This window comes from Streptomyces sp. CA-288835, from assembly GCF_050936385.1.
Lineage (GTDB): Bacteria > Actinomycetota > Actinomycetes > Streptomycetales > Streptomycetaceae > Streptomyces.
The window spans coordinates 4,612,037-5,062,311 of sequence record NZ_JBNJMW010000001.1 but is presented as its reverse complement, the minus strand read 5'-3'; the positions used below and the strand labels follow the sequence as shown (position 1 = coordinate 5,062,311).

Genomic DNA, 450,275 nt, shown 5'->3' with positions numbered 1-450,275 from the left:
CCCGATGGCGGCGGCCCACAGACCGAAGACGATCCCTCCGAGCACGGGGGCGGTGAGCTTGGTTGCGACCCGCGCGGGACTCCCATACCACCGAGCGGCACGCGGCGCTGCATGAGCCATGACCCCACTCCTCTCTCCTCGCCCCTGCCTCCAGAGCACACCTGGGGGGCGGGGCGGGCAAGTCGGAGGCGACGCGAGCCGTGCGCTCCGCCACCAGTGTCTCCTTGCGCAGACAGGGGCGCAGGGCCCGCTTCAGCTCGGAGTCGCTCATGACGACTCTTCGTCGGCCGGTACGTGCGGATGCGGGTCTGAGACAGTGCCGCGGCCGGGCGCGTCTTCCGGCTCCTCCGCCACCGTGTCCCGCAGGCTTGCTGCCACGCGAACGGCCGCGTCGACCTGCGCGTTCAGCGTCAGCGACGACTCCGGCCAACCGTCGTACCCCATGCGCAGCTCCCGGCCGCCCATCTCCACCGACTCCGCGCCCCGTGGCAGGCCAAGTCGGCGTATCTCCCGGTGGCGCAGCCGTGTCGGCGGCCGCTCCTCGGGGAGGCGGACCAGGACCGACGTGTACCAATGGGTTTCCCCCTCGCCGCTCTCGTACGTGGAGCAGGCGATGCCCACTTCGACGCCGTTCCGGATGCCAAGGCCAGCAGTTCGCCGCGGAAGTGCGGGCTCGCCGGCAGCACCCATCCCTCCTTGCCGGTGGTGAATGCCGCCAGGTCGGTCCCGCAACGCCCCGCGTTGCGGCCCGCCCAGGTGATCAGGGTCCCGTGACTGTTCGACCGCCGCTCGGCGGCCCGTCGTGCGTCGGCCAGCGATATGGCGGTGATCAAGCCATTGAGCACCACCGTGAAAGCGACAACGACCGCTGTCGCCTGCCACGGAAATCCCCAGACGATCCCGCCGACGAGGAGGAGCGCCGACCCGCCCGCCGAGATGACCACACCCTCTGTCAGAGCTTTCCGCTCTTCGTCCACAAGGGGCATGGAAATCAGTAGACCACCGCTTATCGCCAATTGCCCCACCCTCAAAGGGCTTTGTGCCACGCTGCGCCGAACTCCCCATGGTGCGGATCGCGCATCAAGGTCGCCATCCTTCGGAAGGAGCGTCATGACCCGCCAACAGCGCCTGGAGCGTGAATACGAGCAGCTTCGCCAAGCACAGATCGATCCAGCGCGACAGAGCCCCGCGCCGCATCAGTGGGAGGCTCTGGTAGACGAATACCGCAGGGCCTCACGGGACCACGCGGACCTCGAAACGGCCCGCGGCCTGGCCCGTGCACTGTGGCGATGGTCAATGGCGCTGCAACTGACGGGCAATACTGCCGACGCGGTCGATGCGGGACGCCAGGCGGCGTCCGAGTTCGACTCCGTCTTCAGGAAGACGCTGGGCCGGGACGCTGACGAGAGTTCGCCGGCCGTCGAAGAGGCGCTGGCAGAGCTGCTCGTGGCCCGCACCGACCTCGCCGAGATCATCTTCAAGACGGGAGATCCGGACGAGCGCATCCGCATCCTCGAGGACGCCCGCGAGACCGGGCACAGCATCGAGGCCGGCCCGCGGACGTGGCGGGCGTTGGGGACCGTCCACCACAATCTGTCCACCGCCGAAATGGGCAGGTTTATCGATGCCGTGCGCCGTAGAAGGGGCAGCGCCGATCCGATGGTCCCTACCCTGTCGGCCTCCCGCGCCGTGGAGATCCGGCAGGGCCTGCTCAATCCCTATGACCCATTGACCATGTGGGAACTGGCCAACTCCTATATCCAGTACCTGCGGTGCCTGAGCATGGTGGAGGATCCGGACCGCGCGGTGAGGGTACTCGACCTGGCCGCGACGCTGGTCGCGATGCTGCCGGCGCAGACAGGCGCCGATCTCCGTCCCCAGCTTGCCCAGAGCGTGCACATGCTGTGCACGGCGTACCCGGGCCACGCCCGGGAATTTACGCAGGCGCACGAAGCAGCAGGCTCCCGCGGTCGGCCGCCGTTCACGTAAGGGGAGGTGGGCGTGAGCACGTTGCGGCACGAGGCGCTGCTGAGCCATGACCCCATTCCTCTCTCCTCGCCCCTGCCTCCAGAGCACACCTGCGGGGCGGGCAAGTCGGAGAGGCCTACGACGTCGGCGGGTTCGGGGTCGCGTTCGTACTCGGTGGGTGGACCCTGGCCGAGCGCGGAGTGGAGGCGCTCCTCGTTGCACTGCGTACTACGTCATTGAGCTGTCGGCGTCGCCCCCTGGCCCGGATACTCGGGGCATGGAATACCTTGCCCGGACTGGTCATCCTGCTGACCGTTGTGGCTTTCGTAGATCAGCTGCTTCTCCATGCTGGGCGGGCCGGACTGCTGCCCTGGCGGAACAGCGCCCGGCAGGGCCAGATATCGGCGACCGGGTTGGAAACAGTTCCCGGATGTGTAGGCCGGTGTTGGTCATTTCGGGCCGGGCGGAGGGGTGTGGTCGGTCGCGAATGATCCAGTCGACGATCATCTTCTGCCCTTCCTGTGCAGAGGGGAGCAGTTGTTCGCCAATCGCTGGCATGTGCTTCCCGGGGTATGGGGGCGGGCGTTAGCTTCGGCCCGTCGAGATCATCACAGGCGAGCGGGGGCGCACGGCGTTGGGCAAGCGGGAGCGGGGAGCGAAGCAGCGGGAACCGCGCCCGTTCCGTGCGCTGGCTGGCCCGTTCGTGGTCGCCCCGCCTTCTGGATGCCGCATCCGCACCCGGCTGCACCTCTCGCCCGCCGACGAGGAGGTACTGCGGGCGGTCGGGGAGCACCTGGGCGCGCTGGCCGGAGCGGACTTGGCGGCGCGGGTGCGGATCGGGAACGTGCCCGCCGCGCACAATCGGCGGGCCGAGCGGAAGAAGGCCTTGACCGCGCAGTCCTCCTCCCGCTGGGCGGGATCGATCACCCGCACCAGCGAGGACCAGTACCAGCTGGCCCGGCGGGCACTGAACGCCCGCATTGGCTCGCTACGTCAGGCGATCGCCACGATCACCTCCCGCCTCGCCGTCACACCCGGCACCCGCGAGCAGCGCGGGCGCAGGTGGGTGCGCGGGTATGCCGATGACACCGAGCGGCGGGCCAAGCAGCAGCGGCTGCAGATCCTGCAGGGCCAGCTGCGCCGGGCGGTGCGGGAGCGGGACAGCGGCCACGTGCGGGTCACCCGGGGCGGACGCCAGTTGCTCAACGCCCGCCACCACCTCTACGACGCCGCCACCGCCGAAAAGCCGCTGACCGCAGCCGACTGGCAGGCCCAGCTGGAGGGGTGGGGCACGGTCTGGTCGGCGCGGCGGATGTTCCTGACCGCGGACGGGGAGGCAGGGGCGCCGTTCGGGAACTACACCCTCAGCATCGACCCCGCCGACGGCTCCATCGCGATGGTGCTGCCCGACCCGCTGCGCGTCCAGTACGCCAACGCCCCGCGCGGCCGGTACGTGCTGGACGCGGCGGCCGTCTTCAGGCACCGGGGCGGGCAGTGGGCGGACCGGATCGCCGTGGGCGCCTCGGTCCGCTACGACATCACCTACGACCCGGCCCGCGGACACTGGTATCTGGATGCCTCCTGGTCCACCACGGTCAAGGGCCAGACAGCCCCGGCCCCGGCCCTGAAAACGCTGCGGCAACATCCGGTCCTCGCTGTGGACGTCAACGCCGACCATCTCGCCGCCTGGATCATCGACCCCTGCGGCAACCCCGTCGGCGCTCCCCACACCATCCCCCTTCAGCTGTCCGGTCTGCCCGCCCCCACCCGCGACGCACGGCTGCGCGCAGCGATCTCCCAGCTCCTGCACCTCGCCCAGCGGCATGAGTGCGCGGCGCTGGTGATCGAGAACCTGGACTTTACTGACGCCCGCGCCACCGGAAGGGAGAAGCTGGGCCGGGGCCGGCGCGGCAAAGCCTTCCGCCGCACCGTGGCAGGGATCCCGACGGCCAAGTTCCGCGACCGCCTGGCCGGGATGGCCCACCACGCCGGACTCTCCGTGATCGCGGTCGATCCGGCGTATTCGAGCAAGTGGGGTGCCCAGCACTGGCTGAACCCCCTGAAACAGCAGGCTTCTACCGGCTCGACCACTGTGAGCGGGCATCATGCCGCCGCGGTGGTTGTCGGCAGACGCGGTCTGGGCTGTACGGCCCGGCGCAGGAAAGACGGACCCCGCCAAACCGCTGCCACCACCGCCACCCGGCGTGCTGAGGCAGCGGCCGTGCGACCGGAGGATCGCACCGGGACAACCGCCCCCGCAGCGCCGAGTCACCACAGCACAGGCCGTACGGAGCGGACAGCTCCGGCACGGACCTCGCGCAGCACCCCCGGGGTGCGTCAGACACGAGCGCGCCCACCCGGAAAGCACCCGCCCCACGGCCCCACCACCGTTCGGGGGCCCAGCATCCACGACCAGCAACTCACGCTGTTCGCAATGCCCGATATGGCCAGCACCGGCCAATCAACTTAGGAACGGTTCGAGCAACTCCATGCGAGCTTCTCGCCCGGGAAGCAGAACGAACTCAAGGAGCGGCAGTCGGCACTGGTGATGCGGGACGACGAGGAAGACGGAGCGCCGCCGAACCGCACAACAGCGGACCTGGAGGGAGGAACCGTGGTCGTCCGGATGCCGCACGCCGACCAGTAGACGGCCAGCGGTACGGCGGTACGGTCTCACCAGTCCGCCCTTGAGCCCGGCGGCCAGCCGTACTCGTTGTCCTCCGGGTCGCCTCGTTTGCAGAGCATCGCGAGCAGCACGATGATCCCGATCACCGGGACGCAGGTCCATAACCAGTTCCAGCCGCTAAGGCCGCAGTCGTGCAGTCGGCGTACGAAGACGCCCAATGTCGGCACGAACAGGAACAGCCACACGGGGAGGACGACCGGGACCTCCCATACGGCGGTCAGAGCGACACTCGGGATGAGGCAGCCGAGACAGAAGAGGTAGAACCACCAGTACTCGGCCCGAGAAGCCCGGCCCTCCCAGGAGAAGGTCTTCGCAAAACCCCGCTTGACGGCCTCCGAGAAGCCCACCATCGCCCACCTCCGTCATCGACGCCGACGAGCACGGTAGGCCGCCCCTACGGGGCCCCCTCCCGACGTTGGGTCCGTCGTCGGGTGCGTGTGGTGCCTGTAAGGGGCGCGGGTCGGTAGGAAGCCCCCGTCGTGCGCCGTGGTGCAGCACACGACGGGGCCCGTAGGGACTCAGCGGTGCAGGTCCCAGTAGTCGTCCAGCTTGCGGAGTGCGGTGATCAGCCGGGGGGCGGTAGCCGGGACAGGACGACTCACGCGGCAGTGCCCAGACGTCCCGGCACGACATTCAGCGCAGCACCCCGGAGTGCTCCGGAGCGGGCTCGGCGCTGCCGCCGCACTGTGGGCACTGCCCCCAGCAGGACTCCCTACGCCGACAGATCGAACTCGCCCAGCTTGGCGCCGGCCAGGAAGTCGGTCCACTCGACCGCCGTGAACTCGACGCTCTGGCCGGTCGCGGAGTTGCGCACGGCCACCTTGCCGGGAACGTTCGTCGCGACTTCCACACAGCGCGGGTCGTCGCTGTTGTACTTGCACGCGTTGGACGTGCGGAACTTGAACTCGGGGATTGCGCTCATGGTCTCTATCCCTTCGCTGTACGTGCGGGGAGTCGGTCCGCGTGCAGTTTGGCGCACGCCTTCAACTTCGTTACTAGCTCACGCAGTTGGGCGCGCTGCCCGTACCAGTCGGGGACGGCTGGTACGGGAGTTGACGAACCGGGCAACTCTCCGGCTGCCAGGCTGTTTTGTACTAGCGCAGGGCAGTACGGCTCCGAGACGCCCGCTGCGATCACGCGAGGGGTCCAGATGTGCTGGGCGCTGTGATGGAACACCGAGTGGGAGGCAGCTTGACTTCCTCATCGGGAAGCCACGGAGCGTCGCAGTCGGGCCGGTTGTCGGCGTACACCTGAACACGGCCCTGGCAAGATCTTCGTGAAGCGGGGAGGTGCCGCCGCGCGCCGGTTACGCTCCGTTACGGGTAACGGCAGTGTCAGCGAGTGTGACGACCTCGTACGGATTGTGACCCCCACACCTGGCGGCTGTGCGGATAGAGCGAGTGCGGGTGTCAGCGTGTTCGGCGAGGTGAAAGTCTCAATTGTCCGACGCCCTGCTGCCTAACCGTCCATTCTGGACGCATGATTTCCACCGATCCCGTCAGAGCGAACGAGCCGCCGACCATCACGGCGGTGACACGACGTGACATCTTCAAGTACCTGCGCGGGATGTCGCGACCCTGGTGGGGCGAAATGGACGAGGTCACGTTCCTGGAGGGCCTCTACGACCTGGACCAACCTCCAGTCGGCAACACTCAGCTCCCGACTGTCCGCGCCGATATCCAGCAGCACCGGTTCAACAACCCAGACCTGCCCGACGACTGGATCTTTGAGGACTCCCGCTTGGAGCTCTCACACGGACCGGACGAGATACTGCTCACCTTCCTAGCACGGGTGGTCCATCCTGAAGTGGCGGTCGACGTCGCGGAGGCTATGAAGCACGTCGAAGAGCTGAACTTGCTGTTGGCGCCGGACGGATGGGGTCTGCGTTCGCATGAGTTTCTCTCGGGCCGCCCGCTGTATAGGCCGGTACGAGTTCCGCCTGGAGGCCCGTTGATCCCGCTGCCGCTGGAGGATGACGACACGGGCAAGCTTGACCTGGTCCTCGGTCAGGCTTTCAGCCTCCTGGACTGCGCTGGCGAGGAGACCGCACGCGACCTGCTCCGCACCGCGGTCCTGACCCTCCGCCGTGACGGCGGTTTCTTCCATCCCACACCTGGTGACAATTGGACGGAGGGCACCTACCAAGCGGTCTTGACGGTGGAGCGCGAGCTTCTGCCCACCTGCACCCCGGGGGCGAAGGAGGTGATCTGGCGGACTGTGGAGTCCGTACTCGTCCAGCTCGGGCGCATCGATGTCCAGGACCTTGTGGTCGAAGGCGACACCCGGCCGCTGCCCAACATCCCACCGGACTGGCGGACCCGAGCCGCAGCCCCCGCTACTCCCATCGTTCGAGGGCTCCGACTCCCCTTCTCCACCACCGAGTTCGATGTCACCCGCAGGGACTTCACCGACCTAGAGATCCGCGGTTCGCAGGACAGCAGCGGGTTCCACTACCTCTATGACACCCGCGCACGCCGGATGATCACCGACTTCGTCCTCGACGACCGGCCGCAGGTAGCGACCTTGTGCAGCGTCACCATCATTAAGAAGGGCGACACCTTCACACCGAGGCTCAAGCTCTGGAAGAAGGACAAGAAGAAGGCTGGGGAAGTCTCCGCCACGCAGACAGTGCCTGAGACCGGGACCACCCGGGCCATCAAGGCGCTCGTCGACACCGGGGACGTCCACGAGAACTTCTGGAAAGTCATCAACTTCCTCCAGGGCTGCACCGACCTGAGCACACCCGGTAGTTCCCTCCAACTCGTGGCCGGCGACGAGGCCCAACTCGCCCAGCTGCTGACCGGCCAGGACCGGACGACGGTGCTCGGTGCGGTCAGGACAGCCATCGGCGGCGGGCTCACGGAGGAGGACATCCGGCTGATCAGCAACCGCAAGGAACAGCTCCAGAGGTTCGAGCGGCTGCTGACCGATTCGGACTACTTCCAGCAGGAAGAGAGCCTGGCAACGACGCGCGGGGCGGAGGCTGTCTGGCAGGCCTTTTTCGAGACGAACCAGTGGATCTTCGGCTACGGGCTCAACCTCATCGCCTGCGAATCCATCGACGACGGCAAACTGGAACGCATCACCGCCGGCGCCAACATCTTCGGCGGAGCCGGGAAACGCATCGACGCCATCATGCGGTCCAAGGGCCTGATCAGCAGCATGCTCTTCTGTGAAATCAAGACCCACGACACGGAGCTGCTCGCCAAGACTCCATACCGTGCGGGCGTTTACCAGGCATCGAAAGAACTGGGCGGCGGCGTAGCGCAGGTGCAGAAAACCGTCAGCAAGGCCCAGCAGCTCATCTCCCGCGAGTTCCTCACCCGCATCTACGACGACGACGGCACCCCGACCGGGATCGAACTGTCCACCACCCGGCCCCGGCAGGTCGTGGTGATCGGGAGCCTGCGCGAGTTCACCGATAACGGCGCCGTGAACCCGGAGAAGATCAACTCCTTCGAGCTGTACCGGACATCCATCCAGGACGTCGAGGTAATCACGTTCGACGAACTTTACGAGCGGGCCTGCTTCATCGTCGAGGATCACTGAGGCGGACCGCTGCCAGGGCGCTCGCCGACACTGCCGCTACCCGTGACCGAGTGTTACCGGCGCACGGGGGCACATCCCGGCTTCACGGAAATCTTGCCAGGGCCAGAAAACCCCGTCCCCCGACACCAGTTGGGGTTCGCTTCTGTCAGTCCCTGTCACGCAAAGCGCGGGAGGACGCCAGCGCAGGCCATCACTGTCGTGGCGGTGGCGGTGAGAACGAGCATCAATGTCCCTACCCGATCTGCCGTGCGAACAAGGCAGGGCTCCAACTCGGCCCAGTTGCACCGTAGTCGGTCAGGCTGACCGACTACGGTGCTCAGCTCGACCTTCTATGCTGGCAGCGAGCAGGACCGCGTGTAACGGGGGTGGGAAGTGCAGGTGGCGTTGCGGATCGCCGGCGACTCGGCCGAGGACGACGTCCGGTCCTTGTATGAATGGCTGCTCTTGGACCGCACTGTTCGACGCGAGGCACGTGTGGAGATGGCGTCGTCGTCCGTGCCGGTCCCGGGACAGCAAGGCGCGGTGCTGGACCTGGTGTCGTTGGTGCTGGGCAGTGGAATCAGCGCGGCCTCGCTCGGCGTGTCCATCGCGTCGTGGCGGGCCACTCGTCCCCGAGAACCGTCCATCACCGTTGAGCGCGCCGACGGCCGCAAGGTGACGATCACAGGCACGTCCCAGCAAGAGGCGCAGCGCCTGATAGAGCAGCTGCTCGGTGAGCAGCAATAGGGGCCGTGGCGTGAGCAGGTTTCCCGACCCGGAAAAATCGCGGGCACTGTTCATCGGCGTGGACAAGTTCGACAGTCTCGAACCCTTGCCGGCGGTCCGTCGCAATCTGTCGACGCTCGTCGAACTGTTTGCTGGCGATGTGTGGCAACTGGGCTCATCACACTGTGCCCAGTTACTCAATCCCACTTCGACACGAGAAGTGGACGAAGCGATCTTCCGTGCCGCGGAGGCGGCCACGGACACCATGCTGCTCTACTACGCGGGGCATGGGTTGCTCGACCGCCAGGGGCGTCTTCACCTGGCTATGCCGGACAGTGACAAGGGCTCTGTCCACTCAACCGCGTTCCCCTACGACTGGGTGCGCATGCGTCTGGCCGACAGTGGTGCTGCGCGGTGCATTGTCATTCTTGACTGCTGTTTCAGCGCACGCGCCATGGGCGTGCAGTCTCCGGCTTCAAGCATCGCGGCGCTCGCTGAGGCGGAAGGTACTTACGTACTGGCGGCCGCCGACGAACGTGCTATCGCCCTGGCGCCACCCGAGGAGGCGTTCACGGCATTCACCGGAGCCTTAGTGCGCGTGTTGGCCGACGGCATAGCTGATGCCCCTGAGTTCCTCGATCTCGACACAGTCTTCCAGGGGGTCCAGTCCATCCTGCGGCGTCAGGCACGGCCAGATCCGCAATGTCTGGGCCGGAATCAGGTGGGTCGCACGGCCTTCGTCAGAAACCCCGCCTATGTTCCGGACCAAGCCCACGACGTCCGATACGACCTCCAGACCGCCATTGAAGGCATCCATCTCGCTCGTAGTCTGGCCGACACCCTGCAGGCCGTCTCGGACGGTGTTGTAACCGGTTTGGGTTTTGAGATGGCGTGCGTGAACCTTGTACGACCCGACGGCGGCCTGGTCGTCGCGTCCTTCGCCGGCAATACCGAGGTCGAGGCTCGCATCACCGGACGCCTCGGCGCCCGCGCCTCCTGGGATCGCCGCCTGTCCATGGGTGAGGAGTGGGGAAGCCTTCGCTTCATCCCCCATACCGAGGGCCGAGATCTCGACGAGGACGACGTCCCGGAGTTGTACGCCGACGGGCCCGCGCCGCGCTTCGAGGACGAGTGGCATCCCGCGGACCGCCTGTTCGCACCCATGTATGTGCCTGACGGCACCCGCCAAGAACTACTCGGCATCATCTCCGTAGACAAGCCACGCACCGGCCGCCGCCCTGGTCCGGTGCAGCGTGAAGCCCTGCAGTCCTACGCGTTCCAGGCGGCGATCGCGATCAGTAACGCACGTCTGCGCGCCAACATGCAGCGCGCACTGGTCCGTCTGGAACGCGACCAGCAGACCTTGAGAGCCAGCGAGGAGAGCTTCCGGCAAGCCTTCGAATACGCCCCCGCCGGCATGGTCATCGCGGAGATGGGTGGCGAGCAGCACGGGCGGATTCTTCGCACCAACGACGCCCTGTGCCGCCTTCTTGGACGTCCCGCCGCCGCGATGCGCCGATACTCCTTCTCCGACCTGGTCCACCCCGAGGACATCGGCACCCTGTTGAGAACATCCGCCGAGGGCGGACGTGCTGAACTGCGCCTGGGCCGCCGCGACGGCACATACGTGTGGGTGAGCCTGCGTAACAGCGTCGTCGCCGATGCCGCCGACGGTCCCCGCTTCTTGCTTACTCACGTCGAGGACATCGAGGAGCGCAAGCGCCGCGAGCTCGAACTCGCCCACCGCGCCGCCCACGACCCCCTGACCGGTCTGCCGAACTCCCCCGAGCTGCTCGCGCGCCTCTCGGCCCGTCTCTGCCAGCACCCGGACCACCCCGGAGCGATCGAGTCTGCGGAGCCGGAGGCATACGACGGCTCCGACAGCTACCACGTGCACGCTGTCGCCCCTGAGGGCGACCGGGACTACGGCGTCAAAGGGCTTGCGGTCCTGTTCTGCAGCCTTGACGGTTTCAAGTCGATCAATGACCGGTTCGGGCACCAAGCGGGCGACGCGGCCCTCATAGAGGTTGCGCGACGGCTGTCCCAGGGAGTGCGTGATGGTGACACCGTCGCCCGGCTCGGAGGCGACGAATTCGTGATTCTCGCCGACGGACTCGACCGCGCTGTCGCCCAGGACCTCGCAGTCCGACTACGCAGCGAGGTCATCCAGCCATTCCGGGCCGAGGAGCGAACCATACGGATTGGTGCCAGCTTCGGCATTGCATGGGCCCACTGCGGAATGGCGGCAGTCGATGTAATACAGGCTGCCCGAGATGCCGCAGCCTGACCGGCGGCTTCCTCAACGAAGACGTGAAAGGACCAGCAACTACGTCGATCGCTGAGCCGGCCAGCGGGCGGCCGTATCAAAGTGCCCGGGCACTGGGGAAAAGAGACCCCCGCGCTCACCACCCCGTGTGGAACAGGTGGTTCACCGCCAGCGCGACCGTCACCTGGGCAACAAGCCACCCCCGCTGCCCGCCCCGCGGCAGCAGCGCCGTCGCGGGCAGCAGCCAGAAGGCGAACGGAAGCCAGATGCGTTCCGTCTCCGCCTTGCTCATGCCGGAGAGGTCGGCGACCAGGACCATGAGGAACCCCGCCAGGACCAGGCCGAGAAGCCGGTCGGTGGAGGTCGGAGCGCCGGCACGCAGGCGGCGAAAAGCGGTCGGCACGGTCGCGAACGTGCGGCGCAGGCCCGCCACCCCCGCCAGCCCCACGAGCAGCACCGTGCACGCGAGGTTGGCCCACACGAAGTACCAGTACGGGCGGATGGAGGCCGCGCCCTGGTAGTAGCGCTCGACCAACAGGTGGTACGCCTCCCACCAGTTGAAGCCCGCGAGGGTGAAGGCGACGGGGGCGACGGCCGCGCCCGCCAGCAGGGGGAGGAGGAGCGTGGGCGGCCACCGGCGCCAGGTCAGCAGGAGCACGGCTGCGGCGATGATCGCGAACAGGGTCAGGCCGTAGGAGAGATAGACGGTGAAGCCGAGCAGCAGGCCGGAGCCGAAGCCGTAGACGAAGGCCGGAACCCTGCGGCCACCCGTCGCCGCCAGCGCCAGCAACGCCACCGCCCATGCCGCCACCGCCGCGAAGTAGCCGTCCGCCGACGCCCCCACCCAGACCGCCGCCGGAGCCAGGGCGACGAACGGCGCGGCCCGGCGGGCCAGCGTCTCGTCGGCGAGGGACCGTACGGCGATGAGCACCGCCGCGGCGGCCGAAGCGCCCACCGTGATGCAGAAGACGCCCGCCCAGCCTCCGCCGCCGAGGCCGATACGGTCCAGCCAGACGAAAGTGAGCGTCGCGGCCGGGGGATGGCCCGCGATGTGCGGGGGCCAGTGGTCGGGGGAGTCGAGCAGGATGTGCTGGGTGAAGCCCCGCAGGGTCGCGCCGATGTTGTCGAAGCGGTCGATGACGGTCAGGTACTCGTAGCGGGTGGTGAGGCGCCGCTCGATGCCGTAGTACCAGCCGTCGATCAGGGCGAGCGACCACGTCCAGGCCATGGCGACGCACCAGGTCAGCGGGACCAGCGCTCGCCATGGCAGGCGGGCGGCGAGCGAGGGGCCGTACGCGATCACCGCCACGGCCACCGTGATCGCGGCCGGAGTGCCGGGCCCCACCTGCGGTGACCACCAGGCGTACAGCGGCGCCCAGGCGAGGTGCAGGTTGCCGTAGGTGTTCTCGAGGATGTGGCCGACGACTGCGGCTGTGGCGAAGAGGAGGACGGCGGCTCCGGCGGCGTACAGGTCGGGGCGAAGGCCTCGGCGGGCGGCGCGGGAGGCGGGGGAGCCACGGCCGGCGTCCTGCCCGTTGCCTGAGTCGACGGACTGCCCGACGTCCTGGCCGACGTCTTGGCTGGTTTCCAGGCCGATGTCCCGGCCGAGGTCGTCGGGCACGCCGGTACGGTCGTGAGGCAGGCTGGCACGGTCGTCAGGACGGCCGGTACGGTCCTCAGGGCGGCGGCCATCGCGACCGTCGCGGCCACCGCGACCGTCGCTGTCGTCTCGGTGCCGGTCGTCGTCCTGGTTCCGCTTCTGGCCGAGGTCCCGGAGAAGGTCACGGTTCACAGCGGAAACGCTAGGGCCGGGGCCACGCCCTGGCGTCCCGGCCAGCACGAACGTCAGCCTTTCGTCATGAGTCGAGCGCCCCTCGGCCCGCCCGTACCGGCCTACCGTCGGGGTATGAGCGAACGGCTCCCCATCTCCCCCACCTCCCCCTCCTTCTGGCGCAGCCCTCTGCGTGGCCCCCGGCTCACCTCGCTGCTCGGTGTCGTGCTGCTCGCCGGGATCACCGTCCTGTTCGTGACGGGCCTCGTGTCGTACGCCGCGTACAACCCGAACCTCTCGCCGGTCAACGACAAGACCCCGGACAAGGGCCTCCTCGGCTTCTACCTCTTCGCCTGGCCCACCGACCCGCCCTGGCTGTACCGCCTCAACCAGGGCACGCACGTCACGCTCGGCATCGCCCTGATCCCCGTACTCCTCGCCAAGCTGTGGTCGGTCATCCCCAAGCTCTTCGAGCTGCCGCCCGCGCGCTCCCTCGGGCACGCGCTGGAACGGCTCTCGCTGCTCGTACTCGTCGGAAGCGCGCTGTTCGAGTTCGTGACGGGCGTGCTGAACGTCCAGCTCGACTACGTCTTCCCCGGCTCCTTCTACCCCCTGCACTTCTACGGGGCCTGGGTGTTCTTCGCCGCCTTCGTCGCGCACGCGGCGCTGAAGATGCCGACGGTTCTGCGCAATATCCGACGCGAACGAGGCGGAGAAACAGGGGAGTTGGTGTCACCGCGGCCCGACCCGCCCACCGTCTCCCGGCGCGGCGCGCTCCAACTCGTCGGCGGCTCCTCGCTGTTCCTGCTCGCCACGACCGTGGGGCAGAACTTCGACGGCCCCCTGCGCCGGACGGCGATTCTCGCGCCGCACGGTGGGCCGGAGCCCGGCTCGGGACCCGGCGGCTTCCAGATCAACAAGACGGCCGCGGCGGTGGGGATCAAGGCGGATGAGACGAGCGACGAGGCGTGGCGGCTCGTCCTCGAAGGGCGTCGTACGGTCCGGCTCAGTCGGGCGGAGCTGCACGAACTGCCGCTGTACAGCGCCGCGTTGCCCATCGCCTGCGTGGAGGGCTGGTCGACGGGTGACCAGTGGTGGCGGGGCGTACGGCTTCGGGATCTTGCCGAATTGGCGGGGTACGACCGGGGCCAGGCGCCTGATCTGTTTGTGGAGTCGCTCCAGCGTGCGGGTTCTTTCCGACGGGCCGCCCTGCGCGACAACCAGGTCCGCGACCCGCGCTCGCTGCTCGCCCTGTACGTCAACGGCGAGCCGCTGACCCCCGACCACGGCTACCCGGCGCGCATCATCGTCCCCGCCGCGCCCGGGGTGCTGAACACCAAGTGGGTGGCCCGGCTGACGTTCGGAGACCTGTGAGGAGCCCTGCAATGCACGTACGGATGACGAGCGTACGGAACCGGTGGCGTCGCTGGTACGGCGAGAGTCCCCTCCAACTCCTGCTGCTGGCCTGCTCGTTCGCGCTCGTCGCGTATGCCGGCGTACAGCTGCTGGCGGGGGACTGGTGGGGCGTACTGATGTGGATCGTCGGGGCGGCGCTGCTGCACGATCTCGTGCTGCTGCCGTTGTACGCCGCTGCCGACCGGGTCGTCGGGGCCGCGCTCGGGGTGGTCGGGCGCCGGGAGTGGCTGATGTTCGTCCGTGTCCCGGCGGCCCTGTCCGGACTGCTGCTGCTGGTGTGGTTTCCGCTGATCAGCGGGCGGGTCGAGCGGCGTTACGAGGCGTCCACCGGCTCGTCCGGCGATGTGTTCCTGGGGCGCTGGCTTTTGATGACGGCGGTGCTGTTCGGGGTGTCGGCGCTGTGGATGCTGATCCGTTCGGTACGGGCGCGGCGCAGGGCCACGAAGCAGCGGCCGTCCGCCGTCCACTGACCGTCCGTACGCCAGCCGAGCCGGCGGGCGCGCCTCAGCAGGGCGCGGCTGCCGAGCCGGGCCCAGGGGAACGGGGTTCCGGCGGCGCCCTGGGCGTCGGTGACGTGCACCTGGACCTGTTCGTCGACGTCCACGGGTGCGGTCTCGGCGATCAACAAGCCGTCCGGTGCGAGGAGTTGGGCGATCCGGCGCAGCAGGGCGTCCGGGTCGCCGCCGATGCCGATGTTGCCGTCGATGAGCAGTGCCGTGTTCCAGCGGCCCTCCCCCGGCAACGGGTCGAACACCGAGCGGCGCAGCGCCTGTCCGCCGAGTTCCACGGTGTGGTTGACGGCCGCCTCGCTGACGTCTATCCCGAGGACTGGCCGGCCCTTTAAGGCGAGGGCCGCGACCAGCCGACCGGGCCCGCAGCCCACATCCAGTACGGCCCCTTCGCACTGCCGCAGCGCGGACAGATCGGCGGCGTCGGCTCGCGCGCACCACCGCTCGACCTCGAGCGGGAGCAGCCAGCCGTCGTTACGGCGCAGGAAGAGCGGGCCGCGCCCGTCGCGGAGGGCGTCCGCGTACGGGTCGACGCACCACGCGGACGCCGCCCCCGTACCCGTACTCGCGTCTGTATCCGTCGCGCTCGCCGTACTCGCCGTGCTCATCGCCCCACGACCGAGCGCTCGACGACGGAACCTTCGGCGACGGACCGCTCGGCAGCGGCTCGGTCGGCGACGGACGGCTCGGCGATGAACTGCTCGACGTCCGACCGCCGTACGCCCGCCGCCAGCCGGTCGAACTCCGCCGCGAAACGGCTGCCCTGTCCCTGAACCATGACCTGCTCGGCGACCAGCCAGGCGTCGTACGCCGTGTCGACGTCCCGCAGCCGCGGCAGATCGCGTACGCGCAGTCCGGCGGCCGTGAGCCGGGCCCGTTGCAGGGCTCCTGTCGTGGGCGTCGACATCGGAACGCCACGCAGCAGGGCGGGGTCCGGGTCGGCGAGCCCCAGCGCCCAGAAGCCGCCGTCCTCCGCGGGTCCGAACCAGGCGTCGCACTCCGTGAAGTCGGCCCCGAACGTGAGGAGTTCGGCGGTTACCTGAGGCGTGTCCATGCCGATGAGCAGCGCCGGTCCCGTGCAGTCCGCGAACGCCGCGGCCAGCCGTTCGTCGAGCCCGCCCGCGCACTGCGGGACCACCTCGACGCCGGGCGGCAGCCATGGCCCCGGCTTCCCGTCGAGCACCAGGACCCGCCGGTCCGCGGGCGTCGCGAGCACCGCGCTCAGGGTGTCGGCCAGCGCCGCCTCCGCGAGCGCCGCCGCCTCCTCGGGCGTGAACGGCGGGGTCAGCCGCGTCTTCACGCGTCCGGGTCGCGGTTCCTTGGCGATGACGAGCAGGTTGGTCATCGGTGGGCTCCTCCTTGGACGGGTCCTTGGACGGTTCCTTGGCTGGTGGCGTACGCCGGCTCCGTCAGCACCCGGCGCATGTCCCGTACCGCGTGCCACGTGCCGCGCCAGGTGCCGGTGACCTTGGAGGTGCCGGTGCGCGGCAGGTACGGGACGTCGTGTTCGGCGATGCGCCAGCCGGCGTCGGCGGCGCGGACGACCATCTGCAGGGGGTAGCCGCTGCGGCGGTCCGTGAGGCCGAGGCCGAGCAGGTCCTCGCGGCGGGCGGCGCGCAGGGGGCCGAGGTCGTGGAGGCGTACGCCGGTGCGGCGGCGGAGCATCCGGGACAGCGCGAGGTTGCCCGCGCGGGCGTGCGCCGGCCAGGCGCCGCGGCCCTGCGGGCGCCGCCGCCCGAGTACCAGGTCGGCCTCGCCGTCACGGATCTCGCGTACGAAGGGCACGAGCAGGGACGGGTCCAGCGAGGCGTCGCAGTCGCAGAAGCAGACGATGTCCGCGGTGGCGGCGAGCAGCCCCGCGTGGCAGGCCGCGCCGAAGCCGCGCCGCTCCTCGTGGACGACGGTCGCGCCGAGGCCACGGGCCACATCGGCGGAGCCGTCGGTGGAACCGTTGTCCACGACCAGCGCGCGCCAGCCCTCGGGGATGAGGGCCAGCACCCAGGGGAGCGCGGCGGCTTCGTTCAGACAGGGCAGGACGACATCGACGTCGGGTTTCGTGGTGGGATTCGGGTACACGGCTTTCACAGTACGAACGTGAAGTGGACATAACGGATAGCGGCTCCTTACGAAACACGGACGTCGGTCCGCCGCCAGGGATCCGCCTGGGTTCCGCCCGCATTCCGTACGGCTCCCCGTCCCCCCATCTCCTTACGAATCAAGGACGCCCGAGCCCTCCGGCCCCCGGACGCAGGACATCCGCGCGCCCGCGGTGCGACCCTGGCGACATGCACCAGCAGCAGCCGCAGCCGTACGACACCTCCGGCACCCGCGTTCTCGTCGTTGACGACGACCCCACCGTCGCCGAGATCGTCTCGGGCTACCTCGACCGGGCCGGTTACGTCGTGGACCGGGCCGTCGACGGCCCCTCCGCGCTGGCGCAGGCCACCGCGCACTGGCCCGACCTGGTCGTACTGGACCTGATGCTGCCCGGTATGGACGGCCTGGAGGTGTGCCGCCGGATGCGCGGGCGGGGCCCCGTACCCGTGATCATGCTGACCGCCCGCGGTGACGAGGACGACCGCATCCTCGGCCTCGAGGTGGGCGCCGACGACTACGTCACCAAGCCGTTCAGCCCGCGCGAGCTGGTTCTGCGCGTCGAGTCCGTACTACGCCGCAGCCGGCCCTCCGCCGAACCGCGGGGAATGCTGCGCGCGGCCGGCCTCAGCGTGGACCCGGAGGGCCGCCGCGCCACCAAAGACGGTACGGAACTCGCCCTCACCGTCCGCGAGTTCGACCTCCTCGCCTTCTTCCTCCGGAACCCAGGACACGCGTACGGCCGTGAAGAGCTGATGCGCGAGGTCTGGGGCTGGGACTTCGGTGACCTCTCCACGGTCACCGTCCATGTCCGCAGGCTTCGCGCCAAGATCGAGACCGACCCGGCGCGGCCCGAGCTGATTCAGACGGTGTGGGGCGTGGGGTACCGCTTCGACACGGCCGGTGCTGACGCGGCCGGTGTTTCCGAAGGAGAAGGAGGGGAGGGCCGATGATCGCCATGGAGGAAATACCCCCCATGCAGGACATGCTCCTCATCGCGGCCTGCGCCCTGCTGGGTGCCGTGGTCGCAGGTGTGCTGGGCGCCTTCGTACTGAGGCTGGTCCGGCACCGGTCGCTCACGGTCTCGCTGCACGTCGTGGTGTTCGTGGCCGTCGCCGCGATGCTGGCCGGGACGCTCATGGTCGCGCAGGCGATGTTCCTGAACGAACACGACCTCGCCGTCGTGACGACCGTCGTCGCGATGGCGGCCCTGGTCTCCGTGCCGACGGCGATGCTCCTGGGCCGCTGGGTGGTCGCCCGCAGCCGGGACCTCACCATCGCCGCCCGCTCCTTCGGCGACGGCGGCGACTTCGCCGCCCCAGCCGGCGGCGGAACCGCCGAACTCGCCGCGCTCAGCCGGGAGTTGGCGGCCACCAGCGCGAAGCTCCACGAGTCCCGGGAGCGCGAGCGCGCCCTGGAGACCTCCCGGCGCGAACTCGTCGCCTGGATCTCGCACGACCTGCGCACCCCGTTGGCCGGACTGCGCGCGATGTCGGAGGCGCTGGAGGACGGTGTCGCGGCGGATCCGCACCGGTATCTGCGGCAGATCCGTACCGAGGTCGAGCGGCTCAACGACATGGTCGGCGACCTGTTCGAACTGTCCCGCATCCATGCCGGGGCGCTGGCGCTGAACCCCTCGCGGATGTCGGTGTACGACCTCGTCGGGGACGCGCTGGCGGGGGCCGACGCGCTGGCCCGTGAGCATGGGGTGCGGCTGGTGGGGGCCGGGATCGAACCGGTGCCGGTGGAGGTGGACGGCAAGGAGATGAGTCGCGTACTGGGGAATCTGCTGGTCAACGCGATTCGGCGGACGCCGTCCGATGGGACGGTGGCCGTTTCGGCGCACCGGTCGCCGGAGGGGGTTGTGTTGTCCGTTACGGACAGTTGCGGGGGGATTCCCGAGGAGGACCTGCCGCGGGTCTTCGACACGGGGTGGCGCGGTACGCACGCGCGGACGCCTCCGGCGGGGGCGGGGCTGGGGCTCGCGATTGTGCGCGGGATCGTGGAGGCCCACCGGGGCCGGGCGGTCGTACGGAACGTGTCCGGGGGCTGTCGTTTCGAGGTGACGCTGCCGACCGTGGAGGTGTAGCGCTTCCGCAGGTGGGATTGACGCCGCGGGTGCGTTGTGGCTGGTCGCTCCCCCACTCTCGGCTCCTCCCCCCACTCTCGGCTTCGCTCGAGCGGGGGGACCCCCATGAGCGGGGGGACCCCCATCGCGGCGGAGCCGCACATCGACACAGCCCCGCGCCCCTCACAGGGCGCGGGGAACTGTCATCTAGCCCGTCGGCTCAGCAGTCGCCGGAGCCCGTCGCCGCCTCGCGGAACACGGGGCTCTCGCCGTACGTGTTGTCGGGGTCGATGCCGGTCATCGTCACGTCGTTGACGTACCAGATGTAGTGGCCGTAGTAACGGTCGCCGAAGTTGAGCTGGTAGTAGCCATGCGACCTGACCATGTGCGCCCGGTGGGTGAGCCAGCCCTTCTTCTGCGGGCCGATCCACAGGCTCTCGGTGTGCGTCTCGGTGTGGGACTTCTCCCAGGTCTTCCCGGTGGCGCTGCTGAACCCGAGCTTGAAGGCCTCGAAGGCCCCGCCGAACTCGATGGTCTGGGTCGTCGAGGTGCCGGTCGACGTGGTGTCCGACCACGTCTTGGACAGGCTCTGGTTGACGCTCGTGCAGTTGTACGCGTCGGAGGTGACCCGCTGCTCCGGGCCGAGGTACTTCTCGACCGACTCGACGTGGAACTCGCACCGGTCCGTGCCGTTGTTGCACTGCTCGAGGAGCTGCGCGACGGTCGGCTGCTCCTCGTGGTCGGCCATGGCGGTGCCGGGGGTGGCCACGACGAGGGCGGCCAGGGTGATCGCGGAGCCCAGGGCGGCCGCGATTTTCTTCCGTACGGAGTACATGTTGCTGTGCTCCCTGTGGGGGTGGGAAAGAAGGGGCAGCCCCGAGTGGAGGCCGCGGCCTCAGTGAAGCGAGCGCGGATCCGGAACCGCTCCGTACGGGATAAGGATTTGATGAAGGTTGCGGCGCGACGTGGACTTCGACGGTCCGGGTCCGGGCTACCGGACGCTGACGGTCAGACCGCGGACATCCGGTAGCCCACCCCGCGGACGGTACGGATGAGTGACTGGTCCTGGTCGCCCAGCTTGCGGCGCAGGTAGTAGACGCAGGTGTCCACGATGCCGGAGCTCTCGTCGCGGTGGTTCCAGACGCGCTCCTGTATCTGGGAGCGGGTCAGCACCCGGTCGGAGTTCTCCAACAGGTAGCGCAGCAGGGCGAATTCGGTGGGAGTGAGCCGGACCGGGCGCCCGGCCGCCCACACCTGGTGTGCGTCGGGATCGAGTTGCACATGACCGACACTCAGGCAGCGGCGCCGCGTGGGCCGTTCGGCGGTGCGGCGCAGCAGGGCGCGGATACGGGCCGCCACCTCCTTCAGCTCGAACGGCTTGGTGACGAAGTCGTCGCCGCCCACGTCCAGTCCGTGCACCCGGTCGTCGACCCCGCTGCGTCCGGAGAGGAACAGCACGGGCATGGTGAGGTCCCGTTCGCGCAGGGTCCGGCATACCTCGAAGCCGTCGAGGTCGGGGAGGTTGACGTCGAGCAGGACGAGGTCGGGGATGCGCCGTGTGACGAGGCGCAGGGCCTGGTGGCCGGTGGCTGCGCAGGTCACCTCGAAGCCGATGAATTCCAGGGCCGTGGCAAGCACGTCGCGGACGCCGATGTCGTCCTCCACCACGAGGAGATGGGTGGCGGGGGCGGCGCCCGAGGGGGTGGAGGGCGAGGAGACAGCGGCTGTGCGGGAGTTGGGGACAGGCTTGGTCATGTCCTGTTCCTTTGCTGACTTTTTGAGACCTCAAAGCTTCACAGGCGCCCCTATGGTCACACGTACCCGTAGGTAGGGTGAGCGACTTCGTCCGCTTGCTCGAATCCGCCGTCTTCGGGCTCCCATGGCTCCATCTGTCCCCGCTCTGTCTCCGCCCTGTCCCCGCTTTGCACGCGCAGCGGTTACGGTGCTGACGTGCTGGTCGATGGAGAGGGGGCGGGAGTTATGCCGGGAACCGTGCTGCTGCTGGCGGCCGCGCCGGTGGGCAAGAGGTCTCTGGTGGACGCGGCGTCGGTGCTTCCCGTGCTCGCGGCGGTGGCGCCCGCGGTGCTCTCCGGCACGGACACGGCGAACGTTGTCGAACTCGCCGACCCTCTGGAGCCGCAGGCCGTCCTGACCCGCCTGCGTGCCGCCGCCACGGCCCCCGGCCCGCTGACGGTCTTCGTCACCGGCCAGCTCCAACTCGACCGCCGCCAACGGCTTCCGCACCTGGCCCTGGCCCGTACGACCCCGTCGACCGTCCGCTACACCGGCTTCCCCTGGCACTGGATCCGCGAGGAGCTGCGGCTGCGGGCGCCCGGCGGTACGACCGTCTTCGCCGACCTGCACGCCGACGCGGAGACCTGGCAGCACCTGGTCACGCAGCCGCTCGCTGTCGGACCCGGCGTCCGGCTGTACGGCCGGGTCGCCCCGCCTCCGCCGCGGCGGACGCTCGCCCTGCCGACGTACATGAAGTCCGTCGCAACGATCCTGCGCAGCGGCCACCGTCCGGCGCCGCATGAGTTGCACCAGCAGGCGCTGACACGGCTGGCCGGCGAGGAGCCGGACGCCGTTCGGCGGGACCTTGTGCTGGCGGTGGAGTCGCCGGCGGCTGCGGGTCCGGGGCCGTTCGCGGAGGCGGCGCGGGCCGCCTATGCCGTCCCGGCGGGGGACGCGCCTGGGTCGGCGGTCCACGCCGCTCCGGCACGGGATGCGCCTGCGTCGGCCGTACACGTCGGCTCACCGGGGGAGGCGTCTGCGTCGGCCGTCCACGTTGCCGCGCCTGGGGAGGCGCCTGCGCCGTTCGTCCCTGCCGGCTTGCGGCCGGAGACGTCCGAATCCCTGGCCTCAGCAGCCGCGCCTCGGGAGGCGTCTGCGTCGGCGGGCCACGCTGCCGCGCCTGGGGAGGCGCCTGCGCCGATCGTCCGTGCCGGCTCGCCGACGGAGTCGCCCGTATCCCTTGCCCCGGCTGCCGCATCGCGGGAGGAGCCTGAGTCGGCGGTCCACACCGCGTCACCGGGGGAGGTGCCTGCGCCGTTCGTCCCCGCCGCGTCGTCGGAGGCGTCCGCGCCCCCCGTCTCTTCCGCCGCGTCGCCGGAGGCGCCCGTCGCCTCCGACCCCCACGTCGAGATCGCCTCCGCCGTAGAGGACGGGCGGCATGGGGAAGCCGATGGGCTGGCCGCTCGTTGGGAGCAGGATGCGTTGCGCGTGTACGGGGCGGGGTCGGATGAGGTTGTGCACTGGATGGAGGTGCGGGCTGATCTGGCCATGTTTGCGGGGGATGCCGTGCGTAGTTGTCGGACGTGGATGGCTGTGGCCGATGCGCGGCTCGGGGCGGGGCAGTCGCCTGACGCTCCTGCCGTCGAGGCGGCCGTCGACCGGGCTCATCACCAGTGGGGGCGTGTCGCCGATGCGGGCGCTGCTCGCGAACTGGGTGGCGCCCTGGCCGAGTTGCGGGGCCGGGTGCCGGGGCGTCGTGAGGGTGCGCTGCAGCATGTGCACCAGCGTTTGGAGCAGCTTCGGGCTACTCAGCGAGTGGGCTGAGCTTCGCTTGGGCGGGGTTTCTTTCCCCAGCCCCGCCCCTTCCCGAAACTGAGGGCTGCGCCCCCAGGCCCCCCTTGGGAGTCGTATCTCGGCTGCCGGTGCGTTGTGGCTGGTCGCGCAGTTCCCCGCGCCCCTTACGGGGCGCATCCCTGCGCTCCTTACGGGGCGGGCCCCTGCGCCGCCCCTGCGCCCCTGAGGGGCGCGGGCGCGTCAGCGCCCGGAGCCCCCGCCCCTCAGCCCCGCCGCCGTCGCGAATTCCCGCACCCCCTCCTCGAAGCCCACCTCCGGCTTCCAGCCCAACTCGCCGCGCACGCGCGCCGAATCGGCCGTGATGTGCCGGACGTCGCCTAGCCGGTACTCCCCGGTGACGACGGGCGCGGGTCCGCCATGGGCGGCGGCCAGTGCTTCGGCCAGGTCGCCGACCGTGTGTGGGTCGCCGCTGCCTACGTTGTACGCGCGGAACGGGGCCGCGTCCGAAAGGGCCTCCAGTGCCAGCACGTTGGCGGAAGCCACATCGCGTACGTGTACGAAGTCCCGTCGCTGGCCCCCGTCCTCGAAGACCCGCGGCGATTCCCCGCGTGCCAGCGCGGAGCGGAAGAAGGAGGCGACCCCGGCGTACGGGGTGTCGCGCGGCATCCCCGGCCCGTACACGTTGTGGTAGCGAAGCGAAACCGTTCGCCCGTCCACTGCCCGAGCCCAGGAGGCGGCCAGATGCTCCTGGGCCAGCTTGGTCGTGGCGTACACGTTCCGCGGATCGACGGGGGCGTCCTCGCCGACCAGCCCTGGCGCCAACTCATCCCCGCACACAGGGCAGTTGGGCTCGAAGCGTCCTGCGTCCAGGTCGGCGACTTCCCGCGGACCGGGCCGTACGACCCCATGCCGCCCGCACTCGTACCGCCCCTCCCCGTACACCACCATCGACCCGGCGAGCACCAGCCCCCGCACCCCCGCGTCCGCCATGGCCGACAACAACACAGCGGTCCCGAGATCATTGCTGCTCACATACGCGGCCGCATCCTCGAACCCCTTCCCCAACCCCACCATGGCGGCCTGATGACACACGGCATCGACCCCGTCGAGCGCCCGCCCCACGGCGTCCCGATCCCGTACATCGCCCCCGGACACGAGGTCGTACACCACCGCCTCATGTCCCCGCGCCCGAAGCGCCGCCACAACCGCCGACCCGATGAACCCGGCTCCGCCGGTGACCAGTACTCGCATAACGCGAACGCTAGGCCCGCACCCCGCCAGACGCCGCTTCCGCGCCCAGCACGTCACGGCTCCGTAAGAAGCGCGTGGCAGTCGGCCGGTGGGCCTGTGGCCAGCGGCTGCCGTGTCCATCGGACCTGGTCACGGAGCCGGTGTGAGCCGCTCGTACACCGTCACCCTTCGACCGCGGACCTCCTCGTCCGCTACCGGAGTGAAGTACTGCTTCAGTACGGAGACCATCACTCTGTCTCGCTCCCCCCTTGTCGGCCTCGCTACTTGCGTCGCGTCCGTGACCAGCACGATTCGCCGCTGGTCGAGCATCGCGACCCGTATCCGGGCGGGGCTTGCTTCCACGCCCTTCAGGGTCCCGGACTTTTCCGGGCTCTCCACCAGGGCAATGTCCTGCAGGCCGGTGAAAGCCTGGGGGGAGACCAGCTTGGTGTCCCGTCGTGCGGCCGGTAGGTAGAGGACTGCGTCCCCGGACTTCTTCAGCTGCTGTACCTGGGCCGCTGCCGCCAGGACGTCGTCCACCCGGCTTGCCGGGGACCGCTTGGCCAGCGACTGCGGCAGCAGTGCCAGCATCGCCACGGCGACCATCGCGGGGAGAATCCACATCGACGCCCTCGGTAATCGCTTTGCTGTCGCCCGTACCACCGCGCCAAGGATCACACCGACCAGCAGCGCCAGACCCAGCAGACTGAACAGAACGTATCGGTCCACGAACAGCGGCTGGATCAGGGAGAGCCCGATCAGGCCAGTCTGCGGAACCGCCAGTAGCGGAAACCCGACTGCCGCCACCGACAGTCGTCTTGCCCGGGATCGGTCCAGCAGGACTCCGAGCCCACCGATCGCGAGCAGGACCGCCGGGCCGATCAACATGTGCCAGGTCAGCGGTGGTATCCAGGAAGCCTGGGCGGACTGGCTTCGGCTGAAGAGGATCAGTGGCGATACGCACGTCGTCGCGGCCGCCGAAGCCGCCGCCCAGCGTGTCCACACCTCGCGTCCGGCTTGCGCCCACGCCAGGGTCGCCAGGTGCGCGGGCAGAATCAGCAGCGAGAGCCAGTTCAGCAGCCCGCACACGAGGACTGCGCCGCTGTAGGCCACCCAGTGCACCATCTCGCCACGCCCCTGAAGCAGGGTCACAAGCAGCAGCGTCGCGAGCCCCGTCCCGGCCGCGACGAATGCGTAAGGGCGGCCCTCCTGGAGGTAGAACTGCACAGCCGGGAGAAGTCCGAACGCCAGCCCTCCTCCCAGACCCACCCAAGTCCCGCCCAGCCGACGACCGATGACCGTCACACATGCGGCAGCCCCTGCCATGGCCAGTACGGAAGGCAGCCGCAACGTCGTGGTAGAAGGCCCGAAGCACTCGAAGAGTCCGTGCATGAGCAGGTAGTACAGCCCATGCACGACATCGACCTGCTCCAGCATGCGCACGATGTCTCCGGTGGACCTTTGGGCCACCTGCCAGGTTGCGGCCTCGTCCCGCCACACACTGTCCTGCCGGGAAAGCCCCCATAAGCCAAGGGCCACAGTCCACGGCACCGGGAGCAGCCATATACGAGAAAGGCGACGTGGAGCGACGGTTGAGGCAGTCATGAACGTTGGTCGGACCCTCGGATAGTGGTGCGCTGACGCACCTGCGATGCAGGAGCATGGGCGAACGTCGGTTCGGCCAGGTAGAGGGCCGCCACTCCACTCCGGTTGCCTACGGGCTCAGCTCCCAGCCCGACTTCTGGCGGGCCCAGGTGCGCTACGTCGCCATCGGCATTGGGTCCGGATGTGGCAGGCAGCGGGCGGGCTCGTGGTCCGACCAGTGGGTGAGCCAATTGCGTGAGCACTTCTCGCGGTCGTGTTCGCGGTGCGCTCGTTTGAGAAGTTCGAGGACATTTTGGCCCTGTGTGTGCGCGTTTTTCGCGACAGGGGTGATGGGTTCGCGTCCGGGGCTCGCTGTGGCCGACGAGGCCTGACGTCCCTCAAGGTCAGGGCAAAACGGCATACAGGTTGAAGGAGTGGTGAATAGCCCATCATCCTTGGCGCCATGACTCTCGCCTCCGCGTCGTTCGACGCACGCGCTATGGGCGACTACGCCCACGACTGGGCCTTGGTCGACGTGGAGACCTCCGGACTCACTCCTCGGCGGGACCGGGTGCTGTCCGTCGCGGTGGTGACGATCGGTCCGGACGGGGAGCAGACGGGGGAGTTCTCCACGCTGCTCAACCCCGGATGCGACCCGGGACCGGTGGACGTGCACGGGCTGACGCCCGAGCGGCTGCGGGGTGCACCGACCTTCGACCAGGTCGCCGGGCGAATCGGCGCGATGCTTCAGGACCGGGTCCTGGTCGCCCACAACGCCCAGTTCGACTACGACTTCCTGGCCTACGAGTTCGCCCGTGCCCGGATGTGGCTGCCGGTGTCGCGGCGGTTGTGCACCCTGGCCCTCAACCGCCAGGTGGATCCGCCGACGGCCGACATGAAACTGGGCACTCTCGCCGCTCATTACGGCGTACCGCAGCTGCGGGCGCACGACGCACTCGACGACACCCGCGTGCTGGCGGGAATCCTGCGGGCGACGCTGCGCGAGGCAGCACGGCTCGATCTGCCGTTGCCGCTGGTGAGCTGCCCGCCGCGGGCAGAATCCACGTTCACGCCGCAGCCGCCCAAGACGCCCTGCGCGTACCGGAATCCTGGGCGGCTGGTTCCCGGCGGACCGCTCCAGCAGGGGATGAAGATCGCGATCACCGGGGAGACCGCCCTCGCCCGGGCGGAGTTGGTCGGTCGGGCTGTCTCCGCCGGGCTGAACATGATGCAGTCCGTCAGCCGGCACACCAGCGCACTGGTCACCAACGACCCGACGTCCGATTCGGCAAAGGCCCGACGCGCGATCGCCGACGGCGTACCGGTCATCGATGAGCCCACCTTTCTGCGGCTGCTGACCGACGTACGAAGCGGGACGGCGCATGAGGCGACGGCTGCCACAGGCACAGCCGCTGCCGCTGCCGCTGCAGTGATCGCACCGGTGACGGAGCCGGTGACGACACAAGCCCCGGCCGGCGGGCCCGTATCCCCCACGGGTTCTGCCACATCCACACCGGCCGAGGCTGTCCTCCCCGCACTCTCCCCCAGCGGATCCGTTCCCGATCCCCGCCCGCCCTCGAGCCTGGTGAGTACCTCGGAGGATCCGCTGAAGGGCCGCCGGGTCCTGGTGGTCGGCGGTGTCCATGCCGCTGCCGTCGCGGCCCGTACCCGCGTCGTCGAACTGGGCGCGTCCGCGGCCATCAACCTGTCGGCGAGCGTCACCGACGTCGTCCTTCTCGTCGGCGGCCCCAAGGACCGCCGCATGACCCGCATCACCGCCCTTGAGCTCCCCGTCCACGACGCACACTGGCTCACCGCGCCGACAGTGACCGACCAGGGCACGGCGGCCGTCCGGGCACAGGAACCACAGGTCGTGCCAAGGGGCGGCGTCATCGACCTGCCCATCCAGAACGGCACACCCGCGCCCGAGTGCTACATCACCGCGAGCTGGGCTCCGCAGGCCGGCTGTGAGATCGACGTCGTCGCTTTCGTCCTCGACGAGGACGAACAGGTCACCTTCGACGAGGACTTCATCTTCTACGGCGCTCCCGAGAGCCCCGCCGGCACCGTACGGCTCCTCACCGGCGGCCCGGCCGAACAGACCATAGCCCTCGACCTGGCGTCCATGCCGCCCGCGACCCGCAAGGTCGTCGTCGCCGCGGCCATCGACAGCGCCGCCACTTTCGGTACGGTCGGCGCGATCCAGATCGGTGCGGCCCTCGGCAGCAGCGGGGCACCACTCGCCCGGGCCACCCTGGACGCCGCGACAACCGAACGCACCATGCTACTCGCGGAGATCTACCGCAGAGGCCCGCTCTGGCGCCTGCGCGCCGTCGGCCAGGGCTATGACCACGGGCTCGGCGCCCTGGCACGCGGATACGGGGTCGACATCGCCGACTAGCGGGACGTGACCGTACTGGCTCTACGGGTGACGATGTGCACCCTCCCGTACTGGCTCGGGGGTGACGATGTGCACGCTCGCCGTGCGGCGCCCGGGGTTCCGGAGGGCGCGGACGCCCGTGCCGCGGAACCAGAACCCGGCGCCGAGTCCGAAGTCCGGCCCGGGCTCGCCGTCGCGCAGCGAGCCGGACGGCGTGTCCGGCGTCCGCGCCGGGACTATTCCGTGCCGTCCGCCGGCAGGCGCTCGGGCAGCCCGAGTCGCGGGAACTGGTCGTCGTGGAACGTGACGATCTCGGTGATCGCCCCGCCGGTGACGCGCAGGACGTCGATCGTCAGGGGCAGGTACGCGCCCTCCTGCTTCTGCCAGAGGTAGAAGGCGGCGGCGGGCTGCCGGTTCACGGAGGTGAGGACGGCGCGCAGGCCCTTCATGCCCTCGAAGCCGCCCTCGAGCCAGTCGTTCACCACCGCGTCGCGGCCGACGTGCAGGCCCGGCGTGGGCGGCATCGAGCAGCGGACGTCGTCCCGCAGCATCGCGGTGAGCGCCGGGATGTCCGTGGCCACGCTGGCGTCGGTGTAGCGGCGTACCAGCTCGCGCGTTCCGGCGTCCTCCTCGCCGCCGGTCCAGTCCTGCCGGTCGGCAGGCAGGTGCTCCCGCAGGCCGGCGCGGGCCCGCTGCAGGGCGCTGTTCACGGAGTTGACGGAGACCCCGAGGGCTTCCGCGACGTCCTTCGCCCGCCAGCCGAGCACGTCCCGCAGGATCAGCACGGCCCGCGGGCGCGGCGCGAGGTGCTGGACCGCGACCAGGTACGCCAGCTCGATCGTCTCCCGCGCGACGGCGACGGTCTCCGGCTCGTCCGCGTCGCCCGCGGGCAGCTCGTCGAGCAGCCGGTCCGGGTAGGGCTGCAGCCACAGCACCTCGCCGCCGGTCGCGGGTTCCGGGCGGCCCTTGGCGATCAGGTCCAGGCAGGCGTTGGTGGCGATCCGGTACAGCCAGGCCCGGAACGTCGACCGCCCCTCGAAGGTCTCCCGCCGCCGCCAGGCACGCAGGAACGTCTCCTGCACGGTGTCCTCGGCGTCATCGAACGACCCGAGCATCCGGTAGCAGTGCACATGCAGCTCCCGCCGATGCCGCTCCGCCAGCCCCGAGAACGCCGCCTCATCGACCTCCCCCAGCCCGCTCCCGCCCAGACCGCTCACGCCTAGCTCCTCCAGCCGCGTGTTCGCACTCATTACGTCATCCCTCCGCCTCGTCGTGTCCCGTCGTACGTGTGACGGGCGCGGGCGCGAAAACTCATCACCGGGTCTGTGGCAACGACGGAAGCGATCCCAGGGAAAGCTGGTCGATTCACCGCTCCGCCAGCATCTCCAGTGCTCCCGAGACCAATGTCCGTACGCCGGGACCCACGGTCGTCAGGTCGGGGGCGAAGTGGGGGCTGTGGTTGCTGGGGACCTCTGCTAGTTGTTGCAGTAGGTCGCCGGCCTTGGATGCCTCGTTCCATACGTCGGTGGGGGTGCTGGTCACGAACCAGTACGCGTAGGGGAGGTTGCCGTCGGCCAGGACGGGGAAGTCCTCGCTGCCCATGACGGGGCCGAAGTCGAGGATCGTGTCCGGGCCGAAGACCTCGCCGTGGACGGCGGCGATGCGGCGGTCGGTTTCCAGGTCGTTCACGGTGACCGGGAAGCTGCTGCCGATCGTGATCGTGGGTTCGGTCGGGCAGCCCGCTGCCGCGCACTCGCCCACCGCGATGCGGCGGATCGCGGCGAGCATCTGGTCGCGTACGGCCGCGGACTGCGTACGGAGGTTGAGGGCGATGTGCGCCTCGGACGGGATGATGTTGTGCCGGGTGCCCGCCTCGATCTTGCCGACCGTCAGGACGGCGGACTCTCGGGCCGCCAACTCCCTTGATACAACGGTCTGGAGACGCGTCACGATGTACGCGGCCGTCACCACCGGATCGACCGTCGCCTCCGGCCGCGACCCGTGGCCGCCCACCCCGTGCACCACGATGTCGACGTCCGTCGCGGCCGACATGATCAGGCCGGGCGAGTGCGCGTACAGCCCGGCAGGCCCGGGCGTCGCGTGCTGCGCGAGCAGGACGTCGGGGCGCGGGAAACGTTCGTACAGCCCGTCCCCGACCATCGCCGCCGCCCCCTCGCCGGTCTCCTCGGCGGGCTGGCCCACCACGAGCAGCGTGCCCGACCAGGTGTCCCGCCCGTCCGCGAGCGCGGACGCGGCGCCCGCCAGCCAGGTGACGTGCAGATCGTGCCCGCAGGCGTGCATGACGCCGGGCGCTTCGGAGGCGTACGGCAGCCCGGTCTCCTCCGCTACCGGCAGCGCGTCCATGTCGCCGCGCAGCAGTACGGTCGGGCCGTCGCCGTTGCGCAACAGCCCCACCACACCCGTACCGCCGACGCCCTCGACCGTCTCGTACCCGGCCGCCCGCAACCGCTCCGCGAGCCGCCCCGCCGTGCGGTGCTCGGCGAGCGACAGTTCCGGATGGCGGTGCAGGTCACGGTAGAAGTCCTCAAGGGCGGGGAGCGGAAGATCCCCGGTGAGGTCCAGCGCGGTACGGGCGGCGGCAGAGGTCACGAATGGCAGCGTACGGGTCCCTCCGGGGCGGGGCAGGTTTTCTGGGGCTGCGCCCCAGGCCCGCATTAAGAGGTCGTACCTCGGCTGCGGGTTCGTTGTGGCTGGTCGCGCCCACGCGGCGGAGCCGCCATTGACACAGCCCCGCGCCCCTTACGGGGCGCGGTCACGAACCGGGCGGCGCTGCTCGCTGCTGATGCTGCGGACGCCCGAGGGGGTGCGGGTGGAGGTGACGGACGCGTGCCCGTCGCCGCCGTCGTCCACAGCTGTGGACGACGGCGGCGACGGCAAGCCGCGCCCTTCAGGGGCGCGGGGCTGTGTCAATTTGCGGCTCCGCCGCGGGGCGCGACCAGCCCCCACCGGCCCGCAGGTTTGTCACTGCACTTCCAGCGGAGCGTTTAGGCCCCGTACGTTCCGTACTCCGGAAGTCCCGTCGATTCCAGGACGAGGATCGTCAGGCCGCCCGGTGTCGTCTCGTTGGTCACGAGGCGGAAGCCTGCCGGGGTGCCGCCGTCGGGGAACAGGCGGCGGCCGGTGCCGACGACGACCGGGGCGATCGCGAGGCGGAGTTCGTCGATCAGGCCGGCGGCCAGGAGTGACTGGCCGAGGCGGGCGCTGCCGTGGATCTGGAGGTCGCGGCCGGGCTGGCGTTTCAGTTCGGCGACCTGGGCGGGGACGTCGCCGGAGAGGATCGTGGTGGGGTTCCAGTCGGCTCGGGTGAGGGTATGGGAGGCCACGTACTTCGGCCGGCCGTTCAGGATGGCGGCGGCCGGGTGCTCGGTCATCTTCGGCCAGTCCCGCGCGAAGTTCAGATACGTACGGCGGCCGAACAGGAACGCGTCCGCCTGCTCGATCCATGCGCCGGCCAACCGCTCGAACGCCTCGTCCAGATGCGGTACGAACCAGCCGCCCCGCGTGAATCCGTCACTCGTGTCCTCGTCCGGGGCGCCCGGCCCCTGGGAGACACCATCCAGCGACAGGAACTCCTGCAGTACCAGTCTCATCACGCATCACTCCCGCTTCGGCATACGGAATCCGGTATTCGGCAGGGGACGCAATCCGCGCCCTTTCCCTCAGACCGTATGCCGAGCGGAAACTCATCGGTCCGAACGGTTCGAACCGGACCGAGCCGATCGGCCCGAAGTCGATCGGCTCGCGAACCGTCAGTGATGCGCCCCCGCCGCCCCCGCGCTGATCAGCGCCGCGCAGGCGACGATCGCGGCGCACAGGGCCGGGAGGTAGCGGACGGAAAGATCGCGGGCCGAGAGGTGGCGGGTCGAGACGTGGCGGACCGTGACGTGAAGCGCCGATACATAGCGTGTGGACATGCGTCGAAACACGGCGACAACCTCGCATCGTCAGTGCGTTAAGTGGGGGCAATCGTAGGTTTAACGCGCCGCTTAACGTAGAGCGGAACGGGCCGTGGGGCAAGAGGTATCGGAGTTCTCCTGCCCGCTTTCCATGAGCACTAACTGGCTTGTTACGAACGGAAGTTGGGTTACCAGTAGAGGTAAGTCGACTTACTGGCATGCTTGGGCCATGGCCGAGCGTGACGACCCGGGAATCATCGGGCGCCGAGTCCAGCAGCTGCGTACCGAACGTGGGCTGACCCAGAAGCAGTTGGCGGAGGGAAAGTACACGCCGGCCTACATCTCCACGCTGGAGGCGGGGCGCGTACGGCCCTCGGAGGAGGCGTTGCGGCATATCGCCGCCCGGCTCGGCGTCGCGTACGAGGAACTGGCCACCGGCCGTCCCGCCCACCTCGCCACGACCCTGCGGCTGCGGCTCACCGACGCACAGCGCACCCTCGCCACCGGGGAGGCGGAGGCCGCGGCCGAACAGTACGCGGCGCTGCTGATGGAGGCAGAGGCGCACGGGCTCGACGCCGAGTGCGCCGCCGCGCTGCTGGGGCTCGGCGAGTGCGCCCTGGAGTCCGGCGATCTGGTCGCGGGCCGACTCCGGTTCGAGGAGGCGGAGAAACGGCTCGCGGACGCACCGTTACCGATCCGGGTGCCCGCCCTGCGCGGACGTGCGGTCGCCCACTACCTCGCGGGCGAACTCCGGTACGCCTGCTATCTGTTGGAGTCCGCCCTCGACGAACTCAACCGCACCGGCCTGCACGACCCGGGCGCCTTGGTCCTCCTCTACGCGAGTGTGATCGGGCCGTACATGGACATGGGCGCCCACGCGCGCGCCGCCCAGGCCGCGGAGTTCGCCCTGGCGCTGGCTCCGCAGGTGGAGGATCCGGCGCTGGTGGCCCGTATGCACCGCTCGGTCGCCCGTACGCTGCTCGCCGAAGGCAGGATCGCGGAGGCGGACGCATCGCTGGCGAAGGCGGCGGAACTGTACCGCCAGCTCCAGACCCGTACGGAACTCGCCAACTGCCACTGGATGCGCGGCTACGTATACGCCCAGAACGGCCAACTCGACCGCGCCGAGAGCGAGTTGCGCGAGGCACGGGCGATCCTCGCCGCGAAGCGCGCGACCCTCTACACCAGCCAGGTGGTGGTGGAACTGGCCGACGTCCTGCACCGGCGGGGCAAATCGACCGAGGCGGCGGAACTGCTGCGCGATGTGCTCGGGGATCTCAACTCGGAACGGGGTGCCGTTCATGCGGCGGCGGCTCATCGGCTGCTGGGGATCATCGCCGAGGACGCGGGGGACACGGAGTCGGCCGAGGAGCACTATGTGCGGGCGCTGAGCCTGTTGGAGCGGGCGGGCGCAGCGGGGGATCTGGCGGACCTGTGCCGGATGCTGGGCGACCTGTTCCGGCGTACGGGCCGGGTGGAGGCGGCGCTGGACGCGTACCGGACGGGGCTGGGCCATCAGACCGCACCGGGGACGACGACGCTGGGGCCGGCACCGGCGCATCCGCCGCTCTGACACGACTCCGATTCCGATCCAAAGGGGCGCGGCTGGGATCCCGGCTGGGTTCCGTTTGCTCGTCCTGGGGCCTGTCGGGCAGCGGAGACCTTAGGTTAGCCTCGCCTAATGCGCAGTGTCGTCCCTTCCCGCAACCCCCTGACTCCGCACAGCATTTCCCGTCGGCGGCTTCTCGCGGCCGGCGGCGTACTCGCCCTCGGTCCGCTGGTCGCCGCCTGCGGCGGGGGCGACGACGAGCCCTCGTCAGCCGGGAACAGCGGAAGCGGCGGGGCCTGGACGTTCAAGGACGACCGGGGGAAGACCGTCGAGCTCGACAAGGCGCCGGAGCGGCTCGTCGCGTTCGTGAGCACCGCCGCCGCGCTCTACGACTACGACATCGAGTGCGAGGGCATCTTCGGGCCCAGCAAACCGGTCGGCAGCAAGCCCAATCCGCAGGCCGGCGAGATGGACGTATCGAAGCTGACCAGCCTCGGCACGGCGTTCGGCGAGTTCAACATCGAGAAGTACGCGACGCTGAAGCCGGACCTGCTGATCAGCAACATGTTCCCGGCGCCCGACCTCTGGTACGTACCCGAGGAGAGCAAGGACAAGATCGAGGCCCTCGCACCCACCGTGGGCATCAACGTCGCCCGCACCTCGCTCCTCGACCCCCTGAGGCGTACCGCCGAACTCGCCGAGGCGCTCGGCGCGGATCTGAAGGCGAAGAAGGCCACCGACGCGAAGGCCCGCTTCGACAAGGCGGTGGAGACCTTGAAGGCGGCCGCCGAGGCGAACGGCGGGCTCAAGGTCATGGCGATGACGGGGGACGACCAGCAGATGTACGTCGCAGTCCCCGACTCGTACTGCGACCTCAACTACTTCAAGAGCCTCGGCGTCGAGTTCGTCGAGGGGAAGAAGTCCGACGAGTGGGGCTTCTGGGAGTTCCTGAGCTGGGAGAACGCCGACAAGTACCACGCCGACCTGATCATGGTCGACAACCGCTCACACGCCCTCCCGGCCAAGGAGCTCAACAGGAAGCCGACTTGGCGCGAGCTGGCCGCCATCAAGGCCGGTCAGACCACACCGTGGTCGATGGAGGAGCGCTTCAGCTACGCGGGCTGGGCCCCGGTGGTCGAACGGCTCGCGGCGGCGGTGCGGAAGTCGAAGAAGCTCTCCGCCTAGGCTCTCTCGCTCCGCCCACCGGGTGATCGGCCGAACCGGCGGAAGCGGGGGGTGGTCTTCCAAGTGACGAGTGCGTAAGTATGTGGTTATGACCGCGGCCCATCGCGCCATGACTCTCCTGGAGAGCTGGCCGAACCTGGTAAGTGGCCCGCCCAAGTGCACCGTTGGGCAGGCCTTCGCTTCGGCGGGACACGAGATCGTCCATTTCCACACCGCCGATTCCGCCGACCTCCACCTCACGCGCACGGCGGTCGAACGCCTGCTCCCCCAGCTCCGCCACAACAGCGCCATCCGCGCACGCCCCGGCGCCTCCTGGATCACCGTCCTCCTCGACTGCGACGCGGACGTCGAACTCCTGCTGGGCCTCGTGAGCGTCGCCCTGAAGGAACACAGCGAGGAAGCCGGCGGGGACGCCCGGAGCCGCCCCTCCCCGCCCTGCGACTGGGAACGCCCGGCCGAATTGCCTCCCGTCCCGGCCGCACGCCCGGGAGCGGCCCGCCGCATGGTCGACCGGCTCATGCCCCACGGGCACGGGCACTGACGTACGTACGGACACAGAGGCACGTACGGACAGAGACGTACGTACTCGTCACAGGCGTACGTACCGGCACGGCGGACGTCACGACGCCGGACCGCTCGGCATCGTCGTCCGCACCGGCGCAGGTGTCGCGGGCACCGGCGTCGGCGTGGGCGCCGCTCCCACCACCGCCACCACCGCACCCCGATCGAGCCGCCGGTACAACCACTCCGCGTCGCCGCGGCGCAGTCCGATCCATCCCGTCGTGCTGTCGTAGTTGCCGGGGGCCTTCTCGTCCACGGTGAAGGCGACGATGTAGTTCGTACGGTTCTGGGGTGTACGGAGCTGGATCACCCACGGCGCCTTCATCTCGTACCGCCGCTCGAGTCCGAACATGTCGGTGGGCAGCGCGGCGACCTTGTACTTGCCGGTGACCGTCATGCGGCCGGTCGGCGTCGGCGTCTTGGCCGACCCCGCGGAGATGGGCAGGACGCGCCCCCCGACGACCAGTTCACGCCGGGAGAGGTTCACGGTCGCGGCGGGCACCGAGCCGGCGGCGGACGGCGGCCCCGGTGCCTTGAGCGTGGCCGCGGGCGGTCTGGAGTGGTGGGGGCCCTCCTTCCCGCCGGTGAACGCCATGCTCAGGACCACCGACGCGGCCGCCACCGCGCTGGCACCGACCGCGGCCAGGGAGGCGTGCCGGCGACGTCGGCGGCGTACGGCACGACGGCGGATCTCGGCGCCCGGGACGGGCGGCGGACTCTCGTGATCGTCGGCCCACTTGCGGAGGGCGCCGGCCAGTGCGCGGTGGGACTCGGCGGGCCGGGGGTCATCGGACACGGTCGTCCTCCCTCTCAGCCAGTTCATCGGCCTCGCTCAGCCACCGCGCCAGCGCCGCGCGGCCACGGGACAGCCGGGCCTTGACGGTGCCCACGGGCGCACCGGTTTCGGAGGCTACCTGTTCGACACTGAGGTCGCACAGATGGTGAAGTACGACGGCTTGGCGCTGCACCTCGGGCAGTTCCCGCAAGGCCTGGACCAGCGCGGTGCGCTCGGGCCCCGGCCCCGGCATATGCTCCGGCGGCGCGGTGCGGCGCACCAGTTCCAGCCAACGCTTCGCCCGCCGCCAGCGGCTCACCGCGAGCCGCATCGCGACGGTGCGGATCCACGCCTCGGGAGCCCCTTCGGCCAGGAACTCCCGCCGCCGGTCCCAGGCACGTACGAACGCCTCCTGGACGACGTCCTGCGCCTCGCCGTGATCCCCGGTGAAGGCATAGAGCTGGCCGGTCAGCCGCGGGAACGCGGCGGCGTAGAACGCGTCGAACTCTTCCTCGGTCATGCCCCCCGCCGGAGTCTGCGGGACGCCGTGCAACCCGGTCGTCTCTGCCGTGTGTACGGGGCGGGGACGGGTTGTTCGCGGGTCCCTGGGTCGGGTTTACGGGTCCCTGGGTCGCGTACATCGAAGCACAACACCGTAGTTGACCGAGAGTCAGTAAGGAGTCAGGCAGGGGGCGGCCAGGGTTCAGCGCTTCTCGTACGGGTTCGACGGCTGATCGACGCGGGTCACCGAGGTGGCGTTCAGGACCGGGCGGGCCTCGTCCGAGCCGGGTTTGCCGGTGCGGTGCCAGGTGCCGGTGACGGTGACCCAGGTGTCGCGGGCGGGGGCCTTGGCGCCGCGGACCTGGACCTTCAGGGGCGCGGCGTCGGCGGCGCAGCAGTTGACGAAGAGGCGGGCGACGTACCACTTGCCGTCGTCGTCCTTCGTCACGAAGCCGGTCAGCCGGAGGGTGCGCCCCTTCATGGAGGCGCCGCTGTCGAACTGCGCACGCGACGCGAACGCGCTCAGCGTCAGCTCGATCGGGTCCCCGGCCGGGAGCTTCGGGAAGGTGCCGACGCTCTGCGCCGCGACCTTCGCCGCCTCGCGCTCGGCGCTGTACGAGCCGAGGGCGGGGGGCGGGTAGATGAGGAGCGCGAGGGCGGGGGCGGCGAGGAGCCAGGCGATACGGGGGCTGCGGGTGTGGTCGTGACCGTGGCCGTGGCTGTGACCTGGATGGTCATCGTGCCCGTGGTCGCCGCCGTCCTGATCACGACTGTGGCCCTCGCCGTGATCGTGGCTGTCGCCGTCGCCGTTCGCGCGCCTGACGAGGCCCAGCACGCCGAGCACAAGCAGCAGCACGCCCGAGATGATCAGATACGGCCGCAGCCCCTCCTTCACATACCGCAGATACAGCTCGCTGAAGAGGGACACCCTCAGCAACGCCGCCCCGCACAGAAGCAGCAACACCCCCTGCGTACGGAACCTCACAGCAGCCACCACCCCACACCCACACTGCTCGCCACGGCCACGACCCAGGTCACGGACGAGAACCGGATGGCGAAGGCCCGCCCGAAGGTACCGGCCTGGAGGGCGAACAGTTTCAGATCGACCATCGGCCCGACCACCATGAAGGTGAGCCGCGCGGTGGGCGAGAACCCGGTCAGCGAGGCCGCGACGAAGGCGTCGGCCTCGGAGCAGACGCACAGAATGACGGCGAGTACGGCGAGCAGCAGCACCGACAGCCACGGGGAGTCGGTGAAGACGTCGAGCACGGAACGCGGGACGAGGATGTTGAAGGTCGCCGCGGCGGCCGCGCCCAGTACGAGGAAACCGCCCGCGTGCAGAAAGTCGTGCTGGAACCCGTCCCGGAACCCGCGCCACCCGGTAGGCGAGGCCCCCTTTCCTGTCGTACGCCGCTGGGGCAGCCACTCCTCCTTCCCGAACCGAACCCACAGCCACCCCATCACCACGGCGGTGCCGAGCGAGGCGACGAGCCGGGCGCCGACCATGGCCGGGTTCCCCGGAAAGGCGATGGAGGTGGCGACGAGCACGACCGGGTTGATGGCGGGCGCGGACAGCAGAAAGGCCAGCGCGGCGGCCGGCGCGACCCCGCGCCGCATCAGACTGTCGGCCACCGGCACGGAGGCGCACTCGCACCCGGGAAGCACTACTCCGGCCGCCCCGGCGACGGGCACGGCGAGCGCCGGTTTCTTCGGTAGTACGCGGCTGAAGACCCGCTCCGGTACGAACGCCCCGATCCCCGCGGACACCGCCGTCCCCAGCAGCAGAAAGGGCATCGCCTGCACGGCGATGGACGTGAATACGGTCCACCAGGCCGCCATGGCGGGCGTAGCAAGATCGAGCGCGAACATCGGCCCGAGCACGGACCCGACGGTGACGATCGCAACGAGGGCGACCCCGCCCACGACGAGATACACGACCCCCCGCGCGGCCAACCGCGCACCGTCGGCCAGACTCCCTCGCTCCGCCACGCCCCTTGCTTCCCGCCTCAACCGGTCGTACGTCCGTACCTCCGTACGCTCCGGGCAGATTAACCGGTACCGCTGTGCGGGCTCCTCGGTGCCTCGGTGCCTTGGTGTCAGGCGCGTGCCAGTGTGCCCGCGATCAGCGTGGCGGTGGCCTGTTCCAGGGTGGTGCGCAGGTCCAGGCGGAGCACGCTCACGGCGGGGTCGGCTTCGTAGGCGGCGGCAGCGCTGGCGGAGGGCCGGCAGTAGGCCGAGAGGGCGCCGGCCAGGATCATCGCCATCATGGCCACCGTCAGGGCGTCGTCGCCGAGTTCCGGCACGTACTGGCGGAGGAGGTCGGCCGTGTTCGTGAGGCCGGCGATGGCCGACCGCTTGTGGCGCACCACCACGTCGACGGACACGTTGTGCTCCAGCACATTGGGCTGCGCGTTGATGAGATCGAGCAGCACCGTGTGGCGGGCGAGGGACGCGCTGAGCACCGCGGCCATCTGGTCACCGCGTTCGCGCGCCGACAGGTGTGGGTCGACGCCCTTGGCCAGTTCGTCCGGCAGCTCCGCCAGGCATCTCGCCATAGCCCGCTCCAGCAGTTCGAACAGCACTGCCTCACGAGACTCGAAGTAACGCAGCACGTTCGACTTCGCCAGCCCGACCCGTCGGCTCAGCTCGTTGAGGCTCAGGTCGGCCACCGGCATTTCGTCGAGCATCGCCGCCGCCGTGTCCAGGATCGTCTGGCGCCGGATCTCGCGCTGCTCCTTACTGCGTGCCCGCTGGAAAGTCATGCGCCCAGTTTACAAACCAGCGGTCTCTTGACAGTAGACCACCGGTCTCTTACTGTCGAAGCCATAACAGACCAACGGTCTATAAGGAGACTGTCATGAAGTGGACCGAGCGCGACATCCCCGACCAGAAGGGGCGGGTGGCGGTGGTGACCGGCGCCAACACCGGCCTTGGCTTCGAGACCGCCCGTGCCCTGGCGGAACACGGAGCGACGGTGGTGCTGGCCGTGCGGGACGTCGAGAAGGGCAGGCAGGCGGCCGCCCGCATGTCCGGCGACGTCACCGTGCAGCAGCTGGACCTGACGTCACTGGAGTCGATCCGCGCCGCCGCGGCCGACCTGCACGGAACGCACACGGGGATCGACCTGCTGATCAACAACGCCGGTGTGATGTACCCGCCGAAGCAGACCACGCGCGACGGCTTCGAGCTGCAGTTCGGTACCAACCATCTCGGCCACTTCGCGTTCACCGGGCTGGTGCTGGACCTGCTGCTCCCCGTGCCGGGCTCGCGGGTGGTGACGGTCAGCAGCGTCGCCCACCGCATCCGGGCCGGCATCCACTTCGACGACCTGCAGTCGGAGCGGTCCTACAGTCGCGTAGCGGCCTACGGGCAGTCGAAGCTGGCGAACCTGTTGTTCACCTACGAGCTGCAACACCGCCTCGCCTCGCGCGGCACCACGATCTCGGTGGCCGCACACCCGGGTCTGGCCAACACCGATCTCATGCGCAACCTCCCGGCCGCGATGCGAGTGATCAGCCCCGTGATCGCGCCCTTCATAAGCCAGAAGCCGGAAATGGGCGCACTACCGACCCTGCGCGCCGCCACCGACCCCGCAGTCCACGGCGCCCAGTACTACGGCCCCGACGGAATGGGCGGCTCCCGAGGCCACCCGAAGCTCGTCGAGTCCAGCCCGGAGTCCTACGACCGCACAGTCCAGCAACGCCTGTGGACAGTCTCCGAGAACCTCACCGGCGTGAAGTTCCCTGCTTAAGGACGCGGTGAGGCTGTCGCCCGAACCCGACGGTGACGACTGAGGCGGTCAGTCGCCCTTACTCCGACCGTCCCATGGTCACCATGCGTGTGCCCGGGGTGAAGTCCGCGAAGGACTGGTGCCAGCTTTCGGTGGGCCAGTGGTAGGTGACCTGGCCCTCGGTGGGGCGGTAGTGGGCGGTGTACAGGGTGCCCAAGCCCGACTCGTACGCGGAGTTGTACAGCGGCGGCTTCAGCAGTGCCGCGAGATCCAGGCCCGCCGCCCGGACCGTGGCCAGCCGCTCCTGGGTGCGGCTCTGCTGCTCCTGCTCGTCCGGGACCGACAGGTGCTGGTGGTTGGTGGCGCAGGCGTCCGGGGCCTCGGTGAGGGGGATGTCGGGGCCGACGTACACGGTCGTGGCGCGGACGGTGAAGTGCGGTCAACTTACCGAAATTTAGGGCGAATTCACCAGAGTCACGCCGACGCGGTTGGGCGGTTGGGTTGGTTGTCGGCTGACGGTTCGTTGTGGCTGGTTGCGCAGTTCCCCGCGGGGTGCCTCCGGCGGTTGGGCGGGTGCGGGTGTGTGGGTGATTGCTCGCGCCCACGCGGCGGAGCCGCAAATTGACACAGCCCCGCGCCCCTTGGCTGGTTGGTGGGTGCGGGGCCGCGGGCCGGTGCGTCAGCCCGTCGCCAACGGGGCATACGGCCCCGTGCTTGCACAGGGTGCTGGTGTGCCCAGACCGAAGCTAAGCGACGGGCATAGGACGCACCGGCCCACGTCCCCTCCCCCCGGCGGGAAGCTGCGGGTAGTCGGGGGTGCGGGCACACGGTGGCTGGCGAGCATGGCGACTGGTGAGCTGTGTGGCTGGCGGTTCGAGGAGCGCCCCATCAGGGGCGCGGGGAACTGCGCGAACAGCCACGACACACCCGCAGTCGAAACACGAACCCAACCCCCCACGAACCCAACCGCTCAACCGGCGGACGCCACCCCCGTCTGCCACGCCCACGCCGCGATCTCCACGCGATTCCTCGCCGCCAGTTTGATTTGGACGCTGGCCAGGTGCGTCTTGACCGTGGACAGGGATACGTACAGGTCCGCGGCGATCTCGGCGTTCGTGCGCCCCAGCGCGACCAGGCGTACCACGTCCAACTCGCGGTCAGTGAGCGGTTCTTGGGGCTTGGCCGGAGGTGGTGCGGACGGTGTGGGGGGCGCCGTGGGGGCCGTTACGTGTTTGAGGAGGCGGACCGTGATGGAGGGGGAGACCAGGGAGTCGCCGGCCGCGGCGGCGCGGACCGCCTCCGCGAGGAGCGTGGGGCCGGAGTCCTTCAGGAGGAAGCCGCAGGCTCCGCCGCGCAGGGCGCCGTAGACGTACTCGTCGAGGTCGAAGGTCGTCACCACGACGACCCGCATCGGGTCCGGAACCTCCGGGCCCGCCAGCAACCGCGTCGCCTCCAGCCCGTCCATCTTCGGCATACGGATGTCGAGCAGGCACACGTCCGGCCGCGCCTCACGCGCCAGGGCGACGGCCTGCTCCCCGTCCGCCGCCTCGGCGACCACGGTGATGTCCGGCTGCGCGTCCAGGAAGAAACGGAACCCGGTACGCACCATGTCCTGATCGTCTGCGATCAGAACGCGGATGGGGCGGTCGCGCTCGGTCGTGGCTCGCTCGGTCATGGCCGAATCCTGCCGTATGGGGATGAGGGGCGGCGACTCCCCCCGAGCTGTGCTCCGTGCTCCAGCTCAGACCTCTGAGCAGCCTTGGTGAAGTCCGGTGCGGTATCGCGCCCCACAAGGGGCGCGGGGCCATGACATATGCGGCTCCGCCGCGATGAGGGCCTTGCTCGGGCGGGGCCGAGAGCGGGGAGCGACCCGCCCCCACCGGCCCGCGGGTTCACTGTGCTTCCAGCGGAGCGCTCAGCTCAGAAGTCCTTCTCCGGCCAGTCCAGCAGCCGCGCCCCGATCACCGCCGTCTGCAGCGTGTACCGGTGCACCGGGTCCGCCGGATTCGCGCCGGTCAGCCGGTGGATCCGGTCCAGCCGGTACGTGAGGGCCCGCACGCTCAGTGACAGTCGGCGGGCCGCCTCCGCGGCTACGCAACCTGCGGCGAAGTACTCGGTGAGGGTGTCGAGGAGGGGCCGGGCTCCGCCGCGGGCCTGCCGGAGTGGGCCGAGGGCGCTGCGTACCAGGTCCGCCATGGCCTGGCGGTCGCGGGTGAGGACGGGGTAGACGAGGAGGTCGGCGGCGCGGAGTACGGGGGCGTCGAGCTCGAGGCGTTCGGCGAGGTCGAGGGCGTTCAGTGCCTCCTCGTACGACTGGACGACCCCGCCGGGGCCGGGCTGCGGGCGGCCGATGGCGACCTGGCCGCCATCGGTCGCCGCGTACGCCTGCTTGGCGAAGAAGGCGACGACCTCGTCCTGGTCGCCGGGCGCGATGCAGACGAGCCGCCCGTCCTTGGTGGTGACCAGGATGCTGCGGTCGCCGAACCGGCCGATCAGCGCGCGTTCCACCTCGCGGGAGACGGCGTCGCCCTCGTCGTACCCGGCCTTGCCTTGCGCCACGGCGACGGCGTGCGCGTGGGACAGGCGCAGCCCGAAGCGTTCGGCGCGCTCGGCGAGCCGGCCCAGGTCGCTGCGTCCGTACAGCAGGTCGTCGATGAACTCCCGGCGCGCCGCCTCCTCTTGGCGTACGGCCTGCCGCTGGGCCCGCTCGTACCCCTCGGCGAAGGCGTCGACGGTCTGCTCGACGGCGGCGAGCACGCTGTCCGCGGAGGTGAGGCCCGCGGCCGTCCCGTGCACGCGGGCGGCGGCCAGGTGCGCGCCGACGAGGGCGCGGAGCCCGTATCCGGCCTCGGCGGCGCGTTCGCCCAGAGCCCGGCGGGAGTCGAGTTCGTCGCGGGTCAGCCGGCGGCCGGTCGCCGAGGCGTCCGCGAGGATGACGGCGAAACCGTCCAGATACTCCTCGGGTACGTCCCGCCCCGCCATCAGCGCCCCTTGATACGTCATCAGCCCATACGTCGTCACCAGCTCTTGACGCCTTTCTAACGCATACGCGGCTGGGGCGAACCGTCAGGGAGTGGTTCACTGCCGGGACAGGCACGGGACGGCGCACCGGACAGTGCACATGACTGGGCCCCGGTGCCGGTGTCTTCCCCCTCGACGCTCCGGCACCGGGGCCCGTATCCGTCCCCCGTAGCTCCCCCGTGCTCCCCTTTCCTGCCCGGCCATCGTGGCCCGCGGCCGCGCCCCGGCGCATGGCCCGGAACCGGCATCAAGGCGGCGTAAAGATTGCCGGGGTACGGCAGTGTGCGATGGGGCACATGCTTGAGATGATTCTCGTACGCCGAGGTGGTCGGCGTACGCGGGGGACACGGGGGACGTAGCGCATGACCTTCTTTCTCGGTCTCGGCATCGCGGGGATCGTTCTGCTCGTCCTGGCGCTCGTCTTCGACGGGGTGCTGGAAGGGCTTTTCGACGGGGTCGGGGTGCTGGACGGGCTGTTCGACGGGCTGCTGTCGCTGCCGGTGATCGCCGGGTTCGTGTCGATGCTCGGCTTCGGCGGGGCGATCGTCCTGGGGACGACCGGGCTCGGCGCCGGGCCCGCCACCGCCGTGGGTGTCGGCGCGGGAGCCGGAGCCGGCTGGCTGACCTGGAGATTCAGCCGGGCCCTTATGCGGGACGATCCCGCCGTCACCCCGCGAAGCGAGGACCTGGTGGGCTCCTCGGGCTCCGTGGTCACCGCGATCCCGGCGGACGGCTATGGCGAGGTGCTGCTGTATCTCGCGGGCCAGCCGGTGAAGTACGCGGCCAAGAGCGCCGTTCCGATCCCGCGGGGCGCCGAGATCTGGGTCGAGGGGACCTTGTCGACGACGTCGGTGACGGTCCGCCCAGTCGAGCGCTGACCCGCACATCAGGCCCGTACAGCACCGCCTGAACAACACACCACACCCCGCACATCATTCGTACGTACCGATCTGCCGTCCCCTGAGACGGCAAGGGGGAAGTCACCATGAGTCCAGTCCTCATCGCCGTCGTCGGAGTCGTCGTACTCCTCGTGCTGCTCGCGCTCGTCGTCGTCACCCGGTACAAGGTGGCCGGGCCGAGTCAGGCGTTCATCGTCACCGGGCGGCGTGGCAAGAAGTCCACCGATCCGGAGACCGGCCGTATCTTCACCGACAACAGCGGTCAGAAGGTCGTGGTCGGCGGCGGTGTGTTCGTCGTGCCGTTCGTGCAGCAGAAGTTCACCCTCGACCTGTCCTCGCGGCACATCCCGATCTCGGTGCGTGGCGCGGTCACGCTGCGCGGCGTCAAGGCCAACCTCGAAGGCGTGGCCATCGTCAAGGTCGGCGGTTCCGAGGACTCGATTCGGGCCGCGGCCCAGCGGTTCCTGATGCAGCAGGGCGGGATCGTCGGGTTCACGCAGGAGGTGCTGTCCGGCGCGCTCAGGTCCATCGTGGGCCGGATGTCGGTGGAGGACATCATCCGGGACCGGGCCGCGTTCGCAGGTCAGGTCGCGGAGGAGGCCGAGGCGAGCCTGTCCGGGCAGGGCCTGGTGCTCGACGCCTTCCAGATCCAGGACATCACCACCGAGGGCTCCTACCTGGAGGACCTGGGCCGGCCCGAGGCCGCCCGCGCCAAGCAGGAGGCCGACATCGCGGAGGCGGTGGCCCGCCGGGCCGCCGAGCAGGCGCGGCTGAAGGCGGAAGAGGAGATCGCGATCGCCCAGCGGACGTTCGCGCTCAAGCAGGCCGAGATCAAGGCCGAGACGGACGCGGCGGCCGCGCAGGCCAACGCCGCCGGTCCGCTCGCGGAAGCCGCACGTCAGCAGGACGTCCTGATCCAGCAGGAGAAGGTGGCCGAGCGCCAGGCGGCACTGAAGGACCGTCAGCTCGACACCGAGGTACGTAAGCCCGCCGACGCCCGGCGGTACGAGGCCGAGCAGGAGGCGGAGGCCAAGCGGGTGGCCCGTGTGAAGCAGGCCGAGGCCGAGCGGCTGGCCGCCATCGCGGCCGCGCAGGCGGAGGCCGAGCGGGCGCGGCTGTCGGGTGAGGGCGAGAAGCAGCGCCGCTCCGCGCTGGCCGAGGCGGAGGCCGTCGAGGGTCTCCGGCAGGGTGAGGCCGAGCGGTCCCGGCGTGCGGCGATCGCGGAGGCGGTCCGGCTGGAGGGCGAGGCCGAGGCCGCCGCGATCGGGGCGACGGGTGCCGCTCAGGCGGAGGCCATGCGGAAGAAGGCGGACGCGTTCGCGCAGTACGGCGACGCGGCCGTGCTCCAGATGCTTGTCGAGGTGCTGCCGCAGGTCGTCGCCAAGGCGTCCGAGCCGCTCAGCGCAGTCGACAAGATGACGGTGATCTCTACGGACGGCGCCAGCCAACTGTCCCGTACGGTCGCTGACAACGTCGCACAGGGCATGGAACTCCTCAGCTCCACCACGGGAGTTGACCTCGCCGAGCTGCTGAAGGGGATCACGGCGGGCAAGACGGCCGTACCCGCGGAGGCGGCCAACGGGAAGATCGAAGTGACCGGCTGACCGAAGTTCGAGGTGACTGACTGACCGTGGAGGCTGGCGTTCCGCCCAGGAGCGCCGGCCTTCATACGGGTTGCGTACGGTGCGTATGTGGGGCTGCGGCAGCCCCGTAGACACGTACGTACGGATCGGACAGGGGATCAGCCATGGGCACACCACGCCTGAGCAGTACGCCGTTGCCGGGGATCGGGGTGCGCTACGACCTGACGACACGTGAGCGGCGCCGGCTCTCGGTGGTCGCGCACCGCGACGGCGACCGGACGTTCAGCGCGTACCGCACGGACGACCCGGACGCCTGCTCGCTGTCCGTGCATCTGACGCCGAAGGAGGCCGCGGCCCTCGTCGACGCCCTGCTGCCCACCCACCACAGCCCGAATCTCCTGGTCACCACCGAGCTGGGCCTGGTGGCCGAACGCCTCGAGTTGGCCGGCACCTCGTACTGGAACGGACGCCTGCTCGGCGAGACCCGGCTGCGTACCGAGACCGGCGCCTCGGTCGTCGCCGTGCTGCGCCGCGCGGAGGCGATCCCCTCGCCCGCGCCGGACTTCCGGCTGGCCGGCGGGGACACCCTCATCGTGATCGGCACCCGCGAGGGCGTGGAAACGGCGGCGACGATACTCGGACGGGAGTGATCCGGACGTGCACGGTTCCGCCGTCTTTCTGATCGAGTTCGGCGCCATCATCCTCGGCCTGGGGCTGCTGGGCCGGATCGCCGGCCGGTTCTCGTTCTCGCCCATCCCGCTGTATCTGCTCGCCGGACTCGCCTTCGGGGAGGGCGGGTTGCTGCCGCTGGGCACCAGCGAGGAGTTCGTGGCGATCGGCGCCGAGATCGGGGTCGTACTGCTGCTGCTCATGCTGGGGCTCGAGTACACGGCGAGCGATCTGGTCACGAACCTCAAGACCCAGTACGCGGCGGGCCTCGTCGACGCCGCCCTGAACGCCCTGCCCGGCGCGGCCATGGCGCTGCTGCTCGGCTGGGGTCCGGTGGCCGCCGTGGTCCTCGCCGGAGTCACCTGGATCTCGTCCTCCGGAGTCATCGCGAAGGTCCTCGGCGACCTGGGGCGGCTCGGCAATCGCGAGACTCCCGTGATCCTCAGCATCCTGGTGCTCGAAGACCTGGCGATGGCCGTCTATCTGCCGATCGTCACCGCCCTGGTGGCCGGCGCGGGCCTCGCCTCGGGCAGCCTCACGCTGGCCATCGCGCTCGGCGCGGCGGCGCTCGTCCTCGTTGTCGCGGTGCGGTACGGGCGCCTCATCTCCCGTTTCGTCTCCAGCGACGACCCCGAGAAGCTGCTCCTGGTCGTACTCGGCCTGACCCTGCTGGTCGCCGGGCTCGCCCAGCAGCTCCAGGTGTCGGCGGCGGTGGGCGCGTTCCTGGTCGGCATCGCGCTGTCCGGGGAGGTGGCGGAGGGCGCGCACAATCTGCTCTCCCCGCTCCGTGACCTGTTCGCCGCCGTGTTCTTCGTCTTCTTCGGCCTGCACACCGACCCGGCCAGCATTCCGCCGGTACTGCTGCCCGCGCTCGCGCTGGCCGTGGTCACCGCCGTCACGAAGATCGCCACGGGGTACTGGGCCGCCGGGCGGGCCGGGATCTCGACGAAGGGGCGCTGGCGGGCGGGCGGCACGCTGGTGGCGCGCGGCGAGTTCTCGATCGTGATCGCCGGGCTCGCGGTCACGGCGGGCATCGAACCGTCCCTCGGGCCGCTGGCCACGGCGTATGTGCTGATCCTGGTGGTGATCGGGCCGCTGACGGCTCGCTTCACGGAGCCGGTGGGTACGCGCCTGACGGCGGTCGTCCGTCGTCAGCGGGCCGCGACGCCGCCTGAGGCGGAGGGGGCGCCGGAGCCGGCGGGGCGGGGGCCGGGGGCTTGAGGTTGTGGGGGCTGAGGGACTGCGGAGTGGGCATGCGGGCGCCAGGGCGCGAGCACCCTGTGTTAGCGCCCTGCGGAGAGCCTGCGAGGTTCGCCGTCCGGTACTCGCGTGAACGGGACGTTACTTGAGCAGGAAGTTCTGCGATCGCTTCAACGAACGGGTGCTCGCATGTAAGGGTGTCTGGATGCAGACCCTTTACAGGCGACTACTCAAGCTGCTTCCCAAGCTCGGGGTGCAGGTGCTCGATCTTGGTCCGGGAGAGGCGTTGGTCTCCCGGCGACGTGGGCGTGCCCCGATCTCTCTCGAGGCGGGCACTGATCTGCTGGCCCGCCGAAGTAGCGGTTACACGGTGACGCCCGTGGGCGGCGACGCGTGGCTGGTGGCCCGCGGTCGCGCCGAGGGGTCCAAGGCCAAGCCGAAGCCGGCGAAGTGGAAGAGCGCCGCGCTCGGGCAGACCGGGGCGCACCTGCTGTTCGACCCGGAGGCGACGAATGGCGACGAGCGCGTCCTTCAGCTGGCCGCCGCCGATTACCTGTGCGCCCACCATGTGAACGCGGTGCTGGACAAGTACCAGGTGAACTGCGTCTTCGACGTGGGCGCCAACGCCGGCCAGTACGGCAGGCGCCTGCGCCGCCACGGTTACACCGGCCGCATCGTCTCCTTCGAGCCGACCGCCGAGCACTTCGCCAAGCTCCAGAAGAAGGCGGAGAACGACCCCGACTGGCACGTCTACAACTTCGGCCTCGGCCGTGAAGAAGCCACCATGGAGATCCACGCCAACTGGAACTCCATGAACTCCCTGCTCCCGCCCACCGAGTACGGCAAGGGCCGCTACAAGCGGTTCGCCAAGGCGACCATGGAGCAGATCGAGATCCGCCGCCTCGACGCGGTGATGGACGAGGCCCTGGACGGCCTCACCGACCCCCGCCCCTACCTCAAGATGGACACCCAGGGCTACGACCTGGAGGTCTTCGCAGGCGCCGGCAAACGAGTCGACGACTTCGTGGGCATGCAGTCAGAAGTAGCCCTCCTCCAGCTCTACGAGGGCAGCCCCCGCATGCACGACGCAGTCGCCCTGTACGAGGAGGCCGGCTTCGAGATCACGGGCATGTACCCGGTGACCCGGGAACCGGCTACGGGGCGGGTTGTGGAGTTCGACTGCGTGATGGTCCGCCCAGCAGCTGCCTCCGGCGATTGAGCGGTTGGGTTCGTTTTCGGGGGCGGGTGCGTCGTGGCTCGTGAGCATGGTGACTGGCGGCTCCGGGAGCGCCCCTCAGGGGCGCGGGGAACTGCGCGACAAGCCACGACACACCCGCAGCCGCGACACGACATGTCACCCCCACCCCGGTAGGCACCCCACGAAACCACCCACCCCGCAGTAGGCGCCCGATCACCTGCCGGAGGCAGAGGGGCCGGGGGGCGCAGCCCCCCGCGCGGCGGAGCCGCAAATTGATACAGCCGGGAAGGGGCGGGGCTGGGGAAAGAAACCCCGCCCACGCTCGGGTAAACCCCCCTGGACATAGGCCAGTTGGCCGGATGGGCCGCCCGCAGGCGAGCCGCCAGGCTCATGGTCATGACGAAGACCAAGAGAAACGCCGCCCTGATGGCCGCCTCCGCCGTCGTCCTCGGAATCACCGCCCCGCTGACCGCGGCGTCGGCCGCAAACCCCGCCCCACCCAAGGGAGTTGAAGACTCCCTGGACTGGACGAAGTGCGAGGGCCAAGGCCTCGACCCCCGCCAGGAGTGCGCAACCGTCAAGGTCCCGCTGGACCACGCCCACCCCGGCGGCAAGAAGATCGGCATCGCAATCTCCCGCATCCCCAGCGAAAAGCCGGAGGCCCGCCGCGGCGCGCTGCTGCTCATCCCCGGCGGCCCCGGCGGCAGCGCCCTCGGCGCCCCCTCCGGCAAGGGGCAGAAGCTGCCGCAGAACGTGCGGGACACGTACGACCTGATCGGCTTCGACCCCCGAGGGGTCGGCCGTTCCACCCCGGTCAGCTGCGGCCTGGAACACGAGGACCTCGCCCTCTCCAAGCTGCGCCCCTGGCCCGCCCCGAACGGCTCCGTCACGGAGAACATGGCCAACGCCCAGCGCCTCTCCGACGCCTGCGCAAGCAACGGCGGCGAGCTGATGCGCCACATCAGCACCGCTACCGAAGCCCGCGACATCGACCGCATCCGCGCCGCGCTCGGCGAGCGGAAGCTCTCCGCGTGGGGCGTCTCGTACGGGACGTACGTCGGCGCCGTCTACAGCCAACTCTTCCCGCACCGCACCGACCGCATCGTGCTGGACAGCAACCAGAATCCCGACCCCGTCCGGCTGCAGCGCGCCTGGCTCGCCGCGTACGAGACCGGTGTGGAGGACAACTTCCCGGAGTTCGCCAAGTGGGCGTCGGCGCCCGGCAATCCGAATCGGCTGGCCCGTACGGCGGCCGAGGTACGTCCCCTGTTCCTGCGCCTCGCCGCCCGCCTCGACCGCGAGCCCATCCCCTGGCCCGGCGCCAACCCGGAGGAGCTGAACGGCAACGTCCTGCGCCAGACGATGCTGGACACCCTCGCCGACCCCGACAACTACCCGGGCCTGGCCCAGCTGATCCTGGCCGCCCAGAAGGGCACGGTCCCGCCCGCGCCCCAGGCGCCGCCCGAATCGGTCCAGCAGAACGTCACCGCGGCCTCGGCCGCGACCGTCTGCAACGACGCCGCTTGGCCCAGCTCAACTGCCGTATACCAGAAGGGAGTCGACAAGAGCCGCGTCAAATACCCGCTGACCGCAGGGATGCCGAGGAACGCGCTGACCTGCGCCGCCTGGCCGTACGAGCCGAAGGAGCCCCCGGTACGCATCACCGACCGTGGCCCCTCCAACATCCTGCTCGTCCAGAACGAGCGCGACGTCGCCACTCCACTGAGCAGCGCCCTGAAGCTCCGTAGCACCCTCGGCAAGCGCGCCACCATGGTGACCGTGAACTCCACCGGCCACGGCGCCTACCTCGCCAACGGCAACGAGTGCGGCGACCGGACGGTGTCCCACTTCCTGGCCACGGGGGAGCGGCCGGGGCGGGATGTCCACTGCGACTGAGGTCCGAGGCAGCGTCCGTGTCAGATGACCTCGGCGGCGCGGAGGCCGACGATGGCCTCCGCGCTGTGCCCAAGCTCCGCCAGGATCCGTTCCGTGTGCTCCCCGACCGCGGGGACCGGGTCCATACGGGCCGGGGCCCCCGCCAGGTCCACCGGCGGCAAGAGCGCCGGCACCGCACCCCCGCCGGGAAGGCGCACGTCCTGCCACCGCCCGCGCGCGGCGAGTACGGGATGGGCGAGGAACTCCTCGACGTCGTTGACCCCGGCGTTCGCGATGCCCGCCTCGTCCAGCAGCTTCTCCACCTCGCGGCTGTCCGAGCGGCCGAAGCGTTCGGCGACGATGGCGTTGATCTCGTCGCGGTGTGCCACCCGGTCCGAGCCGGTGGCGAAGCGGGGGTCGTCGACGAGTTCCGGGCGCTCCAGGAAGCGCTCGCACAGCGCGACCCACTCGCGTTCGTTCTGGATCGAGAACAGTACGTCCTTGCCGTCGGCCGCGGTGAAGGCGCCGTACGGGGCGATGGTGGCGTGCTGGGTGCCGATGCGGGGCGGCTGGGTTCCGCCGTGGCGGGTGTAGTAGGCGGGCTGGCTCATCCACTCGGCCAGGGCTTCGAAGAGGGAGACCTCCACGGCGCGGGCGACGCCGGTGGTCGCGCGGGTGTAGAGGGCGGTCAGGATGCCCGAGTACGCGTACATCCCGGCGGCGATATCGGCGACGGACACCCCCGCGCGGGCCGCTCCGTGCTCGTTCCCGGTGAGTGAGACAAGCCCGGTCTGGCACTGTACGAGCAGGTCGTACGCCTTTCGGTGCGCCCACGGCCCGCTGCTCCCGTAACCGGAGATGGAGCAGGGGATGAGGGATGGGTGCCGTTCGGCCAGGTCTTCGGCGCCAAATCCCAGCCTGGCGGCCGCGCCCGGGGCCAGATTCTGTACGAACACGTCGGCGCCGCCGAGCAGTTGCTCCAGGATCTCCCGGCCCTGCCGCGACTTCAGGTCGAGGGTCAGGGATTCCTTGGAGCGGTTGAGCCACACGAAGTAGCTGGATTCTCCGTCGACCGTGGTGTCGTACCGCCGAGCGAAATCCCCCTCCCCCGGCCGCTCCACCTTGATGACCCGCGCCCCGAGATCGGCCAGCTGGCGCGTGGCGAAGGGCGCGGCCACGGCCTGCTCGACGCTCACGACGGTGACGCCGGTGAGCGGGCGTGGTGCGGGGTGCCCGGTCACGGGGCCCTCCTGTCCGGCGACTCGTGCGGCTGCTGGTCGTCGTCCGCGATGCCCGGCAGCAGGCCGCACAGGGCGGCGCGTTGCTCGGGGCCGATGGCGCGGGTTACGGCGTCGGTGATGGCGTGCGCGAGTGGGGGCGAGGTGTCGTTCAGGAGCCGGCGTGCCTTCTCGGTGAGGGTCACTTCGATGCCGCGCCGGTCGCCGCAGACCGAGCCTTTGGTGACCAGTCCGGCGTGCTGGAGGCAGGCGACCTGGTAGGTCAGCCGGGTTTTGGGGCGGCCGAGGAGTTCGGCGATGCGGGTCATGCGCAGGCCGCCTCCGGGTTGGTCGGCCAGCAGGCACATGATCAGGAACTCGTCGTGCGAGATCCCGAGGGCCTCCTTGACGCGGACGCGCAGCTGCTGCTCGACCGCTCCGGCCGCGGCCAGCAGGTGCATCCAGGCGCGTAGCTCCGCCGGCAGCAGCACGCTGTCGCCGGTGGGACAGCCCGAGGGCTGCTCGCCCGACTGGTCGCCCGAGGGATCGCGCTCGGGCAGGTCGGACAGGTCCGTGGGAGCGGTGGAGTCGGCCATGATGCTCCACTCTATCGGACCGGTTGTCCATTTTTGGATTACGCGCTAGCGTGTGGCTGTCCAAATTTGGATAACCCTCGACAGTCCTTGGACAGTCCTTGTCATCGCTCCAGCCACACCCGCTCCCGTCAGGAGAAACGTCATGTCCGTAGCAGTCGAAACCGGCCTCTGGCAGCTCGACCCCGCCCGCTCCACCGTCGCCGTCCGGCAGAAGACGATGTGGGGCATGGTCACCGTCAACGGCACCTTCGCGGGCGTCACGGGCGACGGCGAGGTCCGTCCCGACGGTTCCGCCAGTGGCACGGTGACCATCGACGCCGCCTCCCTGGACACCAAGCACACCAAGCGCGACAAGCACCTGCGCTCCGCCGACTTCTTCGACGTGGACCGGCACCCCACCATCACCTTCGCCGTACGCAGCTGCGCCCCACGTACGGACGACACCGCCGAAGTCTCCGGCCAGCTGACCGTACGCGGCATCAGCCGCCCCGTGTCCTTCACCGCCCGCGTCACCGACTCGACGGCCGACGCGGTCACCCTGGCCGCCGAACTGACCGTCGACCGCGCCGAGTTCGGCATCACCTGGAACCAGCTGGGCATGATGCGCGGCCTGACCACCGTCACCACCACCCTCCGCTTCGCCCGCGCGGCGGCCTGACGGGCAGTAAGGCCGAGCAAGACCGAGTCCGGGGCGGGCAACCTTGCCCGCCCCGGCGGCGACCTGTGTGTGAACCTCCGTCCCCCACCGGGAGGAATCGCCATGGGCAAGTACCTTGCGCGTCTGATCACCGTGTTAGCCGTGCTCATCGCCGCGGCCGGTGCGTTCGCTCCGCGTACCGAGGCCGCCGAGGAGTGGGATCCGCCCGCGGAACTGGTCCAGCCGCTGGATGAGGTGTGGAAGCACGTCGAGTCGACCTATCCCGACCTGTACGGCTTCCGCAATTACGGGTGGGACCAGATCATGGCCAACAAGGGGAGCGTCAACTACTGCGTCCGCTGGGAGTCCGACGCCCCCGTCAGCGCCGCGCTGCGCGACCGGATCCACGGCGCGCTGAAGAAGCAGTTCGGCAAGTGGATGGCCGCCATGGTCGACGGCGGTACGGGTCACAATGCCTGGCCGTACACCGAGGTTCCCGTCAACATCGTCGGCTGGGCCGTCAAGGACCGCTCCACCCTCCAGTGGAGCGACAACTCCGTCGACATCTACACCGGAATCCTGGACGAGGGCGGAGCCCCGCAGTGCGCGCCCGACTGCGGCCGCTTCTTCCACCAGGACGGCGACTACTCGCAGTGCCCCGGCGGCCCCGCCCGCCACTACGACCAGTCACTGTGGCTGACCAAGGGCTTCCAGGGCGGGGCCGGCGGTGACTGGGGTCAGCGGGTCGGCCAGGAGTACTTCACCGGCGCCCTGGACCAGGAGAACATCCACGTCTACCTGCACGAGGTCGGCCACACCTTCGGCCTCGACGACTTCTACGACTGGACTCCGACCGGCCAGTGCTGCTTCCTGATGAAGGCGGGCAGCGCCGGCCAGATCACGGAGTTCGACAAGTGGATGTTCCGCGACTTCTGGCGCCATCTGAAGAGTCGGTACGGCTACTGAGAGTTGAGACGCACTGCCGTCGGCGGCCGGACCGTGACCGGTCGCGCGTCTGGTCGCGCACAGCAGGGCGCCCCAACTGCACGTCTTGTTCGCGCAGTTGGGGGCGCTGCCCATGTCGGAGGGGGAGACCGGCACGGGTCATGCGTGCTGCCCTTGCGCCTCGCAGCGCCCAGGAAGCGGCAGCCGTCCGGTTGGTGCTGCGGGCGCTCAGGCGCCCTGGGTGTCGCACTCGCGGTAGGGGTTGTCTCCTGTCGGAGTCACGCGCCAGAACGTCTCCGCCATGGCCTTGTACTGCCGATGGGTGGGATTCAGGCCTGTGTGCTTCAACGCCCAGACCTCAACTGGCAGGCGCTCATCGTCGGTTGGCTGTGCCTGCGCCCCGCACGTCAGGCACTCCGCGGAGTAGATGCCCTGCGGACCGCCCTCGCCGGATTCCGGTCCAAGGGTCCATTGAGCCGCTTTGATGATCGAGCGCGTCATGAGGTCCCCCGGCCCTCTCGGCGTGCTGTGATGCAGAGCGGGCACTGGCACCGCGGGTACTTTCCCGACAGTTCCGGTACTGCCGTGGGCTTGACCGTGCGTGCCGGTCGTACGCAGATCCGGGCGCCTGTGGCGCGGTTGATCCGGTAGACAGCGATCGTCATAGCCATGATCACGCGTCCTCTCCGGTCGCCTCGCGCGATGACCGAGGGGGTCGTTCCCCGGTCCGCCCGATCCGTGCAAGGCGGTAGGCGCCCCACAGTTCCTGTCCGGTCTCGCAACCGTCCTGTGCTTTGGGGACGCCCTTGCAGCCGTCGCACTTCATCGTGTGCTCGACCCACAGGCGGTAGGTGCGCAGCATGGGAAGTTCGGCGCGCTGCACGGCTGCACCAACCCGTTCGCCGCTCATCGGGCGACCGCCCAAGGGTCTACCTGGACACCTGCACGGCCGGTCCTCGGTGTGATGCCCAGGTTGGCCACGTAAGGGCGGACCATGGCGCCCGTGTGCTCCCACAGGGCGGGCGGAAACCACTCGGCGAGCGGCTGTGCCTGGGACGCCTCCACGGGTGGGGCGGGCTGTTCCGCGCGGTGCCCGTGAACGACTGCGAGCCTCGCACCCAGCACGTTCGGTGTGAGTCGAGTAAGTGCCGCTGGAGGCGCTGCAGACCGCGCGATGCGGCTGTGCCTGCCGGGCGTACGGGGCCCGAACAGTAGGGCTCTCACCCGTTCGATGGCGTGTGATACGAATCGCATGTTGGCGCTCCTTCGCAGCGTCGACCGTGCCCCGGGACCGTCGTGAGCGGTCGCCGGGGTCTTCGTGGTCTTCGACCGTAGGAGCGGCGAGAGAGGGGTAGGGGCACAGATTGTGCCCCTACCTCATGCGGCCAACAGTCTGATTTTCACCGCGAGTTGGGACGCGCGGTGGCGGCGGGCCTGATCTTTGGACTCGGCTTCCTCAAGAACGATGCGCTTCGCGTATCCGTTGTACTTGATCGTCTCCGGTGCTGCCTGGTGCGCCTTCTCCAGCGTGGCGAGTGCGACGTCAGGTTGCCCGTCGAGCTGGTAGCCGCGGGCTTCCTCGATGCGGTGCCGGGCTCGTCGCGGCCTCGACTTGATCGTGTCCGCGTCTGCGGCGGCGGCCTGCCGTACGGACTCGCCGCCCTGGCGTAGTTCCACGGCGACGGTGACCGCGTGCGCGCCCATGATGGCGCGGGAGAACGACGTCACGGGGTGGTAGTAGTCCTCTGGAAGTCGCTCTGCCATGGCGCGCGCCCGGTCCCAATACCGCCATGCCGTGCCGGTCTCGGCCCGCCGGGCCGCGGTGTATCCGGCCTCGAAGACGAGGGCGCCCATGATGGCGAGCACATCGTCCGAAGCATCGGGCAGGAGCGGTTCGAGGTACGCCAGCGTCTCCAGATTGACAGCGTCGGCAGCGTCGAAATGCGCCGGCCCCGAGTCGCGATGTGCCTGCGCGGCCAGCCACGCGGCAACCCCGATGGCGTGTGGGTCCTCAGACTCCTGGGCGGCGACGAGGCCCCGATCGGCAACGCGCCACAACAGGGCAGCGTCCGGCTGGTAGGCCACGAAGAACTGACACAGCGAGTAGACCTCGGCGAGCACGGCCTGAGCCGCCCTGCGATCCGGGGCAGTCTCGGCCTGCCGCACGGCGAGTTGGGCATCCCGGATCAGATCCGGCAGCAACGCGCCGATCACCTCACGGTGGTTGGGGGCCTCGTGCCGGGCCTTCCAGGCGCGGGCGAGCCGCGCCTGAAGGTGCGCGGCCGGGGGCGCTTCCTGCTGAGTCGTGAGCGGGAAGGCATCGACCGCGGCTTTGACCGCGGAAAGTCGGGGGTGACCGGGGCCGGTGAACAAGTCGACGTGTACGGACTGGTCACCGGTGAGATCTGACAGGTTGCGGACGCGCAGCAGTTCGGCCACGCGCAGGATCGTCTCCAGCCTGGGCGTCTTCAGGCGTCCGGTCTCGATGCCCTTGACCCACGATCCGGATTTGCCGAGCAGTCCGCCCAACTGGTCGCGTGTCATACCCCTGCGGGTACGCAGGATCTGTAGGCGCTGGCCGAAGACCAGTGGATCGGCATACGGGTCGGGGGAAGCATCTTCGGACGACATGGCCTGGCCCCTCTCTGAACAGCTCGACATTGTCAGGGTATGGGTGCCGGTCCGCTCTCATGTCAGGATCCCGCTACGTCCGTCTCCCGCCCACGCGGTTCGCCCCTCGGTGCCCCGCTGCCAGTCGTGGACGCGGCCCGGGTCACGGTCATGACGGAGGCGGGCCTGCTGGACCGCGATCGCCGCGGCACGTCTGGTACTCCGTCAACCAGGACGGCCTGCGCCGCATCCTGGAGCCGGGGGAGGACAGGGAGCGCGCGGTGGCCTGACGATCTCGTAGGCATTCCGAGGTCGTACGGTCCTGGCCCTGGTCCTTACGGGCCTACGGCCTTGCGGAGTGTGTGCAGGCACAGGGTCAGGGCCGTATGCCTGGGGGTTTCGTAGTCGCGGGCCTGTTCCCAGGCCGTGTAGAGCAGGGCCCACAGGACGTTCTGGATCCAGTAGGCGTCGGGTTCGGGGTCGAGCGTGCCCTCCTCCTGGCCGCGGCGGATCAGGCGCAGGAGTGCCTTGTCGGCGGGGGTCTCCTCCTCCCAGCCGGACCAGTTCCTGAACTGGGGCATGTCAAACAGCAGCATGAGGCGGTCGCCGAGCTCGAAGAGTTCCTGGCAGAGCCGTTCCAGGGCCTTGAGGGCCGGGCCGTCCTCGAGCCGGGCCCGCTCGGTGGCCACCGCGACACTGTCGAGGACGTCCGTGCCGATGGCCGCCAGCAGGGCGGACCGCTCGGGGAAGTAGCGGTGAACGGTGGTACGCCCCACACCGGCGGCGGCCGCGACGTCGGCGAGCGACGCGGACTGGTCGGTGGACAGGAGCGAGACGGCGGCGTCGAGGATGGCGCGCCGGGTTCGCGCGCGCGTCCCGCTCTCGGTCACCGCGGTGCGGTCGTCACTCATGCCCATACGGTAGCGCCCCATTCCGGAGTGAAACTCGCTTGCCCTTAGTGGAACAGAGGTGTTCCACTCGGTGTCATGACTGTTCCCAAAACCACCGAGCAATCCACTGAGCAGGCCACGGAGCAATCCACTCCGCACTCCACTCAGCGGGACGCGGTCGCGCCACGCCTGCGTGTGCTGTGGTCGTTCGCCCGACCCCACCGAGCCGCCCTCGTACGAGGACTTTTACTGGCCCTGGTCGGGTCGGCGATGGGCCTTGCCACGCCGATGGTCACCAAGTGGGTGCTCGACGCGCTGGACGAGTCGGCCTCGCTGACCGGCCCCGTCGTCGCCCTGCTGGTGCTGCTCGTGGTCGGCGGCGGCGTCGGGTACTGGCAGTGGTCCATGCTCGGCGCGCTGGGGGAGCGCGTGGTGCTGGAGGCCCGCGAGTCGATGGTGCGGCGTTTCCTGCGGGCGACGGTGCCCGCCGTCACCCGGCGCCCGACCGGCGAACTGGTCACCCGCGTCACCTCCGACACGGTGCTCCTGCGCGAGGCCGCCACCAATGTGCCGATCGGCCTGATCAACGGCACGATCATGCTGGTGGGGACCTTGGTCCTGATGGGCGTTCTCGACCTCGTACTGCTCGGCACCACCGTGGCGGCGGTCGCCGTGATCGCCGTACTGTTCGCGGTCCTCATGCCGGGGATCGCCACGGCACAGCAGCGGGCCCAGGAGCACATCGGGCGGCTCGGCGGCGCACTCGAGGGCACGCTGCGGGCCATCCGTACGGTGAAGGTGAGCCGCGCAGAGGAACGTACGGCCGAGCGGATCGTGGCCGACGCGCGCTCGTCGGCCGAGTACGGCGTACGCGCGGTCCGCCGCGAGGCGCTGGCCTGGACGATCTCGTGGTCCGGCATCCAGCTGGCGATCATCGCGATCCTGGCCGTGGGCGCCTGGCGGGTCGGCGAGGGGCAGCTGGAGGTGTCCAGCCTGATCGCCTTCCTGCTGTACGCGTTCGGCCTCATGGAACCCATCACCGAACTCAGCCAGAACCTCACCGCACTCCAGTCCGGCATCGCCGCCGCGGAACGCATCCGCGAGACGGACGACCTGCAGACCGAGAGCCTGCGGACCGAGAGCTTGCGGACCGGGGATGTGCGGTCCTCCGGTCAGAGGCTTGAGGATGGTGACGACACCCCCGTACTGGAACTGAGGCAGGTCACCGCCGCCTACGGCCCCGACGCCGAGCCCGCCGTACGGGGCGTCGACCTGGCCGTCCCCCGGCACGGGCACACCGCGATCGTCGGCCCCTCGGGCGCGGGCAAAACGACCCTCTTCTCCCTCATCCTGCGCTTCCTGGAACCGACGGGCGGCGAACTCCTCCTGGACGGCCGCCCGTACCGCGACCACACCCACGACGACATCCGGGCACGACTGGCGTACGTGGAGCAGGACACCCCGATCGTCCCCGGCACGATTCGCGACAACCTGCTGCTCTCCCGCCCCGACGCGACGGACGACGAACTGCGCCGGGTCCTGCACGACGTCCGCCTGGCCGAGAAGATCGACACCCTCGACGAGGGCCTCGACACCCCCCTGTCGTCCACATCGGTCTCGGGCGGCGAACGCCAGCGCATAGCCCTGGCCCGAGCCCTGCTCCGCACCCCCGACGTCCTCCTCCTGGACGAGGCAACCGCCCAACTCGACGGCCTGACCGAAGCCGCCGTCCACGACTGCATCCGCTCCCGCGCCGCCACCGGCGCCGTGGTCACGATCGCCCACCGCCTGTCGACCGTGATCGACGCGGACACCATCGTGGTGATGGAGGCGGGCCGCATCCGCACCCGCGGCACCCACGACGACCTCCTGACAACAGACACCCTGTACCGCGAACTGGTAGAGGCCCTCCGCATCGCCGCGACCACGGCCCCGGCCGCACGGTGAGCTACTCCTGCTCCTGGCGTCGGCGGCCGTCGCCGTCACATTTGCGGCAGCCTCTCCCCCTGCACCGCCTGCACGTCCAGTGACACCTTCAGCGTCGCGCCGACCGCCGCGATGCCGGCCCGTACGACCTGGTTGTAGTTCATTTCGAAGTCCTCGCGGCGCAGTTCCGTCGTGGCGCGGAACGCCGCTCGTACCCCGCCCCAGGCGTCGGGGCCCGTGCCCAGGTAGGCGAGGTCGAGGTCTACGGGGCGTACGACGCCGTGGAGGGTGAGGTCGCCGTGGACGGTCCAGCGGTCCGGGCCTGTGGGGGTCAGGGCGGTCGAGTGGTACGTGATGTCCGGGCAGCGTTCGGCGTCCAGGAAGTCCGGTGACCTGAGGTGGTCGTCGCGCGTGCCGTTGCCGGTGTCGATCGAGGCGGCGCGGATGGACGCCTCGACCCGGGACTTGCCGGCGTCCTCCGCTATCTCGATACGCCCGCCGAAGTCGGTGAAACGGCCGTGCACGCTGGACAGGCCCAGATGCTGGGCCACCGCCTCCACCGAGGAGTGGGCCGGGTCGATCGTCCACGGGCCCGGAGGCGGCAGCTCGACGCCCGCCTGCCGGCCGAGGACGACCTGGCCGAGCTCCGCACGACCGCTCGCCGTGACGAGCGCGGTCGAGGCGGCGGGCGCGTACCCGATCGCGGTGACGATCGCCGTGTACGACCCCGGCTCGAGATGCGCGCCGTCCCTGACGGCGCCCTCGGCGTCCGCCTCGGCGCGCAGGATCTGCGTGCCGGTCATGTCGGTCACCGTGACCACCGCGTGCGGCACGGCCCAGCCGTCCCGGGTGCGTATCCGTGCGCTGAGTGCCATCGCGTGTCTCTTCTCTGCCGATCTCGAGTGCTCGCTGAGCCGAACTACTCGCCGACATGGGCGAGTTCGATGTCATGGCCGTCCACGCCGCCGCCGGAGACGGTCACCGCGGTGGCCTTCGGCGGGTAGCCGGTCGCCATGACCGTGTAGTCGCCGCTGTCCAGGTCGGAGAAGGCGTACGCCCCGTCGGCGCCGGTCGTCGTCGTGGCGACCACGTTGCCCGCGGCGTCCATCAGCGTGACCCGCGCGTCGCTCAGCGGAGCACCCGCGCCGCGCACCGTGCCCCGTACCTGCGCCCCGGGGTGGAGCTCGACCTCGACCCGGGTGGCCCCCGCACCGCCGATCTCGACGGGCAGCGCCAGCGGCCGGTGCTTGGCCGAGTTGACCGCGAGCGTCACCGTGCCCGGCACCAGGTCCGAGACGGTGAACTCGCCCATGGCATCCGTCTCCTCACTGGCCAGCACCTCGCCTCGCACATCCGTCACGATGACCACGGCCCCGGCGACCCGCACCCCGCTGTCCGCCGACCGCACCACGCCGGCCAGCCCGCTGGTACCGCTCAGCAGCACGTCGTACGTCACCGGCGCCTCGCCCACGACGACGGTCGAGGCCTGCGGCTGATAGCCGTCGGCGGCGGCGATCAGTACGTACGAACCGGCGCCCGGCGCCCGCACACCGTACGAGCCGTCGCCCTGAGCGACCGCCCGGCCGAGCTGCCGCCCCTCGAGGGAGATCAGCGTCACCGCGGCGCCGGACACGGGCGCGCTCTCCGCGCCACGGACGTGCCCGCGGACGGGGACGCCGCTCGTGTCGGCGCCGTCCAATGCCGCCGCGTCCAGGGACTGGCGGGGCCGCGGAAGGGTGACCGGCGCGCCTGAGTCGGCGTCAGCGTCGGCGGGGATGGCCGCGAGGGCGGCGTCGCCCGTGTCCCCGTCCCCCTCCCCGGCCGGCATCTCGGATGTCTCGGCCGCGACCGGCTGCCGCCGCGGAAGGAATGAGGCGAGCAGGAACGCGAGAAGGGCCGCGCCGACGCCGATCGCCAGGACCGCTTTGAAGCCGTCCTCGGAGGGAAGGGCGGTGGAGCCGAAGGTGGTGGTCATCTGCGCGAGGATGACGCCGGCGACCGCGCTGGCGACCGACGTACCGATGGACCGCATCAGGGTGTTGAGGCTGTTCGCGGCGCCCGTCTCGGACATCGGCACGGCGTTCATGATCAGCGCGGGCATCGAACCGTACGTGAAGCCGATACCGGCGCCGATGACGCAGGACACCAGGATGAAGTGCCAGACCTCGTCCATGAGCACGATGTTCAGCCCGTAGCCGCCGGCCACGATCAGGGAGCCGATCATCAGCGTCACCTTGGGGCCCTTGGCCTTGGAGACGGCCGCGGAGACCGGGGCCAGGGCCATCATCACGAGTCCCGACGGCGCCATGACCAGACCGGCGGCGAGCAGCGACTGACCCAGACCGTATCCGGTCGCCTCAGGCAACTGCAGGAGCTGCGGAATGACGAGGGACATCGCGAACATCGCGAAGCCGACGGCTATCGAGGCCAGGTTGGTGAACAGCACCTGACGACGCGCGGTGGTCCGCAGATCGACCAGCGGCTGCTTGGTACGCAGCTCGAAGACGCCCCACACCAGCAGGATCACGACGGCCGCACCGAACAGGCCGAGGATGGTGCCGCTGCTCCAGCCCCAGTCCCCGCCCTTGGAGATCGCCAGCAACAGGCACACCAGCCCCGCCGCCATCCCGACCGCACCGATCAGGTCGAACCGTCCTCCGGTGCGCACCTTGGACTCCGGTACGAGGGCCAGTACGAGCAACAGGGCGACGACACCCATGCCGGCCGAGGCCCAGAACAGTACGTGCCAGTCGAAGTTGTCGGCGATGAGCGCGGCGGCGGGCAGGCCGAGGGCGCCGCCGACGCCGAGCGATGCGCTCATCAGCGCGGTGGCGGAGCCGAGCCGTTCGGCGGGGAGTTCGTCGCGCATGATGCTGATGCCGAGCGGGATGACACCGGCCGACAGGCCCTGCAACGCGCGCCCGACGATCATCGGGGCCAGTGACTCGCTGAGGGCGGCCGTGACCGAACCCGCCACCAGCATGACCATGCTGACCAGCAGCATCCGGCGCTTGCCGTACATGTCGCCGAGCCGCCCCATCATCGGGGTCGCGACGGCGGCGGCGAGCAGGGTGGCGGTCACGGCCCAGGCGGTGTCGGACGCCGGGGCGTTCAGGAGGCTGGGCAGCTCCGGAACGATCGGAATGACCAGGGTCTGCATCAGCGAGACCACGATCCCGCCGAAGGCCAGCACCGCCACGACGACGTTCGGCCGCGGGGGCGCTGCCGCGCCGGGGGCGGCGGTGCGGGGTTGGGCGTGGGACATGGTCGGGCCTCCGGGTGGGCGCGGTGCGGTCGGTGTGCGCGGTTGGATAAAATGTAAGTACGTTGATTTAGTTAAGCAAGTTAAGGCGGGCTCGGGGTGGCGTGCTTGGCGAAGATTTGGGGCGGCGGGGGCCAGGGCCCGTGCCCCGGCGTCGCGTGACAGAAGCGGGACCCGTGGCCGGATCCCGCTTCTCGTCTTCTCGGTCTATGTCTCGTCTATACGTGCCTGTCAGGCGGTCAGCAGTCGGGGATGCCCTCGATCTTCTCGCCGCCGACCAGGTAGACGTTGCTGATGAACAGGCTGTCACTGCCGCCCGGCTTCTCGACGAGCGTCCACCAACTGCTGGTCCCCTGGCCCGGTTCGGTGACCGTGTCGCCCTGCTTCTGGCAGAAGCCGATCAGCGTCTCCTGGGACACCTTCGTCGGCGAGGGCGAGTTGACGTAGGGCTCCACGTGGAGGCGTACGTTCGTCGCCCAGACGTACACCTCCTTGGCCTCGATGGACGCCGGCCGGGTGCCCGCGGCGATGGCCTGCGGCCCGGTCAGGGTCAGCGCCCCGGCGGCGGCGATCCCCGCCGCGACGGCGACCTTGCGGCCGAGGGTTCCCTTGATACGTGCAGTGCGTGCAGTGCGGGTCTTCATGGTGCTCATCCCCCTTCGTTCTTGCTTCCTTACTTCCTTGCTCGCTCTTCGCTCACATTCCGCATTCCGGAACGTTCGGCAGCTTGTTGTCCGGGTGGTCGACGTAGTAGCTGGCCATCCAGCCGAGCATGTCGCCGCGCTCGACGAGCACCCACCACTCGTTGCCGCCGACGACCTGCCCCTGGTTCTGGCAGACCGCCTCGAACGGCTGGTTCGGCTGCAACTTCCCGACGACGCGCGGGCAGTTGGCGGTCGATGGGTTGTTGTCGCAGGTGGCAACGTCGTTCGGGTTGTCACGGACGTTCACGTCCGTGGCCCAGACGGTGAAGGTGGCCTGCGCCCCCGAGTCGGCCGCCGCAGCGGGACCGGCCGCGGCGACGGAACCCGCCAGAAGCGCAGCGCCGGCTGCCGCGCCGGCAAGTGCGGTACGTACGTTCATGTGCTTCTCCCCGTTGGTCGTTGACCGTGTGTGCCTTGCGCAGGGGACACGACGGGGGAGGACTTTCCGTATGACACAGGCAATTGTGACTTGCGTCACCCGACCCTGAATCGCCGTGCCTTGGTTCGCCGCCCAGCCGAGCATGTCCCGAGCGATCGTCAAGACTTCTGGATGGGAGCCGCGCCGACCCAACGGTGATAAGCGTCCATGTCGACGTTGCTGCCGCACACGATGGTGGCTACGTGTCGGCCGGCGAAGCGGTCATGGTCTTCGAGGATGGCCGCGATGCCGAGCGCGGCCGACGGTTCGACGACGAGGCCGCCGTGGTCGAGGAGCATCCGCATACCGGCGGTGATCGACGTCTCCTGGACCAGTACGGCGTCGTCGGCGACCAGGAGGAGGTCGTCCAGGACGGCCGGGATGGGACGCCGGCCGGCGACGCCGTCAGCGATGGTGTTGGTCGAGTCGGTGGTGACGACACGTCGTTGGCGCCACGAGTGTGTCAGGGCCGGTGCGCCCAGCGGCTGGACGCAGATCACCTCGACTTCGGGTGCCAATGCCTTCACCACATGACCCACGCCGGTGGCCAGTGCCCCGCCGCCGAGAGCAATCAGGACGGCGTCGAACGACGGCGCGGTGTCCACCAGTTCCAGGCCGATGGTCGCCGCTCCCTCGCAGGTCTCGATGTCCAGACTGTCTTCGAGTAGCCGGATGCCGTCGTAGCGCGCGATGGCCGCCGCCCGCTCGCGCGCCATCTCGTGGTCGCCCTCGACCAGCTCCAACCTGGCGTCCAGTGCGCGGATGCGATCAAGCTTTGCCCGAGTCGCAAAGCGGGACGCCACCACGGTGACGTCGAGCCCCCGGCCGCGACCGGACCAGGCGAGGGCCTGGCCGAGGTTGCCCGCACTGGCGCACACCACGGCTCGTGAGGCATTGTCGGCGAGCAGGCTCGCGACGACCTCGGTGCCGCGGGCCTTGAAGCTGCGGACCGGGTTGGCCGTTTCGAGCTTGATGCTCACCGTGCACCCGAGGTCGGGCTCCAGCGCCTCGCAGCGGTACAGCGGAGTATCGAGAAAAATCGGGTCGATCACCCGGCGGGCCGCCCGGATCCGAGCAGTGTCAAGGCGCGTCTCCTGCACGACACAGCAGCGTAGTGCCGCCAGTGCTCACAGGCACTCCACAGCGAAATCACAGGGGAACTCTGGTCGAGGGCGGGGCGTTCGAGCGGGCAGAGCGTTCTCAAGTGCTGTGCCAGTTTGATGAGTTGCTGAGGTCTTAGCGTTTCACCGCCGCTTTTATGGAGGTCCGGAACCATGTCCCCGAACCAAGGCCGGGTGTCCCGGCGTGCTGTTCTCGGCGGGGCTGCCGCCGCTCTCACGCTGGCTGCTGGTGCCGGTACGGCCAGTGCCGCTGCCGGGGTCGTCAAGAGTGCGTGGCCCAGCGAGTTTCCGTTGCCGGACGGGTGGTTGCCCGAGGGCATCACCATCGGGAGAAAGCCGTATGCCTATATGGGGTCCCGTGCGAACGGTGCCGTCTATCGCACCGATCTGCGGACCGGCAAGGGTGGTGTTCTGTTCGAGGGAGCCACCGGTACGGCGTCCATCGGGCTGAAGCTGGACCATGACGGGCTGCTGTACCTCGCCGGAGGCGCCGGCGGTACCGCGCGCATCGTCGACTCGCGCAGCGGCAAGCTCAAGGCCACGTATCAACTGACCGACAGCGCCGCCCCGTTCGTCAACGACGTCATTCTGCTCGGCGATCGCGCCTGGTTCACCGACTCGCGGCAGGCCGTGCTGTACGGCGTACCCCGCGGCCGGGGTGGCGAGGTGCGCAGTCTGCCGCTCGGCGGGGACTGGGTGCAGTTGCCCGACGTGAACAACGCCAACGGCATCGTCGACACCCCTGACGGCCGTGGGCTGATCGTCGTCAAGAGCACGCCGGGCGAGCTCTACCTCGTGAGTATCAAGACCGGCGAGGCGAAGAAGATCGCGCTGAAGGGGCAGGCCGATGTCGCCAACGGTGACGGGCTGGTCCGTATAGGCCGCACCTTGTACGTCGTGCAGAACCGGCAGAACCTGATCAGTGTCTGGGACCTCGATGCGAAGGTCACCACGGCCACGTTGAAGCGGACGATCACCGATCCGCGGTTCGATGTGCCGGCGACCGCCGCACGTTGGGGGGACCGGCTGTATCTCGTCAACGCGCGGTTCACCAGCCCTCAGACGCCGGAGACGACGTTCAACGCCGTTGCGGTGCCTGCCTAGGCGCTCCGCTGGAGATGCGGTGAGAAGCTGCGGCTCCGTCGTGGCTGGTCGCGCAGTTCCCCGCGCCCCTGAAGGGGCGCGGTACCGCACCGGTCTTCGGCAAGCCGCCTAGCCGGACACGTGTGGTCAGGCGCGGCGGCGTACGTCCTCCAGGTACTGGAGGACCGCGGCGACGCGTCTGTCCACCTGGTCGGTGGGGGACAGGTCGAGCTTGGCGAAGATGCTGCGGATGTGTTTGTGGACGGCGCCGTCCGTGACGACGAGGCGTTCGGCGATGGCGGAGTTGCCGAGGCCCTCGGCCATCAGGGCCAGTACGTCGCGCTCGCGGGGGCTGAGGCGTTCCAGGCGGGAGTCGTGGCGGCTGCGGGTGAAGAGCTGGGCGACGACCTCGGGGTCGATGGCGGTGCCTCCGTCCGCCACCCGCTGCAGGGCGTCCAGGAACTCCTCGACCCGCCCGACCCGCTCCTTGAGCAGGTAGCCGAGGCCGGTTACGCCGCCGGTGAGCAGTTCGTGGGCGAAGCTCTGCTCGACGTATGCGGACAGTACGAGCACGGCCAGGTCCGGGCGGCGGCGTCTGGCCTCGACGGCCGCGACGATGCCCTCGTCCGTGTGGGTCGGGGGCATCCGTACGTCGAGGATGGCGACGTCGGGCTTGTGTTCCTCGATGGCGTCGAGGATGCCGTCGGCCGTGCCGGCGGTGGCCACCACGTCCAGTGACTCCGCCCGCAGCAGCAGGGCGAGCCCTTCGCGCAGCAGGGGGTCGTCCTCGGCGATCACGATCCGCATGGGAGGTCCACCTCTAGGGTTGTGGGCCCGCCGGGCGGGCTGGTGAGGGTGAGGGTGCCGTCGTGGGCCGCGATGCGGCGGCGCATGCCGGTCAGGCCGGAGCCGCCGGTTTCGTCCGCGCCGCCCCGGCCGTCGTCCCTGATGTGCAGGTTCAGTCGGCCGTCGTGGCTGTGGACGGTGACGGTGGCGTGCTGGGCGTGGCTGTGTTTGGCGATGTTGGTGAGGGCTTCGGCCACGATGAAGTAGGCGGTCGCCTCGACGGAGACCGCGCATCTCGCGGGTGTGTCGACGTCGACGCGGCAGGGCACCGGGCAGTCCGCGGCAAGACCGTTCAGCGCGCCTTCGAGTCCCCGGTCGTCCAGGACCGGCGGCAGGATGCTCCGGGACACCGAGCGCAGTTCGGCCAGCGCGCCCTCGGCGGCGCTCTGGGCGCGCTCCAGGATTTCGTCGGCGCCCGCCGGGTCGCGGGCCACCATACGGCGGGCGGCGCCGAGCAGGACGGTGACGTTGACGAGCCGGTTCTGCGTGCCGTCGTGCAACGAGCGCTCGATACGGCGCAGTTCGGTCGCGTGGGCGTCGAGGGCGGCGGCCCGGGTGGCGGTCAGCTCGGCGACCCGGAGGGACAGGTCCGCGTCGGGCCCTGCGGACAGCAGCCGACGGCCCGGCAGCGCCTGCAGCCGTGCCATGCCCGGCCCGAGCCCCACCATGATGGCGATCCAGGCCAGGCCCAGGGGGACCACGGCCAGGGCGTCCCCCCAGGTCTGCGCGTTGCCCAGACCGATGGACGTGCTCGACGCGTCCTCGGGAGCGAACGGATACAGCAGCGGGAACGCGATGTCGCGGGCCGCGAGCACCGGCAACAGCACACCGATCAAGCCAAGGAGCAGCCCCAGGGTCGCGTGCGTGGCCAGCCAGCCCAGCTCCCGCCGGGTGCCGGGGTCGGCGAGGGCCGGGCGCAGCTCGGTCGGTGCGGTTCCCGGGCCGATCAGCTCCGGGCCCCAACGGGTGAGCCGGTCGCGTTCGCGGTCGGCGACGGCGTGCAGGGCGCGCAGGGCGGCGGGCGCCATCAGCAGCCCCACGCCCAGCAGGGAGGCCACGGCGCTGACGGTCACCAGGAGGAAGGCGGCCAGCGCCAGCACGGCCGTACCGAATCCGCCGGCGAGCTTTTCGAGCGCCATGAGGGCGGCGCCGGCCGACCGGACAACGATGTCCCGGATACGGGTCTTTGGGGCGCCGTCAGATACGTACTGCTGGCTCGGCATGGGCTCCTCCTAGGGCAATGACCATAGGCGGCTGACCAGTTGGACGTCAGCTCAAGGGGGAGGGAAGTCGCGGAAAGTACAGCCTGCTGTACCTCGAACCGGGCGGCAGGCGGGCTCGGCCGCGAGGGGTCGCGATTCATAGCGTCGGTGACGACAACGCAACCGGCCGCGAACCTCCGCGGCGAGCAGGAAGAGGAGCCCGAAAATGACCGACCCCTACCGCCTCACCACCGCCTCCGGGACCTACGCCAACCCGGCCGCCAGCCCGTCCGCCAACCAGTCCGGGACCACGCACGCCAACCCGGCCGTCGACCACTACGCCGAGACCATCGGCGGGCCGGTCCCCGCCTCCCAGCCGCGCCCCGCCATCGAGGCGCACCCCGCCGGCGAGCCGCTCACCGTCGTCACCGGGAGCGGAATCGCTCGTGTCCTTCTCTGGGTGCTGCTGGTGATCAGCGCGATCGGCAACATGGTGGCCACGTACGCCGCCCTCGGCACCCCGGCCCACCTCGCCTTCGGCACCGTCACCGCGCTCACCCTGATCGCACTGGTCGTTCAGCGCCTGCGGGGTCGTCGATGAGCAAGCTCACCAAGGGAGTTGAGGCCTCCTCGGCGGCTCCGGCCTCGGAGCACACTCCCGCCATCGCGCTCGCGCATGTCGGGAAGACGTATCCCGGGGGCGTACGGGCCCTCGACGACGTGTCGTTGACCGTCGAACGCGGCACCTTTCTCGCCGTGATGGGCCCGTCGGGGTCCGGCAAGAGCACGTTGATGCACTGTGCGGCGGGTCTGGACGCCCCGACCGTCGGCAGTGTCCGTATCGACGGTTACGAGATCGCGGGCCTGAACGAGACCCGCCGGACCGAACTGCGCCGTGAGCGCATCGGCTTCGTGTTCCAGTCGTACAACCTGGTGCCCTCGCTCAGCGTCTCCGACAACATCACGCTGCCGCTGCGTCTCGCGGGCCGGGCCCCGGACCACGAGTGGCTGAGGACGCTGATCGAACGCGTCGGTCTTGGCGACCGGCTGACGCACCGGCCCGCCGAGCTGTCCGGCGGGCAGCAGCAACGGGTCGCGATCGTACGGGCGTTGGCGGCCAAGCCCGCCGTGGTGTTCGCCGACGAGCCGACCGGGGCGCTGGATCTGCGCAGCGCCCATGAGGTCCTGCATCTGCTGCGCGACCTCGTCGACGAGCTGCGCCAGACGGTGGTCATGGTCACGCACGATCCTGCCGCCGCCGCCCAGGCTCACCAGGCCGTGGTGATGGCCGACGGGCGGATCGTGGACACGTTGCACACGCCCACCGCCGCCGAACTGGCCGCCCGTCTCGTCGCATTGGGAGAGGGCTGAGCGGCATGTGGTACTTCGCGGTGCGGATGGCTCGGCATCGGGTCGCCGCCTTGGTGGCGGTGGCGTGTGCGGTGCTCGGGGGTGCGGTGCTGGTCACCGGGACCGGGGTGCTGGCCGAGTCCGGGCTGCGGTCGCAGTTGCCGGCCGGGCGGCTCGCGGGAGCGGACGTCGTGGTGTCGGCGGATCAGACCTTCCGGCCGGGTGGGGATCTGCCGATCGCGTTGCCGGAGCGGGGGACGGTTCCGGCCCAAGTAGCTGACCGGCTGGGCGAGTTGCCCGCGGTTACGGACGTGATCAGTGACGTCAGCTTCCCCGCGGCGCTCCTCGACGGGGACGGCGGGGTCGTACCGGGTGAGGATCCGAAGACGGCCGGGCACGGCTGGTCCTCCACCGGGCTGCTTCAGGATGCGCCGGTCGACGGCCGGAAGCCGGAGGGTTCCGGTGAGGTCGCCGTGGACCGTGAGATGGCCGCCGCCGCGGGGGTCCGGGCGGGCGACCGGGTCGAGGTCGTCGCGGCCGGGCGGGACGCCGCCGAGTACCGCGTCTCCGGGGTCGTCGACGCGCCCGGAGCCGGAGTCTTCTTCACCGACGCGACGGCCGGGCGGCTGGCCGGGCGCGACAGCGGAGCCCGCGCCGGGACCGTCGACCTGATCGGGCTGCGTACCGAGACCGGCGCCGCCGACTCCGTCGCCCGGGCCGTCCGCGAACAACTGCGCGACACAGAGCTGGTGGTGGCCACCGGCGAGGACCGGGGCGACCTCGCCGCTCCCGACGCCGTGGCCTCGCGCACACTCCTCATCCTGCTCGCCGGCTCACTCGCCGGGATCGTCGTGCTGATCACCGGGTTCGTCATGGCCGGCGCGCTGGGCGTCGCGATCGCCGGGCAGCGCCGCGAACTGGCCCTGATGCGGGCCGTCGGCGCCACCCCGAAACAGATCCGCAGGCTCGCCGCGTCCCAGGCCACGGTGATCGCGGCCGTGGCGCTCGTACCCGGGGCCGCCCTCGGCTATCTGCTGGCCGGACAGTTCCGGCAACAGCTCGTCGAACGCGGCGTGCTCCCCGACGCCCTGCCCCTGACCTTCAGCCCACTGCCCGCGCTGGCCACCGCCCTCCTGCTGGCCGCCGCCGTCCAGTTGTCCGCGCGGGGCGCCGCCTGGCGTACGTCGCGGCTGCCCGCCACGGAGGCGGTCGCCGAGTCGCGCAGCGAACCCCGTGAGCCGTCCCGCATCCGCACCCGTAGCGGACTGCTGCTCATCCTCGCCGCGACGACCCTGTCGGTCGTACCGCTGCTCTCGAGGACCGTGCTCGGCGCGGCCGCCACCTCCATGGCCGGCGTCATCGGCGCGATCGGCCTCGCGTTGGTAGGCCCCGCCCTCGTCAAGCGCGTCGGCGACACCCTGGCGCGGCGCCTGCGGCCGGGCACCGACGCGCCGACCTGGCTGGCCGTGGCCAACGTCCGCGGGTACGCCCTGCGCATCGCCGGCATCGTCAGCACCCTCGCGATGGCGGTCGTGTTCGTGCTGACGTACACCCTCGCCCAGACCACCGTGATGACGGCCACCTCGGACGACGTCCGCACCGGCACCCTCGCCCAGCAACGCCTGACCGCACCGGCCCTCGGCGCACTGCCGGCGGACACGCTCGACGCGGTACGGGAGACCTCCGGCGTACGGGCGGCGGCCCCCGTCGGCAGTACGACCGTGGTCTGGCCCTACAAGCTCCTCGGCGAGGACGAGGTCGAGGCCTCCTCCGCGATGATCCTCCCTCCGGACTCGTGGAGCGTCCTGGACCTGGACGTACGGTTCGGCAGCCTGGCCGGGCTCACCGGCGACACCGTCGCCGTCAGCAGCGACGTCGCCCGCTCCCGCGGCGCCGGACTCGGCCAGCGGGTCGGCCTCATCCTCGGCGACAGCACCCGCGTGACGGCCCAGGTCGTCGCCATCTACGACCGCGGACTCGGCTTCGGCCCGGTCGCGCTCTCCCGCGACCTCGCGGCGGGCCACACCACGACGGGCCTCGACGAGAGCATCCTCGTCCGCACGGACGGTACGGAGGCGGCGCAGCGCGAGCTCGCGGCGCTCGCCGGGTCCCGGCCTGGCCTGACGCTGGAGCCCACCGACCCCGGAACCGGCGGCGGTCTGAGCGAGGCCCCGCCCGAGGTGTGGGTCAACCTGGCCACCATCGTCGTCCTCCTCGGCTACCTCCTCCTCAGCATCGCCAACAAGCTCGTCGCCACCACCGTCCAGCGCCGCGCCGAGATCGCCACCCTCCGCCTGAACGGCACCACCCCACGTCAGATCCGCACCATGATGCGCCGCGAAGCCGCGGTGATCGGCGCCGCCGCCCTCACCGCGGGCCTGGCCCTGGCCGCGATCCCGCTCACCCTCCTGGGTATCGGCTTCCTGGACCGTCCCTGGCCCGCGGGCCCGGTCTGGCTGCTGCCCGCCACGGCGCTCACGATCATCAGCCTCGCCTTCGTCACCATCGAGCTGCCCACCCGACGGGCTCTGCGCACGGCTCCCGCCGAAGCACTCGGGCCGTGAGTAGGCCATGAGTAGGCCATGAATAGTCCGGCCGTGGATGCCTACTCTGAAGGTGTGGCTCGTTCCAACGACGAGGTCGCCGCCCTGTTCCAGGAGTACGCGGACCTGATCTCGATCACCGGAGGAGACGCGTACCGCACGCGCGTCTACGAGAAGGCCGCGCGCTCGATCGGCGGCTACCACGCCGACGTGTCCACCCTCGACGTCAAGGGCCTCCAGGAGATCCCCAACGTCGGCAAGTCCACCGCCGAGAAGATCCTCGAGTACTTCCGCAGTGGCAGCGTCTCCGCCGTCGAGGAGCTGCGGTCGCGGATCCCCGCCGGGGTCCGGCGGCTGACGGAGATCCCCATGCTCGGCCCGAAGAAGGCCTGTGTGCTCTACGAGGAGCTGGGCATCTCCTCCGTCGAGGAGCTGGCCGACGCCATCCACGAGGAACGGCTGCGCGACCTGAAGGGCTTCGGACCGAAGACGGAGGAGAACATCCTCCACGGCATCGAACTCCTCCAGTCCTCCGGCGACCGCGTCCTGCTCGACGTCGCCATGGACGTCGCCGACGACATCGTCACCGAACTGTCCGCCATCACCGGCTGCCGGCGCTGCACGTACGCCGGCTCCCTGCGCCGCTTCCGCGAGACGATCGGCGACATCGACGTACTCGCCGCGGCGGACAGTTCGGCGCGGCTGATGCGGGCGTTCACCGAGCTGCCGTACGTCTCCGAAGTCATCGCACACGGCGAGAAGAAGACGTCGATCCGCACCACCAAGGGCCTGTCCGTGGACCTGCGCGTCGTACCGCCGGACTCGTGGGGAGCGGCCCTGCAGTACTTCACCGGCTCGAAGGCGCACAACATCCGCACCCGCGAACGGGCCGTGCACCAGAAGCTCAAGCTCTCCGAGTACGGGCTGTTCGACGCCGAGAGCGGCGAGAAGATCGTCTCCGAGACCGAGGAGGAGGTGTACGCCCGGCTCGGCCTGCCCTGGATCCCGCCGACGCTGCGCGAGGACCGCGGCGAGATCGAGGCGGGGCTCCACGGTGAACTACCGGACCTGGTCGAGGAGTCGGACATCAAGGGCGACCTGCACACGCACACCGACCTCACCGACGGACTCGCCCCACTGGAGGAGATGATCGAGGCGGCGGCCGGGCGTGGCTACGCGTACTTCGCGATCACCGACCACGGCCCCAACCTCTACATGCAGCGGATGACCGACGAACGGATGCTGGCCCAGCGGGAGCGCGTACGGTCCCTGGACGGCACGTATCGCACCCGTGGCCGGCGCGGCGGCCTGCGCCTGCTGCACGGAGCCGAGCTCAACATCGACCCAGAGGGTGAGGTGGACTGGCCGGCGGACTTCCTGTCCGGCTTCGACCTGTGCGTGGCCTCCGTGCACTCGCACTTCAACCAGGGGCGCGAGGCGCTGACCCGACGCCTCGTCCGGGCCTGCGAGAACCCGTACGTCAACATCATCGGGCACCCCACGACCCGCATCATCGGCAAGCGGCCGGGGGTCGACGCCGACCTCGACGCGGTCTTCGCCGCCTGCGCGCGGACCGGTACGGCCCTGGAGATCAACGCCCATCCGGACCGGCTCGACCTGCGGGACGAGGACATTCTGCGGGCGCGGCGGCACGGGGTGAAGTTCGCCGTCGACAGCGATGCCCATGCCACTCTGCACCTGGCCAACATGCGCTATGGCGTGGGCACGGCGCAGCGGGGTTGGCTCACCAAGGATGACGTGATCAATACGTGGCCGGAGGCGCGGCTGCGGCGGTTCTTGCGTAAGGAGGCGGCGGGGCGCTGAGGCGGTCGCGGATGCCTCGCGGGAGCGCTTGGGCGGAGTGCCCCCGGCTTGAGGGTAGTGCCAGCCCTACCTTCGGTTCGGGAGTGGGCGTCATCGTGCTTGTGAGCTGGTGGCGGCAGGGTTTGGAGCAGTTGATCCCAGAGGTTCAACGCTCCCGTCCGCCGGAAGGAAACCGCCATGAACGCGGCCGATATAGGCACGAGTTCGGCCGCGTCCGTATTGCCCGTGTCGTCGGTGTCGCCTGTATCGCCGGTACGCCCCGGTCCTCTCGCCTCCTTCGCCCGCTTCGTCCTGTGTGGCGGCGGGATCGGAGTCCTCTCCAGTGGTGCTGTGGGGCTGCTGGCCGAGCTGATGCCGTGGGTGTTGGCGAACGCCCTGATCACCGTCGGCTCCACGCTCCTCTGCACGGAGCTGCATGCCCGCTTCACCTTCGGGGCCGGGCGGCGTGCCGGATGGCGTCAGCACTGGCAGTCCGCGGGATCGGCGACGGCCGCCTATTTGGTGACCTGTGCGGCGATGTTCGTTCTGCACACGGTGCAGTCTTCGCCCGGGGTGCTGACCGAGCAGGCCGTGTATCTCAGCGCCTCCGGGCTCGCCGGTATCGGGCGCTTCCTGGTGCTGCGGCTGTACGTCTTCGCCGCCTCAGCCCGTCGTGGTGAAGCCGTCCCTGACCTTGTCGAAGACGGGGCGGAAGGTCGTCCACTGGGCGTCCGGGGCCGAGAGGTAGATGTCGTACTCCTTGGCGCCCTCCCTGCCGTAACCGAGGTTGATGGCGCGGAAGGCCCGGGCGCGGCCCTGGAACGTGAACTCCCATACGGCCGCGGGCTCTCCACGGAACGAGGTCTTCTGCATGCGCAGTTTGCGGTACGTCGGGTAGTTGACCTTGGTGTTGGCCTCGATGTTCTTGAAGTGCTCGACGGGATGCGAGCCGGCGGGGTCCACGACGCCGATCGTGATCTCGGCCTTCTTGGTCGGGTCGACGTACTTGACCTCGTCGGGGGTTTTCCTGGCGGCCGTCCAGTCGTCCGGTACGGGGAAGGCGACGCCGAGGCGCTCGTCGCGGACCAGGTGGTAGCCCTCGGGCACGGGCGGCGGCTTGTACGGCGGTGCGCTGGTCGTACCGGGGCTCGGCGTGGCGTCGTCGGTCGCCCCGCCCTCGTACGCCGTCACGTACAGCGTGCCTGCGACGGCCGCGCCCGCCACCGTCGCGCCCACGGTGCTCCAGAGCAGGGCGCGGCGCTTGCGTCCGCGACCTCGGTCCTCGCCCCGGCTCCGGCTGCGACCGTTCCCGCCGTCGTCCGTCCCGGTGGGCACGCGCGGCGCGTCCGTCGCCTTTGACGCGTCCGACGCCCGGCCCCGACCGGTTGCGGAGCCCGTCGCGGAACCGGTCGCGGAGCCCGTGACAGACCCCGACCCCGAACCAGTCCGTGTGCCCGTACCCGCGAACGCATGCACCTCCGTCGGCTCCCCGGCCCGTACGGTCCGCAGCGCCCGCTCCGTCTGTTCCGCCGTAGGCCGCTCGTCCGGGTCCTTGACCAGCAAGGCCTCGATCAGCGGCTCCAGCGGACCGGCCTGCGTCATCGGGCCCAGGGGGTCGGTGGCGATGGCGTACGCCGTCTCCATCGCCGTGTCCTTGCGGAACGGTGGCCGTCCCTCCAGCGCCTGGTGGAGCGTGGCGCCCAGCGCCCACAGGTCCGAGGCCGGTCCGGGGGTGTGGCCCCGCATCCGCTCGGGCGCCATGTAGTCGATCGAACCGACCATCTCGCCGGTCTTCGTCAGCGTCGAGGTGCCGTCCGTCATGGCGATACCGAAGTCGGTGAGGACCACGCGGTCGTCGTGGGCGAGCAGTACGTTGCCGGGCTTGACGTCGCGGTGCAGCACTCCGGCGGCGTGGGCGGCGCGCAGGGCGGCGATCATGCCGAGGCCGATCCGGGCCGCCTCCTCGGGCGTCAGGGTCCGGTCGTCCTTGAGCAGGTCACCGAGGGTGACCGAGGGGACGTACTCCATGACGATGCAGGGCAGCCCGTCGTCGTCCACGACGTCGTGCACGACGACCACGTTGGGGTGGGTGATACGGGCCGCGCTGCGCGCCTCGCGCCGCATGCGCTCGTACAGCGTGGCGAGCTCGTCGTCGGACAGGTGGTGATGCGCGTGCAGTCGCTTCAGCGCGATCTGGCGGCCCAGGACCTCGTCCTCGGCGCGCCATACCGTGCCCATGCCGCCCCGGCCGATCCGTTCGGCCAGCCGGTAGCGCCCGGCGATGAGCCGTCCCTCGTCCGACACGTCCCAGCCTCCGCCAACCTTGTTCACGTACATCACGTACATCACGTTCGATTTGCTTCGCCACGATAGCTGTCGCGCAGGACGCGGCCACGACCGCGCGCACGTGGCCAAGAGCACATGAACCCCGGGGCGTCCGCGGCCGTCCGGCCCTCTGCGGTCACCGTAAGTGAGGGCCGTCGGCGTGAGCCTCGGCCGAATGGCCGAGGAGCCGCCGCGTGAAGGCCGACGGCTTCTGACCGTTCGGCTGAGGCGCGCGCCCGGGCCCGCGGGCGAGAGTGGAGCCACTTCCTCCCCACGGCCAGCAGGGACCAGCCCCCGGCCAACTGGGGCTTCATTCCTCTGAGTTCAGGAGTACGTCATGCAGCGCAAGGCCCTTGTCAGCCTCGTCGGTGGGGCGGCCGCCGTGGTCGCCGTCGGCGGTATCGGCACCTATCTGCTGGCCGGCACCGAGTCCACCACCGCTCTCGACCACCCCACGATGGAAGCGAAGGTGGACGGTCACAAGGCGCTCTCCGGCACCATCGTCGGCGCCCGTACCGAGAACAAGTACCACCCGCTGCCCTGGGTCGGCAGCGAGGTGTCCGGGGTGAGCTGCCCGGATCTGAAGGCCGTGACCGGGACCAAGGTGACCTGCACCGGCAAGGGCGAAGACGGCAAGAAGGTGTCCATTCCCGTGTCCGTGGTGAAGGCGTCGGACTCGTCCGTCACCTGGAAGTTCGAGCGCTGACAAGCCGGCCGGGGGGCCGACCGAACAGCCACCCGACCCCCACCCCGATCGCCCGCCCCGATCACGCATCCGATCCCCATCCGAGAGGGCAGACGCATCATGAGCACCGTCCTGGCCGGTTACGGCCTCATCAAGAAGTACGGCTCCACCATGGCCCTCGCGGGCGTGGACGTGGAGGTCCGCGAGCGCGACTCCCTGGCGATCATGGGGCCGTCGGGTTCCGGTAAGTCGACGCTCCTGCATGTCCTCGCCGGGGTCATCCGCCCCGATGGCGGCCAGGTGATGCTGGGCGACGAGCGCATCGACAACCTCGGCGAGAACCGGCTCAGCGCCCTGCACCGTAAGCGCTTCGGCTTCGTCTTCCAGTTCGGCCAGCTGCTGCCGGAGCTGCCCGCCGAGGAGAACGTCGCGCTGCCGCTGATGCTGGAGGGTGTGCCGCGTAAGGCGGCCGTCGAGCGGGCCCGCCGCTGGTTCGCGCCGCTCGGGCTCGAAGGCCTGGAGCGCCGCCGCCCCGGTCAGCTGTCCGGCGGCCAGGCGCAGCGGGTCGCCATCGCCCGCGCGCTCGTCGTCGAACCGGACGTGGTCTTCGCCGACGAGCCGACCGGCGCCCTGGACCAGAACACCAGCACCGAAGTCATCCAGCTCCTCACCTCCGTGACCCGCGCCCAGGGCGCCGCCCTGGTCATGGTCACGCACGACGCGGACGTCGCCGCCCACTGCCACCGGATCCTCCAGGTACGGGACGGCCGGATCAGCAACTACAGCCAGTACACGGTGGCTTGACCGCCCAGCCCACCCCAGGGGACCGCGAGTAGCCGGTCACCCGCCGATGCCACCCTCCCGGAGACCCCATGCGTTCCCCCGTCCTGCCCCTGACCTGGCACCTTGCCCGGGCGTCCGGTCGTCGTGGCCTGCAGAGCCAGTTGCTGGCTGCTGTGGTCGCCGCCGTCAGCGCGTTTGTGCTGTTGATGATGATCGCCGTCAGTCTCGGTTCCGGCGAGCGCGCCGACCGCACTGACTGGCGTACGCCCGACGCCGTACCGGCGAAGCAGGCCACCGCCGTCCAGGCGCTCGCCACAACGTACGTACGCCACAAGCCCGTCACCGTCGTCTCGCTGGCCCAGTTGCCCGACCACAAGGCCACGCCCGCGCCGCCCGGCCTGAGCGGCTTCCCGAAGCGGGGCGATGTGTACGTATCCCCGGCGCTGGCCGAGTTGATGCGCGAGCTGCCCGCGAACCAGCTGGCCGACCGGCTCCCGAAGCCCGCGTCGTACGGCACGATCGGCGCGGCCGGTCTCGCCTCGCCCGACGAACTCGTCGCCGTCGTGGGACGGGCGCCGTCCGACCCGGCGGTGTCCAAGGCGGCCGAGGGCGGCAACTTCTTCGACGAGGGGCAGACCGAGCGCGCCGAGGTCGCCGGATTCGGCTCCACCAGGGCGAGCCTGTTCACCTCCTTCGACCAGCAGATGGCCGTACTCGGCGTGGCCCTGCTGGTGATGCCCGTGATCGTGCTGGCCGCGGCCGCCGGACGGCTGGGCGCGGCCCGGCGTGAGCAGCGGCTCGCCGCACTGCGGCTGGCCGGGGCGACCCCGCGGCAGATCATCGCCATGACGGCCGCCGAGGCGGCGGCCGTGGGCGGGGCCGGAGCCCTGACGGGCGCCCTCGCATACGTGGCGCTGCTGCCCGCCCTCGCCGAGATCCCGTACGGCGTCGGCGGCTGGTACACGGGTCAACTGTGGGTGGGCCTGCCCTGGTTCGCGGCCGTGGTGCTCGCGGTGACCGCGCTCATCACCGTCAGCGCGGTCACGATGCTGCGCCAGGTCGCGACCTCCCCGCTGGGCGTCGCCCAGCAGGCCAACCCGCGCCGCACCCGCATGATCCGGCTCGTACTGTTCGCCGGGACGCTGGGCTACGTCTTCTTCACCACGAAGGGCGGCCAGCTCGGTCCCCGCCAGATGCTCGCGCTGCTGGCGCTGTTCTACGGCGCGTTCTGGGTCTTCGGCCCCTGGGTCGTGGACCGGCTGGGCCGCGTCGTGGGCCGTTACGCCCGCCGCCCGGCGACTCTGCTGGCGGCCCGCCGGCTCAGCGACGACCCGAGCGGCGCCTGGCGCACCGTCAGCGGCCTGGTCCTGGCCGGCTTCGTCGCCGGGTTCTTCTCGGTCAGCCAGCTGCAGTTCGACGGTGGCCCCGACCGGCAGGGCCAGGTCGCGGTGCTGACCGCGGACTCCGCGGCCACCCAGCGCGCCGTCACCGAAGCCCGCACGCTGCTGCGCGAGGCGGGCGTCAAGGCCACGGTCACCGCCCCGTCCGAGGACGACTACTTCACCCTGCTGAGCGGCAGCCCGGGCCTGATCGCCCACGTCTCGGGCGGCGAGGACCAACTGGACGCCGCCGCCACCGCGTTGACCCCCGTCGCCGCAGGCCGGCCGCCGTTCACCCAGGACTACGCCGGCGCCTTCGACAACGTCCCCGTGAACCGCATCGGCGTGGTCAGCACCGCCACCCTGGCCATGAGCTTCCTGGTCGCCGCCGTCTCCGCCGGCCTGACCGCCGCCGCGAACGTCCTCGACCGCCGCCGCGTCTACGGCCTCCTGCGCCTGGCCGGCACCCCCCTCAAGCTCCTGGACCGCGCCCGCACCCGCGAAACCGCCCTCCCCCTGGCCGTTCTGGCCGGCGGCACCACCGGGATGGGCGTCTACGGAGCCTTCCAGTTCAACGAGGCGTTCGGCAGCACGATCAACGCCTCCGGCGCCCTGCAACTGACCCTCTGCGTGACGGTAGGCACCCTCGCGATGCTCGCCACGATCGCCGCCAGCAGGCCACTGTTGCGCAGGGTCACGGCGAATCCGGCGCAGACGGCGGACTGAGATGGATTGGGGTGGATTGACGCAGGCTGACGCGGATAGATGACTGGCGGACGGTGAGGGCCCGTGCCCTCGCCGTCCGCCGCGCTTGTCGTCTCAACTCGGCGCTGCGCAACGGAAGTTGTTCGGGTTAGCCTCGGTAAGCCCGCGCCGCCCGCGGTATCCGACCCGCCACGGGCGGCTGGACCGACGGGGAGGAGTCCGACATGAGCGCCACCGATCTCACGGATCTCACGGATCTGCGTACTGATCAGCCGCACAGCGCCCGCATGTACGACTACTACCTCGGGGGCCGCGACAACTACGCCGCCGACCGCGCCGCCGCCGGCCGGGCCATCGCCGCCTTCCCGAGCATCATCGTCATCGCCCGCACCAACCGCGTATGGATGCACCGAGCCACCCGCTACCTGGCGGAACAGGGCATACGCCAGTTCCTGGACATCGGCACCGGCATCCCCACCAGCCCGAACCTCCACGAGATCGCGCAGGAAGTCGCGCCCGACTCCCGTGTGGTCTACGTCGACCGCGACCCGATCGTCCGCGCCCAGTCCGCCCGCCTCCTGAACGGCACCCCCGAGGGCCGTACGGCATACGTGGAAGCAGACGCCGCCGACCCCACCGCACTCCTAGCCACCCCGGCCCTGACCGCCACCCTCGACCTGACCCGCCCGATAGCCCTCAGCCTGAACGCCGTCCTCCACTTCTTCCCCGACGCCCGAGACCCATACGCCCTGGTCGCCCATCTGATGCAAGCCCTGGCCCCCGGCTCCCACCTGGTCCTGTCCCACGTCACAGCGGACTTCGACCCCGAGGGCATCGACCGCGCGATCCAGGTGTACGCCTCCGCCGGCATCCCGGCCCAAGCCCGCACCAAGCCAGAAGTCGAACGCTTCCTGGACGGCCTGGAGCCCATCCCACCCGGCGTGGCCCTACCCCACCGCTGGAACACGGACGGCCAGGCCGAGTCCAGCAGAGTAACGGCCGACATCTCAGACGCCGAGGTCTCCTGCTACGTCGCGATGGCCCGCAAGCCGTCATGACGATCACGTACGAGTGGCGGGGCGACTTCGACAACGCGGCTCTCAACGCGTTGCATGCGGTGGGATTCGACCACCGGCCCATGGATGTCGATTGGCTGGGCCGGGTACGGCGCCACAGCCTCGGCTGGGTCTGTGCACGCCATGGCGGTGACCTCGTTGGCTTCGTGAACGTCGCGTGGGACGGCGGCGTCCACGCGTTCATCCTGGACACCGTGGTCGCACTCGGCCACCGCCACTCCGGGATCGGAGCGGGGCTCGTCGCCGAGGCCGCCCGACAGGCCCGTACGGCCACATGCGAATGGCTGCACGTCGACTTCGAGGACGACCTGCGGTCGTTCTACTTCGACGCCTGCGGGTTCAAGCCGACTGCCGCGGGTCTCATCGCGCTCTGAGCTGTGGCGGTCGACCGCGGGTGCGGTTGGTGATCCTGTCGGGGCTGGGCAGCCGGGTATGCGGTCGCGGGAATGTGACAGTGCGGCCCTGCACTGTCACATTCCCGTGAACAGGCCCCTGGCTGGGGAGGGTTCGCACCACGTCCAGGCACGACAGGGGCCGCTCGGTCGGGGGGCCTGCGGAGCTCAGACGGGGAACGTGTCGTGATCAAGGACGGGGCCCGGTGAGGTCTTTGACCCAGATCAACTGATGTCACAGACCGAGTCGCCGGCTCGTCATCCAGAGATCGGCATTCCACAACGGGGCGCCCAGCAACATCGTCCCCACAGAGCGGAGAGAACGTGTTCGTCGCCTTCGTCACGGTCACCATCCTCGGCGCGATTTTCAACGGTGCCGCCGCCGTCACGTACCTGATCGGCCATGAATACCCCAAGACCCAGGCGGACATGAAGGGCATACCTCGGAAGTATGTACCGGTGCTGGGCACGTTGCTGGCAGCGGGCACCGTGGGGCTGCTGGCCGGGCTCGCCGTGCCGCTACTGGGAACTCTCGCCGCCTCCGGCCTCGTGCTGTACTTCATCGGCGCAATCGTCGCCCACCGGAGGGTGGGCTCTCGCGACATCGTGGGCGGGATCGCGTTCCTGGCCACAGCGGTGGCCGCCCTCACCCTGGGCCTGCTCCACCACGGCCCCTCGTAACCCGCGGGATCCACAAGGTCTGTGCCCGCCACCACAGTGACCGTCGCCGTGGCGGAAGCACAATGCAAACCTCGGGTGCCTGATCGGTGATGGTGTTCAGGGTCGTGACGAGGTGTTACATGCGCTCGGGCAGTGGGCGTGGCGGGGGTCGCACCTCGTGCGCTCGCACGTTCAGGTGATCAACCGGGATCGTGTTGTTGGGCGTACGGTGGCGCGCTTATCCAGGACGTATGGATGAACTCCGCACCGCAGCCAGCCCTCATCGTCCGTTCTCCCGGCGGGAGTTCACGGCCAGTGTCACCGCTGTGGCCGGTACCGCCGCGACCGCGGCAGCGCTCGGTCCGGCTGCGGCGGGCGAGGCCGTCGCCGCGCCCGCCCAGCCTCAACATGCGGCCGCCGGGCCTCAACAGGCGCCTGCGCCCTGCCCGCCCAGATCCACCGCCGACTGGGCCACCTGTCTCGCCGTCGCCCGTGCGCTGCTGGTCGTCGACGACGACAACCAGCCGCTCGTGCCGACGTACCGGAAAATCCTCAACTCGGGTCTGCCCCGCCCGAAGACCAAGGACCCCAAGAAGGTCCTGGTCGTCGGTGCGGGACCGGCCGGGCTCGTGGCTGCCTGGCTGCTGAAGCGGGCCGGGCATGACGTGACGCTGCTGGAGGCCAACGGGAATCGGGTCGGTGGGCGGATCAAGACCTTCCGCACCGGCGGGCACGAGCAGGCGGCGCAGCCGTTTGCTGATGCGCGGCAGTATGCCGAGGCCGGGGCCATGCGCATCCCCGGTAGCCATCCGCTGGTGATGAGTCTCATCGACCAACTCGGGCTCGAGAAGCGGCGGTTCCACCTTGTGGACGTCGACGGTGAGGGCAAGGCCGTCAACAACGCCTGGCTGCACGTCAACGGCATCCGCGTACGCCGCGCCGAGTACGCCAAGGCGCCGCGCAAGGTCAACCGGTCCTTCGGGGTGCCGCGGAAGTACTGGGACACGCCGTCCGCCAAGATTCTGCGCGACGCCCTCGACCCCGTACGCGACGAGTTCAGTACGGCCGGTCCTGACGGTAAGCGCGTGGACAAGCCCATGCCCGAGCGGGTGCGAGGCTGGGCGCGGGTGATCCGGCGGTACGGGGACTGGTCGATGTACCGGTTCCTGACCGAGGGGGCAGGCCTCGACGAGCGCACCATCGATCTCGTCGGCACCCTGGAGAACCTGACCTCACGGCTGCCGCTGTCCTTCGTGCACAGCTTCATCAGTCAGTCGCTGATCAGCCCGGACACCGAGTTCTGGGAGCTGGCCGGCGGCACGGCGACGCTCCCGGACGCGCTGCTGCGGGAGGTACGCGACCTGCTGCGCCTCGACCGGCGTGCGACGCACATCGAGTACTGGGATCCGGAACGGGACAGCGACACATCACATGTCCGCTCGAGCGGCCCGCACGTATGGATCGACACCGTGTCCGAGGGGAGGGACGGCAAGGTCGTACGGGAGGAGTTCACCGGTGACCTCGCGATCGTCACCGTGCCGTTCTCCGGGCTGCGGCAGGTGCAGGTCCGCCCGCTGATGTCGTACGGCAAACGCCGTGCCGTCGCCGAGCTGCACTACGACAGCGCGACCAAGGTGCTGCTCGAATTCGCCCGCCGCTGGTGGGAGTTCGAGGAAGGGGACTGGAAGCGGGAGCTCGAGGCCGTACGTCCCGGGCTGTACGAGGAGTACCGGCGCGGTAAGGCGCCCGCCGACGGGAGTTTGCTCGGCGCGCATCCGTCGGTGCCGTCCGGACACATCAGCGACGCGCAGCGCGCCCTCCCCCACGCTCGAACCGGCTTCGCTCGGCTCGCGCGGGGGCACCCCCATCTCCGCCAACCGCTGGGCGGCCGGCCGCGATCAGCCCGAGGCGGCGCACATCATCGGCGGCGGCTCCGTCTCCGACAACTCCAACCGCTTCATGATCAACCCCTCCCACCCGGTCCCCGGCAGCAAGGGCGGCGTCGTCCTCGCCTCCTACAGCTGGGCCGACGACGCCTCCCGCTGGGACTCCCTCGACGACGATGCCCGCTATCCGCATGCGCTGCGCGGACTTCAGCAGGTGTACGGGCAGCGCCTCGAGGTCTTCTATACGGGAGCCGGGCGCACCCAGAGCTGGCTCCGCGATCCGTACGCGTACGGCGAGGCGTCCGTTCTCCTGCCCGGCCAGCACACCGAACTCCTCGCCGCCATCCGCGCTCCCGAGGGGCCGTTGTACTTCGCCGGCGATCACACGTCGGTCAAGCCGTCGTGGATCGAGGGGGCGTTGGAGTCGGGCGTACGGGCGGCACTCGAGGTGCACCTGGCCTGACTGTTCCGTGTGGGTGGGGAGGCTGTTGCAGGGAAATGTGACACTTGGCCCTTCAAGTGTCACATTTCCGCGCAACAGCCTCCCCACCCCCCGGCTCGCGGCTCAGCGGCGGCGCCGTGGCCTCCGGGCCCCCGCCACCTGCCACAACCTTCCGCCCAACCCTCTGCACAAACTTCTGCACAAACTTCGAAGGATCTTCGCAACCGCGTATCCCCGCTGCACCCCGCCGTATGCCCGTCACAATCCGGAACCGATGGGGCCGCTTGCCCCCTTCAGTGCTCTCGCCGATACGGACCGTAGCCCCTACACTGCGCCGTTCCGGCCCGAAAAGGTGAGCTGTGCGCACCTTTGGCATATGCCGCCGTGGGTGCGCTCGTCGCCGTATCGCAGGGAGAAAGTGCATGATCACCCTGACCATCCCAGCCATGATCACCTTTGGAGTATTTCTGATCGCGATGGTCATGATCGGGGTGATGGCTCACGGAGAGACCAGCACCTTCGAAGACTTCTCCGTCGGCGGACGCCGGCTCAGCGCACCGGTGGCCGCCCTGTCCGCCGGAGCGAGCGACATGTCCGGCTGGCTGTTCCTGGGCCTCCCCGGCGCCGTGTACATGACCGGGATAGGGGCGACGTGGATCGCGGTCGGCCTGATCATCGGTACGTATCTGAACTGGCGGCTCGTCGCGCCCCGCCTGCGCACCTACACCGAGCAGGCCGGCAACTCCGTAACCCTGTCCTCGTATCTGGAGGAACGTTTCGAGGACCGCAGCCACGTGCTGCGCTCGCTCTCGGCCGTCGTCACGGTCGTGTTCTTCACCGTCTACGTCGCCAGCGGACTGGTCGCCGGCGGCCTGCTCTTCAACGAGATCTTCGGCGCCGACTTCGAGACCGGGCTCACCATCTTCGCCGTGGTGATCGTCGTCTACACCATCCTCGGCGGCTTCACGGCCCTGAGCATCACGCACTCCGTCCAGGGCGCCCTGATGTTCCTCGCGGCGGTCGCCCTCCCCCTGATCGCCCTCTGGAAGGCAGGCGGCCCCGGCGCCGTGAACGACGCGATCCGCGACGCGAGCCCGGCGCTGCTCGACCCGGCCGCCGAGGCATCGTTCGCGGACAACGTATGGACGACCGGCGGCCCGCTCGGCACCATCGCGATGATCTCCCTCCTCGCCTGGGGCCTCGGCTACTTCGGCCAGCCCCACATCCTGAGCCGCTTCATGAGCATCCGCGGCACCGCCGACATACCGCGGGCCCGCCGCCTTGGCGTGGGCTGGGCGGCCGTCGTACTGGCGGGCGCCTCGTTCATCGGCCTGGCCGGGATCGCCGTACTCCCCGACCCCCTCGACAACCCCGAGACCGTCTTCATCGAACTGGCCACCCGCCTCGTCAACCCCTGGATCGCCGGAATCCTGCTGGTCGCCGTACTGGCCGCGATCAAATCCACGGTGGACAGCCAGCTCCTGGTCTCGGCCACCTCCCTCACCGAGGACTTCTACCGGGCGTTCATCAACCGCCGGGCCTCCGACACCTCGCTCCTGCTCGTCGCCCGGCTGAGCGTGGTGGCCGTCGCGGTCGTCGCGTACGTCATCGCCCTCAGCGGCGGCGCGGTGCTCGACATCGTCGCGTACGCCTGGGCCGGCTTCGGCGCCGCCTTCGGCCCGGTCGTCCTCCTCTCCCTGTACTGGCCCGGAATGACGGCGGCCGGAGCGAAGGCCGGCATGGTGACCGGCGCCCTGACGGTCTTCTTGTGGGACGACATCGACCCACTCCTCGGCCCGCTGGAGACGGGCATCTACGAGATGGTCCCGGGCGTGCTGGCCGCCACGGCCGCGGCCGTCATCTTCGGCCGGTACGCCGGCCGTACTCCGGCCCGCACCTGGAAGGGCACGATGGAGCATGCGACGCCGATGCCGCGGGTGGGGCAGCCGGAGACGGCGACGGCTTATGACGCGGCGCAGGGTTACGGGGCGGGGGGTTATGGCTCGGCGGGTGGTTACGGTCCGGCGGGCGGCTACGGCACGGGGGCGTACGGGACTCCGGGCTACGACGCACCGGACTACGGCCCTTCGCAGGGGGCGCCGCAGAGTCAGGACTGGTGGCGCTCGTAGCGCTTTGCACTGATTCGGGACCCGGCTTGGTGAGGGCGCAGTCCCTGTGTATACGGGACTTATCAGTCGGGCCCGCCGGTCGGCGGCGGCGCGCGTGGTCGCTGAGTACGTACCACTGCACCCGACGTGGGGTACCAGGGCGACGGCATCCGGCGCCGTTCAAGTGGGCGGCCGGGTCGTGGTGACGGCCCCGCCCACGCGGGCCTCGATGCACTCCTGTTCGCCGTCGGCCGACGCGGGCCGGAAGCAAGCGCGGACGGTGCTGCCGCGACGGACCTCGGTCATCTCCGTATAGATGAAGGTTGCCGCGTCGTCCTTGTTCTTGATGCGCACGCTGTGGGTCGGGCCGCCTGCCGTGACGTCCAGCCGGTCGCCGATCGCGGTCCCCCAGGTCCGGGCCCAGCTCGCGCCGCACTTCTTGCTGTGGCGCAGCTCGACGTAGGCGCCGGTGGCCGTGCGGTGCGAGGCGAGGGTCTCGGGGCCGATACCGCAGATCAGGCGCATCGGGTCCCGGCCCTCGCAGGCGGCTCCGTGGCATTCGGGAGCGAGGGAGAACGGCACGGAGGCCGGCGGCGGTCCGTCCTCCTGAGCCTCCGAGTCCGCCAGCAGGAGGAACAGCAGGGCCGCGGCACCACCGACGATCACGGTGTACGCCGACGCCAGCACCACCAGGAGCCTGCCCCTGTGGAGTCGCCGCCACCCGGTCCCGGCGGGCGGCGTCGACTCCTGAGGATGTGGCCGCGGCGATTCGTCCGCGGCAGGCTCGGGTGCGGGGGTCGCCGCGCGTCCGCTCCAGTGCGACTCGGCGATCTCCCACAGGGCCAGCAGCCGCCCGTCCGGTTCGTTCGCGAGCCGGCACAGTTCCTGTACGGCCTGGCGTGGAGGCAGGCTCTTGCCGTTGAGGTAACGCTCCCAGGAGGACTTGCTGTACGTCGTCCGCTCCGCCAGCGCCGCCAGGCTCAGCCCCGCACCGGCCCGCAGCTCCCGCAGCGCCGCGGCCAACCGGGTGTGTTCCGCGGTCACTTCGCATCCGCCGACCGCAGGGCCTGCCAGGTGGGCGGGTCGATGACTCCGTTCACGATCAGCCCGTTCTGCTTCTGCATGCGCTCGACCGCCCGCCGCGTCTTCGGGCCGAAGACGCCGTCGATCTCCCCTGGTGCGGTGCCCGCCCGCTGCAACAGGCACTGCGCCTCGGCCACTTCGAGCCCCACCTGGGCGTTGGACAGGAGGACGTCCGTGGTCCGGCTCAGGCCCGCGTTCCAGCGGCCGTCACGCTGCTCAAGGCGGCAGGTGTAGATGACCGGCACCAGGGACGCCGACACGGTGGCCGGGGCCGTCGCGGCAACATCGCTGCGGTCGTGCGCGAGTTGGGCGCGGGCCTCGGTGAGCCGCACGGCCAGCAGCAGCGCCGCGGAGACGGACAGCACCGTGACCACGGCTCCCGCCGTGACCGCGGCGCGCAGGTGACGCCGGTACGGCTGCTGCTCCGTGGCGGGTTGTGCCGGTGTCGCGGAAGAGTCCTCGGCGGCGTCGGTGGTGACCACCCGTCCCTCCGCCCAGCGTTGGGCGGCGATCTCGTGCATCACCAGCAGCCGGGGCGGATCGTCACCGCCGACGCGGGCCATCGCCTCGACGGCCTCCCGGGGCGGCAGAGACCTGCCGTTCAGATACCGCTGCCAGGACTTTGCGCTGTACCCGGTCTTCGTAGCCAGTTGACGGGTACTCAGTTCGCTGCGGTCCTTCAGTCTGCGCAATCGCACGATCAACTGGTGGACGTGTGGATGCAGTTCAGCAGGCAGCTCTTTCCAACGCGACATGTTTCCCCCGCTCGCGCCGGGGACCGCGATCCCGGCCCCCGTGTCCCGGGCTCATTCTGCATCAGCTGTCACGGGGATCACAGCGCAGGATCGCGCCCTGGTACGACCCCGCCCTGGCACCGAATCAGCAATTCCCCTTCGGGACAGTCCCGCCGCAGGGACTCGGCGAGCGGCATCTCAGCAGGTCAGCATGCGGGACGTCCCGGGACGAGGTCACTTCTGCGTCGGCTGTGGCCGAGCAAGGCGCGGAACCCGCAGTCTCGTTGCCGGAGCCGGCCGGTGCGGTCGGCTCCGCCCACGACACCTCACCAGGAGTGACCCCATGAAGCTGAAGCTGAACAGGAAGCTGTCGGCGACCCTGCTCACCGCCGGTCTGGCCGCGACCCTGACCCCGCTGACCATCGCGCCCGCCTCGGCCGCCAGCATGCACGGCTGCACGTACCCGCGTGTGTGTCTGTACGACGGCTCCTTCCAGAACGGACGCATCTTCAGCTCGTACCAGGACACCTCCTACCAGGGCGTCATCGGCGGAGGGAACCGGGCGGACGCGGTCGTCAACACCCGTAACGACGACTCCGTCTGGCTGATCGACCAGGGCGCCTCCCCGGACGCGTACATCTGCATCCCGCGGAACACCGCCGCCAACCTCGGCAACTACGCCCACCCCAACGGCGGCACCTGGGCGAACGACGTCGATGTCGTCAAGATCTGGGGCGACCCCGATGACGGGAAGTGCAGCGGAACCTTCCAGGTGCAGCAGGGGCGCGTCGCCGACGGCTGGCGTCCCTGACACACGCGGCCCGTCCTCCTTCGGGGGAGAGGACGGGCCGCGTGCGTCCCCTCCTCTCCGCCCAGTGACCCGTACGAAACCACCCACCGCAAACAAACGGAATACGGGGAAATCATGTCTCTTCGCAGCCGACTCGCGCGCCGCGCGCGGGTCACTCTCATAGGCGCCGCCGCCGGAGGTGTCGCGGCCGCAATCGCCGTCACACCGTCGCTCGCCGACACCGGCACCGACTCCTCGAGGCTGGCGACGGTCGCCGCCCAGAAGGAGATCGGCTACGGGCCGGAGCCCGAGGCCGACAGCAAGCTCGTCACCCAGGTCGGCGAGCCGTCGACCATGGCCACGGCCGCGGCCACGCTCTCGCCCGACACGATGATCAACCGGGCCCGTACCTGGCTCACGGCCAACAACGGAAACCCGGTCCCCTACAGCATGGAGCGCAACTGGACGGACGGCTACCGCCAGGACTGCTCCGGCTATGTCTCCATGGCGCTCGGGCTGGGGAAGCCCGGCCTGAACACCGTCGGGCTCGCCGACTCGAGTGTCACCACGCGGCTCAGCAGCACGAGTCAGCTCAAGAAGGGTGACCTGCTGATCGACTACAGCACCACGGACGGCGACTTCCGTCACGTAGTGATCTTCGAGAAGTGGGCCAACTCGTCGCACAGCGCCTACTGGGCGTACGAACAGCGCGGTACGTACGGCACGACCCACCGGCAGCTCAGTTACGGAATCGGCAGCGACAACTACGACCCCTTCCGCCCGGTCAAGCTGGGTGATGGCGGTGGCGGTGGCGGCGGGGAGGCCCCGTCCCCCGGTGCCTCCTGGCCGATCCTCCAGAACGGTTCCGAAGGTGCGGACGTACGGTCCGCCCAGCAGCTGCTGACCGCGCACGGCTACAGGCTCGAGGCCGACGGCATCTTCGGCCCGGACACCCGCTCGGCGGTGACCCAGTTCCAGAGGTCCAAGTCCCTGGCCGCTGACGGCGTCATCGGCCCGGACACCTGGTCAAAGCTGATCAAGACGGTGCAGTACGGCTCGTCCGGCCAGGCGGTGGCGGCAGCGCAGACGCAGCTGAACGTCTACGGCTACGGCCTCACGGCCGACGGCGAGTTCGGCGCGAAGACGAAGTCGGCGACGGAAGCCTTCCAGCAGAACCACGACTTGCAGGTCGACGGCATCATCGGCCCGAACACCTGGCGCACCCTACTCGGCACCCGCTGACCCGACCGCTCCCGCCAACCACCCGACGGCTCCTTCCCACTGCACCCGCAGCGGGAAGGAGCCGTACTCGGTGGGGTTTGCCGCGGCCATCCGATACGCCTGCCTTTGCCGCCACCGAAGCGGGCCACGTCCACGGCCGTGGCCCAGTCGGCGGCCGCCCTTCAGCGGGGAGCCGGGCTGCACGGGCACAAGTAGCCCTTGACGCCATGCTTGGTGCGACCGCCGTGCAGTGTTCCGTGGGCTCGTCAGCCCTGTTCTTCGCTCTGGTTGGCTGGCTCCACGGGGCGCTTGGCGACGAAGGAGCCGAGGCCGACCTCTGCTCGGATCAGCCCTTCCGTCTTGAGGTAGGTCAGGGCCTTCTGCGCGGTCGAGGCCGCGATGCCGAACTCCGCGGACAGTTCGACGACGGACGGCACTCGCGCACCCACGGGGTAGTCGCCGGAGGTGATGCGGGTCTCGATGGCTGCGGCGACCTGGCGCCAGACGGGTCGGGTTCGGTCAAGCTCGGGGCTCATGCGGTTGACGCTAAAACTCTGCGGTAGACCGCGCGACCGCAGTAGACTGCGGTAGACCGCGCTGATGTGGCCGGCCCGGAAAGACATAGACCCCCGCGACGGATGGAGCCGTCCGGGGGCGCGGCCACCAACTTGGATCTGAACGGAGTTGATGACATGACGGACCTTATCGGTCGCCTCATTGCCTGGGTGAGCCTCCTGCTCAACCCACGCGGTGCGCACCGACGCGTCGCACGCCGCCGACCACACCCGACCGCCCCCGAAGTACCCACCGCCCCACCCCTGGCCCGAGCCGAACTCCCCACCCACCGCAGCCCTTACGGCCTGGACACCCCTCACGACGGCACCGCCACCGTGGCCGTACGCCCCTACGTGACCGCCCACGAGAAACGTCAGCGGCGGCGCGAGCTAGCCATGGCCGCTCTGGGGCTGGACACACCCGGCCCCTACTGGATCCACGGAATGGATGTCGCCTGATGGGAGCGGCACATGAACCGTCGCTGAACCCGGAGCCACCCGACCCAGCCCAATCCCCGTTCAGGCCACGGCTGTTGCCCTGGTTCAATGCTGAGGAGAAGCCCTGCTACCTGATCGCCGACGAGAGCGGCGGACCCGTGTCCCGCCTCGCCGACACCACGGAGACCGTCCAGCTAGGCATGGGGACGGAACTCCTCGCCCACGCCCGTGACATCCTCCCGGACACCCCGCGGGGCGAACTCCGTTTCCTCGCCGAGTGTTTGACCGAGGCTCTCGGCGACGCCCTCCGGGTTGCCGAGAGCCGAGGGCGGCGCCTGACACGCGACTGAGCTCCAGTGAACGGGGTTACTGCGCTCAAGGGACCTCGTGAAGTCGCAGCCCGCCGAACACGTCAGCGGCGGCCGGGTGCGCGGTGGCGGCGCTGGTCAGTTGCGCGGTGCGGGTGGGGCGGTGAAGGGGTCCTTCAGGTCCATGAGTGCTCGAGTCAGCTCCCGGAGGGCGGTGAATGCCTCGCCGAGGGGGACCCCTTCACGTTTCCAGTGGTGCGGGGTCCGGGTTCCGGCGGGCGCCGCGCCCAAGTCCTGGTCCAGATCGACCTCGACACCGACCTCCACGGCGCAGAGCTCGGGACCGACCGAAAGCGCTGCGTAGAGGTCCACCACACCGGCGTCGCCCTGAACCGCATCGAGGGCGCGGTCGAATCGGTGCGTGGAACGCAGCTCGAACAGATCGCCGTGCCGCGTCAGCAGAACCTGGCTCAGAAGTTCGGCCTCCTCGCCGAAGTCGTAGTCCATCAGGAGCTCCGTGGTGAACTCGTCGAGCTCCGCGTGGCAGGCATAGAACTCCGCGAGAAACGCGTAGCTGCCGGTGCTGCTGTCGTCGTGGTCGTCCATATGCGCTCCGATCAAACGGTGGAGGGTGGACTCGGTGGCGGCCCCGGACGGAGGTCCCTGATCAGGTAGCGGTCCCAGATCGCCGCACTGCGGTAGGGACCGCAGCCCTCACTGTCGACTTGGGACTCGTCGAAGCGGACCCAATAGACGAGCTCGCCTTCCCGTGCTAACGCGTGGTCAACCGGGAATGGCGGACGCAGGTTGTCCACCGTTCCCAAGAACTCCACCGGCCACGGGCCGGCCCAGGCGGGATCCTGGATGACACGGACACGTGTGCCCACGGGCCAAGCGTTCGCTGGCCAGCCAGGGGAAGACCGGGCGGCCTCCTTGTTCATCACTTGCCTCATTTCCTGGGTGGCCGTACCGAGAACACCTCGAAACCCTCACCGGTGTGCAAGGAGGCGCTGGTCAGCGCCACTCGGGCGGGATGTTAGCGACCTGCTTCAGCAGTCTCATGCCTTGGAGTAGCCGTCGCCCCGGTGAGGAGGCGACTGCTTTCGGGAGGCCTGTGTTCAAGGGCAGCAAGTCTCGCCCGTTTCCTCGAAGGGCGCGGGGAAAGCGAACCATCCCGGTTTCGTGAGCGGGGCCGATTCCGAGCTTCCGGCAGCGGCGACTGTGCTGTCGCCGCTGCCGGAGACGTCCCTGCGGCCCTCAGGCCGAGGCCGCGTCAGCGCATCCAGTCCGGTGACTCGACGCCCCCGAACTTGTTCCACGCGAGGCAGTAGGCCCGCGATTCGGGGCCCACGTCGTCCCAGACCGCTCGGAGATCGAAGCCGTTGTCCCAGGCGTTGAGGAGCGCTTCGAAGAAGCCGGTGGCGACCGCTGTGCCGTCGTACTCGCTGCCGGACGTCATGACCTCTTCCAGGATCCGGAACACCTGCCGCGTCTGCTCAGGCGTCAGCTCGGCCGACCGCTCGGCGAGCACCTGTCCCAGATCAGCCAGGCGGAGGAGGAGCGGTGGGACATCGTTCTCGTCCTCGGGGTCGCCTGGCCAGTCCGCGACATAGGCTCTGTGCTTGGCCGCCAGGACGTCACTGACTTCGAGTAGCTGACTGAACCAGGGTGGGGTCGGCATCGCAGTCCCTTCCGCGCGTTCTGCACGCATCAATCGAATCCAGAGGGATACGACACACGTTCAGTCGAGGCCGTCCTCCGTGTTGTACGGCAAAAGGCTCAGTCTGTGTCAGTGGCTGCCAGCACCGCGATCTCCCGGCGGCCGGGGCGCAGGGCCGCGACAGCGAGGTCCCAGGCCACCTCGTGGAACCAGTCGGATGTGGTGGCGATACGGAACCACTCTGTCTGCTCGACCAGTTCCGCGACGCGGGTGAGCGGCGTGTCCGCCGGGGCGCCGGTCAGGCCGCGAAGGGAACGCCAGGCAGCGAGCCTTCCGTACGCGCCGTACAGGCCGGACCCGTAAGCCGGGGAGCGCTTCGCCGCGGAAAGCAGGACCCGTAGCACCGAGTGGGAGGTCGACGCATACAGCTGGGCTGTGGACTCCCCTTCCGGCCAGGGGGCGAGCGGAAGACGCTCGAAGACGGCCGCGAAGTCGTCCGGCGCGACTGGGTCCGGCGACCAGAACTCCTGTGCTGCGACCATCCCGTTGGATGCGGAGCGCCAGTGCTGTACCGCGGCGCCCATGACCTCGGCCAAGGCGTCGACGGAGATCTCCGTCATGTCGATGTCCGCTGTGCGCCGCCTCATCGACGGTGAGGCGTGGAGCTCGGGCCCGTCGAATACGGCCAGGGGTGTCGGCGGCACGAACCAGGTCCAGGTGTTGTCCGCGTTCGGTGGCCTGCGCAGGCCGCGCTCCGTCGGGAGCAGGCTCAGTGGCAGCGCCGCGAGCGGGTGGCCCTCGTCGACGAGTTCACCGGCGAAGGAACAGAGGGCCGGGTATTCCTCCACGCGCCCGGAGGTGAGCACCAGTTCGTGGAGAAGACATGCCGCGAACTCGCGGGAATGGACCGAGCCGGATCCGGCTCCCTCGGCGAACACCAACTCCGCGATGTCCTCGATCCGGTGGCCATGAGCGACGAGGGTCGCCAGCCGCCGCTCGGCCCGCAGGCGATCGGAGGCCGCGGTTCCCAGGTAGGCCGGTAGGCGCAGCAGCGTACGCAGGCTGTCGCGCCCCGCATGAGCCGACAGCGCACGCAGAATGCGGTCCAGGATCTGTCCGTGCTGCGACGGGACGTCTTTCCCGGCGGTGGCCCAGGCGGTGATCTCCTCGCCGAGGCCGCCGACCCAGGCGAATCGACCGGCGGAAACCTCGCGGTCGATCGCCGTTCCGACGAACATCGTGTACGCCGCGTCGGCGGTGGCAAGAGTTGCTGCCGTGGCATGACCCGGGGCTTCCTTGTTGATCACCGGCACACCTCGTATACGCAGACACGGCAGATGCTCTCCTCGTCGGGGCCGGGTGGCGGCTCGAATCCCTGCTCCGTCGACATGCCTTCCTTTCACCGGCGAGCGAAGGCGCCGGTCAGCGCCACTCAGGCGGGATATTGGCCAACTGCTTCAGCAGGTCCCAGTCTTTGGGTTTGAGAGACGGAGATCGCCATTGCGCGCCGTTTCCGACCCAGTAACCGCGGAAGTCGCGGATGCCCCTCAACCCCTCCCAGGTACCGGGGTCCCCCATGTCGCCGATACCCGACTCGGTTCCGCAGCACGGGCAGATGGCACTGGTGGGAACACCGTGCTCCCAGAAGCGCTCCTCGTCGTATCCGCAGATACGACAGAAGTCCTCTGCATCCTCCGCTCCACTGATGTCCTGCTCGTCTGTCATGAAGTTCCTCGCTGTACTGTCGCGCCGCGGAAGAAACGGTCGGGGCGCAGGAAAGGCCCGAGTTGACGGCGTCGCCATATGCGGGCCGATCAGGGGCAGTCGGTGTCGGTGGCCACCAATGGAGCGCCGGACGGTGAGCCTTCCGTACAGTCTGGTCCACGTCTCGTTGGCCCGTGAGACCAGGTGTGGCGGATCGCCAGGGATCCGCCACACCTTCACTGCCGCACGGAGGCGCCGGTCAGCGCCACTCGGGTGGGATGTTGGCCAACTGCTTCAACAGGTCCCAGTCTTCGGGCCTGTGGCGCGGGGAATCCCATTTGGCTCCGGAGGCCACCCAATAGCCGCGAACCTCGCGTACCTGCGGCAGATTGTCATCGCCGATACCGGACTCCATCCCGCAGCAGGAGCAGATCACGTACTGCGGCACGCCAAACTCGTTCCACAGCACCTCGCCGTCGTCCAGACCGCACACCCGGCAGGCCGTCTCCGGCGTCCGCATGACGCCCTTCACTGTTTGTTCGTCCATTTCACCTGCCATGTCACCTGACCTCCGTCCCACGGCCCGGCTCGTTGAGCCAGTCTTCCACCGTCGTCCGGTAGCCGCCCGGATTGGTGGTGGCGTCGAAGGGACGCGGCTTGTACATCGTTTGCGGAATGCCATCGGGCGAGTAGGCGGCCCATGTCTTGTTCTTGATGTCGAAGATCGCCTTAGACCCGCCGTTCTGCTGGTAGATGCGGTATCCCGGCACGGGCTTCAACTGCCTCGCGAGATCGCCGTACCGGTGGGCAAGTTCCACGTACTGCGTCGCATTGTGCAACTCGGGGAAGTCACTCTTGTGCTTCTTCCAGTGGGAGGCCGCGTTGCCTACGTTCGACAGCCCTTTGCGGGGGTTGGCTGTCCAGATGTGCGGCGTCTTGCCCTGAGCCCACATCGACTTCGAGAACGCCTCGACCGCTCCGAGCCCGCTCTTGCCCCACTTGCCCGTGGTCGCTGCCCAGCCAAAGAAGGGAACCGCTGCCGCGCAGGACAGGGCGGAGTTGACGGCGTCGCCCTCAGCCCCGTACCAGCCGCAGTTGACGAGGTCGGCGGCCTCGCCGAAGCCGGGGACCAGGCCGCCGGCGTCGAGGATGAGGTGGCCGGCGCCGCTGACGTAGTCCCACCAGTCGGCCTCGTCCTCGGCTGCCGCGGCGCCGAAGGCGTCCTCCATCGTCTGGAGTTCCGCCGTGGCCTTGCGCTCCTCCTCGTTCCTGCGCTGCTCCTCGGCTTCCTGCACGAGCTTCTCGGCCGTGGCGATCCAGGCCTGGATGGCCGCCTTGTTCGCCGCCGCGGAGTCCTTGCCCGCTGCTACGGCCGAGGCGCGGGCGGCGTTGGCCGCCTGCCATGCCTCTCCGGCGGATCCGGCCGCGGCTGAGGCCGAGGCCTCCGCACGCGCAGCCGAGTTGCTCGCATCGCGCGCGGCGCGGTGGGCGTCCGCCTCCGCCTGACGGGCGGTCTTCGCAGACGCCGCCGCCTTCGCCGCGGACGCCTCCGCGTCCTTGGCGGACTTGCGGGCCTGCTCCGCGTACGTTCCGGCCTTCGTTGCGGACTCGTTCGCCTCCTTGGCCCAGCCAGCGGCCTCGATGGCCTCCTTGCGCGCCTCGGCCGCCGCCTTGAGAGCCTCGGCCGCGTTCTTCTGAGCGGTCGCGGAGGCGCCGGCGGCGGAGGCGATCAGCCGCTGTACGCGGGCGACATGGGTCGCGCTCAGCAGGTCCTGGCGCAGTGCCTTGTACTGCCCGACCTCGATGAAGGCGTGCAGCAGCTGCGGCGGGCCTTCCAGGGCGACACGTGCGGCGGCCTCGACCTCAGGGCCGCCGCTTTCCTTCAGCTGCACCGCTCGTACGCGCTCGTCCTGGGTGCGGGCCGTGTAGTAGCCGGTGGTGATGAACTCCCGCAGCTTCTCGGTCGAATCGGCGTCGAGGGCGGCTTGCCCGGCCTGCATGACGCCAGGGCCTGCGCCTTCCATGAGCTGAACGACCTTGACGCGGTAGTCATTGGCGCCCGCGACATGCTGGCCCGTGCTCAAGAACGCGCTGATATCGGCGGGAGTGCCGTCGAGCGCGGCTTCCGCGGCCTGGCGCACACCGGCCGACTCGGCGTCGGAAGCCAGGCGGGCGGTACGGGCGTACTCGTCCTGTTCGTTCGCCTCATTCCAGCCGGTACGGATGTACTCGATGACCTGGTCGTCCGAGCCGGCCAGGGCCACTTCGGCGGCGGCGGCGCTCCAGGGGCCGCGGGTCCTGGCCATGTGCAGTGCCACCTTGCGGGCCTTGGCGGCCGCCTCCGCGCGGTCGGAGTCCGGGTCGGTGACCTCCCGGGCGAGCCGCTCGGCCTCCTCGTCGAGCCGCTTCGCCTCCTCGGCGGCCTGCCGTGCGTCGGCCCTGCGCTGGTCGTCGCGGTCCTTGAGGGACTTGGCGCGCTCGATCGCGGAGTCGGTACGGGCGACGAGCTCGGCCGACTCGACCTCACGGGCCAGAGTGTGCGTGGTACGGGCCTTGGTGACCGCCTCCGCGGCGTCGTCCGCCGCGTTCTTGGCCGCCTTGGCGTGTTTGGTGGATTCGGCGGCCGCGTCAGCCGCATGCCCGGCGTGCTCGGCCGCGTCGTCCGCGGCAGCGGCGGCCTTCTCCGCGTGGTCGGCGGCCTTCTTGGCCGCGTCCCGCGCCTCGAACGCGGCCGTGGCCGCCCTGCGGGCCAGCGTCTCGGCCCGGTTGGCCGCCCTGGTGGCGGCGGCGGCATGACGACGTGCCTCGGCGGCAGCGGCCCTGGCCCGTGCGGCCTGGGCAGCGGACACATTGGAGTGCCCGCTCGCCTCGGACGCGGCGTTCGCGGCGGCGTCGGCGTTGGCGCCGGCACTCGCCGCGGCCTTGGCCGCGTTGCCCGCCTCGGTGGCGGCGGTGCCCGCGAACCCGGCGGCCTCCGCCGCCTTCTTGGCACCCTTGGCGGCATCGCGGGCATCCTCGGCCGCCTTACGCGCGGCGGACGCCTTGCTCGCGTCGGTGGCGGCGGCAGCGGCGGCACCCCTTGCCCGGGACGCGGCCTGGGCAGCCGCGGCGGCAGCGGAGGCCGCCTGCGATGCGGCGTTGGCGGCCACCCGGGCCGAGGTGTTGGCGGCCTGGGCGGACTCGATGGCCTCCTGGGCGGCGCGGGCCGCCCCCTTGGCCGCGTCCGCCGCGCGTCCCGCCGCGTTGGATGCCTGCTTGGCGTCGTTCTTGGCCGCCTCGGTCTCCCGTGCGGCCTTCTGCGCGGCTTCCTTGGCGAGCGCGCCCGCGGCGACGGCCCGAGCGGAGGCTTCCTTGGCGGCCTCCGTCTCCTTGGCGGCCTGGCGCCCGGCTTCCTGGGCGAGCGTGGCGAGTTCGGCGACGGTGGCCTGTTCCTGGTCGCGGGCGCGGGCGGTGTACTGGCCGACCTCCAGGAACTCGCGTACGTCCTCGATGGTGCCGTTCATCGCGAGCCTGGCGGCCTCACGGGTGGCCGGCCCGCCGGTGCTCATGATCTGGACGGTCTGCACCCGGGTGTCGTTGTCGCGGGCTGTGTACTGGCCGTCGTCCAGGAACTTGCGACGGTCCTCCGGTGACCCGTTCAGGGCCTGCTCGCCGGCTTTCTTCACGCCAGGGCCGCCGGCGGAGATGATCTGCGTGATCTGGACCCGGAGGTCCTGTTCGAGCGGGGCCTTCCAGCCGTCCTTGAGAAAGGCGCGCAGGTCCTCGGGTGTGCCGGCCAGCGCCTTCTGCGCGGCCTCGCGCACCCCGCGACCGCCCGCGGAGAAGATCTGGACCGTGGCCACCCGGTCGTCGGAGAGCTGAGCGACGTCCTTCTCGTGGTCCAGGAACTCCTTGACGTCGGCGTCGGATCCCATGAGGGCGACCTCGGCGGCAGCCTTGACGCCCGGGCCACCCGTCTTCCACAGCTCCACCACCCGGCCGCGGTCGGTGGCGGGGAGGTGGTCGGTGACCGTGCCGTATTCGTCCCAGTCGATCACCTCGTCGGCGGTGGCCGGAGCGGCTCCGACGACTCCCGCGACAAGAGCGAGGAACAGGCTCAGGCACAGCGCACGCATTGCGGCGACCGCACCTTTTCTCCGTATGTACCCCCGGTTGTTGATTCCCCCCGGTCTCTGCCCGCCCGCGCGGAACCATTCGAATCGGAAACGATTTCTTCGTCTCAAGGAACGAGCACCCCTCCGTGCGCCGACAACTCCCCTGTCCGTCTTGCGGCTTTGGCTTGGCTCTGGGCGGACGTGGACGGAAGTCGGCGCGGGGCAAGCCTGGTTCAGGGTGTGTAGGCAGGTCTTTTTCGCGGCCGCCTGCGGCGGCCGACTGAACGTGATCCCCCGACCGGAGAGCGATCATAAGTTCAACTCAGAAGCTTCACAAAGCAGTTGACGGTGCTTTACATCACCTTTACGACCGCGAGGCTATGAGATACCTTCCCGTCTCACGTAACGAACCAGGGGGTCGTACGGGGGGTGGGGAAGAGCTCTGGGCTCTCGTGCTGCCGTAACGACGCCCGGAGAGACGAGAGACCACTCGTGCAGCTTTCCTTTATCAGGCGTCTCGCTGTGGCTTGTGCCGGCGCATTCGCCGTCACGCTGGGGGCATTCACCGCATACGCCGCGACGTCGGCGCCCACCGCGGTTCCGGCGGCCGAGGCCGCGGACGATCTGCCGCCGTTCGCGGTCGAGGATTTCTCCTATCCGAACGCGGATCGCATCCTGGCCGAAAAGGGCCTGAAACTCATCAAGGGCAATGGCCGTCTGCTGTTCACGGAATGCGACGGATCCGCGGGCCTGATCGAGGTCTGGACCCGCCAGACCCCGGACGGCCGGTACTGCTTCAAGCCAGACGGAAAGGGCGGCTTCCTGACCCTGGAGGTCCCGGACGTCTACGCCCTGCAGACCACAGACAACCCCATCAGCGCCGACCTCACTGCGGCGGGCGAGACCGCGACCGTGGACGTGGCGAAAAACCAGTTCAAGGGCGTGGGCGAAGGCGTTGGCGACGCGCCCGCCGTCCTGGTCGAACTTCGCGTCACCGGCTGACGCCTCCCGCCCTTCCGTCACACCACCTGAGGAACAGAACTACGTGTCCAGATCACGTCCGCGCGCGACGGTCACCGTCGCCGCACTCGTCGCGGCGGCCGCAGCCGCGACCTCTCTCACTACTGCGCCCGCGTTCGCCGTAGCCGGCGATCCCGTCGCCGGCGGCACTTACGCCTTCACCGCCAAGCTCGTCATGGGCGACACCGAACGCGCCTGCTCCGGCGCCCTTGTGGCGCCCCAGTGGATCGCCACCGCCGCCAGCTGCTTCGCCACCGATCCGCAGCAGCCGGGGACGGTCATCGCGGGGAAGCCCGCCTGGAAGACCACCGCGACCATCGGCCGTACCGATCTCGCCTCCACCACGGGAACGGTCTCCACGGTCGTCGAGATCGTGCCGCACCAGGGCCGTGATCTCGTACTGGCCCGGCTCGCCCGGCCCGCCACCGGGGTCACACCGGTGCCGCTCGCCTCAGCCGCACCCGCCGCGAGCGAGAGCCTGAAGGCCGCGGGATACGGCCGTACGAAGACGCAGTGGGTGCCCGGCAAGCTGCACTCGTCCGCCTTCACCGTGAACGGCGTGCCTGCCGCCGACTCCGTCAATCTCGCTGGTGCGAGCGCCACTTCGGCGATCTGCGCGGGCGACACGGGTGGCCCGGTCATGCGTGAGACCGGTGGCAAGGCCGAGTTGGTCGCGGTCAGCAGCCGGTCCTGGCAGGGCGGTTGCTTCAACAGCGAAGAGACCCGTACGGACGCGGTCGCCACCCGCGTGGACGACGTGGCCGCCTGGATCGAGGCCACCGTCAGCACGCCCCGCCCCACTGACTTCAACTGCGACGGCGCCGAAGACCTCGCCATAGGCGACCCCAAGGCGACCATCGGCGGGGACGCGAACGCCGGGCTCGTGCGGGTCATGTACGGCGGCGGCAAGGGCAACGCCGAGTTCACTCAGGACCTCGACTCCGTGCCCGGTGGTTCCGAAGCGGGTGACTGGTTCGGTGAGCAGCTTGCGGTGTTCGACCACAACGAGGACGGCTGTACTGACCTTGTCGTCGGTGTCGCTGCCGAGGCCATCGGGTCCGCTTCGGACGCCGGCCATGTGGTCGTGCTCTACGGCGCTCCGGGTGGACTGACCAAGGGGCAGGCGGCCCTGACCCTTGAGCAGGGCAGCGGTGCGGGTGCTGTCAAGGCTGCCTCGTCCGAGGCTGGGGACCGGATGGGTCACGCCATCGCCGCAGGTCACACCGCCGCAGGCGAGCCGTACCTGCTGATCGGGGCGCCCGGCGAGGACACCGGCAGCGTCGCCGACGCGGGCAACACCTTCTACCTGCGCGGCAATGTCAACGTCGCCGTGGGCCAGGACAGCCCGGGCATGCCGGGATCGGCCGAGAAGGGTGACCGGCTCGGTACCTCCGTCACCGGCTCGCCCAACCACATCGCGATCGGCGCTCCGCAGGAGGCCATCGGCACCAACGCCGCCTCCGGCAGCATCACTGTCCTCAAGCATCAGTTGAGCTCGGACGGCATCCCGGCCCTCGCCGCGGCCGTCGACCAGGACGTCGCCGGTATCAGCGGCTCGGCGGAGGCCAACGACGAGTTCGGCTCGTCGCTTTCGACGGTCGCCTACCGCCCCACCGGCGCCGCCACCGCGACCGACTCGATCATCGCCGTCGGCTCTCCCGGCGAGGCCGTCGCGGTGAACAACGCCAACCGGGCGGACGCCGGGCGGGTCCTCGCGCTCCGGGTGACCGGGGCCGGAGCGGTCAGCGAGCTCGCCGACTTCGGGCAGGAAGCCGTCGATGTGACGGGCACCGCCGAGGCCGGCAACCGCTTCGGCGCGAAGGTGTCCGCCGTCAACACGTCGCCGAACGCGGTGAGTTCCGCCGCCGGTCTGCGACTGGCGGTCGGCATACCGGGCGAGGCCATCGGCACGGTGAAGAGCGCCGGCGCCGTGCAGACCTTCTCGCTCCTCGGCGCGCCGGGTGGCTCCGACTCCTTGCTCGAGGCGGGCAACGGTCTGCCCGGCGCCCCGGGCGCCAACCAGCTCGTCGGCAACGCGATCCACGCCACCGCCACCCGGCTCTACATCGGCATGCCCAACGGCCCCGCCACCCACGGCGCCGTGTACGCCCTGCCCTGGGCGAGCCCGATCGGGACGACCGGAGCGGTGACGACGTACCAGCCCGGCCAGAACGGTCTGCCCGCCGCAGGAAAGGCCTTCGGCACGGCCATCCGATAGCCGCGCCCGCCGCACCGTACGCCGAACCTCCCCGGTCACATCCACGGACGTGACGGGGAGGTTCGGCGTTCGGGCCCTCCGACCCGGCTGCTGTGGCGGCCAAGCGAGCCCCGCTCACGGGCGGTGCGGCTGGTGCGGGGGCACCTTCGTGAGCGGCTTCGGCGCGGTCGTGGCGTCCGGCACGTAACCGAGGCGGCCGCGGGTGGTGAGCAGCAGGATGAGGGCCGAAGCAGCGGAGGTGAGCAGGAGGGCGTGGGTCGTGGCGTCGGAGGACAGGGTGGGGAACATGTCCGACCAGGCGATGGAGATGTAGTTGTTGATGCCGCAGTGCAGCAGCATCACCAGCGGCATGCTCCCGCCGGAGCGGTTGAACACCCAGGTCATGACGAAGCTGAGGGCGATCGCCGAGACCACGAACTCCAGCGGCTTCATGATGCCCACATCCGGCCCGCCGCCCCAGTCGCTCAGGAACAGCGGCAGGTGCCAGCAACCCCAGAGGACGCCGACGACGAGGGTGGCGAGCACAGGGCCGTAGCGGCGCTGCATGCGCGGCATGGCGAACTCGCGCCAGCCGGGCTCCTCGGCGAGCCCTGTCGTGATCATCTGCAGGATCAGGCCGGGCAGGAACGCGGCCAGCACGGTGGCGGACGGCAGTTCGGGGGCGCGGTCGGCCAGTGCGGCCGACGCCAGGATCAGCGCCGCGGGCACCGAGACGAGCACCACGGCGTACCAGCGCCAGCTGACCTTGAAGTTGGTCATCCGTCGGCGCCAGGCCCGTAGTCCGGTACGTCCCTCGATGATGCCGGTGACCAGCAGGGCCGACGCGATCGGGCCGAGGTAGGCGCCAGGGAGCACGCCGAGCAGTTGGGAGCTGCCGGCCGCCCCGGGGAAGGCGAAGTTCCAGACGCCCAGGCCGTTTTCGGACAGTACGTACGGTGTCCATGCCGCCCAACTCAACAGGTAGGCCAGCGAGAAGAACCAGGTCAGCGGACGGCGGCGGATGCTGCCCCGCAGACTGCCGCGGTCGCCCTCCGGGCCGGTGGGCGTCGGTCGGGTGGCGGAGGTGACGGGTGCGACCTGTGCTCGGGAACTCATCGCGGGGCCTCTTCGGAGACGGCTGATGTGACGTGTCCAGCACACCAACCACGGGCCCGCAGATCATTGCCGCGCACGCCCCAACCGCGGGTGCAGCAGGCTGTACCCCGCGATGCGCATACGTCCCGTGAGCTGCGCGTCCGCGTGGCAGTGCCCGGCCACCCCCCGGTCGGCACACAGGGTGGGCTGCTTCGTTTCGCCCCGTGCGGCCCAGGGGGCCGAGGTATGTGCGCGAACTTGTGACACTTCCACGTGCAAGTGTCACAAGTTCGCGCGCACACCTCCCTGCCCTGCCTTGCCCTCCCTGCCCTTCGTGCTGCTCGGCCGAAGGTGCACGGAACGGACGTAGACGTCCGCAGGCCCAGTTCCGTCGCCTTCCGTCGCCGCAAACGAACTGCCCTGGCCGCGTGCGGACAGGGCAGTTCGTACCGTCGGGCGCTTCGTCAGAGGCCGAACTCCTGGGCCGACAGCCCGAGTACCGAGCACGCCTCGCGCAGGACCTGCTCCTCGGCGGGCGCGATGTAGCCGTCCGCGCCCGCGACGACGAAGCCGGTCTGCACGACCGCCCTGGCCTCCGTCGGCTTCTTCGCGGCCTTGGCGATCTCCTGAAGGACCTCGGTCTTGCCCTGCTGGAAGTTGAACGCCAGCTGGTCGACATGCTTGTTGAAGCGCTGGCGCAGCTGCTCGGGCGGGAAGTTCTGCAGGACGTCGTTCTGGACGATCAGGCCCTCCACGTGCTGCCGCTCGGCCGGGTCGACGTTTCCGTCGGCGGCGGCGACCAGGGCGCACATCGCCATGCTGGCGTCGCGGTAGGAACCGCTCTTCAACTCCGTCTTGAGGGAGGTGAGCTGGGACTTGAGCATGCTCACCATCTGAGCCTTCGAACCGCCGGAGGACCTGGAGCCGCTCGGCCGGTGTCCACCGGAGCCGCCCCGCGCCCCCTGCGCCTGCTGCAGACCCTTGGCCTGGTCCTTGATCTTGTCCCACATAGCCATCCGTGCCACCTCGGCGTAAGCCCATGTCGTTTGTCGCTACGGTCGTTCGCGTGCGTTCGCACGTCCTTATCGCCAACTCCTCCCCGCCCGGCGAAGTTCCATGACGTGACTCGGACGGCAGAGGCGTAACGATCTCAATGGTTAAGAATTCACCCACCCGGTCGGGCTTTGGTAAGGCTTGCCTCATATGCTTGCGTGGCCCCGTCGCCGTAAGCCGTACGCCATGCGCCGGGGTGTGACCCACATCGGCCCGCCCCGACCCGCCCGGACCAGCCCAGACCCGCCCTCCCGCACGACGTACGACAGGACCCACCATGCGCACCACCACCCGCGGCCTCCTCGCGGCGCTCGCTCTCGGCCCGCTGCTGACCGGCTGTTTCGTGTCGGACGAGGGCGGTTCGGCCACCGATGGAGCGGGGGGATCGGGCGGCCGACTGAAGGTCGCCCTCGCGGTGCCGCCCGCGCAGGCGCTGTCCCCGTACAGCAATGACGCCACCGTGCTGAGCAAGCTCTCCGTGGCCGAAGGCCTCACCGCGCTGAACAAGGACGGGGCCGCCGCGCCCGCGCTGGCGAAGTCCTGGAAGCAGGTGAACCCCACGACCTGGAGCTTCGAGCTGCGCAAGGCCACGTTCCAGGACGGCACCGACGTCACCGCCGAGTCCGTCGTCAACTCCCTTGAGCAGGCGGGCAAGGCCGCGCCCAAGCCCCGCGTCCTCAGTGACGTGACGCTCACCGCCAAGGCCGACGACGCCGACACGGTCACGCTCACCACCAAGGCCGCCGACCCGGTGCTGCCGCTGCGGCTCGCCAGCCCCGCGCTGGGCATCCTCGCCCCGAAGGCGTACGCGAAGGACGGCACCGTCAGCCCGGTCGGCACCGGCACCGGGCCGTTCGGGATCACGAAGCTCACCGGGAAGACCAAGGCCACGCTCGACCGCTTCGACGGCTACTGGGGCGGCAAGGCCAAGGCGCCCGGCGTCGACGTGACCTGGATCCTGGACGGCACCGCCCGCGCGAGCGCCCTGCGCGGCGGCGACGTCGACATCGCCGAGTGGATCCCCACCGCCCAGGCGAAGTTGCTGGACAAGGACACCCGGCACGAAGTGCCCTCCGTACGGACCGACAGCCTGGTCCTCAACACCGGCAGCGGCCTCTTCACCGACGCCTCGCTGCGTGCCGCGGCCCGCGAGGCCGTGGACGGCGGCGCCCTCGTCGACTCGGTCTTCGGCGGGTACGCCGACCCGGCGCAGGGCCTGTTCGGGCCCGCCGTCTCCTGGGCGGACGACAACCGGGTGGCCGTGAGCGGACGCGCGCAGGCCGCGAGCGCCGCCGACGTCAAGGCGAAGACCAAGGGCAAGACCCTGCGCCTGGCCACCTACACCAACCGTGCGGAACTCCCCGAGGCCGCCACCGTCCTCCAACAGCAGCTGGAGAAGGCCGGGTTCACGGTCAAGCAGGACGTACGCGAGTACACGCAGATGGAGGCCGACCTCCTCGCGGGCAAGTACGACGCGCTCGTCTTCTCCCGCGTGACGCTCCTCGACACCGGCGACGCGGTCGCGTACCTCGCCAGCGACTACACCAGCGACGGCGTCTACAACATCGCCGGACTGAAGGACCCGAAGGTCGACCAGGCCATCAAGTCCGCCGCCGAGGAAGGCGACACGAAGCGACGTCAGCAGCAGATCATGCGGGCCGAGGCGGAGATCCTGCGCACCGACGCGGTCGTACCGCTGGTGTACGAGAAGGTTGTGCAGGGCATCGCCACCGACGTCGAGGGCGTGCTTCTCGACCCGCGCGAGCGGTCGTTGGTCGACGTCGACACCCATGTGAAGTAAGCAGCGCCGGATGAGCGCCAAGTCCGTCGGTGCCGACTCCCGCCCGTCCCGGTGGCGCGCGGGGGTCGGCCGCCTCGTCGCCGGGACCGCGCTGCTGACGGCCGTCGCCCTGCTGCCCTGGCTGTCCGGGAACGACCCCGCCCTCACGGTCCTGCGCGCCCGCTCCGCCGACGCGGATCCGAGCCCGGCCCAGCTGGCTGCCGTACGGGAGCAACTGGACCTGGACGAAGGGCCGTTCGCGCATCTCCTGCAGTGGCTCGGCGGACTGCCGCGCGGCGACGCGGGCACCTCGTGGGTGTCCGGCGAACCGGTCCTCCCACAGGTGACCACCGCCTTCGCGGTCTCCCTGACGCTGATGCTCGGCGCCTTCGTGGTGACGATCGCGGTGGCCGCGCTGGTCTGCGCCCGCACCCTGCACCTCGGCTCCCGGCGACGGCTGCGGCAGGGTCGGGCGGGAACCGGAGCCGCCGTACTCGCCGCCCTGCCCAAATTCCTGCTCGCCTCGCTGCTCGCCACCGTGTGCGGGGTGTGGCTGGGCTGGTTCCCGTCGAGCGGCTGGGCGGGACCGATGTCGATGGTGCTGCCCGCGCTGGCCCTCGGCGTACCGTCCGGCGCGGTGATCGGCGGCCTCTTCGACCAGTCGTTGCCCGCCGCCTTCCAGGAGCCGTGGGCCCGGACCTGGCACGCGTACGGATTCTCACCCCGCCACATCGCCCGGCACGCGCTGCGCCGCACCCTGGCCGGTGTACTCCCGCAACTCCTCCCGACCATCGTCGCCCTGGTCGGCGGCGCGGTCGCAGTGGAGAAGATCTTCAACATCCCGGGGCTCGGCCGACTCGCCCTGGACGCCGCCATCGCCCAGGATCTGCCTCCGCTGCAGACGGCGACGCTGGTCCTCGTCCTGCTCGGCGTCGCCGCGGGGCTGTTGATCCAGGCCTTGCGCCGCGTACTCCTCGGCCCCGCCCTGCGGGACGGCGCCCTGCCCGCCCTGCACCCGCCGGTCCTCGCACGGCGACGCTCCACGCGCTGGATCGCCGGGTTCTGCGCCGTCGCCCTGCTCACCCTGGTCGTAGCCGGTCTGCTGCGCGATCCCCTCCAGGTGGACACGGCCGCCCGACTACTCCCGCCTTCCGCCGCGCACCCGCTGGGCACGGACTCCCTCGGCCGCGATCTGCTGGCCCGGCTAGGCCACGGTGCGCTGCGTACGGCGGGCGTGGCCTTCGCGGTCACGGCGGTCAGCGTCGTCCTCGGACTGCTGATCGGCATGGCGACACAGGTGGGCGCGGGTCTGACCGAAGTGGTGTCGACCCTGCCGGCCGTACTCGCCGGACTGCTGACCACCGCGGTGACCGGGCCGTCGGTGTGGGGCGCCGCGGGCGCGGTATGCGTGGTCGCCTGGAGTCCGTACGCCGCCCAGACCGCGGCCCTGCTCGAACAGGAACGGGCCAGCGGCCACTTCCTCGCGTCCCTCTCCTTCGGAGCCGGGCCCCGGTACCTGCTACGCCACCACTACCTCCCCGCCGTACTCCCGTCCGTCCTCCGCAACGCCCTCCTCCGGCTGCCCACCACGGTCCTCGTCCTCGCCTCCCTCGGCTTCCTCGGCCTGGGCGAACAGCCACCGACCCCGGAGTGGGGCCGCCTGCTGTCGGAGAACCAGCCGTACGTGGAACTGGCGCCGTGGACGGTACTCGGCCCGGCCTTCGCGCTCGTACTGCTGTCGGTTCTCGCCGTCGCTGTGTCGTCGTCCGGTTCAGCGTCGGGGCGAGGCAGGTCCCGACGCCGAACCGGTCGAACCGGCGGGCACGACGTGCGCCTCGAAAAGGACGTACGCCTCGAAAAGGTGGAGACCTACTCGCCCGCGTAGGCGATGTCCGGCCCGGGGCGGCCGGGCCCCTTGGAGTTCACCGGCGTTGACGCGCCGAACCGTATGCACGAGCCGTATGGAAACGCTTCCAAGTAACTACCGCGGGTGTCAGCGATTGCGCGGGGCCACCAGGCCGGATTCGTAGGCCATGACCACGAGTTGGGCGCGGTCGCGGGCGTGGAGTTTGGTCATGGCCCGGTTGATGTGGGTCTTGGCGGTCATCGGGCTGATCACCATGCGGGCGGCGATCTGGTCGTTCGACAGGCCCTGGGCGACCAGGGCGACGGCCTCGCGTTCGCGGTTGGTGAGCTCGTCCAGTTCCGTACCGAGATCGGTGTGGAGCGGCTGGGTGACGTACCGGTTGATCAGCTTGCGGGTGATCGACGGTGCGAGCAGGGCGTCACCGCGCGCGGCGACGCGTACGGCGTGGAGCAGGTCCTCCGGCACGATGTCCTTGACGAGGAACCCGGCGGCGCCCGCGCGCAGCGCGTCGAAGACGTACTCGTCGAAGCCGTAGTTAGTGAGAATGACGACGTGTACGCCGGTCAGGTCCGGGTCGGCGGCGATGCGGCGGGTCGCCTCGATGCCGTCGACGTGCGGCATCCGGATGTCGATGAGCGCGACGTCGGGCACGTGTTCCTTCGTGAGGGCCAGGCCCTCCTTCCCGTCGCCGGCCTCGGCCACCACCTCGATGTCGTCCTCGAGGTCGAGGAGTGCGCGGAACCCGCTGCGAATGAGCGGCTGGTCGTCGACCAGCAGGACACGGATCATGACGTCTGCTCCACGGGGAGTTCGGCCTGGACGGTGAAGCCGCCCTCGCCGCGCGGCTCGGCGCGCAGCCGGCCGCCGAGTGCGGTGATGCGTTCGCGCATCCCGAGCAGGCCGACGCCGGGCACCGGTGCGGCGCCCGGTGCGGCCTTGCCGTCGTCGTCGACTCGTATCGCCAGGGCGTCCGGACGGTGGTCGATCCGCACCGACGCCGTGGCGGCGTCCGCGTGACGGGCGATGTTGGTGAGCGACTCCTGAACGATTCGGTAGGCGGTACGTTCCACCGCGGCCGGTACGTCCTGCCGTCGCCCTTCGATCGTCAGCGTCGCGTCGAGGCCGATGCTGCGGGCCCGTTCCACGAGTTCCGGGACGTGGTCGAGCCCGCGTGGCGGGGCCGTGTCGTCGTCGCGCAACGCCTCCAGGGTCGCGCGGAGTTCCCGGGTCGCCTCGCGTCCGGCCTGCTGGATCGCCAGCAGGGCTTCGGGTACCTGGTCGCCGCGCTTGCGGGCCACGTGGACGGCGACTTCGGACTGCACCTTGATGATCGAGATCTGGTGGGTGAGCGAGTCGTGCAGTTCCCGCGCGATGTGCAGCCGCTCCTCGTCGGCGCGCCGCCGCGCGGTCTCCTCCCGGGTGCGCTCGGCCTCCTCCGCCCGCCGTTCGGCCTGCCGCAGCGCTTCACCCGCGGCGCCGGCCGCGATCAGCCAGGCGATCTCGAGGGCGCCGCGGGCCTGCGCGAACGCCTCGCCCGTGTCGTGCAGGCCTGAAGCCAGGGCGGCGAGGGGGAGGGCGGCCAGCATGGTGATGGACGCGGCGATCGTGAGGGTGCGATGTCCGGCTCGTACGGCGGCGTACACGGCGAACAGGTACGCGACGGCGGGCACGTCGAAATCGGCCGCTTGGTAGCCCACTGCGCACAGCCCGGTGACGGCCAGGACGGGGATTGGGGCCCGGCGGCGCGCGGCGAGCGCCAGCCCGCCGGCGGCCAGCAGCGCGTAGCCGAGTAGGTCGAGGTCGGTGGCGGAGTGCTGCCCGGACAGCCCGGTGACCAGGAGCGTCGCTGCTACCCCGACGGCGATCGCCCAGTCCCTGACGCCGGGGCTGACAACGGATCTGACACCGGGCCGTTTTGTCCCCATGCGCGCACCCTAACCGGATGCCGCCGCGGGCGAATCCGGCTGGCGGAGGAGCGGTCGGCTACCGCGTAGGCGGTACCTGCGCGGCGCTTACCGCGTCCGCGGCAGCCGGCTGCGGCGTCGGCGGCAGCACGAAGTGTCCGCGCCTGCGGGACGACCGACGGGTGCGCCCGGCGACATGCTCAGTCGACATCCAGATCTCGGACTCGAGACGCATGAAGGACACGAAAGGGGAGAGGGCCATGAGCTCAACAGGAGCCGCGAGGAGGCCAGTTCGACGCGTACTTGCCCTGGCCGGAACCGCTCTGCTCGGAACGGCCCTGCTCGGGGTCGTCATGCTCGCCACACCGGCAGCCGCACACACCTCGGTCCAGCCGACCGCCGCCGGAGTCACCGACATGAGCGCCGGTCGACTCGGGGCCAGCCTGGCCGGCGTACTCGGCCTGATCGGCGTGGTCATCGGCGGACTGTCCCTGGCCCGCCCCACCGGCCGTTTCGGCACGAGCTCCGGACGGCTCGGTGTCATCGTGCCCCTGGCGGCAGGCGCGACCGCCATGGCTCTCGGCGCGCTGATCGCAGCCACCTCCGAGGGCGGCATCGGCACCGGCAACGGTCTGGGCGGCGCCATCGTCGCCCTGGTGGTGGGGCTCGTCGCGGTGGTCCTCGGCGGGGTGACACTGGCCCGCTTCCGCCGAACCGCCGTCCAACAGGCGGGCGAAGGCGCGAATGCCGATCAGGAATTGCGCGGCGTTCCCCGGCGGTAGCTCCCCTTGTACTCGAAGAGGTCCAGGTCAAAGGCGCCCTCTGCCGCCGCGGCACGCAGACGTGCCAGCGCCAGAGGGCGCCGCCGGTTCCCCAGCACTTCGCGCAGGGCCGCGTGGACCGTGTCCTCCAGCTCACCGCTTGGGGCCGCCGGCCGTGGAAGCTCCCGCGCATGCTCAGCGTCACCAGCCCGCCGTAGCCCGTTCGTCGGCCGGTCGACCCGCAATACAGATCAACATCGGTGATCTGATGGCCCGTTGGACCGGCGACTGCTGGCGTTCCGGACGCCACCGCGTCCTGCCGCCCCCGGCCGACGAACCCGCCGAGGAGCTGATGTCGCTGGTCCACTTCGGCGAGTGCACCCCGGGCGCGGTCGTCGAGTCGGTGCCCGCACCGATCGGGCGGGTGGCGCACCCTGCGGTGGACTTGCACGTCTACCTGCGGGCGCAGCTGGACTCGATCACCGTCGACTGACCGGTCGCCGTTCGGCCGACAGCCTCCCTGTCGAACCGACCACCTCCCCGTCCGCCGGCCGCTCCCCCGTCGCGTCACGGGAACCGCCCCGCTCCGGAACCCGTCTTCCCCTCGCACCGCCTTGTATCGAACGTTTGACACAAGATCCCCGGCCACGGCATCTTGTACTCACCGCTTGATACAAGATGATCCGGGGGGATCTCCGCATGCTCGACACCGCCCCGCCCCAGTACCGGTTGCTCGACCACGCCGACCACTACGCCCGCTGGTCCGGTCTGGCCATCGGCCTCGTGGTCGCGCAGGCGCTGTCCACACTGGGGGACGTCGAGTTCGAGCAGCGCGTCGTGTTCTGCCTCACGGCCTTCGGCCTGTGCGCGGTGGCGGGTGTCCTGCTCGCCGACGCCCTGACCCTGCGCCCCCAGGAGGCGGTACGCACCGCGAGTCTTGCACCACGCCTGGTCAGAGACCATGTGCCGCCGCACATGGGTCCCCTGATCGCCCTTCAGGGGCTTTCCCTCGTCGTCCTGCTGGTGATCACGGCCGCCACGGCCTCCGTCGACCCCGACCGCGTCTTCAGCACGGGAAAGGTCCTCACCCTCACCTGCAACGGGATGCCGGCGACCACCGGCCCCTGGCCCGGCCTGTACTACACGCTCCCGATGTTCGGCGCGCTCGCCATAGCCACCCCCACCTGCGTCTGGGCCCTGCGCCGCATCGCCCACGGTCCGGGTGAGGAGCAGCAGCGCCGCGACCGCGCGTGGGCGGTCACCGGCGCCTGGGGCCTGTTGGTGTCCAGCCAGCAGCTGTACGCCGTGCTGATGGTCTCCCTCGCGCTGACGGAGACGGGCTGCGCCGGCGCGCTGGGCGTGCTCACCTTCTGGGTGTTCTACCCGCTGGCCCTGCTGAACCTGTTCACCGCCGTCTGGTCCCTGGTCACCGTGGTGGCACCGCGTGCCGTCGCCGACGAGGCGGCGGCAGAGGGGTCCTACGACGATGAGTGAGGCCGCCGTCCGCGTCGACACCACCAGCCAGGTCCCGCCGTACGAGCAGATCCGCGCGCAGCTCGCCGCGCTGATCGTCACCGGGCGGCTGGCCGAGGGCGACCGGCTGCCGACCGTGCGCCAGCTGGCCACGGACCTCGGGCTGGCACCGGGCACCGTCGCCCGCGCCTACCGTGAGCTGGAGGCAAGCGAGCTGATCCGCACCCGTCGGGGCGCGGGCACCCGGGTGGCGGCGCCGCCCACCGGCCCGACCCGCCCGCACACTGTCCAACTCGCCACTCTCGCCCGTGACTTCACTTCATCCGCCCGCGCCCTGGGCGCCGACACCGAGGCCATTCTGGCCGCCGTCCGCGACGCCCTGGGCCCGGACCGTGCCTAATCGCAGTGAAGAGCGAGAGCGAGTCCGGCGAGGACGTACGCCCGAGTGTCCGACAGCGGACTGATCGCGACGTCGGTGACTGTGTGCGGGTGCTGGCCGACAGCCCCGCGCCTCGTGGAGGGCGCGGGGCTGCGTGGCGCAAGCGGCAGGCGACGACGTGCGACGTCAGAGGCTGAAGACGAGTTCGGCCTGGTCGCGCTTGGTGGTGTGCAGGTCCCAGTAGACGGGGGAGATCTGCTCGGGCTTGGCCGCTGGGAAGCCGGGGACGACCGACATGCCGATCGATACGTCGATGCCGATGTGGGCGGCCTGGACGCCGGTGCCGTCCAGCTCCTTGTGCAGGTTGACGGCCCAGTTGCGCAGGGCCGCGGCGGCGGCGTTGACGTTGCCGACCTGCGGCACGGGGTCGATCGAACCGGCGCCGGTGGTGTAGAGCAGGGTGCCAGCGCCCGCCTCACGCATCGCGGGCAGTACCGCCTTGGTGGCGGCGATCGCCCCGTACAGCTGGAACTCCAACTCGTGCTGCACGTGGGCGGGTTCGGTGTCGGCCGGAGTGGTCAGGGTAGTGGAGCCCATGGTTCCCACCGGCGAGTACTCCAGAACGTCGATGCCCCCGAACCGCGCCGCCGCGTCCTTGAGTGCCTGGGTGAGCGCGTCGCGGTCGAGAACGTCCGCGGGGAACGCGGCGGCGATGATGCCCTCGGTGGTCAGCGTGCCGACGAGGCCGTCGAGCTTCTCGCGGTTACGGGAGATCAGGGCGACGTCGAAGCCCTGGGAGCCGAAGGTGCGGGCGATGGCCAGGCCCAGTTGGGGGCCGGCTCCGATGATGGCGATGCTGGTCACAGCGATCCTTTCGTAAGGCGTGATCGTGATAGGGAGTAGCGAGATCAACCTGGATAGGGGTATCCGTTTCCATGCGATGATTCGGATAGGGTTATCCGGTTCGCTGTGGCCACCGTACCACCGAAAATGGATAGGGCGATCCGATTGTTAGGGTGGCCGGCATGACCCCTGGCGCCCAGCACCCCGATAACCCCGAACCCGCCCAGCCCCGGCGCAGCGACGCCGAGCGCAATCGGGAGAGGATCATCGCCGCCGGGCGTACGGTGCTCGGGCGCGACGGACTGAACGCGTCCATGGCTTCCGTGGCGCGCGAGGCCGGAGTGGGGATCGCCACCATCCTGCGTCACTTCCCGGCGAAGGAAGACCTGGTCGCGGCCGTCTTCCTCGACCGTATGGACGCGTACGCCGACGCGGTCGCCACCGCCCTCGACGACCCCGACCCCTGGCACGGTTTCGTCGGCTACATCGAGGCCGCCTGCGCCATGCAGGCCGCCGACTACGGTTTCGCCGACGTCCTGACCATGTCGTTTCCCACCGCCAAGGCTTTGGAGAAGCGTCGCAACGAGGCGTACGAGGCCATGGTGGAACTCATCGACCGCGCCAAGGCCACCGGCCGGCTGCGCGAGGACTTCGACCCCTCGGACCTGGTGCTGATCCACATGGCCAACGCCGGCGTCGTCAACGCCACCGGCGACGCCGCTCCCGACGCCTGGCGCCGCGTCGTCGCCCTGATGATCCAGTCCTTGGAGGCCCCGGCCCGCGGCCCCCTCCCCGACTCACCCGAACACGACGCCCTCTACAAGGCCATGCTCCGCGCCAGCCCCACGGGCAGCACCGCACCGGCGCCGGGGAAACGCGGCTGACCTCAGCTGGGAAGAGCTACTGACCTCGCGGCCGGCGCCGATCAGCCCCCGCGTCTCTGTTGGGCGCTCAGCCGGGAATCTCGGGGTCCTGCAGATCCCGGCCCCACTCGGAGCTTCCGAGGGGACGGGTGTATGCGGGCCGACCCACGTTTCCGCTGGTCCGGAAGGGCTGGCCGTGGTCGTCGACGCGTAGCGTGCCCTGCTGGTCGCCGCTGGACCACTCCAGCTCCAGGTACCAGCTCACGTTGTGCGCGCGGGCGTCCGCGAAGATGTAGAAGACCTCGGGATCGGACTCGCTCACCTTGTACGGGAAGTCGCGCTGACCGGCCCTGGGGGAGACCGCGGGCCGCCCGGCGTCGAGGTTCACACCGAACGCCGTTGTGTCCACGCCGCCACCGCAGCCGACGCCCATCGCGAAGTCGTTCCAGTCGAGCGGCGCGCTCTTCTCCACCACTCGCACATGGAGCTCGTCCAGGACGACGGTGGACTTCCCGGTGCCCTGCACGTTCAGCCTGAGCATCTGCTGCCCGCCGGCGACCCCGCCGAGTGCGGTGACCCACCCGCGCGCTTCGGGCTCAACCGGCGGCGGAGGTACTTGCTCGGGCTTCTTGTCGAGCAGGTAGTGCTGGCTGCACTGGTTTTCCCACTGGTACGGATCGACGGTGACGCGGGGCGCGGTGGCCGTGTCCTCGGCACCGCCGCCGCCCTGGTTCGCACCGGGCCCACCGTTCCGGGAGCCGGCGCCGGAAGCGGAGTCGGACGGGGAAACCGTAGGACTGCCAGTGCGTGAGCGCGACGGCGAGGGCGAACTGCCCTTGTCGCCGGGCGACTTGGAGGCTCCGGGACTCTCGCTAACGGGCGGGGCGCCGGCCCCGACGGACCCCTTCCCGCGCTGGTCGTCCTGGCCTTCGCTCCCGCCGGGCACAAGATTCACCACAAGCGCGACCGACACGAGGGCAGCGGCCACGGCGGCTCCGGCGAGGACGACGGTACGCCGCCGCCGGGCCACGGGGACCTCCGCCAGGTGCGGCCGCTCGACCTCGGGAAAGTCCTGGGCCGTCCCTTCGGATCCGGCCGCTTCGGACCCCGCCGCCCCCTCCGTCGTACGCGCCTGCCGTTCCCCCTCGGCCGTACGCCCCTGCCGCTCATCCTCCGCAGGGACCCCGGCCGCCTTCTGCCTGCGCCGGGCATCCGCGAGAACCCACCGCCGATGCAGCTCCACCAGTTCCTCGGGCGTCGCCTTGCACACCCGCGCGAACCGCTCCACGGGTGCGTAATCCGTCGGTACGGCATCCCCGTTGACGTAACGGTGAAGCGTGGACGCACTCGTGTGCAGCCGCTTCCCGAGCACCCCGTAACTGAGCCCGGACCGCTCCTTCAACCGGCCCAACAGCTCCGAGAATTCGTCCCCCGCCACCATTCCGCCCTCTCTCCACGTCCCGGACCCCCATTCCAGGGGGAGGTCATTCCCCCAGGTCAGAGCTACCGCAAGCGTTCCAGCGTCCCGGATACCCCGGCAGTTGTGGCGGGCGGGACGGATCACCTCACAAGCTTGGGTCATCCAAGCACGCCGCTCCCGGGACCGGGTCGAGCGGCCCATGCCAAGCCACGTACCGCACAGGGGGATTCACATGTCCACACGCTCCAACCGCACCCGCATGCTCGTCGCCGCCGCACTCACGGCCGCCACGTTGACGATGACGGCGTGCAACAACGGCGAGGACGGCAACAACGAAGGGGCGGCCCCGGCGGGATCCGCGTCCACGGCCTCCACCAAGCCTTCCGCGTCTCCGTCGAAGGCGAACGGCGGGACCTCCGCCGGGGCGGGGCAGACCGTCTCGGCTGGCTCGGGATCGGGCTCCGAAGGCTCGACCGGCGGCTCGACCGGCGGCGCGGCCGGTTCGAGCGGCACGACGGGTTCCAAGGGATCGTCGGATTCCGCGAGCGGAACCTCGGGCACCAAGGGCTCGAATGGCTCCAACGACGACTCGGCGTCCGCCCACTCCCGATGCTCCGTCGAGTCCACCCGTACGACCGCCACGGAGGTCTCCCGCCCCCTGAACCACCTCCTCCTCACCGTCACCAACACCGGCGCGGGGAACTGTGACCTGGTCGGCTACCCGGCCGTCCGTTTCGACGAGGCCCAGTCCGTCCCGCCGGCCATCGAGGACTCCAAGCCGCAGGCGGTGGTCACGCTGGCTCCCGGCGAGTCCGGCTACGCGAGCGTCCTTCTCTCGTCCGCGGACGGCAGCGGCTCGGGCGGCTCCACGGTGAAGTCCCTCGCGGTCTACTTCGACCTGGAAGCGAGCGCCGCCGCCCAACCGTCACTCCCCGCGAAGGGCGTGCACATCGATGACTCGCTCCGAGTCTCGTACTGGCAGTCGACCATGGCAGACGCCCTGACCTGGTAACGCGGCAGTACGTCGTACGCGGTGGCCCCGAGCCTGCGGAGGGGGAGGCTCGGGGCCACCGTCAGGTACAGCCGAGTGACGGGTTGCTCGACCCGGCGAGGCCTACGCCGAGATCCCTCCGGTGCAGGCCGCACCCGGCTCAGGCGTCTGGGGCCCCTGGACGTACTTGTCGAAGAACTCATCCACGCGCGGGTCGGACGCCTTCTTGATGTTCAGCTGGTGTCCCCAGGCCGTCAGCGTGATGGGCGACGACTGGCTCTCGTACGGGCTCATCAGGCTGTACGGCGTCCTGGACACCTTGTCCGTCAGCGTCTTCACGTCGGCCTCGGCGGCCTTGTCGTTGTACGTGACCCAGACGGCGCCGTGCTCCAGGGCGTGCACGGCGTTCTCGTCGCGGATCGGCTGTGTGTAGACGTCGGCGTTGCAGTTCTGCCAGGTGGCGTCGTGGTCGCCGCCCGCGGGGGGAGTCATCGGGTAGTCGACCTCGGTGTCGACGTGGTCCTGGCCCAGTTTCTTCCAGCTCTTCTCGCCCTTGACCGGGGCTGCCTGGGCCTGTTCCTTGTCGTTCGCGGCGTTGATCAGATACGCGCCGCCGCCCACCAGACCGGCCAGGATCGCGGTCGCCGCGACGAGCGTGATGATCCGGCTACGGCGCTCCCGAGCGCGTTCGGCACGGCGCTGCTCCTCTATACGGGCGCGGCGGGCGGCGGTCCGCTCCTTGCCCGAGCTCTTGTTCGCGGTCTTGGTGGGGGTCTTGGTCGGGGACTTGGCCGAAGTCTTGGGCGCGGTGTTCTTCGCGGCCTTGTCCGTGGTCTTCGGGTTCTTTGGATTCTTCGGGTTCTTGGGGTTCGTGGATTTGTTGGCGGACGCCATGACGAAGTGCCTCTCGTGCAGGGGAGATCGGCGGATGCCGGTGATCGGGTGCGGTAAGGCATCCGGATCTAGGTCCGCAGCACCTGCAGCATGTGGAGGTCCGGGGGACGAGCCGCCGGTCGGCCCGCGACCGGCGCCGGTTCGGCGGCGGGCCGGGGCTCTACGCGTGCGTGGGTCGCCTGAGGGAGCGGGTGGGATGCCGGCCCTGTCGATGGCGTATCCGCCGCCGCTCGACCCTCGCACTCGTCATGGTCCGGTACGGGACAGAAGTGCTCGCGCGCTTCGGGGCCGCCCAGCGATTGCCACACGTCCGACGGAAGCTGGGCGACTGACGGAACCTGGACGTCCAACGAGCCCCGGACGCCCAGCGCCTCACGCGCATCCTGCGCCGACGAGCTCGCGGCGCCGGTGTGCACCGCCTGGTCATGAGTCCCGTAGCCGACCATCCCCAGCACCGTGACCAGAGCCGCCAACAGGCCAAGGACCACAGACGCCCCCCGCCGCCGGCTCACCGCCACCGAACTGTCGGTGACGCCCCAATCACGACCGGTCGCGCTACCCGAGCGCAAGCTCCCGCGAACACGACGAGCCGCGAACTTGAGCACTCAACTAGCTTAGAGGGCTCCGCCGGGCGGAAAGGCGCGCGCCGCCCCCCGCACCCGCAAGGCGACCTCCTCCCCAACCGCAGGCGGCAGAGCGGCAGGGTCGAAGACCCGCGCCGACACCGGCGTACCGTCCGTCAGGCGCAGGGCCAACACCGCGTCGTGACCGTAGAAGTCGCGCCGCACCACGGTCGCGGTGACCGCGTCGCGGGATCCCGGCGAGACGAGCGTGATCTGTTCGGGCCGTAGCAGAACGCGCGTCGGCCCGTTCGGCGTACCGCCCTCAAACCGGGTGAGGCGCACGGTGCCCAGCGGCGTGCGGGCCCGGTCGCCGTCCAGTACAGCGGGCAGCCACACCGCCTCGCCGACGAACCCGGCCACCCACGGGTCGGCCGGTGATCCGTAGAGGAGTTCCGGCGGGCCACTCTGGACGACCCGGCCGTCCCGCATGACCGCGATCTCCTCGGCCATCGACAGTGCCTCCGCCTGGTCATGGGTGACGAGGACCGCCGTGGCGCCGTCGGCGTGCAGGGCCTGCCAGACGTCCCGTCGTACTTCGGCGCGCAGCGCGGCGTCGAGGGCGTTGAACGGTTCGTCGAGCAGTACGACCGGCGGGCGCGGGGCGAGTGCCCGGGCGACCGCGACGCGCTGCTGCTGCCCGCCGGAGAGATGGTGCGGCATCCGGTCCTCGAAGCCCGCGAGCCCCACCAGCTCAAGCACGGCAGCCGCCCGCCCGGCGCGCCGCGCGGCCCGGCCGAGCCCGTATGCGACATTGCCGAGGACGGACAAGTGCGGGAAGAGCGCGCCCTCTTGGGGCACCACGGCGATCCGCCGCCGCTCCGGCGGCACCGACACGTCGCGGGTGGCGACACGGCGGCCGTCGATACGGATCTCTCCCGCGTCCGGCGCCTCGAAGCCCGCGATGCAGCGCAGCAGCGTCGTCTTGCCCGAGCCGGAGGGTCCGAGGACCGCGAAGAGCGCTCCGGAACGGACGCAGAGGTCCACTCCCGACAGCGCCTGGACGCGGCCGTAAGCCTTGTGGATGCCGGAAATCCGCAGTTCCGCCATGTCATCAGCCGCCCGTCCGCGTGAGGACACCGGTGCGGGCCGACAGCCACCAGGTGGGCACGGAGGCGATGAGCACCAGCAGGGCCGCATAGGGCGCGGCGGCCGCGTACGCGGCGACCGAGGTGTGCTTCCACAGACCGGTGGCGAGCGTGTCCATTCCGGTGGGGCGCAGCAGCAGCGTCGCGGGCAGCTCCTTCATGCAGGTGAGGAAGACCAGTGCGGCGCCGGCGCCGATACCGGGCGCGGCCAGCGGCACGGTCACCGTCCGCAGTACGTACGCCCGGCGCCGTCCGAGCGAACGGGCCACCTCCTCAAGTCCGGGCGGTGCCTGTGCCGCGGCCGCGCCGACGGCCGCGACCGCGAGGGGCAGGAACAGGGCCGCGTACGCGAGCCCCAGCAGCCACACGCTCTGGTAGAGCGGATAGGCCACGTTGATGCCGAAGAACACCAGCGACAGCCCGATGACCAGACCGGGCAGCGCATGCGAGAGATACGCCAGGCGGTCCAGGGCCACGGAGAGCAGCCCGGGAGCGCGGGCGGACAGCAGCCCGACCGGCAGCGCCAGCACCATGGTCAGGGCCGTCCCGAGCAGGGCGACCTGCAGCGAGTTCCCGGCGGCGTCGGCGAGTTCGCCGAGCGACCCGGGCCGTGAGACGCCCTCGCCGAACCACCGGACGAGACTCAAGGCCGGTACGCCGAGCGCCGCTCCGATCACTACGGCGAGCCCGAGTGCGGCCGCCCTGCGCGACCGGCCCAGGCGCAGTCGCGTCGGCGGCCGGGGCGTTCCACCGCCGAGGCGGGCGTAACGGGCCGCACGCCGTCGGCTGAGCTGTTCGGCCAGCAGCACCAGCGCCGTGAGGGCGACGAGGGCCATGGCGAGGACAAGCGCACCGGTCCGGTCGAACCCGAGGTTGATCGAGGTGAAGACGGCCCGGGTGAGGACCTCCACCCGCAGAATCGACACGGCCCCGAAGTCGGACAGCACGTACAGCGCCACGAGCAGCGCGCCCGCCGCCACCGCAGGCCGTACCTCGCGCAGGGTCACACCGACGGTCGTACGCCACGGACCGCGTCCCAGCGACCGGGCCACCTCCTCCTGCGCCGGATCCACCCCGACCAGCGCGGCCGCGACCGGCAGATAGACGTACGGGTACGAGACCAGCGTCAGCACGAGAGCCGCCGCCCAGAACCCCGCGAAGCCGTCCACCGTGGACACCCAGGCGAAGGTCGCGACATAGCTGGGAACCGCCAGCGGAAGCGCGGCGAGCACCCCGAACAGCCGCCGGGCCGGCAGATCGGTGTGGGTGACCAGGAACGCCGCGGCCACGCCCAGAACCGTGCAGGCCACGGTGACGACCGCGGCCAGCGCCACACTCCGTACGACCAGTTCCGCCGTACGCCCGGTGAACAGCTCGCCCGCGATCCGGTCCCCGCCCGCCTCACCGGCCCGTATGCCCAGATAGGCCAGCGGAAGGAGGGCGACGCCGATGGCGAACAGCGCCGCGCAGGCCAATGCCGGTCGCGGCATCAGTCGCCGCGCCCGGCGCAGGACGAGGGTCGGCGTACTGCTCAGACGAGCCCCGATTCCTTGATCATTTCGACGGTGGTGGCCAGGTCGTCCAGGTCGTTGAGGTCGATGTCCGGTGCGTTGAGCGACGACAGCGAGGGCAGGCCGGGGGCGGTGCGGACGCCGTCGATCAGCGGGTACTCGTACGTCTGCTCGGCGAAGTAGGTCTGCGCCTGGTTGCCCAGCAGATAGTCGACGAACTCGCGTACGTCGGGATCGTCGTCGGCCTTGTCCAGTACGCCCACACCGGAGACGTTGACGAGGCTGCCGATGTTCTTGTCCGGGAAGAAGTGGTTCTTCGCCTTGAGGGCCTCGACGGAGGTGCCCTCCTCCTTGGCCAGCTCGTACACGTAGTAGTGGTTGACCAGCCCGGAGGCGAGCTTGCCGGAGTTGACGTCGGCGACGATCGGGGCGTTGCCCTCGCGGATCTGCGCGTCGTTGGCCTTCAGCCCCGCAAGGAACTCCTCGGTCCGCTGGTCGCCGTGCTCCACGCGCATCGCGGTGATGAACGCCTGGAAGGAGCCGTTCGTCGGCGCTATGCCCACCCTGCCCTTCCACTCGGGGTCGGTCAGCTCGAACACGGACTCCGGCAGATCGGCCGCGGCGACCCGGTCGGTGTCGTAGACCATCGTGCGTACGCGGCCCGTCACCCCGACCCACTCGCCGCCCTCGTCCCGATAGGCGGCCGGCACCTTGTCCAGCACCTCGCCGGGCAGCCTGGCGAACAGGCCCTTCCCGGCAACTGCTCCCAGGGCTCCCGCGTCCTGGGCGAGGAAGACGTCCGCCGGGCTCCGGTCGCCCTCTTCCTGCAGCTGGGCGGCCATCTGCGCGGTATCGCCGTAGCGCACCTCGACGGTGATGCCGCTGGCCTTCTGGAAGTCGTCCAGCACCGGCTTGACGAGGTCCTCGCTCCGGCCGCTGTACACGGTGATCTTCTCGTCCGACACCGCTTCCGCCTCGGCCTGCGCGGCGTTCTCCGCCGCACAGCCCGTGGCTCCCAGGGCCAGCAGACCGCCGAGGGCCGACGCCAGCAGGGGCCTCATCCGGGACGTACTCACGATGCCGCTCCTCCGTTGCCGGGCACGCCCGGACCCGTGGTTAGGTCAGGCTAAGCTTCTCGAATCAGGCTAACCACGCAAATGGTGCGCATGCACACTCTTGTACGGCAGTGGGGGTGCCGTACGTGAACGAGTGCGCCCTTGTACGCCGCGATGACGTGCCCTCGTCGTACCGTCGGAGGGAAAGGGCCGTCTCGCGCCCAACAAGGCCTTGTTGTCAGGGAGTTGAAGATGGGCGCACCGGACGTGCAGGAGACGCAGGACGCGCAAGACGCGCAGGACACGGCCGGGAGGCTGCGGGCGATCAGCGCCGAGCTCTCCGACCGTTTCTACGAGCGGGCCGACGTGGTGCGGACGCTGGTGGTGACGCTGCTGGCCGGACAGCACTCCTTAGTGCTCGGGCCACCCGGGACGGCGAAGTCCGAGCTGGCCCGGGAGCTCACGGGCAGGGTCGAGGGGGCGTCGTACTGGGAGATCCTGCTGTCGAAGTTCACCGCGCCGACGCGGATGTTCGGTCCCATCGACGTCGCGGCGCTGGCCCGGGGTGAGTACCGCCAGGTCTACGAAGGCCGCGCCACGACCGCCCACGTCGCGTTCATCGACGAGATCTTCAAGTGCTCCACGGCCGCCCTGAACGAGACGCTGGGCTACCTCAACGAGCGCATTTATCACCCCGAGAACGGCGGCGAGCCGATCCGCTGCCCCCTGATCGGCGCCATCACCGCGAGCAACGAACTGCCCGCCGAAGAGGACGCGGCCGCGATCTACGACCGGCTGCTGGTACGGATCGAGGTCGGGTACCTGGAGGACCCGTCGAACTTCGCCGCGCTGGTACGTTCCGCCGTCAGTCGCCCAGAGGCGCCGGCTCGTACCACCATCGAACTGGCCGCGTTGCAGCACGCCGTGACCGAAGCCGTCCCGGCCGTGGACGTACCGGATGCGATCGTGGACGCGGTCTGCACGCTGCGCGCCGCCCTGCGCCGCAAGGAACTCGTCGCCTCCGACCGCCGCTGGCGGCAGGCGGTGGGCCTGCTCCAGGCGTCCGCGTACCTCGACGGCCGCCCGGCGGTCGCCGAGACCGACCTGTCGGTGCTGACGCACGTGCTGTGGAACTCCCCCGCCGAGCGCCCGACCGTCGAGCGCGAGGTGCTGCACCTCGTCAACCCCGACGCCAAGGAGGCCCTCGACCTCGCCGACACCATCGAGGAACTGGAAGCCCAACTCGACGCCATGGCCGGGCAGTCCCGCGAGGCGCTGAGCGAGTGGGTCATCAAGAAGGCCCACAATCAGCTGGCTATGGCGGGGAAGCGCCTTGAGAAGCTGCGCGAGGAGGCGGCTGGCGCCGGCCGCTCCACCGCCGCCATCGACCGGGTCACGGGACGCCAGCGGGCGGTCCGGGCACGCGTTCTCACGGAGGCGTTGGGGGTGGACGCGAGCATGGTGGAGGCGCAGCTTTGAACACCGCGGGGTGGTGGAGCGGTTGGGCCTGTCCGCTGCCGCTCCCGAGCGGCGCACCTGAACGCCGCGGGGACAAAGACCAGGGGGGCAACGGCCATGGGTGAGACGCCGGGCAGGCTCGACGAGTTGGCGAGCCGGGCTGCGACGTGGCTCGCCCTTTCCGCCGTCGCCCCCGAGCGGCACACCACGGCCGTGGTCGCCGACCGGTTCGACCGCATGACATGGCGTGACACCTACGAGCAGTCGGCCGGACTCCGCGATCTGGCCGAGGAGTTGAAGGAGCGTTACGGCCACACCGCCAGCCACATAGCCAGCCACGCCACCGACTTCACCGCCGACCTCCTGACCGACGCCTTCCTGGCCGCCTACAAGGTCAACCCCCGGTTGCGTGAGCGCGCCGAAATGGACCCCTCCCGGCTGGTCAACCACCAAGCGATCACCGCGCTGTTGGAGTCACCGGAGTTCGCCGAACTGCACCGGGAAACGGCCGGCGATCCCTACGCCGCCGCCATGGCCGTACTCGCCCAAGCCTCCGCCCTGCGCCGGATGCTGGAGCACTCCCGCGACGCCCAGGAACAGGCCGAGCAGGCGAGGAAGGCCCAGCAGGACGCCGACGACGCGGCGACCGCCGTAAGCGAGGCGCTTCAACAGGCCGATGAGGACGGCAAGTTGCCGGCCGACGCCGACGCCGTACAAAAGGTGATCGAGGCGGCCGAGTCCGCCGAGGCCACCGCGCGGCAGGCCGCCCAGACCGCCGCGCAGTCCCTCGCCGCAGCGGCCCCCGGAATCCGTACCACCGCGCGGACCGCGGCCGCGAAGGCCGCCGAAGCCGTACGCGACGAAGCCGCCCTGATGCGTGCATGGGGCGTCGGCCCCGGCCAGCTGGAGCGGATGCCGTACGAGCAGCGGGCCCGGCTCGCCGAGCGGCTGCGCACCAGCCGTCTCGCCGAGTGGGCCGAACTGATCGGCCGCTTCCGGCAGATGGCCGGCGGCGAACGGGCCCGCAAGGTGGAGAACGCCACCGGCGAGCTGGTCGGCGTCACGCTCGGCAACGACCTCTCCCGCGTGATCCCCTCCGAGCTGGCAGGCCTCGGCCTGCCCGCACTGCGTGCCGTGTTCGCCGCGCGCTACGCCGCCGGCGAGCTGATGCTCTACGACAGCCAGGGCGAGCAGACCACCGGCCGGGGCGCCGTCATCGCGTGCGTCGACACCTCGCACTCCATGTACGAGGCCGGGCCCGGCGGCGTCACCAGGGAAGCGTGGGCCAAGGCATGCGCCCTGGCGCTGCTGGACCAGGCCCGCGACGCGGGGCGTGACTTCGTCGGCATCCTGTTCTCCGCCGCCGACAAACTCCGGGTCTTCCGTTTCCCGGCCGACGAGCCCGCCGACGTGGCCCGCGTCCTCGACTTCGCGGAAACCTTCCTCGGCGGCGGCACCAGCTACCAGAGGCCGCTGTCGGCGGCCGGCGAACTGCTGGAGGAGGAGTTCAACGACGCCGCCCGCATGCGCGGCGACATCGTGATGCTCACCGACGACGACTGCGGCGTCACCGAGGAATGGATGCGCGGCTGGAACGACGCCAAGCACCGGCTGGGCTTCCGTGTCTTCGGCGTGGCCATCGGCGCCCCACGCGTAGCCGAAGCCGACTCGGTCCTGGACGCCCTGTGCGACAACCTCCGCGCCATCGAGGACCTCACCGACGTCCACGCTGCCGCCGACCTCTTCCGCGTGATCTGACCCGTCCGCCTCCCTCGCACCCCGACAGTCGGTATACGGGGAGGTGGCCCAGTGGCCCCTTCATGCGTGTGACGGGGATCACTCCGAAGAGAAAACCTGCCGTCCGGGCCGGGCGTCTAGAGGGTGTGAGATCAGTCAGGAAGGCACCGGGCGAGCTGGACGAGGAGCGTCTCGTCCGGCTGGTGGCCAGGGGCGACCGTGCCGCGTTCGAGGAGCTGTACCGGCGTACGTCGCCATGGTTGGCGGTGCGGTTGCGCCGACGCTGCGCGGACGAGCAGATCGTCGCCGAGGTCATGCAGGAGACGTATCTGGCGGTGTGGCGCGCGGCGGGCGCGTTCGCCGGGGCCGCCGTCGGAGGGACGGCCGTCGGCTGGCTGTGGACGATCGCGGCGCGCCGCCTCGTCGACGCCTTCCGGCGCAGGGCCCACCACGCGGAGCCGCCGCCCGCGGCCGCCTTGCGGCCCACGGCGCCCGCCGCCGAGGACGAGGTACTCGCGGCCACCGTCGGCGGTGACGTCGGGGACGCGCTGCGCCGCCTCGCGCCGGAACTCAGACAAGTACTGCAGGCCATGGTGCTCGACGGGCTGTCCGTCCGGGAGACGGCCGTCCTGCTCGGACTGCCCGAGGGCACGGTCAAGACCCGTGCCCGCCGGGCCCGGATCGCGATGCGGAAGGCGCTGGCATGAGCGTGGAACACGCGTCGATGCGGATCATCGACGGTTACGCCCGCGGCGGCACGGACCTCGCCACCGACGAGCTGTGGGCCCTGGAGGCCCATCTGGAGGCGTGCGGGGTGTGCCGCGACCGGCTGTCGGCCGCCGTCACGGCCGAGGCGCCCGCCGTGGCGGCGCTGGTCGACACCGTGTGGTCCGGCCTCGAACCCCACCTGGCCGCCACCGCCACGATGCCGCGCACGCGGGGCTGGTCGGCGCGGCTTTCGAGGTGGCTGACGCCCACGATGGTGCCGTGGCTGGCCATGGTCGGGAGCATGACGCTGTTCGCGTTGCTGCTCGACCTGGTCAGCCCCGGCTTCGGCGAGGTGTCGCTGGTGCTGCTGTTCGCCCCGGTCCTGCCCGTACTCGGCGTCGCGGCGTCCTGGTCCCGCGGCCTGGACCCGGCGTACGAACTGACGGCCTCGGTGCCCAGGGCCGGGCTCTATCTGGTGCTGCGCCGCACCACGTCCGTGCTCGCCGTGGTCGTCCCCGCGCTGCTGATGGCCGGATGGGTTACGGGGGTGATGGCCGCCCAGTGGCTGCTGCCCTGTCTGGCCTTCACCTCTACGACCCTGGCGCTCGGCGGTGTCATCGGGGTGACCCGTGCCGCCGTCGCGCTGACGGCCGTATGGGCCGCCGTCATCGTGGCGCCGACGCTCGCCACGAGCCGTACGGCCTTCGCTCTGCAGTCGGGCGGCCTGCCTGTGTGGGGGCTGATCCTCGCGCTCGGCATCGGTGTCGTGATCGCCCGCAGGGGTGCGTACTCCGTGCTGGGAGCCCATCGATGACCCACCGAACCCAACGGGCCGACCGGACCGATGGAACCCATCGATCTCATCGGACCCACCGAACCCAACGGGCCGACCGGACCGATGGAACCCATCGATCTCATCGGACCGACCGAACCCAACGGGCCGACCGGACCGATGGAACCCATCGATCTCATCGGACCGACCGAACCCCTCGGACCGACCGGACCGATGGAACCCATCGATCCCATCGAACCGACCGAACCCTTCGGACCGGTGTGCGCATCGGACCGACCGATCCCATCGAACCCATGGGACCCGTCCGCGCATTGGACCGGGACCGTCCGTCCGTCGGAAAGGAAACCGCATGATGCCCGCGGTAAGCGCGGCCGACATCGCGCCCACGCCCTACGCCTGGGAGATCCGGGCCACCGGTCTGAAGGTAAGGGCCGGCCGGAAACGGATGGCCGTCGACGGGCTCGACCTGTCGTTGGGCACCGGCGTCCACGGCATCCTCGGACCCAACGGGGCGGGGAAGACCACGCTCATCCGGGCGCTGGCCACCGTACTGCGCCCCGCCGAGGGGAGCCTGGAGTTGCTCGGCGAGTCCGTGGGCGGCAGGGGCGAGCACCGTGCGCTGCGCCGCCGGATCGGTTATCTGCCGCAGGAGTTCGGCTACTACAAGCGCTTTACGGTGCGCGAGTTCGTCGAGTACATGGCGTGGCTGAAGCAGGTCCCCAAGGCGGAGATCCCGGGGGCGGTGCAACGCGCCGTGGAACGGGTGGGTCTGGCGGACCGCGCCGATGCGCGGATGAAGACGCTGTCGGGCGGCATGGTGCGCAGGGTCGGCATCGCCCAGGCCATCGTCAACGATCCGTCGATCCTGCTGCTGGACGAACCGACGGTGGGCCTCGACCCGGCGCAGCGGCTGCGCTTCCGCGAGCTGCTGCAGGAGCTCGGTACGGACACCTGCGTGGTCGTCTCCACTCACCTGGTGGAGGACGTCGCCGCCGCCTGCACCGACGTGGTGCTCTTCGCCGAGGGCCGGCTGGTCTTCCAGGGCCCTCCGGACGAGCTGGCCTCGGTGGGCGGCGCGGAGCACGAGGGTGACAGCCCGCTGGAGCGCGGCTATTCGGCCATGCTGCTCAACACCCAGCAGGGAAGGGGCAGTTGGTGAACGTCAGTGTCCTGCGTATCGAGCTGAAGCGCTCCATCGCCCCGTGGGCAGGCGCCGTGGTCCTGACGACCGCGCTGGCGTTCCTATACCTGATCAACGTCTCGTCGTGGACGGGCACCACGGCGTGGACGGCCCAGTGGACACCCCTGGCCCTGTGGACCCGCGGCGTGCTGTTCTACCTGTGGCCGCTCGTCGTGGGACTCGGGGCGCTGCAGGGGCTGCGCGACCACCGCTCGAAGATGTCCGAGCTGCTGACGAGCACGCCGCGGCCCGCCTGGCACCGCGCGGCCACGCTGGCGGGCACGACCGCGATCACGCTGGCCTCGGCCTTCGCGCTCCTCGTCCTCGTGGGTGGGGTCCAGGTGTTCGCCAACGCCGGGTACGCGCACCTCGGATGGCTGCCGATCTCGCTGGTGGGAGCACTCTTCCTGGTCGCGGGGGCCGTGCTGGGCATGGGGGCCGGGAGGGCCCTGCCGTCCGCGCTCACCCCGCCCGCGCTGGCCATGACCGCCTTCGTGTTCACGGCCCTCATGCACATGTCGCTGGGCCGGACACGGACGATCACGGCGGAGGGCGTCGAGATCACAGAGCCGAACCGGATCTCCCTGCTGTCACCGGCGGTGGAAGAGGTGCGCGGTGTGCTCGTCACGCTCTCCGCCTCCGTACACGTCGGGCAGACGATCTGGGTGCTCGGCATCGCCGCGACCGGCTTCGCGCTGCTGGTCGCCGCGACCCTGCGCGCCCGGCTGCTCGCCCTGACGCCCGTCCTGGCGTGCGCGGTGCTCGCCCTGCTCGTCCTCCCCTCCGACCCGCGCCGGATGTACGTCGTCGATGAGGCGGCTGCGGCGCTGGTGTGCGACGGCCCGGTGTGCGTGACGAAGACCCACCAGGCACGACTCGACGACCTGGCGGGTCCCGGCAAGGAGGCGCTGCGCCTGCTGCACGATGCCCTGGGCAGCCGGGCGCCGGTCTCGGTCCGGGAGAACGCCGCCGTACTGCCGGAGGGCTCCACGCCACAGTGGTCCCGCCACACCGTGCTCTTCGACTTCGACGACGAGATCATCGCCGCCGCGAAGGGCGAGGAGCTGACCCGGGCTCTGGTCGCCAAGGGGATGGTGCCGGGGTGCTCCCCCGTCGGCTGGAACGGCACCGGGGGAGACCAAATCGCGCAGACCATCGCGGCGGGCTGGGTCCTCGGGGACCTCAGGTCGCTCACCGGCGGAGAGCCGGTACGTTTGCGCCCCGGGGGCGAAGCCGAGATCCGCACGGTGTGGAAGGAACTCAAGGCGCTTCCGCGGGCCGAGCAGCTCTCGCGGATCAACGCGATGCGCGCCGTCGCGCTCTCCTGCAAGGGCGACGCGTTCTCCGTGCTGGAGAGCGGTGCGTCCGGGTGAGATGGCTGATGCTGTACGCGCGCTCGCGGCAGGTTCCCGCGGCGCTCGCCGCGGTGGTGATCGGCGCGGTGGCGGTGTGGGCACTCGCCCGGGACGGGGGCGAGGGGCCCGGTGATCCCCGGCCGGCCGTACTCGCCCTCGCCACGGGGGCGATGGCAGCCTCGATCGGGCTCAGCGGGCAGGACCTTGCGCTGGACCGGACGGCCGCGATCCGCTGGGTGCCCCGCAGAGCGGCGCACGTGCTGCTCGCCGGCGCGGTCGTCGCCGCCGTGCTGCTGGCGGCGCAGACGATGGGGGAGGACATGGCCACCACCGCGTTCGTCGTCCGGGACAGCGCGGGTCTGATGGGACTGGCCGCCCTGGGCGCGGCGCTGTCGGGCGGCCAGTACGCATGGACGCTGCCGTTCGCCTGGCTCTCGCTCTCACTCGTCGCCCCGCCCGCGACGAGTACGCCGACGCAGGTGGCGACCTGGATGCTGCTGCCACCCGGCACGACCGCGGGCACCTGGACGGCCCTCGCCCTCGCGGTCACCGGCACCGCGGCCTACGCCGTCGCGGGACCGCGCCGCTAACGGGTTCACGCAGCGGCGCCAGGGGAGTGCTTCCGCGTCAGCCCGCCAGCTTGTTCATCTTGCGGATCTGCTTGTCGAAGACTCCGGCGGGCGCGAGGCGGCGCAGTACGCGTCCGCGTCCGGCCAAGGGACCGGCGGTGTAGCGCAGCTTCGGCTTGGCGTCGGTCGCTGCCGAGACGATCGCCTTGGCGACGACGGCGGGGTCGTCGCCGCCCCTGACCGCGTCCGCCATGACGCGGTCGACGGCCTGCCGCTGCTTCGCATAGACCTGCAAAGGGGTGTCGGGCTTGGCGCTGTTGGCCTCGAACCCGGTCCTGGTGTAGGCGGGTTGGACGAGAAGCGACCGTACGCCGTGGTCGCGGACCTCGTGGTCCAGGGACTCGGTGTAGCCCTCGATCGCGTGCTTGGAGGCGGCGTAGGCGGCCATGTACGGCTGGGGCAGAAACCCGAGTACGGACGAGATGTTGATGATGCGTCCACGTCCCCGGGCGCGCATGTGGGGCAGGACCTCGTTCACCATGCGCATGACCCCGAAGACATTGGTGTCGAAGACCGCCTGGGCCTGCGCGACGGAGGTTTCCTCGGCCGCTCCCAACGAGCCGACTCCGGCGTTGTTGACCAGCACGTCGATCCGCCCGAACCGCTCGCTCACCTCCTTGACCGCGGCGCCGACCGAGGCGTCACTGGCCACGTCGAGGCCGACGAACGTCACGCCGTCGAGCGGGGCGACGCGCGAGGTGTCGCGGCTTGTGCCGACCACGTCGAAACCCGCTGCGACCAGCGCGAGCGCGGTTTCCTTGCCGATGCCGGATGACGCACCCGTCACGAGTGCCACCGGTTGATGTGTCGCCGCCATCATGTCTCCCGCGCTCATTGAAAACCGATCGGTTTCCCTCCACTGTAAACTGATCGGTTTCCGCGCGCAAGGCAAGCGGGAGAACGGGGGAGGGCAACCGGGGAGAATGAGGTTGGACTTCCCCCGAGTACGGGACGCAAGGGGGCGTTTCGGAAAGGGTGACGCGTCAGCGCACGCCCGCCGCGTCGAGCAGCGTGGTCACCGTGGGCGCGACAAGCCCCGTAAGTTTGTCGGCCCCGATTCCCGCGCGGGCGCTGGCGCCGTCGAAGACGAGGCTGAGCTGCCGGGCCAGCAGGTCGGGATCGTCGGCCCCGCCCTGCTCGGCCTCGGCGCGGAAGAAGGCGGTCAGGTTCGCCTTGACCTCGTGGGCCACCCGGCTCGCGGGATGGTCCTGATCCTTGAGCTCGATCTGCGCGGCCAGGAACGGGCAGCCGCGGAACTCGGGCATACCCGCCTGCGATTCCACCTGCTCGAAGACGTGCATGATCCGCTCGCGGGGCTCACGGTCGTCGTCCGCCCCGGGCAGGAGCATCGCCACGTACGCGGAAGTGCGCCGCTCCAGACTCGCCGCCAGCAGCTCGTCCTTGCTCGCGAACAGCTGGTACATGGAGCGCTTCGACACCCCCGCCGCCTTGCACAGCGCCTCGACGCCGATACCGACACCGGCTCGATAGGTGAGCGTGGCCGCTGCCTCCAGCAGCCGCTCGCGGGGGCTTGGCTTCGCCTCGATGGTCATGCTGCGAGGTTAACTCGATTCCAACGGAATGAAAACTGATCGGTTTCCCGAGGGTTGCAGGTTGTCCGCTGAGCGGGAACGGCCGGTCAGTCGGACGCAGAACGCTTGGCCGGGGGATGCCAGCCGCCGGTGACTTCTTTGACGGGCTTGTGGGGGAAGCGGCGTTGGGCGTACTCCTGCGCGTGCGAGCCCGGCAGGACGTACAGGGTCTCCTTCTTGTCCTGGAGCGGTCGCAGCACGGTGTCCATGAACGCCTTGCGGTCATCCAGGTAGGGGCCCAGTACGTCCTCGCCGGCGGGGCAGACGGCAAGGCAGTAGCCGGACTTGTAGCCGGGAGGCGAGGACAGGCTCTGCCGCATGGAGGCGTTCTCGGAATCGCTGACCCGGGAGCGGTAGTCGGCGGCGTCCTCGCTGTCGGCCACGGTCTGCCAGTCGGGGTGGCCCAGGCTGACCGCGGCGGCATCGTCCGCCCCGGCCGCCAGACACAGCTCGCGCAGCCAGGCCGCGTCGATCACCGCCGGCGGGCGCGCGACGCCACCGGCCGCGCGCCGGGCGAGTACGGCCTGCACGGAGGGGTGGGCGGCCAGCTTCGCCGGAAGCCGGGGAGGTGGGGCCGTGGGTGGCCCTTCGGCGTCGCGCGCGGCAGTCATCCGTACTCCTGACTCCTGGGGATTCGGTTCGAGACTCGCCTCCACGGCGAGGAACCGATCGGTTTCACCACCGTAAACTGATCGGTTTCGGCATGCAAAGCCGGGCTGCCGGTCGCCCCCGATCCGCCCTCGCCGTCCGGTGGATGGCGGAAGTTGAGCACCCCGGGCCCGTTGCCGTCTTCGTGGGTGGGGATGGCGGCGGTGCACTTGGGCTTGCGCAGTGAAACCGATCGGTTTACGGTATGCGGAAACCGAGCGGTTTCCCACTCTCTGGAGGCAGTCATGACCGCACTGAAGGGCGCCAACGTCTTCGTCACCGGCGGCAGCCGAGGCATAGGCAAGGCCCTGGTGGAGGAGCTGTACGAGCGCGGCGCCGCCAAGGTCTACGCCACGGCCCGCGACCCGCGGAGCGTCACGCACCCCGACGCCATCCCGGTAGCGCTGGAAGTCACCGACCCGGCCTCCGTGGCGGCGGCCGCCGCACAGGCGCAAGACGTCACCGTACTGATCAACAACGCCGGCGCGTCGGTCGGCGCCTCCTTCCTCGACTCCCCGCTCGACGACGTACGCCGGGAATTCGAGACCAACTTCTACGGCCCCCTGCTGCTCACCCGAGCCTTCGTGCCGATCATCGAACGCCACGGCGGCGGCCACGTGCTCAACGTGCACTCCGTGCTCTCCTGGCTGGCGCTCGGCGGCTCCTACAGCGCCTCCAAGGCCGCCCTGTGGTCGCAGACCAACTCCCTGCGCCTGGAACTGCAGCCGCGCGGCATCACGGTCACCGGACTGCACGTCGGCTACGTCGACACGGACCTCGCGGCCGGCGTCGACGCACCCAAGTCCGACCCACGCACCGTCGCCGCCCTCGCCCTCGACGGCGTCGAGACAGGCGCGTACGAGGTACTCGCCGACGACATCACGCGCCAGGTCAAGGCGGGCCTGGCCGACGACCTGTCCGCTCTGTACGCCCAACTGACCAAGTAACCCCTTCACACAAGGAGTCGGCGAGATGCCCAGACCCGAGTCACGTCCCACGATCCACATCCCGGGGACCACCAGCCACACCATCACCCCGCGCGCGGGACTTGAGGGACGCGAGGGAACCCTGCGCTACCTCAAGGCGGGCACCGGCGCCCCCCTGGTCCTGCTGCACACCGTGCGCACCCAGGCCGAGCACTTCCGCCACCTCATCCCGCTGATCGCGGACCGCTACACGGTGTACGCCCTCGACCTGCCCGGGATGGGCTACTCCGAGATCGTCCCCGGCGCCTCGTACGACGAACCGGCCATGCGCGAGGGCGTCAAGCGCCTGCTCACCGAACTCGACCTCCACGACGTGACGTTGGCCGGAGAGTCCATGGGCGCGGTCCTCGCCCTGACCACCGCGGCCGACCTCCCGGAGCGCGTACGACGCGTCGTCGCGGTGAACACGTACGACTTCCGCGACGGAATCGCCCGCTCCAGCCTCCTCGCCCGCGTAGTGGTCACCGGCGTCCTCACCCCGGGAGTAGGCCAGGTCATCGCCGGAGTGGAACCCAAGCCCGCCCTCCGCAAAATCCTTCAGGGCGGCCTCGGCGACAAGACCGCACTACGGGAGGACTACCTGGACGAACTCCTCCAGGTAGGCACCCGCCCCGGCTACGCGACGGTCGCCCGCGCCGTCTACCAGGCCCTACCCACCCTCATCGCAGCCCGCTCCCTCTACCCCGAGGTCAAGGCCCCCATCCACCTCATCTACGGGGAGAAGGACTGGTCCCGCCCCTCAGACCGCCAAGCCAACAAGGACCTGCTACCGACCGCCGACTTCACACAGGTGCCGAAGGCCGGCCACTTCATCGCCCTGGAACGGCCCGACGTACTGGCCGACTTGTTGAACAGGGTGGCGTGACGGCCTGGAGACGGGCCCGCGCCGGCGCTGGCAGGGACGGCGGGGCTGACGGCGCTGCAGGGCTTCTGACTGGGAGAAGACCAAGCGCAGACGGCCGGAGATGGCCCTCTTTCGGATCCCTGGCATGGGCGTGGGATAGCTTGCCCGCCATGATTGAACTCGGTCCCGTCGCCTGGCCACCCACCCCCATCAGAACCCAACGGCTCGTTCTCCGCGAGCCGTTGGCCCAAGACCGTGCGACGTTCATCGAACTCCTCGCCTCACCGGAGGTGCATACCTACCTCGGCGGTCCCCGGCAACGTAAGGAACTCGAGCGCGACATACCCGAGGTGCCCGAACAGTGGCCCGGGAGCTTCGTCGTCGAGCTCGACGGCGCGATGATCGGCCAGATCCTGCTCAGGAGAGCACCGGAACACCATCGCCCGACTGCCGCGGGAAAGGCCGACCTCGGCTACCTGTTCCTGCCTCGGTCGTGTGGACACGGATACGCCTTCGAGGCGTGCACAGCAGCCCTCGACTGGTTCACCGCCGCCCTCCCCGGCGAACCAGTAGTCCTCACCACCCAAACCGCCAACACCGCCTCAATGCGCCTCGCGGCAACGCTGGGCTTCACCGAAGTAGAACGCTTTGAAGCCTGGGACGCCGAGCAGTGGCTCGGCATACGGTCCTCGGTCACGGCGTCTGGTCGAGCCATGGCGCCCAGCCCTTATGGTGCGATTGTTGCGCCCCGCCCGCAGGACTAGACGGCAAACGACCCCCGGTCTCTGACCTGAGGTTTGTCGTTGAGCGGGTGACGAGCGCACTCGCGCTCTCAGCTTGGGAAGCTTCGATCATTTGTAGCCCGTTTGGGTGCTGAACTGGGCAAATGGCTGGGGGCTCCGGCGTCGGTGGTGACGCCTGCGTTCCCCGTGAATCCCCACTGTTCCCCGCCCGATCTGGTGCAGTTGTGGTGCGGGGCCAACTGGTTACAGCTGACGGTCGATCACTACCAGGTCCGCTGTCAGTGCCTGCGGTTATGGTCTCAAGCGCGCGGTCGGCTTCCGGGTGTTCCAGCTCTGAAGGGAATGGTTGCATCCCTGGCCTGTCTGGGGGCGGCCCGGAGACTCGTCCGGGACCTAACCGACGGCTGGGCTTCGTCGATGGCCAAGCAGTGACCTGCCAGCACCGACCGCGCACCACCTCTGACCCGGGTCGATGGCAGGCGCTCGCTTTCCAACTGTGTTGGTGGTCCCGAGGGTTTCGAACGAGGCCGTTCACCTGCGTTCATGGACGGCCGGTCGTGAGAGCGGCTACCGGATTCGGTCTCGGTTGAACGGCCGTGAACGGCGCTGAATGAGACGGAAACTGAGACGGTCAGCTGGCGCCGCGACGACGACTTCCGCGCAGAGACAGCAGTCTGCGGGGTCGTCTACTCGCCGCGCGTCGTAGCTCCGCGTATCGGGTCACTGAGTCTGGACTCGCAGTCCGCACCCACACAGGGGCCCCGATCAAAATGCGGTCTGCGCCCCGTCTGTTGTCGCGGAAGGCCCAACGGCTCCGAGTCAACTCGACGTCGGTGTAGATCTGAGCGAACCACTCACAGTCGTGAGCGTGCGCGAGAGTGAGCCCGCGGGTCCAAGGTTCTTCATGATCGGTCCCAGGGTGCTCACTCCCTTGGTTCAGAGCTATGTGCAGCGCCTCAACGGAAAGCGATTCAGGATCGTCCCACTGGGACGTGTTCCGAGTACCACGGCTCTCCAGCAGCTCCGCAATGGCATACCAAGCAGAGGAGAACCAGCCGGCCGCCGGGGCGTCTGAAGGTCGAAAGGGGTGGCCAGGGAAGCTGTCCAGGCTACCGAAGAGGACTAGATCGACTTGTCGGCCTTCGACACTACTTGTTCCGATATGGAGTACTGCGCCCTTGTCTCGCTCCGGCCCGCCGATGAACCGCGCGACGTGAACCTGACCGACGCCTTTGGCGAAGCGAGCAGGAGGCGGTGCGCTGAAAGCGGAGACGGCCTGATCCCCGATCACCTTTTCGATTTTGCGAGCCTTTTCGCGGCGGGTGAGACCCGCCCGCTCTCGGTTTCCAACCTCTGCCCCGACGCCTTGCGGGGCAGCCTTAAGGGTCCAGCTCAGCTGACTGTCCCAGGTGACGCCGTTGTCGGACGCGATCTCGTCGACGCGGCGCTCCGACCAGTACAGGTAACTACCGGCGTCGGCTTCCCTCACCACTACTTACACTTCTCCGATCAAATGGTTGCCGTGGATCTTGGCGGCTCGCTTCCAGCCACACGCCGAGCATCGCTCCAGGTAGGCGTACGGAGACGCGTCCATGGCATCGATCTCCGGCATGACCTTGAAGTTTTGCCGGTTGTGTACTCGTCCGCAGGGCACATCAGCCGAGTGATACACAGTCAGTTCGGGGCCAGGCGTGATGCGCACGAGACAGGGAAGCCTCGCGCTGGCATCTCCCAGCTCACGGATCTCTCGATCGATCTCCGAGAGCTCAGAGTTGAGGGCGCGCTGCAGTTTCTGAATCCTCTTGTTGTGGTCGTCCAGGATCTTGAGCTTGCGGAGCCGAAGTGCCTGCACTCGGTCAGCGAACGACATGCCTCCTCCTAAGAGGTGCTAAGCGAGATGAACACTTCTTAGTGGCTAGATGTCGGTCGCGTCGCCCGGTCGACCGCCTTTGAGGGAACTTTGGTGGTTCCACGGTGCCGCTAGGGCGGCGTGTGCTAAGTGCGAGCGTCGGCGGAACGACGTTGCTCGGGCTCTCAGCCTGGGAAGCTGCGATCATTCGCGGCGGGTTCGGTCGCTGACCGGGTCGAACAGCCGTGGCGCAGCCCCGTCGAGTTGGGTTGTCTTCGCCGTGATTCCCCGGTGTTCCCCGATCTATCTGGTGCGCTTATGGTGCGAGGCTGGGGCTTGGTCCCTCGCCCCGATCGGCTTCTACTGCCGTGGCCGTGTCCTCGACACCGGGCGCCTGGTGAGACCAAATACAAACTTGATTCCGGCCTGGAAGGTACGTCCGGCCAGTCCGCAGGAAGCTGAGGAGGGTCCGGAAAGACCACCCTTGAAGGAATGGTTGAACTTTTGGATGACCAGTGCATCCCGGACGGTGAAAGGGGTGGGGTCTCAACAAGACCACCGACTGGCTCCGCGAGAACGGCTGCAAGGAATCGACCAAGACCCTGGAAAACGCAAAGCGCACACGCGAGCTTCGCCCTAACCACCACATCGTGTGCGATGGATCGTGCGGACTACGCTGATCAGGAGAACTAGCATGGCTACCAAAGCAATTGAAACACGCTACGCAGGATGTAGGTTCCGTTCCCGTCTTGAGGCTCGATGGGCTGTGTTCTTTGATGCCCTCGGCATCGAGTGGAACTACGAACCGCAAGGGTTTGAGACCCAACACGGCCGGTACCTACCGGACTTCTGGCTCCCAGAAACGAAAGCATGGATTGAAGTCAAGGGCGGGAAGCCGACCAAGCGGGATCAGCTCAGATGCGAGGAAGTAGCACGAGAGGAGTGGAAGAGCGGACATCGATTCAGGATTCTGGTGGGCGATATCCCGCGAACCCCATTTCTCGTTTCCGAAACGGGACCCTACGGTCTCCTCTGTCAGTCCTGGACTGCCATTCCTGAAACGACAGACCCGTTGCCCAAACTGGGGGAGCCGCTTGAATTGGCACCCATGGTGAGCCCCGGCGACATTGGGACACAGCAGGGATTCGTGAAAACCGGTTGGGTTCCGGTACATGAAAAGGCCAAAGACCTACCTGAGGCGTTGACCAAAGCACGCTCCGCCCGTTTCGAGCACGGGGAGTGCGGATGACATAGATGATGGCTTAGAAGCTCTCCGCGAACTACAAGCGGAGAAATGACCCGATCCGCTTCCAGCGCAGCCGACCTTGTCCGATGCGTCACAGTTTGAAATCTGTCTTCTCATTGGTGCTGCTTTCGGCGCTGTCCTCCGCGTGCCGTGTTAACCGTGGCTGCCCCCTGCATCTGGCACGGTTGTGGCACGAACTTCAGCTGACGACAGCCAACCACGATGGCGGGTGTGTCGGCCGACCAGGCGCGCGTATGCCTCGCTGTACCCCCACCGGCCTCAGCCACGTTGCCGGGTGCTGTCGGTCAGTCCTTCCGCGGCGAGCGGATCGACAGACGGCTCCGGAGGGCGCGTGCATCGCGCGCATAACTGCTGGTCAGACCATGGGGAGGGCCTCGGTAGAGCTCCTCCGTCCGCAAATAGGCCGCGCGTCAGGCAGACAGCTACTCCAGCAGTATCTCTTCGGGTCGCCGGTTCGTGACCGCGGCCTCTCGCATGGTCAGTATGTGCTCGATGCAGGCTTCGAGGTCTCCGCCGTGAGCACCGTTTTAAGGAGTTCTTACACCCGCCGTGATGGAGGCGCATCCGGCTACGCCGCTGACGCCCGAGGCGATCCGCATCGTCCGGCCGAAGATCCGCGGTGACGCTGAAGCACCGTTTTCCAACTCCCATGACGTAAGCTGTTGTTGATCGCCGTGGCATGATGCCGAGATGCCTGATCGGACCTCGATATCCCTCGTCAAAGCGTCTGACTCTCCGCGCTCCTCTCGCTTCGGCCGCCGCGCGGTCGTCGCCGGGACTGCCGCCGGTACGGTGCTACTCATCGCCCTAACTCTCTTCATCTGGGAACCGTGGGTAGACAGATCACCATTCACAGCGAGGGTTCATTCGGCCATGGCGAGTGCTCGCTTCGAAGACCTGGGCGGCGGTTCGTGCTATCCCAAGAACGCCGGCAAGAAGGTTGAGCTCTTCGGGGAAGACAAACAGCGACTCGCAGTCAGCCAAGAACCCAGCAGGGGCGAGATCCTCACTTCCGAGTACGGGGATGTTGCCGGTTATTGCTTCGCCTATGTGGAGTTCAAGAACGTGCCAGGCGGAGAGGACACGTACTACCTGAAGAGCGAGGACAAGCTGTATAGCGCAGACGGCAAGTCGGTCGGTCTACAAGAGGTGGCCGAGGAGTCGCTCCGCCAAAGTCCTACGGAAGCCAAGGACGGTTGGATCAAGTTCCATGCTCCGGACGAATAGATACCCACGCTCCTGCTAAACCTGCCCCCACGTTGCGGCCGCGTCTTCCTCGGGAACCGGCATTAGCTTGCGGAGAAAGAGCAGGGCGAACAACGGTGAACCCTGCCCTGCATCGACACCCGCTTTAGGAGTTCGATCCGAGTCCGCTCCGGCGTCCGTCGTCGGCTGGTGTGAACGCCGGACAGAGTCGCTGACGTACGCCCCTGTCCGGCGTCGTTGATGTCAGCCGTGGATGTCATCCTGTGCGCCCCTGATCCTGCGGGTACTGGGCCAGTCCTGCTCGGGAGCCGTTCAGTCCAGGAAGTAGGGCCAAAACGGGATCGTGGCGTACTGGTGGTCTTCCGGTGTGGGCACCGGGCGACCGAACTCGTGGTGGAAGTAGTCGACCAGATCGGTGCCGTAGTAAATGATGTCCGTCTGGTGCATCGACAGCACGGGCGTGCCTGTACGGTTCGGATCCGCCAGCAGACACCGATGCGAGTAAATCGGCACCATCACCGGGACCTTGGCCAAGTAGGTGCGAGCCACCTTCAAGGCGTCCTGAGTGCTCGCAGGCCGCGGATCCCTCTCCGGATGCCAGAAGCCGCTGTGTTCCACGTCGAAGAGCACACCGTCGATCGGCCAAGCCAGCCGCTCCGCCAACTCCTCCGCGTCGCCGTCCCGCCAGTCGGGCCAGCTACGGCCGCCCGTCGGCAGTCCTGCACCCAGCAGCGTCCGGTGCTCTGGAGCGAAGCGAAACCCCCAGCGCTCCTCGACCTGGTCGAGTTCCCAGTCACTCATGCCTCGCTTGATCTCGACTTGGGAAGGGAGCATGGCGAGCAACACCTGGGCGTCCTCTGAGGTCAGCGGATTCTCGGGGCTGATCGGAGTCATACGCGGAACGGTAGGACACTTGAGGACGCCTAAGCAGCGGGATTTCGCCGTGCCCTCAGCTTGGGAAGCTCGGGTTCTTTGGCGGTAGCTCCTGCACTGACCTGCGGCGAAGCTGCTGTGAGACGTGACGGGCTGACTCGTTGTTCCCCGCCATTCCCCGTGGTTCCCCGCACGACCTGACACGGATCTGGCACGACCTCTTCGTTCGGCGCCGGCGTGCCGCCTGCGTTGCCGGTGAGCGCGAAGAGTCGGCCCACACTCCACTTGATGTGGGACAAGATCAGATTGGTGACACGGATAGTGTTAGGTGTATCGTGATGGTCGTAAGCCCACAAGCCGCGTCCTCAGCATTCCGGGTTGAGCGAAGGTGGCGCCGGGCCTGCGACCAGAAACAGAGGACACCAAAAAGGAGACCTCTCCCCTAGAAAGGATGAGCGGCGCTCCCTCGCCTAGTTGCGGGGGAAAGACCTGCCCACCAGTGAGGCAGTCGCGCCGGGCATCCCGGACGGATGTCATTCCTGTTCGGGACGCCGAGGGGGGATTCGCAGCCTGGTTTCGTGCGCACGGAGCCGGCCCCCTACAAGGAGCAACAAGCATGAGCGAGCCCACTCGCACCAAGGTCGGCCCCCGCGGCCGGGTGACGGTTCCCGTCGCCCTTCAGCGGGCCGTCGGCCTAACCGAGGGGGCCGAGGTGATCCTCCGGGCCCTGCGCCCCGGCGTCGTCATCGTGGAGACCCCGCAGGCGGTCAAGGACCGTATCCGCGCCGGCATCCCGCCGACCGCGGAGACGGAGGCTTTCGACGCCGTCGGTGACATCCGCACTCTGCGCGGCGCCGACGCCACCCGGTTCGACCACCTGGGCGCCTCTCGGGAGCCAGATCAGCCCTTTTCCGGGGCTGGTCCACCCGATCCCGATGGCCTTCTCGAGGAGTACCAGAGTGAACCGCGAAACCCCCGTCGTCCTTGACTCCAGCGCTGTACTGGCGTGGGTCTTCCGTGAGGAGGGAGCCGACTTCGTCGACGAGCTGTTGCCTGAGTCGAGCATGTCGACCGCCAACTTCGCCGAGGTGACCACCGTCTGTCTCCGCCGCGGATACCTTAATCCGCCTGATCAGCTCCACCAGGACCTCACGGCCCTCGGCCTGTGCGTCGAGCCCACCAGTGTGGACGAGGCGGTCCGGGCCGGGAAGCTCGTCTACGAGTCCTATCGCGAACGACAGCACTACGGCGGTCGGACGCTCGCCCTGGGCGACGCCCTGTGCATCGCCCTTGGCGAGCGCCTGAACCGGCCGCTGGTCACCGGCGACACCCTCTGGAAGGACCTGGAGGACAGGTTCACGGTTCCGGTAAACCTCTTCCGGTAGCCACAACTCAGTGAGCCTGGCACCGCTGTGGTGTGAGGCTCATTGCTGTTCGCCTGCGTTGAGGCGCAGATGCACACGGTTCCGGAGGGCGCTTCAGCTGGCTGCGTTCCTCCTGGTCAGCGATGCGCCACCGTCCTGGAGTAGGCAACCCGTCCACGAATGGTCCGCGTATCCGGAGGCTGATGGTGCCGGGGTCATCCACGGAGACGCGCAGATCGGCGCCCTCCGAGAGTCGGCGTCAACTTGTAGTCCTCGGAAGTCTACTGGCTCTGCGCCTCCCGGCAGTAACACGATGTAAGAAACCAATGTTTCGCAGGGTGGCATACGTTGAATGTTATGTTGCAGATTAGCGAGGTGGCAATTTCATTACAGTGCCGGCGGCCCAGTGGAATCGAGTGAGGGCGAGACGCGTCAGTCGCGTATCCGGATGATTTGGTCCCAATTCTCGGAGTTCCGACTCCAGGAGACCCGAGAGGATCTCTATTGCTGCCGAAAGGTCGCCGGATCTGCCCTTCCAGTACCCCAGATTATGAAGGAGTGATCGGATGTGCGGATGGCGAGCCTCAAGGTCTGATTCCTCTTCCAATAGAGCGGTATAGTCCGCGATTGCCCCCGAAATATCGCCTGCGCATCCCTTCCACCAGGCAAGGCTCGTGCGCATGGAGCGGACGGTCTCGTGGTTCAAGCCCACATGCTGGCCGAGTCCATCAACAAGTTTCGTGTATTGCTCGACTGCTTCCGCTGCGTCTCCAGCTCTCCCGCGCTGTTCGATGAGGCTGGTGAGTCCGCTCAAAATGGCATCGAATTCCTCTTCTGTCATGCGTTCGGGATCGATTTCCTGGTGGCGCATAGAGAGTACTTCTTTTATTCCGTCCGCCGCCAGCGTCGTGTCGCCAGCCAGGCCTTGCCAGTAGGAAAGGTTATGGCGAACGTCCATGGAAAAGGAATCAGCTGCCCCGCGGTTCTTCACGGCATCCTCATGAACTCTCGCGAGTTCTGTTACGGCAGTGGCTACCTCTCCGGCTTCACCTCTAACGTTGGCTAGAACCCGGCGAGTTGCCAATGTGAGGTGGTCCGAAGGCCCGACTACGCGTCGTGCGTCGCCCAACAGGTCGTCGAGTGCGGCGGAAGCACCCCCTAGGTCTCCCGCGCGCCACATCCAATAGGCAAGGTTGTATCGCATCGCGAGAGTGTCCCGACTGTCCGCACCTAGTCGGTGGTTTGTTGCATCCACTAGTTGGTGAAAATGAGTCAGGGCTGCATCGAATTGCCAATCGGCCCCAAGGCTGGCGCCGAGCTGCGCGAGCAACGGGTGCGGCTCAGGGTTCCACAGATCGCTTTGTGCATTTTGAATCACTGCCTGAGCATTTGCTATAAAGTCCCTCTCATCAACCCTGTCGTCCCGGAACTTACCGGAAGTAGCCAAGAGTGCGTCAGCGGCTGAACACATCGCATCAGCGTGATCGACGGACGAGAGGGCCTCGCGTGTGACGCGTTGAACGAGTTGATGGACTCGAACGCGTGACTGCGGTGCGTCCAGAGAATGATCGATCAAGCTGAGACGGTGCAGGACTCGCAGAGCCGCACGTGCTTCGTCGCCAGAGACGCTGTACTCCGCCTGATCGCCATCAGAGCACGGTCTGTGAGCGGTGAGGTAGGTGAGGGCGGGCTCGCTCGCGAGAACGTGCTCAGGGATACCGTTCGGGTCCATAGCCGAGGCAAGCTGGAGCACCGGCCGGGCCAGACCAGCGGGGCGTAAGGTATCGGCGCGGTCGACGGACAGGCTCCAGACAGCGGCCACGGTGTGGGTTTGGTCGTCGGGCAGGACGTCGGGGGCAGCGTCGGCCAGAGAACGGGTGCGGTCGGCCAGCAGACCCCGGTAGATCCGGCAGGTGATGCCGGTGTCTATCAGGTAGACGGCAGCCTGGGACAGCGCAAGCGGCAGCTGGCCCAAGTCGTCGGCGAGGGCGGTGAGCTGCTCTTCGGGCTCGACGCGGCCGTGGCTGGCAAGAGCGCTCTCGAGGTAGGCCAGGGCTTGGGATTCCGTGAACAGGCCGATTTCGATCAGGCGTCTACCGCTCCCGGCCAGGGCGGTGTCTTTGCGGCGAGTGGTGGCCAGGACGCGGCCGTACGGGCTGGCTGGCGGCCACCACCCGCTCAAGTCGACGGGGTCGGCGATGTCATCCAGAACCACGAGCCAGCGGCACGGGCTGGGCTGTGGCTTAGGCTCCAGCCAGGCCAGGAACGCCCTCGCCGCTTCCGGATCGCCTGAGTCGGCGCCCAAGATTTCTGCCGCTGCCTGGGCATAGCCAGCTACGACGGCGCTACGACTGCTCGCAGTGATCCACACCAGCAGATCCAGCGCGCCTGTCTGCCAGGCAGTGCGCGCGTAGCGGGCGGCAAGCTGAGTTTTGCCAACCCCACCCATTCCTGCCAACACCCCGCCCGGCAGCGCTTGGTTAGCAGATTCGACGACCGGGGTCCCAGCGTTGGCCAGCAGCTGGGCCAGTTGGCTGGTCTCGGCTCGGTCCTGGAACCACTCCGCTTGGGGTGGGATCACTCCGACCTGATACGGCCACGCGGCCAGCACGCGGGGCGCGGCCTGGTAAATGACCCCGACCGCTGCGCTGTTCTGACCGGCATGGACCGATACGCTGCCTGGCATAGCGGTGCCCGCGGGCTGTGGGAGTGGGCATGGAACTGCCGGTCCGTTCAGCCCTGGGACGGATCCGGCACCGGAGGGCGGCCGATCTGCGCGCCTCCGTGGATGACCCCAGCTGCGATCGAGCCTCCCTCGGCTTGGATGTTCACGTTGCCACCAACGGCAAGCCCGTCCTGGCCGGCCGATACTCCGCTGTGAGGCGTGTGCTGGGCAAGCAGAGTAGTTAGTTCGTCAGCGGCTTGGTCGCGTTCCGCCTCATCCAGGCTCTCCAGCGTGGCCTCGATCCGTGCCTGCCAGATCGCCTCTTGGCGGATGCGCACCCGATCTGTAGCGTCCGCATCAGAGGCTTCGAGTGCGGATGCGGTTTGGTCCAAACGCTCCAGCTCTGCCTGCGCGCGTTGTTCGTTGCCGCGCCCGAACCACCCTGCAATCGCCTGCCGCAACCCTGTCCATGCCTCCGTGCCTGCGGCCTCCACCACCGCGATGCCGCCCGCTGCGGCTGCAGACAGCAGTGCCTCCTCCAGCATGTTGCGCCCCCTCGCTCTCCCAATCCTGGGTAGTCAACTGCAGAGTGTATTGGTCAACAACCGGTTTCTCTGAAACTCTGACTAGATCACGCCGAGCGGCAGCCCGTTAGTCGCGGATCCACCCGAGGCCTCGACGTCAAGGCATGCTCCTCTAACGGCTCTTGCTCGATCTTCTCGGTAACTAGGCAAGCCGGCGTGGCGGTTCAATCGCCGCAGGCAGAGGACGCTGCGACCTCTTCGTCCCGAAGCAACTTAGGTGGGCGGTCTACCTTGGGCTGGTGCGCCTCTCACCTGCTGCGATGGTCTGCAGGCGTCCGCGCTTGTTTGTGGCTGTGCGTCGACGTTGTCACGCAGTTAGACACTCACCGGAGGGAGGTTAGAACGCAGTGGACCTCTCATCCGGTGAGTGGCGACGCGAAGTGTGAGGGTTTACCTAGTCATCTTGGCTGTGATTCGCGCATCCGATGTCAAATCATCCGGAAGCCGGACGCCAGGTAGTTTATGGACTTGTAGCAATTGATTCACGCGAAGGCCGCGCACGGTGCTGAGCATGGCATTGGTTAGATGGGCTGAACGGAAGTGCGCCCGGTCTACGTCAGCCTCTGTGAGATCTGCGTCTGTCAGATCCGCGCCTTCCAGCCGTGCCCGACGCAACTCGGCTCCAACAAGACTCGCTCCTTTGAGGTCGGCCGTCCGTAGCGAGGCTTTGACAAGGCATACGCCGTCCAGGCGGGCTCCTGCAAGGTCAGCGCCTCGTAAATCGGTGCGCTTTAGGTTAATCCGGAAGGGTTCCGATCGCTCAGGCCTCCTCCCCAAGACGGTCAGGGCTGCCTGCACGCACTCAGACGGCTGATGCTTCCGTCCGTCTTCCAAGTAGAGAGGATCAGCAGGATCGGGCTCCGGGGCGTTCTCCCGAATGAATGCCGCCAACACCTCTACTACCATTAGATGATCTCTCGGTGAGTCGTGCATGATTCGCTCAAGCGCAAAAATGCCCCCCAAATTGCTTTGTTGTTTCTTCAGATGCCAGAAGAGATATGGCAGTGGAGTACCTGTCGGAAATCTGTCCTTCTCGGGTCAGCTCGGCCTGCTGTCGGTCCATTCCCCGTGAATGTTCAAACAGCCTGAGCGTATGGCGGTAGTGGCGATCCGTGTAAAAGAGGCCAACGGCCGCTACTGCTCCTGCCCCCACTGCTACTACAGCAGTGCGGAAGCCTGTCACAACCGCTCCCGTTCCTGGCGTTAGGCCTGGTCCAAGGTGTCCTGCATCTGCCCACCACGGGCCCTTCCAGATGAGAACAGAGAAGAGGACAAAGCTGAGAGCCGCAACAACTACTGCACCCGTGCGCTTCTTCATGCCACCGACATACCCGGGCGCGGCGGCTAGATGGGAAGGCTTCCACGCCTTGTAACCAGGCTGCTACATGAGCGGCGTCCTCTAGGTCGGTGGAGTCTCAATGGGCGAGTCAAGGGCCGTCGAGTGCAATCAGTAGCCGAAGAAGTGCGGGGCTGGGTCCCTGACCTGCGGCCGTGTAATTAATCAACGCTGTGACCTGCGACGTAGCTGTCGACGGTTGTCAGCGTTGGTTGTCGTTGAGCATCCTCCGACGGCCCCGAGGCGGCCCCGTTGCCTCCCCTTCGATGATCGGAAGTTCCCCTTTCTCACCTGACTCCCCGGGCTGGGGGACGTCTGGCACGACTGATCATCGTCGGCCGTGGCTTGCAGCCGCCTAATCGACAGCGTCATGATCTGCTGCTCGGTTGGCGGCACTTGCCAGTATGTGCACCTCGACGCCATTTCAGGATGATCGGACGTAAGATGCCCCATCAGTGCGAGGCGGGGAAGCCTCGAGCGGTAGGGGGAGTGCATTGACTCTGCTACTCACGTGCGTAACGCACGATTTTGTGGTCCAAGCGTCCGACCGGAGGCTTACTTTCCTCAACGGGAAAATCGCGGAGGAAGTAGCAAATAAGGCGACCTTGTTCGGCAATATGGCTAATTTCGCTTTTACCGGCCTGGCGCGATGCTCCCATCGAGAAACAAGCGATGAACTTCTTATGCGGTGCCTCTCTGTGCCCAACATTCCGCTAGTTGAGTTGCTTGAAGGTCTGGCGAAAAGTGCTTCACGTGATATTCGAAACCTTCCCTTGGCTGTGAGGCCTAGAGACAGACGGGCTGTTCGTCGAACCTCGTTCGTTGGCGCCGGCTACGTCGGAGTGAAGCAGGCCGGCCGATTCAACCTTCCGGATAGCTCAGACGAGCTGCAAGCATTCCTCTGCGTCGTGAGCAATGCTCAGGATCTAAGTGAGGCATGGAGGGAGGAAGCTGATCAGGAATTCTCTGTGCATCTGGGATGGCTCCCACCCGAGCGTGGTTATATGCTCCACGTCGCGGGCCAACCTTTTCTTACTCGAGAGAGGATCCAGCTGGAAAGGAGTCTACGAAGGGCTCTAGGTAGGGTTGCTCACCCCGAATCCATCGCTCGCCTGCTCGCGAGAGCAGTACGTCAGGTATCCGCAAGGAACGTCACCGTTGGCCCCAACGTGATGTGCACTATGACGCGGAGAGTGAATGTTCGCGATCAGGGCCATATCAGTCTTGGGGGCGGGCTGATCCCAATTGTGGCTGAGTATCAAACCGAGGCATCCTACTTTGGCCGGGCGCAGGGTGGTCCGTCTGGACCGGCGAGATGGATCTACTCTCCAGTCGATCCCTCAGCTGCAAGTCACTATGGGCCGAACTATGCATCGTCTGTGATGATGATGAAAGGAATGTACTTCGGCCGCGAGGAGCCCCCGAAGCCCATTTAGATGCGCGCCCTCTACGGGGTGCAGCTACTAGCAAGGTCGGTGGAGCGGCTTTGGGCTGGAGCTGCTTTGGGGCGAGTGATCATGGCCCGTAAGCTGATGGCGAGTCGGGCAGTCTGTGGACCTGCCCGTTAAAGTACGACGTTGGGGCCATGATCTTAGAGGCTCGCCCCAAAGTGGCTGCCTAAAGCCGTGGAGTCGACCGCCCCAGCCACGATGTGTTCTGACCTCATGCCTGTGTGCCCGCCCGGAGGAGCGAAGCGACGACGGGTGCTTGAACCCGTAGAGAAAGTTGTTACTCAGGCTTCGGCTGGGATGTTGTCCTATCTCGGTTGATGCTTGACGTTGTGGCTTCACCTGATGCTTGACACCGCTTGCCTCGGCTTGGCTGTGCGCGTCCTGATCGGCGTGTGCGGGGAGGGCCGGGGCCGTGCTGGTGGAGTTGAGCGTGGTCGAGCAGCGGTATCACGCGGTGATGGAGGTCGCCGCGGGGGTTCCGGTCACTCAAGTCGCGGCCCGGTATGGGGTGTCGAGGCAGTCGGTGCATTCCTGGGTGCGCAAGTACGAGCAGTCGGGTCTGGCGGGTCTGGCGGACCGGTCGCATCGTCCGGCCTCGTGTCCGCACCGGATCGCCGGGGGGGTGGAGGCGGTGGTGTGTGAACTGCGGCGCCGGCATCCCGGCTGGGGTCCGCGCAGGCTGGTGCACGAGCTGGAACGCAGGGGCATCGTGCCGGTGCCTTCCCGGGCGACGGTCTACCGGGTCCTGGTCCGAAATGGTCTCGTCGAGCCGGGAGCACGCAGGAGACGCCGGTCGGATTACCGCAGGTGGGAGCGGTCGGCGGCGATGGAGTTGTGGCAGATGGATATCGTCGGTGGAGTCCTGCTTGCCGGTGGTGGCGAGTGCAAGATGGTCACCGGGATCGACGACCACTCGCGGTTCATGGTGATCGCGAAGGTGGTGGAGCGGGCCACGGCCCGGGCCGTGTTTCTGGCCTTCGGGGAAGCGTTGAGGCGGTTCGGAGTGCCGGAGGAGGTGCTGACGGACAACGGCAAGCAGTTCACCGCGCGGTTCGGCTCCGGCAGACCGGGAGAGACGATGTTCGACCGGATCTGCCGGGAGAACGGCATCACCCACCGGCTCACCAAGCCGCAGTCACCGACCACCACGGGAAAGATCGAGCGGTTCCATCAGACGCTCAGGCGTGAACTCCTCGACGACCACGGCCCGTTCACTGACCTGGCGACAGCGCAGGCGGCGGTTGATTCCTGGCTGGAGGACTACAACCGGATGCGGCCGCACCAGGCCCTGGACATGGCCGTCCCGGCGAGCAGGTTCGTTCCCCGGCCGCGGTCCGAGCAGGATGCGCTGCCGGTGGTCCTGCCCGCCCGCCTCGACCCGGTCCCGAGTCCGGATGTCCCAGTGCCTCCGTCCGAGCCGGTGGTCTGGCCGATGACCGAGGGTGAGGTCGGTGCGATCGAGGTGGACCGGGTGGTTCCCGCCTCGGGAAACCTGAGCCTGCGCGGGCAGCAGATCTGGTTCGGTCCGTCCCTGGCCGGCACCACGGTGACCTTGCGGATTGACGTGAACCGGCTGCACGTGCTGATCGGCGGTGCACGGCACAAGACCCTGCCCTCGAAGCTGTCGGGCCGAGATCTCAAAGCCTTGCTGGCGGGCGGAGGTGCCCATCCCGCCGGACCGTGGGCGGACGAGCCTGGCCCTGCGACGGACGCGAAGGGGGCGGTGGAGGTGGACCGGACCGTGAATGCGGTCGGCTACGTCGGCCTCGGCGGCGACAAGGTCCTCATCGGCTGGCCATTCGCGGGACAGCGGGTCACGCTCCGGCTCGACGGCAAAGTCCTGCAGGTCCTGGACGAGCAGCGTGTTCTGCAGGCCACCCTGCCCAGCCCGCTGCCGCCTTCGGCCTGCGGGCGTCTGCAAGGGGGCCGTCCGGCCGGGCCTCCTCCCCAGCTGCCACCGCCCGCCGAGCAGGTCGCCGAGCGGACGGTCAGCAGCGTCGGCGGCTTCATGGTTGCCGGACAGCGCATCCAGCTCGGCCGCGGCTATGCCCACCAAGTCGTCACCGCCCATCTGGACGAGGAAACGATCCGGGTTTTCCACGGCCAGGAGCTGATCACCACCGTCCCGCGTGTCACCAGGAAGGAGGTCGTGGTCCGTAAGTCCGGCGAACATAACCGCCGGAAGATCGTCTAGGGCAGACGTCAAGCATCACCCGGCGCCGACCCGTCAACCATCAACTGAGACTCGACACTCGGCTGGGTCCTATCTAGGCTCAGTTGGGCCTGAGTGGCGCTCGCCGAGATGCCACGCCTGGGTCCGCTGCGATCCTGCGCCCTTGTTCCGCAGCCCGTTGAAGCGATTGGGCCACCTGGTCGGCGTCATCCGGGGACAGCAGGATTTCTTGGGTCCAGAGGATCGACAGTCTGATGTCGCCGTTCAGCAAGTTGGTTGCCACGTCGAGTTCGGTGCCGTTGCCGGTGTCCTGCACGCTCAGGCCGAGGTCGCTGCTGAATGCGCTCATGGTGTCGGTTCCCCCTGGATCGTCGTGCCACTGGCCGTGATTCTCCACAGTGGTGCGGCGTACTGCTGCGGGCGCTTGCTGATGAGCAGTTGGCGCAGGTCCTCGCGCAGGGAGCCGTTGAGGTTCAGCGCCTCGGTGATGCGGCGGAACGTGGTGTGGGTGGCTCCGCTGCTTCGGGCTTCGGCCTCGAATTGGTCGAGTTGGGATAGCACGGCCTCGGGGTCGAGCTTCACCGGTGGCTGTTCCTTGAGCCGGGCGGCCTTGTTGCGTTCGTAGTCGATCTCCGAGTAGCCGCAGATTTCACGGCTGTGCGCTTCTACTTCGTCCAGGGTGGTGGTCGCCATGATGGCGCGGGCCAGTTGGTTGCGGCTCAACGCGTCGTCCAGGTCGACCTCATGGACCGTGGGGCCTTCGTCGGTGAGCGGGACGGGGAGTCCGGCGTCCCGCATCTCGCAGGTGCCGCGTATGCCTCGGGCTGTTGCCGCGAGCATCCCGGTGGCCTCGGACGGGTGCCACTCCAGGACCGAGCTGATCGGCTCCACGTCCTTCGCCGTCAAAGTGCGGACGAGCGGGCCGAGTACACCGCGCAGGTCGTCGGGCGGGAGCTCGCCGTCCAGGCCTGGCCCCGCGACCAGGAGCCGGATCGGAGCATTTACCTGGCAGCAGGCGGCGAGTGTGACGGCGTCGGCCAGCGGGCTCTTCAGCGTCGGCTCGTCGCCCCGCGCGAGGATGTCGCCTCCCACGTCCAGGAGATCGATCGACGCTGGTGACAAGTGGCTGATGAGTTCTTCGAGTTGGCGGGTGATGCCCTCGGTGCCGTGGTGCGGATCGATCAGCGCGAACGTGTGCGGGAGCTCTGCCGCAAGGCGGGGGAGAGTGGAGCCTGCCGGGGCGATCGGGCGGGCTTTGGCCGGCACTGCCCACACGGCCGGAGTCATCGGTTCGAGGCCGGTGAAGCTGTCCGGTCCGCGGGGGCCCGGTACCGGGTCGATCAGGAGGCGGTCCCACGCGTACGTGAGGATCACCGCCTGGTCCTCGTCGTAGAGGGCGGCGTGAAACATTGCGGCGGCGACTGCGTCGCCCCCTCCTCCTGCTGCGACGATCAACCGCTTCATGCGGTTCAGCGTACGGGGTCGAGGGTTGCCGCCCGCTGATCCAAACGGAAGGTGGCTAGTCAGCAGAGGAGCCTGTACGCGTGCGCCGTCGCAGTCGCGCTGTCACCCACATCGTCAGCCCGATGAGGGAGAGGAGTACCGCTCCTCCGACGACGACCGGGACAGCGCCCATGAGAGCGAAGTTGAGCAGAAGCTCTGCCCACGTCGGCTCCTCGCCCATCGTGCTCCCACCCTGTGTCACAAACGACATGACGTCGGCGGAAACCGATTAGTTCCGCAAGCCTCAGGCTGTCCCCGCGCGCGAAGGCCCTAGGGGCGTAGGGAGTTGGTGCGGGTTCCCGCACGGGTCCGCGCGTCGATGATGCGGGTCAGGTCGGCAGTAGCTGCCGCGAGGCGGACCGGCTGACCCGCGTCGTCGAGCTCGGCGATGTGCCAGCTTCGGGGACAGAGGCGCCGTCGCTGCCGCGCAGGCGCCGTACGTTCTAGACGGTGAACCGCTCCACGCGGTCGCCGGGCGGGAACCCCTGGGCCCCTTCCTCCGAGACCGAGAGTCGCTCCAGTGGCCGGCTGTCGGCGAGGTCCCGGATTACCGGCCCGGGGCCGCGCCGACGCGGGCCAGCACGTAGTCGGCCAACTCTCGCGGGCTCAACTCGCCGTCCAGGAACACGGTGTCACTGGGCAGCGTGTCCACCGCGGCCATACATGACTCGATCTTGGACTTGCACCACCCGCGCACCCGTTCATCCTGCGCGGGATCGTCAGGCGTGAAGCTCCGGCCGTCGATCCGCTTCACCAGCACGTCCTCGGAGATCTTGAGGAAGAAGTGGTGGACAGCGATCCTCGCGTCCTTCAGGGCACCGAAGATCTCCTCGACATAGCCGGGGTTGATCAGCGTCATGGGCACCAGGACGGGCCGCTGATACTCCTCGACGAGCCCCACGGCGAGGTCCGCGACCTGCCGCCTCCACAGCCGCAGATCCTGAAAATCGCCGGTTGGTACCTCAACGATCTCGCGCAGCACGTAGCCGACCATCTCCGGGTCAAAGACCAGCGCCTCGGGCCAGCGCGGACGCAGTTCATCCACCAGCGTGCTCTTCCCGCTGCCGAACGCACCGTTCACCCAGACGATCACACACATCTCCCTGCAGGTGGATACCCTCAATCGGCCACGGCCGTCCCCTAAACCACACCGTGACGCGGCGGGCAGGTCGGCCCACGCCGGGGATGCCGTCCGGCTACGACCCGAAGTTCTGCGTCCAGTAGTTGCCCGGCTGGGCCAGGCCTATGCCGATCTCCTTGAAGCCGCAGTTGAGGATGTTGGCCTTGTGGCCAGGGCTGTTCATCCAGCCGTCCATGACGCTTTCGGGGGTGCCGTATCCGGCGGCGACGTTCTCGCCGGCCGACCTGAAGTTGTATCCGACGCGAGCGAGCCGCTCGCCCATGTCCGAACCGTCGGAACCGGTGTGCGACATGTTCTTGTGGTCGGCCATGTCCTGGCTGTGGTTCTGGGCGGCCTTGGTGAGCTTGGCGTTCGTGGTCACCGGGCCGCAACCTGCCTTGTCGCGTTCGGCGTTGACCAGAGCCAGCACACGACTCGTGGGGCCGGAATCCGCGGTGCTGGCGGGGGCGCTCGGAGCTTTGCTGGGACGCGTGGTCTTCGGAGTCGGCGTGCTTGGAGGCGGAGCAGGCCTGTCGGGCTTGGTGCGGGGACGCGTCGGGGTGGGACTGGGGCTCTTGGACGTCGAGGGGGACGCTTTCGGGGTCTTCGCCGGAGTGGTACGGGGAGAAGGGCTCGCCTTGGGGGTGGCCGGGGACGCGGAGGGCGTCCGCGAGGGCTCCGCGTCGGCTACTTGATCCGATGTGCCGCCGCCCCATCCCAGCCAGGAGGACGCCACGCTGCGCAAGCCTCCCAGTTCGCTGCCGCTCGCCAGTGCGACCGAAGGAATACCCACGGCGCCCGCAGCCACCACGATGACTGCGGTACGGGATATCTTCCGGCGCTTCTTTTTCTGGCGATGCTTGTTCATACGTGGCCTCACTCAGTGGTCCGGCATTGGCAGCAAAGCAGCGCAGCGCTGGCGAGCCCGGTCATTATGGGGACCGGCGAGCGCACCGGGCAATGAACGTCCGTACTGCTGCCGACCGGCCCTGACGAGGTCCGCCCGGCCCATGAGGACGTACGGATTCAGCCGTCGGCACACAATCTCCGCCACCCGCACACACCAGTGACCAGGACGAAGAGGCTCTCCGGCCGTCGCGGGTGCTAATTTCGCCGACCTCGAGAATCGGCTGAATTGCCACCTGTGGTGGAGAATGCCCGATTGGGATTCAAAAGAGTGCAGCTGTTACCAGCAGTAATCAGTCAATCAATCCCATTCGGTAAAATTCCGGCGTGATGCATATCACTCTGATTCGAAGTGTGGGAATTGCCGAGCCGGAACGAGCCGGGACGGGCGGGAACGAGCCGGAACGGCTGAGTTTCCTGTGGCGGCTGACTGTCCTGCGGCGCAAGTGTCTTGCGGCGCATGGCAATGCCGACTACCTTGTACCGCATGACAAAGGGGGCGCCCGAATCGGATGACCAGCGGCGCAGTCAGCTCCTGCGTGGGGTCCTTGATCTGTGTCTGCTGTCGCTGATCTCCAGCCGGCCGCGGTACGGCTACGAGTTCGTGGAGGCGTTGGCGGACAGCGGGCTGGAGCTGGTGAGCGAGGGCAGCATCTATCCGCTGCTCGCCCGGATGGAACGGGCTCGGCTCATCTCCTCGTATCGTGCGCCGTCCTCGAGCGGCGGCGCCCCGCGTAAGTACTACCGCCTGACCGAGGCGGGGCGCGCCGAACTGACCAGCGGCCAGGCCGTGTGGCGCGCCTTCACCGGGCAGGTGGACCGAATCCTGACCGACACCGACACCGACACCGACACCTGACCGACACCGAATCCATCACGGGGGAGAGCACGCCATGACGCACGCCATGACCAACGAGCAGATACTCGCGGTCTGCCGCAGCAACTGGGAGTACAGAGGGATCGACGACGCATCCGTACGGGAGATGCTCGACGAGCTCACGGCGCACCTGGAAGACGCGGAGGCTGCGGGCCGTACGCCCCAGGACGTCGTCGGTGGCGATGTCAGAGCGTTTGCCGCGATGTGGGCACGGGCCCGCGCTCCGCTCGCCCTCCGGGTGCTGCGTATGGCCGCGATGGCCTGCTTCGCATTCGGCGTCGTGCTGCTGCTCTCCTGCTTGGTGCGATGGACCGGGCAGGTGGAGTTCACCGTCGATCGCATAGCCATCTACGTCCTTCTCGCGGCCGTCACGGTCGTCTGGGAAACGCGGCGCGGCAGTCTGGGCATAGTCAAGAACTGGGCGCTCGGCCTCGTCGTCGTCCTGCCGACAGTGCTGCTCATCAGATGGCTGGTCGGCGATGAGGTGCTGTTCACGCTTCAGCTGTGGTTCATCGCGGCTCTGCTTCTTCCCGGACTGGCGTACCTGGTCAGCGACAAACGGAGCGCGAAGGCCGCCGCGGCCGACAGTGCGTGAGGCCTCGTGCGGCAGGCAGTACGGGCGGTTCTGTACGACTCTGTGCGACCAGCGTTGTCCGGCGCTCGACGAGAGTGCCGGACAGGTCGCTTGCCGTACCGGAAACTCGACTCTTTCCATATCGGAAACTGACCGCTACTCTTTCCGGTATGGAAACTAACGGGGTACGACTGACGCCGGAGCAGGCCCACGCCGCCCTGGCCGACACCGAGCACGTACGGGCCTCCGCCGCGGCGCTGTCGGCCACACCGTGGCCGAACTGGTTCTTCATCACGCTCACGCTCTATATCGCCGCGCTCCCGATCACGTTCGGAGGCTTCGCGGCCGACCCGGAGTGGCTGCTGCCGCGTTCCGCGTGGGCCGCCATCATCGTGACGAGCGCCGCGGTGTACCTCGCGCTCTTCGTCGTCGCGGGGAACGCGTGGCGCGCCAAGACCGGGGTGGCGCTGCGGTTGGACGTACTGCCGAAGCGGGCGACCGTGCCGCTCAGCATCGGCTTGCCTGTGCTGCCGATGGGGGCGGGGTTCGTCTTCCGCGCCACTGGACAGCCGGTGTGGCTGTTCGCGGCCTCGCTGATCGGTGTCGCCGTGTCCGTCGGCTTCCACCTTGCCTTCGTACGCCTGCACCGGAAGACGTCATGAGCGCCGAGAGCGCCGAGATCCACGACCGGCTGGAGGGGTTCGACACCACCATCCACGCCCCGAACCGGCTGCGCATCTGCGCCCTCCTGGACGTCGCGGGCGAGGCGGAGTTCGGTCTGGTCCAGAAGCAGCTCGAGCTCTCCGCCTCCGTACTGAGCAAGCACGTCACCGTGCTGATGGATGCCGGCTACGTCGAGCAGCGCAAGGCCGTCCGCGACACCCGGCAGCGAGTGTGGCTCCGGCTGACCCGGCAAGGCCGGGATGCGTATCAGGGGCACCTTGCGGCGCTGCGGGCGATCGTGGGGCCGTCGGATCCGGCTCTCTGATCCCGATCGGAGCCGGATGAGGAGCGCGGTTGCGACCGTCACTGCAAGTGGCGAGGGCGACGGGCGACTCGCGCGTCGCCGATCCCGCCCCCGACCCCCCCGCCGGCCGGGCCGAACAAACCCTCCGCCAATCAAAACCTCACCCGGCGCGAATTGATTTGCCTGATGAAACGGGGGTGACCATCAACTCTCCCCTCGCCAGCCTCGGTGCAGTCAGGCCGGACAACGGCAGACCGAGCACGGGAGAACCACGTATGCCCCACTCACACACAGTGGCGGGCCCTCAGCGCCGGGCGCCTCGGTGGCGGACGCAGCGCCGACTGCCGAAGCCCTTCCATCTCGTCCTGCAGTTCCTTCTCGTGACGCTGGTCGCCGCCGGTGCGCTCGTGACGACCACCGGTTCCGCGAGCGCGCAGAACGAGCCCAACGGCGCGCGGCCGCAGGCCCAGCTGCCCGGTGTGCTGTACCGCGGCGACTCCCGGAACCCGAACGACATCTTCGCCAACGGCTTTGAATCCCGGGGCACGAACTACGACCTCATCGCCCATGTCCACGGAGACCGGGACCTCAACAGCGGCTACATCTCCACGACGGGTACGCGGGACGTCGCGGAGACGTTCGCCCGGAGCCAGGGGCTGAACAACCTCGACGCCGCCGCCCGTGAGCCGCGTTGCCAGGGGGCGGGCTGGACGATCGGCCAGACCATCCCGGTCATCGGATGGCTCGTCACGTCGCACTGCGAGCACGCGGTCGTCGAAGCCAGGACCTTCGTCTACACGATCAACCCGCAGTACGCGCGGGTCCTCATGTACGTTCCCGACCAGCTCCGTGGCGACCCGAACATGTACAACACCTACCGGAACCAGGACGAATGGGTCGCTTTCCACAGGATTCCGCCCCAGGCGATCACCGGCGTGCACATCTACCGTATGCAGGCGCGGGCGACCGGCAGCCTGCTCCAGCTGCAGAGTCTCACCTTCGAGCAGGAACGCTGGGTGGCGAACCCCAACTACAACCCCAACCACCACTACGACCCGCTTGACGACGGGACCGCCAACCTCGACATGGACACGAACCTGAACATCCCGCGGGAACAGGCGAACCCGTACACCCGGGGCTGCAGCGCGATCCAGCAGTGCAGGGGCTGAGCCACTGATCCCGCCCGCCCATCCCGGCGCAGGGCACGCGACACGAGGCGGCACCACCGGTCCACGCGGTGGTGCCGCCGCCGCAATTTGGTCGTACGACTTGATCGCTGGACCAAGTCGATATGATGTTCCCCATGGCTCATGTTTCCGCGGCGGAGCGCCGCCCTCAGCTGATCAAGGCCGCCATCGACCTCATGACCAGGGAGGGTGTGGCTGCCGGAAGTACCCGTGCCATCGCAGCCGAGCTGGGCGTGGCCCAGGCGACGGTGCACTACACCTTCGGCACCAAGGAAGATCTGTACCGGGCCGTCATGGAGCAGCTCAAACATGATCTGGTCGCCCAGGTCGAACGGGCGGCGCCCGCGGACGCCGGCTTCGAGGAGTCGATCGCGGCGCTCGCCACCGCCCTGTGGCGGACCCTGCGCGAGCAGCCGACCACCCACCAGCTGCTCCACGAGCTGTCCATGTTCGCGCTCAGGACACCACGGCTGCAGGAAGCCCTTGAGAGCCACTCCCGCGAGACGATGGCCGTGACGACGAAGCTGGTGACCGAGGCGGCCCAGCGCACCGGTCACCAACTCGCCCAGCCGGCGGAGACCCTCGCCCGTTTCTTCCTGGCCGGCTTCGACGGCCTTTCGGTGCAGCATCTCTCACTGCCCGACGAGGAGGCCGAGCTCACCTGTCTGCAAGCCCTGGTCTCTGCTGTCGTCGCGCTCGCCGGAGGCCGAATGGACCTCATGACCCTGCCGACGAAGTGACGGGAGGGCGGAACAGGCCGGCCTCGCCGTCGCCGCCCTCACCGTCACCGTCGCCGTCACAGCAGCGTCCGCGCCCGGTTGCGAAGAAGACAGGGCCACGGACATGGGGGGAGGGGGCGTCCGTGGCCCTGTCGGTCAGCGGGCCCGCCGTGCTCGGCGGGCTTGGCAGGCTCGGCGGGGAGTGCGGCGTGCGTCGGCATCGCACCCTGGGTGGTCAGCCGGTCCACCGCACCCTGGGAGGTCAGCCGGCCCAGACGTCTTCCACGTAGTGGCCGGACTCGATCAGGGCGCTCAGCCAGGCGCCTGCCTCGTCGCCGCCCGCGCCGGTGTGCTTGCGGTAGATCGCCATGAACGCCTCCCGTACCGCGGGGGCCATGCGGCGGCCGTCCCCGCAGATGTAGACCCGGCCACCGGCCTCCAGTACGGCCCAGACCTCGTCGCTCTCCTTGGCGATGCGGTCCTGGACGAAGCGGGCACCGTCCTCGGGGGCGCAGGAGAAGGTGGGCCGCATGCTGACGGCGCCGGCTGCCTCGGCCGCCTCGAGCTCCGTACGGTGCAGGTAGTCCACGTCCGGGTGGTCGCAGCCGAAGTAGCACAACAGGGTGCCGGTCGACTTGGTGCGGTGGCGGTCGAGGACGGCCCCGCGGAAGGGAGCCAGGCCGGTGCCCGCGCTGACCAGGATCACCGGCACCGACTCGTCCTGCGGCAGGCGGAAGGCCTCGCTGCAGGGCAGCACCTTGGCCTGGACGGTGTCGCCGGCGTTCACGGTCTGCAGGTAGTGCGAGCCGATGCCGCGGAAGGTGCCCTCGCGGCCTCGGTGGGGCGCGGCGAGCAGCGACACCATCAGGTCGACCTCGCCGGGTGCCGCCGCGGCGGACGAGGAGATCGAGTAGTGGCGCGGGCGCAGCACGGGCAGCAATTCCAGGAAGACCTCGAACGGCAGCTCGCAGGCGCGGTACTGCTCCAGCAGGTCGAGGACGCTGTGCCCGGCGACGGTCACCTGCTCGCGGAAGGTCTCCTGGTCCGCCGCGGCGAGTTCGGCCAAGGGGCGCTTCTCGGGCGGGCACGCGGTGTGCTCGGCGAGCACGGCGGCCTGCTCCTGCGTGGCGGGGTCCTGCAGTTCGACGAAGTCGGTGAGCAGGCGCCGCAGGGTCAGCGGCCGGTCGACGGGCAGGGCACCCCGGCTGCGGCGGCGGGCCCGCAGTCGCACGGTGCGGTCCAGGTCGAGGCCGAAGCGTGCGGCGACCCGTTGGACGAGATGGCCGGGGTTGCCGGGGAGTACGGCGATGTGGTCGCCGGTGCGGTAGGTGACGCCGTCGGGCAGCCGCAGCCGCAGGAAGCGCTTGGAGCGGCCCAGCCCGTGGTCCATGTCGACCAGTTCGTACGCGTCCAGCACCTCCATCGGCTGGACGCCGTGCCGTGCCGCGAGCCCGCCGATGACCGAGTCGGTCGCGTCCTGAAGCTCGTACAGTCCCAGTCCCGCCTCCTGTTCGGCGGTCGGCTCGGCCTCCTCGGCTTCCGTGGCGGATCCGTACCGCTCCAGCAGGGCGGTCCACAGGTCGCCGGTCCACCGGTCCACGGTGCTGGCGAAGTCTCCGGCGGCGTCCGCGGCGCCGCGCTCCAGCAGTGACGTCGCGCCGGCCGCGGTCAGCCGCTCGTCGATGAGGGTGGGGATGCGCTGATAGGTGGCGGCCCAGTTACGGTCGCCGACACCGAGTACGGCGTACTGGACACCGTCGAGCGCGCCGGGCTCAAGACCCTCCAGCCAGGCGGTGAACTCCGTGGCGTCGTCGGTGGGCCTGCCGTTGTAGGAGGCGGCCACGATCACCACCGGTCCGCCGGCGTCGGTGAGCTTGCCCACGGCGTCGTCGAGAGGAGCGACGTACGGAGTGAAGCCGTACTCGTCGCCGTCCGCCGCCAGATCGCGGGCGATGCCCGCACAGGTGCCCAGGTTGGAGCCGTGCAGCAGGGTCAGCGCGGTTCCGGTGGCGCGCCGGACGGCGGGGCGGTCCCCGGCGGCGGTGGCGTTGCTCGCGGTGACGGTCGGCAGGCGCCGCTCCCCGCTGGTGCGCCGGGTCAGGTTCAGGGTGAACGCGTCGGGCTTGAGGGTGAGCGACTGCTTGATCTTCAGCTGGTAGTCGGTGTGGTCGATCAGGCGGTAGCGGTGAATGACGAGCGCGAGGACGAGGGTCGCCTCATGCAGCGCGAACTGGCGGCCGATACAGGCGCGTTCACCGTTGCCGAACGGCTTGAACAAGTGGACCGGGCGCTCCTCCTCCCGCTCGGGCAGGAACCGGTCGGGGTCGAACAGCTCGACGTTCTCGCCCCAGGCGGGGTCGCGGTGCAGCTGCGGGATGAGGACCTGGATCGACTCGCCCTTGCGCACGGAGTACTTACCGCCGATGACCGTGTCCTCGAGCGGCTCCACGGCGTACCCGGGGGCCGTCGGCCACAGCCGCAGGCCCTCGTTGAGCACCTGGCGGATGTATGTCAGCTTGCCGATGTCCCCGTAGTCCGGCTCGGGAGCGTCCGAGTCGCCCCACAGCGCGTCGACCTCGGCCTGGGCGCGGGCGAGGACCTCGGGGTGCTTGGTCAGGTAGTAGAGGGCGAACGACAGGGCACCGCTGGTGGTCTCGTGGCCGGCGATGAGGAACGTAATCGCCTGGTAGCGGATGTTGACGTCGTCCAGGGGCTCGCGCGTCACCGGGTCGGTGGTGTGCAGCATGCGCCCGAGCAGGTCGTCGGTGCTCTGGTCGCCGGACGCCCGGCGCTGCCGGATCACGTCGTCGACCAGGTCCTTCATCAAGGTCACGTCCTCGCGGAACTGCTCCGCCTGCTTCCACTTGAACAGCTCCGCGCCGGGGATGGACTCCCCCTTGTCCTGGGCGAAGCCGAGCGCCCTGGACAGGGCGATGACGAACGGGTGCGGTTCCTCCCGGCTGAACGACTCGAAGTCGTAGCCGAAACCGCACAGGCCGATCGTGTCGAGGGTCAGCCGCGTCATGTCGTCGGCGACGTCCACGGGCTCCGAACCCGCCGCCCGGTCCCACTTCCCGACCAGCTCCCGGGCGACCTTGAGCATCGTCGCGTGGTAACCGCGCATCGCGCCGAGGGAGAACGCCGGCATCAGGACGTCGTGCGCCTTGCGCCAGTTGGGCTCGTCGTTGAAGGCGGTGAACAGCCCGTCGCCACCGATCTCCCGGAGGATTACGAGGTCGGAGTGCACGTTCTTGCGGAACCGGCTCTCGTCCGACAGCTCGGTGACGAGCTCGAGGCCGGAGGCGACATTGATCTCGCTGCCGAAGACGCGGAGCTTGAACAGCGGCCCCAGCTCCTTGGCCTCCTTCATCGCGTAGAGCAGGCCGTCGGCGCCACTGGGGATGTCGAGCGCGTGGCCGACCAGCGGCAGGGCCGGACGCTGGGGAATCGGTTCGGTTCCGTGCGGGGTCTCGTGGGTCATGAGCTTGCCTTTCGTTCCGGCGCAGGCTGGCGCTGGTCAGAACTATACGAGTGACATTGTCACTCGACAATGTCGAGCGATTGTGTTGCTCGACACGGTTGATTGACGGAACGTTCAGGGGCCTTGAAACGTCGGCCGGCCCCGGCGTCCGGCTGGCCCCCGGGCCTGGGGAAACACCTCTCCACCTCCACCCACCGGCCCGACACAAGACATGAAGCCCCTCCCGCGACTCACGTCGCCGGAGGGGCTTCTCAGACCTTTTTCAGCGGATTCTTGCGAGGAACCCCGGGCGTTCACGCCCGGGAGGAATTGCATCCCCGCGCGAGCGGGTGCGGAGCACCGCGGCGACGTCCGGCGCGGAGCGGCGGGAGAGCCGGGCGGTCGGGCGGGCGGGAGTTTCCCGTGTTCGAATGCGAGGCCCGGGGGTGCCGGGTAGCGTCCCGGTTGTGAAGCTGGTGGTGCAGGTGAAGCTGCTGCCGACGCCCATGCAGGCGGCGGCACTTGAGGCGACCCTGCGCGCCTGCAACGAGGCGGCCACCTGGGCCAGTCGCCTCGCTTTCGAAAACGGTGTGAAGAACAACTTCGCGCTGCGCAAGCTCGCCTACGGCGAGATCAAGTGCCGCTGGGGCCTGGGAGCCCAGGCCGCCCAGCACGTGATCAAGAAGACGTGCGACGCGTACACCACGCTCAGAGCGAACCTGAAGGCCGGAAACCTGGGCCGGCCCGGCTCCAAGCGCTACCGCCGGGCGACCGAGAAGCCGATCGCCTTCCGCCCTCAGGGCGCGCAGCCCTACGACGACCGCATGCTGTCCTGGCAGATCCCGGACCGGAGGGTGTCGATCTGGACGGTCTCCGGGCGGATCAAGGACGTGGCGTTCACCGCCTCGCCCGAGCAACTGGCCACCCTGGCGCTGTACCGCCAGGGGGAATCCGACCTGCTGCAGCGGGACGGCCTGTGGTTCCTGAACGCCACCTGCGAGGTCCCCGAGGCCGAGCCGAACACCGAGCCGGTGGACTTCCTCGGCATCGACCTGGGCATCGTGAACATCGCCACCACGAGTGACGGCGAGATCATGGCTGGCCGGGAGCTCAACCGCGTCCGGGCCCGGGAACGGAAACTCCGAACCAAACTCCAGAAGAAGAACACCCCGTCCGCCAAGCGTCGCCTGAAGAAGCGGCGGCGCAAGGAGGCCAGGCGGGCGAAGGACATCAACCACAAGATCGCGAAACATGTGGTGGCCGAGGCAGAACGCACCGGTCGCGGAATCGCCCTGGAAGACCTGACAGGGATCCGCGAACGGGTACGGCTTCGTAAGCCCCAACGGGCCACCCACTCCAGCTGGGGCTTCGCCCAGCTGGGACAGTTCATCGCGTACAAGGCACGCAAGACGGGGGTACCGGTGGTGCACGTCGATCCGGCGTACACCTCCCGCACCTGCGCCGAATGCGGCCACATCGACAAGGCGAACCGGGTCTCTCAGGCCTGGTTCGCATGCCGGAACTGCGGATTCGTTGATCACGCAGACCGGAACAGCTCCCGCAACATCCGCGCACGCGCGTGGGCGTTGTGGCGACGCGGGGCCCAGTCAACGGCCTCTGACCCACCCCGGCAGCACCGCCGGAGTGGGGCTGGACGCAAACGCAGCATCACCGCCAGTGATGCCCGTTGTGCAAGCCCGTCGCTTTAGCGACGGGTAGTTGACGGGATGAGAACAAACCGGATCGGATCGCCGATCTTCTTCTCCAGCCGGGCAACGGCGTCAGCCGCCTCCGCCAACGGGATGTGAGCAGTGATGGACGGAGCCAGATCGATCCGTCCGGCGGAGGTCAGGCCGATGAGCTGTTCCACATGCTCCGGCCCGGAGCCGTAGTGACCACGGACCTGGTTGCCCCGGTAGCTGAACCCGGTGCTGTCGCCGACGACGATCGACTCCGGAGTGAGCCCTGCGAGAACCAGGATTCCGTCGGCCCCCAGCGCGGCAACCGCCTGAGCGCGAGCGGCGGGTACACCGGCGAAGTCGAACGCGACCTCGATCCCCTGCCCCGCCGTGGCCTCCGCCAGCGCCTCGGCAAAACCGTCCGCCGTCGGATCGAGCGCGAGATCGGCACCGAAGGCGAGGGCCCGCTCCCGAGCTGTGGGCAGCGGATCGACGGCTATGACCGGGGCCGCGCCGACCATACGGGCCAGCCGAATGCCATGCGCACCGAGACCACCCGCACCCCAGATCCCGACCGCCTGCGCCGGACGCACCGCACCCGTTTCGACGATGGCGGCGTACGGAGTGGAGACGGCGTCAGGAATGATCGCGGCCTGGTCGAAGGGGAGCCCGTCCGGGATGGCGACCAGGGTGTCCTCGCGCGCCACGGCGTACTGGGCCCAGCCACCGTCATAGTCCACGCCGCGCGTGAGCGGCTGCCGGCACGAGGAACGACGCAGACACCCACCGCACCCGCCACACGCCTGCCCGGCCTGCAGCACCACCCGGGTACCCGGCGCCCATTCCCCGGCCACCTCCGGCCCGACGGCATGGATTACGCCGGCAACCTCATGACCGAGGGTGACGGCACCCGCTTCCGCGACGGACTCGACAGGGAACTCCGGGCTCAGACTGCCGTCGATCAGGTGGACGTCGGACAGGCACACCCCCGCGGCCCGCACCTCGACCAGCACCTCCCCCGCGCCCGGGATGGGCACGGGAACCTCTTCGACGGCGAACGTACGGGTGTCCAGGCGGAGCCGCCCAGCAAGCATGGTCTTCATGACGCGCCCTCAATTCTCTCGATGCCTCAAGCGGATGACGTTGTCACTCGACAATGTCACTCAACAGAGTCGCTGGACAAGATCGAGTGGCCCATGTCACACCGGGACGGACGGCGGAGGGGCTTCAGTTACCGCTTCAACAGGCGGGAGTACGTGCCCCGGCTCGCCTCGGAGACGCGTCGGCCGGACGTTCAGGCAGCCGGGGGCTGGGGCTCATTGCCATACGCGCGCGACACTCGCTCTGCACTTCTACGCCGAGCGGCAGGAGCGTGCGGCGCGCATCAGTCGTCACTTCGAGCGTGCGCGTGAGTGGGGTGCCGTCGAGGACGCCGAGCGTCTGCATCGGGCGGAGAAGCACAGCCGGTGATCAAAGGGCTGAGGTTGTTGACCCGACGAGCCCCTGGCCGAGGCGCGGCGATGGAGCGGGCCGGCCGATTCCCCAGCCGTTGGCCGGATGGCCTCCCAGCGCGCTCCAATACACGATCCAGCGCCGCAAGTTGCCACCCCGCCCGGGCCCGTCGCCCATAGGGAAGTGGGCCATGGCCGGGAAGTGGGCCTTGGCCGACGTACTCAGCTGGAGCTGTCGGACTCGTCCTTCGCGGCGCGGCGGTACTCGGCGTTGATGCGCTGTGCTTCCTCGAGTTGGTCCTCGAGGATGACGATGCGGCAGGCGGCCTCGATCGGGGTTCCCTGGTCGACGAGTTCGCGGGCGCGGGCGGCGATCCGCAGCTGGTAGCGGGAGTACCGGCGGTGCCCGCCTTCCGAGCGGAGCGGAGTGATCAGACGGGCCTCACCGATGGCCCGGAGGAAGCCGGGAGTGGTGCCGAGCATTTCGGCGGCCCGGCCCATGGTGTACGCGGGGTAGTCGTCGTCGTCCAGACGACCGCTGAGTGGAGTATCTGCTGTCATTTACACCTCGTTGTACGACGCGTCGAGGGGCCCTGGTGCCGTGCGGCACCAGGGCCCCGAAGGGATTGAACACCATCTGTCGGCCTTACTGCTCTGCCGACCTGCTGTTTCCGCTACCCGGCCCGGGAGAGGGCCGGAAATGCGGGGATCGCGGATTCGTGACCGGGGACCACCTTCCAATCCGGGTCTTGCGGTACCCGACCGGATGATGCTTCCCGGGCCGGGCGATCCTGATGGCGTCTGCTCCCTCCGTCCTTCCTCTGTTTGATGCGAACTGCTGGTGTTGCTGTCGGCGGCCCCTCAACCTGCGAGCCGCCCAGTGCGACTGCCAGTCCCGTCACCGTCCTGCGAACAACCTGGCTTCGGAACTCCACAGTCGCCCTGACCTGCGAACTTCATGTACCGCTGCCCGGCAGTTCGTGTCTGCCGGGCCTTCTTGACCGTGTCTACGAAAAGAACCTTAACTAGATCACCGGCCAATGTCTACTCCGGCGAGCATAGATTTCGGTGCTCTCGAGGCGTAGGTATGTTGCGCCGACTGACAGTGGCGGCTGACAGCGGCGACTGACAGTGGCGGCACGGTGGACCATGCGCTCCAGCGCCCGGGTCACCATCGCTCCAGCGCCCCGGTCCCCACCCGTCCGGTGCCCCGGCATCGCGTCGGCGCCGGAGATCCCGTACAAGGTCACGTACAGGAAATGGGCACAGAGGACCGGCCGCTGCATAAAATCGGCTCTCATGTCGAAACCTGACGACCTGCTCGCGGACATCGCCGCCAAGGTGGAGTCCGCGCAAAGCAATCAGATGTCGCTGACCGTGGTGGTGGGCGGAGCCGTCATCACCGGCCGGCTGGCGCCCGAAGCCGTGTGGAGGGAGCGCGTGTCGGAGGTGCTGAAGGACTCGGACCGGCTGGGCCAGTTCTCCGGTGTCTTCGATGCCGATCGGTCAGAGGACCGAACCGACCGCGGTGAGGCGCCCACACACCTGCACTTCCATCTCGCCCGGATCCTGCAGGGCAGTGTCGGGATTCCCGAGACGGGTGGAATGTACCGAGTCGCGATCAGCGACGTCAGTGCCTGGACCGTGGGCGACTTCAGCTACTCCGAACCGTAAGGCGCCCACGACGAGAGCCCTGCCGACGTGTGTCGGCAGGGCTCTCGTCGCTGCTGTGATGCTGCCGGCTTCCGCCGGTCCTCATGGCTCAGGAGGCGGGCGTACCCAGCAGGGCCGATGCGGCCTGCAGCGGTGTGAGGGCGGGTGCGGCCGGTGCGACCGGTGCGCTCTCCTCGCCGTTGCGGCAGGTGAAACCGAGGCGGCTCATGGCGCGGGTGACTTCCCCGCTGGTGAAGTCTCGGCGGTCCTGCCGGGTGATGACTTCGCCCACTTGCTTGACGGGATAGTGGCGGCGGCCGATGAGCACGGACTCACCCGTGATGGCCTCGGGCTTGATGCCCTTCATGGAGTCCACCACCTCTTGCTTGGTGAACTCGAACGGGAACCGGGCGATGACACAGCGCATGATGCCTCACAGGGATGGAGTACGAGTACGGGGCTGACCGGCCGGCTGACGCGGGTCAGCGGGAGCGGGCGAGCACGCCCAGTGGTCCACCGGCGACGAGAACGTCCCGTAGACCGACCCGGTCCGTGTACGTGGAGCGTGGAGCTGTCGGTTCTAGGCCGCCGGGTTGGAGGCGGGCGGCCGCTGTGCCGTGCGGCGTGCAGCCTCGCCGGTGGGCCGGCCCTGGGCGGGGCGGCCGCGGCGGCGGCCCCGGGACGGGGACGAGGAAGAGGCGCCGCGCCGGGGGCGTTCCGCGACCGGCACGGTGATGGTGACAGGGATGCCCGAGGGGGCCTGAGCGCCTGTGATGCGGGTCAACTCCGCTTCACCCGAGTTCACTTGGGTTGTCTGCGGGGTGATGCCGGCGGCGGCCATCAGCCGGCTCATGTCGCGGCGCTGGTTGGGGGTCACCAGGGTGACCACGCTGCCGGACTCGCCCGCGCGTGCCGTACGGCCGCCACGGTGCAGATAGTCCTTGTGGTCGCTGGGCGGATCGACGTTCACGACCAGGTCGAGGTTGTCGACGTGGATTCCGCGTGCCGCGACATTGGTCGCCACCAGCACCGTCACGTGCCCGGCCTTGAACCGGTCCAGGGTCCGGGTGCGCTGCGGCTGGGACTTGCCGCCGTGCAGGGCGCCGGCGCGTACGCCGCTGTTCAGCAGATGCTCGGTCAGCCGGTCCACCGCGTGCTTGGTGTCCAGGAACATGAGCACCCGGCCCTCGCGTGCCGCGATCTCGGTGGTCGTACGGTGCTTGTCCGCGCCGCGAACGTGGAGTACGTGATGCTCCATGGTCGTGACCGCACCCGCGGACGGGTCGACGGAGTGGACCACCGGGTCGTGCAGATAGCGGCGGACCAGCAGGTCGACGTTACGGTCCAGGGTGGCCGAGAAGAGCATCCGCTGACCCTCGGGACGCACTTGGTCGAGCAGCGCGGTGACCTGGGGCATGAAGCCCATGTCGGTCATCTGGTCGGCCTCGTCGAGGACGGTGATGGCGACGCGGTCGAGCCGGCAGTCGCCGCGGTCGATGAGGTCCTTGAGCCGGCCCGGCGTGGCGACGACGACCTCCGCACCGCCCCGCAGTGCTCCGGCCTGCCTGCCGATCGACATCCCGCCGACCACGGTGGTCAGCCGCAGCCGCAGAGCTCGGGCGTACGGAGTGAGCGCGTCGGTAACCTGTTGGGCGAGCTCGCGGGTGGGTACGAGGACGAGGGCCAGCGGCTGCCGGGGTTCGGCGCGCTGACCGGCCGTACGAGCGAGAACCGCGAGGCCGAAGGCGAGCGTCTTGCCCGAACCGGTGCGGCCACGGCCGAGTACGTCGCGGCCCGCGAGGGAGTTCGGCAGAGTCGCCGCCTGGATCGGGAACGGTGCGGTCACGCCTTCGTGGCCAAGCGCGGCCAGCAACGGCGCAGGCATGGCGAGTTCGGCGAACGTCTCGACGGCGCCGAGCGCGGGGGTGATCGTCTTCGGCAGCGCGAACTCACCCTGAGGCGCGGCCGGTCGACGTCCGTACCCTTCGGAACGGCGCGGAGCACCGGAGCGGCCGGGGACTGCGCTTCCGGCCCCGGCGCCGTAGCGGCTGCCGCCCCTCTTGGAGCCGGAACCTCCGGCGCGAGTGCGGGCGAAGCGGTCGTTTGTACGGGTGCGGTTCATGCGGAACCTTCCTTGATATGGCACGAATCAAGGAATTCCCGCAGCAAATGAGCAGCGCAGAGAATCGCGAGAACGAGCCGATGGCAATGCGGGATCGGATGGGATCCCGAAGGGAATGTGCGGGGAATGCGTGGTGAATGCCCAGGGGCGGACACTCGTGGGATTGTCTCTCACGAGAACAGTGAGATCCCGGCAACAGGGGATGCAGCAAGGAATGCGGCAAGGAACGCAGCAGGGGATCAATGGGGCCATGCCCCCTGGATCACGCTGCGGCTGAAAGTGCGAGGGGAGGACGGCCTGGCAGATGGCCCACGCCCCGAAAATCGATCAGCTGGGGCCCGCACCCCAAGGTGCGGGCCCCAGCTGCGAAGTACGTATCAGCGTCAGGCGGGAACGATGTTCTCGGCCGTCGGGCCCTTCTGGCCCTGCGCGATGTCGAAGGACACCTTCTGGCCTTCCAACAGCTCACGGAAGCCCTGAGCGGCGATGTTCGAGTAGTGAGCGAAGACGTCGGCGCCGCCGCCGTCCTGCTCGATGAAGCCGAAGCCCTTTTCCGCGTTGAACCACTTCACGGTGCCGGTAGCCATATTGAATCTCCTTTGGGGCGGTGTTCGGAGTCCACACCGTGCGGACTCCGCGTCGTCGCGATGCTCACCCCGCCGGAAATTAACCGGAGATGTAAGGAGCTCCGCCAGCGTATAAAACCGGCGAGAACACTCCCAAGCGTTCGGGAACCACAACTGCAACTGGGATCGACAGTATCACGGTGCGATCGACGGTGTGCCCTGAGTAATTCTGTTCCGCCTACCGAGTGAGGAATCTTCATCGAGCGTGGCGTCTATTTCTCATTTCGCCACCACAGATATTGCCTGTTGGCGGCAGCGGAACAAGGCGAGAGCCCGGGCGATGACGACGGTGGAGGAGGCGAGGCCCCCGGCTGCCGCGCAAACGACAAGGGCTGGCCAGGCGTAGGTGGTCTGCGCCAAGGTCCCGGAGCGGTGCATCAACAAGCCGAGCAGCGAGGCAAGTTGAGTGAGGAAGAGGAGCGGGAGCGTCTGGGGCAGTAGCCGCAGCGCCGTACGCCACCATGGTCGCCGTGCGGAGCGCCGCGCCCATCGGGATGCGCGCAGGACACCCCGGATGCCGAGGCCCGCCGCCAGCAGAGTCAGAGCCGCCAGGACCCAGTCGGCCGTCATCGAGAAGGGCTTGGCCACCTCGGGTTTCTTGCCCCGCGCGAGGTCGACGAGGCCCTGCGAGATCTGGGCGGCGTCGTCCCCGGAGATCAGGCCGGTATTGGTGACGACCGCGATGCCGATCCGGCTGTCGGGCAGCAGTGTGGCCATGGAGTTGTGGGTCAGGAGTTGGCCGCTGTGCTGGATCTGCTCGGGCCCGTCACCCTGCCGATTCCGCCGCCAACCCATCCCGTAGTCCGTGTCTTTCGGCGCCTTCGGTGGGGTGTGCGTGAGCTCGATGGTGCGTGCGGTGGCGATACGGCGATCCTCGGCGGACACGCCCTGGTTGTTCTGGGCGATGAGCCACCGGGAGAGGTCGTCGGCCGTGGTGACGACACCGTGGCCGCCCGCGGTGAACCAGCGCGGGTGCGGACGGGAGAACACGGTGCCGTAGGCGCGGACGTAGCCCCGCGCCCGGTCGGGCATCTCGGTGGTCGTGTCGACGGAGGCGGTGTGCGTCATGCGCAGCGGATCGAAGAGATTGGCGGAGAGGTAGTCGGCGAAGGGCTGTCCGCTGACCACCTCGACCAGGCGTGCCGCGACGAAGTAGTTGGGGTTGTGGTAGCGGTACCGGGTTCCTGGCGCGGCGGCGAGGGGCGCCTCGCGCATCGCGGCGACGGCCTCTTTGAGGGTGTGCGGCTGGGCGCGGGTCAGATCCGGGTAGGCGGAGTCGGCCATACCGGAGGTCTGGGTCAGGACCTGCCGGACGGTGATCTCCCGGGAACGCCGGTCGGCCAGGGTGAACTCGGGCAGATAGCGGTGCACAGGCTGGTCCAGGTCGACTTTGCCCGCCTCGACCAGTTGCATGACGGCGAGTGCGGTCATGGACTTCGAGAGTGACGCCACGGGCAGGCGCGTCCGCTCCGTCATGGCCTGTCCGGACGCGGTGTGCCCGTACCCCGCGGTGTGAACGACCCGGTCGCCCTTGGTCACGGCAACCACGGCGCCCGGCAGTCGGGTCTGCTCCAGGTAGTCGCGTACGAATCGGTCGATCGAGGCCGGATCCAGGGCGGCGTACGACCCCGAGGCGGCGGTGGACTCCAGGGCGACGGTGGACCGCGGGGCCGAGGAGGCCGTTGCGGCCGGTACGGCGGTGGCCGCGACCGCGATGCCGAGCGCGGCCAGCACGGTGCCGAGTCTGCGACGGATGCCGGTAGGGACGGTGATCAGCTTCATGCAGGCCAGTGCACCGGTCCATCGCCTGCCGACGCACTGGCGCGCACGCGAGTTCAGAGGTAGTGCATGCACTACTGCCCCAAGATCCCCGGCTCGGTACGTTCGAGGGATGCGACATCGGACCGCCTGGCAGGCGCTCGGTCAGAACCCGCTGAAGGTGCTCGGCTCCAGCTGGCCCTGGCGGTCCTTCGCCTATCTGCTGTCCGGTGTGGTCTTCGGTGCCGTTGCCGGCGCGGTCCTCGTGGTGGCGCTGGTCGCAGGGGTCGTATCGCTGGTGGTGTTGGTGGGCGTGCCGATCCTGCTCGGTGTGGCGCTGTCCGGTGTCGCCGTCACCCGCTTGGAGCGGTGGCGCCTGCGCCTGGTGGACCTCGACCCGGTGCCGGACCCGCACCGGGCCCCCGAAGGCTCGGGACTCGTCGGATGGGTACGAACCCGGCTGCGAGAGCCCGCGACCTGGCGTGAGCTGGGCTTCACCGCGGTGTCGGCGACCGCTCTGTGGTGGATGGACTTCCTCGTCCTGGGCTTCGCCCTGGTCGTCCCCGTACTGGTGATCATGTCGCCCCTCGACGACCCCGGAGCCTGGCCGCTGGTGATCGTCGGCCTCTGCCTGCTCGCCGCCGCGCCGTACACCATCACCGCCTGGGCCGGCGCCAGAGCGGCCGTCACCCGTCTCATGCTGGCGCCGCGCGACAGCGAACTGGGCCGTGAGCTCACCGACGTACGGGCCTCCAGGGTGCGGCTGGTCGATGCCTTCGACGCGGAGCGGCGCCGGATCGAGCGGGACCTTCACGACGGGGCGCAGCAGCGGCTGGTCTCCCTGAACGTGATGCTCGGCCTGGCCGCCCTCGACACCGAGCCGGACTCACCCATGGCCGGCCAGCTCGCCAAGGCACAGGAACAAGTGGCGCTCGCTGTCGACGAGTTGCGTGAGCTCAGTCGCGGCGTCCACCCGAAGGCCCTCACCGACCACGGTCTGGCCGCCGCGGTCGAGAACCTGGCGGGGCGCTCCGTACTGCCCGTCACGGTCGACATCCGCCTGCCTCGTCGTCTGCCGCTCTCCGTGGAGACAGCGGCGTACTTCGTGATCGCCGAGGCTCTGACCAACGCCGTCAAGCACAGCCAGGCAACCCGAGTCGAGGTGCACGCCCGCCTGCACACCGACGTGCTGGACCTGTCCGTCAGCGACGACGGCATCGGCGGCGCCACACCGGAGGCGGGCACCGGACTCGTCGGCCTGGCCGACCGCGTCGCCGTGGCGGACGGCAGACTCCGCATCTCCAGCCCTCAGGGCGGGCCTACCCTGATGCACGTGGAGCTGCCGTGCCATTGACCGTCGTACTCGCCGAGGACTCCCCGCTGATGCGGGACGGCCTGGTCGGCGTGCTCACCCGCTTCGGCCACCAGGTGCTCGCCGCCGTCGGCGACGCGGACGCCCTGATCGCGGCGGTCCGGGAACACGCTCCCGACATCGTCGTCACCGACGTGCGCATGCCACCGGACAACACCGACGACGGCCTGCGCGCCGCCGTCGCCCTGCGCCAGGAACGCCCCAGCCTGCCGGTCCTGGTGCTCAGCCAGTACATCGAGCAGTCCTACGCTGCCCATCTGCTCGACCTGGGCAGCGACACCGGGGTCGGTTACCTGCTCAAGGACCGCGTCAGCGCCGTCAGCGAGTTCGTCGCCGCGGTCGCCCAGGTCGCCGCGGGCGCGACGGTCGTGGATCCCGAGGTGGTCCGCCAACTCCTCAACCGCCGCCGCGATCCCCTGCAACGCCTCACCCCCCGAGAGCGCGAGGTCCTCGCCCTGATGGCCGAGGGGCGCACCAACACCGCCATCGCTCGCGAGCTGTACGTCACCGAAGCAGCGGTCAACAAGCACGTCAGCAACATCCTCCAGAAACTCGAGCTCCACCTCGACGGCCACGGCCACCGCCGCGTCCTCGCCGTCCTCACCTACCTCCGCGGATGACCGGCGACGAGCGGTCCAGATTTCTCCGAGTTCGGCGGTCTGCGGATGTCGAGAACGTGCCACCGGCTCCGTCCCAGGGACATCAGTGGCCACCACCGGCCGTACGAGGATGAGCACGCGGAAGAAGCGGAAGAAGGGGAAGCCAGCATGGGGATTCAGCGGATGGACAACGTCGGCATCGTCGTCGGGGACATGGATGCCGCCGTCGCGTTCTTCGTGGAACTCGGTATGGAGCTGGAGGGCAGGGGGGAGGTCGAGGGCCCCGTCGCCGACCAGTGCACCGGACTCGACGGCGTCCGTTGTGACATTGCGATGCTCCGGACCCCGGACGGTCACAGTCGGCTCGAGTTGGCGAAGTACCGCAGCCCCGCGGTGATCAGCGCCGGGCCGCGCAACCGGCCGCACAACATTCTGGGCACGCACCGCGTCATGTTCGCCGTCGACGACATCGAGGACACCGTCGCCCGCCTGCGCCCTCACGGCGCCGAACTCGTCGGCGAGATCGCCAAGTTCGAGGACAGCTACCTGCTCTGCTACCTCCGCGGCCCGGAGGGCATCATCGTCGGACTGGCCGAGCAACTGCGCTGAGAAGGGATCCGATCCCCTGTGGGTCTGTTGCTCATCTGCGAGAGCCGCGCTGACCACCGGGACGCGGTGCCGGTGCCCCTGAGGCCCGCGCCGGAGCGACGGGTCTCAGGAGCACCGCGGACTCCTTACGGGGCGTCGATCAGATCGTGCGGCGGCACGGTCACCGAGCGGGCGCCCGGCTCACCGCTCAGGACGACCTTGCGCAGCGCGACGTTGTTGCCGGTGTTCGTCTCCTTCAGGCGCTTCTCCGGGTTGGCGATGACCTGGATGTAGTACGTGCCGTTCGGCACGTCGCTGATGTCGAAGGACTGCCCGGGAATGTCCTGGGTGTACGTGTCACCGGAGCCGACGTCGAGGACCTCCCGTACGGAGATGGAGTTCTCCTCGCCGCAGGCGGTCGACAGATCGGTGTTGAACGGCTTCCAGTTGGCGTTCTTCACCGTGTAGTCGACCGCGTCGGTGTTGGCCAGGCAGAACGCCTCCTTGCCGCTGCGGATCTCCTTCGTCTGGTCCGCGCTGAGCAGGCGGTAGCTGGCGAAGTCGGTGAAGTGCCAGTGATCGTGGCCCTCGCGCGGGTCCCACTCCATGGTGCCGGTGGGGGTGTAGCCGACCTGCTTGCCGGCCGCGTCGTAGAAGTACTGGTAGGCGTCCATCAGGTCCTTGCCGGGGCTGCGGAAGCCGTCCACCACGAGGGTGGCGGGGCCCGCGTTCCAGACGTTGGCGCTGAAGGCGAGGTAGTCCTTGCCGGCCACGTCGCCGTCCGCACCGTCGCTGATGGCGATGTTGAAGGCGGGCAGGGACCGCAGGTCGGGCTTGGGCACGTCGGCCGGGACGCTCGCCCGGCCGGTGGGCCGCTTGGTGGCCGGCTTCAGTGCGGGCGCGATGCGGGAGCCGTCGGTGTGGCCGGGTCCGTCGCCCAAGTGGTGGGCCAGGCCCCGGTCCTCGAGGGCGTGCGAGAGGGCGCCCGGGGTGGGGGCGTCGGGGCCGTGGTGGCCCGCGTGGCCGGCGGCCTCATGCCCGGAGTGGCCAGCAGCCTGATGCCCGGAGTGGCCGGAGCGGGCGGTCAGTCCCACGCCGCCGCCCCCGTCGTTCTCCTCACGCACCGTCACCTTGACCGTCGGCTGGTCGTCGGGGATGCCGAACAGGTCCCGGTACTTCTTCGCCACCCGCACCTTCGCCGTGTACTCACCGACCGGCAGGTCCACCGGCTCGTCGTAGCCGTAGGCACTGGAGTTGGACGCCCAGCCCCTCTCCACGCCCCACACCGAGCCCAGCGTGAACGGGTTGACCGGGCAGCTGTGCGGATAGTGGGAGGTCGCCGCGCCGTCGGGGCGGATACGGCCGGAGGCGTTGTTCGGGCAGAAGCTGCCCTTGGTCTTGGCCACCTCCTGGCCGGCCGCGTCCTTGAAAGACACCTCCAGGAAGCCGGGCAGCCCGGAGAAGTCCTTCACCAGGCCGGCGGGGAGGGTCTTGGTCGTGGTCTTCGTGCCGTCGCGCAGGATCTGCTGGGCGACTATGGGGTCCTTGTACGACTTGCGCTTGACCTTGATCTCCAGCGGCGCGTTGTCGACGGTGACGTACGTCCCCAGGTCCAGGCTGACGCCGGTCTCCCCCTCCCACTCCCAGCGTTCGGCTGTCACCGCGTTCGACGCGGCGATCAGCTTGAGCTTCGGCTTGCCTGCCGTGCCCTCCTCGGCCGCCCCGGCTCCGGGAGCGGCTCCCGCCCCGGTGACGACGACGGTGAGCGCGGCGCCTGCGGCTAACGCCGAACGCTGCAGGCGACTGCGGTGCTGCTGTCTGGTCATCTGGTCCTCATCTGTGAGCGCCATGATCAAGTCTGTGAGCACCCTGTGAGAGAGGTGAAAAGGGCTTATGGGTTGCCTGTTGACGAAGAACTCAATTCAGAAGATCAGGCGGGACCTGGGGATTCGGCCTGAAATCCCCGGCGGTTGGGACGTACCGCAGGCGGTTGCGGCGTACCGCACAGAGGCGTACGGAACTCGCTCCTTGGGTGAGCCGACTCCTGTATCGGTACGGCCGTAGGGATCCCGCCGTGATCCCCGTGTCCGAGCCGTCCGAGCAAGGTCAGGAGGCCGGTGATGGAAGAACCGTTCCTAGGGGCTGAGCGGGAGTGAGCCCTGCTGCCAGGCCCCATGCTCAGCCGAACGCCCCGAACGGTGTTGGGCGTTCTGGTTGCCCGCGTTCGCTCCGCACCCGGCGCCAACGGATTGCCAGTGCTGGGCGCCCCATTTCGAGGTGTACGCGGGGTCGACCGCGATGACGGCGATGGCGAGGGTGTCGGCCATCGGGGACAGCCGGGCCCGCAGTCTGCCGGTGGGCATGCCGGAGATCAGCTGCCGGAACCGCGTGCGGCGCCCGTGCTTCTCACGGGTCTTCTGGGCGGTGAAGTCCAGGTCTTCGACGGCGATCGCGGCCACGCCGCAGGACTTCGCCCAGTGCAGCAGCCGGGTCAGGGCGTGCCGGACCTGTGCGTCGCGGTGAGCGGCGGTGCCGGACAGGTCGTAGAAGAAGCGCCGGGGATGGCCGATGGGGTTGCCGTGCACGTCCAGGCGCCAGGCGGCCAGGTGGTCGGCGTTGGTGTCCACCGCGATCACCCCGTCGGCGAGGGCGGCCTCCAGCGGGATGATCCTGGTCGGCGGGGCCTGCCAGGCGGCGGTCACATACCAGCGGTCACATACCAGCGGTTGCGGGCCGGGTCGTAGTGGATGCGGTAGGCGACGGCCCGGTTGACCTCGACCCGGTCGGCCCACTCGGCGTGTCGGTGGGCGAAGCGAACCGTGCCGGCGAGGACGTACCGGCCGTGCGGCGCGTTCGCCAGGTCCTTCAGCGGAGCGGGCAGCTTGATGCTCAACCGGCCCTCCGGGGTGACACGCAGGGTCTCATTGCCGTACCGCCTGCCGGACTCGCCGTCCGCCTGCAGAAACCAGCGTTCGCCGCAGACGACCGCGCCGCACGCCCGCTCCACCAGCATCAGCGCCGCGATCGTGCGCCTGCTCCTGCCGTATCACCGCACCACCGACCACGCGCCCGCCCCCGCGGAGGCGTTCTGGCACCAGCGGAGTCGGATCAGCGACTTCGCACGCGAAGGGGAACCCGTCGTGTTCACCCTGCCCGGCTTCCCCTGCAAGTCCCCGAACCCCGCCAAGGTGCTCGGCCACCTCCCCGACCAGGGTGAGAGACTCTCCCTCACCTTTCTCCACAGCCTGTGCAGGGACATCGAGCAGATCTACGCACCAGGAGCCCGGGTCGTCATCTGCTCCGACGGACACGTCTTCGGCGACCTCATAGGTGTCCCCGACGACCACATAGACGCCTACTCGGACGAACTCCGCGCGGTCATACGGACGTTGGACCTGCACCCCCTGTCCGTCCTCGACCTGCGCGACGTCCTCGGCGACCTCCCCCACGACACCAAACGCGCCCGCGTCCACGACCAGTACGCCCCCACCCTGGAGGCCCTGCGCGCCGAGGTCCGCGCCAACGCCCCCACCCTCGCCCTGTACCGGGGCATCACCCGCTTCCTCCTCGACGACACCACCGACTTCACCGGAAGCCGCTCCGCCCTCCAGCGCGCATGCCGTAGACGCGCCTACGGCGTCATCCAGCGCAGCCGCGCCTGGGGCGACCTCATCGCCGAGCACCACCCCCGCGCCGTACGCCTGTCCATCCACCCTCAGCCCATCGGCGCCGCCAAGTTCGGCATCCGCCTCCTCGACGCACCCGACGCCTGGACCACCCCCTGGCACTCAGCCGCCCTACGCGATTCCGACGGCAGGTGGACGCTCATGCCCCGGGCGAGAGCGGAGCGGCTCGGCCGCCTGGTCCACCGGGACGGCAGACCGAGCCACTTCGAGAGGGGCTGACACACGCGCGCCGAAGCGGTGTGTGGCGTGCGTCACGTTGGCCCATTGGTTACGTTGAGGTGACTGGTTACTGATGGTGAGTATGGAGGTGGAGCAGGGCGAACCCGTAACAGTGAGTCGTATCGCCTCTACGTCAGGGGCGTAAGGAGTGTTGTCATGACCAGCAAGAACGTCGACATCGCGAGTGAGTACTTCCAGGCCGTGCAGAAGGGCGACCTGGCCAAGGTGGGCGAGCTCCTGGCCGAGGAGATCGTGTGGCATCAGCCGGGCGCCAACCGGTTCTCCGGTGAGTACAAGGGGCGCGACGCCGTCTTCGCGATGCTCGGCGGGATGATGGAGGCCAGCCAGGGCTCCTTCGCCATCGACACGGTCCACACCCTGATGGGCAACGGCGACATGGTGGCCGCCTCCATCCACTTCGCCGGCGAGCGCGAGGACGCCTCCATGGGCATGGACGGCGTGGATGTCCTGCGCCTCAAGGACGGCAAGATCGTCGAGATGTGGCTGTTCTCCGGCGACCAGGTCGCCGAGGACGCCTTCTGGGGACAGTAGGCCGCCCGCATCCCGCCGCCCACTCACCTCTGGTGACCGGTCACGGTCGCCGGCGGGCGTCGTAACTCTCGCGCGCCGCGAGTACCTCGGTGATGTGGTCCTCGGCCCAACTGCCCAATGCCTGAAGCGGGGCGTGCAGGGTGCGACCCAGTTCCGTGAGTTCGTACTCGACCCTGGGCGGGACCTCCGCGTACACGTGCCGGGTGACGAGTCCGTCCCGTTCCAGGTCCCGGAGGGTCTCGGTGAGGACCTTGGCGCTGATGCCGTCGACGGTGGCGCGCAGCTCGCGGAAGCGCATGCGCCCGGAACTGAGGGCGATGACCACCATGGCCGTCCACTTGTTGGCGATGCGAACGAGTGAGGTGCGGGACGGGCAGGTCGCCGTCATGACGTCGAAGGCCGGCAGCTGTGGCATGCGGGACATCCCCTCATCGGTTACGAGAAGGCGACTGGTTACCGGTGGTGAGTGTAGGGCCCCAGCAGGCAGTACTCGACTCCACAGCAGCGCCAGGAACTACCGGCGGGGCCGCAGGCCAATATGCCTGCGGCCCCGCTCGGGCGTCTGGGTCAGGACGGGTCGCCGTACTGGAGGCCGCGGCCGTTGGTGCCGATGTAGACGCGTCCGTAGGTGTCGGGGTCGCCGGTGACGACGCCGCCGCCGCTGATGTTGCCCCACTGGTGGGCGTCGTCGTTGACGCGGAGCCAGGTGGCGCCCTTGTCGGTGGAGCGGAAGACGCCGGTGACGTCCTTGACCGTGCCGATCATGTACAGGGCCTGGTACGAGGCGTCCGGTGCGGCCTTGCCGAAGCCGAGTGCGGAGGCGGACTTCACCGTGTCGAGCGTGGTGAAGGTGCGGCCGCCGTCGGTGGAGTGCAGCAGCCCCTTGTCATGGCCGGAGATCCACAGGTCACCGGCGATGCCGGGGACGGCCGTGAGCCGGCCGGAGGGCAGGTTGGTGGCGCGGGCGGTGAAGGTCGCGCCGCCGTCGGTGCTGGCGTAGAGCGTGCCGTCGGACAGTGAGTAGAAGGTCCTGGCCGAGGAACGGTCGGCGACGACCACGGCGCCGGTGCCCAGGCCGCTGACCTTCGACCAGCTCGCCCCCTTGTCGGTCGAGCGGTACGGGGCCTGACCCTCCTCGGTCCAGACGATGGCGGAGCCGTCCGCCGCGAGCGCGACCTGGCCGCTGTCGGCGCTGCCCACCGGCTCGGACTTGAAGCCGTTCCAGCTGCTGCCGCCGTCGGCGGAGTAGGCGCCGTCCTGATCGCCGCCACGGCCGACGCGGACCATCAGCGAGGGGTCGGACTGGGCGAAATCGATGTCCGTGCTGGTGATCATCATCGGGTTCTTCAGCCGCCCGTCGGGCACCTTGGCCAGGGCGCTGGAGGCGCCGTAGTGGAAACCGCCCAGGTCACCCATGGAGGAGATGACGGTGGCACCGCCGGGCGGGGCGACCGCGTCCTGCACCGCGGTCTCCTCAAGACCTCGGGCCCCCACGGTCCAGTGGCTGGTGCCGCCGCCATCTGTGGCGTTGGCATCCTTGCTGCGCCAGATGCCGCTGCCGGTGCCGTACATCACGTGCCCGGAGTCGAAGGGATCGATGGCCAGGGCGGTCATCCAGTGCCCGGTGCCGGTACCGACGTAAGGAGCGGCGGAGGCGTCCCGCTCCGACTTGTCGGCCAGTGCCTTCCAGTTCGTACCGCCGTCGGTACTCCGGTAGATCTCGTCCTCGGGCCACCAGCGGTCGAGGGTGGTCACCATCACCGTGGACGGCTTCTGCGGGTCGACGGCCAGCCCGGAGAACCCGTAACTGCCCTGGGACGGCGAGACGTTCTTCCACGCCCCGCCGGACGGCGTGTACTTCCACACCGAGCCCGCGGTCACGCCGTTGGGTCCGACGACGTTGGTGTACGTCAGGTACAGCGAGCCGTCACCGGAGAGTACGCCGTGCTGCGGCATCTGGCCGGTGGGCTGCCCGGAGACGGCCTGCCAGGTGCTGCCGCCGTCGGTGGACCGGTACAGGGAGGTGGACTTGTCGGCGACGCCGACGTAGACCGTCTTGCTGTCCTTCGGGTCGTACGTCACGAAGGAGATGCCCGCGCCGCTGCTCGCCCCGTCCTTGACGGGGAACGAGGAGACCTGGCTCCATGCCGCGCCGTGGTCGGTGCTGCGCCACAGGCCGTTCTTGCGGGTGCCAAGGAGCAGGGTGCCGTTGTCCGAGGGGTTGATCACCAGCCGTTCACCCGCCCCGCGGCCGTCCTCGTTGGCGCCCAGCTTGAAGGGCAGGTCGGTGCGCTGGAAGGTGCGGCCCTGGTCCTTGGAGCGCAGGATCTCGCCGTTGCCCGCCCAGCTGTTGGTGTAGGTGCCCGCCGCGAGATAGAGCCGGTCGGGGTCGACGGGGTCGGTGGCCACCGAGTCGATGCCCAGCAGGTTCCAGTCCTTGTCGCCGACCCAGTCGGTCAGCGGGATCCACTGCTCGGCCGCGACGTCCCAGCGGTAGGCGCCGCCCATGTCGGTGCGCGCGTACAGCAGGCCCTTCTCGCGCGGGTTGAACACCAGCCCGGTGACGTAACCGCCGCCCACCACCTGGACGTTGTTCCACACATACGGTCCGGCCGCGGCGGTGGCCGGGGTCTGCGCGGTGCCGGTCCCTGATTCCTGGGCCCCTGCCGCCTGGGTCTCGGCCGTTTTCACCAGCTTCCACTGCTGGTTGGTGCTGCCCTTGCCGGGATACTGGATGACGGCCCCGCCGTCGGCCCTGGAGCCTCCGGAGACGTCCAGGACCTGGCCGCTCCTGCGGGAGGTGAAGGTGACGGCGTCGGAACCGCTCACCTCGTCGAGCCGCCACTCCTGGGAGGCGGAGGAGCTGTCGGTCTGCTGCTCGGCGGCGGCTGCCTGGGCGGTCGAATCGCCCGCTATGCCCAGCACTTTGCCGCTGTTGCGGTTCACCAGCTCGTAGTAGCCGTCCCTGGCGGGTCTCAGCTTCCACTGCTGGTTGGCGGTGTTCTGGTCGGTCCACTGCTGGATGCGGGTGCCGTCGGCGGTGGAGAAGGCGTTGACGTCCAGCACCTTGCCGCTGCGTACGGAAACCAGCCGGTAGTAGGCATCGCCGTCGACCGTCGCGGCCTGCGAGTCCTCCTGCGCGAAGAGAAGGTACGGCACGAGGACGGCGGGTACGCCGAGCAGCAGGCCGGTGGCGGTCCAGCGACGGCGATGACGCCCGCGGCGCCCGCCGTTCGTGGGGTTGTTCATGGGGAGGTGCTCTCCTTGCATGCCGTACACCAGAGGAATGGCGGGTTGGCGTATTCAGGCATCGAAATGGCCAGATACGACTCCTTGTGGTCACAGGCTTCGCAAAGGGTTGCCTTGAGCCGGGAACTTCTGGAACTTCCTTGAAGTCACTTCGTAGTGCGGTAGGCGTTGTTCAGCGTTCAGGTGACGCCGGCCCCCGTCGATCGGCGGGGGCCGTTCGGCCGACCGGCGGGGCAACTCCCGTAACCCGTCGGATGGTTGACCACCCCCGCCCTCCGGCAACGTCGTCCCGGTGACTGAGATCCACAGCGCCAAGAAGGCGCCTCCGCGTTCCTTATCCGCACCCGAGTCCGCCACGGCGCATTCCTTATCCGCGCCCGCCACAGTGCGTGCCGCACCCGAGTCCGCCACGGTGGGTTCCGCACCCGAGTCCGCCACGGCGACGGAAGGGCCGACGCCGGTGGCTCGGACGGCGACGGAACGGCCGACGCCGATGGCGCGGCTGGTCGGGGTGGACCTCGCCCGTGCACTGGCCGTATTCGGAATGTTCGCCGTGCACGTCGGCCCGTTCCCCACGCCCGGGGGCGGCGTCGGCGACTGGTTCCTGGGCCTGGCGAGCGGCCGGGCCTCGGCGTTGTTCGCCACCCTCGCCGGGTTCTCGCTGATGCTGATCGCCGGCCGTCGCGAGCCGAAGACCGGACTGGCCGGCCGGCAGGCGAAGGCCCGGATCGTGATCCGGGCCGTGATCCTGCTGGTGCTGGGCAGCGCGTTGGCGATGACCAACTTCGGCGGCGCCGGAATCCTCAACTTCTACGCGCTGTACTTCCTGCTGGCCCTGCCCCTGCTGCGGCTGCGGGCCAGGACGCTCGCGATCACCGCGGTCGCACTCGCGGTCGTCACACCGCAGCTGGCGTACGGCCTCCGAGCGCTTCTCACCGAGTCGATCGTGACCACCATCGACTCGTACGACCCGATCGCCCGACTCTCCGGCGTGGGCGTACTCGACCTCCTGCTCACCGGCCTCTACCCGGCGATCACCTGGATGACGTTCGTGGTCACCGGCATGGCGTTGGGCCGGCTGGACCTGACCTCCGGCGCGGTGCAGCGGCGGCTCGCCGTGGTCGGTCCCGCGCTGATCGGGTTCGGATACGGCGTCTCGTGGCTGGCGCTCCGCTTGTCCGGCGGCGCTCAGAAGATCGCGGCCAAGATGGCCGACATGAAGGACCCCGGTGCCATGAAGGACCCCGGCATGGCATCGGGATCGGCATCGGGCTCCTTCGACATGCCGGTCGGTGGTGAGCTGTGGGGCCCCGACGCATGGTGGCTGCTGGCAGCCGAGCCGCACACCGGCTCAACGTTCGACCTCATCGGCAGCATCGGAATCGCGATCACCGTGCTCCTGTGCCTGACGGTAGCGATGGACCGACTGCCGTGGCTGCGCCGACTGGCAACCCCGATCATCGCCGTCGGCACGATGTCCCTGACCCTCTACGTCGCCCACATCCTGGTCATCCTCGCCCTCCCCGGCGAAGCGGCCACCCCACCGCAGTCCGCCTCCGCCGCACTGCTGCTCTGGTTCATCACCGGGGCCACCCTGTTCGCGGCGATCTGGTCCCGCTTCTCCCGCCGCGGCCCGCTGGAGCACCTGCTCAACGGCGCCACCAAACTGGCGAATCGCGTCCGATGAGCCTCGGACGGGTACCCCGGTAGGGGCAGCAAGCCAGAGGCCGCAACGACACCCTCCGACAACGGGCCTGACTCGGAGGCAGGCCTAACTACCTCCCGATCCGGGCCACTTCACTTCGCGTAGCGAAGCGGCAAGGACCACCCGGCGGGGAACGCTTCGGGTCGATGTCGGCAAGTCGGTACAGCACGGCCCGCGGGCACCACAGCGGCGACGCTCTAATCCTGGCCTCAGGTTGATCGGGGAGAATGAGCGGCAAAAGCATCGACTGGAGGGGGCGGGCCGGCGTGCGGATCATGATCGCGGATGACGAGGCGGCCATCCGTGAGTCGCTGGAGCGGGTGCTCCAGGTCGAGGGTTACGACACCAGCACCGTCGCCAACGGTCTCGCCGTGCTCGACGGGGTCGGTGGCGACGCGCCGGATCTGCTGATCCTCGACGTGATGATGCCCCGCCTCGGCGGGTTGGAGACTTGCCGGCGGTTGCGGGCGGCGGGTCGGGATCTGCCGGTACTGATGCTGACCGCCCGGGATCAGGTCTTCGACCGGGTCGCGGGGCTGGACGCGGGCGCCGACGACTATCTGCCCAAGCCGTTCGCCACCGAGGAGTTGCTGGCCCGGGTCCGGGCCCTGCTGCGCCGCCGCGCGCCGGGCGACGAGGAGTCGCAGATCCTGTCGTTCGCCGACGTCCGGGTCGATCCCGACAGGTTCGAGGCGTGGCGGGGCGGGCGGCCGCTGCGCCTGACCCGGACCGAGTTCTCCCTGCTGCAGGTGCTCGTGAGCAACGCGACCCGGGTCCTGACCCGCGACGCGCTGTTCGAGGCGATCTGGGGCTTCGACATGAGCGCCACCGCCAACAACCTCCAGGTGTACGTGAGCTACCTGCGCCGCAAGATGGAGGCCGAGGGTGAGCCGCGATTGATCTACACGCTGCGCGGCCTGGGTTACGTGCTGCGGGAGACTCCTCCGTGAGCAGGCCCGCCGGCCGGGAACCGCGCCGGCTGACCCGATGGTGGCGCCGGCGGTCCCTGCGGGCCAGGCTGACGGTGATCGCGGCGACGGCCATCGCGGTCAGCGTGTTCGTGGCCTTCCAGGTGGCCAGCGAGCTACTGGGCTGGGAGCTGCGGGACACCGCCGAGAATCAGCTGCGCGCCGACTCCCGCGTCCTGGCGACGAACGCGGAGCGCGCCGGTCTGGCGCAGGTCCAGCTACCGCCGTATCCCGGGTCCGGTCGGCTGGTGCGGGTCATCCTGCCCGACGGCTCGATCCGGACGCCGGCCGGCCAACCCGCGCTGCCCCCGGTCAGCGAGCACGCCGGGCGCGTGGCGCAGGGCGCGTCGGCCGACCTGATGGAGTCGAACGACAGCGACGAGGACGGCTACGTCATCTACACGCTGCGGGCGGGCGACGGCGCGGTCCAGGTGGCCCAGGTCGCCGACGACAGCCCGATCAACCGGTTCGGGTTCGGCATGCTGCTGATCGGGCTGCTCTGCGTGGTCGGCGGCGCCCTTGTCGGGCGGACCGTGGCACGGACCGGGCTGGCACCGATCGACCGGCTGACCGCCGCCGCGGTACGTGTCGCGCACACCCGGGATCTCGACGCCGACATCCCGGATGAGGGCGGTGGGGAGATCCGGCGGCTGATCCAGTCGATCAACGACATGCTCGCCGCGCTCCGCGACTCCCGGCGGGCCCAGCGGCTGCTCGCCGAGGACGCCGCCCACGAGCTCAAGACCCCGCTCACCAGCCTGCGCCTCAACGCCGAGCTGCTGATCCGGCTCGATCAGCGCGGCACCCTGGACAGCGCACTGCCGGCGGAGAGCCGGACCCGGCTGCTCAACGATCTCGGCGCCCAGGTGGCCGAGTTGAGCACCCTTGTCGCCGAGCTGACCGACCTGGCGCGCGGTGACGTCAGCGACGAGAACACCGAGCTGCTCGACCTCGCCGACGTGGTGGTGGCCGCCGCGACCCGGGCACGGTCCCGCGTGCCCGACATCGAAGTCGCGCTCGACGTGACCTCCGTGTGGGTGAGCGGGCGTCCCGCTGCGCTCCAGCGGGCGGTGCTCAACCTCATCGACAACGCCGGCAAGTGGTCCCCCGCGGACCAGCCGGTCCAGGTCCGGCTCCGTGCCGAGAGCGCGTCGGCGGTGCTCGAGGTCGACGACGCCGGGCCGGGCATCGACGCCGCCGACGTACCGCGGGTGTTCGACCGGTTCTACCGTGCCGACAGCGCCCGGGCGTTGCCGGGATCCGGTCTGGGGCTGTCGATCGTGCAGCGGGTCGTCGACGCCCACGGCGGCCGGGCCACCGTCGCCCGCTCCGCACGCGGTGGCGCGCTGCTTCGGGCCGACCTTCCGGCCGCGGCCCCGCCCGCCACGATCGCGCGGCTCACCGCCGGGGATGACACCGCGGCGCACTGACCCGCCCCGGCGGCGCGGCGCAGGGCAAGGGACGGCGGCCCTCGGGCATGGCCCCGCGCGGCTCACCGTCGGGGCAGGACACCGCGGTGCGCCGACCCCAGCCCCGGCGCGTGGCGCAGGACCAAAGGGCGGCGGCCGTCGGGCCCATGAAAGAATCCGGGACGGGCCTGGAGGCCCGTCCCGGATCTCGTCCGTGCCGCCGCGCTCACCGTTGCAGCGCGGGCTCCTCGTCGTCGGCGAGCGACTGTTGACCGTCCGGCAGCTCCGCCGCTGGACGGGACAGCTGGCTCGGCCACCACATCCGCCGGCCGATCAGCAAGGTGAGGGCGGGCACCAGGACCGACCGCACCAGCAGGGCGTCGAGCAGCACGCCGAAGGCGACCAGGAACCCGACCTCGATCAGCATCACCAGCGGAAGTGTGGCGAGGACCGCGAACGTGGCCGCCAGGACCAGGCCTGCCGAGGTGATGACGCCACCGGTGGCGGAGAGGGCTTTGAGCATGCCCTCTCTGGTGCCGAGACGCACGGTCTCCTCCCGGGCCCGGCTGGCCAGGAAGATGTTGTAGTCGACGCCGAGCGCCACCAGGAACAGGAATGCCAGCAGCGGCACCGAATAGTCGATCCCCTTGAACCCGAGGACCGTGTCGAAGACGAACACGCTGCCGCCGAAGGCTGCGGCGAATGAGACGATCACGGTGGCCATCAGGACCAGCGGGGCCAGGATCGCGCGCAGCAGCAGCCCGAGGACGATCAGGACGACGGCGAGCACCAGCGGGATCACCAGCTTCTCGTCGCGCTTGGTGGTCACCTCGGTGTCGAGGTTCTCCGCACTCGGCCCGCCGACGATCGCCTCCGCCCCGCTCACCGCGTGCACGGCGGTGCGCACCCGCTTGATCGTGTCGTACTCCGCGACGGTGTCCGGCGCGTCCTTCGGGAAGACGGAGATGTTGGCCCAGCCACCGCTGGTCTGCTCCGGGATGGCCTGGGCCACACCGCGAGTGTCCTTGACGATGTCGAGCACCCGCTCCTGGTGCGCCGGCCGCGTGAAAATCGTCATCGGCTGGCCGCCGAGCTCCGGGAAGTGCTGGCGGAGAACGGTGAAGCCGGTGACCGACTCCGGCGCGGACAGGAACTGGTCCTGCTCCCGCAGGTTGCCGGTGTTGCCCGCCACCCCGAGGGCGAGCACGCCGAGGACTCCGAGCGAGCCGAGCGTCGCCACCCACCGGCGGCGGCTGATGGCGGTGCCGAGCCGTCCCCACAGCCCCGGCTTCTCCTCCACGGCCGTGCTGAACCGCGGGACGGCCGGCCAGAAGATCCGCCTGCCGAGCACCACGAGCACCGCCGGGAACAGCGTCAGCATGGCCACCAGCGCGCACAGGATGCCGGCCGCACCGATCGGGCCCAACCCGCTGGTGCTGTTCAGGTCCGCGACGAGCAGGCAGAGCAGGCCGGCGACCACGGTGGCCGCGGACGCGACGATGGCCGGCGCCGCGCCGCGTAGCGCGTGGACCATCGCGACCCGGACGTTCTCATGGTGGTGCAGTGCCTCCCGATATCGAGCGATGAGCAACAGCGCGTAGTCCGTGCCGACGCCGAATACCAGGATCGTCAGCAGCGCCGAGTTCTGGTCGTTGACCACGATGCCGAAGCCCTTGACGAGCAGGTAGACGGTCCCCATCGAGGTCAGTGCGGCCGCGCCGACGGCCACCAGCGGGATGATCCACAACACCGGGCTGCGGTAGGTGAGGATGAGCAGGATCGTGACGACGACGATGGTGGTGAGGAGGACCTGCACGTCGATGCCGTCGAAGACGGCATCCATGTCGCCGTCGATCGCGCCCGGGCCGGTCACGTCGAGTTCCAGGCCGGAGGGGCGGTCCTTCGCGGCGTCACGTAACGGGCCGACGATGTCCTCCGGTCCGCCGTAGGCCGTGCTCACCTCGAGGGTGAACATCATCGCCTTGCGGTCGGTGGAGGGGCTCGTCGGTGAGCCCTCGTCGTCCTCGCCGGCCGCCGCCGTCGCCTTCGGCGGGTACCGCTTGGCAAGGGTGTTGTAGTGGCGCTCGACCGTCGCGCGGTCGGCGTCGGTCATGTCGCCGTCGCGGTGGTACACGAAGACGAACTCGCTGGCGTCACCCTCGGGGAGACTGTCGTCCAGCACCGCCACCTTGGTGGACTCGGCACTGGCCGGCAGGGTGTCCACGGCGCTGTCGGTGGTGACCGAGCTCAACTTTCCGCTCAGCGGCACCATGCCCGCCGCCAGCACCAGCCATAAGCCAATCACCAACCAGGGCACCCACCGGCCTGCCAACCGACCGGCCGGCGCTTCCCCGGACGGCGCTGCGTTGACTGCCATCACTAGCCTCCTACATACGGGTTACATCGCTTATCTGGATGCCTACTTCGTACTGAGCGAAGCTGAGACGACTGTTAATACGGTGCTCAGGCCGGTTGGCCGAACCAGGTGCTCAGCGCACGCACCGGCGTGGTGGCGTCGAGGTCCTGCCCGGTAGGCAAGGCCCATGCGACACAGCCGTCGGGCCGGATGAGCAACGCGTCGACGTCCACCCGGTCCGTGCGGGCGGTGACGGTGTTGACCCGTCCGGTCCACGCGGCCGCGGCGTCGCGGGCCTCCGCGCGGTCGACGAGGTCGAGCAGGAGCCCACGACCCTCACGCAGCAGGCCCGCCGACCGGGTCACCGCGGTGACGACGTCCGGGTCGGGCCGCTCCAACGTCAACTTCATGTCCGGGCACAGGGTGCCGACGAACCGGTGGTCGTCGCCCAGGTCGTACGGGACGTCCGTGCCGGCGAGCATGGCGGCGACGTACCGGTGGGCGTCGTCGAGGTCCATCAGGTCGGAGAACATCTCCCACAGCGCCCTCGTCTGCGGGTCGGGTCGCATCAGGGCTCCTGTCGGGCTGGTGGGGCGGATCCGCAGCGACCGGGTGATGCGGCTGCCGAAGCCCTCGATCAAGGAGTACGCGCTGGCCTGTCCCCAGGGCGGGCGACCGCCGAAGCACGCCAAGGAGTTCCGCTTCGCCAACCCCGAGACCTGGCCCGAGGCGGCGATCACCACCGTCACCGACACCACCAACTACGGCAAGGCCGAAGCCCAGGCGTGGGACCGGGTCCACCCGAGGCCTGGCAGAGCGTGCCGGTCGGCCCACGGGGCGACGAGAGCCATATACGACAGCGTCGGCCGTCGAGCATCCGTCCGGCCTCTGCACCGCGCCGGTTTAAGGACGGGTTCTAACAGTCGTCTCAGGTTCGCTCGGTAGGAAGCAGGCATCCAGACAAGCGATGCAACCCGTATGCAGGAGGCTAGTGATGGCAGTCAACGCAGCGCCGCCAGGGAAAGCGCCGCCCGGGCGGTTGAGGTTAGGGGCGGCCATCATGGCGCTGGCGACGGCGTTCGCTGTCGCCGCCTGCGGGTCGGACACCGACAACAGGGCGGCGCCCGCCGCGCCCAGCTCGCACAGCGCGCACGCGGGCGGGTCATCGGCTCCACCGCAGCCGCTGCGCGCCGGCGAGCGGTTCGTCGACCGGAAGATGGCCGAGGCCTACACGCCCGCGCCGCCGAAGGGCAGCACGGACGAGTACCGGTGCCAGGTGATCGACCCGGGCCTGACCAAGACGGCGTTCCTGACGGGGACCCAGTTCACGCCGGAGAACGTCGCCATCGCACACCACGCCATCGTGTACGCGGTGCCGCCGGGCGGCGCTGCCGCGGTGCGCGAGCAGGACGCGAAGACCCCCGGCCTCGGCTGGCAGTGTTTCGGCGGGACCGGCGTGGTCGGCGCCGAAGTAGAAGAGGGGGACGCGGCGTGGGTGGACACCTGGGCGCCGGGGGCCACGGAGACGCTGCTCGACCATGACGCCGGCTACAAGCTGGAGCCGGGCAGCCTGCTCGTCCTCCAGATCCACTACAACCTGCTCGCGACCGACGGCAAGCCGGCCGGGTCGGACCGCTCGGCGGTGCGGCTGCGGCTGACGGACGGCACGCCGCAGACCCGGGAACTCGAGACGTGGTCGCTCGACGCGCCGACCGACCTGCCCTGCGCCGCCGACGAGTCGGGTCCGCTCTGTGACCGGGCGGCCTCGATCGCGGACGTGAGGAAGCGGTTCGGGGCGGATGTCGGCGGTATGGCGGACGAACAGGTGGAGGAGTGCAACCAGGGCGGGGCGCCGAAGCCCGGTGACACCCAGACCTGCGACCACAAGGTGGAGGCGCCGACGACGCTGTTCGCCGGTTTCGGCCACATGCACATGCTCGGGCGGTCCATAAAGGTCGAACTCAACCCGGGCACGCCGAAGGCCAAGGTCGTGCTGGACGTGCCGCAGTTCGACTTCGACAACCAGCGGCTGATGAAGCTGCCGTCGCCGGTGGAGGTCGGCCCGGGGGACACGCTGCGGGTGACGTGTACGCACGACGCCAAGCTGCGCAAACTGCTGCCGCAGCTGAAGAAGCTGCCGCCGCGCTACGTGGTGTGGGGCGACGGCACCAGCGACGAGATGTGCATTGGCATCATGGCGGTCTCCCCCCGCGAGTCCTGACGAAGCGCCGAACGTGTGTGAGCTCGCTGAAGTCAACAAGCCGAAAAACACCACTGTTTGCGCTCAGGAGGCATCGTCTTTGCCAGATCCAACACGCCGCACGGTTGTCTGCGGCCTGCTAGCCGGTCTGGTCGCACCGGTTTCCCTAGCCGCCTGCTCGTCCGAGACACCCGCCGCCAACCCGTCCGCCGGAGGATCCTCCGGCTCCGGTGGCACGCCGTTGGCCAAGCTGGCCGACGTCCCGGTCGGCAGCGGGGCGATCGTGGATGGACCGTCAGGCAAAGTCTTGATCGTCCGGCCATCGGAGAACGAGGTCAAAGGGCTCGACCCGGTCTGCCCGCACGCGGGCGTCACCGTTTCCCAACCGGCGGGCGGCACCATCACATGCCCCGGCCACGGCAGCGTTTTCGACGCCGCGACCGGCGACATGAAGAAAGGGCCGGCGACCCGCGGCCTGACCCCGATCCCGGTGAAGATCAGCGGCGACTCAGTCGTGACCGCCTAGAAAGGTGCCGGCGGCCCGCCGGAACTCGGCGGGCCGGTCGACCCAGGGATAGTGGCCGCCCTGGTCGATCAGCACGACATCACCGTTCGGGAAAAGCCTCGCCAGCACCTTCACCGGCCGCACACCCGTCAGACAGACCTGCGCGCCACCGAGCACCAATGTCGGTGCCTTCACCGCAGCGAGCCTTCCGGCCAGGTCTTCCGGTGGCTGCACGCTGACACTTGCGCACGGAAGCAGCCAAGGCTCCTCGGAAATAGCTCTAGCCTCGGGCTTTCATGAGTGCCGGCAGGCTGTCCAGCAGTCGATCACGCAAGCAGAAAGTTCCTCTGACCAGCGAGAATAAGGATTCTTGAGGCCCTTGTTCCCGCGTCCGTCGGAGGCACTTCCCAGGTGAAGAAGCGTATCGGGTGAGTTAGGCCGTCTCTTTCGGATCATCGAATCCTTGGTGTGTGAGCGCTCATCGGTTGGGCACCTTCGACGGCTTCTGTAGCCTGGCGTTGATCTTGTGTCGGGGGAGCTGAGCTGACCGTGGTGAACATCCTGTCCGTGGCCATCGGTGCCGGTTTCGGCCTCATAGGGGCCGTGTTCGGTTCTTGGTTCACCGCGCGCCGACAAGACCGCATGTGGCTTCGCGAACAGAAGCTCAAAGCCGGGATCGGATTCAACACTGCCGTGACTCAGCTGATCGACTACCTCCGGGAATCACAGCTGAGTGACGACGGTGCCGGGGGTAACGAGCTGTCGGGCCGGATGCAGGAAGCCCGGTCGGCCCTCTACCTGGTGTGTGCCGACGACACCGTCGAACTCGCCGACACTCTCGCGCGTCGGGTCTGGAAGTCCCGGCCCAGTGAGGGCAGGGACGATCGCAGGGTCGAGCACCAGGAGACGTTGGACCTACTTCGCCGCTTTACCCGTCAGCTCCGGCGAGAGATCGCCAGGACGTAGTCTCAGGCGCATCAGCGATCGGACCAGAGGAAGATGCCTGTGATGTGGAGTCCGGCCAGGTAGTTGGTGCGATCTTCTCGTAGCGCGTGGCGATGCCTCGTCACTGCTTCAGGCGGTTCGCCGGTGGTGCGGTTGCATCGCTGTTCATCTCGGTCGTGGTGGGCACTCTGACGGTCATCCCCGGCCGCGCGACGCTCTGGCAGGCTGCTTCCATCTGGTGCTGTTCGTGGCGTACTTGGTGCTGGCGGTCACCCCCTGGCGGCACCCGCTCCCGCCCCGGGGGATCTGCCGCCCAGCCCCGGGATCAGGACCGCCGCCACCGCCAGGTGCATCAGAGCGAGGGAGACCCGGGTGCCGCCGTCCATGCCGTCGCCGATGAATGGCAGGAAGGAAAGGGCCAGTACGGCGCCGGCCACCCCGGTCCAGATGGCGTGGGCGCGCCGCGCCCCGAACCGCTCCAGGGCGGCCAGCAGTCCCCAGCCGGAGAGCGACGCGAGCAGTGCGACGACCGCCACGGGCACGGCGCCGATGTCGAGCGTCTGCTCGCCGTCGGCGATTCGCAGCCGGTGCCCCAGCAGTGGGTCCGCGACCAGCCACACCAAAACGGGGGCCAGGACGGCCAGGGCCGTGACTCCCAGGCGCCTTTTCCGCTCGCTCACTTGGCGCCCCCCGAGAGCGCCCCGTGCAGGAAGACCTCGACCAGCTCCTGCGGGGTCAGGTCGGGCTCGTCCTCCGTACGCGGCTGGGTGAAGAGCAGCCCGAAGAAGAGGGCCGCGATCTGCTCCGGCGGCCGGCGCAGGGCCGCCTTGTCTGGCTCTAGCAACTCCACAAGGGCCGCGCGGATACGGGTCATCGACTCGTCGCGGCCCGCGCCGCGTACCGTGCCGGGGTGCTTGCCGCCGCGATGTCCCAGCGAGCCGAGGATCGCGCCCATCCTGTCCATGTGTGCCTGCAGCGCCTCGGCCGCCTCCGCGAGCCGGTCGGGCAGCGGCTGGGATACGTCGATCGCGTCGAGCTCGCGGACCGCGTGCTCGGGGGAGAGCGCCTCGGCCATGCAGGCCTGCAGCAGCTCGTCCTTGTCGGCGAAAACCCGGAAGATCGTGCCCTCGCCGATGCCCGCGGCGCGGGCGATCTTCGCGGTCGTCACCGCGGCGCCGTACTCGGCGATCAGCGGGATCGCGCTCTGGATGATCATCGCGCGCCGCTCCTCCGGCAACATGCCGGGGGCGCGGCGGCGGGTGGTCTGGTTCTCCTTAGGGGCTGTCATGACCGCAAGAGTACGGAGTGAGTACTCACTCCGTCAATGAGTGAGTACTCACTCCGCCCATCTCTCGGGTGGCGAGAACGGGCGCCTGCGCCAGCACTCACTCGACGATCCAGCTTGCCGTCCGCCACTGACAACGCCCTTTCCGTACATGTCGGTTCGCGCGGTTAGCGGAGGCGAAACCTCGCCGAAATCCCTTGTGGGACAAGGGCCCTACGCTGGAACCGAGCGCCTGGAGCCGTATTTTCCGCGGCCCGGAACGGGAGGTGAGCCGGTGGTCGACGTCCCGCGACAGCGCCCGCGGCGCACCATGCGGCTGCGGCCGGTGGGCGACGGAGAACTACGGCTGCACCACCGCGTCGTGCACGGCTACCGCCGTGCCTACCGCATGGCAGGCCAGGGCCCGGTACTCGTCCTGATCCACGGCATCGGCGACTCCTCGGCGACCTGGGCCGAGCTCATCCCCGACCTCGCCCGCACCCACACGGTGATCGCCCCCGACCTGCTCGGCCACGGCGCCTCGGAGAAGCCCCGGGCCGACTACTCGGTCGCCGCGTACGCGAACGGGGTGCGCGACCTGCTGTCCACGCTCGACATCGAACAGGCCACGCTGGTCGGGCACTCGCTCGGCGGCGGCGTCGCCATGCAGTTCGCGTACCAGTTCCCGGAGCGCACGGAGCGGCTGATCCTGGTCAGTGCGGGCGGCGTGGGCCGCGAGGTGAATCCCGTCCTGCGGGCGGTGTCGCTGCCCGGCGCCCATCTGATGCTCTCCGCGCTGCGCCTGCCCGGCATGGGTGTGCAAGCACGCCTGTTCGCCCACCTGATGCGACTCCTCGACACCGATCTGGGCCAGGACGCACCAGAGTTGCTCACCCTCGTGGACGCGCTTCCCGACGCGACCTCGCGCAGCGCCTTCATCCGTACCCTGCGCGCCGTGGTCGACTGGCGCGGCCAGGTGGTGACCATGCTCGACCGCTGCTACCTCACCGAGGGCATGCCCACGATGCTGATATGGGGCGACCGGGACAGCGTGGTGCCCGTACGGCATGCGTACGGGGCGCACGAGGCGATGCCCGGCAGCCGCCTGGAGATCTTCGAGGGGGCCGGGCACTTCCCGTTCCACACCGACCCCGCGCGGTTCCTCTCCCTCGTCGAGGAGTTCACGCGTACCACCGGACCGGCCGACTGGAGCCGGGAGAACTGGAGCGGACTGCTCCGCGCCGGACGTCCGGGCAGCGCGGCGGGACAGCCGGACACCGCGCAGAACCGGGCCGTGGAGCGGGGCATGAGAGAGGCGAGCGAGCGCAGCGCGACGTGATGCCGCGCGGCCCGGTCTCTTCGGAGGCCTTCTCATCTAGCCCAAACTTGCCAGGACTTCGGGTGACGACCCGAGCGGGGAAGCCTTCCTCGCCGAAAGCGGGCGTTCCCGGAAGCGCCACAGAGTGCGCGTCAGCTTCGCTTGTCGGGCAAGAGGCTGTCGGGCAAGAGGCGTAACACCCCCTAGGTACGGCCCTGATGACGCGCCGTGTTCCAGATGCGATGATGCTCGGCGACAAGGCGACGGCGGACGAGGAAGCCGGTGTGAATCCGGTGCGGTCCCGCCACTGTGATCGGCGAGCGGATCCCGAACAGGCCACTGCCCGAAGGCGGGTGGGAAGGCCGGGACGAGCTTCGACCCGAGAGCCAGGAGACTCACGCGGTCGCCTCCTCGACGAACCCGGGGCGGATTTCCCCGGAGGAGGGTGGTTCGGCATGCCCGTGAGGCCGGCCGAGGAGGCGTACGAGAGCCCGGAGGGCAGAGGACCGGTCGAGGCGAGACCGCCCGGCCCGGTGCCGTGCCGGGTCGTCGTGTGCCGGGACTGCTGCTGCGGCAGCCCCAAGGTGACCGGCGTCGATCACACGGCGCAGACCGCGCGCCTCCGTGAGGCCGCCCCCGTACGCGTCTCCGCCTGCCTGGACGTGTGCGATCAGGCGAACGTGATCGTCGTACAGCCCTCCGCCGCCGGACGGGCCGCCGGGGCGCGGCCGGTCTGGCTCGGCCTGGTCAACGACCCGGCCGCGACCGAGGACATCGCCGCCTGGGTGCGGGCGGGCGGCCCCGGCATCGCTCCCCGGCCCGAGATCCTCGACCTCTACGCCTTCACTCCGCCTCGGCGCCGCGCGGTCTCCTGAGACCGGCAGCCCGCGCGCCGACCGTCCGCGCGCCGACCGTCCGTAGCACCCGTACGAGAGGAACTCCCTATGACGGGCCGACGCCCGCTGTCCTACCTGCTGGCCATGGCCACAGCTCTGCTGATCTCCGGATGCGGCACAAGCGCCCAGGACAACGCCGGTGGCGCCAAGGGCCCGGCCGCGAAGGGCTTCCCGGTCACCGTGTCCAACTGCGGGGTGAAGACGACGTTTCAGCGCCCGCCGCAGCGCGCGGTGTCGCTGAACCAGCACGCGACCGAGGTGATGCTGGCGCTCGGGTTGGAGAAGTCGATGGTCGGCACGGGCTATCTCGATGACGAGATCCTCCCCGAGTACCGGGCTGCCTACGACAAGGTCAAGGTGCTGTCGAAGGAGTACCCGTCGTACGAGACGCTGCTGGCCGCCGAGCCCGACTTCGTCTACGGCGGCTGGGCCTCCACCTTCGACGAGAAGGAGGGCCGCTCCCGTGACGCCTTCACCAAGGCCGGCATCAACACCCGCCTCAACCTCGAGGAGTGCCCGTCCGGGCCGGTGACCATGACCTTGATGGACAAGGAGATCCGCGAGGTCGCCAAGGTCTTCGGCGTCCCGGCGCGGGCCGAGCGGCAGATCGAGCGGCTGCACGCCACCCTGGACGAGGTGGAGGAGCGGCTCGAGGGCGTCGAGCCGGTCAAGCTGTTCGTCTACGACAGCGGCGACAAGACCGCCTTCACCGCGGGCGGTGCGGGCATCGGCAACGACATGATCGAGCGGGCCGGCGGGGTCAACCTCTTCGCCGAGCTCGACAAGCCCTTCGGTGACGTGTCGTTCGAGCAGGTGGCCGAGCGGGCGCCCGAAGTCATCGTCATCTACGACTACGGCGACCAGACCGTGGCGCAGAAGAAGGAGTTCCTGCTCGCCAACCCGGCGCTGAAGGACGTACCCGCCATCAAGAACCAGCGGTTCGCGGTGCTGCCGCTGTCCTCCACCGTCCTGGGCGTACGGGTGCCCGCGGCCGTGGAGGCGCTGGCCCGTCAGCTCCACCCGGACCGCTTCCGGTGACCGGTGTGACGGAGCCGGCCGCCGCCGGTCGAGACGCCGAGAAGGACGGCGCGGGCAGCGCGCCCAGGGCTGCCGAGGCGGTCGGCAAGAGCTCTCCCGGCGCTGGGGCAGCGCAGTCCGTGACCGGCGGCCGCCGCAGGCTCCCCTACGCCTTGGTGCTGGTCGGGCTGGGCGCCTTGGTGGCGGTGGCGGCGACGTTCGGGATCGCGGCCGGTTCGGTCACCATCCCGGCCGGGGAGGTGTGGGGCATCCTCCTCCACCAGGTGCACCCCGCCCTGGTCGAACCGACCTGGCCCCCGGTGCGCGAGACGATCGTCACTGACGTCCGGCTGCCGCGCGTGCTGCTGTGCGCGGTGGTGGGAGCCGGACTGTCGGTGGCGGGGATGGCGTTGCAGGCCCTGGTCCGTAACCCGCTCGCCGATCCGATGCTGCTGGGCGTGTCGTCGGGGGCGAGCGTCGGCGCGGTGCTGGTCCTCGTCTTCAACGTGACGCTGTTCGGCGCCTTCTCGCTGCCGCTGGCGGCGTTCTGCGGCGCGCTGGCGGCCCTGGTCGCGGTGTACTTCCTGGCCCGCTCCGGCGGACGGATGACCACCGTGCGGCTGGTACTGGCGGGCGTGGCGATGGCCGAGGTGCTGTCGGCCGTGGCGAGTTTCCTCGTGGTCACCTCCAACGACCCCCACAAGACGCAGTCGGCGCTGCGTTGGATGCTCGGCGGACTGGCCGGCACCACCTGGACGATGGTGTGGATCCCGGCCGGCGCGGTCCTGCTCGGCACGGCCGTCCTGCTCGGCGTGAGCCGTCCGCTGAACCTGCTGCTCGCCGGGGAGGAGGCCGCCGCAGCCCTCGGCCTGGACGTCCACCGCTTCCGGGCCGCGCTGTTCACCGTGGTCGCGCTGATGATCGGCACGATCGTCGCGGTCAGCGGCCAGATCGGCTTCGTCGGCCTGATCCTGCCCCACGTCGTACGACTCCTGGTCGGGGCCGACCACCGCCGTGCGCTCCCGGCCGCGGCCCTGCTCGGCGCGGCCTTCCTGATCGCCGCCGACCTGGCCGCACGCACCCTCATGAATCCCGAGGAGATCCCCGTCGGCATCCTCACCGCCCTGGTCGGCGGCCCGTTCTTCCTCTGGCTGATGCGCAGGAGGGCACGATGACCGTACGGCCGGAAGCGGCACCCGGGGCCTTGGACATCGACGACGTGTCGGTGGTCGTCGACGGCACGCCGCTGGTGAACCAGGTGTCCCTGACGGTGTCTGCCGGGGAGATGGTCGGGCTCGTCGGCCCGAACGGCGCCGGCAAGTCCACGTTGCTGCGGACCGTCTACCGCGCGCTGCGTCCCACCTCGGGACGGGTGCTGCTGGACGGGGCGGACGTCTGGCGGATGCCCGGCAAGCGGCTGGCCCGGCACCTGGCGGCCGTTTTGCAGGAGCACGCCGGGGACTTCGAGCTCACCGTGTACGAGGTGGTGGCCATGGGCCGCACCCCGCACAAGCGCCCCTTCGCGGGCGACGACGCCGACGACCGCGCCATCGTCACGGCGGCCTTGTCGGAACTCGACGCCGCCGACCTGGCCGAGGCACCCTTCGAGCGGCTGTCGGGCGGGGAGAAGCAGCGCGTCCTGATCGCCCGCGCGCTCGCCCAGCGGGCCGGGACGATGGTGCTGGACGAGCCCACCAACCACCTCGACCTGCGCCACCAGCTCGACGCACTCCGGCTCGTCCGCCGCCTCGGGGTCACCGCCGTGGTCGCGCTGCACGACCTCAACCTCGCCGCGTCGTTCTGCGACCGCCTCTGCGTGATGGAGGCCGGACATGTGGTCGCCCACGGCGCACCACGGGACGTCCTCACCCCCGCCCTGCTGGCCGACGTCTACCGCGTCGAGGCGGACGTCACCGAACATCCCCGCACCGGCCTGCCCCAGGTGACGCTGCTTTCCGGCAGCGACCTGACCGGAGACCGCCCGCCCGGACAGCGACAGGGGGCCGCGCAGTCATGACCGCACCTACACCCGCATCCGCTCGCGCGCCCGCCGAGGCCGTCGCCGCAGCCCTGGAGGACGCGGCGGCTCTCGGAGGATTCTTCACCCTGGCCGTGGGCGGACCGGGCCAGGGCTGGCATCCCGTCACCGACGCCTACGCCCGCGGTTTCACCGACCTCGCGGAGGCGGTTGCCGACCGCTACGACACCCGCGAGGCACGCATCGGCGTCTCCATCGCCCAGCTCGGACACGCCGCACGCCTGTGGTCCCCGGTCCTGGCCTGCACGCTCCTGAACGGCATCGTCCCCGACCTGGCCGGGCTGCACCGCGCCGACGACGGCCCCACCCTGCGGCTGCCCGCCCCCACCGGCTGGTACGCCGACCGGATCCCGCACCTCACCGAGGCGCTGTACGAGTTGGTGGTCGAGCAGCACCTGAACGCGCTGGCCGCCGGGCTCCGGGTCAAGATCTCCCCCCGCCTCCTGGACGGAAACACCGCCTCCGCACTGGCCGGGACAGCCCAGGTACTCCTGACGGCACGGCCGGCCCTGCGCGGCCCGCTCACCGAACTCACCACCGACCTCCTGGCCACCGGACGCCTGACCGGCACCGGCCACTTCACCGGCCCCGCCCTGACCTTCCGCCGCCGCAGCTGCTGCCTCTTCTACCGCACGCCGACGGGCACGAAATGCGGAGACTGCTCCTTGGCCCGATGAAGCATGCGGGCACGACCGCGCAGCGCAGCGGGATGCCTCCTCCTTCACGCGGTGTCGGTCCCTGCTCCGACGGACCGGCCGCCGTACCGCATCAACTCGATGTCGCCACGGCCGATGCCCGACGAGCGTCGGCCATGCCCCGGCGGGCGTCCGTCGTCCGCGTTCGCCCGACGTGCCGCAGATCCCGTACGAGCCCTTGTGCCGTCCGGTGGTCGTAGGCGGAGGCCAGAGTGGTGAGCAGGCGCCGCGGCGTGAGTTCGTAATCCTGCGATCCGAGGCCGCCCAGCGCCTCGGCCGCCAGCACGCATCCCAGGCGCGCTGCGACGGCGGGGGAATGACCCCAGCCACAGGCGGCCAGGAACCCCGCGCGAAAGGCGTCGCCCACCCCCGTGGGATCCGCCACCGGCACTCCCGGGACGGTGGGCACCGTAGTGCTGCGCCCATCGGCGCTCTCGATGCGTACGCCGCCCGCGCCGAGGGTGGTGACCCACGCGCCGACCCGGCCGAGCACCTCTTGGCCGCACCATCCGGTGCGCTCCAGGAGGAGGGCGGATTCGTACTCGTTGGTGAAGAGCCATCGGGCGCCGTGCACGAGTTCACGGACCTCGGCGCCGGTCAGGCGGGCAAGTTGCTGGGACGGATCCGCCGCGAAGGGCACGCCGAGTTCCCGGCACTGCTCGGTGTGGAGCCGCATGGCTTCGGGGTCATCGGGTGAGACGACGACAAGGCCGATGTCCTGATCTCCTGTCAGGAGCTGCCGGAGGTCGATGTCGCGTGCCTCGGCCATCGCGCCGGGATGGAAGGAGGCGATCTGGTTGGAGTCCTGGTCCGTCATGCAGACGAAGCGGGCTGTTGGCTGCCGGGCCGACACCCGCACTCCGGAGGTGTCGACGCCGTGTTCCTTCAGCCAGATCCCGTAGTCGGCGAAGTCGCCTCCCACCGCGCCGACCAGCAGGGGATCCAGGCCGAGCAGGCCGAGCCCGTAGGCGATGTTGGCCGCGGCCCCGCCACGGCGCGTCTCGAGGCTGTCGACGAGAAACGACAGTGACAGCGTGTGCAGCCGGTCGGGGATCAGCAGCTCCGTAATACGGCCGGGAAAGGTCATCAAGTGGTCGGTGGCGATGGACCCGGTGATGGCGATACGCATGTCAGCCCCCTCCTGCTGCGGCGCTCTCCGCCGCGTCGGTTCGGACCGCCTCGGCCAGCCACATCCGGGCGGCACCGACACGTTCCGGGTCGGTCAGCTCGGGGACCGGACGACCGTGGCGGGCGGCGAGTTCGGTCTGCGGTACCACGGTCGCCGCCCACCCGTGCTGGGCAAGCCACGTGCGCGGGTCCTCGACCGTGGAGCGCCATTCGGCGCCGACCTTGCGCAGCCGCTCGTGCACCGCCCTCATCTGCGGAAGTTCGGTGTAAGCCTGGTTGATGTGCTCGATCGCCAGTCGGCTGCCCGGAGCCGAGAGCGATCCGATGCGGTCGAGCAGAAGGTCGTTGTCGGCCGGTTCCAGATACATCATCAGGCCCTCGACCAGCCAGGCGGTCGGCTGCTGTGGATCGAAGCCGGCGGTGAGCAGCGCGGCGGGCCAGTCATCGCGGAGGTCGGCCCGTACCGCTGTCCGGTCGCAGGCCGGGCGGGCCTCGCGCACTCCCAGTACGGCCTCCTTGAAGGCCATCAGCCCGGGCAGATCGATCTCGAAGAGCCGGAAGCCGTCCGGCCAGTCAAGGCGGAAGGCCCGGGTGTCCAGGCCCGCCGCGACCAGGACGGCCTGACGGCAGCCGGCCTGCGCGGCGGCCCGGAAGTAGTCGTCGAAGAAGCGGGTGCGCAGGACGAAGTGTCCTTGGTTGAGGCGGCCCGCCTCGGCGACCTGGATCCATCCGACGGCGTCGACGAAGGACTGCGCGTACGGGTCGGTGAACAGCCGGTCGGGCCGGGCGTCCTCGGTCGCCCGAGCCTGCGCGATGATGACGGCGGTCCGGCTGACCCCACTGGTGGGGCGGACTTGGGTGGTCATGGGTGTTCTCCCGTTGTCGGAGGCCTGTTGCCTGGGGCCCGTTGTCTGGGGCCTGTTGTCTGGGGCGCACCGGCTGTGCAGGCGAGGGCTCACGCCGCCGTCTGTGGTCCTGGGACCAGGTCGGTGTCCATGGTGAGTTCGTAGGTCTTGCGGTACACCAGCCGGTCGAAGGCCACCCGCATGAAGGCGTCGCGCAGCAGGCACACGGCCGGGTTCTGCCAGCGGCTGAGCACTCCGTTGGCCCGGGAGCGGCGGGCGATGCGTACGGCACGGTCCCTGCGGCGTCGCTCGTAGACGGCGAGCGCGGTGGGCACGTCGTCGGCGGGCGTACCGGACAGGCACTGGGCGAGTACGACCGCTCCTTCCATGGCCTGGTTGGCCCCCTGGCCGAGGTTGAAGGTCATCGGCTGCGCGGCGTCGCCGACGAGCGTGACGCGGTCGGTGCTCCAGCGGGGTACCGGGTCCCGGTCGAAGATGTCCACGGGCAGGATCTCGGGTTCCGCGGTGGCTTCGATCAGAGCCGGTACGGGGTCCGGCCAGTGGCCGAACTCCCGTAGCAGAGCTTCCCGGACGCCGAGTCCGAGGGAGGTGGCCGTCCGGCCGAGGTCGCGTCCGATGCGGTCGCTGAGCACGGCGTCCCAGTAGACCGCGTTGTCGTCGAGGCGGTAGTGGACGAAGAAACTTCCCTCTCCGAAGGTGTTGACGAACACTCCGGCAGGAACCTGGTCGAGAGGCAGGTCGACGATCCCCTGACAGGCCGTCATTCCCGCGTAGCGGGGCGGTGGCTCGTACGGCATCAGGCGGTGCCGGACCGTTGAGCGCAGGCCGTCGGCCCCGATGAGCAGCGGGCCGCGGATCGTACGGCCGTCCTCGAACCGCACCGTCACCCCGTCGGTGTCCTCGGTGAAGTCCGTACACCTGGCGCCGAGCACCAGGTCGTCGCCGACCAGGTCGGTGAGCATGCCGTGCAGAGCGGGACGGCTCACCGTATAGGCCGGGACACCGTACCGACGGGCACCCTGCTCGATGGACCAGTCGGCGAGTGTGCCGCTGCGCCGGGACCGGAACCGGTAGCGGTGGAGTTCGGCCCCGATCGCGTCCAGGTGCTTGTCCAGGCCGATGGTGCGCAGCGCGAGCACTGCGTTGTGCCAGACGACCAGACCGTTGCCGGCCGCCGCCGCGCCCAGCGCCGGGGCCCGTTCGTACGCCTTCGCGGGGATGCCGGCGGCTCGCAGGGCCAACACGGTGGTCAGCCCGGCGATTCCACCGCCCATGACGATGACCTCCTCGCGGTCGTGGGTCATTGCGTCTCCTCACGTGGAATCGGCACGGGATGCAGCGCGCGGCTGCAGGCAGAAGCAGTACGGGGCGTGCACGCCGAAGCAGTACGGCGCGACGGGGGGAAGGCCGCGCCGCACTGCCCCGAACGCTAGGGCGACGGCACGACCGGCGTCTTCCCGCGCGGGGACGAACCGGCCGACCACCGCCGGGAGGAGAGCCCCGCCCCTGGGTGGAGGACCCCGTGCGGAGGGAGGAGAGCTCCCCCCGGGTGGGGAGAGCGAATCTCGCCCGGCCGCTGGAAGACCCGGGCGCGGCCCGAACGGCAGGCTGGCCGCAGCCGGTTACCCGCCGGTCGGCACATCCCGTTCCGTGCCATCCCCTTCCGTGTCATCTCGTGAGGAGAGATCTGCGATGGAGCGTTACGCGATCAGCTTCCGGGTCAAGCCCGGCACCGAGGCCGTGGTCAAGGACCTGCTCGCCAACTACACGCCACCGGAGTGGGTCACGCCCGACGGGGCGCGGCTGCTCGGTACCTCGATCTTCATGAAGGACGGCCTGGTCGTCCGCATGATGGAGATCGACGGCAGCCTTCCCCGGGTGATGGCCCACCTGGCCAGGCAGCCCGCCATCCAGGAACTGGAGCGCAAGCTCGACGAGTTCCTGGTCGAGCCCCGCGACATGAGCTCGCCGGCCGGGGCCAGGGCGTTCTTCCAGAAGGCGATGATGGAGCACGTCACCACCCGGGTCGCCGTCTTCGAGCAGGACGCGTGAGCGCCCCCCGGACCCTGCTGGTCACCGGCGCGACCGGCCGACTGGGCGAGGCCACGGTGCGGTGCCTCGCCGACCGCGGTGACCAGCTGCTGCTCACCGGCCGGAACGAGAACCGGCTCGCCGAACTGGCCGCCGCCTTCGGCGGTTCCGGAACGGTCGGGACTCTGCCGACCGACGCCACGCAGCCGGAGGGCGCTCAGCACGCGGCAGCCGAGGCGGTGCACCGGTTCGGCCGGCTGGACGGCCTGGTGCATCTCGTGGGCAGCTTCTCGGTGGGCCCGGTGATGCTCACCGACGTATCCGCGTACGAGGAACAGCTGAAGGCCAACTTCCTGTCGGCGGTGGTCGCCACCCAGGCGGTCCTGCCCCACCTGAGCGAGGGCGGACGACTGGTCTACTTCGGCACTCCGCTGGCTGCTGAGCCGCTCGCCGCGATGTCCTCGTACGCCGCCAGCAAGGCGGCCCTGACCACCTGGATGCGCTCGATGGCCCACGAGGTCAAGAACCGTGGGATCCACGCCAACCTGATCTCGCTGACCCTGGTCGAGACCCCCGAGATGCGCAAGGAGATGCCGCACGTCGACCCCGCGCTCACGGTGGAGGCCGAACTGGTCGGCCGCGCCGTCCGGTTCCTCACCGGCACGGAGTCCGACGGACTGTACGGCGGTGTGGTGCCCGTCGTCGGGAAGTTCGGCTTCAGCTCCGCGCTGGCGGGCGGGCCACCTCCCGGCGCCGGAAGGCCGGCCCGGTGAGCGTGTCCAAGGCCCGGGTGGTCTTCCTGATCCGCGTCCCCGCCGAACGGCGGCAGGAGTTCCTGGACGCCTACGACAAGATCCGGTTCCTGGTGGCCACGGGCGTTCCCGGTCATGTGAAGGACCAGGTCTGCCAGTCCGCCACCGATCCGGAGCAGTGGCTCATCACCAGCGAGTGGCGCGACATCGCGGACTTCGAGACCTGGGAGAGGTCCCCGGAACACCGGGACCTGGTGAAGCCGATGCGCGACTGCTTCACCGAAGCCCGCTCGCTGCGCTTTCACATCCATACGTCGACTGCGTCGGCCTCGTCGACCGAGCACGCCGTATCCACGACACCGTCAGCCGGCACGGCCGGCGAAGGAGAAGAGACATGAGCACCTTGGAAACCGTACGGAGTGAACTGACCGCCATGCTCGCCGCTGTCGGCCTCGACCCGGACCTGGGTGAGTCGGCGTTCGGCAAGTCCTTCGAGGCCCTCGACCTGGACTCGCTGGCCCGCGTCGAACTGGCCAGCCGGATCAACAGCCGCTACGGCATAGACATCGAGGAGGAGATCACGCCGGAGAGCACGCCCGCCGACGTCGAGCGACTTCTCGACGCCCGCCTTTCCGCAGCGGCCTGAGGACGGAGACACGTAGTGATCGGCCACACCGACAACTTCATCGATATCGACGCCCCCTTCGGCTTCGTCTGGGACCGGACGAACGATCTGCGCCGCTGGCCCGACCTGTTCTCCGAGTACGCGAGCGTCGACATCCTGGAGGAGACCCCCACCTCGGCCACATTCCGGCTGACCATGCACCCCGACGAGCAGGATCGGGTGTGGTCCTGGGTCTCGGAACGCCACTGGGACAAGGACGCACGGACGGTCAGGGCCCGACGGGTGGAGACCGGACCGTTCGAGTTCATGAACATCACCTGGACCTACGAGGAGCTGGGCCCGGACAGCACCCGGATGCGCTGGGTCCAGGACTTCCACATGAAGCCGGACGCCCCGGTGGACACGGCGGCGATGACCGAGCGCATCAACCGCAATTCGGCGGTACAGATGCAGCTGATCAAACAGCGGGTGGAGCGGGCCCGGTGCCGCGTGGTGGGCATGGACGACGTGCCGTCGAACACCCGGCGCGGCGGCGACCTGCGCACCCTGCTGGCGCCGCCGAACGCGGGAACGTCCGCCGGCTTCTGCGGTGCGGTCCGCCTGAAGCCGGGCGAGGGCGTCTCGGAGCACTACCACCCCTACTCCGAGGAGTACCTGTTCGTGGCCCGCGGTGAACTCCGGGTCGACCTGGACGGCGAGCCCGTCACGGTTGGCGCGGAACAGGCGCTGCACATACCGCGCAACGTCCGGCACCGGCTGACCAACACGGGCGACGAGCAGGCACTGGTCGTCTTCCAGATCGGCCCGCTCGCTCCGGAGCCGCACCTCGGCCATGTGGACACCGAGCCGGGCCCGGGCGACCCGGCGCCGTCCGCGGACGAGGCCCTCACCGCGGCCCTGACCGGTCCGGGGGGCACTTGATGTCCGGCGAACGGACACGCAGGGCCGTCGTCACCGGCATCGGCGTGATCGCCCCCGGCGGTGCGGGGAGGGAGGAGTTCTGGGACCGGATCGTCAGCGGAAAGTCCGCGATCCGTACGGTCACCGCCTTTGATCCGAGTCCCTTCCGGTCGCGTATCGCCGCGGAGTGCGACTTCGACCCGGTCGCACACGGGCTGACGCCACGGGAGATCCGCCGCACGGACCGGTTCGCCCAGTTCGCGCTCGCCTCGGCCGCGGAGGCCGTCGAGGACTCCGGGCTCGATCTCGCGGCGGCGGACGCGGAACGGGTCGGGGTCTGTCTCGGCTCGGCCGTCGGCGCCTCGATCACCCTGGAAGAGGAGTACGTGGTCGTCAGCGATCACGCCCGGGAGTGGGAGGTCGACCCGCAGCACGCGATGCCCTTCCTCTACCAGGCACTGGTGCCGTCCAGCGCCGCCACCGAACTCGCCGTGCGCTTCGGCGTGCACGGACCGGCGGCGGTGGTGTCCACCGGCTGCACCTCGGGGATCGACGCCATCGGGCACGCTCTGCGGTTGATCGAGGACGGCGAGGCGGATGTCATGATCGCGGGCGCCTCGGACGCCCCGATCACGCCGATCACCGTGGCCTGCTTCGATGCGATCCGGGCCACCAGCCCGCTGAACGACACTCCCGAGCTGGCATCACGGCCCTTCGACGCCGGCCGGAAGGGCTTCGTACTCGGCGAGGGCTGCGCGGTACTGATCGTGGAGGAGTACGAGCACGCCAAGGCCCGCGGAGCGCGGATCTACTGCGGGATCGCCGGCTACGCCGCGCGGGCCAACGGCTTCCATATGACAGGGCTGCGCCCGGACGGGTTCGAGCTGGGCGAGGCGGTCAAGGACGTCATGGGGCAGGCGCGGCTGAACTGCGACGACCTCGGGTACATCAGCGCCCACGGCTCCGGCACCAAGCAGAACGACCGGCATGAGACGGCCGCCTATCTGCACGCGCTCGGAGATGCCGTCCGGCGGGTGCCGATCAGCTCGATCAAGTCGGTGATCGGGCACTCGCTGGGGGCGATCGGCTCGATCGAGATGGCGGCCTGTGCACTGGCCATCGACCGCGGGGTGGTGCCGCCCACGGCCAACCTCACCACGCCCGACCCTGAATGCCCTCTGGACTACACGCCGTTGACCGCTCGGGAGACCAGAGTCGACCACGCGCTGTCGGTGGGCAGCGGCTTCGGCGGCTTCCAGTCGGCGATGGTGTTCTCGAAGACGGTGAAGGACGGTGCGGCATGACCGTACGTCGGCGCAGTGTCATCACCGGGATCGGTGTGGTCGCCCCCACCGGTATCGGCGTCACCGAGCACTGGAAGCACACCTTGGAACGGGTCTGCCGGATCGGCCCGATCCAGGAGTTCGACACGTCGAAGCTGCCCTCGCCGCTGGCCGGCCGGGTGACCGGGTTCGACGAGAACGCGTCAGTCGAGAGCAAGTTGCGGGTGCAGACCGACCGGTGGACCTGGATGGCCCTGGCCGCCGGCCGGCTGGCCTTCGAGGACGCCGCGCTCGATCCGCACCGGCACGACCCCTTCGAGCTGTCCGTGGTCACGGCCAGTGCCTCCGGCGGGAACGCCTTCGGCCAGCGGGAGATCCACAACCTGTGGAGCAAGGGGCCCAGCGCGGTCACGGCGTACCAGTCGATCGGATGGTTCTACGCGGCGAGCAGCGGCCAGCTCTCCATCCGCGACCAGCTCAAGGGCGCCTGCGGGGTGCTTGTCGCGGACGGCGCGGGCGGGGTCGACGCCCTGGCCCAGGCACGGCGGCTGATCGCGCGCGGTACGGGAGCGGTCGTGGTCGGCGGGACTGAGGCCCCGCTGTCCCCGTACGCCATGGCCTGTCAGGCGAACCGGGCCACGCTCAGCCGGGATCCGGAACCGGCGACGGCCTACCGGCCGTTCGCGGCGGACAGTCCTGGGTACGTGCCGGGCGAGGGCGGCGCGATGCTCGTGGTCGAGGACGCCGAGTGGGCCGCCCGCAGAGGCGCACCCGCGCCGTATGCCGAGGTGCTCGGTACGGCGTCGACGCATGACGCGCACCATCCGACACAGCCCGCGCCGGATCACCGGCAGCTGGCGCGGGCGATCCGCGAGGCGGTCGCACGGGCCGGTCTGACGCCGGATCAGATCGATGTGGTCTTCGCCGACGGAGCGGGCGATCCGCTGCTCGACCGCCGGGAGTCGGACGCCCTGGTGGAGGTCTTCGGCAGGCGGGCTGTGCCGGTCGCGGTGCCCAAGTCGGCCACCGGCAGGCTGTGTTCGGGAGGTGCCGCACTGGACCTCTCCTGGGCGGCTCTCGCCCTGGCACACAACACCGTCCCACCGTCGGTGAACCTGACCGCGCGCCCCGGCGACGACCTGGAGCTGGTCACCGCCGCCCGGGAGAACGCCGGACTGCGCACCGCTCTCGTGGTGGCCAGGGGCGAGGGCGGCTTCAACTCGGCGGCGGTCCTCGGCCTGCCGGAAAGCGGCAGGCGCACGCTCTGAGCCGGAGATACGGTTGCCGGCCCCAATCAGGCCGTGGCCACCGCGGGCCGTGAGGCGAGACTCCTCACGGCCCGCGGCGGCATGCCCGGCGGGCTCAGGAGACGATGTCCTGCTTCTCGAAGCCCATGTCAATCCCGGTTCAGGTGAGCGCCCCGTAAGGGGCGCGGGGAACTGCGCGACAAGCCACAACGAACCCGCAGCCGCCCACCCCGAGAACCCCCCGAGCTACTAGCCAGCCACCTCAGACCGATCCTCACCCCACAACGTGTGAAACGACCCCTCCCGATCCACACGCCGATACGTGTGCGCCCCAAAGAAGTCCCGCTGCCCCTGCGTAAGCGCCGCAGGCAGCGCGTGGTGGACTCTCAGGAGTGCTCGAGGGAGTGCTCAAGCGGCAGGTGCACGCGGAAGGTCGCGCCCTTGCCGGGGGCCGAGTCGACCTCGGCGCTGCCGCCGTGGGCCTTGGCCACCGCGGCGACGATGGCCAGTCCGAGGCCGACGCCCTCCTTGGGTCCGTCGTCGGACGTCTGGACGCGGGCGCGGGAGGCATCGACGCGGTAGAAGCGCTCGAAGACGTGCTGGGCCTGCTCCTCGTCGAGGCCCGGTCCGCCGTCCGCCACTTCGATCACGGCCTGCCCGTCCCGGCGACCGACCCGTACCTGGGCCTCGGTCCCGTCCGGAGTGTGCTGCCGAACGTTGGACAGCAGATTCCCCAGGACCTGCCGCAGCCGGTCCGCGTCGCCCCGGACGACCACCGGACCGGAGTCCGTCTCGGTCTCCAGCAGCAGCAGACGATCGGGGGCGAGGACTCGGGCGTCGTCGACCGCCTCCGCGGCCAGCGCTCCGAGGTCGACCGATTCCCTCGCCAGCGGCAGGCCCTGGTCCAGCTTGGCGAGGAGCAGCAGCTCCTCGACGAGGGACCCCATACGGCGGGCCTCCGACTCGATCCGGGCCATCGCCTGGGCGAGGTCGTCGGGCCGATGCGCGGCGCCCCGCCGGAACAGCTCCGCATAGCCGCGGATGGTGGTGACCGGTGTACGCAGTTCATGCGAGGCGTCGGCGACGAAGCGGCGCAACCGCTCCTCCGTACGCCGCCGTTCGTCGAACGCCGACTCGATCTGGCCGAGCATCGCGTTCAGCGCGCTGCCGAGCCGGCCGACCTCGGTGCGCGGTCCGGCGGCCGGGATCCGACGGGCCAGATCACCGTCACCGATCGCCCCGGCCGTCTCCGCGATCGACTCCAGCGGACGCAGTCCGGCGCGGACGGCACGCCACGAGAGCAGGACCACCGCCAGCAGGGCGACCACGGCGGAGGTGGCCGCGACCATCGCGGTGCGGTGCATCAGTTCGCCGGCGACGGTCGTCTTCATGCCCACGAGCAGGATTCCGTCGGAGAGCCGGGAGGAGTGCAGCAGCCACTCACTGCCGTCGGGGCCCCGAACCGGGTGGAACACGCCTCCGGAGGCGTCGTCGGCCGTGCCCCGGTCCGGCCACAGTTCGGAGGGCAGGGTGCGGGGCAGATCCGGCCGGGCGCCGAAGTCGGAGGTCTGGCGCACCTGGCCGTCCCGCGACCGGAGCTGGAAGAAGGAGGGCAGGTCGCCCTTCTCGGCGGATGCCCGCCAGATGCCGGTCAGCTGGTCCTGAGAGCGGGGCAGAGCGAGCCCCCCGCCGCTCCGCTCCGCGGCCAGGTCATCGCGCAGCTGACCCGACACGGCGGCGAGCACCTCGTCGTTCTGGTCGTGACGCCAGTCCTGGAGCGCGCCGAAGGTGGCACCGACGGAGAGCGCCATGCCGAGGGCCAGCAGCCCGGAGAGCACCAGGACCAGCCGGGTGCGCAGGGTCATCGGCCGACCTCGGAGTCCTGCTGTCCGGTCTTCCGCCGCCGGGTGTCCGTCTCCTGGATCCGTACGACGTAGCCGATCCGCGGCACGGTCTGGATCAGGGTGGGTTCGAAGGCGTCGATCTTCCGCCGCAGATAGGAGACGTACGTCTGCACCACGGCGTCACTGCCTCCGAAGTCGTACTCCCATACGTGGTCCAGGATCTGACGCTTCGACAGGACGCGCCCCGCATGCGCGACCAGGTAGCGCAGCAGCTTGAACTCGGTCGGCGTCAGATCCACCCGCACCCCGTGCCGGCGCACCTCATGGGCCTCGTCGTCGATCTCCAGGTCGGCGAAAGTGAGCTTGGTGCGTTCCTCGGGACGCGAGGTCCGGCGCAGCACCGCGCGGATTCGCGCGATGAGCTCCTCCAGGCTGAACGGTTTGGTGACGTAGTCGTCGCCGCCCACCGTCAGCCCGGCGATCTTGTCCTCGGTGGCGTCACGGGCCGTCAGAAACACGACGGGGGCCTGGTAGCCGTCCTGCCGCAACCGGCGACAGGCATCGATGCCGGAGCCGTCCGGCAGCATGACGTCCATCACGATGAGATGCGGGCGGAACGCTTCGACGAGTTCGGCGGCGGCTCCTCCGGTTCCCGCCACCGCGGTGTCGAACCCTTCGTAGCGCAGAGCGGTGGCGACGAGGTCCGCCAGATAGTTCTCGTCGTCAACAACCAGGACACGCAGCGTCGTTGAGGTCACACAGCAAGTGTCGCCCGATTCGTGCCGGTCCAAAGGGCCGCCGCCACATTGACAGAGTTCTCTAAGAACGGTCGATGAGCGGCCTAAGAACTCTCTGATGGCCTGGTGGCATGGAGAAACTCTGCGGATTCGTTCTCGGACGGAAGCGACTCGTTCGGATGCTCGTCATCCTGCTGCTGCTCGCCGGAGGGGGCGCCATCGGCCTGCTGATCCCCAACATGGACGAGCGCAACGCCTACCCCGGCCTGCCCGGGTACGAGGCGAACCAACAGATCATGAAGACGTACGGAAACGGCGGCTACGAACGGCCCTTCGTGCCTGTCGTGACACTGCCGGAGGGACAGCGGGCCGACAGCCCGGAGGCGAAGGAGGCCCTCGGCCTGGCCTTCGACGCGGCTGCCGAGAAGGTGAACGCGCGCGTCGCGTCGTATGCCAACACCGGGGACGAGGCGTTCCTCGGCGAGGACGGCAGGACGACCTTCGGGCTGGTCTTCGGCGGTCCCGTCGAACAGGGCGGGCTGCCGGGCAGCGCGCTCGGAGAGGCGCCCGCGCTCGGCCCGCTGATCGTGGATGCCATGCGCGACGAGCTGCCGAAGGATTCCGAGGTCCAGGTCACCGGGCTCGACACGCTGGCGACCGGCTCCGACCAGGGCGGTCTCAACGTCCCGGTGAAGCTGCTGGTCACCATCGGGGCCGCGATCGCGGTGCTGCTGTACGTCTTTCGTTCCGCCCTGGCCTTCGTACCGCTGCTGACCGCGTTGGTCGCGGTGCCCGTCTCGTTCCTGGGGCTGCTCGCCGTGAGCCCGTTCATCAGCGTTCACGAGACGACGGTCATCATGCTGCCGCTCCTCGGCGTCGGCATCGCGATCGACTACGCGCTGATCCTGGTCACCCGCTGGCGTGAGGAGGAGGCCAAGGGCCATCACGGCGACGACGCGGTCCGTCGGGCCATGGCCACGTCCGGGCACGCCATCGTCTTCTCGGCCGGCGCGGTCGCCATCGGGCTTGTCACCATGGTGCTGCTGCCGATTCCGCTGATCCGCAGCCTCGGCATCGGCGGCATGATGGTCACCGCCGCGAGCGCCCTGATCTCGCTGACCCTGCTGCCACTGCTCCTCAGTTCCTCGGGCCGACGCCTCCAGCGCCGCCGGGAGGCCGGGCGCGCGGACCGCCCCGCACTCGAGCGGGAGGCGTCCGCCGGACGCTTCTGGACCGCGGTCGCCCGGAACGTGGTGCGCTTCCGGTGGCTGACGGCCGCGGCGAGCGGTGCGGTTCTGCTGGCCCTGTCCGTCACGGCGCTCGGTCTCAATCTGTCGGTACCGACCACCGACCGGCTGGCCGACTCCGGTCCGGGCCGGGCGGGGCTCACCGCCCTGACGGACAGCGGTGTGCCATCGGGCACTCTGACATCCTTCGACGTCTACGTCCCCCAGGGCACCGATCCGGCAGAGGTCGCGGACGGCCTCCGTACCACGGACGGGGTGTACGCGGTCACCGCGCCCGAGGACGAGGAGTGGCGCCGGGACGGCTCCGCGGTCCTCACCGTGCTGCCGAGCGACGAAGGCGGCTCGGCCGCGGGCGAGGACACCATCGCCCGGGTGGTCGACCGAGTGCCGGACGGCACTCTGGTCGGCGGCAACGTCACCCAGCAGCTCGACTACGTGGACGTGACCTACTCGGCCTTCCCCTGGATGCTGGCGGTGCTGTCGCTGGTCACCTTCGTGATGCTGGCGCGGGCATTCCGGTCGCTGCTCCTGCCCCTGAAGGCGATCCTGCTGAACCTGCTGTCGCTCGGGGCGGTACTGGGCGCGATGGTCATCCTGTGGCAGTGGGGGTGGGGCACCGAGGCCGTGCTGGGCATCCAGCCGGACGGCTCCATCGGAACCTTCGTCCCGGTGACCATCTTCGCCTTCCTGTACGGGCTTTCGATGGACTACGAGGTGTTCATCCTGTCCCGCATCCGGGAGGAGTACGACCGCACCGGTTCCACTCGGACCGCAGTGGTGGACGGCGTCGGACGAACCGGCAGGCTGGTCACCTGCGCCGCACTGATCCTGTTCGCCTCGTTCGCCTCGATGGCCGCCGGCGGAGAGCTGGACGTGTCGATCTTCGCCTCCGGTATCGCCCTGGGCATCCTGATCGACGCCACCCTCATCCGGGGCCTGCTGGTGCCCGCCACGGTGGCGATGATGGGCAAGTGGAACTGGTGGCTGCCCGCCTGGGCCGCCCGTCTGCTGCGGGTCGAGCCGTCACCGCTGCGTGAGGAGGCGGTGCCGGATGAGCGGCCGGCCGATCCGCAGCCGGTCAGCCCGGCGGGTGCGGCGCGCGGCTGACACACGCATCGGAGCCGCGGCCCACCGCAGGGGTCACGGCTCCGATGTGGCGCCGGTCAGGAGTGCTCCACTCCTTCTTTGGCGGTCCACCGGTAGAAGGAAGTCGCCATGGCATCCGCCGGACTGCGCCATGTCGCCGGATCGTAGGGCGAGATGAGCGGGTCCAGATCGGCGCAGAGCTGCTGGAAGTCCTCCCGCACTCGGGCGGCGGCCATGGCGCGGTCCGCTTCTCCCTCGAACTCCACCAGATGGAAATAGAGGTCGTCGTGATAGTGGAAGAGCTCGCGGCGGGTCACCCCGAGGTCCGCGGGCAGCGAAGTCCGGTCGGAAGCCTCGAATACGGCGGCGACTTCCCGAGCTTTCTCCGGTTCCATACGGGCGACGATAAGGATCCGATCGGCCATGAGGAATCTCCTGTTCCGTGGCTGCGGGCACAATGACACGGCCACAGTAGAGATGAGCGAAGGGGACCGTCTTCCTCACTCGGTGGGAATTCCTCCTCCCCCGTCCGGAGGAGGAGTCCATAAATCCACGGCATCCACGGAACCGTCAGACCAAACCGTTCTCGTAAGCGTAGATGACCACCTGCACGCGATCCCGCACACCCAGTTTTCGGTACAGATGCTGTACATGCGATTTGACGGTGCTTTCCCCCAGGACGAGCTTCTCCGCTATCACCGCGTTTCCGTATCCCTGAACGATCAGGCGAAATACATCGAGTTCCCGGCCGGTCAGGGACTTCAGTTCGGCACCGGCGGCAGAGGGAAGAACGGGCCGACGGACGAACTCTCTGATGAGCTGCTGGGTGACCATAGGAGACAGCAGCGCACCGCCGTCGGCCACTGCCCGCACCGCCTCGACGAGCTGCGCCGGAGAGGAGTCCTTGATCAGGAATCCGCTGGCCCCGGCCCTGAGAGCCTCGAAGACATACTCGTCCTGGTCGTACATGGTGAGGATGACGATCTTGGGGGCGGTGTCGGGCGAGCCGCCGGAGAAGATCCTCCTGGTCGCCTCCAAGCCGCTCATCCAGGGCATGTTCACATCCATGAGCACGACGTCCGGGGTGGTCCGCCGCATCAGCTCCAGTGCCTCGACGCCGTTCGCAGCCTCTCCGAGAACAGTGATGTCGTCGAGCGGCGTGAAAACGGCACGCAGCCCCTGCCGCACCAGCGGCTGGTCATCGACGATCAGTAGACGTATCGGGTCCATGAGCCTTCCTGCGCGCTTATCGATCCAAATGCGAACGAGCAACGCCGACGCACAAGTTGGGGCCTCCGGCGAATCCCGGGGCACTCGGCGAATCGATGTCGGCTCGCGCGCTGTGCCATTCCGCTCGTCCTTGCTAAGCGGTTGCCTCCACGGGCCGGCCGGGGCGGCTGGGCAGGGTCGCCATGATCCGTACGCCGCCGCCGGGGAGCTCCTGGTAGCAGAAGGACCCGCCCAGTTCGGCGGCGCGGCGACGCATATGGAGAAGTCCCTGGCCGGAGCCGGGGACCAAGGGGGCGACGGTGCCCCCGCGGAGCCGGGAACGCGCCACGGCGCCGTTGCCGGGGGCAGTCCCGTTGACGATGCTGACGTGGAGCTGCTCGCCGAACTCGACCCGTACGTCGATGGGCCCCTCGCCGTGCTTGATGGCGTTGCTGACGCCCTCTTGGATGATCCGCAGCGCAGCGTGTCGTGTGCTCGCGTGCAGATTCTCCTCCGCTTCGACACCGCTGAAGTGAAGGGTGAGATCGACTTCCGGAAGATCGACGCCGAGGGCAGTCACCCGGTCCGACAGCGGGGCGTCGTCCGACGCCTGCTCGGACCGCGGCAGGCGACCGAGGGCCGCACGGATCTCGCGCTGGGCTTCCACGGCCAGTTCTTCGATGGCATGCGCCGCCGTTGGCGCATGGACGGATTGCGCAGACAGCTGACGAGCGTGCATGACGATGGCGAGCATCCGATGACCTGCACCGTCGTGCAGCTCAGCGGCTATGCGAGCGCGTTCACGGAATTTCTCATTCCGGACGGATTTCTCAAGAGCACGGTACTTTAGTTTTGCATGAAATAAGAGACCCGCGGTAACAGTGAGAATCATGATCTCGAACAGGAACACATCACGCGCGTACTCGACAACGGAAAACAATATTCCGCTTTCCAATGTGGATCATCCCCCGTATGAACATCCACAGCACTTTCGGTCACTGTAGCACGGTTCATAGAAGGTCAAGAGAAAAGCCTTGGCGAACCCTGAGTAGCTCGTCGCGAGCGCCTGTGAAGTGACTCTCAGGATGTCAACATTCCGGTGCAATATCGAGAACTCAATTTGTTGAATAATGCTCACAATAGCTTCTGGTGCGATCTTGGTGGACCAGGGAGGGCGAACTGCGTTTCCCCTTCCCTGCTCACGCTGCTCACGCTGTTCCGCGAGACGGCGACCCGCCGCACCCGCCTGTCGGCGGAGCCGGCGGCCGACTCGTACGCCGGCGAGTGATCCACGGAGACAACAAAGAGGCCCAGGTCGCTGACCTGGGCCTTGATCGTGGAGCGGGTGACGAGAATCGAACTCGCGCTCTCAGCTTGGGAAGCTACGGCGCTTGGGGGTGCGGCGTGTACCGGGACTGGATCGTCTTCTGCATGCGCGACGACTCGATATGGCTGCGCTGCCGGACCGGCCACGAAACGAGGGAGCTGGGCCTGGACGCGGCCTGGTACAACCGCAACTTCGGTCCAGTCGACCGGTTCCACCCCACCCTCGAAGAGGGCCTGCGCCACCTCGGCCACCGAATACCCGAAACCCCGACGCCCCTTCTCGCTGCCGGTGCCCGGAGGGCCGGCCCTGTCACGCCACGCCCACAGGGCCTCGCCCGGGCAGCGGGACCGGGAGGCGAGCTGGTCACCGGTGCTGCGCCGTGCCCAGCTCGTCGGTGAACCGGGCGATGGCGTCCTCAGCCGTGGGGACGGGGCCGAACAACTGCTCCTGGCGGCGGGGGTCGGCGGCGTAGCGGCCGGTGTCGAACCAGCCGAACATCGCGGTCATGTCCTTGACCAGGGGCATGAAGCGGCCGGCGAAGGCTCCTGCGGCGCGGGCGACGGCGGAGGGGACCGCCCACACCTTGATCTTCTTTCCGGCCCGTTTGCCCATCAGGTCGGCCATCTCGCGCATGCTGACCGGACGGTCCCAGCCGATGTCGATGCGCTCACCGTTGTCGGTGTCGGTGTCGGCGTCGACCGCGGCCGCCAGGTACGCCGCGAGATCAGAGGTGCGGACGAAGGTCAGCGGGACGGTGGTCTTGCCGATCCACATCAGGCGGCCCTTGTCGACCGGGTCGCCCGCCATGGTCGCGATCTGGTCGAGGAAGGCCCCCGGGCGCAGTGCGACGAACGGGACGCCGAGTTGTTCGAGGTTGTCCTCGGCGATCTTCTTGTGCCAGAAGTGCGGGATTTGGGGCGTCTGGTCGCTGGTGAGGATGCTGGTCAGGACGAACCGCCGGATGCCGGTGCGGTGGGCGGCCTCGGCGAGGTTGGCGTTGCCGACGGTGTCGATGTCGTGCGCGTTCTTGCCGCCGCGGGTGTAGCCGGCAGCGGTGGTGATGACGGCATCGGCGCCGTTCATGGCGGCGACGAGTGAGCCGAGGTCGAGCATGTCGCCGCGGGCGATCTCGACACCCCGCTTTTTCGAGCCTGGTCGCGTCGGTGGTCGGCCGGACCAGGGCGCGGACGTTCTTACCGCGCCCCAGCAGTTCGTCGACGACCTTGCCCCCGAGGGAGCCGGTCGCGCCGACGACGAGGACGGGGAGGGTGGTGGTCATGGGGGTCTCACTTTCAATCAGGTCAGTAGTGGGGGGATTGGGTGGGCGGGGCAGTGGCGGCCGCGGACGTGGGTGCCCTCGGCCCGGGTCGCTCAAGGGGCGGGCCTGTGATGGGTGGATCCGCGGCGCGGGTCATCGCCGACTTGCAGGGGCTTGCGGAGGTCGACGGTGACCCGGACGCGGGTGATGCGTCCGTCCTCGATGTACAGCCAGTTGGCGATGGGGGAAGGGCTCGCCGGCCCCGCGGGGGTGTTGCCCTGCCCCCTCAATGAGCTCCGTCCTGCTTCCACCGGGACAGCTCGCGCTTGCCCCTGCCGCTGAGGCAGCCCTCACCCCGTTCTCCCTGACGTACGGGGGGAGCGGCGGGGTTCCGCCACATCCGCGGGCTCGGCTCACCGGGCTTCTTCAGACAGGCGGGGAGCCTGGCTCCGTTCAGCACGGGCCTTCGTGAGCCGAGTGCTCTGCAGCACTGTCCACATCGCAGGAACGCCGGAAACTATGCGCACTCCAGGCCGGAACCGGGGTGCGAGCCGAGGGGAGTTACTTGGACTCTTCTTGCGGAAGAGCGCGGCTGTTGATCGCGTCGGCGATGGCGTAGGCGGTGCGGACGAAGGACTCTGCCTGCTGCGCCGACAGGTTCAGCGCGGAGGTCTCCTCCAGGGCCCGCCACATGGCTGCCAGGGGCTCGCGCATGCCACGGCCCTTGTCGGTGAGGTGGACGACCATGACGCGCCGGTCGTATTCGGCCGGCTCGCGGACGAGCAGGCCGGCGTCCTGCATACGGCGCAGGGACTTCGAGACCGTTGAGTGGTCCAGGCCGACGCTTTCGAGCAGCTCGGACTGGGTCTGGCCGTCCCGGTCCAGCAGTTGCATCAGCAGCAGTTCCTGTCCGGGATGCAGGTCCATCTCGCGGAGCATTGCGGCGGCGCGGGCCCGGTGAGCACGGGCGAGCTGAAAGATCGCGTAGCTCATCGGCCCCTCGCTGGCCGTGCTGGGGATGCGGGGTGTTGGGAGGGACATGCGGTTCCTCAGACGGTGTAGGTGGGGTAGTCGGTGTAGCCGACCACTCCGCCGCCGTAGAAGGTCGCTGGGTCGGGGGTGTTCAGCGGCGCGTCCGAGCGTAGCCGCTCGACCAGGTCCGGGTTGGCGAGCGCGAGGGCGCCGACCGAAACGAGGTCGGCCGTGCCGTCGTCGACGTCCTTGGCGCGGGTGGGCATATCGGTGCCGGCCCGGTTGAGGATCAGCGTGGTCGGCCACAGCTCACGCAGGGTGCCCAGCAGCTCCTCGTCGCCCGCGTGCATCACGTGGAGGTAGGCCAGACCGAGCGGGCTGAGGGCGCGCAGGAGCGCCGGATACAGCTCGGCGGTGTCGGACTCGGCCATGTCGTTGTACGGATTGCCGGGAGAGATACGGATACCGGTGCGGTCGGCGCCGATCTCGTCGGCCACCGCGGCGGCGACCTCGACGGCGAAGCGGATGCGGCCGTCGAGGGAACCGCCGTAGCGGTCGGTGCGCTGGTTGGTGTTGTCGGACAGGAACTGGTGCACCAGATAGCCGTTGGCGCCGTGGATCTCCACGCCGTCGGCGCCTGCCGCGACGGCAGCCGCTGCGGCGCGGCGGAAGTCGTCGACAGTCGCCGCGACCTCCTGAGTCGACAGCGCACGGGGTGCCGGCATCTCCTGGGGCCCGGACGCGGTGAACATCACGCCCTCCGGCGGGATCGCCGAAGGGGCGACCGGCCGCCGCCCGTGGGGGGTGTTGTCGGGGTGGGCGATGCGTCCGGTGTGCATCAGCTGGATGACGATCCGGCCGTCGGCCGCATGCACGGCGTCGGTGACCTTGCGCCACCCGGCGATCTGCTCGTCATTGTGGATGCCGGGGGTGAGGAGGTAGCCCTGGCCGTCGGCGTTGGGCTGGGTTCCCTCGGTGATGATGAGCGCGTGCGAGGCCCGCTGGGCGTAGTACTCGGCGTTCAGCTCGGTCGGTACTCCTTCGGGTGTGGAGCGGTCACGGGTCATGGGGGCCATGACCAGGCGGTGCGGGAGGGAGATGTCACCGACGGTGGTCGGTGTCCACAGGGCGTTCAGCATGAGTGATCCTTCGGTGCGGTGGTGAACAGGTGGTGATCGGGGAAGTGGGGGCGTGGCGGAAGGAGAGGCGGGTGTGATCAGTCGAGGGTGAGGGCGAGCTTGCCTCGGACGTGCCCGGCGTCGCTGACCTGCTGGGCCGTGGCGGCCTGGTCGAGCGGGTAGGCGGTGACGGTGGTGACGACCTTGCCGGTCGCGGCATCTTGCGCCAGGGCGGCCAGGCGGGCGGACGAGCGTTCCTGGGGACCGTTGGCGAAGGTGATGCCGAGCTGGTGCGCGCGGAAGTCGGCGATGGTGACGATGCGTTCCGTGCCGCCCCGCAGGGTGATGGAGTCCTCCAGGGCGTCCTTCCCGGCCAGGTCGAACACCGCGTCCACGCCGTCGGGTGCGAGCGCCCGGACCCGCTCGACCAGGCCCTCGCCGTAAAGGGTCGCGGTCGCGCCGAGCGAGGCGAGGTAGTCCTGGTTGGCGGGGCCGGCGGTGCCGATGACACGCGCTCCGCGGGCCGTGGCCAGCTGGACCGCCAGGGTTCCGACCGCTCCGGCCGCGCCGTGCATCAGCACCGTCTCCCCTGCGGCGACGCCCAGCAGGTTCAGGACCCGCTCGGCCGTCTCGCCCGCCACCGGCAGCGCGACCGCGTGCTGCCAGTCGAGGCCGACGGGCTTGGGGGCCACGGTGGTGGCCAGCGCGTACTCGGCGTACGAGCCGGTGTCCGACCAGCCCAGCACCTCGTCACCCACCTGCACGTCCCGCACGCCCTCACCCAGGGCGTCCACCACGCCCGCGAGCTCGCCACCGGGAACGGCGGGGAGCGGCGTGGGGAACACGGCCTCCAGCGCCCCGGAGCGGATCTTGCCGTCCAGCGCGTTCAGCCCGGCCGCCTTGACGCGGACGCGGATCTGCCCGGGGCCGGGCTGCGGGACCTCAATGTCCGCCTCGTGCAGCACTTCCGTGCCTCCGAAACGGTCGAACAGGATGGCTTTCATGACGACTCCTCTCGTGTCGCCACCCATTTAGGTGGCTGGACACATAACTAACGTAACAGCAAACATGTGGCTAGCCAAGTATTGCTCCCGCTCGACGCTGCACGAGATCGGCCGCGGTCGCGTCGGTCTCCTCGGGGCGGCCGTCGATGTGGGAGGTGCCTGCCGGAGCGAGCCTTGCGTCCGGGCGCCGAGAGCGCGGCACACCTGGGCGGTGTGGGCCGTGAGGGCGGCGGTGGACAGGGGCGCCGCAGGGGGAGACGTCGGGGCCACTCCGACGCCCCGGGCCGCCCAGATAGAAGTCCCATACGCTCGGCAGGTCGGGCCCCTGAGGATCGGCGTGTCGGTGAGTCGGGCCATGGACGGGTGTCGAGGCGGTCGTCGAAGGCCGGGACGCGCAGGAACTGGAAGCACGGCGTCGGCCCGCCCCGGTCGCGGGCCATCAGGCTCACGCCGGCCGGGAGGTTAGTGCCGGTTAGGGCGCGCGGAAGGCGCGTCACCCGAAATTGGTCTAGACAACTAACAAGCCCCAGGTCGTTGACCTGGGGTTTCAAGAAGAGCGGGTGACGAGAATCGAACTCGCGCTCTCAGCTTGGGAAGCCGCGATCATTTGAGGGTGGCCTGCATGCTGACCTGGGCGAACGGTCGGATCACGGCCGTGTCGGGCGGGTTGCTTTCACCGTGATTCCCCGCTGTTCCCCGCTCGTTCTGGTGCGCTTGTGGTGCGGTCGAGCAGCAGCCCACCGGGGGCGCCCGAAATTGGTGAGCGCCTGGGGCGTGGTTGTCGGCGCCCTGGGGGCCATGAGCCGTTGGAAGCTCTACGACAACTGGTATGCCGATCTCGCCAGACCACGCCCTCGCCGCGTGACAGAACCGTGTTCAAGAGCACGGGGAAACTTCAGCCACCCCCTCACCCCGAGGTTCGGACCACTTGATGGCAACCGCGCACGGCCACGCCGCGCCCGAAAAGCCTGAACCCTCAGGCACACAGAGTTCCCGAGACGCTATCGGCCGGTCGCAATCAGGTACTCGACGAGGGACACCAGCAGATCGCGGCCGACCGACTTCTGCCTCATGTCCCCCATCACCAGGGGCACTTCGGGACCCAGGTCCAGCGCTTCACGAACCTCCCGCTCGTCCCGGTCCATCCGGCCGTGGAAGCAGTTGACGCCGACCACGAACGGGATGCCGCGGCTCTCGAAGAAGTCGATGGACGCGAAACTGGACTCCAGTCGCCGGGTGTCGGCCAGGACGACCGCGCCGAGCGCTCCCTGCACCAGGTCGTTCCACATGAACCAGAAGCGCTCCTGGCCGGGCGTGCCGAAGAGGTAGACCACCAGTTGGCTGTTCACCGTGATGCGGCCGAAGTCCATGGCCACGGTGGTGGTGGTCTTGTCCTCGATGCCTCCGACGTCGTCGACGCCCACACTCGCGACGGTCATGTACTCCTCCGTACGCAGCGGAGTCACTTCACTCACCGCCGCGACGAGCGTCGTCTTGCCCACGCCGAAGCCACCGGCCACGAGGATCTTGACCGCCGCGGGCGACGTGACTGCGCGCGCGCCGCCGATCGGGTCAGATTCTACGAAGACCATCCCTCACCGCCCGCAGAAGTGTCATGTTCGATTCGCTTCCTACCGCCATGGCGATCGGTGGTCGGGTTGTCGCCCTGCCGAGTGCGACCAGATCGTCGATCAGGATCTTCGTCACCGCGACGGGCAGGTTCAGTTCGGCGGCGATCTCCGCCACCGCCGAAGGCTGGCGGCACTGCTGGAGTATCGAGCGGTGCTCGGGTTGCAGACCACGGGTGCCGGCCCGGCCCGGCGGCGGTTCGACGGTCGTCACGATGGTGATGAGGGTGAGGTCGTCGCGCGCCGGAGCCGTCCGGCCCTGGGTGATGGTGTACGGCCTGACGAACAGCGATTCCGCGTCGTCGGCGTCCTCGGCCTCCATGTCGTCCATCCAGTGACTCACTCACGTACACCGCCCTCGACGGGTGGTGTACCGACGCGGGCCTCGGCACCCAGACGCTGGCCCACCTGCTGCATCAGGGTGTGCATGGCCACGGCCATGAGCTCGGCATCCACCTCCTGGGAGGCGACGACAGCCAGGTGGGTACCCCTGCCCGCGGCGGATATGAACAGCCAGAGATCGCTCATCTCGACGATCACCTGGAGCACCGGACCACCGCCGAACAGGCTCCCGGCGCCTCGGGCCAGACTCTGCTGGCCGGTGGCCACGGCGGCGAGGCGCTCCGCGTCCCGTCGGGCGATGGTGCGGGACTGGCTGACCACCAGCCCGTCGTCGGACAGCACGATGGCGTGCTGGGTGCCGGGCACCTGTTCGACCAGGCCGTCCAGCAACCAGTCGAGGTCCTGAAGGGTGGCGGTCGTTCGCTGTGTCATGGTCAGTCTTCCGTCGGGGTCCGTCTGCGATACGGGAGGGCTTCGGTGCGGTCGCGTTCCCCGGTGCCGCGCTCCACGGCGCCCGGGTCCGCGCCGCCGTGTGCTCCGGCACTGCTGAACACGGCGCCGGTGTGGTGGGCGTCGCCCCGGGCCCTGCGGGACTGGCGCTGGAAGGCGCCGATCGTCGCCCCGGAACGGGCCGGAGCGGTCGGCCCGTCCGGTGCCTGCGCGCCGGCCGGGTGCGCCCGCACATTCGCGTCGGGGTCCCGCAACTCGTCGGCGAGGCTGGCCATGCGCACCCGCTTGGGCAGTGGCTGCGCCGTCGGGTCGTGGTGCACCGGCGGCACACCGTGGTGCGGCTGCCGCCCGGCGGACGCGTCACCGTGGTGAACCGCGGACCCGGCCCCGGCGCGGGAGAGCGGGGTGAACACGTTGATCACCGGCGTCGTGCCGTGGGCCGGGCCCGGCTCGGCCGTCGTGACTGGATCCGGGGTGGGCCATCCCGGGGCGGCGACCGTCGCCGGCACGGGCTCGGGACCCCCGAAGCCCTCGGCATCCGCGGGGTCCTCGACGACGAAATGGTCGGGGATCAGGGCGACCACCCGGGTGCCGCCGAACGACGAGGGCCGCAGCTCCACCTTGATGCCGAGCGACTGGGCCAGCCGGGATACGACATAGAGGCCGAGCCTGACGTCGTCGGCACGCGACAGGACGTCCAGCCGGGGCGGGTCGGCCATCAGCCGGTTCGCCTCGTCGTACTGCTCGGGCTCCATGCCCACGCCGCGGTCTTCGATCTCCACCGCGAGGCCGCGCCCCACCCGGGCGGCGTACACCTCGACGGGGGTCGGCGGCCTCGAGAACGTCACCGCGTTCTCCATGAGTTCGGCCAGCACATGCACCACCAGTCCGACCGCTCGTTCGGAGAGCCAGACGCGGCCCTCGACCTCGATCTGGATCCTGCGGTAGTCCTGGACTTCGCTCTGTGCGGAGCGGAGCACGTCCAGCAGCAGCACGGGTTTGCGCCAGCGCCGCTGCGGCTGGCCGCCGCCGAGGATCACCAGGTTCTCCTCGTACCGCCGCAGCCGGGCGGTGAGATGGTCCAGGTCGAAGAGGCCCTCCAGGACCTCCGGGTCCTCGTGCCGACGCTCCAGCTCACTGAGCTTCTTCATCTGGAGCCCGATGAGCAGCTGGGTGCGGCGGGCGATGCGCTGGAGGAGTTTCTCGAATCCGCGGAACTGCCCCACCTGCGCCATGGTGGTGTCCAGCGCACTGTGCCGCGCGAGGTTGAGGGCCTGGCCCAGTTGGCCGAGTTCGTCGTGACCGTGCTGGATCTGCGGGAGTTCGGCGTCCGCGTCGACGGCCTCCCCCCTCCGCATGCGCTCGACCACGTCCGGCATCCGGGTCTGCAGGTCGAGGGCTGCCTGCCGGAGGGCGAAGATCCGGCGGCGCAGCATTCGGGTGAGCAGTGCGCTGACGACAATGACCACGACCACCGCCCCCGCGCCCATCGCGCTGGTGAGGACCAGCTTCGTCACCATGGAGTCGAGTTCCCGGTCCGTGGCCGCCGTGAGAGTGGCCGAGTAGGCGCCGTTGAGCTCCTGGAGCGGGCCCATGACCTGTTCGACGCTGCGGCTCCAGGTCTTGCCCAGTTCGGCGGAGAAGGCGTTCGACCCGGACGAGGAGCGGCGCACCACGTCCTGTTCGGCGTCGGTCTTCGCTTTCCACGCACTGCCGGCCATCAGCTGCCGGTACCGCGTCGCCTGGTCGCTGGGGACAAGGGCCTCGACCTTGTTGTCGTAGATGAAGCGTTCGGAGCCGATCCACTCGGCCAACTGCTCGCGTTCGCCGACGGAGAGGCGCCCGGTGACGGTGCCGCGGGTGATGATCGCGCTCTCGCGCGAGATCATCTCCATGCCCCAGACCGAGTCGATGGCCGGCCGGGCGAGGTAGTCGATGTCCGCGATGCCGACATTGCTCAGTACGGTGAACAGCTTGAGGTCGGTGGCGATGAGTCCGGTGTAGTCGTCGAACGTCTGCTGCTGGGAGGCGGTCCGCCGGTCGACGGCGTTCCGGTAGTCGGCCAGCTTGTCCAGGTCCTTGCCCACCTGGACGACGTTGCGGCGGATGTCGTCCGGCGCGTCCCATTCACTGCCGGGGAGCGCCTGGACGGTCTTGACGGCCGTGTCGGTTCGGCCGCGCTGCTTCTGCAACTCCGCCTTGTACGACCGGGAGTCGCCCAGCGCCGCACCGCTGAGCCGCCGTTCCTCCTGGAGGCTGAAGAACGCGGCCATGATGGGCCGCGCGGCCTCGGTGGACGCCTCGTTGCGCTGCCGCTGCTGCTGCCACTCCGTGTACAGCTGCACGGAGGTCGTCGCCCACAGGGCGACCAGAGTCACGCTGGGCACCAGCGCCAGGATGAGCAGGGCCGTGCGAAGTGACGGCTGCCGCCTGGCTCCTCTCTCCGGAGGGCCTTGCTTTTTCGACGCACGTGCATGCACTGCCACGGAAGTTCCCCAGCGCTGCTCTGAGTGACGGACCGCCTACAGTCCGCTCGACGACGCCAGACTCTACCGCGAAACAGTTAGCCAAATATATCTATTTAATTTCGATTGGGCCATGACGAATTGTTGGACCGTGCTCCATAGATGACACATCACCAGCACATCTCAGGACCCGTCCTGCACGAACCTGCGGGACATGGCCGGGTCAGCTATGGCGGGGCCGCAGGCCGTTGTGCCTGCGGCCCCGCTCGGGCGCCTGGGTCAGGACGGGTCGCCGTACTGGAGGCCGCGTCCGTCGGTGCTGGCGTAGAGCGTGCCGTCGGACAGTGAGTAGAAGGTCCTGGCCGAGGAGCGGTCGGCGACGACCACGGCGCCGGTGCCCAGGCCGCTGACCTTCGACCAGCTCGCCCCTTGTCGGTCGAGCGGTACGGGGCCTGACCCTCCTCGGTCCAGACGATGGCGGAGCCGTCCGCCGCGAGCGCGACCTGGCCACTGTCGGCGCTGTCCAGACCGGCCCCCGTCGATCGGCGGGGGCCGGTCTGCCGGGATCGCGATCACCGTGCTCCTGTGCCTGACGGCGGCGATGGACCGACTGCTGTGGCTGCGCCGGCCGGCAACTCCGATCATCGCCGTCGGCACGATGTCCCTGACCCTCTACGTGGCCCGCATCCTGGTCATCCTCGCCCTGCCCGGCAAAGCGGCCACCCCGCCGCAGTCCGCCTCCGCCGCGCTGCTGCTCTGGTTCATCGTCGGGGCCGCCCTGTTCGCGGCGCTCTGGTCTCGCTTCTTCCGCCGCGGACCGCTGGAGTACCTGCTCAACGGCGCCACCAAAGTGGCGAATTGCGTCCGATGAGCCTCGGGCGGGTACCCGGGAAGGTCAGCCCGAGGTCGCAACGACACCCTCAGACAACAGGTCTGACTCGGAGGCGGGCCTACCTCCTCCCGACCGGCGGACGGCCGGGTGCGCGCGGACAGTCATCGGTCCTTTGCCGCAGGGCCGGGCGGGGCAGGCAGACGCGTACATGCTGCGGCTTCTTCACCCCCGGTGCCGCTCCCCGCCTCGGCGTCACGGGTCCCAGGTTTGCCCTTGGAGGTGGCGCAGAGCTCGTGCGGCGGCGTGGGCTCCGCACATTCCGTGTGCGCCGGGGCCGGGTGGGGTGGCCGCGGAGCACAGGTAGTGGCCGGGCAGACCGGTGTCGTACGGGTGCAGGGTGGGCCGCGGGCCGAACAGCAGCTGGGGGATGTCCTTGGCGCCGGTCATGATGTTGCCGCCGACGTAGTTCGGGTTGTACGCGGCGAATCCGGGGGTTGTGCGCACCGCGGTACCGACGATCCGGTCCCGGAACCCCGGGGCGAACCGCTCGATCTGGGCGGTGATCGCTCCTGTGGCGTCGCCGGACCAGTCGGCCGGTACGTGGGCGTAGGTCCACACCGGGTGCACGTCGCCGGCCGACCGCAGGGGATCGGCCAGATACTGCTGGCCGACCAGGACGAACGGCCGCTCGGGCATCCGTCCGGCGTGGATCTCCCGCTCCGTGGCGGCGACCTCGGCGTACGCGCCGCCGACGTGCACCGTGCCGGCCCGCCGCGCCGCTTCGGCGGTCCAGGGCACGCCGCCCTCGACCGCGAAGTCGACCTTGAACGCCCCCGGGCCGTACCGGAACCGCCGGTAGGAACGGGCGACCCGGGGCGGCAGCCGGTCTCCCAGGATGTCGGCCAGTGCGGTGGGTGCCACGTCCCAGAGGGTCACGTCCGTGGGCGGCAGTTCGGAGGCCGACCGGACCCGTACGCCTGTCTCGATCTTTCCGCCGAGGTCGGTCAGCAGCGCGGCCATGGCGTCGGTGATGCGGCGTGATCCGCCGACGGCCACGGCCCAGCCGTGCCGGTGCCCCGCGGTGAGGATACCGAGTCCGATGGCGGCGCTCAGTGGCCGCTCGAGAGGGTGGAAGGCGTGTGCCGCCACCCCGCCCCACAGCGCCCGCGCCTCCTCGGTCGCGAACGCCTTGCCCAGCAGCGACGCGGGGGCCAGCGCGGGGACGCCGAAGCGGGCGAGTCGGACGGGGTGCCGTGGGACGCGGAGCAGCGGGCCGAGGATGTCGGCGCCGAAGGTGTCGTATGCCGCCGACGGGCCGTCGAACAGCCACCGCCAGCGTCGGCCGTCGGCACCGAGACCGGCCGCGGTCTCGGTGACCGAGCGGTGCAGCACCCCTGCCGCGCCGCTGTCCAGTGGATGTACGCAGTCGATCTCCGGCAGCGCCCACCGCAGCCCGTAGCGGTCCAGGCCGAGCCCGCGCAGGAACGGTGAGCCGACGGTCATCGGGTGGACGGCCGAGCAGTGGTCGTGCAGCAGCCCGGGAAGGATCGCCTCACCGGAGCGGGTGCCGCCTCCGATCTCGTCGGCCGCCTCGAGGACGGTGACCTCTACGCCTTCCCGGGCCAGTGCGATGGCGGCGGCCAGCCCGTTGGGGCCGGCACCGACCACGATTGCCTTACTCATGTCGCCAAGCTTTCCACCGTGCCCTGCCCCACCACCGGCGACGACTGCCCGCGGGTCCAGGTCACGTCGAGCGGGATCGGGCCGTTCGGCAGCCACGGCTGCTCCTTGACCGCGTCGGCGACCTTCCACGTACCCCGCTCGATGACCCCGAGCGCGGCGTCGATCACCTGGTAGTGCTGCACCTTGCGGTGAATGGCCTGCGACTCCACCCATACGACGATCCACTCGCCCGGGGCGAACCCGACCCGGGACTGCACGGCGTTGACGAGGTCGATGTTGTGCAGGTGGCCGTCGCCGAAGTTGAACCCGATCAACGAGTTGCACGCGAACTCGGCTTCGCGCACGGTCCGTTGGTCGAGGTCGGGAAGGTTCTTCAGGAGGACGGAGAACAGGCCGCGGCCCTGGCTGTGCATCGAGCGCCAGGCGATCGTCTGCTGCATGGTGATCTCGGCGACCGCCGACGGGTAGCCCATCGCCTGGAGCTGGTCGACCTGGTTGGTGGTCGGGCGGTGCGGCAGCGAGTTCAGCTTCTGCTCCGCGTCCGGCGCGAAGACCCACAGCGCGGAGGCCCAGTTGCCCGCGTACTGGCGCATCGAGGGCAGGAACGACACCAGGTCCGGGCGCAGATTGCCCAGCACGGGAAAGAACAGAAGCGCGGCGGCGATCCCGGCGGTCAGCCACGGCGAGGACATGTCGCCGACGCCGTAGCCGTCCTGGGCCGGAAAGCCGAGGAACAGGAAGACCGACAGGTACGCGAACAGGATGTTCCACTCCAGCGGCACCGCCAGCGGGAACGTCGAGACGATGAAGAGGTGGAAGACGACCATCAACGCCACGCCGGCGACGGTCAGCCAGTGGTTCGTGGAGAAGAGCAGCACCAACGGGGTGACGATCTCGACGGTGGTGCCACCGACGTGCGCCACGAGGGTCGCGGCCTTCGACGGGCGGATGTCACGGGGGAAGTCCCGGTAGTGGAGTCGCTTGATCCGCCTCGACGGGACACAGGGGCTGTTGGAGACCATCGGCGACACCACGTTGGTGAAGTGAAGCCCGAACTTCGACACCCCGGCGCCGATCCACACCACGCAGATCAGCAGCTTCGCCGCGACGATCATGTCGGTGAGGGGCAGGAGGGCGAAGAACACCAGCGCGGGCAGGTACTGCTCGCCCCGGGCGGCCAGGAAGAGCGTCTTGTCCCGCAGGCCGCACGCGACGTACAGCGCGATCGGCGCGATCAGCAGGGCCGGGCGCACCAGTCCGTCGGTGGGCACCGCCACCGCTGTCAACAGGGACGCCAGGAAGGCCAGGTAGAGGACGACATCGGCCACCGTACGGCGCTCGCCGTCGGTGAACGGCACCCGCTTCCAGGGGCGGAGCCGGATGGTGCCGGGCCGGGCCCAGAACAGGATGCCGCCGGTCATCGGCTTGAACTTGCCCGCGATCGGGCCCCAGGAGCCGGCCACGCCCACTGCCTCCAGGAAGACCGTCCAGAGCAGGAGCTTCTGGTAGACGTCCGGCTGGTCCCACCAGTGGGCGACGTCCCAGAACGGTCCGGCGTCCGAGGTCCAGGTCACCAGGGCCGTACCGGCGAGGACGTACAGGAAGAGGACCTTGACCACGTACGTGGTGGGAATCATCTTCGGCGAGCCGAAACCGTACTCCACCCAGTGCAGGGCCAACGTTTTCATACGTTCCTGAAGAGGCTTGTCCAAGAATGTTTGCGGATCGACCGGCGGGAAGTCACCTGTTTTGAACCCCATTGTTCTCGCCTTTCTCGTACCGATTTTCGGGCGTGCTGATCCACACCGGAAATGCGCATGGAAAATGTCCGGCTGATGTGGGGTGGTGATGTGGGGCTGATGTGGGGGTGATTGTGCTTTACGAGCTCACGGTGAATGAGCGCAGTCGGGGTTTGTCGATCTTCCCCACCGGATTCTTCGGCAGCGACTCGGTGACCACGACCGCCACCGGTACCTTGACGCGGGCCAGCGAGCCGCGGCAGTGCTCGACGAGCTCCTCGGCCGTGGCGGCGGCACCCGGCAGCAGCGTGACGTACGCGACCGGCACCTCACCGAGCACCGGTTCGGGCGCGCCGACCACCGCCGCTTCCAGCACCGCCGGGTGGCTGTGCAGGACGTTCTCGATCTCCTTGGGGTAGATGTTCTCTCCGCCTCGGATGATCATGTCCTTGATCCGGTCGACCAGAACGAGATGGCCGTCCGTGTCGAAGCGCCCGACGTCGCCGGTGTGCAGCCAGCCGTCGACGACGGTCCTGGCCGTCTCGTCCGGCAGCCCGAGGTAGCCGCGCATGACGTTCGGGCCACGGACCACCACCTCGCCCACCGACCCGGCGTCGAGGAGATGGCCCTCGGCGTGCATCACGGCCACCGTCTGCCCCGGCAGCGGGAGCCCGACCGTCCCCGGCTTGCGCGGCCCGGCGGGCGGGTTCAGCGTCGACGCGCAGGTGCCCTCGGACAGCCCGTAGCCCTCGATGACCGGCACCCCGAACCGGTTCTCGAACCGGGCGATCAGCTCGGCGGGCATCGGCGCGGCCCCGCAGATGGCCCGGCGCAGCGACGAGGTGTCCGGGCGTACGTCGTCCGGCAGCGAGACGAGCATGGCGTAGATCGCCGGTACGGCCGAGAAGTACGTCGGCCGCGCGGCCTCGACCGAGGCGAAGAAGGCCGACGCCCGGAAGCGCCCCGTGATCGTCGCCCGCCCACCGGCCAGCAAGGGCGACAGCACGCTCACCACGATCCCGTTGACGTGGAACAACGGCAGAACCAGCAGGCTGTGATCGGTCTCGTCCAGACCGATGCCGTCGACGATCATCCGGCACATCGCGGCGATGTTGGCGTGGTCGAGCATGACGCCCTTCGGGCGGCCGGTGGTCCCGCTTGTGTAGATGATCAGGGCGAGGGCGTCGGATGCCGGGAAGACGGCGTCGGATGCGGGGGAGACGGCGTCCGGGGACCGGTCAGCGGGAGCGTCGGCGAACGCGGCCACGTCCAGGGTTCCCATGCCCCGGGCGTCAGTGATCACCGCCTTGGCTCCGGAATCCTCGATCTGATGGCGGGCCTCGGCATCGGTCAGCCCGGGATTCACCGGCGTGACCGCGGCGCCCAGCCGCCATGCAGCGAACATGATGACGACGAGTTCCAGACGATTCGGAAGAGCCACCGCGATCACATCGCCGATACCGATTCCGTGCGTGCGGAGAACACTCGCCGCGGACCGGACCCGTTTCAGAAAAGCGTCATTGTCCAGCTGCTCGCGATCATCCGCGATGCAGGGTCCGGTGGGATTCCGGTCGGCCCGGACGTCCGGCAATTCGGCAATGTGCTGCACGATTTCCTCACCATTGAGTCGCGCCGTGACGAAGGTAATAGACCAACGCAATAACTGAAAGGTAGGCAGGGAATACGCGTCTGGCCATGGGCTTGCGTCCCAGCCCGGACCCGCCTTTTTGTGCCGCCGTCACAAAGCGGGAGGCGGACGTCTCGGGTACGGTCCGGCCATGAGCGCCGCCAGTGTCAACGTCGACGTGATCGTGCGGGACGTCGCCAGGCGCACCCAGGCCGATCTCGAGAACCTCACCGCCGAGATGACCTCGATGTTCGTCGACGTCATCCCCGAGTTCCGCCACGACGACGCCGTACGGCGGCTGATGGTCGCCAGCACCGCGTCGAACCTGGCGGCGATCGTCGACATGCTGGCGCTGAACATCTCCCTCGACGACATCACCGTCCCACCGGCCGCTGCGGAGTACGCCCGCCGCTTCGCCCAGCACGGCCTGTCACTGGAGGCACTCCTGCGCGCCTACCGCCTCGGCGAGCACATGCTCGTCCAGCGGGCCATGACCAACCTTGGCGGTCTCGATCTGCCCACCGACGCCGCCCTGGCCACGACCAGCCAGATCGCGCGACTGACGAACAGGTACATCGACCAGGTCATCGAGGGCATCATCGACATCTACGAGGACGAGCGCAGCCGGTGGGACGCCCGTTCAGACGCGGCCCGCGCCGCCCAGGTCCGCGCGGTGCTCGACACCGAGGGGCTCGACCTCGCGTCGGCCGAGAAGATGCTGTCGACGTCCCTGCGCGGCTGGCATCTCGCCGCGATCATCTGGACGCAGCCCGGTTCACCCGACCCGGACGCGGCCCAACTGCGCGCCGGCGCAGCCATGTTGTCCACGGCCACCGGCAAGGCTCCACTGACGATCTCGGCGGACGAACGAACGCACTGGGCCTGGATCTCATCCACCGCCAAACCAACCCTGGACGTACTCCTCCTCCAACACGAACTCGACAAGCACCCGGCACTCCGGATCGCCGTTGGCGACGACCCGTCCCCCGGGCTCGACGGCTTCCGACAGACCTTCCGGGACGCGCAGCGCGCCCGCACGGTCGCCGTCACCGCGGCCGACCCGCACCGCGCGCTCGTCCTCCACTCCCAGGTCGCACTCGCCGGCCTCCTCGTCGATCACGTCGCCGACGTCAAGGCATGGGCCGGACGCGTCCTCGGCGGCCTCATGCGCGACGACGACGCCACGCTCCGCCTGCGCGAGACCGTGCAGGTGTTCCTGGAGGCCCAGGGCAGCTTTACCGACGCCGCCGCACGCATGCACGTCCACAAGAACACCGTCCATTACCGCGTACGCAAGGCCGAGGAGATACTCGGCCACCCACTCACCGCGAACCGACTGGACATCGAGGTTGCCCTACTGGCCTGCGCACAGCTCGGACTCGGAGGAGCAGACACAGGCATCCCGGCACGCGAGAACTGATCACGACGGACAGCAAAAAGGCCCGGGTCGCTGACCTGGGCCTTGATCGTGGAGCGGGTGACGAGAATCGAACTCGCGCTCTCAGCTTGGGAAGCTACGGCGCTTTCGGTATTACATGGCCTCTGACCTGGGCTGATATGGCCCAGTGGCAGCCCCTGGGTGTGCGGAATCGCACCGCTGTTGACCGTGGTTGTCCGCTCTTACGGGCACGCTGTGGGCACGGCACTGGACCAAATGGTCTGGGAGGGGCTGTCGGATGACGGGTTGCGCCCTCGCCGCCAGCGGGGTGGCTGCGCTGCTCGGTCGAGGAGAAGCAGCGGCGGACACATCGGCGACGTGACGAGCGGCCTCCAGCGTCGCCGCGACGATACGGACCTCGGCGCGGTCCGCGGAGGGCAAGGGCTCGTGATTCATGGCCCGGCGCAGGCTGGACGGGCTGCAGGACTGCCACCGTGACCGTCAGCTACGTGCGTCGGCGAACCGGCTGGTATAGGGGTGTTACGGGAGCGCCATGTACCAGATACGCGCCCAGGTGGAGGCGTACTGCCGCAGCAGCGGGCCAGTGGTATAGGGGATGCCGTACTTCTCGCACAGCTTGCGCACCCGGGGCGCGATCTCGGCGTAGCGGTTGCTGGGCAGGTCGGGGAAGAGATGGTGCTCGATCTGGTGGCTGAGGTTGCCGGTGAGGACGTGCAGGAGAGGGCCGCCGTCGATGTTCGCCGAGCCGAGTGCCTGCCGTACGTACCACTCGCCGCGCGACTCGCCCTCGATCTCGTCCTCGGTGAAGGATTCCGCGCCGGCGGGGAAGTGGCCGCAGAAGATGACGGTGTGCGCCCAGATGTTGCGGGTGAGGTTGGCGGTGAGGTTGCCGAGCAGGCAGGGCAGGGCGCACGGGCCGGCCAGCAGCGGGAAGAGGACGTAGTCCTTGGTGAACTGCCCTGCGGCCTTGCGGGCCATCCCGGCGAGGTCGCCCAGGAACGCGCGCACGGACTTGCGACCCTGGACGACGGCCTCGGGCTCCAGGTCGTACAGCGCGATGGCCCACTCGAAGAGCGGTGCCAGCAGCGGCCCGCCGTAGAGGGGCTGGAGGAGATGGACGGGGCGCCAGGGCTGGTCCTCGCTCATCCGCATGGCCACGTAGCCGAGGTCGCGGTCGCGGCCCACCACGTTGGTCCAGGTGTGGTGCAGGTCGTTGTGGGTGTGCTTCCAGGCGGCGGCCGGGGTGGGGAAGTCCCATTCCCAGGTGGTGGAGTGGATGGCCGGGTCACGCATCCAGTCCCACTGGCCGTGCAGGATGTTGTGGCCCAGCTCCATGTTCTCCAGGATCTTGGCGGTGGTGAGCATCGCCGTCCCGGCCATCCAGGCGGGCGGCAGCAGGGAAACCGCCAGTGAGGCCCGGCCGCCGGCTTCCAGGGCGCGGTGCACGGTGATGAGGGTACGGATGTAGCGGGCGTCCTCGGCGCCGCGCTCGGCCAGCACCTCGGCGCGGATGCGGTCCAGTTCCTGCCCGAAGGCGTCGGCTTCGGACGGCGCAAGAGCAAGCACAGCGGCCACTGGTTCTCCCTTCCCAAAGGCTCGAGGCCCGACAGGCATCGAGGCTCGGCAGATGGTCTTTACAGGTCGATGTGCGCGGGTGGGTCTCTACAGGTCGATGTGCACGGGGCCGCAGGCGGCCGACACGCAGGTCTGGATCACATCGCCCGGCTCGCCGTGTACGTCGCCGGTTCGCAGGTCGCGGACCCGGCCGGCGGACAGCGGGCTGAGGCAGCTGCGGCAGATGCCTATACGGCAGCCGCTGGGCATGACGACACCCGCCGCCTCACCGGCATTCAGCAGGGAGGTGGCCGGTCCGGCGTCCGCCTCGATACCGCTGCGGGTGAAGCGCACCCGCCCGCCGTGCCCGCCCGATCCCCTGCCGGGCACGGCCGGTGACGGCGGCCGGAACCGTTCCAGGTGGAGCCGGTGCCAGGCATCCGCGTCGCGCCAGGCCCGTTCGGCGAACGCGAGCAGCCCTTCCGGCCCGCAGGCCCAGCTCTCGCGCTCCCGCCAGTCGGGGCACAGCGCCTCCAGACGAGCCAGGTCCAGCCGTCCCTCCCCACGGGTGTGGTGCTCGTACAGCCGAAGCCAGTGCTCGCGGGCGGCCATCGCCCGCAGCTCACCGCCGAAGACCACCCGGTCGGCATCCGGCGCGCTGTGCACCACCACGGTGTCCGGGCGGCGGCCCGAACACCGTGCGAGCGCGCGCAGCATGGCCACCGCAGGAGTGATGCCGATGCCGCCGGTCAGGAACAGCAGGCGCGGAGGCGGCGGGCCGGGCAGCACGAAATCCCCCTGGACAGGACCGAGGCGCAGTCTCTCCCCGAGCCGGACCCGGCGGGCCAGGTGCGGGGACACCCGCCCGTCCGGGACTGTCCGCACGGTGATCGCGAAACGTTTGGAGCCGTCCGGCGGGGTCGTGATCGAGTACGTCCGCCAGTGCTGTGCACCGTCGATGTCCACTCCCACCGGCACGTACTGCCCGGCCGCGCGATGCCCCGACCAGCCGCGCCCCGCCCGCACCACGAGCGTCGTCGCGTCCGCCGTCTCCGCCCGTACCAGCTCCACCCGGCCCGTCGGCCACCTGGCCGACCACAGGGGATTGACGACGGCCAGAAAGTCGTCAGGCAGCAATGGGGTGGTCAGCTGCCCGGCGCCCTGCCAGAGGGGTCGCGCCAGGTGTCGGAGCACACCGACCATTCCGCCTCTCCGTTCCTCGTCACTCTCCGACCACCTACGCTCACGCAGCCGTGGACGACCGGCAAGCCGGGTTGCTCCGTCCCTGACGGGCATGACACTGGCGCGAGCCGGCGGCTGATCCCGCGCTCTGCGCGGCGGCCCGGCGGCCACTCGACATCGAACCCGAGGGCGCGGGCGATTCCGTCCGCCCAGCCCTGGCCGAGGCGCCGGCCGAGCAAGCCGTACGGACATCGACCGCTCGCCTCGGTGAGGAGTGCTGCTGGGGTGGGGCCTCGCCTCCCGGGATGGCCGCAGGATCATCGCAGCGGCCTGCGGATCCACACCTCCCGGGCAGCCGTCTCCGGGTCGGCACCGGCACCGGCACCGTAATCCGAACCGGAACCAACGTCTGAAGCGATTCGAGGGCCGAGTTCGCCGAGTTTCGACCAGCCCCAGGCGCGCAAGGTCTCCTCCGCCGCGGTCTTGCGGCCGCCTTCGCCTGGCCGGTCCACGGCCGCGATGACCAGATCGGCGTCGAGGCGGGCCAGCAACCGCTCGCCGAGGCGGGTCGCGATGCCGCGGCGTCGTTGGGACGGCAGCACCATCAGTTCGGCCAGCAGGAAGGTCCGGCCCGCGGCCGTGAGTTCCTCGATCTCCGTCGGCAGCTCGTCCCGGAAGCCAGACCACCACTCGCCGGTACGAGCCACGCGGAACCCGTAGGCGCAGCCGACCAAGCCCGCCGCGTCGGCGACCACCATGTCGAAGTCGGTCCGCTGCACATGCTGCTCGAACCGGTTCAGAAAGCTCTGGCGGTCACGGTATTCGGCACCCGCGGCACCGCGGTACGCCGTGACGTGGAGGTCCGCGACGACGTCCCGCTGCTGCTCGGCCTGCCACCGGGACAGTCTGCGCAAGTACACGTCTGTCATACGAGCCTCTCCCGGCCGTGGGACGAACATCCCCGGATTCGGCATGGTGACAGCAGGAGCCGACGAGGTAAACCGGGCGTCAGGACAGGGGGTCGACCGAGTGTCGGGGTCAGGAGTGTGACGCCTGCCGCTTACGCTTTGGCGCTGTTGCCGCAGACGGCTCGGCAGGGCACCGCCCTCGTACTCCCACCCTTCTTCACAGCTCCGTTCGTACGCGTCGTCGTGCTCGGCGGCGGTCCGGTGGTCCTCGGCGGCCATGAGAGCGCTCGCGGTGATGCGGTGCCGCGGGTCGGTGGCCGCAGCCATGAGCCGGGGGCCGAGGCGGCTCGGTGGCCGGCGGGATCACCAGGAGGTCCCGGTGACCGACGCCGTAGGAGAACAGCCGGATCTTGACCGGGTCCAGTCCGTCACGAACCAGGCGGCCTTCACCGTGTGAGCCGGCCCGGTGTCGTGAATCGCCGAGAACGACACAGGCATCAAGGCCGGTGTACGAAGTGCTCCCAGTAAGTTGAGGCTGCTCCTGGCCAGTGTCCGACGGACCGTTGCGAGGACACCGGCTACCGCCGCGAGGACACCTGCCGAAGAGCTCAGGCACCGCCGTCGTCGTCAGCGGAGGGGACGCCGCCCGGCGCGCCGGGACCCTCGCACTACGACGAAGGCCAGCGCGACCACGAAGAGCGCGATGCCGATGAGCAGCAGATAGCCCAGGCCCTTCGCCACCGAGCCGATGATTCCCAGCGCGACGGCCACAAGGACGAGCAGCAGGAAGAGCGCCATCACCCGAACCACCTCCTCGTACTGCGTGCTACGTGTTGGACGGTCAGCGGCGTGCGAGCTTGCGTTCGCCGCCGGCGCCTGGCTGGTACGCCATGCCGTAATGCCGGAAGATCGCTTCTTCCTGCTCGGCGGGCAGTACGTCGTCCGTCCCGATCGATGGGGCGTTCCGTACCTGTCCCTTGGTGTAGGAGACCTTGACGTAGTCCGGCCCGAGGACTGCCTCGTCGAGGGGGACGAAGACCAGCCGCTGGCGGGTCGGAAGCCCGGTCCTGACGGTGGCCACGGCCGGTTCGTCGGTGGTCGTGTCCACGTAGATGGCTTCGAGCATGCCGATCTTGTGCTGCTTCGGGTCGACCACGTCATGGTTGCGCCACTCGCGGATGTCGGCTGAACGGATCATGTCCTGCTCCCTGCCTGAGCGCCACCGGTTGTGCAACGGCCCCGGCGTATACACACCGGGGCCGCCCTTCCGGGCCATTGCACGTGAGAGTGCGCCGACCCATTTGTCATCGTATGACCGAAACACCCTTCTGGCATAGACGGTTTCGGGCAATACGGCCCCTGGCTCCGGTGTCCTGAAGTGGCACTGTCGCGTCAGTCGCGCTCCTCCTCATCGGCTTCCATGAGCCGAATCCCTTGATGCGTCAGCGTGACCATCGCGGGTGCATTTCCCCGCGTCCAGTCGGCCGTGATAAGCCCTTCGCCCACCAAATATGTGCAGGCCGCGGCCAGATCCTGCTCGGGGATCCCCAAGTCGTCACGCAGCTTCGCCCCGGTGACGCCGAGGAGGCGATTGCCTTCCGTGGCCTCGTACAGGGTTTTCATGATCGCTTCGCGGTAGTGCTTCCGCTCGTGCAGTGTTGCCATGATTGCCGCTACTCGCGCCGAGCACCGACGAAAAGTCAGCTGGGGTACGAGGAATTCCTGGTGTTCACTGTACTCCGGGCCGGGCCCCGAGCGCCTGCGTTGACCAGCGGTTTTCTCGGGTAGCGGAGCATTGGGCGGCAGCGTCTGGGTGAGCCTCGTCGTGGCCGGTGCGGAGTATCGTGGACGCAGGAAGCGTCTCTGCTTCCCCGGCGGCGACGCGGACATCGCCCCAGGCGGTCGGCGAACCGCCGAACCCGCAGGCAGGCGATGACGATGCCCGACCCCGATCTCTCACGTGAGGCGAAACTCCTGCCGGACGCGATCCACCAGGCCGTCCGGCCCGGGACAGCCATCCTGCGGCTGCAGACGACACACGAACGTACGGGAATTCTCGACGGTGCGTGGTGGCCACGGTCCCGCGACATCGGCGCCGAGCTACCCGGCCTGATCGCCGCGCTGACCGAACACCTCGGGCCTGTCACGCGCGTCGGCCTGGACTCCAGTGCCTGGGAAGAACTGCCGACGCGGTTGATCATCGACGACCGTGTCGTGCACATCGACTCCTCTCCGGTCGGCGACGACACCGTCCTCATCAGCCGGGGCGATCAAGATCTCTTCTCCCTGCTCGTGGTACCGCCGCACGCGACACCCGACGCGGCGCGCGACGCGATGGCCAGGGCCGTCCGCGCCGACAACCTCACACAGGCGGCGCAGATCCTCATCGACACCGGTACCGGTCGAGTGCTTCCGATCGCCACGGAAGCCTCGTAGCCCGGCCAGGATCACCACGACCCGCGTGCCGTGTGCGGCGTGCGGCGCCCGGTGATGCGGTGCGAGACGCCCGGCGATCGGCCGCGCGAGCCGGGTCCGCCTCCTTTCGCGGCAGGCAGGAGTACGGTGGAGCAAGCGAGGCCCCTTCGTATGCCGGTGCCATGCCGGTTTCGGCCTCGCGGTTCCACGACAGCGGGTGCTCGCGCTCGAGGCAGGTTCCGCCCCATGACCGCCGAAGCCCCTCCGTTGCCCGACGGGCCGTCGGCCGAGGTCCGATTCGTCTCCCCGTACCCGGAAGTGACACGACAAGTCGCCGACGCGCTCCGCTGGTTCTTCGCCTTCGACGAAGACAGCAGCTACCGGGCGGGCCCCAAAGCCACGGACCTGCGCCTGCCCCTGGCTCCCTCGTACTCCTCGCGCTCGTGATCATCTCGATCCTCGCGCCGATTGCGGCCCGTATCGATACCAGCAGGCGGCCGACGGGCCGTACGTATCCGAACGAGAACACCTGACCGGCCCTCCGCATCACACCACCCGTCCACACATGAGCGGCCCCGGGACCCCGGCCGCGCCACCCGCACCGAGGTCAAGGAGCTCCGCATGTCGCTCAGTTCCGCCAAGTCCATGGCCGAACCCCCTTCAGCGGGCGTCCCGTCGAACGCCGTCCAGCCGCCGTCATCCGCCTCCTCGAACGCCTCGGCTGGGTGACGACGTGCGCTGGCCGGCACCGGACCGCGTCGCCGCCCGCCGCGTGTGGACCCGGCCTTCCCCTTTTCTCGCGTTTCTCATGGCAGTTGACAGGAGCCTTCATGACGACCGCACTGCAGCCCCCGCTTCCCTCGTCCCCCCTCCTCCGTCTGCGTCTCGCACCCCGCGCCGGCATACCGCGCCGCATCGACGGAGTGTGGTGGCCTCGCTCGTACGACCTGCTGGTGGAACTCCCGCGGTTGCTCGCCGGGTTGCCGCAGGCCTGGGGACACATCAGCAGTGTCACGGTCAACGGGGCGACGTGGTCCGTGACCCCCGGCCGGATGCTCGCCTTCAACCAAATCGTGCGCCTGCGCAGGTCCACGACTATGTCCGCCCCGGACACGGTCTGCCTCCTGGCCCCCAGCCGGGGGCGCTGGGACCTGCTGGTCGTACCGCCCGACACCCCGCCCGATACGGCCGAGCCGCTCATGGCCGCTGCCGTGGGCGACGACCCCATCTGATCGTGAGCGGTGCGCGGGGAGTGCCGTCCGTATGGCGAAGCTGCGCGATGGGCCTCGCCCACCTGGCCAGCTGTGGTTGCCTGAGACAGCACCGGCCGCCGCTGGTCATCCTTGCCGCGACGGAGCACCATACGGCAGCTTCACCCGCCAGGGTCGTCCCAAGAGCCCGTTCTGAGGCGGTGGGGCGTAATCGGGCCCGGCCGCCGTCCGGTTGTCGCGCCGAGGGCCGGAGCGCGGCAACGGTCAGGATCACGGTCACATCCCTGTGATCAGTCGCCTCGGCCCGGTCGGGGTGGCCGAGTGACACGAGGAAGTGCCCTCCCTGCCCTCCGACGCCTCCTCAGGAACCTGTGCCCGATAACCCGTCGGGCTGCCGGGGAGGGCATGTTCCGTCGCCATGAGCTCGCTCGCGGTCATCGGAGGGCCGGAGCCGTCGCTCGCGGCGGCCATCAGCCGGGCGGCTGCCAGGGGGCTGACCTCCGGCGGTATCACCAGCAGGTCCCACCGGCCGGCGGTGTAGGACAGCAACATGATCTTGTACGGGTCCAGCTCCCGCGCGAACCAACCGACCTTCACCACATGACCGTTGACGGGCAGCTTGCGCGGGATGATCGGCCAGTACTGAGGGTTGACGGCGATCCGGGTGATCCGTCCCCACAGCGGATCCAGCACGTCGGCCAGAGCGGAGAGTTCGCCTGGCAAGTCCCGGGAGCGGGGCCACCAGGCGCCGTCCAGGCCCCGTCGGGACGTGCTCATGGGCTTCAGCGCGAGGCGGGTGCTCGGAACCCTGAAGGGCACCATCCGCAGCGGGGCAAGGTCGGTGGTCGCGGACATCGCGCGAACCCGTCTCCAGACCGTTGCCACAGGCTCGGCCCGGTGTCGTCACTCGCCGAGAACGACACCGACATGGAGGCCGGTGTGCGAAATACTCTCGATGCCTTCACGCTACTCCGCTGGGACGTCGAACGGGCCCCGGTGAGGCGCGGGTTGTGAACACTGCCCTGCATACCTTTGATGAGTGCCGCCACCCTCCGCGGGAGCACAGAAAGAGTGCCGCGAACCGACCAGGAGACCAAGGGACGACCCGAAGTCCAAGGAGGCAGGACTGCGGGGCCATGCCGACCTCGATGAGGAGAACGCTTCAGACCTCGTCCGTCTGCTTGCGGTCATCCTCCGAGGACTGACTGGTCACCAGCCAGGACCGGGCCGGCTCCGCCGGGCGGGTGGTGTCCACGGTGAGGTGGAGACGGGTCCCGCCCTCGCTGCCCTCCGGATAGCTGCGCTGCTCGACGGAGGCGAAGCAACGACGGAGAACCTCCGCACACCGTACGGGAGACTTCGGGGGACGCAGCCAAGATGCGTACTTCGGCGCGCCCGGCAGGGGGGACTTCCAGTGGCTCCATGGTGACCTCGTTCTTCAAAACGACGTGAAGAGGGGCATGAGTCCGTCGCGCCACACCCCACCGCCCCCAGCGAGAAGGAAGCCCTACATCATTGGCCGTCCCCATCCTTGGCCGTCCCCGTCGCGGGGTTCGCGGTGAGTGGTGCCGTCGGGCGATCCTGCAGGGCCCACCGACTGCCGGGTCTTCCGGCTTCGTCGGCCGATCCCCGGCAGGACATCACTGTAGTGGGATGCCGCGATCCTTTGGTTGTGCCTGACGTTCAAGCTATGGATCAGCAGCACCCAGCATGATCATGGCCATGATCGCGGCTACGGTGACGACGATCTCCACGTCCTCCTCCATCCCTTCGGTGGAGCTCAGGGGCCGATACCTTGGCGCCTCAATGCCCGAATCCGAGCCCGTAGGCCCTCCGAAAGGGCACTTCACCTCGACTCTGGGCACGCAGGGCACGCCACCCCCAAATTGGCCTAGACAACAAACAAGCCCCAGGCCGCTGACCTGGGGCTTCATCATGGAGCGGGTGACGAGAATCGAACTCGCGCTCTCAGCTTGGGAAGCTGATGTTCTACCATTAAACTACACCCGCGTAAGACGGCCGCTGAGCGGCGTCGGAAACGCGGGTTCACTGTACCTCATGCCAGGCCCCGGGCGTCGAAAAAGCCCTGGGGCCTGTGGTCGTTTCGGGGGTGGCCCGGTGGGTGGACGGGGCTGCGTGGAGCGGGAGTTGGGGCGTACGGTGGAGGGGTGGGAGAGGCGTTGGGCGGGATCGGAGTGCCGCCTGGAGGGCCGTTCGGATCGTCCCGTAACGTGGCGGTTTACGTCAGTCAGACGCGGCTCTTGGGGAAGGGACTCTGAGGACTTGATGGAACGCAGCACCGTTGTCCGTTGTGCCGAAGGGCATGTGTTCAGCACTGCCCAGCTTCCGATGCAGCAGGCCGACCGGCTCGGCCCCAGCCGGCTGATCCGCTGTCCGCGCTGCGCCCGGCTTCGGAACGTCGTACCCGTGCCCGTATCCGTGTCCATGGAGAAGCGGTAGCGGCCGGACCACGGCTTCGGCTTCACCTCGTAGGGGACATAGGGGCCCGTCGCAGTCCTCGGATACTCGGTGGATTGTGGCGGGTCCCTACGCCGTGCGTATCCTCAGGTCGTGCTTCTCTCTGACAAGGACATTCGGGCCGAGATCGACGCCGGACGGGTCCGGATCGATCCGTACGACGATTCCATGGTGCAGCCGTCGAGCGTCGACGTGCGGCTCGACCGGTACTTCCGGGTGTTCGAGAATCACCGTTACCCGCATATCGACCCCTCCATCGAGCAGGCCGATCTGACGCGGCTCGTCGAGCCGGACGGGGACGAGCCGTTCATCCTGCACCCCGGGGAGTTCGTGCTGGCGAGCACGTATGAAGTGATCTCGCTTCCCGACGATCTCGCGTCGAGGCTCGAGGGGAAGAGTTCTCTGGGGCGGCTCGGGCTGGTCACGCATTCCACCGCCGGGTTCATCGACCCCGGGTTCTCCGGGCACGTCACCCTTGAGCTGTCCAATCTCGCCACGCTGCCCATCAAGCTGTGGCCGGGGATGAAGATCGGGCAGTTGTGCATGTTCCGGCTGAGCTCGCCTGCTGAATTCCCTTACGGCTCCGAGCGGTACGGGTCCCGTTACCAGGGCCAGCGTGGGCCCACCGCCTCGCGGTCCTTCCTCAACTTCCACCGGACCCAGGTGTGATCCAGAACCGGACCCAGGACCGGACCACGTACTGAAGAGGGCCTACTCGGCGATCTCCGTGCGCTCCCACCACTCGTAGACCGGCAGCTTCCCCTTCGCCGTGTCCTGGCGGCGTGACGTCGGGCGGAAGTGTTCGTAGCCGCCGCGGTGCAGGATCTTCAGGTCCTCGCCCGCCGGGGCCGTGGCGGGGACGATCCGCTCGGGCAGGTCGTCGGGGCCGCCCTCGAGCGCTGCCAGGGTCGCCGTGTCCGACGTAGTGCCCTTGTTGCCTGTCTTCGTGGCCATGTCTCCAGAGCTCCAGTACGTACGTGAACGTCTTCAGTCGCCCGGCGGCAGGCAGATCACCGGGATCCGCTGGACGAGGTTGTTGCCGAAGCCACCGCGGTTCCAGGGCTGGTCGAGGGGTTGGGTGTGGCCGGCGGCGTCGGTGGCGCGGGCGGACAGTACGTGGGTGCCGGGGGTGGCCTCCCATGTTGTACGCCAGCTCCGCCATGCCCATGCGCTCTCCTTGAGCCCCTCGTCGAGGGCGGCCTCCGTCCACGTATCGCCGTCGTCGGTGCTCACCTCGACCTTCGTCACCGGGGCGTGGCCCGACCAGGCGCGGCCCTCCAACGGCACGGGGCCGGGGCGTACGACGCGGGTGCGGGACATGAAGTCCGGGAAGCCCGGCGGGATCATCAGGGCCCGCGGAGCGATGCGCGTGACCGGTTCGCCGGGGTCGTCCGGGTTGTCGGCCGAGCGGCGGTAGCGGTAGGCGACCGCCTGCTGGAATCCCGTGAAGGGTGTGCTGGTCAGGGCGATGTCGCGGAGCCATTTCACATGGGCCATGCCGTACCAGCCGGGCACCACGAGGCGTACGGGGTGGCCGTGCTGCGGAGGCAGTGGGGCGCCGTTCATCTCGTACGCCACCAGGACCTCGGGGTCGTCGGCGGTGGCGTCGGAGAGGGGGAGGCTGCGCTGGTAGTCCTGCTCTACGCCGCGTTCCACGCCGTGGTCGGCGCCGGTGAACACGGCCTCGACGGCGTCCGGTTCGACGCCGGCCTCGGCGAGCAGCGTACGCAGCGGAACCCCCGTCCAGTCAGCCGTGCCCACCGCCTCCACCAGCCAGGGCTGGCTCACGGGCCGCGGGTTCAGCCGGGCCCGGCCGTTGCCCGCGCACTCCATCGTCACCCGGTGGGTGACGGCCGGGAACGAGCGCAGGGTCGCCAGGTCCAGGGACAGCGGGTTGCGTACGCGGCCCCGCACGGTGAGCGTCCAGTCGTCGACCTCGCCCGCGCCGACAGTGGGGATGTCGTAGTGGACCAGTACGTAATGGAGTCCGGGCGGGGTGACCTCGTAGCGCAGCGCCTCCAGTGGCAGGCCGTGGTTGCGGGCCGCGAGCGCGAGTTCCTCCGTGCTGATGCCCTCGGCGGGCTCGGCCACGCGCGACGGTGCGCTGACGGCCCGTAGCGCGCTGATGTGCGCGTCGGCGGCGTGCGCGTCACCGGCGTGCTCGACGCTCGAGTGGGCGGCGCCGATGGGCCCGTCGTGCGGCACGATGCGCTCGGCCTGCTCTGCCGGTTCGGCCTGTACTTCGCGCCGGTCCTGTACGTCGCGATGGTCCTGTACGTCGCGTGCGTCGCGTCCGTCCATGGGTCCATCGTGCGCTTGCGAGCCGTACGACGCGAGACCAACCGGACCGCGAAATGCCGGACCGAGAAATGCCGGCCGGGAAATGCCGAGGCGCAGCACACGTGCGTACGTGTACTGCGCCCGTCGTACCGGCTCTGTGTCGACGTCGGCTCAGAACGTCCCGAGCTTGATGATCGACAGCAGTGCGACCAGCTGGATCGCCGAGGCGCCCAGCGCCTTCGGCCACGGCAGGTCATGGGACTTCTTGACCATCAGCGTGAACAGGGCGGCGGCTCCCAGCCAGGTAGCCCAGCCCAGCATCTGCACGAACGGCGCGTCGCCGCCCATGAAGAGGGCCACGACCAGGCGGGGCGCGTCCGTGAGCGACATGATCAGCATGGAGAGGCCGACCGTGGGCTGCCAGGCGCCGTCGCCGCCGAGCTGGCGGGCGAGGGTGTGGGTGACCACGCCCAGGATGAAGGCGCTGAGCACGATCGCGACCGCCGTCGTCAGGACGATGGGGACGGCGTTGGAGAGCGTCGCGTTGATCGCGTCCTCGCGCGCGCCGTCGAAGCCGAAGACCGCCAGCAGCCCGTACAGGAACGTCACGATCAGGGCCGGGCCCCACATCGTGTAGTCGCGCATCTGCAGGAACGTCTGGTTCGGGCGCATGATGACGCCGCTCAGCAGTTCCTTCCAGTGCAGCCGCGGGCCCACCGGGGGCGCCGCCTGGCCGGCGCGGTAGGTGCCGCCCTGGCTGTACGGGTCCTCGCCGACGCCGAACGCCTGGGTGTGGCCCGGGTTGTTCGCCGCGTACGGGTCCGGGCCCTGGGCGTGGTGATCGTGGTCACCGAAGTACTCCGGCTCGCCGTGGCCGTTCGCCTGGGGCCACTGCTGTCCGCCGTTGCCGTACTGCTGCGCCTGCGGCGGGTACGGCTGCTGCGCAGGCGGATAGCCGTACGACGGGCGGCCCTGGGGCGCCTGCTGTCCGTACGGTTGCTGCCGCCCGTGCTGTTGCGGGCTTGCTTGGGTGCGGTTGTCCCGGCCGCGTCCGATCCTGAATCCAGCCACGATTCGAACGTACCTGGTCTCACAGAGCCGTGCGCCGGGCCCGGGAGAACGGACCCGGCTTTGACGCTGAGCTGTGACATCCCTTAGGGGGTTGTCCAGCCGATTTTCCGTGGCTGCTCAGGGTCGGCTCAGGGTTTTGCGGTACGTGGCTGTCGCGGCGGCCGCTCTTGCTCCTGCCGTGCGTCCTGTGGGCGTCACGACCAGAAGGCATTGCTCCTCTCGATGTCCTCGATGCATTCGTCGATGTCGGTGATCTTGTCCCCGACGATCCGGAAGATGAGGCCACCGTTCTCGTCGAGCTGCTTGCCGCCCCGCTCGGCCGTGAAGCGGTGCAGGGTGACCGCGTGGCCCCGGCCGTCGACGAGGACGTTGCGCAGTTCGACGCGCATGGTCCCGTTCGTCTCCTCGTTGAGCCGACGGTACATGTCGATGATCGAGTCCTGGCCCTTGAAGTCGCCGGACAGAGGGTGCTCGCCCGGCACGTGGTGCGCGGCGTCCCCGGATATCAGCCCGCGCAGGGTGTCCATGTCACCGCGCTGAAAGGCCTCGTAGCCCTTGCGTACCAGTGCCGCGTGCGGATGCTCAGCCATGGTGCTCGCCACCTTCCGTGGCTTGGTTCGGTTTGCGGCTTACGTAGGCAATTCTTCGCCTCTGCGGCCGGGTGAGCCACTGGGGCGGGTAGCCCCACGACTTTGTTTGGTGTGACGGAGGGGGCCTGCTTAACAACCTCCTGGCGGCTGGACTTGAGGCACCGGAGACGTTCACATCCGGTACTACGCCCGAGCCCGCACCACGGGGGAGCACATGAATGAACGAGCGAGAGAACCACGAGGGAAGGAGCTGCAGCGCATCGCCCTGCGCCGGTTGTTCGCCGGTACGGCACTGGCGATCGCCGGTACGGCCGCGATGGTCGCCGTGACGCTGCCGATGGAGGCCTCCGGGGACGGCGGCTTCCCGGAGCCGGGAGGGGCAGCCGCACCGCACACGCTCACGACTCCGGCCCCTTCGCCGAACGCCTCCCCGTCGACGACCGACACCGGAACCGGAACAGGAGAGGTCGTACGGCCAGACTCCGCGCCCGGAGTCCACCCCGCGCCCACCGACCAGGAGTCACGCGAGGCGCTGAAGGTACTGCTGGCGAGCCCGCTCGGGAACGTCGTACGACTGGACTTCCAGGCGGCCACCGGCCGACCGCTCGCGGCGCCCGCGCAGTTGCGCGTACGAGGGCTGGTCTACGAGGGGAGTGGCAGCGCCGAGCTCGCCGACTGCGACGGGGCACACCGCTGCGTACGGCTGCTTACGCGCGTGGTGGGCGGGCCGTGGATCGATACGCGGCGGTTCGTCATCGACCTGAGCGCCCGTACGGCGCACCGGCTGCCGTGAACACCGGCACAGCTGGGCTGTCAGGGCTGGGTGCGGGTGAGGAGGAGGATCTGGCTGCGGGTCGGTCCGCCCGAGTCCGGGGCCCGATGGTCGAGCGTGGTCAGGTCCTGCCATGCCAGGTGCAGGGCGTGGATCGCTTCCTGGGCGGGCTGGGTCGTGTGGTGGTGCAGGCCTGCGATTGCGGCGAGTAGGGCTGTGCGGGCGGCGGCCAGGGAGCGGCGGTCGGAAGGGATCCCTCGGTCGCGTATCGCGGTGACGAAATCCGCGGTGTCGTCCACCAGCACCCGGATCTGGTCGGTCAGGGATCCGGGTGCTCCCGAGGGGGCTGCGTGAAGGAGATCGCGTGCCCGGTTGACGCTGGTGGCCGGATCCTCTGACGTGCGCTCCAGCAGCAGGGAGTCGGGTACCGCGTGCGTCAAGAGTTCGTCGAGGATGCCGAGTAGAGCGCCCTCCGTACGGAGGGTGGGCGCAGGTTCCCACGTGGCGAACAGGATGCGGAAGGCGGTGAGCGCGAGCTTCAGCGCTTCGGCATGGGAGCCGTGGACGAGGTCGGTGGCCAGATCGAGAGCGAAGACGGGTTCGAATTCGATGCCGGAGCCGGAGTCGAGGCCGACGTCGAACGAGAGGGCGTTGGCGAACGCGCTGTCGAGGACATGGGTCAGCTCGGGGTCGAGGGCGCGGGAACGGGTGAGCGCCTGGTTGAGATCCAGACCGAGGGCCCGGCCACGGGCTTGGTCGAGTGCGTCGCCGGAGTTCGGATCGAGGTAGCCGGAGAGACCGGGGTCAAGTCGACGGGAGCGTTCGAGAGCGCGGGCCAGGGCGTAGCCCAAGGGATTGATGAGGACTGCGGCGTAGGGGTCCTCGGCCCGGGTGCGGGCTTCCGTGTCGCGGAAGAGCCGATCGAAGTCCAGTTCGAGGTCGAGGGTGCGGGCCAGGTCGAGGGCGCGGGTGAGGTCGGGGTCGGGGCCGGGGGTGCGGCCGAGGGCGAAGACATGGGCGCTGTGGCGGGCGAGGGCGCGGGCGAGGTCGAGGTCGAGGTCGAGGGTGGAGTCGGGGTCGAGGGCGCTGGCGAGGGCGAAGGCCTGGGCGAGGGCGTTTGGTGGGACTGAGACGGGGGCGGCGGCGCTGCGCAGGGTTCGGCCAAGCTCCCGGGCCGTGTCGAGAGCACGAGCAAGGGCGAAGGAGACGGCGAGGGTGGCAGGGAGTTCCAGCGGAGCGAAGTCGGGGGAGCCACGTAGTTCGGGGGCGCGGGACAGGGCGGTGGCGAGCACGCTGGTCCAGTCCCTTGCCCGGTCGCGCTGTGGGGCTGGGAGGCTCAGAAGCCGCAGGTAGAGGGTGAGCTGCTCCAGGTCCTCGGTGGCGGTGGCGGGACGCCAGCCGCCATCGTCGAAGGAGTACGGCCAGGAGACTCCCGGCGGCTGATGGAGGACGGTGCTGGTGCCGTTCTGGGCCCAGACGGTGTGTCGGGTCAGGTCGGCGGCCATGGCGGCGGCGGGGTCGCGGAGTTCCTCCGGTGTGGGCAGCCGGTAGAAGGCGGTTCCAGTGATGGTGTTCAGCCAGTCGACGAAGCGTTCGGCGTCTCCGATCTGCATGCCTACGGCCACCTGCTCATCGGCCCCGTTCCTTGATGTGCCGTCAGGGACGGGGTGGTGGCGGCCGGCTGCTCGCTCCTCGCTCACGAACAGGTCGTACAGGGTGCGAGGGACGGGACGCGCGCAGAGGGCTGTGGTGTCGTCCAGCTGGATGGTCTCGCGCAGGATGCGGGTGGCCGTGATCCCAGTCAGAAGGCATTGGCGGTCCGGGTCGACGGTCTGGCCGGATGCGGGAGACGTCAGCAAGGCCTCCAGGCGGTCCCTGGTCTCCGGGTCGATCGTCCTCGCCTGTTCGGCACAGTCGAAGGCAAGGGCCAGGGCAGGGACCGTGCCGCTGTCCAGGCAGGCCGTGATGACGGGCGTGGCGTCATTGGCGGCGGACCAGAGCAGGATGGTCTCGCGCCACCAGGGGTGGTCGACATTCCCGGTCAGTACGCCGATGTCCGTGCGCGGGGTGCTGAGTTGGGCGGCGGCCAGGTACTCCTGCAAGGTGAGGTGAGCGAAACCGTACACACCGTGCTCGCGCTCGACCAGCAGACCGCTCTTGCGGGCCTCGTCGAGGAAGACCGCAGGATCTACGTTGCCGGGGACCTGCCGCAGCGGTCTGCGGATCGCCCTGGTCGCGTCGCGTACCGGCCAGTCCCGGACCTTGGCCTTCATCATGGCCAGCGCCAGGTGCTGCACGACGTGCTGTTTGTGGGGACCGGTCAGGCCGGTGGCGTCCCGCAGGCCACGGGCCTCGGAGCGGCGGTGCAGTAGCACATCGCACATCTCCGCATACAACTCCGCGCGGCTGCCGGGGAGTTGGCCGCGATAGCGGTGGACGTTGGCCGTCATCGTCAGCAGCAGCGGGTTGGCCGCCAGGTCGTACAGCGCCGGCCGTTTCCGCAGCCGGGCCAGCAGGTCGTCGGCGCTTCTGTCCGCCGCCGCCCGTACCTCGCGTCCAGTCCCGGCCCGGGCCCGGCTCTCCGTCGCGTACGACCACTGGCGCAGGAACCGTTCGATCTGTTCCCCGGTGAACCTGCGGACCTGGAGGACTTCCGCCCTCGGCAGCGGATTCGACTCGTAGCCGTGCGGGCGTGAGGTCACCACGTAGATGTTGCGCGGGTGACGCTGGATCTGGCGGCCGACCCAGGCCACCACCCGGCCGCGCGCCGCGGGGTCGGCGACCTCGTCCAGACCGTCCAGCAGGACGACACACCGACCCCGATCGAGTCTGCGGTCCAGCCAGCGCGCCGAGACCTTCCCCTCCAGCCATCCCGCCGAGACCGCCACCGCTCCCAGTGTCGGTGCCTCCTCGGCCAGCAGTTCCGTGGCGTGGTCGCGCAAGTACAGCAGTACCGGCAGCCGCCGCCTCCCTGGCCGCCAACGGTGTTCGCACAGTTCAAGGGCGGTGTTGCGGGCCAGTGTTGTCTTGCCCGAGCCTGGTCCGCCGATCACGGCCAGGACCTTGGACGCTTCGTTCCGGTCGGCGTCCCGCAGCACCGACGCCAGGCTCCGGCGCGCTCCCCCTCCGGGGACCGAGCCGAGATACGGCTCCCTGATGGCGGCGTGCAGGGCCTGCGGGACGACGCTGACATCCACGTACACCTGGCGCATCCGGAACACGAACTCGCCCTGCGTGGCGATACCGACGGTCTCCATGTCCCGTACGCTCGCGCGTAGTTGGCGCAGGTACACCCTGCGTCGGCCGTGTGCGGTGGCTTCACCCGGATTGGTTCCTGTCGGAAGGTGCGCGGACCACACTTCCGAGTAGAGGAGGCTCAGGACCGCCACCCCGAACGACGCGTACAGCCAAATGCCAGCTGAACTTGCCGTCGGACAGCACCTGGTTCGTCGCCACACCGCCGGTGACCAGCAGTCCCGCGCCGCCCAGGTACCGGAGCACACGGCGTACCCCCGTCATCCCCCACCCCCACTCGTCCTCAGTCGGGCCTGCTCTTCGTACCCAGTTCACACCAGACGTATTTGCCGCCGGAGCCGTTGACTTTGAACCAGCCCCAGTCGTCGGCGTACGCGTCCACGATGCGCAGGCCGTGGCCCGACGTGCTCGGGTTGGGCGTGGCCGCCGGGGGCGTCGGGTCCGTGTCCCAGGCGCCCAGGCGGAACGAGGGGCCCGACTGTCTGATCTTGAGGGCGGCGGGCCCTTCGGTGTGCCGGATTGCGTTGGAGAGCAGCTCGGAGGCGAGGAGTTCGGCGGGTTCGATGAGGGTGGGGAGGTGGTGGGTGGTGAGGATGTCGCGGAGGGTACGGCGGCTGATGGGGACGGCTCGGGGGTCGTTGGGGACGTAGAGCGTGTACTCCCAGAGGGGTTTTGGCATACGGGTCTCCCGGTGCGGGTGGCGGTGGAAGTGGAGCGGAAGTGGAGGGGATGAGGCGCGCGGCGGTGTCGGGCGGTGTCATTGCCGCGGCCGCCATGGCAGGGCGGGGCGGTGCGCTTCCGGTGGTCCCGGCGTTCCGCAGCGTGTGCGGCGCGTCACTGAAGGTAGGGGTCGAACTTGACCTGGGTCAAGCTCGTCCCCGAATATCGTGTCCTCAACTTGCGGGAGAAGAGGGGCAGATGGTTGCGAGGAGCGTCATCACCGTTCGGCAGGAGCGCCTGGGCAAGGAGCTGCGCAAGCTCCGGGAGCGGGCGGGGCTGGGCCTTCGGGAGGCGGCCCGTGCGACGGGGATCAACGAGGGCAAGCTGTCCAATGTGGAGGCAGGTCGCGTCGGGGTGAGCGCGGAGCGCGTACGGTTCCTGGCCACCCACTACGGAGCGGGCGACACCCCGCTCGTCGACGCCCTGGAGGTCATGGCGACCGAGCGGGTGCGCGGCTGGTGGGAGGAGCATCGCGGCCTGGTCCCACGGGGGTTCGTGGATCTTGCTGAACTGGAGCACCACTCAACGCACTTGAGGTCGTTCGAGATCGTGCACATCCCCGGATTGCTGCAAATCGAGGAGCACGTACGAGCGCTCTACAGCGAACCGAGTTGGGGCATGGCCGAGGAGCAGCGCGAGGCTCGTACGCGGTTCCGTCTGCGGCGGCAGGAGGTCTTGGGCCGGGATGACCTCCCTTGCGAGGTGGTGATCCATGAGGCGGCCCTGCGGATCCGCAGGGCTGACCGCGGAGTTGCGCGGCGACAGCTCCTACACATCCTGGAGCAGTCCGAACGGCCGCACGTCACCGTACGTGTGGTGCCGTTCGACCGAGACGGCTTCACGTTCAACAGCGCTGTGTTGATCCTTGGCGGTCCTGTTCCGCAGTTGGACACCGTCCTGGTGGACACCCCGCACGGCGGTAACTGCCTGGATGCGGAAGCACAGTTGGAAAGGTATCGGCGGGCGTTCGTGCAGGTGCAGAAGTCGGCACTGGGAGTCGTAGAGTCGAAGGACTTTCTCCACCAGCTCGCGCAGCACGTATGAAAGGCCCGAAATGACAGACGCCGTCGTATGGCAGAAGTCCTCGTTTTCCGGTGAGGGTGAGGCGCCCAACTGCCTGGAGGTCGCCGCCACCCAAGGAGCCCTGCGGCTCCGCGAAAGCGACGAGCCCGGCACCGTAATAACAACCAGTGGTACTGGACTCGCCGCCCTCATCCGCCACCTACGAACCGGCTGACCGGCTGCTCCGCCAGCGCGCGATCAGGTCCATCGAAGGAACCGCACTCACCACGGTGATGCACACGCCCGTCACCAGCAGGTCCTCACTGCCACCGCGGCTCAGGTCCAGTACCCCGGCTGCGATTACGGTCAAGCTCACGGCGTTGAAGAGCGCCAGCAGTATCCACTCCAGACCTGCGGGTCGCCCGCCGTCCTCCGCGTCGTCCTCATCCGGCTTGCTCGACGCCGGACTTCCCCAGCGCGACCGGATGTCGCTGACCAGCAACAGGGCAGCGACGGCGAGAACGAGCCCGCCAAAACCAAACGCAACCAATTGATACGGCAGCGACTGCCCAGCGAACATCCCGAACAGAACCAAGCCCACTCCCAGAGCAGCCACCCCCGCCCGAAGCCCGAACGCGGCCAGCGGCGGAACGAGGGACCACTCGATCCACTCTCCAGCCCGGACGAGGGACTGAGGCGTCGCCCCAAGGCGCCGCCCACCCCGCAGCGCCACCCACCCCACACCCGCGACGATCGCACTCACCCCGGCGAGGCCGACGCCGTCCAGCCACGGTGCATCAAGCAACAGCAGCAAACCGAGCGGGACACCGAGGCCACCGACCCCCACCAGCAGCAGCCCGACGCCCCGCAACAGCAGCCCCAGCCACGCAGTCATGGTCCTTGACGGTACGTATCCGACTGGGGACCCGTCCCGAGCCGGTTCGAGCCAGCCTCAGCGCAGAGGAAACTGTGCAAGGTGCTGGTCCCATTCCTCCGCTGCCCGCATCAGCGTGGCCCGGTCGGTCTCGATCTCGACCACGTATTGATAGAGGTCGAGGTTCTCGTCATGCCGCCGCCGCGGAGGCGCGGCCTCGAGCGAGAGGTGGACTCGCAACACTCCCGTACCGTCGTGCCACCGGACTTGGCTGAAGGCGAGGTCCGGTTCGAGGAAGGAAAGGTCCGGGACGAGGAGCCCTTCCGGGTCCGGCTTCGCGTCCGGCCTCCGCCCGTCTGCGACGGCACGCAACCACGCGGACAACTCATGAGCCTCGTCGACCAGCAAACACGGGTCCGTGAAGGACCAGTTGGCCGCCGAAGTGATGACTTCGGCCTCAACAACGAGCCAGTTGTCGTCCCAGCGGTCACCACTGGCCACGGGAAACTGGTAGCGGAGCGGCCGCAGGACGATTCCGCCTACTCGATCAGTAAGTCGCACCGCCGAAGGATGCCATGCGCCGCAGGACCCGGCAGGCGATTAACGACAAGGTCAGAGAATGACGATGCAGATCACGACGGCGACAAAGGCCGCGAAGAAGATCGCCATTTGCTTGCCCGTCATGTCTTGCATCGGCTGACCCGAGTGCTGGAGGGCGAGCTGGCGCCTGAGGTACCCAGCGAAGACGAGCCGCAGGATCGCCAGGGGCAAGGTGCCCAAGATGAATAGCTGCAGTGCTTGACGCGCCCCGTCGCCGGATCCACGCAGGGCCATGTAGAGCCCTGCGGCGAGCGTGACGGATGCCGCCGCGATCAGCTTTTGCCTGGTGTTCGTGACCAAGGACGCCATCGCCACTCCGAGGGCGAGGCCCGAAACGATCGCGGCGATCCACCAGTGCGTGAGCGTGAAGTGTGCGGTGAGCATGGGCGTTTCTACTAGTCCGGCGATGCTGCTGACCACGCCGCCCGCGGTAGCGACGGTTGCGACGACCAAGCGTCCGGCGCCCGCCGCGCCCGTGAACTCGGCGAGGTTCGGAGCCGGGGGTCAGGACGACGCAGGCTCCGCGGCGGCGACCGGCGCGGCAGTCTCCCAGGCGAATCCGTCCGGGTCGGTGAACGGTGCGGCGGTGCTGCCGAGGGCGATGCGGTGGGAACCGGTGCCGTCGGCGAGGACGCCGAGGTCCTTGGCCAGCCCGCGGCGCTTGTACAGCGCCAGCTTGACGGGGCTTGCGGCCTCGGCGGTGAACTCGGCGTACTTGCCGCCGAAGCTCCTCGCCACGGTCAAGCCCTGGTCGACGTAGAACTGCTTGCTGGCCTTCACGTCCTCGACGCCGAGCAGGAGTACGAGCTCGTCGATCTCGCGGGTGGCCGGGCCGGTGTCCTTCTTCGCCGAGGTCGCGACCTTCCAGATCGTGCCGTCCGGGGCCTGGACGACACCGCCGTAGCCCCAGAGTGACTTCGAGGCCGGCTTCAGCACCGTGGCTCCGGCATCCACGGCGGCGCCGAGGAAGCCGTCGACGGTGGCCGGCCCGGACACCGTGAGCGCGAGTGTGAAGCCGCGGAAGCCAGTGGTGGGCGACTCGGACGCCCGCAGGCGTATGTACGCGTCGACCCCGAAGGCGGTGTAGAAGCGGCTGGCGGCGGCCGGGTCGGCCACCTCGAGCGTGACGGAGGCGATGGACGTGTGGGATGCGTTGGTTGCCATGGCCATCACGCTATGGGCAGCTTGACGGCCGTGGCTTCTCGATTCCTGACCGGTTCGATCGGTCAGTCGAGCTCCAGGTCCCCTTCCGTGATGTGCCATGAGGCGCCGGTGTCCAGACCGTCCGGGGAGCCGGGGGAAGACCCAGAAACCGGTCGTACGTCGGGTCGCGGAGCCGTCCTCGGCGCGGCGGTTGCCGGAGGCGGCGACCACATCGAGGCGGCCGTCGTCGTTGAGGTCGCCCTCGCGGGGGCGGTCCTGGGACTTCCCGGCGGCGGGGCGGTCGGGGCCCTGGTGAAGGGCGCCGAGCGTGAAGCCCGTGGAGCGTGATCCACTCTCCGGCCTGGCCGAGGGACTGAGGCGTCGTCCCGAGGCGCCGCCCACCCCGAAGCGCCACCCACCCCACACCCCCGACGATCGCACTCAAACCGGCGAGGCTGACACCGTCCAGCCACGGCGCCTCGAGCAGCAACAGCAAACCGAGCAGAACACCGAGGCCACCGACCCCCACCAGCAGACGCCCGACGCCCCGCAACAGCAGCCCGAGCCACGCAGTCATGGTCCCGACGGTACGTATCCGACCAGGGACCCGTCCCGAGCCCGATCGCAGGGATCAATCGTCTTTGGGTGCGGTTCGTTTCGAGTGAATCTCGCGATCAAGCGGTGAGGTCGTAATCCTGCTGGTCGGGGTGGGTAGAGGCGCGGGTGCTCGTGGACGGCGTGGAAGCGCTCGGTTCCTCACGTACCCGCCTGCTCCGCGCAGGACGCGGCGAGAGCACAGCGCCGCGACCGATGTTCCCGGCAGCAGACCGGCTGCAACCGGCCAACCGGCCCCGTGAGGCGGCTACCGTAGGGGCGGATGAGTGGACCGGAAGGGCGGCAGCGCGGGGATGACGTCGACGGGGGACTTCGAGGCCTTGGTGCAGCGGTACCGGCCGGAGCTGCTGGCGCACTGCTACCGGATGCTCGGCTCGGTCCACGACGCCGAGGAACTTGTGCAGGAGACGTGTCTGCGGGCGTGGCGCGCGCGGGACCGTTACGACCCGTCGCGTGCCTCCCTGCGGACCTGGCTGTACCGGATCGCCACGAATGCGTGTCTGACCGCGCTGGACGGGCTCGGCCGCCGCCCCATGCCCTCGGGTCTGGTCACCGAGAGCGAACCGCTGCGCCCGTTCGTCCACGGCGGGGAGGCAACCTGGTTGCAGCCGCTCCCGGACAGCCTGCTCGGCCTGGGCACCCCGGCCACCGCGGCGATCGACAGGGGCAGCCTGCGGCTGGCCTTCGTCGCAGCACTGCAGTTGCTGTCACCAAGAGAGCGCGCCGTCCTGATCCTGCGCGACGTGCTCGACTACCCGGCGGCGGAGGCAGCGGACATCCTGGAGACCTCGGTCGCGGCCGTGAACAGCTCGCTGCAGCGGGCTCGCGGCCGGATCCGGGCCGCGGGAGTGCTGCAGGAGCAGGTCGCTGAGCCTTCCGACGCAGAGCAGCGGTCGTGGGTGGACCGGTACATGGCGGCCTTCGTCCGGGCGGACATCCAAGGGTTGCTGCAGGTGGTGACCGAGGACGTCCTCATGGAGATGCCGCCCATGGTCAACTGGTTCACCGGCCGGGAGAACTACGCGAGCTTTATGGGCTGGGTGTTCGCCAAGGCCGGCAAGGCTTGGCGGTTGCTGCCGGTGCGGGCCAACGGGCAGGCCGGCTTCGCCGCCTATCAGCGCGGGGACGCCGGCGTGTTCGAGCTGCACACCCTGCAGGTGTTCACGGTCACGGCCGGCGGCATCAGCCGTGTCTCGGTCTTCCAGGACGCCGACGTGTTCGCCGCCTTCGGCTTGGCGCAGAAGATCGACGGCTGATCCGCCCGCACCTGTCGGCGCGGGTCCGCCCGACAGGTGCGAGCGGACCCGGGCAGGACTGACTCTGAATCAGCTGGCCGACGTGGCCGGGCTGTTGTGGTAGGCGGCGATCAGCCACGCATCATCGCGCTTCTCCAACACCCAGGTCGCGTACACGATCCGGTCGGCGGGGACCTCGGAATCACCGGGGAAGAGGATGCCGGACTCGCTCACGACGATCGCGCCGTTTCGACCCAGGAACCGGATCCCCAGCTGGCGGTTGGTCGTCGTGGTGCCCTTCAGGAAGGAGGCGAACCCTGCCGCCATGCCCTGCCGAACCTCCTCGCGGGAGGCGCGGTAGGAGCCGGGCATGATCGCGGTGGCATCCTGCGTGTAGTCGGCGACGAAGGCGTCGGCGTCGCCGGCGTCCCATGCCTTGTAGAGGCTTTCAAGGACGGCAGTGATCGCGGCCGTGTCGTTCGCGCGGTTGTCGGACATCGTTCTCTCCAGTCATTGCACTTGGTCGGGACCGAAGGGGCCCGTGAGTACATACCGGCGTCCCTTTCGGAACTCATCGCGCGAACCTCAAGATCTTCTCTTCGGAGCGCAGTCCCCTCTGCACCGTCGACCTGCCGGCGCTTGAAAGCCGACCGGAGCCAGGGCGTGGACGATGCGGACGGGCTGTGTTGCGGCGAGGCCGCGCACAGCCCCCAGGCCGAGCTCTTCGGCGTCTGGCGCCACCACGTCGTCTTCATCGACAGCCCGTTCCGCGGCAAGGCGGTCCGCCGACACCGCAGCAAGTCAGCCGCTGCGGCCCGCCGGGCGAGCAGCGTGGCGTAGGCCCACCGGGCCGCAGCCGCGCCCGCCACTGGGAGCACGAGTAGCGCCACCCCCATCAGTGGCGGGAACGGGCCCCGCGCTCGCACCACTTGACGCTCAGTCAACGCCTTCTTCATCGCCGCGTCCGTCCGCTTCGTCGACAGCGGAGTCAGTGTCGTCGGCACGAGCAGGGCCACCTCGCGCCAGAGCAGCCGGGCCTCGCCGTGGACGGGGAGGGTCCAGGAGGCACCGGCCTGCTGCTCGCACGTCCGTACCTCTGCGCCAAGGCGCCGACGGGCCGAAGAACTGACGGGCCGTCGCGACGAGCGTTCCACCGCTCGTCGTGCGCCGTCCGCTCGTCCTGCATCGCCGCGCCGCTCGCCGCGCACTCCGGGACAACTCATGTCGGCTCCCGAGTGCGCGAACTTGCTGTGACCCGTTGCCGAGGTTGAGCAACCCGGTGTTTCCCTTGGTGCTGGGAACATAGACGTTGGGGAACAGCTCCTCGGTCGTCCCATGCGCCCGTTCGATGTCAGTGGTTGGTGCTGTGACCGCATACGTTCTCCGGGTTGGGGATCCGTGACGGCAGGAGCTGAGCTGCTGTCAGAAACGGCTTGTACTCTGCACTCATTCGACGATCGGACGATCACGGACACGGGCATGCGGGCACGGGGCGGGCGTCCAGGGGCGGGAGCGCGGGGATTTCGATGAGTGACGCACATCCGATACGAAGCCGCAGACCGGGCCTCTCGGTCGGTGTGCGGATCCTCGCCGTGGTCGTCCTCGCCGCGATCGGGGCCGTCGGCGCCTGGTTTCAGCGCGACGCTCCCGGCCACGACGTTCCCGGCCGGAGTGCGGAGCCGCGTACGGAGTTCACCGCGAACAACCCGCCCACCGGTCTGCCCACCGCGCTCACCACCGGCCAGCACCTCCGCTGGTCCCGCTGCACCTCGCCGCCCACCGCGCGCACGGGCTACGACTGCGCCACCATGAAGACCCCCCTCGACTACCGGAAACCAGACGGCAGGACGATCGACGTCGCCCTGATCCGCCGCAAGGCCACCGGCCCCAACGCCCGGCGCATCGGCTCACTCGTCCTCAACTTCGGCGGCCCCGGCGAGTCCGGCATGAGCGGATTGCCCGAATACCTCAACCACTACGAGCCGCTCCTCGACCGCTACGACCTGGTCTCCTTCGACCCGCGCGGCGTTGGCGCGACCATCCCCGTGCGCTGCGGGAAGACCGCGGACGACACCGGCTACGAGGGGGCCGACGCCTGCGCTGAGCACTCCGGGGCGCTCCTCCCGTACATCGGCACCTCGCACACCGCGCGCGACCTCGACCTGATGCGCTACCTCCTCGGCGACGAGCGGCTGCACTACTTCGGCGTCTCGTACGGAACGACGCTCGGCGCGGTCTACGCCCACCTGTACCCGTCGCACGTCGGACGGCTCGTCCTCGAAGCGCCCGTCGATCCGACCGAGGACCTCAACGAGGAACAGGTGTCGCAGGTCAAGGCGGTCCAGGCGGCGTTCGACCGGTTCGCTGTGCACTGCGCGGCCCGTATCCGCCACTGCCCGACCGGAGATGGGCCCGAGGAGGCCGCGCGACGCATGGCGCGCCTGGCCGACCGCCTGGAGGAAAAGCCCGCCCCGGCCGGCGGCGGAAGGAACCTCGACGCCGACGACCTTGCGTACATCGTCAGCGACCATCTCGACCTCGGCACAGACGGCTGGGCGCCGCTCGCCAAGGCCCTCACCGCGCTGATCGACCACAACGACGGCGGTCCGCTGAGCAAGGGCGAGGACGACATCGGCTCCGCCGACCGCGCGCCGGCCCCGCCCGACAACAGCCGCGTCGCCCGAACCGCGATCACCTGCGCGGACTCCAGCCTGCGCCCTGGCTCCGAACGCCTCGACAGGGACGAGGCCCGGGTCAAAGCCGCCTCACCTGTCTTCGGCGCGGCCTGGTCCACCGGCGTCTACCTCTGTTACGACTGGCCGTTCGACGGCGAGCGCGCCACGCCCCAGGTGAACGCCGACGACGCGGCCCCCGTCCTGGTGGTCGGCGGCACCGGCGACCCGACTACCCCATATCCCGGAGCCCGCCGCATGGCCCGCGCCCTGGGCGACGGTGTCGGCGTGCTCCTGACGGCCGAGGAGGAGGGCCACGGCACATACCCGCACAACCGCTGCGTCACAAAGGCGGTTGACACCTACCTCCGCACGGGCCGCACCCCGGCCGCGGGGACGGTGTGCCGGGGCAGCATGTCCTGAGGCCGGTACGGATCCGCCGGGCGGCCGTCGGCACAGCGGTTCGCTCGCAGGAGCTCTGGGCGTGCACCACCACACGGTCCGGTCCGAGACCGCCATCGCTCGGGTAGAACTGAACCCCGCCACCAAAGCCACCGGCGCCTACCCCATGGTCGAGATCGGCTACGCCCTCGTCTGCACCAAGGGCAACAAACCGCAGCAACTCCCAGTACTGCGCTCCTTCCTCGACTACGTCATCAGCAAGGAGGCACAGAAGTCAGCCGCCAACCTCAGCTACGGCCCCGTCCCCGCCGAACTGGCCACGCGCGTACGGGCAGTAGTGCGCGGGCTCACGGGACCGCCGGCCGTCTCGGCTCCGATACACCCCTCGCCGCGGCAGGATCCACTCTGCCGAACGCCTCTGGGACGTAAGCCCGTCTCGAGCGGATCGCGGGGATCAAGCGTCTACGGCCGATGTTCTGCTGGACCCACAGGTACGTGGCCGCGGCGGGCGCGGTGCGGCCCGTTCAGGCCGACGGGGCGTCACGGCCGGTTCCGTCTCTCAAGAGACTGGCCGTCAGGCGCGGCTGTCCGACGCGTCCGGCTTCCTCGGGACGAGCCGGGCGATCAAGCTCAGTAGTTGCCGATGTACCAGAACGCGGCGCCGAGAAAGACGGGGATGGTGAAGGCCATCTGGAGGACCCAGGGGCCATCCGGTCCTTCGTCGTCGGGCTTGCCGGGGTTCTCCTGCCTCCAGGTCATGAACGTGCGCATCGCCTTCTGATGGCCCACGAGGCCCAGGGCCAGGGCCAGGCATATGCCGCAGTAGACGGGAAGCAGTTCGGCCGGGGACCAGTCGTAGACGGAGCTGTAGGCGAGGGCTACCAGGAGTCCCACTACCGGGCCGCATGCCATGAAGGCCTTCTGGCGCCCGTTGACCATGGCCGGGAAGTACAGGGCGAGGAAGAGGGCCGCGCTGAGCGCTGCGAAGAGCCACCACAGTGGCGAGGATGTGTCCGGCATCGTTAACCCTTCGACTGTCCTTGAACCCTAGTAAAGGCCTGCGCTGGGGACGGGCGGAGGGGTGCGTTGCTGTTGACCTGGGATGCGGCGAGGCTGCGCCCAACTTCGCGGGGAAGAACGACTTTTGTGGTCGTGAGTGTTGATGGGCGGTGGCCCGGTGTTCCGGGGCCACCGCCCATCCAGTAGGCAGCGACGAGCCATCAGCTCCGTCCTCTGGTCGTCAATTCCTCGGGGACGTGGACGGAGCGGCGCGAAGGGTGTCACAGGCCGCATCGCCGGTGACCGACGGAGTATCAGATGTAATCGAAGTACCGGTCGTGCCAGTCCGACTTTCCCAGCTCCTCGTCGTCGTCCTCGGCCTCGCCTGCGGCTATGAGCACCGCCGCCAGCTTCACGTCCTCTGCCGCCAACATGGCCGATGGCCCGTCGTACGGCTCACGGAGCACCTCGGACGGGACGAAGGTGCACCCCATGGCCGTACAGACACCGTCGAGCCACGTCACGAACTCCTCGGGCGGGCGTGCTTCACTGCTGGGGACATCCTCACCGATTCTCATTGATGCGGTGACGAAGTAGTTGCCGAAGTTGCTCATCGCGACACCCATGGGCAGGCCGAGGCCCGTCGCGTCCGCTGGGATCTCGATGACACCGTAGAAACTGGCGTCCTGGCCCAGGCCACTTGAGCAGGACGGCCCGAAGCGTTCTTCAAGGGCGCTCACCAGTCGGGCGAAACAGTTCCGCGAGGTCTCCCGGTTGAAGTCCGCGGGGCGTTCCAGGTGGCGGGGATCGTCGTGTTCCAGCAGGAGTGCCCGGATCCGGTCCTTCGGGAGCATGGCGTGCCCTTCCATCAGTTCTTGTGCGGGGAAGGGTGGTGGGACCGGAGCCCCTGCCCACCACCGGTCATCAGATCAGGACGAGTTGTCGGAGGTCGTTGCGGCGTATTACATGTACTGGAAGTACCGGTCCCACCAGGCCAGTGGCAGCTCCGGCCCCTCGTCCTCCTCCTCTTCGCCGTCGTCCGCGAACGCCGCCAGTAGCTCGGCGGGAATCTCCTCATCCGCGAGGGACGGCCCGTCGTACGGCTCCAAGAGCAGCTCGATCGGGACGAAGGTGAGGCCCTGCGCCGTACAGATACCGTCGAGCCATGTAACGAACTCCTCGGTCAGTCCCTCCTTGGCGCTGGGCACTCCCCAGTCGTCACCCGTACCCGTGGTGACGAACGAGCCGAAGTTGCTCAGCAGGACCCAGAGCGGCCGGCCGAGGCCCGTCGCGTCCGCTGGGACATCGATGACACCGTAGTAACTGGCGTCCTGGGACAGGCCGCTCTCGCAGGACGGCCCGAAACGTTCCGTGAGTGCGTGTGTGAGCTGGGCGAAGCGGTGGGCGGAGGCTTTCAGGTCGAAGTCCCGGGGGCGTTCCAGATGCTGGGGATCGTCGAACTCTCTCAGCAGCGCCCGGATCCGGTCTGCGGGGAGCATGGTCGTTGCCCTTCTCTCTTGCGGTTGTGAGTGCTGATGGGCGGTGGCCCGGCGTTCCGGGTCCACCGCCCATCTCGAAGTCAGGGACGAGCCATCAGCTCCGTCCTCTGGTCGTCAATTCCTCGGGCATGTGGCTGAGGCAGACGGATACGCGGTGATCACCCTGAACTTCCCGCTCTTGAACCTGGTGACGATGCAGAGAATCTTCTCCCCGCCCTCGCCGAGCGCTTCGTCGTACTCCACGGGGAAGACCCTGTTCTTGCCGTTGATTATGAGTGTCCCGCGCTTGCTCCAGGCGTCGTCGATCAGGGACAGGAGCTTGGCCTGGTCCTTTTCCTTAAAGATCTTGTGCAAGGGCTTATCCGGATTGGTGCTGGGCTTCGTGTGCAGCATGACGTGGTCGATACGGTGCATCCCGTCGTCCCCGCGCATGTAGACCAGCCCTCCCGGCGACTGGAAGATGTCAGCGCTGATCTTCCGGAAGCCCACGGGGCAGGAGATCGACGACGCCGCCAAGGTCCTGGCTGCCAGCGACCTGGCGCACACGGCGAAGGCCGGGTTTTTGCCGAACAGCTTCTTGAAGAATCCGTCCGCCTTGGTGCCCCACTTGCCGAACTTGACGCCAGCGGCACCCCAGCCCGCGAACGGCACCATGCCCGCACAGGACAGACCCGCGTCGATCTTCTTGTCCTCGCCGAAGTACCAGGCGCAGTTGACGCCGTCGGCTGCCTCGCCGAAGCCCGGTATCAAGCCGAGGACATCGAGGGTGAGGTGGCCGCCTTCGGAGAAGATCTTGCTCCAGTCGATCTCCTCGAGTTTGCGCATCTGCTCCGCGAACTCTTCGTCCTCCGCGTTGAGGCTTCGTTCCTCCGCCTCGGCGGCCAGGTCGGCGAAGTGCTTCCTGATCTCCTCCTGCAGCTTCCGGAAGGCGATGTCTCCGGCTTCGTCGGCGGCCTTGCTGGCGGCGGCCGCATCCTTGCCCGCGGCGATGGACGAGGCGTACGCGGCATCGGCCGCGGCCCAGGCCTGGCTTGCCGAGCTCCGCGCCGAAGCGGCGGAGGCCTCCGCGTTGGACGCCGACAGGTCGGCGCGCTGAGCGGCGCTCTTCGCGCTGGCCTCGGCGTTACGGGCCGCCCTGGCCGAGGCCGCAGCGTCGGCGGCGGACTTCTCGGCGGCGTCGGCGTGGGCGTCGGCCTGCTTGGCGTGCTCGCCCGCCTGGTCCCCAGACGCCTTGGCCTGCTTGGCGTACTCCGCCGCGTCGGCCGCCGCCTTACGGGCCTCGGCCGCCACCTTGGCGGCCAGCGCGGCGTTCTGCTGTGCCGTCGCGGCGATGCGCGCCGCCCCGGAGATCAGGCCCTGGATGCGCGAGACATGGGTGGCGGTGAGCTGGTCCTTGCGCTTGGCCCGGAACTGCTCGACCTCGATGAACTGGTGCAGCACCTGCGGCGGTCCGGCGAGCGCGACATCGGCCGCGGCCTTGAGCTCGGGACCGCCCGTGCTCCTCAGCTGGACGGCACGGACGCGCTCGTCGCTCGTACGTGCCGTGAGGTAACCGGTGTGGATGAACGCCTGCAGCTTGTCGGTCGACCCGGAGTTGAGCGCCTCTTGGCCCGCCTTCTTCACGGCGGAGCCGCCGCCCTCCAAGAGCTGGGTGACCTTGACCCGGTAGTCGGTCTTGGCGGCCTCGTGCTGCCCGGTTGCGATGAAGGCGCTGATCTGCGCGGTGCTGCCGGTGAGTGCGGTCTTCGCGGCGGTGCGGACGGCTGCGTACTCGGAGTCCCAGGCCAGGTTGACCGTACGGGCGTACTCGTCCCGTTCGTTCGCTTCCTTCCAGCCGGCCCGGATGTACTCGACGACCTGCGCGTCCGAACCCGCCAGGGCGGCCTCGGCCGTGGTGACGCTCCAGGGGCCACGGGTCCTCGCGACATGCAGCGCGACATTGCGGGCCTTCGCGGCCGCGGCCCCCAGGTCGGCGCCCGGGGCATTCACCTCGGCGGCTAGGCGGGCCGCCTCCGCGTCGGCCGCCTTGGCCTCCTCGCTTGCGCCCTGTTCCCGTGCCTTGCGCTCGTCATCCGAGATCTTGGCGGCCTTGGCCAGCTCGACCTGGGCGTACCGGCGGTCCGCGAGTTCTTCGGCCTCGATCTCGCGGGCCAGGTCGTGCGTGGTCTTCGCCTTGGCGACGGCGTTGGTGGCGTTGTCGGCCGCCTTCTTCGCCTCGGCCGCGTGCTTGGTCGACTCCGTCGCAGCCTTTGCGGCATCGCCCGCGTGCTCGGCGGCCTCGTCTGCGGCCGCGGCCGCGTTCCTGGCATGGGTGGCCGCGGAACTGGCGGCGTCCCTGGCCTCGCGTGCTGCCTTGGCCGCCCGGCCGGCCAGCTCCACAGCCTTGTTCGCGGCTCGTGTGGCTTCGGCCGCCTGCCGGCGGGCATCGGCGGCCGCCGCCCTGGCCCGCTGAGCCTGGGCGCTGGAGACGTTGGCGTGGCCGCTGGCCTCTTCGGCCGCCGCGGCGGCGTTGTCCGCGTTCGTTCCCGCGCCGGCGGCGGCCTGAGCCGCCTTGCCCGCCTCGTCGGCGGCAGTGGCGGCGTGATCGGCCGCCTTGCTCGCGGTTTCCGCTCCCTTCGCGGCGGCACGGGCACCTTCGGCTGCCTTACGCGCCGCGGAGGCCTTGGTCGCGTCGGTCGCGGCGTCAGCGGCGGCGCCGCGTGCACGGGACGCGGCCTGGGCGGCAGCGGCGGCGGCCGAAGCGGCCTGCGACGCGGCGTTCGCAGCGATACGGGCCGAAGTGTTCGCCGCGCGGGCCGAGTCAATCGCCTGCTGAGCGGCCTTGGCGGCGCCCTTGGCTGCGTCGGCTGCACGTCCTGCGGCGTTCGACGCCTTGGTCGCGTCGTTCTTGGCGGCCGCGGTCTCCGCGGCCGCCTTCTGCGCCGCTTCCTTGGCGAGCTTGGTGGCGGCGACGGCCCGGGCGGAGGCCTCCTTGGCGGCTTCGGTCTCCGCCTTGGCCTGGCGGCCGGCCTCCTCGACCAGCGCGACCAATTCCTCGATGGTGGTCTGTTCCTGGTCGCGGGCGCGCGCGATGTGCTGGCCCACCTCCAGGAACTCGGTCACGTCCTCGGGCGTGCCGTTGAGCGCGGCCTGCGCGGCCTCCTTGGTCGCAGGGCCGCCCGTGCTCAGGATCTGCACGGTCATGACCCGGTTGTCGCTGTCCCGGGCCGCGTATTGGTCCTCGGCGATGAACCGCTGGACGTCCTCGGCCGTGCCGTTCAGGGCTGTTCGTCCGGCCTCCTGCACCTCGGGGCCGCCAGCGCTGATGATCTGCGTGGCGCGGACGCGCTGGTCCTGCTCCAGTGGAGCCTGCCAGCCGCTCTTCAGGAAGGTGTCGAGCTCCGTCGGCGTACCGGCCAGGGCCTGCTGCGCTGCCTCGCGCACCCCGCGGCCGCCGACCGAGAAGATCTGGACCGTGGCCACCCGGTCATCGCTGAGCTGGGCGATCGCGTTCTCGTGGTCGAGGAACTGCCGGACGTCGTCGTCCGTCCCCAACAGGGCGGCCTCGGCTGCCGCCTTTACGCCGGGGCCTCCGGCCTTCCACAGCGTGAGGACCTTGCCGCGATCGGTGGCGGGGATGTGCTCGTTGCTCGACTTCTCGCCGCTGTCGGGGATTTCGACAGCCTGAACGGGGGCGGACCCGACCAGCCCCACTATGAGCGAGAGCAGAACTGGCAGGCAGACCAACCGGATTGACCCTGCCACCCCTCCTGTCCGCTTTCGCCTCTTTTTCACGGCAGGGAGTCGGGATGCTCCCATGCGATGTCTGAATTTATGTCTCACGGAACGCACAACCTTTTTGCTTTCTGAGCAACTGGACGGCTACTCACCGGACTTCGGGCTGGGCAGAGCATACGTATCGCACGCGGGGTCGGTTCACCGTCGAATGCGCGCCCGACAATTTCTTGCTAAGGTGCGTTCACCTGGGGCCAGTTGAGGCCGACCTCGATGCCGATTGGAGATCCGGGCGCAGGCGAGAAGCCGCGCCGGACCCCGGCGGAGGGTGTGGTCTCCCGAAAGGAGCGCGTGAAACGCGATCCTTTCAATTGCGCTTCCTGGCGCGCACTTTCAACGACGCAGTAACTCCCCCGCGATTGCCGACTCTTTCGGCCTGCCCGTGCGGCGAGACTCTGCGCTTTCACAGAAGGATTGCTTCAGTGATATCCCGAGCCCGCAAACTCCTGCTTTCCGGCATCATGGCAACCGCCGTGATCGCTGGAGCATCCACCCTTGCCGTCGCAGACCCCGGCACCGGCAGCAAGGCAGCCGGAGACATCCCGTTCGCCGTCGAGGACTTCAACTACCCCGGCGCCGACAAGATCCAGGCGGAGCAGGGCATCACCCTCATCCGCGGTGACGGCCACATCACCCTTGCCGCCTGCGACGACACCGCCGACCAGCTCAAGGTCCTCACCCGCGCGGGCGCAGCCGGCGAGTTCTGCTTCACCGCCACCTCCACCACCGGCTACCTCACCCTCGAACTGGCCGATGTCTACGCCATCCAGACCGAGAGTCACCCCGTGCGCGCCGAACTCAGCGCCGAGGGCAAGACCCAGACTGTCAATGTCGCCAAGAACGCCTTCCAGGGCGTCGGCGAAGGCATTGGCGAGCCTGCCACCGTCCTCCTCGAACTTCGCATCACCGGCTGACCCGACTGTCCTCGGCCCATTCCCAGTACTACAACCGCAGTTCTTGATCCGTCGGTCAGAACCGATCGGCTCGGTCACCGAGCCGGTGGCCAAGCCTGAGCAGGCTCCTCGAACTGTTGAGTCGGGCGGGCGTCGGAACGCGAAACGATCAGCTCCGATCACCGCATGGAAGATCTGCGGCTGTAGTACAAGCAGCGCCCAACCGCGTCCCCTTGCCAGACCTGCCACCAAGGAACTAACTCATGCGACACACCAGACCCGTGCGCCTTGCCGCACTGGCCTCATCCCTGATCGCGGGATCCGTTGCGCTGACCGCCGTGCCGGCCGCCGCCGTGACCGGCCCCGAGGTCGCCTCCGGTGACACCACCCACGCCTACACCGCGCAGCTCATCATCGGTGACCACGCCCGTGGCTGCTCCGGCGTCCTGGTCGACCGCGAGTGGCTGCTCACCGCGGCCAGTTGCTTCGCCGACAACCCGGCCGCCAGTCTCGCGGTGCCCGCCGGAAAGCCGGCGCTGAAGACGACCGCGACCATCGGCCGCTCCGACCTGACCGGCACCGGCGGTGCCGTGCGCCAGGTCGTCGAGCTTGTTCCGCGTACGGACCGTGATGTGGTCCTGGCCCGCCTGAACCGGCCGGTCACCAATGTCGCCCCCGTCGCCCTGGCCACCACCGCGCCCGCCGCGGGCGAGGAGCTGAAGTTCGCCGGGTACGGGCGTACCAAGACCGAGTGGGCGCCGCTGAAGCTGCACACCGGCGCGTTCTCGGTGACCGAGTCCGCCGCCACCACCGCCACGGTCACCGGCAAGGACGGCGCGGCCGCCTGCATGGGTGACACCGGCGGCCCCGTGGTCCGCGTGGCGGGCGGTGCGCACCAGCTGGTCGCCCTCAACAGCCAGTCGTACCAGGGCGGTTGCTTCGGCATCGACGCCACCGTGACCGACACCGGCGCCATCACCGCCCGCGTGGATGACCTGGCCTCCTGGGTGAACTCCAAGGTCGGCGCCAACCGCATCACAGACTTCAACTGCGACGGCGTCGAAGACATCGCCATCGCCGACCCGCAGGCCACCATCGGTGGCGACGCCAACGGCGGCCTCGTGCGCATCATGTACGGCGGCGGCAAGGGCACCGCCGAGATCACCCAGGACCTCGACTGGGTCACCGGCAGCTCCGAGCCCAGTGACTGGTTCGGCCAGGAGATCGCCACCGTCGACTGGGACGAGGACGGCTGCACCGAGCTGGTCGTGGGCACCGCCGGCGAGGATGTCGGCAGCCTCGCCGACGTCGGCGTGGTCGACATCCTGCACGGCGCCCCGGGCGGCCTGGGCACCGGCGCGAAGAAGGGCACTCACCTCGAGGAGGGCCAGGGTGCCGGAGCCATCGGCAACTCCGGCGTCGAGGCCGGTGACCGCATGGGCGACTCCCTCGCCGCCGGCACCACCGCCGCGGGCGAACCCTTCCTGATCATCGGCAAACCCGGCGAGTCCATCGGCAACGTCGCCAAGGCCGGCGACTTCTACTACCTGCGCGGCACCACCAATATCGCCGTCCACCAGGACAGCACGGACGTACCGGGCACCGCGGAGGCCAGCGACGGCTTCGGCGGCACCATGACCGCCGACGGCAACCGCTTCGCCATCGGGGCCGCAGGCGAGGCCATCGGCTCCGACGCGGGCGCCGGCATGGTCACGGTCTTCGACCACACGCTGAACTCCGAGGGCAGGCCCACCCCGCGCTTCTCCCTCGAACAGGACCTCGACACCGTCTCCGGCAGCGCCGAGCCCAACGACCAGTTCGGCTCCGCCTTGGCCATCACCCCCCACCGGCCCTCCGGCGCGGCGGCGGCCACCGAGTCGATCCTCACCGTCGGCGCCTGGGGCGAGGACCTGACCATCGACGGAGCCGCCAAGTCCGACGCCGGCACCGTCCTCACCTTCCGCATCCCCGCCTCGGGCGGCAGCTTCACCCAGCTCAACTCCTACTCCCAGGGCGCCGGCGGCGACGACGTCACCGGCACCGCCGAGACCGGCGACCGCTTCGGCTGGAGTGTGACCGCCGTCAACACCGCACCCCGCGCGGTGAGCACCACGGCGACGATGAAGTTCGCGGTGGGCGTCCCGGAAGAGATCGTCGGTACGGCAGCCAAGGCGGGCGCCATCCACACCTTCTCCCTGCTGGGCGCCCCCGGCGCCAACGACAAGTTGCTGGAGCCCGGCAACAACGCCGGCATCCCCGGCAACCCGGGCGCCAACCAACTCCTGGGCCGCAGCATCCACTTCACCGGCACCCACCTGTACGTCGGCATGCCGTACGGTCCCAGCGCCCACGGCGCCCTGCACGCCCTGCCGATGGCCAACGTGACCGCCGGCGCCACGTCGACCGCGATCACCACCTACCAGCCCGGCCAGGGCGGCCTCCCCGCCTCCGGCACCCGCTTCGGCTTCATAGCGCGGTAACCCACGAGCAGGGCCCGGCCCTGAGCGGTTCGTACGAAAGGCGCCTGACCGGGAGAGTTCCCGTCAGGCGCCTTTGCGTTCACTCAAGGTCCAGCTCCTCCTCCGTGATGTGCCGTGAGGCCTCGGTGTCCAAGCCCTCCGGGGAGCCGGGGAAGACCCAAAAGCCGGTAGTACGTCGGGTCGTTGAACCGTCCTCGGAGCGGCGGTTGCCGGAGGCGGCGACCACGTCCAGGCGGCCGTCGCCGTTCACGTCGAGCAGCGGCGGCTTCGAGATCAGGCGGTGGCGGATGTACGCCTTGTCGCCCTCGCCCGGGTCGCGGTTCTCTCCGTCCACACCTGTGGATTCCAGGTCCACTGCCTGGGGCTTCGTGGCCGTCGTGACATGGGCGAGGTCGGGGATGAGGAAGATGAGACCGTGGGCGCTGTTGGTCGCGGGTGCGCTCAGTACGAGGTCGGGGCGGCCGTCGCCCGTTACGTCGCCGACCGCTCGGCCCTCGGTGCCTCCGCAGCAGCGGGAGTTGAGGCCGGGGAGGTCGGTCAGGGTGACCGGGGTCCCGGAACTCGCCCTCCCCGGTGTCGAGTTGACGCTGATCGTGATCTTCTGGTCGAAGGCGGCGAAGTTCGCCGTATACAGCTCGTCGTCGCCGTCGCCGTCCACATCCCCGGGATGTCCTGCGAACTCTTCGCCCTGCTCGGACTCCTGTGCTCGTACGAGCCCACGTGCCGTACCGCGGAAATGCTGCACCCCTTGCACGCTCAGGTCGCCGTCGCCCTCGCTGTCGGGGTCGGTCCACTCGAACCACACGGTCAGTTCGGCGCGGCCGTCGCCGTCGTAGTCCTCGGAGGTGGACTGGTAGGGGGCGCTGTCGGTGGGGATCGGGCCGGTGAGTTCGGTCTGGCGGGACGGTTTGCCCGTACGGCGGTCGAAGGGGCCGTGGAAGACGACGCCCGCGGACCCGGCGGACGAACCGGCGGGGCGGCCGAGGCGGAAGACGTCGCCGCTGCCGTCGCCGTCGAAGTCGGCGACGCTGCCGAAGTCGCCGCCCGCGGGGCCGAGTTCGCGCAACGCCTCGCCGCCGACGGCGAGTTGACGCATCCCCGCGATGCCGCGCGCCCCGCCCCACAGTGCGTACTGCTTGCCGTCGTTCACCGTGACCAGCAGGTCGGTGAAACCGTCGCCGTCCAGGTCGGCGCGGTGCAGCCGGGGCAGGTTGTCGGCGTCACGGCCCGGGTGGCCGCCGCCCACGGCGAGGGTCGTACGGGTGCGGGGGTCGGGTCCGTTCGCCGAGCCGTACACGACGTAGACGGCGCCGGTGCGGGCGAAGGCCACGTCGTCGTATCCGTCGCCGTTGAGGTCGCCCTCGCGGGGGCGGTCCTGGGACTTACCGGCGGCGGGGCGGTCGGGGCCCTGGGCGAGGGCGCCGAGCGTGAAGCCCGTGGAGGTCGAGGTGGCGTTCGGGGGCTTGGGAGCGGAGGGCGCCCCCGGACCCGTACCCCTGTTTCCGTCGTCCCCGGAGCCCCCGCCCGCCGCGTCGCATCCGGTGGCGGCGGTGCCCAGCAGGACGGCGCAGGTCAGCAGAACCGCACCTCTTGTCACTCTCATCTCACGACAACACCCCATGTTCCCGGTTTGAACCAGGGACATGGGGTGCTTCGTTATCCAGCCGTACCCGTTGCCGACGGGCTGCCGTTACCTGCGTGCCCGAGCCGCTACTTCACCGGCTGCGGCTCCGGCTCGCTCTCCGCGTCCGTCTCGCCCGCCGGGGGCTCGTCGTCCTCGACCGGCGTCTTCACGGACTCCAGCAGCAGCTGGGCCACGTCCACGACCTGGATGGACTCCTTCGCCTTGCCATCGTTCTTCTTGCCGTTGACCGAGTCGGTCAGCATGACGAGGCAGAACGGGCAGGCCGTCGAGACGATGTCGGGGTTCAGCGACAGGGCCTCGTCGACGCGCTCGTCGTTGATGCGCTTGCCGATCCGCTCCTCCATCCACATCCGCGCACCACCGGCGCCACAGCAGAAGCCGCGCTCCTTGTGGCGGTGCATTTCCTCGTTCCGGAGGCCCGGGACCTTGCCGATGATCTCGCGCGGGGGCGTGTAGATCTTGTTGTGGCGGCCCAGGTAGCACGGGTCGTGGTACGTGATCAGGCCCTCGACGGGGGTTACGGGGATGAGCTTGCCGTCGTCGATGAGGTGCTGGAGCAGCTGGGTGTGGTGGATGACCTCGTAGTCGCCGCCGAGCTGCGGGTACTCGTTGCCGAGGGTGTTGAGGCAGTGCGGGCAGGTGGCGACGATCTTCTTCGCGGACTTGGGCTTCTTGGTCGAGGGATCGTCCTCGTCCTCGCCGTACGCCATGTTCAGGGCCGCGACGTTCTCCATGCCGAGCTCCTGGAACAGCGGCTCGTTGCCGAGCCTCCGTGCCGAGTCACCGGTGCACTTCTCGTCGCCGCCCATGATCGCGAACTTGACGCCCGCGATGTGGAGGAGTTCCGCGAAGGCCTTCGTCGTCTTCTTGGCGCGGTCTTCCAGCGCGCCCGCACAGCCGACCCAGTACAGGTACTCGACCTCGGACAGGTCCTCGATGTCCTTGCCGACGACCGGGACCTCGAAGTCGACCTCCTTGAGCCACTCCAGGCGCTGCTTCTTGGCGAGCCCCCAGGGGTTGCCCTTCTTCTCCAGGTTCTTGAGCATCGTCCCGGCCTCGGACGGGAACGCGGACTCGATCATCACCTGGTAGCGGCGCATGTCGACGATGTGGTCGACGTGCTCGATGTCTACGGGGCACTGCTCGACGCAGGCACCGCAGGTGGTGCAGGACCAGAGGACGTCCGGGTCGATGACGCCGTTCTCTTCGAGGGTGCCGATGAGGGGCCGCTCGGCCTCGGCCAGCGCTGCCGCGGGCACTGAGGCGAGCTGCTCCTCGGACGCCTTCTCCTCGCCCTCCATGGTCTTGCCGCCACCGGCCAGCAGGTACGGGGCCTTGGCGTGCGCGTGGTCCCGGAGGGACATGATGAGCAGCTTGGGGGAGAGGGGCTTGCCGGTGTTCCAGGCCGGGCACTGCGACTGGCACCGGCCGCACTCCGTGCAGGTGGAGAAGTCCAGCAGGCCCTTCCAGGAGAACTGCTCGACCTGGGAGACGCCGAAGACGTCGTCCTCGCCCGGGTCGGTGAAGTCGATGGGCTTGCCGCCGCTGGTCATCGGCTGCAGCGCGCCGAGGGCCGTCGATCCGTCGGCGTTGCGCTTGAACCAGATGTTGGGGAAGGCGAGGAAGCGGTGCCAGGCGACACCCATGTTGGTGTTCACCGAGACCACGATCATCCAGATCAGCGACACACTGACCTTGATCATCGCGGTGAGGTAGATCAGGTTCTGGAGCGTGCCGGTGCTCAGCCCCTCGAAGGCGAGCACCAGTGGGTACGAGGCGAAGTACGCGGCCTCGTAGTGCTCCACGTGGTGGATCGCGCCCTCCAGGCCGCGCAACGTGTAGATCGCGAGGCCGATGGTGAGGATGACGTACTCGACGAAGTACGCCTGCCAGGCCTTGGAGCCCGTGAACCGGGATTTGCGGCCGGCCCGGGAGGGCAGGCTGAGCAGCCGGATGACGATGAGTACGGCGATGCCGATGACGGTCATCACACCGATGAACTCGATGTACATCTCGAACGGCAGGAAGCCGCCGATGACCGGGAGGGTCCAGTCGGCCTCGAAGAGTTGCCCGTACGCCTGCGCGAGGGTGGGCGGGAGGGTCAGGAAGCCGACCGCGACGAACCAGTGCGCGAAGCCGACGATGCCCCAACGGTTCATGCGTGTGTGGCCGAGGAACTCCTTGACCAGCGTCACGCTGCGGTCCCAGGGGTTGTCGGTCCGGCTGCCGGCGGGAACGGGCTGGCCGAGCTTGAAGTGCCGGACGAACTGGCCGACGGCACGCGCGAGCAGAGCAACGCCGATGACGGTCAGGACCAGCGACACGACGATCGCGGCGAGTTGCATTTGGGGCTCCTCGGGCCTGCGAGGGGTCTTCGAGCTTGGCTCGAAGGTCATTACTAAGCGGTAACTTATGCGGTCCGTCTGAGACTACCCATATCTTCCGCCGCACTGTAGCCAGGTGCGCGGTGATCTGTGTCGCTCAGGGTCACCTCAGCAAACCGGCTTGCCGCCTACGGGGTGGGTGGGTTCGGTTTGTCGGCGACTGCGGGTCCGTCGTGGCTGGTCGCGCCCCGCGGCGGAGCCGCAAATGTCACAGCCCCGCGCCCCTAAAGGGGCGCCTCCAGGAGCCGCAGGCTTTTTAGGGACGCGGGGAACTGCGCGAGCAATCACCCACTCACCCGCACCCGCCCAACCGCCGGAGGCACCCGCCCCGTAGGCGAACCAACGGCCCCTGAAGGTAAGATTCCTATAAAAGTTGAGCCGGGCAGACTCAGCCCTTTTGACCCAGCGGTCAGCGTCGTGCACACTTGAGCCTGTTCCACTCAAGTCAGCTGGAGGAATCAACCATGGCACGTGCGGTCGGCATCGACCTGGGCACGACTAACTCCGTCGTCAGCGTTCTGGAGGGCGGTGAGCCCACCGTCATCACCAACGCCGAGGGCGCCAGGACCACGCCGTCCGTCGTCGCCTTCGCCAAGAACGGTGAGGTGCTCGTCGGCGAGGTCGCCAAGCGCCAGGCGGTCACCAACGTAGACCGGACCATCCGCTCCGTGAAGCGGCACATGGGTACGGACTGGAAGATCGAGCTCGACAACAAGCCCTTCAACCCCCAGCAGATCTCCGCGTTCATCCTGCAGAAGCTGAAGCGGGACGCGGAGTCGTACCTGGGCGAGAAGGTCACGGACGCGGTCATCACCGTCCCGGCGTACTTCAACGACTCGGAGCGCCAGGCCACCAAGGAGGCCGGCGAGATCGCGGGCCTGAACGTCCTGCGGATCGTGAACGAGCCGACGGCAGCCGCTCTGGCGTACGGCCTCGACAAGGACGACCAGACGATCCTCGTCTTCGACCTCGGTGGCGGCACCTTCGACGTCTCGCTGCTCGAGATCGGCGACGGCGTCGTCGAGGTGAAGGCCACGAACGGCGACAACCACCTCGGTGGTGACGACTGGGACCAGCGCGTCGTCGACTACCTGGTGAAGCAGTTCGCCAGCGGTCACGGCGTGGACCTGGGCAAGGACAAGATGGCCCTCCAGCGCCTGCGTGAGGCCGCGGAGAAGGCCAAGATCGAGCTGTCGTCCTCCACGGAGACCTCGATCAACCTGCCCTACATCACCGCGTCCGCCGAGGGCCCGCTGCACCTGGACGAGAAGCTCACGCGCGCCCAGTTCCAGCAGCTGACGGCCGACCTTCTGGAGCGCTGCAAGACGCCGTTCCACAACGTCATCAAGGACGCCGGTATTCAGCTCAGCGAGATCGACCACGTCGTTCTCGTCGGTGGCTCCACCCGTATGCCCGCCGTCGCCGAGCTCGTCAAGGAGCTGACCGCCGGCCAGGACGCCAACAAGGGTGTGAACCCGGACGAGGTCGTCGCCATCGGCGCCGCGCTCCAGGCCGGTGTCCTCAAGGGCGAGGTCAAGGACGTACTGCTCCTCGACGTGACCCCGCTGTCCCTCGGTATCGAGACCAAGGGCGGCATCATGACGAAGCTCATCGAGCGGAACACGACGATCCCGACCAAGCGCTCGGAGATCTTCACCACCGCCGAGGACAACCAGCCGTCCGTCCAGATCCAGGTCTACCAGGGCGAGCGCGAGATCGCGGCGTACAACAAGAAGCTCGGGATGTTCGAGCTGACCGGTCTGCCGCCGGCCCCGCGCGGTGTCCCGCAGATCGAGGTCTCCTTCGACATCGACGCCAACGGCATCATGCACGTCACGGCCAAGGACCTTGGCACGGGCAAGGAGCAGAAGATGACCGTCACCGGCGGCTCCTCGCTGCCGAAGGACGAGGTCGACCGGATGCGCCAGGAGGCCGAGCAGTACGCGGACGAGGACCACAAGCGCCGCGAGGCCGCCGAGTCCCGCAACCAGGGCGAGCAGCTCGTCTACCAGACGGAGAAGTTCCTCAAGGACAACGAGGACAAGGTCCCCGGCGAGGTCAAGACCGAGGTCGAGACCGCCGTCGAGGAGCTGAAGACCGCGCTCAAGGGCGAGGACACCGCCGAGATCCGCACGGCCACCGAGAAGGTCGCCGCGGTCTCGCAGAAGGTGGGCCAGGCCATGTACGCCGACGCTCAGGGCGCGCAGGCCGCGGGCGGTCCGGGCGGTCCTGAGGGTGCCGCCGAGGGTGGCGCGCAGGCCAAGGCCGACGACGATGTCGTCGACGCCGAGATCGTCGACGAGGACCGGAAGGACGGTGCCGCGTGACGGAGGAGACCCCGGGCTTCGACGAGCAGCAGCCGCAGCAGGCGCAGCCTCAGCAGCAGCCCGACGTCCCTTCCGGCGCCACCTCTGATGACGCGGAGCCGAAGGCCGCCCCTCAGGAGGGGGCGGCCCCGGCCGGGGACGCGGCAGCAGCCCAGCAGGCAGCACAGCAGACGGCGGCTCTGACGGCGCAGCTGGACCAGGTGCGTACGGCGCTCGGTGAGCGCACGGCGGACCTCCAGCGGCTCCAGGCGGAGTACCAGAACTACCGCCGCCGGGTCGAGCGGGACCGGATCCAGGTCAAGGAGATCGCCATCGCGAACCTCCTGACCGAGCTCCTGCCCGTACTCGACGACATCGGGCGCGCGCGGGATCACGGCGAACTGGTCGGCGGCTTCAAGTCGGTGGCCGAGTCGCTGGAGACCGTCGCGGCGAAGCTGGGCCTCCAGCAGTTCGGCAAGGAGGGCGAGCCCTTCGACCCGACGATCCACGAGGCCCTGATGCACAGTTACGCCCCGGACGTCACGGAGACGACGTGCGTGGCGATTCTGCAGCCGGGGTATCGCTTCGGCGAGCGCACCATCCGCCCCGCGCGGGTGGCGGTCGCCGAGCCGCAGCCGGGCGCGCAGACCGTCAAGGCCGACGAGGCGGAATCCTCGCAGTCGCCGGCCGAGGACAAGGAGAACGGTGGCCCGGAGGAGGGCTGACGTCCGCGACGTAGGGGGCGTACGAATGAACGTACGGACCGTACGGCGCGTGAGAAGGAAGGAGGGACGTCGAGGATGAGCACCAAGGACTTCATCGAGAAGGACTACTACAAGGTCCTCGGCGTCCCCAAGGACGCCACCGAGGCCGAGATCAAGAAGGCGTACCGGAAGCTCGCTCGCGAGTACCACCCGGACGCCAACAAGGGGAACGACAAGGCCGAGGAGCGCTTCAAGGAGATCTCCGAGGCGAACGACATCCTCGGGGACCCCAAGAAGCGCAAAGAGTACGACGAGGCGCGCACCCTCTTCGGCAACGGCGGCTTCAGGCCGGGCCCCGGCGCGGGCGCCGGCGGCACGTTCAACTTCGACCTGGGCGACCTCTTCGGAGGCGCACCCGGCCAGGGCGGGGCGGGCGGCGCCGGCGGCGGATTCGGTGGCGGCCTCGGTGACGTCTTCGGGGGCCTGTTCAACCGGGGCGGCGCCACGGGCACCGGCACGCGTACGCAGCCCAGGCGCGGCCAGGACATCGAGTCCGAGGTCACGCTGAGCTTCACGGAGGCGGTGGACGGCGCGACCGTTCCGCTGCGGATGTCCTCCCAGTCACCCTGCAAGGCCTGTTCCGGCACCGGCGACGCGAACGGCACACCGCGCGTGTGCTCGACGTGCGTCGGCACGGGGCAGGTGGCGCGCGGTTCGGGCGGCGGTTTCTCGCTCACCGACCCGTGCCCCGACTGCAAGGGCCGCGGTCTGCTCGCGGAGACCCCCTGCGAGATCTGCAAGGGCAGCGGCCGCGCCAAGTCCTCGCGCACGATGCAGGTACGGATCCCCGCGGGCGTCAGCGACGGCCAGCGGATCCGGCTGCGCGGCAAGGGCGCACCGGGTGAACGGGGCGGTCCTGCGGGCGACTTGTACGTCATCGTGCATGTGGGCGCCCACCCGGTCTTCGGCCGCAGGGGCGACAACCTCACGGTGACGGTGCCGGTGACGTTCGCCGAGGCGGCGCTGGGCGGGGAGGTCCGGGTGCCGACTCTGGGCGGTCCGCCGGTCACCCTGAAACTGCCGCCGGGCACGCCCAACGGGCGGACGATGCGCGCCCGCGGCAAGGGCGCGGTCCGCAAGGACGGCACCCGCGGCGACCTGCTGGTCACCGTCGAGGTCGCGGTCCCCAAGGACGTGTCGGGCAAGGCGCGTGACGCGCTCGAGGCGTACCGCGAGGCGACCGCGGGCGAGGATCCGCGGGCCGAGCTGTTCCAGGCGGCGAAGGGAGCATGAGGAGACCATGGATGGCCGTCGACGCAACCCGTACGAGCTGACCGAGGAAACCCCGGTGTACGTCATCTCGGTGGCGGCCCAGCTCTCCGGTCTGCACCCCCAGACCCTGCGCCAGTACGACCGCCTCGGCCTGGTCTCCCCCGACCGCACGGCCGGGCGGGGCCGGCGCTACTCGGCCCGCGACATCGAACTGCTGCGCACGGTCCAGCAGTTGTCGCAGGACGAGGGCATCAACCTGGCCGGCATCAAGCGCATCATCGAACTGGAGAACCAGGTCGCCGCGCTGCAGTCCCGCGTAGCGGAGCTGGAGGCGGCCCTGGACGGCGCCGCCGCCGCGATGCAGCAGCGCGAGGCCGCGGTCCACGCCTCGTACCGCCGCGACCTGGTCCCGTACCAGGACGTCCAGCAGACGAGCGCGCTGGTGGTCTGGCGGCCGAAGCGCCAGCAGTCGGACTAGGGACAGCGCAACAGCGTTGACGGGCCCGGAGGTTGAACCTCCGGGCCCGTTCCCGTTCGCATGCTGCGATCATCTGTCCGACTACTGGATTCACTGGGGGAATGGAGCTTTCCCATGGCCATGGTGGGGCTGTTCTGGATCGCCGAGGGCGATGTGTATGTGGGGGCGAAGCCGTCCGGGCTCGCCCCGGGGGTGCGGCTGACGCCGGAGGGGGTCGTGGCCCTCGGTGACCGGCAATCGGGACTGTGGCCGTGGGACGACGTCCGCGCACTGACGGTCAACGATGTACCGGTGAAGTCCCTCAGGCGCCAGGCGGGCGCTCTGCTGGAGATGGCGCTTGCGGCGGCGTCCTGGCCGGACGAGGCGCCCACGATGACCGTATCGATCGAAACGGTCGACAAGGACGCCGAGTTGACGGCGTACGCGGCGGTGGCCTGGTACTCCCAGGAGGAGTACGACCTCTCGCTGACGCTCCTGTCGCACCTGGCGGCGGGCGAGGCCACCCTGCGGGCGACGTTGGCCGCCATGGCCCAGTGGGGGCGTGCACAGGAGGACGGGTCGCCTCGGGCGGCGGAGCGGGAGGGGCTGCTGCGGGAGTGGATCGAGGTGAGCCGGCTTCCGTAAGCGGTCTCGAACCCACTCCCGCATCGCGGGCCTACCGCCCCGCCGCCTGCCACAGCGTCACCGCCAGGGCGATGCAGGACGTGAGGGCTGCCAGGGACGGCAGGGGCCAGCGGGCGCGTTCCAGGGCTTCGAGGCGGGTCTCGTGTTCGTCGAGGGTCTTGTCCGTCTGGTCGGCGCGCTGGAGGAGGAGGGCCAGGTCGCCACGGGTGGTGGCGAAGCCGACGTCGACCGAGCGGCGCAGGCGTTCCAGCTCCAGCGCGACCTCGTCGGCCTCAGTCGTCGTCATGGTCGGCCTCCGTCCCGGCGTCCTCGCGCAGCAGCCTGTCCGTACGAAACGCTCTGCGCTTGGCTTCGGTCATCGTGGTCGCTCCTCTCTCCTCGTCTCCTCGGCCTTCGCCGCTCTTCTGCGTTCCTGCGTTCTTCTGCGCTCTTCTCCGGTCTTCGTCGCTCCGAGTGTGGGAACATATGTTCGATGACGAAGAGCGAGCGAATAGACTCGCATGGTGCGAGCGCGTACGCAAGTGACTACCCTCCGTGGAGGTGGGCGCGATGGTGACGCTCCAGGCCGTACATCAACTGCCGCATGGATCAGGGCGGTTGCCGAATCTCCACAGTTACGCGCGAGCGCGCACACACCTTGGTGCGAGGGCGCTCGGTACGTTGTCCGCGCGACGAGGGGAGAGCGGACATATGCGTTCCAGCTCACGGGCCGATGCCCGTACAGATCGCAGATACCGGGCCGAGGGGCTCGAGGAGTTCGCCGGCTGGATCGAGGATCTGCTGCGCGGCCGTGGTTACGACATCGACAGCCCGCGTGGGGGCGGTCGTTCGAAGCTCGCGGACGATGCCGGGGTGCATCGGGCCGCCGTGAGCCGGCTGTTGCAGCGTCAGTCCATGCCGGACCTGGAGACGATGCGGCGTATCGCGGCCGTACTGGGCGTGCCGCTGCGCGAGATGCTCATCCGCTCCGGTCGGCTGTCGGAGGACGACCTGCCGGTCGTCGCGGGCGGCGAGCACCCGGCGCCGGGGGTCGCTCATGCGGAGCTGAGTCCCGAGGAGGCGGCTCGCAGGATGGGTGTTCCGCCCGAACTGCGGGAGTTGTTCGCCAAGGTGGCGAGGCAGTTCCTGCCGGAGGGCGCCTGACGGGAGGGCCGAGGGAGTGGCGCGAGGGAGCCGAGGAGTACGGCATGAGGAATCCGGGCGGCGACGGCCGCGGTGACGAGGCGGAACGCGTCTCCAGGCTGGTGGGCGAACTGCTCATCGGACTCGGCGAGAAGCTCCGGGCGGCCGGCCCGGAGGGCGTCCGCGTACTCACCGAGGACGAACTCCAACGGCAACAGCTGAACTGGTTCCGCGCCGGCTGGCACGAACACGCCCGCGCGACCGCACCATCGGGCTCCGAGGCCAACACCGGCGCTCACACCGACGCCCGTCCCGAGGTCAACACCGGCGCCCACACCGAAGCTCGTCCCGAGCCCGGCCCCAACTCCCGTACCGACGACGACGTCCGGCGCCAGCACCCCGACAGCGAGCACTTCCCGCCCCCGCCGGCCCGACTCCTCCGCTTCCCGGAACGCCCTTCGGAAGGTCCCTCGGACGACGGTCAGGGCCGCTCGTAGCGCAGCAGCACCACCCCGTTGCCGAAGGTGTGGGTGTCGGCGAGGCGGAGGTGGGTGGTGGCGTCCGATTCCGGGAACAGGGGGCGTCCGCGGCCCAGGATGACCGGGTTGACGTAGAGCCAGTACTCGTCGATCAGGTCGTGTCGCCGGAACTCCGCGGCGAGCTCCGCGCCGCCGACCCCGAGGTCACCGCCGGGCTGCTCCTTGAGGGCCCTGACCTCCTCGGGTACGACCTCCGGCACGACGGTCGTGTTCCCTTCGGCGGGACCCGGGGGAAGCGTGCGGGAGTACACGATCTTCGGCATGTCCCGGTAGATGGCCGCGAACGCCCGTTCGGTCTCCGGAGGCGAGGGGTCCTGGCCGGCAGTCGTCCAGTAACCGGACATCAGCTCGTACACCACCCGCCCGAACAGGAAGCCGCCCATCGGCTTGATGCGCTCGTTGTGGTGGCGGTGCACTTCCTCGTCGACCAGATGCCAGTCGATCTCGCGATTCGGGCCCTCGAAGAAGCCGTCGAGGGTCACGGCCATGGCCAGTGTGATCTTGCGCATCGGGACTCCCGGGCTTGCAGATGGTGAACGCGGTGGCGGGGGATGGGTGAACTGCCGATAGACAGGCCACCACGTACGCTTCATCTCTGCACGCCGACCCTCCAGATACTCACCTCTGTGTCTTCACAACGACCACGCAGCGTGCTGATGCGATCTCGTTAACCAGAATTCCTTGACGCTTTAGACACGTGGGCGTTGGCTTTTTGTCACCTGGGTCGCAAATCTGCGCTCTCGTTCGGAAGGCACCATTAAGTGAACAGCCGTATGCGTCGTATCGCCATAACTCTGGCCGTGTCCACCCTGACTCTCTCGCTCGCCTCGTGTGGAGTGCTCGACAGCGATACGGAGGGCGCGTCGGCCGAGCCGACCAAGGGCGACGACATCACGGTGGGCCTGCTGCTGCCGGAGAAGGCGAACCAGCGCTACGACCAGTTCGACCACCCCATCATCAAGAAGACGGTCGACGAGCTGACCAAGGGCCAGGGCAGGGTCGAGTACGCCAATGCCGACGGGGACGCGGGCGAGCAGAAGCTGCAGCTCCAGCAGATGATCGACGACAAGGTCGACGTGGTGCTCCTGGACGCGGTGGACGCCAAGGACATCGCGGACGGCGTACAGAAGGCGAAGGACGCGGACATCCCCGTCATCGCGTACGACCGGCTGGCGCAGGGTCCCATCGACGCGTACATCTCCTTCGACAGCCAGCAGGTCGGAGAGGTGCAGGGCCGGGCGCTCGCCGAGGCCCTGGACGGCGGCAAGGCCGAGAAGATCGTCATGATGAACGGCGCGCTCACCGACCCGAACGCGGCCCAGTTCAAGAAGGCCGCCCTCGCCGAACTCAACGACAAGGTGACCATCGCCAAGCAGTACGACACCAAGGACTGGAAGCCGTCGAACGCGCGGGCCAACATGATGGCTGCGATCTCCTCCATCGGCGCCGAGAACATCGACGGCGTGTACTCCGCCAACGACGGCATGGCCGGCGGCATCGTCTCCGCCCTGAAGGCGGCCGGCGTCACCGACCTCCCGCCGATCACCGGCCAGGACGCGGAACTCGAGGCGGTCCAGCGCATCGTCTCCGGCGAGCAGTACATGAGCGTCTACAAGCCCTACCCCGAAGAGGCCGAAACCGCCGCCGAACTGGCCGTCGCCCGAGCCCACGGCTGGGACATCGAGTTCGACGCCCTGACCCGCGACAAGGTAGACAGCCCGACGACCAAGGACATCCCGGCCCACCTAGTCCTCGTCTCCCCCCTGACGAAGGACAACATCCAGGACACGGTCATCGACGACGGCATCTACACGGTCTCGGACATCTGCACTGCGAAGTACGAGGCGGCTTGCGAGGAGATCGGCCTGAAGAAGTAAGGGCTGTGGAGCGGAGCTTCAGCCCTCGCCCTTGAGACGCCCCCTCGCCATCGCAGCCTGAGCGCGACCCCGGCGAACCTGCGCGGTCACAGCACCACCCCGTGGTCTACGGGATTTTCGCGGGGTGCTTACGGATGTCCCGACCTGCCAGATGGCCGAGGTTGGTGGGCATGACTGAAGACCTTTTTGCAGGTGCCAGGGGCATCACCTCGTCGCCGGTTCCGTGGACCAGTGCGGGGAGCTGTGATGCGCGGGCCAAGGATGGTTGTGGCCGGGATCGTGATGACCGTAGCGGCGACCGGTGGGGTGTTCGCCTTGAATTCGGGGCCATGGGCGGTCGGGACGGCAGGGGCTGGTGCATCAGCGGATGGCGCGGCCGACGACCGGCCGGCCGTGGCCAGGTTCGGGCAGCAGAAGATCGACTGGCATCGCTGCACGTCCGGCGCCGAGGACGAGATCGGCAAGCAGTTGGAGGCCGTTAAGGCGAAGTGCGCTGAAATCACAGTGCCGTTGGACTACCGCAAGCCGGACGGACGTACGGTCAAGGTGTCCATCGCACGGCGCGAGGCCACCGACCAGGGCCGCAGGCTCGGCACCCTGATGCTCAACACCGGTGGACCGGGCGAGTCCAAGAGCGGGATCAACTGGGTGGCCGGAGGCGTGGAGCCGATCATCCCCAAGGGCTCGCCGAAGGTCGCTTCCCGCTACGACCTGGTGGCGATGGACCCGCGGTTCATGGCATCCAGCCGCGGCAGCGTGCTGGAGTGCGGCTGGCCGTCCCGGACCAAGAACGACGCCGCGTGGGTCGGCCCGGACCGGCGCAGCTTCAAGCGCAGTGTCGCGCTCAACAAGGACCTGGCCGCGCGCTGCGCCAAGCACCAGAAGGTGCTGCCCCACCTGTCCACTCGCAACATCGCCCGCGACATGGACGTGATCCGGGCCGCACTGGGCGAGAAGAAGATCTCCTATCTGGGCTGGTCCTTCGGCGCCTATCTGGGCTCGGTCTACAGCCAGATGTTCCCCGGCCGCCTGGACCGGACCGTGCTGGACAGCTCCCCCGACCCCCGCACCTGGCCCGCCTTCAACAAGGAGGCCGGTACGGTCCAGCACGCGGCGCTGCGTAAGTGGGCGGCCTGGGCGGCCCGTCACGATGACCGCTACCACCTGGGCACCACCACCGGTCAGGTCCTGGCCACCTTCGACCACTACCGGAAGGTGGCCGACCAGGACCGCACACTGCGCATCGGCCGCCACCGCATCAACGCCAACAACCTCCGCAGCTTCCCCATAGGCGCGGACTTCGACGACCCGACGTCCTACACCCAGATGACGCCCACCCTGAAGCTGTTCCTCGACGCCGCCCGCGGGAAGGAGGCCAAGCCCACGCCGCAGGACGACCAGTTCCTGGCCGAGACCCTCTCCCACAAGGTGGCCGAGGGGGAGAGCGCCATGGTGGCCTCGTGGTGCGCGGACCGGGCGGTCTCGCGTGACCCTGAGACCTACTACCGCGACATCCAGGCACACCTCGCCGACGAGCCGTTCTACGGACCGCCCAAACGCAACGTCAGCCCGTGCACGTTCTGGCCGACAAGCCCCGTAGAGCCACCCACCAAGGTCCACAACAACGCACAGGCCTTGATCGTCGGCTCGACCCAGGACACGACCACGCCCTACTCCGGCCAGTTGGCCATGCACCGCGCTCTGACCGGCTCCCGGATGGTCACCCAGAAAGACGACGGCGAACACGGCGTATACCTCTGGTTCCAAGGCCTCCCCTGCGTGGACGCCGCCGTCGACCGCTACCTCCTCGACGGCGACCTGCCCGCGAAGGACATCACCTGCACCAGGGACAAGCCCGCCGGCACGGCCGACGGAAACTGACCCACGTTGGGCACCAACCGACGAGCCTAGGATCGAACCCATGCGACTGCCCACCAGAGTTCTGATCGGCCTGGGAGGAGTCGGCCTGGCCCTTCTGGCGGCATTGGCATGGCTGATCGGGAACACCGCGCCGCCCGGGCTGCCCGTGATGATCGGCCTCTTCGTGGCGGTCATCGGGCTGGCGGTGATTCCGTGGGTGGCTCTCGTCGCCAGGCGGCTGCCGGCCGAGCCAGAGGCGTTCCGGCTGCTGCGCCGGGCCGGTCTGATCACCGGCGGTCTGGCGGCGACGGGAACGACGGTCGGCCTGCTGCTGCGGTCGGAGTCCGACCGGTACCCCGTGGTGATGCTGGCCATCCTGATGGCCGGGGTCCTGGGAATCGTCGGCGGTGTGATCCTCCCGTGGATCTTCGTCCTCACCCGGGCAGTCGCCCGGGAGCGCGCCGGACGGGTACGAGCCGAGGAGCGGGCCGATGTGGCAGCGCACCTGCACGACTCCGTCCTCCAGGCATTGACCCTGATCCAGAAGAAGTCCGACGACCCCGACGTTCTGCGCATCGCCCGACGCACGGAGCGCGAGCTACGGACATGGCTGTACCGGCCGTCGGACAGCCCGTCCGACAGGCCATCGGACGCGCCATCGGACGCCGAGGTCGCCGACTTCGCTGCCGCGCTCCGCGCACTGGCCGCCGATATCGAGGATCAGTACGCCACCGTCGTCGAGCTCGTGTGCGTCGGCACCAGAGCGCTCGACGAATCGGCAAAAGCCGTTGTCGGCGCGGTGCGTGAAGCCCTGACCAACGCCGCCAAGCACGCCGGCGTACGCCGCGTCTCGGTCTACGCCGAGGCCGGTGAGAGCCGTGACAGTCCCACGGGACCGGGGCGCACCCCCGACAGCACGCAGATCCTGGTACTGGTACGCGACCGCGGGCGCGGCTTCGACCCGACAACCGCCGATGTCGACGGCAAGGCCTCCGACCGGCGAGGGATCGCCGACTCGATCACCGACCGGATACGCAGAAACGGCGGCACGGCCTCGATTCGGTCCGCACCCGGCGAAGGTACGGAGGTGGAGATCCGCATGCCGGTGCCGGTCCGCGTATGACCGCCATCCACGTCGTTGTCGTCGACGACCACGCTGTGGTGCGGTCCGGAGTACGCGCCGAGCTCGGTGAATTCGCCGACACCATCGAGATCGTCGGCGAAGCGTCCGATGTCGACTCGGCGATCGAGCGGATTCACGCCACAGTCCCCGATGTCGTGCTGCTCGACGTGCACTTGCCGGGTGGGGGCGGGCGGGCGGTCCTGGAAGCCGTGGTTCCCGTTCAGCCGGGCGTGCGGTTCCTGGCCTTGTCGGTATCGGACGCCGCCGAGGACGTCATCGCGGTCATCCGTGGCGGTGCACGCGGCTACGTGACCAAAGCGATCAGCGGACCCGAGCTTGCCGAAGCGATCCGCCGAGTGCATGCGGGAGACGCGTACTTCTCCCCGTACCTCGCCGGCTTCGTCCTCGACCTCCTCGGTGGCCGTGCACCAGCCGGACTCGATCCCGAACTCGACGAGCTCACCCCACGCGAGCGCGACGTACTCCGCCTCGTCGCGGCCGGCTACACGTACAAAGAAGTCGGCACACGGCTCTCCATCTCCAGCCGTACCGTCGAAACACACGCAGCCGCGATCCTGCGCAAACTGCAGCTGTCGAATCGCCGGGAGCTGTCCCGCTGGGCACGTGCCCGCAGACTCCTCTGACAGCGCCCCTCACCATCCCCGAAGGCCCCGCCAAGGGCTTCGCGATCGGTGAGGCGATCACGGGCCCGAAGCGGGGCTGAGGGCGCGCGGTCTGGTGCGGGATCTGCCGCGTGCCAGGTCACGGAGTCAATGGATGTGACGTACGCCCCGAGACCTCGTCGATCTCGTCATGGGCCTTGGTCAGGAGTTTCATGGCCAGTTCGTTGAGGGCCCTGGCTCCTGCCACCTCTTCGCCCACCCTCGGCTGGTTGGAGTCGGAGGGGTGGCGTTTGGCGTAGCCGTGGGCCCGTACCTCGCTTCCGTCGCGGAGTCGTACGAGGGCGGCGGCGCGGGTGCGCTGCTCGTCCTCCTCGAATTCCAGCTCCACGTGCCATCCGACAGCCGTGTGCGTCATCGCGATCACCTCCGGAGACAGCGCCGGCTACAGCTACCACCAACAGGATCCGCCCGCCTGCCCCTCCTACGCCACCCGCGTGAACTCCACCGTCACCTCCGGTGGCCCTCCCGCCACTCCCCGGTACACACCCTTGTGCGGCGTCACGTCGTCGTAGTCGCGGCCCCTGCCCACGACCACATGGGACTCGTCGACACGGACGCGGTTGGTGGGGTCGTAGCCGGTCCAGTCGCCCGCCCAGTACTCGACCCAGGCGTGGCTCTGGCCTTCGACGGGGCGGTGGAGTTCCGCGTCGCGTTCGGGGTGCAGGTAGCCGGAGACATAGCGGGTGGGCAGGCCGAGCGCACGCAGCAGCCCCGCCGTCAGGTGCGCGATGTCCTGGCAGACGCCAGCGCCCTGTTCCCAGGCCTCGGCGGCGGCGGTGTTCACACCGGTGGAGCCCGGGATGTACCTGACGTGGTCGGCGACCATGGACGACACCGCCACCGCCGTCTCGTGCGGGTCGAGTCCGGCCGCGGCGGCCCGGGCCCGCTCGACGAGTGCGTCGGGCATGGTCGTACGGGAGGTCGGCGCCGCGTACTCCAACAGGCGGGACTTCGCGACCAGTTCGGCCACCTCCGCCCAGGCCGGGGCAGCCTGGAGCCCGCTCGGCGGGGCCGTCTCCACCAGGCTCACCGCCGTGATCGTCAGGTCCGCGTGCGGTTCCATCAGGTCGAAGCCGGTGACCTGGGTGCCCCAGTAGTCCCAGTACGACCAGGTCGGCGTGGACGGGTTCACCAGGACGCGGGCGTCCAGCGTGGTCTGGGTCGGGAGCGTCAGCGGCGTCATGCGGACCTCGTTGTGGGAGGAGACCGCGGCCTGGGCGTACGACACCTTCGTGGTGTGACGGATGCGGAGTCTGCGCGTCATGGCGTACTCACGCTCCTTCCTGGGCCCACTCGACGGGCCCCTGGTACGGGAAGAACTTCTCCGCGACCGCCTCGGCGGAAGCCATGCAGGACGTCTGCAACTCCCTCAGCAGGGACGGGAGTACGTCTTCGAGAGCGGTCGAGTCCTGGTACTCGAGCCGCGTACGCATCCGGCCGATCGGCCGCCGCGCCGGATCCTGGCGCGGGCGCCCCAGCGCCGCCAGACACTCCTCAGCGGTGGTCAGCGCATGCAGCACCGAACGCGGGAACTCCCTGTCCATGATGAGGAATTCGGCCACGCGGGCCGTGTCCCCGAAGCCGCCGTACACCCGCGCATACGCCTCGTCCGCCCCGCTCGCGCTCAGCAGCGTCGGCCAGTCCGGCGCGTGGGGGGCGTCCAGCACGCGTACGGACAGCAGCCGTACGGTCATGTCCACCCGCTCCAGGCTCCGGCCGAGGACCACGAATCGCCAGCTGTCGTCGCGGCTCATCGTCGAGTCGGCCAGACCGAAGAAGAGGGCGGCCCGGCGGCGTACGAGTTCCAGATAGGCGTACGGGCCGGTGCGGCGGGCCGCCATGCGCTGGTCGGCGAGGGCGTGCCAGGTGGAGTTGAGGCACTCCCACATCTCGGAGGAGACGGCCTCGCGAGCGCTGCGGGCATTGAGGCGGGCCGCGCCCAGCGCACCTTCGATCGAGCAAGTGGAGCGGGCGTCGAAGGCCAGCTGGTCAAGGACCTGCTGCATGTCGACGCGCGTGTCTCCCGCGTCGACGCCGAGGATCGCATACAGCGAGCGGCAGGCCACGTCCTCGTCCCGCCAGGGGTCTTCGAGCAGCCGGTGCAGATACGCGTCGAGGATGCGGCCGGTGGCGTCCGCCCGCTCGACGTACCGGCCCGTCCAGGTCAGTGCTTCGGCGATGCGGGAGAGGATCACGTCATTCACGGCCGAACCTCCTCGATCAGTGTTCGCGCCGTCCGGGGGTGTCCGGTGCGAGGTCGTCACTGCTGTTGCGCCCCTTCCTGCGGGAGGAGGCGCTCCCCGTCGGGGCCGAGCTGGCGCGGGGCGACGTCCAGTACGGCGCCGGGCTCCTCCGGACGCCGCCCGCCCACCGGACCCTCCGCGAGGACCCAGGTGTCCTTGGAGCCGCCGCCCTGGCTGGAGTTGACGATGAGGTTGCCCTCCTGGAGCGCCACCCGGGTGAGCCCGCCGGGCAGCACCCACACGTCGCTGCCGTCGTTCACGGCGAACGGCCGCAGATCGATATGGCGCGGCGCCATCCGCTCGCCCGCGAGGGTCGGCGAGGTGGACAGGGCGACGGGACGCTGAGCGATCCAGCCACGCGGATCGGCGATGACCTCTTTGCGTACGCGATCCAGCGTGGCCTTGTCCGCATGCGGACCGATGACGATGCCCTGCCCGCCGGCGCCGTCGACGGGCTTCACGACCAGTTGGTGGAGCTGGTCGAGGACGGCCTCCAACTGCCCTGGTTCCTCTGGGCGAAACGATTCGACATTGGGGAGGACCGGTTCCTCGGCGAGGTAGTACCGGATGAGGTCGGGGACGTACGTATACAGCAGCTTGTCGTCCGCGATGCCGTTGCCGACGGCGTTCGCGAGTGTGACGTTCCCGGCCTGGGCGGCGCTCATGATGCCGGGGCAGCCGATGACGGAGTCGGGGCGGAAGTGGAGCGGGTCGAGGAAGTCGTCGTCGAGCCGCCGGTATACGACATGGACCGGCATCTCGCCGCGCGTCGTCCGCATCCAGACGCGGTTTCCGCGGCACACGAGGTCGTGACCCTCGACGAGCTGCACGCCCATCAGCCGGGCGAGGAGGGCGTGTTCGAAGTAGGCGGCGTTGCTGGGGCCGGGGGTGAGGACGACGACGCGCGGGTCGCCGACCCCGTCGGGCGCGGCCGCGCGCAGCGCCGCGTACAGGCGCTGCCCGTAGCCGTCGATCGGGCACACCTGCTGTTCGGCGAAGAGGGAGGGGAAGATCCGGGTCATCGCGCGCCGGTTCTCGATGACGTACGAGACCCCGGACGGCACCCGTACGTTGTCCTCCAGGACGCGGAAGTCGCCGGCCTCGTCGCGTACGAGATCGATGCCGGCGACATGGATACGCACCCCGCCCGGCGGCTCCACACCGTGCGCGGCCCGGTGGAAATGCCCGGAGTTGATGAGCAGCCTCCAGGGCACGACTCCGTCCTCGAAGGCCCGGCACGGCCCGTACGCGTCGGCGAGATAGGCCTCGAGCGCCCTGACCCGCTGGGCGACCCCGCGCTGGATCAGATCCCACTCGAGGGCGTCGAGGACCCGCGGCACGAGGTCCAGCGGCCAGGGTCTCTCCTCGCCCGCGAAGGCGTAGGTCACGCCACGATCCGTGAACGCACGCGCCATCTGATCGGCCTTGAACCGGAGTTCGGCCGATTCCATCGGCTGAAGCGCCGCCAGCACCGGCTCATAGGCGGCCCTGACCTCACCCGGCCGCTCAAACATCTCGTCCCACGCGTCGGCCAGCGCGTACGCGTCAAATATGTCCGCCATGGCCTGACGGTAGGTGTGGTAGGTAACGCCCTGATCACTGGGGGATTTCGAGCAGTTCACGGGGGTGATCGGGGGTGGGGGTGCGTTGATGGCGCGTAGGGCGGATCGGATCTTGTAAACGTGTCCTTGACACGACATGGGTGTCAAGGGAGCCTTTACAAGTGTGAGCAGTCCACGAGGTGAACTCGCCGAACTGGCCGCAAAGATGGCGGCGCTCGCCCGCCTGCTCGCCGACGTCACCCAGCGCAACGACGCCGTGCCCGCCGAGCTCATCAGCGTGCAGATCGCGCGTGACCTGGCTGCCATGTCAGACACCGCATTGCGCGTGAGTGTCGAGCGAGCCCGTGCCGCCGGGCGTACCTGGCAGGAGATCGGTGACCTGCTTGGTGTCAGTCGGCAGGCCGCGTTCCAGCGCTTTGGACGCCCCCTCGACCCACGGACAGGAGAACCCATGAGCCACGCCGCACTCCCGGACGCCGCGAACCGCGCGACGGACCTGTTCGTCAACTGGATCGAAGGACGACACGACGAGATCGTCGCTCACTTCGACCCGACGATGACCGCGCAGCTTCCGCCCGACGGGATAGCCGCCGCCTGGGCCGAGATCATCGGCATGGTCGGCGCGTATGAACGAATGGACAAGCCCCTGGTCCGGCAACTGGGCGACCACACAGTCGTGGACGTCCCACTGGAATTCGAAGCCGGCCAGATGAAAGGCCGCGCCACCTTCAACAAAGAAGGCCAGGTCAGCGGCCTGTTCATCCTCACTCCCGAAACTCCCTGACCGATACGCAAACCGTTGACCTTCGGCAACAGCTCGCACTCGTCGGTCAGTTGAGGGCCGCCGGTCTGCGAGGAGCCGATGGCTCAGTCGTTGGCCCGTGCGTATGCGTCAAATGCGTCCGCCATGGTGTGACGGTGGATGTGGCAGGTAAAGCGGCTATCACTGGGGGATTTCGGGCAGCTCACACGGGACTTCGGTGTCCCGCTGCGGCTTGCGCGGTCCGTCCTGTCGTACGGATGTATTCGGCCAAGGTGTGGTCCGGAGGCTCGGCACCGGTCGTGCGCGTGTCCACCATGCACCGAACGTGAGTGCTGTCGCTGCCGTCATGTTGTTGCAATGGAGCATGCGGAGGTGCGGACAATCCGTAAGGCACTGGGGCATTGAGGTCCGCGTATGAGGTCGAGTCGTGTTGCGGAGGCGGGGACGGCCGCGCATAGTTGCGCTCCGAAGAGGCTGGAACCGGGGGTTGGGGAGATGGCCGGGCACGGGACGCAGGCGCATTCGCACGGTGCTGACCGTCTGTGTGACGCGGGGGACCGGGTGTACTCCCGGGCGGTACGGCGCGGCCGGGTGTCGCGCGAGGATGCCGAGACCGTGCCCTGCCTGGTCGAGCTCGCGCTGTTGCATCCCGACCCCGACGACATGCGGTACCTGGTGCCGACCTCGCCGCAGGAGGTCATGACGCGGCTGCTGCGGGAGATGCACGAGGACGTCGTCGCGGCGCAGGCACGGATGGGTGCGACCGTGTCCGCCTTCGAGTGGTACGCCTCCCTGGGCGGCGACGCGCGGTCGCCCGCTGAGGGCGTGGCGATCCGGGTGCTCGACGGGCTGCCCCGGATCCGTGCCGCCATGGACGCGGCGACGGAGGCATGTACGTCCGAGGTGCTGGCCGTCCAGCCCGGCGGCATCCGCCGTGAGGACGAGCTCTCCGAAGGGCTGCACCGGGCGCTCGCGCTCCGCCGGCGGGGCGTACGGATGCGCGACCTGTACACACACGTCGCCCGGCATGGGCAAGGCCTGCTCAACTACATGGAGCTGATGGGCGACGCGGCCGAGGCCCGCACCCTCGACGAGGTCCCCGAGCGGCTCATCGTCTTCGACCGGACGGTCGCCCTGATCCCTGCAAGCCCCGACCGCACGATCGCGTTGGAGCTGCGTCACCCTGCCCTGGTCGACTACCTGGTCACCGTCTTCGAACGGCTCTGGCGCCTCGCGGTCCCCCTCACCGCGCCCCTCCCGGACACGGGCATCGAGGGCATCACCCACCGCGAACGCTCCATCGCGGCGCTGCTGGCGGAGGGGCACCAGGACGCGGTGGTCGCGGAGCGGCTGGGCATCAGTGTCCGTACGTGCCGGGCGCACATCGCGCGGTTGTCGGAGACGCTGGGGGCCGCCAGCCGTACGCAGCTGGGGGTCCGCATCGCCCAGGCGGGCCTCGACGGCCCGCCGCGCTCTCCGGAGCTTGAGCCCCTCACCGCTCCTGGTCCGGCTGCTCCAGAATCCCCGACTGGCCGATGAGGTAGCCGAGTTGGGCTCGGCTTTCGCTGCCCAGGGTTTCGGCGAGTTTGGCGATGTGGACGCGGGTGGTGCGGACGTTCATGCCGAGGCGTTCGGCGATCGCAGTGTCGGTGTGGCCTTCGATGAGGAGGCTTGCGATGGCGCGCTGGCGGGGGGTGATGCCGTTCAGGGTGGGTTGGGTGGCCGCCTCGGGGTACATGGGTGTGCCCAGGCGCCACAGGCGTTCGAAGGTCGTGACGAAGAAGGAGATCAGGGCCGGGTTACGGACCTCCAGTGCGAGCGTGCGGTCCTTGCTCGCCGGGATGAACGCCACGGTGCGGTCGATGATGATCAGCCGTTGGGTGACTTCGTCCAGTGTGCGCGCTTCGACGTCGCCCTTGATGAGTTCGTAGCGGGCGATCACCGGGGGCCAGTGGCGGGCGGTGTGCTGGTAGAGAGTGCGGATCCGGGCGCCCCGGTCCAGCATTGCCTGGTCACGGTCCAGGGCGGTCAGAGTGTTGGAGGGCTGGCCGATGTGGGGCTGGACGGCGAGGAGTTCCTCGTTCGCGTCGGCCATGGCCTGCGCGATGGCCCGGTTGATCCGCTCCGTGCCACTGAGCGTGCTGATCGTTGAGGTGTCCGCTGCTGCCGTATGACGGCCGTCGATCCGCATGAGCGGCGCGAACGCTTCGGCCAGGCGCGCCTCGCGCTGTCGCTGCCGAGCGATGTCCTCGGCGGAGGTGTGCAGAAGCCGAGGGAGCGCTATGGCAGGGGCGACGGGACGCAGCCAGCGGATGTCCTCGAGGTCCGGCTCAAGCAAGGAGGAATCGATCAGGCAGGGAAGGGAGTCCGCCTCCTGATGGGGAACACCGCCCTCGCGCAACGCGCGGGCATACAGCTCCAGACCCGCCTCGCACGGCTCGTCGGCTCTGTGCCCGTGCGGCCCGGTGGTCACCTGTGACTCTCCTCCCTCGGCGTTCAGTGATCCTGGTCCAGGATCCCCGACTGCGCTATGAGGAAGCCGAGTTGGGCCCGGCTACCGCTGCCGAGAGCGGTGGCCAGCTTGGCGATGTGAGCGCGACAGGTACGTACGTTCATGCCAAGCCGGCGGGCTATGGCCTCGTCGACGTAACCCTCCACCAGAAGCTTCGCTATGGAGTGCTGGATGTCGGTGATGCCGTCGGGGGCGGTTTCGTAGGGAGCGCCCGCGTCCAAGGGGACCGAACGGCCCCACATGAACTCGAAGACCTTGATCAGATAGCGGACGAGCCCGGGATGACGGAGCTCGAGGGCGACCTGTCCGTCGTCCCGCGTGGGAATGAAGGCGACTGTCTCGTCGCAGATGATGAGTCGCTCGACGAGTTCGTCGATGGTGCGGTACTCCACCTTGCCGTTGGAGAACTGGGCCACGTAGGCCAGGGTCTCGGGGCTGTAGCGGGCGGTGTGCTGGTAGAGGGTCCGTATGCGGCAGCCCCGTTCGATCAACGGCCTGTCTCGTTCCAGTCCTTGATGGAGTGTGTGCTCGAGACGCCGTCGGCTTGGCTGGACCGTGAGCATCTCGGACTGGCACTGGGCCGTGGCCAGATCGAGTGCCGCATTGATCCGCTCGATGCCCTCCAGCACCGTGATCGAGTGGGTCGTCGACGTCGCCTGGGCGCTGAGGGCCATGAACGGCTCGAAAGCGTCGGCCAGTTCGATCGACATCCGCCGGTGCTTGGTGATCTCGTGCTCAATCGGGTTGAGCCGCTGGGCCAGGGCGATCGACGGGGGAACCGGGCGCAGCCAGTTCGCGTCGTCGGGGTCGGGGTGCAGGAGAGCGAACTCCATCAGGCAGGGAGCGGGCTCCACGTCCGCTCGGGAGATGCGTCCCGTGCGCAGAGCGTTCCCGTAAAGGCGGCGACCTTCCTCGCACAGCTCAGTCACTCCATGAGGATGTGTCTGCTTAGTCGCATTTGTAGCCAAATCTCCACCCCCCAGGGTCCTGAACGTGCAGGAACATGATGCATCCATTCGGTGGCCATGACGTGCCCGAATGCGCCATCGTCGTAATCGACGGGGGAGAGGTGACCTTCAAATGAGGACGAAGCCGACTATGCATAAGAGAATGCTTCGCTCGGCGCTTGCCGCCGCCTTCTCCGCCGTTGTGGCCTTCGGTGCCGTAACCGGCGTCGTGGCTACGCAGGGTGACACTCGGCCGGAGGATAGTACGTGGCGCGTGAGCACCACGACCACTGCCGCCGACCCCGGAGACAGTACCTGGGTCGGTGCGGCGTCTGTTCCCGATCCCGGCGACAGTACCTGGGGCAGTCCGGCGTCCGTCGGCGGTGACGATGACAGCACCTGGTCCGTAGGCGACAGCACGTGGGTTGCCCAGTCATGACCACCCCACCCGACGACCGCTCCTTCCGCCGGGAAATGGCCACGGCCTACCGCTCCGGCTGGCACTTCATCGACCTGGTCACCGCCATCCCCCACAGCGGCGACTCGCTGATGGTGACCGTCTTCGGAGAGCCGGTCGTCGTCACCCGGGACGAGGACGACGACGTGCGGGCGTACCGGTGTCTGCGGCGCCCGCGTGGAGCGCCGCAGCCCGTGCGGTGTGCCATTCGGTACGGAATGATCTTTGTGAACCTCGACCAGCGCGACCACCGGCTGGTCGAGCCGGAAGCCCCGGACGTACGAACCATCTCAGCCACCCCCCGCAGTGCCTGACGCGATTCCCCCGTCGTAGTAGATCGCTCAGGTGCTTCCCCCCGCAGCGGCGTCACCGTGACCTGAACACGGTGACGCCGCTGTCGTTTGCGCGGAATCTCCGGGTATGCGGTGGTTCCGGGAGCTGTCAAGCACGGCTGGATTCCGTCGATTTTCGTCTGCATGTGCAGCGGCCTCCTTGACCGGCCTCCATCGTCTCCTTGAGTGGAATAGACTCAACTTTGTGTACGTTGCTGAAGTCAGCGTTGAGTGATGACAGAACCACGCCTGACGACGGCTGACGCAAGGAGGAGACAGCGGACGTGGACGCCGAGCTGACCAACAGGAGCCGGGACGCGATCAACGCGGCCAGCAATCGGGCCGTGTCCGAGGGGCACCCGGATCTCACCCCCGCGCACTTGCTGCTGGCGCTGCTCGAGGGGCAGGAGAACGAGAACATCACCGACCTGCTGGCCGCGGTGGAGGCGGACCAGGCGGCGGTACGGAACGGCGCCGAGCGCGTGCTGAGCGCGCTGCCCAGCGTGACCGGCTCGACCGTCGCCCCGCCGCAGCCCAACCGTGAGCTGCTCGCCGTGATCGCCGACGCCACGGAGCGGGCCAAGGAGCTGGGTGACGAGTACCTCTCCACGGAGCACCTGCTCATCGGTATCGCCGCGAAGGGCGGCCAGACCGGGGACGTACTCTCCCAGCAGGGCGCCAGTGCGAAGAAGCTGCTGGAGGCCTTCCAGAAAGCGAGGGGAGGGCGCCGCGTGACCACACCGGATCCCGAGGGCCAGTACAAGGCACTCGAGAAGTTCGGCACCGACTTCACGGCCGCCGCGCGTGAGGGCAAGCTCGACCCCGTCATCGGGCGGGACCAGGAGATCCGGCGCGTCGTACAGGTGCTGTCCCGGCGTACGAAGAACAACCCCGTCCTCATCGGCGAGCCCGGCGTCGGCAAGACCGCCGTCGTCGAGGGGCTGGCCCAGCGCATCGTCAAGGGCGATGTGCCCGAGTCCCTCAAGAACAAGCGGCTCGTCGCGCTCGACATCGGCGCGATGATCGCGGGCGCCAAGTACCGCGGTGAGTTCGAGGAGCGGCTGAAGACCGTGCTCGCGGAGATCAAGGACTCCGACGGGCAGATCATCACGTTCATCGACGAGCTGCACACCGTCGTGGGCGCGGGCGCCGGCGGTGACTCCGCCATGGACGCGGGCAACATGCTCAAGCCCATGCTCGCGCGCGGTGAGCTGCGCATGGTCGGCGCCACGACCCTCGACGAGTACCGCGAGCGCATCGAGAAGGACGCGGCGCTGGAGCGGCGTTTCCAGCAGGTGCTGGTCGCCGAGCCGACCGTCGAGGACTCGATCGCGATTCTGCGCGGGCTCAAGGGGCGGTACGAGGCCCATCACAAGGTGGTGATCGCGGACAGTGCGCTGGTCGCCGCGGCCACGCTCTCCGACCGGTACATCACCTCACGCTTCCTGCCCGACAAGGCCATCGACCTGGTCGACGAGGCCGCCTCCCGGCTTCGTATGGAGATCGACTCGTCCCCCGTCGAGATCGACGAACTCCAGCGCGGCGTCGACCGGTTGCGGATGGAGGAGCTCGCCCTCAGCAAGGAGACCGACCCCGCCTCCCGCGAGCGCCTGGAGAAGCTGCGCCGCGATCTCGCCGACAAGGAGGAGGAGCTGCGCGGCCTCACCGCCCGCTGGGAGAAGGAGAAGCAGTCTCTCAACCGGGTCGGTGAGCTGAAGGAGAAGCTCGACGAACTGCGCGGGCAGGCCGAACGCGCCCAGCGCGACGGCGACTTCGACACCGCGTCCAAGCTGCTGTACGGCGAGATCCCGGCCGTGGAGAGGGACTTGGAGGCCGCCTCGGAGGAAGAGGAGGAGGCGTCCAAGTCGGGGTCCAAGTCCGACACGATGGTGAAGGAGGAGGTCGGCGCGGATGACATCGCGGACGTCGTCGCCGCGTGGACCGGTATCCCCGCCGGGCGGCTCCTGGAGGGCGAGACGCAGAAACTGCTGCGTATGGAGGAGGAGTTGGGGCGTCGCCTGATCGGCCAGACCGAGGCCGTACGGGCCGTCTCGGATGCCGTACGACGCACGCGTGCGGGTATCTCGGACCCCGACCGCCCCACCGGATCCTTCCTCTTCCTCGGGCCGACGGGTGTCGGCAAGACCGAACTGGCCAAGGCGCTCGCGGACTTCCTCTTCGACGACGAGCGGGCGATGGTCCGTATCGACATGTCGGAGTACAGCGAGAAGCACAGCGTGGCGCGGCTGGTCGGCGCCCCGCCCGGCTATGTCGGCTACGAGGAGGGCGGCCAGCTGACCGAGGCCGTGCGCCGTCGCCCGTACAGCGTCGTACTGCTCGACGAGGTCGAAAAGGCGCACGCGGAGGTCTTCGACATCCTGCTCCAGGTGCTGGACGACGGACGCCTCACGGACGGACAGGGCCGCACGGTCGACTTCCGCAACACGATCCTGATCCTCACCTCGAACCTGGGCAGCCAGTTCCTGGTCGACCCGATCACCAGCGAGGCGGAGAAGAAGGAGCAGGTCCTCGAGGTGGTCCGCGCCTCCTTCAAGCCGGAGTTCCTGAACCGCCTGGACGACCTGGTCGTCTTCTCGGCCCTGACGAAGCCCGAACTGGAACGCATCGCCAGGCTCCAGATCGACCGCCTCACCAAGCGCCTCGCCGAACGCCGCCTCACCCTGGAGGTCACCGACGAGGCCCTGACCTGGCTCGCCGACGAGGGCATGGACCCCGCCTACGGCGCCCGCCCCCTCCGCCGCCTCGTCCAGACCGCCATCGGCGACCGCCTCGCCAAGGAGATCCTCGCGGGCGAGGTCAAGGACGGCGACACGGTACGGGTGGACTCCTTCGGGGATGGCCTGATCGTGGGGCCGGTGACGGGCAAGACGTTGTAATACGGCGCAATACGCTGTCTCCATGGGCACTCTGAACGTCCGCACGGACGAGGCCATGGAGACAGCGCTGAGCGCACTGGTGGAGGAGTACGGCTCCCGTAGGGAGGCGGTGCGGCATGCGCTTCTGCGCGCGTACAAGGCGAAACTGATCGAGCAGGCGAAGGCTGACGCCGAGCGCCTGGCCAACGACCCGGACGACCAGGCGGAGATGCTCGCCATTCAGCGGTACATGGGTGTCGCCGAGTGATCTTCCGGGGGGGGGCGATCTACGAGATCAAGGCCGCGCCGGATGCGCGGGGCCACGAGCAGCAGGGGCGGCGTCGCGCGGTCGTCAGCCAGTCCGGCCGCTTCTCGACGAGCACAGTCACGATCGCGCTCACGTCGGCGAACGCCGGCCCTGCTGGGTACCGCCCGGAGATCGAACTCGACGGGAAGCCGACACGCGTCCTGACCGACCAGATCCACTCGGTCACCCCCGAGCGACTCGGCCACTTCAATGCCTCTCTCGATGCCGACGAGCTGATGGACGTCGACCAAGCCCTCATGCTCAAGCTCGGCCTTTTCTGAGCGCAGCCCCCAGGAGCAGGGCGCATTCGGCCACTTTCGGGAGCCCTTTCCCTGGGGCGGTTGCCGGTCATGGGGCAAGAGAGAGAGGGTGGCGGTGTACGTCTGGTCTCAGCTATGGCCGGACGAGCCAGACGAGCACAGGAGTGTCCAAGTATGTCCATCGACCCGTCCTCGATTCCGAACTTCGGGGGCCAGCCCGAGCCAGAGCCGCAGAGCGGCGGACCAGCGGGCCCCGTCGTCCCGGATCAGGACCTCGTGAAGCAGCTCCTGGACCAGATGGAGCTGAAGTACGTCGTCGACGACGAGGGTGACCTCGCGGCGCCGTGGGAGCAGTTCCGTACGTACTTCATGTTCCGTGGCGAGGGAGACCAGCAGGTCTTCTCGGTGCGGACGTTCTACGACCGCCCGCACAAGATCGACGAGAAGCCCCAGCTCCTCGAGTCGATCGATGACTGGAACCGGCGCACGCTGTGGCCCAAGGTCTACAGCCACACGCACGACGACGGCACCGTCCGCCTCATCGGCGAGGCGCAGATGCTGATCGGTACCGGTGTCAGCCTGGAGCACTTCGTGTCCTCGACGGTCAGCTGGGTGCGGGCCGCCATCGAGTTCGACAAGTGGCTCGTCGAGCAGCTCGGCCTCGAGCAGGAGGTCAACGACGCCGAGAAGCCCGACGACGACGCGGAGTAGCGTCCGCAGGTTTCCACGGGGCTCGCCCCGTACGCGTACGAGAGCCCGGTCAGGGGGCGCGACCAGAGTAGGTCGCGGGCCCGGGCCGGGCTCTCGCCGTCGTGGCAGGGCTCTCACAGCGGCAACCACTCCGTTGGGGATGGTCGCGCCCCGCCGGACTACTGCCGCAGCTTGGGCAGCCGCTTCGTAGCCGCCGCCAGTCTGCCCGTGACCTGAGTATCCCGGCTGCAGCGACTGAGTACGTTGCCCGGTATCAGCGGACCCCGGGCGGCTGGTGCACTGTCGGCATGACCACGGACAGCACACGTACGCGCCCCCTCCGGAAAGCCACGGCCACGGTCACCGCCACCGGTTCGGCTCTCTCGGTGGTGCTGGTCCCGTTGGTGGTCGGGGCCTTGGTGGCGCGGACGGTCGGAGGCGACCCGATGGTGTCGGTCAACGCCCTGATCGCGGGCGGTGGGCAGCGGGCCAGGCTGTCCCGGAGCCAGTTGCGCGGCTACCGCTGCCGGGCGCTCGCGGCGGCGCGGGTTGCGCGGGGTCGCTCGGCCCGGTGGCCGAGCAGGAGGACCGGCGGGGAAACCTCCGTCGGGTCATGAGCACCAGTCCGCCGGGTGCCGGCTGTTACGCGGTCAGCGTCTTGAGCCGGGCGGCCGCCTCTTCCAGCACCGTCGTCCGCTTGCAGAAGGCGAACCGTACGAAGGGCGCGCCCTGCTCGCGGTGGTCGTAGAAGACGGCGTTGGGGATCGCCACCACCCCGCAGCGCTCCGGCAGCGCGCGGCAGAAGGCGAAGCCGTCGCTCTCGCCGAGGGGCCGGATGTCGGTGGTGATGAAGTACGTGCCGGCCGGGCGGAAGACCTTGAAGCCCGCCTGCTCCAGGCCGCCCGCGAGCAGGTCCCGCTTGGCCTGCATGTCCTCGCGGAAGGCGGTGAAGTACGTCTCGGGGAGGGCCAGCGCCTCGGCGACCGCGTACTGGAAGGGCCCGGAAGCGACGTACGTCAGGAACTGCTTGGCCGAGCGGACGGCCGAGACGAGTTCCCGGGGCGCCGTAACCCAGCCCACCTTCCACCCGGTGAACGAGAAGCTCTTCCCGGCCGACCCGATGGTGACCGTGCGGTCGCGCATCCCGGGAAGTGTCGCGAGCGGGATGTGCTCGGCCTCGTCGAAGACCAGGTGTTCGTAGACCTCGTCGGTGACCACGAGGAGGTCGCGTTCGACGGCGAGTGCCGCGATCGCGGTGAGTTCGTCGCGGGTGAGGACCGTGCCGGTGGGGTTGTGCGGGGTGTTGATCAGGAGCAGGCGGGTGCGGTCGGTGACCGCGTCGCGCAGCTCGTCCAGGTCCAGCCGGAACGAGCCCTCGTGCGGGCGCAGCGTCACGGGGACGCGGGTGCCGCCCGCCATCGCGATGCAGGCCGCGTACGAGTCGTAGTACGGCTCGAGCGCGATCACCTCGTCGCCGGGTTCCAGCAGGGCGAGCAGCGCGGCCGCGATCGCCTCCGTCGCGCCCGCCGTGACGAGGACCTCGGTGTCGGGGTCGTACGAGAGCCCGTACCGGCGCTCCTGATGTGCGGCGATGGCCGTGCGCAGCTCGGGGATGCCGGGGCCCGGCGGGTACTGGTTGCCGCGGCCGTCGCGCAGCGCCCGTACGGCCGCCTCGCGGACCTCTTCGGGGCCGTCGGTGTCGGGAAAGCCCTGGCCGAGGTTGATGGAGCCGGTGCTCAGGGCCAGGGCGGACATCTCGGCGAAGATCGTCGTCCCGAACTCGGCGAGACGGCGGCTGAGGAGCGGGCGCGCGGTGGAGGTCATGGCGGCCATCCTGCGCGCAACCTCTGGAGTTGCTCAACTCCGGCTTGAGCTCCGATGGCCGGGGGCATCCCCCTCTCACGCAAGAAGGAACCCGGAAAGAAGCAAGCGGGAACAGCAAGGAAGCAGACCGGAACACAAGTGAGAAGCAACGCCCACGGGGGGTCGCTTCGGGGGAACGACGAAAGGAGGGTGACGCCATGAACATCGGCATCATCCTGGCGGTGGTCGCAATAGTGGTCGTCATCGGTGTGGTCATCGCGAAGAGCGACAGCAGGAGGTCGCGCTCACGTTCGTACAGCGGCTCCAGGCGAGGCGGCAGCTGGTGGGCCTCGGGCGGGGGCGGTAACCACGGGGGTGGCGGCGCGTCGTGCAGCGGTGGCTCGTCCTGCGGAGGCGGGTCGTCCTGCGGGGGCGGCGGGGGAGGATGCGGCGGCGGAGGCAGCTGACACGGGGCAGCTGGTCCGCGGGGGAACCGCATCCGGGCCGTCCGGCACCATGAGGCGTCCGCCGAAGTGTGACACTCAGCGCCAAAGTGTCACACTTTCCGGCGGACGCCTTGCTGCGTGGCCATGTCCCGCAGGGCGCTTGGCAGTTGGGGCGCGCGCGGCGCACTTGGGAGCCGGGGGCGCACTCCCAGGTTGAACTGGTGAGCTGGGGAGCCCTCGGATGGATGGAAACCGTCCGAACATGGGTAAAACTGCTTTGGCAGAAGCGCTTTTCATGATTCCCTGCTAATCCGACGCAGCCCCCGACACATCCTTCTGAGCAGGCAGACCGGGCGATTTCCCGGCGCCGGCCCGGGGTGCGACGGACCCACTCACCCTTTGCGTGCCAGCGGAGCCGACCCATGCTCACGAATCTCAACACCGCCTATACCGACACGCGCGCGGCCGACCTCGCCTGGGCCCTGGGACGCGAGCCGCTCCCCGCGCTCGCGACCCTCGACCTCGAACTGTCCGGCGCGAAGCTCCAGTTGAGACTCCTCGGCGCCTCCCACCAGGTCCTCCTGGAAGAACAGAACGGCACCTGTTCGGAAACCGTCGCCTGCATCCCCGGCAGCAGCACCCCTCTGCCACTGGGCGTCGCCAAACGCGTAGGCGAGTGGGAGTACGAGTTCGCGGCCCGAGTAGAAACGTTGTCACGAGGCTCCTTCGCAGGCCGAGCCCAAGAACTCCTGGCCCTGGTCTCCGACCACCCCCACGGCCTGGCAGGAGTCTTCCCAGGCAACCCCCACGCCTTCACAGCCCTACTGGCCCAACACCACGAGGGCCAGGTCCACTGGAGGACTTGGCACGCGTATCCCCAGGACGGCCAACTGGTGGCTACGAGGACGAGAGTTGGGGTACGGGTGCCGACCCCGGCATAAGCAATGAGGCGAGGGTGCTGCATAAGCGCCGGGTTCGGGGGCGCCCCGTTAGGGGCGCGGGGAACTGCGCGACCAGCCCACAACTACCCGCAGCCGCAAACGAAACAGGCGGAAGCTCCACCCGTGTGAGTGACCCAGCCCGCCGCAGGCGTGACGTACCGTGACCGGGGTGATCGACCCGCACCCCCCGGCCCCGTCCGGTGCGCCGCCCCTGGACGGCGATCCGGGCGGCCGACCGGGCCTGCCGGTCAAAGCAGCCACAGGCCGCGCCCTAGTGCTAGCAGGCGTCTTCGTCTGCGCAGCCTGCGGACTCGTCTACGAACTGGAACTCGTAGCTCTCGCCTCGTACTTGATAGGCGACTCCGTCACCCAGGCCTCCGTCGTGCTCTCGGTCATGGTCTTCGCGATGGGCATCGGCTCACTCGTGGCCAAACGCCTGCGCCACCACGCCGCCGCCGGCTTCGGCGCGATCGAGGCGCTGCTCGCGCTGGTCGGCGGCTGCAGCGCGATGGCCCTGTACGCCGCCTTCGCCTGGACCGGCCACTGGGGCGGAGCCTGGGAGGGCGGCTCCCGCCATCTGCTCGTCGTCTTCTCACTGGTGATCGGACTGCTCATCGGCGCCGAAGTGCCGTTGCTGATGGAGCTGATCCAGCGGATCAGACGGCAGGACGCGGGCCGCGCCGTCGCGGACCTGTTCGCCGCGGACTACGTGGGCGCGCTGGTCGGCGGACTCGCCTTCCCCTTCCTCCTCCTGCCCCTCCTCGGCCAGTTGACCGGCGCCCTGATCACCGGAGCCGTCAACGCGATCGCGGGCGGGGCACTCGTACTCGGCCTGTTCCGGCGGGACTTGACCCGCCGCGGACGCCAACTGCTCGTCGTCGCCAACCTTCTCGTCCTCGGGCTGCTCGGCTCCGCCGCCGTCCACGTCGACGACTTCGAACGGGCCGCGCGGCAGGCGGTGTACGGGCACGACGTACGGGTGGCGCTGCAGACGGATGTACAGGAGATCGTCCTCGCGGGCGGCTCCGGCGGGCGTCCGCTCAGCCTGTTCCTCGACGGGCGGCTACGGGTCAGCGGGCGCGACGAACGGCGCTATCACGAGTCGTTGGTGCACCCGGCGATGGAAAACGGCCCGCACGCGCGCGTGCTCATCCTCGGCGGCGGCGACGGGCTCGCCGTACGCGAAGTGCTGCGGCACCCGGGCGTACGACGGGTCGATGTGGCCGAACTCGATGCCGGTGTCGTGCGGTTGGCGCGCACCGACCCGGCGCTGACCGCGCTGAACAAGGACGCGTTCGGGGATCCGCGGGTGCGCGTCCAGCGCGCGGACGCGTTCGTGTGGCTGAGGGAGACCCCGGACACGTACGACGTGGTGATCTCGGATCTGCCGGATCCCGGGATCACGGCCAGTACGAAGCTGTACTCGCAGGAGTTCTACGGGCTCGCGCGGCGGGTTCTCGCCGAGCGCGGGCGGCTCGTCGTGCACGCGGGTCCGGTGGAGTCCCGGCCGCGGGTGTTCTGGACGGTGGACGCGACGCTGCGGGCGGCGGGGCTGCGGACCGTGCCGTACCGGGTGGGCGGCCGCGACTCGGGCTTCGCGGCCGGGCCCGACCGTACGAGCGGCCCGGCGGGGGCGCCGCGCGACTGGGGGTTCGTCCTCGCGTCCCGTACGGCACCGGTGCTGTCCCTGCCCGGGGCGGCGCGGGCGGCGGAACGTACCCGGGTGCCGGGCCTGCCCGCGTCGACGCTGGTGCATCCGCGGTACGCGGGCTGAACCGAATGCGCTGATACATGGGTGCGGAACGGGCCACGCTGGGTAGGCTCGGCCGACATGGAGCATGAGGTGTTCGTTCCGGTTCCCGTCGAACGTCTCCGGGAAGCGCTCGCCGATCCCGCGCGGGTGGCCCGGGCGGTGCCCGGGCTCCAGCAGGACGCGGGAACGGAGCCTGTCTCCGGACGCCTGAAGGTACGCGTCGGCAGCCACAGCATCACCTACCGCGGAACGGTCCGGATCGCCGGCCAGGACGACGGTTCGTACGCCATCGAAGGCGACGCCACCGAAGCCCGCGGGAGCGGTTCGGTGAAGCTCGCGCTCACGCTGTCGCTCCGCTCGGCTGAAGGGGGCTCGGTGCTGGCCTTTGGGGGGACGGCTTCGGGGGACGGGCGGGTTACTGAGCTGGCGTCGGATGCGGTGGCTTCGGCGGGGGCGCGGTTGCTGAATCGGTTCGGGGAGAATTTGGCGGGGGGCTCGGAGGGCTCCGGGGGTTCGGCGGGGGCTGTTGGGGAGGCCAAGGGGCCTGGTGAGGCGGCGGCTTCTGCCGAGCCGGAGGCTTCTGGTGAAGCCAAGGCTTCTGGTGAGACTGAGGGCACCGGTGCGGGGGAGGCGTCCGCTGCGGCGGAGGGTGCTGGCGAGACTAAGGGTGCTGGGGAAACCGAGTCAGCCACTGAGGCAGAGAGCGCTGGTGACACCGAGGGTGCTGCCGAGCCGGAGGCTGCTGGTGAGCCGGAGGCCGCCTCCGACTCAGCCGCGCAGGACGCGGCCGCCGAGCCGAGCCCCGGTTCCGACTCGGGGATCGCGCCACCCGAAGGGGCCCGGGACGGGGAGGCCTTGGCTGCCGAGGAACCCTCCGTCTACGAGACGGAGGTTCCGCCGCCCTCGCTCGTTCCGTTCGCCGAGGACGACTTCGAGGGTGGGTTCGAGGACGAAGACGAGGATGGGGAGCCTCCGGCTGAGGCCGCGCATGCTCGGCGGACGATGATCGGGCGTAGCGCGGAGGAGGTTGATCACGCGCCGCCGCGTGGGCGGTATGCGCCGGTGCCGGCGCCGGAGGCTGTGTCCGGTAGCGCGGCGCTGCGCTGGGCCGCGCCGGCCGCCGCGCTTGTGGTGGCCTCGGCCATCGTGTTGGGGCGCGTGCTGCGGCGGCGTCGCTAGCCGGGTCGCGGGGCGCGCGGGTTTCTTTCCCCAGCCCCGCCCCTTCCCGAAACTGGGGCTACGCCCCAGACCCCCGCCAGGGGGAGGGTGTGACAGTTGTGTCGCGGCTGCGGGTGCGTTGTGGCTGGGCGCGCAGTTCCCCGCGCCCCTAAAGGGGCGCCCCTCACGCGCCGGACTTGCCGGACCCCCGCTCCCCCTCCAGCGGCGGAGCCGTCACATTCCCATGTGTCCGGCACTCTGGCCGTCGGCAATCCGGCGCCGGTTGCCGCACCGCCGTGAAGGCGACAATCCCGCCCACCAGCACGACCGCGGCGCACAACGGCATCGCCCGCGTGAACGCATCGTCGAATGCGGCAGGCGAGCGATACGCCTCCGCCCCCATCCCCGCGGCCAGCGGCAACGCGGCGACCGCTATCAGGCCCGCCGCGCGGGCCGCCGCGTTGTTGATGCCGCTGGCCAGGCCCGCGCGGGAGGCGTCAACCGAGGCCAGTACGGTCGCCGTCAGTGGTGCGACCAGGGTGACCATGCCGAGGCCCAGCACCAGCAGCGCGGGCAGGACGTCCATGACGTACGACGCGTCCGTGCCCACCCGCAGCATCAGCAGCATCCCCGCCGCGCACAGCAGCGGGCCCACCGTGAGCGGAATGCGCGGGCCGATGCGACGGCCCAGGTCCCCGGCGCGGGCCGACAGGAGCAGCATCAGGACGGTGATGGGCAGCAGTGCCGTACCGGCGCCGAGCGCCGAGTAGCCGGAGACGACCTGCAACTGGAGCGCGGCGAGGAAGAAGAAACCGCCGAAGGCCGCGTACACACACAGGGTCACCAGATTGACCGCCGTGAACTGGCGGGACGCGAAGATGTCGAGCGGCATCATCGGATCGTCCCGCTTCCGCTCGACGTACACGAAGGCGATACCCGCCACGACCCCCGCGGCAGCCGTCCCGGTGACGATCAGCGTGCCGCTGGTGGCCTCGATCAGGGCGTACGTCACCAGGGCGAGGGCGAGCGCGCCGAGGGCCGCGCCGAGTACGTCGAATCCGCGCGCGTGCTTCCGCCCGTCCTTCGACTCCGGTACGTGGCGCAGGGCGATCGGCGCGCACAGCAGCGCGAGCGGGACGTTGAGCAGGAACACCCAGCGCCAGCCGGGGCCGTCCACCAGCCAGCCGCCCACGAAGGGGCCGACCGCGGCGCCGACGCCGCCGAACCCGGACCACAGCCCCACGGCCTTGCCCCGGTCGTCGGGGTGGAAGGAGGCCTGGATGAGGGAGAGCGAGCCGGGGGTGAGCAGCGCGCCGCCGATGCCCTGAAGGGCGCGGGCCGCGACGAGCGCGGGGGCGTTCGGCGCGATGCCGCACAGCAGCGACGCCACCGCGAACCAGATCACGCCGATGACGAAGATCTTCCGGCGCCCGAAGCGGTCGCCGAGGGCGCCGCCGAGGAGGATCAGGCCCGCGAGGGTGACCGTGTACGCGTTGACGGTCCACTGGAGGGCGGCGAGATCGGCGTCGAGGTCGCGGCCGATGCGCGGCAGCGCGACGTTCACGACCGTCGAGTCCAGCAACGCCATGCTCGAACCGAGCACCGTGGTCAGCAGGATCCATCTCCCCGCGGGGGTGCCGATCCTGACGCCTGTGTCCTGCTGGTTCTCCTCGGGAGGGGCAGCCATACCCGGAGCATACGGAACGGTCCGGCACCCCACAGGGTCCCGGACCGTCCGAAAGTACGCCCTACTTGATCAACGGGCGCCTTACTTGGTGACGCGCGCCTTACTTGATCTTCGTGCCGGTCGACCGGAGGTTCTGGCAGGCCTCCACCACACGCGCGGCCATCGACGCCTCGGCGGCCTTGCCCCACGTCCGCGGGTCGTACAGCTTCTTGGAGCCGACCTCGCCGTCGACCTTCAGGACGCCGTCGTAGTTCCGGAACATGTGGTCGGCGACGGGGCGCGTGAAGGCGTACTGCGTGTCCGTGTCGATGTTCATCTTGACCACGCCGTTCTCCAGCGCGGTCGCGATCTCCTGCTCCGTGGAACCGGAACCGCCGTGGAAGACGAAGTCGAACGGGGAGGCCTTGCCGTACTTGGCGCCGACGCCCTCGTTCAGCTCCTTGAGCAGCTCGGGGCGCAGGACGACGTTGCCCGGCTTGTACACGCCGTGCACATTGCCGAACGACGCCGCCAGCAGATAACGGCCCTTCTCGCCCAGGCCCAGTGCCTCGGCCGTACGGATCGCGTCGTCGACCGTCGTGTACAGGGAGTCGTTGATCTCGTGCGAGACGCCGTCCTCCTCGCCGCCCGTCGGGGTGATCTCCACCTCGAGGATGATCTTCGCGGCGCGGGCGCGCTCCAGGAGCTCCTGGCCGATCGAGAGGTTGTCGGCGAGGGTCTCCGCGGAGCCGTCCCACATGTGGGACTGGAACAGCGGGTTCTCGCCGCGCGCCACGCGCTCCTCGGAGACGGCCAGCAGCGGGCGTACGTACCCGTCGAGCTTGTCCTTGGGGCAGTGGTCCGTGTGCAGGGCGACCGTGATGTCGTACTTCTTGGCGACGATGTGCGCGAACTCGGCCAGCGCGACCGCGCCGGTGACCATGTCCTTGCTGTGCTGGCCGCCCAGGAACTCCGCACCACCGGTGGACATCTGGATGATGCCGTCGCTCTCGGCCTCCGCGAAGCCGCGGAGCGCAGCGTGCAGGGTCTGCGACGAGGTCACGTTGATGGCCGGGTAGGCGAACTTGCCTGCCTTCGCCCGGTCGAGCATCTCGTTGTAGACCTCGGGGGTTGCGATGGGCATGGTCCGCTCCTTGTATGTGCGGGTGGAGTTCTGCTTTACAGCCCTGACCTAGGGGGCGACGTCATCGTCGGCCCCATCTTTCCAGAATTGGCCGGATGATCCAGCCACGCGGCCCGGGCCTGTGGACAACTCCCGTCCGGGGCCTCGGGTCACCTGTGGACAACTCCCTGTGGACACCGCTCAGTCCAGGCCCAGCTCGTCCTTCGAGTACGCGAAGAGATACGGCACCCCGGCGCCTTCCTGGATCTTCTCGGCGGCTCCCGTGGCCCGGTCGACGATCGTCGCGACGGCGACGACCTCGGCCCCGGCCTCCCGTACCGCCTCGACGGCGGTCAGCGGGGAGCCGCCGGTGGTGGAGGTGTCCTCGACGACCAGCACCCGGCGGCCCTTGATGTCCGGCCCTTCGACGCGGCGTTGCAGGCCGTGCGCCTTGGCGGCCTTGCGGACGACGAACGCGTCGAGCCGCCGCCCGCGCGCGGCGGCGGCGTGCAGCATCGACGCGGCCACCGGGTCGGCGCCCATGGTGAGCCCGCCCACGGCGTCGTACTCGAGCCCGTCGGTCAGGTCGAGCAGCACCTGGCCGACGAGCGGGGCGGCCTCGCCGTCGAGGGTGACGCGGCGCAGGTCCACGTAGTAGTCGGCCTCAAGACCCGAGGAGAGGGTCACCTTGCCGTGCACCACGGCCTTGTCCTTGATCTGCTGCAGCAGCGTGCCGCGTACGTCCGTCATGCCCGCCAGCTTAGAGCCGCCCGCCACCGGGTCCAGATGCCCTGGCTCAGAGCCGCCGCCAGGACCACGTGGTCGTGGCTTCCAGGGGCTCGATCGGGGTCACCAGGCGGGGGAGGGTGTTGAGCCCGTTGGGCGGACCGGTCTGCGGCTCCACGCACACGGCCGCCTCCTGCTCGTCGTACACGACGACCCACTCCTCGCGGCTGGCCACCTTCAGCTCCAGCTGCCCCGGCCAGGTCAGGGTGACGTCGACGCCTCCGGGCATCCCGAAGCAGTCGTCCCAGGGCCCTGGTTTCGGGTCGAGCCGCCGCCCGGTGGGCAGATGGTCGTCGCCGCGCTCCTCCTGCCAGGCGGCCGAGAAGTCGATGCGCACGTCGTCACCGCCGAGGTTCCGGTTGAACCACGGGTGCCAGCCGATCTGCGCCGGAAAGGAGTCGTCGTACGTCTCCACGGACATGGTCAGCGTCAGCGCGTCCTCGGCCAGCGAGAAAACCTGCGTGACGCGGCCCGCGTACGGCCAGGGTTCGACGAGGTCGTACGTGATGACGGCTTCGGTCGCGCTCGTACGAGCCGTCCGCCAGGCCGCGTCGCGGGTGGTCCCGTGGATGGCGTGCGGCGGGGAGTTGAGCGGCAGTTGGTGCACGGTGGCCCCGTTCAGGAACCGCCCGTCCCTCAGACGCCCACACCAAGGCACCATCGGAAAGCTCCCGAACTTCCCACCCTGCCGCAGCAGTTCAACCCCACCAACCCGCAGCCCACCGACCCGCCCACCGTTCCCCGGCCGCACGGCCACCTCCGCGTCACCCGCGGTCAGCGTGATGTCTTCGTTATGCACGGCATGACCCTACTGGTCGGACGATCGGCGAGCGGTGGCGCCCCGTAAGGGGCGCACGTGTATCAATGTGCGGCTCCGCAGCGCCCCTTTAGGGGCGCGGGGAACTGCGCGACCAGCCACAACGGACCCGCGGCCGAGACGCAACCTGTCGCCCCACCCCCTTATGGGGGGCCTGGGGGCGCAGCCCCCAGTTTCGGGAAGGGGCGGGGCTGGGGAAAGAAGCCCCCCCGCGACACCCACCCCGACGCCGGGCAACTGTTACCGCTTGAGCGCCGCGTAGGCTTCGGCGCTGCTGTCCTGCAAAAACTGCCAGCACCGTTCCGCCTCGTCCTTCTCGCCGACCGAGTCGGCCGCGCGAGCAAGCGCCGCAAGGCACCGCAGGAAGCCACGATTGGCGCGGTGGTCCCAGGGAATGGGCCCATGCCCCTTCCACCCGGACCGCCGCAGCTGGTCGAGCCCCCGGTGATAGCCGGTACGTGCATACGCGTACGACTCCACCACACGCCCCGCCTCAAAGGCGTCATCGGCAAGCATGGCCCAGGCCAGCGAGAACGTAGGGTGCTTCGCCGCGACCTCGGCTGGCGCGAGGGACTCCTCGCCCAGCATGCGGTACGCGTCTTCGTTCTCCGGCAGGTGCGTCGGGTCAGGGCCGCCGAGCAGGTTCTTGTGAGTCGTCATGCATGCAGTCTGCCACTTTGCGGTCAGGCGTTCGGGCACTCGACGGTCCGCCAGATGGCGAGGGCCCGGAGCCGGCGATCGGGGCCTTCTTCGGTGGCTGCGGCGGTTTCGTGGGCCACGGGTGCGGCCGTTTCCGGGAAGCGAGATCCTCCGCCCAGCCGACCGTCACGATCGCCGCGGCGAGCAGCGGCCAGACCAGCAGGAACAGCAACCAGTCCGAACCCAGCGGCAGATACTGCTCCAGGAACGGCACTTGCCACATCCGGTCGGTCAGCGCCACGGCGAGGATCAGCGCGACTTCGTGCCACAGGTAGATCGTGACGGCACGGGCGTTGAAAAGCCGGACAAATGCATCGAGCCACGGCCACCGGGGCAGCGAACGCGGCCGGAACCGCATGAGAAGCAGCACAAACCCCAGCGACCACAGTGCCTGCCCGAGCGGGATCGAGCCCAGGTCGTAGCCCGCGTCCGTGGGATGCGTAAACGTGAACCAGCCGCCCGCCGCCAGCAACAGCACCGAGACGGCACAGACGGTACGGGCCCGCAGCGCGTCCAACGAACCGTCCTGGTGGGCGAAGCCGAGCAGCCAGCACGCACCGAAGACCCCGAAGTCGGTGAGGGCCGAACCGACCAGGACCGGCAAATCCACCAGCTCGTACTGGCTGACCGCGGCCAGCGCCAGAAAGCCCCCGAGGAGCGGAAGCGGGGCGCGCCGCCAGGCCCACAGCAGGGCGGGGGAGAGCAGCACGAACCACAGGTAGGCCCGTACGTACCAGAGCGTCCCGGTCAGCTGCTCGCCCCACTCGCTGCCCGGCGGATCGCCCAGCGGCACCACCCACAGCAGCAGCCGCGGCAGTTCTACGGGACTCCAGCCGCGCGCCAGCATCCAGCAGACCGCGACGGCGGCGAACACCCAGAACGGGATGAGCAGCCGCCGCATCCTGCCGCGGATCACGGACAGCGCAGGCCTGCTGAGCGAGCGCGCCATCAACGAGCCGGCCAGCGCGAACATCACCCCGAGCGAGGGGAAGAGAAGCGTCAGCCAGGCCCAGCCGAAGGTGTGGTACGTGACGACGCGGACCAAGGCGAGGGTGCGCAGCAGATCGAGGTAGCGGTCGCGTCCGGCGGGGCGGGCCGGGGGCGTGGACGGTGCCGCGCCCGCGGTCCTCTGCTCCGGGATGCTGCCGACCGAGGCCGCCGAGCCGAGCGGGGTCGCCGAGCCGAGCGAAGTCGTCGACGCCGACTTCGGCCCGTCTCCCTTCGCCATGACGCGCGCGCCCACCTCCCCCGTCCTGCGCAGCTTCTGCCACCGCAGCCGCCCGCCGCTGATCGCCGTGAGACAGGCCTGGATCAGCACCAGATACATCAACTGCCGGTAGACCAGCTGCTGGAAGGGCAGCGCCCACAACTCCCGCAGCCGTTCGCCATCGAGCCGGAAGGCGTACGCGGCGCAGGCCGCCTGGATGCCGAGTACCGCGCACCAGGCCAGGGCCGTACGCCCTGGGTCCATGAAGACGAAGCCGTAGATGGCGAACAGGTCGATGAGTGGGGCGAGCAGCGGGGTCAGCACCATGAAGACGGTGACCAGCGGTAGCCCGACCCGGCCGAAACGCCCGGAGTGCCCGCTGTCGCGCAGTGCGCCGCGGTGCTTCCACATCGCCTGCATGGTGCCGTACGACCACCGGTAGCGCTGGCGCCACAGCTCGCCGAGCGAACCCGGGGCCTCGGTGTGGGCGAGGGCCTTCTCCTCGTACACCACCTGCCAGCCCGCCCGGTGCAGGGCCATGGTGATGTCGGTGTCCTCGGCGAGCGTGTCGTCGCTCATCCGCCCGGCCTCCTCGAGCGCGACGCGGCGGAACCCGCCGATGGCGCCGGGGATGGTGGGCATGCAGCGCAGCAGGTCGTACATGCGGCGGTCGAGGTTGAAGCCCATCACGTACTCGATGTGCTGCCAGCGGCCGATCATGGTGGTGCGGTTGCCGACCTTGGCGTTGCCCGCGACCGCGCCGACGGCGGGGTCGGCGAAAGGCTGCACCAGCTGCCGTACGGTGTCCGGCTCGAAGACCGTGTCGCCGTCCATCATCACGATCAGGTCGTGACGGGCGTGCGCGATCCCGGTGTTGAGGGCGGCGGACTTGCCGCTGTTGCGCTGGGTGAGGACCGTGACGTTCGGCAGGTCGAGCGCGGCGGCGATCTCGGGGGTGCCGTCGGTCGAACCGTCGTCGACCACGATGATCTCGATGGGATGGTCGCTCTCGGCGAGCGAGCGCAGGGTGTCGGCGATGCACTCGCTCTCGTTGTACGCGGGGATGATCACGCTCACCGGTTCGGTGACCGGTTCGCCGTCTCCCCAGGTGAAGTCCGGTGCGCGGCGGGCGCGGGCATGGCGGCGGGCGAGGACGAGCATCGCCAGGAACCGGCCCAGCACCAGCACACCGACGACGGCGAGCAGACCGGCGAGCACGGGCAGCGCCCACTCGGAGAGGACCACCGCGGCCACGAAGACCCGGCCCCGCCACAGCTCGGTGTCGGACACGGGCTGGTTCAGCGGGCCGGACCCGGCGGCGTCGGCGACGGTGGTGAACCGGTAGCCGCGCGCCTTGAGTTGAGGGATCAACCGGTCCAGGGCCTCGACGGTCTGGGAGCGGTCGCCGCCGGAGTCGTGCAGCAGGACAATCGCCCCGTCGTCGCCCTCGGGCACGGCCGCGTCGACGATCTTCTGGACACCCGGCCGCTTCCAGTCCTCGGTGTCCCGGTCGATGAACGCGACGAGATAGCCCTGCTCGCCGAGCCGCTCGACCACCGGCCAGGACGCGTTGTCGAGGGCATCGGGCTTCGAGGAGTACGGCGGCCGGAACAGCGAACTGTGAATCCCGGCCGCCCCCGCCAACGCGAGCTGCGCCTGCGCGTTCTCGCGGTCGATGCCCGCCGCGTCCTTGTACGCGAGGTCGGGGTGCCCGAAGGTGTGCAGCCCGATCTCGTGCCCGCCCTCGACCATGTCCTCGACGAGGCCCGGGTGCCGTGACGTCTGGGTGCCTGTGACGAAGAAAGAGCCCGGGACCTGGTGCTTGCGCAGCACATCGAGGACCTTCGGCGTCCAGGTCGGGTCCGGGCCGTCGTCGAAGGTCAGCACGATGGTGCGGTCGGGCGTGGGGTGCGCGCGGGGCTCATCGCCGGTGGCGTCGACGATGGGGCCGCCGTTGAGGACGTTCCGCGGTACGTCACCGTCCGCGACCAGCGGGTGGGTGCGGTGGTCGGCCGCGTAGTCCCCTCGTACGTAACCGCCGAGCATGAGCACGCAGACCAGCGCCAGCAGGACGAGGGACGGGACGACGATGTGCGGACGGGGCCGCCGCCGGGATGTCGGGGAGGCCGGAGAGGACGGCGAGGCCGGGGACGTCCCGGAGGTCCGGGGGGTCCGGGAGGTCCCTGGTGGTGTCGAACGCGATGGTGTCGCAGGTGGTGCTGTCGACGTCGACCGGCGCCCGGCGAGGGGACGCGTCACCCAAGGACCCCGCCCAGGAGACCGCCCACTGTGTCGGTGACCGGGTCCACTACGTCGTCGACCACGTCACCGAGACCGCCGCCGCTGCCGGAGCCGCCTCCTCCGGTGCTGCCGCCGCCCGTGCCGCCGGAGTCGGAGGGGGAGGACGGTTCGGGGGTCGGGTCGGTGGGGGTGGGGTCGTTCGGGGTGGGGTCCGTGGGGTCTGCCGGGTCTTCGCCCGGGTCGTTCTCGTCCGGGGCGTCCGGGTTCTCGTTGTCGGCCGGCGGCCCGGCGGCGGGCGGTGTCGTGGGCGTCGTCGGGCGGTCGGGAGCGGGCCGGTCCTGGGCGGGGTCGCTGCCGCCGGCCGGCTCGTCCGCGGCTCCCTCGAAGGGCGGCGTCGGGCTCGGCCGGCCGGTCGAGGGGTCCACCGCCTCGGACCGTGCTGAATCGTTACGCCCATCCCTGCTGGACTCCGACGCGTCCCGGTCCCGCCCGTCGGCGGCACCGATGGACGCCTCGCGGTCCGGGTCGCGTAGCGGCATCAGCGTCTCGGGTGCGAAGGGTGCGGCCCCGGCGAGGCTCAGCCCGAGCGTCAGGCAGTAGGCGACGCAGATGCCCCCCATCCCCCACCCGACACGGCGCACCCAGCGGGGCCGACGCCCACTGGAGTCGACGAACACCGGGTCGCTCTCGGATGCGGATGCGGATGCGGACCGGGCCGTGCCACTGTCCGCGGCTGTGGTCTCGGCCGCGGTCCGGGCTATGCCGCTGCCGTCGGTCTCGGTCGTGCTCTCGGTCGTGCTCTCGTTCCCGGCGCCTTCACATGCGCCTGAGGCAGAGTTCGTCACGGTTCCCCCCATGTCGAACATTCAACTTCCAAATGCCCAACCTAGAAGCCGAAATGAACGTCCGCAGGTGAGCTGGGAGTCAACACACACTCCTCACAAGCTGTGTGTTCGCTGTACCGGCGATGTTCCCGGAGGAGCAGGTGCCCGGTCCGGTGTGACCAGGTCGCCCTTGCGATCCGGGGAAACGACTGCGCAAGATGCGGAGTGGGGACCGGGGCCCCCGTGTCGAAAACGGCAGGGGCGGACCGCTACCCGGAGTACACAACAGGAGACAGCGATGTCCCACGAGGCTGCAGAGCCCGAGACCCCGCATCTCGACTTCCACGGCACGACCCCGTACGAGGACTACGTACAGGCGGATGTGCTCACCCACCTCCAGCACACCCTCTCCGACGATCCCGGAGAGATGGTCTTCCTGGTCACGACCCAGGTGATGGAGCTGTGGTTCACGGTCATCGTCCACGAGTGGGAGACCGCGACGAAGGCGCTGCGCGAGGACGACGTGCCGGTCGCGGTGGCGGCGCTGAAGCGGTCCGTACGGGAACTGGAGGCGCTGAACGCCTCCTGGAAGCCCCTCGGCCAGCTGACCCCGGCCCAGTTCAACTCGTACCGCAACGCCCTCGGGGAAGGCTCCGGCTTCCAGTCCGCGATGTACCGGCGGATGGAGTTCCTGCTCGGCGAGAAGTCCTCGTCCATGCTCGTACCGCACCGGGGCGCGCCCCGCGTGCACGCCGAGCTGGAGAAGGCGCTGCATGAACCGAGCCTGTACGACGAGGTGTTGAGGCTCCTGGCCCGGCGCGGGTACGCGATTCCCGCCGCCGTGCTCGAACGCGACGTCTCGCTCAGGTACGAGCCGTCGCCCGAGGTCGAGCAGGTGTGGGCGTCCCTGTACGCGGGCGACGACACCTCCGAACTGGCCCGTCTCGGCGAGGCGTTGACCGACGTCGCCGAGCTGGTGTGGCGATGGCGGAACGATCACCTGGTAGCGACCCGGCGCGCGATGGGCGCGAAGGCCGGGACCGGCGGTTCGGCAGGCGTGGCCTGGCTGGAGAAGCGGGCGCGGAAGAACGTGTTCCCCGAGCTGTGGACGGCGCGGTCCTATGTCTGAACTGACCATGAGAGCCGAGGAGTTGGACGCGGCCGACGAACTGGCCAAGCTGCGCTCGCAGTTCGTACTCGACGACGTTGTGTACCTGGACGGGAACTCGCTCGGCGCGCTGCCGACGGCCGTGCCCGGCCGCGTCGAGGACGTCGTACGGCGCCAGTGGGGCGAGCTGCGCATCCGCTCCTGGGACGAAAGCGGCTGGTGGACGGCACCCGAACGGATCGGCGACCGCATCGCTCCGCTGGTAGGCGCGGCGGCCGGCCAGATCGTGGTGGGCGACTCGACAAGTGTCAACGTCTTCAAGGCGGTTGTCGGGGCGGTACGGCTGGCAGGGGACGGCCGGGACGAGATCGTGGTGGATGCGACAACCTTCCCCACGGATGGTTACATCGCCGAGTCGGCGGCCCGTATGACCGGCTGTACGGTGCGTGCGGTGGCCCCCGGCGACGTACGGCCGGCCCTCGGCCCGCGTACCGCGGCGGTGCTGCTGAACCACGTCGACTACCGCACGGGCCGCCTGCACGACCTGCCTTCTTTGACGGCGGCCGTGCATGAGGCGGGCGCGGTCGCCGTCTGGGACCTGTGCCACAGCGCGGGCGCCCTGCCGGTGGGCCTAGACGAGCACGGCGTGGACCTGGCGGTCGGCTGCACATACAAGTACCTGAACGGCGGCCCGGGTTCACCGGCCTTCCTGTACGTACGCCAAGACCTCCAGGACCGCTTCGACTCCCCGCTGCCCGGCTGGAACTCCCACGCGGACCCCTTCGGCATGCGGCCTTCGTACGAGCCCGCGCGGGGCGCACCACGCGGCCGCGTCGGCACCCCCGACATCCTCTCCATGCTGGCCCTGGAGGCGGCGCTGGAGGTATGGGAAGGGGTGTCGATCGAAACGGTCCGCACCAAGTCCCTCGCCCTCACGGACTTCTTCCTGGAGTGCGTAGCGGCGTACGTCCCCGAAGGCCGCGTGGAGTCGGTGACGCCGACGCCCCACGCGGACCGGGGAAGCCAGGTCGCACTGCGCTGCGACGACGCACGCGAGGTGATGCGCCGCCTGATCGCCCAGGGCGTGGTCGGCGACTTCCGCGAACCGGACATCCTGCGCTTCGGCTTCACGCCGTTGTATGTGGGGTTCGGGGATGTGGAGCGGGCGGCGCGGGTGTTGGCGGGGGTCGTGGGCTGAGGTGGTTCGTGGCCGGGGCGGCGGGGCTGTGTCTGCGTGCGACTCCGCCGACCGGGCCGCACACGCGGCACACGGCGGCTGCCCACAGGTAGGCAGTTCTACGAGTGTTACAGATCTCCCAGACGTGTAACACCCGCAGCCGACACCCCCACGCCGCGGACGTCCACCCTCGCCCAACCGGCTCACCAGCCCAGCTGTGCGATCTCCTCTGCCACCACCGCGCACGCGTCCGCAGCCGGATCGATCAGCGGGAAGTGCCCCACGTCATCGAGGAGCGTGAACCCCACCACCTCGCCCGCCTTCGCCGCGGCGTCCGCGTACGACTCGGCGACGGCCTGGGGTACGACGACATCCGTGCGGCCCTGGACCAGGGTCGTGGCGATTCCGGTGGGCAGGAGGAGAGCGGGATCGGCGTACGGCTGCCGCTCGGCGAACTGCCCCTCTCCGCCCAGGAGTTGAACAGCCGCGCCAGCGCATACGTCCAGCTTCTCGGCGACGGCGAAGTCCGCGATCGGAGCCAGCGCGACGACACCGCGCAGCGGCGCGGGCCGATCCGTACGCCAGGGTGCGTCCTCCGGCAGCAGATGCCGGGCGGCGGCCCACAGGGCGAGTTGCCCGCCCGCCGAGTGGCCGGTGATCACCGTGCGGCGCGCATCTGCCTGCGGCAGGGCATCCCGTACGAGACGGGGGAGCGCGTCGAGTGCCGCCGCGATGTCGTCGAAGGTGTCCGGATAACGCCCTGCGACGGAACCGTCATGGCCCTCGCCCTCCCCCGACTCGCTACCGCCACGCCGGTACTCGACGTTGGCCACCGCGAATCCGCGCCGGGCCAGGAAGTCCGCGAACGGCGTGATGTGCCGACGGTCGTACGCCGCCCGCCAGGCGCCCCCGTGCAGAACGATGACGAACGGGGCCGACTCCTCACCCCCGCGCGGCGCGTAGAAGTCGATCACCTGGTCGGGATGGTCGCCGTACGCGGCGGTGGTGTCGGGATCGACAGGCGGATGCGAGAAGGCCGACTGCTCCTCGGCTGCGGCGCGGGCAGCGACGGCGGCGTCCGGTTCCGCGGCTACGCGGGCTGCGTCGTCATCCGGCATGCTCCAACCTCTCAACGCTGTTCGAACGTTGGCCGGACGGTACCAGCCCTGTGACGTGGGCCGACATGGGGCTGTCCCGCTGTGGCGGGCGGCGGCGAACGGTGACCGGTGAGTCCAGATATGAGCACAGCAGCCACTCCGGTCCGGCCGCCCGGTAATACCCCTAATACCTGAGAGCTACGTCCCAGGTGAGCTCCCTGGCGGGACGCCGACCACGAGGACGCGTCCGTAACTTCCTTTCCAGTTAGGCCCGATGAGCGGGTCGGTGAGCTGGGACTGGGGGGCACGGGCGTCATGGGGGTGCGGGGGAGGCTGAGGCTGCCGGAGCCTGGAGTGAGGCCAGAGCCTGGAGCGAGGTCGGATTCGGCGGCGGGGGCGGAGGAGGCGGCTGGGTCGACTCGTTCGACTCGTTCGACTCGTTCGGCTACGTCGGCTGGTGCGGATGCTGGTTCAGCTCGGGCGCGGCGGTCGGGGCGGCCCCGGCGGCGTGGCCGGCTGGCGCGCGGTCTGCTCGCTGTTCTGGTTACGGCCGCAGTGGTCGTTCCGATCTCCGCCGTTGCCGCGCACCCGGGGATACCGGCCCCCGCACCGGCCCGCCTCACGGCGGTGACGCCGGCCAACCTGGACGAGGCGTACGCCGCGAACCGCGCGAACGCCGCCGAGGCGGCACGCATGGCCGCCGAGCACGGCGACCGCGGCCGCGCGGCAGCGGTCCGCTCCATGGCGGCCCCAGACCGGAACTTCCTCTCCTTCGACGCCCGCGGCTCCGGCCGCGCCATCGAGGTCTTCGGCGACCTGGCGAAGGCCGAGCGCGTGGCCGTACTCGTCCCCGGTTCCGACACGAACCTGGACACGTACAAGCGCTTCCGCGCGGGTGCCGACGCCTTGCACAAACGGCTCGGCATACGTGGCGCGGTTGTCGCCTGGCTTGGCTATGAGACGCCCGGAACCATAAGTCCCGAGGTCCTCACCACGGGGCGTGCGAAGGACGCGGCGCCTGAACTGCGGGAATTCATACGGGAGTTGGAGGCTCTGAATCCGCAGGCCCGGGTCTCGCTCCTGTGTCACTCATACGGAAGCGTTGTGTGCGCGGAGGCGGCCGAGAGCGCCTTCCGGGCCGCGGGTTCCGCCCAGTTCGCCGGGCCCGGCGAAACCGCCCGTGCGTCGCGTGCCGCCGTTGCCTCGCGCGCCGCGAGCGGTCAGGGCGCTGAGATCGGCGAGGGCGACCTCGATGTCTCCGACATCGCGCTCTTCGGCAGCCCCGGAACCGGCGCCGACTCCGTCGCAGGACTGCACACGAACGCCCGCGTTTGGGCCGGCCGAGGCGCCGACGACTGGATCGCGGACGTCCCGCACGTCAAGGCCGACCTGTTCGGCACCACGGTCGGTTTCGGCACCGACCCCGTGTCGTCGGACTTCGGCGCGCGCGTTTTCGCGGCGGGCGACGGCGGCCACAGCGACTACCTCAAGCCGGGCTCGGTGTCCCTGGACAACCTCGCCCGGATCGTCCTTGGCGAGACTTCGGAGGTGACCCATGCGTGAGCTGAAGTTGAGGGGGAGGGTGGGGGAGGGGGAGGGCCCCCCGAAGGACTCCACGCGAAGCGCCGCCCAGCCCGGCACCGCGCCCAGCACCACCCCACCACCCCCGCTCCCCCGAACAGGCCTCCCCCAAGAAGGCCTCCTCCGGAAACGCCTCCCCCAAGAAGCCCTCCACCGCCTCCACCGCGCCGCCCACCAGATCGACACCGCCACCCCACCCCACCGCGACCGCTCCCTCGACGCCCTGCGCGCCTTCGCGATACTCGGCATAGTGCTCGGCCACTGGCTGGTCACGGCACTGGTCGCGGACGGCGGCGCACTGCGTACGTCGAGCCCGCTGGCGTACATGCCATGGCTGGCCCCGGTCTCCTGGGTCTTCCAGACACTCGCGGTGTTCTTCCTGGTGGGCGGTCATGTGGCGACCAGGAGTTACGAGTCGGCGCGGGCCCGTGGCATCACGTACGGGAGGTGGCTGCGTACGCGGCTGTCGCGCCTCTTCGGGCCGGTGGCCGCCGTACTGGGCCTGTGGACGGTGGCCGCGGTCTGCCTGCTGGTGACGGGGACGGGCGTGCCGACGGCGCATGCGTTGCTGAAGCTCGTCCTGTCGCCCCTGTGGTTCCTGCTGGTCTTCGCCGCGCTGACGGCGCTGACCCCACTCGTTGCCCGGATCAACCCGCTGTGGCCGCTGGCCGTCGTTCTCCATGTGGACCTCATACGGTTCGGTTTCGGCGGTCCGGCCTGGCTGGGCTGGATCAATGTGGCGGCGGGCTGGCTGGTCCCGTACACGCTGGGGGCGGCCTGGATGCGGGGTGAGCTGACCCGGCGTTCCGGGTGGGTGCTGCTGATCGGCGGCGCGGCGACGACCGCGGGGCTCGTCGCGTGGGCCGGCTACCCGGCGTCGATGGTCGGCGTCCCCGGCTCCACGGTCTCCAACCTCAACCCGCCGACCATGGCCGCCGTCACCTTCGGTCTGGCCCAGTGCGGTCTGGCCTTGCTGCTCCGGGAACCGTTGCGCCGGGCGATGCGGCGGCCCGTGGCGTGGGCGGCGGTGGCGTTCGTCAACCTCTCCGCGATGACGATCTTCCTCTGGCACCAGACGGCGCTGATGTCGGTCACCGCGACGGGCCTGTTCGCGGGCCGTCTCCCGGGACTGCACACGACCCCGGACAATCTCGCGTGGGTCCTGGCCCGCCTCGCCTGGCTCCCGGTCTTCGTCCTCGCCCTCATGGTGTGCTGGGCCGCCTTTCGCTCCTACGAGCAGGGGCGCCGCCGTCGCGGTGGGCGCCTGTCGCGCGTGGTCCACGTACACCGTGGCAGGGCGGGGGCCAAGGGAGTTCGCCGTGCATAGGGTTGTGCGGATGAGAGTGGTGGAGAAGCGCCTTGCGCGGGGACTGCGGGTGCTGCGCGAGGACCTGTGGACCGGGAAGGCGGACCCGTTGCCGCCCTCGGTGTGGTTGCGCTGGCTGCCGCACGGTCTGGTGATCCTGGTCGCGATCGGCAGCGCCATCGCCAACGCGGACCAGTTCGGCGACGGCTACAACCTGGGGACCGAGTACGGCCTGGTGTGCGCGCTGGCTCAGGGCGCCGCCGTGGGGTTGGCGCTGCGGTGGCCGGTCCCGGCGTGGCAGCTGTCGATGGTGGCCACGGTCGTGGTGGCCATGGGAGCACGGTCTCAACTGAACCAGCTGGACTTCACTCCTCCCTGGCCGTGGGGCCCGCCCGGTCTGGTCGCGCACGCGATGGTGCTGTTCCTGTTGGCGCTGCGGGTACCCACCCGCGTCTCCGCCGAGGTGTTCGCCCTGACCGCGCTGGTCACGTGGGTGGTGCAGGGCCTCATCGGTGCCGCGAACTACTCGTCTACGGGCACACTGGCCGTGGCCCTGTTCGCCGGCGTCATCCTCCTCGGCAGCGCCCAGCGCGGTCGCCGCGAAGCCCGTACCCAACTCGTCGAGCAGGCCGGTATCACCGCCGAGGAGCGCGCCCGCCGTACGGTTCTCGAGGAGCGCAACCGCATAGCGCGCGAGCTGCACGACGTGGTCGCGCACCACATGTCGGTGATCTCCATCCAGGCCCAGGTCGCCCCTCACCTGGTCAAGGACCCTTCCGACGAGCTCAGGGAGAACCTCGACGGCATCCGGCAGAACGCACTGGAGGCGCTCACGGAACTGCGCCGTGTCCTGGGCGTACTGCGCTCGGAGAACCCCGAGGACCCGTACGGGATCGGCGCTCCTGGTACCGGAGCCGCCCCCGACGCGCCACAACCCACCCTCGACCGCCTCGACATGCTCGTCGAGAACACCCGCGCCGCCGGTATGAAGGTGAACACCGAGATCAGCGGCGAGGTGCTTCCGTTGCCGCCGGGTGTGGAACTGTCCGCGTACCGGATCATCCAGGAGTCGCTGAGCAACGCGCTGCGGCACGCGCCTGGTTCGGAGGTGCGCGTGGAGCTCACGCACTTCCCGCGTGGCCTGAAGATCCGGGTCGCCAACTCCGCGCCCCGGCGCCCCGCCCCGCCGTCGCCGGGTGCGGGACATGGTCTGCTTGGAATGCGGGAGCGCGCGGCGATGCTCGGTGGCACCCTCATGGCGACGGAGACGTCCGACGGCGGCTTCACGGTGGAGGCCTTCCTGCCCCGCGCCGGAACCGCCGCCATCGACGCCTCCGCTCACGACGCCACTAGCCCAGCCTTCACCACCCCCGACAACTCCACAGACTCCCCAGGAGAACGATCATGACGAGCGGCGCCATCCGCGTACTCATCGCCGACGACCAGCAGATGGTCCGGCAGGGCTTCTCGGTGCTGCTCAACACCCAGCCCGACATCGATGTGATCGGCCAGGCGGTCGACGGCCTCGACGCGGTCGCCCAGGTCGCCGAACTCGCCCCGGACGTCGTCCTGATGGACATCCGCATGCCGGAACTCGGCGGCATCGAGGCCACTCGCCGCATCGTCGACAAGACACCGCAGATCAAGGTGCTGGTGCTGACCACGTTCGATCTCGACGAGTACGTGTATGACGCGCTGCGCGCGGGTGCCTCCGGGTTTCTGCTGAAGGACGCGTCCGCCGACAAGCTGGCGGAGGCGGTCAGGGTGGTCGCCGCGGGGGACGCACTGCTCGCGCCCGGGATCACGAGGCGGCTGATCGCCCGGTTCTCCCAGCTCGACGGGGCTCCCCGCGCCCCGCTCAAGGAGCGCGTCGGTGAGCTGACCGAGCGCGAGACGGAGGTCCTCGCCCTGATCGCGCAGGGTCTGTCGAACGCCGAGATCGCCGAGCGGCTGGTGGTTGCCGAGCAGACGGTGAAGACCCATGTGGGCCGGATCTTGGTGAAGTTGGGGCTGCGGGACCGGACCCAGGCGGCGGTGTTCGCGTACGAGTCGGGTCTGGTACGGCCCGCCGGGTACTGAACCGCTGATTCCGCCGGTCCCCCGGGCTACCCGTAGTACCTGAGAGGGATTCCGGTGGACCATTCTCACTGGTGACGACCGCGAGCCGCCCGCCGCTTACTGTTTTCAACGTGACCGAGACGACCCAGACGCAGACGACACCCCCACGGGGCGGAGCCAAGTCGCGCACTCCTGAGTACCGGCTGGCCGTGGAGGCCCTGCGCGGGATGCGGCAGGAGCTGTTCCACGACGCGTTCGCCTACCGCCCGCTGCCGCGCATGAGCGTGGACGGCCCGATCACCCGGCGGCTGCCCGGGCGCCTGCGGGTGTACGCGGGGTGGACCCCGCACGCCGTGGTGCTGGCGGGCGGCTTGCTGGCGACGGCCATAGCCGGGACCGCGAGCGACGGCGACGAGGCCACCGCGATGATCGCGGCCCTCCTCGCCCTGGTCCCGGTCCTGCTGACGCTGGTCCGGCCCATCGCCTCCTTCTGGGCGTCGATCGCGGCGACCCCGTTCGCTGCGGTGTTCAGCGGCGGCGTTTTTGCGGGCTGGCCGTGGCCGCCCGGTGCTTTTGCCGCGCACCTGGTGGTGCTCACGGTCGTGGCGCTCCGGACGCGTCCCCGCACGGCCGCGTGGATGTGGGCCCTGACGGCTTGCTACGGAATCCTCGCGGAGCTCGCCGCCGGCTCGGACTACAACTCCTCGACCACCGGCCCGATGCTGTTCGTCTCCGCACTGGCCCTCCTGGTCGTCGCCGTCGTCCACATACGCCGTACGGCAGAGCGGCAGGTGATCGCCCAGCAGACGGTGACCGAGCACGAGCGTTCCAAGCGGACCCTGCTCGAGGAGCGCACGACCATCGCCCGCGAGCTGCACGATGTCGTCGCCCACCACATGTCGGTGGTCGCGATCCAGGCAGAGGCCGCGCCCTACCGGGTGGAGAACCCGCCGCCGGAGCTGGAGCACGCGTTCGCGGTCATACGGGAGAACGCGGTGATCGCCCTCTCCGAACTGCGCCGAGTCCTAGGTGTCGTCCGCGCGGAGGACTACGAGGCCCCCGACGCCCCGCAGCCGACCCTCGCCGACCTGGACGGGCTGCTGACCAATGTGCGCAACGCCGGCCTGACCGTAGAGAAGGTGATCACCGGAGCCGTCCGTGAACTCCCGCAGGGCATAGAGCTGTCCGCGTACCGAATAGTCCAGGAGGCACTGAGCAACGCACTGCGGCATGCGCCGGGCGCCTCGGCCCGCGTGGAGATCGGCTACGTGCTGGGCGGCCTCGGTCTGCGGATCGTCAACGGTCCGGCGACCGAGCTGGTCAAGCCCTCGCCCGGTGCCGGGCACGGGCTCACGGGGATGCGGGAGCGGGTGACGATGCTGAACGGCGAGATGACGGCTGCGACGACGGACGACGGGGGGTACGAGGTGACGGTGTTCCTGCCGGTGCCCGTATCCGACACGGAGGCCTCGAGGGACTCGGGAGACTCCGCATGACCATCCGGGTGCTGATCGCCGACGACCAGATGATGGTCCGCGAAGGGTTCTCCGTGCTGCTCGGCGCGATGCCGGACATCGAGGTCGTCGGCGAGGCGGTCAACGGCCGGGACGCGGTGGACCGGGTACGGGAGCTCGCTCCCGACGTGGTCCTGATGGACATCCGTATGCCCGAGCTCAACGGCATCGAGGCGACCCGGGAGATAGTCGCCGCGGACGGCGGGGCCAAGGTGCTGGTGCTGACCACGTTCGACCTCGACGAGTACGTGTACCAGGCGCTCCGCGCCGGAGCGTCGGGCTTCCTCCTGAAGGATGCCTCCGCACGCCAACTCGCGGACGGTGTAAGGGTGGTGGCGGCCGGCGAGGCCCTGCTCGCGCCGTCCGTCACCAGACGGCTGATCACGGAGTTCTCGAAGCTGGCGGAGGCGCCGAGCCTGTCGGCCACGGCGCGGGCGGCGGCGTACGGCGATCTGACCGAGCGGGAGACGGAGGTGCTGGTGCTCATCGCGCAGGGCCTGTCCAACGGCGAGATAGCCGGGCGTCTCGTGGTCGCCGAGTCGACGATCAAGACCCATGTGAGCCGGATCCTGGTGAAGCTGGGCCTGCGGGACCGGACCCAGGCGGCGGTGTTCGCATACGAGGCGAGGCTGGTCACGCCGGGGTGAGGTGTCGCCGTGGGGTGAGGGGCAGGCCGGGATGAGGGGTCACGCCGGGTAAGCGTGCGTGCCGCTCAGAGGTGGGCGTGCCGTTCCGCAGAGGGGGCGGCTCTGGCGGCTGCGGGCGACGCAGGTTAGCGTCCCGACATGGCAGACCTTTCCGACTCCTCCGACTCCTCCGACTCCTCCGACTCCGACCGTGCGCTTGACGCGTTCGACCCCTGGGATCCCGGGTTCGTCGACGATCCCTACCCCGCGTATGCCGAGCTGCGTGCCCGCGGGCGGGTGCACTACTTCGAGCCCACGAACCAGTGGCTGGTGCCGCGGCATGCGGATGTGTCGGCGTTGCTGAGGGACCGGCGGCTGGGGCGGACGTATCAGCACCGGTTCACGCATGAGGACTTCGGGCGGACGGCGCCGCCGGCCGAGCATGAGCCGTTTCACGTGCTCAACGATCACGGCATGCTCGATCTGGAGCCGCCGGACCACACACGGATCCGGCGTCTGGTGTCGAAGGCGTTCACGCCGCGTACGGTCGAGGGGCTGCGCCCGTACGTCCACAAGCTGGCGAACGAGCTGGTCGCGGGCCTCGTCGCCGACGGCGGTGGCGATCTGCTGACGGCGGTCGCCGAGCCGCTGCCGGTTGCCGTGATCGCCGAGATGCTGGGGATCCCGGAGTCCGACCGGGCGCCGCTGCGGCCCTGGTCGGCGGACATCTGCGGGATGTACGAGCTGAACCCGTCTGAGGAGACGGCGGCGAAGGCGGTGCGGGCGTCGGTCGAATTCACCGAGTATCTGCGGGAGTTGATCGCGATACGGCGCAAAGAGCCGGGGGACGATCTGATCTCGGGCCTGATCGTGGCGTACGAGGAGGGCGATCGGCTGACCGAGCAGGAGATGATCTCGACCTGCGTCCTGCTGCTCAACGCGGGGCATGAGGCGACGGTGAACGCCACGGTCAACGGTTGGTGGGCGCTGTTCCGCAACCCCGACCAGCTGGCGGCGCTGCGCGCGGACCGCGGGCTGTTGTCCACAGCTGTGGAGGAGCTGATGCGGTACGACACCCCGCTTCAGCTCTTCGAGCGGTGGGTGCTGGATGAGATCGAGATCGACGGCACGGTGATTCCGCGGGGCAGCGAGGTGGCGATGCTCTTCGGCTCCGCCAACCACGATCCGGCGGTCTTCGACCGGCCCGAGCGGCTCGATCTCGCCCGGGCGGAGAACCCGCACATCTCCTTCAGTGCGGGCATCCACTACTGCATCGGCGCACCCCTCGCCCGTATCGAACTGGCCGCGTCCATGGGCGCGTTGCTCGACCGAGCCCCGACACTCCGGCTGGCCGCCGAGCCGGAGCGCAAGCCGAACTTCGTGATCCGAGGGCTGAGGGAACTGCTCGTGGAGCTCTGACGGTTTCCGCCCCGCCGCCCCTACCCGTCCCATCCCCGGGGCGTTGCCCCGAACCCCACCAGGGGCTCCGCCCCTGGACCCCGCTGGGGCTGCCGCCCCAGACCCCGCATCGGCCTGAACGGCCTCGTCCTCAAACGCCGGACGGGCTGAAAAATCAGCCCCTTGGGGGCACCTCCCAGCGGTAGCTGGGGGAGATTGAGGAGCGGGGGTCCGGGGGCTGGCCCCCGAACGGGGTCCGGGGCGGAGCCCCGCGGGGGTTCAGGGGCGCAGCCCCGAGGGGTCTGGGGGCGCAGCCCCCAGCGGGGTCCAGGGGCGGAGCCCCTTGGTATGGGACGGGTAGGGGCGGCGGGGGCGAAACCACCCCGCCTCATCCCACCGTCACGTGGACATGTCCCGTCGCCGCAGCGCCGCCAGACCCCCCGCGACCAGCGCGACCGCGATCGCCATGAGGACCAGGACCGGTGTCCAGGTCATCTCCCCGCCCGGCAGCTTCGGCAGGTGCCCGAACGGCGACACGTCCAGCACAGCCGGAGGAAGATCGAGTGCCGGGCCGATCCAGCCGATGAGGAGGACCGCGCCGGCGACCGCCCAAGCCGCCACAGCCGCCCGCGCCGAAACGCCGTGCAGCAGAACGGCGAGGCCGCCGATGGCCCAGATCGCGGGGAGTTGGACCACGCAGGCGCCCAGGATGGGGCCGAGTTCCTTGCCGTAACCGACGGCGAAGCCGAGGCCGCTCAGCAGCATGATCAGGACGGCTCCGCCGAAGGCGATCAGCAGGTGGCCGGAGGCCCACCGCAGCCGGCCGACCGCGTTCGCCAGGACCGGTTCGGCCCGCTGCGAGGTCTCCTCGCCGTGCAGCCGCAGCACCGACGCCACGATATAGAGGGCGGCGATCAGCCCCATGATGCCGATCATCGAGGCGAGGAACGCGTCGGTCAGACCGGACTGCCCGCCCATCCGCTGGAAGACCTCGCGCGCGTTGGCGTTGTCGCCGACCAGGTCCGCCGCGCCTTCCGTCATCGCGCCGTAGACGACCCCGGCGAGAAAGAAGCCGATGCTCCAGCCGAGCACACTGCCGCGCTGAAGCCGCCACGCCAGAGCGCCGGCCGTCGCGAGCCTGCCCTCCGCCGGCCCCGGCCGCGTCGGCAGGAAGCTCATCCCGACGTCACGCCGCCCGGCCAGCTCGTACGCGATCGCGCCCTGGATCACGGCAGCCCCGGCGAACAGCAGCAGCACCCACCACCGCTCCTCCGCGAACGGACGCAGGTTCTCCAGCCAGCCGCTCGGCGAGAGCCAGGTGAGCACCGAGGAACCGTCGTCCGCCGCCGAGTCGCCCGCCGCACGCAGCACGAACGCCGCGCCCAGCACCGCCGAGGTCAGCCCCCGCGCCAGCCGCGCGCTCTCCGTCAGCTGGACGACGATCGCGGCCATCGTGGCGAACACCATCCCGACCCCGGCGATCCCGAGCCCGAACGCCAGCGCCCCGACGCCCCCATGGCCCGCGAGCCCGCCCGCGACGATCAGGGCGAGTACGCCGTTGGCGACCGCCGCCGCCAGCAAGGCCGCCGTCAGCGGGGCGCGCCGCCCCACCATCGCCGACGAGATGAGTTCCTGGCGCCCGCTCTCCTCCTCGTCCCGGGTGTGCCGTACGACGATGAGCAGGCTCATGACCGCCGCGAGCACCCCGGCGAAGACGCCGACGCGCCAGGCGGTGAGCCCGCCGAGCGAGTCGTCGAAGATCGGCCCGATCATGGCGCGCAGCGAGGTGTTCGTCTCCATCTGCCGGACCAGATCGGCCCGTTCGGCCGCCGTGCCGTACAGCCCCTCGAGGCTGCTCGGCATGGACAGCACCATGAGCGCGTTCACAGCGATCCATACGGGGATCATGACCCGGTCGCGCCGCAACGCGAACCTCAACAGCGTTCCCGTACCGGCCAGTTGGCGCCCTCCGCCGACCCGCGGAGCGAACTTGGTGGCCGTGGTCATGGCAGTCATCGCGCCATCGCCTCGCTGTCACTGCTCTCGGCGCGTACGTCCTCCTGGTAGTGCCGCAGGAACAGCTCCTCCAGAGTCGGCGGCGTCGAGGTCAGCGACCGTACGCCCGAGTCGGTGAGCGAACGCAGCACCGCGTCCAGCTTGTCGCTCTCGACCTGCAGCCTCACTCGCCTGCCCTGGATGTCCAGGTCATGGACGCCGGGCAGCCGTCCCAACCCGTTGGGTTCACCGGCCAGTTCGGCGGTGACGCTCGTACGGGTCAGATGGCGCAGTTCGGCGAGTGAGCCGCTCTCCACGGTGACGCCCTTGCGGATGATGCTGACGCGGTCGCAGAGTTCCTCGACTTCGCTGAGGATGTGCGAGGACAGCAGGATCGTGCGGCCCCGGTCCCGCTCCTCCTCCACGCACCGCTGGAAGACCTCTTCCATCAGCGGGTCGAGTCCGGAGGTCGGCTCGTCCAGGATCAGCAGGTCGACGTCCGAGGCGAAGGCGGCGACGAGGGCGACCTTCTGGCGGTTGCCCTTGGAGTACGTGCGCCCCTTCTTCGTCGGGTCGAGCTCGAACCGCTCGATCAGGTCCGCCCGCCGCGCCTTGTCGAGCCCTCCGCGCAACCGCCCGTAGAGGTCGATGACCTCGCCGCCGGACAGGTTGCGCCACAGGGTCACGTCACCGGGGACGTATGCGACCCGGCGGTGCAGTTCCACCGCGTCGGTCCAGGGGTCCCGGCCGAGGAGCTGGGCGGCGCCGGCGTCGGCGCGCAGCAGGCCCAGCAGGACGCGGATGGTGGTGGACTTCCCGGCGCCGTTGGGGCCGAGGAAGCCGTGGACTTCGCCGGTCTCGACGTCGAGGTCGAGGCCGTCCAGCGCGTGAGTCTTGCCGAACGACTTGTGCAGTCCGGAGACAGTGATTGCCTTCGTCATGATTTTGAACCTACGCTAGTTTCACAAATTTGTGAAGTTAAGGAAGCGTTAAAACGCGTGACTAGAATCGGCCATAGCGTGCTGAACAGCGCTGAGCAGGGGAGAGGATCGACACATGATCGAACCGAGTGAGGCGGGGCGGGACCCGGAGGCGGTCTCGAAGTTCGTCGAGAGCTTCGCGGCGCAGCTGGTCGAGGCGGGGATGCAGCGGATGGCGGCCCGGGTGTTCGCGGCGCTGCTCGCCTCCGACTCCGGGGCGATGACCTCCGCCGAACTCGGTGAACAGCTCCAGATCAGCCCCGCCGCCGTCTCCGGAGCGGTGCGCTATCTCGCCCAGCAGCACATGGTCTCGCGCGAGCGCGAACCCGGCTCCCGGCGCGAGCGCTACCGCGTGCACAGCAACCAGTGGTACGAGGCGGTGAGCAACCGGGACGCGGTGCTCAAGCGGTGGGAGTACACCCTGCGGGAGGGCGTCGACGGCCTCGGCCCCGAAACCCCAGCCGGCCGCCGCATCGCCGAGACCCTGGCGTTCTTCGAGTTCATGGAGGGCGAGCTCATACAGATGATGGACCGCTGGCGGGTGTACAGGGAGGAGCGCTTCGGGGCCGGCTGACCACGGGGACGCTGCCGCTCCCGCCACGGGGTGACCGCGCCGACCGCGCCACAGGCAGACCGCTGGACCCGCACCGCTCACCCCACCGGCAACGTCAGCCCCCAAGCCCCCTCCCGCACCGTCCACGTCCGCGTCCGTACCGGCCCCGACACCAGCGCGTCCGCCCTGTACCGGAAGTGCGCGCCCGACACGGTGACCGTGCTGCCCCGGGCCATGAGCGGTGAGGCCTCCGCGCCCACCGACACCGGGCGGACCTCGACCTCGGCCACGCCCGCGTCCCCCGGCGCCACCGACACCCCCTCCACCGGCTGGTCCAGATCCACCAGCGTCACCCCGTCGACCTCGACCCGCAGCCGAGACGGCCCTGACCCGCCGTTCGCGGAAGCGGTACGGGACGGACGTACGGGCACCAGCGTGCGGACGAGGGACTGGCAGGTACGCAGCCAGGGGTGACCGGTGGAAGCTCCCGGCTCGGCGTCCGACTCGCTCTCCGCGTCCTCCTCGTCCGTCCCCGTAGTCCCCATCCCCGCCCCCGGCCGCGCGGCGAGCGGCGGGATCCGCAGTGCGCCCAGCACCACCCCGTCGCTGTCGTCGACGAGCAGGTCCAGCCGCCGCTCGACCCCGTCCAGCACTGCCCGGGCTCCCGCCACGGCACCCGTGGGCACCCCCAGGGACCGTACGAGCGAGATCGCACCGCCCACCGGGACGACCGACAGCGCACATCCAGCCAGCTCCCGCTGGCGGTGCAAAACGGACACCGCACGCAGCAGGGCACGGTCGTCCCCCACCACAACGGGCCGCCGGGACCCTCGCCGACGTAGTGCCCTGGCGAATTCCTCGGGCCCGTCGGGGAGGCATACTTTCGTGGTCGCACCCGCGCTGAGCACGTCTTTTGCGATCCGTACCGCCTCACCGTCATCGCGACGGGCGACCGGGTCGATGACCACCAGGAGCTGGTCGGAAGCAGCCACCTCGGTCATGCCTCGCTTCCTCGGGTAGCATCTTTGTGCAAGAGCCCCTTGCGCTATTGCGCCAGGGGCTTCGTCTATTCCGGGGCATCCGGTCCGACGGGTGCGGCCAACGAAGGTCGCCGGTGTACGCGGTACAAGCCGTGCAGCGTACGCCCCTGATGTTGGACATGCCCCACCCGGAAGGGGTGTACGCCTGTGCCCGCACTTGTGCTGCTCGGTGCTCAGTGGGGTGACGAAGGCAAGGGAAAGGCCACCGACCTGCTCGGTGGATCCGTGGACTATGTGGTGCGCTACCAGGGCGGCAACAACGCCGGCCACACGGTGGTCGTGGGCGATCAGAAGTACGCCCTGCATCTCCTCCCTTCCGGAATCCTCTCGCCCGGATGCACGCCGGTCATCGGTAACGGTGTCGTCGTCGACCCGTCGGTCCTGCTCTCCGAGCTGAGCGGTCTGAACGAGCGCGGCGTCGACACGTCCAAGCTGCTGATCAGCGGAAACGCTCACATCATCACGCCGTACAACGTCACCGTCGACAAGGTGACGGAACGCTTCCTCGGGAAGCGGAAGATCGGCACGACGGGGCGCGGTATCGGCCCCACCTACGCCGACAAGATCAACCGTGTGGGCATCCGGGTCCAGGACCTGTACGACGAGTCGATCCTGACGCAGAAGGTCGAGGCGGCCCTCGACGTCAAGAACCAGATCCTCACCAAGCTCTACAACCGCCGCGCGATCGCCGTCGGCCAGGTCGTGGACGAACTGCTGGGCTACGCCGCGCAGATCGAGCAGTACGTCGCCGACACGGTCCTGGTCCTCAACCAGGCACTGGAGGCCGACAAGGTGGTCCTCTTCGAGGGCGGCCAGGGCACGCTGCTGGACATCGACCACGGCACGTATCCCTTCGTGACCTCGTCGAACCCGACCGCGGGCGGCGCCTGCACGGGCGCGGGCGTGGGCCCGACGAAGATCAGCCGGGTCATCGGCATCCTGAAGGCCTACACGACCCGGGTCGGCGCCGGCCCCTTCCCCACCGAACTCTTCGACGAGGACGGCGAGGCGCTGCGCCGCATCGGCGGCGAGCGCGGCGTGACGACGGGCCGCGACCGCCGCTGCGGCTGGTTCGACGCGGTCATCGCCCGCTACGCGACCCGCGTCAACGGCCTCACCGACTTCTTCCTCACCAAGCTCGACGTCCTCACCGGCTGGGAGCAGATCCCGGTCTGCGTGGCGTACGAGATCGACGGCAAGCGAGTCGAGGAACTCCCGTACTCCCAGACCGACTTCCACCACGCGAAGCCGGTCTACGAGCTGCTCCCCGGCTGGTCCGAGGACATCAGCAAGGCCAAGACGTTCGCGGATCTCCCGAAGAACGCGCAGGACTACGTCAAGGCGCTGGAGGAGATGTCGGGGGCCCCGATCTCGGCGATCGGCGTGGGCCCGGGGCGGGACGAGACGATCGAGATCAACTCGTTCATCTAGTACGGCATTTCATGCACGTGGTGAGGGGCGCCCGACCGGGCGCCCCTTTGCCGTGCCCGGACAGGCTGCGGCTCTGCGAGCCCGGGTACGCCGCATGGTCCACATGCTTCATCTTCGTTCACGGAACATACTGGACAAAAGGCCAGAAATTGACCGGATGGAATCCCCGAGGAGAGGTGCGTGCGATGCGCGTCGTGCTCAAGGCGACCCTGGACACCGAGAAGTCGAGCGAGGCCATCCGGCAGGGCAAGCTGCCGGAGCTGATCAAGGGGACCATGGAAAGGATCAAGCCGGAGGCTGCCTACTTCATGCCCGACGAAGGGCAGCGCTCCTGCGTGTTCGTCTTCGACATGCAGGACAGCTCGGACCTGCCGTCCCTCGCCGAGCCCTTCTTCCTCCAACTCGGCGCCAAGGTCGAAGTAAGCCCGGTCATGAACCTCGATGACCTGCAGAAAGGGCTGTCGCAGCTGGGGTGACCGTCAGCTGAAGACGATCATGGAGCCCTGGGCCAGGCTGCGCGTCGCCGCCGCGTGGAGGCCCAGCCAGACGTGGCGTTCGCGGGCGAAGGGGCTCGCGTCGAAGGGGGCGGGGGCGGCTGGTTCCTCAAGGGACGTGGGGGCCATGGGGGGTTCGGGCGGCAGGGGCGGGTTCGCGGGGTCGATGCCGATCGACGGGGCCACGAACTCCAGCTCGCGCAGCAGGGTCTGGGAGGAGCCCAAGGGGCCGCCGCCCGCGAGGAGTTCGTCGTTCGAGAGCGGGTGCGGGAAGTCGACGGGGACGTACGCGCCCGCGTGGTCGTAGTGCCAGACCAGGTGCGACTGCTGGGCGGTCCCCTCGAACATCTCCAGCAACTGCTCGTAGTCGCCGCCCAGTTCGTCCACCGGCGTCACGGCGAGCTGGCAGACCTGGAGCAGGTACGCGCGGCGCAGGAAATGCAGCGCGTCGTAGTCGAAGCCCGCGACGGGGGCCACGTCGCCGGAGAGTCCTGGCATGTACTGGTACACCGGCACCGGTGGGAGTCCGGCCTCGCTCAGGGCCTTGTCGTAGAGCGCCAGTTCCTCGGCGAAGGGGTTGTCGGGCGTGTGGCACAACACGTCGACGAGTGGGACCAGCCACAGGTCACAGGCCAACAGATGACTCCTCGGATAACTCGGATGGCACGGTGGTCAAAGCAGCGTAATGGGTGGCAAGCGCGGTCAGCCCTTGTCGTACAGATCCGTCTACCCACGCCCCACCGCCCCACATCCCCATGCGCCCCATGAGGTCTCATCCCGCCGCCAGCCGTTCGATGAGCGCGAGCGAGTGCGCGTTGTACGCGGTGACGATCTCGTGCGCCGCCTCGGCGTCGCGGCGTGCGAGGGCGTCCACGAGCGCGGTGTGCTCGGACCAGAGCCGGCCGCGCAGATCCACCGTGCGCAGGTACTGGACCGCGCACACCCAGGACTGGACGCGCAGCCGGTGCAGGAAGTCGGCGAGGTAGGGGTTGCCGAAGAGATTGCTGAGCTCGCGCCAGAAGCGCAGGTCGTAGCCGATCAGTATGTTCAGGTCACCGGCCGCGGCGGCCCGCTCGGCCTCCTCGCCGCGGCGGCGCACTCCGGCGAGGACGGCGGCTTGGCGCGGGTCGTCGGCGCGCGGGTCCAGGGCGGCGCGGGCGGCCCGGCTGATGTCGGACCTCTCGTCCAGGTACTGGTGGAACAGACCGTCCGTGACCAGGCTCCGGGCCTCGATCATGTCCCGGTAGTCGGCCGGCGAATACTCGTGTACGCGGAAACCGCGGTGCTGGTCCGCGTCCAGCAGGCCCTGCGCCGACAGATCGACCAGGGCCTCGCGGACGGGGGTCGCCGAGACGCCGTACTGCTCGGCGATCTCCTTCACCGTGAACTCCTGGCCCGGCTTCAGGCGCCCGGCCAGCACCTCGTCGCGCAGCGCGTCCGCGATCTGCTGTCGCAGCGTGCTGCGCGTCACGGCGCCGTTGCCGCCGGTGCCGGGCATGGTCCTGGTCCTCCCCGATCGATCGGTACTCGCGCATAGCTACGAGCACGTACGTCCATATCTACGAGCACGTCACCATACGCGTTCGACTCCGCGAGGAACGGGTTATTGACAGCATGCTGTCGAAATGACAGCATGCTTACATAAGCATCAAGCCAACCGAGGAGAAGCCATGGTCGCCACGACCGCCCGTAAGCCCGTCCACCTCGCCGTCTACGACACCTTCGCCGACTGGGAGACCGGGCACACGACCGCGTATCTCGCCCGCGCCGGGTACGAGATCCGGACCGTGGGACCCAGCCGCACACCGGTGACGAGCATCGGCGGCCTGCGGATCCAGCCGGACCTGGCCCTCGATGACGTACGCCCCGAGGACAGCTCCCTGCTGATCCTCACCGGCGCCGACCTCTGGGACACCAGCGACGACCTCGCGCCCTTCGCCCGCAAGGCGCGCGCCTTCCTCGACGCGGACGTCCCCGTCGCCGCCATCTGCGGAGCCACCGCAGGCCTGGCCCGCGAAGGGCTCCTCGACGACCGCGACCACACCAGCGCCATCTCCTTCTACCTGGCCGCCACCGGATACAAGGGCGGCGAGCGGTACGTAGACGCCGACGCCGTGACCGACGGAAAGCTGATCACCGCCGGGCCCACCGAACCCGTCGCCTTCGCCCGCGAGGTGTTCGGGCTGCTCGGGGTGTACGAGGGCGAGGTGCTGGACGCCTGGTACCGGCTGTTCCACGACTCGGACCCGGAGGCCTACGCCGTACTCGAGGCGGCCGGCGAGTGAGCCGCGAGCGTCAGGACCTGCTCAGCCGCAGCGCCCTCGGCGTGTTCCGGCTCAACGGTCAATTCCTTTCCGTGGCAGAGGAGTTGGCCCGGCCCGCCGGGCTGACCGCCGCCTGGTGGCAGGTACTCGGAGCCGTGGTGTCCGAACCCCTGCCCGTCTCCGGGATCGCCCGCGCGATGGGCATCACCCGCCAGAGCGTGCAACGGATCGCCGACCTGCTCGTCGAACGAGGTCTCGCCGAGTACGCACCCAACCCCGCCCACCGTCGCGCCAAGCTGCTCACCCCGACCGAGGACGGCCGGGCCGCCATGGCGAAGATCCAGCCCGGCCACGCGGCCCTCGCCGACCGCCTCGCGGACACCCTCGGAGACGACGGCTTCGCCGAGACCGTACACGTGTTGGAACGCCTGTCACAGGCGCTCGACCAGCTCTCGTCGCCTGCGTCGGCTGTTACGGACCTGTAGAGACCGCCCGGCGTTCTTACCCGTATGTCCGCACTATCCTCACTCTGTCGCACACGCAGGGGAGGGCGCCGGCCATGGAGAAGCTGGGACAGGGGGAGCCGTTGGGCTTCCCCCAGGCCGGAGGCGGGGGACGGATCGGCGCGTACCGGCTGCTGGCGCGGCTGGGGTCCGGCGGCATGGGGAACGTATATCTGGCGCGTTCCGACCGGGGCCGTACCGTCGCCGTGAAGCTGGTGCGGCAGGAGCTCGCCGAGCAGGAGGAGTTCCGGGCGCGGTTCCGGCAGGAGGTCCGGAACGCGCGGCGGGTCGGCGGGTACTGGACCGCCCCCGTGCTCGACGCGGACACGGAGGCCGCGATTCCGTGGGTGGCGACCGGCTATGTCGCCGGGCCCTCCCTGCAGACCGTCGTCGGACACGACCACGGCCCGCTGCCCGAGCGTTCCGTACGCATCCTCGCGGCCGGACTCGCCCACGCCCTCAAGGACATCCACGCCGCCGGGATCGTCCACCGCGACCTCAAGCCCTCGAACGTACTCGTCACGATCGACGGCCCCCGCGTCATCGACTTCGGCATCGCCCGCGCCCTGGAGACGGTGACCGACGGAGGACTGACGCGGACCGGCGCGCTCGTCGGCTCGCCCGGTTTCATGGCCCCCGAGCAGGTGCGCGGCGACCGCATCACACCGGCCTGCGACGTCTTCTGCCTGGGTTCCGTCCTCGCGTACGCGGCTACCGGCGAGCTTCCCTTCGGCACCTCCAACAGCGGGGTGCACGCCCTGATGTTCCGCATCGCGCAGGAGGAGCCGGACCTGGAGCCGCTGCCGGAGGGCCTCGCCGATCTCGTACGGCTCTGTCTGCGCAAGGACCCGGCCGCCCGCCCGAGCCTCGACGACATCCTGGAACGCACCGGCGCGGAGGACACCGTCGCCGACGGCCGCAGCCGCGACCCCTGGCTGCCGAGCATGCTGGTGGCCCAACTGGGGCGCCATGCTGTGCAGTTGCTGGAGACCGAGAATCCGGAGGGATCGGAGGACCCGGACAATTCCGAGCGTCCGGCGGAGGGGGCCGAGCGGGGCGAGAACGCCGAGAAGCCGGCGGGTCGGGCGGGTTCTGGAGGTTCAGCGGGTCCGGCGGGCTCCGCGAAGGCGGCGGCTGGAGGTTCGGCGGGCGCCGCGGGAGGGGCGTCGGGTCCGGCCGCCACGGACGCCCTCAAGCCCCACGCCCCCAGCCCCGCTCCCCACCCCGAAGCCTCCCCCGAACACGCCCCCGCCGCCGACGACTCCGCCCCGCCCCCGCCGGGCACACCGGGCGGCGCCCCGCTGGATCACCTGCCCACGACGGTCAACTCGGGCGGCACGCCTCCGCCGACCCCTCCGCTGGGTCCGGCCTACGGCTATCCGCAGCAGCACCCGCAGCCCGCCGGGTACGGCTACCCGCAGCAGCCCGGCACCTGGGGCGCGCCCGAGGGGTACGCGCCCGCGCCGGGCTCGACTCCCCCGTACGGGCCCGCGTACGGGCCGGGAGCCGGCGCCCCGCAGCAGCCACCCCAGCGAAGCGGCCGCTCCACCGCCTTCCTGCTCGTGGTGGCCCTGGTCGTCGCGCTCGCCGCGGGCGGCTCGGTCTACGCGCTGATGAGCGGCGGCGGGGACGGCAACGGCGCGGGCGGCGGCACCACGGCGACCCCGACGGCCAGCGCACCCACAACAGACCCGACCGGCCAGAACCAGGACCCGGACCCGACCGCCGAGCCGTCGAAGACCACGGAGGAGAGCCCGGTCGGCGGCGTCATCCCGACCAAGTACCTCGGCAGCTGGGTGGCGGTCTTCGGCACCGACCAGGGCAGCAACACCCGAAGGCTCACCATCCAGCAGGGCCAGGTCGGCGACATCGTGCTCTCGCTCACGGCGGAGGGCCCGGAGGGAGTACAGGGCGACGAAGGCGGCCGTACGTACCACTGCGTGTTCCAGGCGAGGCTCGAAGCGCCCCCGACCGCCGACGGCCCGCTCCGCATCGGCCCGTCCACGGTCACCGTCGGCGAACCGCCCAGCTCCTGCACTCCGGGCGAGGCCTCGGAGCTGACCATCCTCCCGGACGGCAGCCTGCGCCGCCTGACCGACGGGAGCGGCGCCGAGCTGACGTACAACAGGACGGAGTGAGGGCCGAGTTGAGGTCCACAGCTGTGAACTCGCTGAACTGGAGCTGAACTTCCGCTGTCGTGTCCCTTATGTCCCCACCCAGAGCCGTACCTTGATCCCGCAGGGTCAGGCTCGGGGGAGTGGCTCACGTGCAGGATTGGCTGAGCGCGGAGAACGTCATCGCGCTGACGACGGCGCTCGTCGGTGTCGTGGCGTCCGCCGTGATGGTCTGGTACGAGCGCCGGGTGCCGCGGCGGAAGCGGATCGGCTACCGCGTGCAGATGGACAACCCCATCGGGCACGACGTGCGTTCGGGACGGGCGAACGTACGGCTCGGGCTGTTCGACGAGGCATCGGACATGTCCGACGCGACGCTGGTGCTGCTGCGCATCGAGAACGACGGCTCGCAGAGCATCGCCGACAACGACTACACCGGGCGTGAACGGCACGGTCTCACCGCGGTGTTCAGCGACCGCGTGATCCGGGGTGTGTCGGTCACGCAGCCGGCCGGCACCGATCACCTGATGGACCACTTCACCCCAGCCGCGGGCTTCGGCTACCAGGACGGCGTCCTGCGCATCCCCCGAGTCCCGCTCAACCGCGGCGAGCACTTCAAGCTGCTCGTACTGCTGTCGGGCGGGGACGTCGGCTGCGGCATACGGCTCATAGGCGGCATCCGCGACGGCGAGGTGCATCCCAACAGTGCGATTCTTCCGGACGACAAACCGCCGCTGTTCAGCCGCGCGGCCCGGCTGATCACCGTGCTGCTCACGCTCTGCGTGATGACCCTGGCCACGATCATCGTCGCCCGGGACGACACCCCGCCGCCGATCGAATGCGAGACGGGCAAGCTGACGCTCACCGGGTCGACGGCATTCAAGCCCGTCCTCGAGGACCTGGAGGACGAGTACGAGGAGGACTGCGAGGGCGCCGACATCACCGTGGACGCGCGCGGCAGTACGGCCGGAGTCAACGAACTCGCCGCCCTGGGCGCCCAGTCGAAGGACTCGCCCGCCGTCATCGCCTTCTCCGACGGCCCCAAGACCCTCGACGACTCCGAACTGACCGCGAACCGGGTCGCGTTGTCCCTGTTCACCCTGGTCGTCAACGACGCCATCCGGCCGAGCGGGGGCCTGACCCTGGACGACATACGCCGTATCTACCGCGGCGAGGTCACCCGCTGGCGGCAGCTCGACAAACGGCTCCCCGACCTTCCCGTCGTCCTCGTCAGCCGGGACGCCGACTCCGGTACGCGGCAGATGTTCCAACGGGAGGTGCTGGACAGCTGGGAGCGGGTGCCCAGTACCTCGCTGGACTGCCGCAGCAAGGAGGACTCGTCCTACCCCGTCACGCGCTGCGAGCTCGACTCCACGCAGCAGGTGCTGGACAAGATCGCCGAGATCCCCGGCGCCATCGGCTACAGCGAACTGAGCCAAGCCACCGAGCGGCGCGGGCTGCACCGGCTCGCCATCGACGGTCACGAGTCCTCCGTCGAGGATCTGGAGCAGGGCGAGAACGCCTACCCGTACTACGGCCTCGAGTACGCCTACACCTACCGCCGCCCCTCCGCGAGCTCCCTCACCGACAGCTTCCTCGCCTATATGCGCGGGGGCACTGCCCAGAGCGTGATCCGCGGGCATGGGCATGTGCCGTGCGAGACGTTGACCGGGGCCGATCTGTGTGCCGAGAAGGCCAGGAGCGACGAGGCCGGCTGATCGGCCGGCAGGGGTCCCCGGGCGCCCTTGCCCCTGCCTGGCGCGTGCAGAACGATGGCAAGTCACGGCGTTCCCCCACCCCGTGTTCCGGGAGGATCCATGCGGCCCACGCGTCCCAGCAGAAGAAACGTCCTGGCCGCGGCGTCGGCAGCCGTGGCGGTGTCCGCCGACGCGGTCGCCGCGCAGGCCAAAGCCATGGAACCCACCGGCACGCGTCCACCCGCCACCGCCCAGCCGCCGTCCCGTGAACTCCGCGCCCTGTTAAGGGAGATCGACCCCGAGCGCATCGAGGCGACCGTCCGCAAACTCGCCTCCTTCGGCACCCGCCACACCCTCTCCTCCCAGGACGACCCCAAGCGCGGCATCGGCGCGGCCCGCGACTGGATCCTGTCCCAGATGAAGTCGTACGCGAAGGCCTCCGGCGGCCGGATGACGGCGGAACTCCAGTCGTACGTCCAGCAGCCGGCGAACCGTATCCCCGCGCCCACCCGCATCACGAACGTCGTCGCGACCCTGCGCGGCTCGGTCACCCCGGACCGTATCTACGTGGTCTCCGGCCACTACGACTCCCGGTGCAGCGACCCCATGGACGCCACGTCCGACTCTCCGGGCGCGGACGACGACGCCTTGGGGGTGGCGGTCGCCATGGAACTGGCCCGGGTGATGGCGGGGCGCCGACCGGCCGCGACGATCGTGTTCGCGGCGGTGGCGGGGGAGGAGCAGGGGCTGTACGGGGCGGCGCACATGGCGGAGCGGTTCCGGTCGACGGACGCGGACGTGCAGGGCATGTTCACCAACGACATCGTGGGCAGTCCGACGGCGGACGACGGCACGAAGGACCCGTACACGATCCGCCTCTTCGCGGAGGGCGTCCCTTCGTCCGAAACCCCCGAACAGGCCGACACCCGCCGCTCCGTGGGCGGCGAGAACGACTCCGCCCCCCGCCAACTGGCCCGCTTCGTGAGGGACACGGCGGACAACTCCGCGACCGGCATGAACGTACGCGTCATCTACCGCCGCGACCGCTACCGCCGGGGCGGCGACCACATCCCGTTCCTCGAACGCGCCTATCCCGCGGCCCGCTTCACCGAGCCGACGGAGGACTACGCGCATCAGCACCAGGACGTACGGGTCGAGAACGGCAAGCAGTACGGGGACCTGCCGGAGTTCTGCGACTTCCCCTTCATCGCCCGCGTGGCGAAGGTCAACGCGGCCGCCCTCTGGAGCCTGGCCCAGGCCCCCGGCACCCCCCGAGGCGCCAAGATCCTCACCGCCACGCTCACGAACTCCACCGAACTGACCTGGACCCGCGGCTCCGAGCCCGACCTCGCGGGCTACGAGGTCGTATGGCGCGAGACGACGGAGCCCGACTGGACTCACGTGATCCGGGTCGGCGACGTGACGAAACACAAGGTGGACTTGTCGAAGGACAACGTGTTCTTCGGCGTGCGGGCGGTGAGCAGGGCGGGGTACCGAAGCCCGGTGGCGTTCCCGCAGCCACAGACGTGACGGCGCCGGGCCGGGGGGTTGTTTCGCCCCCGCCGCCCGTACCCGTCCCATCCTCGGGGCGTTGCCCCGAACCCCACCAGGGGCTCCGCCCCTGGACCCCGCTGGGGCTGCGCCCCAGACCCCCATCGGCCTGAACGGCCTCGTCCTCAAACGCCGGACGGGCTGAAATTCAGCCCGTCCGGCGTTTGAGGACCGGGGGTCCGGGGGCTGGCCCCCGAAACGGGGTCCGGGGCGGAGCCCCGAGCGGGCCCCCAGGGGCGCAGCCCATGGCCGGGGTCCGGGGCGGAGCCCCGAGGGGGTCTGGGGGCGCAGCCCCCCAGCGGGGTCCAGGGGCGGAGCCCCTTGGTATGGGACGGGTAAGGGCGGTGGGGGCGAGACCGTCACCGAGCCTCCGGTGGCCGCTGCCGAGGCATGTTCGGCCGCGCCCCCGGCGCAAGCGCGGGCCGCCCGCCCGGCGCCGACGGGTCCGGGCGCGAAGCCCCGGCCACGGACGACTGCAACCCCAGCGGAGCGGCCCCATTGCGGAACTCCACCATCCAGTCCACCGTCTCCGCCCGCACCAGCTCCGTAACGTCCTCGGAGAACCGCCGCAACACCCCGAGGCACCGCTCGGCGGCATCCGCCGCCGTCCCCTCCGTAGGGCCGAGAACCTCCCGCACACACTCCGACGTCCAGTCGAACTGCAGCGCCTGCAGCCGCCGTTGCACGGCCTGAGCTGTGGCCACGTCCCTTATCCACCCGGACGTGACCCCGAAGAAACGGTCCACCGCCACACACGCGACCCCACCCAGGAGTCCGAGATAACCCCAGGAGGCCACACCGCCCACCACCCCCGTGAGGTCGAGCACCGGCAACGCGGCCCCGGCCACCGCCCCCACAGCCGTACCGGCCCGAAGCACCCGCGCCCCCCGCCGCTTCCACGTCCGCCCGGCGAGATACCAGGAGGCCGTGGCGAGCGCCCCCGCCTCCACCCACCGGTACAGCTCATGGAGCCGCTCCGCCGGCTCCGCCCAGTCGCCGACCGGAAACGGTCGGCCCATCAAGTCACCGGGCGCACCGGGCAGCACCCCGCTCCCATTCCCATATCCGTCAGCTCGACCGTCCCCCCGCCCGTCACCCCGGCCGTCCTGGGCCGATCCTTCGGGCTGCATCTCCGGCTGGCTCACCGACGCTCCCTCATCGTTACGTTGCGTGACGGTACCGTGGCGCATGGGTGCCGCAAGCTGCTGAAGCGCCCCACCCTTACTACCTCCCAATGGGTGGCGATGGCCCCGGTATCGGGGGTTTTACGCTCGGACGTGGTTCTTGATCAGGTATAGGCAATCGCCTTGCCTCACTCGAAAGAGTGCTGGGGCGATGCCGCTGTAGACCACGTAGGCTCATGCCAGACGGGGAAACGCCCGCGCGGGCGGAAAACCCCTGCCCGGACAGCCGTACGAACCAGGAGCTGATCGTGATTCCCGGTGGTGGCCAGCCCAATATGCAGCAGCTGCTCCAGCAGGCCCAGAAGATGCAGCAGGACCTCGCGAACGCGCAGGAGGAGCTGGCGCGCACCGAGGTCGACGGTCAGGCGGGCGGCGGCCTGGTGAAGGCGACCGTGACGGGCTCCGGCGAACTGCGCGCCCTCAAGATCGACCCGAAGGCCGTGGACCCGGAGGACACCGAGACCCTCGCCGACCTGATCGTCGCGGCGGTCCAGGCGGCCAACGAGAACGCGCAGGCTCTCCAGCAGGAGAAGCTCGGCCCGCTGGCCCAGGGTCTGGGCGGCGGCAGCGGCATCCCCGGCCTGCCGTTCTAAGTCAATCCGGCCGTCTCTTCTAAGAAGGCCGGACGCCAACTACCGTACGTACCAAGAAGACAAGCGCGATTACGGTACGTACCGAGAGAGCGTGAACAGGAAGGCAATCCGTTGTACGAAGGCGTGGTCCAGGACCTCATCGACGAACTGGGGCGGCTCCCCGGCGTCGGTCCCAAGAGCGCGCAGCGGATCGCCTTCCACATCCTGCAGGCGGAGCCGACGGACGTACGGCGTCTCGCGCAGTGCCTGATGGAGGTCAAGGCGAAGGTCCGCTTCTGCGCGACCTGCGGCAACGTCGCGCAGGAGGAGCTGTGCAACATCTGCCGCGACACCCGCCGCGACCTCTCGGTCATCTGCGTGGTGGAGGAGCCGAAAGACGTCGTGGCGATCGAGCGGACGCGGGAGTTCCGGGGCAAGTACCACGTCCTCGGCGGCGCGATCAGCCCGATCGAGGGCGTCGGCCCGGACGACCTGCGGATAAGGGAACTCCTGGCCCGCCTCGCGGACGGCGCGGTCACGGAGCTGATCCTGGCCACGGATCCGAACCTGGAGGGCGAGGCGACGGCCACGTATCTCGCCCGCATGATCAAGCCCATGGGCCTCAAGGTCACCCGCCTGGCCAGCGGTCTGCCGGTCGGCGGTGACCTCGAGTATGCCGATGAGGTCACCCTGGGCCGGGCCTTCGAAGGGAGGCGGTTGCTCGATGTCTGAGATGGCTGAGATAGCTGAGACCGCTGAGACGGCTGAGACGAACGCCACTGAGACGACCGCGCCTTCGCGGGAACGCGGCTCATGGATGTCTGAACCTGTTTTTGCTCATGAGGAAGGTCGGCTTCTAGATGTCTGACGCCACGCTGCACGCGGCCGCTCACGACCCGGGTGACTTCGCGGTCCAGATCGCGGACCAGGTCGAGAGCTTTCTCGTCGCGGTCACCGAGGTCGCCAAGGGCGACGAGCCGGACTCGGCCGTGCCCTTCCTGTTGCTCGAGGTCTCCCAGCTGATGCTGGCGGGCGGCCGCCTCGGCGCCCACGAGGACATCCTTCCCGAGGAGCGTTACGAGCCCGACCTGGGCCCCGAGCCGGACGTGGACGAACTCCGCGAGCGCCTGGCCGCCCTGCTCGACCCGATCGACGTCTACTCCGAGGTCTTCGACCCGTACGAGCACCGCAAGGGCCGCGTCCCCGCCCGTATCTCGGACGACCTGGCCGACGTCATCACCGACCTCCGCCACGGCATGGCCCACTACAAGGCGGGCCGCACCACGGAGGCACTGTGGTGGTGGCAGTTCTCCTACTTCTCCAACTGGGGCTCCACGGCCTCCGCCACCCTCCGAGCCCTCCAGTCCCTGGTGGCCCACGTACGCCTGAACCAGCCCCTGGAAGAACTCGACGGCCTGGACACCGACCAGGACCTCAACGAGGACGCCCTGGAGGAGGAGGCCGGCAAGGTCATGGCGGAGGAACTGGCGGGGCCGCTGGGCTTGCGCGAGGTCAAGTAACGCAGGTCGACGGAACTGCGAGGCCTCGAACACAGGGAGCACCGAGGTCGGATACGAACGTGGGGCGCGGCGGGCATGCCGCGCCCCACAGCGTTTGTACGGGGACAGCCCAACCAACCAAGTCCGTACGTGAGTTGAGGGCGCGTAACTCGTAAGAGTGACGTTCTGTAATCGCCTTGCATCTGAACGTAAAGTCGCTCTAGGTTCGCGGCACAAGATCGGCCCCGGTCGGTGCGCCAACACCGGCTCCGGGGCCTGGCCCTACGGATCGAAGAAGAGGTTCGATCGTGGCTTGCGCCCAGCCTAGTCCTGCCCTGCCGCGCCCCACCCACCCCATGGCCAAAACGGGGTACGGAAAACGCGCCGTGGGTGACGAATTCCCGTACGTGGACGCGGACTTCGCGCAGCTGTGCCTCCGAGACGCCGAGTGCGGGAGCGCCCGTGCGCCTCCGCGTGCCGGTGGCCCCAGCGGAGTTCCCGGATTACATTCGTAATATGGCAGAGAAGGTGAAGTTCAGCGTGAGTCTGAATGTCGAGCTCGGCGAGGCACTGCGGCAGTACGCCGCTGCCGAGGACGAGCAGATCTCGGCAGTGGTCAGCCGGGCACTGGAGCAGTACCTCGACAAGCGTCGCATCATCCGTGAAGGGCTGCGGGCGATGGAGGAGCACTTCGAAGAGCACGGATGGCCGACGTCTGAAGAGTTGGCGGAAGCCGACGCGCGCATCGACGACCTCTTCGGGGAGCCGCGAGAGGAGCGCCGGAGCGCGTGAGCCACATCGTCTATGACACAGGCGCGCTGATCGCGGCTGCCAAGAACGACCAGGCGTTCCTGCGTCAGCACTACCGGATGCTGGGCCGGGGCAAGTTGCCCATCATCCCGGCGGGGGTTCTGGCGCAGGGCTGGGACGCACGTCCGAAGGCGGCGGCACTTCATCGCCTGCTCCAGGGCTGCGAGGTGTTGCCGTTGACGGAAACCCTGGCGAAGGCCGCCGCCGTGCTCTGCCAGAAGAACAAGACCTCCGACGTCGTCGACGCCAGCGTCGTACTGGCAGCCGTCGCCTACAACGAGGCGCCGATCTTCACCGACGACCTGGGAGACATTCGCGCGCTGGTTGACTGCGCCGGCCGTAAGCGCATCCGCGTCGAACGTCCCTGAACGAGTTCGACTCCTGGCCAAGGGATCACAACCCCCACAACCCCTTGGCCAGGGTCGTGATCCCGCCCCCCAGCGCCAGCAGCAGCACCAACCCCCGCGCCCCCTTCTCCGGCACCCGAGGCGCGAGCGCCCGCCCCACGGCGGCGCCGGCGGCCATGCCGGTCGCTGCCAACAGCCAGATGGGCGGGGCGAGTTGGGGCACCCCGTTCGCGGCGACGGAGAACGCGTTGACGAGCACTCCGTAGAAGAACGCGTTCGGGACGAACTCTCGTACCGGCCAGCCCGCGTTGACCGCGTACAGGGAGACCGGCGGGCCGCCGACTCCGGCGGCGGAGTTCATGAACCCGCCCAGTGCGCCCGCGGTCACGGCGCCGCCGGTGCCGCGCAGGGCCGGCACCCGGACGCCCCGTATGACCAGCAGCACGGCCACCGTCACCAGTGCGCCCATGAAGGCGAGCAGGACGGGCTCGGGCAGTCGTCGGGCCACCCATGTCCCGGCGGGTACGGTGCACGCCGCCGCGGCGCACAGCGGCACCATCGCCCGCGGGCGTATCTGGCGCCAGCCGCCCGCGAGGCCGACGAGGCAGATGACCCCGCCGGCACAGTTGGCCAGCGCGACGCCTTCGGCCGGGCCGAGTAGGAGTACGAGCGCGGGTACGGCGACCAGTGCGAAGCCCATGCCGGTCAGCCACTGCACGGAGGAACCGAGCAGGATGATGCCGCCCAGCAGCAGGTTCGCCGTCCATGCGCCCGTGATCAAAGCGTCACCCTCCGTCTTTGGACGGACCTTGTCCGACCCCTGCACGTCTGTTGGATCAGCCCTAACCAGTGCCGCGCGAATCTTGAGTCACTCCCACCGCAGAGAAAGCGGAAGGGAGCAACTTACCTAGACCGCACTGGAGTTGCGATGACCCGCAAGACCCGTATACGCGCCGCACTCGTCACCGCCACCGCCCTCGTCTCCGTCGCCACGGTGACCGCGGGGATCAGCGCGGCCACGCCCGAGAAGGCCGCCAAGCCTTCGAAGAAGGAAGTCGCCGCGCTCTTCGAGGGCTGGAACGCCGCTCTGCAGACCGGCGACCCGGAGAAGGTGGCGGACAAGTACGCGAAGGACGCCGTCCTCCTGCCCACCGTCTCCAACAAGGTCCGTACCGACCGCGCCGGAATCGTCGACTACTTCGAGCACTTCCTGCAGAACAAGCCGGTCGGCACGAAGGTCCAGACGATCGTCAAGGTCCTCGACGGCAACTCCGCCATCGACACCGGCGTGTACGAGTTCGCGCTCACCGACCACGAGACCGGCGAGAAGAAGGTCGTCGAGGCCCGCTACACGTACGAGTACGAGAAGCAGGGCGGCGAGTGGAAGATCGTCAACCACCACTCCTCTGCGATGCCCGAAGGCTGATCGCCACGCACAGACCGCGCCCGGGGGCATCCTCGAGCGCAACGGTCCCGCCGTCGTCCGTCACCAACTGCCTGACGACGGCGAGACCGAGGCCGGAGCCGGAGCGCCCGGTGAGGCCCTGACCGCGCCAGAAGCGGTCGAAGGCGCGGGACTTCTCCGCCTCGGACATACCGGGGCCCTGGTCCATCACCTTCAGCACCACCTGATCGCCCTTGGACTCCGCGTGGACGGTGATGGTCGCGCCGTCCGGTGAGACCTCCAGGGCGTTGGAGAGCACGTTGTCCAGGACCTGGTCCAGATGACCGGGACTGGCCAACACAAGAAGCCGGCCGTCGGCACTCCCCCTGAGCGCGATGGACACTCCGCGCTCGTCGGCGGCCGGCCGCCACACCGCCAGCCGCTCCTCCAGTACGTCACTCAGCGGCAGCGGTTCCGCGGCGGTCACCTTGGCCTCGGCCCGCGCCAGCACCAGCAGGTCGTTGACCAGGCGGCTCATCCGGACCACCTCCGCCGTCGCCTGCTCCACGTCCTCCTTGACGAACTCGTCGTCCACCCCGTCGGCGATGTTGTCCAGCGACAGCCGCAGCGCCGTCAGAGGCGTACGGAGCTGGTGGGAGGCGTCCGCGACGAAGATGCGCTGCGCGGACATGAGGGTGTCGAGGCGTTCGGCGCCCTGGTTGAGCGTACGGGCCAGGGTCTGTGTCTCCTGGGGGCCCGTCACGGGGGAACGGGCCGTCAGATCACCGTCGCTGAACTTGCTTGCCATGTCGTTGAGTTGGCGCAGCGGGCGGGTCAGCCGGCGGGCCACTACGGCGCCGATCACGGCGGCCACGGCCAGCACGAGCACGGCGAGGATCGCCCGGAAGCCCCAGATGCTCCACAGCCGTCCGGTGAGGTCCTCGGTCGAATACTCGATGCGTACGGCTCCGACGACCGGGCCCTTCGCCTCGTCCGCACCCGGATCCACCGCACCCGTATCCACTGGATCCGCGTGGGCGGGAACGGTGACCACCAGGTGCGGACCCCAGATGAAGGAGGAGCCCCAGTCGCTGGTGGGTTTGCCTTCGTTCAGAGCCTTGGTGAGGGCCGCGTCCTGGTCCGGCTGGGGCAGCTCCCCCGCGCAGGGCGCCTCCTCGGAGAGGACCTGGACATCGTCGGGCGTCTTAAGGCTGTACGCCGTGCCCATCTCCTCCAGGGCCTGGCACGAGGCTTGGCTGCCATTGCCCAAGAGGAGCGCCATGGTCGTGGCCTCGCGCTCGACGGACAGCTTGGTGTCGTCCCGCAGCTGGTCGGTGAGCGTGAAGGCCACCGGCACGGTGAACAGGGCGATCGCGACGGCGACAAGAAGGACGTAACTGCGAATGAGCTGGCGGATCATGAGCTGCTGCCGCCGCCCTTGCCGCCCACGCCGCCGTTCTTGCCGTTCCCCGCGCTCCCGCGCGGATCGCCGTCCTCGTGGACGATCAGCCGGAAGCCGACTCCCCGCACCGCCTCGATCGTGATCGCGTCCGCGAGTTTCCGCCGCAGTGCCGCCACATGGACGTCGAGCGTCTTGGTCGGCCCGAACCAGTTCGCGTCCCAGACCGCTTCCATGATCTGTTCGCGGGACATCAGCGCGCCGGGCTCCTGGGTGAGGAACGCGAGCAGGTCGTACTCCTTGGGGGCGAGGGCCAGTTCCTCGTCGTCCAGTCGTACGCGGGCGGCCTTGCGGTCGATGGTCAGGCGCGGCCCGTACCGGTCGGGGCCGGTGTCCGCCGTCGCTTCGGTGGCGCGCGGCTGTATCCGCCGCATCACGGCACGTATGCGCGCGATGACCTCTCGTACGCCGAAGGGCTTGGAGACGTAGTCGTCGGCGCCGAGCTCCAGGCCCACCACCCGGTCCGTCTCGTCGCTGCGCGCGCTGATCACGATGATGGGCACGTCGCCGCGCTGCCGCAGGGTCTTGCAGACGTCGAGACCGTCGGTGTCGGGCAGTCCGAGATCGAGGAGGACGACGTCGTACGGCCCTTCGTGGGCCAGGGCGTCCCGGCCCGTGGTGACCCATTCCACCTCGAAGCCGTAGCGCGTGAGGCCGCGCCGGAGCGACTGGGCGATGGGCTCGTCGTCTTCCACCAGGAGTATGCGCACAGGCGGAACCTTATGTTTGAAATCTCAGGTTCGTTGACCGGGTGTGACTCGGCGCACTTTCGGCGCAGTTTTCCGAGTGGGCCCTGACTGAGGGGGCATGTGCGGTCCTGGAGCGGCCGGGCCGCCAGGGTCGTTGGCAGCACTCGGCGACAGGGTCGAGTGATCACGTCGTGAGCGGGACATCTCACGATGCGATAACACCCGGGTGGTGTTCGGCCGCTCGTTAGACTGAGCCGACCGCAGTGTGCGGTACCAGACGGAATGAGCGAGGAGCGCACGTGGGCCTTGTCGTGCAGAAGTACGGAGGCTCCTCCGTAGCGGATGCCGAAGGCATCAAGCGAGTCGCCAAGCGGATCGTCGACGCCAAGAAGAACGGCCATCAGGTGGTCGTCGTGGTGTCGGCGATGGGTGACACGACGGATGAGTTGATCGATCTCGCCGAGCAGGTATCCCCGATTCCTGCCGGGCGGGAGTTCGACATGCTGCTGACCGCCGGAGAGCGGATCTCCATGGCCCTGCTGGCGATGGCGATCAAAAACCTGGGCCACGAGGCCCAGAGCTTCACCGGCAGCCAGGCAGGTGTGATCACCGACTCGGTCCACAACAAAGCGCGGATCATCGATGTCACACCGGGCCGGATCCAGACGTCGGTCGACGAGGGCAATATCGCCATCGTCGCCGGGTTCCAGGGCGTCAGCCAGGACAAGAAGGACATCACGACGCTCGGCCGGGGCGGATCCGACACCACGGCGGTCGCGCTGGCCGCGGCCCTCGACGCCGACGTCTGCGAGATCTACACCGATGTCGACGGCGTGTTCACCGCCGACCCGCGTGTGGTGAAGAAGGCCCGGAAGATCGACTGGATCTCCTTCGAGGACATGCTGGAACTGGCGTCCTCCGGGTCCAAGGTGCTGCTCCACCGCTGTGTGGAGTACGCCCGCCGCTACAACATCCCGATCCATGTGCGCTCGTCCTTCAGCGGACTCAAGGGCACCTGGGTCAGCAACGAGCCGATTGAGCAAGGGGACCAGAAGGTGGAGCAGGCCATCATCTCCGGTGTCGCACACGACACCTCCGAGGCCAAGGTCACGGTCGTCGGTGTCCCGGACAAGCCGGGCGAGGCCGCCGTCATCTTCCGCGCCATCGCCGATGCCGAGATCAACATCGACATGGTCGTGCAGAACGTGTCCGCCGCCTCCACCGGCCTGACGGACATCTCCTTCACGCTCCCCAAGACCGAGGGCCGCAAGGCCATCGACGCGCTGGAGCGGGCGAAGACGGCGATCGGCTTCGAGTCGCTGCGCTACGACGACCAGATCGGCAAGATCTCCCTGGTCGGGGCCGGCATGAAGACCAACCCGGGCGTCACAGCGGGCTTCTTCGAGGCGCTGTCCGACGCGGGCGTGAACATCGAGCTGATCTCGACCTCCGAGATCCGTATCTCGGTGGTCACCCGCGCCGACGACGTCAACGAAGCCGTCCGCGCCGTGCACACCGCCTTCGGTCTCGACTCCGACAGCGACGAGGCCGTCGTCTACGGAGGCACCGGGCGATGACCGTCCTCTCGTACGGATCGTGCGGAGGCCTCTCGTACGGAGGCACCGGCCGCCGATGACCGCGGTTGCGGGGCGGGCCGGAAAGCCGACGCTCGCGGTCGTGGGAGCGACCGGAGCCGTCGGCACGGTCATGCTCCAGATCCTGTCCCAGCGCGCGGACATCTGGGGTGAGATCCGTCTGATCGCCTCGCCGCGCTCGGCCGGCCGCAAGCTGGCCCTGCGCGGCGAGGAGGTCGAGGTCGTGGCGCTCACCGAGGCCGCCTTCGACGGCGTCGACGTCGCCATGTTCGACGTACCGGACGAGGTGGCCGAGCGGTGGGCGCCCATCGCCACGTCCAAGGGCGCGGTCGTGGTGGACAACTCCGGCGCCTTCCGGATGGACCCGGATGTGCCGCTGGTGGTCCCGGAGGTCAATCCGCATGCCGCGCGCCTGAGGCCGCGCGGGATCGTCTCCAACCCCAACTGCACGACGCTTTCCATGATCGTGGCCCTCGGCGCACTGCACGCCGAGCTCGGGCTGCGTGAGCTGGTCGTGTCCTCGTACCAGGCGGTGAGCGGCGCCGGACGCCGGGGCGTCGACACCTTGCGGCAGCAGTTGTCGCTCGTCGCGGGTACGGAGCTGGGGACCAGCCCCGGTGACGTACGCCGCGCCGTGGGGGACAACACCGGGCCGTTCCCCGAGCCGGTGGCGCTCAATGTGGTGCCGTGGGCCGGGACTCCGCGGGAGGACGGCTGGTCCTCGGAGGAGATGAAGGTACGGGACGAGTCCCGCAAGATCCTCGGGCTGCCGGACCTTCGCGTCGCCGTCACCTGCGTACGCGTGCCCGTCATCACCACGCACTCGCTGACCGTCCACGCCTGCTTCGAGCGTGAGGTCACCGTGAACCAGGCCCGCGAGATCCTCGCCACCACGCCCGGGGTCGTGCTCTTCGACGATCCGGCCGCAGGGGAGTTCCCGACGCCGGCCGACGTGGTGGGCACGGATCCCACGTGGGTGGGGCGCGTACGGCGGGCCCTTGACGACCCGACGGCGCTGGAACTTTTTGTGTGCGGGGACAACCTGAGGAAGGGGTCCGCGCTGAACACGGCGCAGATCGCTGAGCTGGTGGCGGGGGAAATGAAGGGGGCCGGGAGCGGGGCCGGGGCATGAGCAACTGTCCTGAGCGCGGGCCGGTTTGCCGATGATCGTGTGGTACTGGGCTGAAACGTTTGTAGAATCTGTGACAGTTTGATGGTTCGCCCGTTGGTCCGGACCTAGAACCGGAGCCTTCGGCGTTCGAAGATTTCCCTCCCCGCCCTCCGCAACCGTGCGGAGGGCGGGGAGCGTCTTTGGGGTCGCCCGTGAGGGGTGTCCGGACGCCGCGATCACATGGGCATAGAGGAAGAGCTGGTACGCATGAGGGCATACGACGCGTTGACAGGCGCGCGGGGGGTCGCGCCGGGAGTCGCGCGGCTTGACGCAAATGTGATGCCTGTCGCGTACAACCCCGACAGGGGTAAACGTGTCCAACTTGCGTGGCAGAGGTACTCGAATTCCCAGCTGCGCGCGGCACAGCCCTGCGCCCGCCCCGTCGGCCCCGCTTGTCCGGTGGGCCCGGCGGCATGCCGGTGATCGCGCCCATGCCCGCAGCTCGGCCCGCCCGCATCCCGGATCAGCGCGAGGGCGCTGATGACGCCATGGCGGCGGGCACCACCGTCGATCATCTCACCGAGACCTACCGCGCCCACTACCGCTCCCTCCTGGGCCTCGCCGCGCTCCTGCTCGACGACACCGCCTCCTGCGAGGACGTCGTCCAGGAGGCCTTCATCCGGGTGCACTCGGCGCGCAAACGCGTCCGCGACCCGGAGAAGACCCTCGCGTATCTGCGGCAGACCGTGGTGAACCTGTCGCGCTCCGCGCTGCGCCGCCGCATCCTCGGCCTGAAGCTGCTGACCAAGCCGATGCCCGACATGGCGAGCGCCGAGGAGGGCGCGTACGACCTGCTGGAGCGCGACGACCTGATCAAGGCCATGAAGGGGCTTCAGCGCCGGCAGCGCGAGGTCCTCGTCCTGCGCTACTTCGCGGACATGACCGAGGTGCAGGTCGCCGAGACGCTGGGCATTTCGCTGGGCTCGGTGAAGGCGTATGGTTCGCGCGGCATCGCGGCCCTGCGCGTCGCCATGGAGGCGTCGGCATGAGCGACCACGAGCGCGAGCGGGCTCGCGACGACAACGAGTACGAGCATGGGTACGAGCACGATCATGAGCGGCACGCTGGAAACGGCACTGGGAACGGAACTGTGAATCACGGCCACTCGGAGAATCCGGGCCCGCGGGAGTCGAGCGGGGCGGGGGAGTCGAGCGGTTTCGCTTCAGGAGGAGCGAAGGGCGCCGGTCCGGAGGGCTCTGCTCTGGAGGGTCTCGCCTCCGACGAGCTGGCCCTGCGCAGGATGCTGCACCAGGCCGTGCAGGAGCTCGAACCCGCGGATGACGACGCCACGCTGGAGCATCTGCGGCGCGCGGTGCCGGTACGGCGGGCCCGCAAGCGCCAGGCCGTGGTCGGTATGGCTGCCGCCGCGCTCTTCGTCGGCACGGCGATCCCGGCCCTCGTGCACGTCTCGAACTCCACCGGCTCCGACGCCGACCCGTCCATCGCAGGCCACGAGACCTCGCAGACCCAGGGCGGGTCCAGCCAGGGCGGCTCCTCCCAGGACAGTGACGCAAGCGGCCCCGGCAGCGCCCCGGGCAAGGACAAAGAGAAGGACAAGGAAGACAAGAAGGAGACGCCGGGCGAGGACAAGGAGGAGAGCGGCGGCGCATCCACCGGCGGAGCCGAGCCGACGCTCTCGGCCGCCGACGCACCCGCCTGTACGTCCACGCAACTCGGCAACGCCACCTCCAACGTCGGCTCCCCGGACGCCGGCGGCACCGTCTACGGCACCTTCCAGATCTCCAACGTCTCCGCCGCCACCTGCACGGTCACCGGCTCCGGCACCGTCTCCGCCCTCCCACAGGGCGCGGCCGACGCGTCCAAGATCCAGGTGGTCTCCCATACCTCGGGCGACGAGGCGACGGGGCTGCCCGACCCGTCGGCCGAGGTCAGCACGCTGGTACTGCAGCCGGGGGCGGCCTACGAGGTGAAGTTCGCCTTCGTCCCCTCGGAGACCTGCCCGACCGTCCCCGACGACGATCCCACCCCGCCCGACGAGCCGACCCCCACGGACGGCACCACCACCGGCGGCGACAGCGGCGGCACGACCTCGGGTTCGGAGGGCGGCACCGGCGACGGCACAACCACGCAACTCGCCCCGGAGGAAGGCGTCCAGGACGGCAGCGTCGTGGTCTCCAACACAGCAGAGGACGGCGCCCCGACAGCTTCAGCAACGGTGCCGGACGTGTGCGCGGGGACGGTTTACCGGACTGGGGTACTGGCGGCGTCCTGAGGCTGGGCGGATTGCCGAGGTCCGCTGCAGTACCGCGCCAAGTCAAGGGCGCGGGGCGCCACGCGGACCTGCCAAAGTCCGCTGCGGTACTTCGCCGTGGTACCGCGCCCCGAGAGGGCCGCAGGCCCTTTAGGGGCGCGGGGAACTGCGCGACCAGCCACGATGAACCCGCAGCGTCCAACCAGCCCGGCGGAGCCAGCACTGAGCGGGCTCGGGCCTCAGGCCGTAGGCAAGGCTGATGCCTTGCATCAGGCCCGTGGGCAAGGCTGATGCTGGCGTCAGGCCGTAGGCGAGGCCGACGCCTTCGGCTCGCCGCGCGCCTCGTCGGCAGGTTCGGCGGACCCGGCGGGTTCGGCGGGCTCGGCTGGCCCGGCGGATTCGGCCGACCCGGCGGGCTTGCCAGCCCGCTCCTCCGCCAGGCCCAGCGCAGCGTCCTGCGCGAACTCCACCTCCCTGCGCACCAGCCGGTACCACATGAAGACCACGAAGCCCGCGAAGACGAACCACTCGCCGGTGTAACCGAGGTTCTGGAACGCCTTCAGGTCCAGCCCCGTGTCCTGCGGAGCCTTCGCGGGCACCGCCGTCATCCCCGCGTCGGCCCGGGCGAGCGTGACCCAGGCGTCGTACACCTCGTACGGCACCAGGTTCACCAGCGACGCCGCGCTGATCGCGCCCGTCTGGCCGGCGGGCAGACCACCGGCCGCGCTCACGCCGTCCGAGCCGGGATTCTCGGACGCCTGGAGCGCTCCGGTCACGGTGACCTCGCCGGTCGGGGCGGCCGGGGCCTTCGCGGTGTCGGCGTCACCGGGCAGCCAGCCCCGGACCACAGGCAGGGCCTTGCCGTCGTCGGTACGCAGCATCGTCAGGACGTAATAGCCGCGCTTGCCGTCCAGCTCCCGGTCCGGCACGAGCAACTGCTTCCCGTACCGGCCCGTCGCCGTGGCCTGCTCGCCGGACGTCTCCTTGTCCACGGGCAGCAACTCGGCGAGGGGCCGGGCCGCGTCCCGCTGATCCTCGGACACCTTCTCCTCGGCCGTGCGGTGGCTCTCGACGCGGTCCTCGAACCGTCCCAACTGCCATGACCCCATGAACACGCAGAAGGGGATGGCCAGCAGTACGAAGACGTTGATCGCCCACCAGCGGGGAGTGGTCAGCAGGAACCGGTACACGCCCTCCACGTTACGGGGCCCTTGCCCGCGGCCCGGGCGAGGGGTGGCCCCTCGCTGCGGCCCCCGGCAAACGAGCCCCCCGCTCTCACCTCCCCAGGTGCCGCTCCGCGAAGTCCAGTTCCAGGCGGACCTGCTTGATGCGTTCGTCCACGACCAGGGAGCCGTGGCCAGCGTCGTAGCGGTACACCTCGTGGACGGCGTCGCGGGCGGCGAGGCGGGTGACGTAGTTCTCCACCTGGCGGATGGGGCAGCGGGGGTCGTTGACGCCGGCGGAGATGTAGACGGGGGCCTTGACCGCGTCGACGTACGTCAGAGGGGACGAGGCCTCGAAGCGCTCGGGAACCTCCTCCGGGGTGCCGCCGAGAAGGGTGCGGTCCATCGCCTTCAGCGCCTCCATCTCGTCGTGGTACGCCGTGACGTAGTCCGCGACCGGTACCGCCGCGATCCCCAAGGCCCAGGCGTCCGGCTCGGTGCCGAGGCCCAGGAGTGTGAGGTACCCGCCCCAGGAGCCGCCGGTGAGGATCAGCCGCTCGGGGTCGGCGAGGCCGGAGGTCACCGCCCACTCCCGGACGGCCGCTACGTCCTCCAGCTCGATCAGACCGACCCGGTGCTTGAGCGCGTCCGTCCACTCCCGCCCGTATCCGGTCGAGCCGCGGTAGTTGATCCGGATCACCATGTACCCGTGGTCCACCCACGCCGCCGGGCCCGCCGCGAAGGAGTCGCTGTCGTGCCAGGTCGGGCCGCCGTGGATGTCGAAGACGGTGGGCAGAGGACCCGCAACTCCCGCGGGCCGCTGCACGAGGGCGTGGATGCGGCCGCCCGGACCGTCCACCCATACGTCCTGAACGGGCACCGATCCCGGAGACTTCATCCCCGGAGGATCCAGGACCACCTCGCCGGACGTGGAGCGGACCACCGGGGGCTCGGCCGCCGACGACCACAGATACTCCACGCTGCCGTCCGGGCGGGCCGTCGCCCCCGACACCGTGCCCTTCGGGGTCGGGATCCGCTCGAGCCGGCGGGACGCCAGGTCGTACCGCCACAGCTCGCTGCGTGCCTCGTAGCTGTGCACGACCAGCAGCGCGGAACCGTCCGGATACCACTCGGCGCTCAGGTCGCCGTCCAGCCGCCCGGTCAGCGCCAGGTCGGTCTCCTCACCGGTCGCCACGTCCCACAGCATCGGCTCCCAGCGCCCGCGCCGCTGATGCCCGACGAGCAGCCTGGTGTCCCCGTCGACCGGGGCGAAGCCCAGCACCTCGAGGCCCAGCTCGACCGTGCCGCCCTTGGTGTCGTCCAGCTCCGCGACCGCCGAACCGTCCAGCCGGAGCACCCGCAGCGCCGAGTGCATCGCGTCGCCGTGCTCGGTGTGCTCGATCGCGATCAGTGAGCCGTCGTGCGAGAGGTCGCCGACGCCCGCCGACTCCCGGTGGCGGTAGATCTCCACCGGGTCTTCACCGGCCCGTGTGACGTAGATCGTCGAACCGTCCTCGTCGGTCGACCTGCCGACGACCGCCGTACGTCCGTCGCGCGCGAGCGCGAGCCCGGCGGGATACGACGGTTCGAGACCGGGAGCCGCAGGCTCGTCGGGGCCGGACCGGGCGCGCACGTCTCTGGTGAACGGGCGGTGCCGCCAGATCCCGAACTCGTCCCCGTCCTTGTCGTCGAACCACCAGATCCACTCGCCGTCGGGCGTCAGCACGCCGTCCGTCGTGCCGTTGGGCCGGTCCGTGACCTGGTGCTGGGCACCCGTCTCGCGATCCCACGCGTACAACTCGTACGTCCCAGTCGCGTTGGACACGAACAGCGACCGGTGCGGTGCGTCCTGCGCCCAGTCCGGCAAGGACACCCGCGGCGCCCGGAAGCGCTTTTCCCAGTCCGGCATGGCCTCGTCGTGCGGCATCGCCGCGTGGTGCGGGATGGTCCCCTCGTCCGGGTTGGCCCCGTTGCTCTCAGTCATGACCCCATACTGCCCGCTCCCACCGACATTCCGCTGCCGAGGCCCTCAGCCTGTGGATAACTCGTGGCCTTTCTGGACTTTCGCAGGTCAGGGCGATTGTCAGTGGCGTGGTGCACTATCGCGGTATGACCACATCGACCGATCCGAGCGAACTGACCGATCTGCGCAAGACAGTTGAGACCTTCTGGGCCACGGCCGAGGCTCGCGACTGGGCGGGCTTCGCGGAGACCCTCGCGGAGGACGTCGTCTACACCTTGCCCCAGACGCGCGAGCGCATTCGCGGGCGAGAGAAGTTCCTCCAGTTCAACCGGGAGTATCCCGGCGACTGGCACCTGCGGATCGAGCGCATAGTCGCCGAGCCCGGGCAGGTCGTCACCTGGATCCACTTCACGGTGGGCCTGGAGGAGATGTATGGCATCTCGTTCTTCACGGGGGACGACCAGGGCCGCGTCATATCGATGACGGACTTCTGGCCCGAGCCGTATGAACCTCCGGCGGGGCGGGAGCACTTGGTGGAGCGGTACTGAGGCGCGGTCGGCCACTCAAGGGTTCGTACGTTCCCGGCGCCGGCGGCCCAGTAGTTCCGCGAGGCCGCGGCGGGTGGCGGCCAGAACTACGCGGTCGCCGGCGCCCATGACGTAGCCGGGCGGCAGGTCCCAGATCAGGCCCGGTGTTCGTGCGGGGGCGTCCGGGGCGGGGCCGTTGGCCAGGTCGGGGCTGCGCTCGTCCGGGGCCGTCGTGTCCAGGGCGACGACCCGCCACGCGCCGGGGCGGAAGGCCTCGGCGACCGTCCGGCCGTCCAGTTGCGGGTGCCCGGCGACGTCCAGGGCCGCGAAGAGCAGCACGCGGCGTTCGACGGGTATGGCACCAAGGATCTGGCGGCCCATCATCGCTCCGGCGAAGGCGGGAGCGGCGAGGTAGGTGACGCTTCGGCTGCGGGTGAGCGCGTAGGGGTGGGCCGAGCGCAGGGTGCGGTACACCGCGGTGGCGAAGTCGTCGTCGTACAGCCGCAGGACGACGCGCAGATCGGGGCGCACCGTCCTGGCGTACAGCGCGGCCTCGAGGTTGGTGGTGTCCGCGCTGGTCAGGGCCAGCAGTGTGTGGGCCCGGTGGATCTTGGCGGCTTCCAGGACGCCTTCCTGGGTGACGTCGCCGAGGACGACGGGCACGCGCAGGCGCCGCGCGGTGGCGATCCCGCGGGCCTCGGGGTCAGCCTCAACGCACACGACCGGGGTGTCGAGTTCGCGCAGCCTGGTGAGGACGCGCGTACCGATCTTGCCGAGCCCGAGCAGGACGACATGGCCGGAGAGCCCACGAGGCGGCTTCCGCAGCGCGGAACCGCTGCGGAAAGTGCCAAGGGCTTCGAGGACCGCGGCGAGCAGGACAGGTAGGAGCAGCAACCCGACGAGACTGGTGAGGAGTTGGAGGATTTGGCGGCCTTGCGACTGGTTGAGCGCGGGCTCGTTGATGGCGAAGAGATCGAGCAGCGTCAGATACGTGGCGTGCAGCGGATGGTCGTCTGTCATCACCAACGACGCGATCACGAGCGCGAACACACAACCCACCAGGCCTGCGAGCGACCAGCGCAGGCGTCGGGAGAACAGGGCGGCGAAGGGCAGGGCGGGAACGACGCCACGGCCGGTGGGGGTGGTGGGGCCGGAGTACGACACCGTTTCCAGTACGACGGTGCCGCGGCCGGTCGCGGCGGCCACGGAGCGTTCGTCGGGCAGGAGTTGAGGGCCGTGCTCACCACTGCTGTCGGAACCGTCCGCGCCGGCCGGGTCGTTGGTCGTCGCCGAGAGCAGGGCCAGGGTGCACAGTCCGGGGTCGGCGATCTGGCCGGGGCCGGGCGGCGGTCGTTCCATGGCCCGCAGCATCAACCCCTCCGTCTGCACGACCTTGCTGGTCCCGGCCACCGCGGTCGCGGCCAGGGCGGGAGCGGCGGTGTCGGCGTCGGAGAGGACGGTGGTGGAGGCGTCGACGACACCGGACCCCCGGGAATCACCGGCACCGGCACCGCCACCGGCCGTGGCTCCGTCCCCCGACCCGGCTCCCGCCATGGCCAGCGCCGAGGCCTGGTCCAGCAGGGCCTCGAGGTGCTGGCCCAGGCGGCGGTTGTAGAGCCGGATGACCAGGCGCAGCCGGGGGTTGAGGCGGCGGGCGGTGAGGGCGGCGCGGATGTTCGTCTCGTCGTCGTCGTACACGAGCGCCAGCGCGTCCGCCCGCTCGACGCCCGCCTCGGCGAGCACGGCCTCGGTCAGCTCGGCGGCCTCCAAGGGCTCGGGAGGCGACCCCGCACCAGGGGCCCGGCCCGCGGAAGCCCCGCCAGCGGCGCCCCGGTCCGAGGAAGCCCCGCCACCGCCCCCACCGTTGCCGCCGCTGCCCGCCGCCCGGGTCACCGCTGCCGACACCCGGTCGAGCAGCGCGGACGCCCGGCCGACGACCGGTGGCCGTACGGTGCGCACGGCGGACGGTACGACCAGCGTCACCTGCTCCCCGTAGACCCCGCGCAGCTCCGCCGCCAGCCGGTGCGCCAACGCGTCGTCCCCGCACACCACCATGTGCGCGGCATCGTCCCTGGACCTGGACCCGCTCTGATACGGAAAGCTCCCCACAACTGCAAAGAGTGCCTCACCAGCACGGGTGGTTCCACCACGGCCCCTTGACGTATCTTCCGCTCACCGCCAGGCAGTTTGGGGCGCCGGTTCGTGCAGAACGGCTGCCGAGGGTCGAGCAGGTCAGCGGTTGATGCACCCTTCCGCCGTGATCCTGCCGCCGGAAAACCCCTGGGGCAGCCCGTGCCCACCTGCCTAGGCTGACAGCCATGAGCCGTCACCAGGACATACAGGGCCCGGGCGTGCGGGACATCGACGTACGCCAGATCACCGAGACCGAGATCCCGGACTGGATCCGCGCGCTGAACACCGGGTTTCTGCGACCGCCCGCCATCTCGGACGCGGAGATCGCGGACCGGAGTTCGTACATCGTGCCGGAGCGCACGCTGGGGGCCTTCGACGGCGGGCGGTGCGTGGCGACGTTCCGGTCGTTCGCGCAGGAGCTCACGGTGGTGGGCGGGAGCGTCGTATCCGCCGATGCCATCACGAATGTGAGCGTCACCTCGACCCACCGGCGGCGCGGGCTGCTCACGCGGATGATGGCGCGGGACCTGGCCGCCGCGAAGGAACGGGGCGACGTGGTGGCGACGTTGATCGCGGCCGAGTATCCGATCTACGGGCGTTACGGCTTCGGGCCGGCCACCACGGCCGCCGAGTGGACGATCGACGTGCCGCGGGCGGGGCTGGACCCCCGATGGGCGGGCCCGGACGACGGCGGGCGGATCGACCTCGTGGACGGCGAGGACGTACGCAAGCTGGGGCCGGAGCTGCACGAGCGGCTCAGGCGCGTACAGCCGGGGGTGGTCGACCGGGACGAGCGGTGGTGGCAGGTCAACACAGGTGTGCTGACGCTGGACCGGGTCTCGTGGACCGAGCCCTTCTACGCCGTGTACCGGAACGCTGACGGCGAGGTCGAGGGCCTGCTCCCCTACATCTCGGACGGCGAGTGGGACGACGACGCCAAGCTGCCGCTGAACACGGCGAAGGTGAAGGGCCTGATCGCGGTGTCGCCGGCCGCCGAGCGCGCGCTGTGGTGGCACGTCTGCTCGGTGGACTGGGTCACGGCGGTGAAGACGGGCTTTCGCGCTCCGGACGACCTGCTGCCGCACCTGCTGCCGGACCCGAGGGCGGCGCGGCTCACCACGCAGGCCGACTGGCTGTGGGTACGGATCCTGGATGTCGTACGGGCTCTTGAGGCGCGTACGTACACGGGTACCGGGACGCTCGTACTGGAGGTCACGGACGGGGACGGTCTGTCGGCCGGGCGGTACCGGCTGGACGCGTCACCGGACGGGGCGAGCTGCTCGCGAACCAACGACGCCGCCGAACTCACGCTGGGCGTAGGTGAGTTGGCGGCGCTCTGGCTCGGGGACGAGTCGGCGGTGCGGCTCGCCGCGCTCGGCCGGGTGGCCGAGTCGCGGGCGGGCGCCGCGACCACCGCCGACGCCCTGTTGCGTACGTCCAGGCGGCCTTGGTGCCCGGACGTCTTCTGAAGTCGTGTCACCTCCTGTCCTCCGTAGCGCGATGGGAACCGTCTGGCCGAGCTCCCGGCTCCCCTCCAGGAGGGAGCCCGGCCAGCCGGACTGACGACGGACGGTGGCGTCCGGTCAGCCGGTCTGGGTGAGCAGCAGTACGAGGATCACCGCTCCGATGCCGCCGATGTACGTGTTCTTGGCCTTGATGCCGATGGAGAGGAGGACGAATGCGATGAGGCCCATCGCCCCGAACTTCAGCTGGACGAACTGTTCGAAGCCGATGATGAGGGCGGCGATGGCGAGGGTGGCGATGAGCGGCATTACGGTCCCTCCTTCGGGATGGGGACGCGGTGACCGGCGGTGACCAACTGACCGATCCAGTCACCGGTGGTGACCAACTTCTTCGAAAACCTGGCCATGTTGCTGAAGTTGGCGACCAACTCCACTCTGCTTATCTCCGCTTGGAGACGTCTCATAACCACCTTCCCGTTAACTGCCCAAAGATGGCGCGAAGTTGTAGTGTTTGGTTGTGGACGCGGAACGCGCTGCCGCCAATGGGCGGAATCGGTCTCAACGGTCCCAGCGGCCGCAGCGGTCACACCGAGAGGTCGCTGAGGCGCTGCGCAGCCGGATCAGGTCCGGCGAGCTGCAGCCGGGCCAGCGCATGCCCACGCAGGCCAAGCTGGCCAACGAGTTCGGCGTCGAGCGCGGTGCCGTACGCCAGGCGCTGCGCATCCTGCAGTCGGAGCATCTGCTGTCCAACGTGTCCAAAGGGCGTCCTGCGACCGTCGCCGAGGACGCGGACAAGGCCCTGCCCGGGCCCGACACACCGCAGCCCACCATGGTGGCGCTGGCGCCGCGGATAGCGGCCGCCTTCGAGGTCCCGCATGTGGAGATCGACGCCCTGTGCCTGACGGCGGTCTCGCTCACGCTCGCCATGGGTGAACCCCTCCGACTCATCCACGAGGGCCGTATGAAACCGGCCAAGGTCGACGTCCGAGTCCTGCTGCCGAGCCGCGACATCGACCTCGCGTTCCCCGTGCCGGTGGACGGCGGCAGCGATGACGACGTGGTGCACGAGCGCTGGCTGGCCCAGCGCAACGCCCAGGGCCAAGTGCTCCGCCACAATCTGCTGGCTCTACGGGCCACACATGGCATCGACGTTCATGTCACGTTCCGCGCGCTGCCGTTCACGCCGCCGGTGAAGTTGTACCTGCTCAACGGGGCGGAGGCGCTGTTCGCGTACTACACGCTCACGCGGCGCGGCGAGCAGATCGACCACGAGCGACTGGATGTGTACGACGCCCAAGGCACGCAGTCCATGCTGTTCCCCTTCGAGCAGGGACCCGTGCTGCGGGACACCACGTTCGTGGAGCAGTCGCATCTGTGGTTCAACGCACTGTGGGAGACCATCAGTCTGGAGCTTGAGCTCACAAACTGAGGTCTCCCACAGGTGGATCGTCGGGCGGAGGATCGTCGGGCGGTGACTCTCTCGGGGCGGGGTCTTCCCAGCTCACAGGGCCGGTCCCGAGACGAGTATGGCGAGCAGGACCGCCCCGATCGAGCTGCAGGCGGGGCTCTTGGCCTTGATCCCGATGCTGAGCAGAAGCAGGCCCAGGATGCCGACGGGACCGTACCGCCACTCGACGAGCTCCTCGAAACCGACGACGAAGACTGCGGAGATGAAGGCGATGGCGGGCATGGTGGATCCTCCTTCGGGGAGTGGCGGGCTTCCAGGGGCAGGGCGGGCACTGCGGGCAGAGCGGGTACTTTCGGGCACGTACTGCGTAGCTGCCAAGTAGTTGCGAAAGGAGGGGGGCGTTCCGCCATCTTGGCTTAGTTGGTTGCCAACATTGAATAACTTACCCGGAGTTGGTTCTAGCTAACCAACAACTCCCGAACAACTCGCCTAAGATGGAGCAAAGTTGTAGCGTTTGGTTGTGACCCAGGAGAACGTCGCAGTGAACGGCAGCAGAAGGCTCACGCCCCAGGAGATCGCCGACATCCTCAGGGACCGCATCCGCGGCGGCGAGCTGAAGGCGGGCGACCGCCTGCCCACGCAGGCCGAACTCGCCGAGGAGTTCGGCGTGGAACGCGGCACGGTCCGCCAGGCCCTCCGCGCCCTCCAGGAAGACGGCCTGCTCAGCAACGTCAGCAAGGGCAGCCCGCCGCGGATCGCCGAGGTGTCCCCGTCCACCGACGAGCCCCAGCCGACGATGGTGGGCCTGGCCCCGCAGCTGATGGAGGCCTTCAAGGCCAAGCACGTACGCATCGACGCGGCCTGCCTCACCGCCGAGACCCTGCTGACGGCCCTGGCCGAACCGGTGCGCCACATCCACGAGGGCACCATCCGCCCGGAATCCATCGACGTACGCATCCTGCTGCCGTCCGGGAAAATCAACCTGGCTTTCCCCGTCCCGGTGGACGGCAGCAGCGACGACGACGAGGTCCACCGCCGCTGGCTGCAGCAGCGCAACGCCCAGGGCCACGTCCTGCGCCACAACCTCCAGTCCCTGCGCGCCTCCCATGGCATCGACGTCCATGTGACGTTCCGCGCGCTGCCGTTCACGCCGCCGGTGAAGTTGTACCTGCTCAACGGGGTCGAGGCCTTGATGGCGTACTACATGCTGACGCGCCGTGAGGAGGAGTGGGACACCGGAACCCTCGACATGTACGACGCCTTGGGCTCCCAGTCCCTCCTCTTCTCCTTCGAGAAAGCCGCAAGCGAACGGGACGCGGCCTTCGTTGAACAATCCCAGAAGTGGTTCGACGCCCTCTGGGCAACCATCACCACTGACCTGACACTCTCCTAGTGACTCCTGATACGACGCAGCAGACTGAGCCGGTGACAGCAGAGACAGGGAACGTGGCAGAAGAACTGAGGGGACTGATCGCCGGAGCGCGCTTTGTGCTCTTCGACTTCGACGGCCCGATATGCAAGTTGTTCGCGGGGCACACGGCGGAGCAGGTGGCCAAGGACCAGGTGCGGTGGCTGGAGGAGAGAGGGCTGCGCGGGCTCCTCACGGAGGAGGAGCAGACAGAACCCGATCCGCACGTCGTGCTACGGCTGGTCGATGGCCGGCATCCTGACAGTGACCTGGTATTCGAGCTGGAGAAACGTCTCACCCTGCAGGAGCTGAGAGCCGTGGAGTCGGCGTATCCCACGGCCCACGTGGATCCGCTGATCCGGACCTGGCACGCGCTGGGCGCCCGGCTGGCCGTCGCGACCAACAACTCCCCGCTGGCAGCCACCCGTTACCTGGCCACCCGCGGCCTGTCCGAGTGCTTTGCCCCGCACATCTACGGCCGCACGCAGGACCTCTCGCTCCTGAAGCCGAATCCCCACTGCCTGAACCGCGCCCTGCACGCCCTGGGCGCCAAGCCCTCCGAAGCGCTCATGATCGGTGACACGGCAACAGACTTGGAGGCGGCCAAGAGCGCCGGAGTCCACTTCATGGGCTACGCGCGTAACGAAGCCAAGGAGAAGGTGCTGCGAAAGGCCGGAGCCGAGGTGGTCGTGGGGTCGTTCCAGCCCCTCCTGGAGATGCTCCGCGAGCGGAGGCGGTGAGGCGAACCACCGTGTGGCCAGTTGAGCTTATTCGCTTGGTGGTTGGCGGAGGTAAGTCGGGCCGGATGGGGCTGGGGCCAACGATCGGCGAGGCCATTGACGAGCCCGAAGTCACCCTGGGTTTCTACATGTTGACGTAGACCCGTTCTCAGGCCTGAGCCATCAACAGCACGAACAGTACGGCGCCGGCGGTGAGGCATGTCGAGTTACGAGCCCGGACCCCACAGGTGATCAGCAGCAGACAGACGATGCCCATGGCCCCGTACCGCCATTGGATCAACTGCTCTATGCCGAGGCCCATGACGACCGACAGCAGTTGGAAGAAGACCATGGCCCCACCCCTTTGTCTCTGACACTTCCAGTGAAGCGATCAACTAGTCGGCCAATTGGACTGGTTGACTTAGATTGGTCTTCCCGGCTTGCCTGATCCCTTAACCGGCAGGCTTGTTGGACTGTTGAGTTGACTGGAAGTGGTTGGTTTTGTCGGCTCGGAGAGGTACGGTCGGTGTGTGGCTGAGGTTGGGGTCGGCGAGGGGGGCGGCAGAGAGTTCGAGCGCGTGCTGGACGCGCTGCGGACTCTCCTGACCGACGGCACGTACGAGGTCGGCGACCGACTGCCGCCGCAGCGAGAACTCGCCGATCAATTCAACGTTTCCCGGGACACCGTGCAGCGCGTCCTCAAGGCGTTGGCCGGAGAGGGGTGGATTGAGTCCCGCCAGGGCAGTGGGACCCGGGTGATCATGACCCAGCGGATACAGACCCCGACGGCGAAAGCCGCGCAGCCGGGCCGTGCCGTGACGCTGGGCAGCCTCATCAGGAAGGCGTTCGAGCAGTCCGAGATCACCCTCGACGTCTACACACTGACCTCAGAGTCCCTCGACGCCCATGTCAGGGTGCAGGTCGAACGAATCCGCGCGAGAGAGATCGCGCCGCAGCGCATCGCCCTGCGCATGCTGCTCCCGTCCGACACGATCGAACTTCCCTACCCACGAGCCAAGGACCCGGCCTACAACGACGCCATGAGGCAACGGCTGCTTGCCATCACCCGCCTGCATACGGCGTCGCTGGAAGGGGCTCTATGGGAGCTACGAACCGAGGGCCTGGTCCCCACCCTCGACGTCGAGATCCGTCATGCGCCGCTGACCCCCACGTTCAAGCTCTATCTCTTCAACGGTGACGAAGTGCTGCACGGTCCGTACGAGGTGATCGAGCGCCGCATCCGTCTGGACAGCGGCGAGGAGATCGAAGCGCTCGATGTCCTCGGCTTCGGCGCCACCCTCACGCACTACGTCAAGGACGAGGACCCGAATTCGCAGGGGTCGGTCTCCGTGGCAAGCATGCAGTCCTGGTTCGACTCCGTCTGGAATCTGCTGGCGGAGTGAGCGCGAAAAGGTCCTGAATCCCACTATCATGCCCATCCCATGGGGCTCGTACGCCTCTTTTGATACCAACACTTAATGGACTCAGGTCGTGAGGGATCTCCGCCGACGCTAGGGTGTGCTCATCCTTGAACGTCACCCAGGAGCGGCCAGTGCGCACAGTGCCTGATCCCAGCCGCATCCCCTGGGAGCGAATGCTCGCCGATCAGGCCTACGACGAGTTCGTGGACCTGGCCAAAGAGTACGGGGTGATGAGCGGCGGTCATCATAACCGTAACTATGTGCTGCCCCTTACCGAGGGCATGGCTCGCCATGTGCGGCGCGATGCCGGAACATCCGTGACGGTGCGGATCCGAAAGCCCGAAGCCGTGCCGGTCGTGATCAGGACCTGGCAGCAGGAGTCGGAGATTCTGAACGCCATCAAAGGCGTCCTGCGCCACGTGCCGGAGTGCCTGGCCGAGCGCGGAGGTTCTGCCATCCACAGCTATGTGGAGGGGGTTCCGCTTTCCAATGTGTGTCCGAACGGCAAGCCGGTGGACAGACTGCTGATCAAAGCGCTGGCCGAGCTGCTGGCACAGATGTCCCAGGTGCGCAGGGAGGCGTTGCCGCCGCTGCCCGCCGCCTGGCCGCAGAACGACAAGGACAGCCAGGGGTTTCTGCGTACGCTGGCGCGCCTCGCGGACCGACAGATCCGTCAGCCCAATTGGCCTGCTTTCGGCGGGCTGTTCGCGGCCTTGGGCATCCCCGAGGATGCCTTGACCCGGCTTGCCGACCGGGTGCCCGCCATGGCTCGCCGCCCGTACAGCCTGCTGCACGCGGATCTCCACCGGGACAACGTGATCGTGACGTACGGCGGCGTCCCGCCCCTGATCTGCGTGGACTGGGAACTCGCGTCCTACGGTGACCCTCTGCACGACCTCGCCACACACCTCGTCCGCATGCAGTATCCCGAGTTCCAGTGGGACGAGGTCATCGACGCGTGGGCCGAGGCCGTACAGGCGACGCGTCCTCTCGCCGTGAACGGGCTCGCCAAGGACCTGCGCCACTACATCGATTTCGAGCGGGCCCAGTCCGTCTATCCCGATGTGATGCGGGCGGCGAAGTCCCTGGAAAAATCGTTCGACCAGAAGAGCCTGGACGAGGCGACGGCATCCGTGCGCCGTGCTCTGGAAGCTGCCGCGAAACCTCTCCGACTCGCCAGTGTGGCGAGCGAGACGGAGATCGAGAGAGTTCTCTTCCGTTGGCAGGCGTCCCGGCGTGATCTGCTCGCGGGTGCCCGGTCGGTCAACGTCATCAGCTGGGATCCGGATCCGAAGGTTCCCGAGCATCCCGACTTTCCGAAGTCCGCGGTATTCGACGCGTTGCTCGCGGAGGGCGCGGCCCCCGCGAAACGGGTGTTCAAGGGCACGGCACACCTCAACTCGGTGGTCCGGGTTCCGGGCGTCGACTTTCCAGTCGTCGTACGCCGCAAGGTGGCATCGGTCAGCCGCCGGGAGCCCAGCTTTCTCAGCGAGCACGCCGTTCTCCAGGCCATCGAACGGTCCATGGTCGCCGTGACGGCGCCGCGGGTGCTGGCCCTGGGCACGAGTTATCAGGACGACCCGTTCGCCATCCACACCTATGTCGGTCCGCCCGACGGTGATCAGCCCCCCAGCCATCCGGTGAACGGACTGCTGCCTCATGAGGCAGACGGGCTGGTTGACCAGCTTTGTGCCCTGACTAACGTCGATTACGGGCCTCTGGACCCGATCGGGAAGATCGCGGATGCGTCGGAGTTCTACGGCTGGCTGAGCGAGCAACTGGTCGCGCTCGTACGGGATCTGCCCAAGGAATCGAAGCAGGTGGCACGAAACCTCGGTCTGCCCGATGCCTCCCGGCTCAGCCAGATCTTGGCCCGCCATCGCGTGACCCCGCGTCGGCCAGCGCTGCTGCATGGTGATCTGAACCCCTGGAACCTCGTTCGCCGCGACGATGCGTTCGCCCTCACGATCATCGACTGGGAAATGGCGATGGTCGGCGACCCGCTGTACGACTTGGTCCGGCACATGCATCTCACCCCGACCCAGCCCGATATCCGCGAGCGTATGTTCCGCCGCTGGGCGCGCAACCTTTCCATTAGGCACACGAAGGACTGGCAGCAGGACTGGCGTGTCTACCGGTGGATCGAGAGCGTCCGCTCCGCCTACGTGGATCTCGACCGCCTGGTCACCGGTGCCAGCCTCGACGCCCCGAACGTCCGCAGGGCGGTGGACTCGTACGCCGTGACTCTCGCGGTGGCCAAGGGGTCACTCGGCCTGCCCACCCGCGCTACCGCGAACCCCTATCTTGCCCGCGCGTTGCCGTACGGAGACCATGACGGCATCAGTCGGGCCGGCTTCACTGTGGGCGCATGACGCGTCGCCGGACGGCCCGAGGCGAGGGGGCCGCACATGTCCGGGGCGGGGAAGTGGTGGAGCCGACGGCGGGTGGGGCTTACGGCTGAGGCGGTACCAGGAGCGGTTGGAGTCCGTGGTGACGCGGGTCCTGCTGATCGGAATCTTTGTCAGCGGGCTGACCGCCCAGTTCGTCAAGCCGGTCGGAGACGCCCTGGAGGGCAAGGCGTTTCTCGGCGGTGCGCTGCTGAGCCTGGTGGGCTACGTGTTGTACGACGCGGTGAGGGAGCTCTCCTCGCCGGTCAGGACGCCGAGCCGCGCGCTGGTGAACTCGCGCCAGCTCGGCAACTTCGTCAGCGAGGCCTTCCGGGCCCGGAAGGTGGAGATCAGCTTCCTCGGTTACACCGGCGAGACGCTGTACAACGAGCTCTACCACCGGCTGGAGGATCTGCCCGCCGATCCCGGACCGACCAAGCGAGTCACGGTCAGGATCCTGGTGCCCGACTTCCGCGTACCGATGAGAGTGCCCTCCCGCGTCGGGCCCGATGGGGCGCCTGTGGACGACCCCGAATTCCGAAAGCGCATTGAGCGGAAATGCCAGGAGTACGACGGGATCTTGTCGGGCCTCGCGGAGCAGGTCACGGCCGGCGGCGCAGTCGCCGTCGAGTGCGAATACCGTCTCTATCTGGGCATTCCGCGGGACAAGATCTGCATCTTCAACCGAAAGCAAGTCCTGCACGGCCTCTACAACGTGGCTGCCCGTATGCGGCTGAACCACCTGGATCCGGAGTTCTACGATCCCAAGGGCTACAGCACGGACCTCAATGCTGGTCCCGAGAGGGCACGGCTGCCGCTGACGCGGCTATTTCCACGTGGAACAAGCACTTCGACGATCTGTGGAACCTTGCGGCCATTCCTGACTGGAGGCAGGGAACCGTCGCGTAAGGCGTCCCCGAGGCGGGCCGAACGCGGCGCTCGCATGCGGCCCTCTGGTGCGTACGCTCGTCCGCATGAGCGATACGGGATTGCGCGACACCGGACTGCGTGACACAGGTCTGCGCGAGCGCAAGAAGCAGCGGATGTATCAGGAGGTCTCCGAGCTGGCCATCGCGCTGTTTCTGGAGAAGGGGTTCGAGAAGGTGTCGGTTGCCGAGATTGCGGCTGCCGCTGAGATCTCCAAGCCGACGCTCTTTCGGTATTTCCCGACCAAGGAGGACCTGGTTCTGCACCGGTTCGCCGATCATGAGGAGGAGGCTGCGCGGGTCGTCCTCGAGCGGAGCGAGGGGCAGTCGCCGGTCGATGCGTTGCGGGTGCATTTCCTTGCTGGGCTGGAGCGATGCGATCCCGTCACGGGGCTCAACGACGCCGAGCCCGTGCTCGCCTATCACCGGCTGCTCTACGGAACTCCCTCGCTCGTGGCCCGGCTGTACGGGTTCCTGGAGCGGTCCGAGGAGGCGCTCGCCCGTGCTCTCGGCGGGGATCTGGAGGCGCGGCTCGCCGCCGGGCAGATGGTCGCAGTGCGGCGGATCCTCGCGATGGAGAACGTTCGGCGGATGGCTGCGGGAGAGCGCGCGGAGGAGGTCCGGGCGGATGCCGTCGCTGCGGCTGAGCTGGCCTTTCGGCAGTTGGGGGCGGGGTTGAAGCGGTTCGCTTGAGGCGCGGTCGGGCCGGTGTCGCGTACTCCTGAGACTCGGTGAGAAATTTAACCGAGTAACGTTATCCTTGCTGGAATGACGTCCCCTGAGCCCTCCCTCCAGCACGCCCTCACCCAAGAACGCGCCCATCACGAAACCTGCCGAGCCGCCCTCGCGGCGATGGTCGACGGCGCCCAGGAGCACGTCGTCACCGGCGAGGACGTCTCCGCCTCCGGAGCCGATGCCGAAGTGCTCGGCTATCAACTGCGCAGCAAGGCAAAGGAGTTGAAGGAACTTCCCGAAGGGCCCTTGTTCTTCGGGCGGTTGGATTTCGACGGCGGTGAACATGCCGGGCAGAGCTACCACGTCGGGCGGCTGAGGATCAGCGAGCACCCCGCCGCCCCGCCCCTCGTCGTCGACTGGCGCGCCCCCGTCTCCCGCGCCTTCTACCAGGCGAGCGCCCGCGACCCGCAGGGCGTCCGCGTGCGCCGGCGGTTCGGCTGGGCGCCGGGCAGCCGGGGCGAGTCCGCCGGCCTCACCGGTCTGGAGGACGAGCACCTCGGGGCGGGGCCCAGCGCGGGGGAGTCGCGGCAGCAGAGCCATACCCAGAGCCGTATCCTCGCGGGCGAGATCGAGCGCCCCCGCGTCGGCCCCATGCGCGACATCGCCGCGACCATCCAGCCTGAACAGGACGATCTCGTACGCGGCGACCTCGCGACCTCCGTCTGTGTGCAGGGCGCCCCGGGCACCGGCAAGACCGCGGTCGGGCTGCACCGCGCCGCGTACCTCCTCTATACGTACCCGCAGCGCATCCAGCGCTCCGGCCTGCTGATCCTCGGACCCAACCGCACCTTCCTCTCCTACATCTCCCAGGTGCTGCCCGCGCTCGGCGAGACGGGCGTACGGCAGTCGACCCTCGCGGACGAGATCGCCCGCCATCCCGTGACGGCCACGGACGCGGAGGCGGCGGCCGTCGTGAAGCACGACGTGCGGATGGCCGAGGTGCTGCGCCGGGCGCTGTATGCCCGCGTGGGGACGGACGGCCCGGGCGACCTCGCGGTGCCGGACGGTTCGTACCGCTGGCGGGTGCCGGGTGGGGAGTTGGCGCGGATCGTGGCGGGCGTACGGGACGAGGAGCCGCCGTACGCGGTGGGGCGGGAGCGCGTACGGACGCGGGTCGTGCGGCACATTCAGCGGCAGGCCGAGCGGCGGGCGGGGGCGGTGCCGAACGCCTGGGTGCGGAAGATCGAGCGGGCGCGGGCGGTCAGCGCGTACGTCGACTCCGTGTGGCCCGCGGTGCGGCCGGAGGAGGTCCTCGCGGAACTGCTCGCCGACCCGGACGCCCTGGCCGCGGCGGCGGACGGGGTGCTGGACGCCGGCGAGCAGAAGGCGATTCTGTGGGCCCGGCCGCCTCGGTCGTACAAGTCGGCGCGGTGGTCGGCGGCCGATCTGGTGTTGCTCGACGAGGTGGCGGGGCTCGTTCAACACCCGGAGGGTTACGGGCACTTGGTGATCGACGAGGCGCAGGATCTGTCGCCGATGGAGTGCCGGGCGATCGGGCGGCGGGCGGCCTTCGGCTCGGTGACGGTACTCGGTGATCTCGCGCAGGGGACCACGCCGTGGGCCGCGCGGGACTGGGCCGTACTGCTCGGGCAGTTGGGGAAGCCGGAGGCCGCGGTGGTGCCGTTGACGACCGGGTTTCGGGTGCCGGGGGCGGTGGTCGAGCTGACGAACCGGCTGCTGGCCCGGCTGGATGTGACGGTGCCCGCGGCTCGATCCCTGCGGAGCGACGGAGAGTTGAGGATTCGGCAGGCCGCCGGGGTCGCGGGCGGCGCCGATGTCGCGGACGTCGTCGGGGAGACCGTCGCGGCCGTGCGGGAAGCGCTCGCCCGCGAAGGGTCCATCGGGGTCATCGCGGCCGACTCCGATGTCGTACGGGTGCGGGAGGCGCTCGAGGCCGCGGGGATCGAGTCGGCGGGTCCGGACGAACTGGGCGCGCGGGTCGTGGTGTTGGGAGCCGGGGTCGCCAAGGGGCTCGAGTACGACCATGTCGTGGTTGTGGAGCCGGCGGCGATTGCGGAGGCGGGGGAGGAGGGCGACGTAGAGGGAGAGGCCGGGGCGAGTGCGCGCGGGCTGCGTCGGCTGTATGTCGTACTGACCCGGGCCGTTTCCCGGCTTGATGTGGTGCACAGCCGGGCACTGCCCTTCGACTGACCGCCTGACCGCCTGACCGCCTGACCGCCTGACCGCGTGACCGCCTGACCGCGTGACCGCGTGACCGCGTGACCGCGTGACCCACTGAGCTACTGCTCGACTGCTCGGCCGGGGCCACTCGGTCCCTGCCGGCGCTCGGGCCCCGCGACCCCGTCGGCGGTCCTGAGTTGCCGGTCCCCGTGCCCGGTGCCACCGTGAACGGGGGGCAACGCCGACGGCCTGGTCATGGACAACATCGCAGGTCAACGGCGGTACGCGTCGATACACGACTGAACCGCGCCCCGCGATCCGTGGCGCACGACAGCCCGTGCGCCGGCGCGCGTCCACGACACAGGGGGAGCGCACAGAAAGCGGGAAGACCACATGGCGAACGGACCCATGGACAGGCGCGCCTTCGGCGAGCGGCCCAACCGGCAGGGCGGGCCGAGTATGGGCGACGGCACGGAGTACACCGGCCGGTACGTGATCCTGCTCGACCAGAGCAACCAGGAGAGCGGACTGAACGCCCTGCGTTCCTCCGCCGACATCGCGTCCGTCGAGCGCGTCCGCGGAGCCGAGGTGGGGAACGTATCCGAACTGCTGGAACGCCCCGATGTCTCGGTGCACTTCGAGGAACTCGGCGCCGCCGTCGTCGAGGTGCGGCCCGACCAGCGGCACGCGCTGGTGACCACGGCCGAGGCCGAGCCGACGATCCTCGCGGCGGAGCCGGAGCGCATGGTGTACGCGATGCCGATCACCGCCCCTACGCAGGCGCCGACGGAGTTCTACCCGGCCTACCGCAGTGACGAGGAGGTCGTGGACCGCCACACCAGGGCCGAGATCGCCGCCGCCCAGGGCCCGGCCTCGGACGAACAGAGCTTCACCTGGGGGCTGCAGGCGATCCGCGCCAACCTGTCCCACCTGACCGGACGCGGGGTGAAGGTCGCCGTCCTCGACACCGGCGTGGACATCACCCACCCGGACCTGGTCGGCTGCATCGAGGACACCATGTCGTTCGTGGTCGGCGAGGCGGTCGAGGACGGCAACGGCCACGGCACCCACTGCATCGGCACCGTCGCCGGCCCGGCCAAGCCCCAGCAGGGACCCAGGTACGGCGTTGCCTGCGACGCCCGGATCCTCGCCGGAAAGGTCCTCAGCAACAGGGGCAGCGGCACGGACGGCCAGATCCTGGCGGGCATGGCCTGGGCCGTCGCCCGCGGCGCGCGGGTGATCTCCATGTCGCTCGGCGGCGGGGTCAGGCCGGGTGAGCTCTTCCCGCAGACGTACGAGATCCTCGCCAAGCGCGCGCTCGAGCGCGGGACGGTGATCGTCGCCGCGGCGGGCAACGACAGCGAGCGGCCCCCGGTCATCCACCCCGTCAGCCGGCCCGCCAACTGTCCCTCCATCCTCGCGGTGGCCGCCGTCGACAGGGCGCTCACCCCGTCGTTCTTTTCCAACGGCGGCATCAACGGCCAAGGCGGTGAGATCAACATCGCCGCGCCCGGCAGGGACGTACGCTCGGCCGCCCCCGGTGGCAGGTACCAGAACCTGAACGGCACGAGCATGGCTACACCGCACGTCGCCGGTGTCCTCGCCCTGCTCGCCGAGGCCAACCCCAACGGGTCCGCGACCGATCTCGTGGCCCGTCTGAAAGCGGGCGCGTTCCCGCTGGCACAGCCCGTCAGGGACGTCGGCTCCGGCCTGCTCCAGGCCCCGTGAACGAGCCGAACCGTTCCGCGCCGGTCGGGGTCATCATCGCGGTCGACCTCGACCGGTTCGCAGAGGTGGTCGAGGCCCTGCGGCAGGCCGGGCTGACGGTCACCGGAGAGCAGCCGATCCTGGGCACGCTCTCCGGCACGGTCGCCGAGGACCGAATCCCGGCCCTGGAAGCGGTCGACGGCGTCGACTCCGTCGACCGGGACCGCACGGTCCAACTGCCGCCGCCCGACTCGCCTCTTCAGTGAGCCATCACTCTGGCGCGTCGAGTATGGGGATCAACTGCTCCTCCTCATACGTGAGATGGGCTTCGAGCGCCTCTGTGAGGCGATCGACTTCCTTGCGTACGAGGTCCCTGCGGGCGAGTTCCGTACGTGCGAGTTCGTTGCGTACGGGTGTGGGGGCGCCCTCGCTTCCCGGGCCCGCGGCGTCGATGACCGCCTTCAACTCCTCCACCAGCGCGGCGATCTGCTCGTGCTCCTGGCTCAACCGCTCGATGACCGGGGCGAGTTCGGGGTGGCGGGCGGCGAGGGCCGGGAACATGGCGACATCCTCGCCGGTGTGGTGGTTGTGCAGGCCCTGGCAGAAGGTCAGGCAGTTGACGCGGAGCTGGGCGCCGAGGGCGGTGCTGCCCGGCCCTGCGTCGGCGAATTCCTTGCGGATCAGAGCGAGTTCGCGGCGGAACGCGTCGTGGATGACCTGGAGGTACTCACCCATCGAGGAGGCGGCCACGTTCGGCGGGCCGTCACTCGGGATCTCGTGCAGGGCGACCACGGGGATCACGCGGTCCGTCTTCGCCTGGTACTCCGCCCAGCCCGGCTCGGCCTCGACGGCCCGCGCGAAAAGCTGGTCGCGTTCCTCGCCCTGCAGTACGACGGCCCGCGCCTCGTACGTGAACACCCCTGTTTCCACGGTGACTTGGGGGTGGGCGACGAGGTTGCTGAACCAGTCCGGGTGCTTCGGCGCACCGCCTGCCGAGGCGATGACCAGGACCCTGTCGCCGTCGGGGAGGTAGCCCACGGGAGTGGTGTGCCGGGTGCCGGTACGGGCTCCCGTGGTGGTCAGCAGGAGCAGCCGGGCTCCTTCGAAATAGCCGCCCACCTGGCCGGCGTTGCTGCGGAACTCTTCGATGACTGGTTGGTTGAAGTCGTTGGGCATTCTTCTCTTTCTGCTCTGGGGTACGTGGATGCGGTATGCGGATGGGGTTCGTGGATTGCCGGGATTTTCCTGCGTGCGGGCAGGGCGAATTGCCACGGGGCGCATACGAACGCGTAAGGCGACCGTGGTGAGGGAGGTGATGAAGAGGAGAGGTGAAGAGGTGTGACGAAGAGAGTGGAGGGCGTACGGCGCGGCGGAACACGCGCTCAATACGCGGACTCAGAAAAAGGCGGGCCCCTGGCCCACCCCGGCCTCACGCGGAGGCCGGGAACCCAACTCGCTTGTGGCCCATGGCCGACCCGGCAGTCACGGGGGAGACGTTAATGGAATGCGGACGGATGGGCAATGCCGTATTTCTCATTGGCGCCGGGTGCGGTGGTGTCGATCCGGCCACCAGCGCGGCCGGGGTCGGCGCCCGGCGCCAGCGTCGCCGCGTCGGGGTAGTACAGCGGCGTACGGGGCGGGACGGGACGGAGCGGACCAGGCTGTGCCCCGAAGCCCAACCGGGACGCCATAGGAACTCCCTATAACGTGTGCTGCAAATTCGTCTTTGCCTCTCGTTCTTTTCGCTACGTACCGTGAAACAGCTCGACGAGGTGCTCACCGTGTTTTCTCCGATTCCTCCGAGGATTCGCGCTCTGTGCACGTCGGTCGATCCATTTTCCGTCGAGCTGACTATTACGCGATCGAGAGGATCGGTGGCATGGCCACGATCGAGAACGGACCGGGAATGTGGGAACTCAAGGGAAAGCGGACCCTTGTCACGGGTGGTACTCGCGGAATTGGAGCGGCCGTCGTACGGCAACTCCTGGACGCGGGTGCCGAGGTGCTCACCACCGCCAGGTCGGCGACGAGCGCGGTGCCGGAGGGGGCCACCTTCGTGGAGGCCGACGTACGGACTCGGGCCGGCGCCGAGGCGCTCGCCGCGGCCGCGCAGGAGGTGCTCGGCGGAGTGGACGTCCTGGTCCACAACGCGGGTGGGGCGCAGCCGTACAAGGGAGCTTTGGCCATCCCTGAAGAGGTGTGGCTGGACGCGCTGGACCTGAACTTCCTGGCGTCAGTGCGGCTGGACTCGCTGTTGGCGCCGGGAATGTGCGAACGGCGTTCGGGGGCGATCGTGCACGTCTCCTCGGCGGCGGTCCCGCCCACGCCGCCACCGTTCCTGCACTACACGGCGGCGAAGGCGGCGCTGGAGAACTACAGCCGGGGACTGGCCGCGGAGCTCGCCCCGTTCGGGATCCGGGTCAACACCGTGTCTCCCGGCAGGACCGCCACCCCCGGCGGCGAAGCGACACGGGAACAGTGGGCCCGCCTGGCCGGGGCTGCTGGCCAGGCCACCAACACCCCTCCGCTGGGGCGCGAAGGTCAGCCCGACGACATCGCCCAAGCGGTGCTGTTCCTCGTGTCCGACCGGACGAGCTGGCTGACGGCGAGCAATCTCGTCGTGGACGGCGGTGAATTCCCCAGGGGCTGACGTCGACGGAATTCAGTAACGCCGGCTTCATCAATTGGAATTCGACCTGGTCGAAAAGAATTCGACGGCGCGCCTGCTTCCTCCTCCCGGCCGTCAGGACACCGGCGAGTAGGAACCGAAATCGGATTCGGAATCGGATTCGGACCAGGTCTCCTGGCGTAGGAATTCGAGCAGGGCCGTCCCTGCCGGGCCCGAGCCCGACCGGACCACGGCGATCACGGGCTGGGACACGACCGGGAACACCGGGCGTACGAGGTGCTCGTAACCGTGGGGCACCGCGGAGGCCGGGACGAGCGTCGCCCCCAGCCCGTGCGCGGCCCAGCGCACGGCCGTCGCCGACTGGGACACGCGGGCGGCCGTGGTCGGGGTCAGACCGTTGTCCCGCAGCACGTGCAGCAGTACGCCGTCGAGCGCGCTGTCGCGGTCGAACCTCACCCACGGCTCCCCGTCCAGCTCGCGCAGCTCGACCCGGTCCGCGGCGAGCTGCCGGTGCCCGGCGCCCAGCACCACGACGAACTCCTCGTCGCCGAGGTGGTGGGCGTCGGCGGGCGTCCGCTCGCACGCCGCCATCAGCGCGAGGTCCAGCACGCCCCGGCGGCACAGCCGCTCCAGTTCGGCGGAGCTGGGCTCCTCGAAGACGGTGACCTCCAGCCGCGGGAAGCGACGACGCAGCGCGTTCAGCGCGCCCGGCAACTGCCGCGTACCGAAGCCCATTTGCACCGCGACCACAAGCTCGCCCACCAGGTCATCGGCACCGGCCCGCGCGGTCGCCCTCGCCCGCCGCGACGCGCTCACCGCGACCTCCGCCTCCCGCAGAAACGCGCGGCCGACCGCGGTGGGCACCAGCCCGCTCGGCGTACGAGCGAACAGCTCCACGCCGAGTTCCCGCTCCAGCCCGCGGATCTGCTGGGAAACCGACGGCTGAGCGACGCGCAGCACCTCCGCCGCCGCCGTCACCGACCCCTCCGCGGCAACGGCAAGGGCGTACTCGTACTGACGAAGGCTCATCGGTACCCGCTTCCTCCCCGCGGTGGACCGCGGTCTCCGGCTGTCATCGCTGTAACAGCAAGCAACTCGGCTGTGGGGGCGGAGATTCCCGCGCTTGCGCTCGTCACGGCGGCTGCACGCGGCGCGCCAATCGGCGGCCCCAGGCCTGGCCCGGCCCTTCGACGTAACGGTGGGTCAGCACGCACAGCGGCAACAGCGCGGCGAAGAACGCCACTTCGAACGCGAGACTGTCCTGCCGCCGCCGGCCGATCGTGCTGTCGATCACCGCCAGCAGCACGGGATGCACCAGATAGACCGAGTAGCTGATCGTTCCCAGTCCGGTCAGCATCCGCGGTATGCACCGGCGTTGCGACAACAGCCCGACGCCGAAGGTGAGTACGGCCAGCAGGAATGCGACGATCCAGCCGCGCCGTGTGAAGTGGTCACCGTCGCCGTACCGGTACGCACTCCCCACCGCGCAAGCGACCACGATGACGGCGGTGCCAGCCGCGTACCGCCAGGTGCTCTGACCGTTCTCGGCACGGTAGACGGCGGTGCCGAGGAACATCACGGCGAGGATCACCAGGCCCTCCCACAACGGGACCGTGCCGTTGAACGGGACCAGGACGAGTGCCAGTACGCCTCCCAACACGCCCCCGAATACCCGGAGTACGGGTGACCTGGCGCTCGCACAACAGATGGCGACCCCCATGGCGATCGAGGCGAACGCGATCAGCGGGCCGGTGCCGACCAGGCCGGACAGGGCAGAGGGCGGCAGCGCTAACCCGGCCGTCACGGTCACAGCGGCGAGCACGGCCAAGAGAACGGCGACCGCTGCGGACCGCTCGTGGAGGCGGACCGTGAACAGAGCGACGACCAGGAGGTAGAAGGCCATCTCGTACGAGAGCGTCCACAGGATGAGCAGGAGATTGGGTGTCCCCAGTAACTCCTGGAGCATCGTGGCGTGGGCGACAGCCACGGCGGCAGCGCTCTGCTCGCCGAAGTCACGTATCTCCGCGATGCCCAACAGATTGACGGTCAGGAGCACTGCGACGACAGCCGCCCACAGCGGGTACACACGGAAGATCCGTCCGATCCAGAACGTACGGACGCAGCCGCGGCGCTCCAGCGACGCGGGGATGATGTAGCCGCTCACCAGGAAGAACACCATGATCCCGTAGCGGCTGGTGTTGAAATGCGGCATCAACTCCTGCCGGAAGTCCGCCATGAAGGTGTACGACGAGTGGTCGAACACCACGACGAGTGCGGCGATGCCGCGCAAGGCGTCCAGCCAGCTCAGCCGCGACGGACGGGTCGTCGTGATGGATGCCGGTAATCGTGATTGTGGCGTGAGGGGTGGGGTTTCCATGCGCAGGCAGCGCCCTCTTGGGTGAGGTGTTCGGTGGGTGGTTGTGGCCTGGCCGCCCTGCCGGTCGGCGACGACCAGCAGGGGGTCCGCTCAGAGCGGTCGGGCCGCTCTCATCACCGAGTTCAGCGGCCGGCGCATTGTTCGGCAGTACCGTTCTGGCGGCCGAACAATGGCGTGGCTGGAGGGGTGTGGGGGGAGTGGCGGGTCGTCGTGAGGTGCCGGTGGATCCGGGGGCGGGTCCGGTGCAGCGGTTTGCGTTCGAGTTACGCAAGCTGCGGGCGGAAGCGGGCGGGATCACGTACCGGGCTCTGGCCCAGCGGGCGGGCTACTCGGTGACCACGCTGTCGCAGGCGGCGGCGGGCGAGCAGTTGCCGACGCTGCCGGTGGCCCTGGCCTATGTGGGGGCGTGCGGTGGGGACCTGGCGGAGTGGGAGGCCCGGTGGAAGGAGGCGGTGGAGGAGTCCGCGGGTGACGGCTCTCGGGACGACGACGGAACGGGCGACGGATCAGGCGAGGGATCCGGTGGCGGGTCGGTTGCGCCGTACCGGGGGCTGGCACGGTTCGAGACCGGTGACAGCGCCTTGTTCTTCGGCCGGGAGCAGCTCACCGCCGACCTGGTCGACCTGCTGCGCCGTCGGCGGTTCGCGGCGGTCTTCGGCCCCTCCGGCAGCGGCAAGTCCTCCCTGCTGCGGGCCGGCCTGATACCCGTACTCCGGCAGACTCAGGACCCGGACCTGCGTCCGGCCGCGATCCGGATCCTGACGCCGGGCGAACGCCCTGCGCGCACCCACACACCCGTCCTCACGCCCGCGACTTCTGGCGACGGCAGCGCCGGGGCGGACACGTTCGTGATCGTCGACCAGTTCGAGGAGGCCTTCACCCTCTGCCACGGTGCCGCCGAACGTGCCCGCTTCATCGACCTGCTGCTGGCCGCCCGGCAACCCGAGAGCCGCTTACGGGTGCTGCTGGCGGTACGCGGCGACTTCTACGGCCACTGCGCCGAGCACCGCGACCTTGCCGACGCACTGCGCGACGCCAACCTGCTGGCCGGAGCGATGAGCCCGGCGGAACTGCGCGAGGCTGTCGTCAAGCCGGCCACGGCCGCCGGGCTGACCGTGGAACGTGCCCTCACTGCCCGGCTGGTCAAGGAGGTTGGCGACGCGCCGGGCGGGCTGCCGCTGCTGTCTCACGCGTTGCTGGAGACCTGGCGTCGGCGCCGCGGCAAGACACTGACCATGGCGGGGTACGAGGCGGCAGGATGCCTGGACGGCGCGATCGCCAAGACCGCCGAGGAGGTCTACGGCCGGTTCACTGGGGACCAGGCGGCCGCCGCCCGCCGGGTGTTGCTGCACCTGATCGCCCCGGGTGAGGGCACCCCCGACACCCGCCGTCCCGTCGTACGCACGGAACTGCCCGGCACCGTCCTGGAAGACACGCCCCAGGTGCTGGAGGCACTCGCCCGAGCGCGGCTGCTCACCCTGGACGGCGACACGGTCGAGCTGGCCCACGAGGCCCTGATCACGGCTTGGCCCCGACTGCGCGGGTGGATCGAGAAGGACCGCGAACGCCTGCGCGTGCACCGTAACTTGACCGAGGCGGCCCACGCCTGGCGGGAACTGAACCGCGAGAAGGGCGCCTTGTACCGGGGAAGCCGGCTCGCCGCCGCCCAGGAACACTTCGGCGGCGCACCGCGCGAGGACCTGACCGACCTGGAGCACGCCTTCCTCGACGCCAGCCGCGGCCATGAGCAGAAGGGCCGTCGCCGTTACCGACTGGTGCTCACCGCGGTGACGGCCGCTCTGTGCCTCGCCCTTGTCGCCGCCGGCCTCGCCGTGGGGCAGTGGCAGAGCGCGGTCACCGCCCAGCACCTGGCCCAGTCCCGTCAACTGTCCGCTCAGTCCAGCGCATTGCTTGACTCCGAACCCGACCTCGCCGCACTGCTCGCCGTCCACGCCTACCGCACCAGCCCGACGCGCGAAGCCACTGCCGCCTTGTATGCCGCGGCGGCGCTACCGCTGAGTGAGCGCCTGGTCGGCGGCACCAAGCCCGTGGATGCCATCGCCCTCAGCCCGGACGGACGCACTGTCGCCGCCAACAGCCGAGACGGCAAGGTGCGGATCTGGGATCTGCCCGGAGGCCGGCTCCGACACACTTTCGTCGTCGGCTTCGACAGCGGCGAGATCGCGGCGTTCAGCCCCGATGGACGTACCCTCGCTGTCACTGCCGTCCGTGCCGACGACGTGGTGGTGGCCCTCCTGGATCCGGTCGCCGGCCGGGAACTCAGAACCTTCACCATCCGCGACGGTGCGGTACGCGGGATGGCTTTCAGCCCTGACGGTCGTACCGTGGCCGCCTCCTCCGTAAGTGCCGTACGGGTATGGGACGTCGCCACCGGCCGCAAGCGGCACAGCTTCACCAGACTCGTCGACCCGCGTGCGGTCGCCTTCGGCCCTGACGGACGTACCGTCGTCACGGTGAACAACGGACGGGTGCGGGTGTGGGACCTGGCCACCGGCCGCACCCGGAGCGCCAACGACGACCAGATTGAGGGCGAGGCGGTGGGCTTCAGCCCTGACGGCCGGACATACGCGGCTGTCCGCGCCGACGGTTCGGTGCAACTCCGGGAGACGGCGACTGGCATCGTCCGGCGCACCATCAGGGACAGTGCCAGCGAGTTGGACGGAGTGGCTTTCGCTCCGGACGGGCGGACCCTCGCCATCCCCGGTCGCGGGGACACGGTACGACTGTGGGACACAGCCTCCGGCACGGAGCGGGCCACCGTGACCGCCGGTCACCGCGGACGCGGGGCCATGAAAGTGGCCCTCAGCGCGGACGGCCGCACCCTGGTGACCGGCAGCAACCGGGGGCCCCGACATCCGCATCCACCGACCAACTATTGATCACCCGCAGACCACTCTGTCAGGTCAAGCTGACACCGCCGCCTCCGACTTGGCATTCAGTCCGGACGGACGCACGGTGGCCACGGTTCACCAGGGGCCGCCCGGCCGTGGATCGGCACAGCTTTGGGATGTCAGGACCGGCGACCGCGAAGCCACACTCGTGCTCGACGCCGACCCGGCACCTCTGGAAAAGCAGCTGAACCTCACGGTTTCCCGCCCCGGGGCTGTCGGGTTCAGCCCGACCGGGCGCGCTCTGGCTGCCAGGGCCATCAAGAAGAGGGTGATCGAGGTCCGGGATGTCGCCACGGGCCGCCTTCGCCAAAGCCGCGCACTGAGCGCCATCGACACGGCGGTCTTCAGCCCCGACGGGACGCGGCTCGCCATCGTCGACATCGAGGGAACGGTGCGGATCTGGCACCTTTCAACCGGCGCGCTGCACACCGTCCACACCGACCACGACCGACCCGTAAGGGCGGTGGCATTCGCCCCGGACGGCCGCACACTCGCCGTCGTACACAACGAGGACCGCGGCGGCGACCAGCTCACGCTGCTCGACGCCACCACCGGCCGTACACAGCACACCATCAAGACGAGTGCCTGGAGCTCACTGTCCCTCGCGTTCAGCCCAGACGGGCACACCCTGGCCACAGCAAGCGGCTACAGCGGCTTGGCGAAGACATGGGATGCGCGCACTGGTCAGCTCCGAGACAACCTCAGCGTCAGCACTCAGGTGGCATCGCTGACTTTCAGCCCCGACGGACGCACCCTTGCCACAAGCAGCGCAAGAGGAGTCCAGCTGTGGGACCTCGCCACCAGCCAGATCCGGACCACCCTGCGGACCCGCTCGCCCGGAGCAGTGGCGTTCAGCCCGGACGGACGCACTCTGGCCATCAGCACGGGCAACTCCGTCGAGCTGCGGAACGTCGACCTGCCCGACCCGGCCCGCGCGCTCCGCAACATCTGCGAGGCCATCGACACAACGCTCACCACCCTGGAACGGTCCCGCTATCTGCACGACCAGCCCACCGAAACCGGCTGCCAACCGCGGTGAGTCGCCCGGCTCAGCCCTCCGGCGGGACAGGAGGCGGGGTTACGGGGTGCGCGTCGCGGAGCCAGTAAGTGGGACGCCACCAGTACAGGACACCGTGGGGCCGCCCCCGAACCCGTACGGCACCGTCAGCGGTGGCGCCCTGCTCGACAACCTCACCGCCCTCGGCTGCGACCCCGCAAGAAGGCGCCCCAGTCCAACGGACAAGCCAGGTCAGGACTGCGGGGTCCGGAACGTGAGATACCGGCTGAAGGCCTCGTGGCTGTCGGGGGTGAAGCGCCACTCCAGCAGGGCCGAGCGAAGCTCCGGCTCGGTCAGCCAGGCGTGCCAGGCGACCTCGTCAGGATCGGGGGCCACGGCGTCCGGCATCACGGCTTCGTGCACGCCGAGCCAGTGCGGGCTCAGGCCGCTGTGGTTGAGGAACGTGAACAGCAAGCGCGGCAGCACACGAATGCCCAGTTCTTCGGCCAACTCCCGGGCGGCGGCCTGTTCATAGGACTCGCCGACATTCACCGCGCCACCGACCACGACCTCGTAGAGCCCGGGGAAGCGCGACAGCTGCTCCGACCGCCGGTGGACGAGGATCCGGCCACGATCACCACGACACACCGTCACGGCGACCCGATGCAGCCAACCCTCCCGGGTGGCCTGCCGACGGCTGACCACCCCCACCACACGATCTTGACCGTCGACCCGCTCCACCAGTTCATCCACGACGCACACCCTGGCAGAGCCCACCGACAGCGCCGCCGCCCCACACAGTGGCGTAGCGCACTATTGCAAGCGTCTGCTTGCAATAGTTAGCGGGGGTGGGGCAAGGTGGGGGCATGGCAACGCTCAACGTCGGCAATCTTGGTGAGTATCTGCGGGAGCAGCGGCGCAATGCGCAGTTGAGCCTGCGGCAGCTCGCCGAGGCCGCCGGGGTGTCCAATCCGTATCTGAGCCAGATCGAGCGCGGGCTGCGCAAGCCGAGCGCGGAGGTGTTGCAGCAGGTCGCCAAGGCCCTGCGGATCTCCGCCGAGACGCTGTATGTGCGGGCCGGGATCCTCGACGCCGAGCGGGACCGGGACGAGGTGGAGACGCGAGCCGTCATCATCGCCGACCCGACGCTCAGCGAGCGGCAGAAGCAAGTGCTGCTCCAGATCTACGAGTCGTTCCGCAAGGAGAACGGCTTCGAGATCAAGGATGTCGAAGAAATCCCGGGCGTTCAGGATGATCTGGACCCTCAGGGCGTAACGGAAGGCCGGGTCACCGCCGTTGACAGGGCCCGCACGGCCGACGGCAGCGAGGCCGAGCAGAACGACCCGTACGACGAGGACAGCCTGCACAAGAACACGAAGAACAACGATCACAAGAGCGAAACGAACGACAAGAACGGCAAGAACGATCGCGGTGCACCGCACGGTCGGCAGTCCGCGAGCTGACCAGGGGCGATGCAGCCCCACCACGCGGCAGTGGTCGTACGCCGTCGCACAAAACGCCACATGAAACCCTCACTCACAGCTTTCCGGAGGACCATCGCCATGGCCATCACCGACGACCTGCGCAAGACCTTCAGCGACCCGACCCCGCTCTACTTCGCCGCCGGCACCGCCGACCTGGCCATCCAGCAGGCCAAGAAGGTGCCCAGCATCGTGGAGCAGATCCGCACCGAGGCCCCGTCCAAGATCGAGGCCGTCCGGCACATCGACCCGAACTCCGTCCAGGAGAAGGCCACCACTCGCGCCAAGGAGGCGCAGGAGACCCTTCAGGGCAAGGTCACGGAGTTCATCAGCACGCTCGACACCGACCTGAAGAAGATCGGTGAGACCGCTCAGGACTTCGCCCTCCGCAGCGTCGGCGTGGCCGCCGAGTACGCCGTGAAGGCCCGCGAGACCTACGAGAAGGTCGCCGAGCACGGCGAGCAGACCGTGAAGACCTGGCGCGGCGAGACCGCCGAGGGCATCGAGGAGCTCGCGGTCGCCGTCGAGCCGAACCCCGAGCCGGCCGCGCCCGCCGCTGCCGAGGTCAAGGACGAGAAGCCGGCCGCGGCCAAGTCCGAGCCCGCCGAGGCGAAGAAGACGGCCCCGGCCAAGAAGGCCCCGGCCGCCCGCAAGACCACGGCCAAGAAGACCACGCCCCCCACCAAGTAAGCGCGGCGTGTAGGGACGTAAACACAGATTCACCAACGCAAGAACCGTCGGGGACTCCGGGCACTATCGGAGTCCCCGACGCGTTCTGCGGGTACGGTGACGGCGTAGAGACGACTCGACACGGGTGGTGGGCACAGTGCTGATGACGGCATTCGGCGGCTTCATGTCGCTGCTCTTCCTCGCCATGCTGGTGCTCGCCGTGGCGGCGCTGGTGCTGGCAGTGATGGCCCGCGAGGACGCGTACCGCGCCGCGGACAAGAAGACCAAGCCGTTCTGGCTGATCATTCTCGGCGTCACGGTCGCCGTGAACCTCCTGGTGCCGATCCTGTTCCTGCAGATCGCCGGCCTCATCGCGACGATCGTCTTCTTCGTGGACGTACGCCCCGCGATCAAGCAGGTTTCGGGTGGCGGAGGAGGCGGCCGTCGCGGGGGCAGCAGCAGCGACGGTCCGTACGGGCCTTATAACGGCGGACGCTGAGGCAGGCGTACGCGGCTCACAGCGAGCCGGCGCTGACCCTCGCAGGCGTACGCGGTTATAGCCGGCGTTCCAGCAGCAGCACCGCCACGTCGTCCGTCAGTTCCCCGCCGTTGAGGTCGCGGACCTCGTTCACGGCCGCTGTCAGGAGTTCCTCGCCGCTCAGGCCCTTGGCCAGCTGGCGGCGGACCATGTCGACCATTCCCTCCTGGCCGAGTCGTTCCTTGCCGGCGCCGATATGGCCCTCTATCAGGCCGTCCGTGTAGAGCATCAGGCTCCACGCGCCGCCCAATTCCACCTGCCGGCGCGGCCAGCGGGCGTTCGGCAGCAGGCCGAGGGCCGGGCCCCCGCTCTCGTACGGGAGCAGTTCGGCGACGCGGCCCGCGCGGGAGATCAGCGGGGTGGGGTGTCCGGCCAGGCACAGGCCGGCGCGGCGGCCGTCCGGTGCGATGTCCACCGTGCAGAGCGTCGCGAAGATCTCGTCGTTGTCCCGCTCGTGCTCCAGGACCTGCTGGAGCGTGCCGAGCAGTTCGTCGCCGCACAGACCGGCCAGCGTGAGTGCGCGCCAGGCGATGCGCAGCTCCACGCCGAGCGCCGCCTCGTCGGGGCCGTGCCCGCAGACGTCGCCGATCATGGCGTGCACGGTGCCGTCCGGGGTGCGCACGGTGTCGTAGAAGTCGCCCCCGAGCAGTGCGCGCGAGCGGCCGGGCCGGTAGCGCGCGGCGAACCGCAGTGAGGAGCCCTCCAGGAGGGGCGTGGGCAGCAGCCCGCGATGCAGGCGGCGGTTCTCCTGGGCGCGTACCCGGCCCTCGGCCAGCTTGCGCTCGGCGGTGTCCGACCGCTTGCGCTCCACCGCGTACCGGATCGCGCGGCTCAGCAGCCGGCCGTCCAGCTCATCGCGGAAGAGGTAGTCCTGGGCGCCGACGCGCACCGCCTCAGCACCGCGTTCGGCGTCCCCGGACGCGGTGAGCGCGAGGACGGCGTGCCGGGGCGCGAGCCGCAGTACGTGCTTGAGCGTGGCCAGCTCGTCATCGCCCTCTACGGCCCGGCCGGGCGCCGGCAGCGCGAGGTCGAGCAGGATGCAGTGGACGTCGTCGGTGAGCAGCCGCTCGGCCTCGGTGAGGTTGCGGGCGGTACGGACCCGGATCGGCTTGCCGGCCGAGTCGAGCAGCTCGGGCACGCTCAGCGAACCGGCCGGGTCGTCCTCGATCACGAGCAGCGACAGCGAGGTGCTGCCGGCCGGTTCACCGGCGTTGCGCATGGCCGAGGTCGGCGCCTGGGCGGCCGAGGCGCCCGGTGTGGACGCGGTGCCGGCCGTGGCGCCGATTCTGGAGGCGGCGCGAGCCTGACCACCTTCCACGGCCGGGATCGCTCTCTGCCGCGGTACGGGTACGGGCATCGTCTTCGTTCCTTCCCTCCCCCCGAGGGCACGGTGGGACAAGGTCTAGCCCACCGACCGGGACCATAGCGTCAGCGGTGGCCACAAAGGAATGGCGTAAAGCGATCGGTACGCAAAACGGCCCCCGTCATATGCCGCATCCCCTAACGGATTTGGACATCGGTCGGCTCTCCAGGTGATGACGAACGTCACGTTGCCAGGGTTGATCGGGGCCCCGGAACGTGCTGCACGTCACGTGGGATGCGTCACGTATCGGCAGTTATGGGAGGGAGTTGCGGCAGCGACCGCCGTCCGCGCCCCCACCTCATGCGTGTCCGTTACGCAGCCGGACGCACGACCCCCAGGATCGGCATGGAACCCGCACCCGCGACCGTCACCGTCCGCCCTGGCCGTGGGGCGTGGATGATCGCGCCGTCGCCTATGTACATCGCCACATGGCTGGCGTCGGGGTTGTAGATGATGAGGTCGCCCGGGCGCATGTCCTTGATGTCGACGCGGTCGAGCTGCTTCCACTGCTCCTGCGACGTACGCGGGATGGCCTGGCCGGCCGCCGCCCACGCCTGCAAGGTCAGGCCGGAGCAGTCGAACGTCTTCGGGCCCTCGGCGCCCCATTCGTACTGTTTGCCCAGCTGCTCCGTCGCGTACTCCACGGCCTTCTTGCCCGCGGCCGTCGCCTCGCCCTTGACGTCATCGAGTACACCGGAATCCAGCCAGGCCGTCTGCGCCTTGGCCGCGGCCTCCCGCTCCAGCTCGGCCAGCCGCTCCTTCTCGTCCTTCTCCAGCTCCGACTCGAGCTTCTCGGCGGCGGCGATCTGCTTCTTGACCTTCTTCTTGGCCTCGGCCTTGGCCTTGCGGTTGGACTCCAGCTTCTGCCACTGGGCGGAGGCGTCCTTCGCGTACTGCTTCAAGTCCTTCTGTGTACGGGCCAGTTCGGCGAGCAGGCTCTTGGTCGCTCGCTCGCCCTGGCGCACTCGGCCCGCGCCGTCCAGATACTGCTGCGGGTTGTCGCTGAGCATCAGTTCCGCCTCGGGCGGCAGTCCGCCGCTGCGGTACTGGGCGCGGGCCGCCGCGCCCGCCCGGTCCTTCAACTTGTCCAGCTTCGCCTGGCCCTGGACGATCGCGCGGGCCAGCTCGACGATCTGGGCGGACTGCTTGTCGGCCTGCTCCTCCGCCGCGTTGTACGCGTCCGTGGCGACCGCCGCGTCGTGGTAGAGCTTGTCCAGCCTCTTGCGGATCGCCTCAAGGTCCTTGGTGCTCGCGGGCGTTGAGGCCGGAGGTCGTGGTGCCGGGCTCGGTGTCGGATCCGCGTACGCCACCCCGGGCGCGGCCATGATGGCTGCCGCGCAGGCCAGGGCCATGGTCACCGTGGTCAGGCTCCGCTTGCCCGCTCCCATACTCCGCTCCCCAAGCTGATTTACCGTCAGTAACTTACGGATGCCTCGGGGGATGGTGCCATGGCGCCCCGCAATCCGACAGAGGCAGACGCGAACTCCCCCAACTCCCCACAGGCCGCCTCCCTCAACTCCCCTCAGGCCGCCGCCCACTCGGCAACTCCCCTCGGGTCCTGCCCACTCGTGCCGACTCGATGATGATCTCCCCGCTCATGTGACGAACGACTCACGGAGATCGTTCCCGCTGCTGACGGAGATCCTTTCCGCCGCGTCCCCGCGTCCCCGCGTCCCCGCGTCCCCGTAAGCCGGTTCACGGGCGCGGCTGCCGCATCACCGCGTCACCGCACGCCGGTTCACTCACGGGCGCGGGCTGCCGCATCACCACATGCCGGTTTACGGGCGAGGCCGCCGCATCGTCGCACCATCGCACGCCGGTTCGCGGCCGCGGGCTCACCAGAAGGCGCGGGCGACGGCAGCCGTGACTACCCCCGAGGCGCCAACGCCCCCCACCGCACGGTCACTTCGCCCTGCCGCCAGCGCGTCACGCCGTCCGTGACCGGCCAGTCGGCCGACAGATCGCGTACGGCCCGTATCCAGCGCTGCCGGACGCCGTACGAGGCGTAAGGCGCGGCCGCCGCCCAGGCGCGGTCGAAGTCGCGCAGGAAGGCGTGCACCGGTTCGCCGGGGACGTTGCGGTGGATGAGCGCCTTGGGGAGGCGTTCGGCCAGGTCGGAGGGGCGGTCCAGGGAGCCGAGGCGGGTGGCGAACGTGACGGTGCGCGGGCCCTCGGCGCCGAGCGCGACCCAGACGTGCCGTCGGCCGATCTCGTCGCAGGTGCCCTCGACGAGGAGTCCCCCGCGCGAGTTGGCGCACGCCGGCGCGAGGCGGGCGCACAGCCGCGCCCAGACACCGGCGACCTCCGCCTCCTCGTACTGGCGCAGCACGTTGGCCGCGCGGATCAGCGAGGGCCGCTCAGGGAGCGGGATCTCGAAGCCGCCGTGCCGGAAGGCGAGCCCCTCGCGCTCGTACGGCTGCGCCGCCGCGACCCGCGCCGGATCGATCTCGACCCCGACCACGCACGTGCGTGGAGCGACGGTGCGCAGCCGCTGGAGGAGCTCCGCCGGGGTCCAGTGCGCGGCTCCGTAACCGAGGTCGACCGCCACCGCCTCGCCGGCCCGGCGCAGTTCGGCGCCGTGGACGGCGGCGATCCAGCGGTCCATGCGTCGCAGCCGGTTGGGGTTGGTGGTCCCGCGCGTCACCGATCCCACGGGGGCGGGGGCGCGGGATGTCATGCGTACGAGAGTAGGGGGCGGCACTGACAGCGAGCCCTGGGTGTGTCCGCCACCACCTCTACGCACGGCAGCCTCGAACGGTTGAGCGACGTTCGGCAATGTTTCGGCAAAGAGGAAATGGAACGGAGGGCTCCGGCGTTCCGGCATTGGAGGGCACTCCAGGTCCTCCGGTCAGGCATGCCCGCAGCAAGGAGGAACGCCACGTGAGCCAGTACGTGAGCAGGCTCGGGCGCCGCTCTCCGGCGGCACCCCCGAGGCTCAGGCTGCACCGCAGGCCACGCCGCGTCGCGATGCTCTCCGTGCACACCTCGCCACTGCACCAGCCCGGTACGGGCGACGCCGGCGGCATGAACGTCTACATCGTGGAGCTGGCCCAGCGTCTCGCCGCGATCAACATCGAGGTCGAGATCTTCACGCGCGCGACCACCGGGGGCCTGCCGCCCAAGGTGGAGCTCGCGCCCGGTGTCCTCGTACGCCACGTCGACGCCGGCCCGTACGAAGGCCTCGCCAAGGAGGATCTGCCCGCCCAGCTGTGCGCCTTCACGCACGGCGTGATGCAGGCCTGGGCCGGTCACCGCCCCGGCTACTACGACCTGGTGCACTCGCACTACTGGCTCTCCGGCCACGTCGGCTGGCTGGCCGCCGAACGCTGGGGCGCCCCCCTGGTGCACGCCATGCACACCATGGCGAAGGTCAAGAACGCCGCCCTGGCCGAGGGCGACACCCCCGAGCCGACCGCCCGCGTCATCGGCGAGACCCAGATCGTCCGCGCCGCCGACCGCCTCATCGCCAACACCTCCGAAGAGGCCGACGAACTCGTACGCCACTATGACGCCGACCACGGCAAGGTCGCGGTCGTCCACCCCGGGGTGAACCTCGACCGCTTCCGCCCCGCCGACGGCCGCGCCGCCGCCCGCGCCCGTCTCGGGCTCCCGCAGGACGCCCTGATCCCCCTCTTCGCGGGCCGCATCCAGCCCCTGAAGGCCCCCGACGTACTGCTGCGCGCGGTGGCCGTCCTCCTTCAGGAGCGCCCCGAGCTCCGCTCGAAAATCGTCGTCCCTGTAGTGGGCGGTCCGAGCGGCAGCGGACTCGCCAAGCCTGAAGGCCTGCAGAAACTCGCCGCCCGCCTGGGTATCGCCGACGTCGTCTGGTTCCGCCCGCCCGTCGGCCAGGACAAGCTGGCGGACTGGTTCCGGGCCGCCTCCGTCCTCGTGATGCCCTCCTACAGCGAGTCGTTCGGGCTCGTCGCCATAGAGGCGCAGGCGACCGGCACTCCGGTGCTTGCGGCCGCGGTGGGCGGACTCCCCGTCGCCGTACGCGACAAGGAGACCGGCTTTTTGGTCCCCGGTCACGATCCCGTCGACTACGCGCGCGTGCTGCGCGATTTCGCCGACAACCCCACGCTCCCGGAGCGGATGGGCGAGGCCGCCGCCTGGCACGCCAAGTCCTTCGGCTGGAACACCGCGGCCTCGGCCACCGCGGACGTCTACACGGCCGCGGTCCACGACCACCGCCGTCGCGTACGCTCCCACCATGGCTGACGAACGGCAGGCCGCACAGGTCGTCGAGGCGTTCCTCAAGGACGCCGACCTGGAGTGGGAAAGCCCCGAACCCGGCACCTACGTGGTGAAGCTCCCCGGCACCCGCAAGCTGTCCACGACCGTCTCCCTGATCGTCGGCAGACACTCCCTGTCGCTCAACGCCTTCGTGATCCGGCACCCCGACGAGAACGAGTCCGGCGTCCACCGCTGGCTCCTGGAGCGCAACCTCAAGCTCTATGGCGTCAGTTACGCCGTCGACCCGCTCGGCGACGTCTATGTGTCCGGAAAACTCCCCCTGGCCGCCGTCACATCCGAGGAGATCGACCGGCTGCTCGGCTCGGTCCTGGAGGCCGCCGACGGCGGTTTCAACACCCTCCTTGAGCTCGGTTTCGCATCCGCGATCCGCAAGGAGTACGCCTGGCGGGTGTCGCGCGGCGAATCGACGCGCAACCTGGACGCGTTCACTCACCTGACTCAGCGCCCCGCCAACTGACCCCTGGTTTCGATCAATTAACCATCGATTAACCGCTGCATGCCCCCTTCCCTGCTCTGGGGCCCCATGGCATGCTCACCGCCGACGCAATTCTGAACGTCGTTCACATCCATGGAAATACCCATCCCTGGAAGGACGTGCGTACATGAGCAAGGAGTCAAGGGAGCCAGGCGAGAAGCACGAAAAGCGACGCGGGAACCCTGGGGGACACGAGAAGCGCCCCAAGCACGCGCGTATCACCAGACGGGCACTGCTGAACGGCGCGGCGGCCGTGGCCGCCGGCGCCGTGACCGACGGACCGGCGGCGGCCGCCACCTCCCCGCAGGCGGTACCCCGGGAACGTACGGGCAAAGTGCCGGCCCTCTGGCGGGAGTTCGTGAAAACCCCCTTCACGCACCCGCAGATCCCGTACGTCGGCCGAGCCGGTCACCGCGCCGGGGCGGCGCACTTCCCCCGTCGCCCCGTCGTGGCCGACGTCCGCGCGTACGGCGCCAGGGCGGACGGCGTGACCGACTCCGCTCCCGCGATCAACCGGGCCATCGCCGCTGCCGGAAGAGCCGGCGGTGGCACGGTTGTCGTCCCGCCCGGCACGTACCGCATCGACAACCTGATCCGCATCGGCCACTCCAACGTCGTCCTGAGCGGCGCCGGCAGCGACCGTACGAAGCTGTACGCGACCAAGAACCTCACCGAGCTGATCGGGCTCTACGGATCGCGTTACGGCGGCGACAAGTCGTCGTGGTCGTGGGCGGGCGCACTCATCTGGCTCTGCCCCACGGCCCGTTGGGACTCACTCACCACCGCGATCAGGGCGAAGGCCTGGCCCTTCGAAGGCTGGACCGGGAACAGACGGGACGAGTGGCAGACGCTGACCACCGTGGCACCGGCGCGACGGGGCTCGTGGTCGGTGACGGTCGCCGACGCGAAGCACTTGAAGCCCGGCCGGCTCGTCCTGCTCCGATTAGCCGACGACGCCGACCACACCCTCCTGGAGCACATGGCGGGCGGCGGCCCGGGCCCGGAGGCGTACCACTGGGACGACAAGACAAAGCTGACCGGTTACGTCCCCTACGAGTGGCCCGTGCGCATAGCGCGCGTGCGCGGCCTGAAGGTCACCCTGGAGCGCCCCCTCCCGCTCGACGTACGCCCCGAGTGGGACCCGCGCTTCACCACCCCCGTCACGGCGCTCACCGGCGCGGGCGTCGAAGGCCTCACCCTGGAGGCCGTCGAGACGCCGCAGGCGCCGCACCTCCTCGACCGGGGCTACAACGGCGTCACGTTCCAGTGCGCATACGACTGCTGGGCCGACGACATCGTCGTGCGCCATATGGACAACGGCTTCGGCCTGGTGGCGGCCTCGGCCTGCACCCTGCGCAACACCCGTGTCGCGGGCCGGGGTTCACACCACCCGTACTTCTGTCGCGAGGGTTCGCACGACAACCTCATCGAGGACTTCACGATCGAGCAGAGCACGACCCCGGCGCCCTCCGGCACCCAGCTCCACGGCATCAACGTAGAAGGCCTCTCCTCCTACAACGTCTGGTCGCGCGGCGATATGCGGATGGGCACCTTCGACACACACCGCGGCATGCCCTTCGCGAACGTCCGCACCGACATCACGGTCGACAACAACGGCCGCCACGGAGGGGACTACAGCGCCGGACCCCTCTTCGGAGCCCGCTTCACCCACTGGAACATCCGCGTCACGAACCACCGGGCCGGACTGGTGAAGATCGACAGCGTGGCCCCCTACAGCGCCACCGTCGGCCTCAACCACTGCACCGAGTTCGGCCAGATCGACGTACCCGACTTCTCCGGAGACCTGCACACGCGCCTGGAGCTGTACGGCACCACGGACGTCGTACGACCGCGGAATCTGTACGAGGCTCAGCGTGAGCTGACGCGAGAATTCATGCGCGAGTTGCCGCGGTAGCGCCCCGGGGTCACGCCCACCAGCCGCTTGAAATGGCGCGTCAGATGGGACTGGTCGTAGAAGCCGGTCGCCGTGGCCACCTCGCTCGGCGGCTGACCGTCGAGGAGCAATCGGCGGGCGCGGTCGACCCGGCGGGACATCAGGTACTGGTGCGGGGCGATACCGAAGGCCGCGCTGAACGCCCGTACCAGATGGGCCGGATGGGCATGCACGAGCCGCGCGGCCTCGTCCAGGGCGATGCCCGGGACGAGGCGGGCGTCGAGGAGTTCGCGCAGGGTGTGCGCGACGCCGTGGTCCGGCGGCGGCCGTTCCCCGGTCAGATCGGTCAGCCGGGGCCGCAGGTGGCCGCGCAGCCGCTCGCCGATGAGCGCGAGCCGGCTGGCCGCCTCCAGCTCGTCACCGGGATGCCGCAGGGCCGAGTGCAGTTGCCCAACTCGCGTGCGCAGCACGGGATCCGCCAGGTCCGGGCCATCCACCGCCGGGCCGATGAAGCTCTCGTCGAGCTGGGTCGCGTCCAGGTAGATGACGCGCTTGCGGAAGCCGTACGGGGTCGCGGGGGAGCCGTTGTGCGGCACGTGCGGCGGGAGCAGGCTGACCGTGTCGTGCGGGGTGCCGTGCTCGTGCCGGTCGAGGTCGTAGCGTACGGCGCCGTCGTCGACGATCAGCAGGGTCCACGCGTCGTGGACGTGCATGGGGTACGCGTACTCGGTGAAGTGGGCGTGGAAGACCTCCACGACACCCGGTACACGCGGGCGCCAGGCGGAGACTTCCTGCCGGGGCACCATGCAAGAAACGTACAAGACGGTGGCGTACGGCGGCCGTCAGTCTCGTCCCATGAACAACGAACCCCTTCGCTTCGACACCAAGATCGCCGTACTCCTGCGGGACGACCTGGAGTCCTGGCAGCGCCTGAATGTGACCGCCTTCCTGGTCAGCGGCCTGGGCACCGAGCTGCCCGAGGTGATCGGCGAGCCGTACGAGGACGCCGACGGAACCCCGTACCTCCGGATGTTCCGCCAGCCCGTGATGATCTTCGAAGGCTCCAAGGAGACCCTGACCGCGGCCCACAGCCGCGCCCTCACCCGCGCCCTGCCCCGCTCGGTCTTCACGTCGGACCTGTTCACCACGGGCAACGACCGGGACAACCGCGCGGCCGTACGGGCCGTCCCCACAGGGGAGTTGGACCTGGTGGGCCTCGCGGTGTATGGGCCGCGCAACGGCGTGGACAAGGTGGTGAAGGGGGCGCGGATGCATCCCTGAGGTCCAGGGCCGAGTCCCGTTGCTGACCTCAGCGGTCGAACCACTTCCCTCCCTCGCCGCTGAACCCGACCACGATCACGATGGCGAAGGCGAGGCCCGAGGCGGCCGAGGGGGCACCGCCCGAGGCGGCCAACCCGATCAGGCCGCTGAGTACCGCGAACGCCTCGATCACGAGCACGGTGTTACGCACCCAGGCGTACCGCTTCCGTGCCAGTACGGCGCAGGTGAGCAGGACGAGCGCCAGCACGATGGAGGTGTATGCCAACGGCCGCATCACACCGTCGACCTCCTGGTTGTGTTCGATTCGGCTGTTCACCTCGGACAGGATGAAGAACCCGCCCAGACCATTGATGACAGCCTGAATCCACATCACCACCACAGCGATCTTGACCTGCAACGGCATACGCGCCGGCGCTTCAGTGACCATGAGCCCTGCCCCTTCTCGTGTCCCGTCTGCGCCGGCGACCCGGCGCACCCCGCCATCCAGCAGCCCCTGAACCATGGGGTGTTGGACCGGGGAGGGGTCCCGGGCGCCGGGCGGTCCAGGGCTTGTCGAGGGCGGGGAGAGCGGGAAGGGCGGGGAGGGCGCCCCACGGTCGTACGCCCCGCATGGCTCACGCCGCGCTGATCCCCGGCTTCGCGGGCGACGCGGCGGATCCCGGCGCCGGCTCCTCATCCGGCAGCCCCCGCATCAGCACCCAGTACCCGACCCCCGCCACCGTCCCCACCACCGCACACGTGGCCCACAGCCACTCCGCCCCCAGCCAGTCGATGATCCCGCCCGCCATCAGCGGGGCGACGAGGCTGGCCACCGGCCAGGTGGATGCGTAGACGCCCTGGTAGCGGCCCCGGCCGTGCACGGGCGAGAGGCGGACGACCAGGCCCATCTGGATGGGGGCCATGACGATTTCGGCGAGGGACCAGACGCACACGGTGAGGGCGATGAGTCCGACGGACCCGGCGAAGGCGGTGAGGCCGAAGCCGTACCCCGCGCAGAGCGACGAGATGACGAGCAGCCGCGCGGGATCCCGGTCTTCGAGGAAGCGGGTGACGGGGATCTGGAGGACGACGATCAGTACGCCGTTGATGGCGATCGCCATGCCGTAGTCGGCAGGCGCGAACCCCGCCTGACCCATCGCCACCGGCAGCCCCACCATCCCCTGCATGAAGATCAGCGCGACGAGGAAGAACAGCCCGACCATGCCCATGAACCGGCCGTCGCGCAGAACGGTGCCGAGGCTCACCTCCTCGGCCGCCTTTTCCTTCTCCGTACGTACGGGCCTGGATTCCGGCAACTTGGCGAAGATGACGATCGCGCAGGCGAGCGTCATTCCGGCCTCGATCAGGAACCCGGCGACATAGCTGTACTCGGCGATAAATCCGGCGACCGCCGACGAGATCGCGAACCCGAGGTTGATCGCCCAGTAGTTGAGGGAGAGGGCGCGCACCCGGTCCTCGGGCGGGACGATGTCGGCCATCATCGCCTGCACGGCGGGCCGGGAGGCGCTGCTGGTCGCGCCGACCAGGAAGGCGACGGCGGCGATCGCGACCGGGTGCTCCATAAAGCCGAGCAGTGCGACGCTCCCGGCCGTCGACGACTGGGCGATGAGCAGGGTGGGCCGCCGCCCGAGCCGGTCGGTCATCACCCCCGCGACGATGGAGGAGACGACCCCGCCGAGCCCGTGAAGTGCGACGACGAGACCGGCGTACGAGGCGGAGTAGCCGCGCTCGAGGGTGAGATACAGCGCCATGAAGGTGGCGACGAAGGCCCCGAGCCGGTTGACGAGCGTGCTCAGCCACAGCCACCAGAACGCGCGGGGCAAGCCGGAGACGGATTCGCGGACGGCGCGTTTCATGGCGGCGCGTAACATCGAGGTCCCCCGGATGTAAGCGGCGTAGGGTCCCTCTGTAACTTACAAGCGGCCCGCTCGGCGAGGCCAGTCAATTACCGCGTGCCCTCAACTGTCCGGCTGCCGGGCAGCCCCACGACGGATTCAGGGCGTCTATTACGCTCGGGGCATGGCCGACGCACCGTACAAGCTGATCCTCCTCCGCCACGGCGAGAGCGAATGGAACGCGAAGAACCTGTTCACCGGCTGGGTGGACGTCAACCTCAACGAGAAGGGCGAGAAGGAGGCAGTCCGCGGCGGTGAGCTGCTCAAGGACGCCGGCCTGCTGCCCGACGTCGTGCACACCTCCCTCCAGAAGCGCGCGATCCGCACCGCGCAGCTCGCGCTGGAGTCCGCCGACCGCCTCTGGATCCCGGTCCACCGCACCTGGCGCCTGAACGAGCGTCACTACGGCGCGCTCCAGGGCAAGGACAAGGCGCAGACGCTCGCCGAGTTCGGCGAGGAGCAGTTCATGCTGTGGCGCCGCTCGTACGACACGCCTCCGCCGCCGCTGGACCGCGACGCCGAGTACTCGCAGTTCGACGACCCGCGCTACGCGACTCTCCCGCCTGAGCTGCGCCCGCAGACGGAGTGCCTCAAGGACGTCGTCGTCCGCATGCTGCCGTACTGGTTCGACGGCATCGTCCCCGACCTCCTCACCGGACGCACGGTCCTGGTGGCGGCCCACGGCAACTCGCTGCGCGCCCTCGTCAAGCACCTCGACGGCATCTCGGACGCGGACATCGCAGGCCTGAACATCCCGACGGGCATCCCGCTGTCGTACGAACTGGACGCCGACTTCAAGCCGGTGAACCCCGGCGGCACCTACCTCGACCCGGAGGCGGCCGCGGCGGCGATCGAGGCGGTCAAGAACCAGGGCAAGAAGAAGTAGGTTTTGTGATCATGCCCCTGAGCTGCGCACATGGCGCGACTCAGGGGCATTTTCATGCCTTGGAACCTTTCTGGAACCTCAGTCCGTGTGATCTTGCGGTCGGAGAGCCTGCCCGAGAGCCTTCCGGGCCCGCTCCCGACTGCTCGGCATGAGGTGCCCGTACACCTTCAGAGTCAGGCCTGGGTCCGAGTGCCCGAGGTACTCGGCAAGGGCCTTGATGCTCTCCCCGGCGTCCAGGAGCACGGACGCGTAGAAGTGCCTGAGCGCGTGCATGCCGTGCTCCCGCGCGGCGGCGTGCACGCGGCTCTTGGCCCTCGGGATGACGCCTGCCTTTGCGAGCGCGGGCTTCCAGTGGTCCGCGACGTGCGCCAGATGGCCCCGAGCCCCGCAACCTCACTGAGGCAGGAACCCCGGCTTCTCCTGTCGAAGGGCGTGGAGTCGCGCAAGGTAGTCCTGAGCTGCTGGCTTCGCGCTGTAGCGGTTCCGTATCTCGGCTCTTGCACTTGCGGCTCCGGAACGTCCGCCCCTTGCTGCAGCGTGGCTGGTCAGCCCTCCGCACCCTGTACCTGCCCATACTGGGATGGGGATCTGATCGACGTCCGGTCGACGGGTAAGGAGGTGCCCGCACGTGAAGCTCTACCTGCGCCGTGCCGCCGTCTCTGTGGCCACGGTGTCCCTGGCCGTCGTCCTGGCCTCCTGCGGCAAGGACGGGAACACTTCCGGCACGGGCGGCGTGACGATCGGCTTGCTGCTCCCGGGAGCCGGGACCCCTCGCGCCGAGCAGTTCGACAGGCCCCTGATCGAGAAGAAGATCAAGGACCTGTGCGGCGACTGCACGGTGGAGTACGCCAACGCCAAGGAGAATGTGGCCACCCAACACCAGCAGATTCACTCCATGGTCACCAAGGGGGTCGAGGTCCTGATCCTCGACCCCGTCGACGCCAAGGCGGCCCGGTCCTCGGTCGAGACGGCCGATCGCGCGGGCATCCCGGTCGTCGCCTACGACCGCCTCGCCAGTGGCCCGATCTCGGGCTACGTCTCCTTCGACGGCGAGAAGGTCGGTGAGATCCAGGGCCGGGCGCTCCTCAAGGCCATGGGCGACAAGGCGGACGGCGGGCAGATCGTCATGATGAATGGCTCCTCGGCCGACCCGAACTCGGCCGCCTTCAAGAGGGGCGCCCTGTCCGTCCTCCAGGGGAAGGTGAAGATCGGGAAGGCGTACGACACCGTCGAGTGGAATCCGGATAACGCCCACATCAACATGTCCGGCGCCATCTCCGCTCTCGGCGCCGACAACATCGACGGCGTCTACTCCGCCAACGACGGCCTTGCTGGCGGCGTCATCTCCGCCCTCAGGGCCGCCAAGGTCTCACCGCTCCCCCCGGTCACCGGCCAGGACGCCGACATCACGGCCGTACAGCGCATCGTGAGCGGCGAGCAGTACATGACCGTCTACAAGCCCTTCAAGCTTGAGGCCGATGCCGCCGCCGAAATGGCCGTCGCCCTGGCCCAGGGTGAACAACTCGGCGACATCACCACAGACACGGTCGACAGCCCCACCACCGACGACATCCCGGCCGTCCTGCTCACCCCGACCTCCCTGACCGCCGACAACATCAAGGACACGGTCGTCAAGGACGGCATGTACACGATCGATCAGATCTGCACGCCCAAGTACAAAGCCGCTTGTGAAAGGGCGGGACTCACCACGTAAACGCGATCTACGCGTTCACCTCAAGACCTCTAGCGGTAGAGGGTCTGACCTCTAGCGCCAGAGGTCCCGACGCGCCCCAAGTTGGGCCCGCTCTGGGACCCTCTGTGGGACCTCCGACGACCAGCTGTGACTTCCCCGCGCGGCGGCGCCCTCGGTCATTCCTGCACGGCTGCGTCGCCGTAACGCCGCGCGACCTCGTGGAACGCCTCCTTGGGGCTGCACGCGCCGTCGCCGGTCACCGCCATGACCCCGAAGCCGGCCTTGTCGAGGTCCAGGCGGGGGTCGTCGTGATGCGGGAAGTCGGGCATGGCGAAGGTGAAGACGAAGCAGCCGTGTACGCCCTCCGCGTCGTACTGGTCGATGAGTTCACCGAGGTAGCGGGCCTGGACGGCCTCGTTGCGGGGGTGGTGGCCGCGGATGTGCGGGGGTGTGGCGAACCAGTTGACGATCCAGAAGGAACCGGCTCCCCGCTGGTCGGCTCCGGTGAAGGCACCGCACCCGAACTCGGTGATGACGACGGGCTTGTCGTGGTCGCGAACCAGGGTGCGCAGGCGGTCCGTGTAGGTGGCGTGGTTGCGGCCGGAGCGGTAGAGGCTGGCGCCGACCAGGTCGAACAGCGACCAGTCGACGTGTTCCCACCCGGCCGCGGAGTAGGTGACCGGCCCGCCGAAGCGGCGCCGCGCGGTGGTCACGGCGATGGTGAGCAGCCGGTGGAGCCGCCGGTCGATCCGGCGCCGCAGTACGCGGTGGAAACGCACGATGAGCTTCAAGCGCAGGAACGACCGGGGTCCGGGGACGATGCCGGGCACGGTGTGGGAGAACTCGCTGCCGACCAGGAGCGTCACCCGGTCGGGGTGTTCCCGGCGAAGTTCTTCGGCCGCCTCGGCGACCGTGTCCAGGTGCTCCAGCAGCTTCGGCTGAGGCAGCTCGGGAACGTTGGGCCGGATGTAGACGCCGAGACCGGTCTCGAGGGCGGTGCGGGCGGCATCGATCAACCGCTTCCCGTCCCCGATGAGCATCACGGTGGTGCAGTGCAGATCCTGGGCGATGACCTCCAGGTCCCGCCGCACGTCCTCGTTACTTGCCTCGCCGACCAGGTAGGAGATGCCGCGGACGGTCAGCATGCGCTCGGCTCCTGTCGACGCGGGCGATTGGCGGCCATGAGGAGTAGCGCGGCGACATCACGGAGCATCGCGGCGATGACCGCGTACCGCGGCAATGCGGCAGGAGCGGAGAGTGCGGGCATGCGGATCCCTAGCGTGGCGGTTCGACGGTCCGAGTCGTCATCGGTCCGGTCGACGCTAGACACGCAGCCGACGGTCGGGCATCCGTCTTCCGTCCAGGAGCACACGACTTCCGGCTAAAAGTGGGCGGCGCCCGTACGCGCGCGAGCCGTACGGGCTCAAGCCGCTGCCCCGGCCAGGCGGTGGAACGCCTGGATGGTGTCGGGGTGGGCGAGTTCGTCCAGGAGGTGGCGCCACTCGGGGTCGGTGGCGGTCGCATGCGCCAGTTCCCAGGCGGTGAGCAGCGCGGTGAGGTCGCTTTCGTGGGGGAACGCGGCCGGGGTGTCCTGCGTGGTGCTCGTCTTCGAGAGCAGCGGCGACTTCATGGGAAGTTCCTTCCGGCTGGGAGCTGTGAACCTCTGGGATTCGCTGGGTTCAACCATCCCGTCGCCCGCTCGCCGGAACCATGGAGTGCTCTACCGGATCGAGGGTGCAGGTAGCCGCACCCCGAGAGGGTCGTTCGCCCCCTCTCACACTTCCAGCGGCACCGGATGGATCTCGTCGGCCTTGTGGCCGGTGCGTTCGTGGATGCGTTGGACCGCTTCGGCGGTGGGGGCCTCGGAGAGGCAGTAGACCGTGCCGGACTCGGGGTCTGCCCACGCCTTCTGGAAGTGCACGTTCTCTTCTTGCTCGATGGCGAGGTCCGCCTGGTGGGCCTGCCTCAGCTGTTCCGCCGTGATGCCCTGCATTCCGTGGTGGACGTCCATGAAGTGAGCCATGGCCTCGCACCTCCTTGCGCTGACGAGTTCGCCCGCCCCCTCTCCTCCATGCTGCGCCCGGAGGGCCACGCGGGCGACCGCTCACAGAGGCACGTACGAATGACGAGGCACGTACGAATGACTCACAGGGGCTCGTACGACGACCCGGGCACCGAGCCGTCGTACGAGCCCCGCAAGACGTACGAGCCGTACGAGCTCAACCGCACTGGCAAGGGCTGCCCGACTGGCAGCCGCACCTGCAGCCCGCGCCGCAGCCGCACGCGGCGAGCAGCGGGAGGCTGGTGATCTCGGCGGGCTGTTCCGTCTCGCGCTCCCGGGTCGGGTCGGGGGTGGTGGTGGGGGATTCGGCCATGGTCCCTCCTCGAAGGCTGATGCCTACGCCCATTGCAGGCCCCCACCGCCCGGCGCATCAACGGCGCACCGAGGCTCCCAAGCACCGACCACGAACCCGTACGCCCTTGCGACGGAGCCGCACGCCCCCGCAACAGCCCGTACGGGCCCTCGCAACCCGACCCGTACACCTTGCGGCGGAGCGCCTACGCCCCCTCAACCCCCGTAGCCGGCTGCACGTCCTGCTGAAGCTCGTCCGCGTGCTCGCCCGTCACCAGGTACACCACCCGGTTCGCCACCGACACCGCATGGTCCGCGAAGCGCTCGTAGTAGCGGCCCAGCAGCGTGACGTCGACGGCCGTCTCGATGCCGTGCTTCCAGCGGTCGTCCATGAGGTGCTGGAACAGGGCGCGGTGCAAGGTGTCCATCGCGTCGTCGTCCTGCTCCAGCTGGAGCGCGAGGTCGACGTCCTTCGTGACGATGACCTCCGCCGCCTTCGCCATCAGACGCTGCGCGAGCTGGCCCATCTCAAGGATCGTGGCGTGCAGGTCGTGCGGGACCGCGCGCTCCGGGAAGCGGAGGCGGGCGAGCTTCGCGACATGCTGGGCGAGGTCGCCCGAGCGCTCGAGGTCCGCGCTCATCCGCAGCGACGTGACCACGATCCGCAGGTCCGTCGCGACCGGCTGCTGCCGCGCCAGCAGGGCTATCGCCCGCGCCTCGAGCTCGTGCTGGAGATCGTCCACCTTCTGGTCGCCCGCGATCACGGTCTCCGCCAGCTTCAGGTCGGAGTCGAGCATCGCCGTCGTGGCGCGCCCGATCGCCGACCCGACGAGCCGGGCCATCTCGACCAGGCCTTCGCCGATCGAGTCCAGTTCCTCGTGGTACGCGTCGCGCATCAGGATGTCCCTCTCTTACGTCAGCTTCCGGATCCCGTACACGGATCCCCGTACACGGGTCCCCATGCACGATTCCCCTACGGGATTCCGAGGGGCTCGCGTACCCCACGCTCCCACGGTCCGGCCTGAACGCGTCCGTTTCCGCCCCCACAAATGAACCATCCGTATCACCCAGGTGAACTATGAGCGACATGGCCCCTCCCTGCTGGTATGCCTTCCGACGAAGCTCTCGGAGGAAGTGAACCGACACGGTCCCCACGGTGAACTCTGGGCGACACGAGACTCCTGGCGGTGTAAGGGGGGCGTACGTCATGCCTAACCTGGAGCCATGGACGTGAACGCGGCGGTCGCCGCAGCGGCAGCGATCGCCGGTGTACTCACCGGCGTCATCGCCATGCTGGCGTTCCGCTGGAGCGAGCGCGAGCAGAAGCGGCCCACGCGCACGTCACTGCACACGGACCCGGTGCTTCCGCCGGGCGTCGACACGGTCCTGTCCGTGCTCCGCTCCTCGGCCGTCGTACTCGACGAGGCCGACGCCGTGGTCAAGGCCAGCTCCGCCGCGTACGCCCTCGGTCTCGTACGCGGCGGGAAACTCGCCGTCGAGCCCATGCTGCAGATGGCCCGCGACACCCGGCGCGACGGCGAAATACGGCAGGTCGAGCTGGACCTGCCTCGCCGCGGCACCGGCCGCGGCGAGGCCCTCGCCGTGTCCGCCCGCGTCGCCCCGCTGGGCTCCCGCCTCGTACTCCTCCTCGTCGAGGACCTCACCGAGGCCCGCCGCATCGAGGCCGTACGCCGCGACTTCGTCGCCAACGTCAGCCACGAGCTCAAGACCCCCGTCGGCGCGCTCAGCCTCCTGTCCGAGGCGGTCATGGACGCCGCCGACGACCCGGAGGCCGTGGAACGCTTCGCCGGGCGCATGCAGATAGAGGCCACCCGCCTCACCAACCTCGTCCAGGAACTCATCGACCTCTCCCGGGTCCAGAACGACGACCCCCTCGAGGACGCCGAGCCCGTACGCGTCGACGAACTCGTCGCCGAGGCCATCGACCGCTGCCGCCACCAGGCCGGCACCAAGCAGATCACCATGGCCGCCGGCGGAACCGCCGACCTGCAGATCTGGGGCAACCGCGGCCAGCTGGCCGCCGCCCTCGGCAATCTCGTCGAGAACGCCGTGAACTACTCGCCCGCCCGTACGCGCGTGGGAATCGCCGCCCGCAAGGTCCCCGCACCCGGCGGAGACCTCATAGAGGTCGCCGTCACCGACCAGGGCATCGGCATCTCCGAGAAGGACCGCGAGCGCATCTTCGAGCGCTTCTACCGCGTCGACCCGGCCCGCTCCCGCCACACCGGCGGTACGGGCCTGGGCCTGGCGATCGTCAAGCACGTGGCCGCCTCGCACGGCGGGGAGGTCACGGTGTGGAGCTCCGAGGGTCAGGGCTCCACCTTCACCCTCCGGCTGCCGGAGGCGGGCGTGGCCCGCGACCGCGCGACCGACCACACGTCCGGACTCGCCGACGACGTCGACACCGGGCAGCCCGACGGAACGACCACCGTCACATCCCCCACTACATCCCCGTACGAATCGCTTTCTGCCCCGGAGGTCCTTCCGTGACCCGAGTGCTCGTCGTCGAGGACGAGGAGTCCTTCAGCGACGCTCTGTCCTACATGCTCCGCAAGGAGGGCTTCGAGGTCGCCATCGCGACCACCGGGCCCGACGGCCTCGACGAGTTCGAGCGCAACGGCGCCGACCTCGTCCTGCTCGATCTGATGCTGCCCGGACTGCCCGGCACCGAGGTGTGCCGCCAGCTGCGCAGCCGCTCGAACGTCCCGGTGATCATGGTCACCGCCAAGGACAGCGAGATCGACAAGGTCGTCGGCCTGGAAATAGGAGCCGACGACTATGTGACCAAGCCCTTCTCCTCACGCGAGCTGGTCGCCCGCATCCGCGCCGTACTGCGCCGCCGCGGCGAGCCCGAGGAGGTCACCCCCGCCGCCCTGGAGGCCGGCCCGGTCCGCATGGACGTAGACCGCCACGTGGTCACCGTCTCCGGCTCCAAGGTCGACCTCCCCCTCAAGGAGTTCGACCTCCTGGAGATGCTGTTGCGCAACGCGGGCCGCGTCCTGACCCGTATGCAGCTCATCGACCGCGTCTGGGGCGCCGACTACGTGGGTGACACCAAGACGCTGGACGTCCACGTCAAGCGCCTCCGCGCCAAGATCGAGCCGGACCCGGGCGCGCCCCGGTACCTGGTCACGGTGCGGGGCCTCGGCTACAAGTTCGAGCCGTAGGCCGAACACCTCGCACGCTGAGCACGACGAAGGGCGGGACCCCGTGGAAAGCGGGGTCCCGCCCTTCGTACGTACGAGAATTCAGTACGTACGAGAATTCCGCGGCCGTACGACGCTCAGTGCCCGGCGGCCGCGTCCCCGCCGCCCTCGGGAGCCGTGGGCGTCGCGCTCGGCGACGCGGCGTCCGTGGGGCTGCCCTGCCCGGACCCGTCCGCGCCTGCCTCACCGTTCCCCGGCTCGTTCGGCGTGCCGGAGGGGGACCCGCTGGGGCTCGGGCTCCCGGAGCCCTCGGAACCCGGCGCCTGGGGAGTCTCGGAAGGGCCCCACTCGGCGTAGTAGCCCTCGGACGGGACGACGAACGCCCGCAGCTTCACCGCACCCGTCTCGCTGAAGGTGAAGGTGACCTGCTGCGCCTCACCGTCCTCCAGGGCCTCGCGGCCGCCGTTCAGCACGGCGGAGGCGTTGCCCTTGCCGCCGAGGATCACCGAGCCGTCGGCCGGCACCGTGATCGGGCCGGAACCCTCGGCGGGCTTGAGCGTGACGGGCTCCTTGACGCCCGCCACACGGATCGACTCCAGCGTCTCGGCGCTGTTGCCGTTGTTGAACAGGGTCGCGGAGATCGCGGACGGGCCCGTCGACTCCTGGTCGGGCTGGATGATCACTACGGCGTTCTGGATCTGGATGTCGCCGACGCTGGTCGCCGCGTTGTCCGGCTTGATCTCCAGCGACTGGGCGTTGCTTCCGGCGCCGCACGCGGCGAGCGAGGCGATCGAGAACGCGATGGCGGCGGCGGCGAGGGCGCCGCGTCGAAGGCTGCTGCTCACGGCGGCGGCAACTCCTTGAACGCAGGGGCGGCGGCCTGGTAAAGCCGCACTGAGGTCGGTCAGCGGCCTCAGGTTACCGAGCCGCCGCGGCGGCCCCGCACCCGACCCGCCTCTATGGGCTCTCTCGGGATCGCCGCGACCGTTGCATCGGGGCGTGTTCTTGAGGTCGCTTGCGGAGAGCGCACCTCATGTCCCGACGTACACAAAGAGCACACAAGTACATCCGAGCCACGTTGACAACATTTCCCATAAGGAATGCGATCAGGAGCCCGCAAGAGATCCGCAAGAGAATTGATCTTCGGCATGGCCTGATCAATTCCGGAATCGTCTCGTACCCGCCCCCGATCACCGAACGGAGTAGCCCAAGCCCCACCTCCGGAACCCGACAAATCTGGACGTTCGGCCACGCGAGTAAGCCTTCGAAGGCTTGTAACGGGCGGGTTTCGCGCACCTCGAGGAACGGCTCCGACCTGCGAATACCCCCTTGTCGCGCCCCCTCGAAGCACGTTCCTGTCGCTGTTGTCAAGCCCCGAGATGTGCCCTGACCTGCGAAAACGCCATTCAGAAGATGCGGTTCTCGTGTTACTCTGGATAGCCACGGAAGGGGTACCTGTCACATGACGTTCAAGGTTGGCGACACCGTGGTCTATCCCCATCACGGGGCCGCGCTGATCGAGGCCATCGAAACTCGTCAGATCAAAGGCGTGGACAAGACCTACTTGGTGCTGAAGGTCGCCCAGGGCGACCTGACGGTGCGTGTGCCAGCGGACAATGCGGAGTTCGTCGGCGTACGTGATGTGGTCGGTCAGGACGGGCTGGACCGGGTCTTCGAAGTGCTGCGCGCGCCGTATGCCGAGGAGCCCACGAACTGGTCGCGTCGTTACAAGGCAAATCTCGAGAAGCTCGCCTCCGGTGATGTCATCAAGGTTGCGGAAGTCGTCCGTGACCTGTGGCGTCGTGAGCGCGAGCGCGGACTCTCCGCCGGCGAGAAGCGCATGCTCGCCAAGGCTCGGCAGATCCTGGTGAGCGAGCTCGCCCTCGCGGAGAACACGAACGAGGACAAGGCCGAGGCCCTGCTCGACGAGGTCCTCGCGTCCTGACGCCCGTCACTCTCTGATCGCTTCCCGACCAGAGGCGATACGAGCGGTCCGGCGTACGCAATTGAAATGCCGCGGTGCCCGATGACGTAAGTTCTGTCGCCGGGCGCTGCGGCATGCTCGCACCCAGAACACCGTACGACCGTACGTCGGCGACTGGGTAATGAATTTCCGGCCGCCGATACTTGGCGTGCCGGGCCCGGGCAGCTGGCTCGACCGGATGTCACGGAAGGGTCCCCGGTCAAGGCGTCGCGCCCGGCACGCTGAGGCCATACCCACACGGGCCCGGTCGTCAAACCGACGTCAACCGGCGGGTCAAACCGGTGCGTGCCGGGCGGCGTTCGCGGGCGCCGGATTGACGTCCGGCGGACGCCGGATCGACGAGCGATGGACGTCGGCTCGACGACCGGACCGGGCCGTGCACAACTGGCCAGACTGGCTGTACACAACCGGCAGGACCGGGTTGTGCACAACCGGCAGGACCTGGTCGTACACAATCCCGTACACACCCGTACGTACACACACCCGACAGGAACCGATGTCTGACGATTCACGCCGTTCCGGGGCCGGTACCGCCGCCGTGATTCCGGCCGCCGGCCGAGGCGTGCGCCTCGGGCCGGGCGCTCCCAAAGCGCTACGGGCGCTGAACGGCACTCCCATGCTCATTCACGCGGTACGCGCCATGGCCGCGTCGCGTGCCGTCTCGCTCGTCGTCGTCGTGGCGCCGCCCGACGGGGCCCCCGAGGTCAAGTCGCTCCTGGGCTCACATTCGCTGCCCGAGCGCACCGACTTCCTCGTCGTGCCCGGTGGCGAGAGCCGGCAGGAGTCCGTGAAGCTCGGCCTTGATGTGCTGCCGCCCGGCATCGACATCGTGCTCGTGCACGACGCCGCCCGGCCGCTGGTGCCCGTCGACACCGTCGACGCGGTCATCGAGGCCGTACGGGACGGGGCCCCCGCAGTCGTACCGGCGCTGCCTCTCGCCGACACCGTCAAGGAGGTCGAGCCGCGTAGCGACGGCTCGCCCGAGCCGGTCGTCGCCACTCCCGAGCGGGGGCGGTTGCGGGCTGTGCAGACTCCGCAGGGCTTTGACCGGGAGACCCTGCTGCACGCCCACGAGACCGTCACGGACGGGGTCACCGACGACGCGAGCATGGTCGAGCAGTTGGGCAAGCCCGTTGTGGTCGTGCCGGGGCACGAGGAGGCGTTCAAGGTGACCCGGCCGCTTGATCTGGTGCTGGCCGAGGCGGTCCTTGCGCGGCGGAGGGCCAAGGATGGGTTCTGAGGCGCCGCTGCCGTTCGTGTTGCCGCAGGTGGGGATCGGTACCGATATTCACGCCTTCGAGGAGGGGCGGGAGTTGTGGTGTGCCGGGCTCAAGTGGGAGGGCGAGGGGGCGGGGCTTGCCGGGCATTCCGATGCGGATGTTGTCGCGCATGCCGCCTGTAACGCGTTGTTCTCTGCCGCTGGGCTTGGTGATCTTGGGGCTCACTTCGGGACGGGGCGGCCCGAGTGGGCCGGGGCTTCCGGGGTTACGTTGCTTGCCGAGGCGGCTCGGATCGTGCGTGCCGCTGGGTTTGTCATCGGGAACGTTGCCGTTCAGGTTGTTGGGCCTCGGCCCAAGATTGGGAAACGGCGGGATGAAGCGCAGGAGTTGTTGTCCGGGGCGGTGGGGGCGCCCGTTTCGGTTTCGGGCGCCACTACGGATGGGCTTGGGTTTCCGGGGCGGGGGGAGGGGTTGATGGCGGTGGCTACGGCGTTGGTCGTTCGTACGGGCTGAATGTGGGGGTTTTCTTTCCCCAGCCCCGCCCCTTCCCGAAACTGGGGCTGCGCTCCAGGCCCCATGCCTCCGGCTGGGTAGGGCGCCTACGGCGGGTGGGCGGGTTCGTGGGGTGGGTGGGTGCCTACCGGGGTGGGGTGACACCGTGTGTCGCGGCTGCGGGCCGTCCGTGGCTGGTCGCGCAGTTCCCCGCGCCCCTATGGGGCGCCGCCCCTACGGGGCGCGTCCCTTACTGAGCTTCGAACCCGCTCAAACCCCGTAGCTACACCCACTACCCTTGGACCCGTGACTATTCGCCTGTACGACACCAGCGCCCGGCAGATTCGTGACTTCGTCCCGCTCTCAGCGGGCTGTGTCTCGATCTACCTGTGTGGTGCCACCGTGCAGGCCGCACCGCACATCGGGCACGTCAGGTCGTACCTGAACTTCGACATCATGCGCCGGTGGCTCGCGCACCGCGGCTACGACGTGACGTTCATCCGCAATGTCACGGACATCGACGACAAGATCATCAATAAGGCCGCGGAGCAGAACCGGCCCTGGTGGTCCATCGGTTACGAGAACGAGCGGGCGTTCAACGACGGCTACGAAGCCCTCGGGTGCCTGCCGCCCACGTACGAGCCGCGTGCCACCGGCCATATCACCGAGATGGTCGAGATGATGCGCACGCTCATCGAGCGCGGGCATGGTTACGAGGCTGACGGCAACGTCTACTTCGACGTGCGCTCCCTGCCCGGCTATCTCTCCCTGTCCAACCAGGACCTGGACGAGCTGCGTCAGCCCTCGGAGGACGGCGAGACCGGGAAGCGGGATCCGCGGGACTTCGCCATGTGGAAGGCCGCCAAGCCGGGGGAGCCGAGTTGGGAGACGCCTTGGGGACGGGGGCGGCCGGGCTGGCACCTGGAGTGCAGTGCCATGGCGCACAAGTATCTGGGGTCCGCCTTCGATATTCACGGCGGCGGGATCGATCTCATCTTTCCGCACCATGAGAACGAGATCGCCCAGGCCAGGGGCTTCGGCGACGAGTTCGCCAAGTACTGGGTGCACAACGCCTGGGTCACCATGAGCGGCGAGAAGATGTCCAAGTCGCTTGGCAACAGCGTCCTCGTCTCCGAGATGGTCAAGCAGTGGCGGCCCATCGTCCTGCGCTACTACCTGGGCACCCCGCACTACCGCTCCACCATCGAGTACAGCGAAGAGGCCCTGCGCGAGGCCGAGTCGGCGTTCGCGCGGATCGAGGGCTTCATCCAGCGGGTCGTCGACATGGCGGGGCCTGTCGAGCCCGCCGCCGATGTGCCGCCCGCCTTCGCCGAGGCCATGGACGACGACCTGGGCGTGCCGGGGGCCCTCGCCGTCGTGCACACCACCGTCCGGCAGGGCAACAGCGCACTCGCCGCCGACGACAAGGACGCCGCCGTCGCCCGGCTCGCCGAGGTCAGGGCCATGCTCGGCGTTCTCGGTCTCGACCCGCTCGACCCGCAGTGGGCCGGCGGGAGCGACCAGGGCCAGGACCTGCACGGGGTCGTCGACAGCCTCGTACGACTGGTTCTCGAGCAGCGTGAGGCGGCCCGGGCCCGCAAGGACTGGACCACCGCCGACGCCATCCGCGATCAGCTGAGCCAGTCCGGCCTCGTCATCGAAGACAGCCCTCAAGGACCTCGCTGGACGCTCGGCCCGCGCTGATCCCGCGGCGGAATCCTTGATCGATTGTGCCGCCCGGCCTTCCGGGCGGCACACTTCATAGACGCACAGCGCATTCAGAGACGTACACACGCACGCATTCACACAGAGACAGGTAGGTCATGGCCGCAAACAACCGCCGCATGTCCGGCAAGAAGGGCGCGCAGGTCGGCAGTGGCGGCCAGCGACGCCGGGGCCTGGAAGGCAAGGGCCCCACCCCGCCCGCCGAGATGCGCAAGGGGCACAAGAAGAACCGCATCGCCGCCGCCCAGGCGAAGCAGACCGCCCGCCGACCCGCCCCCAGGGGCCGCGGCGGCAAGTCCACCTCCGAACTCGTCGTCGGCCGCAACCCCGTCGTCGAGGCGCTCCGCGAGGGCGTGCCGGCGACCATGCTTTACGTGCAGCAGTTCATCGACAACGACGAGCGGGTGCGCGAGGCGCTCCAGCTCGCCGGCGAGCGCGGCGGCATCCACCTCATGGAAGCCCCCCGCCCCGAACTCGACCGCATGACCAACGGCCTCAACCACCAGGGCCTCGTCCTGCAGATCCCGCCGTACGAGTACGCGCACCCCGAGGACCTCGCCGCCGCCGCGTACGACGCGGGCGAGGACCCGCTGATCGTCGCGCTCGACGGCGTCACCGACCCGCGCAACCTCGGCGCCGTCGTCCGCTCCGTCTCCGCCTTCGGCGGCCACGGCGTCGTCGTACCCGAGCGCCGCGCCGCCGGCATGACCGCCGGCGCCTGGAAAACCTCCGCCGGCACCGCCGCCCGAACACCCGTCGCCCGCGCCACCAACCTGACGCGCGCCCTGGAGGCGTACAAGAAGGCGGGCATCATCGTCGTCGGCCTGGCCGCCGACGGCGACGCCGAGATCGGGGACCTGGAGGCACTCGAAGGACCCGTCGTCATCGTCGTCGGCAGCGAGGGCAAGGGCCTGTCACGGCTGGTCGGCGAGACCTGCGACTACCGCGTACGGATCCCGATGCCGGGCGGCGCCGAGTCGCTGAACGCGGGTGTGGCGGCCGGAGTTGTGCTGTACGAGGCGGCTCGACGGCGCGCCTGACGGTGGGCGGGGTGATCTTGACGGAGTCCGGACAGATCGGGACGGTCAAGGCAGTGTCCTAACGACACGTCACTCGGTTAGATGAGTGTGGACACCAGAACACCCCGCACACCCACGGGGGACCGCACGTCGGGCTTCGACGACGCTCCCGCGCTGAGCATGGTGAAGGTGCCGAGCGATCCGGCGCAGGTCATCGTCAATCATGCGAGCTTCCGCGTGCAGCTGGGCACCGGCTCCCGTACGCAGTCCCCGCGCGTCGCACGCCACTTGAGCTCCGCCGACCCCGCACGCAGGCCCGCGGCCGGCACGGCCCCCGGCACCCGCCGCCGCGCCCCCGTCGTCTGGAGCGGGAGGTCCGCACCCGACGACACCGGCGCCACCCGCCTGCTCCAGGCCGCACGGAGCACCACCGTGCACCACGGCGCCCAGGAACCGACGGGCGACGCCGGCGCGACCCAGGTCATCCCGCGCATCGACCACGACGCCGACGGATACGGCGACAGCGGCTACGCCGGGAACGGCAACGGCTACCGCGGTGCCGGATACGGCGGCTATGGCGCGTACGGCGGATACGACACCGACACCGATACGGATCCCGACGCCACCGTCGCGACCCCCACCATCGGCGGCCCTCGCTCCCCGCAGTCTCCTCAGACCCCGATCCTTCCGCAGATGCGCACCTCGGGCAGCGCGGACGAGGAGTACGGCCAACACCCGTACGACGAGGGCGAGTACGAGGACGACGCGTACGACGACGAGACAGGCGAGGACAGTCGGCGCGGACGCCACGCCGACCCGGTACGGCACGCGTACTACCCCGGCCGCCGGATGAACCTCGGCGTCGTCCTGCTCCCGCTGCGCCTCATCCTCGGCTTCATCTCCATCTACGCCGGCATGGGCAAGCTCTGCGACCCGCACTACTTCGACGGCGGCAAGCGCGGCTCCATGGTCAAGTGGCTCAGCTCCCTCCAACCCTGGGAAGTCGCCGAGCCACTACGCCAGTTCGCGCTGGAGCACCCCGTCGGCTCCGGGCTCCTCATCGCCTTCTTCCAGGTGATCGTCGGCGTCCTCACCGTCTTCGGCCTGTGGCAGCGGGCCGCCGCCGCCGTCGGTGGGCTGATGGCTGCCGCGCTCCTGATCACCGTCAGCTGGAAGAGCGTTCCCGCCTACGACGTGACCGACGTCATCTACCTCGCCGCCTGGACCCCGCTGATCATCGCGGGCGCCCCCGTCTACTCCATCGACGGCCGCCTCGCGGGCGGCGCCTGGCGCAGGCTCGGGCCCCGCGCGCACATCTGGGAGCTGCGCCGTTACGTTCTGCGCCGCGGCGCCCTCATCAGCACCCTGGTCGTCGGGCTCACCCTGCTCGTCGGCTCCATGCTCGGCGGCGCCGTCCGCGACGCCGACCGCGTGGTCGTCCCGGGACCCGGCGAGGCCCCGCGCAACGAACTCCCCGGCTCCCCGCTCCCCGAGGAGTCCGGCGACGACCGCCGCTCGGAAAGCCCCTCGGCCGACAACTCGCCCACCCAGGGCGCGACTTCGGCCAGCCCCTCCGAGAAGGGCGACAAGAACACCCCCGGTGCGTCCCGCGAGTCCGCCACCGAGGGCGCCGGTCAGCCCAGCGAAACCCAGGGCACGGGCCAGGTCCCGCCCGCCCAGCAGACGGCACCACCCGCGGAGGCGCCCAGCACCAGCGCGGGCCCGTCCTCCTCGGGCGGCGCCGGTACGGGCGGAACGGGGTCCCCCGGAGGCACCGGCGGCGGCAATGACTCGGGCGACGGCTCGGGTGGTTCCGGCGGTGGCTCGGACGAGGGCAGCCTGGTGGGCGGCCTGCTCGGGTAACGGTTCCGGTCAACGGCCCTTCGCTGGTACGCAGTTGGGGCTCCGCACGCGTGAAGTTCTCACGAGTGCGGGGCCCCATTGACGTACGTAAAACTGAGGCGCGTACGACTGAGGCACGTGCCGCTGAGGCGCGTACAACCACCGTACGGACAGCCGACGTACGGACAGCCGTGAGGCTCAACGCCCCAGTGCCGCCAGCTCCTTCGCCGCCTCCGTGAGGTCCTTCGCGGTGTCGATGGCGCGCCAGTACGCGCCCTGGGGGAGTGGGCAGCCGAACAGGCGGCGCTCGCGAGCCAGGCGCGGGAACGTGGTGCGCTCGTGGTCGCCGAGGTCGGGCAGCATGTCGGTGAACTCGGGGGAGAAGACGTAGACGCCCGCATTGACCTCGTACGACGTCGGCGGGGACTCGACGAAGTCCGTGATGTGACCGAAGTTGTCGGTCTCGACGGCGCCCCACGGGATGCGGGGGCGGGCCAGCGCGAGGGTCGCCACCGCGTCGCGCTCGGTGTGGAAGTCCGCCATGTCGCGCAGCGAGAAACGGGTCCAGATGTCACCGTTCGTCGCGTACCACGGCTGGTCGGGGTGCGGCAGATGCCGCGCGGCGAACTTGAGGCCGCCGCCGCGGCCCAGGGGCTCCTTCTCGACCACGGTGGTGACGCGGACGGGGAGGTCGGACGACTCCAGCCACTGCTGGAGGACCTCGGCGAGATGGCCGCACGAGACGACCACGTCCGTCACGCCCTCCTCGGCGAGCCAGCCCAGCTGATGGCCGATGATCGGAGTCCCCGTGCCGGGGATCTCGACCATCGGCTTGGGCCGGTCGTCGGTGTAGGGACGCAGCCGCGAGCCCTGGCCACCGGCCAGGACAACGGCTTGAACGGGGCGCGACGCGGCGTTCGGATGCTTCATGAACGGCACTGTACGTCGCGCCCCGCTCGGGGCTTGTACGGGGCTTGCTCGGGTGTTGTGCCTGGGCTTGTGTCGGCCGTCGGGCCGTGTCTTCCGGCCCGTCAGCCGGCCGCCCCTCAGCCCTGGCCGCCGACGCCCGCGACGCCCGTGGCGAAGGATGTGTCGCAGACGGGGCGGGAGAACGACTGGGCGCGGGACGGGCCGTACTTGGCGACGGCGGCACGGCCCAGCGCGCGGGCGATGGAGGCGCAGTGCTTGGCGAGCGACGGGCGGCCGTTCACCGCCTCCTGGAGATGCGTGAGCGCCACCCCCGCGTCCTTCTCCTGCAACTCGAGCAGGAGCTGGTCGCGCAGCATGTCCTGCGGGGCGCGGGAGGCGGAGCGCGAGGACGCCTTCTCGGCGGAGGCGGCGAGCACCGAGGCCGAGGAGGCGCCGCTCCTCGACCACGGGACCGTGGCGACCGCGAGTGTCCCGGAGAGCACCAGGACGACGGGCAGAACGAGGGCGAGACTACGGCCGATCCGGTGGGCCGGACCGCGGCTGTGTCGCGTCGGGCGGTCGGCGGGGCGACGGCCGTGCCGCTTCGAGGGACTGGTCGAGGGGTTAGTGGAGTGCTTCACGCGAGTGAGGGTAGCGCGGAGTGATGATTTGGCGACATTTGGTAATCAGTTCGAGCGACGGCCAATGCTCAAACTCGGGCGCGAAGTTGACGTACGGGGGTCGAAATGACCGGTGTGCCGGGGTATTTGTCGACAACGAAAGACCGGCTGAAAACCGACAAAAAGGGGCCCGCAGCAAGCTGCGGGGCCCTTTCCGTCAACGTGGGCGAATTCACCCGGTACGGGCGCCTTCAGTTGTGGGTGTCTCAGTCCGGTGCCTCAGTCGGAGAGACGCTCACCCGTGGACGTCGAGAACACGTGGGTCTCGCCCGGACGCGGCACGACGTGCAGTGTGGCGCCCTTCTCCGGGACCGCGCGGCCGCTGACGCGGACGACCAGGTCCTTGAGGTCGTCGCCCATCTTGGCGCTGCCGTACACGTAACCGTCGGCGCCCAGCTCCTCGACCACGTTCACCGAGACGGCGAGGCCCGCCGGGGCGTCCTCGGTCTCCTTGGTCAGGGCCTTCGCGGCGCCGCCGTTCTGCTCGACGATGTCGAAGTGCTCCGGACGGACGCCGACCGTGACGGTGCGGTCGCCGCGGTCCGAGGCGGCCGAGAGCGCCTCCCGGTTGACCGGCACCACGCTGTTGCCGAACTTCACGCCGCCGTCCGTGATCGGGACCTCGACGAGGTTCATGGCCGGCGAGCCGATGAACCCGGCGACGAACAGGTTCGCCGGCCGGTCGTACATGTTGCGCGGCGAGTCGACCTGCTGCAGCAGACCGTCCTTCAGTACGGCCACCCGGTCACCCATGGTCATGGCCTCGACCTGGTCGTGGGTCACGTACACGGTGGTGATGCCGAGACGGCGCTGGAGGCTCGCGATCTGCGTACGCGTCGACACACGCAGCTTGGCGTCGAGGTTCGACAGCGGCTCGTCCATGAGGAACACCTGCGGCTCACGCACGATGGCACGACCCATCGCCACACGCTGCCGCTGACCACCGGAGAGCGCCTTCGGCTTACGCGCCAGGTAGTCGGTGAGGTCCAGGATCTTCGCCGCGTCCTCCACCTTCTGGCGGATCTCGGCCTTGTTGACGCCCGCGATCTTGAGCGCGAAGCCCATGTTGTCGGCGACCGTCATGTGCGGGTACAGCGCGTAATTCTGGAACACCATGGCGATGTCCCGGTCCTTCGGCGGCAGATGCGTGACGTCACGGTCACCGATGCGGATGGAGCCGGCGTTCACGTCCTCGAGCCCCGCGAGCATCCGGAGCGAGGTGGACTTGCCGCAGCCGGACGGACCGACCAGAACAAGGAATTCGCCGTCCTCGATCTCGATGTCGAGACCATCGACGGCGGGCTTCTCGGAACCCGGGTAAATCCGGGTCGCCTTGTCGAACGAGACAGTGGCCATGGTGATGGGCCCCCTTCTACCGGCAGGAACGTGCCGGACGATCCGTTGTGGAAGGTGGTGCCACTACGGGTGATTCCGTTGTGGTGTTGTGGTTCAGTCCACACAGGGCGGACTGGGTCAGGACGGTACCTGGCGGTTGCCTGGTCTGTCAGTAGCCGGGGGACTGTGAACTTCGCGGAAATTTTCGAGAGGGGCAGAGCACCGCACTTTTGGCCACGCCTCGATCAGGGCCAGAGCACCTGACTTTTGACCGTGCCTTGGGCAAGGGCAGAGCAGATCACTTTTGACCGTGCCTCAAGCTTCCTGCTTCATCGCCCACTGCCGACCGCACACAGCCCTGATGAGCTGCACACGCCCGGTCTCACACGGACTCCACAGGCATTCCGGCCGACGGCCCGTCGGTCCGTACTGCACCAGCCGCTCCTACGCGGCCAGCAAACACTTCTCCAGCTCCGACGCCTTGATCACCGTCGGCGTCTTCTTCCCTGGTGGCAGGCCGGCTGCCACCAGCCAGTACAGCCGCATCCCCTCATCCCGGAGATTCACGGCGGCATTCACATCACGGTCATGGACGACACCACACTCCGTGCAAGTCCACTCCCGGACGGAGACGTCCATCTTCGGCCCCGTTGCGTGACAGGCCGAGCAGCGTCGGGTCGAGGGAAAGAAGCGGTCGACGATCACCAGCGTCCGGCCGTACCACTCGCACTTGTATCGCAGCTGCCGCAACAGCTCGCCCCACGAGGCGTCGATGATCGCTTCGTTCAGCCTCGCCTTGCGACGCTTCCCCCTGCCGCGCGCTGACCGCAGCAAGGTCACGACGGACAAGTCCTCCACCACAAGCACTTGGTTCTCGCGCACGAGGCGGGTCGTGAACTGGTCCAGCATGTCCCTGCGTACGTCGCTGATGAGCGCGTAAAGACGTGCGATCTTCTGCTTGACCTTCTCCCGGTTCCTGGAACCCCTCACCTTCTTGTGCAGCTCCCGCTGCAACCGCGCCAGCTTCTCCGCGTACCGCTTCAACAGCCGCGGATGATCAATCTTCGACCCGTCGTCCAGAGTCACGAGCGACGCCAGGCCCAGATCCAGCCCCACCGCCTTCGGTGCCCGCGAACCCGGCACGAAGACAGCGGGCAGCGGCGCTATTCGCTCCTCCACCAACGTGGACACGAAATACCGGCCCGCCCGATCCCGCGTCACCGACAACCGCACCGGGACCGACCCAGCAGGCAGCGACCTCGACCAGCGAACGTCCAACGGCTGCGACTGCTTGGCAAGCGTGATCAGCCCCGCCCCAGGGCGCTCTGGATCCTCGACCCACTTGAAACCCGTACGCACATAAGTCGCCGAATCCCGAGACCGCCCCTTCTTCTTCCGCTGCGGATACTGCGCCTCACCCTTGAAGAACCGGCCATATGCCTGGTCAAGGTGCCGCAACGACTGCTGCAGCACCGTCGACGACACCTCTTTCAACCACGCCAACTCCTCGGCCCGCTTCCAGCCGGTCAGGGCCCGGCACGTCTCCGCAAAGCCCACATTTACCCGGTGCTGCTCCCAAGCCCTGGACCGCAGCGCCAGCCCCTCGTTGTAGACCCACCGACACGCACCGAACGTCCGCGCCAGTTGCTCGGCCTGCTCCTCCGTCGGATAAAAGCGGAACCGGTACAGGCGATGATGGGTATCGGGCTCCTTGACGTGCCCCTTCAGTGGAGTCGCCTTGCGCCCGTGATGCTTGCGGCGGTCACCGATACCGAGTGCCTCACGCTTGATGCGCTGGGCCTCCTCGCCCTTCACCGCCTTCGGCTTCGACTCCTCCGCCGACTCCCTCATGATCCGCTCCCCAGCGATCCGATCTCCCCAACAGCACGTCAGACCGATCAACGAACGGGTGCACGGATAGTTACGCACCGTTTTTGGATCGCGTGGAGCGGAGAACTACGTGGCTTGGGGAAACGGGCTCTGTGTACAGTGGAGCCGCCTTCGCGCACGGCGCTGAAGTGCGCAGTGCCGCCTTAGCTCAGCGGAAGAGCTCCCCACTTGTAATGGGACGGTCGTCGGTTCGATTCCGACAGGCGGCTCCAACAGCATGGATAACCCGCCGCGAGGCCCGTGAGCTCGTAGTTTCGGCTACGGTCGAAGTCCCGTGGCGGGGCCGCAAGGGCGGTGAGCTTCGATGAGGGCCGCCGAAGAGCCCCGCAAGGACGGTTCTCGCGCGGCTGACCTTGAGACGTGGGTGCGGCGTGGCTGTGCCCTGGTCGTGGCGTCGGTGGCCGCGTACGCCTCCTACATTCACCAGAGGGCGTTTGCCCTTCAGGGCGGTGCAGACGCGGCGAGTGCCGCGCTGTGGCCTCTGTCGGTCGATGGGTTGTTGCTCTTGGCGACAGTTGGCCTGCTGAAGCCTGCCCGGCATGCCGGCCGTCGGGCACGCTCTGTGGTGTGGATGGCGTTTCTGCTGGGCATCGGGGTGTCCCTTGCGGCAAACGTCGCGGCGGCACCGGCTCTCGCCTGGCAGCCAGTGCTCGTGGCGGGATGCCGCCGGTCGCTCTCCTGTTCTCGGTGGAACTTCTCGCGCATCGGTCCAGCGACCGAGAGCGGACCGAGAGTGGGCCGAGAGAACAGGTCTTCCGTCTCGTCCCGAAGCAACGGCCGAGCGCACCGGAAGCCAAGCGAGACGGGCTCGCTGCACCACAGCGAGACTCTCGCAGTGGGCGCGAGAGCGAGACCGGCGACTCTCGCTCTTCCCCATTCATGCAACCCAAGGCTGGGCAGAACGCTGATGAGGTCATGTGGGACTACTTCAAAAGTCAGCAGGCTGCTGGTCGCACGCCGAACGGGACGGAATTGGATCGAGTAGCCGGGACGAACAATTACGGTCGGGCTGTGCTGAGGCAGTGGCGGCGGACAGGCCGGATTCCTGCCGCGCCGGAGGAATCCATGGACCGGGCGATCTCGCTGAGTAAGAGTGAATCGAGCGGTTGATATGGCGCCGCTGTGATGCGAGCGAACTGCGCAGGGCAACACGGCTGCTGGCCTATGCACTGTGAGTCGGCGGTGGTCCGTAATTTTCGGCCACAGCTTGGCGGCTTTACGCCACCGAGGAGCAAATGTCGGCGGTGCGCTCATGCCCTGCCCGGTGCGGTCTGAATGCGTGCGTGCGGCGATGCGGTAGACACGAAAGCGGCGTCGCGGACCCGGGTCTCGATGTGTCCGCGGGCCGGTGTCGTAGTACGCCGTCGGCGTCGTAGAGCACGGCGGCGTACTCGTCGGCGTCGATGCGGGCAAGGTAGTACCGCTCGACCTGGCGGACGGGCTGTCCGCCGACGTGGTGGTCCTTGCTGCGTTGTGCGAGTTGCGGGCCGAGCTCGACATCCCCGCGCTCCCAGTAGGCGCCGGTGGGTTTTGCCTGAGGGTGACGGCGGGTGCGACGCGGGTCTGCGTCCGGAGGAGGCGGTCGCGGTGGCGCTTTCGGACTGCCGCCTGCCCAGCACCGGTTGGGGGCGGCTGGTCCTGCACCGCGCACTGCCGCAGGCGGGCAAGTGGTGGACCGAAGCCGGCCAGTTCCGTGACGAGCGTGGGCTGAAGAACCGCCCGCTGGGGGAAGCGCGGGTGGTGTCGCTGCCGCCGTATCTGGTGGCCCTGTGGCGCGAGCACGTCGCCACGTTCGGCCCGGCCGACGACGGCCGGCTGTTCTTCTCCGAACAGGGCCGGATCATCAGCTACACCACTTATCGCCGGGTCTGGCACGAGACCCGCAACCTCGCCCTGCCTGCCGCGCTTACCAGCATCCCGCTCGCGAAGCGGCCGTACGACCTGCGGTACTCGGCGCTGTCCACCTGGCTGTGCGCGGGCGTGGACCCGGCCGAGGTCGCCCAGCGGGCGGGGAACAGCGTCGAGGTTCTCCTGTCCCGGTATGCGAAGTGTCTCTATGACTGGCGCAGCGCAGCGTTCAGTATTGCTCGGTCTCTGCGAAACCCGCGTCCGCGTCGTCGTCCGCGCCAAAGGCGTCGGCGGCGGCGGTCGGGTCGAATCCGGGCGGGCTGTCCTTGAGGCCCAGGCCCATGCCGGCGAGCTTGGCCTTGACCTCGTCGATGGACTTCGCACCGAAGTTGCGGATGTCGAGGAGGTCGGCCTCGGAGCGGGCGACGAGCTCACCCACGGAGTGGACGCCCTCGCGCTTGAGGCAGTTGTAGGAGCGGACGGTGAGGTCGAGGTCCTCGATCGGCAGTACCAGGTCGGCGGCGAGGGCGGCGTCCGTGGGGGACGGGCCCATGTCGATGCCCTCGGCGTCGATGTTGAGCTCGCGGGCGAGACCGAACAGCTCGACCAGCGTCTTACCGGCGGATGCCATGGCGTCACGCGGACGCATGGCCTGCTTGGTCTCGACGTCGACGATCAGCTTGTCGAAGTCGGTGCGCTGCTCAACACGCGTGGCCTCGACCTTGTATGTGACCTTGAGGACCGGCGAGTAGATCGAGTCGACCGGAATACGGCCGATCTCCTGACCGACCTGCTTGTTCTGCACGGCGGAGACGTAGCCACGGCCACGCTCGACCGTGAGCTCCATCTCCAGCTTGCCCTTGCCGTTGAGCGTGGCAAGAACGAGATCCGGGTTGTGCACCTCGACACCGGCCGGCGGCGCGATGTCGGCGGCGGTCACCAGACCCGGCCCCTGCTTGCGCAGGTACATCACCACAGGCTCGTCGTGCTCACTGCTCACGACCAGCTGCTTGATGTTGAGGATCAGGTCGGTGACGTCCTCCTTGACGCCCGGCACGGTGGTGAACTCGTGCAGGACACCGTCGATACGGATGCTGGTGACAGCAGCACCGGGAATCGATGACAGGAGCGTACGACGCAGGGAGTTGCCGAGGGTGTAGCCGAAGCCCGGCTCCAGCGGCTCGATCACGAACCGGGAGCGGAACTCGTCGACGACTTCTTCGGTCAGGGACGGACGCTGAGCAATCAGCACGAGGTGTTGCCTCCAGTGGTTTGGCGCCGGCTCGGTGACGCCGTAGACACCACGAAGGGTACGGGCGAGACGGGCGATATTGTCTCCGCACAGGCCGAACCGCCCGTCTCCCCAACCCGGCGAGGAGTCTTCGGGCCTCCCTTTCGCCGGCTGTCTCCACGCGTTTCTGCTTTGCCGCATGTCGTGATCATGGTGTTGGCCGGGACAGTTGGCAGGGGTGATGTGCACCGCTCACGGCGCTGTGCTTAGCCGATACGTCCCGGCACGGCCAGTTCCTCGGTGCCGCAGGCGCAGGCTGTTCGTCACGACGTATACGGACGAGAACGCCATTGCCACGCCCGCGATCATCGGGTTGAGCATGCAGGCCGCGGCCAGCGGCAGGGCGGCGACGTTGTAGCCGAAGGCCAGAAGAGGTTGCCCTTGCTGGTGGCCAGTGCCTGCGGGAGAGGCGGATCGCGTCGGTTGCCACTCGCAGGTCGCCGCGTACGAGGGTCAAGACCGGCGGGCACCTGCAAGACGACCACGAGGCGGTGTCAGCCGCAGACATCGCGTTCACCGTCCTCGGACCTGAAACCTAGACCTGTTGGTCAGCGGGGGTGGACCCCGGTCCGCTGGGAACGTTGGGCCCCGGACGCGCTCGTCCGACGGCTGCTCCCCTGAATGTCACAACAGCCGGTGGCGCTCGGGCTCAGCTGTGGCGTCGGCCGCGCCCGCGCACTCCGGTGACGAGCACTCCGATGGCGAAGACCAGGACGGGGACGAAGATGGCGGCGCCGAGAACGTCCTGGAGCCCACTGGCCAGGCCGCTGTAGCCCACGTCCACCCCGAAGACCACCGAACACACGCCGGCAACGAGGGCCGTCCAGCCCAGCCAACCGGCGACCCGGCGACTCGTGAGAATCGCTGTCCCGAACAGCGCGAGGGTCAGTCCGAGCAGGATGCGGAAGTAGCTCTGGAATCCCCATTCCAGCCAGCGCACGGTCTCGGCGTTGGCAAAGCGGATCTGCTTCTCCGCGCCCGAGGCGCTGACCCAGGAGTCGATCAGTGCGGTGAAGGTGCGTGACGATTCTTGAGCCTGCCGCGAAGGGGGTATGACGTGTGGTTCTCCGATGAGGAGCTGGCCGCTGAGTTGTCAGCCGTGGGGCTCGACGTCACCCGGCCGCGCCCGAAGGCATACAGGCATGGCGGTATCCGCAAGCGGGGTGAGGCTCCCCCCTGGGCTTCCCGGGGGAGCGCCGTATGACCCCGACCAGGCGGGATTCATCGCCCGTCCATGCTCTGGGGCTTTGACGTGGGCGAGGTGTGTGCTGCCGGGTACATGGTGGCGCGCCCAAACAGTGAGGGGCACGTGCCGCCGTTCCGCTCGTCCGACGGAGTGGAACTCCGGACTACTCGGCGAGGCCCAACGTGAGGGGCGCCCCGTCCGCGAAGCCGATCTCGACGCGCAGGGGACCCGCGGTGCCGGGCGCGGTGCGCAGGCCGTTGGGCTTTCCTCCGCACCAGCCTTCGATGACGTCGGCCGGGCCGGCCACATCGATGCCAGTGATGCCGACCGGTTGGCGGCGGTGCGCGGCGCTGAGGACAGCAGGGCCTTCCGGCCAGTGGATGAGGCAGGGCAGGAAGCGCCGGTCGAAGTTGGCGCCGAAGCCGGCCAGCGTGTACGGCGGAAAGCCTGGGCCCTCCGCGGGTACCTCGATCACGGACATCCCGTTCGTGGCGGCGAGCTCGCGCAGCCGCTGTTCGTCCCCGAACGCTACGAGCCATGCCATCGGGACCAGGGGCTGCGAGGGGTGTGCGGCGAGTGCCTCCGTGTCGAACTCCAGCAGCGGCGGGGCGCCGGGCGCGGGAGCCTCACCATTCGGATAGTGGATCTCCAGCACCTGGCCATACCGCAGCGGTACGACGAGGTTGGACAGCCCGAGACCCGGAATGGTCCGACCGCGGGCGATACCCAGACCGGTCTCGCCGAGCACTTGCTCGGCGTCAGTCTTGGTCCGGGCGGCCAGCACGACGTGATCGATCTCCATCGGAACTCACCTTCCGCCGCATCCGGCCTGCACTGCGAGGGACACCAAATTATTCGTAGTGAAGTTCGTTTTCAATAGTGCCGGGCGGCGGCCCATTGCGGGCTGTAATTGCGGGAGCTTGACTGGGTGCGCCCTGGCTCATGGAAGGAGTTGGCGTATACCTGCTGGTCCTCGGGCAGGTCGTGAGTGAGCATGGCGCCGGCTGGCGGGGCGGGGCGGAGTTGTCGCCGGGTTGGTGTTCTGGTTGTTGTGACGGCCCCCTTCTTCCCTGCGGCCGAGGGCTGTAGGCCGCGCCGGTAAACCGGTCTCGGCGTGGTGCCGGTCAGCCGAGGGTCTGGATGAGTTGATTGCACGCCTGTTCGCAGGATCGGCACGCTTCGGCGCAGACACGGCAGTGCTCCATGTCGGCGTGCGAAGAGCATTCGTCGCCGCAGGCTTTGCAGGCGGTCGCGCACGCCTGGAGGATGGCGCGGGTGACGTTGGCGTCGTAGCCGGTGTGACGGGACAGCACGGATGCCGTGGCGGTGCAGATGTCGGCGCAGTCCATGTCGGTGCGAATGCACTTGGTGAGTTCGCCGACCGTGCCTTCGGACAGGCAGGCGTCCGCGCAGGCGGTACATGCCTGCGCGCAGGCGATGCATTCCTCGGTGCACTTGGTGAGCTTCTCGCGGTCGACCTCGCCGAGGTCGGCAGGGTAGGTGGCGAGCATGTCCTTGACTGTGGTCGTCACGGGGTGCCTCCTTTCACTGCCGGAGGCCGGCGGGCCGGGCGGCCGCGTGTCGTCCACCCCCGGCCTCTGACGGGTTGACCATGGTGCGGCGACGCAAACGCGCCCGGCGCCCCTTGCTCTCAGGGTGCCCGGGCGCGCTGGTCGGGTCGGTGGTCAGTGGTAGGCGTGGACGACGGCGTGGCCCTTGCCGCGGCCGATCATCCACTTGTTCACCGGCGTGGTGATCAGGAACGCGACCCCGAACCCGCCGAGAAGGGCGGACCAGAACAGCCCGTCGGAAAGGTGGGCGTCCATCGCGCCCGGGGTGAGGGCGATGATGCCGTTGTCGACGATCTCCATCACGGCGATGGAGACGGTGTCGGCGGCGAGTGCCACCTTGATCGCGGTCTTGAGGTCCAGGCCGGCCCGGCGCACGGCGAAGAGCGTGAACGAGTAGCCGAACACGAACGCGAGCGTGATCGCGAGGGCCATGGTTGGCACGTTGCCCCACATCAGGGCGGTGCCGATGACCATGCCGAGGATTTCGCCGATGGCGCACCCGGTCAGGCAGTGCAGCGTCGCCTTCGCCGCCATGGCCCAGGACGCTCCGCCGTGTCCCCCATCGGGTACCGCATGGTCGGAGTGGCCGTCGTGGCCCTCGTGCGTGGTGCTGGTGTGGTGCGCGCTGTGGTCCATGACCTTCATCCCCATTCCCGTCCATAGGGGCCCGTCGTCGAGCCGCGGTCAGGAGAATATACCCCTCGGGGGTATATGCCAAGGGTAGCGCCGGGGGCGTTCCGTCGCTGGGATGGCAGGTGGATCCGGAGGCGCTTGAGAACCGCGGTGCTGCGCTCCTCGCGGTCGCCCATCGGGTGATCCAGGTGATACTGCATAGACACTCCGCCTTCGGGTGGCGGATGCGCGTGGAGAGCATCGACCGCAGTCCCCACCCGTAAACTAAGGGCTTTAGTGCGCCTGTGCAGAGTGACGGGCAGTCGATCGAGGACCGACAAGAGGGCGGTGCGGAGAGTGGCAGAGGCCTGCCGCAGACTCCCGTCAAGAGCCCGAGTCCCTCCGCTGCTCATGTGGATGCGAAGGCTCCGGCGGCACGCCGCCCACGGTCGTCCGACCAGCGCCCGGCGGCGAATTCGCCCGCAGGGCCGGCCTTGATGTCGCTGGACAGTCAATCGTGAGCGGCGATGAGGTGGTCCAGGCGGACGCCCGGGAATTCGTGCCGGAGGAGGTCGGCCTGCCAGCGGTCGCGGAAGAGGGCGAGCCGGGCGTTGTCGCGGACGCGGGTGAGCGCCTCGCCCTTGATCAGGGAGCGGCCCAGTGCCTTGGCGCCGGCCGCGTCGGTGGCCAGCGCGAGGTGGTTACGGCAGCGGCTCCAGCCTGACACGGCGACCACGGCGCTCGTCCCGGATGTCCCGGGGCCGGGGAGGGCGAGCGGTGTCGTGATCAGGGCGACCGCGCCGAGGCATACGGCCGCGCTGACTTGCCGACAGCCGCCGCGCCATGCCCTCAGGCCGTACGCCAGCAGCGATCCCAGGAACGCGACGGCGAAGGAGAGGGCTGGGCCGCCGCCGACAGTGGCCCAGCTGGCATACGGGGCATCCGCCTGCCCGAAGGCCAGTCGACCCCAGGGGAAGCCGCCCAGTGGAGCCCGGCCGCGTACTGCCTCCACGACCACCCACCACGCGGCGGTGTACAGCGGCCAGCCCGGCAGCGCGATCAAGCGGGGCAGCGGCATCGCGGCGAGCGCGAAGACCAGGGCCTGGACCGCCGTGAGGGTGAGCCACGGGACCAGGCCGAGGTTCGCCAGCCAGACGATCAGCGGGGCGAGGAAGGTGATACCGAAGATCCGCCCGCGGTGAAGGCGGATCTGGCGCGCCGTCCGCGCCCGGCCAGGATCAGCAGGGTCGGGCCGAGCAGGGTCAGGAACCACCATCCGACCGGCGGTAACGAGGCGTAGAGGAGCAGTCCCCCGGCGGAGGCGGCTGCCCAGGACTGGATTGTGGCCGCAGTGGGGGGCGGGCCACGCGCGGTGGTCCGGCCCTCACGAAGGCACTGCGCAGACGTTCGCGGTGCGCAGTCGTCGCCGCGGGTGAGTCGATCGAGGCGCCTCGCCGTGATGCGTGCAACCCCCCGCGCGTCATGAACCACATCATCAGGCCCATGCCGATCGGGCAAGCCAGGAGGAGCAGTGGATACAGAAACTGAGGCATGAGGACCTCCCGGTGGGCTTCGGGGCGCTCAGCGAACCCGCTCGACATCTACTAAGTAGGTTAGATAAACGGGAACGTTGACGCCAGTCCGGGCGTGCTCGATCGCATGGTGTGGCGGATCTGTTGCTGAGGGTGCCTCGGGATGAGGATGGGCCTAGTTGACTGAGGTGCGGTCGGCGAGGTCGATGGCGGGGTGTTCGTGCGGGCCGGAGGTGATGCGCTTGGCTTGACCTACTAATGAGCTTAGCGCCTCATTCGGTAGCCGACACTCGCTCTCCAGCGGCCGCCTTCTTCCACCCGCTGTGATCCCACCCTCAAAGGACGCCAACGGTCGCCGGTGGGGAGCTGGTCATCCCGCACGACTCTCCGTGCTTCCAGGAGTCTCGGGGTGACCGCATCGAATGGATGGGGGGAGCCGTGCGGTCAGGAGGGTCTCCACGTCCATCGCCGTCGGCCGGCGGTGCCCTCGAGGATTTGATGCGTGAGCGGCTCGGCCGTGAGTGCGTGTATGTCCCGTCGTGCCGACTGGCCGTGTACCTGGCACTACGCCGCTGGTGCGCTCCTGGTGAAGCGAGCTGATGTCGCCGGGTCAACGACGACGTCATGGTATTCGTCGTGCTGGCAGCTGGGCTGCAAGAGAGCATGCAGCCACCGTTCGGTCCCTCGAAGAGCGCTGCCCTTCTGAGGAGCCGTGCGGTGGCTGCCGTGTCGCCCGTTCCACGACGAGATCACGCAGTTCCAACGGTCTCCTAGGCGTTCACGGAGTCGTCCTGCGGCCGGGTGGTGGGCTCTTGCGCTCCCTCGGCGCTCGCGGACCCGCCGCCGCGCATCAGCAGTGCGGTCACGAGACCGCCGGCGGCCGCGATGCCCGCCGCCGCGAGGAACGCGGCGCTGAATCCGTCGGTGAGGGCGGGCAAGTCGCCGAGCCGATCCGCGCCCTGGGAGGTGGCGAGTGCGGTGAGCGCGGCCAGGCCGAGGGCGGAGCCCACCTGGTAGGTGGTGTTGATGATGCCGGAGGCCAGGCCCGCCTGCTCCTGGGGTACGCCCGACATGGCGGCCATCATCGCCGGGATGTACGCCAGCGACATGCCGAGCGCGGCCACCAGCGAGGCCGGCAGGACGTCCACCACGAAGGTGCCGGTCGGCTCTACGGCGGCCAGCCACAGCAGGCCCGCGGCCAGGACGAGAAGCCCGCCCGCGATCAACGGTTTGGGGCCGAAGCGGCCGAGCAGTCGTGCGGTGATCATCGTCATGAAGACCATCAGCAGACCGGTCATCGGCAGTAGCGCGGCGCCGCTGGCGAAGGCCCCGTAGCCGAGCACCTGCTGGAGGTAGAGGTTGAGGAAGTACCACATCGGGATCCAGGCGGCACCGAGCAGGGTCATCGCCAGGTTCGACGGGGCGAGGCCCGGCGTCCGCCACACGCCCAGCGGCATCAGCGGTGCCCTGACCGAGCGCTGGATTGCCAGGAAGAGGGCCAACAGCACGGCGGCGGCGAGGAGTTCGAGCACGGTCTGCGCGGCACCCCAGCCGATCTCGGGAGCACGCACTACCGCGAACACCGCGAGCGCGAGACCTGCCGTGACGGTGACGGCGCCGAGGACGTCGACCGAGCCGCGTCGGCCCGCGACCGCCGGCAGCAGGCCGGTGGCCAGGAGGGTGGCGATGCCGATCGGGATGTAGATGATGAACACCCAGGGCCAGCTGGCCCATTCGGTGAAGACGCCGCCGAGGAAGACGCCCGCCGTGCCGCCGGCCGGGGCCGCGGCGCCGTACAGCGCGAGGGCCTTGCCGAGTTCCCTCGGATCGTGGCTGAAGAGCATCATCAGTAGGGTCATGGAGGCAGGTGCGATGAGCGCGCCGCCCACGCCCTGGACGGCACGGCCCAGGACCTCGACCCACGCGGTGGTGGCGGCTGCGGCGACGACCGAGCCCGCGATCAGTACGGTCCAGCCGGTCACGAAGATCCGCCGGGCGCCCAGGAGATCCGACAGTCTGCCGCCGAGCAGCAGCAGTCCACCGAAGGCGATGACGTACGCGTTGAAGACCCACTGCAGATCGCCCTGGGAGAAGCCGAGGTCGCGCTGCATCTCGGGCAGGGCCACGCCGATGATCGAGGTGTCCATGATCACCATGAACTGGGCGGCGGCGAGCACGAGGAGTGCCCACCAGCGCCGGGGGTTGACGGTTGACATGAGGTTTACCTCCTGTTCGATATACCCCTAGGGGGTATGACGGGGAGGGAAGCTAGCATACGGGTGGGGGGTATGCAAGAGGGATCGCGCGGTTATCCTTTTACCCCCCAGGGGTATGCTCTGGTGTATGCGTATCGGAGAGCTGCCGCTGGCTGCCTCGAGCCGCCCCTGCCGGTCGCTGTGCGGGGTTGGATCGGCCGAAGTGGTCCTGCTGAAAAGGGTGTTGGGGCTGTGTCTGAGGCTGCGGCTCGTCGTGTCCGGTGACTGTGCCAGGACCACCGGCTGACGTGGCGGGCGGAAGCTCTCGCGCTGTCGGAGGCAAGATCGCCGACGTCGGTGTCCACAAGGGATACGCCTACCTCGCCTCCTGGGGCGGCGTCGGCTGTGACAACACCGGCGTGTACGTCGTCGACATCCGAAAGCCCAGCAAGCCCAAGGAAGTCGGCTTCATCCCCGCTCCGGCGGGCAGCTTGAGGCGGAAGCGCGGCGGCAAGTCGGCGGCATAGAGGGGTCGCGCATGACGGTGGCCCTCGGTGCTCCGGCGGTAAAAGCCGCACACTTCGCTCTGTGCACGCAGTCATCGGCGGTGGAGGAGGGCTTCCGACAGGCTCGGGACTGAGCCGACGAGCCCGAGGGACGGGCCCGACACCGAGGCGCCCGGCCTCATCGGGCCGGGCGCATCAGCAGAAGGTGCATGCCCTTGCGCTCACTTGAAGGACCGCAGTCGCAGGCTGTTGGTCACCACGAACACCGACGAGAAGGCCATCGCGGCGCCCGCGATCATCGGGTTCAGCATGCCGAGGGCGGCGAGCGGCAGGGCTGCGACGTTGTAGCCGAAGGCCCAGAAGAGGTTGCCCTTGATGGTGGCCAGCGTCTTGCGGGAGAGACGGATCGCGTCCGCCGCCACCCGCAGGTCACCGCGTACGAGCGTCAAGTCGCCTGCCTCGATCGCCGCGTCCGTGCCGGTTCCCATAGCCAGGCCGAGGTCTGCGGTGGCGAGGGCGGCCGCGTCGTTGACGCCGTCGCCGACCATCGCGACCGAACGGCCCTCAGCCTGCAACCGCTTGACGACGTCGACCTTGTCCTCGGGCAGGACCTCGGCGATCACCTCGTCGATGCCCACGGAACGGGCAACCGACTCGGCGACGAGTTGGTTGTCACCGGTCAGCAGGACGGGCTTCAGGCCGAGCGCTCGCAGTTCGGCCACCGCCTCGGCGCTGGTCTCCTTGACCGCGTCGGCAACGGTGAGGACACCGCGCGCCTCGCCGTCCCGCGCGACGGCGACCGCCGTACGCCCCTCTGCCTCTGCGGCGGCCTTGGCTTCGGCCAGCTCCCGGGGCAGCTCGATGACCCTCCCCCACTCTCGGCTTCGCTCGAGCGGGGGGACCCCCATCTTGAGCAGCTTCTCGCGGCCGACGAGCACCGTGTGGCCGTCGACGACGCCCTGTACGCCGAGGCCGGCGACATTCTCGAAGTTCTCCGGCACCGGCAGATTTCCGACTCGCTCAGCGGCCCCGGCGGCGATGGCCTGAGCTATCGGGTGCTCGGAGGCGTGTTCCAAGGCGCCGGCCAGCCGCAGCAGTTCGTCCTTGTCCGTGCCCGGTGCGGGGAACACGTCCTGGAGCTGCATCCGGCCTGTGGTCACGGTGCCCGTCTTGTCCAGGACGACGGTGTCGACGCGGCGGGTGGACTCCAGGACCTCGGGGCCCTTGATGAGGATGCCGAGCTGGGCGCCGCGCCCGGTGCCGACCATCAGCGCGGTCGGGGTGGCGAGGCCGAGTGCGCACGGGCAGGCGATGATCAGAACGGCCACTGCGGCGGTAAAGGCGGCGGTCGCGTCTCCCGTAACGCCGAGCCAGGCGCCGAGGGTGGCCACGGCGATCAGCAGGACCGCGGGAACGAAGACGCCGGAGATCCGGTCCGCGAGGCGCTGGACCTCGGCCTTACCGTTCTGCGCGTCCTCGACGAGCTTCGCCATCCGGGCGAGCTGCGTATCGGCGCCGACCCGGGTCGCCTCGACGACCAGGCGGCCGCCCGCGTTCACCGTCGCCCCGGTCACCGCGTCGCCCACTGTCACGTCCACCGGCACCGACTCGCCGGTCAGCATGGAAGCGTCCACCGCCGACGCGCCCTCGACGACAGTCCCGTCGGTGGCGATCTTTTCTCCGGGACGCACGACGAAACGGTCACCGACGGCCAACTGTGCGACAGGGATGCGTACTTCCTTGCCGCCCCGCAGCACCGCGACTTCTTTCGCGCCCAGCTCCAGCAGCGCCCTCAGCGCCGCGCCCGCCTTGCGCTTGGACTTCGCCTCCAGATAGCGCCCGGCAAGGATGAACGTCGTCACGCCGGCCGCGGCCTCCAGATAGATGGAGGAGGATCCGTCCCCGCGGGAGATGGTGAACTCGAAGCCGTGCCGCATGCCGGGCATCCCGGCGTGACCCCAGAACAGCGCCCACACCGACCAGCCGAGCGCGGCGAGCGTGCCGATGGACACCAGGGTGTCCATGGTCGCGGCACCATGGCGGACGTTCGTCCAAGCGGCCTTGTGGAAGGGGAAGGCGCCCCAGACGACGACCGGGGCGGCCAGCGTCAGCGACAGCCACTGCCAGTTGTCGAACTGCAGGGCAGGGACCATCGCCATCAGGACCACGGGCACGGTGAGCACCAGCGACACGTACAGACGCTGCCGCAGGGACATCAGCTCGCCGTCCGCCGCCGGGGTGGCCTCGCCCTGGGTTGGTTCTCCGGTGGCGGAGGCGGGCGGGGGCGGTTCCTCGGCGGTGTAGCCGGTCTTCTCGACGGTGGCGATGAGATCGGCGACGTCGATGCCGTCCGCGTAGGAGACCTTCGCCTTCTCGGTGGCGAAGTTGACGGTCGCCGTGACGCCGTCCATGCGGTTGAGCTTCTTCTCGATGCGGGCCGCGCACGACGCGCAAGTCATGCCGCCGATCGAGAGCTCGACCGCGGAGGAGGGCGCGGGTGCCGTGTCGGGGACGGCCTTCTCGGGAGCCGTGCTGGTCATGGGCGTATCTCCAGGGGGAGGCCGGGACGTACGGCGTCCGTATCAGCGGAGCGATACGTCCCGGCGTGGGGGGCAATTCGCTCTCCGGGGCCGTGGGCCCCGGAGAGGGTTGTCAGGCGCGGCCGACGAGCTCGTAACCGGCCTCGTCCACGGCGGCGCGGACGGCCGCCTCCTCGAGCGGTGCGGCGGAGGTGACGGTGACCTCGCCGGTCTTGGCGACGGCCTTGACTGCGGTGACGCCGTCCAGAGCGGAGATCTCCTGGGAGATGGAGCTCTCGCAGTGGCCGCAGGTCATGCCGGTCACCTTGTAGGTGGTGGTGACGCCGACGCCCTCGGCGTCGACCGTGGCGCCGGAACCGCAGGAGCCGCAGCAAGAGCCGGAGCTGGAGTTCGTCTGGGTGGTCATGGCTACTTCCTCCGGGTGTGGGTGCGTGGGCTGCTTTCCGGGAGGGGCGTTGTCCCCGGCCCGTCCGTGACATCAATATTATACCCCCCGGGGGTATCACGTCATGTGTGGGGCTGCACACACGGTCCGTCCGGCCGGTTCTTTGCTTGCCAGCGCATCCCGGCATGCCGCGCTGGGCGAAGTCGCTCGCCATCGCCGCCGGCGCCGCCCTGCTCGTGGCGTTCGTGCTCATGCACGCCATCGGCGGCGGCATGAGCGGCCACTGACCGTGACGGCCATGAACCCCCGCCTCCGCAAGCTCGCGCTCACCGCGCACGTCACCGCCTCGGTCGGCTGGCTCGGCGCCGTGGCCGTCTTCCTCGCTCTCGCCGTTGCGGGTTTGACCAGCCCGGACGCCCAGACGGTGCGGGGCGCCTACGTCGCGATGGAGCTGACGGGCTGGCTCGTCCTGGTCCCCTTGAGCCTTGCCTCGCTGCTGACCGGACTGCTCCAGGCCCTGGGGACCGCGTGGGGCTTGTTCCGTCACTACTGGGTCCTGTTCAAGCTACTGATCAACGTCGTGGCGACCGTCCTGCTGCTCGTGCACATGCAGGTTGTCGGCCAAGTCTCCGATGCCGCGGCCGAGGCGAGCCTGTCCGCCGGCGATCACTTCGGGATGAGGGTCCAGCTGCTGGCCGACGCCGGAGCGGCTCTGCTGGTACTGCTCATCGCGGTGGTGCTCTCGGTGTACAAGCCGAAGGGGCTGACCCGCTACGGCTGGCGCAGGCAGCAGGAGTCCAAAATGCGACAGCGGACCGCCGAGCCCGGAGGTCAGGCGGCCGGGCTCGCGGTCGGCTGATACGCGGACGACTTTCTATACGGGTCGTTCAGCTGGGGCAGGGTTATCCGGCATGGGCTGTTCGGGCCCGTCCGGCCTGCCTCCGATGAAGTACCCCCTAAGGGTATGGTCGGTGGTCTGTTCGGATGACTTTCGTCCTGGCCTGCGGGGAGACGACACGATGGACATCACCTACCAGGGCAGCGATGGATGCCCCCTATATGCGGCGAGCGTCGGAGCGGGTCCAGCGGTGTTCCTGCTGCACGGCGGCGGCCCGGATCATCGCAGCCTTCTGCCCCTGGCGGGGCTCTTGGCCGACCGCTACCGGGTCGTACTGCCGGACGTGCGCGGGTACGGCCGGTCGGTCTGCGTTGATCCAGCCCGCCACACGTGGTCCCAGTACGCCGACGATGTCCTTGCGCTGATGGACCATCTCGGACTGTCGCGGGCTGCAGTCGGTGGTACCGGTCTGGGCGGCACCATCGCATTGCGCGCCGCCGCGGCCCACTCCGAGCGGATACGGGCGGCACTGGTGATCAGCCTGGAGGACATCGAGGACGACGATGCCAAGCAGGCCGAGGCCGAGATGCTGGAACGGTTCGCCGCCCGCGTGCGCTCCAGCGGGCTCGGCGCCGCGTGGAGTGATCTACTGCCGTCCCTGGCCCCCGTCATTGGGAACCTCGTACGCGAGGCCATTCCCCGCGCCGATCCCGCGAGCATCGTGGCCGCGTGCGCCATTGGTCGTGATCGGGCGTTCCGCAGTGTCGACGACCTGAGGGCCATCACCGTCCCGACCTTGATCGTGCCGGGCGCCGACGCACGACATCCCGGCGAACTCGCCGCGGCCGCCGTCCAGGTCCTGCCCCACGGCGAACTCGCGCCTGCGGCCCCGTTCGGCACGGTGGAAACGGCCGAGGAACTCGGGCAGGCACTCGCTCCCGCCCTCAAAGCCTTCCTCGATTCCCACATGCCGGCCTGAGCAGGCAGTTGCCCCTGCAGTGTGAAGGGCTGCTGAGCGGTACCGCGGAGTTGGTGCTGCTCAGGCAGGTGCTGGGGCTGTGTCTTCGTCCTGAGTATCCGTCTGTCCGGCGGCTGTCCTTCGGGCAAGGGTCGTTGATGCCTCGCCCGTCAGCGGTGTCACGACGCGAGCGGCGCGAGTTCGGTGAAGGTCTTGCCGCCGTCGCGGGACTCGTGCACGCCCGTCTGTGTCGCGGCGAGGATGTGGTCGGCGTTGACAGCGGTCAGGGCCTGGGGCTGTCCGCCGGGCACGGCCGTGAGCTGCTTCCACGTTTTGCCACCGTCCGCGCTGCTGCTCAGCTTCCCGGACGGGTCGATGCCGAACAGGGACTTCTCCGTGGGCCAGGACAGGAACGCCTGCACTGGCTCGGCCCTCTCGGCAAAGGTGCGCCCGCCGTCGGTGCTGGTGACGACGCCCTCCGCGGTGGTGGCCAACAGCCTGCCGCCGTTGGGACTCACCGCGAGGTCGAGGGCCTCCAGCGTCGCGCCGTCCTCCCAGCTCTTCAGGTCGCTGCTCGTCCGGATCCGGCCGCCCTCGTATCCATAGACCGTGCCCTTGGCCGAGTCCAGGGAGTGGAAGTCGGCCTCCCCCGACAAGGACCGGGACGTCCAGGTACGGCCCGCGTCCTTGCTCTCGATCAGGCCGACATTGCCCGGACGGTCGCTGCCGGGGGCGCCATGTCCGCTGGCGATGAAGGTGTTCTCACCGGTGATGGTGAAGCCCATAAAGTCGTCCTTGCGGTCGCCGACGAGCTTCGGCTTCTCACCCTTGGCCACGGTGTACAGGCCGCTGTGGGTGGCGACGTACACACGTCCGTCAGCGGGATCGACACCCAGGCCGTGCACATGGGAGAGAGCCCCCGACGAGTCGGATGCGTCTGCCGCCATGTCCGCGTCAGAGGAACCGCCTCCGCAAGCGGCGAGGACCAAGGCGGCGATCGAAGCGCCTGCCATGGCGAGCAGGCGGCGGACAGCCGGGCGTGCGGTCACTGAAATTCCTCGGGTGGTACGGGGGTTGTCGCTCAGGGCCTGCTGGCGGCGAAGAACGGCATGGAATCCAGCGGGACGATCTCGATGTTCTTGCCGGTGCGCGGGGCGTGGATGGCCTTGCCGTTGCCGACGTACATGCCGTTGTGCTGGGTGCTGTTGTACCAGTAGATGATGTCGCCGGGCTGCAGGTCCGACTTGGCGACCTTGCGGCCGGCGTCGTATTGCTGTTGGACGGTACGCGGCAGTGAGACGCCCGCAGCGCGCCAGGCGGCGCCGGTCAGCCCCGAGCAGTCGTAGGAGTTGGGGCCGGTCGCGCCCCACTCGTAAGGCTTGCCGAGCTGCGCGTACGCGAAGTCGAGTGCGGCCTTGCCGCGGCCGCTGGCCGGGCCGTTGTACGTCGCCGGGGAGTCGCTGGCGCCCGCGGCGGCGTCCTCACGCTCCTGATCGGCCTCCAACTTGGCGCGCTGGGCGGCAGTCAGGCTGTTGAGGAGCTTGCGCGCCTTCGCCAGCTTGTCCTGGACCTCGTCCTTCGTTTTCGCGGCCTTGGTGCGCGTCTCCTCCAGATCCTTCAGACGCTTCTGGGCGGCCAAGCGCTCCTGCGCGATTTCGCGCTGCTTGCTCTGCATCGTCCGCAAAGCATCGGCCTGTCGGCTGCTCGTACGGTCGAGCATCTGGGCCTTGTCGAGGTAGTTGTCCGGATCGCCGGACAGGAAGAGCTGCACGCTCGGGTCGACGCCGCCGCTGCGGTACTGCGCGGCCGCCAACGGGCCTATCTCCTCGCGCAGTTCGTTGATCTCCTGCTGCTTGCGGGCCAGCCGGTCCTGCGCCTGGTCGGCCTCGCGCTGCAGCTTCTTCTGCTTCTCGCGGACGGCGTTGTACTCCTCGGTGGGGGCCTCGGCCTCCTCGTAGAGCCGCTCCACCTCCTTGCGGACCTCGTCCACAGTGGGGTTGGGGGCCGCCTGGCTCTGCGTCGGCAGGAGGCTGACGGCGCCGGCGGCCATGCCGAGCGTGGCGATCCGGGCGCGGCTGGGCGGCTTCGGCCGACGGTGCGTTCCCATCGTGGAGTGACTCCTCTGCGCGTCTGTGGACCGAGCGACGGGCTCTGGTCGTCGTGCGACACCAGCCGGCTTCGGCACTGCCCCCATGGATCCGGCGCTGGGCACGAGCCTTCGCCCGTGCCCAGCGCCGCATTCATCGAAGAGGTTTAGAACTTAGTAGCTTCGTATTGCGTATCGCAAGTGAATCCGAGTCACAGCGGCCTCACGCGGAGCATGTCTGCCCGGCGTCAGCCGAGACCTGGCGGACAGGCGACCAGCAGCGGCAGCAGCGGCACCGTCACGACCGCGGCGGCCGCAGAACCCCACAGGGCGGGGTGCGGAGCCTTGCGGGGCCCGAGGACTCGCTTCAGGCGGATCAGTACATTCTGGCCGCCCGCTGCCAAGGCGCCCTTCGGAGTGCGGGCCGCCGCCATCTCGTACATCGCCGTGGCCAACACCTCGTGGGAGTGGCTGCGCAGTGCGCGGTCGTCCGCGATCATCTCCAGCAGGAGCGCCGTCTGCTCCCGGGCATGGCGGGCCAGCGGCAGCCACCGGAACACCGCGTGGAAGGCTTCCGTCGCGGCCAGGAACAGGTGGTGACGGCCCACGATGTGGGCCTGCTCGTGCTCGAGAACGGCGGCGAGCTGCTCGGGCGTCAGTTCGCGTACGGCCGCGTCGCTGATCACGATCCGGGGGTCCCGGCCGGGCAGGCAGTAGGCGGCGGGCACCTCGTACGGCAGGACGGTGGCGCGGAGCCGGGCCGAGTGGCGGCCCACCAGGTCAACGGCATCCCGGTGCTCGGTCCGCACCCGACGGGCTCGTACGACGTGGAAGGCGAAGCTCGCGACCAGGGCGATCCCGATCGCGGCGGGGACGCCGACGGCAAGCCGGTCCGCGGTGTTCGGATCGGGCTGAGCCGTGCCCACGTCCACTCCGCAGGTGTGCAGCAGGCCCACCAGGCCCGCGTGCAGGTGCTCGGCCGGCATGGCCAGGCTGTACGCGGCCAGCGCGGCCCCGATCGAGAAGGAGACCGCCAGGGCGTGCCACACCGCCGCCGCCAGAGCGGGGGCCCGGTGCTGCCAGCTCCCGCGCAGCATCAGGCGCGGAGCGACGAACCCCACCGCTGCCGTGTAGCCGACCAGGGCCGGGGCCGCGTTCACGGTTTGGCCTTGTCCTGTCGTCCCGCTGTCCGCAGGGCCTTGCGCAGGGCGGCCATCTCGTCATCAGACATATTCGAGACGAATTCGACCAGCGCGGCCGGGCGATCCTTGCTCTCTCCCAAACCGTCCTCCATGAGCGCGGCGGCGTACGCCTCGCGGCTGCGTACGGGTGTGTACAACCAGGCGCGACCCTGCTTGCCCCGCAGCAACCAGCCCTTGTTGTACAGGATGTTGGTGACGGTCATCACCGTGGTGTACGCGACGGGACGGGTCTTGTTGATGTCATCGACGACCTCCCGCACCGTCGCCGGACGGTTCCACGTCCAGAGACGATCCATGATCTCTGCCTCGAGATCCCCTAGCCGTCGCATCGCCCTGACTTCCTTTCGCCACTGAGTACGCAAGGCCATAGTAGACGGCCGCTCGGTCGGGCTTTCGGCGCGAGGGCGAAATCGTCAGCTCGCCCTGGGAGTTCGTAACTCGCCTCGCCGACGGCCTCGCCATCCGGGTGTCGTCAAGCGGGGTGGCGGACGTCACGGTGACGCGGCCCGTGGGGATGTCGACCTGTACTTCGACGACGCTGTCGAGTGCCGAGACCCCTTCTTTCACGGCGCTCTCGCAGTGGCTGCATGTCATGCCGGACACGTGATACTCGGCCGTCAGAACGTGGGCCAATGGTCCCTCCCGGCGAGGGCTGCGATACCCTCGGTGGGTATCGCGTCTCCGTGTCTATTCCCGCGGCCTCCGGGATGCAAGAGGCTGATGATCTATGCCTACGACGAGCCAGTGACCCGCTTCGGACAGTTCCCTCGATCGCACTCGACGGTGCGGTCCTGTGGGCTGCTCGTATGCGCCCTGCTTCTGGGCCTGCTCGGTATGCACGGACTTGGGGCGGTCCCGGAGGTCACCGCTGCCTCAGGGCACGACCGGATGATGTCGGTCGCGCACGCGGACGTCATGGCGTCGATGCCGGGCGAGTGTGATCACGGCGAGGGCGGCTGTTCGGGCCACACGGACCATGCCGATCCGACCTGCGCTTCGGCCTCCGTCGCCGGGGGTCCCGTAGTGGCACCGGCGCTCCTGCCCGCTGTAGCAGCCTGCGCCGGCACGGCGGACGTACCTGCTTCCGCGGCCGACAGTGAGCCCGACGGTGGACGAGCTCCGCCCTCACTCTCCGAACTCCAGATCCTGCGGATATAGAGCGCCCCGCGCGTCGCCGTACGCCCACACGGGGCGGCGCCGCGTCTCGGTATGCCCTTCACCATCCGAACGCAGGAGTTCACTTCATGACCGCACACCGCAAGCTCATCCGCCGTACCGCTCTCGCCGCCACCGCGGGAGTGGCAGCCCTCGGCCTCGCCGCCTGTGGCGGCGGAGGGCACGACATGGGGTCCATGGGCTCCGACTCCAGCCCGTCTGCGTCCGCCTCGGCCAAGGCCGGTAACCACAACAACGCAGACGTCTCCTTCGCGACGGACATGATCCAGCACCACCGCCAGGCCGTCGAAATGGCCGACCTGGCCGCCGACCGAGCCTCTTCACAGGAGGTCAAGGACCTCGCCGCGAAGATCAAGGGCGCGCAGGACCCGGAGATCAAGACCATGTCCGGATGGCTCACCTCGTGGGGCGAGGAGGTCCCCGCGGACATGTCCGGCATGGAGGGCCACGACATGGGCGACATGTCGTCCGACATGCCCGGCATGATGAGCAGCGAGGACATGGACAAGCTGGAGAAGGCCTCCGGCGCCGAGTTCGACAAGATGTTCCTCGAGATGATGATCAAGCATCACGAGGGAGCCATCGAGATGGCTGAGACTCAGAAGGCCGACGGCAAGTACGGTCCCGCCGTGAAGCTCGCGGACGACGTGATCACGGCCCAGACCGCCGAGATCGAGCAGATGAACAAGATGCTCGGCAAGAGCTGACGCGGCGGCAGAAACGGTGCGGACCGGAGGTGCACATCGCCCGTCCGGCCGCACCGTTGTCCGTTCTCCACGGCCGTCACACAGGGCCGAACACGGCGTTTGCGAACAATGAAGTCCCCAGTCGTTGGGCGCGATTGGTCCCAACAGGCGCCCTGGCGTGACGTCATGTGGCTGGGTTCACGCGATGTTCTCCTGAGACGGCGTGCCGGGGCCTGGCGATCAGGTTAGGATCACAGCGTGATTACGGCCTGGTCTCCTTCTCGTATGCCGAGGAGCCGCTCATCAGCGGCTCTGTGGCGTGCGCTGGGGCTTGGCCTGTTCCTCTTCGGCCTGCTGTATACGCATACCGTCAGCCCTGACGCGACGGTGAGTCACCTCGCCTCCGACAAGGGTGTTTCGGCGTCGGACGTTCATTTCGAGCACACTGCCGAACACGAAAACGTTGCGAGTGCCACGTCGGCGCAGCCGACGGGCGAGCAGCCGGAGGGCCATCACGACGGCCACGGACAGCAGCACGCCGATGCGGACTGTGCGATGGGGCAGCCTTCGCAGGGTCCGGCTGTAACGGAGCCCTGCCTGTCTCCGCTGAGCTCGGAGAACGGCGAGGAGGCACCCGGCTTCGCGCCCGCCCGTCACGCCGCCGCGGCACGGGACTTCGCGGTCCCGAGAACGCAAGCGGCAGACTCCGCGGTTCTTCGTATCTAGGTCAGCGCTTTCTGAACCGGTCGACCTTTCCCGGGGTTTCTGGACTCGGCCCAAGGCCGCGTCACGTCATCTCCCGGCGACCGGTCCATGGCGTCTGACCTCCTGCGCACAGCGCCCCACAGCGTGGCGCGGGGACGGTCGACGGCCCTCTTCCCTCACCCCCACCGATCCCTGCCCCGACCGGGAGAGCTCCCGTACGGGCAGTGACCGCCGCGCGGAGGACCTGTGCCGCCCACCCCTGCCCTTTCCCGTGCCGATGCCTCATGTGTACGTCCGCTCCGGAGGAGCCGGCTCGTCCTGGGCACGCTGTACGCCCTGCTGTGCATGCTGCTGGTGTGCCTCGGCGATCAACGCCATGCGCCGGAGTCGCCCGCTCGTTCAGCCGCGGCGTCGAGTGAAGCCCCTCTGCCCGCGGAGGGCTCCGACGGAGAGAATCTCGACCCGTCCGAGTCTCCCGACCGTTGCCACGGTCCCCGTCTCACGCAGGCCGTCTCCCCACAATCGTCCCCTCGGGTCCCGCCGCCCGCCGTCGCCGCGCTGTCGCTGACAGAGCCCACAGCAATTCCCGTGCGCCAGCCCGCCGGCACCGTGCGAAGACTGCTGCCCAGCGGCGGCCGGTCCGCTCTCACCGCCATCTGCCGGTGGCGCATATAGGAGCCACTCCGCGGGTCGGCCCTGGTCGCCCCGCCGCGCGGCGCGCCATCGGCCGTCGCGCGAGACGAGCATCCGCACGCGTCCATACCGATATGAGAGCGAAATAAATGCACTCCATGGCCAAGAGTGACCTCACTCCCGCCGGCTCCGGCTCCGCCCTACGGGGACTTGTCGGCAACACCCCGCTCCTGCACGTCTCCCAGCCCTTTACCGAGCCGGGCCGCGGCTTCTGGGCGAAGCTGGAGGGCTTCAACCCCGGCGGCATCAAGGACCGTCCGGGCCTGCACATGGTCGAGCGCGCCCGCGCCCGCGGCGAACTCCGGCCGGGCGCCAGGATCATCGAGTCGACCAGCGGCACCCTCGGTCTGGGTCTCGCCCTGGCCGGAATGGTGTACGGACACCCCGTCACACTGGTCACCGACCCGGGGCTGGAGATGTCCATGACCCGGCTGCTGACCGCCTACGGAGCCCAGGTCAATCTCGTCTCCGAACCGCACCCCACCGGGGGCTGGCAGCAGGCCCGCCGCGACCGGGTCGCCAAGCTGATGGAGCAGCACCCCGGCTCGTGGTGCCCGGACCAGTACAACAACCCCGACAACACCACCGCGTACACCCCGCTCGCCCTCGAACTGGCCACGGAACTCGGCCACATCGACGTGCTGGTGTGCAGCGTGGGCACCGGCGGACACTCCGCCGGAGTCTCCCGCGTACTCCAGCAGCTCTATCCGGACCTCAAACTGGTCGGGGTCGACACCATCGGGTCGACCATCTTCGGGCAGCCCGCCCGGCCCCGGCTGATGCGGGGCCTCGGCTCCAGCATCTACCCGCGCAATGTCGCCTACGCCAACTTCAGCGAGGTGCACTGGGTGGCCCCGGCGGAGGCGGTGTGGACCTGCCGCCAGCTGGCCGCCTCCCACTACGCCACCGGGGGATGGAGCGTCGGCGCGGTGGCGATGGTCGCCGGCTGGCTGACACGCACCCTGCCCGCGGACACCCGGATCGCGGCGATCTTCCCCGACGGCCCGCAGCGCTACCTCGGCACGGTCTACGACGACGACTACTGCGCCGCCCATGGCCTGCTCGACTCCCCGCCCGCGCCCGAACCGGAGGTGATCGGCCGATTGGACGAGAAGGAGGTCACCCGCTGGACCCGGTGCACCACCGTGGTCGACCCGCTCACCCTGAACAGCGAAGGGCAGAACGCCGACGTCCTGGAACTTGCCGGCGCCGCCGAGGCCGACTCCGAGGAGACGGCCTGATGAAGAGCACCATCGCGCAGATTCGTACCTACGAGCGCAGCGTCCAGCTGTTGATGGTGAATCAGTTCACCATCAACCTCGGCTTCTACATGCTGATGCCCTACCTGGCCGCGTATCTGGCAGGTCCCGTGGGCCTTGCGGGCTGGCTGGTCGGGCTGATCCTCGGCGTCCGCAACTTCAGCCAGCAGGGCATGTTCCTGCTCGGCGGAACGCTGGCCGACCGGCTCGGCTACAAGCCCATGATCATCGCCGGGTTGGTGCTGCGCATCCTCGGCTTCGCGACCCTCGGGCTGGTGGAGTCCGTACCCGCCCTGCTGGCCGCGTCGGCGGCGACGGGGCTGGCCGGAGCGCTGTTCAATCCCGCCGTCCGAGCCTATGTCGCGGCGGATGCGGGTGAGCGGCGAGTCGAGGCGTTCGCCCTGTTCAACGTGTTCTACCAGGCCGGGATCCTGCTCGGCCCGCTGGTGGGCATGCTGCTGACGGGCGTGAGCTTCCGCGTCACGTGCCTTGTCGCGGCCGGGATCTTCGCTCTGCTGAGCATCGTCCAGATCCGGGCCCTGCCCGCCCGCCGGGGCGACGACGCGGGGCGCGGACAGGACCAGGAGGGCGTGCTGTCCCAGTGGCGCGGCATCGTGTCCAACCGGCCGTTCCTGCTGTTCTCGGTTGCCATGATCGGCTTCTACGTCATGCAGTTCCAGGTCTACCTCGCCCTGCCGCTGGAGGTACGGCGCCTGGGTGGCGACGGGACTTTCGGCACGGCGGCGGTGGCGGTGCTGTTCGCCGTCTCGGGCTTGAGCACCATCCTCTTCCAGACCAAGGTGACCGCCTGGTGCAAGGCCCGCATGGAACCGGGCCGTGCACTGACCTGGGGGCTGCTGACCATGGGGCTGGGGTTTGTTCCGCTGCTGGTGGCCACTGCGGTCCCGGTACCGGACGGCGGGGTGGGGCTGTGGCTGCTCGCGGCCGTGCCGCCGGCGCTGTCCGCGCTGCTCCTCGCGATCGGCACGATGATCGCGTACCCCTTCGAGATGGACACCATCGTCCGCCTCTCAGGCAACCGCCTCGTCGCCACCCACTACGGCCTGTACAACACCATCTGCGGCATCGGTATCACCCTCGGAAACCTGTTGACCGGTGCCGCGCTCGACGCCGCCCGGGCCGCCGGGATGTCCGCGCTGCCGTGGGTGGCGCTGTTCGCAGTCGGCCTCGCCTGCGCGGCCGGCCTCTACGGGCTGCACCGCACGGGCCGCCTGGCGCCACCGGTGCGCGAGGTGCAGCCAGAGACCGCGAACGCATAACACGACGTCACCTGGTGGAGGGGGCGGACGATTTCGCTTCCGTCCCCTCCAGCTGACCACGCCCACGTCGATGGTTGGGCCTGTGCGCCGGCGTTTTGCGCCCACGGACACAAGCACCGTCAGGCGCTCGCCCACCCGTGCCACGGCCACCTGACCACCTGGCACGTCACCTGCCGTCAGAACGTACTCGCGCATCACGCCGCCATCGCCCCCTGCGCTGGCGCGGCAGGTGACGCCTCAATGCCGACCGCGCTCCTCCAGCACCCGCAGAACCACATCGCAAGCCGCCACCGCCTTCGGCCGCCGAGACGGCCGTCCCTCAAGCAATAGGTAAGGACTGAAGACGCCCGTGAGCCCGAAACCCGCCGTACTGATCGCTGAAGAACTGTCGCCCGCCACCGTTGACGCGCTCGGCCCGGACTTTGAGATCCGGCACTGCAACGGCGCCGACCGAGCCGAGCTCATCCCGGCGATCGCCGACGTCGACGCGATCCTCGTGCGCAGCGCGACCAAGGTCGACGCCGAGGCCATCGCCGCGGCCAGGAAACTGAAAGTCGTCGCCCGCGCCGGTGTCGGCCTCGACAACGTCGACGTATCCGCCGCCACCCAGGCGGGCGTGATGGTCGTCAACGCCCCCACGTCCAACATCGTCACGGCCGCCGAGCTCGCCTGCGGCCTGCTGATCGCCGCGGCACGCAACATCCCGCAGGCCGACACCGCCCTGAAGAACGGCGAGTGGAAGCGCAGCAAATACACGGGCGTGGAGCTGAGCGAGAAGACCCTCGGCGTCGTCGGCCTCGGCCGCATCGGTGTCCTGGTCGCCCAACGCATGTCCGCCTTCGGCATGAAAATCGTCGCCTACGACCCGTACGTACGGCCTGCGCTGGCGGCGCAGATGGGCGTCAAGCTGCTCTCACTGGACGAGCTGCTCGAGGTCTCGGACTTCATCACCGTGCACCTGCCGAAGACCCCGGAGACACTGGGCCTGATCGGCGAGGAAGCGCTGCACAAGGTCCAGCCGCACGTCCGGATCGTCAACGCCGCGCGCGGCGGGATCGTCGACGAGCAGGCGCTGTTCAACGCGTTGAAGGAGGGGCGGGTCGCGGGCGCGGGCCTGGACGTGTACGCGCAGGAGCCCTGCACGGACTCCCCGCTCTTCCAGTTCGACCAGGTCGTGTGCACCCCGCACCTCGGTGCCTCCACGGACGAGGCTCAGGAGAAGGCGGGCATCACCGTCGCCAGTTCGGTCCGGCTGGCGCTCGCGGGCGAGTTGGTCCCTGACGCGGTCAACGTGCAGAGCGGCGTCATCGCGGCAGACGTACGGCCCTGGCTGCCGCTCGCCGAGAAACTCGGCCGGATCTTCACCGCCCTGGCGGGCGAGGTCGCCGTCCGGCTCGACGTCGAGGTGTACGGCGAGATCATCCAGCACGACGTCAAGGTCCTCGAACTCTCCGCGCTCAAGGGCGTCTTCCAGGACGTCGTCGACGCGACCGTGTCCTACGTGAACGCCCCACTCTTCGCGCAGCAGCGCGGCGTCGAGGTCCGCCTCACTACCAGCTCCAAGTCCCCGGACCACCGCAACATGCTGACCGTCCGCGGCACACTCGCAGATGGCGAGGAGGTCTCGATCTCCGGCACCCTTGTCGGCCCCAAGCACATCCAGAAGATCGTGTCGGTGGGTAAGTACGACATCGACCTGGCGATGGCCCACCACTTGGTCTTCCTGCGTTACGCCGACCGCCCCGGTGTCATGGGCACCTTCGGCCGCGTTCTTGGCGAGGCGGGCCTGAACATCGCCGGCATGCAGGTCTCCAGGGCGGCCCTCGGCGGTGAGGCTCTGGTGGTCTTGGACGTCGACAACAACGTCCCGACCGACGTTCTCGGTGAGATCGCCCAGGAGATCGGCGCCACCTCGGCCCGCTCGGTCAGCCTGGAGAACTGACCGACAGCACAACCGTACGCACTCGGGCGCGGTGCACCGCGCCCGAGTGCCGCAGGCCCCCTGCGGGGCGGTGCTGATTCCTGCCACGGCACCCGCGGAGCCGCTCAGGGGGCTCCATGGATAGGGACAACACGCCCGCGGGGTTCATGCGTCGTCGAGTGTGATGGCGGCGGTCGGGCAGACGGCGGCTGCCTCTCGGACGGTGGGGTGCTGGTTCTTGGGTGGTTCGGGGGCGAGGAGGGTGACGATGCCGTCCTCTTCCCGCTGGTCGAAGACTTCGGGGGCGATCAGGGCGCATTGGCCGGCGCCGCAGCATTTCGTCTCGTCCACGCTGATCTTCATGTTTCTTGGCCTCCTTCCTGCTCGCTACCAGCGCACGGGGACCTCGCGTAGGCCGCCGACCAATAGGCCTTCCACGCGCTGTAGTTCGTCGGTGGGGACGGCCAGGGTGAGGGTGGGGAGTTTGTGGACGAGGGTTTCCAAGACGACTTGGAGTTCGGTGCGGGCCAGGGATTGGCCTAGGCAGGCGTGGGGGCCGGCGCCGAAGGTCAGGTGCGGGTTCGGGCTGCGGGTGAGGTCCATTTCGTCGGGGTTGGTGAAGGTGTCCTCGTCGCGGTTGGCGGAGGACAGGGCGCAGAAGACTGTGGTGCCGCTCGGGAGGGTTTCTCCGTTGATGTCGGTGTCTTCGGTGAGGTAGCGGCGGATGCCGAAGGTGCCGAGGTTGGCGTCGTAGCGGAGTGCTTCGTCGACCGCGGTGCGGATGAGGGTGGGGTCGGCGAGTAGGCGTTCCCAGCGGGAGCGGTCGGTGAGGAGCATGGCGATCATCTTGCCGATCATGTTGGCGGTGGTCTCGTGGCCGGCGACCAGGAGGCCCATCCCTGTGCTCAGCAGTTCGGCGTCGGTCATGCCCTCGCCTTCTGCCTCGCTTTCCTTGATCAGCATGCTGAGCAGGTCTTCGCCGGGTTCGGCGCGCTTGGCTGCGATGAGGTCGGTCATGTACTGGATGAACTCGGCGTGTGCGGCGCGGGTCTCGTCCTTCGTGAAGCGGGTGACGTTCAGGAAGGCGTCGGACCAGTAGGAGAAGCGTTCGCGGTCCTCGGCGGGGGCGCCGAGCAGGTCGCAGATGACGTACACGGGGAGGGGGAAGCCGAGGGCGGCCTTGAGGTCGGCGGGCTGTCCGTGGTCGACCATGGCGTCGATGAGGTTTTCGGCCGTCTCCGTCATGCCGGTGCGTAGTGCCCTCATGCGTTTGGCGGTGAAGTACTTGCCTACCTGTCGCCGCCACCTGAGGTGGGGTTCGCCGTTGTCGGGGATGGCCAGTTCGTAGTCGCCGGTTGCGGCGGAGCCGCCTGCTCCTTCGGGGGCGACCCTGGCGCTGTTGTCCTCAGTGGTGGGGCGGGCGAAGCGGGGGTCGGCGAGGAGGTTTCTGACGTCGTCGTAGCGGGTGAGGAGCTTGCCGGTGTCTCCGCTGGGGAGTTCGACGGTGGCCACCGGGCACTGGCCGCGCAGCCGTTCCCATTCGGCGGGCGGCTCCAGTGGGCCTTCGGTGGGTATCGGCAGACGGATGACCTGGTCGTTCTGGCTCATCTGGCGTCTCCTCGTGGGGGGGAGGTGTGGTGCGGCAGCGGTGTCGACGGTGCCGATGACGCCGACGACGGCGCGTTCACGGTGCTGCACGATACGTACGTCGTGCATGTTGCATCAATAGTGCATCATGCACTTTCCATGCATGGCGCATTATCGACGTAGGGTGGAGAGAGACGGTGACGCGGGCCAGCGCGCCGGTCGCCAACGTACGTGCAGGCAAAGGGAGTTCGCGTGGATGCCCGAGAGGCGGGGGAGCGCATCGAGCGGGAGCTGCTGATCCTGACGCGGAACCGGGAGTCGTCGACACCGCGTGGCGTACGCGGCGGAGGCGCCCTGGACCGTAGCGCCTACGCGCTGCTCAGCAGGCTGGAAGTGCAGGGACCGATGTCGATCCCGGACTTCGTCGAGGCGTTCGGGCTCGCCGCGTCCACGTTCACGCGGCAGACCTCGGCGCTGCTGCGGGAGGGCCTGGTGGAGCGGACGCTGGATCCGGACGGCGGGGTGGCCCGGAAGTTCCGGCTCACCGAAGAGGGCGTGAAGCGTCTTGCCGCGCAGCGCGAGGAGATCATCAACGGCCTGACCCAGGTCGTCGTCGACTGGGAGCCCGAGCGCCTGCAGCGCTTCGTCGCCGACCTGCGGCAGTTCAACACCGACATCGAACGCATCACGGGCCGCGCCTGGCCGCGTCCGACGCCCCAGGGCGCCGACGATCAGCACCCGCGGGACTGACCACGGAGTGAGCTCGTGATGTCAGCGGGCATCCGACGGTAGGAACCCCGCCTCCCGCACACCCACCCCGCGAGCCCATGTTCGCCACTGTGGACCGCCTGGCATCGCACGGCAGCGCCCTCGGGCGGCCACCGGTGTTCTCCGGTGGGCCGTCCGAGGGCCGACGCATCAGGCTGTCTGCCGGTCAGGAGGTAGGGGACCACCACATGGCGAGGGCGAGGACGGCCACAGTGGAGGCGATGGTGCTGAAGTCGTACCGCCCTTGCCGGGGGGCCGGCTCCACACCGATCCCGTCGAGTCGTCGCTGGAGGTTTTCGCCGATCACCTGCCAGTTGGTCACCAGGCCCACGTCGGAGTCATCGAAGCGGTATCCCCAGTCGTCGGTCCAGCCGTTGATGATCCGGTCGGAGATGGCGTGGAACCGGGCACCCTCGGCGATGGCTTCCACGAACCACAGGAGCGCTCCGGCCCTGGCGCGGTTTGCGGCATTCCTGTCGTTTTCTACGACTGGCGGGTTGTTGAGCGCGTTCGCGTGGTCCCGGAGATCGCGGGTGGAGAACATCGGCGTCGTTCTGGTCTGGCCGGCGTAGCCGGGCAGGCCATTGCTGGCGGTGTAGCTGCCCGAGAACGGGAGGACCTCTGCGGAGTTCGGTTCCGTGGACGAAGACGGCAGCCAGTTCACGTTCTGGAGGGTCGCGTCCGAGGTGTAGCGGTAGGTGTGGTCGCGGGGGTTGTAGAAGCCCTGCACGTACAGGTTGTGGGCGTTCATGACGATGCGGGTCAGCAGGTTCGGCCCGTCGTACACGTTGACGAGGAAGAAGTCGTCGGTGGTCGTTTCGGTGGCCCACACCGTCTGTGCGCCGTTGCCGTAGATCGCCTTTTCGTTCACTCGGCCGCGGACATCGTTGATCATCTGCTGGTAGCTGGCCCGGCCTCCGCTGACGTCCCAGTCGATGTCGTTCGCGTCGTCGATCGCGAAGGCTTTTGTGGCACCGAGGGGGCTGAGCAGGGCCAGGAGCAGCGCGAGCAGTACCGCGCCTGCGGTTGCGATGGTCGTTCTGGTGCGTCGGCCTCCCGGAGGGCTGCCTGCAACGATGTCAGGACTCATGTGCTTCTCCTTGTGTGCAATGAGCGTCGTGCCTGACCGACGCTTGCAACCGGAGTGTTGATTGGCACGTCCCTTCCACCAGGGCAATCAACCTCGTGGACTGCACTGGGTTGTTTGCCGGGCCGTTTCGTCGCCGTTGTCAACGGTCGATGTCACATCGGGAAAGGGTTCACGCCCGAGTGGTGCGGTCCGTACGTTTGCCGCCCTGAACGGCGCTTTCGCCGGCCATACAGCCACGTACGGGCATAGGCGCGTACGACAACAGACATGCACTGCCAGAGACACGTAAAGCCACGTACTGCCACAGGAAAGGGGACGGCTTCGTGGGACGTCCCGAAAGAACGGTGGATCCGGATGCCGGTCCGGTGCAGCGCCTCGCCCACGAGTTGCGGGTGCTGCGCAAGGCCGCGGGCTGCCCGTCGTACCGGACCATGGCCCAGGCGGCGGGGTTCTCGGCGACGACGTTGTCGCAGGCGGCGGCCGGGCAGCGGCTGCCGTCGCTGGCCGTGGTCCAGGGGTACGTACGAGCCTGTGGCGGCGAACCCGGGGAGTGGGAGCCGCGGTGGAAGGCGGCCGAAGCGGAGGCCGCGGAGAGCCCCGTGGACGAGAAGACCGACGAGGACGCGGCGCCGCCGTACCGGGGTCTCGCGCGCTTCGAGCCCGCCGACCGTGACCTGTTCTTCGGCCGGGACCGGCTGGTCGACGAGCTGTGCGAGCTGGTGTCCGAGCAGCGGTTCGCGGTGGTGTTCGGGGCGTCCGGGAGCGGGAAGTCGTCGCTGCTGCGGGCCGGGCTGATCCCGCGTCTTCAGGAGGAGATCGCGGAGCTGGGGAGGCCGGGGGTGCTGCGGATCCTCACTCCGGGGGACCGGCCGGCCGCCCGGTACGAGCACTTGCTGGCCCCGGCCGAGGACGAGCCGGAGAGCTGGGTGGTGGTGGACCAGTTCGAGGAGGTCTTCACCCTGTGCCGGGACAAGGCTGAGCGGGCCCGCTTCATCGACCTGCTGCTGGCCGCCCGGAAACCGGACAGCAGGCTGCGGGTGCTGATCGCGGTGCGGGCCGACTTCTACGCCCGGTGCGCCGAGCACCGGGAGCTCGCGGACATGCTGCGCGGCGCCGCGCTGCTGGTCGGGCCGATGACGGCGGACGAGCTGCGGGAGGCGGTCGTCAAACCGGCGCAGGCGGCCGGTCTGCTGGTGGAGCGGGAGCTGACCGCCCGGATCGTCGAGGAGGTCCTGGACCAGCCCGGCGGGCTGCCGATGCTCTCGCATGCGCTGCTGGAGACCTGGCGGCGGCGTCGCGGCCGGCTGCTGACCCTGGCCTCGTACGAGGCGGCCGGCGGGGTGGGCGGCGCGATCGCGGCCAGCGCGGAGGAGGTGTACGGGCAGCTGACCGCGGCCCAGGCGGACGCGGCCCGCCGTCTGCTGCTGCGGATGGTCGAGCCCGGGCGCGGGACCTCTGACACCCGGCGTCCGCTGAACCGGGCCGAACTCGAGTCGTGGGCGTGCCCCTACGTGCCGCCGGTGGTGGAGCGGCTGGCCCGCGCCCGCCTGCTCACCTCGGACGAGGAGACCGTCCACCTCGCCCACGAGGCGCTGATCACCCGCTGGCCCCGGCTGCACGGCTGGATCGAGGAGGACCGCGAGCGGCTGCGCCACCACCGGGCGCTGACCGAGGCGGCCCGTGCCTGGCTGGAGCACGATCGTGACCCGGGCACGCTGTACCGGGGCGTCCGCCTGGCCCGAGCGGAGGAACTGTTCCCGAACCCCGCGTGCGACCCCGAACTGACCGTGGCGGAACGGGAGTTCCTCGTCGCCGCCTTCGAGGCCCGCGACGCGGAACGCCGGGCCGCCGCCCACTCGGCGCGCCGGGCACGGGCAGCGGTGGGCGTGCTGTCGGCCGTACTCGCGGTGGCGCTTGTGGCCGGACTGGTCGCGTTGCTGGAGCACCGCGACAACCAGCGGCGGCGCACCGACGAGGCGGCCCGCCGTATCGCCGCCGTCGCGGAGTCGCTGCGTACGACCGATCCCCGCACCGCGCAGCTGCTGGGCGTCGCCGCCTGGCGCGCGGCCCAACTGCCGGAGACCCGGCGGGCCTTGCTGGGCTCACTCGGCCAGCCGGAACCCGACTCCTTCATCGACCCGGCGCCCGGCGACGGCCCCACTCGCTTCCTGACCCACTCGGGCCGCAGGCTGCTCAGCGTCGAGGGACGCGTGTGGCGGACCTGGGACGTGGTCCGGCACCGGCGGATCGCCTCGGGGCGTCTGCCGGAGGGCGGCACGGTGAGCGCGACTGCTGCGGACGGGCGGCTGCTGGCGATCACCGGGGACGACGGAACTCGGCTGTGGGACACGGCCACCGGTCGGTGGCGCGGCGACCGGCTGCCTTCCTCTGCCTCCGTGGAGTTCTCCGGCGCCAGTTACGTCGTGGGTGACACGAGCGACTACACGGTGCAGGTGCGCTCGTCCGCCGACGACCGCCTGCGATACGACACGAAGGCGGCGGATACGACGCTGGTGGCGTCGAGCACGGACGGCCGGCTGGTCGCGGCCTGCCCCGACGAGGGCACGCCCCTGGTACGGGACTTGAAGACGGGGCGCACGATGCCAGGAGCCTGGGAACGGGACGGCGAGATCTGCAGCGCGGAAGGGCCGCAGCTCGTGTTCGACGGAGGGCAACGCCTCGCCGCGTACACCTTCGACGGGATGCACGTCTTCGACGTCCCCTCGGGACGGCGGCTGGCGAACATCGACGACCCGGGCGTGAAGTACGCCTCCCTCAGCAAGGACGGGAAGTTCCTGGCGACCGCGGACGGTGAGGAGGTCAGGGTGTGGCGCCTCGCGGTCGACGAGGCGGCCCCGGTGTTCCGGCACTCCCTGAACAACCAGCACCCGTACGGCGGCCTCGCCTGGGATCCCGACCGCCCCGTCCTGCGCTACCTCGAGGGCGGTACGGTCCACTCCCTCGACGTCGCGCATGCCGTGACGCCCGCCTGGCGCGACGAACCGCTGGACGGGGTGCGCATCAGCCCGGACGGCCGCACCCTGGCCACCGCCCGGCGCAGCAACGACCGTTACCACTTCGAGCTGCGCGACACCGCCGACGGGAAGCTGCTGCGGACGCTGCCGCCTCCGCCGCTCCCCGTCTCCCGCGACCCCGAGACGCCTGTGCACCCGGAGAGCACCTCACCACTGCTGGCGTTCGCCCCCGACGGCAAGACGCTCGCGTACGGAATCTCGGCGCCCGACGACGAGGCGTCCCCGCAGCGCGTCATGATCTGGGACGTCGCGCCCGGCCGGTTTCGTACGACGCTGGACCTGGCGACGAGGACTTCGGCACCCGCGGTGCTCACGCTCGCCCTGGGCCCCGACGCGCGCACGCTCTACGCCACCCGCTCCTCGGCTGCCGGCGAGCTGAGCAACGAGGTCTGGGACACGGCCTCTCACCGCAGAACGGCGGTCCTGCCGGCCCTGTCCAGCAGCCACGTCGCCGTCCGCCCCGACGGCGGACTCCTGGTCGGCGACACCCGCACGGCCGTCCTGCCGGACGGCAAGGCAGCCGCACAGAACCTGGTTCAGGGCGACGAGATCGGCGCGCTCGCCTTCGCCGCGGACGGTTCGCGGCTGGTCGCGGGGGACCAGACGGGCCGGGTGGCGCTGTGGGACGGCAAGGTCCGGGAGCGAGCCGGCATCCTCCGGAACGTCTTCCCGGCACCGATCGGCGTGGGCTCCACCAGCGACAGCGCCGAGGACCCCGTCGGCGACAGCTCGGAAGCCGTGAACGCCCTCGCCGTCAGCCCCGACGGAAGCACCCTCGCCGTGGGCGGCGAGGCGGGCACGCTCCAACTCTGGGACCTCGACACCCAACAGCCCCTCGGCGGCCCGCTGACGACACCGGGCGACAAGATCGACACGGTGGCGTTCAGCGCGGACAGCGGCACGGTGTACGCGGGGAGCGCGCACGTCCCGCTCCAGCGGTACACCATCGCACCGTCCAAGGCGGTCGAGACGGTGTGCGCGAGGGTGGCGAAGGGCGGCGGCGACCCGGGGGGTCTGACGCGGGTGCAGTGGGAGGCGCATGTGGCGGATGTGCCGTATCGGAGGGTGTGCGGGTGACGCGGCCGGCGGGTGGGTGACGTACCCCCACGGCGGTGATGCCCCCGACGACGGTGACGCACCCGACGGCGGTGAGGCGGTCCGACGGCGGTGATGTCTCGACGGCGGTGACGTACCCCCACGGCGGTGATGTGCCGACGACGGTGATGCTCCGGACGGCGGTGATGGGCTCCGACGACGGTGATGTGTTCCAACGGCGGTGATGCCCCCGGCGGGCGGGCCCGGTCGACGATTGATGCGCCCCCGTGGGCGGTTGATGCGCCCGGCCGGTGATTGATTGCCCTGATGGAGCGGCTGGCTGATCAATTCTCGAGCGTTGAGGATCGAGCCGTCGCTGTCCCGGCCATCCCCCTCTTCTCCCCCCCGGCCGGGACAGCGGCCGTAACACCCGACGAGGGTGTCGAACGACCCGACGGGAGAACCCATCCATGAAGGCTCTCAAGACCGGCCGCCGTCGCCTAGCCATGCTGACGCCCGCCCTGGCCCTCTTCCTGATCCCCTTCTCCACGGGGACGGCCAGCGCCAACAGCAGCCCCGGCTGGGGCGACGACAGGCCCGATGTGATCTGGGACTGCAACAACGACAACGCCGACTCCTGCCAGTACCGCGAGGAAAAGGCATGGACCGAGCTGGGCAAGCGGCGTCAGGTCGGCAACGCGGTGTACAACTGCGCGGGCAGTTCCGACCTGGGCTACGACCGCATCTTCCGGATCGACCGCACCACCGAGTACTCCTTCAGCCAGACGACCTCGGTGGAGGTCAAGGCCGGCTTCTCGGACGTCCTCGAGGGAGGCATGTCCGCCGGCGTCTCGCAGGAGGAGACCTGGAAGGCGGGCGACACGGTCAGCGCCAGCACCACCCTCAAGGGCACGATCAAGCCCGGTGAGGCGGGCGGCTACTGGTTCGCTCCGTACGAGCGGAACTCCCAGGGCTGGCTCGAGGTCCACTACGGCGAGCGCAAGAACGGCCACTACCACTGGTACTACCCGGGCCAGGGCTCCACGGACGTCCACATCAAGACGCCGGTGTTGTGGCCGGACGGCACGATGAAGGGCAAGTGGTTCTGGGCGACTTGGAAGTGTTGACGCCCTCCGGATCTGTTTGCCAATAGTCCTCAAGAGCTCTCACGAGTTCTTACGAGACCCTTGCGCACCGCTTACGAGAACCTGACGCGGGCCCGGAACCGGTTCGTCTCACGTCCCCCACTGGTCACTCTTGTGCTGTTCCGCAGGGCGCGGACGTGGGGGACGAGAGACCGAGGAGCCGGGCGTGAGTACGTACGACAGGAATGGCCGTCGCGGTGGGCACAA

General features: G+C 69.4%; 406 protein-coding genes, 2 tRNA genes, 19 pseudogenes and 1 riboswitch (2 of these 428 running past the window's edge). Of the genes and pseudogenes, 217 read left to right on the top strand and 210 right to left on the bottom strand.

Translation table 11 applies throughout. The features are described from left to right. Both ACQEVY_RS22755 and ACQEVY_RS22750 read right to left on the bottom strand, forming a co-directional pair. A protein-coding gene (locus ACQEVY_RS22755; RefSeq protein ID WP_432951284.1) for a hypothetical protein crosses the window boundary here: on the bottom strand, window positions 1-120 show its start. 273 nt of this gene lie to the left of the window's left edge; the window shows 120 of its 393 coding nt (coding positions 1-120); its start codon is at window positions 118-120; the stop codon falls past the left edge of the window. Between the two features lie 147 nt (window positions 121-267). Then, window positions 268-690: a hypothetical protein gene (locus ACQEVY_RS22750; protein WP_432951282.1), complete on the bottom strand. Its 423-nt coding sequence runs from the start codon at window positions 688-690 to the stop codon at window positions 268-270. Between the two features lie 420 nt (window positions 691-1,110). Between ACQEVY_RS22750 and ACQEVY_RS22745 the strand changes: the two genes are divergently transcribed. The 3 genes and pseudogenes from ACQEVY_RS22745 to ACQEVY_RS22735 all read left to right on the top strand — a co-directional run. Beyond that, window positions 1,111-1,989 (top strand): hypothetical protein, encoded by an 879-nt coding sequence (locus tag ACQEVY_RS22745; protein ID WP_432951280.1) that lies wholly within the window; start codon window positions 1,111-1,113, stop codon window positions 1,987-1,989. Between the two features lie 613 nt (window positions 1,990-2,602). Beyond that, window positions 2,603-4,438 carry a hypothetical protein gene (locus ACQEVY_RS22740; protein ID WP_432951278.1) on the top strand — a complete coding sequence of 612 codons (1,836 nt, stop codon included), beginning with the start codon at window positions 2,603-2,605 and terminating at the stop codon, window positions 4,436-4,438. Window positions 4,439-4,444: 6 nt separating this feature from the next. Beyond that, a pseudogene (locus tag ACQEVY_RS22735) lies at window positions 4,445-4,615 on the top strand (DUF6191 domain-containing protein); the annotation flags it as partial. Between the two features lie 26 nt (window positions 4,616-4,641). Here ACQEVY_RS22735 and ACQEVY_RS22730 read toward each other — a convergent pair. Both ACQEVY_RS22730 and ACQEVY_RS22725 read right to left on the bottom strand, forming a co-directional pair. Further along, window positions 4,642-5,004, bottom strand: a complete 363-nt coding sequence (locus tag ACQEVY_RS22730; protein ID WP_432951276.1) for a DUF805 domain-containing protein — start codon at window positions 5,002-5,004, stop codon at window positions 4,642-4,644. Window positions 5,005-5,366: 362 nt separating this feature from the next. Beyond that, window positions 5,367-5,576 (bottom strand): DUF397 domain-containing protein, encoded by a 210-nt coding sequence (locus ACQEVY_RS22725; RefSeq protein WP_432951274.1) that lies wholly within the window; start codon window positions 5,574-5,576, stop codon window positions 5,367-5,369. Window positions 5,577-6,184: 608 nt separating this feature from the next. Here ACQEVY_RS22725 and ACQEVY_RS22720 point away from each other — a divergent pair. From ACQEVY_RS22720 to cdgB, 4 genes and pseudogenes are all read left to right on the top strand, one after another. Further along, entirely contained in the window at window positions 6,185-8,203 is a 2,019-nt protein-coding gene (locus ACQEVY_RS22720) for a Shedu anti-phage system protein SduA domain-containing protein (protein WP_432951272.1), read from the top strand. Between the two features lie 372 nt (window positions 8,204-8,575). Next, complete coding sequence (locus tag ACQEVY_RS22715) at window positions 8,576-8,929, top strand: effector-associated constant component EACC1 (protein ID WP_432951270.1); 354 nt, start codon at window positions 8,576-8,578, stop codon at window positions 8,927-8,929. Next, window positions 8,916-9,578, top strand: a pseudogene (locus tag ACQEVY_RS22710) (caspase family protein); the annotation flags it as partial. The gene ACQEVY_RS22715 and the pseudogene ACQEVY_RS22710, both read left to right, overlap by 14 nt. A gap of 132 nt (window positions 9,579-9,710) precedes the next feature. After that, window positions 9,711-11,195 (top strand): diguanylate cyclase CdgB, encoded by a 1,485-nt coding sequence (gene cdgB, locus ACQEVY_RS22705; RefSeq protein WP_432955356.1) that lies wholly within the window; start codon window positions 9,711-9,713, stop codon window positions 11,193-11,195. Between the two features lie 115 nt (window positions 11,196-11,310). On the opposite strand, the gene ACQEVY_RS22700 is transcribed toward cdgB, so the two are convergent. Beyond that, window positions 11,311-12,645: a hypothetical protein gene (locus tag ACQEVY_RS22700; RefSeq protein ID WP_432955355.1), complete on the bottom strand. Its 1,335-nt coding sequence runs from the start codon at window positions 12,643-12,645 to the stop codon at window positions 11,311-11,313. A 435-nt stretch (window positions 12,646-13,080) separates the two neighbouring features. Here ACQEVY_RS22700 and ACQEVY_RS22695 point away from each other — a divergent pair, with 435 nt between their 5' ends. Next, window positions 13,081-14,319, top strand: a complete 1,239-nt coding sequence (locus tag ACQEVY_RS22695; protein WP_432951268.1) for a molybdopterin-dependent oxidoreductase — start codon at window positions 13,081-13,083, stop codon at window positions 14,317-14,319. 355 nt (window positions 14,320-14,674) lie between these two features. Here the strand turns inward: ACQEVY_RS22695 and ACQEVY_RS22690 are convergent, their stop codons facing one another. The 3 genes from ACQEVY_RS22690 to ACQEVY_RS22680 are packed head-to-tail and all read right to left on the bottom strand — an operon-like array spanning window position 14,675 to window position 16,955. Continuing rightward, complete coding sequence (locus ACQEVY_RS22690; protein WP_432951266.1) at window positions 14,675-15,478, bottom strand: class I SAM-dependent methyltransferase; 804 nt, start codon at window positions 15,476-15,478, stop codon at window positions 14,675-14,677. After that, window positions 15,475-16,215 (bottom strand): TIGR04282 family arsenosugar biosynthesis glycosyltransferase, encoded by a 741-nt coding sequence (locus ACQEVY_RS22685; protein ID WP_432951264.1) that lies wholly within the window; start codon window positions 16,213-16,215, stop codon window positions 15,475-15,477. The genes ACQEVY_RS22690 and ACQEVY_RS22685 overlap by 4 nt, the downstream gene beginning before the upstream one ends. Then, a complete protein-coding gene (locus tag ACQEVY_RS22680) occupies window positions 16,212-16,955 on the bottom strand; it encodes a glycosyltransferase family 2 protein (protein ID WP_432951262.1) in 744 nt (247 codons plus the stop codon). Before ACQEVY_RS22680 ends, ACQEVY_RS22685 begins: the two co-directional genes overlap by 4 nt. A gap of 200 nt (window positions 16,956-17,155) precedes the next feature. Between ACQEVY_RS22680 and ACQEVY_RS22675 the strand changes: the two genes are divergently transcribed. Both ACQEVY_RS22675 and ACQEVY_RS22670 read left to right on the top strand, forming a co-directional pair. Continuing rightward, window positions 17,156-17,917 (top strand): response regulator transcription factor, encoded by a 762-nt coding sequence (locus ACQEVY_RS22675; protein WP_432951260.1) that lies wholly within the window; start codon window positions 17,156-17,158, stop codon window positions 17,915-17,917. Window positions 17,918-17,940: 23 nt separating this feature from the next. Then, window positions 17,941-19,053: a sensor histidine kinase gene (locus tag ACQEVY_RS22670; protein ID WP_432955353.1), complete on the top strand. Its 1,113-nt coding sequence runs from the start codon at window positions 17,941-17,943 to the stop codon at window positions 19,051-19,053. A 199-nt stretch (window positions 19,054-19,252) separates the two neighbouring features. Here the strand turns inward: ACQEVY_RS22670 and ACQEVY_RS22665 are convergent, their stop codons facing one another. Both ACQEVY_RS22665 and ACQEVY_RS22660 read right to left on the bottom strand, forming a co-directional pair. After that, entirely contained in the window at window positions 19,253-19,867 is a 615-nt protein-coding gene (locus tag ACQEVY_RS22665) for a hypothetical protein (protein ID WP_432951258.1), read from the bottom strand. Window positions 19,868-20,040: 173 nt separating this feature from the next. Continuing rightward, complete coding sequence (locus ACQEVY_RS22660) at window positions 20,041-20,787, bottom strand: response regulator transcription factor (protein WP_432951256.1); 747 nt, start codon at window positions 20,785-20,787, stop codon at window positions 20,041-20,043. A gap of 195 nt (window positions 20,788-20,982) precedes the next feature. On the opposite strand from ACQEVY_RS22660, the gene ACQEVY_RS22655 reads away from it, so the two are divergent. Continuing rightward, window positions 20,983-22,590, top strand: a complete 1,608-nt coding sequence (locus ACQEVY_RS22655; protein ID WP_432951254.1) for a hypothetical protein — start codon at window positions 20,983-20,985, stop codon at window positions 22,588-22,590. A 210-nt stretch (window positions 22,591-22,800) separates the two neighbouring features. Here the strand turns inward: ACQEVY_RS22655 and ACQEVY_RS22650 are convergent, their stop codons facing one another. Both ACQEVY_RS22650 and ACQEVY_RS22645 read right to left on the bottom strand, forming a co-directional pair. Further along, complete coding sequence (locus ACQEVY_RS22650; protein ID WP_432951252.1) at window positions 22,801-23,811, bottom strand: NAD-dependent epimerase/dehydratase family protein; 1,011 nt, start codon at window positions 23,809-23,811, stop codon at window positions 22,801-22,803. A gap of 129 nt (window positions 23,812-23,940) precedes the next feature. Further along, the gene (locus ACQEVY_RS22645; RefSeq protein WP_432951250.1) at window positions 23,941-25,395 is read right to left on the bottom strand and encodes a glycosyltransferase family 39 protein; all 1,455 of its coding nucleotides are present in this window, start codon (window positions 25,393-25,395) and stop codon (window positions 23,941-23,943) included. Window positions 25,396-25,837: 442 nt separating this feature from the next. On the opposite strand from ACQEVY_RS22645, the gene ACQEVY_RS22640 reads away from it, so the two are divergent. Further along, a complete protein-coding gene (locus ACQEVY_RS22640; protein ID WP_432951248.1) occupies window positions 25,838-27,775 on the top strand; it encodes a TerD family protein in 1,938 nt (645 codons plus the stop codon). A gap of 215 nt (window positions 27,776-27,990) precedes the next feature. Here the strand turns inward: ACQEVY_RS22640 and ACQEVY_RS22635 are convergent, their stop codons facing one another. The 4 genes from ACQEVY_RS22635 to ACQEVY_RS22620 all read right to left on the bottom strand — a co-directional run bounded on the left by ACQEVY_RS22635 (window position 27,991) and on the right by ACQEVY_RS22620 (window position 31,689). Next, complete coding sequence (locus ACQEVY_RS22635) at window positions 27,991-29,004, bottom strand: RNA polymerase subunit sigma-70 (protein ID WP_432951246.1); 1,014 nt, start codon at window positions 29,002-29,004, stop codon at window positions 27,991-27,993. A 115-nt stretch (window positions 29,005-29,119) separates the two neighbouring features. Then, window positions 29,120-30,364 carry an amidohydrolase gene (locus ACQEVY_RS22630; protein ID WP_432951244.1) on the bottom strand — a complete coding sequence of 415 codons (1,245 nt, stop codon included), beginning with the start codon at window positions 30,362-30,364 and terminating at the stop codon, window positions 29,120-29,122. A gap of 395 nt (window positions 30,365-30,759) precedes the next feature. After that, entirely contained in the window at window positions 30,760-31,365 is a 606-nt protein-coding gene (locus ACQEVY_RS22625) for a dihydrofolate reductase family protein (protein WP_432951242.1), read from the bottom strand. Between the two features lie 159 nt (window positions 31,366-31,524). Beyond that, window positions 31,525-31,689 carry a hypothetical protein gene (locus tag ACQEVY_RS22620; RefSeq protein WP_328770216.1) on the bottom strand — a complete coding sequence of 55 codons (165 nt, stop codon included), beginning with the start codon at window positions 31,687-31,689 and terminating at the stop codon, window positions 31,525-31,527. A gap of 211 nt (window positions 31,690-31,900) precedes the next feature. Between ACQEVY_RS22620 and ACQEVY_RS22615 the strand changes: the two genes are divergently transcribed. From ACQEVY_RS22615 to ACQEVY_RS22605, 3 genes are all read left to right on the top strand, one after another. Continuing rightward, window positions 31,901-33,244: a helix-turn-helix domain-containing protein gene (locus ACQEVY_RS22615; protein ID WP_328770215.1), complete on the top strand. Its 1,344-nt coding sequence runs from the start codon at window positions 31,901-31,903 to the stop codon at window positions 33,242-33,244. 108 nt (window positions 33,245-33,352) lie between these two features. Next, entirely contained in the window at window positions 33,353-34,405 is a 1,053-nt protein-coding gene (locus ACQEVY_RS22610) for an ABC transporter substrate-binding protein (protein WP_432951241.1), read from the top strand. Window positions 34,406-34,493: 88 nt separating this feature from the next. Beyond that, window positions 34,494-34,946 (top strand): luciferase family protein, encoded by a 453-nt coding sequence (locus tag ACQEVY_RS22605; protein ID WP_432951240.1) that lies wholly within the window; start codon window positions 34,494-34,496, stop codon window positions 34,944-34,946. A 78-nt stretch (window positions 34,947-35,024) separates the two neighbouring features. Here the strand turns inward: ACQEVY_RS22605 and ACQEVY_RS22600 are convergent, their stop codons facing one another. From ACQEVY_RS22600 to ACQEVY_RS22580, 5 genes are all read right to left on the bottom strand, one after another. Then, window positions 35,025-35,762 (bottom strand): L,D-transpeptidase, encoded by a 738-nt coding sequence (locus tag ACQEVY_RS22600; RefSeq protein WP_432951239.1) that lies wholly within the window; start codon window positions 35,760-35,762, stop codon window positions 35,025-35,027. Beyond that, on the bottom strand, window positions 35,752-36,261 hold the full coding sequence (locus ACQEVY_RS22595) for a SigE family RNA polymerase sigma factor (RefSeq protein ID WP_432951238.1): 510 nt from the start codon (window positions 36,259-36,261) through the stop codon (window positions 35,752-35,754). The genes ACQEVY_RS22600 and ACQEVY_RS22595 overlap by 11 nt, the downstream gene beginning before the upstream one ends. A gap of 183 nt (window positions 36,262-36,444) precedes the next feature. After that, complete coding sequence (locus ACQEVY_RS22590; protein WP_432955351.1) at window positions 36,445-37,227, bottom strand: TIGR03943 family putative permease subunit; 783 nt, start codon at window positions 37,225-37,227, stop codon at window positions 36,445-36,447. Continuing rightward, window positions 37,224-38,231 carry a permease gene (locus ACQEVY_RS22585; RefSeq protein ID WP_432951237.1) on the bottom strand — a complete coding sequence of 336 codons (1,008 nt, stop codon included), beginning with the start codon at window positions 38,229-38,231 and terminating at the stop codon, window positions 37,224-37,226. The genes ACQEVY_RS22590 and ACQEVY_RS22585 overlap by 4 nt, the downstream gene beginning before the upstream one ends. Before the next feature lie 107 nt (window positions 38,232-38,338). Continuing rightward, a complete protein-coding gene (locus tag ACQEVY_RS22580; RefSeq protein ID WP_432951236.1) occupies window positions 38,339-39,004 on the bottom strand; it encodes a TetR family transcriptional regulator in 666 nt (221 codons plus the stop codon). A 95-nt stretch (window positions 39,005-39,099) separates the two neighbouring features. Between ACQEVY_RS22580 and ACQEVY_RS22575 the strand changes: the two genes are divergently transcribed. Next, window positions 39,100-39,993: an SDR family NAD(P)-dependent oxidoreductase gene (locus tag ACQEVY_RS22575; RefSeq protein WP_432951235.1), complete on the top strand. Its 894-nt coding sequence runs from the start codon at window positions 39,100-39,102 to the stop codon at window positions 39,991-39,993. 58 nt (window positions 39,994-40,051) lie between these two features. Here the strand turns inward: ACQEVY_RS22575 and ACQEVY_RS22570 are convergent, their stop codons facing one another. The 3 genes from ACQEVY_RS22570 to ACQEVY_RS22560 form a co-directional block, all read right to left on the bottom strand. Then, window positions 40,052-40,384: a hypothetical protein gene (locus ACQEVY_RS22570; RefSeq protein WP_432951234.1), complete on the bottom strand. Its 333-nt coding sequence runs from the start codon at window positions 40,382-40,384 to the stop codon at window positions 40,052-40,054. 558 nt (window positions 40,385-40,942) lie between these two features. After that, window positions 40,943-41,647 (bottom strand): response regulator, encoded by a 705-nt coding sequence (locus tag ACQEVY_RS22565; RefSeq protein ID WP_432951233.1) that lies wholly within the window; start codon window positions 41,645-41,647, stop codon window positions 40,943-40,945. A 245-nt stretch (window positions 41,648-41,892) separates the two neighbouring features. Next, window positions 41,893-42,954, bottom strand: a complete 1,062-nt coding sequence (locus ACQEVY_RS22560; protein WP_432955350.1) for a PucR family transcriptional regulator — start codon at window positions 42,952-42,954, stop codon at window positions 41,893-41,895. Between the two features lie 401 nt (window positions 42,955-43,355). Here ACQEVY_RS22560 and ACQEVY_RS22555 point away from each other — a divergent pair, with 401 nt between their 5' ends. The 6 genes from ACQEVY_RS22555 (at window position 43,356) to ACQEVY_RS22530 (ending at window position 50,438) form a co-directional block, all read left to right on the top strand. Further along, window positions 43,356-43,871, top strand: a complete 516-nt coding sequence (locus ACQEVY_RS22555) for a hypothetical protein (protein ID WP_432951232.1) — start codon at window positions 43,356-43,358, stop codon at window positions 43,869-43,871. Between the two features lie 107 nt (window positions 43,872-43,978). Continuing rightward, on the top strand, window positions 43,979-45,496 hold the full coding sequence (locus ACQEVY_RS22550; protein WP_432951231.1) for a flotillin family protein: 1,518 nt from the start codon (window positions 43,979-43,981) through the stop codon (window positions 45,494-45,496). Between the two features lie 143 nt (window positions 45,497-45,639). After that, window positions 45,640-46,125 (top strand): cation:proton antiporter regulatory subunit, encoded by a 486-nt coding sequence (locus ACQEVY_RS22545; protein WP_432951230.1) that lies wholly within the window; start codon window positions 45,640-45,642, stop codon window positions 46,123-46,125. A gap of 7 nt (window positions 46,126-46,132) precedes the next feature. After that, entirely contained in the window at window positions 46,133-47,365 is a 1,233-nt protein-coding gene (locus tag ACQEVY_RS22540) for a cation:proton antiporter (protein WP_432951229.1), read from the top strand. Between the two features lie 184 nt (window positions 47,366-47,549). Then, on the top strand, window positions 47,550-48,563 hold the full coding sequence (locus ACQEVY_RS22535) for an FkbM family methyltransferase (RefSeq protein WP_432951228.1): 1,014 nt from the start codon (window positions 47,550-47,552) through the stop codon (window positions 48,561-48,563). A gap of 375 nt (window positions 48,564-48,938) precedes the next feature. Then, window positions 48,939-50,438 (top strand): alpha/beta hydrolase, encoded by a 1,500-nt coding sequence (locus ACQEVY_RS22530; RefSeq protein ID WP_432951227.1) that lies wholly within the window; start codon window positions 48,939-48,941, stop codon window positions 50,436-50,438. 20 nt (window positions 50,439-50,458) lie between these two features. On the opposite strand, the gene ACQEVY_RS22525 is transcribed toward ACQEVY_RS22530, so the two are convergent. Next, window positions 50,459-51,658 carry a CaiB/BaiF CoA transferase family protein gene (locus tag ACQEVY_RS22525; RefSeq protein ID WP_432951226.1) on the bottom strand — a complete coding sequence of 400 codons (1,200 nt, stop codon included), beginning with the start codon at window positions 51,656-51,658 and terminating at the stop codon, window positions 50,459-50,461. After that, complete coding sequence (locus ACQEVY_RS22520; RefSeq protein WP_432951225.1) at window positions 51,655-52,230, bottom strand: MarR family winged helix-turn-helix transcriptional regulator; 576 nt, start codon at window positions 52,228-52,230, stop codon at window positions 51,655-51,657. Before ACQEVY_RS22520 ends, ACQEVY_RS22525 begins: the two co-directional genes overlap by 4 nt. 142 nt (window positions 52,231-52,372) lie before the next feature. Between ACQEVY_RS22520 and ACQEVY_RS22515 the strand changes: the two genes are divergently transcribed. Next, window positions 52,373-52,888 (top strand): YceI family protein, encoded by a 516-nt coding sequence (locus tag ACQEVY_RS22515; protein WP_432951224.1) that lies wholly within the window; start codon window positions 52,373-52,375, stop codon window positions 52,886-52,888. A 102-nt stretch (window positions 52,889-52,990) separates the two neighbouring features. Next, complete coding sequence (locus tag ACQEVY_RS22510) at window positions 52,991-53,833, top strand: hypothetical protein (RefSeq protein ID WP_432951223.1); 843 nt, start codon at window positions 52,991-52,993, stop codon at window positions 53,831-53,833. 207 nt (window positions 53,834-54,040) lie between these two features. Here the strand turns inward: ACQEVY_RS22510 and ACQEVY_RS22505 are convergent, their stop codons facing one another. The 4 genes from ACQEVY_RS22505 to ACQEVY_RS22490 form a co-directional block, all read right to left on the bottom strand. Continuing rightward, complete coding sequence (locus tag ACQEVY_RS22505; protein ID WP_432951222.1) at window positions 54,041-54,313, bottom strand: hypothetical protein; 273 nt, start codon at window positions 54,311-54,313, stop codon at window positions 54,041-54,043. Window positions 54,314-54,485: 172 nt separating this feature from the next. Beyond that, window positions 54,486-54,722: a hypothetical protein gene (locus ACQEVY_RS22500; protein ID WP_432951221.1), complete on the bottom strand. Its 237-nt coding sequence runs from the start codon at window positions 54,720-54,722 to the stop codon at window positions 54,486-54,488. A 467-nt stretch (window positions 54,723-55,189) separates the two neighbouring features. Further along, on the bottom strand, window positions 55,190-56,443 hold the full coding sequence (locus ACQEVY_RS22495) for a helix-turn-helix domain-containing protein (protein ID WP_432951220.1): 1,254 nt from the start codon (window positions 56,441-56,443) through the stop codon (window positions 55,190-55,192). A 314-nt stretch (window positions 56,444-56,757) separates the two neighbouring features. Then, window positions 56,758-57,333 carry a TetR/AcrR family transcriptional regulator gene (locus tag ACQEVY_RS22490; protein WP_432951219.1) on the bottom strand — a complete coding sequence of 192 codons (576 nt, stop codon included), beginning with the start codon at window positions 57,331-57,333 and terminating at the stop codon, window positions 56,758-56,760. Window positions 57,334-57,501: 168 nt separating this feature from the next. Here ACQEVY_RS22490 and ACQEVY_RS22485 point away from each other — a divergent pair, with 168 nt between their 5' ends. Continuing rightward, entirely contained in the window at window positions 57,502-59,259 is a 1,758-nt protein-coding gene (locus tag ACQEVY_RS22485) for an ABC transporter ATP-binding protein (protein WP_432955348.1), read from the top strand. A gap of 35 nt (window positions 59,260-59,294) precedes the next feature. On the opposite strand, the gene ACQEVY_RS22480 is transcribed toward ACQEVY_RS22485, so the two are convergent. The 5 genes from ACQEVY_RS22480 to ACQEVY_RS22460 all read right to left on the bottom strand — a co-directional run bounded on the left by ACQEVY_RS22480 (window position 59,295) and on the right by ACQEVY_RS22460 (window position 64,722). Beyond that, window positions 59,295-60,113, bottom strand: coding sequence for a YceI family protein (locus ACQEVY_RS22480; protein ID WP_432951218.1), 819 nt, complete (start codon window positions 60,111-60,113; stop codon window positions 59,295-59,297). A 44-nt stretch (window positions 60,114-60,157) separates the two neighbouring features. Next, window positions 60,158-62,503, bottom strand: coding sequence for an MFS transporter (locus ACQEVY_RS22475; RefSeq protein WP_432951217.1), 2,346 nt, complete (start codon window positions 62,501-62,503; stop codon window positions 60,158-60,160). Between the two features lie 236 nt (window positions 62,504-62,739). Then, window positions 62,740-63,144, bottom strand: coding sequence for a peptidase M23 (locus ACQEVY_RS22470; protein WP_432951216.1), 405 nt, complete (start codon window positions 63,142-63,144; stop codon window positions 62,740-62,742). Between the two features lie 52 nt (window positions 63,145-63,196). Next, the gene (locus ACQEVY_RS22465; protein ID WP_432951215.1) at window positions 63,197-63,583 is read right to left on the bottom strand and encodes a hypothetical protein; all 387 of its coding nucleotides are present in this window, start codon (window positions 63,581-63,583) and stop codon (window positions 63,197-63,199) included. Between the two features lie 158 nt (window positions 63,584-63,741). Next, window positions 63,742-64,722: a threonine ammonia-lyase gene (locus ACQEVY_RS22460; protein ID WP_432951214.1), complete on the bottom strand. Its 981-nt coding sequence runs from the start codon at window positions 64,720-64,722 to the stop codon at window positions 63,742-63,744. A 174-nt stretch (window positions 64,723-64,896) separates the two neighbouring features. Between ACQEVY_RS22460 and ACQEVY_RS22455 the strand changes: the two genes are divergently transcribed. Next, entirely contained in the window at window positions 64,897-65,847 is a 951-nt protein-coding gene (locus ACQEVY_RS22455; RefSeq protein ID WP_432951213.1) for an SMP-30/gluconolactonase/LRE family protein, read from the top strand. 126 nt (window positions 65,848-65,973) lie between these two features. Here the strand turns inward: ACQEVY_RS22455 and ACQEVY_RS22450 are convergent, their stop codons facing one another. Beyond that, window positions 65,974-66,633, bottom strand: coding sequence for a response regulator (locus ACQEVY_RS22450; protein WP_432951212.1), 660 nt, complete (start codon window positions 66,631-66,633; stop codon window positions 65,974-65,976). Beyond that, the gene (locus tag ACQEVY_RS22445; RefSeq protein WP_432951210.1) at window positions 66,621-67,895 is read right to left on the bottom strand and encodes a sensor histidine kinase; all 1,275 of its coding nucleotides are present in this window, start codon (window positions 67,893-67,895) and stop codon (window positions 66,621-66,623) included. Before ACQEVY_RS22445 ends, ACQEVY_RS22450 begins: the two co-directional genes overlap by 13 nt. A gap of 205 nt (window positions 67,896-68,100) precedes the next feature. Here ACQEVY_RS22445 and ACQEVY_RS22440 point away from each other — a divergent pair, with 205 nt between their 5' ends. The 5 genes and pseudogenes from ACQEVY_RS22440 to ACQEVY_RS22420 form a co-directional block, all read left to right on the top strand. Continuing rightward, complete coding sequence (locus ACQEVY_RS22440; RefSeq protein WP_432951208.1) at window positions 68,101-68,475, top strand: hypothetical protein; 375 nt, start codon at window positions 68,101-68,103, stop codon at window positions 68,473-68,475. Beyond that, window positions 68,472-69,245, top strand: coding sequence for an ABC transporter ATP-binding protein (locus ACQEVY_RS22435; protein WP_432951206.1), 774 nt, complete (start codon window positions 68,472-68,474; stop codon window positions 69,243-69,245). The genes ACQEVY_RS22440 and ACQEVY_RS22435 overlap by 4 nt, the downstream gene beginning before the upstream one ends. Window positions 69,246-69,250: 5 nt before the next feature. Continuing rightward, a complete protein-coding gene (locus ACQEVY_RS22430; protein WP_432951204.1) occupies window positions 69,251-71,788 on the top strand; it encodes an ABC transporter permease in 2,538 nt (845 codons plus the stop codon). Between the two features lie 54 nt (window positions 71,789-71,842). Next, the gene (polX, locus tag ACQEVY_RS22425; protein ID WP_432951202.1) at window positions 71,843-73,591 is read left to right on the top strand and encodes a DNA polymerase/3'-5' exonuclease PolX; all 1,749 of its coding nucleotides are present in this window, start codon (window positions 71,843-71,845) and stop codon (window positions 73,589-73,591) included. Window positions 73,592-73,816: 225 nt separating this feature from the next. Beyond that, window positions 73,817-74,236: pseudogene (locus ACQEVY_RS22420) on the top strand (hypothetical protein); the annotation flags it as partial. Here the strand turns inward: ACQEVY_RS22420 and ACQEVY_RS22415 are convergent. Continuing rightward, entirely contained in the window at window positions 74,234-75,907 is a 1,674-nt protein-coding gene (locus ACQEVY_RS22415) for a serine/threonine-protein kinase (protein WP_432955346.1), read from the bottom strand. The pseudogene ACQEVY_RS22420 and the gene ACQEVY_RS22415 overlap by 3 nt on opposite strands. A gap of 325 nt (window positions 75,908-76,232) precedes the next feature. Between ACQEVY_RS22415 and ACQEVY_RS22410 the strand changes: the two genes are divergently transcribed. From ACQEVY_RS22410 to putP, 8 genes and pseudogenes are all read left to right on the top strand, one after another. After that, entirely contained in the window at window positions 76,233-76,601 is a 369-nt protein-coding gene (locus tag ACQEVY_RS22410; RefSeq protein WP_432951200.1) for a hypothetical protein, read from the top strand. A 99-nt stretch (window positions 76,602-76,700) separates the two neighbouring features. After that, window positions 76,701-77,384: an ABC transporter ATP-binding protein gene (locus ACQEVY_RS22405; protein WP_432951198.1), complete on the top strand. Its 684-nt coding sequence runs from the start codon at window positions 76,701-76,703 to the stop codon at window positions 77,382-77,384. A 68-nt stretch (window positions 77,385-77,452) separates the two neighbouring features. Then, a complete protein-coding gene (locus ACQEVY_RS22400) occupies window positions 77,453-79,468 on the top strand; it encodes an FtsX-like permease family protein (RefSeq protein ID WP_432951196.1) in 2,016 nt (671 codons plus the stop codon). 203 nt (window positions 79,469-79,671) lie between these two features. Further along, window positions 79,672-80,505: an SAM-dependent methyltransferase gene (locus ACQEVY_RS22395; RefSeq protein WP_432951194.1), complete on the top strand. Its 834-nt coding sequence runs from the start codon at window positions 79,672-79,674 to the stop codon at window positions 80,503-80,505. Continuing rightward, entirely contained in the window at window positions 80,502-80,897 is a 396-nt protein-coding gene (locus ACQEVY_RS22390) for a GNAT family N-acetyltransferase (protein WP_432951192.1), read from the top strand. The genes ACQEVY_RS22395 and ACQEVY_RS22390 overlap by 4 nt, the downstream gene beginning before the upstream one ends. Window positions 80,898-81,239: 342 nt before the next feature. Then, window positions 81,240-81,596, top strand: coding sequence for a DoxX family protein (locus ACQEVY_RS22385; RefSeq protein WP_432951190.1), 357 nt, complete (start codon window positions 81,240-81,242; stop codon window positions 81,594-81,596). 230 nt (window positions 81,597-81,826) lie between these two features. After that, window positions 81,827-83,924: pseudogene (locus tag ACQEVY_RS22380) on the top strand (flavin monoamine oxidase family protein). A 401-nt stretch (window positions 83,925-84,325) separates the two neighbouring features. Then, window positions 84,326-86,032 (top strand): sodium/proline symporter PutP, encoded by a 1,707-nt coding sequence (gene putP / locus ACQEVY_RS22375; RefSeq protein ID WP_432951188.1) that lies wholly within the window; start codon window positions 84,326-84,328, stop codon window positions 86,030-86,032. A gap of 159 nt (window positions 86,033-86,191) precedes the next feature. Here putP and ACQEVY_RS22370 read toward each other — a convergent pair whose 3' ends face one another. Together ACQEVY_RS22370 and ACQEVY_RS22365 are read right to left on the bottom strand one after the other, a co-directional pair. Next, window positions 86,192-87,055, bottom strand: coding sequence for a DUF2690 domain-containing protein (locus ACQEVY_RS22370; RefSeq protein ID WP_432951186.1), 864 nt, complete (start codon window positions 87,053-87,055; stop codon window positions 86,192-86,194). Next, entirely contained in the window at window positions 87,052-87,849 is a 798-nt protein-coding gene (locus tag ACQEVY_RS22365) for a peptidoglycan-binding protein (protein WP_432951184.1), read from the bottom strand. The genes ACQEVY_RS22370 and ACQEVY_RS22365 overlap by 4 nt, the downstream gene beginning before the upstream one ends. Before the next feature lie 322 nt (window positions 87,850-88,171). Here ACQEVY_RS22365 and ACQEVY_RS22360 point away from each other — a divergent pair, with 322 nt between their 5' ends. Beyond that, entirely contained in the window at window positions 88,172-88,639 is a 468-nt protein-coding gene (locus ACQEVY_RS22360; protein WP_432951182.1) for a hypothetical protein, read from the top strand. 114 nt (window positions 88,640-88,753) lie between these two features. Continuing rightward, the gene (locus ACQEVY_RS22355; RefSeq protein ID WP_432951181.1) at window positions 88,754-89,860 is read left to right on the top strand and encodes a peptidoglycan-binding domain-containing protein; all 1,107 of its coding nucleotides are present in this window, start codon (window positions 88,754-88,756) and stop codon (window positions 89,858-89,860) included. Between the two features lie 245 nt (window positions 89,861-90,105). On the opposite strand, the gene ACQEVY_RS22350 is transcribed toward ACQEVY_RS22355, so the two are convergent. Beyond that, on the bottom strand, window positions 90,106-90,375 hold the full coding sequence (locus ACQEVY_RS22350; RefSeq protein WP_432951179.1) for a GntR family transcriptional regulator: 270 nt from the start codon (window positions 90,373-90,375) through the stop codon (window positions 90,106-90,108). Between the two features lie 156 nt (window positions 90,376-90,531). Between ACQEVY_RS22350 and ACQEVY_RS22345 the strand changes: the two genes are divergently transcribed. Continuing rightward, window positions 90,532-90,852 (top strand): hypothetical protein, encoded by a 321-nt coding sequence (locus ACQEVY_RS22345; protein ID WP_432951177.1) that lies wholly within the window; start codon window positions 90,532-90,534, stop codon window positions 90,850-90,852. After that, complete coding sequence (locus ACQEVY_RS22340; RefSeq protein ID WP_432951175.1) at window positions 90,852-91,181, top strand: hypothetical protein; 330 nt, start codon at window positions 90,852-90,854, stop codon at window positions 91,179-91,181. Before ACQEVY_RS22345 ends, ACQEVY_RS22340 begins: the two co-directional genes overlap by 1 nt. Window positions 91,182-91,277: 96 nt before the next feature. Here ACQEVY_RS22340 and ACQEVY_RS22335 read toward each other — a convergent pair whose 3' ends face one another. The 6 genes from ACQEVY_RS22335 to ACQEVY_RS22310 form a co-directional block, all read right to left on the bottom strand. Continuing rightward, window positions 91,278-91,760 (bottom strand): hypothetical protein, encoded by a 483-nt coding sequence (locus ACQEVY_RS22335; RefSeq protein ID WP_432951173.1) that lies wholly within the window; start codon window positions 91,758-91,760, stop codon window positions 91,278-91,280. Between the two features lie 652 nt (window positions 91,761-92,412). Then, window positions 92,413-92,820: a DUF7674 family protein gene (locus ACQEVY_RS22330; RefSeq protein WP_432951171.1), complete on the bottom strand. Its 408-nt coding sequence runs from the start codon at window positions 92,818-92,820 to the stop codon at window positions 92,413-92,415. 98 nt (window positions 92,821-92,918) lie between these two features. Then, window positions 92,919-94,106, bottom strand: a complete 1,188-nt coding sequence (locus ACQEVY_RS22325; RefSeq protein ID WP_432951169.1) for a DUF6183 family protein — start codon at window positions 94,104-94,106, stop codon at window positions 92,919-92,921. Between the two features lie 115 nt (window positions 94,107-94,221). Beyond that, window positions 94,222-94,524 carry a hypothetical protein gene (locus tag ACQEVY_RS22320; RefSeq protein ID WP_432951167.1) on the bottom strand — a complete coding sequence of 101 codons (303 nt, stop codon included), beginning with the start codon at window positions 94,522-94,524 and terminating at the stop codon, window positions 94,222-94,224. A 238-nt stretch (window positions 94,525-94,762) separates the two neighbouring features. Further along, complete coding sequence (locus ACQEVY_RS22315; protein ID WP_432951165.1) at window positions 94,763-95,062, bottom strand: hypothetical protein; 300 nt, start codon at window positions 95,060-95,062, stop codon at window positions 94,763-94,765. A 1-nt stretch (window position 95,063) separates the two neighbouring features. Beyond that, the gene (locus ACQEVY_RS22310) at window positions 95,064-98,618 is read right to left on the bottom strand and encodes a hypothetical protein (RefSeq protein ID WP_432951163.1); all 3,555 of its coding nucleotides are present in this window, start codon (window positions 98,616-98,618) and stop codon (window positions 95,064-95,066) included. Window positions 98,619-99,089: 471 nt separating this feature from the next. Between ACQEVY_RS22310 and ACQEVY_RS22305 the strand changes: the two genes are divergently transcribed. Together ACQEVY_RS22305 and ACQEVY_RS22300 are read left to right on the top strand one after the other, a co-directional pair. Continuing rightward, the gene (locus ACQEVY_RS22305) at window positions 99,090-99,599 is read left to right on the top strand and encodes a hypothetical protein (RefSeq protein ID WP_432951161.1); all 510 of its coding nucleotides are present in this window, start codon (window positions 99,090-99,092) and stop codon (window positions 99,597-99,599) included. Window positions 99,600-99,642: 43 nt separating this feature from the next. Then, the gene (locus ACQEVY_RS22300; protein ID WP_432951159.1) at window positions 99,643-101,835 is read left to right on the top strand and encodes a S1 family peptidase; all 2,193 of its coding nucleotides are present in this window, start codon (window positions 99,643-99,645) and stop codon (window positions 101,833-101,835) included. A gap of 114 nt (window positions 101,836-101,949) precedes the next feature. Here the strand turns inward: ACQEVY_RS22300 and ACQEVY_RS22295 are convergent, their stop codons facing one another. Next, window positions 101,950-102,930, bottom strand: coding sequence for a CPBP family intramembrane glutamic endopeptidase (locus ACQEVY_RS22295; RefSeq protein WP_432951157.1), 981 nt, complete (start codon window positions 102,928-102,930; stop codon window positions 101,950-101,952). 443 nt (window positions 102,931-103,373) lie between these two features. After that, window positions 103,374-103,925: a tellurite resistance TerB family protein gene (locus ACQEVY_RS22290; protein WP_165343202.1), complete on the bottom strand. Its 552-nt coding sequence runs from the start codon at window positions 103,923-103,925 to the stop codon at window positions 103,374-103,376. 314 nt (window positions 103,926-104,239) lie between these two features. Between ACQEVY_RS22290 and ACQEVY_RS22285 the strand changes: the two genes are divergently transcribed. Then, window positions 104,240-105,763 carry an ABC transporter substrate-binding protein gene (locus tag ACQEVY_RS22285; RefSeq protein ID WP_432951155.1) on the top strand — a complete coding sequence of 508 codons (1,524 nt, stop codon included), beginning with the start codon at window positions 104,240-104,242 and terminating at the stop codon, window positions 105,761-105,763. Between the two features lie 10 nt (window positions 105,764-105,773). Continuing rightward, window positions 105,774-107,627 (top strand): ABC transporter permease subunit, encoded by a 1,854-nt coding sequence (locus ACQEVY_RS22280; RefSeq protein ID WP_432951153.1) that lies wholly within the window; start codon window positions 105,774-105,776, stop codon window positions 107,625-107,627. Window positions 107,628-107,735: 108 nt separating this feature from the next. On the opposite strand, the gene ACQEVY_RS22275 is transcribed toward ACQEVY_RS22280, so the two are convergent. After that, window positions 107,736-108,398 carry a response regulator gene (locus ACQEVY_RS22275; RefSeq protein WP_432951151.1) on the bottom strand — a complete coding sequence of 221 codons (663 nt, stop codon included), beginning with the start codon at window positions 108,396-108,398 and terminating at the stop codon, window positions 107,736-107,738. Beyond that, complete coding sequence (locus tag ACQEVY_RS22270) at window positions 108,395-109,534, bottom strand: sensor histidine kinase (RefSeq protein WP_432951149.1); 1,140 nt, start codon at window positions 109,532-109,534, stop codon at window positions 108,395-108,397. The genes ACQEVY_RS22275 and ACQEVY_RS22270 overlap by 4 nt, the downstream gene beginning before the upstream one ends. 239 nt (window positions 109,535-109,773) lie before the next feature. Here ACQEVY_RS22270 and ACQEVY_RS22265 point away from each other — a divergent pair, with 239 nt between their 5' ends. Continuing rightward, window positions 109,774-110,295, top strand: coding sequence for a DUF6223 family protein (locus tag ACQEVY_RS22265; RefSeq protein WP_432951147.1), 522 nt, complete (start codon window positions 109,774-109,776; stop codon window positions 110,293-110,295). On the opposite strand, the pseudogene ACQEVY_RS22260 reads toward ACQEVY_RS22265, so the two are convergent. Next, window positions 110,265-110,423 (bottom strand): annotated as a pseudogene (locus ACQEVY_RS22260) (type II toxin-antitoxin system VapB family antitoxin); the annotation flags it as partial. The gene ACQEVY_RS22265 and the pseudogene ACQEVY_RS22260 overlap by 31 nt on opposite strands. 92 nt (window positions 110,424-110,515) lie before the next feature. Here ACQEVY_RS22260 and ACQEVY_RS22255 point away from each other — a divergent pair. From ACQEVY_RS22255 to ACQEVY_RS22245, 3 genes and pseudogenes are all read left to right on the top strand, one after another. Then, window positions 110,516-110,767, top strand: a pseudogene (locus tag ACQEVY_RS22255) (isopenicillin N synthase family dioxygenase); the annotation flags it as partial. A 206-nt stretch (window positions 110,768-110,973) separates the two neighbouring features. Further along, entirely contained in the window at window positions 110,974-111,768 is a 795-nt protein-coding gene (locus tag ACQEVY_RS22250; RefSeq protein ID WP_328770144.1) for a hypothetical protein, read from the top strand. Further along, on the top strand, window positions 111,761-112,147 hold the full coding sequence (locus tag ACQEVY_RS22245) for a GntR family transcriptional regulator (RefSeq protein ID WP_432951145.1): 387 nt from the start codon (window positions 111,761-111,763) through the stop codon (window positions 112,145-112,147). Before ACQEVY_RS22250 ends, ACQEVY_RS22245 begins: the two co-directional genes overlap by 8 nt. A gap of 165 nt (window positions 112,148-112,312) precedes the next feature. On the opposite strand, the gene ACQEVY_RS22240 is transcribed toward ACQEVY_RS22245, so the two are convergent. Continuing rightward, window positions 112,313-112,990 carry an SDR family NAD(P)-dependent oxidoreductase gene (locus tag ACQEVY_RS22240; protein ID WP_432951143.1) on the bottom strand — a complete coding sequence of 226 codons (678 nt, stop codon included), beginning with the start codon at window positions 112,988-112,990 and terminating at the stop codon, window positions 112,313-112,315. A gap of 161 nt (window positions 112,991-113,151) precedes the next feature. On the opposite strand from ACQEVY_RS22240, the gene ACQEVY_RS22235 reads away from it, so the two are divergent. Beyond that, window positions 113,152-113,853, top strand: a complete 702-nt coding sequence (locus tag ACQEVY_RS22235) for a TetR/AcrR family transcriptional regulator (protein WP_432951141.1) — start codon at window positions 113,152-113,154, stop codon at window positions 113,851-113,853. 67 nt (window positions 113,854-113,920) lie between these two features. On the opposite strand, the gene ACQEVY_RS22230 is transcribed toward ACQEVY_RS22235, so the two are convergent. Further along, entirely contained in the window at window positions 113,921-115,270 is a 1,350-nt protein-coding gene (locus ACQEVY_RS22230) for a helix-turn-helix domain-containing protein (RefSeq protein ID WP_432955344.1), read from the bottom strand. 214 nt (window positions 115,271-115,484) lie between these two features. Between ACQEVY_RS22230 and ACQEVY_RS22225 the strand changes: the two genes are divergently transcribed. Continuing rightward, on the top strand, window positions 115,485-116,264 hold the full coding sequence (locus ACQEVY_RS22225) for a DUF4232 domain-containing protein (RefSeq protein WP_432951139.1): 780 nt from the start codon (window positions 115,485-115,487) through the stop codon (window positions 116,262-116,264). A gap of 102 nt (window positions 116,265-116,366) precedes the next feature. Here ACQEVY_RS22225 and ACQEVY_RS22220 read toward each other — a convergent pair whose 3' ends face one another. The 4 genes from ACQEVY_RS22220 to ACQEVY_RS22205 form a co-directional block, all read right to left on the bottom strand. Beyond that, on the bottom strand, window positions 116,367-117,137 hold the full coding sequence (locus ACQEVY_RS22220) for a DUF3105 domain-containing protein (protein ID WP_432951137.1): 771 nt from the start codon (window positions 117,135-117,137) through the stop codon (window positions 116,367-116,369). A 614-nt stretch (window positions 117,138-117,751) separates the two neighbouring features. Next, the gene (locus ACQEVY_RS22215; protein ID WP_432951135.1) at window positions 117,752-118,807 is read right to left on the bottom strand and encodes an ABC transporter ATP-binding protein; all 1,056 of its coding nucleotides are present in this window, start codon (window positions 118,805-118,807) and stop codon (window positions 117,752-117,754) included. Window positions 118,808-118,811: 4 nt separating this feature from the next. After that, complete coding sequence (locus ACQEVY_RS22210) at window positions 118,812-120,335, bottom strand: ABC transporter permease (RefSeq protein WP_432951133.1); 1,524 nt, start codon at window positions 120,333-120,335, stop codon at window positions 118,812-118,814. Window positions 120,336-120,376: 41 nt separating this feature from the next. Continuing rightward, a complete protein-coding gene (locus ACQEVY_RS22205; protein WP_432951131.1) occupies window positions 120,377-121,432 on the bottom strand; it encodes an iron ABC transporter substrate-binding protein in 1,056 nt (351 codons plus the stop codon). A 231-nt stretch (window positions 121,433-121,663) separates the two neighbouring features. Between ACQEVY_RS22205 and ACQEVY_RS22200 the strand changes: the two genes are divergently transcribed. The 7 genes from ACQEVY_RS22200 (at window position 121,664) to ACQEVY_RS22170 (ending at window position 129,232) form a co-directional block, all read left to right on the top strand. Then, a complete protein-coding gene (locus ACQEVY_RS22200) occupies window positions 121,664-122,890 on the top strand; it encodes an AAA family ATPase (RefSeq protein WP_432951129.1) in 1,227 nt (408 codons plus the stop codon). 96 nt (window positions 122,891-122,986) lie between these two features. Then, window positions 122,987-124,627: a VWA domain-containing protein gene (locus ACQEVY_RS22195; protein WP_432951127.1), complete on the top strand. Its 1,641-nt coding sequence runs from the start codon at window positions 122,987-122,989 to the stop codon at window positions 124,625-124,627. Window positions 124,628-124,752: 125 nt separating this feature from the next. Further along, window positions 124,753-125,313: an RNA polymerase sigma factor gene (locus ACQEVY_RS22190; protein ID WP_432951125.1), complete on the top strand. Its 561-nt coding sequence runs from the start codon at window positions 124,753-124,755 to the stop codon at window positions 125,311-125,313. Beyond that, window positions 125,310-126,128: a zf-HC2 domain-containing protein gene (locus ACQEVY_RS22185; protein WP_432951123.1), complete on the top strand. Its 819-nt coding sequence runs from the start codon at window positions 125,310-125,312 to the stop codon at window positions 126,126-126,128. The genes ACQEVY_RS22190 and ACQEVY_RS22185 overlap by 4 nt, the downstream gene beginning before the upstream one ends. Window positions 126,129-126,456: 328 nt before the next feature. Then, entirely contained in the window at window positions 126,457-127,266 is an 810-nt protein-coding gene (locus ACQEVY_RS22180) for an ABC transporter ATP-binding protein (protein ID WP_432951122.1), read from the top strand. Next, window positions 127,263-128,660 carry a hypothetical protein gene (locus ACQEVY_RS22175; RefSeq protein ID WP_432951120.1) on the top strand — a complete coding sequence of 466 codons (1,398 nt, stop codon included), beginning with the start codon at window positions 127,263-127,265 and terminating at the stop codon, window positions 128,658-128,660. The genes ACQEVY_RS22180 and ACQEVY_RS22175 overlap by 4 nt, the downstream gene beginning before the upstream one ends. Then, a complete protein-coding gene (locus ACQEVY_RS22170; RefSeq protein ID WP_432951118.1) occupies window positions 128,657-129,232 on the top strand; it encodes a hypothetical protein in 576 nt (191 codons plus the stop codon). The genes ACQEVY_RS22175 and ACQEVY_RS22170 overlap by 4 nt, the downstream gene beginning before the upstream one ends. Before the next feature lie 37 nt (window positions 129,233-129,269). Here ACQEVY_RS22170 and ACQEVY_RS22165 read toward each other — a convergent pair whose 3' ends face one another. The 3 genes from ACQEVY_RS22165 to ACQEVY_RS22155 all read right to left on the bottom strand — a co-directional run bounded on the left by ACQEVY_RS22165 (window position 129,270) and on the right by ACQEVY_RS22155 (window position 131,474). Beyond that, on the bottom strand, window positions 129,270-130,088 hold the full coding sequence (locus tag ACQEVY_RS22165) for an oxidoreductase (RefSeq protein WP_432955342.1): 819 nt from the start codon (window positions 130,086-130,088) through the stop codon (window positions 129,270-129,272). Window positions 130,089-130,254: 166 nt separating this feature from the next. Beyond that, complete coding sequence (locus ACQEVY_RS22160) at window positions 130,255-130,824, bottom strand: TetR/AcrR family transcriptional regulator (protein ID WP_432951116.1); 570 nt, start codon at window positions 130,822-130,824, stop codon at window positions 130,255-130,257. An 86-nt stretch (window positions 130,825-130,910) separates the two neighbouring features. After that, window positions 130,911-131,474 (bottom strand): hypothetical protein, encoded by a 564-nt coding sequence (locus ACQEVY_RS22155; protein WP_432951114.1) that lies wholly within the window; start codon window positions 131,472-131,474, stop codon window positions 130,911-130,913. A 282-nt stretch (window positions 131,475-131,756) separates the two neighbouring features. Here ACQEVY_RS22155 and ACQEVY_RS22150 point away from each other — a divergent pair, with 282 nt between their 5' ends. The 3 genes from ACQEVY_RS22150 (at window position 131,757) to ACQEVY_RS22140 (ending at window position 134,105) form a co-directional block, all read left to right on the top strand. Continuing rightward, entirely contained in the window at window positions 131,757-132,458 is a 702-nt protein-coding gene (locus ACQEVY_RS22150; protein WP_432951112.1) for an SDR family oxidoreductase, read from the top strand. A 25-nt stretch (window positions 132,459-132,483) separates the two neighbouring features. After that, window positions 132,484-133,362 (top strand): alpha/beta fold hydrolase, encoded by an 879-nt coding sequence (locus ACQEVY_RS22145; RefSeq protein WP_432951110.1) that lies wholly within the window; start codon window positions 132,484-132,486, stop codon window positions 133,360-133,362. Between the two features lie 149 nt (window positions 133,363-133,511). Beyond that, window positions 133,512-134,105 (top strand): GNAT family N-acetyltransferase, encoded by a 594-nt coding sequence (locus tag ACQEVY_RS22140; protein WP_432951108.1) that lies wholly within the window; start codon window positions 133,512-133,514, stop codon window positions 134,103-134,105. 610 nt (window positions 134,106-134,715) lie between these two features. Here the strand turns inward: ACQEVY_RS22140 and ACQEVY_RS22135 are convergent. Together ACQEVY_RS22135 and ACQEVY_RS22130 are read right to left on the bottom strand one after the other, a co-directional pair. Further along, window positions 134,716-135,573 (bottom strand): DUF7019 family protein, encoded by an 858-nt coding sequence (locus ACQEVY_RS22135; protein WP_432951106.1) that lies wholly within the window; start codon window positions 135,571-135,573, stop codon window positions 134,716-134,718. Between the two features lie 6 nt (window positions 135,574-135,579). Then, complete coding sequence (locus tag ACQEVY_RS22130; RefSeq protein WP_432951104.1) at window positions 135,580-135,954, bottom strand: hypothetical protein; 375 nt, start codon at window positions 135,952-135,954, stop codon at window positions 135,580-135,582. Window positions 135,955-136,627: 673 nt separating this feature from the next. Between ACQEVY_RS22130 and ACQEVY_RS22125 the strand changes: the two genes are divergently transcribed. Then, complete coding sequence (locus ACQEVY_RS22125) at window positions 136,628-137,182, top strand: hypothetical protein (protein WP_432951102.1); 555 nt, start codon at window positions 136,628-136,630, stop codon at window positions 137,180-137,182. 708 nt (window positions 137,183-137,890) lie between these two features. Continuing rightward, window positions 137,891-138,427: a hypothetical protein gene (locus ACQEVY_RS22120; RefSeq protein ID WP_432951101.1), complete on the top strand. Its 537-nt coding sequence runs from the start codon at window positions 137,891-137,893 to the stop codon at window positions 138,425-138,427. A 291-nt stretch (window positions 138,428-138,718) separates the two neighbouring features. Here ACQEVY_RS22120 and ACQEVY_RS22115 read toward each other — a convergent pair whose 3' ends face one another. Then, entirely contained in the window at window positions 138,719-139,300 is a 582-nt protein-coding gene (locus ACQEVY_RS22115) for a hypothetical protein (protein ID WP_432951099.1), read from the bottom strand. Between the two features lie 595 nt (window positions 139,301-139,895). Between ACQEVY_RS22115 and ACQEVY_RS22110 the strand changes: the two genes are divergently transcribed. Both ACQEVY_RS22110 and ACQEVY_RS22105 read left to right on the top strand, forming a co-directional pair. After that, the gene (locus ACQEVY_RS22110) at window positions 139,896-140,267 is read left to right on the top strand and encodes an AbrB/MazE/SpoVT family DNA-binding domain-containing protein (protein WP_432951097.1); all 372 of its coding nucleotides are present in this window, start codon (window positions 139,896-139,898) and stop codon (window positions 140,265-140,267) included. Further along, window positions 140,239-140,664: a type II toxin-antitoxin system VapC family toxin gene (locus ACQEVY_RS22105; protein WP_432951095.1), complete on the top strand. Its 426-nt coding sequence runs from the start codon at window positions 140,239-140,241 to the stop codon at window positions 140,662-140,664. Before ACQEVY_RS22110 ends, ACQEVY_RS22105 begins: the two co-directional genes overlap by 29 nt. Window positions 140,665-141,010: 346 nt before the next feature. On the opposite strand, the gene ACQEVY_RS22100 is transcribed toward ACQEVY_RS22105, so the two are convergent. From ACQEVY_RS22100 to ACQEVY_RS22090, 3 genes are all read right to left on the bottom strand, one after another. Next, window positions 141,011-143,224 carry an NB-ARC domain-containing protein gene (locus tag ACQEVY_RS22100; RefSeq protein WP_432951093.1) on the bottom strand — a complete coding sequence of 738 codons (2,214 nt, stop codon included), beginning with the start codon at window positions 143,222-143,224 and terminating at the stop codon, window positions 141,011-141,013. A 152-nt stretch (window positions 143,225-143,376) separates the two neighbouring features. Then, window positions 143,377-143,853: a hypothetical protein gene (locus tag ACQEVY_RS22095; protein ID WP_432951091.1), complete on the bottom strand. Its 477-nt coding sequence runs from the start codon at window positions 143,851-143,853 to the stop codon at window positions 143,377-143,379. Window positions 143,854-144,282: 429 nt separating this feature from the next. Next, entirely contained in the window at window positions 144,283-144,798 is a 516-nt protein-coding gene (locus ACQEVY_RS22090) for a pentapeptide repeat-containing protein (RefSeq protein ID WP_432955341.1), read from the bottom strand. 2,305 nt (window positions 144,799-147,103) lie between these two features. On the opposite strand from ACQEVY_RS22090, the gene ACQEVY_RS22085 reads away from it, so the two are divergent. Continuing rightward, window positions 147,104-148,873, top strand: coding sequence for an IS481 family transposase (locus ACQEVY_RS22085; RefSeq protein WP_432955339.1), 1,770 nt, complete (start codon window positions 147,104-147,106; stop codon window positions 148,871-148,873). Between the two features lie 79 nt (window positions 148,874-148,952). Here the strand turns inward: ACQEVY_RS22085 and ACQEVY_RS22080 are convergent, their stop codons facing one another. The 5 genes and pseudogenes from ACQEVY_RS22080 to ACQEVY_RS22060 form a co-directional block, all read right to left on the bottom strand. Next, window positions 148,953-149,201 (bottom strand): hypothetical protein, encoded by a 249-nt coding sequence (locus ACQEVY_RS22080; RefSeq protein ID WP_432951089.1) that lies wholly within the window; start codon window positions 149,199-149,201, stop codon window positions 148,953-148,955. Further along, entirely contained in the window at window positions 149,198-150,262 is a 1,065-nt protein-coding gene (locus ACQEVY_RS22075; protein WP_432955338.1) for a DUF1152 domain-containing protein, read from the bottom strand. Before ACQEVY_RS22075 ends, ACQEVY_RS22080 begins: the two co-directional genes overlap by 4 nt. Window positions 150,263-150,625: 363 nt before the next feature. Then, a pseudogene (locus ACQEVY_RS22070) lies at window positions 150,626-150,798 on the bottom strand (PH domain-containing protein); the annotation flags it as partial. Window positions 150,799-150,902: 104 nt separating this feature from the next. Beyond that, window positions 150,903-151,448: an AAA family ATPase gene (locus ACQEVY_RS22065; RefSeq protein ID WP_432951087.1), complete on the bottom strand. Its 546-nt coding sequence runs from the start codon at window positions 151,446-151,448 to the stop codon at window positions 150,903-150,905. Window positions 151,449-151,551: 103 nt separating this feature from the next. Beyond that, window positions 151,552-152,343, bottom strand: a complete 792-nt coding sequence (locus tag ACQEVY_RS22060; RefSeq protein ID WP_432951085.1) for a CAP domain-containing protein — start codon at window positions 152,341-152,343, stop codon at window positions 151,552-151,554. 525 nt (window positions 152,344-152,868) lie between these two features. Between ACQEVY_RS22060 and ACQEVY_RS22055 the strand changes: the two genes are divergently transcribed. From ACQEVY_RS22055 to ACQEVY_RS22030, 6 genes are all read left to right on the top strand, one after another. Continuing rightward, window positions 152,869-153,240 carry a PadR family transcriptional regulator gene (locus ACQEVY_RS22055; RefSeq protein ID WP_432951083.1) on the top strand — a complete coding sequence of 124 codons (372 nt, stop codon included), beginning with the start codon at window positions 152,869-152,871 and terminating at the stop codon, window positions 153,238-153,240. Between the two features lie 34 nt (window positions 153,241-153,274). Beyond that, entirely contained in the window at window positions 153,275-153,853 is a 579-nt protein-coding gene (locus ACQEVY_RS22050) for a hypothetical protein (RefSeq protein WP_432951081.1), read from the top strand. Between the two features lie 149 nt (window positions 153,854-154,002). Then, window positions 154,003-154,494 (top strand): hypothetical protein, encoded by a 492-nt coding sequence (locus ACQEVY_RS22045; RefSeq protein WP_432951079.1) that lies wholly within the window; start codon window positions 154,003-154,005, stop codon window positions 154,492-154,494. Then, window positions 154,491-154,820 (top strand): transcriptional regulator, encoded by a 330-nt coding sequence (locus ACQEVY_RS22040; RefSeq protein WP_432951077.1) that lies wholly within the window; start codon window positions 154,491-154,493, stop codon window positions 154,818-154,820. The genes ACQEVY_RS22045 and ACQEVY_RS22040 overlap by 4 nt, the downstream gene beginning before the upstream one ends. A gap of 254 nt (window positions 154,821-155,074) precedes the next feature. Next, the gene (locus ACQEVY_RS22035; RefSeq protein ID WP_432951074.1) at window positions 155,075-155,968 is read left to right on the top strand and encodes a hypothetical protein; all 894 of its coding nucleotides are present in this window, start codon (window positions 155,075-155,077) and stop codon (window positions 155,966-155,968) included. Between the two features lie 134 nt (window positions 155,969-156,102). After that, window positions 156,103-156,726 (top strand): TetR/AcrR family transcriptional regulator, encoded by a 624-nt coding sequence (locus ACQEVY_RS22030; protein ID WP_432951072.1) that lies wholly within the window; start codon window positions 156,103-156,105, stop codon window positions 156,724-156,726. Window positions 156,727-156,967: 241 nt separating this feature from the next. On the opposite strand, the gene ACQEVY_RS22025 is transcribed toward ACQEVY_RS22030, so the two are convergent. Then, window positions 156,968-160,186 (bottom strand): cytochrome P450, encoded by a 3,219-nt coding sequence (locus ACQEVY_RS22025; RefSeq protein WP_432951070.1) that lies wholly within the window; start codon window positions 160,184-160,186, stop codon window positions 156,968-156,970. Between the two features lie 446 nt (window positions 160,187-160,632). Between ACQEVY_RS22025 and ACQEVY_RS22020 the strand changes: the two genes are divergently transcribed. Next, window positions 160,633-161,874: an RNA-guided endonuclease InsQ/TnpB family protein gene (locus ACQEVY_RS22020; RefSeq protein ID WP_432951068.1), complete on the top strand. Its 1,242-nt coding sequence runs from the start codon at window positions 160,633-160,635 to the stop codon at window positions 161,872-161,874. On the opposite strand, the gene ACQEVY_RS22015 is transcribed toward ACQEVY_RS22020, so the two are convergent. Then, window positions 161,871-162,947: a zinc-binding dehydrogenase gene (locus ACQEVY_RS22015; RefSeq protein ID WP_432951066.1), complete on the bottom strand. Its 1,077-nt coding sequence runs from the start codon at window positions 162,945-162,947 to the stop codon at window positions 161,871-161,873. The two genes, ACQEVY_RS22020 and ACQEVY_RS22015, sit on opposite strands and share 4 nt — an antisense overlap. A 570-nt stretch (window positions 162,948-163,517) precedes the next feature. Further along, window positions 163,518-163,856 carry a MerR family transcriptional regulator gene (locus ACQEVY_RS22010; RefSeq protein ID WP_328770113.1) on the bottom strand — a complete coding sequence of 113 codons (339 nt, stop codon included), beginning with the start codon at window positions 163,854-163,856 and terminating at the stop codon, window positions 163,518-163,520. Window positions 163,857-164,594: 738 nt separating this feature from the next. Between ACQEVY_RS22010 and ACQEVY_RS22005 the strand changes: the two genes are divergently transcribed. Further along, window positions 164,595-164,969, top strand: a complete 375-nt coding sequence (locus ACQEVY_RS22005; protein ID WP_328770112.1) for a hypothetical protein — start codon at window positions 164,595-164,597, stop codon at window positions 164,967-164,969. A gap of 88 nt (window positions 164,970-165,057) precedes the next feature. Here the strand turns inward: ACQEVY_RS22005 and ACQEVY_RS22000 are convergent, their stop codons facing one another. The 4 genes from ACQEVY_RS22000 to ACQEVY_RS21985 form a co-directional block, all read right to left on the bottom strand. Further along, entirely contained in the window at window positions 165,058-165,375 is a 318-nt protein-coding gene (locus ACQEVY_RS22000; protein ID WP_432951063.1) for an SCO5918 family protein, read from the bottom strand. Between the two features lie 153 nt (window positions 165,376-165,528). Next, a complete protein-coding gene (locus tag ACQEVY_RS21995) occupies window positions 165,529-167,070 on the bottom strand; it encodes a DEAD/DEAH box helicase (protein WP_432951061.1) in 1,542 nt (513 codons plus the stop codon). Between the two features lie 383 nt (window positions 167,071-167,453). Then, window positions 167,454-167,657 carry a cold-shock protein gene (locus ACQEVY_RS21990; RefSeq protein ID WP_004986771.1) on the bottom strand — a complete coding sequence of 68 codons (204 nt, stop codon included), beginning with the start codon at window positions 167,655-167,657 and terminating at the stop codon, window positions 167,454-167,456. Window positions 167,658-167,915: 258 nt separating this feature from the next. Beyond that, on the bottom strand, window positions 167,916-169,478 hold the full coding sequence (locus ACQEVY_RS21985) for a serine hydrolase domain-containing protein (protein ID WP_432951059.1): 1,563 nt from the start codon (window positions 169,476-169,478) through the stop codon (window positions 167,916-167,918). A gap of 109 nt (window positions 169,479-169,587) precedes the next feature. Between ACQEVY_RS21985 and ACQEVY_RS21980 the strand changes: the two genes are divergently transcribed. The 3 genes from ACQEVY_RS21980 to ACQEVY_RS21970 all read left to right on the top strand — a co-directional run bounded on the left by ACQEVY_RS21980 (window position 169,588) and on the right by ACQEVY_RS21970 (window position 172,034). After that, complete coding sequence (locus ACQEVY_RS21980; protein WP_432951057.1) at window positions 169,588-170,808, top strand: sensor histidine kinase; 1,221 nt, start codon at window positions 169,588-169,590, stop codon at window positions 170,806-170,808. Then, complete coding sequence (locus ACQEVY_RS21975; protein WP_432951054.1) at window positions 170,799-171,446, top strand: response regulator transcription factor; 648 nt, start codon at window positions 170,799-170,801, stop codon at window positions 171,444-171,446. Before ACQEVY_RS21980 ends, ACQEVY_RS21975 begins: the two co-directional genes overlap by 10 nt. Window positions 171,447-171,593: 147 nt before the next feature. Further along, window positions 171,594-172,034: a VOC family protein gene (locus ACQEVY_RS21970; protein WP_432951052.1), complete on the top strand. Its 441-nt coding sequence runs from the start codon at window positions 171,594-171,596 to the stop codon at window positions 172,032-172,034. 125 nt (window positions 172,035-172,159) lie between these two features. On the opposite strand, the gene ACQEVY_RS21965 is transcribed toward ACQEVY_RS21970, so the two are convergent. Together ACQEVY_RS21965 and ACQEVY_RS21960 are read right to left on the bottom strand one after the other, a co-directional pair. After that, window positions 172,160-173,863, bottom strand: a complete 1,704-nt coding sequence (locus ACQEVY_RS21965) for a lysyl oxidase family protein (protein WP_432951050.1) — start codon at window positions 173,861-173,863, stop codon at window positions 172,160-172,162. A gap of 285 nt (window positions 173,864-174,148) precedes the next feature. Then, window positions 174,149-174,984, bottom strand: a pseudogene (locus tag ACQEVY_RS21960) (hypothetical protein); the annotation flags it as partial. Window positions 174,985-175,039: 55 nt separating this feature from the next. Between ACQEVY_RS21960 and ACQEVY_RS21955 the strand changes: the two are divergent. Next, window positions 175,040-175,918: an L-tyrosine/L-tryptophan isonitrile synthase family protein gene (locus ACQEVY_RS21955; RefSeq protein ID WP_432951048.1), complete on the top strand. Its 879-nt coding sequence runs from the start codon at window positions 175,040-175,042 to the stop codon at window positions 175,916-175,918. A 156-nt stretch (window positions 175,919-176,074) separates the two neighbouring features. Then, the gene (locus ACQEVY_RS21950) at window positions 176,075-176,470 is read left to right on the top strand and encodes a nuclear transport factor 2 family protein (protein ID WP_432951046.1); all 396 of its coding nucleotides are present in this window, start codon (window positions 176,075-176,077) and stop codon (window positions 176,468-176,470) included. A gap of 40 nt (window positions 176,471-176,510) precedes the next feature. On the opposite strand, the gene ACQEVY_RS21945 is transcribed toward ACQEVY_RS21950, so the two are convergent. Beyond that, window positions 176,511-176,885 (bottom strand): winged helix-turn-helix transcriptional regulator, encoded by a 375-nt coding sequence (locus tag ACQEVY_RS21945; protein ID WP_432951044.1) that lies wholly within the window; start codon window positions 176,883-176,885, stop codon window positions 176,511-176,513. 152 nt (window positions 176,886-177,037) lie between these two features. Next, on the bottom strand, window positions 177,038-179,719 hold the full coding sequence (locus ACQEVY_RS21940; RefSeq protein ID WP_432951042.1) for an RICIN domain-containing protein: 2,682 nt from the start codon (window positions 179,717-179,719) through the stop codon (window positions 177,038-177,040). Window positions 179,720-180,212: 493 nt separating this feature from the next. On the opposite strand from ACQEVY_RS21940, the gene ACQEVY_RS21935 reads away from it, so the two are divergent. From ACQEVY_RS21935 to ACQEVY_RS21925, 3 genes are all read left to right on the top strand, one after another. Then, complete coding sequence (locus ACQEVY_RS21935; RefSeq protein WP_432955336.1) at window positions 180,213-181,406, top strand: DUF418 domain-containing protein; 1,194 nt, start codon at window positions 180,213-180,215, stop codon at window positions 181,404-181,406. 284 nt (window positions 181,407-181,690) lie between these two features. Beyond that, entirely contained in the window at window positions 181,691-182,374 is a 684-nt protein-coding gene (locus ACQEVY_RS21930; RefSeq protein ID WP_328371016.1) for a response regulator transcription factor, read from the top strand. After that, complete coding sequence (locus tag ACQEVY_RS21925) at window positions 182,371-183,822, top strand: HAMP domain-containing sensor histidine kinase (RefSeq protein ID WP_432951040.1); 1,452 nt, start codon at window positions 182,371-182,373, stop codon at window positions 183,820-183,822. Before ACQEVY_RS21930 ends, ACQEVY_RS21925 begins: the two co-directional genes overlap by 4 nt. A 205-nt stretch (window positions 183,823-184,027) precedes the next feature. Here ACQEVY_RS21925 and ACQEVY_RS21920 read toward each other — a convergent pair whose 3' ends face one another. Both ACQEVY_RS21920 and ACQEVY_RS21915 read right to left on the bottom strand, forming a co-directional pair. Continuing rightward, window positions 184,028-186,178: an MMPL family transporter gene (locus ACQEVY_RS21920; RefSeq protein WP_432951038.1), complete on the bottom strand. Its 2,151-nt coding sequence runs from the start codon at window positions 186,176-186,178 to the stop codon at window positions 184,028-184,030. A gap of 86 nt (window positions 186,179-186,264) precedes the next feature. Then, window positions 186,265-186,639 (bottom strand): hypothetical protein, encoded by a 375-nt coding sequence (locus ACQEVY_RS21915; RefSeq protein WP_432955334.1) that lies wholly within the window; start codon window positions 186,637-186,639, stop codon window positions 186,265-186,267. Between the two features lie 94 nt (window positions 186,640-186,733). Between ACQEVY_RS21915 and ACQEVY_RS21910 the strand changes: the two are divergent. The 3 genes and pseudogenes from ACQEVY_RS21910 to ACQEVY_RS21900 form a co-directional block, all read left to right on the top strand. Continuing rightward, window positions 186,734-186,964 (top strand): annotated as a pseudogene (locus tag ACQEVY_RS21910) (transposase); the annotation flags it as partial. Between the two features lie 253 nt (window positions 186,965-187,217). Continuing rightward, complete coding sequence (locus ACQEVY_RS21905; protein WP_432951036.1) at window positions 187,218-188,378, top strand: hypothetical protein; 1,161 nt, start codon at window positions 187,218-187,220, stop codon at window positions 188,376-188,378. 13 nt (window positions 188,379-188,391) lie between these two features. Further along, window positions 188,392-188,883 (top strand): Rieske (2Fe-2S) protein, encoded by a 492-nt coding sequence (locus ACQEVY_RS21900; protein ID WP_432951035.1) that lies wholly within the window; start codon window positions 188,392-188,394, stop codon window positions 188,881-188,883. On the opposite strand, the gene ACQEVY_RS21895 is transcribed toward ACQEVY_RS21900, so the two are convergent. Next, window positions 188,866-189,057, bottom strand: coding sequence for an alpha/beta fold hydrolase (locus ACQEVY_RS21895; RefSeq protein ID WP_432951033.1), 192 nt, complete (start codon window positions 189,055-189,057; stop codon window positions 188,866-188,868). The genes ACQEVY_RS21900 and ACQEVY_RS21895 overlap by 18 nt on opposite strands. 354 nt (window positions 189,058-189,411) lie before the next feature. Here ACQEVY_RS21895 and ACQEVY_RS21890 point away from each other — a divergent pair, with 354 nt between their 5' ends. Further along, window positions 189,412-189,828, top strand: a complete 417-nt coding sequence (locus tag ACQEVY_RS21890) for a hypothetical protein (protein WP_432951031.1) — start codon at window positions 189,412-189,414, stop codon at window positions 189,826-189,828. A gap of 248 nt (window positions 189,829-190,076) precedes the next feature. On the opposite strand, the gene ACQEVY_RS21885 is transcribed toward ACQEVY_RS21890, so the two are convergent. Together ACQEVY_RS21885 and ACQEVY_RS21880 are read right to left on the bottom strand one after the other, a co-directional pair. Beyond that, a complete protein-coding gene (locus tag ACQEVY_RS21885) occupies window positions 190,077-190,487 on the bottom strand; it encodes a DUF6069 family protein (RefSeq protein ID WP_432951029.1) in 411 nt (136 codons plus the stop codon). Further along, a complete protein-coding gene (locus ACQEVY_RS21880; protein WP_432951027.1) occupies window positions 190,484-191,095 on the bottom strand; it encodes a TetR/AcrR family transcriptional regulator in 612 nt (203 codons plus the stop codon). The genes ACQEVY_RS21885 and ACQEVY_RS21880 overlap by 4 nt, the downstream gene beginning before the upstream one ends. 271 nt (window positions 191,096-191,366) lie before the next feature. Between ACQEVY_RS21880 and ACQEVY_RS21875 the strand changes: the two genes are divergently transcribed. The 6 genes from ACQEVY_RS21875 to ACQEVY_RS21850 all read left to right on the top strand — a co-directional run bounded on the left by ACQEVY_RS21875 (window position 191,367) and on the right by ACQEVY_RS21850 (window position 197,017). After that, on the top strand, window positions 191,367-192,410 hold the full coding sequence (locus ACQEVY_RS21875; protein WP_432951025.1) for an alpha/beta fold hydrolase: 1,044 nt from the start codon (window positions 191,367-191,369) through the stop codon (window positions 192,408-192,410). 207 nt (window positions 192,411-192,617) lie between these two features. Beyond that, a riboswitch (cobalamin riboswitch) is annotated at window positions 192,618-192,806 on the top strand. A 38-nt stretch (window positions 192,807-192,844) separates the two neighbouring features. After that, entirely contained in the window at window positions 192,845-193,264 is a 420-nt protein-coding gene (locus ACQEVY_RS21870) for a (2Fe-2S) ferredoxin domain-containing protein (protein ID WP_432951023.1), read from the top strand. Window positions 193,265-193,333: 69 nt separating this feature from the next. Then, complete coding sequence (locus ACQEVY_RS21865; RefSeq protein ID WP_432951022.1) at window positions 193,334-194,323, top strand: ABC transporter substrate-binding protein; 990 nt, start codon at window positions 193,334-193,336, stop codon at window positions 194,321-194,323. 119 nt (window positions 194,324-194,442) lie between these two features. Then, on the top strand, window positions 194,443-195,477 hold the full coding sequence (locus ACQEVY_RS21860; protein WP_432955332.1) for a FecCD family ABC transporter permease: 1,035 nt from the start codon (window positions 194,443-194,445) through the stop codon (window positions 195,475-195,477). After that, window positions 195,474-196,319 (top strand): ABC transporter ATP-binding protein, encoded by an 846-nt coding sequence (locus tag ACQEVY_RS21855; protein WP_432951020.1) that lies wholly within the window; start codon window positions 195,474-195,476, stop codon window positions 196,317-196,319. The genes ACQEVY_RS21860 and ACQEVY_RS21855 overlap by 4 nt, the downstream gene beginning before the upstream one ends. Then, entirely contained in the window at window positions 196,316-197,017 is a 702-nt protein-coding gene (locus ACQEVY_RS21850; protein WP_432951018.1) for a (2Fe-2S)-binding protein, read from the top strand. The genes ACQEVY_RS21855 and ACQEVY_RS21850 overlap by 4 nt, the downstream gene beginning before the upstream one ends. Window positions 197,018-197,108: 91 nt before the next feature. Here ACQEVY_RS21850 and ACQEVY_RS21845 read toward each other — a convergent pair whose 3' ends face one another. The 3 genes from ACQEVY_RS21845 to ACQEVY_RS21835 all read right to left on the bottom strand — a co-directional run bounded on the left by ACQEVY_RS21845 (window position 197,109) and on the right by ACQEVY_RS21835 (window position 200,333). Next, entirely contained in the window at window positions 197,109-198,164 is a 1,056-nt protein-coding gene (locus ACQEVY_RS21845) for a carbohydrate kinase family protein (protein ID WP_432951016.1), read from the bottom strand. A 1-nt stretch (window position 198,165) separates the two neighbouring features. Then, the gene (locus tag ACQEVY_RS21840; RefSeq protein ID WP_432951014.1) at window positions 198,166-199,029 is read right to left on the bottom strand and encodes an SAM-dependent methyltransferase; all 864 of its coding nucleotides are present in this window, start codon (window positions 199,027-199,029) and stop codon (window positions 198,166-198,168) included. 89 nt (window positions 199,030-199,118) lie between these two features. Continuing rightward, entirely contained in the window at window positions 199,119-200,333 is a 1,215-nt protein-coding gene (locus tag ACQEVY_RS21835) for an FAD-dependent oxidoreductase (protein WP_432951012.1), read from the bottom strand. A 388-nt stretch (window positions 200,334-200,721) separates the two neighbouring features. Between ACQEVY_RS21835 and ACQEVY_RS21830 the strand changes: the two genes are divergently transcribed. Genes ACQEVY_RS21830 through ACQEVY_RS21800 form a run of 7 tightly spaced genes read left to right on the top strand, consistent with a single transcriptional unit; the run spans window position 200,722 to window position 205,888 of the window. After that, on the top strand, window positions 200,722-201,081 hold the full coding sequence (locus tag ACQEVY_RS21830; RefSeq protein WP_328770068.1) for a SchA/CurD-like domain-containing protein: 360 nt from the start codon (window positions 200,722-200,724) through the stop codon (window positions 201,079-201,081). Further along, window positions 201,078-201,833, top strand: coding sequence for an SDR family oxidoreductase (locus tag ACQEVY_RS21825; protein ID WP_432951010.1), 756 nt, complete (start codon window positions 201,078-201,080; stop codon window positions 201,831-201,833). Before ACQEVY_RS21830 ends, ACQEVY_RS21825 begins: the two co-directional genes overlap by 4 nt. After that, complete coding sequence (locus tag ACQEVY_RS21820; protein WP_432951008.1) at window positions 201,830-202,210, top strand: antibiotic biosynthesis monooxygenase family protein; 381 nt, start codon at window positions 201,830-201,832, stop codon at window positions 202,208-202,210. Before ACQEVY_RS21825 ends, ACQEVY_RS21820 begins: the two co-directional genes overlap by 4 nt. Continuing rightward, window positions 202,207-202,458, top strand: a complete 252-nt coding sequence (locus tag ACQEVY_RS21815; protein ID WP_432951006.1) for a phosphopantetheine-binding protein — start codon at window positions 202,207-202,209, stop codon at window positions 202,456-202,458. The genes ACQEVY_RS21820 and ACQEVY_RS21815 overlap by 4 nt, the downstream gene beginning before the upstream one ends. A 15-nt stretch (window positions 202,459-202,473) precedes the next feature. Beyond that, window positions 202,474-203,358: a cupin domain-containing protein gene (locus tag ACQEVY_RS21810; RefSeq protein ID WP_432951004.1), complete on the top strand. Its 885-nt coding sequence runs from the start codon at window positions 202,474-202,476 to the stop codon at window positions 203,356-203,358. Then, window positions 203,358-204,641, top strand: a complete 1,284-nt coding sequence (locus tag ACQEVY_RS21805) for a beta-ketoacyl-[acyl-carrier-protein] synthase family protein (protein ID WP_432951002.1) — start codon at window positions 203,358-203,360, stop codon at window positions 204,639-204,641. Before ACQEVY_RS21810 ends, ACQEVY_RS21805 begins: the two co-directional genes overlap by 1 nt. Next, entirely contained in the window at window positions 204,638-205,888 is a 1,251-nt protein-coding gene (locus tag ACQEVY_RS21800; protein WP_432950999.1) for a beta-ketoacyl synthase N-terminal-like domain-containing protein, read from the top strand. The genes ACQEVY_RS21805 and ACQEVY_RS21800 overlap by 4 nt, the downstream gene beginning before the upstream one ends. Window positions 205,889-206,116: 228 nt before the next feature. Here ACQEVY_RS21800 and ACQEVY_RS21795 read toward each other — a convergent pair. From ACQEVY_RS21795 to ACQEVY_RS21785, 3 genes and pseudogenes are all read right to left on the bottom strand, one after another. Then, window positions 206,117-206,239, bottom strand: a pseudogene (locus ACQEVY_RS21795) (hypothetical protein); the annotation flags it as partial. A 14-nt stretch (window positions 206,240-206,253) separates the two neighbouring features. Continuing rightward, window positions 206,254-207,732 (bottom strand): HAMP domain-containing sensor histidine kinase, encoded by a 1,479-nt coding sequence (locus ACQEVY_RS21790; protein WP_432950997.1) that lies wholly within the window; start codon window positions 207,730-207,732, stop codon window positions 206,254-206,256. After that, window positions 207,729-208,469, bottom strand: a complete 741-nt coding sequence (locus ACQEVY_RS21785; RefSeq protein ID WP_432950995.1) for a response regulator transcription factor — start codon at window positions 208,467-208,469, stop codon at window positions 207,729-207,731. The genes ACQEVY_RS21790 and ACQEVY_RS21785 overlap by 4 nt, the downstream gene beginning before the upstream one ends. Before the next feature lie 158 nt (window positions 208,470-208,627). Between ACQEVY_RS21785 and ACQEVY_RS21780 the strand changes: the two genes are divergently transcribed. Continuing rightward, window positions 208,628-210,802 carry an MMPL family transporter gene (locus ACQEVY_RS21780; protein ID WP_432950993.1) on the top strand — a complete coding sequence of 725 codons (2,175 nt, stop codon included), beginning with the start codon at window positions 208,628-208,630 and terminating at the stop codon, window positions 210,800-210,802. Between the two features lie 56 nt (window positions 210,803-210,858). Here ACQEVY_RS21780 and ACQEVY_RS21775 read toward each other — a convergent pair whose 3' ends face one another. The 13 genes and pseudogenes from ACQEVY_RS21775 to ACQEVY_RS21715 form a co-directional block, all read right to left on the bottom strand. Beyond that, the gene (locus ACQEVY_RS21775) at window positions 210,859-211,206 is read right to left on the bottom strand and encodes a TcmI family type II polyketide cyclase (protein WP_432950991.1); all 348 of its coding nucleotides are present in this window, start codon (window positions 211,204-211,206) and stop codon (window positions 210,859-210,861) included. Between the two features lie 145 nt (window positions 211,207-211,351). Continuing rightward, window positions 211,352-212,011, bottom strand: coding sequence for a response regulator (locus ACQEVY_RS21770; RefSeq protein WP_432950989.1), 660 nt, complete (start codon window positions 212,009-212,011; stop codon window positions 211,352-211,354). Between the two features lie 133 nt (window positions 212,012-212,144). Further along, window positions 212,145-212,744, bottom strand: a complete 600-nt coding sequence (locus ACQEVY_RS21765; protein WP_432955331.1) for a sensor histidine kinase — start codon at window positions 212,742-212,744, stop codon at window positions 212,145-212,147. Between the two features lie 936 nt (window positions 212,745-213,680). Further along, window positions 213,681-214,430 (bottom strand): NmrA family NAD(P)-binding protein, encoded by a 750-nt coding sequence (locus ACQEVY_RS21760; protein ID WP_432950987.1) that lies wholly within the window; start codon window positions 214,428-214,430, stop codon window positions 213,681-213,683. Between the two features lie 94 nt (window positions 214,431-214,524). Continuing rightward, window positions 214,525-214,596: pseudogene (locus tag ACQEVY_RS21755) on the bottom strand (hypothetical protein); the annotation flags it as partial. Between the two features lie 540 nt (window positions 214,597-215,136). Continuing rightward, a complete protein-coding gene (locus ACQEVY_RS21750; protein ID WP_432950985.1) occupies window positions 215,137-215,616 on the bottom strand; it encodes a MarR family winged helix-turn-helix transcriptional regulator in 480 nt (159 codons plus the stop codon). A gap of 8 nt (window positions 215,617-215,624) precedes the next feature. Beyond that, on the bottom strand, window positions 215,625-216,686 hold the full coding sequence (locus ACQEVY_RS21745) for an alkene reductase (RefSeq protein ID WP_432950983.1): 1,062 nt from the start codon (window positions 216,684-216,686) through the stop codon (window positions 215,625-215,627). Between the two features lie 77 nt (window positions 216,687-216,763). Continuing rightward, complete coding sequence (locus tag ACQEVY_RS21740; protein ID WP_432950981.1) at window positions 216,764-217,669, bottom strand: NADP-dependent oxidoreductase; 906 nt, start codon at window positions 217,667-217,669, stop codon at window positions 216,764-216,766. Between the two features lie 1,001 nt (window positions 217,670-218,670). Then, window positions 218,671-219,261 (bottom strand): GTP-binding protein, encoded by a 591-nt coding sequence (locus ACQEVY_RS21735; RefSeq protein ID WP_328770056.1) that lies wholly within the window; start codon window positions 219,259-219,261, stop codon window positions 218,671-218,673. Further along, window positions 219,242-219,619: a DUF742 domain-containing protein gene (locus ACQEVY_RS21730; protein WP_432950979.1), complete on the bottom strand. Its 378-nt coding sequence runs from the start codon at window positions 219,617-219,619 to the stop codon at window positions 219,242-219,244. Before ACQEVY_RS21730 ends, ACQEVY_RS21735 begins: the two co-directional genes overlap by 20 nt. A gap of 17 nt (window positions 219,620-219,636) precedes the next feature. Continuing rightward, complete coding sequence (locus tag ACQEVY_RS21725) at window positions 219,637-220,071, bottom strand: roadblock/LC7 domain-containing protein (RefSeq protein ID WP_432950977.1); 435 nt, start codon at window positions 220,069-220,071, stop codon at window positions 219,637-219,639. A 2-nt stretch (window positions 220,072-220,073) separates the two neighbouring features. Continuing rightward, the gene (locus ACQEVY_RS21720) at window positions 220,074-222,476 is read right to left on the bottom strand and encodes a nitrate- and nitrite sensing domain-containing protein (RefSeq protein ID WP_432950975.1); all 2,403 of its coding nucleotides are present in this window, start codon (window positions 222,474-222,476) and stop codon (window positions 220,074-220,076) included. Between the two features lie 387 nt (window positions 222,477-222,863). Then, window positions 222,864-223,072 (bottom strand): annotated as a pseudogene (locus ACQEVY_RS21715) (hypothetical protein); the annotation flags it as partial. 38 nt (window positions 223,073-223,110) lie between these two features. Between ACQEVY_RS21715 and ACQEVY_RS21710 the strand changes: the two are divergent. Beyond that, window positions 223,111-223,425 (top strand): annotated as a pseudogene (locus ACQEVY_RS21710) (DUF418 domain-containing protein); the annotation flags it as partial. A gap of 213 nt (window positions 223,426-223,638) precedes the next feature. Here the strand turns inward: ACQEVY_RS21710 and ACQEVY_RS21705 are convergent. The 3 genes from ACQEVY_RS21705 to ACQEVY_RS21695 all read right to left on the bottom strand — a co-directional run bounded on the left by ACQEVY_RS21705 (window position 223,639) and on the right by ACQEVY_RS21695 (window position 228,417). Further along, the gene (locus ACQEVY_RS21705) at window positions 223,639-225,069 is read right to left on the bottom strand and encodes a phytoene desaturase family protein (protein WP_432950973.1); all 1,431 of its coding nucleotides are present in this window, start codon (window positions 225,067-225,069) and stop codon (window positions 223,639-223,641) included. Further along, window positions 225,066-226,829: a DUF3556 domain-containing protein gene (locus ACQEVY_RS21700; RefSeq protein WP_432950971.1), complete on the bottom strand. Its 1,764-nt coding sequence runs from the start codon at window positions 226,827-226,829 to the stop codon at window positions 225,066-225,068. The genes ACQEVY_RS21705 and ACQEVY_RS21700 overlap by 4 nt, the downstream gene beginning before the upstream one ends. 118 nt (window positions 226,830-226,947) lie before the next feature. Then, window positions 226,948-228,417 carry a class I adenylate-forming enzyme family protein gene (locus ACQEVY_RS21695; protein ID WP_432950970.1) on the bottom strand — a complete coding sequence of 490 codons (1,470 nt, stop codon included), beginning with the start codon at window positions 228,415-228,417 and terminating at the stop codon, window positions 226,948-226,950. Window positions 228,418-228,586: 169 nt separating this feature from the next. Between ACQEVY_RS21695 and ACQEVY_RS21690 the strand changes: the two genes are divergently transcribed. Continuing rightward, complete coding sequence (locus ACQEVY_RS21690) at window positions 228,587-229,855, top strand: helix-turn-helix domain-containing protein (RefSeq protein ID WP_432950968.1); 1,269 nt, start codon at window positions 228,587-228,589, stop codon at window positions 229,853-229,855. A gap of 498 nt (window positions 229,856-230,353) precedes the next feature. On the opposite strand, the gene ACQEVY_RS21685 is transcribed toward ACQEVY_RS21690, so the two are convergent. The 6 genes from ACQEVY_RS21685 to ACQEVY_RS21660 form a co-directional block, all read right to left on the bottom strand. Further along, a complete protein-coding gene (locus ACQEVY_RS21685; RefSeq protein WP_432950967.1) occupies window positions 230,354-231,409 on the bottom strand; it encodes a fatty acid desaturase family protein in 1,056 nt (351 codons plus the stop codon). An 87-nt stretch (window positions 231,410-231,496) separates the two neighbouring features. Further along, a complete protein-coding gene (locus ACQEVY_RS21680; protein WP_432950965.1) occupies window positions 231,497-232,591 on the bottom strand; it encodes a ferredoxin reductase in 1,095 nt (364 codons plus the stop codon). Window positions 232,592-232,887: 296 nt separating this feature from the next. Continuing rightward, complete coding sequence (locus tag ACQEVY_RS21675; protein ID WP_432950963.1) at window positions 232,888-233,499, bottom strand: GNAT family N-acetyltransferase; 612 nt, start codon at window positions 233,497-233,499, stop codon at window positions 232,888-232,890. Window positions 233,500-234,105: 606 nt separating this feature from the next. After that, a complete protein-coding gene (locus ACQEVY_RS21670; protein WP_432950961.1) occupies window positions 234,106-234,276 on the bottom strand; it encodes a hypothetical protein in 171 nt (56 codons plus the stop codon). A gap of 43 nt (window positions 234,277-234,319) precedes the next feature. Further along, the gene (locus ACQEVY_RS21665; protein ID WP_432950959.1) at window positions 234,320-234,676 is read right to left on the bottom strand and encodes a PRC-barrel domain-containing protein; all 357 of its coding nucleotides are present in this window, start codon (window positions 234,674-234,676) and stop codon (window positions 234,320-234,322) included. A gap of 194 nt (window positions 234,677-234,870) precedes the next feature. Continuing rightward, a complete protein-coding gene (locus tag ACQEVY_RS21660) occupies window positions 234,871-235,143 on the bottom strand; it encodes a hypothetical protein (RefSeq protein WP_344391251.1) in 273 nt (90 codons plus the stop codon). A 273-nt stretch (window positions 235,144-235,416) separates the two neighbouring features. Here ACQEVY_RS21660 and ACQEVY_RS21655 point away from each other — a divergent pair, with 273 nt between their 5' ends. From ACQEVY_RS21655 to ACQEVY_RS21645, 3 genes are all read left to right on the top strand, one after another. Further along, the gene (locus tag ACQEVY_RS21655; RefSeq protein ID WP_432950956.1) at window positions 235,417-235,914 is read left to right on the top strand and encodes a DUF5994 family protein; all 498 of its coding nucleotides are present in this window, start codon (window positions 235,417-235,419) and stop codon (window positions 235,912-235,914) included. A 225-nt stretch (window positions 235,915-236,139) separates the two neighbouring features. Next, window positions 236,140-236,340 (top strand): hypothetical protein, encoded by a 201-nt coding sequence (locus tag ACQEVY_RS21650; RefSeq protein ID WP_432950954.1) that lies wholly within the window; start codon window positions 236,140-236,142, stop codon window positions 236,338-236,340. A 383-nt stretch (window positions 236,341-236,723) separates the two neighbouring features. Next, window positions 236,724-237,125: a DUF5994 family protein gene (locus ACQEVY_RS21645; protein ID WP_432950952.1), complete on the top strand. Its 402-nt coding sequence runs from the start codon at window positions 236,724-236,726 to the stop codon at window positions 237,123-237,125. A gap of 255 nt (window positions 237,126-237,380) precedes the next feature. Here ACQEVY_RS21645 and ACQEVY_RS21640 read toward each other — a convergent pair whose 3' ends face one another. The 3 genes and pseudogenes from ACQEVY_RS21640 to ACQEVY_RS21630 form a co-directional block, all read right to left on the bottom strand. Then, on the bottom strand, window positions 237,381-237,959 hold the full coding sequence (locus tag ACQEVY_RS21640) for a DUF5994 family protein (RefSeq protein ID WP_432950950.1): 579 nt from the start codon (window positions 237,957-237,959) through the stop codon (window positions 237,381-237,383). Window positions 237,960-238,266: 307 nt separating this feature from the next. Then, a pseudogene (locus ACQEVY_RS21635) lies at window positions 238,267-238,528 on the bottom strand (hypothetical protein). Between the two features lie 512 nt (window positions 238,529-239,040). Further along, window positions 239,041-239,114: transfer RNA gene (locus ACQEVY_RS21630), tRNA-Gly, on the bottom strand. A gap of 276 nt (window positions 239,115-239,390) precedes the next feature. Here ACQEVY_RS21630 and ACQEVY_RS21625 point away from each other — a divergent pair. Beyond that, the gene (locus ACQEVY_RS21625) at window positions 239,391-239,564 is read left to right on the top strand and encodes a hypothetical protein (RefSeq protein ID WP_432950948.1); all 174 of its coding nucleotides are present in this window, start codon (window positions 239,391-239,393) and stop codon (window positions 239,562-239,564) included. Window positions 239,565-239,675: 111 nt separating this feature from the next. Then, entirely contained in the window at window positions 239,676-240,251 is a 576-nt protein-coding gene (gene dcd, locus ACQEVY_RS21620; RefSeq protein WP_432950946.1) for a dCTP deaminase, read from the top strand. Between the two features lie 42 nt (window positions 240,252-240,293). On the opposite strand, the gene ACQEVY_RS21615 is transcribed toward dcd, so the two are convergent. The 4 genes from ACQEVY_RS21615 to ACQEVY_RS21600 all read right to left on the bottom strand — a co-directional run bounded on the left by ACQEVY_RS21615 (window position 240,294) and on the right by ACQEVY_RS21600 (window position 243,523). Further along, the gene (locus ACQEVY_RS21615; RefSeq protein ID WP_432950944.1) at window positions 240,294-240,536 is read right to left on the bottom strand and encodes a DUF5988 family protein; all 243 of its coding nucleotides are present in this window, start codon (window positions 240,534-240,536) and stop codon (window positions 240,294-240,296) included. A 33-nt stretch (window positions 240,537-240,569) separates the two neighbouring features. Continuing rightward, window positions 240,570-241,883: a sulfite oxidase gene (locus ACQEVY_RS21610; RefSeq protein ID WP_432950942.1), complete on the bottom strand. Its 1,314-nt coding sequence runs from the start codon at window positions 241,881-241,883 to the stop codon at window positions 240,570-240,572. Window positions 241,884-242,033: 150 nt separating this feature from the next. Next, window positions 242,034-242,933, bottom strand: coding sequence for a Yip1 family protein (locus ACQEVY_RS21605; RefSeq protein ID WP_432950940.1), 900 nt, complete (start codon window positions 242,931-242,933; stop codon window positions 242,034-242,036). Between the two features lie 194 nt (window positions 242,934-243,127). Continuing rightward, complete coding sequence (locus ACQEVY_RS21600) at window positions 243,128-243,523, bottom strand: nuclear transport factor 2 family protein (RefSeq protein WP_432950938.1); 396 nt, start codon at window positions 243,521-243,523, stop codon at window positions 243,128-243,130. 214 nt (window positions 243,524-243,737) lie between these two features. Here ACQEVY_RS21600 and ACQEVY_RS21595 point away from each other — a divergent pair, with 214 nt between their 5' ends. Beyond that, a complete protein-coding gene (locus ACQEVY_RS21595; RefSeq protein WP_432950936.1) occupies window positions 243,738-244,316 on the top strand; it encodes a hypothetical protein in 579 nt (192 codons plus the stop codon). A gap of 20 nt (window positions 244,317-244,336) precedes the next feature. Here the strand turns inward: ACQEVY_RS21595 and ACQEVY_RS21590 are convergent, their stop codons facing one another. Further along, entirely contained in the window at window positions 244,337-247,552 is a 3,216-nt protein-coding gene (locus tag ACQEVY_RS21590) for an NACHT domain-containing protein (RefSeq protein ID WP_432950934.1), read from the bottom strand. Window positions 247,553-247,833: 281 nt separating this feature from the next. Further along, window positions 247,834-248,229 carry an ATP-binding protein gene (locus ACQEVY_RS21585; protein ID WP_432950932.1) on the bottom strand — a complete coding sequence of 132 codons (396 nt, stop codon included), beginning with the start codon at window positions 248,227-248,229 and terminating at the stop codon, window positions 247,834-247,836. Window positions 248,230-248,468: 239 nt separating this feature from the next. Between ACQEVY_RS21585 and ACQEVY_RS21580 the strand changes: the two genes are divergently transcribed. After that, window positions 248,469-249,314: a helix-turn-helix domain-containing protein gene (locus tag ACQEVY_RS21580; protein WP_432950930.1), complete on the top strand. Its 846-nt coding sequence runs from the start codon at window positions 248,469-248,471 to the stop codon at window positions 249,312-249,314. A 10-nt stretch (window positions 249,315-249,324) separates the two neighbouring features. Next, the gene (locus tag ACQEVY_RS21575) at window positions 249,325-249,507 is read left to right on the top strand and encodes a DUF397 domain-containing protein (RefSeq protein WP_328770019.1); all 183 of its coding nucleotides are present in this window, start codon (window positions 249,325-249,327) and stop codon (window positions 249,505-249,507) included. On the opposite strand, the gene ACQEVY_RS21570 is transcribed toward ACQEVY_RS21575, so the two are convergent. From ACQEVY_RS21570 to ACQEVY_RS21555, 4 genes are all read right to left on the bottom strand, one after another. Continuing rightward, a complete protein-coding gene (locus ACQEVY_RS21570) occupies window positions 249,493-250,167 on the bottom strand; it encodes a hypothetical protein (protein WP_432950928.1) in 675 nt (224 codons plus the stop codon). The genes ACQEVY_RS21575 and ACQEVY_RS21570 overlap by 15 nt on opposite strands. A 57-nt stretch (window positions 250,168-250,224) precedes the next feature. Next, a complete protein-coding gene (locus tag ACQEVY_RS21565) occupies window positions 250,225-250,707 on the bottom strand; it encodes a WapI family immunity protein (RefSeq protein WP_432950926.1) in 483 nt (160 codons plus the stop codon). Between the two features lie 51 nt (window positions 250,708-250,758). Further along, on the bottom strand, window positions 250,759-251,166 hold the full coding sequence (locus ACQEVY_RS21560; protein ID WP_432950924.1) for a hypothetical protein: 408 nt from the start codon (window positions 251,164-251,166) through the stop codon (window positions 250,759-250,761). An 84-nt stretch (window positions 251,167-251,250) separates the two neighbouring features. Then, entirely contained in the window at window positions 251,251-251,910 is a 660-nt protein-coding gene (locus ACQEVY_RS21555; RefSeq protein WP_432950922.1) for a glyoxalase, read from the bottom strand. 108 nt (window positions 251,911-252,018) lie between these two features. On the opposite strand from ACQEVY_RS21555, the gene ACQEVY_RS21550 reads away from it, so the two are divergent. After that, a complete protein-coding gene (locus ACQEVY_RS21550) occupies window positions 252,019-252,237 on the top strand; it encodes a hypothetical protein (protein WP_432950920.1) in 219 nt (72 codons plus the stop codon). Between the two features lie 533 nt (window positions 252,238-252,770). After that, window positions 252,771-253,760 carry a sigma-70 family RNA polymerase sigma factor gene (locus ACQEVY_RS21545; RefSeq protein WP_432950918.1) on the top strand — a complete coding sequence of 330 codons (990 nt, stop codon included), beginning with the start codon at window positions 252,771-252,773 and terminating at the stop codon, window positions 253,758-253,760. 69 nt (window positions 253,761-253,829) lie between these two features. Here the strand turns inward: ACQEVY_RS21545 and ACQEVY_RS21540 are convergent, their stop codons facing one another. Continuing rightward, window positions 253,830-254,237, bottom strand: a complete 408-nt coding sequence (locus ACQEVY_RS21540) for an SgcJ/EcaC family oxidoreductase (protein WP_432950916.1) — start codon at window positions 254,235-254,237, stop codon at window positions 253,830-253,832. Between the two features lie 165 nt (window positions 254,238-254,402). Between ACQEVY_RS21540 and ACQEVY_RS21535 the strand changes: the two genes are divergently transcribed. Both ACQEVY_RS21535 and ACQEVY_RS21530 read left to right on the top strand, forming a co-directional pair. Beyond that, a complete protein-coding gene (locus tag ACQEVY_RS21535; RefSeq protein WP_432950914.1) occupies window positions 254,403-254,579 on the top strand; it encodes a hypothetical protein in 177 nt (58 codons plus the stop codon). Between the two features lie 686 nt (window positions 254,580-255,265). After that, complete coding sequence (locus ACQEVY_RS21530; RefSeq protein WP_432950912.1) at window positions 255,266-256,834, top strand: alpha/beta hydrolase; 1,569 nt, start codon at window positions 255,266-255,268, stop codon at window positions 256,832-256,834. 609 nt (window positions 256,835-257,443) lie between these two features. Here ACQEVY_RS21530 and ACQEVY_RS21525 read toward each other — a convergent pair. The 4 genes from ACQEVY_RS21525 to ACQEVY_RS21510 all read right to left on the bottom strand — a co-directional run bounded on the left by ACQEVY_RS21525 (window position 257,444) and on the right by ACQEVY_RS21510 (window position 263,055). Next, window positions 257,444-257,833 carry a hypothetical protein gene (locus tag ACQEVY_RS21525; RefSeq protein WP_432950910.1) on the bottom strand — a complete coding sequence of 130 codons (390 nt, stop codon included), beginning with the start codon at window positions 257,831-257,833 and terminating at the stop codon, window positions 257,444-257,446. Between the two features lie 293 nt (window positions 257,834-258,126). Further along, entirely contained in the window at window positions 258,127-258,666 is a 540-nt protein-coding gene (locus ACQEVY_RS21520; RefSeq protein ID WP_432950908.1) for a hypothetical protein, read from the bottom strand. 108 nt (window positions 258,667-258,774) lie between these two features. After that, window positions 258,775-259,311 carry a hypothetical protein gene (locus tag ACQEVY_RS21515; protein ID WP_432950906.1) on the bottom strand — a complete coding sequence of 179 codons (537 nt, stop codon included), beginning with the start codon at window positions 259,309-259,311 and terminating at the stop codon, window positions 258,775-258,777. A gap of 114 nt (window positions 259,312-259,425) precedes the next feature. Then, entirely contained in the window at window positions 259,426-263,055 is a 3,630-nt protein-coding gene (locus ACQEVY_RS21510) for an ALF repeat-containing protein (protein WP_432950904.1), read from the bottom strand. Between the two features lie 452 nt (window positions 263,056-263,507). Here ACQEVY_RS21510 and ACQEVY_RS21505 point away from each other — a divergent pair, with 452 nt between their 5' ends. Then, window positions 263,508-263,999, top strand: a complete 492-nt coding sequence (locus ACQEVY_RS21505; RefSeq protein WP_432950902.1) for a hypothetical protein — start codon at window positions 263,508-263,510, stop codon at window positions 263,997-263,999. A 242-nt stretch (window positions 264,000-264,241) separates the two neighbouring features. Next, the gene (locus tag ACQEVY_RS21500) at window positions 264,242-266,458 is read left to right on the top strand and encodes a S1 family peptidase (RefSeq protein ID WP_432950900.1); all 2,217 of its coding nucleotides are present in this window, start codon (window positions 264,242-264,244) and stop codon (window positions 266,456-266,458) included. A 79-nt stretch (window positions 266,459-266,537) separates the two neighbouring features. Here the strand turns inward: ACQEVY_RS21500 and ACQEVY_RS21495 are convergent, their stop codons facing one another. Both ACQEVY_RS21495 and ACQEVY_RS21490 read right to left on the bottom strand, forming a co-directional pair. Next, window positions 266,538-268,061, bottom strand: a complete 1,524-nt coding sequence (locus ACQEVY_RS21495; RefSeq protein WP_432950898.1) for an FG-GAP repeat domain-containing protein — start codon at window positions 268,059-268,061, stop codon at window positions 266,538-266,540. A 107-nt stretch (window positions 268,062-268,168) separates the two neighbouring features. Further along, a complete protein-coding gene (locus ACQEVY_RS21490; RefSeq protein WP_432950896.1) occupies window positions 268,169-270,448 on the bottom strand; it encodes a (Fe-S)-binding protein in 2,280 nt (759 codons plus the stop codon). Window positions 270,449-270,951: 503 nt separating this feature from the next. Between ACQEVY_RS21490 and dnaK the strand changes: the two genes are divergently transcribed. From dnaK to ACQEVY_RS21465, 5 genes are all read left to right on the top strand, one after another. After that, window positions 270,952-272,814 (top strand): molecular chaperone DnaK, encoded by a 1,863-nt coding sequence (gene dnaK, locus ACQEVY_RS21485; RefSeq protein ID WP_432950894.1) that lies wholly within the window; start codon window positions 270,952-270,954, stop codon window positions 272,812-272,814. Then, window positions 272,811-273,518, top strand: a complete 708-nt coding sequence (grpE, locus tag ACQEVY_RS21480) for a nucleotide exchange factor GrpE (protein WP_432950892.1) — start codon at window positions 272,811-272,813, stop codon at window positions 273,516-273,518. The genes dnaK and grpE overlap by 4 nt, the downstream gene beginning before the upstream one ends. Window positions 273,519-273,593: 75 nt before the next feature. After that, entirely contained in the window at window positions 273,594-274,790 is a 1,197-nt protein-coding gene (gene dnaJ / locus ACQEVY_RS21475) for a molecular chaperone DnaJ (RefSeq protein ID WP_432950890.1), read from the top strand. A gap of 7 nt (window positions 274,791-274,797) precedes the next feature. Then, a complete protein-coding gene (locus ACQEVY_RS21470; protein WP_432950888.1) occupies window positions 274,798-275,247 on the top strand; it encodes a heat shock protein transcriptional repressor HspR in 450 nt (149 codons plus the stop codon). Window positions 275,248-275,361: 114 nt separating this feature from the next. Next, window positions 275,362-275,871: a hypothetical protein gene (locus tag ACQEVY_RS21465; protein ID WP_432950886.1), complete on the top strand. Its 510-nt coding sequence runs from the start codon at window positions 275,362-275,364 to the stop codon at window positions 275,869-275,871. A 31-nt stretch (window positions 275,872-275,902) separates the two neighbouring features. Here the strand turns inward: ACQEVY_RS21465 and ACQEVY_RS21460 are convergent, their stop codons facing one another. Continuing rightward, entirely contained in the window at window positions 275,903-276,157 is a 255-nt protein-coding gene (locus ACQEVY_RS21460; RefSeq protein WP_033322076.1) for a hypothetical protein, read from the bottom strand. A gap of 404 nt (window positions 276,158-276,561) precedes the next feature. On the opposite strand from ACQEVY_RS21460, the gene ACQEVY_RS21455 reads away from it, so the two are divergent. Both ACQEVY_RS21455 and ACQEVY_RS21450 read left to right on the top strand, forming a co-directional pair. Then, entirely contained in the window at window positions 276,562-277,014 is a 453-nt protein-coding gene (locus ACQEVY_RS21455; protein WP_432950883.1) for a helix-turn-helix domain-containing protein, read from the top strand. A 44-nt stretch (window positions 277,015-277,058) separates the two neighbouring features. After that, window positions 277,059-277,490 (top strand): hypothetical protein, encoded by a 432-nt coding sequence (locus ACQEVY_RS21450; protein ID WP_432950881.1) that lies wholly within the window; start codon window positions 277,059-277,061, stop codon window positions 277,488-277,490. Here ACQEVY_RS21450 and ACQEVY_RS21445 read toward each other — a convergent pair. Further along, window positions 277,475-278,041: a dihydrofolate reductase family protein gene (locus ACQEVY_RS21445; RefSeq protein WP_432950879.1), complete on the bottom strand. Its 567-nt coding sequence runs from the start codon at window positions 278,039-278,041 to the stop codon at window positions 277,475-277,477. The two genes, ACQEVY_RS21450 and ACQEVY_RS21445, sit on opposite strands and share 16 nt — an antisense overlap. A gap of 264 nt (window positions 278,042-278,305) precedes the next feature. On the opposite strand from ACQEVY_RS21445, the gene ACQEVY_RS21440 reads away from it, so the two are divergent. The 4 genes from ACQEVY_RS21440 to ACQEVY_RS21425 all read left to right on the top strand — a co-directional run bounded on the left by ACQEVY_RS21440 (window position 278,306) and on the right by ACQEVY_RS21425 (window position 283,036). Further along, window positions 278,306-279,409: a sugar ABC transporter substrate-binding protein gene (locus ACQEVY_RS21440; RefSeq protein ID WP_432955329.1), complete on the top strand. Its 1,104-nt coding sequence runs from the start codon at window positions 278,306-278,308 to the stop codon at window positions 279,407-279,409. 393 nt (window positions 279,410-279,802) lie between these two features. Continuing rightward, on the top strand, window positions 279,803-281,290 hold the full coding sequence (locus ACQEVY_RS21435; protein WP_432950877.1) for an alpha/beta hydrolase: 1,488 nt from the start codon (window positions 279,803-279,805) through the stop codon (window positions 281,288-281,290). 40 nt (window positions 281,291-281,330) lie between these two features. Then, entirely contained in the window at window positions 281,331-282,392 is a 1,062-nt protein-coding gene (locus tag ACQEVY_RS21430; RefSeq protein WP_432950875.1) for an ATP-binding protein, read from the top strand. Next, the gene (locus ACQEVY_RS21425) at window positions 282,389-283,036 is read left to right on the top strand and encodes a response regulator (protein WP_432950873.1); all 648 of its coding nucleotides are present in this window, start codon (window positions 282,389-282,391) and stop codon (window positions 283,034-283,036) included. Before ACQEVY_RS21430 ends, ACQEVY_RS21425 begins: the two co-directional genes overlap by 4 nt. Before the next feature lie 118 nt (window positions 283,037-283,154). Here the strand turns inward: ACQEVY_RS21425 and ACQEVY_RS21420 are convergent, their stop codons facing one another. From ACQEVY_RS21420 to ACQEVY_RS21405, 4 genes are all read right to left on the bottom strand, one after another. Then, complete coding sequence (locus ACQEVY_RS21420; RefSeq protein WP_432950871.1) at window positions 283,155-283,430, bottom strand: DUF1876 domain-containing protein; 276 nt, start codon at window positions 283,428-283,430, stop codon at window positions 283,155-283,157. Window positions 283,431-283,496: 66 nt separating this feature from the next. Next, complete coding sequence (locus ACQEVY_RS21415; RefSeq protein WP_432950869.1) at window positions 283,497-284,339, bottom strand: transglutaminase family protein; 843 nt, start codon at window positions 284,337-284,339, stop codon at window positions 283,497-283,499. Between the two features lie 7 nt (window positions 284,340-284,346). Continuing rightward, the gene (locus tag ACQEVY_RS21410; protein ID WP_328769988.1) at window positions 284,347-285,279 is read right to left on the bottom strand and encodes an alpha-E domain-containing protein; all 933 of its coding nucleotides are present in this window, start codon (window positions 285,277-285,279) and stop codon (window positions 284,347-284,349) included. A gap of 56 nt (window positions 285,280-285,335) precedes the next feature. Further along, the gene (locus ACQEVY_RS21405) at window positions 285,336-286,880 is read right to left on the bottom strand and encodes a circularly permuted type 2 ATP-grasp protein (RefSeq protein ID WP_432950866.1); all 1,545 of its coding nucleotides are present in this window, start codon (window positions 286,878-286,880) and stop codon (window positions 285,336-285,338) included. Between the two features lie 163 nt (window positions 286,881-287,043). On the opposite strand from ACQEVY_RS21405, the gene ACQEVY_RS21400 reads away from it, so the two are divergent. Both ACQEVY_RS21400 and ACQEVY_RS21395 read left to right on the top strand, forming a co-directional pair. Then, entirely contained in the window at window positions 287,044-287,664 is a 621-nt protein-coding gene (locus ACQEVY_RS21400) for a DUF3887 domain-containing protein (protein WP_432950864.1), read from the top strand. Between the two features lie 474 nt (window positions 287,665-288,138). Next, window positions 288,139-289,182, top strand: coding sequence for a LuxR C-terminal-related transcriptional regulator (locus ACQEVY_RS21395; RefSeq protein WP_432950862.1), 1,044 nt, complete (start codon window positions 288,139-288,141; stop codon window positions 289,180-289,182). On the opposite strand, the gene ACQEVY_RS21390 is transcribed toward ACQEVY_RS21395, so the two are convergent. Beyond that, on the bottom strand, window positions 289,136-290,116 hold the full coding sequence (locus tag ACQEVY_RS21390; RefSeq protein ID WP_432950860.1) for a LuxR C-terminal-related transcriptional regulator: 981 nt from the start codon (window positions 290,114-290,116) through the stop codon (window positions 289,136-289,138). The two genes, ACQEVY_RS21395 and ACQEVY_RS21390, sit on opposite strands and share 47 nt — an antisense overlap. A gap of 23 nt (window positions 290,117-290,139) precedes the next feature. Beyond that, a complete protein-coding gene (locus ACQEVY_RS21385; RefSeq protein ID WP_432950858.1) occupies window positions 290,140-291,084 on the bottom strand; it encodes a helix-turn-helix transcriptional regulator in 945 nt (314 codons plus the stop codon). A gap of 453 nt (window positions 291,085-291,537) precedes the next feature. Here ACQEVY_RS21385 and ACQEVY_RS21380 point away from each other — a divergent pair, with 453 nt between their 5' ends. From ACQEVY_RS21380 to ACQEVY_RS21355, 6 genes are all read left to right on the top strand, one after another. Continuing rightward, entirely contained in the window at window positions 291,538-291,873 is a 336-nt protein-coding gene (locus tag ACQEVY_RS21380; protein WP_119101612.1) for a hypothetical protein, read from the top strand. A gap of 302 nt (window positions 291,874-292,175) precedes the next feature. Next, on the top strand, window positions 292,176-294,788 hold the full coding sequence (gene clpB, locus ACQEVY_RS21375; protein WP_432950855.1) for an ATP-dependent chaperone ClpB: 2,613 nt from the start codon (window positions 292,176-292,178) through the stop codon (window positions 294,786-294,788). A 22-nt stretch (window positions 294,789-294,810) separates the two neighbouring features. Next, entirely contained in the window at window positions 294,811-295,035 is a 225-nt protein-coding gene (locus ACQEVY_RS21370) for a hypothetical protein (RefSeq protein ID WP_432950853.1), read from the top strand. After that, the gene (locus ACQEVY_RS21365) at window positions 295,032-295,355 is read left to right on the top strand and encodes a type II toxin-antitoxin system PemK/MazF family toxin (protein ID WP_432950851.1); all 324 of its coding nucleotides are present in this window, start codon (window positions 295,032-295,034) and stop codon (window positions 295,353-295,355) included. Before ACQEVY_RS21370 ends, ACQEVY_RS21365 begins: the two co-directional genes overlap by 4 nt. Before the next feature lie 153 nt (window positions 295,356-295,508). Further along, window positions 295,509-296,045: a YbjN domain-containing protein gene (locus ACQEVY_RS21360; RefSeq protein WP_165341484.1), complete on the top strand. Its 537-nt coding sequence runs from the start codon at window positions 295,509-295,511 to the stop codon at window positions 296,043-296,045. 287 nt (window positions 296,046-296,332) lie between these two features. Beyond that, window positions 296,333-296,641, top strand: coding sequence for a hypothetical protein (locus ACQEVY_RS21355; protein ID WP_432950848.1), 309 nt, complete (start codon window positions 296,333-296,335; stop codon window positions 296,639-296,641). A 25-nt stretch (window positions 296,642-296,666) separates the two neighbouring features. On the opposite strand, the gene ACQEVY_RS21350 is transcribed toward ACQEVY_RS21355, so the two are convergent. Beyond that, complete coding sequence (locus tag ACQEVY_RS21350; protein ID WP_432950846.1) at window positions 296,667-297,857, bottom strand: pyridoxal phosphate-dependent aminotransferase; 1,191 nt, start codon at window positions 297,855-297,857, stop codon at window positions 296,667-296,669. Window positions 297,858-298,695: 838 nt separating this feature from the next. Between ACQEVY_RS21350 and ACQEVY_RS21345 the strand changes: the two genes are divergently transcribed. The 3 genes from ACQEVY_RS21345 (at window position 298,696) to ACQEVY_RS21335 (ending at window position 302,146) form a co-directional block, all read left to right on the top strand. Beyond that, window positions 298,696-299,214, top strand: coding sequence for a DUF2617 family protein (locus tag ACQEVY_RS21345; protein ID WP_432950844.1), 519 nt, complete (start codon window positions 298,696-298,698; stop codon window positions 299,212-299,214). Window positions 299,215-299,383: 169 nt separating this feature from the next. Further along, on the top strand, window positions 299,384-300,988 hold the full coding sequence (locus tag ACQEVY_RS21340) for a polyamine aminopropyltransferase (RefSeq protein WP_432950842.1): 1,605 nt from the start codon (window positions 299,384-299,386) through the stop codon (window positions 300,986-300,988). A 57-nt stretch (window positions 300,989-301,045) separates the two neighbouring features. After that, window positions 301,046-302,146 carry an SRPBCC domain-containing protein gene (locus ACQEVY_RS21335; RefSeq protein WP_432950840.1) on the top strand — a complete coding sequence of 367 codons (1,101 nt, stop codon included), beginning with the start codon at window positions 301,046-301,048 and terminating at the stop codon, window positions 302,144-302,146. 163 nt (window positions 302,147-302,309) lie between these two features. On the opposite strand, the gene ACQEVY_RS21330 is transcribed toward ACQEVY_RS21335, so the two are convergent. The 8 genes and pseudogenes from ACQEVY_RS21330 to ACQEVY_RS21295 form a co-directional block, all read right to left on the bottom strand. After that, on the bottom strand, window positions 302,310-303,812 hold the full coding sequence (locus ACQEVY_RS21330; protein WP_432950838.1) for an MFS transporter: 1,503 nt from the start codon (window positions 303,810-303,812) through the stop codon (window positions 302,310-302,312). Between the two features lie 100 nt (window positions 303,813-303,912). Next, window positions 303,913-304,935 (bottom strand): class II fructose-bisphosphate aldolase, encoded by a 1,023-nt coding sequence (fbaA, locus tag ACQEVY_RS21325; protein WP_432950836.1) that lies wholly within the window; start codon window positions 304,933-304,935, stop codon window positions 303,913-303,915. A 180-nt stretch (window positions 304,936-305,115) separates the two neighbouring features. Continuing rightward, entirely contained in the window at window positions 305,116-305,664 is a 549-nt protein-coding gene (gene pyrE / locus ACQEVY_RS21320) for an orotate phosphoribosyltransferase (protein ID WP_432950834.1), read from the bottom strand. Window positions 305,665-305,710: 46 nt separating this feature from the next. Further along, a complete protein-coding gene (locus tag ACQEVY_RS21315; protein ID WP_432950832.1) occupies window positions 305,711-306,499 on the bottom strand; it encodes an aldose 1-epimerase in 789 nt (262 codons plus the stop codon). A gap of 258 nt (window positions 306,500-306,757) precedes the next feature. Then, the gene (locus ACQEVY_RS21310) at window positions 306,758-307,177 is read right to left on the bottom strand and encodes a DUF3151 domain-containing protein (protein WP_165341494.1); all 420 of its coding nucleotides are present in this window, start codon (window positions 307,175-307,177) and stop codon (window positions 306,758-306,760) included. After that, window positions 307,143-308,231 (bottom strand): annotated as a pseudogene (locus tag ACQEVY_RS21305) (acyltransferase family protein); the annotation flags it as partial. The gene ACQEVY_RS21310 and the pseudogene ACQEVY_RS21305, both read right to left, overlap by 35 nt. Window positions 308,232-308,453: 222 nt before the next feature. Next, a pseudogene (locus ACQEVY_RS21300) lies at window positions 308,454-310,469 on the bottom strand (glycosyltransferase); the annotation flags it as partial. Between the two features lie 209 nt (window positions 310,470-310,678). Continuing rightward, window positions 310,679-311,509, bottom strand: a complete 831-nt coding sequence (locus ACQEVY_RS21295) for a hypothetical protein (protein WP_432950830.1) — start codon at window positions 311,507-311,509, stop codon at window positions 310,679-310,681. A gap of 277 nt (window positions 311,510-311,786) precedes the next feature. On the opposite strand from ACQEVY_RS21295, the gene ACQEVY_RS21290 reads away from it, so the two are divergent. Both ACQEVY_RS21290 and kynU read left to right on the top strand, forming a co-directional pair. Next, a complete protein-coding gene (locus ACQEVY_RS21290) occupies window positions 311,787-312,617 on the top strand; it encodes a tryptophan 2,3-dioxygenase family protein (protein ID WP_352372249.1) in 831 nt (276 codons plus the stop codon). Then, entirely contained in the window at window positions 312,610-313,794 is a 1,185-nt protein-coding gene (gene kynU / locus ACQEVY_RS21285) for a kynureninase (protein WP_432950827.1), read from the top strand. The genes ACQEVY_RS21290 and kynU overlap by 8 nt, the downstream gene beginning before the upstream one ends. Window positions 313,795-313,976: 182 nt before the next feature. Here kynU and ACQEVY_RS21280 read toward each other — a convergent pair whose 3' ends face one another. Then, window positions 313,977-314,891 (bottom strand): alpha/beta hydrolase, encoded by a 915-nt coding sequence (locus ACQEVY_RS21280; RefSeq protein WP_432950825.1) that lies wholly within the window; start codon window positions 314,889-314,891, stop codon window positions 313,977-313,979. Window positions 314,892-315,386: 495 nt separating this feature from the next. On the opposite strand from ACQEVY_RS21280, the gene ACQEVY_RS21275 reads away from it, so the two are divergent. From ACQEVY_RS21275 to ACQEVY_RS21245, 7 genes are all read left to right on the top strand, one after another. Then, entirely contained in the window at window positions 315,387-316,433 is a 1,047-nt protein-coding gene (locus tag ACQEVY_RS21275) for an alpha/beta hydrolase (RefSeq protein ID WP_432955327.1), read from the top strand. Further along, entirely contained in the window at window positions 316,426-317,778 is a 1,353-nt protein-coding gene (locus tag ACQEVY_RS21270) for an acyltransferase family protein (protein WP_432950823.1), read from the top strand. Before ACQEVY_RS21275 ends, ACQEVY_RS21270 begins: the two co-directional genes overlap by 8 nt. Window positions 317,779-317,788: 10 nt before the next feature. Beyond that, window positions 317,789-319,165 carry a sensor histidine kinase gene (locus ACQEVY_RS21265; protein ID WP_432950821.1) on the top strand — a complete coding sequence of 459 codons (1,377 nt, stop codon included), beginning with the start codon at window positions 317,789-317,791 and terminating at the stop codon, window positions 319,163-319,165. Then, window positions 319,162-319,836: a response regulator gene (locus tag ACQEVY_RS21260; RefSeq protein ID WP_432950819.1), complete on the top strand. Its 675-nt coding sequence runs from the start codon at window positions 319,162-319,164 to the stop codon at window positions 319,834-319,836. The genes ACQEVY_RS21265 and ACQEVY_RS21260 overlap by 4 nt, the downstream gene beginning before the upstream one ends. A gap of 110 nt (window positions 319,837-319,946) precedes the next feature. Then, window positions 319,947-321,311: a sensor histidine kinase gene (locus ACQEVY_RS21255; RefSeq protein ID WP_432950817.1), complete on the top strand. Its 1,365-nt coding sequence runs from the start codon at window positions 319,947-319,949 to the stop codon at window positions 321,309-321,311. Then, window positions 321,308-321,976, top strand: coding sequence for a response regulator transcription factor (locus ACQEVY_RS21250; protein ID WP_328769955.1), 669 nt, complete (start codon window positions 321,308-321,310; stop codon window positions 321,974-321,976). Before ACQEVY_RS21255 ends, ACQEVY_RS21250 begins: the two co-directional genes overlap by 4 nt. A gap of 138 nt (window positions 321,977-322,114) precedes the next feature. Continuing rightward, window positions 322,115-323,374 carry a cytochrome P450 gene (locus ACQEVY_RS21245; RefSeq protein ID WP_432950814.1) on the top strand — a complete coding sequence of 420 codons (1,260 nt, stop codon included), beginning with the start codon at window positions 322,115-322,117 and terminating at the stop codon, window positions 323,372-323,374. A gap of 378 nt (window positions 323,375-323,752) precedes the next feature. On the opposite strand, the gene ACQEVY_RS21240 is transcribed toward ACQEVY_RS21245, so the two are convergent. Continuing rightward, the gene (locus ACQEVY_RS21240) at window positions 323,753-325,369 is read right to left on the bottom strand and encodes an ABC transporter permease (RefSeq protein ID WP_432950812.1); all 1,617 of its coding nucleotides are present in this window, start codon (window positions 325,367-325,369) and stop codon (window positions 323,753-323,755) included. Then, the gene (locus tag ACQEVY_RS21235) at window positions 325,366-326,289 is read right to left on the bottom strand and encodes an ABC transporter ATP-binding protein (RefSeq protein WP_432950810.1); all 924 of its coding nucleotides are present in this window, start codon (window positions 326,287-326,289) and stop codon (window positions 325,366-325,368) included. The genes ACQEVY_RS21240 and ACQEVY_RS21235 overlap by 4 nt, the downstream gene beginning before the upstream one ends. A 115-nt stretch (window positions 326,290-326,404) precedes the next feature. Here ACQEVY_RS21235 and ACQEVY_RS21230 point away from each other — a divergent pair, with 115 nt between their 5' ends. Further along, on the top strand, window positions 326,405-326,902 hold the full coding sequence (locus ACQEVY_RS21230) for a GbsR/MarR family transcriptional regulator (RefSeq protein WP_432950807.1): 498 nt from the start codon (window positions 326,405-326,407) through the stop codon (window positions 326,900-326,902). Between the two features lie 77 nt (window positions 326,903-326,979). Here the strand turns inward: ACQEVY_RS21230 and ACQEVY_RS21225 are convergent, their stop codons facing one another. Next, complete coding sequence (locus tag ACQEVY_RS21225; protein WP_432950805.1) at window positions 326,980-327,882, bottom strand: diacylglycerol kinase; 903 nt, start codon at window positions 327,880-327,882, stop codon at window positions 326,980-326,982. Between the two features lie 186 nt (window positions 327,883-328,068). On the opposite strand from ACQEVY_RS21225, the gene ACQEVY_RS21220 reads away from it, so the two are divergent. After that, the gene (locus ACQEVY_RS21220) at window positions 328,069-329,352 is read left to right on the top strand and encodes an adenylosuccinate synthase (RefSeq protein ID WP_432950803.1); all 1,284 of its coding nucleotides are present in this window, start codon (window positions 328,069-328,071) and stop codon (window positions 329,350-329,352) included. A 185-nt stretch (window positions 329,353-329,537) separates the two neighbouring features. Continuing rightward, complete coding sequence (locus tag ACQEVY_RS21215; protein WP_432950801.1) at window positions 329,538-329,828, top strand: DUF3303 family protein; 291 nt, start codon at window positions 329,538-329,540, stop codon at window positions 329,826-329,828. Window positions 329,829-329,831: 3 nt separating this feature from the next. On the opposite strand, the gene ACQEVY_RS21210 is transcribed toward ACQEVY_RS21215, so the two are convergent. Continuing rightward, on the bottom strand, window positions 329,832-330,482 hold the full coding sequence (locus tag ACQEVY_RS21210) for a hypothetical protein (protein WP_432950799.1): 651 nt from the start codon (window positions 330,480-330,482) through the stop codon (window positions 329,832-329,834). Between the two features lie 136 nt (window positions 330,483-330,618). Beyond that, window positions 330,619-331,344: a GntR family transcriptional regulator gene (locus ACQEVY_RS21205; RefSeq protein ID WP_432950797.1), complete on the bottom strand. Its 726-nt coding sequence runs from the start codon at window positions 331,342-331,344 to the stop codon at window positions 330,619-330,621. Between the two features lie 172 nt (window positions 331,345-331,516). On the opposite strand from ACQEVY_RS21205, the gene ACQEVY_RS21200 reads away from it, so the two are divergent. The 5 genes from ACQEVY_RS21200 (at window position 331,517) to ACQEVY_RS21180 (ending at window position 337,954) form a co-directional block, all read left to right on the top strand. Continuing rightward, window positions 331,517-332,131 (top strand): type 1 glutamine amidotransferase family protein, encoded by a 615-nt coding sequence (locus ACQEVY_RS21200; protein ID WP_432950795.1) that lies wholly within the window; start codon window positions 331,517-331,519, stop codon window positions 332,129-332,131. Continuing rightward, entirely contained in the window at window positions 332,128-332,595 is a 468-nt protein-coding gene (locus ACQEVY_RS21195) for a MarR family winged helix-turn-helix transcriptional regulator (RefSeq protein WP_432950793.1), read from the top strand. Before ACQEVY_RS21200 ends, ACQEVY_RS21195 begins: the two co-directional genes overlap by 4 nt. 74 nt (window positions 332,596-332,669) lie before the next feature. Beyond that, a complete protein-coding gene (locus tag ACQEVY_RS21190; RefSeq protein WP_432950791.1) occupies window positions 332,670-334,751 on the top strand; it encodes a serine/threonine-protein kinase in 2,082 nt (693 codons plus the stop codon). A 128-nt stretch (window positions 334,752-334,879) separates the two neighbouring features. Then, window positions 334,880-336,445, top strand: coding sequence for a PstS family phosphate ABC transporter substrate-binding protein (locus ACQEVY_RS21185; protein ID WP_432950789.1), 1,566 nt, complete (start codon window positions 334,880-334,882; stop codon window positions 336,443-336,445). A gap of 99 nt (window positions 336,446-336,544) precedes the next feature. Then, the gene (locus tag ACQEVY_RS21180) at window positions 336,545-337,954 is read left to right on the top strand and encodes a M20/M25/M40 family metallo-hydrolase (RefSeq protein WP_432950787.1); all 1,410 of its coding nucleotides are present in this window, start codon (window positions 336,545-336,547) and stop codon (window positions 337,952-337,954) included. 380 nt (window positions 337,955-338,334) lie between these two features. Here ACQEVY_RS21180 and ACQEVY_RS21175 read toward each other — a convergent pair whose 3' ends face one another. After that, window positions 338,335-339,120: an SLATT domain-containing protein gene (locus tag ACQEVY_RS21175; RefSeq protein WP_432950785.1), complete on the bottom strand. Its 786-nt coding sequence runs from the start codon at window positions 339,118-339,120 to the stop codon at window positions 338,335-338,337. 287 nt (window positions 339,121-339,407) lie between these two features. On the opposite strand from ACQEVY_RS21175, the gene ACQEVY_RS21170 reads away from it, so the two are divergent. The 5 genes from ACQEVY_RS21170 to ACQEVY_RS21150 all read left to right on the top strand — a co-directional run bounded on the left by ACQEVY_RS21170 (window position 339,408) and on the right by ACQEVY_RS21150 (window position 342,408). Beyond that, on the top strand, window positions 339,408-339,752 hold the full coding sequence (locus ACQEVY_RS21170) for a YbaB/EbfC family nucleoid-associated protein (protein WP_165339968.1): 345 nt from the start codon (window positions 339,408-339,410) through the stop codon (window positions 339,750-339,752). A gap of 111 nt (window positions 339,753-339,863) precedes the next feature. Next, complete coding sequence (gene recR / locus ACQEVY_RS21165) at window positions 339,864-340,463, top strand: recombination mediator RecR (protein ID WP_432950783.1); 600 nt, start codon at window positions 339,864-339,866, stop codon at window positions 340,461-340,463. Between the two features lie 128 nt (window positions 340,464-340,591). Continuing rightward, on the top strand, window positions 340,592-341,251 hold the full coding sequence (locus ACQEVY_RS21160; RefSeq protein WP_432950781.1) for a DUF5063 domain-containing protein: 660 nt from the start codon (window positions 340,592-340,594) through the stop codon (window positions 341,249-341,251). A gap of 495 nt (window positions 341,252-341,746) precedes the next feature. Beyond that, window positions 341,747-342,022 carry a hypothetical protein gene (locus ACQEVY_RS21155; protein WP_432950779.1) on the top strand — a complete coding sequence of 92 codons (276 nt, stop codon included), beginning with the start codon at window positions 341,747-341,749 and terminating at the stop codon, window positions 342,020-342,022. Beyond that, the gene (locus ACQEVY_RS21150; protein ID WP_432950777.1) at window positions 342,019-342,408 is read left to right on the top strand and encodes a hypothetical protein; all 390 of its coding nucleotides are present in this window, start codon (window positions 342,019-342,021) and stop codon (window positions 342,406-342,408) included. Before ACQEVY_RS21155 ends, ACQEVY_RS21150 begins: the two co-directional genes overlap by 4 nt. A gap of 25 nt (window positions 342,409-342,433) precedes the next feature. Here ACQEVY_RS21150 and ACQEVY_RS21145 read toward each other — a convergent pair whose 3' ends face one another. Next, window positions 342,434-343,165, bottom strand: a complete 732-nt coding sequence (locus tag ACQEVY_RS21145) for a TSUP family transporter (protein ID WP_432955325.1) — start codon at window positions 343,163-343,165, stop codon at window positions 342,434-342,436. Window positions 343,166-343,315: 150 nt separating this feature from the next. Here ACQEVY_RS21145 and ACQEVY_RS21140 point away from each other — a divergent pair, with 150 nt between their 5' ends. Continuing rightward, window positions 343,316-343,813: an SgcJ/EcaC family oxidoreductase gene (locus tag ACQEVY_RS21140; RefSeq protein WP_432950775.1), complete on the top strand. Its 498-nt coding sequence runs from the start codon at window positions 343,316-343,318 to the stop codon at window positions 343,811-343,813. Here the strand turns inward: ACQEVY_RS21140 and ACQEVY_RS21135 are convergent. After that, entirely contained in the window at window positions 343,779-345,191 is a 1,413-nt protein-coding gene (locus tag ACQEVY_RS21135) for a HAMP domain-containing sensor histidine kinase (protein ID WP_432950772.1), read from the bottom strand. The genes ACQEVY_RS21140 and ACQEVY_RS21135 overlap by 35 nt on opposite strands. After that, window positions 345,188-345,940 (bottom strand): response regulator transcription factor, encoded by a 753-nt coding sequence (locus ACQEVY_RS21130; protein ID WP_432950770.1) that lies wholly within the window; start codon window positions 345,938-345,940, stop codon window positions 345,188-345,190. The genes ACQEVY_RS21135 and ACQEVY_RS21130 overlap by 4 nt, the downstream gene beginning before the upstream one ends. 278 nt (window positions 345,941-346,218) lie before the next feature. Between ACQEVY_RS21130 and ACQEVY_RS21125 the strand changes: the two genes are divergently transcribed. The 4 genes from ACQEVY_RS21125 (at window position 346,219) to ACQEVY_RS21110 (ending at window position 350,918) form a co-directional block, all read left to right on the top strand. Further along, window positions 346,219-347,496, top strand: a complete 1,278-nt coding sequence (locus tag ACQEVY_RS21125; protein WP_432950768.1) for an aspartate kinase — start codon at window positions 346,219-346,221, stop codon at window positions 347,494-347,496. A gap of 55 nt (window positions 347,497-347,551) precedes the next feature. Continuing rightward, window positions 347,552-348,646, top strand: a complete 1,095-nt coding sequence (locus tag ACQEVY_RS21120; protein WP_328769922.1) for an aspartate-semialdehyde dehydrogenase — start codon at window positions 347,552-347,554, stop codon at window positions 348,644-348,646. 452 nt (window positions 348,647-349,098) lie between these two features. Beyond that, on the top strand, window positions 349,099-349,674 hold the full coding sequence (locus ACQEVY_RS21115; protein WP_165339958.1) for a SigE family RNA polymerase sigma factor: 576 nt from the start codon (window positions 349,099-349,101) through the stop codon (window positions 349,672-349,674). Further along, entirely contained in the window at window positions 349,671-350,918 is a 1,248-nt protein-coding gene (locus ACQEVY_RS21110; RefSeq protein WP_432950765.1) for a hypothetical protein, read from the top strand. The genes ACQEVY_RS21115 and ACQEVY_RS21110 overlap by 4 nt, the downstream gene beginning before the upstream one ends. A gap of 278 nt (window positions 350,919-351,196) precedes the next feature. On the opposite strand, the gene ACQEVY_RS21105 is transcribed toward ACQEVY_RS21110, so the two are convergent. Beyond that, a complete protein-coding gene (locus tag ACQEVY_RS21105) occupies window positions 351,197-352,087 on the bottom strand; it encodes an SURF1 family protein (RefSeq protein ID WP_432950763.1) in 891 nt (296 codons plus the stop codon). An 85-nt stretch (window positions 352,088-352,172) separates the two neighbouring features. Further along, window positions 352,173-354,044 (bottom strand): S9 family peptidase, encoded by a 1,872-nt coding sequence (locus ACQEVY_RS21100; protein ID WP_432950761.1) that lies wholly within the window; start codon window positions 354,042-354,044, stop codon window positions 352,173-352,175. 125 nt (window positions 354,045-354,169) lie between these two features. Between ACQEVY_RS21100 and ACQEVY_RS21095 the strand changes: the two genes are divergently transcribed. Further along, window positions 354,170-354,571, top strand: a complete 402-nt coding sequence (locus ACQEVY_RS21095) for a nuclear transport factor 2 family protein (RefSeq protein ID WP_432950759.1) — start codon at window positions 354,170-354,172, stop codon at window positions 354,569-354,571. Between the two features lie 15 nt (window positions 354,572-354,586). Here ACQEVY_RS21095 and ACQEVY_RS21090 read toward each other — a convergent pair whose 3' ends face one another. Then, a complete protein-coding gene (locus tag ACQEVY_RS21090) occupies window positions 354,587-356,605 on the bottom strand; it encodes an NAD-binding protein (protein WP_432950757.1) in 2,019 nt (672 codons plus the stop codon). A gap of 263 nt (window positions 356,606-356,868) precedes the next feature. Here ACQEVY_RS21090 and ACQEVY_RS21085 point away from each other — a divergent pair, with 263 nt between their 5' ends. Then, on the top strand, window positions 356,869-358,152 hold the full coding sequence (locus ACQEVY_RS21085) for a GNAT family N-acetyltransferase (protein WP_432950755.1): 1,284 nt from the start codon (window positions 356,869-356,871) through the stop codon (window positions 358,150-358,152). 114 nt (window positions 358,153-358,266) lie between these two features. Here the strand turns inward: ACQEVY_RS21085 and ACQEVY_RS21080 are convergent, their stop codons facing one another. Beyond that, a complete protein-coding gene (locus ACQEVY_RS21080) occupies window positions 358,267-358,455 on the bottom strand; it encodes a hypothetical protein (protein ID WP_432950753.1) in 189 nt (62 codons plus the stop codon). After that, a complete protein-coding gene (locus tag ACQEVY_RS21075; RefSeq protein WP_432950751.1) occupies window positions 358,455-358,610 on the bottom strand; it encodes a hypothetical protein in 156 nt (51 codons plus the stop codon). The genes ACQEVY_RS21080 and ACQEVY_RS21075 overlap by 1 nt, the downstream gene beginning before the upstream one ends. A 47-nt stretch (window positions 358,611-358,657) precedes the next feature. On the opposite strand from ACQEVY_RS21075, the gene ACQEVY_RS21070 reads away from it, so the two are divergent. Further along, complete coding sequence (locus tag ACQEVY_RS21070) at window positions 358,658-359,575, top strand: winged helix-turn-helix domain-containing protein (protein WP_432950749.1); 918 nt, start codon at window positions 358,658-358,660, stop codon at window positions 359,573-359,575. 72 nt (window positions 359,576-359,647) lie between these two features. Here ACQEVY_RS21070 and ACQEVY_RS21065 read toward each other — a convergent pair whose 3' ends face one another. Further along, window positions 359,648-359,836 (bottom strand): hypothetical protein, encoded by a 189-nt coding sequence (locus ACQEVY_RS21065; protein ID WP_328769913.1) that lies wholly within the window; start codon window positions 359,834-359,836, stop codon window positions 359,648-359,650. 232 nt (window positions 359,837-360,068) lie between these two features. Between ACQEVY_RS21065 and ACQEVY_RS21060 the strand changes: the two genes are divergently transcribed. Both ACQEVY_RS21060 and ACQEVY_RS21055 read left to right on the top strand, forming a co-directional pair. After that, on the top strand, window positions 360,069-360,947 hold the full coding sequence (locus ACQEVY_RS21060; protein ID WP_432950746.1) for a winged helix-turn-helix domain-containing protein: 879 nt from the start codon (window positions 360,069-360,071) through the stop codon (window positions 360,945-360,947). 32 nt (window positions 360,948-360,979) lie between these two features. After that, window positions 360,980-361,702, top strand: a complete 723-nt coding sequence (locus ACQEVY_RS21055) for an HAD family hydrolase (RefSeq protein ID WP_432950744.1) — start codon at window positions 360,980-360,982, stop codon at window positions 361,700-361,702. Window positions 361,703-361,850: 148 nt separating this feature from the next. Here the strand turns inward: ACQEVY_RS21055 and ACQEVY_RS21050 are convergent, their stop codons facing one another. Beyond that, on the bottom strand, window positions 361,851-362,033 hold the full coding sequence (locus ACQEVY_RS21050) for a hypothetical protein (RefSeq protein ID WP_328769910.1): 183 nt from the start codon (window positions 362,031-362,033) through the stop codon (window positions 361,851-361,853). A 178-nt stretch (window positions 362,034-362,211) separates the two neighbouring features. On the opposite strand from ACQEVY_RS21050, the gene ACQEVY_RS21045 reads away from it, so the two are divergent. From ACQEVY_RS21045 to ACQEVY_RS21015, 7 genes are all read left to right on the top strand, one after another. Further along, a complete protein-coding gene (locus tag ACQEVY_RS21045; protein WP_432950742.1) occupies window positions 362,212-363,084 on the top strand; it encodes a GntR family transcriptional regulator in 873 nt (290 codons plus the stop codon). Window positions 363,085-363,275: 191 nt separating this feature from the next. Beyond that, window positions 363,276-365,474 (top strand): phosphotransferase, encoded by a 2,199-nt coding sequence (locus ACQEVY_RS21040; RefSeq protein ID WP_432955323.1) that lies wholly within the window; start codon window positions 363,276-363,278, stop codon window positions 365,472-365,474. Window positions 365,475-365,589: 115 nt separating this feature from the next. After that, window positions 365,590-366,501 (top strand): hypothetical protein, encoded by a 912-nt coding sequence (locus ACQEVY_RS21035; protein ID WP_432950740.1) that lies wholly within the window; start codon window positions 365,590-365,592, stop codon window positions 366,499-366,501. Next, entirely contained in the window at window positions 366,494-367,108 is a 615-nt protein-coding gene (locus tag ACQEVY_RS21030) for a TetR/AcrR family transcriptional regulator (RefSeq protein ID WP_432955321.1), read from the top strand. The genes ACQEVY_RS21035 and ACQEVY_RS21030 overlap by 8 nt, the downstream gene beginning before the upstream one ends. 75 nt (window positions 367,109-367,183) lie before the next feature. Continuing rightward, entirely contained in the window at window positions 367,184-369,301 is a 2,118-nt protein-coding gene (locus tag ACQEVY_RS21025; protein ID WP_432950738.1) for a HelD family protein, read from the top strand. A 363-nt stretch (window positions 369,302-369,664) separates the two neighbouring features. Then, window positions 369,665-370,999 carry a S8 family peptidase gene (locus tag ACQEVY_RS21020; RefSeq protein ID WP_432950736.1) on the top strand — a complete coding sequence of 445 codons (1,335 nt, stop codon included), beginning with the start codon at window positions 369,665-369,667 and terminating at the stop codon, window positions 370,997-370,999. Continuing rightward, window positions 370,996-371,244 (top strand): hypothetical protein, encoded by a 249-nt coding sequence (locus ACQEVY_RS21015; RefSeq protein ID WP_432950734.1) that lies wholly within the window; start codon window positions 370,996-370,998, stop codon window positions 371,242-371,244. Before ACQEVY_RS21020 ends, ACQEVY_RS21015 begins: the two co-directional genes overlap by 4 nt. Before the next feature lie 4 nt (window positions 371,245-371,248). Here ACQEVY_RS21015 and ACQEVY_RS21010 read toward each other — a convergent pair whose 3' ends face one another. Further along, window positions 371,249-372,154 carry a nitroreductase/quinone reductase family protein gene (locus tag ACQEVY_RS21010; protein ID WP_432950732.1) on the bottom strand — a complete coding sequence of 302 codons (906 nt, stop codon included), beginning with the start codon at window positions 372,152-372,154 and terminating at the stop codon, window positions 371,249-371,251. Between the two features lie 320 nt (window positions 372,155-372,474). Continuing rightward, the gene (locus ACQEVY_RS21005; RefSeq protein WP_432950730.1) at window positions 372,475-372,669 is read right to left on the bottom strand and encodes a hypothetical protein; all 195 of its coding nucleotides are present in this window, start codon (window positions 372,667-372,669) and stop codon (window positions 372,475-372,477) included. Between the two features lie 188 nt (window positions 372,670-372,857). Between ACQEVY_RS21005 and ACQEVY_RS21000 the strand changes: the two genes are divergently transcribed. Next, window positions 372,858-373,628: an oxidoreductase gene (locus ACQEVY_RS21000; protein WP_432950728.1), complete on the top strand. Its 771-nt coding sequence runs from the start codon at window positions 372,858-372,860 to the stop codon at window positions 373,626-373,628. A gap of 93 nt (window positions 373,629-373,721) precedes the next feature. On the opposite strand, the gene ACQEVY_RS20995 is transcribed toward ACQEVY_RS21000, so the two are convergent. Together ACQEVY_RS20995 and ACQEVY_RS20990 are read right to left on the bottom strand one after the other, a co-directional pair. Further along, the gene (locus ACQEVY_RS20995; RefSeq protein ID WP_432950726.1) at window positions 373,722-374,636 is read right to left on the bottom strand and encodes a LysR family transcriptional regulator; all 915 of its coding nucleotides are present in this window, start codon (window positions 374,634-374,636) and stop codon (window positions 373,722-373,724) included. 103 nt (window positions 374,637-374,739) lie between these two features. Further along, a complete protein-coding gene (locus ACQEVY_RS20990; protein ID WP_432950724.1) occupies window positions 374,740-375,984 on the bottom strand; it encodes an acyltransferase family protein in 1,245 nt (414 codons plus the stop codon). Between the two features lie 197 nt (window positions 375,985-376,181). On the opposite strand from ACQEVY_RS20990, the gene ACQEVY_RS20985 reads away from it, so the two are divergent. Together ACQEVY_RS20985 and ACQEVY_RS20980 are read left to right on the top strand one after the other, a co-directional pair. Continuing rightward, complete coding sequence (locus tag ACQEVY_RS20985; protein ID WP_432950722.1) at window positions 376,182-378,884, top strand: helix-turn-helix domain-containing protein; 2,703 nt, start codon at window positions 376,182-376,184, stop codon at window positions 378,882-378,884. Between the two features lie 76 nt (window positions 378,885-378,960). Next, window positions 378,961-379,935 carry a WD40 repeat domain-containing protein gene (locus ACQEVY_RS20980; protein WP_432950720.1) on the top strand — a complete coding sequence of 325 codons (975 nt, stop codon included), beginning with the start codon at window positions 378,961-378,963 and terminating at the stop codon, window positions 379,933-379,935. Between the two features lie 210 nt (window positions 379,936-380,145). On the opposite strand, the gene ACQEVY_RS20975 is transcribed toward ACQEVY_RS20980, so the two are convergent. After that, window positions 380,146-380,646 (bottom strand): NUDIX domain-containing protein, encoded by a 501-nt coding sequence (locus ACQEVY_RS20975; RefSeq protein ID WP_432950718.1) that lies wholly within the window; start codon window positions 380,644-380,646, stop codon window positions 380,146-380,148. Window positions 380,647-380,759: 113 nt separating this feature from the next. Here ACQEVY_RS20975 and ACQEVY_RS20970 point away from each other — a divergent pair, with 113 nt between their 5' ends. The 3 genes from ACQEVY_RS20970 to ACQEVY_RS20960 all read left to right on the top strand — a co-directional run bounded on the left by ACQEVY_RS20970 (window position 380,760) and on the right by ACQEVY_RS20960 (window position 382,542). After that, window positions 380,760-381,356 carry a helix-turn-helix domain-containing protein gene (locus tag ACQEVY_RS20970; protein ID WP_432950716.1) on the top strand — a complete coding sequence of 199 codons (597 nt, stop codon included), beginning with the start codon at window positions 380,760-380,762 and terminating at the stop codon, window positions 381,354-381,356. Between the two features lie 99 nt (window positions 381,357-381,455). Next, a complete protein-coding gene (locus ACQEVY_RS20965) occupies window positions 381,456-382,064 on the top strand; it encodes a hypothetical protein (RefSeq protein WP_432950714.1) in 609 nt (202 codons plus the stop codon). Window positions 382,065-382,206: 142 nt separating this feature from the next. Beyond that, window positions 382,207-382,542, top strand: coding sequence for a DUF2516 family protein (locus ACQEVY_RS20960; RefSeq protein ID WP_432950712.1), 336 nt, complete (start codon window positions 382,207-382,209; stop codon window positions 382,540-382,542). Between the two features lie 55 nt (window positions 382,543-382,597). Here the strand turns inward: ACQEVY_RS20960 and ACQEVY_RS20955 are convergent, their stop codons facing one another. The 3 genes from ACQEVY_RS20955 to ACQEVY_RS20945 form a co-directional block, all read right to left on the bottom strand. Further along, a complete protein-coding gene (locus ACQEVY_RS20955; RefSeq protein WP_432950710.1) occupies window positions 382,598-383,938 on the bottom strand; it encodes a PP2C family protein-serine/threonine phosphatase in 1,341 nt (446 codons plus the stop codon). A 317-nt stretch (window positions 383,939-384,255) separates the two neighbouring features. Then, window positions 384,256-385,332, bottom strand: a complete 1,077-nt coding sequence (locus ACQEVY_RS20950) for an NlpC/P60 family protein (protein WP_432950708.1) — start codon at window positions 385,330-385,332, stop codon at window positions 384,256-384,258. Window positions 385,333-385,811: 479 nt separating this feature from the next. After that, on the bottom strand, window positions 385,812-386,621 hold the full coding sequence (locus ACQEVY_RS20945) for a class I SAM-dependent methyltransferase (protein ID WP_432950706.1): 810 nt from the start codon (window positions 386,619-386,621) through the stop codon (window positions 385,812-385,814). A gap of 203 nt (window positions 386,622-386,824) precedes the next feature. Here ACQEVY_RS20945 and mshA point away from each other — a divergent pair, with 203 nt between their 5' ends. From mshA to ACQEVY_RS20930, 3 genes are all read left to right on the top strand, one after another. Then, window positions 386,825-388,162, top strand: coding sequence for a D-inositol-3-phosphate glycosyltransferase (mshA, locus tag ACQEVY_RS20940; protein WP_432950704.1), 1,338 nt, complete (start codon window positions 386,825-386,827; stop codon window positions 388,160-388,162). Continuing rightward, window positions 388,155-388,655, top strand: coding sequence for a YbjN domain-containing protein (locus ACQEVY_RS20935; protein ID WP_432950702.1), 501 nt, complete (start codon window positions 388,155-388,157; stop codon window positions 388,653-388,655). The genes mshA and ACQEVY_RS20935 overlap by 8 nt, the downstream gene beginning before the upstream one ends. Before the next feature lie 145 nt (window positions 388,656-388,800). Next, the gene (locus ACQEVY_RS20930; RefSeq protein ID WP_432950700.1) at window positions 388,801-390,588 is read left to right on the top strand and encodes a glycosyl hydrolase family 28-related protein; all 1,788 of its coding nucleotides are present in this window, start codon (window positions 388,801-388,803) and stop codon (window positions 390,586-390,588) included. Here ACQEVY_RS20930 and ACQEVY_RS20925 read toward each other — a convergent pair. Continuing rightward, entirely contained in the window at window positions 390,543-391,373 is an 831-nt protein-coding gene (locus ACQEVY_RS20925) for an AraC family transcriptional regulator (protein ID WP_432950698.1), read from the bottom strand. The two genes, ACQEVY_RS20930 and ACQEVY_RS20925, sit on opposite strands and share 46 nt — an antisense overlap. On the opposite strand from ACQEVY_RS20925, the gene ACQEVY_RS20920 reads away from it, so the two are divergent. Beyond that, the gene (locus ACQEVY_RS20920; RefSeq protein ID WP_432950696.1) at window positions 391,372-391,848 is read left to right on the top strand and encodes a DUF2000 family protein; all 477 of its coding nucleotides are present in this window, start codon (window positions 391,372-391,374) and stop codon (window positions 391,846-391,848) included. The genes ACQEVY_RS20925 and ACQEVY_RS20920 overlap by 2 nt on opposite strands. Before the next feature lie 28 nt (window positions 391,849-391,876). Here the strand turns inward: ACQEVY_RS20920 and ACQEVY_RS20915 are convergent, their stop codons facing one another. Together ACQEVY_RS20915 and ACQEVY_RS20910 are read right to left on the bottom strand one after the other, a co-directional pair. Further along, on the bottom strand, window positions 391,877-392,275 hold the full coding sequence (locus ACQEVY_RS20915) for a hypothetical protein (RefSeq protein ID WP_432950694.1): 399 nt from the start codon (window positions 392,273-392,275) through the stop codon (window positions 391,877-391,879). A gap of 187 nt (window positions 392,276-392,462) precedes the next feature. Beyond that, window positions 392,463-393,704, bottom strand: a complete 1,242-nt coding sequence (locus ACQEVY_RS20910) for an MDR family MFS transporter (protein ID WP_432950692.1) — start codon at window positions 393,702-393,704, stop codon at window positions 392,463-392,465. Between the two features lie 163 nt (window positions 393,705-393,867). Between ACQEVY_RS20910 and ACQEVY_RS20905 the strand changes: the two genes are divergently transcribed. Then, a complete protein-coding gene (locus ACQEVY_RS20905; RefSeq protein ID WP_432950690.1) occupies window positions 393,868-394,629 on the top strand; it encodes a phosphoglyceromutase in 762 nt (253 codons plus the stop codon). 78 nt (window positions 394,630-394,707) lie between these two features. On the opposite strand, the pseudogene ACQEVY_RS20900 reads toward ACQEVY_RS20905, so the two are convergent. After that, a pseudogene (locus ACQEVY_RS20900) lies at window positions 394,708-394,986 on the bottom strand (tyrosine-type recombinase/integrase); the annotation flags it as partial. 271 nt (window positions 394,987-395,257) lie between these two features. Between ACQEVY_RS20900 and ACQEVY_RS20895 the strand changes: the two are divergent. Then, window positions 395,258-396,343, top strand: coding sequence for a substrate-binding domain-containing protein (locus ACQEVY_RS20895; RefSeq protein ID WP_432950688.1), 1,086 nt, complete (start codon window positions 395,258-395,260; stop codon window positions 396,341-396,343). A 155-nt stretch (window positions 396,344-396,498) separates the two neighbouring features. On the opposite strand, the gene ACQEVY_RS20890 is transcribed toward ACQEVY_RS20895, so the two are convergent. The 5 genes from ACQEVY_RS20890 to phoU all read right to left on the bottom strand — a co-directional run bounded on the left by ACQEVY_RS20890 (window position 396,499) and on the right by phoU (window position 399,571). After that, a complete protein-coding gene (locus tag ACQEVY_RS20890) occupies window positions 396,499-397,467 on the bottom strand; it encodes a hypothetical protein (RefSeq protein WP_432950686.1) in 969 nt (322 codons plus the stop codon). Window positions 397,468-397,745: 278 nt separating this feature from the next. Then, complete coding sequence (locus ACQEVY_RS20885; RefSeq protein WP_432950684.1) at window positions 397,746-397,952, bottom strand: hypothetical protein; 207 nt, start codon at window positions 397,950-397,952, stop codon at window positions 397,746-397,748. Between the two features lie 144 nt (window positions 397,953-398,096). Further along, window positions 398,097-398,345 carry an SCO4226 family nickel-binding protein gene (locus ACQEVY_RS20880; protein ID WP_432950682.1) on the bottom strand — a complete coding sequence of 83 codons (249 nt, stop codon included), beginning with the start codon at window positions 398,343-398,345 and terminating at the stop codon, window positions 398,097-398,099. Window positions 398,346-398,541: 196 nt separating this feature from the next. Beyond that, window positions 398,542-398,697 (bottom strand): hypothetical protein, encoded by a 156-nt coding sequence (locus tag ACQEVY_RS20875; RefSeq protein ID WP_328769881.1) that lies wholly within the window; start codon window positions 398,695-398,697, stop codon window positions 398,542-398,544. A 184-nt stretch (window positions 398,698-398,881) separates the two neighbouring features. Beyond that, complete coding sequence (phoU, locus tag ACQEVY_RS20870; RefSeq protein WP_432950680.1) at window positions 398,882-399,571, bottom strand: phosphate signaling complex protein PhoU; 690 nt, start codon at window positions 399,569-399,571, stop codon at window positions 398,882-398,884. 328 nt (window positions 399,572-399,899) lie between these two features. Between phoU and ACQEVY_RS20865 the strand changes: the two genes are divergently transcribed. Then, entirely contained in the window at window positions 399,900-401,186 is a 1,287-nt protein-coding gene (locus ACQEVY_RS20865; protein ID WP_432950678.1) for a sensor histidine kinase, read from the top strand. Next, window positions 401,183-401,863 (top strand): response regulator transcription factor, encoded by a 681-nt coding sequence (locus ACQEVY_RS20860; protein WP_033322296.1) that lies wholly within the window; start codon window positions 401,183-401,185, stop codon window positions 401,861-401,863. Before ACQEVY_RS20865 ends, ACQEVY_RS20860 begins: the two co-directional genes overlap by 4 nt. Before the next feature lie 116 nt (window positions 401,864-401,979). On the opposite strand, the gene ACQEVY_RS20855 is transcribed toward ACQEVY_RS20860, so the two are convergent. Then, window positions 401,980-402,687: a DUF461 domain-containing protein gene (locus ACQEVY_RS20855; RefSeq protein ID WP_432950676.1), complete on the bottom strand. Its 708-nt coding sequence runs from the start codon at window positions 402,685-402,687 to the stop codon at window positions 401,980-401,982. A 617-nt stretch (window positions 402,688-403,304) separates the two neighbouring features. On the opposite strand from ACQEVY_RS20855, the gene ACQEVY_RS20850 reads away from it, so the two are divergent. The 6 genes from ACQEVY_RS20850 to ACQEVY_RS20825 all read left to right on the top strand — a co-directional run bounded on the left by ACQEVY_RS20850 (window position 403,305) and on the right by ACQEVY_RS20825 (window position 410,145). After that, the gene (locus ACQEVY_RS20850) at window positions 403,305-403,787 is read left to right on the top strand and encodes a CarD family transcriptional regulator (RefSeq protein ID WP_003953493.1); all 483 of its coding nucleotides are present in this window, start codon (window positions 403,305-403,307) and stop codon (window positions 403,785-403,787) included. 535 nt (window positions 403,788-404,322) lie between these two features. Then, a complete protein-coding gene (gene ispD / locus ACQEVY_RS20845) occupies window positions 404,323-405,066 on the top strand; it encodes a 2-C-methyl-D-erythritol 4-phosphate cytidylyltransferase (protein ID WP_432950674.1) in 744 nt (247 codons plus the stop codon). After that, window positions 405,056-405,559, top strand: coding sequence for a 2-C-methyl-D-erythritol 2,4-cyclodiphosphate synthase (ispF, locus tag ACQEVY_RS20840; RefSeq protein WP_432950672.1), 504 nt, complete (start codon window positions 405,056-405,058; stop codon window positions 405,557-405,559). The genes ispD and ispF overlap by 11 nt, the downstream gene beginning before the upstream one ends. Window positions 405,560-405,844: 285 nt before the next feature. Beyond that, entirely contained in the window at window positions 405,845-407,242 is a 1,398-nt protein-coding gene (gene cysS, locus ACQEVY_RS20835) for a cysteine--tRNA ligase (RefSeq protein ID WP_432950670.1), read from the top strand. 119 nt (window positions 407,243-407,361) lie between these two features. After that, a complete protein-coding gene (gene rlmB / locus ACQEVY_RS20830; protein WP_432950668.1) occupies window positions 407,362-408,303 on the top strand; it encodes a 23S rRNA (guanosine(2251)-2'-O)-methyltransferase RlmB in 942 nt (313 codons plus the stop codon). 81 nt (window positions 408,304-408,384) lie between these two features. Further along, entirely contained in the window at window positions 408,385-410,145 is a 1,761-nt protein-coding gene (locus tag ACQEVY_RS20825; protein ID WP_432950666.1) for a DoxX family membrane protein, read from the top strand. A 177-nt stretch (window positions 410,146-410,322) separates the two neighbouring features. On the opposite strand, the gene ACQEVY_RS20820 is transcribed toward ACQEVY_RS20825, so the two are convergent. The 4 genes from ACQEVY_RS20820 to ACQEVY_RS20805 all read right to left on the bottom strand — a co-directional run bounded on the left by ACQEVY_RS20820 (window position 410,323) and on the right by ACQEVY_RS20805 (window position 414,899). Next, the gene (locus ACQEVY_RS20820; RefSeq protein ID WP_432950664.1) at window positions 410,323-411,054 is read right to left on the bottom strand and encodes a nucleotidyltransferase family protein; all 732 of its coding nucleotides are present in this window, start codon (window positions 411,052-411,054) and stop codon (window positions 410,323-410,325) included. 116 nt (window positions 411,055-411,170) lie between these two features. Then, complete coding sequence (locus ACQEVY_RS20815) at window positions 411,171-411,674, bottom strand: hypothetical protein (protein ID WP_432950662.1); 504 nt, start codon at window positions 411,672-411,674, stop codon at window positions 411,171-411,173. Window positions 411,675-411,932: 258 nt separating this feature from the next. Beyond that, on the bottom strand, window positions 411,933-413,069 hold the full coding sequence (locus tag ACQEVY_RS20810) for an ABC transporter ATP-binding protein (RefSeq protein ID WP_432950660.1): 1,137 nt from the start codon (window positions 413,067-413,069) through the stop codon (window positions 411,933-411,935). Between the two features lie 423 nt (window positions 413,070-413,492). After that, window positions 413,493-414,899, bottom strand: coding sequence for an RNA-guided endonuclease InsQ/TnpB family protein (locus ACQEVY_RS20805; protein WP_432950658.1), 1,407 nt, complete (start codon window positions 414,897-414,899; stop codon window positions 413,493-413,495). A gap of 176 nt (window positions 414,900-415,075) precedes the next feature. Between ACQEVY_RS20805 and ACQEVY_RS20800 the strand changes: the two genes are divergently transcribed. From ACQEVY_RS20800 to ACQEVY_RS20790, 3 genes are all read left to right on the top strand, one after another. Beyond that, a tRNA-Thr gene (locus tag ACQEVY_RS20800) sits at window positions 415,076-415,150 on the top strand. Between the two features lie 92 nt (window positions 415,151-415,242). Next, window positions 415,243-415,923, top strand: a complete 681-nt coding sequence (locus ACQEVY_RS20795; RefSeq protein WP_432950656.1) for a DUF2637 domain-containing protein — start codon at window positions 415,243-415,245, stop codon at window positions 415,921-415,923. Window positions 415,924-416,525: 602 nt separating this feature from the next. Then, complete coding sequence (locus ACQEVY_RS20790; RefSeq protein ID WP_432950654.1) at window positions 416,526-417,116, top strand: hypothetical protein; 591 nt, start codon at window positions 416,526-416,528, stop codon at window positions 417,114-417,116. Here ACQEVY_RS20790 and ACQEVY_RS20785 read toward each other — a convergent pair. The 7 genes and pseudogenes from ACQEVY_RS20785 to ACQEVY_RS20755 form a co-directional block, all read right to left on the bottom strand. Continuing rightward, entirely contained in the window at window positions 417,016-418,038 is a 1,023-nt protein-coding gene (locus tag ACQEVY_RS20785; RefSeq protein WP_432950652.1) for a DNA-directed RNA polymerase subunit alpha, read from the bottom strand. The genes ACQEVY_RS20790 and ACQEVY_RS20785 overlap by 101 nt on opposite strands. 231 nt (window positions 418,039-418,269) lie before the next feature. Continuing rightward, a pseudogene (locus ACQEVY_RS20780) lies at window positions 418,270-418,534 on the bottom strand (hypothetical protein); the annotation flags it as partial. A gap of 192 nt (window positions 418,535-418,726) precedes the next feature. Beyond that, window positions 418,727-419,017 carry a hypothetical protein gene (locus tag ACQEVY_RS20775; RefSeq protein ID WP_432950650.1) on the bottom strand — a complete coding sequence of 97 codons (291 nt, stop codon included), beginning with the start codon at window positions 419,015-419,017 and terminating at the stop codon, window positions 418,727-418,729. 409 nt (window positions 419,018-419,426) lie between these two features. Then, on the bottom strand, window positions 419,427-420,065 hold the full coding sequence (locus tag ACQEVY_RS20770) for a VOC family protein (RefSeq protein WP_432950648.1): 639 nt from the start codon (window positions 420,063-420,065) through the stop codon (window positions 419,427-419,429). Between the two features lie 322 nt (window positions 420,066-420,387). Next, entirely contained in the window at window positions 420,388-420,795 is a 408-nt protein-coding gene (locus ACQEVY_RS20765; RefSeq protein ID WP_432950646.1) for a four-helix bundle copper-binding protein, read from the bottom strand. Between the two features lie 153 nt (window positions 420,796-420,948). Then, a complete protein-coding gene (locus tag ACQEVY_RS20760; protein WP_432950644.1) occupies window positions 420,949-421,470 on the bottom strand; it encodes a DUF4396 domain-containing protein in 522 nt (173 codons plus the stop codon). A 487-nt stretch (window positions 421,471-421,957) separates the two neighbouring features. Then, complete coding sequence (locus ACQEVY_RS20755) at window positions 421,958-422,722, bottom strand: hypothetical protein (RefSeq protein WP_432950643.1); 765 nt, start codon at window positions 422,720-422,722, stop codon at window positions 421,958-421,960. A gap of 754 nt (window positions 422,723-423,476) precedes the next feature. Between ACQEVY_RS20755 and ACQEVY_RS20750 the strand changes: the two are divergent. Further along, window positions 423,477-423,662, top strand: a pseudogene (locus ACQEVY_RS20750) (DegT/DnrJ/EryC1/StrS family aminotransferase); the annotation flags it as partial. An 86-nt stretch (window positions 423,663-423,748) separates the two neighbouring features. Here ACQEVY_RS20750 and ACQEVY_RS20745 read toward each other — a convergent pair. After that, window positions 423,749-425,194: an MFS transporter gene (locus tag ACQEVY_RS20745; RefSeq protein WP_432950641.1), complete on the bottom strand. Its 1,446-nt coding sequence runs from the start codon at window positions 425,192-425,194 to the stop codon at window positions 423,749-423,751. Window positions 425,195-425,481: 287 nt separating this feature from the next. Here ACQEVY_RS20745 and ACQEVY_RS20740 point away from each other — a divergent pair, with 287 nt between their 5' ends. Next, window positions 425,482-425,700, top strand: a complete 219-nt coding sequence (locus ACQEVY_RS20740; RefSeq protein ID WP_432950639.1) for a hypothetical protein — start codon at window positions 425,482-425,484, stop codon at window positions 425,698-425,700. A 200-nt stretch (window positions 425,701-425,900) separates the two neighbouring features. Here the strand turns inward: ACQEVY_RS20740 and ACQEVY_RS20735 are convergent, their stop codons facing one another. After that, on the bottom strand, window positions 425,901-428,219 hold the full coding sequence (locus tag ACQEVY_RS20735) for a heavy metal translocating P-type ATPase (protein ID WP_432950637.1): 2,319 nt from the start codon (window positions 428,217-428,219) through the stop codon (window positions 425,901-425,903). Between the two features lie 112 nt (window positions 428,220-428,331). Beyond that, on the bottom strand, window positions 428,332-428,625 hold the full coding sequence (locus ACQEVY_RS20730) for a heavy-metal-associated domain-containing protein (protein WP_432950635.1): 294 nt from the start codon (window positions 428,623-428,625) through the stop codon (window positions 428,332-428,334). A 277-nt stretch (window positions 428,626-428,902) separates the two neighbouring features. On the opposite strand from ACQEVY_RS20730, the gene ACQEVY_RS20725 reads away from it, so the two are divergent. Both ACQEVY_RS20725 and ACQEVY_RS20720 read left to right on the top strand, forming a co-directional pair. After that, complete coding sequence (locus tag ACQEVY_RS20725; RefSeq protein ID WP_432950633.1) at window positions 428,903-429,463, top strand: hypothetical protein; 561 nt, start codon at window positions 428,903-428,905, stop codon at window positions 429,461-429,463. Between the two features lie 160 nt (window positions 429,464-429,623). After that, window positions 429,624-430,421 carry an alpha/beta fold hydrolase gene (locus ACQEVY_RS20720; protein WP_432950631.1) on the top strand — a complete coding sequence of 266 codons (798 nt, stop codon included), beginning with the start codon at window positions 429,624-429,626 and terminating at the stop codon, window positions 430,419-430,421. A 158-nt stretch (window positions 430,422-430,579) separates the two neighbouring features. Here ACQEVY_RS20720 and ACQEVY_RS20715 read toward each other — a convergent pair whose 3' ends face one another. From ACQEVY_RS20715 to ACQEVY_RS20695, 5 genes are all read right to left on the bottom strand, one after another. Then, window positions 430,580-431,449: a F510_1955 family glycosylhydrolase gene (locus tag ACQEVY_RS20715; protein ID WP_432950629.1), complete on the bottom strand. Its 870-nt coding sequence runs from the start codon at window positions 431,447-431,449 to the stop codon at window positions 430,580-430,582. 32 nt (window positions 431,450-431,481) lie between these two features. Next, on the bottom strand, window positions 431,482-432,507 hold the full coding sequence (locus tag ACQEVY_RS20710; RefSeq protein ID WP_432950627.1) for an NlpC/P60 family protein: 1,026 nt from the start codon (window positions 432,505-432,507) through the stop codon (window positions 431,482-431,484). Window positions 432,508-432,734: 227 nt separating this feature from the next. Beyond that, window positions 432,735-433,646 carry a M56 family metallopeptidase gene (locus tag ACQEVY_RS20705; RefSeq protein ID WP_432950625.1) on the bottom strand — a complete coding sequence of 304 codons (912 nt, stop codon included), beginning with the start codon at window positions 433,644-433,646 and terminating at the stop codon, window positions 432,735-432,737. Continuing rightward, a complete protein-coding gene (locus ACQEVY_RS20700) occupies window positions 433,643-434,017 on the bottom strand; it encodes a BlaI/MecI/CopY family transcriptional regulator (protein WP_432950623.1) in 375 nt (124 codons plus the stop codon). Before ACQEVY_RS20700 ends, ACQEVY_RS20705 begins: the two co-directional genes overlap by 4 nt. Next, entirely contained in the window at window positions 433,929-434,282 is a 354-nt protein-coding gene (locus ACQEVY_RS20695; RefSeq protein ID WP_432955319.1) for a heavy-metal-associated domain-containing protein, read from the bottom strand. The genes ACQEVY_RS20700 and ACQEVY_RS20695 overlap by 89 nt, the downstream gene beginning before the upstream one ends. A 126-nt stretch (window positions 434,283-434,408) precedes the next feature. On the opposite strand from ACQEVY_RS20695, the gene ACQEVY_RS20690 reads away from it, so the two are divergent. The 6 genes from ACQEVY_RS20690 (at window position 434,409) to serA (ending at window position 441,429) form a co-directional block, all read left to right on the top strand. Further along, complete coding sequence (locus ACQEVY_RS20690; RefSeq protein ID WP_432950621.1) at window positions 434,409-434,846, top strand: DUF6153 family protein; 438 nt, start codon at window positions 434,409-434,411, stop codon at window positions 434,844-434,846. A gap of 86 nt (window positions 434,847-434,932) precedes the next feature. Next, on the top strand, window positions 434,933-435,571 hold the full coding sequence (locus ACQEVY_RS20685) for a DUF305 domain-containing protein (protein WP_432950619.1): 639 nt from the start codon (window positions 434,933-434,935) through the stop codon (window positions 435,569-435,571). A 264-nt stretch (window positions 435,572-435,835) separates the two neighbouring features. Further along, window positions 435,836-436,276, top strand: a complete 441-nt coding sequence (locus ACQEVY_RS20680; RefSeq protein ID WP_432950617.1) for a DUF6153 family protein — start codon at window positions 435,836-435,838, stop codon at window positions 436,274-436,276. A gap of 770 nt (window positions 436,277-437,046) precedes the next feature. Further along, window positions 437,047-438,189: a PLP-dependent cysteine synthase family protein gene (locus ACQEVY_RS20675; RefSeq protein ID WP_432950615.1), complete on the top strand. Its 1,143-nt coding sequence runs from the start codon at window positions 437,047-437,049 to the stop codon at window positions 438,187-438,189. Further along, window positions 438,189-439,487 (top strand): MDR family MFS transporter, encoded by a 1,299-nt coding sequence (locus ACQEVY_RS20670; RefSeq protein WP_432950613.1) that lies wholly within the window; start codon window positions 438,189-438,191, stop codon window positions 439,485-439,487. The genes ACQEVY_RS20675 and ACQEVY_RS20670 overlap by 1 nt, the downstream gene beginning before the upstream one ends. Window positions 439,488-439,836: 349 nt before the next feature. After that, window positions 439,837-441,429, top strand: coding sequence for a phosphoglycerate dehydrogenase (serA, locus tag ACQEVY_RS20665; protein WP_432950611.1), 1,593 nt, complete (start codon window positions 439,837-439,839; stop codon window positions 441,427-441,429). Window positions 441,430-441,573: 144 nt separating this feature from the next. Here the strand turns inward: serA and ACQEVY_RS20660 are convergent, their stop codons facing one another. Both ACQEVY_RS20660 and ACQEVY_RS20655 read right to left on the bottom strand, forming a co-directional pair. Next, window positions 441,574-441,771, bottom strand: coding sequence for a ferredoxin (locus ACQEVY_RS20660; protein WP_432950609.1), 198 nt, complete (start codon window positions 441,769-441,771; stop codon window positions 441,574-441,576). Between the two features lie 24 nt (window positions 441,772-441,795). Then, window positions 441,796-443,016, bottom strand: coding sequence for a cytochrome P450 (locus tag ACQEVY_RS20655; RefSeq protein ID WP_432955318.1), 1,221 nt, complete (start codon window positions 443,014-443,016; stop codon window positions 441,796-441,798). 231 nt (window positions 443,017-443,247) lie between these two features. Between ACQEVY_RS20655 and ACQEVY_RS20650 the strand changes: the two genes are divergently transcribed. Beyond that, complete coding sequence (locus ACQEVY_RS20650) at window positions 443,248-443,745, top strand: MarR family winged helix-turn-helix transcriptional regulator (protein WP_432950607.1); 498 nt, start codon at window positions 443,248-443,250, stop codon at window positions 443,743-443,745. Between the two features lie 184 nt (window positions 443,746-443,929). Here the strand turns inward: ACQEVY_RS20650 and ACQEVY_RS20645 are convergent, their stop codons facing one another. Then, on the bottom strand, window positions 443,930-444,853 hold the full coding sequence (locus tag ACQEVY_RS20645) for a ribosome-inactivating family protein (protein WP_432950605.1): 924 nt from the start codon (window positions 444,851-444,853) through the stop codon (window positions 443,930-443,932). Window positions 444,854-445,176: 323 nt separating this feature from the next. Here ACQEVY_RS20645 and ACQEVY_RS20640 point away from each other — a divergent pair, with 323 nt between their 5' ends. The 4 genes from ACQEVY_RS20640 to ACQEVY_RS20625 all read left to right on the top strand — a co-directional run. Next, on the top strand, window positions 445,177-448,965 hold the full coding sequence (locus ACQEVY_RS20640; protein ID WP_432950603.1) for a hypothetical protein: 3,789 nt from the start codon (window positions 445,177-445,179) through the stop codon (window positions 448,963-448,965). Between the two features lie 35 nt (window positions 448,966-449,000). Then, the gene (locus ACQEVY_RS20635) at window positions 449,001-449,168 is read left to right on the top strand and encodes a hypothetical protein (protein WP_432950601.1); all 168 of its coding nucleotides are present in this window, start codon (window positions 449,001-449,003) and stop codon (window positions 449,166-449,168) included. A 225-nt stretch (window positions 449,169-449,393) separates the two neighbouring features. Next, window positions 449,394-450,050 carry a hypothetical protein gene (locus tag ACQEVY_RS20630; RefSeq protein WP_432950599.1) on the top strand — a complete coding sequence of 219 codons (657 nt, stop codon included), beginning with the start codon at window positions 449,394-449,396 and terminating at the stop codon, window positions 450,048-450,050. A gap of 184 nt (window positions 450,051-450,234) precedes the next feature. Next, a protein-coding gene (locus ACQEVY_RS20625) for a lactonase family protein (RefSeq protein WP_432950597.1) crosses the window boundary here: on the top strand, window positions 450,235-450,275 show its beginning. 1,210 nt of this gene lie beyond the right edge of the window; the window shows 41 of its 1,251 coding nt (coding positions 1-41); the start codon lies at window positions 450,235-450,237; its stop codon lies off the right edge, out of view.

Excerpts from the sequence above, each read along its gene's own strand:
- ACQEVY_RS21595 (WP_432950936.1), top strand. The coding sequence starts at position 243,738 with ATGAATGAACGAGCGAGAGAACCACGAGGGAAGGAGCTGCAGCGCATC.
- ACQEVY_RS22220 (WP_432951137.1), bottom strand. The coding sequence starts at position 117,137 with ATGGCGTCCGCCAACAAATCCACGAACCCCAAGAACCCGAAGAATCCA.
- ACQEVY_RS21835 (WP_432951012.1), bottom strand. The coding sequence starts at position 200,333 with ATGACCCACGACCGCGAGGAGGTCATCGTCATGGGCGGTGGAATCGCC.
- ACQEVY_RS22625 (WP_432951242.1), bottom strand. The coding sequence starts at position 31,365 with ATGAGACTGGTACTGCAGGAGTTCCTGTCGCTGGATGGTGTCTCCCAG.
- ACQEVY_RS22405 (WP_432951198.1), top strand. The coding sequence starts at position 76,701 with ATGAGCACCGTCCTGGCCGGTTACGGCCTCATCAAGAAGTACGGCTCC.
- ACQEVY_RS21570 (WP_432950928.1), bottom strand. The coding sequence starts at position 250,167 with ATGACTGCGTGGCTGGGGCTGCTGTTGCGGGGCGTCGGGCTGCTGCTG.
- ACQEVY_RS22245 (WP_432951145.1), top strand. The coding sequence starts at position 111,761 with ATGAGTGAGGCCGCCGTCCGCGTCGACACCACCAGCCAGGTCCCGCCG.
- ACQEVY_RS22645 (WP_432951250.1), bottom strand. The coding sequence starts at position 25,395 with ATGACTGCCTCAACCGTCGCTCCACGTCGCCTTTCTCGTATATGGCTG.
- ACQEVY_RS22595 (WP_432951238.1), bottom strand. The coding sequence starts at position 36,261 with ATGACCGAGGAAGAGTTCGACGCGTTCTACGCCGCCGCGTTCCCGCGG.
- ACQEVY_RS22410 (WP_432951200.1), top strand. The coding sequence starts at position 76,233 with ATGCAGCGCAAGGCCCTTGTCAGCCTCGTCGGTGGGGCGGCCGCCGTG.
- ACQEVY_RS21135 (WP_432950772.1), bottom strand. The coding sequence starts at position 345,191 with ATGATCCGCCAGCTCATTCGCAGTTACGTCCTTCTTGTCGCCGTCGCG.
- ACQEVY_RS21335 (WP_432950840.1), top strand. The coding sequence starts at position 301,046 with ATGGAGCATGAGGTGTTCGTTCCGGTTCCCGTCGAACGTCTCCGGGAA.
- ACQEVY_RS21005 (WP_432950730.1), bottom strand. The coding sequence starts at position 372,669 with ATGGCGTCCCGGTTGGGCTTCGGGGCACAGCCTGGTCCGCTCCGTCCC.
- ACQEVY_RS20710 (WP_432950627.1), bottom strand. The coding sequence starts at position 432,507 with ATGGGAACGCACCGTCGGCCGAAGCCGCCCAGCCGCGCCCGGATCGCC.
- ACQEVY_RS20880 (WP_432950682.1), bottom strand. The coding sequence starts at position 398,345 with ATGGCTCACTTCATGGACGTCCACCACGGAATGCAGGGCATCACGGCG.
- ACQEVY_RS21350 (WP_432950846.1), bottom strand. The coding sequence starts at position 297,857 with ATGGCCGCCATGACCTCCACCGCGCGCCCGCTCCTCAGCCGCCGTCTC.
- ACQEVY_RS22470 (WP_432951216.1), bottom strand. The coding sequence starts at position 63,144 with ATGAAGACCCGCACTGCACGCACTGCACGTATCAAGGGAACCCTCGGC.
- ACQEVY_RS22575 (WP_432951235.1), top strand. The coding sequence starts at position 39,100 with ATGAAGTGGACCGAGCGCGACATCCCCGACCAGAAGGGGCGGGTGGCG.
- ACQEVY_RS20965 (WP_432950714.1), top strand. The coding sequence starts at position 381,456 with ATGGCCATCACCGACGACCTGCGCAAGACCTTCAGCGACCCGACCCCG.
- ACQEVY_RS21995 (WP_432951061.1), bottom strand. The coding sequence starts at position 167,070 with ATGAACCGCACCCGTACAAACGACCGCTTCGCCCGCACTCGCGCCGGA.
- ACQEVY_RS21095 (WP_432950759.1), top strand. The coding sequence starts at position 354,170 with ATGACCACATCGACCGATCCGAGCGAACTGACCGATCTGCGCAAGACA.
- ACQEVY_RS22180 (WP_432951122.1), top strand. The coding sequence starts at position 126,457 with ATGATGCCCGCGGTAAGCGCGGCCGACATCGCGCCCACGCCCTACGCC.
- ACQEVY_RS22270 (WP_432951149.1), bottom strand. The coding sequence starts at position 109,534 with ATGGGGACAAAACGGCCCGGTGTCAGATCCGTTGTCAGCCCCGGCGTC.
- ACQEVY_RS22665 (WP_432951258.1), bottom strand. The coding sequence starts at position 19,867 with ATGTACTCCGTACGGAAGAAAATCGCGGCCGCCCTGGGCTCCGCGATC.
- ACQEVY_RS21760 (WP_432950987.1), bottom strand. The coding sequence starts at position 214,430 with ATGCTCGACCTCGGCTCACTCGTCGCCGCCATGAACGGCGCCGATGCC.
- ACQEVY_RS21100 (WP_432950761.1), bottom strand. The coding sequence starts at position 354,044 with ATGACTGAGAGCAACGGGGCCAACCCGGACGAGGGGACCATCCCGCAC.
- ACQEVY_RS21470 (WP_432950888.1), top strand. The coding sequence starts at position 274,798 with ATGGATGGCCGTCGACGCAACCCGTACGAGCTGACCGAGGAAACCCCG.
- ACQEVY_RS21010 (WP_432950732.1), bottom strand. The coding sequence starts at position 372,154 with ATGCCCAACGACTTCAACCAACCAGTCATCGAAGAGTTCCGCAGCAAC.
- ACQEVY_RS21745 (WP_432950983.1), bottom strand. The coding sequence starts at position 216,686 with ATGCTGAACGCCCTGTGGACACCGACCACCGTCGGTGACATCTCCCTC.
- ACQEVY_RS22330 (WP_432951171.1), bottom strand. The coding sequence starts at position 92,820 with ATGCCGACCCCACCCTGGTTCAGTCAGCTACTCGAAGTCAGTGACGTC.
- ACQEVY_RS21190 (WP_432950791.1), top strand. The coding sequence starts at position 332,670 with ATGGAGAAGCTGGGACAGGGGGAGCCGTTGGGCTTCCCCCAGGCCGGA.
- ACQEVY_RS22360 (WP_432951182.1), top strand. The coding sequence starts at position 88,172 with ATGAAGCTGAAGCTGAACAGGAAGCTGTCGGCGACCCTGCTCACCGCC.
- ACQEVY_RS21090 (WP_432950757.1), bottom strand. The coding sequence starts at position 356,605 with ATGGTGGTGTGCGGGGACGACGCGTTGGCGCACCGGCTGGCGGCGGAG.
- ACQEVY_RS20770 (WP_432950648.1), bottom strand. The coding sequence starts at position 420,065 with ATGGAGATCGATCACGTCGTGCTGGCCGCCCGGACCAAGACTGACGCC.
- ACQEVY_RS22185 (WP_432951123.1), top strand. The coding sequence starts at position 125,310 with ATGAGCGTGGAACACGCGTCGATGCGGATCATCGACGGTTACGCCCGC.
- ACQEVY_RS21645 (WP_432950952.1), top strand. The coding sequence starts at position 236,724 with ATGACGACCGCACTGCAGCCCCCGCTTCCCTCGTCCCCCCTCCTCCGT.
- ACQEVY_RS21800 (WP_432950999.1), top strand. The coding sequence starts at position 204,638 with ATGACCGTACGTCGGCGCAGTGTCATCACCGGGATCGGTGTGGTCGCC.
- ACQEVY_RS22055 (WP_432951083.1), top strand. The coding sequence starts at position 152,869 with ATGACAAAGGGGGCGCCCGAATCGGATGACCAGCGGCGCAGTCAGCTC.
- ACQEVY_RS22480 (WP_432951218.1), bottom strand. The coding sequence starts at position 60,113 with ATGGCACTCAGCGCACGGATACGCACCCGGGACGGCTGGGCCGTGCCG.
- pyrE (WP_432950834.1), bottom strand. The coding sequence starts at position 305,664 with ATGACGGACGTACGCGGCACGCTGCTGCAGCAGATCAAGGACAAGGCC.
- ACQEVY_RS22165 (WP_432955342.1), bottom strand. The coding sequence starts at position 130,088 with ATGGCGGCGACACATCAACCGGTGGCACTCGTGACGGGTGCGTCATCC.
- ACQEVY_RS21360 (WP_165341484.1), top strand. The coding sequence starts at position 295,509 with ATGTCCATCGACCCGTCCTCGATTCCGAACTTCGGGGGCCAGCCCGAG.
- ACQEVY_RS21970 (WP_432951052.1), top strand. The coding sequence starts at position 171,594 with ATGGGGATTCAGCGGATGGACAACGTCGGCATCGTCGTCGGGGACATG.
- ACQEVY_RS20645 (WP_432950605.1), bottom strand. The coding sequence starts at position 444,853 with ATGAGTCCTGACATCGTTGCAGGCAGCCCTCCGGGAGGCCGACGCACC.
- ACQEVY_RS21040 (WP_432955323.1), top strand. The coding sequence starts at position 363,276 with ATGCTCGCCGATCAGGCCTACGACGAGTTCGTGGACCTGGCCAAAGAG.
- ACQEVY_RS22495 (WP_432951220.1), bottom strand. The coding sequence starts at position 56,443 with ATGTCGTCCGAAGATGCTTCCCCCGACCCGTATGCCGATCCACTGGTC.
- ACQEVY_RS21615 (WP_432950944.1), bottom strand. The coding sequence starts at position 240,536 with ATGGCCACGAAGACAGGCAACAAGGGCACTACGTCGGACACGGCGACC.
- ACQEVY_RS22475 (WP_432951217.1), bottom strand. The coding sequence starts at position 62,503 with ATGTCCCACGCCCAACCCCGCACCGCCGCCCCCGGCGCGGCAGCGCCC.
- ACQEVY_RS22550 (WP_432951231.1), top strand. The coding sequence starts at position 43,979 with ATGAGTCCAGTCCTCATCGCCGTCGTCGGAGTCGTCGTACTCCTCGTG.
- ACQEVY_RS21425 (WP_432950873.1), top strand. The coding sequence starts at position 282,389 with ATGACCGCCATCCACGTCGTTGTCGTCGACGACCACGCTGTGGTGCGG.
- ACQEVY_RS22690 (WP_432951266.1), bottom strand. The coding sequence starts at position 15,478 with ATGAGCACGGCGAGTACGGCGAGCGCGACGGATACAGACGCGAGTACG.
- ACQEVY_RS20960 (WP_432950712.1), top strand. The coding sequence starts at position 382,207 with ATGACGGCATTCGGCGGCTTCATGTCGCTGCTCTTCCTCGCCATGCTG.
- ACQEVY_RS22750 (WP_432951282.1), bottom strand. The coding sequence starts at position 690 with ATGGGTGCTGCCGGCGAGCCCGCACTTCCGCGGCGAACTGCTGGCCTT.
- ACQEVY_RS21905 (WP_432951036.1), top strand. The coding sequence starts at position 187,218 with ATGGCGCTGGCGACGGCGTTCGCTGTCGCCGCCTGCGGGTCGGACACC.
- ACQEVY_RS20995 (WP_432950726.1), bottom strand. The coding sequence starts at position 374,636 with ATGAGCCTTCGTCAGTACGAGTACGCCCTTGCCGTTGCCGCGGAGGGG.
- ACQEVY_RS21690 (WP_432950968.1), top strand. The coding sequence starts at position 228,587 with ATGAGCGCCGCCAGTGTCAACGTCGACGTGATCGTGCGGGACGTCGCC.
- ACQEVY_RS21265 (WP_432950821.1), top strand. The coding sequence starts at position 317,789 with ATGAGAGTGGTGGAGAAGCGCCTTGCGCGGGGACTGCGGGTGCTGCGC.
- ACQEVY_RS22345 (WP_432951177.1), top strand. The coding sequence starts at position 90,532 with ATGACGGACCTTATCGGTCGCCTCATTGCCTGGGTGAGCCTCCTGCTC.
- dnaK (WP_432950894.1), top strand. The coding sequence starts at position 270,952 with ATGGCACGTGCGGTCGGCATCGACCTGGGCACGACTAACTCCGTCGTC.
- ACQEVY_RS20910 (WP_432950692.1), bottom strand. The coding sequence starts at position 393,704 with ATGAAACGCGCCGTCCGCGAATCCGTCTCCGGCTTGCCCCGCGCGTTC.
- ACQEVY_RS21575 (WP_328770019.1), top strand. The coding sequence starts at position 249,325 with ATGACAGACGCCGTCGTATGGCAGAAGTCCTCGTTTTCCGGTGAGGGT.
- ACQEVY_RS20675 (WP_432950615.1), top strand. The coding sequence starts at position 437,047 with ATGGCCAAGAGTGACCTCACTCCCGCCGGCTCCGGCTCCGCCCTACGG.
- ACQEVY_RS21160 (WP_432950781.1), top strand. The coding sequence starts at position 340,592 with ATGTCTGACGCCACGCTGCACGCGGCCGCTCACGACCCGGGTGACTTC.
- ACQEVY_RS22560 (WP_432955350.1), bottom strand. The coding sequence starts at position 42,954 with ATGGCGGGGCGGGACGTACCCGAGGAGTATCTGGACGGTTTCGCCGTC.
- ACQEVY_RS21235 (WP_432950810.1), bottom strand. The coding sequence starts at position 326,289 with ATGACGAAGGCAATCACTGTCTCCGGACTGCACAAGTCGTTCGGCAAG.
- ACQEVY_RS21610 (WP_432950942.1), bottom strand. The coding sequence starts at position 241,883 with ATGGACGGACGCGACGCACGCGACGTACAGGACCATCGCGACGTACAG.
- ACQEVY_RS21225 (WP_432950805.1), bottom strand. The coding sequence starts at position 327,882 with ATGACCGAGGTGGCTGCTTCCGACCAGCTCCTGGTGGTCATCGACCCG.
- fbaA (WP_432950836.1), bottom strand. The coding sequence starts at position 304,935 with ATGCCCATCGCAACCCCCGAGGTCTACAACGAGATGCTCGACCGGGCG.
- ACQEVY_RS21500 (WP_432950900.1), top strand. The coding sequence starts at position 264,242 with ATGCGACACACCAGACCCGTGCGCCTTGCCGCACTGGCCTCATCCCTG.
- ACQEVY_RS22155 (WP_432951114.1), bottom strand. The coding sequence starts at position 131,474 with ATGACTGCCGCGCGCGACGCCGAAGGGCCACCCACGGCCCCACCTCCC.
- ACQEVY_RS21490 (WP_432950896.1), bottom strand. The coding sequence starts at position 270,448 with ATGCAACTCGCCGCGATCGTCGTGTCGCTGGTCCTGACCGTCATCGGC.
- ACQEVY_RS22620 (WP_328770216.1), bottom strand. The coding sequence starts at position 31,689 with ATGTCCACACGCTATGTATCGGCGCTTCACGTCACGGTCCGCCACGTC.
- ACQEVY_RS21200 (WP_432950795.1), top strand. The coding sequence starts at position 331,517 with ATGGTCGCCACGACCGCCCGTAAGCCCGTCCACCTCGCCGTCTACGAC.
- ACQEVY_RS21440 (WP_432955329.1), top strand. The coding sequence starts at position 278,306 with ATGCGTCGTATCGCCATAACTCTGGCCGTGTCCACCCTGACTCTCTCG.
- ACQEVY_RS20755 (WP_432950643.1), bottom strand. The coding sequence starts at position 422,722 with ATGGTGGTTCCTGACCCTGCTCGGCCCGACCCTGCTGATCCTGGCCGG.
- ACQEVY_RS22160 (WP_432951116.1), bottom strand. The coding sequence starts at position 130,824 with ATGACCATCGAGGCGAAGCCAAGCCCCCGCGAGCGGCTGCTGGAGGCA.
- ACQEVY_RS21080 (WP_432950753.1), bottom strand. The coding sequence starts at position 358,455 with ATGCCGCTCATCGCCACCCTCGCCATCGCCGCCCTCATCATCGGCTTC.
- ACQEVY_RS22515 (WP_432951224.1), top strand. The coding sequence starts at position 52,373 with ATGTCCGTAGCAGTCGAAACCGGCCTCTGGCAGCTCGACCCCGCCCGC.
- ACQEVY_RS22565 (WP_432951233.1), bottom strand. The coding sequence starts at position 41,647 with ATGACCGAGCGAGCCACGACCGAGCGCGACCGCCCCATCCGCGTTCTG.
- ACQEVY_RS20680 (WP_432950617.1), top strand. The coding sequence starts at position 435,836 with ATGCCGAGGAGCCGCTCATCAGCGGCTCTGTGGCGTGCGCTGGGGCTT.
- ACQEVY_RS21525 (WP_432950910.1), bottom strand. The coding sequence starts at position 257,833 with ATGCCGGACACATCCTCGCCACTGTGGTGGCTCTTCGCAGCGCTCAGC.
- ACQEVY_RS22250 (WP_328770144.1), top strand. The coding sequence starts at position 110,974 with ATGCTCGACACCGCCCCGCCCCAGTACCGGTTGCTCGACCACGCCGAC.
- ACQEVY_RS22210 (WP_432951133.1), bottom strand. The coding sequence starts at position 120,335 with ATGCCGCGACCGGCATTGGCCTGCGCGGCGCTGTTCGCCATCGGCGTC.
- ACQEVY_RS22035 (WP_432951074.1), top strand. The coding sequence starts at position 155,075 with ATGCCCCACTCACACACAGTGGCGGGCCCTCAGCGCCGGGCGCCTCGG.
- ACQEVY_RS22415 (WP_432955346.1), bottom strand. The coding sequence starts at position 75,907 with ATGTACGTGAACAAGGTTGGCGGAGGCTGGGACGTGTCGGACGAGGGA.
- ACQEVY_RS22435 (WP_432951206.1), top strand. The coding sequence starts at position 68,472 with ATGAGCAAGCTCACCAAGGGAGTTGAGGCCTCCTCGGCGGCTCCGGCC.
- ACQEVY_RS22745 (WP_432951280.1), top strand. The coding sequence starts at position 1,111 with ATGACCCGCCAACAGCGCCTGGAGCGTGAATACGAGCAGCTTCGCCAA.
- ACQEVY_RS22400 (WP_432951196.1), top strand. The coding sequence starts at position 77,453 with ATGCGTTCCCCCGTCCTGCCCCTGACCTGGCACCTTGCCCGGGCGTCC.
- ACQEVY_RS21650 (WP_432950954.1), top strand. The coding sequence starts at position 236,140 with ATGACCGCCGAAGCCCCTCCGTTGCCCGACGGGCCGTCGGCCGAGGTC.
- ACQEVY_RS21705 (WP_432950973.1), bottom strand. The coding sequence starts at position 225,069 with ATGAGTAAGGCAATCGTGGTCGGTGCCGGCCCCAACGGGCTGGCCGCC.
- rlmB (WP_432950668.1), top strand. The coding sequence starts at position 407,362 with ATGGCCGCAAACAACCGCCGCATGTCCGGCAAGAAGGGCGCGCAGGTC.
- ACQEVY_RS22445 (WP_432951210.1), bottom strand. The coding sequence starts at position 67,895 with ATGCCGAGCCAGCAGTACGTATCTGACGGCGCCCCAAAGACCCGTATC.
- ACQEVY_RS22340 (WP_432951175.1), top strand. The coding sequence starts at position 90,852 with ATGGGAGCGGCACATGAACCGTCGCTGAACCCGGAGCCACCCGACCCA.
- ACQEVY_RS22440 (WP_432951208.1), top strand. The coding sequence starts at position 68,101 with ATGACCGACCCCTACCGCCTCACCACCGCCTCCGGGACCTACGCCAAC.
- ACQEVY_RS20930 (WP_432950700.1), top strand. The coding sequence starts at position 388,801 with ATGAGCAAGGAGTCAAGGGAGCCAGGCGAGAAGCACGAAAAGCGACGC.
- ACQEVY_RS21765 (WP_432955331.1), bottom strand. The coding sequence starts at position 212,744 with ATGCTCGCCATCGTCATGCACGCTCGTCAGCTGTCTGCGCAATCCGTC.
- ACQEVY_RS21870 (WP_432951023.1), top strand. The coding sequence starts at position 192,845 with ATGCCCGTGAGGCCGGCCGAGGAGGCGTACGAGAGCCCGGAGGGCAGA.
- ACQEVY_RS21990 (WP_004986771.1), bottom strand. The coding sequence starts at position 167,657 with ATGGCTACCGGCACCGTGAAGTGGTTCAACGCGGAAAAGGGCTTCGGC.
- ACQEVY_RS20670 (WP_432950613.1), top strand. The coding sequence starts at position 438,189 with ATGAAGAGCACCATCGCGCAGATTCGTACCTACGAGCGCAGCGTCCAG.
- ACQEVY_RS21950 (WP_432951046.1), top strand. The coding sequence starts at position 176,075 with ATGACCAGCAAGAACGTCGACATCGCGAGTGAGTACTTCCAGGCCGTG.
- ACQEVY_RS20890 (WP_432950686.1), bottom strand. The coding sequence starts at position 397,467 with ATGCTGACCGTCCGCGGCATCTCCTACCTGGTCGGCGAGGCAAGTAAC.
- ACQEVY_RS22030 (WP_432951072.1), top strand. The coding sequence starts at position 156,103 with ATGGCTCATGTTTCCGCGGCGGAGCGCCGCCCTCAGCTGATCAAGGCC.
- ACQEVY_RS22580 (WP_432951236.1), bottom strand. The coding sequence starts at position 39,004 with ATGACTTTCCAGCGGGCACGCAGTAAGGAGCAGCGCGAGATCCGGCGC.
- ACQEVY_RS22615 (WP_328770215.1), top strand. The coding sequence starts at position 31,901 with ATGGCCGAGCGTGACGACCCGGGAATCATCGGGCGCCGAGTCCAGCAG.
- ACQEVY_RS21000 (WP_432950728.1), top strand. The coding sequence starts at position 372,858 with ATGGCCACGATCGAGAACGGACCGGGAATGTGGGAACTCAAGGGAAAG.
- ACQEVY_RS22290 (WP_165343202.1), bottom strand. The coding sequence starts at position 103,925 with ATGGCTATGTGGGACAAGATCAAGGACCAGGCCAAGGGTCTGCAGCAG.
- ACQEVY_RS22015 (WP_432951066.1), bottom strand. The coding sequence starts at position 162,947 with ATGAAGACCATGCTTGCTGGGCGGCTCCGCCTGGACACCCGTACGTTC.
- ACQEVY_RS22115 (WP_432951099.1), bottom strand. The coding sequence starts at position 139,300 with ATGACTCCGATCAGCCCCGAGAATCCGCTGACCTCAGAGGACGCCCAG.
- ACQEVY_RS22045 (WP_432951079.1), top strand. The coding sequence starts at position 154,003 with ATGGAAACTAACGGGGTACGACTGACGCCGGAGCAGGCCCACGCCGCC.
- ACQEVY_RS21515 (WP_432950906.1), bottom strand. The coding sequence starts at position 259,311 with ATGCTCCCCGCAGACCGGATCCGGGCGCTGCTGAGAGAGTTCGACGAT.
- ACQEVY_RS20875 (WP_328769881.1), bottom strand. The coding sequence starts at position 398,697 with ATGGCCGAATCCCCCACCACCACCCCCGACCCGACCCGGGAGCGCGAG.
- ACQEVY_RS22145 (WP_432951110.1), top strand. The coding sequence starts at position 132,484 with ATGCCCAGACCCGAGTCACGTCCCACGATCCACATCCCGGGGACCACC.
- ACQEVY_RS21790 (WP_432950997.1), bottom strand. The coding sequence starts at position 207,732 with ATGACCCTGCGCACCCGGCTGGTCCTGGTGCTCTCCGGGCTGCTGGCC.
- ACQEVY_RS20945 (WP_432950706.1), bottom strand. The coding sequence starts at position 386,621 with ATGACATCCCGCGCCCCCGCCCCCGTGGGATCGGTGACGCGCGGGACC.
- ACQEVY_RS21310 (WP_165341494.1), bottom strand. The coding sequence starts at position 307,177 with ATGACGACTCACAAGAACCTGCTCGGCGGCCCTGACCCGACGCACCTG.
- ACQEVY_RS21625 (WP_432950948.1), top strand. The coding sequence starts at position 239,391 with ATGGAACGCAGCACCGTTGTCCGTTGTGCCGAAGGGCATGTGTTCAGC.
- ACQEVY_RS22275 (WP_432951151.1), bottom strand. The coding sequence starts at position 108,398 with ATGATCCGTGTCCTGCTGGTCGACGACCAGCCGCTCATTCGCAGCGGG.
- ACQEVY_RS20850 (WP_003953493.1), top strand. The coding sequence starts at position 403,305 with ATGACGTTCAAGGTTGGCGACACCGTGGTCTATCCCCATCACGGGGCC.
- ACQEVY_RS20825 (WP_432950666.1), top strand. The coding sequence starts at position 408,385 with ATGAGTGTGGACACCAGAACACCCCGCACACCCACGGGGGACCGCACG.
- ACQEVY_RS21730 (WP_432950979.1), bottom strand. The coding sequence starts at position 219,619 with ATGGAGGCCGAGGACGCCGACGACGCGGAATCGCTGTTCGTCAGGCCG.
- ispF (WP_432950672.1), top strand. The coding sequence starts at position 405,056 with ATGGGTTCTGAGGCGCCGCTGCCGTTCGTGTTGCCGCAGGTGGGGATC.
- ACQEVY_RS22365 (WP_432951184.1), bottom strand. The coding sequence starts at position 87,849 with ATGTCGCGTTGGAAAGAGCTGCCTGCTGAACTGCATCCACACGTCCAC.
- ACQEVY_RS20695 (WP_432955319.1), bottom strand. The coding sequence starts at position 434,282 with ATGACATGCAGCCACTGCGAGAGCGCCGTGAAAGAAGGGGTCTCGGCA.
- ACQEVY_RS22025 (WP_432951070.1), bottom strand. The coding sequence starts at position 160,186 with ATGACCCACGAGACCCCGCACGGAACCGAACCGATTCCCCAGCGTCCG.
- ACQEVY_RS21530 (WP_432950912.1), top strand. The coding sequence starts at position 255,266 with ATGAGTGACGCACATCCGATACGAAGCCGCAGACCGGGCCTCTCGGTC.
- ACQEVY_RS22110 (WP_432951097.1), top strand. The coding sequence starts at position 139,896 with ATGAGCGAGCCCACTCGCACCAAGGTCGGCCCCCGCGGCCGGGTGACG.
- ACQEVY_RS21495 (WP_432950898.1), bottom strand. The coding sequence starts at position 268,061 with ATGAGAGTGACAAGAGGTGCGGTTCTGCTGACCTGCGCCGTCCTGCTG.
- ACQEVY_RS21420 (WP_432950871.1), bottom strand. The coding sequence starts at position 283,430 with ATGACGCACACGGCTGTCGGATGGCACGTGGAGCTGGAATTCGAGGAG.
- ACQEVY_RS21865 (WP_432951022.1), top strand. The coding sequence starts at position 193,334 with ATGACGGGCCGACGCCCGCTGTCCTACCTGCTGGCCATGGCCACAGCT.
- ACQEVY_RS21920 (WP_432951038.1), bottom strand. The coding sequence starts at position 186,178 with ATGGCAGTCAACGCAGCGCCGTCCGGGGAAGCGCCGGCCGGTCGGTTG.
- ACQEVY_RS22725 (WP_432951274.1), bottom strand. The coding sequence starts at position 5,576 with ATGAGCGCAATCCCCGAGTTCAAGTTCCGCACGTCCAACGCGTGCAAG.
- ACQEVY_RS21680 (WP_432950965.1), bottom strand. The coding sequence starts at position 232,591 with ATGGTCGGTGTGCTCCGACACCTGGCGCGACCCCTCTGGCAGGGCGCC.
- ACQEVY_RS20955 (WP_432950710.1), bottom strand. The coding sequence starts at position 383,938 with ATGCCCGTACCCGTACCGCGGCAGAGAGCGATCCCGGCCGTGGAAGGT.
- ACQEVY_RS20810 (WP_432950660.1), bottom strand. The coding sequence starts at position 413,069 with ATGGCCACTGTCTCGTTCGACAAGGCGACCCGGATTTACCCGGGTTCC.
- ACQEVY_RS22280 (WP_432951153.1), top strand. The coding sequence starts at position 105,774 with ATGAGCGCCAAGTCCGTCGGTGCCGACTCCCGCCCGTCCCGGTGGCGC.
- ACQEVY_RS21415 (WP_432950869.1), bottom strand. The coding sequence starts at position 284,339 with ATGACGCGCAGACTCCGCATCCGTCACACCACGAAGGTGTCGTACGCC.
- ACQEVY_RS21980 (WP_432951057.1), top strand. The coding sequence starts at position 169,588 with ATGCGACATCGGACCGCCTGGCAGGCGCTCGGTCAGAACCCGCTGAAG.
- ACQEVY_RS21455 (WP_432950883.1), top strand. The coding sequence starts at position 276,562 with ATGCGTTCCAGCTCACGGGCCGATGCCCGTACAGATCGCAGATACCGG.
- ACQEVY_RS21600 (WP_432950938.1), bottom strand. The coding sequence starts at position 243,523 with ATGGCTGAGCATCCGCACGCGGCACTGGTACGCAAGGGCTACGAGGCC.
- ACQEVY_RS22555 (WP_432951232.1), top strand. The coding sequence starts at position 43,356 with ATGACCTTCTTTCTCGGTCTCGGCATCGCGGGGATCGTTCTGCTCGTC.
- ACQEVY_RS21140 (WP_432950775.1), top strand. The coding sequence starts at position 343,316 with ATGACCCGCAAGACCCGTATACGCGCCGCACTCGTCACCGCCACCGCC.
- ACQEVY_RS22610 (WP_432951241.1), top strand. The coding sequence starts at position 33,353 with ATGCGCAGTGTCGTCCCTTCCCGCAACCCCCTGACTCCGCACAGCATT.
- ACQEVY_RS21750 (WP_432950985.1), bottom strand. The coding sequence starts at position 215,616 with ATGTCCCTCCCAACACCCCGCATCCCCAGCACGGCCAGCGAGGGGCCG.
- ACQEVY_RS22265 (WP_432951147.1), top strand. The coding sequence starts at position 109,774 with ATGAGCTCAACAGGAGCCGCGAGGAGGCCAGTTCGACGCGTACTTGCC.
- ACQEVY_RS22640 (WP_432951248.1), top strand. The coding sequence starts at position 25,838 with ATGACTCTCGCCTCCGCGTCGTTCGACGCACGCGCTATGGGCGACTAC.
- ACQEVY_RS22095 (WP_432951091.1), bottom strand. The coding sequence starts at position 143,853 with ATGCTGGAGGAGGCACTGCTGTCTGCAGCCGCAGCGGGCGGCATCGCG.
- ACQEVY_RS20630 (WP_432950599.1), top strand. The coding sequence starts at position 449,394 with ATGAAGGCTCTCAAGACCGGCCGCCGTCGCCTAGCCATGCTGACGCCC.
- ACQEVY_RS21945 (WP_432951044.1), bottom strand. The coding sequence starts at position 176,885 with ATGCCACAGCTGCCGGCCTTCGACGTCATGACGGCGACCTGCCCGTCC.
- ACQEVY_RS21155 (WP_432950779.1), top strand. The coding sequence starts at position 341,747 with ATGGCAGAGAAGGTGAAGTTCAGCGTGAGTCTGAATGTCGAGCTCGGC.
- ACQEVY_RS22510 (WP_432951223.1), top strand. The coding sequence starts at position 52,991 with ATGGGCAAGTACCTTGCGCGTCTGATCACCGTGTTAGCCGTGCTCATC.
- ACQEVY_RS22040 (WP_432951077.1), top strand. The coding sequence starts at position 154,491 with ATGAGCGCCGAGAGCGCCGAGATCCACGACCGGCTGGAGGGGTTCGAC.
- kynU (WP_432950827.1), top strand. The coding sequence starts at position 312,610 with ATGTCTGAACTGACCATGAGAGCCGAGGAGTTGGACGCGGCCGACGAA.
- ACQEVY_RS21815 (WP_432951006.1), top strand. The coding sequence starts at position 202,207 with ATGAGCACCTTGGAAACCGTACGGAGTGAACTGACCGCCATGCTCGCC.
- ACQEVY_RS22685 (WP_432951264.1), bottom strand. The coding sequence starts at position 16,215 with ATGACCAACCTGCTCGTCATCGCCAAGGAACCGCGACCCGGACGCGTG.
- ACQEVY_RS21775 (WP_432950991.1), bottom strand. The coding sequence starts at position 211,206 with ATGGCCGATCGGATCCTTATCGTCGCCCGTATGGAACCGGAGAAAGCT.
- ACQEVY_RS20865 (WP_432950678.1), top strand. The coding sequence starts at position 399,900 with ATGGACGTGAACGCGGCGGTCGCCGCAGCGGCAGCGATCGCCGGTGTA.
- ACQEVY_RS22395 (WP_432951194.1), top strand. The coding sequence starts at position 79,672 with ATGAGCGCCACCGATCTCACGGATCTCACGGATCTGCGTACTGATCAG.
- ACQEVY_RS21405 (WP_432950866.1), bottom strand. The coding sequence starts at position 286,880 with ATGGCGGACATATTTGACGCGTACGCGCTGGCCGACGCGTGGGACGAG.
- ACQEVY_RS22465 (WP_432951215.1), bottom strand. The coding sequence starts at position 63,583 with ATGAACGTACGTACCGCACTTGCCGGCGCGGCAGCCGGCGCTGCGCTT.
- ACQEVY_RS22500 (WP_432951221.1), bottom strand. The coding sequence starts at position 54,722 with ATGAGCGGCGAACGGGTTGGTGCAGCCGTGCAGCGCGCCGAACTTCCC.
- ACQEVY_RS22130 (WP_432951104.1), bottom strand. The coding sequence starts at position 135,954 with ATGTCGTTCGCTGACCGAGTGCAGGCACTTCGGCTCCGCAAGCTCAAG.
- ACQEVY_RS20700 (WP_432950623.1), bottom strand. The coding sequence starts at position 434,017 with ATGCGACGGCTAGGGGATCTCGAGGCAGAGATCATGGATCGTCTCTGG.
- ACQEVY_RS21355 (WP_432950848.1), top strand. The coding sequence starts at position 296,333 with ATGACCACGGACAGCACACGTACGCGCCCCCTCCGGAAAGCCACGGCC.
- ACQEVY_RS21180 (WP_432950787.1), top strand. The coding sequence starts at position 336,545 with ATGCGGCCCACGCGTCCCAGCAGAAGAAACGTCCTGGCCGCGGCGTCG.
- ACQEVY_RS21250 (WP_328769955.1), top strand. The coding sequence starts at position 321,308 with ATGACCATCCGGGTGCTGATCGCCGACGACCAGATGATGGTCCGCGAA.
- ACQEVY_RS21855 (WP_432951020.1), top strand. The coding sequence starts at position 195,474 with ATGACCGTACGGCCGGAAGCGGCACCCGGGGCCTTGGACATCGACGAC.
- ACQEVY_RS21585 (WP_432950932.1), bottom strand. The coding sequence starts at position 248,229 with ATGCCAAAACCCCTCTGGGAGTACACGCTCTACGTCCCCAACGACCCC.
- ACQEVY_RS22000 (WP_432951063.1), bottom strand. The coding sequence starts at position 165,375 with ATGCGCTGTGTCATCGCCCGGTTCCCGTTCGAGTTCACCAAGCAAGAG.
- ACQEVY_RS22010 (WP_328770113.1), bottom strand. The coding sequence starts at position 163,856 with ATGACAGCAGATACTCCACTCAGCGGTCGTCTGGACGACGACGACTAC.
- ACQEVY_RS21230 (WP_432950807.1), top strand. The coding sequence starts at position 326,405 with ATGATCGAACCGAGTGAGGCGGGGCGGGACCCGGAGGCGGTCTCGAAG.
- ACQEVY_RS22390 (WP_432951192.1), top strand. The coding sequence starts at position 80,502 with ATGACGATCACGTACGAGTGGCGGGGCGACTTCGACAACGCGGCTCTC.
- ACQEVY_RS22355 (WP_432951181.1), top strand. The coding sequence starts at position 88,754 with ATGTCTCTTCGCAGCCGACTCGCGCGCCGCGCGCGGGTCACTCTCATA.
- ACQEVY_RS20760 (WP_432950644.1), bottom strand. The coding sequence starts at position 421,470 with ATGGACCACAGCGCGCACCACACCAGCACCACGCACGAGGGCCACGAC.
- ACQEVY_RS22695 (WP_432951268.1), top strand. The coding sequence starts at position 13,081 with ATGAGCGAACGGCTCCCCATCTCCCCCACCTCCCCCTCCTTCTGGCGC.
- ACQEVY_RS21430 (WP_432950875.1), top strand. The coding sequence starts at position 281,331 with ATGCGACTGCCCACCAGAGTTCTGATCGGCCTGGGAGGAGTCGGCCTG.
- ACQEVY_RS21555 (WP_432950922.1), bottom strand. The coding sequence starts at position 251,910 with ATGGCAACCAACGCATCCCACACGTCCATCGCCTCCGTCACGCTCGAG.
- ACQEVY_RS21050 (WP_328769910.1), bottom strand. The coding sequence starts at position 362,033 with ATGGTCTTCTTCCAACTGCTGTCGGTCGTCATGGGCCTCGGCATAGAG.
- ACQEVY_RS21965 (WP_432951050.1), bottom strand. The coding sequence starts at position 173,863 with ATGGCGCTCACAGATGAGGACCAGATGACCAGACAGCAGCACCGCAGT.
- ACQEVY_RS20990 (WP_432950724.1), bottom strand. The coding sequence starts at position 375,984 with ATGGAAACCCCACCCCTCACGCCACAATCACGATTACCGGCATCCATC.
- ACQEVY_RS20725 (WP_432950633.1), top strand. The coding sequence starts at position 428,903 with ATGAACCCCCGCCTCCGCAAGCTCGCGCTCACCGCGCACGTCACCGCC.
- ACQEVY_RS21915 (WP_432955334.1), bottom strand. The coding sequence starts at position 186,639 with ATGCTCGCCGGCACGGACGTCCCGTACGACCTGGGCGACGACCACCGG.
- ACQEVY_RS22490 (WP_432951219.1), bottom strand. The coding sequence starts at position 57,333 with ATGAGTGACGACCGCACCGCGGTGACCGAGAGCGGGACGCGCGCGCGA.
- ACQEVY_RS21725 (WP_432950977.1), bottom strand. The coding sequence starts at position 220,071 with ATGACACAGCGAACGACCGCCACCCTTCAGGACCTCGACTGGTTGCTG.
- ACQEVY_RS21290 (WP_352372249.1), top strand. The coding sequence starts at position 311,787 with ATGTCCCACGAGGCTGCAGAGCCCGAGACCCCGCATCTCGACTTCCAC.
- ACQEVY_RS22235 (WP_432951141.1), top strand. The coding sequence starts at position 113,152 with ATGACCCCTGGCGCCCAGCACCCCGATAACCCCGAACCCGCCCAGCCC.
- ACQEVY_RS20745 (WP_432950641.1), bottom strand. The coding sequence starts at position 425,194 with ATGTCAACCGTCAACCCCCGGCGCTGGTGGGCACTCCTCGTGCTCGCC.
- phoU (WP_432950680.1), bottom strand. The coding sequence starts at position 399,571 with ATGCGCGACGCGTACCACGAGGAACTGGACTCGATCGGCGAAGGCCTG.
- ACQEVY_RS21065 (WP_328769913.1), bottom strand. The coding sequence starts at position 359,836 with ATGCCCGCCATCGCCTTCATCTCCGCAGTCTTCGTCGTCGGTTTCGAG.
- ACQEVY_RS22545 (WP_432951230.1), top strand. The coding sequence starts at position 45,640 with ATGGGCACACCACGCCTGAGCAGTACGCCGTTGCCGGGGATCGGGGTG.
- ACQEVY_RS22455 (WP_432951213.1), top strand. The coding sequence starts at position 64,897 with ATGTCCCCGAACCAAGGCCGGGTGTCCCGGCGTGCTGTTCTCGGCGGG.
- ACQEVY_RS21540 (WP_432950916.1), bottom strand. The coding sequence starts at position 254,237 with ATGTCCGACAACCGCGCGAACGACACGGCCGCGATCACTGCCGTCCTT.
- ispD (WP_432950674.1), top strand. The coding sequence starts at position 404,323 with ATGTCTGACGATTCACGCCGTTCCGGGGCCGGTACCGCCGCCGTGATT.
- ACQEVY_RS21655 (WP_432950956.1), top strand. The coding sequence starts at position 235,417 with ATGCCCGACCCCGATCTCTCACGTGAGGCGAAACTCCTGCCGGACGCG.
- ACQEVY_RS21675 (WP_432950963.1), bottom strand. The coding sequence starts at position 233,499 with ATGACAGACGTGTACTTGCGCAGACTGTCCCGGTGGCAGGCCGAGCAG.
- ACQEVY_RS21380 (WP_119101612.1), top strand. The coding sequence starts at position 291,538 with ATGACCACCCCACCCGACGACCGCTCCTTCCGCCGGGAAATGGCCACG.
- ACQEVY_RS20735 (WP_432950637.1), bottom strand. The coding sequence starts at position 428,219 with ATGACCAGCACGGCTCCCGAGAAGGCCGTCCCCGACACGGCACCCGCG.
- ACQEVY_RS21330 (WP_432950838.1), bottom strand. The coding sequence starts at position 303,812 with ATGGCTGCCCCTCCCGAGGAGAACCAGCAGGACACAGGCGTCAGGATC.
- ACQEVY_RS20685 (WP_432950619.1), top strand. The coding sequence starts at position 434,933 with ATGACCGCACACCGCAAGCTCATCCGCCGTACCGCTCTCGCCGCCACC.
- ACQEVY_RS21740 (WP_432950981.1), bottom strand. The coding sequence starts at position 217,669 with ATGAAAGCCATCCTGTTCGACCGTTTCGGAGGCACGGAAGTGCTGCAC.
- ACQEVY_RS22295 (WP_432951157.1), bottom strand. The coding sequence starts at position 102,930 with ATGAGTTCCCGAGCACAGGTCGCACCCGTCACCTCCGCCACCCGACCG.
- ACQEVY_RS21665 (WP_432950959.1), bottom strand. The coding sequence starts at position 234,676 with ATGATCCGTTCAGCCGACATCCGCGAGTGGCGCAACCATGACGTGGTC.
- ACQEVY_RS21935 (WP_432955336.1), top strand. The coding sequence starts at position 180,213 with ATGGCGCGGCTGGTCGGGGTGGACCTCGCCCGTGCACTGGCCGTATTC.
- ACQEVY_RS22125 (WP_432951102.1), top strand. The coding sequence starts at position 136,628 with ATGGCTACCAAAGCAATTGAAACACGCTACGCAGGATGTAGGTTCCGT.
- ACQEVY_RS20660 (WP_432950609.1), bottom strand. The coding sequence starts at position 441,771 with ATGAAGATCAGCGTGGACGAGACGAAATGCTGCGGCGCCGGCCAATGC.
- ACQEVY_RS22060 (WP_432951085.1), bottom strand. The coding sequence starts at position 152,343 with ATGAACAAGCATCGCCAGAAAAAGAAGCGCCGGAAGATATCCCGTACC.
- ACQEVY_RS21085 (WP_432950755.1), top strand. The coding sequence starts at position 356,869 with ATGAGCCGTCACCAGGACATACAGGGCCCGGGCGTGCGGGACATCGAC.
- ACQEVY_RS22200 (WP_432951129.1), top strand. The coding sequence starts at position 121,664 with ATGGGCGCACCGGACGTGCAGGAGACGCAGGACGCGCAAGACGCGCAG.
- ACQEVY_RS22285 (WP_432951155.1), top strand. The coding sequence starts at position 104,240 with ATGCGCACCACCACCCGCGGCCTCCTCGCGGCGCTCGCTCTCGGCCCG.
- ACQEVY_RS21850 (WP_432951018.1), top strand. The coding sequence starts at position 196,316 with ATGACCGCACCTACACCCGCATCCGCTCGCGCGCCCGCCGAGGCCGTC.
- ACQEVY_RS21880 (WP_432951027.1), bottom strand. The coding sequence starts at position 191,095 with ATGACAGCCCCTAAGGAGAACCAGACCACCCGCCGCCGCGCCCCCGGC.
- ACQEVY_RS21830 (WP_328770068.1), top strand. The coding sequence starts at position 200,722 with ATGGAGCGTTACGCGATCAGCTTCCGGGTCAAGCCCGGCACCGAGGCC.
- ACQEVY_RS20925 (WP_432950698.1), bottom strand. The coding sequence starts at position 391,373 with ATGGTGCCCCGGCAGGAAGTCTCCGCCTGGCGCCCGCGTGTACCGGGT.
- ACQEVY_RS21735 (WP_328770056.1), bottom strand. The coding sequence starts at position 219,261 with ATGGTCTTCGTAGAATCTGACCCGATCGGCGGCGCGCGCGCAGTCACG.
- ACQEVY_RS20970 (WP_432950716.1), top strand. The coding sequence starts at position 380,760 with ATGGCAACGCTCAACGTCGGCAATCTTGGTGAGTATCTGCGGGAGCAG.
- ACQEVY_RS22530 (WP_432951227.1), top strand. The coding sequence starts at position 48,939 with ATGACGAAGACCAAGAGAAACGCCGCCCTGATGGCCGCCTCCGCCGTC.
- ACQEVY_RS21670 (WP_432950961.1), bottom strand. The coding sequence starts at position 234,276 with ATGGCGCTCTTCCTGCTGCTCGTCCTTGTGGCCGTCGCGCTGGGAATC.
- ACQEVY_RS22535 (WP_432951228.1), top strand. The coding sequence starts at position 47,550 with ATGCAGACCCTTTACAGGCGACTACTCAAGCTGCTTCCCAAGCTCGGG.
- ACQEVY_RS22605 (WP_432951240.1), top strand. The coding sequence starts at position 34,494 with ATGACCGCGGCCCATCGCGCCATGACTCTCCTGGAGAGCTGGCCGAAC.
- ACQEVY_RS22430 (WP_432951204.1), top strand. The coding sequence starts at position 69,251 with ATGTGGTACTTCGCGGTGCGGATGGCTCGGCATCGGGTCGCCGCCTTG.
- ACQEVY_RS20805 (WP_432950658.1), bottom strand. The coding sequence starts at position 414,899 with ATGAGGGAGTCGGCGGAGGAGTCGAAGCCGAAGGCGGTGAAGGGCGAG.
- ACQEVY_RS21460 (WP_033322076.1), bottom strand. The coding sequence starts at position 276,157 with ATGACGACGACTGAGGCCGACGAGGTCGCGCTGGAGCTGGAACGCCTG.
- ACQEVY_RS20720 (WP_432950631.1), top strand. The coding sequence starts at position 429,624 with ATGGACATCACCTACCAGGGCAGCGATGGATGCCCCCTATATGCGGCG.
- ACQEVY_RS21120 (WP_328769922.1), top strand. The coding sequence starts at position 347,552 with ATGACCGCGGTTGCGGGGCGGGCCGGAAAGCCGACGCTCGCGGTCGTG.
- ACQEVY_RS22080 (WP_432951089.1), bottom strand. The coding sequence starts at position 149,201 with ATGAGCGCATTCAGCAGCGACCTCGGCCTGAGCGTGCAGGACACCGGC.
- ACQEVY_RS20905 (WP_432950690.1), top strand. The coding sequence starts at position 393,868 with ATGGCCGACGCACCGTACAAGCTGATCCTCCTCCGCCACGGCGAGAGC.
- ACQEVY_RS20795 (WP_432950656.1), top strand. The coding sequence starts at position 415,243 with ATGAGGGCCGCCGAAGAGCCCCGCAAGGACGGTTCTCGCGCGGCTGAC.
- ACQEVY_RS21660 (WP_344391251.1), bottom strand. The coding sequence starts at position 235,143 with ATGGCAACACTGCACGAGCGGAAGCACTACCGCGAAGCGATCATGAAA.
- ACQEVY_RS20885 (WP_432950684.1), bottom strand. The coding sequence starts at position 397,952 with ATGAAGTCGCCGCTGCTCTCGAAGACGAGCACCACGCAGGACACCCCG.
- ACQEVY_RS21205 (WP_432950797.1), bottom strand. The coding sequence starts at position 331,344 with ATGCCCGGCACCGGCGGCAACGGCGCCGTGACGCGCAGCACGCTGCGA.
- ACQEVY_RS20950 (WP_432950708.1), bottom strand. The coding sequence starts at position 385,332 with ATGGGAGCGGGCAAGCGGAGCCTGACCACGGTGACCATGGCCCTGGCC.
- ACQEVY_RS22520 (WP_432951225.1), bottom strand. The coding sequence starts at position 52,230 with ATGGCCGACTCCACCGCTCCCACGGACCTGTCCGACCTGCCCGAGCGC.
- ACQEVY_RS22050 (WP_432951081.1), top strand. The coding sequence starts at position 153,275 with ATGACGCACGCCATGACCAACGAGCAGATACTCGCGGTCTGCCGCAGC.
- ACQEVY_RS21445 (WP_432950879.1), bottom strand. The coding sequence starts at position 278,041 with ATGCGCAAGATCACACTGGCCATGGCCGTGACCCTCGACGGCTTCTTC.
- ACQEVY_RS22225 (WP_432951139.1), top strand. The coding sequence starts at position 115,485 with ATGTCCACACGCTCCAACCGCACCCGCATGCTCGTCGCCGCCGCACTC.
- ACQEVY_RS21280 (WP_432950825.1), bottom strand. The coding sequence starts at position 314,891 with ATGCCGGATGACGACGCAGCCCGCGTAGCCGCGGAACCGGACGCCGCC.
- ACQEVY_RS21370 (WP_432950853.1), top strand. The coding sequence starts at position 294,811 with ATGGGCACTCTGAACGTCCGCACGGACGAGGCCATGGAGACAGCGCTG.
- ACQEVY_RS22140 (WP_432951108.1), top strand. The coding sequence starts at position 133,512 with ATGATTGAACTCGGTCCCGTCGCCTGGCCACCCACCCCCATCAGAACC.
- ACQEVY_RS21840 (WP_432951014.1), bottom strand. The coding sequence starts at position 199,029 with ATGACCACCCAAGTCCGCCCCACCAGTGGGGTCAGCCGGACCGCCGTC.
- ACQEVY_RS22670 (WP_432955353.1), top strand. The coding sequence starts at position 17,941 with ATGCAGGACATGCTCCTCATCGCGGCCTGCGCCCTGCTGGGTGCCGTG.
- ACQEVY_RS22320 (WP_432951167.1), bottom strand. The coding sequence starts at position 94,524 with ATGACAGACGAGCAGGACATCAGTGGAGCGGAGGATGCAGAGGACTTC.
- ACQEVY_RS21020 (WP_432950736.1), top strand. The coding sequence starts at position 369,665 with ATGGCGAACGGACCCATGGACAGGCGCGCCTTCGGCGAGCGGCCCAAC.
- ACQEVY_RS22660 (WP_432951256.1), bottom strand. The coding sequence starts at position 20,787 with ATGACCAAGCCTGTCCCCAACTCCCGCACAGCCGCTGTCTCCTCGCCC.
- ACQEVY_RS21780 (WP_432950993.1), top strand. The coding sequence starts at position 208,628 with ATGCTCGTCATCCTGCTGCTGCTCGCCGGAGGGGGCGCCATCGGCCTG.
- ACQEVY_RS22635 (WP_432951246.1), bottom strand. The coding sequence starts at position 29,004 with ATGAGTGCGAACACGCGGCTGGAGGAGCTAGGCGTGAGCGGTCTGGGC.
- ACQEVY_RS21450 (WP_432950881.1), top strand. The coding sequence starts at position 277,059 with ATGAGGAATCCGGGCGGCGACGGCCGCGGTGACGAGGCGGAACGCGTC.
- ACQEVY_RS20690 (WP_432950621.1), top strand. The coding sequence starts at position 434,409 with ATGATCTATGCCTACGACGAGCCAGTGACCCGCTTCGGACAGTTCCCT.
- ACQEVY_RS22350 (WP_432951179.1), bottom strand. The coding sequence starts at position 90,375 with ATGAGCCCCGAGCTTGACCGAACCCGACCCGTCTGGCGCCAGGTCGCC.
- ACQEVY_RS21985 (WP_432951059.1), bottom strand. The coding sequence starts at position 169,478 with ATGAAGCTGATCACCGTCCCTACCGGCATCCGTCGCAGACTCGGCACC.
- ACQEVY_RS20730 (WP_432950635.1), bottom strand. The coding sequence starts at position 428,625 with ATGACCACCCAGACGAACTCCAGCTCCGGCTCTTGCTGCGGCTCCTGC.
- ACQEVY_RS21240 (WP_432950812.1), bottom strand. The coding sequence starts at position 325,369 with ATGACTGCCATGACCACGGCCACCAAGTTCGCTCCGCGGGTCGGCGGA.
- ACQEVY_RS22675 (WP_432951260.1), top strand. The coding sequence starts at position 17,156 with ATGCACCAGCAGCAGCCGCAGCCGTACGACACCTCCGGCACCCGCGTT.
- ACQEVY_RS21700 (WP_432950971.1), bottom strand. The coding sequence starts at position 226,829 with ATGGGGTTCAAAACAGGTGACTTCCCGCCGGTCGATCCGCAAACATTC.
- ACQEVY_RS21260 (WP_432950819.1), top strand. The coding sequence starts at position 319,162 with ATGACGAGCGGCGCCATCCGCGTACTCATCGCCGACGACCAGCAGATG.
- putP (WP_432951188.1), top strand. The coding sequence starts at position 84,326 with ATGATCACCCTGACCATCCCAGCCATGATCACCTTTGGAGTATTTCTG.
- ACQEVY_RS21520 (WP_432950908.1), bottom strand. The coding sequence starts at position 258,666 with ATGCTCCCGAAGGACCGGATCCGGGCACTCCTGCTGGAACACGACGAT.
- ACQEVY_RS20935 (WP_432950702.1), top strand. The coding sequence starts at position 388,155 with ATGGCTGACGAACGGCAGGCCGCACAGGTCGTCGAGGCGTTCCTCAAG.
- ACQEVY_RS21770 (WP_432950989.1), bottom strand. The coding sequence starts at position 212,011 with ATGGACCCGATACGTCTACTGATCGTCGATGACCAGCCGCTGGTGCGG.
- ACQEVY_RS20820 (WP_432950664.1), bottom strand. The coding sequence starts at position 411,054 with ATGAAGCATCCGAACGCCGCGTCGCGCCCCGTTCAAGCCGTTGTCCTG.
- ACQEVY_RS22150 (WP_432951112.1), top strand. The coding sequence starts at position 131,757 with ATGACCGCACTGAAGGGCGCCAACGTCTTCGTCACCGGCGGCAGCCGA.
- ACQEVY_RS21580 (WP_432950930.1), top strand. The coding sequence starts at position 248,469 with ATGGTTGCGAGGAGCGTCATCACCGTTCGGCAGGAGCGCCTGGGCAAG.
- ACQEVY_RS22090 (WP_432955341.1), bottom strand. The coding sequence starts at position 144,798 with ATGGTAGTAGAGGTGTTGGCGGCATTCATTCGGGAGAACGCCCCGGAG.
- ACQEVY_RS22315 (WP_432951165.1), bottom strand. The coding sequence starts at position 95,062 with ATGGCAGGTGAAATGGACGAACAAACAGTGAAGGGCGTCATGCGGACG.
- ACQEVY_RS22215 (WP_432951135.1), bottom strand. The coding sequence starts at position 118,807 with ATGGCGGAACTGCGGATTTCCGGCATCCACAAGGCTTACGGCCGCGTC.
- ACQEVY_RS22505 (WP_432951222.1), bottom strand. The coding sequence starts at position 54,313 with ATGACGCGCTCGATCATCAAAGCGGCTCAATGGACCCTTGGACCGGAA.
- ACQEVY_RS20915 (WP_432950694.1), bottom strand. The coding sequence starts at position 392,275 with ATGGTCACTGAAGCGCCGGCGCGTATGCCGTTGCAGGTCAAGATCGCT.
- ACQEVY_RS22075 (WP_432955338.1), bottom strand. The coding sequence starts at position 150,262 with ATGTTTCACGCCGCCCTCTACGACGAGGACCAGGCGGTGATCCTCACG.
- ACQEVY_RS21025 (WP_432950738.1), top strand. The coding sequence starts at position 367,184 with ATGACGTCCCCTGAGCCCTCCCTCCAGCACGCCCTCACCCAAGAACGC.
- ACQEVY_RS22195 (WP_432951127.1), top strand. The coding sequence starts at position 122,987 with ATGGGTGAGACGCCGGGCAGGCTCGACGAGTTGGCGAGCCGGGCTGCG.
- ACQEVY_RS21245 (WP_432950814.1), top strand. The coding sequence starts at position 322,115 with ATGGCAGACCTTTCCGACTCCTCCGACTCCTCCGACTCCTCCGACTCC.
- ACQEVY_RS22005 (WP_328770112.1), top strand. The coding sequence starts at position 164,595 with ATGTCGAAACCTGACGACCTGCTCGCGGACATCGCCGCCAAGGTGGAG.
- ACQEVY_RS21270 (WP_432950823.1), top strand. The coding sequence starts at position 316,426 with ATGCGTGAGCTGAAGTTGAGGGGGAGGGTGGGGGAGGGGGAGGGCCCC.
- ACQEVY_RS21640 (WP_432950950.1), bottom strand. The coding sequence starts at position 237,959 with ATGTCCGCGACCACCGACCTTGCCCCGCTGCGGATGGTGCCCTTCAGG.
- ACQEVY_RS22650 (WP_432951252.1), bottom strand. The coding sequence starts at position 23,811 with ATGCGAGTACTGGTCACCGGCGGAGCCGGGTTCATCGGGTCGGCGGTT.
- ACQEVY_RS21395 (WP_432950862.1), top strand. The coding sequence starts at position 288,139 with ATGGCCGGGCACGGGACGCAGGCGCATTCGCACGGTGCTGACCGTCTG.
- ACQEVY_RS22450 (WP_432951212.1), bottom strand. The coding sequence starts at position 66,633 with ATGCGGATCGTGATCGCCGAGGACGACCCCCTGCTGCGCGAAGGGCTC.
- ACQEVY_RS20920 (WP_432950696.1), top strand. The coding sequence starts at position 391,372 with ATGCAAGAAACGTACAAGACGGTGGCGTACGGCGGCCGTCAGTCTCGT.
- ACQEVY_RS21940 (WP_432951042.1), bottom strand. The coding sequence starts at position 179,719 with ATGAACAACCCCACGAACGGCGGGCGCCGCGGGCGTCATCGCCGTCGC.
- ACQEVY_RS21345 (WP_432950844.1), top strand. The coding sequence starts at position 298,696 with ATGCTCACGAATCTCAACACCGCCTATACCGACACGCGCGCGGCCGAC.
- ACQEVY_RS21110 (WP_432950765.1), top strand. The coding sequence starts at position 349,671 with ATGAGCGACCACGAGCGCGAGCGGGCTCGCGACGACAACGAGTACGAG.
- ACQEVY_RS20655 (WP_432955318.1), bottom strand. The coding sequence starts at position 443,016 with ATGAGCCAGAACGACCAGGTCATCCGTCTGCCGATACCCACCGAAGGC.
- ACQEVY_RS21075 (WP_432950751.1), bottom strand. The coding sequence starts at position 358,610 with ATGAGACGTCTCCAAGCGGAGATAAGCAGAGTGGAGTTGGTCGCCAAC.
- ACQEVY_RS21215 (WP_432950801.1), top strand. The coding sequence starts at position 329,538 with ATGCGCGTCGTGCTCAAGGCGACCCTGGACACCGAGAAGTCGAGCGAG.
- ACQEVY_RS21590 (WP_432950934.1), bottom strand. The coding sequence starts at position 247,552 with ATGGAGACCGTCGGTATCGCCACGCAGGGCGAGTTCGTGTTCCGGATG.
- ACQEVY_RS22310 (WP_432951163.1), bottom strand. The coding sequence starts at position 98,618 with ATGCGTGCGCTGTGCCTGAGCCTGTTCCTCGCTCTTGTCGCGGGAGTC.
- ACQEVY_RS21115 (WP_165339958.1), top strand. The coding sequence starts at position 349,099 with ATGCCGGTGATCGCGCCCATGCCCGCAGCTCGGCCCGCCCGCATCCCG.
- ACQEVY_RS21465 (WP_432950886.1), top strand. The coding sequence starts at position 275,362 with ATGGCCATGGTGGGGCTGTTCTGGATCGCCGAGGGCGATGTGTATGTG.
- ACQEVY_RS21845 (WP_432951016.1), bottom strand. The coding sequence starts at position 198,164 with ATGCGTATCGCCATCACCGGGTCCATCGCCACCGACCACTTGATGACC.
- ACQEVY_RS21805 (WP_432951002.1), top strand. The coding sequence starts at position 203,358 with ATGTCCGGCGAACGGACACGCAGGGCCGTCGTCACCGGCATCGGCGTG.
- ACQEVY_RS22120 (WP_432951101.1), top strand. The coding sequence starts at position 137,891 with ATGCCTGATCGGACCTCGATATCCCTCGTCAAAGCGTCTGACTCTCCG.
- ACQEVY_RS22730 (WP_432951276.1), bottom strand. The coding sequence starts at position 5,004 with ATGGTGGGCTTCTCGGAGGCCGTCAAGCGGGGTTTTGCGAAGACCTTC.
- dnaJ (WP_432950890.1), top strand. The coding sequence starts at position 273,594 with ATGAGCACCAAGGACTTCATCGAGAAGGACTACTACAAGGTCCTCGGC.